The 461,373-nt window shown below is 40.9% G+C and carries 446 protein-coding genes, 8 tRNA genes, 1 other RNA gene and 5 pseudogenes (2 of these 460 running past the window's edge); 190 read left to right on the top strand and 270 right to left on the bottom strand.

What is annotated here, in order from left to right:
- Positions 1 to 524 carry the end of a YbfB/YjiJ family MFS transporter gene (locus CDG62_RS09825; RefSeq protein WP_087528834.1) on the top strand. The gene continues 679 nt to the left of window position 1, outside the view, so 524 of the gene's 1,203 nt are visible here — the last part of the coding sequence; its start codon lies beyond the left edge, outside the window; the stop codon is at positions 522 to 524.
- 286 nt (positions 525 to 810) lie between these two features.
- Here CDG62_RS09825 and CDG62_RS09815 read toward each other — a convergent pair.
- From CDG62_RS09815 to icd, 4 genes are all read right to left on the bottom strand, one after another.
- Positions 811 to 1,901 (bottom strand): IS4-like element ISAba1 family transposase gene (locus CDG62_RS09815; RefSeq protein WP_085940648.1). Its coding sequence is split into 2 segments (ribosomal slippage): positions 811 to 1,361 and positions 1,361 to 1,901, totalling 1,092 coding nucleotides; the frame shifts between segments, so codons are not numbered across the junction.
- A 50-nt stretch (positions 1,902 to 1,951) separates the two neighbouring features.
- On the bottom strand, positions 1,952 to 2,473 hold the full coding sequence (locus tag CDG62_RS09810; protein ID WP_087528883.1) for a M23 family metallopeptidase: 522 nt from the start codon (positions 2,471 to 2,473) through the stop codon (positions 1,952 to 1,954).
- A 360-nt stretch (positions 2,474 to 2,833) separates the two neighbouring features.
- Complete coding sequence (locus CDG62_RS19335; RefSeq protein ID WP_162904027.1) at positions 2,834 to 3,007, bottom strand: hypothetical protein; 174 nt, start codon at positions 3,005 to 3,007, stop codon at positions 2,834 to 2,836.
- 285 nt (positions 3,008 to 3,292) lie between these two features.
- Positions 3,293 to 4,546: an NADP-dependent isocitrate dehydrogenase gene (gene icd / locus CDG62_RS09805; protein WP_087528882.1), complete on the bottom strand. Its 1,254-nt coding sequence runs from the start codon at positions 4,544 to 4,546 to the stop codon at positions 3,293 to 3,295.
- Between the two features lie 386 nt (positions 4,547 to 4,932).
- On the opposite strand from icd, the gene CDG62_RS09800 reads away from it, so the two are divergent.
- The 8 genes from CDG62_RS09800 to CDG62_RS09760 all read left to right on the top strand — a co-directional run bounded on the left by CDG62_RS09800 (position 4,933) and on the right by CDG62_RS09760 (position 11,296).
- Positions 4,933 to 6,150, top strand: coding sequence for a tyrosine-type recombinase/integrase (locus CDG62_RS09800; protein ID WP_087528881.1), 1,218 nt, complete (start codon positions 4,933 to 4,935; stop codon positions 6,148 to 6,150).
- 297 nt (positions 6,151 to 6,447) lie between these two features.
- Entirely contained in the window at positions 6,448 to 7,137 is a 690-nt protein-coding gene (locus CDG62_RS09790; protein ID WP_087528880.1) for a hypothetical protein, read from the top strand.
- 148 nt (positions 7,138 to 7,285) lie between these two features.
- Positions 7,286 to 8,017 carry a hypothetical protein gene (locus CDG62_RS19460; protein WP_087528879.1) on the top strand — a complete coding sequence of 244 codons (732 nt, stop codon included), beginning with the start codon at positions 7,286 to 7,288 and terminating at the stop codon, positions 8,015 to 8,017.
- Positions 8,018 to 8,095: 78 nt separating this feature from the next.
- Positions 8,096 to 8,746, top strand: a complete 651-nt coding sequence (locus CDG62_RS09780; protein WP_087528878.1) for an SOS response-associated peptidase family protein — start codon at positions 8,096 to 8,098, stop codon at positions 8,744 to 8,746.
- Between the two features lie 106 nt (positions 8,747 to 8,852).
- A complete protein-coding gene (locus CDG62_RS09775) occupies positions 8,853 to 9,488 on the top strand; it encodes a LexA family protein (RefSeq protein ID WP_087528877.1) in 636 nt (211 codons plus the stop codon).
- Between the two features lie 13 nt (positions 9,489 to 9,501).
- A complete protein-coding gene (locus tag CDG62_RS09770) occupies positions 9,502 to 10,797 on the top strand; it encodes a Y-family DNA polymerase (RefSeq protein ID WP_087528876.1) in 1,296 nt (431 codons plus the stop codon).
- Between the two features lie 4 nt (positions 10,798 to 10,801).
- Positions 10,802 to 11,020 carry a hypothetical protein gene (locus CDG62_RS09765; protein ID WP_087528875.1) on the top strand — a complete coding sequence of 73 codons (219 nt, stop codon included), beginning with the start codon at positions 10,802 to 10,804 and terminating at the stop codon, positions 11,018 to 11,020.
- A 57-nt stretch (positions 11,021 to 11,077) separates the two neighbouring features.
- The gene (locus CDG62_RS09760; RefSeq protein ID WP_087528884.1) at positions 11,078 to 11,296 is read left to right on the top strand and encodes a DUF6500 family protein; all 219 of its coding nucleotides are present in this window, start codon (positions 11,078 to 11,080) and stop codon (positions 11,294 to 11,296) included.
- 220 nt (positions 11,297 to 11,516) lie between these two features.
- Here the strand turns inward: CDG62_RS09760 and CDG62_RS09755 are convergent, their stop codons facing one another.
- The gene (locus CDG62_RS09755; protein WP_005804963.1) at positions 11,517 to 12,485 is read right to left on the bottom strand and encodes an IS30 family transposase; all 969 of its coding nucleotides are present in this window, start codon (positions 12,483 to 12,485) and stop codon (positions 11,517 to 11,519) included.
- Between the two features lie 131 nt (positions 12,486 to 12,616).
- Here CDG62_RS09755 and CDG62_RS09750 point away from each other — a divergent pair, with 131 nt between their 5' ends.
- The 3 genes from CDG62_RS09750 to CDG62_RS09740 all read left to right on the top strand — a co-directional run bounded on the left by CDG62_RS09750 (position 12,617) and on the right by CDG62_RS09740 (position 15,964).
- Positions 12,617 to 13,543, top strand: a complete 927-nt coding sequence (locus CDG62_RS09750; protein WP_162904026.1) for a potassium channel family protein — start codon at positions 12,617 to 12,619, stop codon at positions 13,541 to 13,543.
- Between the two features lie 157 nt (positions 13,544 to 13,700).
- Positions 13,701 to 14,776 (top strand): IS3 family transposase gene (locus CDG62_RS09745; protein WP_087526864.1). Its coding sequence is split into 2 segments (ribosomal slippage): positions 13,701 to 13,953 and positions 13,953 to 14,776, totalling 1,077 coding nucleotides; the frame shifts between segments, so codons are not numbered across the junction.
- Positions 14,777 to 14,911: 135 nt separating this feature from the next.
- Positions 14,912 to 15,964, top strand: a complete 1,053-nt coding sequence (locus tag CDG62_RS09740; protein ID WP_228254440.1) for a DUF4062 domain-containing protein — start codon at positions 14,912 to 14,914, stop codon at positions 15,962 to 15,964.
- 219 nt (positions 15,965 to 16,183) lie between these two features.
- On the opposite strand, the gene CDG62_RS19615 is transcribed toward CDG62_RS09740, so the two are convergent.
- From CDG62_RS19615 to CDG62_RS09515, 45 genes are all read right to left on the bottom strand, one after another.
- Complete coding sequence (locus CDG62_RS19615) at positions 16,184 to 16,978, bottom strand: glycoside hydrolase family 108 protein (RefSeq protein WP_087526863.1); 795 nt, start codon at positions 16,976 to 16,978, stop codon at positions 16,184 to 16,186.
- A 56-nt stretch (positions 16,979 to 17,034) separates the two neighbouring features.
- Positions 17,035 to 17,421, bottom strand: coding sequence for a hypothetical protein (locus CDG62_RS09725; protein WP_087526862.1), 387 nt, complete (start codon positions 17,419 to 17,421; stop codon positions 17,035 to 17,037).
- A gap of 63 nt (positions 17,422 to 17,484) precedes the next feature.
- Positions 17,485 to 17,715, bottom strand: a complete 231-nt coding sequence (locus CDG62_RS09720) for a hypothetical protein (RefSeq protein ID WP_058869408.1) — start codon at positions 17,713 to 17,715, stop codon at positions 17,485 to 17,487.
- Complete coding sequence (locus CDG62_RS09715; protein WP_087526861.1) at positions 17,708 to 19,717, bottom strand: hypothetical protein; 2,010 nt, start codon at positions 19,715 to 19,717, stop codon at positions 17,708 to 17,710. The genes CDG62_RS09720 and CDG62_RS09715 overlap by 8 nt, the downstream gene beginning before the upstream one ends.
- Positions 19,718 to 19,730: 13 nt before the next feature.
- Positions 19,731 to 20,123, bottom strand: coding sequence for a hypothetical protein (locus tag CDG62_RS09710; protein WP_087526860.1), 393 nt, complete (start codon positions 20,121 to 20,123; stop codon positions 19,731 to 19,733).
- Positions 20,120 to 20,476, bottom strand: coding sequence for a hypothetical protein (locus CDG62_RS09705; RefSeq protein ID WP_087526859.1), 357 nt, complete (start codon positions 20,474 to 20,476; stop codon positions 20,120 to 20,122). The genes CDG62_RS09710 and CDG62_RS09705 overlap by 4 nt, the downstream gene beginning before the upstream one ends.
- Positions 20,466 to 21,689 carry a hypothetical protein gene (locus CDG62_RS09700; RefSeq protein WP_087526858.1) on the bottom strand — a complete coding sequence of 408 codons (1,224 nt, stop codon included), beginning with the start codon at positions 21,687 to 21,689 and terminating at the stop codon, positions 20,466 to 20,468. Before CDG62_RS09700 ends, CDG62_RS09705 begins: the two co-directional genes overlap by 11 nt.
- Before the next feature lie 52 nt (positions 21,690 to 21,741).
- On the bottom strand, positions 21,742 to 25,353 hold the full coding sequence (locus CDG62_RS09695) for a hypothetical protein (RefSeq protein ID WP_087526857.1): 3,612 nt from the start codon (positions 25,351 to 25,353) through the stop codon (positions 21,742 to 21,744).
- The gene (locus CDG62_RS09690; protein WP_087526856.1) at positions 25,343 to 25,756 is read right to left on the bottom strand and encodes a hypothetical protein; all 414 of its coding nucleotides are present in this window, start codon (positions 25,754 to 25,756) and stop codon (positions 25,343 to 25,345) included. The genes CDG62_RS09695 and CDG62_RS09690 overlap by 11 nt, the downstream gene beginning before the upstream one ends.
- Complete coding sequence (locus CDG62_RS09685; protein ID WP_087526855.1) at positions 25,756 to 28,866, bottom strand: tape measure protein; 3,111 nt, start codon at positions 28,864 to 28,866, stop codon at positions 25,756 to 25,758. The genes CDG62_RS09690 and CDG62_RS09685 overlap by 1 nt, the downstream gene beginning before the upstream one ends.
- 78 nt (positions 28,867 to 28,944) lie before the next feature.
- Positions 28,945 to 29,367: a hypothetical protein gene (locus CDG62_RS09680; RefSeq protein ID WP_162904025.1), complete on the bottom strand. Its 423-nt coding sequence runs from the start codon at positions 29,365 to 29,367 to the stop codon at positions 28,945 to 28,947.
- Positions 29,368 to 29,375: 8 nt separating this feature from the next.
- The gene (locus CDG62_RS09675; RefSeq protein ID WP_087526853.1) at positions 29,376 to 29,654 is read right to left on the bottom strand and encodes a DUF2845 domain-containing protein; all 279 of its coding nucleotides are present in this window, start codon (positions 29,652 to 29,654) and stop codon (positions 29,376 to 29,378) included.
- A gap of 70 nt (positions 29,655 to 29,724) precedes the next feature.
- Positions 29,725 to 30,291, bottom strand: coding sequence for a hypothetical protein (locus CDG62_RS09670; RefSeq protein ID WP_087526852.1), 567 nt, complete (start codon positions 30,289 to 30,291; stop codon positions 29,725 to 29,727).
- Positions 30,288 to 30,446, bottom strand: a complete 159-nt coding sequence (locus CDG62_RS19330) for a hypothetical protein (protein WP_162904024.1) — start codon at positions 30,444 to 30,446, stop codon at positions 30,288 to 30,290. Before CDG62_RS19330 ends, CDG62_RS09670 begins: the two co-directional genes overlap by 4 nt.
- A gap of 130 nt (positions 30,447 to 30,576) precedes the next feature.
- Positions 30,577 to 31,320 (bottom strand): hypothetical protein, encoded by a 744-nt coding sequence (locus tag CDG62_RS09665; protein WP_087526851.1) that lies wholly within the window; start codon positions 31,318 to 31,320, stop codon positions 30,577 to 30,579.
- The gene (locus CDG62_RS09660; protein WP_087526850.1) at positions 31,313 to 31,492 is read right to left on the bottom strand and encodes a hypothetical protein; all 180 of its coding nucleotides are present in this window, start codon (positions 31,490 to 31,492) and stop codon (positions 31,313 to 31,315) included. The genes CDG62_RS09665 and CDG62_RS09660 overlap by 8 nt, the downstream gene beginning before the upstream one ends.
- 8 nt (positions 31,493 to 31,500) lie before the next feature.
- Positions 31,501 to 31,953, bottom strand: coding sequence for a hypothetical protein (locus CDG62_RS09655; RefSeq protein WP_087526849.1), 453 nt, complete (start codon positions 31,951 to 31,953; stop codon positions 31,501 to 31,503).
- Positions 31,946 to 32,494, bottom strand: a complete 549-nt coding sequence (locus CDG62_RS09650) for a phage virion morphogenesis protein (protein ID WP_087526848.1) — start codon at positions 32,492 to 32,494, stop codon at positions 31,946 to 31,948. Before CDG62_RS09650 ends, CDG62_RS09655 begins: the two co-directional genes overlap by 8 nt.
- Positions 32,495 to 32,502: 8 nt before the next feature.
- On the bottom strand, positions 32,503 to 32,958 hold the full coding sequence (locus CDG62_RS09645) for a gp436 family protein (RefSeq protein ID WP_087526847.1): 456 nt from the start codon (positions 32,956 to 32,958) through the stop codon (positions 32,503 to 32,505).
- Positions 32,959 to 32,966: 8 nt separating this feature from the next.
- Entirely contained in the window at positions 32,967 to 33,323 is a 357-nt protein-coding gene (locus tag CDG62_RS09640; protein WP_087526846.1) for a hypothetical protein, read from the bottom strand.
- A gap of 10 nt (positions 33,324 to 33,333) precedes the next feature.
- Positions 33,334 to 34,407, bottom strand: coding sequence for a major capsid protein (locus CDG62_RS09635; protein WP_087526845.1), 1,074 nt, complete (start codon positions 34,405 to 34,407; stop codon positions 33,334 to 33,336).
- A 3-nt stretch (positions 34,408 to 34,410) separates the two neighbouring features.
- Positions 34,411 to 34,794, bottom strand: a complete 384-nt coding sequence (locus CDG62_RS09630; RefSeq protein ID WP_228254439.1) for a hypothetical protein — start codon at positions 34,792 to 34,794, stop codon at positions 34,411 to 34,413.
- Positions 34,794 to 35,762: a hypothetical protein gene (locus CDG62_RS09625; RefSeq protein ID WP_087526843.1), complete on the bottom strand. Its 969-nt coding sequence runs from the start codon at positions 35,760 to 35,762 to the stop codon at positions 34,794 to 34,796. The genes CDG62_RS09630 and CDG62_RS09625 overlap by 1 nt, the downstream gene beginning before the upstream one ends.
- 223 nt (positions 35,763 to 35,985) lie before the next feature.
- The gene (locus tag CDG62_RS09620; protein WP_087526842.1) at positions 35,986 to 37,191 is read right to left on the bottom strand and encodes a phage minor head protein; all 1,206 of its coding nucleotides are present in this window, start codon (positions 37,189 to 37,191) and stop codon (positions 35,986 to 35,988) included.
- A gap of 2 nt (positions 37,192 to 37,193) precedes the next feature.
- Positions 37,194 to 37,379 carry a hypothetical protein gene (locus CDG62_RS09615; protein WP_228254438.1) on the bottom strand — a complete coding sequence of 62 codons (186 nt, stop codon included), beginning with the start codon at positions 37,377 to 37,379 and terminating at the stop codon, positions 37,194 to 37,196.
- Positions 37,379 to 38,866 (bottom strand): phage portal protein family protein, encoded by a 1,488-nt coding sequence (locus CDG62_RS09610; RefSeq protein ID WP_087526841.1) that lies wholly within the window; start codon positions 38,864 to 38,866, stop codon positions 37,379 to 37,381. Before CDG62_RS09610 ends, CDG62_RS09615 begins: the two co-directional genes overlap by 1 nt.
- A gap of 8 nt (positions 38,867 to 38,874) precedes the next feature.
- Positions 38,875 to 40,437: a phage terminase large subunit gene (terL, locus tag CDG62_RS09605; RefSeq protein ID WP_087526840.1), complete on the bottom strand. Its 1,563-nt coding sequence runs from the start codon at positions 40,435 to 40,437 to the stop codon at positions 38,875 to 38,877.
- Positions 40,415 to 40,891 carry a DUF2280 domain-containing protein gene (locus CDG62_RS09600; RefSeq protein ID WP_087526839.1) on the bottom strand — a complete coding sequence of 159 codons (477 nt, stop codon included), beginning with the start codon at positions 40,889 to 40,891 and terminating at the stop codon, positions 40,415 to 40,417. The genes terL and CDG62_RS09600 overlap by 23 nt, the downstream gene beginning before the upstream one ends.
- Positions 40,892 to 40,950: 59 nt before the next feature.
- A complete protein-coding gene (locus tag CDG62_RS09595) occupies positions 40,951 to 41,592 on the bottom strand; it encodes a putative metallopeptidase (RefSeq protein WP_087526838.1) in 642 nt (213 codons plus the stop codon).
- The gene (locus CDG62_RS09590) at positions 41,552 to 42,028 is read right to left on the bottom strand and encodes a hypothetical protein (protein ID WP_087526837.1); all 477 of its coding nucleotides are present in this window, start codon (positions 42,026 to 42,028) and stop codon (positions 41,552 to 41,554) included. The genes CDG62_RS09595 and CDG62_RS09590 overlap by 41 nt, the downstream gene beginning before the upstream one ends.
- A gap of 64 nt (positions 42,029 to 42,092) precedes the next feature.
- Positions 42,093 to 42,278: a hypothetical protein gene (locus CDG62_RS09585; protein WP_087526836.1), complete on the bottom strand. Its 186-nt coding sequence runs from the start codon at positions 42,276 to 42,278 to the stop codon at positions 42,093 to 42,095.
- A gap of 444 nt (positions 42,279 to 42,722) precedes the next feature.
- A complete protein-coding gene (locus CDG62_RS19610) occupies positions 42,723 to 42,926 on the bottom strand; it encodes an acyl-CoA thioesterase (RefSeq protein ID WP_087526835.1) in 204 nt (67 codons plus the stop codon).
- 33 nt (positions 42,927 to 42,959) lie between these two features.
- Positions 42,960 to 43,229 (bottom strand): hypothetical protein, encoded by a 270-nt coding sequence (locus CDG62_RS09575; RefSeq protein WP_087526834.1) that lies wholly within the window; start codon positions 43,227 to 43,229, stop codon positions 42,960 to 42,962.
- A 95-nt stretch (positions 43,230 to 43,324) separates the two neighbouring features.
- On the bottom strand, positions 43,325 to 43,552 hold the full coding sequence (locus CDG62_RS09570; protein WP_087014564.1) for a hypothetical protein: 228 nt from the start codon (positions 43,550 to 43,552) through the stop codon (positions 43,325 to 43,327).
- Positions 43,553 to 44,051: 499 nt separating this feature from the next.
- Complete coding sequence (locus tag CDG62_RS09565) at positions 44,052 to 44,378, bottom strand: hypothetical protein (RefSeq protein ID WP_087526872.1); 327 nt, start codon at positions 44,376 to 44,378, stop codon at positions 44,052 to 44,054.
- A gap of 60 nt (positions 44,379 to 44,438) precedes the next feature.
- On the bottom strand, positions 44,439 to 44,915 hold the full coding sequence (locus CDG62_RS09560; RefSeq protein ID WP_087526833.1) for a hypothetical protein: 477 nt from the start codon (positions 44,913 to 44,915) through the stop codon (positions 44,439 to 44,441).
- On the bottom strand, positions 44,912 to 45,322 hold the full coding sequence (locus tag CDG62_RS09555) for a DUF559 domain-containing protein (RefSeq protein ID WP_087526832.1): 411 nt from the start codon (positions 45,320 to 45,322) through the stop codon (positions 44,912 to 44,914). The genes CDG62_RS09560 and CDG62_RS09555 overlap by 4 nt, the downstream gene beginning before the upstream one ends.
- Positions 45,319 to 45,534 (bottom strand): hypothetical protein, encoded by a 216-nt coding sequence (locus CDG62_RS09550; protein ID WP_087526831.1) that lies wholly within the window; start codon positions 45,532 to 45,534, stop codon positions 45,319 to 45,321. Before CDG62_RS09550 ends, CDG62_RS09555 begins: the two co-directional genes overlap by 4 nt.
- Positions 45,531 to 45,788 carry a hypothetical protein gene (locus CDG62_RS09545; RefSeq protein WP_087526830.1) on the bottom strand — a complete coding sequence of 86 codons (258 nt, stop codon included), beginning with the start codon at positions 45,786 to 45,788 and terminating at the stop codon, positions 45,531 to 45,533. Before CDG62_RS09545 ends, CDG62_RS09550 begins: the two co-directional genes overlap by 4 nt.
- On the bottom strand, positions 45,785 to 46,732 hold the full coding sequence (locus tag CDG62_RS09540; RefSeq protein WP_087526829.1) for a helix-turn-helix domain-containing protein: 948 nt from the start codon (positions 46,730 to 46,732) through the stop codon (positions 45,785 to 45,787). Before CDG62_RS09540 ends, CDG62_RS09545 begins: the two co-directional genes overlap by 4 nt.
- Positions 46,729 to 47,037 (bottom strand): hypothetical protein, encoded by a 309-nt coding sequence (locus tag CDG62_RS09535; protein ID WP_087526828.1) that lies wholly within the window; start codon positions 47,035 to 47,037, stop codon positions 46,729 to 46,731. Before CDG62_RS09535 ends, CDG62_RS09540 begins: the two co-directional genes overlap by 4 nt.
- Positions 47,034 to 47,300, bottom strand: a complete 267-nt coding sequence (locus tag CDG62_RS09530; protein WP_087526827.1) for a hypothetical protein — start codon at positions 47,298 to 47,300, stop codon at positions 47,034 to 47,036. The genes CDG62_RS09535 and CDG62_RS09530 overlap by 4 nt, the downstream gene beginning before the upstream one ends.
- 77 nt (positions 47,301 to 47,377) lie before the next feature.
- The gene (locus CDG62_RS09525) at positions 47,378 to 47,680 is read right to left on the bottom strand and encodes a hypothetical protein (protein ID WP_162904023.1); all 303 of its coding nucleotides are present in this window, start codon (positions 47,678 to 47,680) and stop codon (positions 47,378 to 47,380) included.
- A 46-nt stretch (positions 47,681 to 47,726) separates the two neighbouring features.
- Complete coding sequence (locus tag CDG62_RS09520; RefSeq protein ID WP_062034641.1) at positions 47,727 to 48,227, bottom strand: phage regulatory CII family protein; 501 nt, start codon at positions 48,225 to 48,227, stop codon at positions 47,727 to 47,729.
- A 59-nt stretch (positions 48,228 to 48,286) separates the two neighbouring features.
- On the bottom strand, positions 48,287 to 48,475 hold the full coding sequence (locus CDG62_RS09515; protein ID WP_087526825.1) for a hypothetical protein: 189 nt from the start codon (positions 48,473 to 48,475) through the stop codon (positions 48,287 to 48,289).
- A 101-nt stretch (positions 48,476 to 48,576) separates the two neighbouring features.
- Here CDG62_RS09515 and CDG62_RS09510 point away from each other — a divergent pair, with 101 nt between their 5' ends.
- From CDG62_RS09510 to CDG62_RS09455, 13 genes are all read left to right on the top strand, one after another.
- Entirely contained in the window at positions 48,577 to 49,320 is a 744-nt protein-coding gene (locus CDG62_RS09510; protein ID WP_087526824.1) for a S24 family peptidase, read from the top strand.
- 16 nt (positions 49,321 to 49,336) lie between these two features.
- Complete coding sequence (locus tag CDG62_RS09505; protein ID WP_162904022.1) at positions 49,337 to 50,305, top strand: ATP-binding protein; 969 nt, start codon at positions 49,337 to 49,339, stop codon at positions 50,303 to 50,305.
- A 10-nt stretch (positions 50,306 to 50,315) separates the two neighbouring features.
- Positions 50,316 to 50,648 carry an STAS-like domain-containing protein gene (locus CDG62_RS09500; protein ID WP_087526871.1) on the top strand — a complete coding sequence of 111 codons (333 nt, stop codon included), beginning with the start codon at positions 50,316 to 50,318 and terminating at the stop codon, positions 50,646 to 50,648.
- On the top strand, positions 50,629 to 51,093 hold the full coding sequence (locus CDG62_RS09495; protein ID WP_087526822.1) for a hypothetical protein: 465 nt from the start codon (positions 50,629 to 50,631) through the stop codon (positions 51,091 to 51,093). The genes CDG62_RS09500 and CDG62_RS09495 overlap by 20 nt, the downstream gene beginning before the upstream one ends.
- 199 nt (positions 51,094 to 51,292) lie before the next feature.
- Entirely contained in the window at positions 51,293 to 51,721 is a 429-nt protein-coding gene (locus tag CDG62_RS09490; RefSeq protein ID WP_087526821.1) for a hypothetical protein, read from the top strand.
- Positions 51,721 to 52,026 carry a hypothetical protein gene (locus tag CDG62_RS09485; RefSeq protein ID WP_087526820.1) on the top strand — a complete coding sequence of 102 codons (306 nt, stop codon included), beginning with the start codon at positions 51,721 to 51,723 and terminating at the stop codon, positions 52,024 to 52,026. Before CDG62_RS09490 ends, CDG62_RS09485 begins: the two co-directional genes overlap by 1 nt.
- A gap of 13 nt (positions 52,027 to 52,039) precedes the next feature.
- Positions 52,040 to 52,735, top strand: a complete 696-nt coding sequence (locus CDG62_RS09480) for an ERF family protein (protein WP_087526819.1) — start codon at positions 52,040 to 52,042, stop codon at positions 52,733 to 52,735.
- Between the two features lie 18 nt (positions 52,736 to 52,753).
- Positions 52,754 to 53,941, top strand: a complete 1,188-nt coding sequence (locus CDG62_RS09475) for a hypothetical protein (RefSeq protein ID WP_087526818.1) — start codon at positions 52,754 to 52,756, stop codon at positions 53,939 to 53,941.
- Positions 53,938 to 54,087: a hypothetical protein gene (locus tag CDG62_RS19325; protein ID WP_162904021.1), complete on the top strand. Its 150-nt coding sequence runs from the start codon at positions 53,938 to 53,940 to the stop codon at positions 54,085 to 54,087. The genes CDG62_RS09475 and CDG62_RS19325 overlap by 4 nt, the downstream gene beginning before the upstream one ends.
- A complete protein-coding gene (locus CDG62_RS09470; RefSeq protein ID WP_087526817.1) occupies positions 54,084 to 54,566 on the top strand; it encodes a class I SAM-dependent methyltransferase in 483 nt (160 codons plus the stop codon). The genes CDG62_RS19325 and CDG62_RS09470 overlap by 4 nt, the downstream gene beginning before the upstream one ends.
- On the top strand, positions 54,559 to 54,747 hold the full coding sequence (locus CDG62_RS09465) for a hypothetical protein (RefSeq protein ID WP_087526816.1): 189 nt from the start codon (positions 54,559 to 54,561) through the stop codon (positions 54,745 to 54,747). The genes CDG62_RS09470 and CDG62_RS09465 overlap by 8 nt, the downstream gene beginning before the upstream one ends.
- Positions 54,747 to 54,950, top strand: coding sequence for a helix-turn-helix transcriptional regulator (locus tag CDG62_RS09460; protein ID WP_171405747.1), 204 nt, complete (start codon positions 54,747 to 54,749; stop codon positions 54,948 to 54,950). Before CDG62_RS09465 ends, CDG62_RS09460 begins: the two co-directional genes overlap by 1 nt.
- 107 nt (positions 54,951 to 55,057) lie before the next feature.
- Complete coding sequence (locus CDG62_RS09455) at positions 55,058 to 55,846, top strand: rRNA large subunit pseudouridine synthase E (RefSeq protein WP_087526814.1); 789 nt, start codon at positions 55,058 to 55,060, stop codon at positions 55,844 to 55,846.
- 38 nt (positions 55,847 to 55,884) lie between these two features.
- Here the strand turns inward: CDG62_RS09455 and CDG62_RS09450 are convergent, their stop codons facing one another.
- Positions 55,885 to 56,658: a hypothetical protein gene (locus CDG62_RS09450; protein WP_087526813.1), complete on the bottom strand. Its 774-nt coding sequence runs from the start codon at positions 56,656 to 56,658 to the stop codon at positions 55,885 to 55,887.
- Between the two features lie 95 nt (positions 56,659 to 56,753).
- The gene (locus CDG62_RS09445; protein ID WP_087526812.1) at positions 56,754 to 58,985 is read right to left on the bottom strand and encodes an NADP-dependent isocitrate dehydrogenase; all 2,232 of its coding nucleotides are present in this window, start codon (positions 58,983 to 58,985) and stop codon (positions 56,754 to 56,756) included.
- Positions 58,986 to 59,498: 513 nt separating this feature from the next.
- Between CDG62_RS09445 and uraH the strand changes: the two genes are divergently transcribed.
- Complete coding sequence (gene uraH, locus CDG62_RS09440; RefSeq protein ID WP_058951816.1) at positions 59,499 to 59,897, top strand: hydroxyisourate hydrolase; 399 nt, start codon at positions 59,499 to 59,501, stop codon at positions 59,895 to 59,897.
- Between the two features lie 85 nt (positions 59,898 to 59,982).
- Here the strand turns inward: uraH and CDG62_RS09435 are convergent, their stop codons facing one another.
- Complete coding sequence (locus CDG62_RS09435; RefSeq protein WP_087526811.1) at positions 59,983 to 61,686, bottom strand: M61 family metallopeptidase; 1,704 nt, start codon at positions 61,684 to 61,686, stop codon at positions 59,983 to 59,985.
- A 179-nt stretch (positions 61,687 to 61,865) separates the two neighbouring features.
- Here CDG62_RS09435 and CDG62_RS09430 point away from each other — a divergent pair, with 179 nt between their 5' ends.
- The 3 genes from CDG62_RS09430 (at position 61,866) to slyD (ending at position 65,223) form a co-directional block, all read left to right on the top strand.
- Positions 61,866 to 63,176 carry a D-alanyl-D-alanine carboxypeptidase PBP6B gene (locus CDG62_RS09430; RefSeq protein WP_087526810.1) on the top strand — a complete coding sequence of 437 codons (1,311 nt, stop codon included), beginning with the start codon at positions 61,866 to 61,868 and terminating at the stop codon, positions 63,174 to 63,176.
- 124 nt (positions 63,177 to 63,300) lie between these two features.
- The gene (locus tag CDG62_RS09425; RefSeq protein WP_087526809.1) at positions 63,301 to 64,602 is read left to right on the top strand and encodes an NAD(P)/FAD-dependent oxidoreductase; all 1,302 of its coding nucleotides are present in this window, start codon (positions 63,301 to 63,303) and stop codon (positions 64,600 to 64,602) included.
- Positions 64,603 to 64,740: 138 nt separating this feature from the next.
- Positions 64,741 to 65,223, top strand: a complete 483-nt coding sequence (gene slyD / locus CDG62_RS09420; RefSeq protein WP_004696728.1) for a peptidylprolyl isomerase — start codon at positions 64,741 to 64,743, stop codon at positions 65,221 to 65,223.
- 67 nt (positions 65,224 to 65,290) lie between these two features.
- Here the strand turns inward: slyD and CDG62_RS09415 are convergent, their stop codons facing one another.
- Complete coding sequence (locus tag CDG62_RS09415) at positions 65,291 to 65,569, bottom strand: acylphosphatase (protein WP_087526808.1); 279 nt, start codon at positions 65,567 to 65,569, stop codon at positions 65,291 to 65,293.
- A complete protein-coding gene (locus CDG62_RS09410) occupies positions 65,566 to 67,035 on the bottom strand; it encodes an NAD(P)H-hydrate dehydratase (protein WP_087526807.1) in 1,470 nt (489 codons plus the stop codon). Before CDG62_RS09410 ends, CDG62_RS09415 begins: the two co-directional genes overlap by 4 nt.
- A 22-nt stretch (positions 67,036 to 67,057) precedes the next feature.
- Here CDG62_RS09410 and queG point away from each other — a divergent pair, with 22 nt between their 5' ends.
- A complete protein-coding gene (gene queG, locus CDG62_RS09405) occupies positions 67,058 to 68,152 on the top strand; it encodes a tRNA epoxyqueuosine(34) reductase QueG (RefSeq protein ID WP_087526870.1) in 1,095 nt (364 codons plus the stop codon).
- Positions 68,153 to 68,453: 301 nt separating this feature from the next.
- Complete coding sequence (bioB, locus tag CDG62_RS09400; protein WP_004981788.1) at positions 68,454 to 69,443, top strand: biotin synthase BioB; 990 nt, start codon at positions 68,454 to 68,456, stop codon at positions 69,441 to 69,443.
- Between the two features lie 69 nt (positions 69,444 to 69,512).
- On the opposite strand, the gene CDG62_RS09395 is transcribed toward bioB (CDG62_RS09400), so the two are convergent.
- Positions 69,513 to 69,749 (bottom strand): hypothetical protein, encoded by a 237-nt coding sequence (locus CDG62_RS09395; protein ID WP_087526869.1) that lies wholly within the window; start codon positions 69,747 to 69,749, stop codon positions 69,513 to 69,515.
- A 601-nt stretch (positions 69,750 to 70,350) separates the two neighbouring features.
- Between CDG62_RS09395 and CDG62_RS09385 the strand changes: the two genes are divergently transcribed.
- Positions 70,351 to 71,988, top strand: coding sequence for a long-chain-fatty-acid--CoA ligase (locus CDG62_RS09385; RefSeq protein WP_087526805.1), 1,638 nt, complete (start codon positions 70,351 to 70,353; stop codon positions 71,986 to 71,988).
- Between the two features lie 68 nt (positions 71,989 to 72,056).
- Here the strand turns inward: CDG62_RS09385 and CDG62_RS09380 are convergent, their stop codons facing one another.
- From CDG62_RS09380 to prpB, 4 genes are all read right to left on the bottom strand, one after another.
- Positions 72,057 to 72,983, bottom strand: a complete 927-nt coding sequence (locus CDG62_RS09380) for an alpha/beta hydrolase (RefSeq protein ID WP_087526804.1) — start codon at positions 72,981 to 72,983, stop codon at positions 72,057 to 72,059.
- 264 nt (positions 72,984 to 73,247) lie between these two features.
- Entirely contained in the window at positions 73,248 to 73,709 is a 462-nt protein-coding gene (locus tag CDG62_RS09375; protein WP_087526803.1) for a DUF2147 domain-containing protein, read from the bottom strand.
- A 187-nt stretch (positions 73,710 to 73,896) separates the two neighbouring features.
- Positions 73,897 to 75,033 carry a 2-methylcitrate synthase gene (gene prpC / locus CDG62_RS09370; RefSeq protein ID WP_087526802.1) on the bottom strand — a complete coding sequence of 379 codons (1,137 nt, stop codon included), beginning with the start codon at positions 75,031 to 75,033 and terminating at the stop codon, positions 73,897 to 73,899.
- 2 nt (positions 75,034 to 75,035) lie between these two features.
- Entirely contained in the window at positions 75,036 to 75,920 is an 885-nt protein-coding gene (prpB, locus tag CDG62_RS09365) for a methylisocitrate lyase (RefSeq protein ID WP_087526801.1), read from the bottom strand.
- Between the two features lie 246 nt (positions 75,921 to 76,166).
- Between prpB and CDG62_RS09360 the strand changes: the two genes are divergently transcribed.
- From CDG62_RS09360 to CDG62_RS09350, 3 genes are all read left to right on the top strand, one after another.
- Entirely contained in the window at positions 76,167 to 76,817 is a 651-nt protein-coding gene (locus tag CDG62_RS09360) for a TetR/AcrR family transcriptional regulator (protein WP_087526800.1), read from the top strand.
- A 121-nt stretch (positions 76,818 to 76,938) separates the two neighbouring features.
- Complete coding sequence (gene argF / locus CDG62_RS09355) at positions 76,939 to 77,859, top strand: ornithine carbamoyltransferase (RefSeq protein WP_087526799.1); 921 nt, start codon at positions 76,939 to 76,941, stop codon at positions 77,857 to 77,859.
- 89 nt (positions 77,860 to 77,948) lie between these two features.
- Complete coding sequence (locus tag CDG62_RS09350; RefSeq protein ID WP_086210227.1) at positions 77,949 to 78,422, top strand: hypothetical protein; 474 nt, start codon at positions 77,949 to 77,951, stop codon at positions 78,420 to 78,422.
- 29 nt (positions 78,423 to 78,451) lie between these two features.
- On the opposite strand, the gene CDG62_RS09345 is transcribed toward CDG62_RS09350, so the two are convergent.
- The 8 genes from CDG62_RS09345 to rpiA all read right to left on the bottom strand — a co-directional run bounded on the left by CDG62_RS09345 (position 78,452) and on the right by rpiA (position 86,380).
- Entirely contained in the window at positions 78,452 to 78,805 is a 354-nt protein-coding gene (locus tag CDG62_RS09345; protein ID WP_087526798.1) for a YnfA family protein, read from the bottom strand.
- An 88-nt stretch (positions 78,806 to 78,893) separates the two neighbouring features.
- Complete coding sequence (clpA, locus tag CDG62_RS09340) at positions 78,894 to 81,170, bottom strand: ATP-dependent Clp protease ATP-binding subunit ClpA (RefSeq protein WP_087526797.1); 2,277 nt, start codon at positions 81,168 to 81,170, stop codon at positions 78,894 to 78,896.
- Between the two features lie 9 nt (positions 81,171 to 81,179).
- Positions 81,180 to 81,596, bottom strand: a complete 417-nt coding sequence (clpS, locus tag CDG62_RS09335; RefSeq protein ID WP_087526796.1) for an ATP-dependent Clp protease adapter ClpS — start codon at positions 81,594 to 81,596, stop codon at positions 81,180 to 81,182.
- 17 nt (positions 81,597 to 81,613) lie between these two features.
- Complete coding sequence (locus CDG62_RS09330) at positions 81,614 to 82,360, bottom strand: DUF6776 family protein (RefSeq protein ID WP_087526795.1); 747 nt, start codon at positions 82,358 to 82,360, stop codon at positions 81,614 to 81,616.
- A 79-nt stretch (positions 82,361 to 82,439) separates the two neighbouring features.
- Positions 82,440 to 83,495, bottom strand: a complete 1,056-nt coding sequence (gene argC / locus CDG62_RS09325; RefSeq protein WP_171405746.1) for an N-acetyl-gamma-glutamyl-phosphate reductase — start codon at positions 83,493 to 83,495, stop codon at positions 82,440 to 82,442.
- Between the two features lie 107 nt (positions 83,496 to 83,602).
- Positions 83,603 to 84,637 carry a GGDEF domain-containing protein gene (locus CDG62_RS09320; RefSeq protein ID WP_087526793.1) on the bottom strand — a complete coding sequence of 345 codons (1,035 nt, stop codon included), beginning with the start codon at positions 84,635 to 84,637 and terminating at the stop codon, positions 83,603 to 83,605.
- Between the two features lie 259 nt (positions 84,638 to 84,896).
- Positions 84,897 to 85,580, bottom strand: a complete 684-nt coding sequence (locus tag CDG62_RS09315) for a SprT family zinc-dependent metalloprotease (protein ID WP_087526792.1) — start codon at positions 85,578 to 85,580, stop codon at positions 84,897 to 84,899.
- 128 nt (positions 85,581 to 85,708) lie between these two features.
- Entirely contained in the window at positions 85,709 to 86,380 is a 672-nt protein-coding gene (gene rpiA, locus CDG62_RS09310) for a ribose-5-phosphate isomerase RpiA (protein WP_087526791.1), read from the bottom strand.
- A 107-nt stretch (positions 86,381 to 86,487) separates the two neighbouring features.
- Here rpiA and ilvA point away from each other — a divergent pair, with 107 nt between their 5' ends.
- Complete coding sequence (gene ilvA, locus CDG62_RS09305; RefSeq protein ID WP_087526790.1) at positions 86,488 to 88,026, top strand: threonine ammonia-lyase, biosynthetic; 1,539 nt, start codon at positions 86,488 to 86,490, stop codon at positions 88,024 to 88,026.
- Between the two features lie 36 nt (positions 88,027 to 88,062).
- Here the strand turns inward: ilvA and CDG62_RS09300 are convergent, their stop codons facing one another.
- Complete coding sequence (locus CDG62_RS09300) at positions 88,063 to 88,557, bottom strand: hypothetical protein (protein WP_087526789.1); 495 nt, start codon at positions 88,555 to 88,557, stop codon at positions 88,063 to 88,065.
- 150 nt (positions 88,558 to 88,707) lie between these two features.
- Between CDG62_RS09300 and CDG62_RS09295 the strand changes: the two genes are divergently transcribed.
- Together CDG62_RS09295 and CDG62_RS09290 are read left to right on the top strand one after the other, a co-directional pair.
- Positions 88,708 to 89,361, top strand: coding sequence for a potassium channel family protein (locus CDG62_RS09295; RefSeq protein ID WP_087526788.1), 654 nt, complete (start codon positions 88,708 to 88,710; stop codon positions 89,359 to 89,361).
- Positions 89,358 to 90,707, top strand: a complete 1,350-nt coding sequence (locus CDG62_RS09290; protein ID WP_087526787.1) for a TrkH family potassium uptake protein — start codon at positions 89,358 to 89,360, stop codon at positions 90,705 to 90,707. Before CDG62_RS09295 ends, CDG62_RS09290 begins: the two co-directional genes overlap by 4 nt.
- Before the next feature lie 64 nt (positions 90,708 to 90,771).
- Here the strand turns inward: CDG62_RS09290 and CDG62_RS09285 are convergent, their stop codons facing one another.
- The 3 genes from CDG62_RS09285 to CDG62_RS09275 all read right to left on the bottom strand — a co-directional run bounded on the left by CDG62_RS09285 (position 90,772) and on the right by CDG62_RS09275 (position 95,477).
- Positions 90,772 to 91,911 (bottom strand): phospholipase A, encoded by a 1,140-nt coding sequence (locus CDG62_RS09285; RefSeq protein ID WP_087526786.1) that lies wholly within the window; start codon positions 91,909 to 91,911, stop codon positions 90,772 to 90,774.
- A 17-nt stretch (positions 91,912 to 91,928) separates the two neighbouring features.
- Positions 91,929 to 94,868, bottom strand: a complete 2,940-nt coding sequence (locus CDG62_RS09280) for an insulinase family protein (protein ID WP_087526785.1) — start codon at positions 94,866 to 94,868, stop codon at positions 91,929 to 91,931.
- A 159-nt stretch (positions 94,869 to 95,027) separates the two neighbouring features.
- The gene (locus CDG62_RS09275) at positions 95,028 to 95,477 is read right to left on the bottom strand and encodes a GNAT family N-acetyltransferase (protein WP_004696669.1); all 450 of its coding nucleotides are present in this window, start codon (positions 95,475 to 95,477) and stop codon (positions 95,028 to 95,030) included.
- A 139-nt stretch (positions 95,478 to 95,616) separates the two neighbouring features.
- Here CDG62_RS09275 and CDG62_RS09270 point away from each other — a divergent pair, with 139 nt between their 5' ends.
- The 8 genes from CDG62_RS09270 (at position 95,617) to CDG62_RS09235 (ending at position 101,599) form a co-directional block, all read left to right on the top strand.
- Positions 95,617 to 96,621, top strand: coding sequence for an adenosine kinase (locus CDG62_RS09270; protein WP_087526868.1), 1,005 nt, complete (start codon positions 95,617 to 95,619; stop codon positions 96,619 to 96,621).
- A gap of 14 nt (positions 96,622 to 96,635) precedes the next feature.
- Positions 96,636 to 96,947, top strand: a complete 312-nt coding sequence (locus CDG62_RS09265; RefSeq protein ID WP_010326961.1) for a Rieske (2Fe-2S) protein — start codon at positions 96,636 to 96,638, stop codon at positions 96,945 to 96,947.
- An 18-nt stretch (positions 96,948 to 96,965) separates the two neighbouring features.
- Entirely contained in the window at positions 96,966 to 97,577 is a 612-nt protein-coding gene (locus CDG62_RS09260; RefSeq protein ID WP_087526784.1) for an OB-fold-containig protein, read from the top strand.
- A 676-nt stretch (positions 97,578 to 98,253) separates the two neighbouring features.
- Positions 98,254 to 98,445 carry a cytochrome oxidase putative small subunit CydP gene (gene cydP, locus CDG62_RS09255; protein WP_004696660.1) on the top strand — a complete coding sequence of 64 codons (192 nt, stop codon included), beginning with the start codon at positions 98,254 to 98,256 and terminating at the stop codon, positions 98,443 to 98,445.
- The gene (locus CDG62_RS09250; protein ID WP_087526783.1) at positions 98,445 to 100,025 is read left to right on the top strand and encodes a cytochrome ubiquinol oxidase subunit I; all 1,581 of its coding nucleotides are present in this window, start codon (positions 98,445 to 98,447) and stop codon (positions 100,023 to 100,025) included. Before cydP ends, CDG62_RS09250 begins: the two co-directional genes overlap by 1 nt.
- Complete coding sequence (cydB, locus tag CDG62_RS09245; protein ID WP_087526782.1) at positions 100,022 to 101,167, top strand: cytochrome d ubiquinol oxidase subunit II; 1,146 nt, start codon at positions 100,022 to 100,024, stop codon at positions 101,165 to 101,167. The genes CDG62_RS09250 and cydB overlap by 4 nt, the downstream gene beginning before the upstream one ends.
- Positions 101,168 to 101,191: 24 nt before the next feature.
- Positions 101,192 to 101,293 carry a cytochrome bd-I oxidase subunit CydX gene (gene cydX / locus CDG62_RS09240; protein ID WP_002120988.1) on the top strand — a complete coding sequence of 34 codons (102 nt, stop codon included), beginning with the start codon at positions 101,192 to 101,194 and terminating at the stop codon, positions 101,291 to 101,293.
- Positions 101,294 to 101,296: 3 nt separating this feature from the next.
- Complete coding sequence (locus tag CDG62_RS09235; protein ID WP_004696655.1) at positions 101,297 to 101,599, top strand: cyd operon YbgE family protein; 303 nt, start codon at positions 101,297 to 101,299, stop codon at positions 101,597 to 101,599.
- A gap of 54 nt (positions 101,600 to 101,653) precedes the next feature.
- Here CDG62_RS09235 and CDG62_RS09230 read toward each other — a convergent pair whose 3' ends face one another.
- Positions 101,654 to 102,268 (bottom strand): MarC family protein, encoded by a 615-nt coding sequence (locus tag CDG62_RS09230; RefSeq protein WP_087526781.1) that lies wholly within the window; start codon positions 102,266 to 102,268, stop codon positions 101,654 to 101,656.
- 12 nt (positions 102,269 to 102,280) lie between these two features.
- Positions 102,281 to 104,341: a choline transporter gene (locus tag CDG62_RS09225; protein WP_087526780.1), complete on the bottom strand. Its 2,061-nt coding sequence runs from the start codon at positions 104,339 to 104,341 to the stop codon at positions 102,281 to 102,283.
- Between the two features lie 538 nt (positions 104,342 to 104,879).
- Between CDG62_RS09225 and betI the strand changes: the two genes are divergently transcribed.
- The 6 genes from betI (at position 104,880) to CDG62_RS09195 (ending at position 112,780) form a co-directional block, all read left to right on the top strand.
- Positions 104,880 to 105,506 carry a transcriptional regulator BetI gene (gene betI / locus CDG62_RS09220; protein ID WP_087526779.1) on the top strand — a complete coding sequence of 209 codons (627 nt, stop codon included), beginning with the start codon at positions 104,880 to 104,882 and terminating at the stop codon, positions 105,504 to 105,506.
- Positions 105,499 to 106,971 carry a betaine-aldehyde dehydrogenase gene (gene betB / locus CDG62_RS09215; RefSeq protein ID WP_087526778.1) on the top strand — a complete coding sequence of 491 codons (1,473 nt, stop codon included), beginning with the start codon at positions 105,499 to 105,501 and terminating at the stop codon, positions 106,969 to 106,971. Before betI ends, betB begins: the two co-directional genes overlap by 8 nt.
- Before the next feature lie 119 nt (positions 106,972 to 107,090).
- On the top strand, positions 107,091 to 108,755 hold the full coding sequence (gene betA / locus CDG62_RS09210; protein ID WP_087526777.1) for a choline dehydrogenase: 1,665 nt from the start codon (positions 107,091 to 107,093) through the stop codon (positions 108,753 to 108,755).
- Between the two features lie 499 nt (positions 108,756 to 109,254).
- Positions 109,255 to 110,889, top strand: a complete 1,635-nt coding sequence (gene mqo, locus CDG62_RS09205) for a malate dehydrogenase (quinone) (protein WP_087526776.1) — start codon at positions 109,255 to 109,257, stop codon at positions 110,887 to 110,889.
- A gap of 73 nt (positions 110,890 to 110,962) precedes the next feature.
- Positions 110,963 to 112,237, top strand: coding sequence for an MFS transporter (locus CDG62_RS09200; protein WP_087526775.1), 1,275 nt, complete (start codon positions 110,963 to 110,965; stop codon positions 112,235 to 112,237).
- A 57-nt stretch (positions 112,238 to 112,294) separates the two neighbouring features.
- Entirely contained in the window at positions 112,295 to 112,780 is a 486-nt protein-coding gene (locus tag CDG62_RS09195; RefSeq protein ID WP_087526774.1) for a hypothetical protein, read from the top strand.
- A 78-nt stretch (positions 112,781 to 112,858) separates the two neighbouring features.
- Here the strand turns inward: CDG62_RS09195 and rodA are convergent, their stop codons facing one another.
- The 6 genes from rodA to CDG62_RS09165 all read right to left on the bottom strand — a co-directional run bounded on the left by rodA (position 112,859) and on the right by CDG62_RS09165 (position 119,076).
- Positions 112,859 to 113,995 carry a rod shape-determining protein RodA gene (gene rodA / locus CDG62_RS09190; RefSeq protein WP_087526773.1) on the bottom strand — a complete coding sequence of 379 codons (1,137 nt, stop codon included), beginning with the start codon at positions 113,993 to 113,995 and terminating at the stop codon, positions 112,859 to 112,861.
- A 113-nt stretch (positions 113,996 to 114,108) separates the two neighbouring features.
- Positions 114,109 to 114,819 (bottom strand): 2-C-methyl-D-erythritol 4-phosphate cytidylyltransferase, encoded by a 711-nt coding sequence (gene ispD, locus CDG62_RS09185; RefSeq protein WP_416232136.1) that lies wholly within the window; start codon positions 114,817 to 114,819, stop codon positions 114,109 to 114,111.
- Positions 114,788 to 115,189: a septum formation initiator family protein gene (locus tag CDG62_RS09180; RefSeq protein WP_078388790.1), complete on the bottom strand. Its 402-nt coding sequence runs from the start codon at positions 115,187 to 115,189 to the stop codon at positions 114,788 to 114,790. Before CDG62_RS09180 ends, ispD begins: the two co-directional genes overlap by 32 nt.
- A 7-nt stretch (positions 115,190 to 115,196) precedes the next feature.
- Entirely contained in the window at positions 115,197 to 116,486 is a 1,290-nt protein-coding gene (eno, locus tag CDG62_RS09175) for a phosphopyruvate hydratase (protein WP_087526771.1), read from the bottom strand.
- Positions 116,487 to 116,546: 60 nt separating this feature from the next.
- Positions 116,547 to 117,404 carry a 3-deoxy-8-phosphooctulonate synthase gene (kdsA, locus tag CDG62_RS09170; RefSeq protein WP_005401052.1) on the bottom strand — a complete coding sequence of 286 codons (858 nt, stop codon included), beginning with the start codon at positions 117,402 to 117,404 and terminating at the stop codon, positions 116,547 to 116,549.
- A 31-nt stretch (positions 117,405 to 117,435) separates the two neighbouring features.
- Positions 117,436 to 119,076: a CTP synthase gene (locus tag CDG62_RS09165; RefSeq protein WP_004696627.1), complete on the bottom strand. Its 1,641-nt coding sequence runs from the start codon at positions 119,074 to 119,076 to the stop codon at positions 117,436 to 117,438.
- Between the two features lie 226 nt (positions 119,077 to 119,302).
- On the opposite strand from CDG62_RS09165, the gene CDG62_RS09160 reads away from it, so the two are divergent.
- The gene (locus CDG62_RS09160; protein WP_087526770.1) at positions 119,303 to 119,704 is read left to right on the top strand and encodes an internalin; all 402 of its coding nucleotides are present in this window, start codon (positions 119,303 to 119,305) and stop codon (positions 119,702 to 119,704) included.
- A gap of 58 nt (positions 119,705 to 119,762) precedes the next feature.
- Here CDG62_RS09160 and CDG62_RS09155 read toward each other — a convergent pair whose 3' ends face one another.
- Positions 119,763 to 120,653 carry a LysR family transcriptional regulator gene (locus tag CDG62_RS09155; protein WP_087526769.1) on the bottom strand — a complete coding sequence of 297 codons (891 nt, stop codon included), beginning with the start codon at positions 120,651 to 120,653 and terminating at the stop codon, positions 119,763 to 119,765.
- A gap of 110 nt (positions 120,654 to 120,763) precedes the next feature.
- On the opposite strand from CDG62_RS09155, the gene dkgB reads away from it, so the two are divergent.
- The gene (gene dkgB, locus CDG62_RS09150) at positions 120,764 to 121,570 is read left to right on the top strand and encodes a 2,5-didehydrogluconate reductase DkgB (protein ID WP_087526768.1); all 807 of its coding nucleotides are present in this window, start codon (positions 120,764 to 120,766) and stop codon (positions 121,568 to 121,570) included.
- An 8-nt stretch (positions 121,571 to 121,578) separates the two neighbouring features.
- Positions 121,579 to 122,748: an MFS transporter gene (locus CDG62_RS09145; RefSeq protein ID WP_087526767.1), complete on the top strand. Its 1,170-nt coding sequence runs from the start codon at positions 121,579 to 121,581 to the stop codon at positions 122,746 to 122,748.
- A gap of 57 nt (positions 122,749 to 122,805) precedes the next feature.
- Here the strand turns inward: CDG62_RS09145 and CDG62_RS09140 are convergent, their stop codons facing one another.
- The 3 genes from CDG62_RS09140 to CDG62_RS09130 all read right to left on the bottom strand — a co-directional run bounded on the left by CDG62_RS09140 (position 122,806) and on the right by CDG62_RS09130 (position 126,619).
- Positions 122,806 to 123,903: a YheT family hydrolase gene (locus CDG62_RS09140; protein WP_087526766.1), complete on the bottom strand. Its 1,098-nt coding sequence runs from the start codon at positions 123,901 to 123,903 to the stop codon at positions 122,806 to 122,808.
- 81 nt (positions 123,904 to 123,984) lie between these two features.
- Positions 123,985 to 124,398 carry a nuclear transport factor 2 family protein gene (locus CDG62_RS09135; RefSeq protein ID WP_087526765.1) on the bottom strand — a complete coding sequence of 138 codons (414 nt, stop codon included), beginning with the start codon at positions 124,396 to 124,398 and terminating at the stop codon, positions 123,985 to 123,987.
- Positions 124,399 to 124,594: 196 nt separating this feature from the next.
- Positions 124,595 to 126,619, bottom strand: a complete 2,025-nt coding sequence (locus CDG62_RS09130) for an NADPH-dependent 2,4-dienoyl-CoA reductase (protein ID WP_087526764.1) — start codon at positions 126,617 to 126,619, stop codon at positions 124,595 to 124,597.
- A gap of 169 nt (positions 126,620 to 126,788) precedes the next feature.
- Between CDG62_RS09130 and CDG62_RS09125 the strand changes: the two genes are divergently transcribed.
- Both CDG62_RS09125 and CDG62_RS09120 read left to right on the top strand, forming a co-directional pair.
- Positions 126,789 to 127,328 (top strand): PadR family transcriptional regulator, encoded by a 540-nt coding sequence (locus CDG62_RS09125; RefSeq protein WP_087526763.1) that lies wholly within the window; start codon positions 126,789 to 126,791, stop codon positions 127,326 to 127,328.
- A gap of 22 nt (positions 127,329 to 127,350) precedes the next feature.
- Positions 127,351 to 128,262, top strand: coding sequence for an alpha/beta fold hydrolase (locus CDG62_RS09120; protein WP_087526762.1), 912 nt, complete (start codon positions 127,351 to 127,353; stop codon positions 128,260 to 128,262).
- A 157-nt stretch (positions 128,263 to 128,419) separates the two neighbouring features.
- On the opposite strand, the gene CDG62_RS09115 is transcribed toward CDG62_RS09120, so the two are convergent.
- The 3 genes from CDG62_RS09115 to CDG62_RS09105 are packed head-to-tail and all read right to left on the bottom strand — an operon-like array spanning position 128,420 to position 130,435.
- On the bottom strand, positions 128,420 to 129,199 hold the full coding sequence (locus CDG62_RS09115) for a glutathione S-transferase N-terminal domain-containing protein (RefSeq protein WP_087526761.1): 780 nt from the start codon (positions 129,197 to 129,199) through the stop codon (positions 128,420 to 128,422).
- 49 nt (positions 129,200 to 129,248) lie between these two features.
- Complete coding sequence (gene rraA / locus CDG62_RS09110) at positions 129,249 to 129,761, bottom strand: ribonuclease E activity regulator RraA (protein WP_087526867.1); 513 nt, start codon at positions 129,759 to 129,761, stop codon at positions 129,249 to 129,251.
- Between the two features lie 8 nt (positions 129,762 to 129,769).
- Entirely contained in the window at positions 129,770 to 130,435 is a 666-nt protein-coding gene (locus CDG62_RS09105; protein ID WP_087526760.1) for a nucleoside-diphosphate sugar epimerase, read from the bottom strand.
- A 213-nt stretch (positions 130,436 to 130,648) separates the two neighbouring features.
- Here CDG62_RS09105 and rpsT point away from each other — a divergent pair, with 213 nt between their 5' ends.
- The gene (rpsT, locus tag CDG62_RS09100; protein WP_004696602.1) at positions 130,649 to 130,915 is read left to right on the top strand and encodes a 30S ribosomal protein S20; all 267 of its coding nucleotides are present in this window, start codon (positions 130,649 to 130,651) and stop codon (positions 130,913 to 130,915) included.
- Positions 130,916 to 131,155: 240 nt separating this feature from the next.
- Here the strand turns inward: rpsT and CDG62_RS09095 are convergent, their stop codons facing one another.
- Positions 131,156 to 133,771, bottom strand: a complete 2,616-nt coding sequence (locus tag CDG62_RS09095) for a M66 family metalloprotease (protein ID WP_087526866.1) — start codon at positions 133,769 to 133,771, stop codon at positions 131,156 to 131,158.
- A 471-nt stretch (positions 133,772 to 134,242) separates the two neighbouring features.
- Here CDG62_RS09095 and CDG62_RS09090 point away from each other — a divergent pair, with 471 nt between their 5' ends.
- Positions 134,243 to 134,683 carry a hypothetical protein gene (locus CDG62_RS09090; protein ID WP_087526759.1) on the top strand — a complete coding sequence of 147 codons (441 nt, stop codon included), beginning with the start codon at positions 134,243 to 134,245 and terminating at the stop codon, positions 134,681 to 134,683.
- Between the two features lie 129 nt (positions 134,684 to 134,812).
- Here CDG62_RS09090 and CDG62_RS09085 read toward each other — a convergent pair whose 3' ends face one another.
- From CDG62_RS09085 to CDG62_RS09070, 4 genes are all read right to left on the bottom strand, one after another.
- Positions 134,813 to 135,544: a histidine phosphatase family protein gene (locus CDG62_RS09085; RefSeq protein WP_087526758.1), complete on the bottom strand. Its 732-nt coding sequence runs from the start codon at positions 135,542 to 135,544 to the stop codon at positions 134,813 to 134,815.
- Positions 135,545 to 135,598: 54 nt separating this feature from the next.
- The gene (locus CDG62_RS09080) at positions 135,599 to 136,453 is read right to left on the bottom strand and encodes a 3'(2'),5'-bisphosphate nucleotidase CysQ family protein (RefSeq protein ID WP_087526757.1); all 855 of its coding nucleotides are present in this window, start codon (positions 136,451 to 136,453) and stop codon (positions 135,599 to 135,601) included.
- Positions 136,454 to 136,943: 490 nt separating this feature from the next.
- Positions 136,944 to 137,189: a hypothetical protein gene (locus tag CDG62_RS09075; protein ID WP_087526756.1), complete on the bottom strand. Its 246-nt coding sequence runs from the start codon at positions 137,187 to 137,189 to the stop codon at positions 136,944 to 136,946.
- Positions 137,190 to 137,508: 319 nt separating this feature from the next.
- Positions 137,509 to 137,754 (bottom strand): hypothetical protein, encoded by a 246-nt coding sequence (locus CDG62_RS09070; RefSeq protein WP_004696593.1) that lies wholly within the window; start codon positions 137,752 to 137,754, stop codon positions 137,509 to 137,511.
- A gap of 664 nt (positions 137,755 to 138,418) precedes the next feature.
- Between CDG62_RS09070 and CDG62_RS09065 the strand changes: the two genes are divergently transcribed.
- The 4 genes from CDG62_RS09065 (at position 138,419) to CDG62_RS09050 (ending at position 141,396) form a co-directional block, all read left to right on the top strand.
- Entirely contained in the window at positions 138,419 to 139,093 is a 675-nt protein-coding gene (locus CDG62_RS09065; RefSeq protein WP_087526755.1) for an HAD-IA family hydrolase, read from the top strand.
- Positions 139,086 to 139,529, top strand: coding sequence for an RNA-binding S4 domain-containing protein (locus tag CDG62_RS09060; protein ID WP_087526754.1), 444 nt, complete (start codon positions 139,086 to 139,088; stop codon positions 139,527 to 139,529). Before CDG62_RS09065 ends, CDG62_RS09060 begins: the two co-directional genes overlap by 8 nt.
- Positions 139,530 to 139,643: 114 nt before the next feature.
- Entirely contained in the window at positions 139,644 to 140,687 is a 1,044-nt protein-coding gene (gene recA, locus CDG62_RS09055) for a recombinase RecA (RefSeq protein ID WP_087526753.1), read from the top strand.
- 106 nt (positions 140,688 to 140,793) lie between these two features.
- Positions 140,794 to 141,396, top strand: coding sequence for a regulatory protein RecX (locus tag CDG62_RS09050; protein ID WP_087526752.1), 603 nt, complete (start codon positions 140,794 to 140,796; stop codon positions 141,394 to 141,396).
- Between the two features lie 490 nt (positions 141,397 to 141,886).
- Here the strand turns inward: CDG62_RS09050 and ffs are convergent.
- Positions 141,887 to 141,983: signal recognition particle sRNA small type (gene ffs, locus CDG62_RS09045), an RNA gene on the bottom strand.
- A 275-nt stretch (positions 141,984 to 142,258) separates the two neighbouring features.
- Between ffs and CDG62_RS09040 the strand changes: the two genes are divergently transcribed.
- Positions 142,259 to 143,104 carry a YbgF trimerization domain-containing protein gene (locus CDG62_RS09040; RefSeq protein WP_087526751.1) on the top strand — a complete coding sequence of 282 codons (846 nt, stop codon included), beginning with the start codon at positions 142,259 to 142,261 and terminating at the stop codon, positions 143,102 to 143,104.
- Between the two features lie 59 nt (positions 143,105 to 143,163).
- On the opposite strand, the gene lpxA is transcribed toward CDG62_RS09040, so the two are convergent.
- From lpxA to rimO, 12 genes are all read right to left on the bottom strand, one after another.
- Complete coding sequence (gene lpxA / locus CDG62_RS09035) at positions 143,164 to 143,952, bottom strand: acyl-ACP--UDP-N-acetylglucosamine O-acyltransferase (RefSeq protein ID WP_087526750.1); 789 nt, start codon at positions 143,950 to 143,952, stop codon at positions 143,164 to 143,166.
- Entirely contained in the window at positions 143,949 to 144,434 is a 486-nt protein-coding gene (gene fabZ, locus CDG62_RS09030; RefSeq protein WP_010326983.1) for a 3-hydroxyacyl-ACP dehydratase FabZ, read from the bottom strand. The genes lpxA and fabZ overlap by 4 nt, the downstream gene beginning before the upstream one ends.
- Positions 144,435 to 144,441: 7 nt before the next feature.
- Positions 144,442 to 145,509 (bottom strand): UDP-3-O-(3-hydroxymyristoyl)glucosamine N-acyltransferase, encoded by a 1,068-nt coding sequence (gene lpxD / locus CDG62_RS09025; RefSeq protein ID WP_087526749.1) that lies wholly within the window; start codon positions 145,507 to 145,509, stop codon positions 144,442 to 144,444.
- 3 nt (positions 145,510 to 145,512) lie between these two features.
- The gene (locus CDG62_RS09020; protein ID WP_087526748.1) at positions 145,513 to 146,007 is read right to left on the bottom strand and encodes an OmpH family outer membrane protein; all 495 of its coding nucleotides are present in this window, start codon (positions 146,005 to 146,007) and stop codon (positions 145,513 to 145,515) included.
- Positions 146,008 to 146,040: 33 nt separating this feature from the next.
- Positions 146,041 to 148,530 (bottom strand): outer membrane protein assembly factor BamA, encoded by a 2,490-nt coding sequence (gene bamA, locus CDG62_RS09015; protein ID WP_087526747.1) that lies wholly within the window; start codon positions 148,528 to 148,530, stop codon positions 146,041 to 146,043.
- A 45-nt stretch (positions 148,531 to 148,575) separates the two neighbouring features.
- Positions 148,576 to 149,931: an RIP metalloprotease RseP gene (rseP, locus tag CDG62_RS09010; RefSeq protein ID WP_087526746.1), complete on the bottom strand. Its 1,356-nt coding sequence runs from the start codon at positions 149,929 to 149,931 to the stop codon at positions 148,576 to 148,578.
- A 2-nt stretch (positions 149,932 to 149,933) separates the two neighbouring features.
- Positions 149,934 to 151,130: a 1-deoxy-D-xylulose-5-phosphate reductoisomerase gene (gene ispC, locus CDG62_RS09005; RefSeq protein ID WP_087526745.1), complete on the bottom strand. Its 1,197-nt coding sequence runs from the start codon at positions 151,128 to 151,130 to the stop codon at positions 149,934 to 149,936.
- The gene (locus tag CDG62_RS09000) at positions 151,131 to 151,955 is read right to left on the bottom strand and encodes a phosphatidate cytidylyltransferase (RefSeq protein ID WP_087526744.1); all 825 of its coding nucleotides are present in this window, start codon (positions 151,953 to 151,955) and stop codon (positions 151,131 to 151,133) included. It lies immediately after the preceding gene.
- A 3-nt stretch (positions 151,956 to 151,958) separates the two neighbouring features.
- Positions 151,959 to 152,711 (bottom strand): polyprenyl diphosphate synthase, encoded by a 753-nt coding sequence (gene uppS, locus CDG62_RS08995; protein ID WP_087526743.1) that lies wholly within the window; start codon positions 152,709 to 152,711, stop codon positions 151,959 to 151,961.
- A gap of 8 nt (positions 152,712 to 152,719) precedes the next feature.
- Positions 152,720 to 153,274: a ribosome recycling factor gene (gene frr, locus CDG62_RS08990; protein WP_087526742.1), complete on the bottom strand. Its 555-nt coding sequence runs from the start codon at positions 153,272 to 153,274 to the stop codon at positions 152,720 to 152,722.
- A 79-nt stretch (positions 153,275 to 153,353) separates the two neighbouring features.
- Positions 153,354 to 154,082: a UMP kinase gene (gene pyrH, locus CDG62_RS08985; protein ID WP_004696558.1), complete on the bottom strand. Its 729-nt coding sequence runs from the start codon at positions 154,080 to 154,082 to the stop codon at positions 153,354 to 153,356.
- 43 nt (positions 154,083 to 154,125) lie between these two features.
- Positions 154,126 to 155,469 carry a 30S ribosomal protein S12 methylthiotransferase RimO gene (gene rimO, locus CDG62_RS08980; protein ID WP_004696556.1) on the bottom strand — a complete coding sequence of 448 codons (1,344 nt, stop codon included), beginning with the start codon at positions 155,467 to 155,469 and terminating at the stop codon, positions 154,126 to 154,128.
- 351 nt (positions 155,470 to 155,820) lie between these two features.
- Between rimO and glnL the strand changes: the two genes are divergently transcribed.
- Both glnL and glnG read left to right on the top strand, forming a co-directional pair.
- Positions 155,821 to 156,930 carry a nitrogen regulation protein NR(II) gene (glnL, locus tag CDG62_RS08975; RefSeq protein ID WP_004696555.1) on the top strand — a complete coding sequence of 370 codons (1,110 nt, stop codon included), beginning with the start codon at positions 155,821 to 155,823 and terminating at the stop codon, positions 156,928 to 156,930.
- Positions 156,917 to 158,398, top strand: coding sequence for a nitrogen regulation protein NR(I) (gene glnG / locus CDG62_RS08970; protein ID WP_087526741.1), 1,482 nt, complete (start codon positions 156,917 to 156,919; stop codon positions 158,396 to 158,398). The genes glnL and glnG overlap by 14 nt, the downstream gene beginning before the upstream one ends.
- Positions 158,399 to 158,453: 55 nt before the next feature.
- Here the strand turns inward: glnG and CDG62_RS08965 are convergent, their stop codons facing one another.
- Complete coding sequence (locus CDG62_RS08965; RefSeq protein ID WP_087526740.1) at positions 158,454 to 158,780, bottom strand: hypothetical protein; 327 nt, start codon at positions 158,778 to 158,780, stop codon at positions 158,454 to 158,456.
- Positions 158,781 to 158,842: 62 nt separating this feature from the next.
- On the opposite strand from CDG62_RS08965, the gene CDG62_RS08960 reads away from it, so the two are divergent.
- Both CDG62_RS08960 and CDG62_RS08955 read left to right on the top strand, forming a co-directional pair.
- Positions 158,843 to 159,283, top strand: a complete 441-nt coding sequence (locus tag CDG62_RS08960) for a phosphohydrolase (protein ID WP_087526739.1) — start codon at positions 158,843 to 158,845, stop codon at positions 159,281 to 159,283.
- A gap of 101 nt (positions 159,284 to 159,384) precedes the next feature.
- On the top strand, positions 159,385 to 160,293 hold the full coding sequence (locus CDG62_RS08955; protein WP_087526738.1) for a LysR family transcriptional regulator: 909 nt from the start codon (positions 159,385 to 159,387) through the stop codon (positions 160,291 to 160,293).
- A gap of 307 nt (positions 160,294 to 160,600) precedes the next feature.
- On the opposite strand, the gene CDG62_RS08950 is transcribed toward CDG62_RS08955, so the two are convergent.
- Positions 160,601 to 161,806: an IS256 family transposase gene (locus CDG62_RS08950; protein ID WP_004973108.1), complete on the bottom strand. Its 1,206-nt coding sequence runs from the start codon at positions 161,804 to 161,806 to the stop codon at positions 160,601 to 160,603.
- A gap of 96 nt (positions 161,807 to 161,902) precedes the next feature.
- Entirely contained in the window at positions 161,903 to 162,697 is a 795-nt protein-coding gene (gene map / locus CDG62_RS08945; protein WP_087526409.1) for a type I methionyl aminopeptidase, read from the bottom strand.
- A gap of 351 nt (positions 162,698 to 163,048) precedes the next feature.
- Here map and brnQ point away from each other — a divergent pair, with 351 nt between their 5' ends.
- A complete protein-coding gene (brnQ, locus tag CDG62_RS08940) occupies positions 163,049 to 164,335 on the top strand; it encodes a branched-chain amino acid transport system II carrier protein (protein ID WP_087526410.1) in 1,287 nt (428 codons plus the stop codon).
- Between the two features lie 493 nt (positions 164,336 to 164,828).
- Positions 164,829 to 165,065: a hypothetical protein gene (locus CDG62_RS08930; protein ID WP_087526412.1), complete on the top strand. Its 237-nt coding sequence runs from the start codon at positions 164,829 to 164,831 to the stop codon at positions 165,063 to 165,065.
- A gap of 67 nt (positions 165,066 to 165,132) precedes the next feature.
- Here the strand turns inward: CDG62_RS08930 and CDG62_RS08925 are convergent, their stop codons facing one another.
- Entirely contained in the window at positions 165,133 to 165,591 is a 459-nt protein-coding gene (locus CDG62_RS08925; protein ID WP_087526413.1) for a hypothetical protein, read from the bottom strand.
- Between the two features lie 123 nt (positions 165,592 to 165,714).
- Here CDG62_RS08925 and CDG62_RS08920 point away from each other — a divergent pair, with 123 nt between their 5' ends.
- The 3 genes from CDG62_RS08920 to CDG62_RS08910 all read left to right on the top strand — a co-directional run bounded on the left by CDG62_RS08920 (position 165,715) and on the right by CDG62_RS08910 (position 168,855).
- Positions 165,715 to 166,572: an alpha/beta fold hydrolase gene (locus tag CDG62_RS08920; protein ID WP_087526414.1), complete on the top strand. Its 858-nt coding sequence runs from the start codon at positions 165,715 to 165,717 to the stop codon at positions 166,570 to 166,572.
- A 216-nt stretch (positions 166,573 to 166,788) separates the two neighbouring features.
- Positions 166,789 to 168,153: an amino acid permease gene (locus CDG62_RS08915; protein ID WP_087526415.1), complete on the top strand. Its 1,365-nt coding sequence runs from the start codon at positions 166,789 to 166,791 to the stop codon at positions 168,151 to 168,153.
- 216 nt (positions 168,154 to 168,369) lie between these two features.
- Positions 168,370 to 168,855, top strand: a complete 486-nt coding sequence (locus CDG62_RS08910) for an Lrp/AsnC family transcriptional regulator (RefSeq protein WP_004696532.1) — start codon at positions 168,370 to 168,372, stop codon at positions 168,853 to 168,855.
- Between the two features lie 231 nt (positions 168,856 to 169,086).
- Here CDG62_RS08910 and gltS read toward each other — a convergent pair whose 3' ends face one another.
- From gltS to CDG62_RS08855, 11 genes are all read right to left on the bottom strand, one after another.
- The gene (gene gltS / locus CDG62_RS08905; RefSeq protein ID WP_087526416.1) at positions 169,087 to 170,310 is read right to left on the bottom strand and encodes a sodium/glutamate symporter; all 1,224 of its coding nucleotides are present in this window, start codon (positions 170,308 to 170,310) and stop codon (positions 169,087 to 169,089) included.
- A 200-nt stretch (positions 170,311 to 170,510) separates the two neighbouring features.
- Positions 170,511 to 172,742: a TonB-dependent siderophore receptor gene (locus CDG62_RS08900; protein WP_087526417.1), complete on the bottom strand. Its 2,232-nt coding sequence runs from the start codon at positions 172,740 to 172,742 to the stop codon at positions 170,511 to 170,513.
- 405 nt (positions 172,743 to 173,147) lie between these two features.
- Positions 173,148 to 173,363: a hypothetical protein gene (locus tag CDG62_RS08895; RefSeq protein ID WP_087526418.1), complete on the bottom strand. Its 216-nt coding sequence runs from the start codon at positions 173,361 to 173,363 to the stop codon at positions 173,148 to 173,150.
- A 29-nt stretch (positions 173,364 to 173,392) separates the two neighbouring features.
- Complete coding sequence (locus tag CDG62_RS08890) at positions 173,393 to 174,190, bottom strand: HEPN domain-containing protein (protein WP_087526419.1); 798 nt, start codon at positions 174,188 to 174,190, stop codon at positions 173,393 to 173,395.
- A 188-nt stretch (positions 174,191 to 174,378) separates the two neighbouring features.
- Positions 174,379 to 177,018: a bifunctional aconitate hydratase 2/2-methylisocitrate dehydratase gene (locus CDG62_RS08885; protein WP_087526420.1), complete on the bottom strand. Its 2,640-nt coding sequence runs from the start codon at positions 177,016 to 177,018 to the stop codon at positions 174,379 to 174,381.
- Between the two features lie 293 nt (positions 177,019 to 177,311).
- Positions 177,312 to 177,581, bottom strand: a complete 270-nt coding sequence (locus tag CDG62_RS08880) for a hypothetical protein (protein ID WP_087526421.1) — start codon at positions 177,579 to 177,581, stop codon at positions 177,312 to 177,314.
- A 119-nt stretch (positions 177,582 to 177,700) separates the two neighbouring features.
- On the bottom strand, positions 177,701 to 178,060 hold the full coding sequence (locus CDG62_RS08875) for a hypothetical protein (protein ID WP_087526422.1): 360 nt from the start codon (positions 178,058 to 178,060) through the stop codon (positions 177,701 to 177,703).
- Between the two features lie 108 nt (positions 178,061 to 178,168).
- The gene (locus CDG62_RS08870) at positions 178,169 to 178,603 is read right to left on the bottom strand and encodes an I78 family peptidase inhibitor (protein ID WP_087526423.1); all 435 of its coding nucleotides are present in this window, start codon (positions 178,601 to 178,603) and stop codon (positions 178,169 to 178,171) included.
- Positions 178,604 to 178,748: 145 nt separating this feature from the next.
- Entirely contained in the window at positions 178,749 to 178,952 is a 204-nt protein-coding gene (locus CDG62_RS08865; protein WP_087526424.1) for a hypothetical protein, read from the bottom strand.
- Between the two features lie 180 nt (positions 178,953 to 179,132).
- A complete protein-coding gene (locus tag CDG62_RS08860; RefSeq protein WP_087526425.1) occupies positions 179,133 to 183,650 on the bottom strand; it encodes a translocation/assembly module TamB domain-containing protein in 4,518 nt (1,505 codons plus the stop codon).
- A 25-nt stretch (positions 183,651 to 183,675) separates the two neighbouring features.
- Entirely contained in the window at positions 183,676 to 186,429 is a 2,754-nt protein-coding gene (locus tag CDG62_RS08855; protein WP_087526426.1) for an autotransporter assembly complex protein TamA, read from the bottom strand.
- 176 nt (positions 186,430 to 186,605) lie between these two features.
- Here CDG62_RS08855 and CDG62_RS08850 point away from each other — a divergent pair, with 176 nt between their 5' ends.
- Positions 186,606 to 187,925 (top strand): MFS transporter, encoded by a 1,320-nt coding sequence (locus tag CDG62_RS08850; protein WP_087526427.1) that lies wholly within the window; start codon positions 186,606 to 186,608, stop codon positions 187,923 to 187,925.
- A 4-nt stretch (positions 187,926 to 187,929) separates the two neighbouring features.
- Positions 187,930 to 188,565, top strand: a complete 636-nt coding sequence (coq7, locus tag CDG62_RS08845) for a 2-polyprenyl-3-methyl-6-methoxy-1,4-benzoquinone monooxygenase (protein WP_004696505.1) — start codon at positions 187,930 to 187,932, stop codon at positions 188,563 to 188,565.
- A gap of 69 nt (positions 188,566 to 188,634) precedes the next feature.
- Here the strand turns inward: coq7 and CDG62_RS08840 are convergent, their stop codons facing one another.
- The 8 genes from CDG62_RS08840 to CDG62_RS08805 form a co-directional block, all read right to left on the bottom strand.
- Positions 188,635 to 189,192 (bottom strand): hypothetical protein, encoded by a 558-nt coding sequence (locus CDG62_RS08840; RefSeq protein ID WP_228254437.1) that lies wholly within the window; start codon positions 189,190 to 189,192, stop codon positions 188,635 to 188,637.
- Between the two features lie 72 nt (positions 189,193 to 189,264).
- Positions 189,265 to 189,708, bottom strand: coding sequence for a 2-amino-4-hydroxy-6-hydroxymethyldihydropteridine diphosphokinase (locus tag CDG62_RS08835; RefSeq protein ID WP_087526428.1), 444 nt, complete (start codon positions 189,706 to 189,708; stop codon positions 189,265 to 189,267).
- Positions 189,665 to 190,045, bottom strand: coding sequence for a dihydroneopterin aldolase (gene folB, locus CDG62_RS08830; protein ID WP_087526429.1), 381 nt, complete (start codon positions 190,043 to 190,045; stop codon positions 189,665 to 189,667). The genes CDG62_RS08835 and folB overlap by 44 nt, the downstream gene beginning before the upstream one ends.
- Positions 190,046 to 190,190: 145 nt before the next feature.
- Positions 190,191 to 191,489, bottom strand: coding sequence for an ABC1 kinase family protein (locus CDG62_RS08825; RefSeq protein WP_086207713.1), 1,299 nt, complete (start codon positions 191,487 to 191,489; stop codon positions 190,191 to 190,193).
- Positions 191,490 to 191,546: 57 nt separating this feature from the next.
- Positions 191,547 to 192,317, bottom strand: a complete 771-nt coding sequence (locus CDG62_RS08820; RefSeq protein ID WP_087526430.1) for a HesA/MoeB/ThiF family protein — start codon at positions 192,315 to 192,317, stop codon at positions 191,547 to 191,549.
- A 557-nt stretch (positions 192,318 to 192,874) separates the two neighbouring features.
- Complete coding sequence (locus tag CDG62_RS08815; RefSeq protein WP_087526431.1) at positions 192,875 to 194,521, bottom strand: AMP-binding protein; 1,647 nt, start codon at positions 194,519 to 194,521, stop codon at positions 192,875 to 192,877.
- A gap of 259 nt (positions 194,522 to 194,780) precedes the next feature.
- Positions 194,781 to 195,917 (bottom strand): acyl-CoA dehydrogenase family protein, encoded by a 1,137-nt coding sequence (locus tag CDG62_RS08810; protein ID WP_087526432.1) that lies wholly within the window; start codon positions 195,915 to 195,917, stop codon positions 194,781 to 194,783.
- Positions 195,918 to 196,218: 301 nt separating this feature from the next.
- Positions 196,219 to 196,989, bottom strand: coding sequence for a 3-hydroxyacyl-CoA dehydrogenase (locus CDG62_RS08805; protein WP_087526433.1), 771 nt, complete (start codon positions 196,987 to 196,989; stop codon positions 196,219 to 196,221).
- Positions 196,990 to 197,132: 143 nt separating this feature from the next.
- On the opposite strand from CDG62_RS08805, the gene CDG62_RS08800 reads away from it, so the two are divergent.
- The 6 genes from CDG62_RS08800 to CDG62_RS08775 all read left to right on the top strand — a co-directional run bounded on the left by CDG62_RS08800 (position 197,133) and on the right by CDG62_RS08775 (position 203,678).
- Positions 197,133 to 198,158, top strand: a complete 1,026-nt coding sequence (locus CDG62_RS08800) for an AraC family transcriptional regulator (protein ID WP_087526583.1) — start codon at positions 197,133 to 197,135, stop codon at positions 198,156 to 198,158.
- Between the two features lie 302 nt (positions 198,159 to 198,460).
- Positions 198,461 to 199,810 (top strand): sphingomyelin phosphodiesterase, encoded by a 1,350-nt coding sequence (locus CDG62_RS08795; RefSeq protein WP_087526434.1) that lies wholly within the window; start codon positions 198,461 to 198,463, stop codon positions 199,808 to 199,810.
- Positions 199,811 to 199,819: 9 nt separating this feature from the next.
- Positions 199,820 to 200,779 carry a hypothetical protein gene (locus CDG62_RS08790; RefSeq protein WP_087526435.1) on the top strand — a complete coding sequence of 320 codons (960 nt, stop codon included), beginning with the start codon at positions 199,820 to 199,822 and terminating at the stop codon, positions 200,777 to 200,779.
- Positions 200,780 to 201,256: 477 nt separating this feature from the next.
- Positions 201,257 to 201,610: a hypothetical protein gene (locus tag CDG62_RS08785; RefSeq protein WP_029575052.1), complete on the top strand. Its 354-nt coding sequence runs from the start codon at positions 201,257 to 201,259 to the stop codon at positions 201,608 to 201,610.
- Between the two features lie 287 nt (positions 201,611 to 201,897).
- Positions 201,898 to 202,857 (top strand): aliphatic sulfonate ABC transporter substrate-binding protein, encoded by a 960-nt coding sequence (locus CDG62_RS08780; protein WP_119496095.1) that lies wholly within the window; start codon positions 201,898 to 201,900, stop codon positions 202,855 to 202,857.
- Entirely contained in the window at positions 202,857 to 203,678 is an 822-nt protein-coding gene (locus CDG62_RS08775; protein WP_119496094.1) for an ABC transporter permease, read from the top strand. Before CDG62_RS08780 ends, CDG62_RS08775 begins: the two co-directional genes overlap by 1 nt.
- A 56-nt stretch (positions 203,679 to 203,734) precedes the next feature.
- On the opposite strand, the gene prmC is transcribed toward CDG62_RS08775, so the two are convergent.
- Positions 203,735 to 204,553 (bottom strand): peptide chain release factor N(5)-glutamine methyltransferase, encoded by an 819-nt coding sequence (gene prmC, locus CDG62_RS08770; RefSeq protein ID WP_087526436.1) that lies wholly within the window; start codon positions 204,551 to 204,553, stop codon positions 203,735 to 203,737.
- Entirely contained in the window at positions 204,553 to 205,641 is a 1,089-nt protein-coding gene (prfA, locus tag CDG62_RS08765) for a peptide chain release factor 1 (protein ID WP_087526437.1), read from the bottom strand. Before prfA ends, prmC begins: the two co-directional genes overlap by 1 nt.
- Positions 205,642 to 206,101: 460 nt before the next feature.
- On the opposite strand from prfA, the gene CDG62_RS08760 reads away from it, so the two are divergent.
- The 4 genes from CDG62_RS08760 to CDG62_RS08745 all read left to right on the top strand — a co-directional run bounded on the left by CDG62_RS08760 (position 206,102) and on the right by CDG62_RS08745 (position 209,371).
- Positions 206,102 to 206,530 (top strand): glycine zipper domain-containing protein, encoded by a 429-nt coding sequence (locus CDG62_RS08760; protein WP_087526438.1) that lies wholly within the window; start codon positions 206,102 to 206,104, stop codon positions 206,528 to 206,530.
- Positions 206,531 to 206,754: 224 nt separating this feature from the next.
- Positions 206,755 to 207,282 (top strand): hypothetical protein, encoded by a 528-nt coding sequence (locus CDG62_RS08755; RefSeq protein WP_010327030.1) that lies wholly within the window; start codon positions 206,755 to 206,757, stop codon positions 207,280 to 207,282.
- Positions 207,283 to 207,572: 290 nt separating this feature from the next.
- Entirely contained in the window at positions 207,573 to 208,574 is a 1,002-nt protein-coding gene (locus CDG62_RS08750; RefSeq protein ID WP_087526439.1) for an LLM class flavin-dependent oxidoreductase, read from the top strand.
- Between the two features lie 233 nt (positions 208,575 to 208,807).
- Entirely contained in the window at positions 208,808 to 209,371 is a 564-nt protein-coding gene (locus tag CDG62_RS08745; protein ID WP_087526440.1) for a flavoprotein, read from the top strand.
- 34 nt (positions 209,372 to 209,405) lie between these two features.
- On the opposite strand, the gene CDG62_RS08740 is transcribed toward CDG62_RS08745, so the two are convergent.
- Together CDG62_RS08740 and CDG62_RS08735 are read right to left on the bottom strand one after the other, a co-directional pair.
- On the bottom strand, positions 209,406 to 210,134 hold the full coding sequence (locus tag CDG62_RS08740; RefSeq protein ID WP_087526441.1) for a hypothetical protein: 729 nt from the start codon (positions 210,132 to 210,134) through the stop codon (positions 209,406 to 209,408).
- Positions 210,135 to 210,212: 78 nt separating this feature from the next.
- Positions 210,213 to 211,049, bottom strand: coding sequence for a pyruvate, water dikinase regulatory protein (locus tag CDG62_RS08735; RefSeq protein ID WP_005400687.1), 837 nt, complete (start codon positions 211,047 to 211,049; stop codon positions 210,213 to 210,215).
- A 156-nt stretch (positions 211,050 to 211,205) separates the two neighbouring features.
- Between CDG62_RS08735 and ppsA the strand changes: the two genes are divergently transcribed.
- From ppsA to alr, 14 genes and pseudogenes are all read left to right on the top strand, one after another.
- Entirely contained in the window at positions 211,206 to 213,584 is a 2,379-nt protein-coding gene (gene ppsA / locus CDG62_RS08730; protein ID WP_087526442.1) for a phosphoenolpyruvate synthase, read from the top strand.
- A gap of 340 nt (positions 213,585 to 213,924) precedes the next feature.
- Positions 213,925 to 214,692, top strand: a complete 768-nt coding sequence (locus tag CDG62_RS08725) for an RDD family protein (protein WP_087526443.1) — start codon at positions 213,925 to 213,927, stop codon at positions 214,690 to 214,692.
- A gap of 301 nt (positions 214,693 to 214,993) precedes the next feature.
- Positions 214,994 to 216,067, top strand: a complete 1,074-nt coding sequence (gene cyoA / locus CDG62_RS08720; protein ID WP_004696450.1) for a ubiquinol oxidase subunit II — start codon at positions 214,994 to 214,996, stop codon at positions 216,065 to 216,067.
- 3 nt (positions 216,068 to 216,070) lie between these two features.
- On the top strand, positions 216,071 to 218,059 hold the full coding sequence (gene cyoB / locus CDG62_RS08715; RefSeq protein ID WP_087526444.1) for a cytochrome o ubiquinol oxidase subunit I: 1,989 nt from the start codon (positions 216,071 to 216,073) through the stop codon (positions 218,057 to 218,059).
- A 4-nt stretch (positions 218,060 to 218,063) separates the two neighbouring features.
- A complete protein-coding gene (gene cyoC / locus CDG62_RS08710; protein ID WP_004696446.1) occupies positions 218,064 to 218,684 on the top strand; it encodes a cytochrome o ubiquinol oxidase subunit III in 621 nt (206 codons plus the stop codon).
- On the top strand, positions 218,681 to 219,010 hold the full coding sequence (locus CDG62_RS08705; RefSeq protein WP_171405743.1) for a cytochrome o ubiquinol oxidase subunit IV: 330 nt from the start codon (positions 218,681 to 218,683) through the stop codon (positions 219,008 to 219,010). The genes cyoC and CDG62_RS08705 overlap by 4 nt, the downstream gene beginning before the upstream one ends.
- A 10-nt stretch (positions 219,011 to 219,020) precedes the next feature.
- Complete coding sequence (gene cyoE, locus CDG62_RS08700) at positions 219,021 to 219,899, top strand: heme o synthase (RefSeq protein ID WP_087526446.1); 879 nt, start codon at positions 219,021 to 219,023, stop codon at positions 219,897 to 219,899.
- Positions 219,900 to 220,005: 106 nt separating this feature from the next.
- Complete coding sequence (locus CDG62_RS08695; RefSeq protein ID WP_416232135.1) at positions 220,006 to 222,120, top strand: hypothetical protein; 2,115 nt, start codon at positions 220,006 to 220,008, stop codon at positions 222,118 to 222,120.
- A gap of 7 nt (positions 222,121 to 222,127) precedes the next feature.
- Positions 222,128 to 222,883, top strand: a pseudogene (locus tag CDG62_RS08690) (DUF3142 domain-containing protein).
- A 144-nt stretch (positions 222,884 to 223,027) separates the two neighbouring features.
- Positions 223,028 to 223,414 (top strand): 30S ribosomal protein S6, encoded by a 387-nt coding sequence (gene rpsF / locus CDG62_RS08685; RefSeq protein ID WP_004696436.1) that lies wholly within the window; start codon positions 223,028 to 223,030, stop codon positions 223,412 to 223,414.
- 11 nt (positions 223,415 to 223,425) lie between these two features.
- Positions 223,426 to 223,653: a 30S ribosomal protein S18 gene (rpsR, locus tag CDG62_RS08680; protein ID WP_004278792.1), complete on the top strand. Its 228-nt coding sequence runs from the start codon at positions 223,426 to 223,428 to the stop codon at positions 223,651 to 223,653.
- Between the two features lie 9 nt (positions 223,654 to 223,662).
- On the top strand, positions 223,663 to 224,109 hold the full coding sequence (gene rplI, locus CDG62_RS08675) for a 50S ribosomal protein L9 (RefSeq protein ID WP_004696433.1): 447 nt from the start codon (positions 223,663 to 223,665) through the stop codon (positions 224,107 to 224,109).
- A gap of 272 nt (positions 224,110 to 224,381) precedes the next feature.
- Positions 224,382 to 225,827: a replicative DNA helicase gene (gene dnaB / locus CDG62_RS08670; protein WP_004696432.1), complete on the top strand. Its 1,446-nt coding sequence runs from the start codon at positions 224,382 to 224,384 to the stop codon at positions 225,825 to 225,827.
- 47 nt (positions 225,828 to 225,874) lie between these two features.
- A complete protein-coding gene (gene alr, locus CDG62_RS08665) occupies positions 225,875 to 226,945 on the top strand; it encodes an alanine racemase (RefSeq protein ID WP_087526448.1) in 1,071 nt (356 codons plus the stop codon).
- A 32-nt stretch (positions 226,946 to 226,977) separates the two neighbouring features.
- On the opposite strand, the gene CDG62_RS08660 is transcribed toward alr, so the two are convergent.
- The 5 genes from CDG62_RS08660 to CDG62_RS08640 are packed head-to-tail and all read right to left on the bottom strand — an operon-like array spanning position 226,978 to position 231,164.
- Entirely contained in the window at positions 226,978 to 227,403 is a 426-nt protein-coding gene (locus tag CDG62_RS08660; protein ID WP_087526449.1) for a BLUF domain-containing protein, read from the bottom strand.
- 47 nt (positions 227,404 to 227,450) lie between these two features.
- Positions 227,451 to 228,185 (bottom strand): proteasome-type protease, encoded by a 735-nt coding sequence (locus CDG62_RS08655; protein WP_087526450.1) that lies wholly within the window; start codon positions 228,183 to 228,185, stop codon positions 227,451 to 227,453.
- Positions 228,186 to 228,209: 24 nt separating this feature from the next.
- A complete protein-coding gene (locus CDG62_RS08650; protein WP_087526451.1) occupies positions 228,210 to 228,989 on the bottom strand; it encodes a transglutaminase family protein in 780 nt (259 codons plus the stop codon).
- Positions 228,986 to 229,588 carry an alpha-E domain-containing protein gene (locus CDG62_RS08645; protein ID WP_087526452.1) on the bottom strand — a complete coding sequence of 201 codons (603 nt, stop codon included), beginning with the start codon at positions 229,586 to 229,588 and terminating at the stop codon, positions 228,986 to 228,988. Before CDG62_RS08645 ends, CDG62_RS08650 begins: the two co-directional genes overlap by 4 nt.
- Before the next feature lie 25 nt (positions 229,589 to 229,613).
- Positions 229,614 to 231,164, bottom strand: coding sequence for a circularly permuted type 2 ATP-grasp protein (locus tag CDG62_RS08640; RefSeq protein ID WP_087526453.1), 1,551 nt, complete (start codon positions 231,162 to 231,164; stop codon positions 229,614 to 229,616).
- Between the two features lie 239 nt (positions 231,165 to 231,403).
- On the opposite strand from CDG62_RS08640, the gene CDG62_RS08635 reads away from it, so the two are divergent.
- The gene (locus CDG62_RS08635) at positions 231,404 to 232,405 is read left to right on the top strand and encodes a helix-turn-helix transcriptional regulator (RefSeq protein ID WP_087526454.1); all 1,002 of its coding nucleotides are present in this window, start codon (positions 231,404 to 231,406) and stop codon (positions 232,403 to 232,405) included.
- Between the two features lie 794 nt (positions 232,406 to 233,199).
- Here CDG62_RS08635 and mnmG read toward each other — a convergent pair.
- The gene (gene mnmG / locus CDG62_RS08630) at positions 233,200 to 235,080 is read right to left on the bottom strand and encodes a tRNA uridine-5-carboxymethylaminomethyl(34) synthesis enzyme MnmG (RefSeq protein ID WP_087526455.1); all 1,881 of its coding nucleotides are present in this window, start codon (positions 235,078 to 235,080) and stop codon (positions 233,200 to 233,202) included.
- Positions 235,081 to 235,333: 253 nt separating this feature from the next.
- Here mnmG and CDG62_RS08625 point away from each other — a divergent pair, with 253 nt between their 5' ends.
- The 8 genes from CDG62_RS08625 (at position 235,334) to purD (ending at position 243,319) form a co-directional block, all read left to right on the top strand.
- Complete coding sequence (locus tag CDG62_RS08625) at positions 235,334 to 235,684, top strand: hypothetical protein (protein ID WP_087526456.1); 351 nt, start codon at positions 235,334 to 235,336, stop codon at positions 235,682 to 235,684.
- Between the two features lie 136 nt (positions 235,685 to 235,820).
- Complete coding sequence (locus CDG62_RS08620; RefSeq protein WP_087526457.1) at positions 235,821 to 236,708, top strand: bile acid:sodium symporter family protein; 888 nt, start codon at positions 235,821 to 235,823, stop codon at positions 236,706 to 236,708.
- Positions 236,709 to 236,753: 45 nt separating this feature from the next.
- Positions 236,754 to 237,635 carry a bile acid:sodium symporter family protein gene (locus tag CDG62_RS08615; RefSeq protein WP_087526458.1) on the top strand — a complete coding sequence of 294 codons (882 nt, stop codon included), beginning with the start codon at positions 236,754 to 236,756 and terminating at the stop codon, positions 237,633 to 237,635.
- A gap of 114 nt (positions 237,636 to 237,749) precedes the next feature.
- Positions 237,750 to 238,652, top strand: a complete 903-nt coding sequence (gene prmA, locus CDG62_RS08610; RefSeq protein WP_087526459.1) for a 50S ribosomal protein L11 methyltransferase — start codon at positions 237,750 to 237,752, stop codon at positions 238,650 to 238,652.
- Between the two features lie 18 nt (positions 238,653 to 238,670).
- Entirely contained in the window at positions 238,671 to 239,570 is a 900-nt protein-coding gene (locus CDG62_RS08605) for a DUF3426 domain-containing protein (protein ID WP_087526460.1), read from the top strand.
- A gap of 380 nt (positions 239,571 to 239,950) precedes the next feature.
- Positions 239,951 to 240,220 carry a DNA-binding transcriptional regulator Fis gene (fis, locus tag CDG62_RS08600; RefSeq protein ID WP_001086304.1) on the top strand — a complete coding sequence of 90 codons (270 nt, stop codon included), beginning with the start codon at positions 239,951 to 239,953 and terminating at the stop codon, positions 240,218 to 240,220.
- Positions 240,221 to 240,311: 91 nt separating this feature from the next.
- The gene (gene purH / locus CDG62_RS08595; RefSeq protein WP_087526461.1) at positions 240,312 to 241,886 is read left to right on the top strand and encodes a bifunctional phosphoribosylaminoimidazolecarboxamide formyltransferase/IMP cyclohydrolase; all 1,575 of its coding nucleotides are present in this window, start codon (positions 240,312 to 240,314) and stop codon (positions 241,884 to 241,886) included.
- A 149-nt stretch (positions 241,887 to 242,035) separates the two neighbouring features.
- A complete protein-coding gene (gene purD, locus CDG62_RS08590; protein ID WP_087526462.1) occupies positions 242,036 to 243,319 on the top strand; it encodes a phosphoribosylamine--glycine ligase in 1,284 nt (427 codons plus the stop codon).
- Between the two features lie 50 nt (positions 243,320 to 243,369).
- Here the strand turns inward: purD and CDG62_RS08585 are convergent, their stop codons facing one another.
- Complete coding sequence (locus CDG62_RS08585; protein WP_087526463.1) at positions 243,370 to 244,458, bottom strand: AraC family transcriptional regulator ligand-binding domain-containing protein; 1,089 nt, start codon at positions 244,456 to 244,458, stop codon at positions 243,370 to 243,372.
- Between the two features lie 204 nt (positions 244,459 to 244,662).
- Here CDG62_RS08585 and CDG62_RS08580 point away from each other — a divergent pair, with 204 nt between their 5' ends.
- From CDG62_RS08580 to CDG62_RS08515, 14 genes are all read left to right on the top strand, one after another.
- On the top strand, positions 244,663 to 245,556 hold the full coding sequence (locus CDG62_RS08580) for a 3-hydroxyacyl-CoA dehydrogenase (protein WP_087526464.1): 894 nt from the start codon (positions 244,663 to 244,665) through the stop codon (positions 245,554 to 245,556).
- A gap of 611 nt (positions 245,557 to 246,167) precedes the next feature.
- Entirely contained in the window at positions 246,168 to 247,043 is an 876-nt protein-coding gene (locus tag CDG62_RS08575; RefSeq protein WP_087526465.1) for a MetQ/NlpA family ABC transporter substrate-binding protein, read from the top strand.
- A gap of 73 nt (positions 247,044 to 247,116) precedes the next feature.
- Positions 247,117 to 248,142, top strand: coding sequence for a methionine ABC transporter ATP-binding protein (locus CDG62_RS08570; protein ID WP_087526466.1), 1,026 nt, complete (start codon positions 247,117 to 247,119; stop codon positions 248,140 to 248,142).
- On the top strand, positions 248,139 to 248,834 hold the full coding sequence (locus CDG62_RS08565; RefSeq protein WP_086207757.1) for a methionine ABC transporter permease: 696 nt from the start codon (positions 248,139 to 248,141) through the stop codon (positions 248,832 to 248,834). Before CDG62_RS08570 ends, CDG62_RS08565 begins: the two co-directional genes overlap by 4 nt.
- Before the next feature lie 53 nt (positions 248,835 to 248,887).
- Positions 248,888 to 249,562: a hypothetical protein gene (locus tag CDG62_RS08560; protein WP_228254436.1), complete on the top strand. Its 675-nt coding sequence runs from the start codon at positions 248,888 to 248,890 to the stop codon at positions 249,560 to 249,562.
- A 182-nt stretch (positions 249,563 to 249,744) separates the two neighbouring features.
- Positions 249,745 to 253,314: a DNA polymerase III subunit alpha gene (gene dnaE, locus CDG62_RS08555; protein WP_087526467.1), complete on the top strand. Its 3,570-nt coding sequence runs from the start codon at positions 249,745 to 249,747 to the stop codon at positions 253,312 to 253,314.
- A gap of 33 nt (positions 253,315 to 253,347) precedes the next feature.
- Complete coding sequence (locus CDG62_RS08550; protein ID WP_087526468.1) at positions 253,348 to 254,196, top strand: RNA methyltransferase; 849 nt, start codon at positions 253,348 to 253,350, stop codon at positions 254,194 to 254,196.
- On the top strand, positions 254,189 to 254,998 hold the full coding sequence (gene cysE, locus CDG62_RS08545; RefSeq protein ID WP_087526469.1) for a serine O-acetyltransferase: 810 nt from the start codon (positions 254,189 to 254,191) through the stop codon (positions 254,996 to 254,998). The genes CDG62_RS08550 and cysE overlap by 8 nt, the downstream gene beginning before the upstream one ends.
- A 123-nt stretch (positions 254,999 to 255,121) precedes the next feature.
- Positions 255,122 to 256,024, top strand: coding sequence for an ABUW_2363 family tetratricopeptide repeat lipoprotein (locus tag CDG62_RS08540; protein WP_087526470.1), 903 nt, complete (start codon positions 255,122 to 255,124; stop codon positions 256,022 to 256,024).
- Positions 256,025 to 256,158: 134 nt separating this feature from the next.
- Positions 256,159 to 258,165, top strand: coding sequence for an esterase/lipase family protein (locus CDG62_RS08535; protein ID WP_087526471.1), 2,007 nt, complete (start codon positions 256,159 to 256,161; stop codon positions 258,163 to 258,165).
- A gap of 252 nt (positions 258,166 to 258,417) precedes the next feature.
- Entirely contained in the window at positions 258,418 to 261,051 is a 2,634-nt protein-coding gene (gene mutS, locus CDG62_RS08530; RefSeq protein WP_087526472.1) for a DNA mismatch repair protein MutS, read from the top strand.
- 207 nt (positions 261,052 to 261,258) lie between these two features.
- The gene (gene fdxA, locus CDG62_RS08525; protein ID WP_004696359.1) at positions 261,259 to 261,582 is read left to right on the top strand and encodes a ferredoxin FdxA; all 324 of its coding nucleotides are present in this window, start codon (positions 261,259 to 261,261) and stop codon (positions 261,580 to 261,582) included.
- A gap of 132 nt (positions 261,583 to 261,714) precedes the next feature.
- Positions 261,715 to 262,434, top strand: coding sequence for a D-Ala-D-Ala carboxypeptidase family metallohydrolase (locus tag CDG62_RS08520; RefSeq protein ID WP_087526473.1), 720 nt, complete (start codon positions 261,715 to 261,717; stop codon positions 262,432 to 262,434).
- 130 nt (positions 262,435 to 262,564) lie between these two features.
- Positions 262,565 to 263,230, top strand: coding sequence for an O-methyltransferase (locus tag CDG62_RS08515; protein ID WP_087526474.1), 666 nt, complete (start codon positions 262,565 to 262,567; stop codon positions 263,228 to 263,230).
- A 141-nt stretch (positions 263,231 to 263,371) separates the two neighbouring features.
- Here the strand turns inward: CDG62_RS08515 and CDG62_RS08510 are convergent, their stop codons facing one another.
- From CDG62_RS08510 to CDG62_RS08400, 23 genes are all read right to left on the bottom strand, one after another.
- Positions 263,372 to 264,214: a universal stress protein gene (locus tag CDG62_RS08510; protein ID WP_087526475.1), complete on the bottom strand. Its 843-nt coding sequence runs from the start codon at positions 264,212 to 264,214 to the stop codon at positions 263,372 to 263,374.
- 128 nt (positions 264,215 to 264,342) lie between these two features.
- Positions 264,343 to 264,954 (bottom strand): acyltransferase, encoded by a 612-nt coding sequence (locus CDG62_RS08505; protein ID WP_087526476.1) that lies wholly within the window; start codon positions 264,952 to 264,954, stop codon positions 264,343 to 264,345.
- A complete protein-coding gene (locus CDG62_RS08500) occupies positions 264,947 to 265,543 on the bottom strand; it encodes an IMPACT family protein (RefSeq protein ID WP_087526477.1) in 597 nt (198 codons plus the stop codon). The genes CDG62_RS08505 and CDG62_RS08500 overlap by 8 nt, the downstream gene beginning before the upstream one ends.
- Positions 265,544 to 265,806: 263 nt before the next feature.
- On the bottom strand, positions 265,807 to 266,553 hold the full coding sequence (lptB, locus tag CDG62_RS08495) for an LPS export ABC transporter ATP-binding protein (RefSeq protein WP_004696348.1): 747 nt from the start codon (positions 266,551 to 266,553) through the stop codon (positions 265,807 to 265,809).
- Positions 266,553 to 267,119, bottom strand: coding sequence for a lipopolysaccharide transport periplasmic protein LptA (gene lptA, locus CDG62_RS08490; RefSeq protein ID WP_010327067.1), 567 nt, complete (start codon positions 267,117 to 267,119; stop codon positions 266,553 to 266,555). The genes lptB and lptA overlap by 1 nt, the downstream gene beginning before the upstream one ends.
- The gene (gene lptC, locus CDG62_RS08485; protein WP_087526478.1) at positions 267,109 to 267,651 is read right to left on the bottom strand and encodes an LPS export ABC transporter periplasmic protein LptC; all 543 of its coding nucleotides are present in this window, start codon (positions 267,649 to 267,651) and stop codon (positions 267,109 to 267,111) included. Before lptC ends, lptA begins: the two co-directional genes overlap by 11 nt.
- Before the next feature lie 34 nt (positions 267,652 to 267,685).
- A complete protein-coding gene (locus tag CDG62_RS08480; protein WP_087526479.1) occupies positions 267,686 to 268,225 on the bottom strand; it encodes a KdsC family phosphatase in 540 nt (179 codons plus the stop codon).
- Positions 268,226 to 268,228: 3 nt separating this feature from the next.
- The gene (locus CDG62_RS08475; protein ID WP_087526480.1) at positions 268,229 to 269,206 is read right to left on the bottom strand and encodes a KpsF/GutQ family sugar-phosphate isomerase; all 978 of its coding nucleotides are present in this window, start codon (positions 269,204 to 269,206) and stop codon (positions 268,229 to 268,231) included.
- Positions 269,207 to 269,476: 270 nt separating this feature from the next.
- Positions 269,477 to 270,220, bottom strand: coding sequence for an adenosylcobinamide-GDP ribazoletransferase (locus tag CDG62_RS08470; protein ID WP_087526481.1), 744 nt, complete (start codon positions 270,218 to 270,220; stop codon positions 269,477 to 269,479).
- A complete protein-coding gene (locus CDG62_RS08465; RefSeq protein ID WP_087526482.1) occupies positions 270,220 to 270,822 on the bottom strand; it encodes a histidine phosphatase family protein in 603 nt (200 codons plus the stop codon). Before CDG62_RS08465 ends, CDG62_RS08470 begins: the two co-directional genes overlap by 1 nt.
- 2 nt (positions 270,823 to 270,824) lie before the next feature.
- Positions 270,825 to 271,877 carry a nicotinate-nucleotide--dimethylbenzimidazole phosphoribosyltransferase gene (cobT, locus tag CDG62_RS08460; protein ID WP_087526483.1) on the bottom strand — a complete coding sequence of 351 codons (1,053 nt, stop codon included), beginning with the start codon at positions 271,875 to 271,877 and terminating at the stop codon, positions 270,825 to 270,827.
- 2 nt (positions 271,878 to 271,879) lie between these two features.
- Positions 271,880 to 272,392, bottom strand: a complete 513-nt coding sequence (cobU, locus tag CDG62_RS08455; RefSeq protein ID WP_087526484.1) for a bifunctional adenosylcobinamide kinase/adenosylcobinamide-phosphate guanylyltransferase — start codon at positions 272,390 to 272,392, stop codon at positions 271,880 to 271,882.
- A complete protein-coding gene (locus CDG62_RS08450) occupies positions 272,383 to 273,030 on the bottom strand; it encodes a 2'-5' RNA ligase family protein (RefSeq protein ID WP_087526485.1) in 648 nt (215 codons plus the stop codon). The genes cobU and CDG62_RS08450 overlap by 10 nt, the downstream gene beginning before the upstream one ends.
- A gap of 149 nt (positions 273,031 to 273,179) precedes the next feature.
- Positions 273,180 to 273,255, bottom strand: a tRNA-Gly gene (locus tag CDG62_RS08445).
- Between the two features lie 64 nt (positions 273,256 to 273,319).
- Positions 273,320 to 274,741 (bottom strand): cysteine--tRNA ligase, encoded by a 1,422-nt coding sequence (cysS, locus tag CDG62_RS08440; protein WP_087526486.1) that lies wholly within the window; start codon positions 274,739 to 274,741, stop codon positions 273,320 to 273,322.
- Positions 274,742 to 274,931: 190 nt separating this feature from the next.
- Positions 274,932 to 275,429 carry a molybdenum cofactor biosynthesis protein MoaE gene (locus CDG62_RS08435; RefSeq protein ID WP_087526487.1) on the bottom strand — a complete coding sequence of 166 codons (498 nt, stop codon included), beginning with the start codon at positions 275,427 to 275,429 and terminating at the stop codon, positions 274,932 to 274,934.
- 1 nt (position 275,430) lies between these two features.
- Positions 275,431 to 275,697 carry a MoaD/ThiS family protein gene (locus CDG62_RS08430; RefSeq protein ID WP_087526488.1) on the bottom strand — a complete coding sequence of 89 codons (267 nt, stop codon included), beginning with the start codon at positions 275,695 to 275,697 and terminating at the stop codon, positions 275,431 to 275,433.
- Position 275,698: 1 nt separating this feature from the next.
- A complete protein-coding gene (gene moaA / locus CDG62_RS08425; protein WP_087526489.1) occupies positions 275,699 to 276,727 on the bottom strand; it encodes a GTP 3',8-cyclase MoaA in 1,029 nt (342 codons plus the stop codon).
- Positions 276,728 to 277,073: 346 nt separating this feature from the next.
- Positions 277,074 to 277,700 carry a molybdenum cofactor guanylyltransferase gene (mobA, locus tag CDG62_RS08420; protein WP_087526490.1) on the bottom strand — a complete coding sequence of 209 codons (627 nt, stop codon included), beginning with the start codon at positions 277,698 to 277,700 and terminating at the stop codon, positions 277,074 to 277,076.
- Positions 277,697 to 280,489 (bottom strand): nitrate reductase, encoded by a 2,793-nt coding sequence (locus CDG62_RS08415; RefSeq protein WP_087526491.1) that lies wholly within the window; start codon positions 280,487 to 280,489, stop codon positions 277,697 to 277,699. The genes mobA and CDG62_RS08415 overlap by 4 nt, the downstream gene beginning before the upstream one ends.
- A gap of 317 nt (positions 280,490 to 280,806) precedes the next feature.
- Complete coding sequence (gene nirD, locus CDG62_RS08410) at positions 280,807 to 282,417, bottom strand: nitrite reductase small subunit NirD (protein ID WP_087526588.1); 1,611 nt, start codon at positions 282,415 to 282,417, stop codon at positions 280,807 to 280,809.
- A gap of 95 nt (positions 282,418 to 282,512) precedes the next feature.
- Positions 282,513 to 285,059: a nitrite reductase large subunit NirB gene (nirB, locus tag CDG62_RS08405; protein ID WP_087526492.1), complete on the bottom strand. Its 2,547-nt coding sequence runs from the start codon at positions 285,057 to 285,059 to the stop codon at positions 282,513 to 282,515.
- A 65-nt stretch (positions 285,060 to 285,124) separates the two neighbouring features.
- Positions 285,125 to 286,474, bottom strand: coding sequence for an MFS transporter (locus CDG62_RS08400; RefSeq protein WP_029575062.1), 1,350 nt, complete (start codon positions 286,472 to 286,474; stop codon positions 285,125 to 285,127).
- A 602-nt stretch (positions 286,475 to 287,076) separates the two neighbouring features.
- Between CDG62_RS08400 and CDG62_RS08395 the strand changes: the two genes are divergently transcribed.
- From CDG62_RS08395 to CDG62_RS08385, 3 genes are all read left to right on the top strand, one after another.
- Positions 287,077 to 287,664 (top strand): ANTAR domain-containing response regulator, encoded by a 588-nt coding sequence (locus CDG62_RS08395; RefSeq protein WP_004696311.1) that lies wholly within the window; start codon positions 287,077 to 287,079, stop codon positions 287,662 to 287,664.
- 3 nt (positions 287,665 to 287,667) lie between these two features.
- Positions 287,668 to 288,663, top strand: coding sequence for an ABC transporter substrate-binding protein (locus CDG62_RS08390; protein ID WP_087526493.1), 996 nt, complete (start codon positions 287,668 to 287,670; stop codon positions 288,661 to 288,663).
- A gap of 269 nt (positions 288,664 to 288,932) precedes the next feature.
- Complete coding sequence (locus CDG62_RS08385; protein WP_087526494.1) at positions 288,933 to 289,211, top strand: hypothetical protein; 279 nt, start codon at positions 288,933 to 288,935, stop codon at positions 289,209 to 289,211.
- A 23-nt stretch (positions 289,212 to 289,234) separates the two neighbouring features.
- Here CDG62_RS08385 and CDG62_RS08380 read toward each other — a convergent pair whose 3' ends face one another.
- The 3 genes from CDG62_RS08380 to CDG62_RS08370 are packed head-to-tail and all read right to left on the bottom strand — an operon-like array spanning position 289,235 to position 295,129.
- Complete coding sequence (locus CDG62_RS08380; protein ID WP_087526495.1) at positions 289,235 to 290,008, bottom strand: 1-acyl-sn-glycerol-3-phosphate acyltransferase; 774 nt, start codon at positions 290,006 to 290,008, stop codon at positions 289,235 to 289,237.
- A gap of 6 nt (positions 290,009 to 290,014) precedes the next feature.
- Positions 290,015 to 291,127, bottom strand: coding sequence for a beta-ketoacyl-ACP synthase III (locus CDG62_RS08375; protein WP_087526496.1), 1,113 nt, complete (start codon positions 291,125 to 291,127; stop codon positions 290,015 to 290,017).
- Between the two features lie 30 nt (positions 291,128 to 291,157).
- The gene (locus CDG62_RS08370; RefSeq protein ID WP_087526497.1) at positions 291,158 to 295,129 is read right to left on the bottom strand and encodes a DUF3418 domain-containing protein; all 3,972 of its coding nucleotides are present in this window, start codon (positions 295,127 to 295,129) and stop codon (positions 291,158 to 291,160) included.
- 344 nt (positions 295,130 to 295,473) lie between these two features.
- On the opposite strand from CDG62_RS08370, the gene ahpC reads away from it, so the two are divergent.
- The 3 genes from ahpC to CDG62_RS08355 all read left to right on the top strand — a co-directional run bounded on the left by ahpC (position 295,474) and on the right by CDG62_RS08355 (position 297,673).
- Complete coding sequence (ahpC, locus tag CDG62_RS08365; RefSeq protein WP_004982189.1) at positions 295,474 to 296,037, top strand: alkyl hydroperoxide reductase subunit C; 564 nt, start codon at positions 295,474 to 295,476, stop codon at positions 296,035 to 296,037.
- A gap of 204 nt (positions 296,038 to 296,241) precedes the next feature.
- Positions 296,242 to 296,973: a hydroxyacylglutathione hydrolase gene (gloB, locus tag CDG62_RS08360; RefSeq protein ID WP_087526498.1), complete on the top strand. Its 732-nt coding sequence runs from the start codon at positions 296,242 to 296,244 to the stop codon at positions 296,971 to 296,973.
- 496 nt (positions 296,974 to 297,469) lie between these two features.
- A complete protein-coding gene (locus CDG62_RS08355; protein WP_004696295.1) occupies positions 297,470 to 297,673 on the top strand; it encodes a hypothetical protein in 204 nt (67 codons plus the stop codon).
- Positions 297,674 to 297,801: 128 nt separating this feature from the next.
- Here CDG62_RS08355 and CDG62_RS08350 read toward each other — a convergent pair.
- The 8 genes from CDG62_RS08350 to CDG62_RS08315 form a co-directional block, all read right to left on the bottom strand.
- Positions 297,802 to 297,886: transfer RNA gene (locus CDG62_RS08350), tRNA-Leu, on the bottom strand.
- Positions 297,887 to 297,919: 33 nt separating this feature from the next.
- Positions 297,920 to 297,993, bottom strand: a tRNA-Trp gene (locus tag CDG62_RS08345).
- A 35-nt stretch (positions 297,994 to 298,028) separates the two neighbouring features.
- Positions 298,029 to 298,113 (bottom strand) — tRNA-Leu (locus CDG62_RS08340).
- A gap of 189 nt (positions 298,114 to 298,302) precedes the next feature.
- Positions 298,303 to 298,387 (bottom strand) — tRNA-Leu (locus CDG62_RS08335).
- Between the two features lie 33 nt (positions 298,388 to 298,420).
- Positions 298,421 to 298,494, bottom strand: a tRNA-Trp gene (locus tag CDG62_RS08330).
- Between the two features lie 35 nt (positions 298,495 to 298,529).
- Positions 298,530 to 298,614, bottom strand: a tRNA-Leu gene (locus tag CDG62_RS08325).
- A 107-nt stretch (positions 298,615 to 298,721) separates the two neighbouring features.
- The gene (locus CDG62_RS08320) at positions 298,722 to 299,546 is read right to left on the bottom strand and encodes a serine/threonine protein kinase (RefSeq protein ID WP_087526499.1); all 825 of its coding nucleotides are present in this window, start codon (positions 299,544 to 299,546) and stop codon (positions 298,722 to 298,724) included.
- Entirely contained in the window at positions 299,521 to 301,032 is a 1,512-nt protein-coding gene (locus tag CDG62_RS08315) for a DUF3336 domain-containing protein (protein ID WP_087526500.1), read from the bottom strand. Before CDG62_RS08315 ends, CDG62_RS08320 begins: the two co-directional genes overlap by 26 nt.
- 205 nt (positions 301,033 to 301,237) lie before the next feature.
- Here CDG62_RS08315 and CDG62_RS08310 point away from each other — a divergent pair, with 205 nt between their 5' ends.
- Entirely contained in the window at positions 301,238 to 302,110 is an 873-nt protein-coding gene (locus CDG62_RS08310; RefSeq protein ID WP_087526501.1) for an ATP-binding protein, read from the top strand.
- Positions 302,111 to 302,274: 164 nt separating this feature from the next.
- Here CDG62_RS08310 and CDG62_RS08305 read toward each other — a convergent pair whose 3' ends face one another.
- Together CDG62_RS08305 and tsaD are read right to left on the bottom strand one after the other, a co-directional pair.
- A complete protein-coding gene (locus CDG62_RS08305) occupies positions 302,275 to 302,943 on the bottom strand; it encodes an isochorismatase family protein (protein WP_087526502.1) in 669 nt (222 codons plus the stop codon).
- 545 nt (positions 302,944 to 303,488) lie between these two features.
- On the bottom strand, positions 303,489 to 304,505 hold the full coding sequence (gene tsaD, locus CDG62_RS08300; protein WP_087526503.1) for a tRNA (adenosine(37)-N6)-threonylcarbamoyltransferase complex transferase subunit TsaD: 1,017 nt from the start codon (positions 304,503 to 304,505) through the stop codon (positions 303,489 to 303,491).
- A gap of 145 nt (positions 304,506 to 304,650) precedes the next feature.
- Between tsaD and rpsU the strand changes: the two genes are divergently transcribed.
- Both rpsU and CDG62_RS08290 read left to right on the top strand, forming a co-directional pair.
- Complete coding sequence (gene rpsU, locus CDG62_RS08295; protein ID WP_001136722.1) at positions 304,651 to 304,866, top strand: 30S ribosomal protein S21; 216 nt, start codon at positions 304,651 to 304,653, stop codon at positions 304,864 to 304,866.
- Between the two features lie 33 nt (positions 304,867 to 304,899).
- Positions 304,900 to 305,346 carry a GatB/YqeY domain-containing protein gene (locus tag CDG62_RS08290; RefSeq protein ID WP_087526504.1) on the top strand — a complete coding sequence of 149 codons (447 nt, stop codon included), beginning with the start codon at positions 304,900 to 304,902 and terminating at the stop codon, positions 305,344 to 305,346.
- Between the two features lie 169 nt (positions 305,347 to 305,515).
- Here CDG62_RS08290 and CDG62_RS08285 read toward each other — a convergent pair whose 3' ends face one another.
- The 12 genes from CDG62_RS08285 to CDG62_RS08230 all read right to left on the bottom strand — a co-directional run bounded on the left by CDG62_RS08285 (position 305,516) and on the right by CDG62_RS08230 (position 317,891).
- A complete protein-coding gene (locus CDG62_RS08285; protein WP_087526505.1) occupies positions 305,516 to 306,955 on the bottom strand; it encodes a M48 family metalloprotease in 1,440 nt (479 codons plus the stop codon).
- Between the two features lie 84 nt (positions 306,956 to 307,039).
- Positions 307,040 to 308,008 (bottom strand): 2-hydroxyacid dehydrogenase, encoded by a 969-nt coding sequence (locus CDG62_RS08280; RefSeq protein ID WP_087526506.1) that lies wholly within the window; start codon positions 308,006 to 308,008, stop codon positions 307,040 to 307,042.
- Between the two features lie 2 nt (positions 308,009 to 308,010).
- Entirely contained in the window at positions 308,011 to 308,676 is a 666-nt protein-coding gene (locus CDG62_RS08275; protein ID WP_087526507.1) for a hypothetical protein, read from the bottom strand.
- Positions 308,677 to 308,797: 121 nt separating this feature from the next.
- Positions 308,798 to 310,684, bottom strand: a complete 1,887-nt coding sequence (locus CDG62_RS08270) for a M48 family metalloprotease (protein ID WP_162904019.1) — start codon at positions 310,682 to 310,684, stop codon at positions 308,798 to 308,800.
- Positions 310,685 to 310,771: 87 nt separating this feature from the next.
- On the bottom strand, positions 310,772 to 312,307 hold the full coding sequence (purF, locus tag CDG62_RS08265; RefSeq protein ID WP_087526509.1) for an amidophosphoribosyltransferase: 1,536 nt from the start codon (positions 312,305 to 312,307) through the stop codon (positions 310,772 to 310,774).
- Positions 312,308 to 312,331: 24 nt separating this feature from the next.
- A complete protein-coding gene (locus tag CDG62_RS08260) occupies positions 312,332 to 312,916 on the bottom strand; it encodes a CvpA family protein (RefSeq protein WP_004696270.1) in 585 nt (194 codons plus the stop codon).
- Entirely contained in the window at positions 312,913 to 313,923 is a 1,011-nt protein-coding gene (locus CDG62_RS08255) for a quinone-dependent dihydroorotate dehydrogenase (protein WP_087526510.1), read from the bottom strand. Before CDG62_RS08255 ends, CDG62_RS08260 begins: the two co-directional genes overlap by 4 nt.
- A 90-nt stretch (positions 313,924 to 314,013) precedes the next feature.
- Entirely contained in the window at positions 314,014 to 314,493 is a 480-nt protein-coding gene (gene gspM, locus CDG62_RS08250) for a type II secretion system protein GspM (RefSeq protein ID WP_087526511.1), read from the bottom strand.
- Positions 314,493 to 315,632: a type II secretion system protein GspL gene (gene gspL, locus CDG62_RS08245; protein WP_087526512.1), complete on the bottom strand. Its 1,140-nt coding sequence runs from the start codon at positions 315,630 to 315,632 to the stop codon at positions 314,493 to 314,495. Before gspL ends, gspM begins: the two co-directional genes overlap by 1 nt.
- A gap of 29 nt (positions 315,633 to 315,661) precedes the next feature.
- Positions 315,662 to 316,117 (bottom strand): phosphoglycerate mutase family protein, encoded by a 456-nt coding sequence (locus tag CDG62_RS08240; RefSeq protein ID WP_087526513.1) that lies wholly within the window; start codon positions 316,115 to 316,117, stop codon positions 315,662 to 315,664.
- Between the two features lie 101 nt (positions 316,118 to 316,218).
- A complete protein-coding gene (locus CDG62_RS08235; protein ID WP_004982230.1) occupies positions 316,219 to 317,292 on the bottom strand; it encodes an NAD(P)H-dependent glycerol-3-phosphate dehydrogenase in 1,074 nt (357 codons plus the stop codon).
- A gap of 23 nt (positions 317,293 to 317,315) precedes the next feature.
- Positions 317,316 to 317,891 carry a nitroreductase family protein gene (locus tag CDG62_RS08230; RefSeq protein WP_087526514.1) on the bottom strand — a complete coding sequence of 192 codons (576 nt, stop codon included), beginning with the start codon at positions 317,889 to 317,891 and terminating at the stop codon, positions 317,316 to 317,318.
- A gap of 232 nt (positions 317,892 to 318,123) precedes the next feature.
- Between CDG62_RS08230 and CDG62_RS08225 the strand changes: the two genes are divergently transcribed.
- Positions 318,124 to 318,504, top strand: coding sequence for a hypothetical protein (locus tag CDG62_RS08225; protein ID WP_087526515.1), 381 nt, complete (start codon positions 318,124 to 318,126; stop codon positions 318,502 to 318,504).
- 58 nt (positions 318,505 to 318,562) lie between these two features.
- Here CDG62_RS08225 and rhlB read toward each other — a convergent pair whose 3' ends face one another.
- Complete coding sequence (gene rhlB, locus CDG62_RS08220; protein ID WP_119496093.1) at positions 318,563 to 319,714, bottom strand: ATP-dependent RNA helicase RhlB; 1,152 nt, start codon at positions 319,712 to 319,714, stop codon at positions 318,563 to 318,565.
- A gap of 97 nt (positions 319,715 to 319,811) precedes the next feature.
- Complete coding sequence (locus CDG62_RS08215; RefSeq protein ID WP_004648643.1) at positions 319,812 to 320,024, bottom strand: cold-shock protein; 213 nt, start codon at positions 320,022 to 320,024, stop codon at positions 319,812 to 319,814.
- Between the two features lie 391 nt (positions 320,025 to 320,415).
- On the opposite strand from CDG62_RS08215, the gene CDG62_RS08210 reads away from it, so the two are divergent.
- The 6 genes from CDG62_RS08210 (at position 320,416) to CDG62_RS08185 (ending at position 324,077) form a co-directional block, all read left to right on the top strand.
- Positions 320,416 to 320,649, top strand: a complete 234-nt coding sequence (locus tag CDG62_RS08210) for a sulfurtransferase TusA family protein (protein ID WP_004696251.1) — start codon at positions 320,416 to 320,418, stop codon at positions 320,647 to 320,649.
- A 138-nt stretch (positions 320,650 to 320,787) separates the two neighbouring features.
- On the top strand, positions 320,788 to 321,657 hold the full coding sequence (gene rpoH, locus CDG62_RS08205; RefSeq protein WP_004982243.1) for an RNA polymerase sigma factor RpoH: 870 nt from the start codon (positions 320,788 to 320,790) through the stop codon (positions 321,655 to 321,657).
- A 129-nt stretch (positions 321,658 to 321,786) separates the two neighbouring features.
- Positions 321,787 to 322,152, top strand: coding sequence for a DUF423 domain-containing protein (locus CDG62_RS08200; RefSeq protein WP_087526517.1), 366 nt, complete (start codon positions 321,787 to 321,789; stop codon positions 322,150 to 322,152).
- Between the two features lie 19 nt (positions 322,153 to 322,171).
- Entirely contained in the window at positions 322,172 to 322,369 is a 198-nt protein-coding gene (gene thiS / locus CDG62_RS08195; protein WP_087526589.1) for a sulfur carrier protein ThiS, read from the top strand.
- Positions 322,370 to 322,381: 12 nt separating this feature from the next.
- Entirely contained in the window at positions 322,382 to 323,167 is a 786-nt protein-coding gene (locus tag CDG62_RS08190) for a thiazole synthase (RefSeq protein ID WP_005400610.1), read from the top strand.
- Positions 323,168 to 323,345: 178 nt separating this feature from the next.
- Positions 323,346 to 324,077, top strand: a complete 732-nt coding sequence (locus tag CDG62_RS08185) for a hypothetical protein (protein ID WP_087526518.1) — start codon at positions 323,346 to 323,348, stop codon at positions 324,075 to 324,077.
- A gap of 40 nt (positions 324,078 to 324,117) precedes the next feature.
- On the opposite strand, the gene CDG62_RS08180 is transcribed toward CDG62_RS08185, so the two are convergent.
- The 3 genes from CDG62_RS08180 to CDG62_RS08170 form a co-directional block, all read right to left on the bottom strand.
- A complete protein-coding gene (locus CDG62_RS08180; protein WP_087526519.1) occupies positions 324,118 to 324,429 on the bottom strand; it encodes a putative quinol monooxygenase in 312 nt (103 codons plus the stop codon).
- Between the two features lie 15 nt (positions 324,430 to 324,444).
- Positions 324,445 to 325,026: an NAD(P)H-dependent oxidoreductase gene (locus CDG62_RS08175; protein ID WP_087526520.1), complete on the bottom strand. Its 582-nt coding sequence runs from the start codon at positions 325,024 to 325,026 to the stop codon at positions 324,445 to 324,447.
- 156 nt (positions 325,027 to 325,182) lie between these two features.
- Entirely contained in the window at positions 325,183 to 325,794 is a 612-nt protein-coding gene (locus CDG62_RS08170; protein WP_078388936.1) for a glutathione binding-like protein, read from the bottom strand.
- Positions 325,795 to 326,013: 219 nt separating this feature from the next.
- Here CDG62_RS08170 and CDG62_RS08165 point away from each other — a divergent pair, with 219 nt between their 5' ends.
- The gene (locus tag CDG62_RS08165; protein WP_087526521.1) at positions 326,014 to 327,456 is read left to right on the top strand and encodes a SulP family inorganic anion transporter; all 1,443 of its coding nucleotides are present in this window, start codon (positions 326,014 to 326,016) and stop codon (positions 327,454 to 327,456) included.
- Between the two features lie 64 nt (positions 327,457 to 327,520).
- On the opposite strand, the gene CDG62_RS08160 is transcribed toward CDG62_RS08165, so the two are convergent.
- Positions 327,521 to 329,977, bottom strand: coding sequence for an ExeM/NucH family extracellular endonuclease (locus CDG62_RS08160; protein WP_162904066.1), 2,457 nt, complete (start codon positions 329,975 to 329,977; stop codon positions 327,521 to 327,523).
- 192 nt (positions 329,978 to 330,169) lie between these two features.
- Here CDG62_RS08160 and trmB point away from each other — a divergent pair, with 192 nt between their 5' ends.
- Positions 330,170 to 330,886, top strand: coding sequence for a tRNA (guanosine(46)-N7)-methyltransferase TrmB (trmB, locus tag CDG62_RS08155; RefSeq protein WP_005400603.1), 717 nt, complete (start codon positions 330,170 to 330,172; stop codon positions 330,884 to 330,886).
- A gap of 52 nt (positions 330,887 to 330,938) precedes the next feature.
- Here trmB and CDG62_RS08150 read toward each other — a convergent pair whose 3' ends face one another.
- From CDG62_RS08150 to CDG62_RS08120, 7 genes are all read right to left on the bottom strand, one after another.
- Positions 330,939 to 331,724: a fatty acid desaturase family protein gene (locus CDG62_RS08150; RefSeq protein WP_087526523.1), complete on the bottom strand. Its 786-nt coding sequence runs from the start codon at positions 331,722 to 331,724 to the stop codon at positions 330,939 to 330,941.
- A gap of 123 nt (positions 331,725 to 331,847) precedes the next feature.
- A complete protein-coding gene (locus CDG62_RS08145) occupies positions 331,848 to 332,621 on the bottom strand; it encodes a Rossmann-like and DUF2520 domain-containing protein (RefSeq protein WP_087526524.1) in 774 nt (257 codons plus the stop codon).
- 89 nt (positions 332,622 to 332,710) lie between these two features.
- On the bottom strand, positions 332,711 to 333,508 hold the full coding sequence (locus CDG62_RS08140) for a thioesterase family protein (RefSeq protein WP_087526525.1): 798 nt from the start codon (positions 333,506 to 333,508) through the stop codon (positions 332,711 to 332,713).
- A gap of 52 nt (positions 333,509 to 333,560) precedes the next feature.
- A complete protein-coding gene (locus CDG62_RS08135) occupies positions 333,561 to 334,235 on the bottom strand; it encodes a class I SAM-dependent methyltransferase (protein WP_087526526.1) in 675 nt (224 codons plus the stop codon).
- A gap of 70 nt (positions 334,236 to 334,305) precedes the next feature.
- Positions 334,306 to 335,298 (bottom strand): biotin synthase BioB, encoded by a 993-nt coding sequence (gene bioB / locus CDG62_RS08130; protein WP_087526527.1) that lies wholly within the window; start codon positions 335,296 to 335,298, stop codon positions 334,306 to 334,308.
- A 74-nt stretch (positions 335,299 to 335,372) separates the two neighbouring features.
- On the bottom strand, positions 335,373 to 337,061 hold the full coding sequence (locus CDG62_RS08125; RefSeq protein ID WP_087526528.1) for an AMP-binding protein: 1,689 nt from the start codon (positions 337,059 to 337,061) through the stop codon (positions 335,373 to 335,375).
- A 99-nt stretch (positions 337,062 to 337,160) separates the two neighbouring features.
- Positions 337,161 to 337,790, bottom strand: coding sequence for a TetR/AcrR family transcriptional regulator (locus CDG62_RS08120; RefSeq protein WP_087526529.1), 630 nt, complete (start codon positions 337,788 to 337,790; stop codon positions 337,161 to 337,163).
- Positions 337,791 to 337,938: 148 nt separating this feature from the next.
- On the opposite strand from CDG62_RS08120, the gene CDG62_RS08115 reads away from it, so the two are divergent.
- The 8 genes from CDG62_RS08115 to CDG62_RS08080 all read left to right on the top strand — a co-directional run bounded on the left by CDG62_RS08115 (position 337,939) and on the right by CDG62_RS08080 (position 347,373).
- A complete protein-coding gene (locus tag CDG62_RS08115) occupies positions 337,939 to 339,111 on the top strand; it encodes an isovaleryl-CoA dehydrogenase (protein WP_087526530.1) in 1,173 nt (390 codons plus the stop codon).
- A 36-nt stretch (positions 339,112 to 339,147) separates the two neighbouring features.
- On the top strand, positions 339,148 to 340,749 hold the full coding sequence (locus tag CDG62_RS08110; protein ID WP_087526531.1) for a carboxyl transferase domain-containing protein: 1,602 nt from the start codon (positions 339,148 to 339,150) through the stop codon (positions 340,747 to 340,749).
- Between the two features lie 10 nt (positions 340,750 to 340,759).
- Positions 340,760 to 341,554, top strand: coding sequence for an enoyl-CoA hydratase/isomerase family protein (locus CDG62_RS08105; RefSeq protein WP_087526532.1), 795 nt, complete (start codon positions 340,760 to 340,762; stop codon positions 341,552 to 341,554).
- A gap of 20 nt (positions 341,555 to 341,574) precedes the next feature.
- Positions 341,575 to 343,566 (top strand): acetyl-CoA carboxylase biotin carboxylase subunit, encoded by a 1,992-nt coding sequence (locus CDG62_RS08100; protein ID WP_087526533.1) that lies wholly within the window; start codon positions 341,575 to 341,577, stop codon positions 343,564 to 343,566.
- Complete coding sequence (locus CDG62_RS08095) at positions 343,563 to 344,465, top strand: hydroxymethylglutaryl-CoA lyase (protein WP_087526534.1); 903 nt, start codon at positions 343,563 to 343,565, stop codon at positions 344,463 to 344,465. The genes CDG62_RS08100 and CDG62_RS08095 overlap by 4 nt, the downstream gene beginning before the upstream one ends.
- A 26-nt stretch (positions 344,466 to 344,491) precedes the next feature.
- Positions 344,492 to 345,196: a CoA transferase subunit A gene (locus tag CDG62_RS08090; protein ID WP_087526535.1), complete on the top strand. Its 705-nt coding sequence runs from the start codon at positions 344,492 to 344,494 to the stop codon at positions 345,194 to 345,196.
- 3 nt (positions 345,197 to 345,199) lie between these two features.
- Positions 345,200 to 345,829: a CoA transferase subunit B gene (locus tag CDG62_RS08085; RefSeq protein WP_087526536.1), complete on the top strand. Its 630-nt coding sequence runs from the start codon at positions 345,200 to 345,202 to the stop codon at positions 345,827 to 345,829.
- Between the two features lie 134 nt (positions 345,830 to 345,963).
- Positions 345,964 to 347,373, top strand: coding sequence for a short-chain fatty acid transporter (locus tag CDG62_RS08080; protein ID WP_087526537.1), 1,410 nt, complete (start codon positions 345,964 to 345,966; stop codon positions 347,371 to 347,373).
- A 101-nt stretch (positions 347,374 to 347,474) separates the two neighbouring features.
- On the opposite strand, the gene CDG62_RS08075 is transcribed toward CDG62_RS08080, so the two are convergent.
- From CDG62_RS08075 to CDG62_RS08055, 5 genes are all read right to left on the bottom strand, one after another.
- On the bottom strand, positions 347,475 to 348,497 hold the full coding sequence (locus CDG62_RS08075; RefSeq protein WP_171405740.1) for a DUF1311 domain-containing protein: 1,023 nt from the start codon (positions 348,495 to 348,497) through the stop codon (positions 347,475 to 347,477).
- 114 nt (positions 348,498 to 348,611) lie between these two features.
- Positions 348,612 to 350,069, bottom strand: a complete 1,458-nt coding sequence (locus CDG62_RS08070) for an OmpA family protein (RefSeq protein WP_087526539.1) — start codon at positions 350,067 to 350,069, stop codon at positions 348,612 to 348,614.
- A gap of 160 nt (positions 350,070 to 350,229) precedes the next feature.
- Positions 350,230 to 351,465 (bottom strand): dihydroorotase, encoded by a 1,236-nt coding sequence (locus CDG62_RS08065; protein ID WP_087526540.1) that lies wholly within the window; start codon positions 351,463 to 351,465, stop codon positions 350,230 to 350,232.
- Positions 351,466 to 351,475: 10 nt separating this feature from the next.
- Positions 351,476 to 352,492, bottom strand: a complete 1,017-nt coding sequence (locus CDG62_RS08060; protein WP_087526541.1) for an aspartate carbamoyltransferase catalytic subunit — start codon at positions 352,490 to 352,492, stop codon at positions 351,476 to 351,478.
- Between the two features lie 285 nt (positions 352,493 to 352,777).
- Positions 352,778 to 353,131 (bottom strand): hypothetical protein, encoded by a 354-nt coding sequence (locus tag CDG62_RS08055; protein ID WP_087526542.1) that lies wholly within the window; start codon positions 353,129 to 353,131, stop codon positions 352,778 to 352,780.
- A 231-nt stretch (positions 353,132 to 353,362) separates the two neighbouring features.
- Between CDG62_RS08055 and rlmKL the strand changes: the two genes are divergently transcribed.
- Positions 353,363 to 355,567, top strand: a complete 2,205-nt coding sequence (gene rlmKL, locus CDG62_RS08050) for a bifunctional 23S rRNA (guanine(2069)-N(7))-methyltransferase RlmK/23S rRNA (guanine(2445)-N(2))-methyltransferase RlmL (protein ID WP_087526543.1) — start codon at positions 353,363 to 353,365, stop codon at positions 355,565 to 355,567.
- 123 nt (positions 355,568 to 355,690) lie between these two features.
- Here the strand turns inward: rlmKL and CDG62_RS08045 are convergent, their stop codons facing one another.
- From CDG62_RS08045 to CDG62_RS08035, 3 genes are all read right to left on the bottom strand, one after another.
- A complete protein-coding gene (locus CDG62_RS08045) occupies positions 355,691 to 356,977 on the bottom strand; it encodes a DUF945 family protein (RefSeq protein WP_087526544.1) in 1,287 nt (428 codons plus the stop codon).
- A 237-nt stretch (positions 356,978 to 357,214) separates the two neighbouring features.
- The gene (clpB, locus tag CDG62_RS08040) at positions 357,215 to 359,794 is read right to left on the bottom strand and encodes an ATP-dependent chaperone ClpB (protein ID WP_087526545.1); all 2,580 of its coding nucleotides are present in this window, start codon (positions 359,792 to 359,794) and stop codon (positions 357,215 to 357,217) included.
- A gap of 390 nt (positions 359,795 to 360,184) precedes the next feature.
- A complete protein-coding gene (locus tag CDG62_RS08035; protein ID WP_087526546.1) occupies positions 360,185 to 360,607 on the bottom strand; it encodes an OsmC family protein in 423 nt (140 codons plus the stop codon).
- Between the two features lie 147 nt (positions 360,608 to 360,754).
- On the opposite strand from CDG62_RS08035, the gene crp reads away from it, so the two are divergent.
- Both crp and CDG62_RS08025 read left to right on the top strand, forming a co-directional pair.
- Positions 360,755 to 361,462, top strand: a complete 708-nt coding sequence (gene crp / locus CDG62_RS08030; protein WP_004696183.1) for a cAMP-activated global transcriptional regulator CRP — start codon at positions 360,755 to 360,757, stop codon at positions 361,460 to 361,462.
- 187 nt (positions 361,463 to 361,649) lie between these two features.
- Positions 361,650 to 362,699 carry an NADP(H)-dependent aldo-keto reductase gene (locus tag CDG62_RS08025; RefSeq protein WP_087526547.1) on the top strand — a complete coding sequence of 350 codons (1,050 nt, stop codon included), beginning with the start codon at positions 361,650 to 361,652 and terminating at the stop codon, positions 362,697 to 362,699.
- Positions 362,700 to 362,823: 124 nt separating this feature from the next.
- Here CDG62_RS08025 and CDG62_RS08020 read toward each other — a convergent pair whose 3' ends face one another.
- From CDG62_RS08020 to CDG62_RS08005, 4 genes are all read right to left on the bottom strand, one after another.
- Positions 362,824 to 363,597 (bottom strand): M48 family metallopeptidase, encoded by a 774-nt coding sequence (locus tag CDG62_RS08020; protein ID WP_004982314.1) that lies wholly within the window; start codon positions 363,595 to 363,597, stop codon positions 362,824 to 362,826.
- A 186-nt stretch (positions 363,598 to 363,783) separates the two neighbouring features.
- Entirely contained in the window at positions 363,784 to 364,089 is a 306-nt protein-coding gene (locus CDG62_RS08015) for a hypothetical protein (RefSeq protein ID WP_087526548.1), read from the bottom strand.
- A 200-nt stretch (positions 364,090 to 364,289) separates the two neighbouring features.
- Entirely contained in the window at positions 364,290 to 365,609 is a 1,320-nt protein-coding gene (locus CDG62_RS08010; RefSeq protein WP_087526549.1) for an adenylosuccinate synthase, read from the bottom strand.
- Positions 365,610 to 365,678: 69 nt separating this feature from the next.
- Entirely contained in the window at positions 365,679 to 366,845 is a 1,167-nt protein-coding gene (locus CDG62_RS08005) for an ATP phosphoribosyltransferase regulatory subunit (protein WP_087526550.1), read from the bottom strand.
- Positions 366,846 to 367,272: 427 nt separating this feature from the next.
- Between CDG62_RS08005 and CDG62_RS08000 the strand changes: the two genes are divergently transcribed.
- Positions 367,273 to 367,782 (top strand): hypothetical protein, encoded by a 510-nt coding sequence (locus CDG62_RS08000; protein WP_087526551.1) that lies wholly within the window; start codon positions 367,273 to 367,275, stop codon positions 367,780 to 367,782.
- Between the two features lie 72 nt (positions 367,783 to 367,854).
- Here CDG62_RS08000 and CDG62_RS07995 read toward each other — a convergent pair whose 3' ends face one another.
- Positions 367,855 to 368,400, bottom strand: a complete 546-nt coding sequence (locus tag CDG62_RS07995) for a cysteine hydrolase family protein (protein WP_087526552.1) — start codon at positions 368,398 to 368,400, stop codon at positions 367,855 to 367,857.
- Between the two features lie 132 nt (positions 368,401 to 368,532).
- Between CDG62_RS07995 and CDG62_RS07990 the strand changes: the two genes are divergently transcribed.
- Entirely contained in the window at positions 368,533 to 368,940 is a 408-nt protein-coding gene (locus tag CDG62_RS07990) for an Lrp/AsnC family transcriptional regulator (RefSeq protein WP_087526553.1), read from the top strand.
- Positions 368,941 to 369,085: 145 nt separating this feature from the next.
- Here CDG62_RS07990 and CDG62_RS07985 read toward each other — a convergent pair whose 3' ends face one another.
- A complete protein-coding gene (locus tag CDG62_RS07985; protein WP_086207856.1) occupies positions 369,086 to 369,541 on the bottom strand; it encodes an Lrp/AsnC family transcriptional regulator in 456 nt (151 codons plus the stop codon).
- Positions 369,542 to 369,704: 163 nt separating this feature from the next.
- On the opposite strand from CDG62_RS07985, the gene CDG62_RS07980 reads away from it, so the two are divergent.
- Both CDG62_RS07980 and CDG62_RS07975 read left to right on the top strand, forming a co-directional pair.
- Positions 369,705 to 370,451 (top strand): AzlC family ABC transporter permease, encoded by a 747-nt coding sequence (locus CDG62_RS07980; RefSeq protein WP_087526554.1) that lies wholly within the window; start codon positions 369,705 to 369,707, stop codon positions 370,449 to 370,451.
- Positions 370,448 to 370,747: an AzlD family protein gene (locus CDG62_RS07975; protein WP_004696169.1), complete on the top strand. Its 300-nt coding sequence runs from the start codon at positions 370,448 to 370,450 to the stop codon at positions 370,745 to 370,747. The genes CDG62_RS07980 and CDG62_RS07975 overlap by 4 nt, the downstream gene beginning before the upstream one ends.
- Positions 370,748 to 370,756: 9 nt before the next feature.
- Here CDG62_RS07975 and CDG62_RS07970 read toward each other — a convergent pair whose 3' ends face one another.
- Together CDG62_RS07970 and CDG62_RS07965 are read right to left on the bottom strand one after the other, a co-directional pair.
- Positions 370,757 to 371,062 carry a hypothetical protein gene (locus CDG62_RS07970; protein ID WP_004696167.1) on the bottom strand — a complete coding sequence of 102 codons (306 nt, stop codon included), beginning with the start codon at positions 371,060 to 371,062 and terminating at the stop codon, positions 370,757 to 370,759.
- 113 nt (positions 371,063 to 371,175) lie between these two features.
- Positions 371,176 to 372,210, bottom strand: a complete 1,035-nt coding sequence (locus CDG62_RS07965; protein WP_087526555.1) for a type I glyceraldehyde-3-phosphate dehydrogenase — start codon at positions 372,208 to 372,210, stop codon at positions 371,176 to 371,178.
- 392 nt (positions 372,211 to 372,602) lie between these two features.
- On the opposite strand from CDG62_RS07965, the gene alaS reads away from it, so the two are divergent.
- The 3 genes from alaS (at position 372,603) to csrA (ending at position 377,171) form a co-directional block, all read left to right on the top strand.
- Positions 372,603 to 375,296 carry an alanine--tRNA ligase gene (alaS, locus tag CDG62_RS07960; RefSeq protein ID WP_171405707.1) on the top strand — a complete coding sequence of 898 codons (2,694 nt, stop codon included), beginning with the start codon at positions 372,603 to 372,605 and terminating at the stop codon, positions 375,294 to 375,296.
- A 66-nt stretch (positions 375,297 to 375,362) separates the two neighbouring features.
- Positions 375,363 to 376,643 (top strand): aspartate kinase, encoded by a 1,281-nt coding sequence (locus CDG62_RS07955; protein WP_087526557.1) that lies wholly within the window; start codon positions 375,363 to 375,365, stop codon positions 376,641 to 376,643.
- Positions 376,644 to 376,916: 273 nt separating this feature from the next.
- Entirely contained in the window at positions 376,917 to 377,171 is a 255-nt protein-coding gene (gene csrA / locus CDG62_RS07950) for a carbon storage regulator CsrA (protein ID WP_004982340.1), read from the top strand.
- A 48-nt stretch (positions 377,172 to 377,219) separates the two neighbouring features.
- Here the strand turns inward: csrA and rnhB are convergent, their stop codons facing one another.
- The 3 genes from rnhB to CDG62_RS07935 form a co-directional block, all read right to left on the bottom strand.
- Positions 377,220 to 377,807, bottom strand: coding sequence for a ribonuclease HII (gene rnhB / locus CDG62_RS07945; protein WP_087526558.1), 588 nt, complete (start codon positions 377,805 to 377,807; stop codon positions 377,220 to 377,222).
- Positions 377,808 to 377,870: 63 nt separating this feature from the next.
- A complete protein-coding gene (locus CDG62_RS07940; protein ID WP_087526559.1) occupies positions 377,871 to 378,233 on the bottom strand; it encodes a hypothetical protein in 363 nt (120 codons plus the stop codon).
- 137 nt (positions 378,234 to 378,370) lie between these two features.
- Entirely contained in the window at positions 378,371 to 378,745 is a 375-nt protein-coding gene (locus CDG62_RS07935) for a hypothetical protein (RefSeq protein ID WP_162904018.1), read from the bottom strand.
- Between the two features lie 236 nt (positions 378,746 to 378,981).
- Here CDG62_RS07935 and CDG62_RS07930 point away from each other — a divergent pair, with 236 nt between their 5' ends.
- The gene (locus CDG62_RS07930) at positions 378,982 to 379,536 is read left to right on the top strand and encodes a cytochrome b (protein WP_004696150.1); all 555 of its coding nucleotides are present in this window, start codon (positions 378,982 to 378,984) and stop codon (positions 379,534 to 379,536) included.
- Positions 379,537 to 379,561: 25 nt separating this feature from the next.
- On the opposite strand, the gene CDG62_RS07925 is transcribed toward CDG62_RS07930, so the two are convergent.
- The 4 genes from CDG62_RS07925 to CDG62_RS07910 form a co-directional block, all read right to left on the bottom strand.
- Complete coding sequence (locus tag CDG62_RS07925; RefSeq protein WP_087526561.1) at positions 379,562 to 379,924, bottom strand: hypothetical protein; 363 nt, start codon at positions 379,922 to 379,924, stop codon at positions 379,562 to 379,564.
- A 54-nt stretch (positions 379,925 to 379,978) separates the two neighbouring features.
- Positions 379,979 to 380,980 carry an adenosine deaminase gene (locus CDG62_RS07920; protein ID WP_087526562.1) on the bottom strand — a complete coding sequence of 334 codons (1,002 nt, stop codon included), beginning with the start codon at positions 380,978 to 380,980 and terminating at the stop codon, positions 379,979 to 379,981.
- Between the two features lie 67 nt (positions 380,981 to 381,047).
- On the bottom strand, positions 381,048 to 382,370 hold the full coding sequence (locus CDG62_RS07915; protein ID WP_087526563.1) for an NCS2 family permease: 1,323 nt from the start codon (positions 382,368 to 382,370) through the stop codon (positions 381,048 to 381,050).
- A 369-nt stretch (positions 382,371 to 382,739) separates the two neighbouring features.
- Positions 382,740 to 382,979: a hypothetical protein gene (locus tag CDG62_RS07910; RefSeq protein ID WP_228254434.1), complete on the bottom strand. Its 240-nt coding sequence runs from the start codon at positions 382,977 to 382,979 to the stop codon at positions 382,740 to 382,742.
- Between the two features lie 228 nt (positions 382,980 to 383,207).
- Here CDG62_RS07910 and CDG62_RS07905 point away from each other — a divergent pair, with 228 nt between their 5' ends.
- Complete coding sequence (locus CDG62_RS07905) at positions 383,208 to 384,635, top strand: cryptochrome/photolyase family protein (protein WP_087526565.1); 1,428 nt, start codon at positions 383,208 to 383,210, stop codon at positions 384,633 to 384,635.
- Here the strand turns inward: CDG62_RS07905 and CDG62_RS07900 are convergent.
- Positions 384,632 to 385,258: a metal-dependent hydrolase gene (locus tag CDG62_RS07900; protein ID WP_087526590.1), complete on the bottom strand. Its 627-nt coding sequence runs from the start codon at positions 385,256 to 385,258 to the stop codon at positions 384,632 to 384,634. The genes CDG62_RS07905 and CDG62_RS07900 overlap by 4 nt on opposite strands.
- Positions 385,259 to 385,273: 15 nt before the next feature.
- Positions 385,274 to 386,053, bottom strand: coding sequence for a peroxide stress protein YaaA (gene yaaA, locus CDG62_RS07895; RefSeq protein WP_087526566.1), 780 nt, complete (start codon positions 386,051 to 386,053; stop codon positions 385,274 to 385,276).
- Between the two features lie 126 nt (positions 386,054 to 386,179).
- Between yaaA and CDG62_RS07890 the strand changes: the two genes are divergently transcribed.
- Positions 386,180 to 386,809, top strand: coding sequence for an alpha/beta hydrolase (locus CDG62_RS07890; RefSeq protein ID WP_010327145.1), 630 nt, complete (start codon positions 386,180 to 386,182; stop codon positions 386,807 to 386,809).
- A gap of 395 nt (positions 386,810 to 387,204) precedes the next feature.
- Positions 387,205 to 387,645: a DUF2147 domain-containing protein gene (locus tag CDG62_RS07885; protein ID WP_087526567.1), complete on the top strand. Its 441-nt coding sequence runs from the start codon at positions 387,205 to 387,207 to the stop codon at positions 387,643 to 387,645.
- A 110-nt stretch (positions 387,646 to 387,755) separates the two neighbouring features.
- Here CDG62_RS07885 and CDG62_RS07880 read toward each other — a convergent pair whose 3' ends face one another.
- From CDG62_RS07880 to pheA, 4 genes are all read right to left on the bottom strand, one after another.
- Complete coding sequence (locus CDG62_RS07880) at positions 387,756 to 388,124, bottom strand: hypothetical protein (RefSeq protein ID WP_087526568.1); 369 nt, start codon at positions 388,122 to 388,124, stop codon at positions 387,756 to 387,758.
- A gap of 108 nt (positions 388,125 to 388,232) precedes the next feature.
- Positions 388,233 to 390,482 (bottom strand): bifunctional prephenate dehydrogenase/3-phosphoshikimate 1-carboxyvinyltransferase, encoded by a 2,250-nt coding sequence (locus CDG62_RS07875; RefSeq protein WP_087526569.1) that lies wholly within the window; start codon positions 390,480 to 390,482, stop codon positions 388,233 to 388,235.
- A gap of 3 nt (positions 390,483 to 390,485) precedes the next feature.
- A complete protein-coding gene (gene hisC / locus CDG62_RS07870; protein WP_087526570.1) occupies positions 390,486 to 391,577 on the bottom strand; it encodes a histidinol-phosphate transaminase in 1,092 nt (363 codons plus the stop codon).
- A 67-nt stretch (positions 391,578 to 391,644) separates the two neighbouring features.
- The gene (gene pheA / locus CDG62_RS07865; RefSeq protein WP_087526571.1) at positions 391,645 to 392,754 is read right to left on the bottom strand and encodes a prephenate dehydratase; all 1,110 of its coding nucleotides are present in this window, start codon (positions 392,752 to 392,754) and stop codon (positions 391,645 to 391,647) included.
- 455 nt (positions 392,755 to 393,209) lie between these two features.
- Here pheA and CDG62_RS07860 point away from each other — a divergent pair, with 455 nt between their 5' ends.
- A complete protein-coding gene (locus CDG62_RS07860) occupies positions 393,210 to 393,728 on the top strand; it encodes a DJ-1/PfpI family protein (protein WP_087526572.1) in 519 nt (172 codons plus the stop codon).
- A 56-nt stretch (positions 393,729 to 393,784) separates the two neighbouring features.
- On the opposite strand, the gene CDG62_RS07855 is transcribed toward CDG62_RS07860, so the two are convergent.
- Both CDG62_RS07855 and CDG62_RS07850 read right to left on the bottom strand, forming a co-directional pair.
- Complete coding sequence (locus CDG62_RS07855) at positions 393,785 to 394,927, bottom strand: acyl-CoA dehydrogenase family protein (protein ID WP_087526573.1); 1,143 nt, start codon at positions 394,925 to 394,927, stop codon at positions 393,785 to 393,787.
- 142 nt (positions 394,928 to 395,069) lie between these two features.
- On the bottom strand, positions 395,070 to 396,413 hold the full coding sequence (locus tag CDG62_RS07850; RefSeq protein ID WP_087526574.1) for a dicarboxylate/amino acid:cation symporter: 1,344 nt from the start codon (positions 396,411 to 396,413) through the stop codon (positions 395,070 to 395,072).
- A gap of 409 nt (positions 396,414 to 396,822) precedes the next feature.
- Between CDG62_RS07850 and CDG62_RS07845 the strand changes: the two genes are divergently transcribed.
- A complete protein-coding gene (locus tag CDG62_RS07845) occupies positions 396,823 to 397,818 on the top strand; it encodes a glycosyl transferase family protein (RefSeq protein ID WP_087526575.1) in 996 nt (331 codons plus the stop codon).
- Between the two features lie 28 nt (positions 397,819 to 397,846).
- On the opposite strand, the gene CDG62_RS07840 is transcribed toward CDG62_RS07845, so the two are convergent.
- The 3 genes from CDG62_RS07840 to CDG62_RS07830 form a co-directional block, all read right to left on the bottom strand.
- Positions 397,847 to 398,287 (bottom strand): hypothetical protein, encoded by a 441-nt coding sequence (locus CDG62_RS07840; RefSeq protein ID WP_087526591.1) that lies wholly within the window; start codon positions 398,285 to 398,287, stop codon positions 397,847 to 397,849.
- Positions 398,288 to 398,382: 95 nt separating this feature from the next.
- Entirely contained in the window at positions 398,383 to 398,649 is a 267-nt protein-coding gene (locus tag CDG62_RS07835; RefSeq protein WP_005400556.1) for a YeaC family protein, read from the bottom strand.
- A gap of 3 nt (positions 398,650 to 398,652) precedes the next feature.
- Positions 398,653 to 399,591 (bottom strand): NAD(+) kinase, encoded by a 939-nt coding sequence (locus CDG62_RS07830; protein ID WP_087526576.1) that lies wholly within the window; start codon positions 399,589 to 399,591, stop codon positions 398,653 to 398,655.
- Between the two features lie 153 nt (positions 399,592 to 399,744).
- Between CDG62_RS07830 and mrcB the strand changes: the two genes are divergently transcribed.
- Positions 399,745 to 402,141, top strand: coding sequence for a penicillin-binding protein 1B (gene mrcB, locus CDG62_RS07825; RefSeq protein ID WP_087526577.1), 2,397 nt, complete (start codon positions 399,745 to 399,747; stop codon positions 402,139 to 402,141).
- Positions 402,142 to 402,162: 21 nt separating this feature from the next.
- Positions 402,163 to 402,711: a tetratricopeptide repeat protein gene (locus tag CDG62_RS07820; RefSeq protein WP_087526578.1), complete on the top strand. Its 549-nt coding sequence runs from the start codon at positions 402,163 to 402,165 to the stop codon at positions 402,709 to 402,711.
- A gap of 12 nt (positions 402,712 to 402,723) precedes the next feature.
- Here the strand turns inward: CDG62_RS07820 and CDG62_RS07815 are convergent, their stop codons facing one another.
- Complete coding sequence (locus CDG62_RS07815; RefSeq protein ID WP_087526579.1) at positions 402,724 to 403,623, bottom strand: NUDIX domain-containing protein; 900 nt, start codon at positions 403,621 to 403,623, stop codon at positions 402,724 to 402,726.
- A 150-nt stretch (positions 403,624 to 403,773) separates the two neighbouring features.
- On the opposite strand from CDG62_RS07815, the gene hemP reads away from it, so the two are divergent.
- The gene (gene hemP, locus CDG62_RS07810; protein WP_004696105.1) at positions 403,774 to 403,941 is read left to right on the top strand and encodes a hemin uptake protein HemP; all 168 of its coding nucleotides are present in this window, start codon (positions 403,774 to 403,776) and stop codon (positions 403,939 to 403,941) included.
- A gap of 122 nt (positions 403,942 to 404,063) precedes the next feature.
- Here hemP and CDG62_RS07805 read toward each other — a convergent pair whose 3' ends face one another.
- The 6 genes and pseudogenes from CDG62_RS07805 to CDG62_RS07780 form a co-directional block, all read right to left on the bottom strand.
- The gene (locus tag CDG62_RS07805; protein ID WP_087526580.1) at positions 404,064 to 405,401 is read right to left on the bottom strand and encodes a sensor histidine kinase; all 1,338 of its coding nucleotides are present in this window, start codon (positions 405,399 to 405,401) and stop codon (positions 404,064 to 404,066) included.
- Entirely contained in the window at positions 405,401 to 406,063 is a 663-nt protein-coding gene (locus CDG62_RS07800; RefSeq protein WP_087526581.1) for a response regulator transcription factor, read from the bottom strand. The genes CDG62_RS07805 and CDG62_RS07800 overlap by 1 nt, the downstream gene beginning before the upstream one ends.
- 143 nt (positions 406,064 to 406,206) lie before the next feature.
- Positions 406,207 to 406,569: a NirD/YgiW/YdeI family stress tolerance protein gene (locus tag CDG62_RS07795; RefSeq protein ID WP_004696098.1), complete on the bottom strand. Its 363-nt coding sequence runs from the start codon at positions 406,567 to 406,569 to the stop codon at positions 406,207 to 406,209.
- Positions 406,570 to 406,670: 101 nt separating this feature from the next.
- Positions 406,671 to 407,657: pseudogene (locus tag CDG62_RS07790) on the bottom strand (GspE/PulE family protein); the annotation flags it as partial.
- A gap of 28 nt (positions 407,658 to 407,685) precedes the next feature.
- Positions 407,686 to 408,387 carry an IS1 family transposase gene (locus CDG62_RS07785; protein ID WP_087528928.1) on the bottom strand — a complete coding sequence of 234 codons (702 nt, stop codon included), beginning with the start codon at positions 408,385 to 408,387 and terminating at the stop codon, positions 407,686 to 407,688.
- Positions 408,388 to 408,446: 59 nt separating this feature from the next.
- Positions 408,447 to 409,223, bottom strand: a pseudogene (locus tag CDG62_RS07780) (ATPase, T2SS/T4P/T4SS family); the annotation flags it as partial.
- A 208-nt stretch (positions 409,224 to 409,431) separates the two neighbouring features.
- Here CDG62_RS07780 and CDG62_RS07775 point away from each other — a divergent pair.
- A complete protein-coding gene (locus tag CDG62_RS07775) occupies positions 409,432 to 410,688 on the top strand; it encodes an MgtC/SapB family protein (protein ID WP_087526209.1) in 1,257 nt (418 codons plus the stop codon).
- 5 nt (positions 410,689 to 410,693) lie between these two features.
- Here CDG62_RS07775 and tsaA read toward each other — a convergent pair whose 3' ends face one another.
- The gene (gene tsaA / locus CDG62_RS07770; RefSeq protein ID WP_087526210.1) at positions 410,694 to 411,404 is read right to left on the bottom strand and encodes a tRNA (N6-threonylcarbamoyladenosine(37)-N6)-methyltransferase TrmO; all 711 of its coding nucleotides are present in this window, start codon (positions 411,402 to 411,404) and stop codon (positions 410,694 to 410,696) included.
- Positions 411,405 to 411,506: 102 nt separating this feature from the next.
- Here tsaA and CDG62_RS07765 point away from each other — a divergent pair, with 102 nt between their 5' ends.
- Both CDG62_RS07765 and CDG62_RS07760 read left to right on the top strand, forming a co-directional pair.
- Complete coding sequence (locus tag CDG62_RS07765) at positions 411,507 to 412,286, top strand: ferredoxin--NADP reductase (RefSeq protein WP_087526211.1); 780 nt, start codon at positions 411,507 to 411,509, stop codon at positions 412,284 to 412,286.
- A 107-nt stretch (positions 412,287 to 412,393) separates the two neighbouring features.
- A complete protein-coding gene (locus CDG62_RS07760) occupies positions 412,394 to 413,194 on the top strand; it encodes a DUF2071 domain-containing protein (protein WP_087526212.1) in 801 nt (266 codons plus the stop codon).
- A 388-nt stretch (positions 413,195 to 413,582) separates the two neighbouring features.
- Here the strand turns inward: CDG62_RS07760 and CDG62_RS07755 are convergent, their stop codons facing one another.
- Positions 413,583 to 414,149 (bottom strand): TetR/AcrR family transcriptional regulator, encoded by a 567-nt coding sequence (locus CDG62_RS07755; RefSeq protein ID WP_087526213.1) that lies wholly within the window; start codon positions 414,147 to 414,149, stop codon positions 413,583 to 413,585.
- A 251-nt stretch (positions 414,150 to 414,400) separates the two neighbouring features.
- Between CDG62_RS07755 and CDG62_RS07750 the strand changes: the two genes are divergently transcribed.
- Positions 414,401 to 415,243 carry a hypothetical protein gene (locus CDG62_RS07750; protein WP_087526214.1) on the top strand — a complete coding sequence of 281 codons (843 nt, stop codon included), beginning with the start codon at positions 414,401 to 414,403 and terminating at the stop codon, positions 415,241 to 415,243.
- 113 nt (positions 415,244 to 415,356) lie between these two features.
- Here the strand turns inward: CDG62_RS07750 and CDG62_RS07745 are convergent.
- Together CDG62_RS07745 and CDG62_RS07740 are read right to left on the bottom strand one after the other, a co-directional pair.
- Positions 415,357 to 416,319, bottom strand: a pseudogene (locus CDG62_RS07745) (IS5 family transposase).
- 147 nt (positions 416,320 to 416,466) lie between these two features.
- Positions 416,467 to 417,090: a cation transporter gene (locus CDG62_RS07740; protein WP_087526215.1), complete on the bottom strand. Its 624-nt coding sequence runs from the start codon at positions 417,088 to 417,090 to the stop codon at positions 416,467 to 416,469.
- 76 nt (positions 417,091 to 417,166) lie between these two features.
- On the opposite strand from CDG62_RS07740, the gene CDG62_RS07735 reads away from it, so the two are divergent.
- From CDG62_RS07735 to CDG62_RS07725, 3 genes are all read left to right on the top strand, one after another.
- Positions 417,167 to 417,598 carry a Cd(II)/Pb(II)-responsive transcriptional regulator gene (locus CDG62_RS07735; protein WP_087526216.1) on the top strand — a complete coding sequence of 144 codons (432 nt, stop codon included), beginning with the start codon at positions 417,167 to 417,169 and terminating at the stop codon, positions 417,596 to 417,598.
- A gap of 332 nt (positions 417,599 to 417,930) precedes the next feature.
- The gene (gene yegQ, locus CDG62_RS07730; RefSeq protein ID WP_087526217.1) at positions 417,931 to 419,331 is read left to right on the top strand and encodes a tRNA 5-hydroxyuridine modification protein YegQ; all 1,401 of its coding nucleotides are present in this window, start codon (positions 417,931 to 417,933) and stop codon (positions 419,329 to 419,331) included.
- Positions 419,332 to 419,346: 15 nt separating this feature from the next.
- Positions 419,347 to 419,601: a YfhL family 4Fe-4S dicluster ferredoxin gene (locus CDG62_RS07725; protein WP_087526218.1), complete on the top strand. Its 255-nt coding sequence runs from the start codon at positions 419,347 to 419,349 to the stop codon at positions 419,599 to 419,601.
- A 283-nt stretch (positions 419,602 to 419,884) separates the two neighbouring features.
- Here CDG62_RS07725 and ahpF read toward each other — a convergent pair whose 3' ends face one another.
- From ahpF to CDG62_RS07705, 4 genes are all read right to left on the bottom strand, one after another.
- A complete protein-coding gene (gene ahpF, locus CDG62_RS07720; protein ID WP_087526219.1) occupies positions 419,885 to 421,450 on the bottom strand; it encodes an alkyl hydroperoxide reductase subunit F in 1,566 nt (521 codons plus the stop codon).
- Positions 421,451 to 421,619: 169 nt separating this feature from the next.
- Positions 421,620 to 422,546 carry a hypothetical protein gene (locus CDG62_RS07715; protein ID WP_087526220.1) on the bottom strand — a complete coding sequence of 309 codons (927 nt, stop codon included), beginning with the start codon at positions 422,544 to 422,546 and terminating at the stop codon, positions 421,620 to 421,622.
- Between the two features lie 33 nt (positions 422,547 to 422,579).
- Positions 422,580 to 423,713, bottom strand: a complete 1,134-nt coding sequence (locus tag CDG62_RS07710) for a toxic anion resistance protein (protein ID WP_087526221.1) — start codon at positions 423,711 to 423,713, stop codon at positions 422,580 to 422,582.
- A gap of 19 nt (positions 423,714 to 423,732) precedes the next feature.
- A complete protein-coding gene (locus CDG62_RS07705; protein ID WP_087526222.1) occupies positions 423,733 to 424,521 on the bottom strand; it encodes a tellurium resistance protein in 789 nt (262 codons plus the stop codon).
- Between the two features lie 161 nt (positions 424,522 to 424,682).
- Here CDG62_RS07705 and CDG62_RS07700 point away from each other — a divergent pair, with 161 nt between their 5' ends.
- Positions 424,683 to 425,348, top strand: coding sequence for a hypothetical protein (locus tag CDG62_RS07700; RefSeq protein ID WP_087526223.1), 666 nt, complete (start codon positions 424,683 to 424,685; stop codon positions 425,346 to 425,348).
- A gap of 32 nt (positions 425,349 to 425,380) precedes the next feature.
- Here CDG62_RS07700 and rnk read toward each other — a convergent pair whose 3' ends face one another.
- From rnk to CDG62_RS07680, 3 genes are all read right to left on the bottom strand, one after another.
- A complete protein-coding gene (gene rnk, locus CDG62_RS07695) occupies positions 425,381 to 425,785 on the bottom strand; it encodes a nucleoside diphosphate kinase regulator (protein WP_087526224.1) in 405 nt (134 codons plus the stop codon).
- Positions 425,786 to 425,954: 169 nt separating this feature from the next.
- On the bottom strand, positions 425,955 to 427,208 hold the full coding sequence (gene glyA / locus CDG62_RS07690; protein WP_087526225.1) for a serine hydroxymethyltransferase: 1,254 nt from the start codon (positions 427,206 to 427,208) through the stop codon (positions 425,955 to 425,957).
- Between the two features lie 155 nt (positions 427,209 to 427,363).
- Positions 427,364 to 428,599 carry an alpha/beta hydrolase gene (locus tag CDG62_RS07680; protein WP_087526226.1) on the bottom strand — a complete coding sequence of 412 codons (1,236 nt, stop codon included), beginning with the start codon at positions 428,597 to 428,599 and terminating at the stop codon, positions 427,364 to 427,366.
- A 490-nt stretch (positions 428,600 to 429,089) separates the two neighbouring features.
- Here CDG62_RS07680 and CDG62_RS07675 point away from each other — a divergent pair, with 490 nt between their 5' ends.
- Positions 429,090 to 429,788, top strand: a complete 699-nt coding sequence (locus CDG62_RS07675; protein ID WP_087526227.1) for an exonuclease domain-containing protein — start codon at positions 429,090 to 429,092, stop codon at positions 429,786 to 429,788.
- A gap of 89 nt (positions 429,789 to 429,877) precedes the next feature.
- Positions 429,878 to 430,510, top strand: coding sequence for a hypothetical protein (locus CDG62_RS07670; protein ID WP_087526228.1), 633 nt, complete (start codon positions 429,878 to 429,880; stop codon positions 430,508 to 430,510).
- Positions 430,511 to 430,774: 264 nt separating this feature from the next.
- Here the strand turns inward: CDG62_RS07670 and CDG62_RS07665 are convergent, their stop codons facing one another.
- Positions 430,775 to 430,993, bottom strand: a complete 219-nt coding sequence (locus CDG62_RS07665; protein WP_004696033.1) for a hypothetical protein — start codon at positions 430,991 to 430,993, stop codon at positions 430,775 to 430,777.
- A 1,084-nt stretch (positions 430,994 to 432,077) separates the two neighbouring features.
- Between CDG62_RS07665 and CDG62_RS07660 the strand changes: the two genes are divergently transcribed.
- Entirely contained in the window at positions 432,078 to 432,308 is a 231-nt protein-coding gene (locus CDG62_RS07660; protein WP_087526229.1) for a DUF2171 domain-containing protein, read from the top strand.
- 143 nt (positions 432,309 to 432,451) lie between these two features.
- Here the strand turns inward: CDG62_RS07660 and CDG62_RS19320 are convergent, their stop codons facing one another.
- Entirely contained in the window at positions 432,452 to 432,628 is a 177-nt protein-coding gene (locus CDG62_RS19320; protein WP_162904017.1) for a hypothetical protein, read from the bottom strand.
- A 321-nt stretch (positions 432,629 to 432,949) separates the two neighbouring features.
- Here CDG62_RS19320 and CDG62_RS07655 point away from each other — a divergent pair, with 321 nt between their 5' ends.
- On the top strand, positions 432,950 to 434,527 hold the full coding sequence (locus CDG62_RS07655) for a sensor domain-containing diguanylate cyclase (RefSeq protein WP_087526230.1): 1,578 nt from the start codon (positions 432,950 to 432,952) through the stop codon (positions 434,525 to 434,527).
- Between the two features lie 136 nt (positions 434,528 to 434,663).
- Here the strand turns inward: CDG62_RS07655 and CDG62_RS07650 are convergent, their stop codons facing one another.
- Both CDG62_RS07650 and CDG62_RS07645 read right to left on the bottom strand, forming a co-directional pair.
- Entirely contained in the window at positions 434,664 to 436,487 is a 1,824-nt protein-coding gene (locus CDG62_RS07650) for a monovalent cation:proton antiporter-2 (CPA2) family protein (protein ID WP_087526231.1), read from the bottom strand.
- Between the two features lie 411 nt (positions 436,488 to 436,898).
- The gene (locus CDG62_RS07645) at positions 436,899 to 437,759 is read right to left on the bottom strand and encodes a DMT family transporter (RefSeq protein WP_087526232.1); all 861 of its coding nucleotides are present in this window, start codon (positions 437,757 to 437,759) and stop codon (positions 436,899 to 436,901) included.
- A 127-nt stretch (positions 437,760 to 437,886) separates the two neighbouring features.
- Between CDG62_RS07645 and CDG62_RS07640 the strand changes: the two genes are divergently transcribed.
- Positions 437,887 to 439,281: a PLP-dependent aminotransferase family protein gene (locus CDG62_RS07640; RefSeq protein ID WP_087526233.1), complete on the top strand. Its 1,395-nt coding sequence runs from the start codon at positions 437,887 to 437,889 to the stop codon at positions 439,279 to 439,281.
- Between the two features lie 50 nt (positions 439,282 to 439,331).
- Here CDG62_RS07640 and CDG62_RS07635 read toward each other — a convergent pair whose 3' ends face one another.
- Both CDG62_RS07635 and CDG62_RS07630 read right to left on the bottom strand, forming a co-directional pair.
- Positions 439,332 to 440,108, bottom strand: coding sequence for a class II aldolase/adducin family protein (locus CDG62_RS07635; RefSeq protein WP_087526234.1), 777 nt, complete (start codon positions 440,106 to 440,108; stop codon positions 439,332 to 439,334).
- A 165-nt stretch (positions 440,109 to 440,273) separates the two neighbouring features.
- Positions 440,274 to 441,098 (bottom strand): helix-turn-helix transcriptional regulator, encoded by an 825-nt coding sequence (locus tag CDG62_RS07630; RefSeq protein ID WP_087526235.1) that lies wholly within the window; start codon positions 441,096 to 441,098, stop codon positions 440,274 to 440,276.
- A 67-nt stretch (positions 441,099 to 441,165) separates the two neighbouring features.
- Here CDG62_RS07630 and CDG62_RS07625 point away from each other — a divergent pair, with 67 nt between their 5' ends.
- On the top strand, positions 441,166 to 441,579 hold the full coding sequence (locus CDG62_RS07625; protein ID WP_087526236.1) for a DUF962 domain-containing protein: 414 nt from the start codon (positions 441,166 to 441,168) through the stop codon (positions 441,577 to 441,579).
- Positions 441,580 to 441,622: 43 nt separating this feature from the next.
- On the opposite strand, the gene CDG62_RS07620 is transcribed toward CDG62_RS07625, so the two are convergent.
- The 6 genes from CDG62_RS07620 to CDG62_RS07595 all read right to left on the bottom strand — a co-directional run bounded on the left by CDG62_RS07620 (position 441,623) and on the right by CDG62_RS07595 (position 447,683).
- Complete coding sequence (locus tag CDG62_RS07620; protein ID WP_087526237.1) at positions 441,623 to 442,240, bottom strand: ATP-binding cassette domain-containing protein; 618 nt, start codon at positions 442,238 to 442,240, stop codon at positions 441,623 to 441,625.
- Positions 442,241 to 442,244: 4 nt separating this feature from the next.
- Entirely contained in the window at positions 442,245 to 442,937 is a 693-nt protein-coding gene (gene modB, locus CDG62_RS07615; protein ID WP_087526238.1) for a molybdate ABC transporter permease subunit, read from the bottom strand.
- On the bottom strand, positions 442,937 to 443,689 hold the full coding sequence (modA, locus tag CDG62_RS07610) for a molybdate ABC transporter substrate-binding protein (RefSeq protein ID WP_228254445.1): 753 nt from the start codon (positions 443,687 to 443,689) through the stop codon (positions 442,937 to 442,939). Before modA ends, modB begins: the two co-directional genes overlap by 1 nt.
- Positions 443,690 to 443,956: 267 nt before the next feature.
- Positions 443,957 to 444,307, bottom strand: coding sequence for a winged helix-turn-helix domain-containing protein (locus tag CDG62_RS07605; protein WP_087526240.1), 351 nt, complete (start codon positions 444,305 to 444,307; stop codon positions 443,957 to 443,959).
- Positions 444,308 to 444,379: 72 nt separating this feature from the next.
- Complete coding sequence (fdhD, locus tag CDG62_RS07600) at positions 444,380 to 445,180, bottom strand: formate dehydrogenase accessory sulfurtransferase FdhD (RefSeq protein WP_087526241.1); 801 nt, start codon at positions 445,178 to 445,180, stop codon at positions 444,380 to 444,382.
- Positions 445,181 to 445,271: 91 nt separating this feature from the next.
- Entirely contained in the window at positions 445,272 to 447,683 is a 2,412-nt protein-coding gene (locus tag CDG62_RS07595; protein ID WP_087526242.1) for an FdhF/YdeP family oxidoreductase, read from the bottom strand.
- 386 nt (positions 447,684 to 448,069) lie between these two features.
- On the opposite strand from CDG62_RS07595, the pseudogene moaA (CDG62_RS07590) reads away from it, so the two are divergent.
- From moaA (CDG62_RS07590) to CDG62_RS07580, 3 genes and pseudogenes are all read left to right on the top strand, one after another.
- Positions 448,070 to 449,067 (top strand): annotated as a pseudogene (gene moaA / locus CDG62_RS07590) (GTP 3',8-cyclase MoaA).
- 131 nt (positions 449,068 to 449,198) lie between these two features.
- Complete coding sequence (gene moaCB, locus CDG62_RS07585; RefSeq protein WP_004695990.1) at positions 449,199 to 450,122, top strand: bifunctional molybdenum cofactor biosynthesis protein MoaC/MoaB; 924 nt, start codon at positions 449,199 to 449,201, stop codon at positions 450,120 to 450,122.
- Complete coding sequence (locus CDG62_RS07580; protein ID WP_087526243.1) at positions 450,119 to 451,336, top strand: molybdopterin molybdotransferase MoeA; 1,218 nt, start codon at positions 450,119 to 450,121, stop codon at positions 451,334 to 451,336. Before moaCB ends, CDG62_RS07580 begins: the two co-directional genes overlap by 4 nt.
- 381 nt (positions 451,337 to 451,717) lie before the next feature.
- Here CDG62_RS07580 and CDG62_RS07575 read toward each other — a convergent pair.
- Positions 451,718 to 451,793, bottom strand: a tRNA-Arg gene (locus tag CDG62_RS07575).
- Between the two features lie 178 nt (positions 451,794 to 451,971).
- Between CDG62_RS07575 and CDG62_RS07570 the strand changes: the two genes are divergently transcribed.
- The 6 genes from CDG62_RS07570 (at position 451,972) to CDG62_RS07545 (ending at position 457,538) form a co-directional block, all read left to right on the top strand.
- Complete coding sequence (locus tag CDG62_RS07570) at positions 451,972 to 452,907, top strand: ABC transporter ATP-binding protein (protein ID WP_087526244.1); 936 nt, start codon at positions 451,972 to 451,974, stop codon at positions 452,905 to 452,907.
- Entirely contained in the window at positions 452,904 to 453,677 is a 774-nt protein-coding gene (locus CDG62_RS07565; RefSeq protein ID WP_004982514.1) for an ABC transporter permease, read from the top strand. The genes CDG62_RS07570 and CDG62_RS07565 overlap by 4 nt, the downstream gene beginning before the upstream one ends.
- A complete protein-coding gene (queF, locus tag CDG62_RS07560; protein WP_087526245.1) occupies positions 453,677 to 454,489 on the top strand; it encodes an NADPH-dependent 7-cyano-7-deazaguanine reductase QueF in 813 nt (270 codons plus the stop codon). Before CDG62_RS07565 ends, queF begins: the two co-directional genes overlap by 1 nt.
- Before the next feature lie 27 nt (positions 454,490 to 454,516).
- Positions 454,517 to 455,167, top strand: coding sequence for a hypothetical protein (locus CDG62_RS07555; RefSeq protein WP_087526246.1), 651 nt, complete (start codon positions 454,517 to 454,519; stop codon positions 455,165 to 455,167).
- Positions 455,168 to 455,640: 473 nt separating this feature from the next.
- Positions 455,641 to 456,642, top strand: a complete 1,002-nt coding sequence (gene mltB / locus CDG62_RS07550; protein ID WP_087526247.1) for a lytic murein transglycosylase B — start codon at positions 455,641 to 455,643, stop codon at positions 456,640 to 456,642.
- A gap of 287 nt (positions 456,643 to 456,929) precedes the next feature.
- Positions 456,930 to 457,538: a septal ring lytic transglycosylase RlpA family protein gene (locus CDG62_RS07545; protein ID WP_087526248.1), complete on the top strand. Its 609-nt coding sequence runs from the start codon at positions 456,930 to 456,932 to the stop codon at positions 457,536 to 457,538.
- Positions 457,539 to 458,168: 630 nt separating this feature from the next.
- Here the strand turns inward: CDG62_RS07545 and CDG62_RS07540 are convergent.
- The 5 genes from CDG62_RS07540 to tsf form a co-directional block, all read right to left on the bottom strand.
- The gene (locus CDG62_RS07540) at positions 458,169 to 458,486 is read right to left on the bottom strand and encodes an AzlD domain-containing protein (RefSeq protein WP_087526249.1); all 318 of its coding nucleotides are present in this window, start codon (positions 458,484 to 458,486) and stop codon (positions 458,169 to 458,171) included.
- Between the two features lie 2 nt (positions 458,487 to 458,488).
- Positions 458,489 to 459,190, bottom strand: a complete 702-nt coding sequence (locus tag CDG62_RS07535) for an AzlC family ABC transporter permease (protein ID WP_087526396.1) — start codon at positions 459,188 to 459,190, stop codon at positions 458,489 to 458,491.
- Positions 459,191 to 459,254: 64 nt separating this feature from the next.
- On the bottom strand, positions 459,255 to 460,088 hold the full coding sequence (locus tag CDG62_RS07530) for an AraC family transcriptional regulator (RefSeq protein WP_087526250.1): 834 nt from the start codon (positions 460,086 to 460,088) through the stop codon (positions 459,255 to 459,257).
- Positions 460,089 to 460,155: 67 nt separating this feature from the next.
- A complete protein-coding gene (locus tag CDG62_RS07525) occupies positions 460,156 to 460,650 on the bottom strand; it encodes a DUF3465 domain-containing protein (protein WP_087526251.1) in 495 nt (164 codons plus the stop codon).
- An 82-nt stretch (positions 460,651 to 460,732) separates the two neighbouring features.
- Positions 460,733 to 461,373: the 3' portion of a translation elongation factor Ts gene (gene tsf, locus CDG62_RS07520; protein WP_087526252.1), read on the bottom strand. 235 nt of this gene lie beyond the right edge of the window; only the last 641 of its 876 coding nucleotides appear in the window; the start codon falls outside the window, past its right edge; its stop codon occupies positions 460,733 to 460,735.

The raw sequence follows: 461,373 nt of genomic DNA, 5'->3' as shown, positions 1-461,373 counted from the left end.
CCCATTCTTTGTTTTGGATTGATTATTTAAGCCATGTTTTAACGCTAAATTTATATTGGATCAATTTTAACTGGATTTTATATGGCCTAGGCAGTGCTCTAGGTGCTGCGACAGCTTATGCTTTAGCACGTAAATTTGGCAACTTTCTGGCTTTAAAGATTTTATACAGTGTCTATATTACGGCAGTTTTTATTGCAGTTCTGAGTTTTTCACCTGTATTTACGCTCCTGTCTTCATTTCTCACAGGCCTACTGAACCCTGCAGTGGTCTTTCTCACCTCCTACACCATCTTACAACTTTATGGCTTGGCCTATAAAAAACTGTGGAGTATGGCAACACTTAGCTTTGCAACGGTACAACTGGTTGGTGGTTTAAGTTTTAGTACCTTGCAGCATTTGGGTTGGTCATATCACTTTCAGTTTATGCTTGCTGCGGGAGTCCTCGGTTTAGGAACACTGCAATTGTTTTATTTTACCCGTACGACCTCTACCTCCAATCCAACCAGTAAAAAGGAGGCCTTTTAAGCCTTCATATAAAAGAAAGTCGAACAACCACTTGCGTTAGTAGGTTACATTATAGGGAGTGACCCTTGTTAAATACGTGGTGATATTTTTACTCACCTCTAAATATTACAAATGAACGGTATAAGAAGAAAAAGAACTCCATTGATGAGCTATCAAGATCAATACATTTAACACATTTGAACTTTTACAGTTGCAGATCAAAGCTCGGTTATTTCAATGCATTTAAAGTTAAATATGGATAAGGATTCACTGCCCCTTTTCCAGTCTTCTCTGTACACGACAAATTTCACAGAACCCTTATCCTATCAGGATTCTGCTTTCTTAAAATTGCCAAAATTTCCTTAAACTCTTCTTTTTTCCCAAAACCAATTAAACGCTGAATCGCCATTTGAACATAGTCTAAACCATAGCGAAATAAACTCATTGAGAGTCGTCCATGCTTCTTTATTTTTATCGCTTTTTTTTGATTATGTTGCCATTCACCCGTTAAGTAACACCAACAGAAGCTTATAGCTAACACCGCAATCAATTTTTTCACTCGTCTAGGGTCTGTCAAGCGCGTATTTTCAAGATTAAACCCGCGTCCTTTGAGACAACTGAATAAGGTTTCAATTTCCCAGCGTAATGCATAATCCTGAATAGCATTGGCATTAAACTGAGGAGAAACGACGAGTAAAAGCTCTCCATTTTCTAACTGTAGTGCACTTATATATAGTTTCACCCGACCAACCAAAATCCGTCGTTTACGACATTCAATTTGACCAACTTTAAGATGGCGAAATAAATCACTAATTTTATGATTCTTTCCTAAATGATTGGTGACAATGAAGTTTTTTTAACACGAATGCAGAAGTTGATGTCTTGTTCAATTAACCATGTAAACCACTGCTCACCGATAAACTCTCTGTCTGCGAACACATTCACAATACGGTCTTTACCAAAAATGGCTATAAAGCGTTGAATCAAAGCAATACGCTCTTTCGTATCTGAATTTCCACGTTTATTAAGCAATGTCCAAAGGATAGGTATCGCTATTCCACGATAAACGATTGCGAGCATCAGGATATTAATATTTCGTTTTCCCCATTTCCAATTGGTTCTATCTAAAGTCAGTTGCACTTGGTCGAATGAAAACATATTGAAAATCAACTGAGAAATTTGACGATAATCAAAATACTGACCTGCAAAGAAGCGCTGCATACGTCGATAAAATGATTGTGGTAAACACTTGATGGGCAAGGCTTTAGATGCAGAAGAAAGATTACATGTTTGCTTTAAAATAATCACAAGCATGATGAGCGCAAAGCACTTTAAATGTGACTTGTTCCATTTTAGAGATTTGTTTAAGATAAGATATAACTCATTGAGATGTGTCATAGTATTCGTCGTTAGAAAACAATTATTGTGACATTATTTCAATGAGTTATCTATTTTTGTCGTGTACAGAGTCCAGTCTTATAAATTCCATAGTGCAAATGTGGTGGCGTATTCTTAGCATTGCCCGTGTTTCCGACATAACCCAATACCTCTCCCACTTCAACCCAATCACCCGTTTGAATATCAGGCGCATAGGCATCTAAATGCGCATAGTAGTGACGGCTTAGATTTGGCCCCATCACCCACACCACTTGTCCACCTAGACTATTTATCCCGACATCCAAGACGATGCCTGATGTGGCGCTTAACACAGGCGTACCACGTTTAGCAAAAATATCAATACCTTGATGTTTTCGTCCCTGACCACGTGCAGCCCCCCAAGTGTCCTGTATCTGTTTGTGGCTTACACCTTGTACAGGCACATTTAAATTTTTTGCTAAAGGCGTTTTATATAACTGCCAATATAAATAGGGGTAGCTCAAACCTGCTGCTTCACCCGAAGCAGGTGGCTGACATCCAATCATCAGCAGACTTGTACTTAAAATAGCTCCACTCAAAACTAAACGAGACATGATTCAACTACTCAGCTAATTTTTAGATATACAAATAAGATAAAATTACTTATTCATACTAAATACTTCATATATTGAAAGATATCTTATATATGTAATAACGACAAAACCCTCATTTGATATGAGGGCTTTGGTTAAAAGATGAATTAAATGACGTAAATTTACTTACGTTTCTTCAGTTTTTTCTCCAAGGCTTTCAGCTTAGACTGATGCTTAGAAATCTTTTTTAAACGAGCTTTGATCTTCTGTTTTAATGTTTTCACAACATTATTCGACATAGAGTCCTCCTGTTAGTTCAATTCCTTTTGCGCGATTCCTCCGTGCTACGTTTTTAAATAAATTCATTAAATCACGACAGCTTTAACGTTGCTGATTTGGATTCTGTTGGTTTTGGTTCGGTTGTTTTTGCTGGCCTTTATTTGGCTGCTGTTGCTGTTGTTGCTGTTGTTGCTGATCTGGCTTTTCTTGCGGTTGGTTCGGTTGCTGTTGACGTTGTTGCTGATTGTTCTGCTGCTGATTTTGTTGATTAGCCACGAGACTACTCCTTTGATCATCTGCCGTAACATTCGACAAAGACCACCATACAACACTGGCTCAAAAACCCAAGCTATAAGCTGTATCAAAGTACTTCAATGTAATGACAAATCTAATTTCCCTTTATAAATCAAACTATCGAATTGTTAGACTGTACTTTCACTCACCTAAAGCACGAATGCCTTAACCTAGTCTTACATTGCAAACATATTTCGACCGCTAGATTCAACTTATAAAAAAAGAACCCGCAACAAATGCGGGTTTCTATCATTTTTAGCTTTAGGTTTATTCCATATTCGCAATAATAGCCTCACCAAACTCCGAACAACGTAATAAGGTTGCATTCGGCATTAAACGCTCAAAATCATAAGTGACCGTTTTCGCCTCAATTGCTCCTGAAATACCCTTAATGATTAAATCTGCCGCCTCTATCCAGCCCATATCCCGTAGCATCATTTCAGCAGAAAGAATAATAGAACCCGGGTTTACTTTATCTTGACCAGCATATTTAGGCGCAGTTCCGTGCGTGGCTTCATAAACAGAAATCGCCCCACCAATATTCGCACCTGGCGCAATACCAATCCCTCCGACTTCAGCCGCCAGTGCATCTGAAATATAGTCACCATTCAGGTTTAGAGTCGCAATCACTGAATAGTCCGCAGGACGCATTAAAATCTGCTGCAAGAATGCATCAGCAATCACATCTTTTATAATAATGTCTTTACCATTCTTCGGATTCTTAATTTTGACCCATGGCCCGCCATCAATCAGCTCACCACCGAAACGGTCCATCGCAAGTTCATAGCCCCACTCTTTAAACGCCCCTTCGGTATATTTCATGATGTTGCCTTTGTGAACCAAGGTCACACTCGGCTTATGATTATCAATCGCAAACTGGATAGCTTTACGGACAAGGCGCTGCGTTCCTTCTTTCGATACGGGCTTAATCCCTATCCCACAGTTATCTTCAAAGCGGATTTTAGTCACGCCCATTTCTTCTTTGAGAAACTTAATTACTTTTTTTGCTTCAGGAGAATCAGCTTTCCACTCAATTCCTGCATAAATATCTTCTGAATTTTCACGGAAAATAACCATGTCAGTCAGCTCAGGATGCTGAACAGGTGATGGTACCCCTTCAAACCAACGTACAGGGCGAACACAGACATACAAATCTAATTCTTGGCGTAACGCCACATTCAAAGAACGGATACCCCCGCCAACAGGGGTTGTTAAAGGCCCTTTAATAGAAACCACAAACTCGCGTAGCGCATCAAAAGTTTCTTCTGGCATATAAGAGCCATAAATTTTATTGGCTTTTTCACCACAGTAGACTTCCATCCACTCAATCGAGCGTTTACCGCCATATGCTTTTTGTACTGCTGCATCTACTACAGTTTTCATGGCTGGTGTAATGTCGACACCAATACCATCGCCTTCAATAAAAGGAATAATCGGTTGATTTGGAACATTTAATGATAAATCTGCGTTTACGGTAATTTTACTACCATCCGCAGGAACGATGATCTTCTGATAACCCATTTTGCAGGCGCTCCCTTTTATTATAATTGGCAAATTTAAAAAATAATTGCCGATAGACAATACTTTCCACTCTTCTTATCGCATAATAGCTTAATCGAATTCCGCTGTTTTTGAGATTTATACGAGAAATAACTACATTTCTCTATTAAATAAATCTTGATATTTCTTATTTTATGTAATTACAGAAGTTATTGACTATGAAAATCGTCATCCTGAATAATGTCGATAATATGAGTCTGTATTAATCCGTTACAATCTACTAAAATCCATTCAAAGCCATACATAATAATACTTACAGTCTATTTTAGTCTTTTTCATTCTATTTTAATCCGCAATAAAAACGGGTATCTTCACGGGTAACGTATTTCTACTACCAAGTTACCCGTATGCTCTCAGATTCAAAAGTAAGAACTTTAAAACCACAAGAAAAATCCTACCGAATACTTGATGCTGAACGTTTATATATTGAAGTACGCCCAACTGGTAAGAAAATTTGGCGATTCAAGTTTGTCCTACATGGAAAAGAAGGAACCATAAGTTTTGGCGAATACCCGGCAGTGTCACTTCAAGATGCTCGCAAGCTTAAAGACGAAGCAAAAACCAAACTTGCTAAGGGTTTAAACCCAGTTGAAGAAAAGAAAAAAGATAGAATCGAAAAGGAACTGGCTACTAACAATACGTTTAAAGCAATCGCGCAAGAATACGTTCAAGAGAAGATGAAATATAAATCAGAGGATTATATTGCTCGTTTCAATAATTCGATGGATAAGGATGTCTATAAAGCCATTGGCAATAAACCAATAAAGGATGTTACCTCAGCAGATATCCTATCCATTATGAAAAACACAGTTGAACGTGTATTAAGCCAAGGGAAACATGGCACTGGTGAGTCTGCTGCCAACCGTAATCGTAGATTCATTGGTTTAGTTATGCGTTATGCCATTGTTACTCTACGCGCTGAGAACGATCCCACATATGCTGTAAGGGAGGCCATTGAAACCCCTGAGGTTGAACATGCTCGACCACTTGAAAAGCATGAGAAGAATTCACTACGACAAAAAATTGATAGTTATGGAGGTTCTACAACAGTTAAGAATGCGTGTTTAGCAATGCTCTACTCTATGCTCAGAACTGTTGAAATAAGAAAAATGGAGTGGAGTTTTGTGGACTTTGAGGAGAAGATTATCAAATTCCCCAAAGCCTCAAGACGCCTAAAACAAGAACGCACGATGAAAAAAAATAGAGTTCATATCGTTCCTATTTCTGATCAATTACTCAATATCTTGAACGAACAATATGCTTTTACGAATGACCAAAAATATGTCTTCCCTTCTCCACAGAAAAGAGACTGCATGATCTCTAGAACTACTCTCAATAAAATGCTTACTTATATTGGCCTAAATCAAGTGACAGCTCATGACTTCAGGGCTACAGCATCGACTGAATTAAACAGCCTTGGCTACAATGCTGACTGGATCGAAACACAACTGGCGCATGCTGAAGCAAATAAGACCCGTGCATCATATAACCATGCGAAATATTTGGCGGATCGTAGAAAGATGATGCAAGATTGGGCAAACATTGTAGATAGCTGGAACACATAAATTATGAAAGTATCAGATCTAACCCCTAACCAACTTCCTCATGCCCTCGCTAAAGCAATGAAAGTAAAATCAGTGCCAGCGATCGATTGGGAGTTATGTGGAAAGCTAATAGAAAAGAAAGTATTAGCATATCCCCCTCTTTCTCAAGATGGACTGCTTTTTATGTTGGGTCACGTGCAAATAGCCGAGAAGCTGAACAAGTTGGGGATACGGCAATTGAGGCTGTAGTGAAGTGCTTCATTGAAAAAAAATTAGGTAGTGCCTTGTAATTAATAAATAATTTGGATTTAAGCCATAATGAATACACCTGTTAGAATAATTAACATTTGCGCAATTTTTATTATTTTCTTTGTTTTAATTCTTGGTGCTACGTGGATTGGCTATAGGCTTGAACACACACCAAACCCTCTTAAAGAAGCAGTATCCTCTACAGCATCGTTTCTAGCAATCTTGGCGACATTAACTGCAGCTTATGTAGCTTCAAAACTTTTTAATGATTGGCGTGTACAACACAATAAGTCTGTAAGAAACGAGTTCTCTTTAGAAACATACAAAAAGTTTTCAGAGTTTGATCACTCTTTAACTTTATGTGCTTTTGATATTGAATCATTGGAAGATAGCATCGCAGATGCAACGTATCATATAACCCCTGGTACTCCTTACTATCAAGATCTACTTCCCAAAATGGAAAAGGTAGTGAATGGCTTAATTTTAGTAAAAATTAATTTCTCTAGTTACCTTCAAGCTCAACGTGCTTATGGTGCTGTGACTGGGCAAAGTGAAAATGTTCATAAAGTTATAGAATATTACATTAATGAACATTCTAGAATTACAAACAAACCCTTAAAACAGTTTAAAAATGTGCAGGAGTTCATAAACAACTCAGGTACTGAAGTGAAAAATTTTAGCGACTTTTCAGCAAGAATCTACAATTCAAATATAAGAGAAATATTAAACAACCTTCAGGTTGAAGATAAAACCTCATGATAGTAACCATAATAAGCTCTCCTGACAAAGATCATTAGATACCATAAACATCAAATCTTTGAATGAAGTAGCGCTGACGTTTTTCATAATATTTGGCAAAATATGAAAAGATAACGCGAATTTTAAAATTAGTTAGAAAGCTTAATTTATGAATATACAACTGAAGAAAATTGACTGGATACGCTGGGCCATCTACCTCATAACAGTCATATTCTTAGCCTATTTAATTTTTATTTGCTTTTTCGCCAAACCTGACCAGTTTTTGTTTGGCAATGTTTTTATCAAACAATCAACAATTGACTTTGGTGGTTTTGGTAGTCTACTTGCTGGAATCTTTTCTCCTTTAGCATTTTTGTGGTTGGTTCTGAATTTCAGACAGCAAGATAAAAGTTTAATAATTGCAGAAAAGCAACTTCAAATGTTAATTGAAGAACGACAGGCACGAAATAAGATCCTTAAACCAAAATTTAAATTTTCCAATTTTCTTGTCACGTCATTTGATGATGAACAATTTGGATTGACAACTTTGTTAACTTTCGAATGTGAATCTGATAAAGATTTAATGAAGTGTAATTTAATTGTATTTGATAGTTTTATTCCACTTTATACCTATAACAAATTTAAACCCTTAAATAGGTACAAAGAAATGTCTTTACGTCCAATTTCAGCTAATACACCTACACTTATTAGACTGCAATTTGATCAAAATTCTATCAATAAGCTAAGGTACAATATTAGTGATATTGGGATAAAGTTCCTGAATGCTGAGGGATATGAACAGACAGAGAGATTTGAATTAAAACTTACTTGTAACTTTAGTGATGCAGGTGAAATGTATGACATTAAATTCCATGTTGTAGATTGGGACAATATATATTGAAAAACTGGATATAATGATCCCTTGTACGATTTTCAAAAATTCACGTATCAAAATTAAAAATAAGAAAGTGGTAAGTATATGTGCGCAAACTTTGAAGCGATCAGAAAGAATCGTGCATTTCTGTTAGATCTGCCTGAACCTGATCAACTGGAGTTCCCTGAAGATATATTTCCGAACTTCCCCTCGCCTTTGATCTTTTCCAATAAGGGTAAGGTTGAGTGGGGATCCGTTAATTTTGGGATGATTCCTAAGTGGGCAAAAGAAAAGAGTTTCGGTAAGTACACCTATAATGCCCGGACTGAAACGGTCGCCGAGAAACCAAGTTTTAGAGAGGCTTGGTATAAGTCTCAATTTGGTTTAATCCCTGTCGAAACTATCTTTGAGCCAAAATACATAGATGGGAAATCGCACTGGTATGGCATTGCACGTGAGGATAGTATGCCCTTTACCGTTGCAGCCATCTACGAGAATGCTGTAATTGCAGGTGAGCAAATCCGATCGATGAGCATGCTCACTATCAATGCCGATAAACATCCCTTCATGAAGCAATTTCATAAGCCTACTGATGAGAAGCGTTCGATCATCGTAATCCCTGATGAATACCGTGAAGAATGGCTCAACTGCAGCTTTAAAGAGGCGCATGAGTTCTTCTTTGAAATGCAGGATGAGTACATCACCTTCCCTAAATCCCGCTTATCTGAAAATGGTACTCAACCTAATTTAATTTGAATGCCCTTTGATTATCCACAGCTTTTAAATTTGAAATTTAATTCAGCGCAGACTATCCTAAAAAAGAGTTCAGTTCCAAACACGCCTCGTAGCGTAGGAGTCAAACATGTCAAAGAAACTACCGATCTATTTCTCGGATGACGTCTGGTCATTCCTTCAAACACTTATGGGCCCTGATGGTGCTCCTAGTCCTACCGTCAATGCTGTCTTTCAAAAAATACAAAAAGAGCATGAGCTAGGTTCTAAGTTTGATCTTAAAGAAATCTCAATTAAAACCCACCTCGAAATTCCGTCTGCATTAGAACGTTTTTCTGCGGGTCCTGCTTTTGGTACCAAAGATCACATCGACAAGTCGATCGACTTAAATGACTTTCTCATCTTCAATCCAATCTCCACGTTCATGGGACGGGTTGATAGTGAGTCCATGCTTTACGCTGGCTTTGAAATAGATGACCCTTTTCTGGTTGATAAGAGCATTACAGCACAGCATAGAGATATCGTTTTAGCCCTCATCGATGAGCGTGAAATAACGTTAAAGCGGTTAATGATGACCGCTAAGATGTCAAAACAAGAAATCAAAGAAATGTTTGGGGATGAAGACTATGAACTTCCCCCTATTTGGCTAAGAGCTGAAAACCCAGCTTACGAGCATATTATTCCTAAAGACAGCCAATCTATCTCTATCCAAGGGGTTGTTACCTTCAACCTCAAGCAATTTTATAGACGCTCTACCAGCAAATAAGAAGTATAAAAAAATGAAAGCTGAAAATCGTATATTCGCGTTAGTGGACGTGAATAACTGCTACGTCAGTTGTGAACGTATTTTTAATCCATCCCTCAATAATCGTCCGGTCATTGTTCTCTCGAGTAATGATGGTTGTGCCGTGGCGCGCTCCCAAGAAGCCAAAGACATTGGTATTAAAATGGGTGTGCCAGTATTCCAGATTCAAGACATCATTAAGAAGCATGACGTGCAGGTGTTCTCCAGTAATTTTGCCCTATATGGTGCCATGTCACGTCGCTTTATGACTTTACTGGGGATGTATGTTGCACCAGGAGAACAGGAGATTTATTCAGTCGATGAATGCTTCTTGGATCTCACCAGTTATGAACACTTATTTGATTTAACCGACTATGCCCAAGACATTCGTAAGACCGCTTGGCAGTGGCTTACTTTGCCCTGCTGCGTGGGGATTGGCCGCTCAAAGACTGAAGCCAAAATTGCTAATCACCTAGCCAAGAAGAATAAGTTCTTTAATGGGGTGTGCAATCTGGTCGATATGGACCCTTGCTCTACTGAAGCCATGCTTGCCCAAGTCGACGTTGGTGAGGTTTGGGGTGTTGGTCGGCAGAATTGTAAAAAGCTCAATGCAATGAATATCCGTACCGTTTTGGATTTGGTTCAAGCGCATCCTATAGAAATTAAAAAGCAGTTCAGTATTGTCATGGAAAAGACCGTACGAGAGCTGAATGGGGTCTCATGCATCGATATTGAAAGTGATGCCCCAGCTAAAAAGCAAATCATCAGCAGCCAATCTTATGGCCAACCCATCTATGACATTGAAAACATCAAGTCCTCAGTGCGTTTATATGTGCAAAGAGCTGTTTCAAGACTGCGTGATGATATGTCCCTATGCAAGATGATTGGAGTATTCATTCAGACTGGTCGCTTCGATAAGGCCGAGAAATACACACCTTACGTCATTATGCAATTGCCTGAGCATACCGATGATGTTTTAGAGATTACCCGCATAGCGATGCAGGCCATTGATGAGGTATTCAAACCCGGCTTTAAGTATAAGAAGGCAGGAATCATCCTGATGGAGATCATCCCCAAAGCGAAATTCTCCCCTGACCTATTTACTGATTATTCGCTACAGATTAAACGAGCCAAGCTCTCAGATGCCTTAGATCACATCACCCACAAGTATGGCAAAAACACTTTGTCGTTGGGTTTGTGCGGGCGAAAAGAAGAACACTGGCAAATGAATCAAGAACGTAAATCCCCTAACTATTTAACCGAATGGAATGAACTCTTTAGAGTGAGATAAAACTATGCATTTATTTAAACTTTCAAATGAACAATTGACGCAGATTCTAATCCCTAAGCGTTTTGTGCCACCGACACCAGAGGAATTCAAAGACAAGAATATGGTTTACGTCTTTGACAGTGAGGATAAGTTTGAACTGACTTATGATGAGCTGGTAGAGATTATTGGCAAGGCTAGACAGGCTGGACCTAGAATGATTCCAGTGTTAGGGACGGTGAATTAAATCTATCTGCAGTTATGCAAGTTTTAGAGAAATTGAATAATTAAGATGGATCAAATTATGAGAGATGAATTAAAAGAAATTTTTATTCGTGGATGTAACGAGAAAATTAAGAAGAAGGGAGAAAATGTAGGTCTATCCTTTTACGCTTTCTTCAGGAATAAAAATGATAATCCAGAACTATTGATGGAAGCTGCTCAGTGGTGGATTATGCATCACAAACTAGATCACTTTGAGAAAGCGGTTAAAGTTAAGCAGCTTGTTTTAAGTGAGCCGTAATCACAGATACTTCATTGACTAGCCAAAACGTGGCTAGTCAATGAAGTTTGAAAAAGGAATTATTTTAATTTGGAAGATGGGTTGACTATTGTAGTTTAATTAATAATAAATTAATTTTAATATTTCGATTAAAATCATTAAATTTTTAATCATTACAATGTTTTACAGTTTAGTATCGGCAATATATCTTTAATTTAAGTAATTCTTATGGGGGGCGAATTCAAACATGAGGTGCGACAGTTTCAAAAGCCATATGATAATCAACAAGCTGAGCAAATTTCTCTAATGGTGTAAGCCAATCTAACGCCTTTCTAGGACGAGTATTCAGTGACATGGCAACTTGATTTAAATAATGCTGATCTGCCTGATTTAAATCAATCCCTTTAGGTAAATATTGCCTAATTAAACCATTCATATTTTCGCATGTGCCTTTTTGCCAGGGTGAATGTGGGTCACAGAAATATACATCTATGCCTAAATCTTCTTCGAGTATTTTATGTTCTGACATCTCACGTCCACGGTCATAGGTCAACGTTTTACGCAGTTCTGCAGGTAAATATTTCAGAGCTTCAGTTAAAGCCTTGCGCACTGATTCTGCCTTTGCATCAGGTAATGTTGCCAAGATACAGAGCCGTGTATTTCGTTCAATAAGTGTTGCTATCGAACTTTTATTGTCTTTACCTTTAATTAAATCAGCTTCCCAATGACCCGGTATTTTTCTTTCTTGAACTTCGGCTGGGCGCTCATGAATAGTTTTAATATCCTGTAATATAGAATCTTTTTTAGGTTCACCGTTAGCTTTTCGCTTTTTATTTTCATGACGTAGACAGGATAATAAGTCTTTTTTCAACTCACCCTTGGGTAATGCTCGTATCGTTGAATAAATCGTTGTATGGCTTACATTCATTGTTTGATCCAAATCAGGAAATGTCTTTAAACGCTTTGCTATTTGCTGAGGAGACCATAAACAACGGATCGCTTCAACAATAAATTTCCAGAGGATTGAATCGATTTTGAGTTTTCTGTGACCACGTCTACGTCTAGCGAAGGTGTTATCAGAAGCATATCGAGCTTGATAAACGTCATTGATGCTATTTCTTTTAAGCTCACGATAGATCGTACTAGGATGTCTTTTAATGAGTTCAGCAAATTTTCTGGCTGAAAAGCCTTCTTTTCTTGACTCAAGCATTAATGCAGTACGATCTTCAAAGTTAAGATGATGGTATGACAATTTTATATACTCCATAAACCCTTTAAATTAATTAGGTGGTTTATGTCGCACTTCAAGTTTTACTCTGCCGGGTTAACATGTATTCAGAAATGATGGGACAAGCTTTACGCAAACTCTCTAAAATCAATCCAATATACTTCGCATTAATTTATTTGGCTGCTATTTTTGTTTCAAGCATCCTTATCTACTGTATTCCTATATTCAAGCTTGTAAGTTCTTTAGAGGGGATTAACTTAGAAAGCTTCTATACTGCATTTTACTTTAGCTTAATCACGATAACCACACTGGGTTATGGCGATATAGTTCCAAGCAACGATGCTACAAGGATTTTAGCTTCTGGTCTTGCACTTTTTGGCATCGTTCTTACTGGCCTATTTTTAAATTCGCTAGCTTTTATCATTTCCACACTAACTCAATTAGATGACAGAAGGAAAATAGAGGAGGAAAGAAAGGATTTAGAAATTGAGAAATTTAGTAAAATTTCAATTTTGATAGAACAGAATTTCAATGATTTTAAATATGCTGCAACTAGCTTAATTACACCAATAGAAAAATATAATCCTATTATCGATACTACACCATTAATGAAAATGGACTTCAAATTAAATGATTTGAAAGATTTATTTAAGAACAATCCATTAAGACGGTTTTCAATTTCAAAAAGTAAAATTGAAGTATATTATGATACTTTTGACTTTTTAAACAACAACTTAGATCAACTTTTAAAGTTGGGTTATTTTAATTTTAATATCGAGGTTGTAGAAAGGATAGTTGAGTATTTGAGTAACGCTAAACTCATAGATACTCGTCAAAATATAATTCAATATGCAAGACAAAGTCCTCAAAATAGAGAGTGGATAGAAAATATGTTAGCTGGGGCTAGTGAAAACGTAGCCATAACAGAAATAGCTAATTTAATCGATGACTATATTGTTTTAAGAGAACAAATTAAGTTAACAGTCATCCTAATAATAAATATAGAAAATCTAATTGAATCCTTGCGCAATAAAAAATAGTCAACATTTGATCATAATTAATTTGTGGTTAGATATTACTTTCAATGAAGTATAAACAGGGGCGTAGCTTAATAATAGTTACACCCGGTAATCCCCCCTAAAAATAATAGGATCTAAAAGTAGAATTTTCTCTTAAGATACGAGCAGGAGATTCTGCATGAAAACATCTAAATTTACTGACAGTCAGATCATGTCCATCTTGAAACAGGCAGAATCTGGCACACCTGTAGCGACCCTTTGCCGTGAACACGGCATGAGTAATGCTACCTTTTATAAATGGCGTGCCAAATATGGTGGTATGGATACATCATTAATGGCTCGACTGAAAGAGCTAGAAGCCGAAAATACCAGACTTAAAAAGATGTATGCGGAAGAGCGATTAAAGGCCGAAATCATCCAGGAAGCGATGGCAAAAAAGTGGTAAAGCCATCTTGCCGGCGTAAGATGGCACAACAGGCAGTTGCCCAGCATGCCATTAGTATTCGTTTGGCTTGTAAAGCATTTGGCATTAGTGAAACCTGCTACCGCTATCAAGCCAAACTCAGCGATGACAATGCACTCATTGCTGAACAGCTCATTGAACTCACTGAGGAAAATTCCGATTGGGGCTTTGGTTTGTGCTTCTCGTATTTACGGCATGTTGAGAGTTGCTGCTGGAATCACAAGCGGGTTTACCGCATTTACTGTGAGTTGGCACTGAATCTGCGTATTAAACCGAGAAGAAGACTAAATCGGCATGCGCCTGAACCATTGAAAGAACCAATCCGAGAAAATCAGGTTTGGTCATTAGATTTTATGCATGATCAGCTTTCCGATGGTCGCAAGTTTCGATTATTGAATGTGATTGATGATTACCGCCGCGAAGGCCTAGCCATTGAAGCAGGGTTCTCATTGCTCACAATCAGGGTTATTCGTACGTTGAATCAATTGCTGGAGTGGAGAGAAAAACCGTTAGTGATCCGATGCGATAATGGTCCCGAATTTATCAGTCACGAATTTGTGCGCTGGGCTACTGAGCACGGTATTCGTATTGAATATATTCAACCGGGTAAGCCACAGCAGAATGCGTATATTGAACGCTATAATCGGACCATACGTTATAGTTGGCTGAGCAAGCATTTATTTGATACTTTGGATGAAGTACAAGATTATGCAACAAACTGGTTGTGGCATTACAACCATGAAAGACCACATCAAGCTAACAAAGGAAAGCCACCTCTAATGGCTGCTTAACCTCTACTTTTAACTTCGGTTATTTATGGGAGGATTACCACCCCTTGACTAAGTCAGGTCATGCCTCTCCCACCCTTTCAATATCAATAGCTTATAAATTCTAAGCATGTTATTTTAATGTGAATTTTAATAGTTATGATTCAAATGGATAAAAGATACCAAGTTTTTGTGAGTTCAACTTTTAAGGATTTAGAAGAAGAGCGTAAACATATTATTCAGACTCTCATGGAAATGGATTGTATTCCTGCTGGAATGGAGCTCTTCCCAGCTGTAGATGAAGAGCAATGGGACTTCATAAAAAAAGTTGTTGATGATTGTGACTATTACCTTTTATTAATTGGGGGTAGATATGGCTCTTTAAGTCCTGAAGGTATTGGCTACACTGAAATGGAATATGATTATGCTGTTTCAAAAGGAATGAAAGTCATTGCACTAATTCATGGTGACCCCAATAACTTACCTCAGATCAAATGTGAAAAAGATTCAAAATTACAAGAAAAATTAGAAAATTTCAGAGAAAAGGTATGCACTGGTAGGCTTGTTAAATTTTGGAAAAATTTAGACCAAATTTCAGGACTTGTGTCATTAAGTCTTTCTAAAACAATAAAAACCTACCCTGCTGTTGGGTGGGTACGTGCTGATTTAATTCCTTCAGAAAATACAACTCAAGAAATTTTAGTATTAAGAAATAAAGTTCAGGAACTTGAAACGACAATTCAAAATTTAAGGTTAAAACCAGAAGGTATTGAAAATCTATCACAAGGGGAGGATGTTGTAATATTAGATATACTCTATAAAGCTAATCAAGCTGGTGATACTGCTTATACAACCAAAAAAAACTATATCATCAGCGTTGAAATAACTTGGAATAGTATCTTCGAATTTTTATCTCCAAGTATGCTTGTTGAAAATAGCGAAGAAAACTTATTAACTCTTCTTGGATCATGCATTTACAGATATTGCCATGAACAAATAGAAGATTTTGCAAAGAATAACAAGCTAAAAAACTTGACTAACAGGAAAGCATATTTGGAAGACTTAAGGCTTATAATTGTTCAGTTTAGAGCTTTAAAATTAATTGCGTTAAGTAATAAGAAGCATCCACCTTCGGACAATAATATATATTGGACATTAACTTCTTATGGCGATGAATTAATGACCCAATTAACAGCAATAAAGAGATCTTGATAAGTTAATAGACCGAGAAAAGAGTTATCTAAAATAACTAATCCCAATTAAGAATAGTTATATTTTATGATGATAGCTCCACGCCTTAAATAAATATAGGGATTACTCATCACCTAATGGCTTTATCAATTAACACACTGCACGCAAACAGTGACATTCACCTTTGTCGAAATCGAATTCGCTGTGCAACCTGATAGCAGGATGCACAGCAACATGCGACTAGTTATCCTGAGCAGCATATTTCAAATTATCCGCTACACGATTTGCCCAACCCTTTCCGTATGTTGGCCATGTTGAAAGTGATGTATAAAACTTCAATCGTTCTGCAGTAAGACTGAGCAATACATCATTTAGATCCAAGTCATTCACAGCCGTAATTGTTTTAGGACCAATAACTCCATCAGCAGTTACCCCCGCAACTTGTTGCAACTCAATGATTGCTCGTTTCTTACCAGCATTAATTGCAAAATCCCACAGTTGAAAAGTAATGGCTGAATGCAAACCATGACCGCCTAATTTATCCCACCAGTCCTTTTTATAAATTTCTTTGGCTTGGGCTAATGTGATGTTTTTAATATCAAGGTTTGGATAGGTGTTAGCAGCTAAGCCGAACTTTGTACCTTTTAGCATCCCGACTCCAACCTTGCCCTTTGTCCAATTACCTGGATCACGGCTGTCATCACTGTAACCACCTTCATGACCAATTAATCGTTGAAAGGCCTGATCGAATGTAATGGAGCTTATGGGTAGTGTGGCAAAGCTTAATAATTGTGGTACTGGGTGAATTTCAGGCTGTTTTTTCAAGCGTGCAAGCACCATAGCCACGCCTACAAACATTCCCAACCACTCGGCAATGTTTTCAGGAATCTTATTTTTTAGTTCTTGTGGGATTACGTTCCACACACCTAAAAACTGCTCTGATAATAAAATCAAGGCATAAAAAAAGGCGCTTGCTGCGCCCACTTGTACTGACTTGAGTTTCCAAGCCTGTTGCCAATTTTCAATTAATTTCATTTCACTTTCCTTCAAGTATTAAAAAACCGCCCTAAGTCGGCATATAATTTGGTGTGTTACTTTCTTAAATCTTCTCTGGCTTCTTTAAGCTCCTTAACCACTTCAATAATGGTTTTCCCCTCCTGTTTATTGATGAAGTTAAAAGTCCACCGCACAACAGCCCAACCCGGTAACCCACAGACAAAGAAGAATCCGCCCAAAGCGATCATCCCCCAAATATCCGTTACCCACTCATGCAGCCCCCATTTCACGATAATAAAAGCGCCTCCAGTCAGACTAGATACAACCGTACAAATCAAACCCACCGCCCACTCTTGTGGTGAACGTGGCAAGCGCATCATGATGACAACCGTTGCAACAAGTGCTATTGCTAAAGTAACCATAATTGCTGCACCGTAGAACTTTAAAAACGCAGCAAAACCACTTGTGGACACTGGTTCCATTTACTTCCCCCTAATTTTTGACAATAAAAAAGCACCCTTTTGGGTGCCATATACTTTTTAAACTTAAACTTCGATTTGAATCACTTCACCCAATGGCGCGAGTCGCTTGATCTCACCATCAGACACAAATACAGATGCTCCTAAGTTGTAGCGTGTTGAACTGGTGACTAAATTTAATCCCGATCCACCCACCACCAACACTTTGTAGTTCGGATGATCCACGCTGGTAATGGTCCCTACAAACTCTGCAGCTGTAGGAAGCAAATCAATTAAACGCTGTAATGCATTACTCACGATTGACACGCTCCACTTTCACGGTTTGATTGACCAGCGCATGACTGAACGAGACGCTGACACTATCTACAATTCCCCACCACTCTGCGTTAAATGCCAGTACTTCTCCAGGCACACATTCACCCACTTCAGGCGAAATCGGCATGCTGTAGGTGTGTGTTTCAATCATCCCCGCTTTGGCAAGTTTGGCCTTTCCATAAGCGCCCATGCTGACATAGTTAAATAATGGATTATTTTCAGGCTGAAGTAAGGTATCGGCACTGGTACCAGTACGCTTTACTTGAGAGACCAAAGCTTTACGATCATTGGTCAGCGTAATGCCGTTGTAATCTGGATAGATCTGGTAATCAGTCGACTGACTCACCACTGCAGACTCAGGCAATAAGCGATCATATTCAGCAATCGACAACACATCCCAAAAGGTCTTTTTATATAGCGGTTTAATGGTCAGTGTATTGCTGCCCTTTTCGCTGTAAATAAATCCACCACCACTTTCAACCACCATCTTGATGGCATCGATTGGTGCTAAGTTGGAATAACTTAAGCATTCACGCTCAACAATCCAGCCCAACGCATCGATCAACTGCCAATTCAGTGCTGTATCGCTAAATACGCGATCCAGTTCCGCTTGGCATAACTGGACGGAGGTTCGCTCATTTTCTTGTAAGAATGAGCGTAAAGGCGCTGTCGGTGCAGCAAGCAGTGCTGTTTGACTGCGACCAATCAAGGTATAGGTGTCTTGGGCAAATTTACGAGAACGTCGTCGGTTCTCAAGCAACATTTGATGCTCGGTACCATTCACTGTAATTTTTAAAATCACAGGTTGGCCATTGATCGGTTCAAGTTTGCCAATCTGGGATGCTGGTACGGTCAAAGTATAGGACCAACACCAGCAACTGCGATCGGTACTGTAATTCCCGTCATAGACTTCAATTGATACGCCATTATCTAGGCGCGTCACAGATAAACTATTCAATATATACCACCAATTACGATTTGGTATGCCAGGTATGCAATCATCCGCACCGAAGTTGAGAGCAACATCATGTGAATCCACCTCATGACACAGGCATACAAACTCAAGATCGCCCGTCCCTTCGTATTGAGGAATCTCAGGCTCTGGCCACGGTTGAACGGGATGCTTGCGATAATGGATAGACTTGGCTTTATCCCAAGGAATTTCGTCCTGTGTGACCAGCTCTAAGCCTCTATCCCAATCAAAGCTAAAATGCTTTTCAAACACATGCGCGACCTGATGTGAAAACGAGATATTGCGCCGCTTTCGGATCATCTCCTGATGAGTCAATTCACGATTCAATCGCAGCTTGATCGATTCATCAAAATACAAGTCACGCGCAATCCGAATCTTCAGGTTTTCTTGCCAGCGCACACTTTGGTTGCGACTGAGCTTCGCGCCCTGGTCAAACACCGCGTGAATGGATTCAGATAAAGTCCGTCCCCGCTGAAAGCCAATGTCATTGCCATGGTTCACCACCAATCCAAGGTCGTAAAAAAAGGTGTCATTTGACACCCTTAAGACTGGTTTCGCCCATGGTATTTCAGTTGATCCAAGCTGTGTGATTGCACGCTCAAATACAGCACTGAATATCAGCTCAACACCGAGCTGATGATTAATATCGAACAAGGCTGCAAAGGCGGGATTGAATGATGTATTGATCACTGCATCGAGGGAGCAATACGCATTAATTCCCACCACGTTCAGTTCAGGGATAAAACCTGTATTGATGGTTGCTTCAAGTGTTGCTGTTTGCCCTGATACAGCTTGAAATTCCGCTTGAAATGAAACATTGATCTCAGCATCAAGCACATTAAAGTCGAAACTTTGGGCCTGAAACAAAGCCAAAAAGGAAGTATCAAAAGTGGCTTCAAGTGATGCGAGATTTTGTTCATCTGCACCAAAGTTAAGATCAGTAGAGCCTGTCGCAATGTCTTTAAAATTAAGATTTACATGATGTGCATCTGGTGGAATATAGTTCGCCACATGTCCACCTCTTTTATGTAGATGGTTTGAGGATCAATGAGTTCATCATTAAGGTGCTGCCTAAGACCAGTTCAGGATTGGCTAGCTCTATATCCGTACCCACGGTAAAGTCTGCAACAGGTTCACCTGCGCCATTCAGCAATCGCGCCCAAGTTGCAACGCCCGCTTTCGTTACCGTTGCTGCATCAGTTTGATTGAGCTCAATGCGGTCAGCATGCATCGTCTTTAAACACGGTTTAGGTAAAGTCAGGATCACCAACTTAGCAGCATTATTCGCAGAAACTGTGACTGAAGCTGGTTTTGCATCATCATAAAAAATAAAGGAAGCGTTTGAGCTTCCTTGATCGAGATATGTGGCCAGTGCTTGGAGTTGCACAAGACTGGCTTTTAAAGAGGGTTGAATCATTTGGCCACCAGTTTGTCTGAGATGACTGCGTTATATTGTCCATTGGGATCAAGGGCCACAACAAAGCATTCAAGCCCTACAGCAATATTTCTAAATGCATATGTACCATCAGGTCTTGATGTAGTTTCCCAAAGCAATTGTCGATTACTTCTTTTAAAACAACACACCGGAACAGACGAGTAATTCTGTCCCAATTTCTTGATCGTGCCTTTGATTTGACCATACCCCTGATCAGGATTGGTGACTGTGATCAGTAAACGAGGAAGTCTTAAATTGACATAATGCATATCAATAAGCTTTTGATCATCGGCAATATAATTTCCAAAGAACACTCGAATGAGCTTAAGTGACAATTTTAATCTCCTCGATTGGAACAGCATAAAACGTCACAGATGTACTATTCGGTCCACCAGCGGTATGCAGATAAACCAAGTTATTTAAATCAACATCCATGGTCTTTGAGGGAGATGTTATTTTAGTCCGTGGCGGGGTATTAGATGCACCATATTTGGCGATATAAATCCCACCTGCTGCATATCCTAAAAACTGCTTTGTACTCTCTTCATAAATCGGCAGAAGTTCAGTCGTTGTGGTATTAAATCCACTGATGGTACTTGGTAAATATGAGCTTGCCGCTTGGGGTGCAAGCGGGGTTAAAACTGCTGTAGAGTTCGATGGCACAAAATTGCAAAGGATATTTCCTATTACCCCTTTTCTAATCGATGAATAATCAATACTTCTATTATCCTTGTCTGAAGCACTTGAGTCATACAAGAACAAAATAGGATAGTTTAAATTTGAATAATTAATCGTTGCTGCTGGCACAATGCCATTGATTAAACCGCTGTTTAAATTCCCTTCGGTATTGATCAAGGCTAGAAAATGATAGCGGCTACCCACTACAATGGCATTTCCTAGAATGCTATACCCTTGGGAATATGTATAATTATTATAATTACCAGTCCACATTGCAGTGAAATCCCACTTCGGTAAAGCTTGTCCCGCGTTGTTACCAGAACGACCATTCACATAAGCATTTTGGTCAGTAATAACACCCAAATCCAAGTCTACTGTTTTACCCACACAAGGCATCATGGTGTTCCTGTGGCCGCTAAGGGCTTGATGAGCAATCCGTAAATATAAATCTTCCTCATTCAAATTCTTAAATTTAAAGATCTGTATAAGTCCTGCTTCATAAACTATTTCCCACCCAAGGGATGCAATCTTAGTCACAAAACCACCTGAAAGTGAAATTGGTGCAGCATCAATAGTCATGGTGACTGAGGTTGCTGTGACTGAATCAATCCAAAACTCACCTCCATTGATTGCCGCCAATGCTCCTGAATTAATCTTAAGCACCCGATCTGCAGCGTAACCATGTGCCACTCCATAGTTCAATGTCACTTGATCGCCTGTTACTGAAACACTAGCAACAGTCTGTTCGTTATAGCCTTGTGACAGCATTTTTTTAAAACGATCAGGAAATAATGTTTTTGAACCAGCACAGAAATCCAAGCCTACATCTGCGAAATCAAACATCTTTGTTTGTGTTTGCTTCATTGCCATTATGTTTTACCCATAAAAAAGACCGCCGCAGCGGTCATATTTGAATTTAAAGTTAAGCCGCCCGGTCAATGTCACCGCGCAGCATGATTTGGAATGAGTCAGACAACACCGTAGGTTCAGACTGCTTCACGGTACGAATCACCCAAATCGGATGATTGGCTGCAATGGTGTTAAAGCGCAGTACGTTGCCGCTTGCCCATCCACTACCCCAACCTTCCTTTTTGATGGTGAAATAAGGTGCATTGGTGACTGGATTGATTGGGGAACAATCTTCAGTACGCACTCCCGTTCCGATCTGACCAGAGCTTTCACCAATGATTCGGAATGCATCATTAGAAGTAAAGACAATCGCCCAACGCTCCTGAATATTGCCCTGATTGGTGACAGCAATCGGGTACAGGGTATCGTTGTAATTCGCTGAGATGGCTGCACCCACCGCCTCATCTTTCCACAAATTGTCCCACGTCGACTGTACAAACTTACGGGTATAACGCGCTTGCATGTCACCAATCACCAGTGCAGAACCGATGATGGTATGCGCTGGATCATAGTTGTGCGTCAGAGGCTTGGTAAAAGTCACTTGGCCATTGATTTTGACATCACGCACTAAACCCATATCTTGGTAGCGATACTTAGCAGTCAGTGGTCCAGTGAGATTACCTAAGGCAAAATCACCGTTTAAAGTCACTTTTCCGTAGTCATAGTCCACTGTGTACAGATCAAATGGAATTTTAATGCCGTCGGCATCTTCAAGTTCACACCAGGAGATCCGTGCATCATTCAATGGGTAGATTTGGCCAGCAATATAATCAGGTAATTCCTGCGACTTACTCGCACTGACAATCCCAATCTCACCTGATCGGAAAATCGGGACTCGACCATCAATCGGTAGCCGTACTGCAGATAAACCCAATAACTCAGCATCAATTGGGATATAGCTATAACCGACTGCGCTGTATTTGATGGTTTCAGGCAGGACCATAATGGGCTTATGAATCCACTGCTTACCATCCTTGCTATATTCCAGCTCTGCTACATACCAATCCTGCGCCATAATTTCAGCACGGTTGGTAGCAGTCACCTCAATCTTTTGCCGAAAAACAAACTGACCATAGCCTTGGTCAAAGTTAAAGAAACCATCGCACTCTGCAGTATCAATGGTACCCGAGCCATCAGGGGTGATATTCAACACTCCACCTTCCACCTTGGTGGCAGACAATGTTAAGGACTGCGCCCGAATCGGAATCATCGGTGCACGGTATGAGACTTGGTTGGTTTGCACACTTTCCAGTTGAGTCACCAAGGTCTCTAAGGTTGGATTATTTGCCCCACCCACATCCCATGCAGATAGCTCTACTGCCCCATTCCCGTAGTGAATCTGACCCGCTACCGTTCCCGCACCCGTGGTCACTGATGGATTACGGTAAAGCGATCCGAGTTTATCGACATAGGTTGAGCTGGCTAAGGTAAAGCGAACCGAACCTGCAAGAATCTGCTCAGCAAAGCCCTCTGTTAAATCCGTTTTTATCACAGAACCAATGATGGTATCCAACCAGGATTGAGCCGCAGAACTATCACGATACGAGACACTCACCGTCACTGCAGTTACTACTTCATTCAGGCTTAGAGTATGCGTCTCACTGGTATTTTCATACTTAATGGTCATCCCTAGCATGCCTGCAGCAATCGCTTCTTGAGAGGTATTATATTTGCCATAAAACGGCTGCATAATCTTCTCGCGCTCAATCGCTTCAAGTGTGGTGCTTGGGGTGATACTCATGCTACGAGACGCATAATTGATAGTACCTTGTTGCTGACCTGCACCATTGATTAAACGCCCTGTGGTGGCATCAATCGGCAGATCCCGTAGCTCAACCTCGCCCATGTAGTTCATGTATTTGACGGGTACACGGACTTTCACAGACTTAGGAATCAATGCCGCAGAGCCATTGTCTAATTCAATCAAAATGCTTCCGTCCGTGGGTACCGCAGTCACTTGAATTGCTGATTTAGTGCCTTTCTGACCTGAGACATTAAACGTGGTACCGCCATTGGGCAACAAAGTCGGCATCAGTTTGGCCACACCATCCGCATAATCAATGGTCCCTGTGGCATCTCCAGTAAATTGCCCTTGGCCATTGTCAGTTGCTGTCTTGGTGACCCCATTCAATAACCAGTCAACGGTTAAAGTCCCTGCCACAATCGAGTCGTTTACAGGGATCTCGATATAGGCTTTATTAATGGTTAATCCTGAACGCTCCTGAGCCGTGATCATATTGCTCCACGTCATCAGAATTGCACTACCGACATCAGCGAGTTCACCCGTGGTGAGTGCCATGGTACCCGTGTCGTAATCAATACTGCCTGAACCAAACGATGAATCAGCACCGCGTAATTGCCCTGCACCATTGTCTCGAAGCGTGTAGACCTGATTCTGAACCAAGTATGAGACTTGCAAACTGCCCGGTGATGGCAGAGGGACCAAATTACGTATCCAGTTAAAACCGATGTTCTCCTGATTGACATAGATCAGCTCAGATTCAACAGGTGCTGTTACGGCTGCTGCAGGCATAAAGTTAATCGTGAGGTTGGTTGTACCTGTCCCTGCGCTTGCATTCCACGCAATCGAACCGTTTTGATAGTTGATGGTACCAATGGATGTACCAGCGGCATTTTTAAGCTCACCGCCGACGTCGCTAATCGCTGAACCAAATAATGTGAACTCCACCGATTTCGGCATGACCGATGAGCCGAGATACAGGCTCGACACAGTATTAATGGCGACATTATTGAAAGTCTTGCTTAGCACACCATTCTTGGCTTTCACCAAAGTTACAGAATCACCTGCAGCATTGATATTTACCATCGGGGTTTCTGTCTGTGCCGAGGGTACCAACTGCGTATACACATCCTCGGCAACCACAGAATAGTCACCCACTTGTGCAGCTTCTTTAAGATTCGCACTGGAATAATACTTACCTGTATCCGCCACAATGGTGTCACGGATAATCGTGGTGCTCTTTTCACCGCTATACCATTGCTTCGCAGATAGCCCCACAAAATCAGCTTTCAATGCATCACTGAGGCCATAGGTCGCAATCTTATATTCCACCTGTTTGCCGTCGACCATCACATAAGCCGTGCGGGTCGATACTTCAGTGATCCGTAGGTATTGCTCAATTTCTAAGGTTTTGCCCTCATTCGAGATCAACACAATTGATGTACCAATAGCGCTTTCCGCTTCCTGGGGAAACATCGCTACCTGCAGAGACTTCATGCCTTTCCAATGGGTGTCTAACGGTGTGCCAGCAATCTGCGCGCCTTTGGCATTATAGTTTTCAATGCGGTTCTGCGCTTCTTTACGTTCATCCGTCCAGCTATCCGTGCTAAATAACACGGCGGAGACATTGGGATCTTGGGCATTCTGCGAGATGAATACCGTCGCACCCATTAAGGCATCGGTATCCGCTGTATCCACAGCAGCATAAATCTTTTGAATAGATGTACGACCCGTGGTGCGGTCCATCTCAGAAATATCATTGAACAGGTTATTACTTTCACCGTCGACAATTTCACGGCCTGAGTATTTGCCCCCACCATCATCGGCATCTGTACGAATACGTTCTGACTCAAGGAGCTTTAAATTATGGGTTTCAATTGTCATCGCTTACCTCTGTAAAACGCATGGTGACGTTAAAATAAGTATCAAGTGATGTTGCTGGGGTGCCTTTAACTGTAGAGCTTTCCAGTGCACCATCTTTATGATTCCAAATCACATTGAACTCACGCTGATCATGTGGCCATTCAAACCGAAGCGTGAATTGCTCTTGAAGGTTTTGCCACTGGCGCAACAAATTCAGATCACGCAACTTGATCCAACCTTTAGTTTTATTGGCTGGCTGCAATGTAATTGGACGACCTGCTTGCTTACGCCCCTCTTGAATAATCAAAGCACCACTGATGGCATATTCTTGGCTCTGTTCAATTGCAGCCCAGTTTTCATCAGACCAAAAAAAACCATCCTCTAGTTGGATGGTTTCTCCTGTGGTTTTACGAATTAACTTCATTACATACTCCGTTTAAGCATTTCAAATTCACGAAGCATCTCTTCAACACTATCTACTGCTTCAGGCGTACCTTGTAGCTCTGCCGCTTTACCACCAGATTGCAATTCAAGCACTTTCTTCTCAGTCGGTTGCATGTTTTCAATTCCTTGTATATCGAATGAAGTCGCAATAAGTGGAGCCTCAGGTGCTGTGGGGATCTGCCGAACAGGATCCCCACCATTCGATAGTAATGAAGCATTACCACCACCTGAACCACGTGCTTGTGATTTAGCGTTTAGCTCATCGGTACGCGCTTTCATTTTTGCCTTGAAGTCATCCCAGTGATCATTGGTAGCCTGCTGCTCAGGGCTTATCTCAGGCTGCTCTTGTGTAGTAGATTGGCTGACTTGGCTCACAGTACGCTGAGTCTCGATTGCTGCTTGCTGGATCTCGCCAAGTTTAGTGACTGTGGCTTTGCCTGTAGCATCGAGTTGGACTTCGAGTCCCAAATAAGCGGCCTTGGCGTTAGCTGCAGCAATGACCTGAGCATCTCCCGAGGCATAAGCTAAACGAATGGTTTCCTCATATGCTTGTTGCAGACCATCTTGAGTAGCTTCACCACTTTTTAAAATGGTATTGAAGTCATTCAAGGCTAAATCTGCTGCAAGTTTAAGTTGCTCTTTGGTTTTAATACCTAACCGCTCAAAAGCTGCTTCGACTGGTGATAGGCTATCGGGAATTTCTTGCACGGCGCGTTTTACAGCCTGCATTCCCATCTCAACTTGTGATGTCGATAATTTTCCTTGCTCACCAAACGATAGAAGTTTTGCCTTTGCACCCTCTATCTCAACTTCAGACTTTGCTGATGCTAACCATTTCTCCCACCCCATATACAATGCATTAGCAGCTTGCTCTCCCTTTAAGCCCAGCTCATCAAGGCCATTAGCGTAATTGGTCAAGTGATTTTGGTTAGCAGCAAATTTTTCAGAAACACGGTTGAGGGCAATATCAAGATCAACTCCCAAAGCCTCAGCACCTTTACGTGCTTGTACGAGTGCTTTACCAGTATTATTCACACTATCAGTGGCTTGGTTGAATGCTTGTACTGAAACTTTTCCAGCTTGATCCATGGTAACCATATAGCCTTTCGCTATTAGATCAGCCTGCATCATGCCATCCATGACGCCTTTATTCGCAGCAATAGCAGCTTCAGCATAAGCCATAACTGCCTTTAACTTCTCATCCTCGGTGACTTTCTTGCCATTCAACTCGGACTGCTGATTAGAAAGCATTTGGTCCAAGGTTGCTTTGGATTGGGCTAAACTTTCCGCGTTCTTTTGCTCTTGAGTTTTACCAATTTCATCAAGAGCTTGCACACCTTTAGATTTAAATTCTAATGCGCCATCTGAGGCTTTCTTGTAGTACTCCTGTGCCTTGGTCGCCATTGCATCCATATCAGCAATGGCTTGCTGCTTAACATCACCCCATGTGAATTTTGACTTTAAATTTGCCCATGCGGCAGCCACATCATAAATCACACCAGTGAATAAGTTAGCAACTATTGCAATAGCGCTAAATCCATCACTTAGAAAACCCAATGCTACATTGAGTGCCTGTAGAAATTTAGTAAATCCATTAGTTTTATCCGTCGCTTCATCTATACCGCTATTAAACTGAAAGACACTCCCAAGAATTAAATCAAGTTGATCTATTGTTGCCTCAATGCCATTACCCAAAGTTGTTACTGCATTTTTGAGTGTTTCATATGCGCTAATAAGTGCTGTTTTTAACGCTTCAATTGTGGCTGGATCAACCTTTTTAAGTTGATACCCAACCCAAATAAAACCTTTACCAATATCATTCAATAAGGTCTCTACAACAACCATGTTGTCTGCAATGGTAACCAACCAATCAGCGACAGTTGCACTCGCACCATTAGACTGATCCATCTTACCAATAACAATCTCCCAGCTAGTGGATATACGCTGCAACGCATTGGCAATAGTTGTTGGAAATTGATCGTAAGTCTTTTGAACTTCACTTGCTTGGCCTTGCAAAGCTTTTACCACTCGCTCAGCTGAAAGCTCCCCATTTTCAGCCATCTTACGTAGTTCGCCAGTAGTAACACTTAAGCCTCTTGCTAAGGCCTCTGCAACACCAAAGCCATTCTCCATGATTGAGTTAAACTCTTCACCCCGAAGAACACCACCTTGCATTGCTTGAATGAATTGCTGTATTGCGGCTTCACTTGCTTGGGCTGATCCTCCACCAATCTGAATGGCTTGAGTAACAGTTTTGGTTAAATCTAATGCTTGTTGTTGGGTCATCCCCATGTCTTTCCCAACAGCATTTAAACGAGTAAACAAACTGCCCGTAGCATCAAGACTGGAGTTCGTCATCAAAGCAACTTGGTGTACACCAGCCATTGCAGACTTAAAGTCACCACCATCCTTGGTCGCAATATTGATTCTTGCAGAGAGGTTAGTATAAGCGTCCGCAACTTGGCTTAACTCTTGAATTCCAAGCCCTACACCTAGTGCAGCCATAGCTCCGGCAAGAGCATTTGCAGCAAACTTTGCGCTGTTTAATCCACTTTGCGCTGCTTTTGCCGCGGTTTCTGTACTATTTAAACTTGAATTTGCCTTACCCACTTCAGTGTGAAAATCAATAAATGCACTTTTAGCTTGTTGAACTTCATTTTCGAGTTGATCAACTTGTTTCTGCGCAATTTCAATATCTACAGGTGTTACTTTGGTTTTTGAAAAAGCCTCAAGTCTAATCTTTGCTTTTTCTAAGTCTGATTTTAAGAATGCCAAAGCTTTTACAGACTTATTACCGAAATCAGTAAAGTTACTTGCAGCACTTTTGGCATTATTTCCAGCATCGCGAATAATTTGAGTTGCACCGATTAAAGACTTTGAAAGACCATCCGCCAAATCTTTGCTTTTCTCTGGAACAATATTTTCAAGGGTTTTTGCTGTATCTACACTAGTCTGCTTCAGTTGATCTGCATTAGCTTTAATCGTTTCAAAAACTTTTTTTGTTACACTCTCAGATTGCTTAGCAGCGGCGACTAACCCTTTGCTATCTCCATCCATGATTAATTTGAATGTTAAATTTTTTCCAGACATGCAGACCTCGAATTACAGACGTAAAAAAACCACCTCACGGTGGTTAAACTTTGCTATTAAATAAGCCCCTTATGTGCTTTATCTTTTTTCAACATTCTCATTTGAAACATCGAAAATATTGCCATTTTGACAGCGTACAAATGAAATTATCTTTGATGGATAATTTGATTTTTCAGAATATGCGGAATAAATAACCCTATCACAATCACTTCTTTCTGCCACTTTGTATGCTGACTCCATGTCATGCTGAAATAGTTTCTTCAATCCATCATCTCCAACAACTTCATAAAGTTTAGGAAAGCTTTCTTTTGTGTATTCACTATAGGCATGCAAATCAATTTTATCAGCAGGGCTAATTCTCTTTTGATTGGTAACTTGAACCTTGTCTTCAGTTAAAGATTGGTTACTCTCGATATGATCTTGGTTTCCACCCAATCCAAACTTAATCAAAATTATTAATAAAACGACGAAAGCAATTGCAAGCTTATGTGTTCTTTTCACCAGCAACCTCACTTTACGCTACGGATCGTAGTAACTTTGCCATCTTCAATTACGACAGTGAAAGTTTTGCTGCCATCAACATAGCTAAGTTCACGGACTGAAACGTCTTTACCACCTACGTTTTTAACGTAGTCATAATGTGATGTTGGCTGACCTGCAGCTGCAACCACTTCGCCATAGCTTTGGCCTTTGCGAACTTGCTTACCGTTAATGCTTGCCCCAGCCAAATTTGCATTTGCTAATGTAAAAACAGACATCAAAGCAGCTGTAATTAATAATTTTTTCATGAATTTACCCAGTTATTTATATTTAACAGCTAAATCATAACGTGCTCAAATTCACATCACAATGTGAAAATTACTGTTCTTTCTCAAGACTCTTAATGAATTCATTGAACTTCTTATTGATAGCATTCTGCGCCCGGGTTGCGATTGCCAAATTACGCATCTTCATACGCTCGGCTTTTTGAGCTGCTTTAAGGTAGTGTCGGAATGAACCATAGCTCATTTGCATGATGCTTTCATGTGAGTGGCCATTCGATACGAGAAGCTGAAATACATCAAACCAACTGCTCTTTTTACGTGGATCCACATCGTCCCGGTGTTTTGGTTTTGGCTCGGTAAAGAATGCGTCATTCACTTTGATCACAGCATCCAATAACAAAATATTGAGCGCACCATCTTTCTTGAATAGATCGATGACTTGTTCAATACTGTGTTGCAAACAGTGGGCAATCAATTGCGTCGATTCAAATGGATGAGCATCAAAGATCTTTTGTGTGGTTTCATCTGGATGATTATTCAAAAAGTCTTTAATGACCTGCGCCGCACCTGACCACTCATCAAAGTTGTGCATCTGCAGCTGGTGCACCAATAGCTCACCAACCTTAATAGATCGACTTGAGGCAATAAAAAAATCATTCATTGAAATACCTTAGCTAAAGCCACAAATGCATTAATAATGTTTGAGAGTTGCCAGATGAAAATACCCATCAAAATGGCACCTGTTACTTTCCAATAACCATGTTTTTCCATTACAACCTCTACTTTTTGTAAAACTACTGCTATAATTTCAATCACAAGTTTTTTTCCCTTGCTTTTAACTGGCGGGTGGAAATAAAAAGCCCAACGATTGCAGTCGCTGGGCTTTTGCTTTTTATGGGCACAAAAAAAGATGCCTAATGCATCCTATTTAAGTGCCTGTATGTGTTTATGTTGCTTTTGGAATTTGGGTGTAATAGCCGTATAAGCCAAGTGCACCATCTTTATCTTTGGTCAGATCACCCAAGGCATCACCGCTGATTTCGTATGAGCCAAATTCTTCATGAATCAGGCCAAAGCTTGAATCAGGTGTCTTCACTGTTCGATGCAGAGCTAAGAACACTTTGTCTTTGCTGATCTTATCAATGCCCTCAAAGAACAATGCATATTCAGCACCGAAATTAGATGCAATCGTAGTGTGTGTCACTGCGCCAGTGGTATAGCCAATCACAACTTTTGGCAAATCATCAAGAAACTCGATAGTTCCATAAATCGCATCTAGCTTGTATTTCGTTGATTCAATAGGAACTGGTGTTGATGCTCCATCGGTCACTGTAGGTAAAGTCAAATTAAAACCATCTAATTTGATCTTTTGCCCTTTCGTGACCGAACCTAAATCATAGTCAGTTACAGCTCTAGTTGCTACAGCTACATTTTTACCCGACAGGATATATGCCAGGTTATCTGCATCAATTTGTTCAAGTGTGCCACTGAATGAAACTGCCGTGGTGTTGTATAACACCAAATCGGTCGTATCATCACCTGACATTGACTCGGTGTGCTCGATTTTGTCAGCAGTGATTTCGAGCGTAAAGTCAGGAATGTTTCCCAGCTCTCGCATAGCTCCCACAACACCTTCAACAATTGGAGCAAGAGAGAACTTACCGCGTAATGAAATGTACTTCTTAGCCATTCGCAGGCACCTCTTTTGTTTTTGGTTTAGCTTCTGCTTTTACCTCAGGCTTGATTGCTTCAATCACGCCATCATCTAAAAGCTGTTTAATTTTTTCTTGGGGTAAATCACCCACAATTTGACCTTTCACCCATGGGCCAATTGGCTTTAGGGCTTTGTATTGCGTTTTCATAAGGTTCCTTAATCAGGTTCGGTTTGAATAAATTGCTCAGACTCTAGAACCACTGTTGAGTAGACACAGCTTTTAGAAATGTCTTCTTCGGTATTTATATAGATCAGTGGTTCAGCACTGGATTCAGGTTCCCAGCCACTCAATTTTTTGATGATCTTAATGGTTAGATCACCAGCCATATCAAATGCTCTAGAACCATCTGTCACTTGTGATGCGGCATGCTTACAACACGCTGTTACTTCCCAGACCACTTTCAGCTTTAGCGCATCGCCCTTGCTTACCACTCCCGCACTTTTGGTACGACGGAAGTTCACTTGAATGTTAGGGGTGATTTGGGACAGTTCAGTCGTCACACCTAGATTTTTAGGGGTATAGATCTTCTTTACACCCCATTCATCCATGAACTGCTCGAGGCGCGCTACTATCTCATCTCGCACGGCATATAGATTTTCATCACTCATCTAGCACGACATCCTCAACAATGTTTAATAAATCCTGCTCGTCATCCGACGTTAAACCCAGCCAAGCACGTGCAGGCATTTTCACTGTATAAGCACCAACGGTCACGTCTTGAGCAAAGTTAGATCGTGTTTGACGAACAAATCGATTACCGACGACACCGGTCTTTTGGTTCTGTCGGAAGTAAACCGTGCTTTGGCGAGCTTCATGTTTGATCTCACCGCCAAAATGATGGATCGCGCCATACTCAACGTCTGTACCAACCTCAAAACCATTGCTGATAGTGTTGTAGGTAATTGAGTTCATCAGGCGAGAGGTATCACGAAGTGTTGTACCGCCTTGACGCATCACTCTGACGGATAATGGCCACTTGCCGTATAAGCCCTCTCCGCGAGACCAGCGATCGCGAATATTTTCCACCAAGGCTGCACCCATGCGCTCATAAAGTCTGAATTGACGCTTTTCAACATCAGCATACAAACTTAGAGCTTTTGAGATCGCTGAGTCACCATCGGCACGGATTTCAATTAATGCTCCTGGCATACGTCACCTCACTTAATGCTCGGCATTTTTCCAAGGACATCGTCACCAAAGACACCACCTGTATAAGTCGTGCCTATAGGTGCTGTAGATGGTTTGTTTTTGGGTGTGTCGTCGATAATTTCTTTACTCTGCACATCGATGATTTGCAGATCCGCTTTCTTGTCCTGGACACGTTTTAAGAAAGCAATCGCATCGTCATAAAGCTTGGTGATATGCTCCAGAGGATCTTCAGTGTAAAGACGATAACGTGCGATATCACACGCTATACGTTTTAAGTTGGAGGGTACGCTTGCAAGTGGTAAAGAATAACGGCTACCGATGTAACCGTTAATTTCTTCCTCAGCATCTTGCAATGCGACTTGCACAACATCGACAGGATCTGCCCCACCTTCACGCCCCAACTTAAGCTCTTCAATCACCTGCGCACCAAACCGTGTTTTTAAATCAGCTTCAGTCGCGTACATAGATCACCTTATTTATCTGCTGGCGGTGCTTTCTTAGCTTCGCTAGTGGCTTTCTTTAAGGCCGTTTCAGATGTGACTAGTGATTTTTCCAAGCCTTCAACTTTCTTTTGAAGTTCTGCCACTTCTGCATCGGCTTTATCCTTACCCTCAATAAGGATTTCCTCATTTGCCTTCAGCTCTGCCACTTCTGCAGCAAGGCTTGCAAGCTGAGCAGCAGTACCATCAGCCTTAGGTTGTTCTGGAGCTTTTTCTTCTTCAATAGCTCCAGATACTAAAAGGGCCTGAAGATGTTTTTCTTCAAGCCCTTTGACTTCTTGTCCTGGTCGATAATGACCGAGGGACTGTTTTGCAATGTACTTTGGCATGCTTTATTCCTTAAACAAACCCACGACCACCAACAAGACCGTTCTTGTTGTTAGGGATTGCGAGTGGTGATGATTCGGCTAACAACTCAATGCTAGACGGGTTCTTTTTCTGATCTTGGGTTAAGAAGAATTCCAGAGCTTGCCCAAATGCCTCTAGGTTTTGAATAGCACAGTGCGCGATCCAACCATTAGCATCATTAATCAAGCCAAAGAAGTCTTCTGGAATGAAGCGACCTGCTGCACCATCCATATTGTGCTGAACGTCATAGGTCCAGATTTCAATATTGTCCACCACACCACGGAATTGAGCTTTATCTTTATGATCAAAAGTCGGTGTTAATGGGACACTAATACCTGCATATGGAGCTACGAACTTAGCCACAAACTCTGCATCTTGTTTCATTGCATTAAAGACTTTTGAACTCGTCAAAATCATATTTGGCGATGAACCACCATGTTCAATTGATAGATCAATCATCGCCTGCATGTCATCTAGGACTTTTGCGCCTGATTGCCCCCATTTGATTAATGGAGAGAAATTACAAGCAGGGTTACGACGGTAGTCCACTTCATATTTTGGGAAATCAGCAGAAGCAAACGTGGTCTTACCATATAACAAGACATCACGTGCAATGAGCAGTTTTCGGTTATCAATAGACTGACGCAGATATAGGGCCTTTTGCGCTTGGTCAATCAAAAGAAGATCAGCATCGCTTAGGCGGTTTGAACCAGTTGCAATAACACCATGTTTACGCAATTGGGTAACTAATGCAGCATTTTGAACATCTGCAGGCGTTACTGTCATCATAGGCTTTAAGTAAGCTGGTTTTACAAATTGCACTTGACCTGATTCTTCAACTTTAATCGGTCGAGCACCAGCATTCGGGGTTACAAATGGAGCAAGCGGAGTGGCTGTATTCAATTCACCAACAGGCACCACATTTTTGTTATATGACACGCGCTGCGGAAAAAAGCGATCGATTAACCAGGTATCTACCTTTTGTGTGGTATCCGTTAGTAACACCAACTGTGGTACATCTAGGAGCTCTACAGGAGCTTCCTGAAAAGTAAAAATTTGACCCATGTCTTAATTCCCCACTACTTTACGTAGTTCAATTTTGTTGTTTAAACCTTGTGCACGAACAGCATCGACCTGACCCGCTGTTAGCTTCACACCATTTACAGTAACCACACCCACATCAAAAGGACCTTGTACATAGATCGGCATTTCTAGGTCATTCGCTGCATGGTAGGTTGCTTGCTCCGCTGTGAAATCAGTGACAGCGATAGCATTCCAATCACCAATTACATCATCTGTCACTACCGGGTGGCTCGCCACATTAGCTGCATCAACATGGAGCAAATCACCACGTTTATAAGCTGTATTGGTTGTGACCTTCGCATTTTCAGTGCGTACACTATTTCCGACGACCAATTGTTCTGATGTGATCGTTTGAGTAATCGTTCCCATTATTTTTGCTCCTGAGAGGCTGCGAATTTTTGGAAAGCCTGATCTAGTGCTGAACCTTGATTACCACCTTGCCCTTGCCCACCCTGACCACCTGTAGCTTGGTGAGTGAATAAATGTGCAAGATGTGGCGCAACAGTAGTGTTCTGCTGTTGTTGACCAGCTGGTGGTTGATTACCTGCTGAGAATTGACGGAGTTGTTTCTCTGAAAATGCAAATGCGGAATCATCTAATGCCTTCATCTCGGTAATATCGTCCGCACTAAATTCCTTGCCAAGATCTTTACCTAAAGCTGTAATTTCAGCTTCACGCTTTGCTGCTGCAAACTGCTTGTTTTGGGCTTCAAGCTCAGAGTTTTTAGTCTCCAGCTCTTGGATACGGGCTTGCGCCTTTTCTAATTCGGTCACGTCTGTGTCCTCTGTGGGTTGATTTGTTGTACCGGGTTTTGCTGAGAATGCATTTACCGACGTTGTTCGATCCGCACCTGTTGAGCAGATCGTAAATTCACGGATGCGGTTGTTTCGAAATACCGCGACTGGTCCAGTGAAGGTTTGTCCATTTACAACAACGTTTACCCCTTGCCCCACTTCCTCAACAGAACCAGGATCAATGAACATGGACATTTGAAAGGGATAACCATCATCTGCGTCATCCACGACTTCACGTGCTTTCGCATTGCGGAGAAAGTCACCAGTCACAGTGATGTTTTGATTGATACCAACTTCCTTCACTACACCGACACGACTGGTACTGAAGTGCTCTTCTAGTAAAGGGGTTGGCGTTGGAATCTCAATTCCTTCAAGATCGAAAACAACACCATTTCGCCCCCAGAACCAGTGACCATCAACACGACCACCTCCGTAAGCCGTGCCTTTAAAGGTTCGCTTCTTATCACCTTCAACCTGAGGAACAATGTCCACGGCGGATAGTGAGAATAGGTACTTGCCCTGCTCTTCATTAAGTTCAGGCATTTTTCATGCTCCATAAAAAAACCGCCCATTAGGCGGCTTCAGTTAATTTTGACTCATGGTTTCTTTGGTGGTCGCGATAGAGCGCAGCACATGGCTCGTACAAGATTATTCACTCTCGATGGGCTACCAATCACAACTACTTTTTTCTCGCAGCCACACGGCGAATAACCATTACCATTTCGACCATCCAAACCACGTCGACACGATTCACATTTTTTAGTCATTAATTCACCAATGCTTTAAGTGTGTAAATCATCTTGCCATTCAGCGCTTCAATCGAAACCACTTCAAATGACAAACCTATTGGCATTAATACGCCATGACCAGCATTTAGTTTCTCAAGATCAATACCTAGACCTTTCGCATTCTCAATTTGCAACACCACATCGGAAGCATTTTCAGCCAACAGTAATGGCGAATTAAATTGAATGGTTTGCCCAACCTCATAAGCGACTACATGCTGCAAGGTCACTCCACCTGTCACGATTGCAGCTGAATTACTCGCCACGGCGCTCAAGGCTTGCATGTCTTGTCTGAGCCACTGCTTAAGAACATCCTCAGCCAAGCTAATTGATGGCTGATTCAAATATCCCGTAAGCGCTGCATCATTGCCCTGCACATAATCCAAGAAAGTCTTAATCGCACTTGGTCTGATGGTTGGATCTAAAGGAATAACCGTATTACCCACCGTGTTGAATAACTCTCTCGATTTATCATCCATCGGGGCTAACAGACTGGTGAGCTTTTTAGATGCAGTCCATTCGGCTTTAATTGCCTCTTTCTGCTCTAATAGATATTCCTTATCTAGTAAAGACCTCGAAATCTTCTGATCCACCAATGCTTCAAACTCTCCAAATTGCAAAGGATGTGAACTCCAATCCAATTCCTCTGCAACTTCGGGCAACTTATCATCAGGTGTAATGCCGTATTTAAGCGCCTGTTTCTCAGTAAGCGCGATGACAGTACAGCGACAACGAAAACCTAATGGGGGGTAATGCGTTAGCCAAAATGGATGATCAATCGGCAGCACAATTCGATTCAATGCTAAGTGTGCAGGACGCACACGTGAGTCATTGATAGCCGAATACATCAGATACTGACGTTTATCTTTATTCCGTTGCTGTTGCTGCCAACGCCCATGACCATACGAACTTTGGATGTTGGTACGGAATACGTTGTCCAGGTAATGCTTGGGTAAAATAATTTCAGACTCAGCTACACGCTTCTGAAAATCGTTAAAGGTGCCGCCCGATGCTAAGGTTTTATTCAGTGATTTAATCACAGACTCAGCTTGTTCAAGACTCGACAAGAAGCTAACCGTAGTCGCCATTTGCCGCGTCTTAAGATCCATTGAGTAAAACTCATCAGGCAGTACCACCTTCTTACTATGCGCATACTGCAGTGCTTCAAGAAACGTGACTGGTTGCATTGCTACTTCTCACTTTCAGCCTGATATACACTCTTAGCTACAAACCACAGTTTGAAATAGTTATCACGTTGATCAAAATAATGGCCTAACTTCTTCCGCTTATATTGATCAAACTCACTAAACTCCATACTCGAGTGTTCTTTCATGAAAGCTTCAAACTCGTCGTATTCTTTTTGAATATCATCCATCACTTCCCACCTTGTGCCGTCACATACCCCAAAACATCCCCTGCATACAAAGCTTGATCTAAATTCGCTTTGAATTGGGCCTTGGACGCCATGGGGATGAGTTGCATTAAATTGCTTGCTAGATCTTGTGGATCGGTCGATTCAGCCACCAATTGCTTAATCTGATCCTGATTCAATAGCTCAAGATCATCTTGAGCATCTGTCAGTTCATCCACTTCCTGCTGTTCAGGTGACTGCTTTTGAACAGATGTCTTAAAGCTGAATGCTTGATGAGGTAGTGCGGTGAATTGCTTAGGTAGGATTTGAGTAGGTTCAGCAATATCACCCTCCTCTAATCCATATTCACGCTGGAAATATTGAGGGGTGAAATTTGCACCGGCACTCTTTAACTTTACGTCACGATCTGCCTTAGGGCCTTCAAGTGACTTTTCCTCACCAATAATGATTCGATGACGTTCCCATCTATTTAAATCGCACAAAGCATTTAGAATTGCTTGAATGGTCGGCAAGATCATGCGGATATCAGCTTTATATTTGCTGTTTTGCACTTCCATATGTACATCGCCTAGTGCACGACTACCCGATCCATCCGTCCCACTGGTCAAGGTCTGTCCCAAGACAACCTTTTGAATGCGACGCTCTAAGTTCTTGTCGAATGTATCGTATGTCCCGCTTGCATTCCCCGAGTTGACACCTGATGCAGTAACTTCGATGGTATCCGATGCACTTACTGCCAAAACACGGCTTGCATGAGCACGGAGTAATGCATCTCGCATGTCATCATTCTTACCAATAGATGACTTACCCACGAGCATAGGCATACCAAACTGCTCAACAAACTTGGCCCACATTTTGAAGCCATTGTTCTTAAAGAACCAAACCCAATAAAGTCGGCTTAACAAGGCTTCACCATATGGGTTTTCATATGTGGGTTTACATCTTGTTAAGAAGTGCTTGAAATGCTGATTGCACTCCTCATCGAGGCGAGACTTGCTGAAGTTCTGTAATAAGATTAAACGACCATCATTCTTAGGCTCATACCACTGCATTGGCTTTTCACCAATCCACTCAAGACCTATAAACGGTGTAATGGTATCGCCGTTCACGTGTAATGCATTCTCGTTATAAACAGCCTCTAATACCGAATAGCCATACCAACGAGCATTTTGAGCACCTAGAACGATATCTGACCACCATTCTCGCAAATGATCATTCAGGATCTGAGCTGCTGTTGTATCGGCTGGCTCCAATCGCCACGGCGCTGATTCAAGCTTATCCTGTCGCTTTTCAACACACTGATAAATTTCATCGTCATACATCATGACTTTAAGTCGGTGACGGGTTATTCCTGCTTTACGCAGTACTTCATCACCATCAGGCATCTTGGTCAGATAATTAATCAGCGCTAATTCAGCTTCATGTAAAAACAATCCACCAGATTCAGGCTTACTTTCAGATTTAGATTTGTTTGGTTTCTTCTTGGCCATAAATTTACCTATGCAGCTGGTGGGCTGTAATTTGCAATCAGAACTGCCTCTTCAATGGCATCAATTAAGGTATCAACCTGGTCATCATGATCATGTGTCATCTGTGCCGTGAAAGCCTCGCACTCATCTAAAAATTCCTGCTTCCAGATGGCTTCACGTGGCAACATCAAAAATCGATTTTGGTTCTCCGGGTAGACTTCAAAGTTGTTCTCAATATGTGGTGCAACATCCATAAAGCGTGTGAGCTTATCTTTCTCACGCTGTACAGGAATGATTGGGATACCGCCATACTTTTGCCAACCTTGAACCAGTTGGGTACCATGAGCCTTATCTTCAACTTTCATGTATCGAATAGGCTTAGTTCTCCAGTCGTAAGTCTTGTGCTTATCAATGAATTGCTTGGCCATTTCATTCATTTTTGGCGCTTCCCATTTCCCACGCAAAATATCAATGACATACAGCTTCCCATCCACCCCCATACCTACAAGTGTGAATACAGTGAAGTCGTTTTGCTCTTTGATCTTTTGAGCCGTATCAACAAAGACAGCACGCCACAATAGCTCTGGTAATTCGTGATATTCACCAAACCATTCAGCCTTGATCAGATCACCACCGAGCTTTTTAGGCTCCTGCTGATACTGGCTGCTGAATGTGTAACGTGACACCGTAGCACCGTCTTTGTCCTGCCCACCTTTCTCCAACTGCAGTAATGACTGCAATGATTCTTTCAGTGGCCAATAGCTTTGACGGCCCTTTTCATCGCGCTCAACATCTAAAGGCACTTTCTTGCGAATGTGCTCAGGTAAACGCTCGATGTAATCATCATCAATCAATGCTGGTATAGAGATCTGATGCCATTTACCTGGTACGTTTCCTGTCATCACAAAGTTAGTCGGATCCTCAACGTGTAAGCGCTGCATGATCAAAATAATCGGTGTTGATGACTTTGCCTTACGGGAGTTGACTGTGTTTAGGATTTTACGATTAGCCTTGTTACGTGCCGTCTTGCTAAATGCATCCTCAGGCTTGAGCGGATCGTCTAGGATGATTGCACCTGTGAACCCATTATCAGCCAATGTACCTGCACGGCGACCCGTAACCTGACCACCCATTGAAGCAGAATAAACATGCCCAGCTTCATAACCATCTACAGTCGTTTTCCAACTGGCCTTAGCATCGGTATTAGTCGAGATCTTCACTGGCCATAAGCCTTGAAAATCTGCCGATTTAACGATGTTTCGCGCTGCAGATGAGACATCCTCAACAAGTGACTGAGAGAATGACAAATATAAGAATCTTGAACGTTGGTTCCGTGCAATACCGCGCGGGATCAAATTGGTCAGCAGCTCAGTTTTACCTGAACCAGGAGGGACATTAATTACGAGGTTTTCAATCCGCCCAGCAATAACCTCATCAATCGCCCAAGCCATGTACTCATGGTGCCAATTGACTGAGAACTTAAAGCCCATGCGGGGTTTGAAGAATGCACGTGTAAAAAATAAATGCTCATCCTCGCACTTCATGCGCTTTGCTTTGAGTTTTACAGGATCAATATTCACTCTCGAGTTCATTTATTGCCTGCCTTATTTGCTCATCAGTAGCGGTCACTGGAGTGACGTTTTCACTCTGCAATGGGCCACCACCAGCGCCTGTAATTTCTTGCTTATTGGTATATTTACCACCCATGTCTTCTGCTGCCTGTCTAAGAATACTAGTAGCAGCTACTCGGTTTTTACAATATTTCTGAAACAGGTTTTCATAGCGCTGCATGCGTACCGCTAAATTAGCAATGGGTATTGCCTCAGGTTTTCCCAAAAACATTTCACGAGTCTTTTCAAAATCTACTCTTAATTCTTCGCTTAAGTTCTCACCTGCCCGTTTAGTTGGGTCGTATTTCTCACACTGCTGTTTAGTAACTTTTATCCCGTATTCTTGGTTGACGAGCTCAACAGTTTCTGTGGGTGTATTAAATACGGCAAGTGATCGAACTATAAAGAGTTTTACCTCTTTTTTTAGAGCCGCCATATCCTCAATCCTGTCAACCTACGTCAACCTAAATAGCCAAAAAAAAAGAGCCCTAAAGCTCAATTAATCACACAGTTCCCACAACACGCAGACACATTAAAATCAGATACAAACGGCGCATTCTTTGTGATTTCGACTAAGCGCTTAACACTATCGCTTGCACCCCAACGTTTGACCACACCATAGAACTCTTCAACGTCATGGCCAGCTAAGTAATGCTTTGGTAAGCCAGTATTGTCGCTGTAAATAATCTCGTCATCATGGTCACGTTCTACGCCAATGTGGTAGAGCTCATGCTCTATCAGCGCACAGAAATCATGATCTGAAGCTTGCTCACAAAATGATGCGTCTACAGTGATGAGATAGACAGGTACACAACCAAACCAGTCTCGCATCTGCTGTTCTTGCCGGGCTTTCTTCCATCCACCTTGGTTAAACATCACTTTTTCACATTGCCCCAGTACCATGCGCTTTTTTGACTGGCATGCAGATGATGCCCAAGCAAAAGCTAAAAAAGTTTCATCATCATGTAGTAGCTCAGCAATATGGTCATGATCTGGATTATGGAGCTGACCACCAAGGGTTAGGTAGTTTTTAATCACCCACTCTTTTAATTCCACGGCGGGTGCAAGGCGAATTGCTTCTTCTTCCTCAGCCTGATCAATGAGATCCGTCGGTGGGAATGGTCTGATCCGTTCCATTGAATATCTGTCTCTTTAAGTTTTTCAGCCATTGCGATGAGAAATTAGATTCAATCTGTAATGGTCCAAATTCATCAATCTTGTAGCGATTGGCCGACTCAATACGAACAACGGTATATCCCATCTCGGCAGCGTCATCGTATCGGTCTAGACTCCAAGCCTTATTCGCTAATTTTCCGCCACGTCCACCAGACCAAGGACCACCTGAAATCTCAACTAATATTCGATGTTCAATTAAATGGAAATCAAAACGCCAATGCTTGGTAGATTTAAATTGAAATGTCTTTTCATACTTGATGCCTAGTACGCCTAAAGCATGTTCAAATTCTTCTTCTGCTTCTAAGTATGCTTCTTTGGCTTTTGGTAGGGGTTTAGAACGTGATTTGGACTTAGGCGGACGTTTTTTAGTTTTCCAGAAGTAGTCGTCTGCGTTCATAATTTGCGCCCATTAAAAAACCGCACTAATTACGATTAATGCGGTTTTTTTAACTCTTAACATGTTATTCCATTTTTTTCCAAAAGATGATTGGCAATTTAAACTCATACTTCAATAAAAGTGCACATACAACCAAGAAAAAACTAATAATAAACAATAAAAGATCAAATTTAAAAAATGCTACGGTTAGCACAATAATTCCAAATAAAATCAGGGTATAAAAGATAAAAAGACCAAGTTTTTCTTTCATTTTACCCTCCCAAAATAAAGAAGAATGGAGGAGCCGCTAAATTAAGAGTAACTTTATAAAAACACAATACTGAGAACGATTGATTTTTGCGAATGATTTAAAGTTGTTAAACTCAATAATTGAAATTTATTGTGACCTATTTTACTTTTTATTCTAAATTATTGAATTAAATCTAAATTATCCATTAAAAAACCACCCGAAGGTGGTTCGCTTAAAACAACATCGACATTTGCCCAAACTCATAAATCGTTAATGCAAGGACAAAGGCCGAAACCGAGATTACAAGCACATCTTGTGAAGCCATACTTTTCTCCCTTTATTGTTCTTTTTTTATACTCTCACAATTGAAATAATTATCAACACCGAAAGAATACATTTCTCACAATTTTCAGTGATAGACATGTAATAAATTATAACAAGTAAGCGTAGTTGCTAAATAAGTGTCTAAGTGCTTAAAAATTTACGCAGTTGCTTTTGTCTTCTGGTAAGTCCAAGCACCTCTTTTCGATTAAGAATTTCATCTTCAGTAAAAGGCAATTGGTTTTTAAGGCCTTCTATAGACATAGAACTATTTTCTATTAAGAAACTGTCCTGTTCGATTGTCCAATTTGAGTTTATGTGCTCAGATTTTTTACGACGTCTTTTCATAAGATGAAATGATACCAAGTCATTAGACAAAAATCATAGATTCAAAGCTTTATGGGCCCATTTCAGAAATTTATCTTTATCGTTGAAATGCGGAACATTCAATAAATTGATGTAGGAAACTTCACCAAAGTTTCCTGAGATTTTATTTGATTCAAGAACTGTAAAATCTTCTTCTTGCCCTACATGTACTTCTCGAAAAAACTCCGTAACCTTCCGATCAAGGTTTAGTGAGGTAAACCCCTCTCTCTCAACTAAAAAGTCATAGATCTGGCTAATCACATGTAGTTCAAATTTTCTATTCATTGTCTTCCGTTCTCATAATTATTTTAACAATTGGTTTAATTTAAACTAATTTCTTTTACGGATAAAGGCAATAGAAAACCTACTCTCATGGACATTTAAATAGATTTTCGCTTAGCCTTTGCCAGTAATATCTCTATTCGTTGAGTAACTTCCCACAATTTAAGCTCAGCATCACGCCAAAAATAGTAGACGTCACCATCTATGACATACATTTGCTTAATGTAGTTTGTTGATTTTGTCTTGTTTACTTCTTTAGCATTAAAAGAGGGTTTATCAAGCACTATTACCCTGCCATCTAAATCACCACCGATACAGATATTCATTTCTATTCTTCTTGTTGTAAGTAATGATTAAACTATATCACAAACAAAAAAGCGCAATTATCTGAACGAACTTTATCTACTAAGTATCTGATAAATTATTAGAATTTATACCAATGCAATTTAAGTTAAGCTACCATTAAAAAAGCCCTACATCTCTGTAAGGCTTTCCCCTTGGTCATGTGCGCTGATACAAGGAATCGTTGTTTTTATTCACAACAAAATAATTAAATCATTAATCGAATAAAAAATGAAGCAAAAAAAACCTGCAACTTGGGGAAGATGCAGGATAAAACTGATATTAACTATCATGGAGAACTTAATACCACCTAATATACTTGGTTTATATTGAGATCTCATTCACATTTTATTCCAAATTGTCTAGCAACAAAAAAAGCCCATCAAATGATGAGCTTTTTACGGTAATTAAGTGAATTTCCATATGTACGTCCACTATAACTGAAATATGCCATATCTTGTGTACACAAGCAACTGTATAAATTTAGCTTTTACAATCACTATCATTTAAATTGTAAAAAATAGCGGTTAATTCCTTGGTTAAGTAATCCAAAAAAGCAAATTTATCTATAGGTTCTGGCACTTCAACTATCCAGAACGTATATTTTTCATCATCTAATATATAACTAATCGTATGGTCTTTAGAAACAATCTTACCTGCTTCCATTTTTAATTCATTCATTTGAATCAAACATTGAAATAAGAAGGAAGCTTTGTGGGGTGGCTCATTAGCTTTTTCGAAATCATTCAAGCTAAGCTTGTAAATCGCATTACAAAAATCATATATGGCTTGATCTGGAGTAGTTTTCATTAGAATTTTCATAAGCTCATTGATGTTCAATGAGCTTATAATATTTTAGATCTAGTGTGTTTATTTTTGAAGTAGATCTGATTTTAAATTTGGGTATCTTCCCGTTATAAATGCTAAAGCACATTTCATATTTTGGCGAATTTGAATAGTCGACGTTTCATACATCTTGGCGACTTCACGCAAATTCTTGTTTTCTACACAGATCTGCCAAACAGCATCCATCCACTCATGTAATGGCTCGCTATCTATTTGACGGATATCCAAAACAATGCGCTGAAATGCGCGTGCTTCATTATCTGTGATCTGACACACCACACCTTTTCTTAAGCGCTGCTCTCGAAAACCCTCATCACTCATATATTTAGCAATAAGCTCTTCACGCTGATGTTGAGTAAGCTTACGTGTTGGTAGTGATTTATAGACCAACTTCTTTGTCTCAGTATCGCCATTCATCCATGCACCAAATTGACGAAACCAGTCTTCAGTACTGAACTTACTCCAATCCGTCGTTTGCATAATCGTTACTGCTGCCGTCATCCCAAATCCCCTACCATCTTTTCTATTTGCTCAATCGCTTTGCCGCTTTTCACTTGCTCGGTACTAAACCGTATTACCTGATAACCCATCATTGTTGCTTCGTTGTATTTATCTAAGTCTCCCAGATACCCCTTTGCCCTTGTATGCCTACCATTACTCCAGATCCCACCTTCCACTTCGACCAATATCTTTTTGCCCTTTAAGTGAAAATCAGCTCTCCATTTACGTGTAGGGTGAAACTGAAACTCCTGCTCAAACTCAATCTTTAAAGCTCTCAGTGCAGTGGCCAGTATCACCTCACCCTCGCTCTGTACTTTTTCACCTTTAACATTTGGGCGCTTAGATCTTCTTTTAGGTTTATTCGCTCCGATCATCTTTTTGTATTCAGATAGGCTTATTGATGTCATGCCTTACCCAAAATATTTACTTTTTTGAATGCAATATCTAAGGAGTAATATCGAACGCCTCGCTCTTCGACTGCAGTTACGATCGTTTCTCTAGACCGTTTACCTATACGTATTGAAATGACTTTCAAATCACCCTGAGGATTCCAGTTTGCTTGCTTTTGAGCCTCAGCCTCGTCGTAAGGAATAACGAAATCACCAACTTTTAAATTCATCCCCTCACCTCAAACAACTGTTTGGTTTTCGCTGTAGGTCGATATCCGCATGGAGTATTTTTGTCGCTGTACAAATATCCATAATCTTCAAGTTGAGCTAAATAACGTTGTGCTGAGCGAATACATACACCCGTATGCTCACTCACCCCCCTTGACCAAATTCGTCCATTGGTTTTGAGAGCAAGTCCAATGATTTGAGCAAAGCAATCAAAGGCGTGTACAAACTTCAGCTTTTTGCGAATAGGTTTGATCATGCTGTAGCCCCCATAAGCGTGCCGGTAAACCCAACTTGCTTGAGGTATGGTTCCCATTTCTTCGCTTGTGCTGGGTTCATCAACTTGATTTTGATTCGTGATGCCAGTTGTTCGTATGAATCACCCGGAGCGCTGTGCTTACTTGCGAACTCAGGAAGATGGGCAAGTTTCTGAGCGAACGCTAAGATTTGTTTGTCAGTGAGCTGCTTCGGTTCTGCTGCAGGTGTTTTGCCGTATCCCGTTTTGGTTTCTTGGGAATACTTGGTTCGGTAGGCATGCAGCAACCAATCGGCAAAGTAGAAATTCAGAAGTTCATCGCAAATGGTTTTGTCTTGGTTGTAAATTTCAAAGGCGCGTTTTTCTCGTTCCACCCATTTTGCTGTCATGAGGGTTTCTGGTTCGATGCTGTCATCGGCCAAAGTAATTTCTTCACGAAGTTTTTTTGAGCAAAGCCAGTCTTTTTTATTTTTAGATTCTAATGAGAGATTCTTTGAAAGATTCCCTGTCCCAACGTTGGGACTGTTTAACGGAATTGTTGGGACTCTTTCATGGAATTGTTGGAACTGTTCCGTTGTTGGAACTGTTCCACTGTTGGGACTGTTTAAATCAGTATCTTCAGTGTTTAAGAGTACCGTTGTTGGGATAGTTTCCCGACCCTTTACACCCAATAATTGATAAACTTTGACCTGTTTTGTACGCCCTTTTCGCTCACCTGTATCGACAATTAAGCCATCTTCAATCAGCTCATCGATGATTTTAAGCACAGTTTTACGGTCCATTTCGGTATCTTCCACCAACCGTGCCATGCTTGGATAGGCACAATGATCTTCACTCGCTCGGTCGGCAAGTGATAAAAGAACGAGCTTTTTAAGTGGTTTTAAACTGCCGCCTTTCTTTTGTTTCTGGCGTATTTTCCACGCCCAAATCGTTGCATCTAAGCTCACAATTCACCTACCTCTTCATTCATCTGAATGAATCGCCCAAACATAAAAATCTGACCTGCTCGATGTAGGCTTGAAATGATTTCACCTGCATACCAAGCTGAAATACGATGCTCATTGATCAGCATTTCCATAAACTCGTCTCGCGTGACAGCAGCATTCTTTTCATCGCCGTTAATCCTGCGTAGATTTGCTCTACGGATCTCCAACAACCCATCTAATGTGTGTAGTGCTGGCTCGTACCATGATTGAAGCTGCATCATCTGCTTATGCTCAGGCTTCTTTTGAATAGCCTTGTTAGTAATCATGGAACCTCCGCTAAGGCTTGTTCGGCCAAAGTAAGACGGCGTTTAGCTTGTAGTTCTGCTGTAGTGGCAGTACGGATTACTTTTTCTGAGACACGACCAATTGGATGGTCTGTAATCCAAAACTCTCCGTCAAATTTTTGGAGTGTAAGAAGCTCTGTAACAGACAAAATATGTAAGTGATTTAAAACAACCACATCACCTTCTAGAAAATCTGAACTAGAATTGCCACATTTAGATTGTTGTGATAACTTCAAATTATTCATTTAGGACCCATAATTTTTAAGTGAATACCATGGCTCAAGGTCTCCCCCGATACTTGAGCTTTTTAACGTCTTGATTTTCATTTCAAATTTTGTAAAATACGCGCACTACCCTCTGTTTGTAGTAGCTTTTTATCCCTAGCCCCTGTGCTAGGGTTTTTTTTGCTTAATTGTTGTGTTAAATTTGCTTGCATATATTCACTCCGCAAGTGTTGAATATCTAAAAAGCCCGATCTCAACTCTCGGGCTTTTTTTTGCCTATTTGATGTGCTAGATTCAGATACATGTTCAATTCCACTAGAATGTTTTTGAACTAGAAAGTCTGAGAGTCGAGCCTCAGGCTTTTTTTTGATTAAAACTTGTGCTACATTTGAACTGTTCATTATTTCCACCTCTAGGGTAATGAATCGAAAAGCCTGATCCCCAAGATCAGGCTTTTTCTTTTTGAGCATTTGCTGTGTACTTCTGCATTTGCTTAAGCGCTGCCTGATCCACGGCGGTAATCAACTCGATCAAGCCCTGGGTAATCTGGTGGATCTCTTCATATTCAGCTGGTGTAATCACCCCATCCTCATAAGCCTCATACACAACACGGTTTGCTTTTCCGCTTTTAATGTTGTGCTGCATCATTGCTTCAAAGATTGATAGCTCATGATGTTTGCTTGAGTCGCAATCCACCGGCACAAGTGCATACCCCATCTGATGCGCCCACACCTTTAAAATTTCAGGGTTCTGCGTGTACATCATGATGGTTTCAAGCTTCTTTAAGCTTGGTAAATGGTTCGGCATTCCTACGTTGCCGTAGTTGCAAATCGTGTTATGTGAATCACCAGTAACCTGGGCAATTTCCTTTGGTGAGATCCCCTGCGTCTGGTTAATCATTTTAAAAATTGCCGTTTGCGCTTCACGGCTTAGTGTTATTTCTTGCATTTGTGAAATCCTTGATTTGTTTCACGTTTCTTAAAATTATCTATCGAAGGATAATTTCTCTAAGCTAAAAACACTGCAATACTTGCCTTAACATCACCATTAGTTAAGAGCTGAAGTCTTGCTTGCCTATCAATTGGAATTCCACCGTAGCGCCATTTACAGATTGTTCCACGTGTATGTTTTAACTTTCGAGCCAATTCAGCATCAGATTTGAACCCGTAATGTTTTTTTAAATCATCAACAGTCATGGTTTACCTTAATAAACTAATAGTTTCCTTTAGTAAACCACAAGTTTCTCCACCAATCAATGTAAATGTTTACTATAGGAAACATGGGAAGAGGATTTTTTATGGACACAATTCGCGATCGAATAATTAAAAGAATGAAAGAACTAGGTGTTCGACAAGTTGATATTGTAGAAGCAACGGGTGCTACTAAAGGGGCTGTATCAAAGTGGGTTGCAGGCACAAATGTACCTAAAGCTGAATTCCTTCCATCACTAGCGATAATTTTAAAAACTTCACAAAATTGGTTACTAACTGGTAGCGAAGAGAAAGCAATTACTAATTTTAATATGCAAGAATTTATGAATAAACATGGCCTTGCAAAAAAAAATGAATCATCATTTGATGTAAATGATCTACACAAACCCACAGTTGTAGATCACGAAATTGAAAATGGTTTCATTTGGATTGATGTCGTAGAAGCTAATTTTTCTTGTGGTACTGGAGAATCTATTGAATTTCATTTTGATGTTATTAACGGTAAATTCCCTTTCCCACCATCATTCTTTCAAAAAAAGTATGTTGACCCAGACTGTATGAGAATTATTAAAGCCAAAGGCGATAGCATGGCTGATTTTATCAATGATGGTGATTTGGTTGGTATTGACATTTCTCAAACAGAAATTGTAGATGGTGGAATTTATGCCATTTATTTTGAGGGTGAAGGAATGATCAAGCAAATATTTAAAGAAGAAGGTGGAAAATTAAGTCTGCACAGCATTAATCCAAAGTACCGTGATAGAGAAGTCACTGAACAAAATGGATTGAATTTTAGAGTTATGGGTCGCCAATTTTGGCGTGCAGGATGAACTCGTAGGTAAGGTAATGAAAAAAATTTCAAGCAAAGAAAGATTAAGAATAAAATTACTTAATTTATATAATTTGGAAAGTTATAAAAAGAAGGGAAATCCCAAGTATCATCTGGGAATGCCACAAAAATTATCGCTTTTTAATAGCCAATATCGGGACAATGTCCTTCGTAATATTGAAAAAATGCGTATGAAATATTCGTCAGGTCAAAGTTGTTATATTGATTTTTATAAAGTTGATACACTAATGCCTGATGGTACAATTCATTTTTTGCATCAATTAGCAAAGTTATCTACTCTTAATATTAAAGGTAGAACCTCCCAATCACCAATTGTCAAATCCATGCTAAGTAAATTGGGAGTGCATGGCAGAATGGGACTTCCCTCATTTGAGTTTAAGCATAAAGTGGTTGACCGTTGGTACTATTTGATGGGTGAGAGTGCAGATTTTGGTGAGGAGTTTGTAGAAATACAAGATGCCTTACATGAAGTTTTAAATGATGCTGATGAAGAGTTTATTGTCAGTACTGCTATTTCTGAAGCTGTATCAAATGTTGTACATCACGGATATGATAAAAGTACACATTATAAAAAGTGGCTGTTATTTGTAGGTATTTCTGACAAACGATGTGACATTATTATTTCCGACCTAGGCAGAACAATTCCTAAGACTGCCCCAAAATCCTTGGGAGAAAAAATTAAAGATTCTCTTCAAATTAAATGGAGTGAAAAATCTGATGCCGATCGGATTGAATTAGCAACAACATGGAGAAAGAGTTCAACAAATGACTCACACAGAGGCAAAGGATTTGATAATATTATTCAGGTTAAAGATGTAAGAAGTGATACTTACATTCATGTTCTCAGTAGAAATGGTGCTTGGTCCTCTGAACAAGGTAAAAAGTCTTATGCTGAGCCAGTAAATGGAACAATTGTTTACTGGAGTATCCCTATTGAAAACTCTTTATCATCACAAAATTCTTAAGGTTATTATCATGGACAATCACATCAGAATTAATGTTGGTGAGCAATTCTACCCGCGTCCGGCTGGTCGTTTTTATACTGACGGCGAGCATTCTGGCCAAAAATTCAGAGAAGAAGTCTTAGTACCAAATTTAAAAAAACTTACATCAGGCCAAAAATTGATTTTAGATTTCTCGCTAGTAACAATGGCTGGGTCATCTTTTTTAGAGGAAAGCTTTGGAGGTTTAGTTAGAGTTGAAGGATTTGATAGAAAAAAATTACATCAAGTTCTTGAGATTATTAGTCCTCGAAAAATAATTAAAGATAGAATTTTTGAGTATATAGATGATGCTAAATTCAATTGATGCAAAATTAGCATTTGCTTTTTTTGGTTTTGTATTTGCTTTGATTAGTTTTCTTTACAAAAATCATGAGACTAATCAACTTAGAATTCTGAAAAATATCACCGATAATATCAAAGAAATCAATAAGGTATGTATTGAAGTATTTGCAAATCAAACTATGAAAGCAGATGTTTACCCTCGGATTTCTATGTTTCTTGACTTAGTTCAATTGGATGTAAAGACATTTCCTACTGGAAAATTTTATAATTCCAAAGCACAAATTGAAATAAATAGAAATTTAATAAATACCCTAATTGAAGATTACAAGGATTTAATCTTTAGCGACACCCCGATCGAAAATAAATCAATGCAGATTTTAGATTTTCCAGATAAAGAGAAAAAACTAGATGACATTATTCAGAAATCAATAACTTTACTCTCTAAACTAGAAAGCTTTTTACCTTAATACACTAATAATACTTTTATTTTTTAAAATATCCTGCCCAAGTGGCAGGTTTTATTTTGCCCTTCTTACATCAAATGTTTCCTTTAGTAAACTTTAACTTGACTATAGAGTTTCCTTTGGTAAACTTAATCTCGTAAACAACAAAAAAGCCCTGACACTTTCGACGGGATCAGGGCTTTTGCAAATTGCGAGATCAATTATGAACAAAACCTTATCCCCTTTCAATACCATCAAGATATCTCTTGGTGTAGCTGCTGTAACAATGGGCATACTTAGTTGTGGTCTTAAAACTGCACCTAAGGCTGCTCAACCAATAGTTGCCAATGTAGCCCCATCCGAATATCAACTCCTTGCATTGCATATGACTGGTGAAAACCACGGCGAGGCTGTTATTCGTTTAGATGGTTTCCGTGTGACAGCACGTTTTGAAGTTGAAGCATTTGAAGACAGCTACGGCGTACCAGGTAGTGAATTTACCGCTGTAGACGTAACCAACCTAGACGAAGTAACCGTTTCAGATGCCCTAGGCAATCCTTACAACGACTTCACAAATCACATCGACCACCAGAACTTCAATGCCCTCATCAAAGGCTATATCGAAAAACATCGTTTAGTGGAGGCAGGCTAATGACTACTTCTACTACCACGTTTTCAGAGTTCATCAGCCAAGATGAAGAAGGCAACATCCGTATGCGTTTAGGTCACTCAACTTACTTTGAGAAAGGCCGTCATATCTATGTGGTCAACAAGGATGGTACCGAAAAGTTAATCACGCTTGAGGTTCATGCAGCTAAATCTTGGATACGTGAAAACTTTGAACGTGAACGCGCTTTCCAACAAAGAAAAACCATGGCTGTTCGTCTTCAGAAGTCACTTACACGTGCTTATCCAAAATCATATAAACGAGCTAAAGGCTCACTGTTCTGGGCATAAGGGGAAATTTGATATGTCAACACTTCAACAGATTCAACTTGAACTAAAAGCGCCAAAGAGCAAACGCAATAATTTTGGTAACTACAGCTATCGAAACTGCGAAGACATTCTTGAAGCAGTTAAGCCTTTGCTTCAAAAGTACAATGCCACTCTAGTCATCACCGATGACGTGACTGAGGTTGGCGGTGTCGTGATTGTCACTGCCAATGTAGTTTTTACTGAAGCAGACGGCAAACAGACCATTGTTAAAGCCCATGCAGGTGTGGAAATTAGCAAGAAAGGAATGGATGTAGCACAGACCTTTGGTGCTTCAAGTTCATATGCTCGGAAGTATGCTTTGAATGGCCTATTCCTGATTGACGACACTAAAGACTATGACTCGGATGAATATCACAACCAAGTCAACAACAGCAGCAAAAATCAGAATCAGTCCAACAACCAGCAGCGGACGCAGCAGCAAGGCCAAAACAGACAACAGGCTAACCAGTCGCAGAATAACAATGCTCAGCAACAAAGCTTGCACGATCGTTATAACGCAGCATTGGAATCCATTCGCCATGCGAAGAAACCTGAAACGTTGGATAAGGCGATTGAGACCTTTAATGGCACTCAGTACTTTGGCGGCATTTCAAAAGCTTGCCAAGCAAGAGCGGATCAAATGGGTTGGACTCCAGCAAATCAAAACCAACAGCAAGCTTTACACCACTAAATTTATAAGGATAAGAATATGAACATTTTAAATGGTACCGAAGCTTTTGAAGCAATGATGGCTGGGCGAAATATCATGTGCCGTGTTGCGGGCGAGCTCATTGAATTTGATGATTTGGACCAGTTCCCTGCCACTGTTTTTGCTAAACCAGGTTATGAGTTTTGCATCAAGATTGATGAACTCACAATTAATGGTTTTACCTTCTTGAAACCTTACTCGCTCGATGAGTTGGAAGAGGGACAAGACATATTTCTAATTGGGAATACTGGCAGCATTGTCAAAGGTCAGTTTATTACTGAATACGAAGAACTGGTGTTAGCGGTAAAAAATGGTTCTGTGCAACGAGATCTAACCAATGCTGAATTGCAAGCAAAAGCCTTTCAAAGTTTACTAGGTATTGAAAACGAGTTGGTTGTAAAGGTCGTTGATTTTCACACATTCATGAAACCAACTGACAAACCTAAAAAAGCTCCTCGTAAAAAGAGAGAGGAGCCAAAAGAACAAGTTGAACTAGCTCAAGTTTCAAGTGAAAAGCTAGATGAAGTTTCGGTTGATGAAATTGAAACTGATCCAGCGAAAATTATTGAGTCATTCACTACTCAGATCAATGAATGCATAAAAGTTGAATCTGTTTTATCACTGCGCTACTCATTCTCTGCAAATGGCTATCTTGAACGAGAACATGTTCAGCATTTATTTGAACTGGTTGAAGCTAAGTTGATTGAGTTAGATCCAGAGCAATATACGCCAAAAGCTGAAACTGAAGACTTATCTGTAGAAGCACTTAAGCAACTGCAACAAGATGCAGAGGATCTGATTAAGGGTGTTAATGAACAAGTACAAGCAGATGAAAATCACATAACACTTTTAAACGACTTACTTGAACGTGCCTCGAATTCCCAAACACCGGCAGAAGCAAATGCGCTTATTAAATACACCAGTGAATGGACGGAAGAACAACGCAAGCCGCTGCTAAACGCTATTCACAACCGTTTGAAGGATCTCAGTGCATTTACAACCACTGAAACACAACCACCTTCATTGATGGTGCAAATCCAAAATGCCAAAGATTTAAATGAGTTGGAGTGTTTGGAGGTAGAAGTATTCAATCGCCATCCTGATATCCAATCCAAGCTAATGGACTATGTAAAGCGACGTCGCTTTGAGTTGAAAAATGGGGCTGGTCCAGTGGGAGCACCTCTATGAGCTACACCTACTCTTCTATTACCCGGACACTTACCGTGTTCGGGGCGAAGATGACACACATTTTTAAAAATACTGGTGCTGGTGAAATTGAAGAATTAGTCACTGATGCGAAGTTTAAAGAAGCGACTTGGAGAGACAGAAAATGACAGCAAAAATTCTTGATCCTTGCTGTGGTTCTCGCATGATGCATTTCGATCGTACAAATCCAAATGTCGTATTCGGAGATATTCGTACAGAAAAGCACATTTTATGTGATGGTCGATCTCTTGATGTAACACCTGATATTGAAATGGACTTTCGAGCAATGCCATTCAAAGATGGGCAATTCAATTTAGTTGTATTTGATCCACCGCATTTGATTAAAGCAGGAAAAGAAAGCTGGCTTGCTTTGAAGTATGGAAAACTTCAAGAAAATTGGCGGGAAGATATTCAAAAAGGATTTGAGGAATGTTTTCGCGTGTTGGCCAACGGCGGTGTGCTTATTTTCAAGTGGAATGAAACGCAAATTAAAGTCAGTGAGATTCTAGCTTTAACTGATCAGAGGCCAGTATTTGGGCACATTAGTGGAAAGCGTGCGAATACACATTGGATTACTTTTATGAAAATGGAGCTGGCTTATGACTAACCTCCAACACATCGCCCAAGACCTTGCCGAAGAATTTGCACCATTTGTCATAGGCCAGTCAGGTACTACCAAAACATTCACGGCGGAGCAAGCCTCTGCCATTTATCACAGTCTTGTTCATTTTGGATATCAAGACGAAATACCAAACTCAGTTTCAACGAACTTTAAGGAGGCGATATGATTGAAATTGATCGCAGAATTCGAGCTAAGGAATTTATGCAATTATTAGCTATCGGAAAAGATAAGTTCTACAACATGATTAATGCTGGGGATATTCAGCAACCAGTTAGACTCTCTGAAAAGGATGTTTTCTGGTATTCCTCCTACGTTAAGAATAAAGTTGAGGAGCACAAGCCTAAATCTGATATAGTAGCCCACACTTAGTGGGCATTTTTATTCCTAATTTTAACCCTATCTCTCCCAAAACGGGTACTTAAACGGGTAATTAGGAAACCACATCAGAATTAATTGATATATTTTAGTAGGTTACAATGAAAATCGTCATCTTGAATAAGCCCTATGACGTTCTCTCTCAGTTTCGTAAAGACGAAGCGCATATGACAATGTCTGACTTTGTAGATGATCCAAGTTTGCGTTTAGCAGGTCGTCTCGATATGGACTCTGAAGGCTTAGTTTTTTTAACTGACCACGGTGGTTTAAACCAATACATCACCAACCCTGCCAATAAAAAATTTAAAACGTATTTGGTTCAGGTCGATGGTGATGTCACTGAAGAAGCCCTTGAGCAGTTGCGTAAAGGTGTGGAACTTAAAGATGGTATGACTTTACCTGCTGAAGCATCTAAAGTTGAACAACCTGAATGGTTATGGGAACGTGACCCTCCTGTACGTTTCCGTGCATCTGTGCCAACTTCTTGGGTTGAAATTTCAATTTGTGAAGGCCGTAACCGCCAAGTACGTCGTATGACTGCTGCCGTAGGTTTTCCTACTTTACGTTTAATTCGTACTAAAATTGGTGCAATTGATTTGGTTCAAATGGGTTTACAACCAGGCGAAACCAAAGAAATCGAGCCACTTTTATACCCTGACTTTCAAAACATTCCTGCTGAAGAACCTTACCGTTCACGCTCTTATGTGAAAAAACCGGGTGGTACAGGTGGTAAGCCTATGGTTCGTAAGAACAAAGATGGTTCTGTGAAAAAGTCAGGTACGAAGCGTATTTGGCAAATGGATGAAAGTGAGAAACCACGTCGTAAGACCAATGGTACAACTCGTCCTAACACTAAAGCACCACGTGGTCGTGGACGTAGTGGTCGTTAAGATTAGATCGTTTTAAAGCCCACGTAAGTGGGCTTTTTTTAATTATAAGATTCATCTACTACTTTACCATCTGACAAATCATTTTTACTCAAAAATAAATTAACACCGTAAAAAGGATATTTAGTCTGATATAGTTGTAAAAATAATTTATATTTAATCAATCGACCATTTTTACACTCATAAGAAAAATCTAAAACATCTTCTAATTCTTTTCTTTCATTCAGCTCATCAATTTGAAAATGCGTTAGTTCTAATCGTAAATCTTTTGATGATAAAGACAACAAACTTGTAAGCTTAATTAATCTTTGCTTATTCTGAGGATGAATTACCTCCAGATTAAAAGCATCACCTCCAAGATTCTCTATAGTTAGCGATATAGCGATTAGCACAATTTTCTCAAAAGTTTTTGCATTTTCATCTGTATTATTTTCATATACTGGTGAATTCACTCTAGATTGAGAAATAATAAATTTAGGCTCAAGCATTTTATGTTGTTCATCTAATTGTTGACGCTGTAATTGAACCAACTCAACTTGCTGTTCTATTCCATTTTTCATTTCTTCAATCTGAAGTTGCAGTGCTCTTTCTTGTTGTTCTAAGGCTTTCGTATTCTGATCTAACTGCTTACCTTGCTGGATATAACCCAAAATCAGCCAAAAGAAAGCAATTGGTGCAAATATTCCTGCAAGAAAATCTCCTAATTCATTTAATGACTTCGGTGATTTCAAACTTCCAAATAACCAAGTTGAACCAATTACTCCCAACCAAATTACTGTAATGGCTATAGCCCAATTCAAATTTTTCTTATTCATATTTTTAGCCAGTTCAAATATTTGTAAATATAAAAAAGCCGACACATTTGCATCGGCTTTTTCACATCATCGACTAATAGCCGATTTTGCTAAACTTAAACAGTTTCAAGTGCAGCGTTAAGTGTAGCACTTGGACGCATTACAGCATTTACTTTAGCTGTATCCACAGCATAGTAACCACCGATATCCGCAGCTTGACCCTGAACTTGAGCAAGTTCAGCAACAATCTTATCTTCATTTTCAGCAAGCGCTTTTGCAAGAGGAGCGAACTTTGCTTTCAAGTCAGCATCTTCGTCTTGAGCTACTAACGCTTCAGCCCAGAACTTCGCTAAGTAGAAGTGGCTACCACGGTTATCTAACTCGCCAGTACGACGTGATGGAGATTTGTCATTATCAAGTAACTGACCAGTTGCTTGATCTAAAGTTTTCGCAAGAAGTTTCGCCTGAGCGTTATCTTCTTTAATGCCTAGCTCTTCTAAAGAAACAGCAAGTGCCAAGAATTCACCTAAAGAATCCCAACGTAAGTGGTTTTCTTCAACAAGCTGTTGTACGTGTTTAGGCGCTGAACCACCCGCACCAGTTTCGTACATACCACCGCCCGCCATTAACGGAACGATAGACAACATTTTCGCTGAAGTACCCAATTCCATAATTGGGAATAAGTCAGTCAGGTAGTCACGTAGGATGTTACCCGTTACAGAAATCGTATCTAGGCCACGCGCTACACGCTCAAGTGTATAACGCATTGCACGTACTTGAGACATGATCTGAATGTCTAAACCAGCCGTGTCGTGGTCTTTCAAGTATTTTTGTACTTTCTTGATCACTTCATTTTCGTGCGGACGGTATGGGTCTAACCAGAAGATTGCTGGCATACCAGAGTTACGAGCACGGTTTACTGCAAGTTTTACCCAATCTTGAATCGGCGCATCTTTCACCTGACACATACGCCAGATGTCGCCTTCCTCAACATTTTGAGTCATTAACACTTCGCCAGTTTCCAAGTCAGTGATGTTTGCAACACCCGCTTCAGGAATTTCGAAAGTTTTGTCGTGTGAACCGTATTCTTCTGCTTTTTGAGCCATTAAGCCTACGTTTGGTACAGTACCCATTGTTTTAGGGTCAAAGTTACCATTCCACTTACAGAAATTGATCATTTCTTGGTAGATACGCGCAAAAGTTGACTCAGGCATTACTGCTTTACAGTCATAAGGTTTGCCGTCAGCACCCCACATTTTACCGCCACCACGAATCATTGCAGGCATTGAAGCATCTACAATTACGTCGTTTGGTGAATGGAAGTTTGTGATGCCTTTCGCCGAATCAACCATTGCAAGTGCAGGACGGTGTTCTTGGCAAGCATGTAAGTCTTCAATGATTTCTTCACGTAAAGATGTCGGTAAAGTTGCGATCTTATCGTAAAGACCAGCCATACCGTTGTTTACGTTAATGCCTAGCTCATCGAACAATTTACCGTGTTTTTCAAAAGCATCTTTGTAGTAAATTTTCACACAGTGGCCGAAAACGATCGGGTGTGAAACTTTCATCATGGTTGCTTTCACGTGTAAAGAGAACAAAATGCCCGCTTCTTTACAATCATCAAGTTCTTTTTCATAGAAATCGCAAAGCGCTTTCTTGCTCATGAACATTGAGTCGATGATTTCGCCGTCTTGAAGTGCAACTTTTGGCTTCAGAACAATCGTTTCACCAGACTTGGTGATGAGTTCCATTTTCACATTACGTGCACGGTCTAAAGTCATCGATTTTTCACCGTGGTAGAAGTCACCTTCATCCATATGAGAAACGTGAGTTTGAGACCATTGCTTCCACTCGCTCATAGAGTGCGGGTGTTTTTTCGCATAGTTTTTCACTGCAGCTGGTGCACGACGGTCAGAGTTACCTTCACGCAATACAGGGTTTACAGCTGAACCAAGACATTTGCCATAGCGTGCTTTAAGCGCTTTTTCGTCTTCAGTGGTCGGGTTTTCAGGATAGTCAGGAATCGCGTAGCCTTTTGATTGAAGCTCTTTGATACATGCTGTTAACTGAGCAACAGAGGCACTAATATTCGGGAGTTTGATGATATTAGTATCCGGATCTTGGGTAAGACGACCTAGTTCTGCAAGATTGTCTGGGACTTTTTGCTCTTCTTTTAGGTATTCAGAGAATTCTGCGAGAACACGTGCGGCAACAGAGATATCAGTTTTAACGATCTCTACACCAGCAGGTTTAGTAAAGGTCTCAATGATCGGCAGTAGCGAATAAGTCGCTAGTAATGGCGCCTCGTCGGTCAGTGTGTAAATGATGGTTGACTTTCCACCAGCCATATATAGCCCCTTGCGTTAGATTGAGTTTTTTAGGGTGATGAGCTTTTGGCTCAACCCCTGCGAACCGATGTGCTTGAATAAAACCCTGAAAGTATCGTCCCTCAGGGCTTTACAGTCAACGTAATATCCAGTGATAACGACATTTCGCCAGAAAATACCACTACAGCCTTCGTTTTTCAAAATCACGTCTTTCCACAAGGCTTTAGCTTTTGCTTAGCAAATAGACAAATTTTTTATCGAAATGTGTTTTTTACCTCATTTAAACCACAACATCAGATACTTTTCACATAATACAATCTTCAAATCACTTCACAGTCTTGTAGTCCTATATGCGTAAGCATGACTTTTCTCTCGGCTAAATTTAAACTTGCAAAGCAATCCAACATGCCAAAGCTTAAATATTGATACATAAACCCTCTACGCCTACCCCTTTATTTTTACATTTTTAAACCTATGTTTTTTATAGGTTTGGTTAAACTGAATCTTTTTTCTGCAACGGTATGGATCAATTCAATGCTAAAAATGCTGCTTCCGCTCATTGGACTTGGTTTTTCTTCTTGGTGTTTTGCCCAAAATCCATTGAGCGTCCATGTGCTGAATTTGGAAAATGGCCTCCCTTCTGCCAATGTCAAAGTGACACTTGAAGCCCAACAAAATGATAAATGGACAGAAATCAGCTCCAGTACGACCGATGACCAAGGGCGAATCAACGATTTATATCCAAAAGATACAGCCTTACAAAAAGGTGTATACAAAGTTACCTTTAAAACAGGTGATTGGTTTCGTCAAAAAAATCAGCGCTCATTCTTTCCTGAAGTGCCCGTGGTATTTGTAATTGATGGCTCATTGGATCATTACCATATCCCGCTGTTAATTAGCCCATATGGCTATTCCACTTACCGTGGTAGTTAATGCTCACAAATAAGCACATAGAAGAAACCGACGCCTAGGCATCGGTTTTTGTCTATACGAAGTAACAAATAAAGTGGGTAAAGGATTAAGCCTTGAACCACTTCTCTGCTTTCTCTTGGTCTTCAACCTTCAATTCAACTTCGGTCAGTGTTGAACCAGCAGCTTTTACATCAAAGCTCAGCAACTCATCACGGCGGAATGCCAGAATGCTATAGGTATCGTCTTGCTTGGCATATTTTTCTACCAATTTCACCGTTGCTTTGAGACCATCAATCGCAATGATCACATCATGGGCAGAAAGACCAGCTTGAGCAGCAGCGCCATCACGACGCGCACTTTGCACCAACACACCCTCTGGCTTATCTACAAGCTTTAAACCTAACGGTAATGACTTGTCATTTTTCAGGCTATAACTTAAACCAAATTCAGGGAAAAGTTGATCCAGCGGCAACTCATCTGTAGTGTTAATTAAGTGATTGATTTGCTCAATCCAGTTATCACCTGTCAGCTGATTACACAACTCAACAATTGTACGCTCATGTACTTGTATGCCCTTTTGCGCGTTCTCATAAAGTTTACGCATAAGCACATCTAGGCTTGAACCACGTAAGCGCAAACCTAAGTCTAAGCATAGTGCAACCAAACAGCCTTTGTTGTAATAGCTAGTACCTGCATTGTTCGAGTTTTCATCCTGACGGTAAAATTTCACCCATGCATCGAAGCTAGACTCAGACACTGACTGAACAAAGCGACCCGGATTTTGTAAATAGCGATCAATCTGAGTTTTGAGTAGTTTGATATATGAAGCTTGGGAAATCACACCACTACGTAGCAAAATCAGGTCATCATAATAAGACGTGAAACCTTCAAAAATCCAAAGCAAAGAGGTATAGCCTTCTTTGTTTAAATCATAATTGACAAAGTTTTCAGGACGAATGAATTTGACCAACCATGAGTGGAAGTATTCATGACTACATAAACCTAAGAAACGTTGATAGTCTTCAGATGGCTCTTCAGGCTCATTAACTTTGGGTAAGTCTTCACGTGGACTAATCAAACTGGTTGAATTTGGATGCTCCAAACCACCATAACTATTTGCTGTTGCCATCGTCATAAAGGTGTAGTTTGAAAATGGCGCTGAGCCAAACATTGAGATTTCTGTTGCACAGATTTTTTCAATGTCTTTCTGCATACGTGTAGCATTCATGGCATGTTTACCTGACACCACAAACTCGTGCGGTATGCCATTGGCTTCAAAACTAAAACGAGTCTGCTCTGCCAACTCAAATGGTGCATCAATCAGCTCGGCATAGTTTTTGGCTTTTAAGGTAAAACGACCTTTAACGAGGCTTTTTGAAGCCATACCAGTAGCCAATTGGAAGTGTTTTAGCTCATCAGGAAGGAACAGTTCAACTTCAACGGCTTTGTCCTCTTGACCCTCTAAACCTAAGCAAGCACATGCGGGGTTTACATACAAACGGGTTTGATCTACATACGCACCGCGCACCGACAGATCATAGGCATAGACATCATACTCAACCGTAATCAGTTCATGGTCAGTATTAAAAAGACGCCATTTATTTTTTTCAAATTTTTGAATTTCTAACAAACGCCCTTCTTCATCATAAGCACGAACCGACTCTATATGCTTTGAAAACTCGCGAATGAGGTAACTACCCGGAATCCAAGTCGGTAATGAAAGTACCTGTGTTGGGTCTGCTACAAAACGTAAAGTCACGTGTATAAGGTGCTGACGATAATCGTCAAATTCGATCTGATAATGCAACATAATGGGCGATACAAAATAAAATGAAATGAGTTATAACTTAGCTTAGCATTATTTAAGCCAGTTTTGCGTCACAGTCACATTTGTCTGCATTTTTGACTGGTCATTAGCGAAAAAAAGGCATAGCATTTGCATCTGTTTTAGGTTTAAAAGTCACGGAATGGCTTGGTTAGGGAATTTCATTGAAAGCTGTCATCTACTTCATCGCTACACTCTTCGCCTTATGTTCAAGTTTCACTCAAGCAGCATTGCTCAACATTGTTCCTGAAACAGTTGAAGCTCAAGCTTGGACTGTTTTTGACAGCCAATCGGGGCAAGTCATTGCTGAGCATAATAGTCATGTTCAACGTGCACCCGCTTCGCTCACCAAAATGATGGTGGCATATATTGCACTCAAAGAAATTAATGCAGGGAAACTCAATAAGAGCGAAATTCTTACTGCAACGCCTGTGGTCAGTACTGTGATGTGGGATGAATCCCAAATGTACTTAAAACAAGGCGAACAGATTTCTGTGGATCAGCTTTTAGCCGGTTTAGTGGTGATGTCTGCCAACGACGCAGCAGTGACTTTAGCAGAACGCATCTCAGGTGATATTCCAACCTTTGTTGCACGAATGAACCAAGAAGCCAAAGCACTGGGAATGACTGAAACTCATTTTCAAAACCCTGCTGGTATCACCATGCCAGAGCACTATTCAACCGCTCATGACTTAGCGCTGTTAGGCCAAGCCTTGGTGAATGAAACGCCAGACTATTTATACTATTCAAAACAGCAAAGTTTTAGCTATAACCAACGTTTTCACCGTGCAACCAATATTCTGTTAAAACAAGACCCAACGGTCGATGGCTTGAAAACAGGTTATACCAAAGCAGCGGGATATAACTTAGCCCTGACAGCAAACCGTCCGACCATGAACCCAGATAATCCAAACCGTCGTTTGGTGGTGATTGTATTGGGTACAGAAAGTGCAGCAAAGCGTGCTGAAGTTGCACACAACCTCATGAATTTGTCTTATACCTATACTCGCAATGAAGTTGCGCTGAAGGATAAGCAAATTATCGCAGAACTGCCTGTAGTCAAATCGACATTGAAAATGTTCAAAGTGGAAAGTAAGCAACCGAAAATTGTGAGCACATCATTGTACGATCAGCCATATGCCATTGACTTACATGCCTTTGACCAAACCAACCAACGCATTATGCTCAATACAGGCAATGGCACTATACAACGCATTGATCCATTAGAATCTACAAAAACGCATTTCAATATTGAAGTGTTGCAAAACAAGCTGACCGCTCCGCTGGCTGAAGTGATGCAACTGGCAAAAGTTCAGGTTTATCAAAACAATCAGCTCATTCAAACGTTCACTATTGAAGAAGATGTACAAATTGAAGAAGCCAATATTTTCCAGCGACTGATGTTTTGGTTCAAAAGCTTGTTTCCATTTTTATCAAGCGATGAATCTAAAGTAAAAACCTATACACTCGGTTAAGGTCAAACAGTATCCCGAGTTTTATACTTTATGTAACTTGTAAGACAATCTAATTATCAATAAATCAAGAAGATGGCATATTCAATGTCATCTTCTTTTTTTAATAATAAATAGGTTGCTTCATATGGCTGTACAAACAGAACAAGTGCCACACCATATTGTTATTATTGGCGGTGGTGCTGGTGGTCTAGAGTTAGCAACGCAACTCGGTGACAGCTTCGCAAAATCTAAGTGGGTGAAAATCACCCTCGTCGACCAAAACCTTACTCACATCTGGAAACCCTTACTCCATGAAATTGCGGCAGGCACACTCAACCCAAGTGTTGAAGAAATTAATTATTTTGCACATGCGTCTAAACATCATTATGAGTTTGTTTTGGGTCGTTTTGTCGACTTAGACCAAGAACATAAGCAAGTAAAACTTGAAGCACGCCAATATGCCAAACAAAGCACTGAAACCACGCAGTTTGAACTCAATTACGACACCTTAATCCTTGCAGTCGGCTCGACCTCTAACGACTTTGCGACCGACGGCGCTAAACATTACTGCCATTTCCTCGACAGTCGCCAGCAAGCTGAAATTTTCCAGCAAGACCTTCTACATTTGTATTTAGATGCACAAAATCGCCCCGAAACACGCGCACTTAATATTGCGATTATTGGTGCAGGTGCCACAGGAGTCGAGCTTGCTGCCGAATTGGTTCATGCGAAAAGTACCTTTTTTAAATATGGTCTCAATAAAATTGACCCAAATAAAGTCAAAGTGACCTTGATTGAGGCAGCAGATCGTATTCTTCCCGCCCTATCCACCAAAATGGCAACACACACCCATACTCAATTGGAAAAGCTTGGCGTTGAAGTTCTCACCCATCACCGTGTTGCCAAGTTAGATAAAGACCATGTCTATTTTGCCAATGGCTCACAAATCAATGCCGATCTAAAAGTTTGGGCAGCTGGCATCAAAGCACCTGTCGTTTTAAACGTGCTTGAAGGTTTTGAAAAAGATGCGATTGGCCGTCTTAAAGTCTATGCAACTTTGCAAACCCGTTCCGATCCCAACATTTTTGCCTTTGGTGATTGCGCCCACTGCCAGCCCGCGGCCGATGAACCAGTTCTTGGCCCACGTGCCCAAGTGGCCAGCCAACAAGCGACCTTTTTGGTTCGAGCACTTAAAGCGCGCATTCGTGGTCAGTCTTTGCCGATGTTTAAATTTTCTGACAAAGGCTCTTTGGTTTCCCTCAGCCAATACAAAGCCGTGGGCGAACTACTGGGCCAAGTTAATGTGCAAGGCGTGCTGGCAAAAACCATGTATGTTTCTTTATATCGACTCCATCAAGCTACCTTACATGGCTATACCCATGCTGGGTTGATGACCGCGAAAGACCTGATGAATAAAAAAGTCGGTCCAAAAATAAAATTGCATTGAAATCTAAAAATGCGTCCCCACTAATAAAAAAACGCCATAAGAACGTGGAAAATGCAGTTTTTTACTAAATTTAGTCTACAAAAGCTGCTTTTCACTTTATGATATACCCCTTAAATTCTAAATGAATGGACGAAAAACATGACTGCTATCGCAAATGATCACGTGGTTTCTTTCAACTACAAATTGACTAACGCTGAAGGCGAAACGCTAGACCAATCACAAGGTGAACCACTTGCATATTTGCACGGCGCAGGTAACATCATCCCAGGTTTAGAAAATGCATTGCTAGGCAAAACTGTAGGTGAAAAATTCACTGTTACTGTTCCTGCTGCTGAAGGTTATGGCGAGTACAACCCTGAACTCGTTCAAGAAGTTCCAGCGCAAATGTTCCAAGGCGTAGACAACATCCAAGCGGGTATGCAGTTCCAAGCTCAAACTGATGATGGCGTTCAAATCGTAACTGTAAAAGCAGTTGAAGGCGAAAACGTAATTGTTGATGCGAACTTCCCACTTGCTGGTCAAGACTTAACTTTCGAAGTTGAAATCGTAGAAATCCGCGATGCAACTGAAGAAGAATTACAGCACGGCCATGCGCACGGTGCTGGTGGTCACCACCACTAAGATTTAACATCTTAAAAAAAAGGGCGAAAGTTTAACTTTCGCCCTTTTTTTATTTTTGCATACTTGATCATTCGCGACGTATTTGAAAATCTGTAAATCTTTGCTGTTCTGAAGCAAGTTCTACGATGACCACATCCGTGACTGCCGCATGAGTTGGTCCGACTTTAGCACGATTTACCTGTTCGATAACATTACCATCATCACCCAAAAGCAGTGCTTCAACTGCACCTGAGTCCAGATTCAGTACATAACCCTTTAAGCCTAAAGCAACAGCATGTTGTGCAAACCAACGTCGATATCCGACACCCTGAACTTTGCCTAATATAGTCAGTTTTAATGCTTTCATACCGTATGTTCTCGGTTCACGACCGTATAAATAGCCTGACTCATGTGCTGTGCTTGTAAACCACGCTCACCTTGCTGAGCCAAAAGATCGCCTGCTTGGGCATGTAAGGTCACAATTTGATGTAACGCGATGTCATCTTGCAACTGTGCTTTTAAACTGGCAATCATGCCTGCCAATATATCCCCCATTCCACCTGTCCCCATCCCCGGATTACCTGCGGTACAAATCCAAAGTTGCGTATCTAAAATCAAGCTTCCTGAACCTTTCAGCACCCATTGCCCTGCATATTTTTCTTGTAGAGCATAAACAGCTGCAATACGATCAGACTCAACTGTTGAAGTACTAATACCGAGTAAAGTCGCTGCCTCCCCAGGATGTGGTGTTGCGTAGACCTGCTCACCAAGTTTCACAGGCTTTAAAGCTAAAAACCATAAAGCATCCGCATCCAACACCACCTGTAAAGCACTGATCTGAATGAGTGGAAACCATGCCTCAAACTGCTGTTGAGCCCACGAGTCTCGTCCCAACCCCATACCAAAACTGACTGCATCCACATGTGCCAGCAATGCTTCACGTTCTTGGAGCGACATTTGGTTAATATCGCGCAGCATAATATTCGGTGCACGGGCTAAAATTGCAGTATGGTGTTTTGCATCACACACCACCGTCACCTTACCTGCACCAGCATGAAAGGCAGCTTCTGCAGCCAGCATCACTGCACCGCCCATCTGTGCATGCCCTCCAATCACGAGTACATGCCCATAACTTCCTTTATGCCCAAAGGCTTGACGCGGTAAAAGATGCACATACTGTGGAGCAAGTGAAGCTAAAGGTTTTAAGGTACTATCTACTGGAAGTATCGAAATAAGCGTGACCTCTCCTGCAAATGCTTTACCCTGGCCAGTAAATAAACCCGCCTTCAAGCCCAGAGCCGTAAAGGTATAATCAGCTACTACTGCACAAGGTAAAGCTTGCCCCGTGTTGGCCTGTAAACCACTTGGAATATCAACAGCAATTTTTAACCCTACTTGTCTATTGATTTGCTGAATCACTGCTTGCCAGTCTGAACTGAGTTCACGGTTTAAACCAATCCCAAACAAAGCATCAATATACGCATCATAAGCACGTTGAAAAGCAAAGCCTGTATGAATCACTATCCCCTGTTGCACAGCCGCTGCATGTGCTTGTTGCAGGGATGTAGACTCTCCCAAAGCCGCTGCATAAATTTCAACATCATAACCTTGTGCAGATAGATACGATGCAATTAAATAACCATCACCTGCGTTGTTGCCTTGACCACAACACACCGCAATGCTTTTGACTTGTTGCTGTTTAAGCCTAGGCAGTATATGTTCAGTTGTTGACCATGCGACTTGTTGCATCAGCCCATAAGCACTGTTTTGCTGCGCAAACCAACGCTCTTCCCATGCTTGAATCTCACTGCTGTGGTACACTTCCTGATGCATGATTTTTCCTTTGTTCTTGGTTATGACAACATCCACATCTTCCGCAAAAATCCCTGTAGATCAATATGATCCAGAGCAACTTAAGGCTTGGATTAAAGCTGAAGCGCTGGCTTTGGGGTTTTCTGATTGTGTCATCGCCAAACCAGATGCTCAAGTTGAATTGCCTCGTTTTAAAAAATATTTAGAACTTGGTTATCATGGTGACATGCATTTTCTTGCTGAAAACTTAGAAAAACGCGCAGATCCAACCCTCCTTGTTCCAGGCACCAAAAGCATTATTTGTGTGCGTATGGATTATTTGGTTGCCGTTCCTGAACCCCGTCTTGTACCTTTTGCACCAAATAGCGCCATCATTGCGCGCTATGCACGTGGACGTGACTATCACAAAGTCATGCGTGGACGTTTAAAGACCCTTTCGCAGAAAATCAAAGCTAAAGTTGGCGATTTTGAATCTCGCCCCTTTGCTGACTCAGCACCCATTTTTGAAAAATCCTTGGCCGAAAATGCAGGGATGGGCTGGGTAGGAAAACACACCTTACTCATTCATAAAACATCAGGCTCATTTTTTGTCTTAGGCGAACTCTTTACTTCTTTAGAGCTGCCCTTTGACCAAGCCACCACCAAACACTGTGGCTCATGTAGCGCATGTATTGATATTTGCCCGACTCAAGCGATTGTTGAGCCTTATTTGTTAGATGCACGTAAATGCATTGCCTATTTAACCATTGAGTTCCAAGGCATTATCCCTGTAGAACTACGCCGTGGTATCGGCAACCGGGTGTTTGGTTGTGACGACTGTCAGCTCATTTGTCCGTGGAATAGTTTTGCTAAAACCACACCAATTGATGATTTTAACCCCCGTCATGGCTTAGACGATATTCAACTGCTCGATCTTTGGCAATGGGACGAAAGTACCTTTATGTCAAATACCGAAGGGAGTCCTCTGCGGCGAACAGGCTACCAAAGCTTTATGCGTAATGTCGCGATTGGTTTGGGTAACGCACCATTCTCAGATGAAATTTTGCAACAATTACACACTTCTCGCTCAGAGTTTAACGATATTGTGCAAGTCCATATTGACTGGGCCATTCAAGAGCAACTGATGAAAAAGCCGTAAAACTTGCTTCGGACACACTCCATCCAAAAGGGTTTAATCAAGCAACCAGTTGCTTGCATAATTTTATCTATTTTATTTATTTAGCTACATTTTCAAAACATCTTAAAATTCATAGAAATAGAATTTTGCAGCCAAATTTCGAGAAAAGTGCTCAACTTTGCAACTATTCTCATAATCTCATAAAAAGATAAAATTAGAAAAACAATCGGGAGATACTATTAAAACTGAGCAATAATGCCTTTTAAGTTGGCACGTTAAATGTATGATGTATACAAGTTAGAATTAAAAATGGATCGCCATTATGAACCTACGCAATGATTGGACGCGTGAAGAAATCGAAGCTTTGTATGATCAGCCCTTTCTTGATCTCGTCTTTCAAGCGCAGACCGTACATCGCCAACATTTCCAAGCCAACACCATTCAAGTTAGTACTTTATTGTCGATTAAAACAGGCAAATGCCCTGAAGATTGTAAATACTGCTCTCAGTCAGCACGTTATGACTCAAAACTTGAAGCAGAAAAACGCATTGCTGTAGACAAAGTCATCTCTGAGGCAAAGGAAGCGTTAGCATCAGGTTCATCTCGTTTTTGTATGGGCGCAGCTTGGCGTAATCCACATGAGCGCGACATGCCTTATGTACTAGAAATGGTTAAAGAAGTAAAAGCACTCGGTTTAGAGACTTGTATGACCCTAGGGATGCTGAATGAGTCTCAAGCTGGGCGTTTAAAAGATGCTGGTTTAGATTATTACAACCATAACCTCGACACTTCACGCGAGTATTATTCACATATTATTAGTACACGTACCTTTGATGACCGTCTAAATACCTTAGAGTATGTCCGTCAAGCAGGCATGAAAGTGTGTAGCGGCGGTATTGTTGGTCTAGGTGAAAAGAAAGAAGACCGTATTGGTTTATTGCAAGAGCTTGCAACGATGCCAATCCACCCAGAATCTGTGCCAATCAATATGTTGGTTCCAATTGAAGGTACGCCTCTGGCAGATGTCGAGAAGCTCGATGTGACGGAATGGATTCGTACCATTGCTGTTGCGCGCATTATCATGCCGCACAGCTATATCCGCCTATCTGCGGGTCGTGAAGCACTTTCTGACTCAGACCAAGCGCTTGCGTTTATGGCGGGTGCAAACTCATTGTTCTCGGGTGAGAAACTACTGACTACACCAAATGCAGGTGAAGGTAAAGACCGTCAACTGTTCACCAAATTAGGTTTAGTGGCTGAAAAGCCAAAACCGACAGTGGCGGACCTTAGCCTAGATGCCATGGCAAGCTAATTCCCAAGATTTGCTGTGCACAAAAAAAGCCCCTTATTTCAATACGGGGCTTTTTTAATCTTTATCTGTTTAACGTTCAGATGACTGAGCAAAATTATGTGCCGTAATTAAAATACCATAACTGGCATTCAGATAATCGCCTTGGAGGATCTCATCTTCACCATTGGCATGGCGTACAATTAATATTTGGCGAATCGCGTCATAGTGAAAAGAATCAAAACACTCTTGATGCTGACACAGCCAGCTTAAGGTATCACTCAGATTATCATCAACAATATAAGTCTGTGCTTGAAAATTTTTAGTCATCATCTAGGTACGCTAAACACTCTGATCAGGCTATTGTAAGCAATTTTGACTGGATTCAGTCAAACTAAGCCATAAAATATAGACATAAAAAAAGTGAGCCTGCGCTCACTTTTTTTTAAGATGATTAGTCTGTTTTAGAATCACCGCACTTTCGGCATTCCATATGCTCCCCTATTTCAGTCATTTGTTCATATTCATAAACGTGGATGCAAAATAATTTTTTAAACAACTGAAGCATTTTTAACTCCTGTAAGTGATTTTTTAAAAATTTGCTTCTTAAAACGAGTATATCGTCCTGAAATACCCACAACTCATATCTCATGAGCTATACACAGTTTTAAACATAGTTTTTATTAATTTCAAGTGTCTTTTGTCGAATAACAACATAAAGTGACAAATGGTCATTTACTTTTTTCAAATGATGCTTTTCATTCACTTGCCGTTCTACTTCATATCGCTTTCAAAAATGCGGCTAAAAATGAAACAATGCTTGATTTAAATTTGGATCAAGCTAGGATAAAAATACAATGAATACTCAAAGCAAATGTTTTGAGAAAAAATAAAGAGTTTGATAATAAAGCAACGATAAGGATATTTATACATGCTTGGACGTATGATGTTTCAACCGCTATTGATTAGCAATCTTATTGATCACGCAGAACGCTACCATGCGGATACAGCTATTATTTCTAAAAATACAGACGGTAGTATTACTGAAACCAACTGGGCCAAAGTCGCAGCCAATTCGAAGCGATTTGCCAATGTACTTAACGGTTTAGGACTTTCACAAAGTGACCGTGTGGCGACCATCGCATGGAACAATCATCGTCACCTAGAATCTTGGTATGCGATCTCTGGCAGTGGCTATATTTGCCATACCATCAACCCACGTTTATTTCCAGAACAACTGATTTTTATTATCAATGATGCCCAAGATCGTGTGGTGTTATTTGATAAAACCTTTGCGCCACTCATTGCTGCGGTGAAAGCACATTTACCTCATGTAGAGCACTTTATTTGCCTAGATGCAGCTGATGAAGCTATTACAGAAAAAATGGCCGATGTGAAATTTTATGATGACTTGATCAGCAAAGAGTCTGAACAATTCACATGGCCAAGTTTCGATGAGCAAACTGCAAGCTCTTTGTGCTATACCTCAGGCACAACTGGAAATCCAAAAGGTGTGCTATACAGCCATCGCTCGACCATTTTACATAGTTTTGCCATCAGCCTCCCCGACTCTCTAAATCTGTCTGCAAATGACATCATGTTGCCTGTAGTACCCATGTTCCATGTCAATGCTTGGGGTACGCCTTATGCAGCGGCTATGGTCGGTTGTACAGTTGTACTGCCAGGGCCAGGTCTAGATGGGCCAAGTCTAGTGAACATGATTGACACATATAAAGTGACTGTGGCTTTGGGTGTACCAACCATTTGGCAAGGCTTACTGGCTGCAGCCAAACAAACAGGCAGCCAACTGGCAAGTATGAACCGTAACGTGGTCGGTGGTTCTGCATGTCCACCATCCATGTTAGCAGCCTTTAAAAATGACTATAACTGTGACACCATCCATGCATGGGGCATGACCGAAACCAGTCCACTCGGCTCTGCCAACCAGCTGAAAGCCAAACATCAACAGCTCTCTGAACAGGAGCGTTTCAAGCTACGTCTTTCTCAAGGCCGTCCGCCTTTTGGCGTGGATTTACGTCTTACAGATGAAGAAAAAGGCAACCATGAAATTGCGCGCGATGGTGAGCAGATTGGAAATCTACAAATTAAAGGGCACTGGATTATTGACAGTTACTTTGGTAAAGATGAATCTGCCCTCACGACCGATGGCTGGTTTGACACAGGTGATATTGCAACCTTAGATGAAGACGGCTTCTTGTGCATCAGTGACCGCTCTAAAGATTTAATCAAGTCTGGTGGCGAATGGATTTCATCAGTTGAACTTGAAAACCTTGCGATGGGACATTCAGACATTCTTATGGCAGCCGTTATTGCAGCCGAACATCCAAAATGGGATGAGCGTCCAATTGTTATTGCGGTGAGACGACCTGAAAGTACAATCACTGAACAAAGTATTTTAGACTACTATACCGACAAAATTGCGAAATGGCAGATCCCTGACCGTGTGATCTTTGTCGACAGTATTCCACTGAGCGGTACGGGTAAAATGCTAAAACGTGAACTCCGCGCCCAATATGGCCAAGTACTACTGGAACAGAACCCTGTTTAGCATTGTTTAAAATATAAGCCTGATCTTATGGTCAGGCTTTTCTTTATGTTCGGATAATTTAAATACCATCAATACAATTTATTTGAAAGCACGTCTAATAAAGACGCTTTAAAGACCTCACCATGCTTTAGATTTGGATAGATTAAAAATTTAGCCTCTACTCCTTGCTGATTGAATATAGACAAAATTTCTCTATTTCTATTGATGCCATTTGCATCAAAATTAGCGCTTTGCTGTGCTCCTGTATGTGTTAAAAGATCACCTTCCATCAGCAATACATGTTTTTGTGGCTCTTTGACAAATTTTACAGCTCTAATTTTTTTCATCATGCGCTCATCAGCCCAAGATAGAGACGGGCTTGCGGCAAAGAAATAACTAAAGTAACGCCCATCAATCAAACTATCAAGGACAAATAAACCACCGTATGAATGTCCCCACAGTGCTCTTTTTTGTGCATCCAGTTTTACATTTTGCTCAACCCAAGGCGCGATATCGCTCAAAATCACATTTCTAAAATCAGCACTTCCCCCGCTCATTCGCTCTGGATTTCTTGGATCTTGGGCGGGTTTTCCCGTTAATAAGTCTGCTGGAGTATAGTCAACTGAACGAAAAGCTGTGGCAAATGGCAAATTGGTTTTATAACCAATGGCAACCAATACAGGGGCATCATTTTCCAGTAAAGATTTCAGCACATCCTCATTCAAATGGGACATCGCAGAGTTACCATCCAGCATAAAGACCGATGCATAAGCGTTCTGCATCTTCTGCCGTGTCTTTGGAATACCTAACCAAACACTATAAGTTTTATTTGGATCTTTAGTTGCAAATTCTTTAACTGTAAAACTGTAATACGCTGAGCCTATTTCTGCAATATTGGCAGGTAAAGGTTTCATTTCAGGTTTCGCATAAATGCTTAAGCTAACACCCAAGACCAACAACAACCCAAAAATTCGCGAGAGCAGCGTAGTAAAAGTCTTTCTATAAAGATGAGTCATTTTTCATAGATACAGCCATGAGATACCGAATCTTAACATAAAATAATAGTTATCATTATCAATTAAGTAAATCCATCTCTCTTCACGGTATCCATCTCATCAATTTTATAGGCTACATTTTCTTTGACCACACACTCCGAAAGATGATTTTCCTTTTTTATACGAATTCAGCAAGCCTAGAAAATCCTTCTCTAACTTTTTTTATCCAAAAAAAGGTCATCTCACTGTCACAGTGCGATGACCTTATCGACACCATCAAAAGACCTAAAGCTTTTTCCATGTCATGTTGCTCAAGCCTTTCGCATCTTTTGCTGAGGCTTGTACCTTCATCTGATCTTTACCAGCATTTAACTGTGCAGTATTGATGTTATACACACGGCCATCTTGAGGATTCAACCATTGGCCTTTTGCGAATTTTTGACCTGTTCCATCCCCCACCAAGCCATTCAGCACTTGCATACCAAAAATCGGTTTATCCTTAAGCCCACCCTGACACTTACTACATACATCACTCACAGGCGCTCCAGCCAAAGGATAGTACTTGGTCACCACTGCGCTATATTGTGATGTTTTAGAATTCTTACGAATCACAATATCTGAAATATAATATCCGGTCCGATCATCAATCACTTTCCATGTTCCAATAAGCGGGTCAAATGGCATGGCGAAAGCAGAATGAGTCAACCCCAAAAACAGTGCTGATGTACACAAAAATTTATGTTTCATAACGTAAATTACAATAAAAATGAAGAAATAAACGGGCGAGATTATAACAACTCTATTCTTTGATTGATCAATTATTTCATTAAAATTAAATATTTATAGAAAATTAACCCATGATAAAAATCAACGAAAAAATTGCATATAAAAAAGCCTCCGAAGAGGCTTTTTTATAATCTATCAAAGCTTCATATTAAGCTGCTGAACGTTCTTCAATCGGCACCACTTTACGTAGCTCAGGCCCGGTATAGTCCGCACTTGGTCGAATAATACGGTTGTCTGCACGCTGCTCCATCACATGTGCTGCCCAGCCTGTTACACGACTCATCACGAAGATTGGGGTAAATAGTTTGGTTGCAATACCCATAAAGTGATATGCCGATGCATGGAAAAAGTCTGCATTACAGAACAATTTCTTCTCACGCCACATCACTTCTTCACAGCGGACTGATACTGGATAAAGCACCGTATCGCCTACGTCTTTGGCTAAGCGCTCTGACCAAATCTTAATGATGCCATTGCGCGGATCATTGTCTTTGTAGATTGCATGACCAAAGCCCATGATCTTTTCTTTACGCTCCAATTTACCCAACATTTCACGCTCAGCCTCTTCAGCTGATGTCCAGTTTTCAATCATTTCCATCGCAGCTTCATTGGCACCACCGTGTAATGGGCCACGTAGTGAACCAATTGCACCTGTAATGCATGAATGCATATCGGATAAAGTTGAAGCACATACACGTGCAGTAAATGTAGAGGCGTTGAACTCATGCTCTGCATAAAGGATCAAAGATACATTCATTACCTGCTCATGCAATTCGTTTGGCTTTTCACCATGTAGTAAATGCAGGAATTGAGCGCCAATTGAATCGTCATCGGTATTTTCTTCAATACGCACGCCATCATGGCTAAAACGATACCAGTAGCAAATGATTGCTGGAAGTGTTGCGAGAATACGGTCTGCAACATCTTGCTGTTCTACGAAAGATTGTTCTGTTTCTAGGTTACCAAGCATCGATACACCTGTGCGCATCACATCCATTGGGTGTGAGTCTGCAGGGATACGCTCAAGTACTTCTTTGAGTGCTTGTGGCAGTTGACGCAGTGATTTGAGTTTCGCTTTATAGGCAGTGAGCTGTGCTGCTGTTGGTAGTTCACCAAAGAAGATCAAGTAAGCCACTTCTTCAAACTGGCAGTTTTCAGCGAGGTCTTGTACGTCATAACCGCGGTAGGTTAGACCTGCTCCGCTTTTGCCTACGGTTGATAGTGCTGTCTTTCCCGCGACTTGTCCGCGCAATCCTGCGCCTGTGAGGACTTTTCCTTCAGCCATTTTTAATTCTCCTGTTTAAACAGCTTGTCTAATGTGTTTTCAAAGGTGTGGTAATCCAGAAATTCGTAGAGTTCTTTGCGCTGTTGCATTTTGTCGAGCACATTAACTTGGGTTCCGTCGTTACGGATGGCATGCATGACTTCCAGTGCCGCCTTTTGCATGGCACGAGTCGGTGACAGTGGGTAGAGCACCATTGAGATGCCTTGTTCTGCCAGTTGTTCTTTGGTGTAGTACGGGGTATCACCAAATTCTGTAATGTTGGCCAGTACTGGAACACCGACTGCATCACAGACGGTTTTGTACATAGTAATGTCAGTCATTGCTTCGGCAAAGATTGCATCAGCACCAGCTTCTACACAAGCACAAGCACGGTCAATCACCGCTTGTAGGCCTTCTTTTTGTAGGGCATCGGTACGTGCCATCACCACAAAGTTTGAATCGGTTTTGGCATCGACAGCCGCTTTTACACGGTCGACCATTTCTTGTTGGGTGACGATTTCTTTGTTGGGGCGGTGGCCACAACGTTTTTGTGCCACTTGATCTTCGATGTGAACTGCGGCTGCGCCTGCTGCAATCATTTGTTTCACAGTACGGGCAATGTTAAATGCCCCACCCCAACCTGTGTCAATATCGACCAGCAACGGGGTGTCTACACGCTCAGTAATGCGGCGTACATCTTCCAAAACATTATCTAGACTGGTCATGCCTAAATCAGGCAATCCATAAGAGTAGTTGGCTACACCAGCACCCGAAAGGTAGATGGCCTTGTAGCCCACCTGTTTCGCCATCATTGCTGCATAAGCATTGACTGTACCGATAATTTGTAATGGTTTTTCCACTTCTAGTGCTTGTCTAAATCTTAAGCCTGCAGATTTTTGTTCTGTCATCGTCCTTTCCACGGCATTTACTTTAATTTTCGAGTTTTGAGTATAGCCATAATGACTGAATTGGCTATGACATTTTAGAATGAAAACTCTAAAACTTTAGTCCCATGGTTCACTCTTTTATTGTGTAATTTTCTTCCACGCACTGAGGTTTAGTGGTAAACAGATAAGCCTCAAAACAACAATGTGTACATATTTTTGCTATGATAGCAACTAGAGATCCACATTTATTAGGCTGTTGTTAGTTATATGCACGACTCAGTTCAACTAGAACCCCTTACACGTGACATACCTCACACAAAACGAGGTCATGAACGCTGTCTTGCATTTTTATTAAGTGCAAACGAGTTGTTTTTGCAACATGGCTACGATGCAGTTTCACTTGATGATATTGTGAACCATGCGGGTGGTTCAAAAGCATCGATTTACAAATATTTTGGAAATAAAGACGGTCTTTTTACGGCAATTTGCGACTACCGTCGTGAGTTGTTTTTTAAAGACATTTGTATGCCTTTTGATTTTACTAAGGGCAATTTGCGCGTTTATTTAATACAAACCATTTTAAACATTCAAACGCATCTTATACTTCCAGAGAATGCCTCTTTTTTAAGACTCATTATGGAACAAGTACAACGTAATCCGCAACTGGCCTTTCATATTCACAAACAGGGACCTAAACATATTGAAGATGCCGTGGCTTGCATTTTAACCAAAGCAGATGAAATAGGTATTATTCGATGTGAACACCCAAATTATTCTGCGCAGCTTTTTTTTGGCATTGTACGCGAATTAGAGTGGCGAGTACTCATGAACATCTATGTTGAAGAAAATGAAAAAGAAAATCTAGAATATGTTCATTATTGCGTAGATCGTTTCTTAGCAGGTCATCAAAAAGTCTAGTTTTTTTGCAATTTCCTTTGCATATAGTATATTAATCTATTCTCTTTTTTCTTTTCACCAACCAACAACTAATTGTTGTTCTGTTTTTATTTCAGTTTTCAGCAATTATTGTGGAGTAACAATGGCTCTACGTCACTTTCTTACCTTACGCGATTTATCTACTTTAGAACTTAACCAAGTTGTGCAACGCGGTATTGAACTGAAACGTAAACAGCACAATAGCGAAGTCTTCCAACCTTTTGTTGGTAAAGTTATGGGTATGATTTTTGAAAAATCGAGTACTCGTACCCGTGTATCGTTTGAAGCAGGCATGAGCCAGTTCGGTGGTAGCGCAATTTTTCTTTCTCCACGAGATACGCAACTGGGGCGTGGTGAACCTATTGAAGATTCAGCACGTGTGATCTCAAGCATGTTGGATATTGTGATGATCCGTACTTTCGGACATGACATTGTTGAACGTTTTGCGTCTTATTCAAAAGTTCCTGTGATTAATGCTTTGACCGATGATCATCATCCTTGCCAACTGCTTGCAGATGTTCAAACTTTTGTTGAACACCGTGGACCCATCACAGGCAAAACTGTAGCATGGATTGGTGATGGCAATAATATGTGTAATTCATATATTGAAGCTGCGCATATGTGGGGTTTTAAGTTAAAGATTGCTGCACCGAAAGGTTATGAACCCAAAGCAGAATTTTTAAGCGAATTTGCGCATTGTGCTGAACTGGTTAATTCAGCCGAAGATGCGGCCGTAAATGCAGACCTCATCGTGACCGATGTATGGGCAAGCATGGGCCAAGAAGAAGAGCAAAAAATTCGTGAAGCTGCGTTTGCAGACTATCAAGTAAATGAACGTCTTATGGATCTTGCTCATCCTGATTGTTTATTTATGCATTGCTTACCTGCGCATCGCGGCGAAGAAATTTCTGAAAAGATGCTCGACCATAAAAATGCCGTGGTTTGGGACGAAGCTGAAAACCGCTTACATGCACAAAAAGCATTGGTTGAGTTTTTACTTAATGAAAATGCCAAGAAAGATTAATTAATTTTCCAACGAAAAGCACCTAAGGGTGCTTTTTTTATACCAGCAAAGCTATAATCGGAACATAATTTTTATAAGCGACACTTTCCATGCATTTCAAAAAAACTGGCCTGTGCCTTGCTACACTCCTAAGTACTACATTTTGTCAGGTTCACGCTTCTGAATTCGATGATTACCTACAATCCAAACAAATTATTGATGCAAATTTTAAAATTCAACAACCTGAAACGTTGAATGAAATATTAACGGTATTAACAGCAGAAGACTCACGAACTCTCCCAATTGAAATTGATAACAACACCATCATTGAACAATTTAATCTATATGCAGACCGTACCGAACTTAAAGGGATGATCATTACCCCAGATTTCGCCCAGTTTGAACAAGATTTAGGTGAAAAAGAAGTTCAAAAAGTGATTAAAAAGAATGTCCTGCAAAACTGCAATATCTTCTTCGAGCATCAATATCAGCGCCATAATCCCTACATTGTAAAACTACAGCTTAACTCCGAAAAAAACAGCTACGATTTAGAGCTAAAACAGAAAGACTGCGGTATCAAATAATAATGCCATATAGTGATTGGTTCTCTACTTTAGCGGACCAATCCCTGTGGTTGTAAGATAATCATAGCCGCACCAATCAATACCACGGCACCACCCATTACATCCCAACGGGAAAGTTGAACCTGATCGACATAACGCAACCATAACAACGCAGTAAAAATATAAATTCCCCCATAAGCGGCATAAATACGTCCTGACGCAGCTGGATGTAAAGTCAACAGCCAGACAAAAGCACCTAACGCTAAAGCTGTAGGAATCCACAACCAATGACTTCTCCCCTGATTTAAAATCAAATAAGGAAAATAACAGCCTAATATTTCCATCACAGCGGTTACCAAAAACAATACAAATGTACTTAAAACCTTCGTCAATTGAATATCCATGCATCCTACTTTTGTTACTTCTAACTGTTAAATACTTTCTTCAATAAAAAACCCGTGCGAACACGGGTTTTAAATTATGTAGCAATCTTTAAGCAGGCTCAGCCGTTTGGTCTTCAAAAACTTCAAGTTTTAAACCAACCGCTTTACCATTTTCCTTCTTCACAGAGACCGCAACATTACCACCATGTTCTGCAAGCTCACCAAATAGAATCATTTCAGCCAGTGGTTTTTTCAAATGCTCTTGGATAAGTCGTTGCATTGGACGAGCGCCCATTAAACGATCATAGCCATTTTCAGCCATCCACTCACGCGCACTTTGGTCCACTTCTAAAATGACTTTTTTCTCATCCAGTTGCGCTTGGAGCTCAGTTAAGAACTTATCCACTACATTTTCAATTACTGTTGTTGGTAAAGCCTTAAACTGAATCACGCTATCTAAACGGTTACGGAATTCTGGAGAAAATGCCTTTTTCATCGCATCTTGGTTATCATTACTGTTGTCTTGATCCATGAAGCCAATACTCACGCGGGAAATACTTTCTGCGCCAATATTTGTGGTCAAGACCAACACTACATTACGGAAGTCTGATTTACGACCATTGTTATCGGTCAATGAACCATGATCCATGATTTGTAGCAATAAGTTGAACACGTCTGGATGTGCTTTTTCAATCTCATCTAGCAATAATACACAGTGCGGATTTTTATGAATCGCATCGGTCAACAGACCACCTTGATCAAAGCCCACATAACCGGGAGGCGCACCAATCAAACGTGAAACCGCATGACGCTCCATATACTCCGACATATCAAAACGAACCAGCTCAACGCCCAATAATTTTGCAAGTTGTTTGGTAACTTCTGTTTTACCTACCCCAGTTGGGCCCGCAAAAACAAAACTACCTACAGGTTTATCAGGTGATTTTAAACCTGCACGTGACAGCTTAATTGCTGAGCCTAAAGCTTCGATGGCTTCATCTTGACCAAACACCACTCGTTTTAAATCGCGCTCAAGATTTTCAAGAACAGTCTTGTCATCTTTAGATACGGTTTTTGGTGGAATACGTGCAATTTTCGACACGATATCTTCAATGTTTTCAACCGTAATAAGCGTATCATCTTGTTCAGCTTTCAGACGACGCTGCGCCCCTACTTCATCAATCACATCAATGGCTTTATCTGGTAAGAAACGGTCATTAATGAACTTTGCAGACAACTCAACCGCTGAAATTAAAGCTTTGTCATCATATTTAACATGATGGAAATCTTCAAACTTGCTTTTCAAGCCTCGTAGGATATCAATCGTTTCTGAAATAGATGGCTCATTCACATCAATTTTTTGGAAACGACGTGACAATGCATGATCTTTTTCAAACACTTGGCGATATTCTTGGAACGTGGTTGAACCAATGCAGCGTAATGAACCATTGGCCAAAGCGGGTTTAATCAAGTTTGATGCATCCATCGTACTACCCATACTAGAGCCTGCACCAATAATCATGTGGATTTCATCAATAAACAAAACCGCTTCTGGTTTCTTTTTCAACGCGTTCAAAAGCTGTTTTAAACGTTTTTCAAAGTCTCCACGATATTTTGTTCCTGCAACCAGCGCCCCAATATCTAAACTATACACTTCTGCATTTGCCAATGGTTTAGGTGCTTTACCATTGACAATAAGCCAAGCCAAACCTTCAGCAATCGATGTTTTACCAACACCAGGATCACCCACCAATAATGGGTTATTTTTACGACGACGGCATAGAATTTGTGCTGCACGCTCAATTTCTTTTTCACGACCAATTAAAGGATCTGTTTTTCCCTTTTGCGCTTCAACATTTAAATTGGTTGTGTAAAGCTCTAACGGGCCAGCATTACTTGAACTGCTCGACTCGCCATCTAAATCTTCAACTTCTTCTTCCACTTGTACTTCATCTTTACGAGTACCATGTGCTAAATACTGAGTCAACGTTAAACGGTTAATTTGATGGCGTTTCAAGAGGTAGACTGCAAAAGAGTCACGCTCAGAGTACATCGCCACTAAAATATCTGCGCCTTCAACTGTACGATCACCACCGCTTGATTGCACATGGAAAATTGCCCGTTGTAAGATACGGTCAAAACTTTCGGTTGGATGCGGGGCTTGGTCACTGTTTTCGCCCAACTTAGGGGTGTGCTGCTCTACATATTCTTCAAGCTCTTTGCGAAGCACAATAATATCTGCACCGCAGGCTTTCAATGCATTTACTGCCGAATCATTATCGAGTAAAGCCAATAATAAATGTTCAACGGTTAGGAATTCATGTCTCTTTTGTCGAGCCATACTAACAGCCAAACGTAAGGATACTTCTAATTGACGACTGAGCATGGAACCCCCTTAATCTTTCGGCTCAATCTGACAAAGTAAAGGATGACCTTGAGACCGAGCGTAATTATTGACTTGGTTTGCTTTTGTTTCCGCGATGTCTCTCGGGTAAACGCCTGCAACACCTTTTCCTTCATAATGTACAGTTAGCATTACTTGAGTGGCTTGGTCAAGATTCAAAGCAAAGTATTGTTGTAAAATTTCAATAACAAAGTCCATTGGGGTGTAGTCATCGTTCATTAAAACGACAGCATAGAGTGGTGGACGCTTTAGTTCAGGTGGCGCGGTTTGGACAGCGACATCCCCATTTTCTTCTTCATGCGGTTCATCATTGCACAAGCGCGGGCTGATATGCCAGTCGACATAGCCAGATTCATGAAAAGACTGCTTGATTTCATTTAAACACGTTGAACGCTTAGAGATACCCATAAACTTACAATTCACAATTATTGCGCATTTGCCTCAGCCTGAGGAATTTCAGAGACAAATGCAGATTGACTTTCTACGGCCTCACCACGTGACCAACTAAAGCGTCGTGTCACTGGCGTGCTGCCTGTTAAACGGACTTCGATAAACTGTGGCGTAAAGCCTTTTGGCATCGTCCAACGCCCTGTTAAACGCTCATAGTTTTCAAAGTTAAAGTTTTTGTCTTCAAGAGGTACAACTAAAACCTCTGTACCACGAATGAGTCGAAGTTCAACGGTACCTGAAGCTGCACGTTTAGATGGACTAACTTGAACCAAGTCAAGTTGATATTCAAATGCATTTTCAGGTAAAGGTTTAATCGCAATATGCTGCACAGCGAGCGGAATACCACCGCGTTGGCGCAAAACTTCACGGTAAATCACAGCAGTGGTTTCCGATTGTGCTTGTTGATCCAGCGCTTTTTGCAATGACAAATACAGCTCATTCGAATTGGTCACAGCAACGTCACGTTCCTGAACAGCAGCATTGTAGTTTTTATTTAAAGCATCCAGATTGGTCTTTTGCTTTTGTACAACTTCAACCAGTTGCTCAGCATCTGCATCAAAACCCACCACCGTTAAACCCTGACGATGTCCGACGGTATAGCCCAATAGTCCACTTGCAACCATTAATATTGCAGCACCAATTGCCAAAGGCTTATTGGTCTGTAAAAACGGCTTTGCAGGTTCAGGCTGTTGTGACGTCATATTTGTGTCAGTGTTCGGCATCGTCATCTCTTATTTTGATTCAATTCAAAACACACATTTAAATCGAAATCTAAATGTGTGTGAAGTTTTAAAACGTTTTTTATGGTAATAAACCAATTCCATCTAGACCTGCAGTTTCGACAAATCCAAACATTAAGTTCATGTTTTGAACAGCCTGACCTGCTGCACCTTTAACCAAATTATCTTGCACTGAAATGACCACCAATTTTTTTGGTTGCGGTTTATACAGCGCAATACGCAGTTGATTTGCACCCCGCACGGAACGTGTCTCTGGTGAGCTTCCCGCAGGCATCACATCGACAAAAGCTTCATTGGCATAAAACTGTTCATATAAACTTTGCACATCAGCAGCTTCGCCAACATCGGTTAAGTCCACATAAATCGTGCTCAGCATGCCACGAATCATTGGTACCAAGTGCGGGACAAATAAAATGTGGTTAAACACCTCTTTTAAGCCTGAAATATTTTCCAACGCTTCCACAATTTCAGGATGATGACGATGACCTGCAACACCATAAGCTTTGAAATTATCTGCATTTTCAGAATAGATCATACCAAGGCTTGCTTTACGACCTGCACCAGACACACCCGATTTTGCATCAATAATAATGCTTTCAGGTTTAACCAATGTGTCATTTTGCTTAAATAATGGCGCTAGACCCAGTTGTACTGTTGTTGGATAACAACCAGGGTTACCAATAACATTAGCTTGTTTAATCTGCTCACGGTTTAATTCTGATAAACCATAAACCGAGTCTTTCAACAGTTCAGGGCACGTATGTTGCATGCCATACCATTTTTCAAACTGCTCTAAGTCTTGTAAACGGAAGTCTGCGGCAAGGTCAATCACTTTAGTATTTGCAGCCACCAATTCTTCGGCATGCTTCATGGCAACGCCATGCGGTGTCGCAAAGAACACCACATCACATTTTTTCAGTTCATCAATATTCAAATCTGAATATTTAAGTTCGGTATGTCCACGTAGGCTTGGAAACATATCATCTACACGGCGACCGTCTTCTGTACGCGATGTTAATACGCTTACTTGCACATTTGGGTGTCGTAGTAAAAGACGCAACAATTCAACGCCTGTATAACCTGTACCGCCGACAATACCAACTGAAATCACGTGTATTACCTCAAACTTAAACTGTCCATTTCGTAGCTGCCTAGTATGACAGGAAGTTTCTGCTTTCTAAACTGTTTTACTTGGAATTTATGCGTTTTTAGTGCTATCAGCACTTAATGGAGCGCATCCAATATACTCTGCGCAGGCTCAAAACCAATCTGATTTCGTCCCGAATGTTTTGCCTGATATAACAATTGATCGGCAGCATGTATGGCATATTTTAAGTTGGAATGATGTACTGCAGCCAGTCCAAAACTTGCTGTCACGGCAATACTTTTCGAGGATAATCGTGCATCGGCAATACCTAAACGAATACGATTGGCAATGTTATAAGCCAGCGTGGGGTCATCAATTTGCAATAAGACAATAAATTCTTCCCCGCCAAAACGACCCACCAAGTCGTGCGCACGGACATTTTGCCCAATAATTTGACCGACTTGTTGTAAAATTTGATCACCCACCAAATGCCCATAGCTGTCATTAATTTTCTTAAAATGATCAATATCACACATGAGTAAGAAATAAGGCTGTTTAGAGAGCTGATGCAACTTCCGTTTAGCGGCTTCGTTAAAACCACGTCGATTGAATAAATGCGTTAGCGGATCTCTTAGCCGCTCATCATTGAGTTGATGGATAATATCGCGTACCAATGTTCCGAGCAGCACTATTGCAAACCACATACTTAAGATAATGCTCGCAGCAAGCATCATCAACCACCAGACTGAGTTTGCCAGCATATCTGCTTCGATATTTCTTAGAAAAAGAAAAATAATGATGCCACGAACAAAGGTATACAGCACGATAAATAAGTAGGAAAAGTCGACTATTTTATTGAGCAAATCAGTCCCTTGATAATGTTTAAACATTGAAAACAAAACCAAAGACTCAATCACTGCAATAGAAATGTTCAAAATCAGCATTCTGATCCACAGTTGATCATCTACATAGGAATAATAACTGAGTGGAAGCAAAGCAATTACAATCAAGGCCAAACACCAATATGGACGTGCATTGGCATTCTTTCTTAAGCCCATGGCATAAGCGCTGGCCCATGCGCCAAACAAATACATACTGCCTAAAAAAGGTGCCGACAAAGCCAACTGCTTATTCGACATAAAACTTTGCGCGGCTACAGAAAACGAAGGCACAATATATCCAAGCCCAAGCCACAATAAATATGAGGGAGCCCTAAAAGCAAAATGACATATTAAAAGCAAGCTTCCCATTAAAATCAGGCAAGCTGGAACGATTAATATAAAATAGTGGATATCTGTAAAATTCACATTTGAGATCTTTGCACTAAAATTGAGAAATGTTTACTTTAGATCATGAAGTTTAGAGCATTTTTTGACTAACGCTCAATCAATCAGAAGAAATTATTTTTAAATTCTGCACGTAAAATTAACTTTAAACGCTTGTCCACCAATACGGCAACACGGTTGTTTTTAAGGTTTTTCGATGCTGCTGAAAAGCCTCATCATATTTAGCAACTTCCGCCCAAAAACGTGCACTATGATCAAAATACTGCGTATGTGCGAGTTCATGCACACAGACATAGCGCGTAATGGCTTCAGGAAACAACACTAAAGCACTGTTAAGCATGATGTCATGCTTGACACTACAACTCCCCCAGCGTGTTTTGGGCTGACGAATTGCACATTGTGTAAATTTTAAACCAGTTTCATGACTAACCTGTTGCAAATAAACGGGCAAATGCTGTTTGGCGTATGCAATTACAAAAGATTTTAAATAACTTTCAGGCTGACGCTCACTGATCCAAAGCTGGTGATTGTGTTCATCCAAAATATACGCATTTTTTTGTGTTTTATAGCTCACAGTTAAAGCATTTTGGCGATTAAATAACAGCAACTCTATGGGAAGGGTTCGATCTATCTGTACCAGACTGGATTGTTGCTTCTGCCAAGTTTCAACCATCCACTGTTCAGATTGATTTAAAAAATCCTGAATTTGTCGTTTGCTACAAGATTTAGGCACGGTTAAACGAATTTGAGTCGGTTCAACACGAAGTCGTAACCGGGTCGCACGGGCATGATGGGTGATTTGAATTTCAGGTAGGTCTGCTAAGGTCATTAATATTATTCTTTTATTGAATCATCCTCCCTAGCCCTCCTTTTGAAAGGAGGGAGAAAAACATAAGATAAAAATGTTTTTGCTTTTAGCCCCTCTTTTTCAAAGAAGAGCTTCGGGAAGATTTAAAATTAAACCGCGGTACGTTCTTCAATACCGCTGTCTGTTGCAACAACAGCCACATCTGCTTTATTGATTGCAAAAATACCATTACATACCACACCAGGAATATCGTTAATGGTTTTTTCAAGCTCAAGCGCATTTAAAATATTCAGGTTATAAACATCTAAAATCACATTACCGTTATCCGTCACCACACCTTCACGGTAAGCAGGATCACCACCAAGTGCCACAATTTTACGTGCCACAGCAGAACGTGCCATTGGAATCACTTCAATCGGAAGTGGGAAGTCGTGACCTAACTGATTGACCCATTTTGAGTCATCCACAATACAAACAAATTTTTTCGCAATTGAAGCTACAATTTTTTCGCGAGTCAGTGCTGCACCACCGCCTTTGATCATATGCATATGGCGGTCAATTTCATCTGCACCATCTACATAAGCATCTAAACCGCCCACAGAGTTCATATCAACCACTTCAATTCCTAATTTCTTTAAGCGCTCAGCCGTTGCTTCTGAACTTGCCACAGCCGCTTCAAGCTGAAGTTCGGGTAAAAGCTCAATTAAGAAATTCACGGTGCTGCCTGTACCTACCCCTAATATGCCACCTTTAGGTAAGTGCTTTAAGGCAGCTTTTGCAGCAGCTTGCTTTTTTTCATCTTGGGTAGCATACAGACTCATAATTTGGCTCAACTATTTTTTGACATTTGTTGCTGATTTTACAGCCCAAATGTACAGGGGTTTGTTACAATGATCCTCTATTTTAAACTGTTAAATGGGAAATTAACATGCTGTCTCGTTTGGTTCGACAAATATTACAAGCAACTGTCTACGATGTTGCAATCGAAACTCCACTCGAAGCGGCACCTCGAATTAGTGAGAAACTCAATAACAATATTCGTTTTAAACGTGAAGACTTACAACCCGTCTTTTCATTTAAGCTGCGCGGTGCCTATAACCGCATTAGCCAACTCCCTAGAGCCCAGCTTGAACGTGGCGTAATTACTGCATCTGCTGGCAACCATGCCCAAGGTGTAGCACTGTCAGGTAAAAAACTCGGGATTCGCGCCATTATTGTGATGCCGAAAACCACGCCAGATATTAAAGTTCAGGCAGTCAAACGCTTAGGCGGTGAAGTAGTTCTCCACGGCGACTCTTTTGACGTTGCCAACAAATATGCAATTCAACGTGCCGCAGAAGACGGTATGAGCTTTATTCCACCCTATGACGATGAACTGGTCATGGCAGGTCAAGGCACGATTGGCAATGAAATTTTGCGCCAATGGCGCGATGTCGACTATGTCTTCGTCGCTGTTGGTGGCGGCGGTTTAATTGCTGGTGTAGCTGCTTACTTAGGCGATGTTGCACCACATGTCAAAGTGATTCCTGTTGAATACGATGAGTCTGCTTGCTTAAAGGCCGCACTTGAAGCGGGTGAACGCGTAGTACTGCCTCAAGTCGGTCTATTTGCCGATGGTACAGCTGTCGCGCAAATTGGTGAAAAACCATTTGAAGTGATTCAGCTACAAAAATCAGATAACTCTGGCCCAATCGTTGAACGTGAAGTGGTTTTAGTCAACACCGACGAAATTTGTGCGGCCATTAAAGATACCTATGATGAATGTCGTAGCATCGTAGAACCATCGGGTGCGATGGCCTTGGCAGGGATTAAAAAGTATGTTGAAACACACGAGCTAATTGGGCAAAACATCGTCTCAATTGTATGTGGTGCAAACATGAACTTTGACCGTTTACGTTATATTGCTGAACGCACTGAATTGGGTGAACGCAAAGAAGCTATTTTTGCTGTGACCATTCCAGAGAAAAAAGGTTCATTCCTGAATTTCTGTCGAGCGCTACAGGGCCGTAATATCACCGAGTTTAACTACCGTGCGAGCGATGCCAGTGCAGCACAAGTCTTTGTTGGCATTAGCTTAAAAGGCGGTGAAAAAGAACGTCACGATATTTTCGAAGCGCTGAAAACGCAGTTCGATGTCGATGACTTGTCTGACGATGAAGTGGCAAAACTGCATATTCGTTACCTGATTGGTGGTCATGCAGACCTTGAAAACGAGCGTTTGTTCCGTGTTGAGTTCCCTGAACGTCCAGGTGCACTATTAATGTTCCTCGAACGCCTTGGCCCTACGCATAACATTACCCTATTCCACTACCGTAACCATGGTGCGGCAGAAGGTCGTGTCCTTGTTGGTTTAGAGGCAAGTGATGCGAAACAAAACCCCGATGGTTTAATTGAAACCTTAGAAAGTATTTCGTATCCATATGAAGAAATTACCAATAACCTAGGTTATCAACGTTTCTTAAAATAACAGATATCATACATAAAACCGCCCTTCGAGGCGGTTTTATTCTATGAGTTGCATCGGCTCTTCATCACCGAACGTGTGATTATAAGTCACAATAATTCTATCGATCAGCTCATCATTATGCGGTACCAGCAGCCAATAAGGGCTCTCCCGCTCAATAACCAGTAAACTGAGTTCATAAGGCTCAATAAAAATTTTAATGTGGTTAAAAATAACATCAAAACTAAACTCAAAGTCATAACCATGCATGCCTGAGGTTTCCTCTTCCTCACTGTCATACATTTGATAAAAAGACGCCATATCATCATTGATTTGGTTTTTCAGCTCGTCTAAGTCAATACCTAACTGTTGGAGTCGATGGCATTCATCGATACCATTTTGGCGAAAATCGTCGAGTTCTATTTTTTGAATGTTTGAATAATAGCTATTCAACCAACGTACAAAGTGCTCAAACTCATCTTGTTCTTCTGGAATTGCGGTATCATTCAATTCTGGAAACGCGATCCTCAGGGATTCATACAGTGTCTTCCGCATTTATATACTCCTTTGGATGAGTCATATATTGGTATAAGGCAAAGCGCGGTTGATCGAAAAAAGCGTGTCTGTATAAAGATGACATCTTGTGAAATTTGGCACAACATTCGTTAACAATCGACGTATAAAAAAATTTAAAGGAAAGATGACATGGCACAATTTGCAGTGATTGGTTTAGGAAGCTTTGGAGCCACAGTTGCAACTCAACTCATTGAACTGGGACATGATGTCATTGGTATCGATAGTGAAAAAAAATATGTTGAAAATATTTCTGAGCAAGTGACCCATGCAGTGATTGCAGATGCAACAGATGAACATGTTCTGGATGAACTCAATATTAAAAACTGCGATGCCGTGGTGGTCGCAATTGGTGAAAATATTGAAGCCAGTATTTTGTGTGTGCTGCACCTCAAAAATATTGGGGTTGAAAAAATTTGGGTCAAAGCCAAATCAAAGTCGCACCATATGATTTTAAGCCATTTAGGAATTAGTAAAATTATTCACCCTGAAGAGGACATGGGCGTGCGTATTGCGCAGTCTTTATGCTACCCCATGGTCAGTCGCTATATGGCACTTGAAGATAATCACTATATAGTCAAAATTGAAATTGATGAAAAATTGCAAGGGACTCGCTTCCGCCAACTGATGGATCAGGCACCCGATGTGAAAACATTACTCCATAAACGTGGCAAAGAAGTTTTGTACAGCATTGACCCCAATTTAATTTTACAAGTGGGTGATATTCTAGTTGTTGAAGGTTTACTCGAAACATTACGTCGTCTTTCAGCACGGTTCAAATCATGAAAAAAGTCAAAGAATGGCAAACCCAACAAAATAGCACCATTAATTTAAGCCCGCCCAGCCTGCTGGCTTTGGGTTTTTTGAGCTTTATTATTATTGGGACTCTATTATTAAAGTTACCAATTTCACACCATGGTGAACTCAGTTGGATTAACTCCTTGTTCACCGCCAGCTCAGCAGTCACCATTACTGGACTGTCTGTGGTGAATGTTGGTGAAACTTTTACCGTAACAGGTAAAGTCATCATTATGCTACTGATTCAAATTGGTGGCTTAGGCTTTATGACTTTTGCAATTTTAGCCGCACTGAGTCTGTCGACTAAACTGGGTTTAAAGCAACAAATCATGGCGCAAGAGACCATTGGTCAAACCAGCTTATCCAAAGTGTCCTTCACCATTAAAGGGGTACTGCTTTATTCCTTATTTTTTGAGGCGATCGGTACAGTTATTTTGACCATTGCATGGTTAGAAGATTACAACTTTAATCAAGCTTTGTTCTATGCAGCTTTTTATAGTGTATCCGCATTTAACAATGGTGGCTTTTCCCTGTTTCCCAACAGTCTAATGAGCTTCTCTGGTCAGTATCTCATTACGTTTACCATTAGTATGCTATACATCATTGGTGGGACAGGTTTTGTAGTTTTAATGGATATTAAACGCAGTAAACGCTGGAAAGGCTTAAGTACCAATAGTAAATTAATCTTATCCACCATTGCCGGATTGAACCTAATTGCTTTTGTTCTTTTATGGGCAATTGAATCGAACAATCCCCTTACTTTAGCGCCAATGAGCTTAGGAGACCAAGCTCTAAATGCATGGTTCCATGCCACTGTACCTCGTTCATCAGGTTTTAACAGCCTCGATTTGGCACAAATGAAAGATGCTTCGACCCTTGTCACCATGTTACTGATGTTCATTGGAGGTGGCTCGATGAGTACCGCAGGCGGAATTAAAGTAGGTACTTTTATTATTGTTTTACTCAGCGTGATTAGCTTCCTTCGACGTGAAGATGAAATTCGTGTGTTCAATCACTCTGTTTCTCAAAAAACCTCTTTTAAGGCGATGGCTGTCGTATCTATTACTGCAGCACTTATTTTCTTAGGTATATTTACTTTATCCTTAATCGAACCTAATCATCAGTTTATAGATTTGTTATTTGAAGCCATTTCCGCTGCTTGTACTGTCGGTTTGTCGCGTGGCATTACGGGTGAGCTTCAACCTGCAAGCTTATTTATTCTGATGCTCTTGATGTTTGCAGGTCGTTTAGGGCCTTTAACGCTGGCTTACCTGATTGCGACGCCGAAAAAGAGCCGCCTAAAACACCCAACTGCCGATATTCAAATTGGTTAAAACACCTAGCACTTAAACATAAAAAAAACCACGTATCAAACGTGGTTTTTTTTATGTTGCTAAATCAGTACCAATTCATTAATGACACACCTAAGCCCACATAGGTCGCTCGGTGGTTATAATCAATTAAGCTTTCGCCATAGCCATCAAATAACTGGAAATGGCCGCGTAGTTTTCCTGAAATAGGAAAAGCCCAGTCAAACTGCGCCGCACCGCGCGAGTCATCGCCACCTTTTAAACTATGACGCAGCATAAGTGAAAAGTCATGATCATTCCAACGGTAGAATGCTGTTAAGTCACCCCGTCCCACATAATCCTTAATATCCGGATTATTATCATCACCTGCATCTTCATCTAGACGATACCAAGGGCGCAACATGAGCGCAAAGTTATCTCTTTCAAAACCCACATTCAACATGACACGGTTCCAACTACGTGACAACGGATCGGAACGACCATTAGACTGATGATTAAAGGTTAATCCCAGTAGGCGACCATTTAAACCCAGCAATTCATAATTAGTGCGGAAAACCAAACTGGCTTCAGGCTCATAGTTGGTTTCACGAAACGGACGTGATTCATCACTATTATACAGCTGCCAACGAGAAGACTGAGTATAACCCAACCAAACATCGCCATTGTCTCCAAATAAGTTCTCGACTGCTTTGGTTTTTAAAGACAATTGAAATTTCGCTTCCATGGACTTTAGATTCTGATCTTCATCCACCGTATTGGTTGGATTTGGACTTTGTGGAAATTCATTTTTATCTGTCGTCCAAAAACCAGGCATTAAATACACAGGTTGGTAGGCACGAATATTCCAAGTCCCCAGTTTACTTTCGGGAGAAAGCTCCCAACGGCTATCCATTAAAGATAAATTTGGCGATATTTTAGGACCTTCAGAAGCGAAAACAGAGCTCACACTTTGTGTAATCTTCCCCGTGATATTTTCAGGTTCTGGCGCAATATCCATAGCTGCACGTTGCTCAGAAACAATGTGCGGTTTTACTGCTTCAGGGATTTTAAATAATGCATCGTAACAAGCCAAACGGTCTGCATTCGACGCCAATGCAACACATGCCTCGGCTGTTGCAGGAGCTGCTGGTACTTCGGAAATTTGTGCATGTGTTTTAGCGACACCCAAAGTACTGAGCACAGTCATGCTCAGTACTAAAGTTGAACGCTCAAATGATTTGAACGCCATACGACCCTCTTATTGTTTTACTGAACTTGTTTAATACCAAAACCTAACTCAATTAAAGTATCACGCTTCGCCATAGGTGCAACCACGGCTTTCGTTGGTTTTTGTTCAAGCAAGTATTGTACCGCCACACGGTGTAAATCCTCTAAACTCACAGCCAAAAGACGGCTACGTAACTGCTTACGGAAGGCTGGCGTGCGTGCATGTAAAAGTGCATAACATGCCGTAATCGCTTCACCCGCCGGTGAACCTGGTTTGTCCATACCTGCAATCAAACCTAAGATTGCTTCTTCAAGCTGATGTGGCTTTTGCTCAGTATTGAGCAACCATTGCACACTGGCTTCAAAGTCATTGAAGGTTTCAGCCAAACGTGGGTCACGGTAGCTATAGAAGCGAAATGAACATGCATTGCCATCATAGCTTGCCCCACCGCCATATGCCCCACCTTTTTCACGAATGGCACTATGTAGGAAACCATTACGCAAGTACGCTGCCAGCACCATCAGCGGCGCAGCATCTGGATGTGAAACCTCAACGGCTTGATAAGCAGATGAACAGAATTGAACATTGGCTTGAATTAACCACGCCTCATCAGCATTGCTATCAATCTGCTCGGTCGTTTTCAAACTTACAGTGTGTTCAGGAATGGCTAACTTGTCCCACACATTTTGTACTTCTTCAACCAAACGGTCTGACTGATGTTCTTCACAAACCAGTAAGAACTGTTTTGGTGCTTGCAAAAGTTTTAAATGAATCGCTTTTAATTCATTGATCAAATCATCATAAGCTGTTGCATGTTTTTCAATACGACTGACCAGATCGCCTAACCAGTTTAATGCACCCAAGCCCGTGTTGTGATAATCACGTTTTGCCAAAGCACTGTGGTTACGTCCTGCAATTTGCATGGCATAACTATGGCCTGAACCTGAAAGACGAGATGCCCAACGTGTTTTACGTTGTTGCAATAACTCAACAATACGATCTTTTTCGTCAAAACGAAGTTGTTCAAATGCCAGTTTCAACAACGCGATACTGTCAAAATTACTCACCAACGATTTTGTGGTCAGCGTTAACCATGCACTAATTTGATTTTTGTCATTCACTTGAGAACGTAAAGAGGCGCCCATACCTAAACCACCACTCACCGCAGTTTGCAGTTGTTGTAGTTCCAGATAATCATACTGACCTGCACCGACTTCACCCATCAAAATGGACAGCAAGTTAAAGTAAGGCGATTGCACTACATCTTGCGGAATTTGGATCAGCACTTGGTTGTAGTAAATACCGTTGGTGCCTGCATGATAAAGATTCAACGGATAGTCAATACGATTTGAGATAATTTCGCGCAACTGTCCTTGTACAATTTGCAGTTCAGCAGGCACATCTTCCAAGCCTACTTTTGGCAAAAGATTAAGATCATCAGGGGTATCTTGACGGACTTTAAGTGCTTCAGTTTGTGCTTCAATTTCTGTTTTTTCAGCTTCTGTTAGCTGCGCACCAATTTCGGCTAAACGTGCTTTTTCTGCTGCCGCTTCTACTACAGATTTATTGGCATCAGGCACTAAAGTCATTTGTACACGGTGCGGGTTATCAATCAAATAGGTTTTGATTAAGTTTGACAACCACATTGGATCTTTCAGTTCTTCTTTTACCGCAGCAATGGCTGAGTCTACATCCCATACAGTGACTGGGTCACTGTGGTGAATCGCACTACCCAAACCATTTAAAATCAGGCTTAGACCATAAGGCATGCCGTCGCCATTGATTTCACGTTGGTGCAATTCAATTTGATGTAAAATCGCATCGACCATGTTTTGATCGACAGGTTTTGAAGCGACGTCTTCTAAAACCTTAAACACACCCGCTTTAAACTCAGCTGTATGTTCAGGGTTTGAACCTTGTACACCACAGTAGAAGGTCATTTCGTAATTTGAATCATCTACTCCCATAATCGGGCCAGTAGACTGTGCATAACCACAGGTCTCTAAATAATGACGCAATGGAGAAGCCGAATCTTCTAACAGTACACCTTCAACAAGGCGCATACCTAGGCGTAATTTGATCTCGCTGGCTTTAGGCAATAACCATGAAATAATGTGATAAGTTTTGTCTTTTAAGTCTTCTGCATCTACCGCATAGGTTTCGGTCACTTCTAGTGGCGCAGTCAAACGTCGCTCTTCTTTAGAGAATAACGTTTCACCTTTTGAAAACTTCGCCAAGGCTAAAGTTTCAAACTGCTCTTGAAGGTTGTAAGCAGGCTCATTGCCAAAGGTCATGAAAACTGCGTTACTTGGGTGATAATGCGACTTGTAGAAATCTACCAACTCTGCGTAAGTCAAGTCGGGAATATCTTTAGGGTCGCCACCTGAGTTGTAGTGATAAGTAGTTTCAGGGAATAAGTGATGCGCTAACTGATGATACAACTGGTCTGAAGGCGAACTCATTGCCCCTTTCATTTCATTGAAAACCACACCTTTATAAACAGGCTCACCGTTTTCAAGCTCAATGCGGATCCCTTCTTGGGCAAAATCTAGCGGGTTTAAATTGGCTGCAAAAGCCGCATCTAAATACACTTCAAGTAAATTTTGAAAGTCTTTTTTATTCTGAGTCGCAAATGGATACGCTGTCCAGTCCGCCGCAGTGAAGGCGTTCATAAAAGTATTCAGTGAACGACGAATCATTAAAAAGAACGGATCACGAACAGGAAATTTTTCCGAACCGCACAGTGCTGTGTGCTCTAAAATATGCGCTTCGCCTTTTGAATCCATAGGTTGGGTGCGAAATGCAACCAAGAATACATTTTCATCATGATTGGTGGCCAAGTGATAATGCACTGCCCCAGTGACTTTATGTTTATATTCAGACACTAAAATGTCTAAAGCTTCAACATGGTGTTGACGTACCAACTGAAACGCAGGATGTACAGTTTGAGAAATGGTTTCAGTGACATCTACAGTCATGTGATCTCCTAACAATAATTAATACACTGCCTGCATTATAGCTTTAGTTGTCAAAAGATTTCACGCTGAAAACCCGAGTAATTTGCTGGAAATTTGAAAAGCATCTCGCTGCTTTCCAAATTTCAGTCTTTTTGAGAGAAGCGCTCTCAAAAAGTAAAACTAGATGAGATATTTAAAATAATTATAGTTCGGGTGATTTTCCACAAAAACATAGTTTTGCTTTTGATAGAAACTGGCTGCGGACAAATCTGCGGTATTTAAACACAGTGCAGAAAAGTTTGGACGCGCACATTTTTCTAGATGCGCCAACAACTGACGACCCACACCGCTCTTACGATATTTAGGATGTACATAAAAACGACGTACGCGACCAATTCGCGCTTCGATTTCATTTTCACCCCATTGTTGATTTAAACCACCACAGGCAATCAATTGGTCTTGATCATAAGCCAACAATAATACTTCACCCTTTTGATCAAAACGATTTTTACCACTTTGGTATTCTTCGATCAAGCGGGTTAACGGTTCATATCCTTCTTTTGCTGCGAGTTGTGCCAAAGCTTGTATTTGAGGAGGTAATTGTTCTGCCGCTTGAATTAAAATTTCCATCTAAACTTCCTTGAATATGAGCAAAGCCATTTCACTACATTTGCCACGTAAATAAAATGAATTTTCCTCAACAAACTACAGCAATCTTGAGCATTGGTGTAAAATGTCGCTTTATTTTTAATACGTGACGAAAAAAGACATGACAACTGTGGATCTTTTTGCAATTGGTAATGCACTAATCGACCAAGAATTTAAAGTCTCTGACGACTTCCTTATTCAACAACATTTGCAAAAAGGCACTATGCAGTTAACTGATGGTGAAACACAAGCAAATCTTTATAAAAAATTAAAAGAAACACAGAGCTATAAAGGTCAAGCTTCAGGTGGTTCAGCAGCCAACACCACCGTTGCTTTTAGTGCCTTGGGTGGTTCAGCCTTTTATGCATGTCGTGTAGGTAATGATGAATTGGGGAAAATTTACCTCAATGGTCTGCACGAAGCAGGTATTAAAAATACTGAGAAATCAATCAGCGAAGGCGTCACAGGCACGTGTATGGTTTTAGTCAGTGAAGACTCTGAACGCACTATGCATACCTATTTAGGGATCACAGCCGAGTTAACCGAACAACAGATTGACTTTGAACCCTTAAAAACAGCGAAATGGCTCTATATTGAAGGTTATCTTTCAACCAGCGATAGCGCACGTTTAGCTGTTAAACAAGCGCGTGAAATTGCCAAAGCTCATGGTGTTAAAATTGCATTAACCCTATCTGACCCTGCGATGGTGCAATACGCGCGTCATGGTCTAGATGAAATGATTGCGGATGGTGTGGACTTATTGTTCTGTAACCAGCAAGAAGCCATGATGTACACCGAAACTGAAACAGTTGAGGCGGCTTTAGCAAAACTCAAAACACTAAGCCAGCATGTGGTGATTACCCTTTCAGCTGAAGGTGCACTTATTTCAAATGCACAAGAAACATTTACTGTTGAAGGTCGTAAAGTACAGGCTATCGATGCGAATGGCGCAGGTGATGCCTTTGCTGGTGCCTTCCTCTACGCAGTAAATGCGGGCTTAGGCTTACATACAGCTGCGCAGCTTGCAATTTTGATTTCCAGTGAAGTGGTGTCTCAGTTTGGCCCTCGTTTGGCTGTAGCAAATTACACTGAATTGTTCCAACAACTGCAAAAGGAATGTGCATGATGCAAAAAATTTGCATGACAGAAGATATCCCCGAACGCGAAGCACGTTCTTTTGAAACACCTAAAGGGGATACAATTTTTATCACTCAACGTGACGGTGCCTTCTTTGCTTATCAAAACATTTGCCCGCATTTGCAAGTTGAACTTGAGTTTTTGGAAAATCAGTTTTTAGACCGTGACCAAGAATTTATTGAATGCTCGACCCATGGTGCACTGTTCATGGTAGAAACAGGTGAATGCATTTCTGGCCCATGCCAAGGCGAAGCACTTGAAAAAGTAGCGATTACCGTGCATTCTGACGGTGGGATTTATCTCACAGAAGAATAATGAAATTGGACGTTCACCATGTATGAGTTGCTACATCACCCTGACTTGATGCTCTTTCATTTCAGCTTATTGACTTTAGTCATACTCAGCATGGTGGAAACCTTAGGCTACTTTTTTAAATCACGCCCAAGTCATTTTCTCAAAAGGCTATCACCACAAAAACTGACCGAATCTCCGCTGCTAGACGTTAAGTTTTCTAAAGTGCTCATTGTGGTTTTTCTCTTACTTAATTTTAGTGTTGCAGGTTATTTCCTTCAGTTCTGCATTTATGCCAAAGAACAAGCGTTTACTTCGGCTTACTATCTGATCTTGCCCGCACTGATTATTGCAATTTTCTTTACCGTTTTTATGATCCACTGTCTGGATCAAGTCATTAAACCCAGACCTGATAAAAAACAAACCAACTTACTGGGTCGTCTGGCGACCATCTCCAGTGGGAACGCACGTCCTGGTTTTTCGGCTCAAGCTCGCGTTCGCGATGAATATGGTCAGCTACACTATGTGCAAGTTGAGCCTGAGTTTGGTGAGCTTGAGTTTCAGTCACAAATTATTCTCATTCGTCTAAAAAAGTCGCATTACATAGCAAAGAAAATTTCAAAATCCAATCAACTTTTTAGCGGCGAACGCTAAACAAGCACTCAATCCAATCCCATTTCAACGCTGTACGTCTTTATGAGCACGTTTATCTTTTTCCATGCTAACCCTACCAAGATCTTGATACAGCGTCAGCCTCCAACAAACGCCTTACAATGCTCTGTTTAAATCGGACTCTTGCATCATCTTGTTGCTCAATCTTTTCAAAAGCAATCTTTCATCCACAATCCAGCTCTCTACGTTTAAAAAAGCGAAAAATAGGCTCAGAATGGGAATTCTACGACCCGCTTCTCCCCTCAACCCGATAAAACACCATAGAAAAATCTTTTAATACTAGTTTAATTTCCAACGCCTAATTTCCTTGTGATGCATGCAATAAATCAAATCATCCACCATTTAAAAGCCCTATCACTTTTATAATTTTAAGACGAATTATCAATAAAATACCGATGAATGTTAAATATAAGTGTTTTAGTCGGATTTAAAATAAATATATACAAGCATATTAGTCAGGTATATAAATATAAACATAAGTAATTTAGTCAACTTTAAAATACAAAAATATTAGTTTATTTTTCGTCATGATATTATTTTAAGTGTTTGTATTATAAGTACTTAATAATATATTTTTTATTTAAGTTTAAAGACTATTTATCTTTTGTATGTTTTTGTTTAATAATATAAAGCAAGTTAAAAAAATAGGCTTTGTGAAATGAGCTTAGTCCCCAAAAATCTCAATCAAAAAGTCACCAGAGAGATTGTGGCCATTTTAATCATTAAGGTGATTATTTTAATGGTCATTAAGAACATCTGGTTTGACGCCCCGACTATTCCTAAAAATTTTGACAATCAAGTTGCTGAGCGTATTGCAGGCAATCCATCCCCAATCAAGGAGACACGTTGATGATATCTGAAAGCGTGGTCGATCTTTCGCGGTTCCAGTTCGCTATGACCGCGATGTATCACTTTATTTTTGTTCCACTTACACTGGGGCTTGCCTTTATTCTTGCCATTATGGAAACCACCTATGTGATTTCAGGTAAAGAAATTTATAAAGACATGACCAAGTTTTGGGGAAAACTCTTCGGTATTAACTTCGCTTTAGGGGTCACTACTGGCTTAACCATGGAGTTCCAGTTCGGGACTAACTGGGCATATTACTCACACTATGTGGGGGATATTTTCGGTGCACCATTAGCCATTGAAGGATTAATGGCATTCTTCTTAGAATCAACATTCATCGGTCTGTTCTTCTTTGGATGGGATCGCTTATCCAAAGTGCAGCACTTGTGTGTGACATGGCTGGTTGCACTCGGTTCTAATATGTCGGCCTTATGGATTTTGGTTGCAAATGGTTGGATGCAAAACCCAGTCGGTTCTGTATTTAACTATGAAACCATGCGCATGGAGCTGGTAGATTTTGGTGCTCTCATTTTTAACCCAGTTGCACAGGTAAAATTTGTACATACCGTGTCTGCGGGTTATGTAACAGGTGCTATTTTCGTTCTGGCTATTTCAAGCTACTACTTACTGAAAAAACGAGATATTCCGTTTGCGCGCCGCTCATTTGCTATTGCCGCAATTTTTGGTTTGGCTTCAACACTTTCAGTGATTTTATTGGGTGATGAATCTGGCTATGAAATTGGTGATGTACAGAAAACTAAACTCGCTGCCATTGAAGCAGAATGGGATACTCACCCAGCACCAGCTGCTATTACATTATTTGGTATTCCAAATAAAGAAACCATGACTACTGATTATGCTGTAAAAATTCCTTACGTCATGGGGATTATTGCTACACGTTCTTTAGACAAAGAAGTGATTGGTATTAAAGATTTAATCGTACAACATGAAGCACGTATTCGTAACGGTATGATTGCTTATTCACAACTCGAGCAACTCCGTTCAGGCAATACATCTCCTGAACTTAAAGCAGCATTTGAACAATCTCAAAAAGATTTAGGCTATGGTCTACTTCTGAAAAAATATACACCAAATGTTGTAGATGCCTCTGAAGAACAAATTAAATCTGCTGCATTAGATACAATTCCACATGTACCAAGTCTGTTTTGGGCATTCCGTGCAATGGTGGCATCTGGTTTCCTGATGTTATTACTGTTTATTTTAGCTACTTTTGCTGTTGCAAAACGCAATGCAGAGAACAAACCATGGCTACTAAAATTTGCACTTTTCGCGCTGCCTCTACCATGGGTTGCTGCGCAAACAGGTTGGTACGTTGCTGAAGTAGGTCGTCAGCCTTGGACGATTGGTGAGGTTTTACCTACACACTTGTCAGCATCAAGCTTAAGCACAGGTGATGTATGGGGTTCTATCGCTGCCTTGGCTGCGTTCTATACCGTACTTTTGATTATTGAAATGTATTTAATGATCAAATTCTCACGTCTTGGTCCAAGTTCGCTTCACACAGGTAAATACCATTTTGAAAAACTTGAAGCAGCTCGCAATGAGGAGACTCAAGCATGATCGAATATGAATTACTCAAAATTATCTGGTGGGTTTTAGTCGGCGTCCTGTTGATTGGCTTTGCCCTCACCGATGGCTTCGATATGGGCTCTATGGCGATCATGCCATTTGTAGGTAAAACAGATGAAGAACGCCGTGCAGCCATTAACACCATTGCTCCGCACTGGGACGGTAACCAAGTCTGGTTCATTACTGCTGGCGGTGCATTGTTTGCCGCATGGCCAATGGTTTATGCAACTGCATTCTCAGGCATGTATTGGGCGCTACTTTTGGTACTGTTTGCCCTATTCTTACGACCTGTAGGTTTTGACTACCGCTCTAAACTACAAAATACCAAATGGCGTACGTCATGGGACTGGGGTTTAGCCGTGGGTGGTGCTGTGCCTGCACTGGTTTTCGGTGTGGCGTTTGGGAACATGTTCTTAGGCGTGCCATTTAGTTTAGATGACACTGTCCGTTCAACCTATACAGGGAGCTTCTTTGCCCTGCTTAACCCATTTGCTTTAGTCTGCGGTTTAGTGAGCTTATCAATGCTTTGTGCACATGGCGGTGCATGGCTCATGCTTCGTACCGATGGTGACTTACGCAGACGCTCAGCACAAGCAACGAAACTCATGGGCATTGTTTACCTCATCTGTTTCTTAGGTGCTGGTGCTTGGCTGTACTTTGGTGGAATCGAAGGCTATACCTTAGTGACTCCATTTGATACCAACGGTGTTGCTAACCCATTGGCAAAAGAAGTCTTGACCAATGCCAACCATGGCTGGATGAACAACTACTCTACTTACCCAATTACCATGATTGCGCCTATCGCAGGTATCTTGGGTGGCTTGATTGTGGTTGTTGCAGCAGGTAAAAACAAAGCGGGCTTTAGCTTCTTAGGTTCAAGTTTAGCAGTCGTGGGTGCAATTTTAACTGCTGGTTTTGCGCTGTTCCCATTCTTAATGCCATCAAGCATTCAACCTGTTGCCAGCTTGACCATGTGGGATGCAGTTTCAAGTAAAACAACATTAACTGTAATGACAGTTGCAGCATGTATCTTTGTCCCACTTATTTTGTGCTATACCACTTGGTGTTACTACAAAATGTGGGGTGTTATTACCAACACACACATTAAAGAGAATTCACACAGCCTTTACTAAGGCTGTGTCTAAGGAGATCAAATTATGTGGTATTTTGCATGGATTCTCGGCATTTTGATGGCTTGCTTTGCAGGTGTACTCAGTGCTTTGTATATCGAACATCATCAAGACCTTGATGAGGAATAAACCATGACAGACGTTGCTATGGAAAACCAAACTGTAGATAAAAAGCCGAACAAATTTGCGATGCTAATTTCCTGCCTATTGGCCTTTCCACTTGCAGCGGTGTTGTTAGTGCATCCTGCTGCTATGTTGGATGACAATGGTCACTATAGCCATAGTGCACTGATGTATATCATGATTGGTATCTCAGGTGGCTTTATCCACGGCGTAGGCTTTGTACCACGCCACTGGATTTGGAAATGGCTATTTAGCCCGTTTCTCTCGTGGCCACTGATGATCTGGGGTTATTACACTTGGTTCTTCAGTTAAATAAAAAAGCCCTCATTGACTGAGGGCTTTTTTATAGTCCGCTATTCGTGGATTCTACATTTCAGCCATGACGCCAATAATGCCATTAATAATCATATCTATAGCAATGGTTCCAATCAGCAAAGCCGACAGTCGCCCGACAATATCAACATAACGGTCAATATATTTAGCATGCTTATAGCGTAAATGATCATGTGCAAATTTCATTAAGATCATCAAGCCACAAGTCAATGCCAAAGTCATGAAAATAATCATGGCTGCGCCACTGATGGGTAACGCCATACCTGTCACCACAGCAGCACTGATGGTTCCTGGACCAATCATAAAAGGCATCGCAATGGTTCCTGCCAAATGCTCAGGCGCACCACGCATTTCACCAATAGTATCTGCCCCCTGAAACACATAGCGATAACCAATCACCAAGAAGATCAGACCACCAAATATTTGAAAGGCTTCAAAGCGTACATTTAAATATTTACTAAAAATCGCTTCTCCACCCCATGCAAACAGCATAAATACCACAAATGCAATCAGACAACCCTGAATCAAGGCTTTATTAAACACTTTAGCTTCGGAGTTCCGAATCATGCCAATCATGTAAATACTCATTAAAAACGGATTCAGCAATGAGAAAAACAAAGCAAAAGCATGTAAATATGAGGTCAACATGGTTCCTCCTAGTTATCCTTGAGGATCTGGAAATAAGGGACGATTCCCCGGACTGATTCGATTGATATGCAAGAAGGTCATGTGGCGTTCATAACGATCCAGCACATCATTAATCACTTGCTCTTTGGTATAACCTACAAGGTCATTGCCTTGAGAACCTTCATACAAATAGGTTTCAAGACGGTAGTAGAAACGTTTACCCAGTTTTCCGCGTTCACTAAAGGTCGGCGCAATATAACGCACAGGCCAAATTTGATAGACAAAGTTTTGTTCTTCTTCCAAGTGAATCATCAAATCCAGATGATACAGATTTGAGTCTTCTTCTAGCACACTCTCTTGAACACTGATGTCGATACCTCGTTTTTGCATTTCCTCTGCAACCGCCATCACGGCCGGTCGGCAGATGTCATCAAGCATACGCCGAGTATCGGTTGTTCCTGGATGGTGCATGACTCGGGACAAGCGTTTTTTCCAGTTAAGGATATCTACATTGCCCACCACGGGTGCGGCATTTAAACTGCTACTGGCTTGACGATAATCTTCTAGTCTCAGTGATTTATACAAACCTGCCATTACTAAGAACATTACAAAACTGAATGGCAACCCCATGATGATGGTGGCATTTTGTAGTGCCGTTACTCCGTTAGCCATCAACATTGCAAGGGTCAATAAACCAATGGCTATAGCCCAAAACACGCTCAACCATCGCGGGGCATCATGGTCAACATTGGTAAATTGAGTGGTGAAATTACCCAATACCAGCGCACCAGAGTCCGCTGAGGTCACGTAAAACAGTAAGCCTGTAATTGTGGCTACCCCTGCAATAAACGGAAACCACGGATACTGTGCCAGCAAGTCATAAAAACCATGTGCAGGGTTTGCAATCACACTCTGTGCGAGAGCTAAATTGCCATCAAAAATCACACTATGTAGTGCACTATTTCCAAATATTGATAACCACGTGAGTGTGAAAAATAAAGGAATAATGAGAGTTCCACTAACAAACTCACGAATAGTTCTTCCACGCGAGATACGTGCTAAAAACAAACCTACAAATGGTGACCAAGCCACCCACCATGCCCAAAAGAATAATGTCCAACTGTTCATCCATTCTTTTGGCTGTTGAAAAGCAAAACTTTCCAATGTCATACTTGGAAAACGGTTAATGTAATCCCCTATATTTTGCACAAAAGCATTTAGTAGAAATTCAGTATTGCCTAAAAACAAAATAAACAGCATTAAGCCGACAGAGACATAAATATTGATCTCGGAGAGAACACGCAGCCCCTTATTAACCCCTGAAGTCACTGAAATAATCGTCATTGCAACCGCTACAGCAATTAAGGCCGCTTGCATCCAGAGGTTTTCAGGTAAGTCAAACAGCACATGTAAACCATAGTTCAACTGTACCACCCCAATCCCGCAGGTGGTTGCAATACCAAAAATAGTCCCGATCACCGCAGCGGTATCGACACTATGACCAATTGGGCCATGAATCTTTTTTCCAAAAATTGGATAGAGTGCTGAGCGAATGGTCAGGGGTAAATTATAACGATAACTAAAATACCCTAATGCCATGCCAATCAAAGCATACATACACCATCCAGTCAGGCCATAGTGAAATAGCGTCCACACCATACCTTGACGTGCCGCTTCTAGGGTCTGCCCCTCACCCACAGGTGGATGCATATAGTGGGATAAAGGTTCCGCCACCGAGAAGAACATCAAATCGATACCGATCCCAGCTGAGAACAACATGGCAGACCAACTTAAAAGGCTAAACTCGGGTTTAGAATGTTTGGGGCCTAATTTGATGTCGCCATAGCGTGAACAGGCAATAAAAATCACAAACACCATGTATAGGGTGGCTGCGAGTAAGTAGTACCAACTAAAGGTAGAACTCACCCAAGCCAAGACCGTATTTAAGGTTCGATTGGCAAAATCATTAAACAAAATGGTGGTAAGAGAAAAAATTAAAATAATGAGAGCTGAAATATAAAAGACCACACCATTTAAACGGTCTTTAGGCGCTAATGTTTGATCATCAACTGCTCTTGGATTATCTGTTGCCATACAATCCTCAAGAAAGTAAATAAAAAAAGACTAAAACCAATTTTTAAACTTCTCGTGGTCGAGAGCTTAAAAATCGACTAACGAAAACGACAGTATTTTTATATGCAATAAAAATGCTATCTCTTTTAAACCCACAGGTCTAAATCATTTATTGGGTCGGTTTATTGGTACATATTGAAATATGTAAACCCGTTCCCTTTCCATCTATATCCCAACAGGAAACTTGTATCTTTCTCCCCACAAAATGACTATATGAGCTTTTGCCATCCTTAAAAAGTATAAAACCATAATTTGCTTAAAATTTACACAAAATAAAACTACAACTATTCATACCATTTATCTACCTGATAAATATAAATTTAGCCAAAAACCAAACCGCCAAATTGCTGACACTTTCTGTGAATTTAAGCACCAGTGTACTTATTATTGATTGAACGTTCAATCAATAATAAGTATCATAAAAAAATGCTATGATACTTTCCATGTAAGTTATTGAATCTAACGCCTTTAAATTTAAGGTAAATTGTTCTGGATTGTCATGAATAAACGTAGAGTAAAACCTGAGCATGAGCGTCGTGAAGAAATTATCAATGCTGCCTATGCAGTCATTCACGAAGTAGGCTTATCCAATACAACCATTGCTCAAATTGCAAAAAAAGCACAGCTTTCTACGGGCATTGTGAGCCATTATTTTGGCGATAAACAAGGTCTTATTCACAGCTGCATGCGCCAAATGCTCAATGTCTTAGCCGAGACCACGGCAAGCTATAAGGCAAAGGTCGTGCAACCCAATCCAGAACATTTGCTCAAAGCCATTATTGATGCCAACTTTGACATCAGTCAGGTCAACAACACTGCTATGCGGGTTTGGCTCGATTTTTGGTCTGCCAGTATGCATCAAGCCGACTTAGGTCGCCTGCAGCGAATAAATGATCAACGTCTTTATTCAAATTTGAAGTTTCATTTCTTGCAACTCATGCCGAGACCACAGGCAAGCCAAGCAGCTAAAGGGTTAGCAGCATTGATTGATGGATTATGGTTACGTGGAAGTTTAAGTGGTCATAAAGCATTTGATCGTGATTTGGCACGTTCTATTGCATACGACTATGTCGATATGCAACTTCGCTTAATTCAACAGATACGGCAGGAACAACAAAATGAGTAATGTACAGCTTCACTCGCTTTATATTCACGGACAATATTTCAATGCCACCAGTGGTCAAAGCTTTGACAGTATCAACCCTGCTACAGGTGAAGTCATTGCAACAATTCAACAAGCATCCAAAGCTGATGTCGATGTAGCCGTTCAAAGTGCTGTACAAGGGCAACGTGAATGGGTTGCCAAAACTGCAGTCGAACGTGCCCGTATTTTACGTCGTGCAGTCGATATTTTACGCGCTCGTAATGACGAGTTAGCTCAACTAGAAACACTCGATACAGGTAAAGCATTCAGTGAAACCTCTACGGTCGATATTGTCACTGGTGCAGACGTTTTAGAATACTACGCAGGACTTGCAACTGCCATTCAAGGTGAGCAAGTACCGCTACGAGAAAGTAGTTTTTTCTACACGCGCCGTGAACCTTTAGGTGTGGTAGCAGGCATTGGCGCTTGGAATTATCCCATTCAAATTGCACTCTGGAAATCAGCTCCTGCCCTCGCTGCGGGGAATGCCATGATTTTTAAACCCAGTGAAGTGACACCGCTTACAGCCTTAAAACTGGCAGAGATTTATACTGAAGCAGGCGTACCCGCTGGAGTTTTCAACGTTGTACAAGGTTTTGGTGCTGACGTCGGTCAATGGTTGACTGAACACCCAGACATTCAAAAAATTTCGTTCACAGGTGGTGTGGCAACAGGTAAAAAGGTCATGGCCAGTGCTGCGGCTTCTAGTCTCAAAGAAGTCACCATGGAGCTCGGCGGCAAATCACCTCTGATTATTTGTGCCGACGCCAACCTTGACCGCGCAGCCGATATTGCGGTGATGGCAAACTTTTTTAGTTCAGGCCAAGTGTGTACCAATGGCACCCGTGTATTTGTACCACAAACCCTCAAGGCTGCATTTGAACAAGTCATTATTGCACGTGTAAAACGTATCCGTATGGGAGATCCTATGCAAGCTGAAACCAACTTTGGACCTTTAGTCAGCTTTCCCCATATGGAAAAAGTCTTGTCTTATATTGAGTCAGGCAAACAGCAAGGTGCAACCTTATTGACGGGAGGACAACGTGCCACCGAAGCAACCCTTGCTCAAGGTGCGTATGTATTACCGACCGTTTTCACCAACTGTCACGACGACATGCACATTGTACAAGATGAAATCTTTGGTCCTGTCATGAGCATTTTAAGCTATGACAGTATTGACGAAGTCATCCAACGTGCCAACAACACCAGTTATGGGTTAGCTGCGGGTGTGGTCACACAAGATATTTCCCAAGCACATCGAATTATTCATCAGCTTGAGGCAGGTATTTGCTGGATTAATACTTGGGGCGAATCCCCTGCTGAAATGCCTGTGGGGGGTTATAAACAGTCGGGCGTTGGACGAGAAAATGGCATCACCACACTTGAACACTATACCCGCATCAAATCGGTTCAAGTTGAACTGGGCGAATACCAAAGTATTTTTTAAAGTCTGAATTTTAGCTATCTAAACCCTTACTTCCTTTCTATTTAGTCTTTTTTCATCCTCAACTCAACATGTGGCCACGTTCTCATGCAACGTGGCCCTGCCATAGAAAAAGGATCATTATGCATTCTCAACACTACGATTATATTATTATTGGCGCAGGTTCTGCGGGTAATGTACTGGCTGCTCGCTTAACCGAAGACCCAGATGTTTCGGTACTGTTACTCGAAGCAGGTGGACCTGATTATCGTCTCGACTTTCGCACCCAAATGCCCGCTGCTTTGGCTTATCCTTTGCAAGGGCGTCGTTATAACTGGGCATATTTAACCGACCCAGAACCCCACATGAACAACCGTCGTATGGAATGTGGACGTGGCAAAGGCTTAGGCGGGTCATCATTGATTAATGGCATGTGTTATATCCGTGGAAATGCCATGGATTTAGAACAATGGGCCAGCCTTAAAGGTCTTGAAGACTGGAGCTATGCGGACTGTCTGCCTTATTACAAAAAAGCTGAAACCCGTGATATTGGTGGCAATGACTATCATGGCGATGCTGGTCCTGTTTCTGTCGCCACGCCTAAAGCAAACAATAACGTTTTATTCCACGCCATGGTTGAAGCGGGTGTGCAAGCAGGCTATCCTCGCACTGATGACTTAAATGGTTATCAACAAGAAGGTTTTGGCCCAATGGATCGAACCGTGACCCCCAAAGGTCGACGCTCAAGCACTGCACGCGGCTATTTGGATATGGCCAAAGGTCGAACAAATCTAACCATTATTACCCATGCCATGACCAATCAAATTTTGTTCAATGGCAAACAAGCGATTGGTGTTGAATATATTCAAGGGGCTGATCACAACAACTTGCTTCAGGTCTATGCTAATAAGGAAGTTCTACTTTGTGCTGGAGCGATTGCATCACCGCAAATTTTGCAACGTTCAGGTGTGGGTCCAAGCACCTTACTCCAATCTATCGACATTCCAGTTGTACACGACTTACCGGGTGTAGGTGAAAACCTGCAAGACCATTTAGAAATGTACTTACAATATAAGTGCACGCAACCCGTTTCTCTCTACCCTGCTTTAAAATGGCAAAACCAACCTGCGATTGGTGCAGAGTGGCTATTTAACGGTACTGGGATTGGAGCAAGCAACCAGTTTGAAGCAGGTGGCTTTATTCGATCATCTAAAGAATTTACCTGGCCAAATATTCAATATCACTTTTTGCCTGTTGCAATTAACTATAATGGCAGCAATGCTGTCAAAGAACATGGCTTCCAAGCCCATGTCGGTTCGATGCGCTCACCTTCCCGCGGTCGAGTACAGGTGACCTCTAAGAATCCTTTCGACCATCCAAGTATTCTATTTAACTACATGTCGACCGAACAAGACTGGCAGGAATTTCGTGATGCCATCCGTATTACTCGAGAAATCATGCAACAACCTGCGCTTGATCCTTATCGAGGCGAAGAAATCAGCCCCGGAAAAGATGTGAGTAGCGATGCTGAATTAGACGAATTTGTGCGTAATCATGCTGAAACGGCTTATCATCCATCCTGTAGTTGTAAAATGGGTGAAGATGATATGGCGGTAGTTGATGGACAAGGTCGTGTACATGGGATGCAAAATTTACGTGTGGTGGATGCGTCGATTATGCCGCTCATTATCACAGGTAACTTAAATGCAACCACCATTATGATGGCTGAAAAAATCGCGGATCAAATACGTGGTCACCAAGCTTTACCACGTTCAACTGCTCCATTTTATCGCGCCGAAATCGCATAAATCTTAATGGCGTAAAACCTGACCTTTTATTCAGCTTTAGGATAATAAGGTCAGGCAATTATTCATATTTTCTAAAACAACCCAATCACAACTTGCTTTATCTTTAGGACTTACTTTCTAACTCAACTTATACATTTAAACGTTAAAAAGATTGGACTCTTGTATAGATATTAAACATCCGTATTTTAAATACAGAAATCACACCTAAATAAAACCGAATAAAAACAATGGTTAACTTTGCACATCACTCATTTTTATAGCCCAACCCAACCCATTTACAATAAAAATTACTAAGTCAATACATATTTAGTCTAAAATATTCATAAATCAGGACTGTGTGATAGGCTCAAAAGTTATATTTTTGCGCGCTTTTCAGCTTTTAAGTATTACTTCAACTATACCAAGCTGGTCATTTATAAGTAGCTCTATCATTCTTCTTATTTTTTTATTCTTTTCGCTATAAAGCGATCCAAAACCTGCTCCCCAAGGTCATAATCGCATGAACAAATTTTTAAAATACCTTTTGGTATTAATCGTACTGCTTATTATTGCAGTCGTAATTTTCTTATTTAGACCCGTCACGTCTAAAAAAATTCAAACCACCAGCAATGAGCCTGTTGTTGACGCAGTCTTAGTTGGCGGTGGGATCATGAGTGCAACTTTAGGTACATATCTAAGCGAGCTTGAGCCAAACTGGCAAATTCGCATGTATGAACGCCTAGACAATGTTGCCCAAGAAAGCTCAAACGGCTTCAACAATGCAGGCACAGGTCACTCTGGCTTTATGGAAATGAACTATACCTCTGAAAAAGATGGGAAAATGGACATTACCAAAGCTGTAAAAGTGGCTGAACAATTTGAAGTTGCAAAACAGTTCTGGTCTTATCAAGTCAAAGAAGGTGTTTTAGGACAACCAAATAGTTTCATCAACCCTGTACCGCATATTGCTTTCGTTTGGGGCGATAACGTGAATTTCCTCGAAAAACGTTACGCTGCAATGGTTAAAAACCCAATGTTCTATGGCATGAAATTCTCTGAAAATCCTGCTGAAATTAAACAATGGGCACCTTTGGTGATGAATGGCCGTGATGCTGCGCAGAAAGTAGCGGCAACACGCATGGATGTAGGTTCGGATGTAAACTATGGTTCGATCACCACTCAATTGGTCAATCACCTTAAAAAACAATCTAACTTCAAACTACAAACATCAACTGAAGTAACTGGCATTAGCCAAAACGATGATAAAACGTGGACTGTTGCATTTAAAAACCTAACTACAGGTAAAACAGATCATGTGAAAACGCGTTTTGTCTTTATTGGTGCAGGCGGTGCAGCGGTTAAGCTTTTACAAATGACAGGCTTACCAGAAGCGAAGCAATATGCTGGCTTCCCTGTAGGTGGCGTGTTCTTAATGACCGACAACCCGAAAGTCACTGAAGGTCATACTGCAAAAGTTTATGGTCGTGCTGAATTAGGCGCACCTCCAATGTCTGTCCCACATATTGATACACGTTATATCGACGGTAAAAAATATGTGTTGTTTGGCCCATTTGCAACTTATTCAAACAAGTTCTTAAAACAAGGTTCTCAGCTTGATTTATTGAAATCAACCACGAAGAACAACGTTTTACCAATGACTGCTGTGGGTATGGAAAATCTTGATTTGGTCAAATACTTGGTGAGCCAAGTTATGATGACCGATGAAGACCGTTTTAATGAGTTGAAAAAATACTACCCTGATGCAAAACCAGAAGACTGGCGCATGAATCAAGGTGGTCAACGTGTTCAAATCATTAAGAAAGAACCAGGCAAACCTGCAAGCTTGCAATTTGGTACCGAGATTTTTGCATCACAAGAAGGTGCTGTGACTGCTCTATTAGGTGCGTCCCCTGGTGCTTCAACTTCTCCTTATATTATGTTGAGCTTGCTTGAAAAAGCATTCCCTCAGCAAGTAGCAGGTAAATGGAATCCGAAATTACATGAAATTGTAAAATCGTACCAACAAGAACTCAGCACCAATCCTGTGCTTCTTGACCAAGTTCGCCAATACACCAGTACAACCCTAGGTTTGAAATACACACCTATGGCAAAAGCTGCAAATGACGAAACTGCTGCGCTAGCAAAAGCACAGTAATCTGCTTTAAACCCTAAAAAGGATGGACTTTGCGCCATCCTTTTTTTAATTCATATTTAAAATTATTCTGTTTATGTCGCTTTTCCATTCCGACGCTTTTTTGGCTTTTCGTTCACGTGATTTTTCACTTCTGACTATCAATCAGTTGTGCTTAATTCTAGCCATCATGATTCAAGAAGTCGTCATTGCCTATAGCGTCTATCAACTCACTCAGAATCCACTGAGCCTTGGCATGATTGCCTTAATTGAATTGCTTCCCTTTATTTGCCTCTCTCTTATTAGTGGTGACTGGGCTGACCGCTATAACCGACAAAAAATTGTGCAATGGAGTTTTAGCTGTAGCACTCTAATTCCATTATTATTTATTGTTCTTTTTTCTCAGTACCAACAACAGCACATTCAACAAAATACACTTTTATGTGGCATTTATAGTCTCATCTTTTGCTTAGGCATACTTAGAGGCATTTACAGCCCATCATTTAATTCATTACGCCCTTTTCTCACCCCAGAGCCAGCCTATAGCAATGCAGCCACTTGGACGGCACTCATTTGGCAAATGGGTGGCATTTTAGCACCCTTATGTGCAGGACTTTTACTCGGCCAACTTGGGCTTGAAAAAACCCTCTTTATTGTTTTTCTGTTATGTTGCATGGGTAGCATCTGCTTGTTCGGATTAAGTCCTCGTCAATTCCCTAGCCCGCATAAACAGTATTTAAGCAAAAGCTTAAAAGAAGCCTATATGTTCATCTTTAAACATCCACTGATGTTCTGGAGCATGTTGCTGGATCTCAGCGCCATGCTTTTTTGTAGTGTCATTATCTTACTACCTATTTTTGCACACGATATCCTGCATCTAGGCGTTGAAGGCTTAGGTATACTCAGAGCTGCACCTGCCATGGGTGCCTGTATCATGATGTTGGTGTTGACCTGCTATTCTCCAATGCAAACTGCATGGAGAAACATGCTCTATAGTAGTTTTGCCATTGCTTTTTGCACTTTAGCCTTCGCACTATCCTCCCATCTCTGGCTCTCAGTATTCTTCCTTGTTTTGATCGGTGCCTTTGATAGCATCAGCATGGTCATTCGACAAACCTTATTACAACAACTCCCACCAAAAGCGCTATTAGGGCGTGTAGCAGCGTTAAATGGCATCTTAGTGACTTCAGGCAATCAGCTCGGTGCACTACACATGAGCCTGATGACGCGTTATTTTTCTGTGGTGCCCGCAGTACTTATTGGCGGAACATTGTGTTTCATGATATGCGGGCTAAGTTCAACTCGTACGCGACATTTACTCAGAGTATCTCCAACACAGAAAAAGTACACCTCCGCCACAAGAAGCAAATAGCATGTTAAGCTTCAAATCCCCTTTTTAATACGATGTGAGTTTTCAATAGAGCAAATTATGAAACAGATTCTCCCCTTTTCACACACTCTCTATGCCAAACTCTATTCTCTCGTACTATTCGTATTGTTGGCTTATTGCCTATTCAATGCGATCTATAGTGTGATTATTGGTGGAAAAAGCGTGTACCTTTTTAGTGGTCTAATTTTAATATTTCAAACCATTATTGTTTTGAAAGCAACTGCAAAGAAAAAGATCTATAACCATATAGGATTGATTGGACTCATTTTAAGTCTGGTTTATCTCAATCATTGGGCATTTCTTTTTCAGCATGAAAGTATTGCCATTCTTCCCTCAGTCATACTCACCTTACTTAGCTTAGATTATTTCTCACAGCAACATTCGCGTTTAAATCTATTAAAGGCGACTTTAGTTTTTGGACTTTTTATACTGGCTTATACGCAATACCATGACTTGAACACTCTGCAAAACTATTATGACAGCCTGCATACAGGCGAAACATGGCAACAATATGGTGCTTTATAAAGATCAAAAAACATTAGAGTTTTTCTCTTATTTTAAACACGAAAAAGCCAGCAATATCGCTGGCTTGATTCTTTACCTTTAACGATGAGTATGTATCGACATCACAATTCCCATGCTGGCTAGCATGGTAATCACCGCAGTTCCACCATAACTCATCAGTGGTAATGGATCACCTGTTACAGGTAAAATTCCGCTCACCATCCCCGAGTTTAACAATACAAAGAAAAAGAACGTTAAGCCCACAGCACCCGCATATAAACGACCAAAATTATGAAAGCTATTCATCCCAATAATCAAACAACGAATGATAATAGCCGCAAACAAACTAAACAGTAAGAATACCCCAATAAAGCCAAACTCTTCCGCATACGTTGACATAATGAAGTCGGTATGATGCTCTGGCAAATATCCCAAATGTGACTGTGTACCTTCAGTGAAACCCTTACCCATTAAGCCACCTGAACCAATGGCAATCTTGGATTGAATAATATTCCAACCCGCACCCAATGCATCTGACTCTGGGTCAAATAAAGTGAGCACTCGCTTTTTTTGGTACTCTTGCAAAAAAAACATCCATAATAATGGGGCTGCAACAGCCAATGCACCACAAGCCAAAGCAATGAGCCGCCAAGAGATCCCGCTAAGAAAAATAACACATACACCAGGAATCAAAAGCCCCAAATTTAAGTCAGGCTGTAAAGCCGCCAATAAAAACGGCAGCATCATAATGCCCAACGAAATCACAATATGCATAAACTTAGGCGGGAATGCACGGCCTGCAAAGTACCACGCCATCATTAAAGGCATGGCAAACTTCATAAACTCAGAAGGCTGCATGCTACCAATACCCGGTAGACTAATCCAACGTCTGGCTCCCATGCGGGTTTCCCCCACCACCAAGACCAGCACCATCAGAATCACAGCTAAAATGAAAAAATAAGGACTAATGGCCTGATAGACTTTCGGTGGAATTTGCGCACAGATAATCATCACAATGAAGCCCACAGCAAAGCTTGTGGCCTGGCGAAACACCATACCCATATCTTGCGCTGAAGCACTATAAATGACCAGCAATCCCAACACGGCATTTAAAATCAGAAAGCATAAAAGCCATGGATCTAAATGTAATTTATCCCAGCGAGATGAGTCATGTTTAATGCTTCTACCGTCACGTAAAGACTGACGTAAAAAACGATACTGCTGTGATGGTATCATTTGCGTAAATTGAATGAGCTAAAGACAGGGCAAATTATAAGTTCAAAGTGTTTTAGATAACATCATTCAAACCCATATTTCTGTAGTTTTAGCCCAATAAATTCAAATTATTTTTATTGTGCCGCCAAAATCAGGCGAGCAAGCTCAAGGTCATCTGGATAGGTAATTTTAATATTATCGGAGCGTCCTTGTACGACTTGAACCTTTTCACCAACAAACTCTAAAGCACTGGCTTCATCAGTAATTAAAGCTTGTGCCTCCAGCGCATGTTCAATTGCTTTTTTTAGTATCCCTAGTTTAGCAATCTGTGGGGTTTGTGCCTGCCAAAGCTGTGAACGGTCAACGGTTTCTTGAATATCTTGTGCTGAAATCACACGCTTTAAAGTATCTCTAACAGGAATAGCTAAAATTGCCCCTGTATTGGACTGAATAGCAGTATCAATCAGTTTCAGTAAACAATCCTGCGTAACACATGGACGTGCAGCATCGTGCACAAAGACCCAGTCGTCAGCATCAGCAATTGAGGAAAGATAATTGAGCGCATTAAGCACTGAGTCCACACGCTCAGTACCACCTTCACAAAAATGTGCTCTTTCCATATTGGTAAAAGGCAAACTTTGAGCGACATCATCATCTGAACCAATCGCCAAAACATAGCCCTGTAAAGGCAATTGGTTAAGCCGTAAAACCGTATGTTCAAGTACGGTCTTTTGTCCAATCATTTGATATTGTTTTAGTTCAGTTTTAGAAAAGCGACTACCCGAGCCTGCAGCAGGAATAATAGCCCACAATTTATGGGGTGGCTGGAGGGGTTTCAGGCTCATCGTCTTCATTGGTTCGCAAATCAATTTGGGCGTTAGGATTAATATAAACAGGCTTATATTGAGTACTGATGGTACTCATTTGAATAAACGTTTCTCGGGGTTTGATTAAACCCAAGTCCAAGCGCGCATGCTCCTCAATGGCTTCAATTCCATTTTTCAAATCATACACTTCAGCCGCCAAGACACGATTACGTTCTTTTAAGTCATTATTAATTTCAGTTTGTTGTTGGATTTTTTGTGTGAGTTGCAAATGGTCTTGATAACCACCCTCACCAAACCAGTATAAATACTGAAACCCTGCGATCAAAATGATCGCAAGGCCTAGTAGTACTTTACTCATCAACGAGTCGAATACATTGAACATTGACATCAGTCGCTTAGTTTAAACCTTTAAACTCAGCTTTACCGCGGTAAGCAGCATTTGTCAATTCTTCGATACGAAGCAATTGGTTGTATTTCGCCACACGATCAGAACGGCACAGCGAACCAGTCTTAATCTGACCAGCAGCAGTACCTACTGCAAGATCCGCAATCGTAGAATCTTCAGTTTCACCTGAACGGTGTGAAATCACTGTAGAGTAACCATTTTCTTTCGCAAGATAGATTGCATCTAGAGTTTCAGTCAATGTACCAATTTGGTTGTACTTGATTAAGATAGAGTTACCTACTTTCTCATTAATACCACGTTGAAGGATTTTCGGGTTAGTAACGAATAAGTCATCACCTACCAACTGGATTTTATCGCCAAGGATAGACGTTAAGTAAGACCAACCTTCCCAATCTGACTCGTCTAAACCATCTTCAATTGAGATAATTGGATATTGGTTTACAAGGCCGGCTAAATAATCAGAGAACTGATTGCTTGTGAATGCTTTATTACCTTCACCAGCAAGGATGTACTGACCATTTTTGTAGAATTCTGAAGATGCACAGTCAAGCGCAAGCATAATATCAGAACCAGCTTTGTAACCAGTTTGACCAATTGCTTCAAGAATTACCGTGATTGCTTCTTCGTTTGAACGTAAGTTTGGTGCAAAACCACCCTCATCACCTACAGCAGTATTTAAACCTTTTTTGTTTAAAACTGATTTTAGAGAATGGAAGATTTCAGCACCCGCACGCAATGCTTCAGAGAATGAAGTGAAACCCACAGGCTCAATCATGAATTCTTGAATATCAACGTTGTTGTCTGCATGTGAACCACCATTGATGATGTTCATCATTGGTACAGGCATAGTCAAAATGGTTTGACCGCGTAAGTCTGCAATGTATTGGAAAAGAGGAATTTTCTTTTCATCAGCTGCAGCACGTGCAGCAGCCAAAGAAACAGCTAGCGTTGCGTTAGCACCTAGTTTTTCTTTGTTTTCAGTACCATCAAGTTCGATCATCGTGTTATCGATGTCTTTTTGCTCGAATACTGATTTACCCACCAAAGCATCACGGATTAAAGTGTTTACGTTGTTAACCGCATTTTTAACACCTTTACCCAAATAGCGTGCTTTGTCGCCATCACGAAGTTCTAAAGCTTCACGAGAACCAGTTGAAGCACCAGATGGTGCACATGCACGGCCAACTACGCCAGATGCTAAGATTACGTCTGCTTCGATGGTTGGGTTACCACGAGAGTCCAAAATTTCACGTGCACGGATGTCAACGATTTGGCTCATGAACAATTCCTCAGTTGATTAATAACGAGATGCTTTAGATGGCATCAATGAGTTTATAATTTAGTGTGTATCTAGCTTTTTGAAACCTTTAACCAAGGTATCCAATTCTTTTAGCTGCGCCAAGAAAGGCTCAAGCTGAGACATACGCAATGCGCATGGTCCATCACACTTGGCTTTTTCTGGGTCAGGATGCGCTTCCAAGAATAAACCTGCCAGACCTGTTGCCATTCCCGCGCGAGCAAGTGTCGTAATTTGCGCACGACGACCGCCCGCAGAATCAGCACGACCACCCGGAGTTTGAAGCGCATGGGTCACATCAAAGAACACAGGGACATTCATTTCTTTCATGATGTCAAAGCCCAACATGTCTACAACCAAATTATTGTAACCAAATGCCGAACCACGTTCACAAATAATGAGCTTGTCATTCCCTGCCTCTAAACACTTATGCAAAATATGGCGCATTTCATGAGGTGCAAGGAATTGTGCTTTTTTGATGTTAATGATGGCATCGGTTTTTGCCATCGCCTCAACCAAATCAGTCTGACGACTTAAGAAAGCAGGAAGTTGGATAATATCCGCAACCTCCGCTACAGGTGCAGCTTGGTAAGGTTCATGTACATCAGTAATGATGGGTACATTGAAATGTTTTTTAATGTCAGCTAACCACTCAATCCCTTTTTCTAGGCCTGGCCCTCGAAACGAGTTCAAGCTTGAACGGTTAGCCTTATCAAAACTGGCTTTAAATACATAAGGAATCTCCAAACGCTTGCAGATATCGACATAGGTCTCTGCAATTTCAAAAGCCAAGTCTTTAGACTCAAGTACGTTCATGCCGCCGAATAGTACAAATGGCAAGTGGTTTGCCATTTGTATATCGCCTAAACGTACAATTTCTTGTGGTTTTAATTGTGACATTTAAACTTCCTAGTTTATTACTTAACCCAGATTACTTCGCTTTTTTATACTGTGCTTTTGCAGCATCAATAAAACTAGCAAATAATGGGTGTCCATCACGTGGTGAACTTGTAAATTCCGGATGGAATTGTACAGCAATAAACCAAGGATGTTGAGGAATTTCAACTGTTTCTACTAAGTGCTGTACAGGTGAATAGCCCGAAATTTTCATGCCAGCTTCTTCAAGCGCTGGAATAAAACGGTTATTCATCTCATAGCGGTGACGGTGACGTTCAATAATATCTGCTGAACCATACACTTCACGTGTTTTAGTGCCTTCAACCAATTCTGATTTTTGAGCACCCAAACGCATCGTACCGCCAAGATCAGAGTCAACATTACGCTGTTGAACTTCGCCACGCTCATCTAACCACTCAGTGATTAGACCAATCAATGGAGACTTAGTCGAACGATTGAATTCAGTCGAACTCGCATCACTAATACCCACAACATTACGTGCATATTCGATCACAGCCAACTGCATACCTAAACAGATACCCAAGAATGGAACACCGTTTTCACGTGCGAATTTAATCGCTTGCATTTTCCCTTCAGTACCACGTTCACCAAAACCGCCCGGCACTAAGATTGCATCCATATCTTTCAATACTTCATTGACATCTTGGCTTTCAAGCTCTTCAGCATTGACATAGTCAATTTGAACTTTAACGCGATTCTGAATACCCGCATGTAAAAGCGCTTCATTCACAGACTTATACGCATCTGGAAGTTCAACATATTTACCTACCATTGCAACACGAACCGTGTATTCAGGGTTTAGTAGTGCTTCTACAACATTGTCCCAATCGGTTAAATCAGCTTCAGGCAAGTCATTGAAACCAAAACGTTCACAGATCAAGTCGTCAACATTTTGTTCATAGAATGTACGCGGAATTTGGTAAATGCTGCGCGCATCTTTACACACCACAACTGCACGCGCTTCAACGTTTGTGAACAAGGCAATTTTACGGGTCGTGTCTGCATCAACATCATATTCAGTACGACAAATTAAAATGTCAGGCTGAATACCAATCGATAACAATTCTTTTACTGAGTGCTGAGTTGGTTTAGTTTTCAACTCTGCCGCAGATTTGATATATGGAAGCAAAGTTAAGTGCATAAGCATAGTGCGCTTATGACCTAGTTCAACCATAAGTTGACGTACAGATTCCATGAATGGGAGAGATTCGATGTCACCTACTGTACCGCCAATTTCAACAATTGCAACGTCATAACCTTCGCCTGCGCGAAGTACACGTTCTTTGATGTTGTCTGTAATATGTGGAATAACTTGAACAGTTCCACCAAGGTAGTCACCACGGCGTTCTTTATTTAAAACGTCTTGGTATACGCGACCAGAAGTAAAGTTATTTAACTTGGTCATTTTCGCACGACGCAAGAAACGTTCGTAATAACCCAAGTCTAAATCGGTTTCTGCACCATCCTCTGTGACAAAAACTTCACCATGTTGGAACGGGCTCATAGTCCCTGGATCGACATTAATGTATGGATCCATTTTTACCATGGTTACTTTTAATCCACGGGCTTCTAAAAGCGCAGCAACTGAAGCAGCTGAAATACCTTTACCTAGTGATGAAACTACACCACCAGTCACGAAAATAAAATGGGTCATTGGGTTTCTCGTACAATCGAGCCTAATTCGGCCTGCAATGTTGCGCAATTTTACTTTACCTTGTACCAATAAAGCAAAGTCAATCCGCATCAATTCATAGAACAATAAACAATTGGATATTCTATCAGCATTTGGCAGATAAAATTAAGCTAAGTTCATAGGATTTTCATCTTGCATTTTGCTGTTATAATGGCGCGATCCTTCAAACACTCGATTTTATGTAATTATGAATAAAAAACTTTTAATTTGTGGTGCCATTGCAGCAGGCTTACTATTAACAGCATGTGTCAAGAAAGAAGCGCCTAAAGAAGATGAACAAGAACAAGTTGAAGTCGTCACTACAGAGCAACAACAAACTGTTGAACTTCAACCTTTAGCAGCGTCTGAGCCTGAAATTCCAGCGCAAGTTGAAGTGATTCGCGAAGAAACACCGAATACCACCACCGAAATCCGTCGTGAAACACCAGCACCTGCTCCAGCAGCAGAGCCTGCACCTAAAGCAGAAGCACCTAAAGCAGAAGAAAAACCAACGCAAGCACGTCCAAGCAATACAAACCCAAATACGCAAACTGAAGATGATGCGGTTGCAGCAGCAATTGCAGCAGCGACACCAGCTTTAGAAAACTAATCATCGCTGTTTAGACGATTAAAAAACCCGATTAATATCGGGTTTTTTTATTGTCAGCTTATAAATAAGCTTTTAATTTTTCTGCAAGAAAGTCGATAAACAAGCGAATACGTTTTGGCACATAGTTCTGTTGATAGTAGACCGCATGTATTTTCTGCTCTTTAATCTGAATCTGATCTTCCAGCAAAGCAATAAACCGCCCATGTTGAATATCTTGTTCAACCATAAAACGTGACAAACATGCAATCCCTGCCCCTTGCAATGCCAACTGGCGAACCGTTTCTCCATTTGAGCATTTAATTTTGGCCTGAATAGTTAAAGGTTCATCCTCCAACTGAATAGGCCACGTATTTAAATGTGCAGGTTGGCTAAAACCAAGCAAAGTGTGTGAGCTTAATTCTGCTGGATTTTTAGGTAGACCATGTTTTTGCACATAAGTAGGGCTTGCCACTATATATAAACGACTTTTACAAAGCAGCTTGGCATGTAAGCTTGAATCCGCCAACTCACCAAACCGAATCGCAACATCGGTTTTATGTTCAAGTAAATCTATGACCTGATCGTGATTGGTAATTTCTATATCAATTTTTGGATAGCACTGCATAAACTCTTCAATCAGAGGCACAATCACATGCAATACAAAGGGCGTTGCTGAATCAATCCGAATCAAACCAGACGCCTCCGCATCAGTATTTTGCAGACTCTCTTCAGCTTCGGTCAGATCAAGTAAAATCTTACGCGCCTTTAGCAGGAACTGCTGCCCTTCATAAGTCAGCTTGAGCTTCCGTGTCGTTCGCTCCAGCAAAGTCACATTCAACTTAGACTCTAAACGTTGCAATGCACGGCTGACACCCGATGTAGTTTGATCTAACTGCTGCGCAGCTTTGACGATAGAGCCACTATCAACAATGCTCACAAAAGCCGTTAATTCTTCTATGGTTGATTTCATGTTTAATTATTGATTATTAGTCAATAATATTTTGCAAATTACCCAGTTTTTAAGCAAGCCCTTTTTCTACAAAATAGCCTCATTCCATGAAACAAGTTATCGAGTAAAAAATGAATATCGTTCCTCAATTCGGCTTAGGCACTTTCCGTTTAACAGGTGATACTGTCATTCAGTCTGTGAAAACTGCGTTAGAAGTCGGTTATCGCGCAGTCGATACTGCTCAAATCTATGGTAATGAAGCCGAAGTTGGTCAAGCCCTTGAGCTGAGTGGTATCAATCGTCAAGATCTTTTTCTCACCACAAAAATTTGGACGGAAAATTATTCAGCCGAAAAATTGATTCCAAGTTTAAAAGAAAGTTTGAACAAATTAAAAACCGATGCAGTAAATCTAACCTTGATCCACTGGCCTGCCCCAAGCACAGGTGTGAACATTACAGAACTCATGCAGAATTTATTGGAAGCAAAACAACAAGGTTTGACCGAACACATTGGTATTTCTAACTTCAATATTGAGCTGACTCAACAGGCAATAGAGAGTATTGGGTTAGAAAATATCGCAACCAACCAAATTGAGCTCAGCCCCTATCTACAAAACCATAAGTTGGTTGATTTCCTCCAAGCTCAAAACATTGATGTCACTTCATATATGACACTCGCTTACGGTAAGGTTTTGCATGATCCAATTCTAATGCGGATCGCGCAGCAACATCAGGTATCCACTGCACAAATTAGCTTAGCTTGGGCATTACAACGTGGTTTTGCAGTCATACCCTCTTCAACCAAACGCGAACACTTGATATCCAACTTAAAGGCACAAGAGATTCAACTCTCGACTGAAGAAATGATGGCAATTACGCAATTAGACCGAAATCAACGTGAAGTGAATCCTGAAGGATTAGCTCCCATTTGGGATTGAGCATCGCTATGAAAATTAATTTTCCACTTTTGGCGCTTGCAGTGGGTGCTTTTGCCATTGGAACCACCGAGTTTTCACCCATGGGCTTTTTGCCTGAAATTGCCAATGATTTGTCCGTGTCAATTCCACAAGCTGGACTGCTGATTAGTGCCTATGCAGTAGGCGTCATGATTGGGGCTCCGCTCATGACCTTATGGCTGGCACGCTTTCCTAAGAAAACAGCTTTAATCCTATTGATGGCAATTTTTACGATCGGAAATGTGTTGGCAACCGTTGCGCCTGATTATATAAGCCTGATGGGAGCACGTTTAATGACCAGTTTAAACCATGGCGCATTCTTCGGTTTAGGTTCAGTCGTAGCCTCAAGTGTAGTGCCTAAAGACAAACAAGCCAGTGCGGTCGCTATGATGTTTATGGGCCTCACCATTGCCAATATTGGCGGTGTCCCACTTGCAACGTGGCTCAGTCAAAATACCAGTTGGCGCGTGGCTTTTGCTGCAATTTCAATCTTAGGCATCATGACCATGTTGGCACTATGGAAAGCGCTTCCACAAGATCACGATGTGGTTAAACCGAATGTGGCAAAAGAATTGCGTGTTTTAACACGTGCCCCTGTCGTCCTTGCCTTACTAACCACGGTCATGAGCGCGGGCGCCATGTTTGCGTTGTATACCTACATTGCTCCGAGCCTACACGTATTTATGCATGCATCACCACAAACCATCACATTGATGTTGGTTTTAATCGGGATTGGCTTCTCCATTGGCAACCATTTTGGCGGAAAGTTTGCCGATCTATCCTTAGAGAAAACCCTGATAGGCTTCCTTGTCCTGTTAATGCTGATGATGCTTATTTTCCCCGTACTAGCGCAAACAACTACTGGTGCAGCGATTGGCTTGGTGATTTGGGGTGCGGCGGCATTTGCGGTTGTACCGCCACTGCAAATGCGCGTCATGTCGGTCGCAGAAGATGCGCCTGGACTCGCCTCTTCAGTCAACATTGGTGCGTTTAACTTAGGTAATGCCTTAGGTGCCTTTGCAGGTGCAACGGTACTGAGTCTGCAACTCAGCTATGCAGCAGTTTCATATACAGGTGCCGCGCTCAGCTTTATGGCCTTGATCTTGGTTTTGCTACAGATGAGGTTCGGTCTCAGCAAGAAAACCTGTGAAGCCCTTTAAGCCAGTACACTGCTGAACCAATCAAAAAGACCTACACTGCTGTAGGTCTTTTTATATTTAGTGTTTTTGTTGTTCCAGTTTCAAAAAGTCCGCAATCAACTTGGTTGCCCAAGACTCGGTATTGAGCGCCCCTTCATAGAAACCACAATGACTGCCCTTTTTCGTCGTCACTACAGCAATATTCGGCATTTTTTGAATCATATCTTTATACGGTTCAAAGTTCTTAATGTGACAGACAGGATCATCCTCTGCATTTAAAATCAGCAATGGAATGGCAACATTTTCAAATACATAGATTGGGTTTGTGGCTTGGTTATAACTGTCATAGTCTACATAACCCGCCATTTCATAATAACTCGACTCAAATTCGGCCAAGGTTTTGGTCATTAAGACTTGAGATACAGAAGCTGTTTGTTGCCATGTTTGCTGGTAAGGAAAAATAAATTTCTTAAATAACTTTTTAGTCATGACCTTACTGTAAAAGGGATGCACATTTACAAAACCCAACTCCGTGTTATAACCCGGACACAATGCAAAGGCCGCTTTAAAAGGGGTTTGATTACCCTCTTCTCCCAAATAACGCACTAACAGCCCCGTGCCCGCAGAAGAACCTACGGCAAAAAGAGTTGAAGCTGGAAATGTGCTTTGAATAAAGGCAATTTGTTCACGTAAATCATCAGTTGAACCGAAAAGATTCATTTTCGGTACAGGCATAGGTAGGTCAGCATGACCACGGCGTAAACAGAGTGCAATGCGCCAACCTGTATAGCGATTTAAGTCACGTACCACCTCACGCATACTTTCAGGCGAACCTGTAATCGTATGCATGACCACAACCGTTGGCGTCGCTTCAGGTAAGTCATAACCGAACCACATGATGCCTGTGACCCCACCGTCTTGCATCTCTAATTGATCAAAATGATCATACTCTAATTGAATTTGACGTTTCCGAATCACATCAAAATACAAAAGATGGGCATGCGTGTTGGATAACCACGGCGTCGGTCGGTACTTTTGTTGAAGCTGTGGTAGTGCACCTATCGTCTCTTGAATTTCACCTTGTGGATTAAGAAAAAGTTTCGGGTGTTCCGCACCAGTTACTCGATCCCACGCCGTTTGGCTTAATTGGTTTAGCAAACTGAATACAGCATTCATATCAGTACCTTCTTTTTTCCTATCTTTCTTGGTGATGCATCAATTTTCGTGCCTAACTATAAATAACAAGTCACACGTCTATCATCCAGCTTGAGGTGCAAAAGCTGCCATTCGCTGTCCCATTTGTACAGCTAAGGCCTCTAGCCCAGATTTAGGACGGATCATCACTTCAAAATCTACAATTTGACCTTGCTCATTAAAACGAATCATGTCAATCCCTTTGAGTTTTTTTTCGCCGACATTGGCAGAAAACTCAAGGACGACACTTAAACCATCTTCTGTAAAAAATTCACGGTGGTAAGTAAAGTTTTCAAAAACCTGAATCACATTACTTAAAATAAAAAAAACCACTTGCTTACCCGGATAAGGATTAAACGCCACAGGTGAACGGAACACCACATCTTCTGCTAAAAGTTCATTTAAGATGCTCATATCACGAGTCGTGACCATTTCATGCCAACGTACTAGCGCTTGTTTGGTTGTTGCTAAACTCATTCTTATGTCCTTATGAAAGTGAATTTACTCAAATCTAATTGCAATTAAAGGCACCTTCTCTTGCATCACTTACGCTTCAAGGAAAAGGCAACACGAGGGAAAAGATAATATTTTAGAAAATTTCTCTCCCAAACCCTCTCCGTATAGGAGAGGGAGATTTATTACAAATTTTAAGTTGATAAATTATTGTTACTGATTAAATGGTCGCAGCCAGTTCAGCACCTTGACGAATCGCACGCTTCGCATCTAACTCACCTGCTTCTTTCGCACCACCAATCAAATGCACATTTTTACCATCGGCTTTTAACTGATCGTACATTGCTGTATAAGACTCCTGTCCTGCACAAATAATCACGTGATCTACCTCTAAAACCGTTGTCTGATCATTTACTGTAATGTGCAGACCTTGATCATCAATTTTATCGTAGCTTGCACCTGCAATCATTTTTACATCGCGATGTTTTAGCCCTGTGCGGTGAATCCACCCCGTGGTTTTACCTAAGTTTGCACCGACTGCCTTCGCTTTACGCTGTAGAAGGTAAATTTCACGATCTGACTGCTCCAAAACTGGCTGTTTTAAGCCGCCAACATGTGCATAGCTGATATCAATGCCCCACTCATCATAGAATTTTTGTGGGTTTAAACTACCACTTTCACCTTCATGGCTTAAGTATTCTGCTGTATCGAAACCAATACCGCCCGCACCAATAATCGCGACTTTTTTACCGACAGGCTTACGCTCACGTAGAACTTCGATATAGCTCAACACTTTCGGGTGATCAATCCCTTCAATAGTCAGCTCACGTGGAGTAACGCCTGTTGCAACCACGATGTCATCATAGTTCTCAGCGCTCAGTTCCTCATAAGTTGCAGTATGATTCAGCACCAACTTGATATTCGGTTGTAATTCAATTTTACGTTTGAAATAACGCAGTGTTTCGTAAAACTCTTCTTTACCAGGAATAGTCTTCGCAATATTAAACTGCCCACCAATCTGACTTGCTGCATCAAAAACAGTCACCTGATGTCCACGCTCAGCGGCATAAGTCGCAAAACTCAAACCTGCAGGCCCAGCACCAATCACCGCAATATTTTTCTTTTGCGCACTTTCTTTAAAAATCAGTTCAGTTTCATAACATGCACGCGGGTTAACTAAACAGGTCGCAATTTGCATAGAGAAAATTTGATCCAAACAAGCTTGGTTACAACCAATACAGGTATTGATTTCATCGCTACGACCTTGTTCTGCTTTGAGTACAAACTCAGCATCTGCAAGCATTGGGCGTGCCATAGACACCATATCCGCATCACCCTGAGCCAAAACATGTTCAGCCATTTCTGGTGTATTAATACGGTTAGACGTCACCAAAGGAATCTGAACTGAACCTTTTAGCTTCTTGGTCACCCATGTAAATGCCGCACGTGGCACTTTGGTTGCAATCGTTGGAATACGTGCTTCATGCCAACCAATACCTGTATTGATAATGGTTGCACCCGCCTTTTCAATTTCTTTGGCAAGCTGAATCACTTCTTCTAAAGTCGAACCACCTTCAACCAAATCCAACATTGAAAGACGATAAATAATAATAAAGTTTTCACCCACTTCTGCACGAGTGCGTTTTACGATTTCAATCGGGAAACGAATACGGTTTTCATAGCTTCCGCCCCATTCATCATCACGATGGTTGGTACGTGCTGCGATGAACTCATTGATTAAGTAACCTTCTGAACCCATGATTTCAACACCATCATAGCCAGCAACTTGTGACAATTTTGCACAATTCACAAAGTCCGCAATAGTCTGATTCACTTCAGCAGAAGTAAGAGCATGGGGTTTTACAGGGTTGATCGGCGCTTGAATTGCAGAAGGTGCAACGTTTTCAGCCTGATACGAATAACGCCCAGTATGCAAAATCTGTAATGCAATTTTGCCACCCGCATCATGTACGGCTTGTGTGATGACTTTATGCTTTTCCGCTTCTTCTAAAGTATCTAACTTAGAACCACCGTGAAAAGTCACACCATGATCATTGGGTGAAATCCCCCCTGTTACAATTAACCCTACACCGCCAGCGGCACGCTCTGCATAAAATGCCGCCATGCGATCATAACCACCTTCAACTTCTTCAAGTCCAACGTGCATAGATCCCATTAATACGCGGTTTTTTAATGTGGTAAAGCCTAAATCTAAAGGCGCAAGTAAATGCGGATAATTAGACATGTGTACTCCTTGGCGTGCTTTCGCTGGCTGGTATTTTAAATACAAGGTTAGATCAAATTATTTAATGCAACAAGTTGCATAATATTTATCTTTATAATCGAGATTTGTTTTTTATGCAACATGTTGCATAATGACTCTACGTCCATTTTATTTGCGAAATATTACCGAAATGTCATTAGCTCATGTTTTATTGACCAGTTTGATTGAAAAACCAAGCACAGGTATTGAGTTAGCGCGTCGTTTTGACCGTTCAATGGGCTTCTTTTGGAATGCTACACATCAACAGATATATAGAGAACTCAGCGCTATGCAGAGCAAAGGCTGGATTTCAACAATAGAAGATGATGGTGCAACCTCGCGTAAAAAAACCTATCAAGCGGAACTGCTTGGACGTACAGAACTTGCGGACTGGTTGGTCAAACAAAGCCCACCTGCCCAGCTACGCGAAGAACTGATGGTGAGACTGCGTGTTGAGGCTCAGCTTGGTGGCAATACAGTTTTGCCCGAACTTGAACGCCATCTGACCCTACACAAAGAAAAATTACAAATTTACCAAAGTATTTTTGCCAAAGACTTTGGTCATGCTGAAGAAAATGATCGTACCTTATATATTCATAAAATGATTTTACAACTTGGAATTAATTTAGAAAGTGGTTGGATTGAGTGGCTAGAGACCATAATTCCAGCACTTAAAAACTTCGAAAAATAATAAACCTCGCAAAGGATTGACCATGCCACACTACCTCATGCCAGATGGCGAAAAACTCTATGTTCGAGAATTTGGACAAGGCACACCCGTACTGGTTTTATCTGGCTTAGGGATGCAAAGTTGGCAATGGCTACCTTTTTTATATCAACATCGCAAAAAGTACCGTTTTTATATTCCTGACTGGCGGGGTTTTGGTGGTTCAGCACAGTGTAGAATTCCCACACTGGATGCGATTTCCAGCCACTGGCAAGATTTAAACTGCTTTCTAAAACAATATGCTGATACAGCATTCCATGTGATTGCCTATTCTATGGGTGCTACGACAGCCATGCATGGCATGCAGTATGGTCGCTTTCAAAACCATATCCGCAGCTATTTACACATCGACCAAACCCCCAAGATTAGCGTCGATGCAGACTGGCCACATGGTTTATTTGCTGAAAAGCATGCTACTTTCAAAGCCATCTTACAAAACATTGCAGACCTATTGGCACAAAATACGCAGTATCGTTTGGTTTCAGACTTAACAGCACCTATACGCACCGAACTAGTCAAGCAATGGTTGGCTTTTATTCAACTACAAGCCACACCATCTCGAAGCACAGTTTTATTTCAAAAAGCTTTTCAACAACCACGCTTACAGAAGTTTATGCTCCCCATCCAGCGTTTAGACTATATGGCTTGGTACATTCAAAATTATCTTGACCATCAAGAAGACTATCGCAGTGCACTCAGTCAGATTGACCGACCGACTACATTTTTTATTGGTGAAGACTCAAAACTTTATCCAGCTCAAGGACAAAAGCTGATTGCCTCAAGTGTGCTGCATGCCAAAACGGTGATCTTTAAAAAATCTGGGCATACGCCTTTATTAAGTGAACCGCGCAAATTCTCCCAAGAAATTACACGTTTCCTCAACGCTACGAATGTTTAAATGTGTGTCGTACTATCCACCAAATAATGAATATTTTTATAACAACTGAAGATAAATACACTTAATCATTCCATTGTAATGACAAAAAATCAGATTACCCCGATAAAACATCAATACTTAGGAATTAAAAAAGGCATCTCTAAGAGATGCCTTTTTCTTATGCTGCATAGGTCTGCTTGAGATAAGCAACAATATCTGCCGACTCAAACAAAGCTGTTTCGGTATTCGGATCAACCAAATATGGCACTTGAATATCACGCCCCATCACCTGCATGACTTGCTCACGCTTTCCACCTGCCAAAGGCACATATTTGCCAGGCTTCAAACGCAGTACTGCTGGGCCTTGATCTTGCCAACGCTCTTTAGGCACATTATGAAACTTAAAAGGTAGCTCCAACTCGGTCAGCAAACCACGGACGATCCGAGTATAAGGACTGGCTTCAAATCCCCAAAGTTGTAACAGCTGTGCTGGCGCTGCACGATCTTTAATGTTCTTGTTGATCCAGACCCCACTCGCACCATTCACCAATGTACCAACATAAGCAACATAAGGCGTTTTGGGATAATGTGCATACTTTTTCGGTGTTTTACCACTACGACCATATTGTTCAAACAAGTAGTGAATAATATCTTCAGACTCGTACAGCTTGGTGTCTGTATTTTCATCGAGTAAAAAAGGAAATTGGGTTTTCCCACCCAGCTGTTTCACCAAAGGGCGATATTTGGTTCCACCCTTAGGGCATGGATACACTTCATAATCCAAGTTCAACAAAGTCAGCACTTCACGTACACGACGACAATATGGCGAGCCTTCAAACTCATAGAGCTTTAAAGGTTGCTCAGGTTGTTTAGGATGCGGTGTTCCTGTTACACCACGCCCACCTTGCGCAAGCCCCGAAAAAAGAGCCTGAATCACTTTAATTTGATGCTTCACCATATTACACGTCCATATCTTTTGTTAATGTTGTTATGCGTCTGGTTGGTGCTTATGCATCGACCAGTTTTTCTTTTGCAATGACAATGCCATTATTATCCGCATAGAGATAATGACCTGATTGAATGGTGACACCCCCAAAATGCAGGCTGATATCAACTTCTCCTACACCTTTACGATTACTTTTTTGTGGAATAGCAGCTAAAGCATGCACGCCTAAATCTAGTTCAGCAATAGCATCTACATCACGGACACAACCATAAATCACTACACCATTCCAGTGATTTCTAACTGCTGACTCTGCAATTAAGTCTCCCATTAAGGCACAGCGCATCGAAGCACCTCCATCCACAACCAATACTTTACCCGTACCATCTGTTGCTAACAGCTCTTTCACCCGCGAGTTATCTTCAAAGCATTTCACCGTAACCACCTGACCACCAAAGGTTTTACGCGCACCATAACTCCTAAAAAACTTACCATCCATCGATGGGCTAACCACTTGTAAATCTAGTTCAGGATGATCATCCAATAAATCGCATGTCACAAATGCTGTCGTCACTATACTTCCCCTCATTTTGTCTTTTGTATGCATAAATTATCATATATTTCAAATTTCTCGGTCTGCGTTTGGGCAGCCTCGACCATAGTATGAGCCACTTGTTCTGCTGTCACTGGCTTATATTTAAAATGCTTTGGTATAAAACGCGATATTTTGGTATAAGTCGTTTGGAATATATCTTCCAACATACGAGCTTCATTGCGCTGTCCAATGAGTAAGGATGGTTGCAAAATACTTACCTTATATAGATTGAGTCCGCGAATGGTCTCCTCAAGCTCACCTTTGACGCGATTATAGAAAATTTTTGAATTGGCTTGTGCACCCAAGGCACTGATCAACACATAATGCGTTTTGGTCAAAACAAACAATTCCGCAAAATGTGCATTCACCACATAGTCGATGGCATAAAACCGCTCTTTTGAGCCAGCTTTCTTTAAAGTCGTACCCAAACAACTAAAAGCATGACTGTAACCCTGAACATCCTCATGGTTGAGTAATAAAAAATCATCCAACTCTAGTTGCTGAACTTTATCATAGTGATCGAGCTGCACATTATGCTTTCTGACCACAGCCAGTATTTTGCTACAACTTGGCAGTTGTTGTAATTGTTGAATCAGGTTTAAACCCACCAAACCTGTTGCTCCAATCACAATGGCTTGTTCTATATTTTGTGTCATTTTTATACAAACTCCCATGCAGATGGCTAATCTTACCTTTTCTTTAGAATTTTTATGTATCTTAAATATAGTCAAAGCATGTCAAGACTTGACTTCACTGCGTATATTAATCAAAATATGCCACTTGTTTACGGGCTGGTGATTGTTCTTCTGATGTGGTTTTCAGTTTGAATTTCAGCCCGCCCAGACCAATCTATTTCAAGGAGTGCACGAGTGGCAAACTCTGCTCAAGCTAAAAAACGTGCTCGTCAAAACGTTAAAGCACGCAAACACAACGCAAGCTTACGTTCTATGGTTCGTACTTATATCAAACGTACAGTAGCTGCTATCGCTGCTGGTGATTATGCAGTTGCTTCTGAAGCATACAAAACTGCTGTACCAGTAATTGACCGTATGGCTGATAAAGGCATCATCCATAAGAATAAAGCTGCTCGTCATAAGAGCCGTTTAAATGCACAAGTTAAAGCTCTAGCTAACTAATTTATGCATTAAAAAAAGCCCTTTTTAAAGGGCTTTTTTTATATCTATTTTTTGAACTTTCTAACACCTATACCTTTTCCAATACATCTGCTACCTAAAAATGCAGCTTAAAACCTAAATAGAATCCAGCAGACTTCACGCTCACCTACGAGAACATCTACTTACAAAAAAAGCCCCCGTTAGGGAGCTCCTTTCATTTTATGTTTAATCATTTGCCAGATGAGCAGTGGTTTAATTCAATCATTGAGTTTTTAGACTTTTCACTAAAATACCAATATTTCTTGATGTTGCCCCAGCTAAAATCAAGCTTGTATTTTGGTTCAGCATTGTCCATCTTTGATTATTATTTCCAGAGCAACTGTATCGAATTGCAATTTGACGATTATTCACCAAATTACCAGTATTCAAATCTAAGCATTGTCCAGCTTGCTTAATGGCAGAAGTCATGGCATCCATTGACCATACTTGTGCTGCATTATTTGCCACACAGTCAGTCAAGGTGACTTTCGCACTTCCCCCATTACCTGTTAGACACTGCCCCATAGCCGCTTTACTATGGATACGCCCTAAACTGTCATAAACCCACTGCTCAGTATCATCGCCAACGCAACCTGATGGACCACTAATATAGACATCCATTTTTTGGTTTACAGTTAACTCCGTTTTTAAACAATTTTTGTTGTTTTTTAATAAAGTACTTTGTGCAAGCGGATCATCTTGTTGTAAACCTAGCTGCTTGATAAAAGTATTGAGCGCATCAATCGCTGCAGGTACATCTTTGGCCAAATCGTCATAATAAACATTTACCCAACGATTTAAACGCATCCATCTAGTTTCTTGCTCTTCATAACGCTCAAGTACCTGCTGTGCAGCTAAACTCATCTCATTGGTATATGACTTATAGGCCTGATAAAGCATTAAACCATTTGGTGACAAAACAATAATATTGTTCGCCGCTTGATTCAGTAACTCTTGCTCAAGTACAGGCAGCTCTAGATCGCGCAAAGCTTTATAACCCTGCGCTTTACCAATTTTCACGGCAGGTGTTATAGCCGTAGCATATTGGGGAATCACTGTGGTCGATAATAATTTGGCACTAGCATTGGCCTGCTTACAATATAAATCGACTTTCTGAGGGTGATCTGCAAGCGCTAAATTGACATGTAATTTATTGGCATTACTACCCAATCGGGTTGGAGCCAGTGCAATATTGGTCGCTGTATTTGGATACTGTACATTTAACCAACATGCATCCTGATTTAACGCAGTATTCGCAGCGGGTAAATCATAAACATTACCCCAGTTTGAACGTGCCGCAGGATAGAGTAGCCCAACCTGCGCAACAGGGTCATAGCCACCCAAAATGGTCACCACAGGTTCACCAAAGACACGTGGACGTAAATAGTTTTGCTTTGGTTGGTACCAAACAGGTGCAGCAGAATTTGGCATAGTCGGTTGAGCTACTTCCATCTGCCGTGTGACTTCATTCCATTTTTTATAGCCCGTCGGTGAAGTTTTGTCCCACACATAACGGTTAAAGTGCGGTTGAATTTTTAAATAAGTGCTATAGCCCGTATAGTGGGTATAACGTGAAACTGAACTTGATGCATAACCACCAGACATGGCATCTCGGCTATGTGGATATAAAGCTAAGAAATTTGCAATTCCTGTAGAAGCAGCCCATAAATCCTTATTATTCCAAATCAAATTACCCCGCATCATATTGCGATACGGAATGTAACCCCAACCACTATCTGCATGATGTGAAGTCCAGAACTGGTTATCACCCTCCTGTCCAGGATAATGCCCCAGTCCATAGTGGTGTCCAATTTCATGACTAAACTCGTTTCCAACCGAGTCATATAACGTCAGCATGCCGTTACCACCACTTAAGCCATGATTACTTTCGCCATTGGCGTATTTTCCACGGCTATGGTGTGCAACTACGGTTTGGGTTAATTGTGGTTGATTTTGACTTGCCATCGAAGCACTGGTAATGCCCCAGTTTGCTAGATTAATGCCTACGCTAAATGTCGACTTACCCACGTTTTCACGCATGTCACCCTCATAAACTCCGCCTTGGCTGGCGCTTGCCGTATCGTAAATCGTCCCGTCCGCAATCATGACGCGATCCAACTGAATATCATCATATTTGGCAACGGTCATTTCAGCAGCTGGAATCGTTTGAAAGTAATCTGAACCTGCCCGAACAGGATCATTCAGCATATAGTGACCATTGGAAACAGGAGGAGCAGTTAACATGCCGATACGAATATTATTTAAGACCAACTCTCCCGGAGCAGCAAAATCAATTTTGTCTTCCGCAATTTTCCCCTGACGTCCAAGAGAATCTTTAAACTGAATACGCAAACCAGGGCGTATTTCATCCCAATTGAATCGAGCACTCCACGCGCGCTGACTATATTGCACACGCGGACGGTCATCGGTATTGGTTTGATCAGACTGAGGAATGTGAGTTGGATCATCTAGTTCAATAGTTCTTAACCATTGGTTATTCATATAGATGTCTGCACTCAGACCATCAATTTTCCCCATGCTATCAGTTGGCGTAACTAACAATAGCGCTTCTTTTTCCATCGTCAGACGCGGCATTTTTTTACTTTCATTACCATTTGGATCAACCACATGACTCTGACCAAATTGCAGCATCGCTTCGAAGTTACCAGTTAAGTCATTTCGTATCACACGCGTATTGGAACTTGCATCGTAATCAAAATATCCCAATGTATTCACATCAGCCACATCCTGTGTAGGTTCAGGATAGGTTTTCACTACAGGCGTTGTAGAGTTTTCGGTTCCACTTTCTCCACCACCTCCACCACACGCAGCAAGCATCAGCGTTACAACACAAAGGCTTAGCTTGCAATACAAGAACTCATTCACATTTTTCACATCTTCCCCCAAAATCGTCACAAATAAAATTAAAAACCATTAATAATTTATATAAATCAAAAACTTAACTATTTAACACTATTTTCTATACATATTCAATTTACATAATTTGTCACTTCAGGACATATTTTTTTACTGGTCTTGAAACAAATGTCCGAAAAAATAATAGTTCTGTGACGAGGCTTGAACTTATGAAAAATAATGATGAGTTACACATTTAAATTTGCACCAATACGGTGCTAATATTTGTCAGTCAATTTATAAAAAATATATTTCAATTAATTTTCTTTGTAAGCACATAGCTTATTTTAATTTTTAGATGCAAAATGATTAAAATAAAAAATCCCATAAATAAATTATGGTATTCTGTTTTCTGATAATGAAACCACATAAAATGTTCTACTGGGGAATAGCATGATTAATAAATTTCTTCCAACACTTGAAAAATTCCAACCGACAGAACAACAATATATTGAGTATTTTCATGCCAAAGGCGAAAAAGACATACTCGCCAGAGTCATCTCAAATATGCGCGGAACAGCAGAAATTCAGGCCTCTCAGGGCGTTGATGCGTGGTTAGGCTATGGCGTCTATTTACCTGCAATTGAACGTATTTTTGCACTGCACCAAGGTGAAACGGAAGCTGAGTTTTATGACCGCACTCAATATCCAGCCGATGTTGTCAATGCTTATACCCTTTCGAATCATGAGATTGCCACGCTGATTGCAGCAGATAAATACAATCGTATTCATCAGCACAGCGTAGCAGTAAATACCTCATTATGGCCTTTAAATGATGAAGGCCTGAGTATCGACTTACTCGACTTTCCCAACCGACTCAAAGCAAAAATTTAAACTTATGCAGTTTAGCATTTAATATGATTGATAAATGATCGAGCTATGAGTCTCTTATATTTTTTCTCGTTCAAACAACCACCTAAATAAATGAGCGAGATTTATAGCTCAATTTTTTAAACAAAGCGCTTACAGATTTTGAAATTCATGAATATTCAACTCATTAATTTCCCCACGCCAAATCCATTTCAATTTTGATTCCAAAAACACATCGCCCTCAAACCACACAAAAAGGCCTTCCATCATTTTCGGCCAGTCTTCTTTGGTCACAATTGTACGCCCTGAAATGACCGCCAAAATCGCAGCTAAAATCGTGTCATGACTGACCGCAAGGCTCAAACCATAAGGGTTGTTCGGATGCGTGTTATATATGAGCTCCAATACATCTACGACGCCATGAATCGGATGCTTCATACCAGGTAAGGCATTATTCACAAAGCTATTAATAAATCCTAAAGCACCTTGACGCTGAAAATAAGGTCCCGCTTGCTTAATATCCAAAACAAAACTGCCTGGCTCAACCAACAAACCTTGTTCGATAATTTCAATACGGTGAGTATTCGGCTCAAGGGTTTGCCCATCTGCCCCTTGAATCATTAGCGCAGCGGTATCAATACAACGTTGAATTGGGCTAGAAATACAATGTTGTATCACTCTATCAGTATTATCAATCAGATAAGAACCCCACGCCTGTGCCAAATCACGCCCTTGATGCGTCAACTGTAAATCATAGCCTGCAAGCCCCTGACCCGTAACAACTTCACGAATGGAATGACGTGTAAACAACGTCACTGGCGTTTTTGCATCTGGCAATAAATCGATTGCCTTCAACATACTAGGCGGGAGTAACTCTAAGGCCATAATCACTAGCAACTCAATAATTCAAAAAACACTATAGCACGCTCAGTCTTAAGCTCAAGCCGACGAAGGCATTAGTTCAAGTGCTTGTAATGCCAGTTTTTTCATATCGTTATTTCGATATGCAATAAAACCACCATTCAGTAAACTCAATCTTTGGTTATACACAAATGGTCGTCCCTGAAAATCAACCAAACCACCACCGATCCGCTCCAATAAACACTGTCCAGCACTAGTATCCCACTCACTCGTTGGGTGAAAGCGCGGGTAAATATCGACTCGGTCTTCCAACACCATACAAAACTTATATGCGCTCCCAGCGCGATACTCTTGAATAGGCGTAAGTTTTTCCAACTGCTCTAAATACACTTGGTACTGCGGTTTACTCTGACTACTTTGACTTAAGCCGACTTGAACAGCACTGTGGTTTTCAACTGGAACATATTCAGACCATACATCTTTTTCAATATTATATTTTAAAGGCTGCCCTTGTAGTGGACAGAAGTAAATTTGCTGCTCACAAGGAATAGCCAGCACAGCAAAAGTTGTATGCGCACCTTCGATAAGACTGAGATTAATGGTGAATTCAGGACGGTGATGCAAAAATTCTTTAGTGCCATCTAAAGGATCAAGCATCCAAAAAGACTGCCACTGCTGTCTATACGCATGCTGCCCTTCTTCAGAAAGAACAGGAAAATGAGGAAAGGTATTGTTTAAAGCATCAGTAATAAATTGATTGACACGATAGTCCGCTTGCGTAACTGGTGAATGATCGGATTTTCGTTCAACTGTAAAATCACCACCTACAACATAAGCTTGATACTCTGCTCGTAAAATCTCGCACGCTTGAGTCACAATCGGTACAAGTTGCAATATCAGCGTATCTTGAGGTGCAGTTGTGGGCTTAAACATGAGACCGCCTTTTAATTCATTAAGTTATAGATCGAGAAATTCATCTATTAAAATAGCAGCATGTTGATCGCCACATATTCAACGGTACACTGTCACCTCAGAGTGAGAACACGCGAACACTTTTTTAAAACACTGCCTTAAAATATTATACGCCTAAGACACTCAGGAAATATCATTCAATTCCAATTCTTCTTTTGACTTTGGGTTGAGTAGTCTAATCAACCAGACTTTTCTTTACCTACACCTTAAATATTAATGCTAGAGAAAGTCGAAAGCTGGCCGTTTCTAATTTGTACTTACACTTAATTTCTTTTCAGCTTTATACAGCCGAGTGGTTCTTTATGAAAAACTATCGTGCAAAAAAATCCCACGCATGGGAGCGTGGGATATAAAACAAGAAAAGCTACAGCGCTTTAATTTCGAGTGTAGTATAAACCAGTATTTTAAATACATCAATTAAAAAATGCATTCTTTCTCCAGTATTTTAACATTACTCATTTTTCTCTGAACACTTCACTTCTAATTGATACTCATCCTGCGTCACTTTAATCTTAATCCTTTGATACTTTCTTTTATTCGGATCCATTGCGGAACTAGCGACTTCATGCAAAAATTTACGATCATTCATAAGCTCACTATATGCTTTATATCCAATCAAAATCTTTTCAGGCTTTTTATTTTTGGAAATTAATTCTCTTAGAAGATCATCTAGTTCATTTGCAGTAACAATTGACATATCGAAGCAACTCAAAATAAAAAAGATTATCCATGAACAATATGATCAAAAGATGTCAGAAGTTATCTTTATCACTATTTTCATTTCAATAGAAAAAATAAAAACCCGATCAGTATAAAAACAAATCGGGCTTTTTGTCTGCAAGCATTCAGACCAGAAAGTTATTATAATAAAAAACCTGTTTACCTCTCTCCAAATAAACAGGCTTAACTGCACAAACATCATCTAATCATTATATTTTCATTTCTTTATGCCACACACTCTACAGCCCAAATATTTCAAATAAATGAAACTTTAAGTTTTTTTCACAACTCTATACTTAATCATCATTACGTAAAAAGGTTAACTCATACTCATCGTGCGTAATTTTAATCTTTGTATTGCGATAAGTCCGCTTATTTGGATCTAAAGATGAGCTCATTACATTTTCTGCAAATTTTTTATTCGACATAAATTTGGCATAAAGCATATAACCAATACGGATTTTTTTAATGGCCTTTTTCTTACCTTTTGCTTCATATTTATCTAAGGTTTCATCTAAAAAATCTAAATTTAATTCACTCATCTATTCCTCTCTATTTTATTCTCATTCACCACATCTTTTTTAACCGATTATTGTGTAAATAACCAGCATAACCATTTTATTTTTTATTTTGTCAGAAAACTTACTTTTATTGTGCTGGGCTGGATACAAAGAATCTTTCTCCATCAACTGAAGTGATTTAAATTTAGGCATAAAAAACCACCGTCAGGCGCTTTTAATGGTATCGATGTAAAATGAACATTTGATGAAATAGATTAGATAGACATATGAGCCGAATAGCTAAGCAGTACTGAAAAGCTGACCAAAACTAATGACGCTGCCGTTGTAATTCATGGCTGATTTAGGTCAGTAGCAACAGTAGAGGTTTTCGATAATAATGACAGCGCTAAGTGTTCTCATCGAAAGTTTATAAAAGCCCTTCCTTATCCATAGGATGAATCACTCCTTTTACTGAAATTTCAATAGTGTTGCGGATCAATGCACAGTTAACACATCTTATATGCTCTTACATAAAAAATTGAGATACCTTATTCTTCAACTTTTGACAATGGAGTATGCACGTCCGTAATCTTATGCAGCTATACGCTATACTTACGCCATATTCGCATAAAGCAAAACTGCTAGATCGGTTACTAACTATTTTCTATAGTCATTACTGAACTTTGAAACATTGGAGATTTTTTAAGTGGAAAAGCCAATTATCATTTTTGATATGGACGGTACATTACTAGATCTTGCCTATGATGATTTTATTTGGAATCATCAGCTTCCTATCCGTTATGCTGAACAACACCAGTGCTCTTTAGAACAAAGTACTCAAGCGCTGTTTCAGTTTTATCAAACCCATAATCATACACTCAATTGGTACTCTACGCGCTTTTGGACCGCTAAAGTTGGCGTAGATACGCTCGCTTTGCAGCAGGAATTTAAGCATAAAGTTGGCCTACGTAAAGGCTGCCTTGAACTTCTCAACTATTTAAAAACTAACGGCTACCCTTGCTGGCTTGCTACCAATGCGGACTGTGAAGGACTTAAGTTTAAACTCGAACACACAAAACTGGCCTCATATTTCGATGTCATCATTAGCAGTGAAACTCTTGGTCATGCCAAGGAGTTTACTGAGTTTTGGCAACATCTCCATGAACGTCACCCATTTGCGGCCAAACAATGCTACTTTATTGATGACACCGAAAAAGTACTAAAAGGTGCTGAAAGTTATGGTATTCAAAACCTATTTACCATTGCTCAACCCTCATCACTAGGTCAAAGCAAAACATCCAGCCCTTATCCGATCTTAAATCATCTCACCGATTTAATTCCTTATTTAGAGCAAGCTGAGGTCACTACCAAATATGCGTAAATCCACTTTAGCGGAAGATGCTGTCGGCATGCGCATTGACAAATGGTTATGGGCAGCACGTTTTTTTAAAACGCGCTCCATTGCCAAAAATGCAATTGAGGGAGGAAAAGTTCACCACAATGGCGAACGTGTCAAAGTCTCGAGAGAAGTTCGAATTGGAATGGAACTCACCATACAGCAAGGCATTGACAAGAAAACCGTGGTGATCAAAGAACTCTCTGACGTGCGTGGTTCCGCCCCTGTTGCACAAACATTATATGAAGAAACTGAAGTCAGTATTACACGACGGGAATTGATTGCAAGCCAAAGAAAGTTGCATAATCTAGCTCGACCTGATCATCGTCCAAGTAAAAAGGACCGCCGCGATATCAGTAAGTTTAAACAAGAAAATGATCAACAATTTGACCAATATTGGTCTTATAATGATGATGAATGACATGCGTCATATTGTGTCGCACACGATCTGACTTTTATAGAAGATACAGACTAAATCTGTCACTATACTGAGCATATTCAGTAAATATCCGTGACATCGTTTTGAGGTTGTAAGATGGATGATAATAAAAGCAAGGCGCTCAATGCTGCGCTAAGCCAAATTGAAAAGCAGTTTGGTAAAAACACAGTAATGCGCCTTGGCGATAACACCGTACAAGCTGTTGAAGCGGTATCAACGGGTTCTTTAACACTTGATATTGCTCTAGGCATTGGCGGCTTACCTAAAGGTCGTATCATTGAGATTTATGGTCCTGAATCTTCAGGTAAAACAACCATGACTTTACAAGCGATTGCCGAATGTCAAAAAGCAGGTGGCACATGTGCATTTATTGATGCAGAGCACGCTCTAGACCCACAGTATGCGCGTAAACTTGGCGTAGATATTGAAAATCTACTGGTTTCTCAGCCTGACCATGGTGAGCAAGCACTTGAAATTGCAGACATGCTGGTTCGCTCTGGTGCTATTGACCTCATCGTTGTCGACTCTGTTGCAGCATTGACACCACGTGCAGAAATTGAAGGTGAAATGGGTGACTCACACATGGGCCTCCAAGCGCGTTTAATGAGCCAAGCATTACGTAAAATTACAGGTAATGCAAAACGTTCAAACTGTATGGTGATTTTCATTAACCAAATTCGTATGAAAATTGGTGTAATGTTTGGTAGCCCTGAAACCACGACTGGTGGTAATGCGTTGAAATTCTATGCGTCTGTGCGTTTAGACATTCGTCGCGTAGGTCAAGTCAAAGAAGGCGATGAAATCGTTGGTTCTGAAACCAAAGTGAAAGTTGTCAAAAACAAAATGGCACCTCCATTCCGCGAAGCGCTCTTCCAAATCCTCTATGGTAAAGGTGTCAACCATTTGGGTGAACTTGTAGATTTGGCTGTTCAACAAGAAATCGTACAAAAAGCAGGTGCTTGGTATTCATACCAAGGTGATAAAATTGGTCAAGGTAAAAACAATGTGATCCGTCACCTTGAAGAAAACCCTCAATTGGCTGAAACCATTGAAAAAATCATTCGAGAAAAACTACTGACGACTGCAAATGCTACGCCTGTAGAAGAGAATGAAGAAGAGCCAGACTTCTTAGATGCTTAATTAAAAGTATCGAAAAAGATTAAATGTTATTACACGACATTTAGGCTTACACTAAGAAACGCCCTACGGGGCGTTTTGTTTATTCAGATCTATTTCATAGCCGATTATGCCTAATTCAAAATTCCCCAAACTTCTTGACTATGACGCTCTCAAACAACAATTTGGTGAGGAAGACTCTCCTGCCCCTCAATACGATCACACGCAAGTAACACAAGTAACTGATAATGCTTTAGATTTTGATGGAGAGAATCAACCAAAACCCACAGGTTTAACAGGTTCTCGTCTACGTTCTTATGCCTTTGCTGTACTTACACGTAAGGAATATTCAAAAGCAGAATTGATTGAGAAACTGGCTACATGGGCGATGCATCATGAAGAAGTAATTACACTGGTTGAAGAACTTTCAGCACAAAACTATCAGAGTGATCAACGTGTGGCTGAGATCATGCTCTCGAGCCAAAAGCGTAAAGGCAAAGGCCCTAATCGCATTAAAATGGCGCTAAAAACCAAAAAAATTGATACTGGTTTAATTTTAGAAGAACTAAAAGAAACGGATTGGGTCGAACAAGCCTATCAACTTAAAATTAAGAAGTATGGAACTGAAGTCACAACAGATCCAAAACTAAAAGCTAAGCAAATCCGTTTTTTAATGTATCGTGGCTTTGAAATGGACGCCATTATGAAAGCGATTAGCAGGGTTGATGACTAGTCACCATTCGCTCTTGAGCAAGCTATGCCTAAATCACCGTTATAAATATTGATCATATATTCACATCAACCATTAAATACATGTAATCGTTAATGAATTATAAAATCATAGTACTTTTAAATAAATATAAATCAAACCAAAATCAGAAAAGCTTAAATATATACAAGACGTGTAAGATAAAAAATAATGCAATGATTTCTATTGCTTTAAATAATTTTCGATAAATTAAATGATCTGTATTTAACATTATTTTAAAATACATTACGCCCAAAAGAAAAAATACACACGGTAGAGAACAAAAAGAGGTGAGGAATAGAGTAAATGAATTTTTAAAATAAAAGTTAAAAAAAATAGGAAGTATTACAAACGCACTAATATCGATTGAAGAGATATGCTTTAAATGCTTGGTATTTTAAACTTGATCTACATACAATGTATTTATATGCTGCATATTAATTATTCTATTTTTCATTTATAAATATGGTGGCAACCCTACCAGCAAACCTTCGGCACATCATATTTCTACTACCGTTGCTACCTTCCGGTCCTGGCGGGGTTCGTAGAGTACAATTGCGAAGTAACCGGCAGGGCTACCATTGCAAGAACAGAGTATAGAGATTTTTCCCTAAGTTGCAAGCCTATAAACGACTTTTCAATAAGCATTTCATTCAATTGACTATTTATAAAACAAAATCAAGAAAAATCACTCAATTATTGGTAACGACTAGGCTACATTCATTTACCTAAATATACGACAACAATGTAAAAGCTTATTGCAATTCATAACGTTGCCGTTTTTAATGGGGGTAAATGAATTTCGTTTGATGTATCCCCCATCAAAGCCCTATAACACGGATATTTTATGATGCTAAAGAAGCATAGCCTATGTGCCCTCACCATACTTTGCACAACGCCTGTTTTCGCCAACATTCCAATTGAATCTCGCGGCTTAAGCCAAACAACGAACAATATTGTCAATCCAACCAGCGTCGCAGTAGACACGGGTGCGAATGCAACAGCGACCAATATTAATTGGCAAATTATGCAAAAGAACCAACAATTAGAAAATGATTTGCGTAGCTTACGTGGCAAACTCGAAGAACAAGACAACGAAATCGCTCAACTCAAACATGAGTTGGAAAACCGCTATGCTGACCTAGATCAACGCTTAGAGTTACTTCAACAAAAAGTAGACCCTGAAGCGAGTACTACAACGGAGGAAAACCAACAGGATACTCCTCCCAGTAACACCACAACCACCAACGCCAGTAGTAACACGACCACAGCTGCAGTAAATAAAACACCTGTAGCTGTCAGCACCCAAAACACATCTGAGCCATCTGAGCTAGAAAAAGCCGCATATACTGTCGCATTGGATGCTTATAAGCAAGGTGGTGCTAAGAAAGCGATTGCACCCATGCAAAACTTTATTAAAAACAACCCCAATAGTGTTTACATCAGCAATGCATATTTCTGGTTAGCTGAATTTAATTTAGCGATTGAACCCACCAACTATGCAGAAGCGAAAAAAAACTACGGTATTGTAGCAAACCAATATCCCAACTCTTCGCGCGCCCCTCGCGCCGTTTATCAACTCTACAATATTGCCAAAGAAGTGGATAAAAACACGACTCAGGCCAATCAATACAAAACCAAACTCCTTAAGCAATATCCCAAGTCTGAAGAAGCCTCTTTCTTTAAAAAATAATTTTCTTATAGATATAAAAAAAGACACGCGAAGTGTCTTTTTTTATATCTAGAATAAGCTTAACGTACAATGCCGCGCTCTGACTGTTCTAACGAGTCAATGAGCAGTTGTACCTCAGAAACTTCAGGCAAAATTTCTGCACGGATACGTTCTAAAGCCTGCTCTGTCGTTAACCCCTCTTTATAGATCAGTTTAAATGCAGTACGTAAACCTTGAATCACATTTTTAGACCAACCTTTACGACGCATGCCTTCAACATTCATCGCAAAAGCATGTGCAGGATTACCAGAAACCATCACATAAGCAGGTACATCTTTCACAATCAATGATGCACCACCAATCATGCTATAAGAATCAATCTTACAGAATTGGTGTATACCCGAGTTACCGCCGACAATCACATAGTCACCTACGTGAACATGGCCAGCCACGCCGACATTATTTGCAAAAATATTATGATCACCGACCACGCAGTCGTGCGCAATATGCGTATTCACCATCAATAAATTATGGCTACCAATCTTGGTTATACCGTGATCCTGAACTGTACCACGGTGTAAACTACAATGTTCACGAATTTTATTATGGTCACCAATTTCTAACCAGGTCTCTTCACCTGCATATTTTAAATCTTGGCAGACCTCACCTACGCTTGCGAATTGGAAAATTTCATTGTGTTCTCCAATACGCGTATAACCACCGACCACTACGTGCGAATGTAACTGCGTTCCCGCTCCAATAGTGACATTTGGACCAATAATACAATATGGTCCAATCTTTGCATCTGCTGCAATCACGGCAGATGCATCGATGATTGCTGTTGGGTGAATAAATTCGTTATTGCTCATGATTGCTCTATTTTCTGATGCGAAACCATAATTTCCGCAGATGCTGCTACTACACCGTCAACGGTGGCAATACAATTATATTTGTAAATACCACGTTTCTGCATGACCAATTCTGATTTTAACACCAATTGGTCACCTGCAACGACTTGCTTTTTAAAGCGAACTTTCTCTGCACCTGCGAACAAGAACAAAGAACCTTCACTTGGTTTCTCATTATTCATGATGAAACCAAGAATACCTGAAACTTGCGCTAATGCTTCGACAATCAAAACACCAGGCATAATTGGATAATTAGGGAAATGGCCTTGAAGAAACTCTTCATTAATAGACACATTTTTATACGCCACAATTCCATTTTCAGTCACATCAACAACACGATCGACCAATAAAAAAGGATAGCGGTGTGGTAAGTACTCACGAATAGTTTGAATTGTCATTGGCAATTCAGGTTTCGTGAAACTAGTAGAATTCGACTCAGTCATCATATTTCTATTTACGCAATTTAATTGTTGATTCAAGGGACTCGATTTGAGCCTGCATATGATCAAGTTTTTTTACCAATTGGGTCAATGGCACATCTGCTAATTGTCTTAAACGAACAACGGTGCGTTTCCACTTTTGATTTTCAAACAGTCCAATTCCTGAAGAATACGTTCCAGCCACAGAAATATTATTTGTGACCATTGACATTCCAGTTAAAGTGACGCCATCAACAATATTTAGATGCCCTGCAATTGCAGACCCACCACCTACGATGCAATTTTTGCCAATTGTTGTGCTACCCGCTATTGCAGTATTAGCGGCAAAAGCTGAATTGGCACCAATTTTAACGTTATGGGCGATTTGCACAAGGTTATCAATAATGACACCATCTTCCAAAACTGTGTCATCTAATGCGCCGCGATCAATACTACAATTTGAACCAATTCGTACATCATTTCCAATGATGACCGAACCCAATTGAGCAATACGATGCCATTTCCCTTGATAAGGTGCAAAACCAAAACCTTCACTACCAATCACAGTATTGGCATGAATACGGACACGATCACCAATTTTGCATGACATCAGATTTACATGCGATTCAATTAAACCGCTGCGACCAATTTCAACACCATCATGTATGCTGACATGTGAATGGATAATCGTGTCATCACCAACAACGCAATTTTCACCTATGACCACATAATGACCAACATAAGCAGTATCTGAGATGATTGCTGATGGATGTATCTGTGCAGTGCTTTCAATGCCCTTCTCAGTGTGTTTAACCTCAAAAGCATGGGTTAAAATGGCAAAGGCTAAATAAGGATTGGCAACAACAATAAAGTTTTGATGTTCAATTAAAAGATTCTTCAGCTCTGCTGTAACAATGAATGCTCCAGCTTTAGACTGCTGTGCTTGCTCTAAGTATTTTTCACCATTTACAAATGCGAGATGTCTAGATTCAGCCGAATCTAGACTTGCTAATCCCTTAAGGATTAAATCAGCTTGACCTACACACTCCCCCTGGACTAGACGAGCAAGATCTTCTAAGCGGTACTGTTGAGGATTCATTGATTACTTAATTGCATTAACCTTTTGAATCATTTTATCAGTTAAATCATACTTAGCGTCATAGGCAAGTGCTGAGTTTTTATTCAAAACAACATCTAATTGATTTTCTTTACGCAATTGTTCAGCAACTTGCTTCACACGACCATCAAATACAGTACGTACTTGCTGAATAGAACTTTGCACACTGCTTTGCATGGTTTGTTGCAAGGTATTGAACTCGTTCATTTTGGTTTGGTACTGAGTCAGCATTTTTTGCTTATCCACAGCACTCAGCTTATCACCTGTTTGTAAGCGCTGTTGTAAGTCTTGAAGCTCTTTACTAAGCTGATCAAGCTTCGTGCTTTGCGGTTGAATTTTCTGTTGGAAACTCGAATTTTGTTGTTTTAAATAGGTACTATTTTCAACAACACGCTCAAGATCCACCACACCATAGCCAGCAGCATTCACCACTGTAGAGGTTAGTGCTGTAAGTGTTAAAGCAGTAAGAAGTTTTTTCATATTTATATCTTTCATGTAAAGAAATGGTCGACCTTAGAAGGTACGACCGATTTCAAATTGAATGTTCTTTGTTTCGTCGCCATCTTTATCATTCAATGGGTATGCATAGCTGAGAGACAATGGACCAATCATGGTAATCCAAGTAAAGCCAACGCCCACACTATAGCGCATGTTATCAAGTTCAAAGCCGAAGTTGTCTTTACAGTATTGCTTAGAGTCTACGTCAACACCATCCACATAAATGGTTGAACTCGACACATTACATTGAGTATCAAACACTTGTGCACCCTCAGCAAACAGCACTGGACGCACTTGGCGTGTCCAATCTCCTTTAAATGGTAAAGGCAAAGCTAATTCTGTACCAAATTGAATCAGCGCATTACCACCGACTTCTTCAGGATCGTAATCAACCTTATCAGATTCACTGTACGTTACGCCTGGATACTTTGGACCTAAAGTACTGTTATCATAACCACGCACCGAACCAAAACCACCTGCATAGAAGTTTTTATAGAATGGTAAATCATTACCATATCCCAACTTACCATAGCCACGAAGTACAAAGTCTTTGCCTAATGGGAAATAAGCTTGAGCATCATATGTCAGCTTTTGATATTCAACATCACTGCCAGGCAATGCAATTTCACCATTTACACGATGCGACATACCAGATGTAGGGAACACTGGACGGTTTAAGGTATTATATGACCAACCTAAGTTTAAGTTATAAGTTAAGAAATCACCCTTAAACTCATTATCAAATGACTCTGTTGCAGAACATTCACTAGTTGTTTCATCCCAATTCGCATCTGGACAATATGATCCTTTACTACCCGTTGCCTTCCCACCATTTGCCAATAGATAGTCGCGCACATAGGTCGATACATACGGACCTGTGGTTACTTCAGTTTGGTCAATGTTTAAACCCGCACTAATGCTTTGATTTTCATCAATTGGATAACCAAAATTAATACCACCACCAAAACTATCCGTCACATAATTGTTGACGTTATAGTCTTCATCCAACTTAGTTTTACGGTAGTACATGTTATAACCGCGACGTACGCCATCAATCGTAAAGTACGGATCCGTCACACTTAAGTTGTAGTAATCTTGTGTCTCTGAGCGTGATAAATCAATAGCAACAGAGTTACCTGTACCCATGAAATTGGTTTGACTTAAACCCGCTTGGAAGGTTATACCACCACTTTGCGAGAAACCAACTGCTAAAGTACTAGTACCTGATTGCTGCTCTTCAACATTAATATTTAGATCAACTTGGTCTGCTGTGTTCGGAACACGTGCAGGTTTGATATCTACAGTTTTAAAGAAACCTGTGCGCTCCAAACGAACTTTCGATAAATCAATTTTCTCATTACTTGCGAGAGCACCTTCCATTTGGCGCATTTCACGACGTAATACTTCATCCGCAGTTTTCGTGTTGCCGGTAAAGTTAATACGACGCACAGTGACTTGTTGACCTGGATTAACATAATAATTTAAGTCGACCAGATGAGTTTCTTTATCAATCTGAGGCACAACGTTTACTTCTGCATAGTAATAACCTGCATTACCGTATTTGCGTAGAAGTAACTGTTTAACTGCATTCACTTTTTCTTGTGAATAGATATCGCCATCTTTATAAATTTGTAAAGCTTTCAACTCCGCTGGCGTGTATAAAGCATCGCCCAAAAATTTGGTTTCGCCAAATTTAAACTGTTCGCCTTCGTCCACTGAAACTTCAACAAAAATATTCTTTTTATCTTCACTTAAATTTAAGCTTGAATGATTGATATTAAAGTTGATATAGCCTTTGTTTAAATAAAGTGCACGTAAAGACTCTAAGCTTGCAGCCATCTTTTCACGTGCATAACGGTCATTACGTGAAATAATGGATGTCCAACCACTTTCTTTTACCGCAAACGCTTGTTCAATTTCGCTTTCTTTAAATACTGTATTACCAATAATATTGATATCTACAACTTTTGCAGCCTTACCTTCAACAAACTCAATAGTGAGGTCTACACGGTTATTCGGCTTCGCTGTTGTCACAACTTTGACATCAGCATCATAACGACCTTGCTGCATGTACTGTTGTTCAAGCTCAGACTCAACCGTTTGTAGCGCTGATTTTTTCAGCACTTCACCTTCCGTAATCCCCATCTTCTTCAGGCCTTCTTCCAAGGCCTCTTTCGGAATGAGTTTATTACCTTTAAATTCAACTTTAGAAATTAGTGGACGTTCGACAACTTTAAAAACCAGCGTATCACCCTGCTTTTCTGTTTTAATGTCATCAAACAAACCTGTTGCATATAAACTACGAATGGCATTGGCTAGTGCTGCATCGCTGACACGATCTCCACTGTTCAACGGAATCATTCCATAGACATTTGCTGGCGTTAAACGAACAAGTCCATCAACCTTAATATCACGTACTATATAATCTTCTGCTGCATATACTTGTTGTACTGTTGCCATAGCACTGATGAGCGCCAAAGGCATAAATAAATGTGTGTGCTGCATGCCAGTTTTTTCCGATGTAAAATTTAATTCCGTATCTACGCTTTTTTACAAACGCATAAAATCATTGAATAGTGCCAAAAGCATCATACTTCCGAGCAATACCATACCAATTTTTAAACCAACCAATTGTATTTGTTCAGAAACAGGTTTACCACGTATAAGTTCTATAAAATAATAGACCAAATGTCCACCATCAAGCATAGGGATAGGCAATAAATTTAATATCCCTAAACTTACACTCATCAGTGCCATAAATGAGATAAACGTTTGCCAACCCATTTCCGCACTTTGTCCTGCGACTTTGGCAATCGTGATCGGACCTGACAAGTTATCTAGACCAATCAAACCGCGCACCATTTTCACAATCGAGTTCAAAATCATACTCGACAGTTGACCAGTTTTATCTACCGCCATCATGAAGGCTTCGGCAGGATTATATTGTATTGTTTGTTTATACTCTGTAGGAATACTGATTTTCCCAGGGTCACTTTGTACACCTAAGACTCCAGAAACCTTGCCCATATTATCGCGTTTACCCTGCGGCATCACTTCAAGTTGTACCAATTGATTTTGACGAAGCACATCAATTTTTAACAATTTCTCAGGTGAGGCTTGAACCACTTGAACCACATCAAACCAATCATTCATCTTGATGCCATCAATCGCGACAATTTTGTCACCTTGTTGAATACCCTGACGAATGGCTGCACCATCTTCGCTCAACTTAGTCACGACCGCAGGAATTTTTGGTCGATAAGGCGTAAAACCCAGAACATCAAGCGGAGACTGTGTTTGATCTTTCAAGAAGTTTTGAATAGGCAAACTAAATGTCTTAACTTGTCCCGCACGTTCAGCCTGAATTTGGATTGATCCCGTTTCGCCCACACGATCAACTAAGGCAAAATTCAACTTCTCCCAAGTCGGTGTTGTTAAACCATCAACAGCGGTAATTTTATCGCCCACTTGCATTTGAACTTGTGCCGCAGGTGTATTAGGTAGCACTTTACCCACACGTGTATTCAACTGCTCTTGCGCAGGCAAAAACAAAATCCAAAACAGCAAAATGGCGAATGCTAAGTTAATCAATGGGCCAGCTGCAACAATTGCGATACGCTTCCAAGGTGACTGACGATTAAATGCTTTGGGTGCATCCTCTTCAGCAACATCACCTTCACGCTCATCCAGCATTTTGACATAACCCCCCAAGGGTAATGCCGAAAGCTGATATTGAATACCTGACTTTTTAGAGGTCCACTTTAAAACTGTTGGTCCAAAACCAATGGAATAAACTAAAACTTTTACGCCCAATTTACGCGCAACAAAATAGTGCCCAAACTCATGTATTGCAATAAGTGGGCCTAAAAGCAAAATTGCCGCAACAATCATAAACAAGGCGCTCATGCTTAAATTCCTATATTCACCACATATTGCTGAGCAACATGACGTGCGTTTCGATCGGCTTCTAAAATAACATCAAGTTGTGTTGCTGCTTGATGTGGGATGGTATTCAAAGTGTGTTCAACAATAGCAGGAATCTGCATAAACCCCACCTGTTGATTTAAAAATGCAGAAACCGCAATTTCATTGGCTGCATTTAAAATAGCAGGAGCTGTACCTCCAGTTTTCATCGCTTGACGTGCCAAGCTTAATGCAGGGAACCGATGCGTATCAGGCGCTTGAAAATCCAACTGATGATTTTTAAATAAATCTAAAGATGGAACATGCGTTTCAATACGCTCAGGCCATGCCAACGCATGTGCAATCGGCGTACACATATCAGGATTTCCCATTTGTGCCAAAGTTGAACCATCCACATATTGCACCATGGAATGAATAATACTCTGCGGATGCACAACTACTGTAACAAAATGTTCTTCGATTGAAAAAAGATGACAAGCTTCAATTAGCTCTAACCCTTTATTCATGAGAGTCGCCGAATCAACCGAGATTTTCTGTCCCATGGACCAATTAGGATGCTTACACGCCTGCGCAGGCGTTACATTATGTAATTCATCTAAGCTATGTTTTAGAAATGGCCCACCTGATGCGGTCAAAAGAATACTAGAAACTCCAAGTTTCGGCTTTCCGTGACGCTCAATTTGTAAATAGGTCTGAGGCAAGCATTGAAAGATTGCATTATGTTCAGAATCTACTGGAAGTAAACGAGCCTGATGATCATGAGCAGCTTGCATCATGATGTCACCCGACATCACCAGCGCTTCTTTATTTGCCAAAAGAACTCGCTTTCCTGCTTTTACCGCAGCTAACGTCGGCATTAAACCTGCAGCACCTACAATGGCCGCCATTACAACATCCACTTCCGGATGCTCAGCAACTGCAATCAATCCCGCTTCATCAGCTAGAATTTCAATATCCTGTAAATTAACTGCAACTAAAAGCTGACGCAACTCATCTACTTTCGCTTGAGGTACAACTGCAATTTTCGGTTGAAACTGCTGACAAATATCAACAAGCTCTTGCATCCGACTATGTGCCGTAACAGCAAACACAGAATAGCGTTCAGCATGTTGTTGCAATATTTTTAAGGTGCTCTGTCCAATCGAACCAGTAACACCCAAAATACAAACAGATTGAGACATTTACAAATCTACGCCAATAAGTTTTAACACATATACACCCGCAGCAAAGATAGGTGCAGCAGCCAGTAGCGAGTCAATACGATCCAATACCCCACCATGCCCTGGCAAAATACGACCCGAGTCTTTAATCCCAGCACGACGTTTAATCATGGACTCAAACAAATCGCCGAGTACCGAACTAAATACAGTCACCACAGATAAAATAAGAAATAATAAATGTTGTGCGTATGTTAAGTCTAAATAGCGGATTTCGACAGCGACCACGATGATCATGGCCGTAATCACACCACCATAGAGACCTTCCAACGATTTATTTGGACTCACCTCAGGTGCAAGTTTACGTTTACCCAGTTTACGCCCAACAAAGTATGCCCCGCTATCAGCACCCCAGACCAATAAAAACAGATACATCAGCCACCATGGTGACATCTTCCAAAGTGCAAAAATAGCGGTTACAGCTGAAGATATCAGAACAATTCCAACCACTTTAAGGGTTGAATTGTACCAAGCATCATAATTCGGATAGGATTTAACCCAATACAGACTCAGCAACCAACATAAAATAGAGGCCGCCCAAAGTAGAAGTGCAATATCGTTAAAGTATAAAGCAAGTGTAGCAAGGCCAGCACTTAATAAACCAAAACCCCATGCTAGAGGTTTATTAACATTTTTTGTTGTACGGGGCATGAGTTTAAACCACTCATAGCCTGCAACCCCTGCCGCAATAATCATCAGCACAAACATTGGATAGTGTGACTGGGTTGCAAACATACAACTCAGTACAACGGCCACCAAAACCAATGCGGTTAAAATCCGCTCTAACATTTATTAGTTCTCAATTTTATCTTGTAGAATTTGTTCCGACGTTTTCCCGAAACGACGTTCACGCCCACCAAATACAGCCAAGGCGTCATCAAACTCCTCTACACTGAACTCTGGCCAAAGAGTTGGAGTGAAGTAAAGCTCTGCATAAGCTGCTTGCCACAACATAAAGTTCGATAAACGAAAATCTCCACCTGTACGAATCAATAGATCAACAGCCGGTAAATCACTCAAGCTTACGTATTGGCCAAAAACATGTTCATCAATTTGCTCAGGATCTAACGCTTGAGCTTGAACAGCAAGCGCAATCTGCTTTGCCGCATGAGCCATATCCCACATTCCACCGTAACTAATTGCGATGCTCAAAGTCATCTTGTCGAAATTAGCAGTGTCTTGTTCGGCATGCAACATTAAGTCACGCAATTGCGGAGATAATTTAGAACGATCACCAATAAAGCGTAAGGACATTTGATATTGATGCATACGAGGCAATTGTTCATGAATCGTGTCTTCCAACAGTTTCATGAGCAAATCAACTTCAGCTTGAGGGCGCTTCCAATTTTCACTCGAAAAAGCAAAAACGGTTAATGCTTGAATATTTTTTTTTCGACAATGCTCAACAATCGGGTCAAGGACATTTTTACCTTCACGGTGACCATCGCCCTTTTGCATTGCATTTTTTTTGGCAAAACGATTGTTGCCATCCATAATGATGGCAACATGTTTTGGAAGAGTAAGCTTATCTTCTGAATCGGTCATTATACAAATTAGACCTTTAACAACTCAGCTTCTTTATTCGCAAGACGTTTGTCGATTTCAGCAACAAACTTATCTGTGATTTTTTGAATATCCTCAGATGCACGACGCTCATCATCTTCAGAAATTTCTTTTTCTTTCAACAATGCTTTAATGTCGCCCAATACATCACGGCGAATATTACGTACTGCAACTTTTGCATTTTCAGCTTCATTACGCGCAACTTTCTGCATGTCACGACGAGTTTCTTCCGTCAATGCAGCCATTGGAACACGAATCGCATCAGCCGTAATCGGGTTTAAGCCCAAATCTGACTCACGAATCGCTTTATCAATTGCTGCAACCATTGTGCGCTCAAATGGCTGAACCAACAATGTACGCGAGTCTTCAACACCCACGTTTGCCACTTGGTTTAATGGCACATCTGAGCCATAGTAAGGAACCATTACCCCATTTAAGATAGATGGATGCGCACGTCCTGTACGAACCTTGGCAAAACCGTGTTCTAACGAGTCAAGTGACTTGTTCATACGGTCTTCTGCGTCTTTTTTAAGATCGTTAATCATGTGATCTTCCTTACTTAATTCGAAAAGATATAAATTCTAAAATAGCGTGTAGTATAAAGAGCTTTCGAGGTCACGTACATTAGTTCGTTACGTGAGTTCCCTCTTTTTCACCCATAACCACTGAAAGCAATGAACCTGCTTTATTCATGTCAAAGACTTGAAGCGGTACATTGTGGTCACGACACAAGCAAATCGCTGTTAAATCCATAACACCCAATTTCTCATCTAACACTTGGTCAAAAGTTAAGGTGTCATATTTGACGGCATCATCATATTTACTTGGGTCTTTGTTGTAGACACCATCAACTTTCGTTGCTTTTAGGATCAGGTTGGCTTCAATCTCGATACCACGTAAGCATGCTGCTGTATCTGTAGTAAAGAATGGGTTACCTGTACCTGCGACAAACACACAGACTTCGCCTTGCGTTAGGTGACGAATCGCGTCACGACTTGAGTATGATTCAACCACAGCACCAATTGGCAATGCTGACATCAAACGGGTTTTGATATTACGGCGTACTAAAGCATCACGTAATGCCAATCCATTCATTACAGTTGCAAGCATCCCCATTTGGTCACCCGTTACACGACCAACCAAACCATCTTTTTGTAATTGACTACCGCGATATAAGTTACCACCACCTACCACAATGCCGACCTGCACACCCAAACCCACTAAGTGCGCAATAGCCAAAGACATTTGATCAAGGACTTGAGCATCGATACCCATATCCTTATTTCCAGCCAATGCTTCGCCAGAAAGTTTCAGTAAGATGCGTTCAAAACGTGGTTTTTTAGAATCCAACATCGCAATAACTCCAATATCTAAATTTTAAAATTTTATTTGTGTCTTAATTTGATTTAATCGAAATCAATTGTGCATACAGATCATATTCATCTGCATCGGTAATTTCGACTTCTAACAAATCGCCTGATTTAATCTGGCTTTTATCAATATCTTCCACAAAGACATTGCCATCAATTTCAGGAGCATCTGCGTATGAACGTGCAATCGCAACTGGGAACTCTTCATCCAGCTCATCGACCAGCACCGTCATTTTCTGACCAACACGCTTTTGAAGTTTTGCAGCAGAAATCGCCTGTTGCACTTCCATAAAACGTTCATAACGCTGTTGCTTAATCTCTTCAGGTACATGATCTGGCAAGTCGTTTGCTGTCGCACCTTCAACAGGTGAATAGGTAAAGCAGCCTACACGATCAAGTTGTGCTTCTTTCAACCACTCAAGTAAGATTTCAAAATCTTCTTCAGTTTCGCCAGGGAAACCCACAACGAAGGTTGAACGAATCACCAAGTCAGGACATTTTTCACGCCACAACTTTAAACGCTCAAGGGTATTTTCACTATGTGCAGGTCGTTTCATTAGTTTTAAAACTTTTGGACTTGCATGTTGGAATGGAATATCCAAATAAGGCAAAATTTTGCCTTGTGCCATCAAATCAATTACCGCATCCACATGTGGATATGGATATACATAGTGCAAACGCACCCAAATACCCAGTTGACCTAAGGCCTCACACATGTCATAGAACTTTGTCTTAACAGGTTGACCATTCCAGAAGTCTAATTTGTATTTGGTATCGAGGCCGTAAGCAGAAGTATCTTGGGAGATAACGAGTACTTCTTTTACACCGGCACGTTTAAGCGCAGCCGCTTCTTCTAAAACAGAACCGACTGGGCGAGACACTAAGTCACCACGCATACTTGGAATAATGCAGAAGGTACAACGATGGTTGCACCCTTCTGATATTTTTAAGTACGCATAATGCTTCGGTGTTAAACGAATCCCTTGTTCTGGAACAAGGTCAATAAATGGGTTGTGTTTTGGTGGCTCAGGCACGTATTGGTGCACGGCCTCCATCACTTCTTGATATGCAGCAGCACCTGTCACCTTTAGGACATTTGGGTGCATTTGGCGAATTTTGTCTTCGTCTTTACCTAGGCAGCCCGTAACGATTACACGACCGTTCGCACTCATGGCTTCGCCAATAGCGTCTAAAGACTCTTGCACTGCAGATTCAATAAAACCGCAGGTATTTACAACAACTAAATCCGCACCATCATAATCTGATGCTACATCATAACCTTCAGTCTTCAACTGAGTTAAAATTCGTTCGGAATCAACCAATGCCTTAGGACAACCTAAAGAAACAAAACCGACTTTGGGGGATTTCATGAATCTGCGCTCCACTAGAATGCGCGTATTGTATGTCTTTTCTGTTTATAAAAACAGATCGATTCTACACTCTTTGTTTAATGCACCAAAATAAAACCAACGCTGTAGTAGAATTAACATAATGCACCATTTTAAATCATTTTCAGTTTACTTGATTTTTAGAATCCGCTATATCTTTAGCTAATCGTTCATTTACAGCGCATTTCGCAAAAAAAGTGTGCTCATTTCACTATACAAAATCAAAGTTGGCGTGCATTTTGCTTTATTTGCATCAATTCAGTCCGCTATTTGGAACGGTTAATGCTTTATCAAGATGCCATTGCGCTATTTTAATACAGGATACATTCGCTAATGGATCACCCTATTTCTATCGACTATCGCCTTTTAGTGGACAATTTGACCACTGCGATTTTATTAGTCGACAGTAAATTAAATATTTTTTACTTAAATTCATCTTGTGAAGCATTATTTGATATCAGTCTTTTGCGCGCCTCTGGTCAACCTGCACTTAATTTACTCCATGCACCTAATGATGAATTCAATACAGAAGAAGCGCTTCTCAATACATTAAACTCGGGACAACACTATACCCGTCGCGAAGCCATTATAAAGGTCAACTTTAAAGATATTCATGTTGACTATACGGTGTCACAGCTCAATTCAAATAAACCTTACCACCCATTACTTTTAATTGAGATCAATCCGATTGATCGGATGCTCAAAATTTCCAAGGAAGAAAATTTTTTACAACAACATCAAGTCGCACGCCAACTGATTCGCGGTGTTGCACATGAAATTAAAAATCCTCTGGGCGGGATTCGTGGTGCTACACAACTGTTAGCACGTAGCCTCAATGATCCGCAATACAGCGAGTTCACTGACATTATAATTAGTGAAGTGGATCGCTTACGTAATTTAGCGGACACCATGCTTGGTTCTCGTCAGCTCCCAAGTTATGAGTTGGTCAACGTACATGAGCCTTTAGAGCGCGTTCGCTCACTCATTACCAACCAAACCAAAAAGAAAATTAAGATCACCCGTGATTATGATTTGTCATTACCTGAAGTGATGGCCGATCGTGATCAACTAATCCAAGTCATGTTGAACATTAGCGTCAATGCAGTGCAAGCCATGACTGAAAATAAAGAGTTCTTTGTCGACCACCAACCTGAACTCATGTTACGCACCCGTATTCAACGTTTAGTGACCATCAATGGTGTACTGCAACGCTCTGTGGTACGGATTGATATCGAAGACAATGGTCCAGGCGTTCCAGAAGAAATTTTAGAATCCGTGTTTTACCCACTGGTCACGGGTCGTGCTAAAGGCACAGGACTGGGTTTAAGTATTGCGCAAAATATTATGCATCAACATAACGGAATGATTGAATGCCAATCTGTTCCTGGAAAAACAACTTTTAGCTTATATATACCTTGGGAGTTAAACCATGTCGCGAAATAAAATATGGGTAATTGATGACGATCGCGCCATGCGCTGGGTGCTGGAAAAAACGTTCAAAGAAGAAGGTTTTGACGTCACAAGCTTTGAAGAAGCTCAATCCGCTTTAGACCAACTCAGTTTAGATGCACCCGATGTGATTTTGACTGATATTCGTATGCCCGGCATTGATGGCTTAACTTTTTTAGCGAAAGTTAAAGCTAACTATCCTGACCTACCTGTCATTATTATGACAGCGCACTCCGACCTAGAGTCTGCTGTTTCAAGTTATCAGACAGGTGCATTTGAATATTTACCTAAGCCTTTTGATATTGATGAAGCCTTGGCTTTAGTGAATCGTGCGATTTTGCACATCACCAAAATGCAGCAGCAAGAATCAGCAAAAACGGTTCAACCGATTCAGTCGACCGAGATCATTGGCGAGTCTCCTGCTATGCAGGAAGTTTTCCGTGCGATTGGTCGTTTGTCTCAATCACACATTACCGTGCTGATTAATGGTGAATCTGGTACAGGTAAAGAGTTAGTTGCACATGCGCTACATCGTCACTCACCACGTAGCAGCAAACCTTTCATTGCGCTCAACATGGCTGCTATTCCAAAAGATCTGATTGAAACCGAACTTTTTGGTCATGAGAAAGGTGCATTTACAGGGGCAAATACACAACGACAAGGTCGCTTTGAACAAGCCAATGGCGGAACGCTGTTTTTGGATGAAATTGGCGATATGCCTTTTGAAACGCAAACACGTTTACTGCGAGTCCTGGCTGATGGCGAGTTTTACCGTGTTGGTGGGCATATCCCAGTAAAAGTGGATGTGCGCATTGTCGCGGCAACACACCAAGACTTAGAAAAATTGGTACATGATGGTCGCTTCCGTGAAGACTTATATCACCGTCTGAACGTGATTCGTATTCACATCCCAAAACTGGCGCATCGCAGCGAAGACATCCCAATGTTAGCACAGCACTTCTTGGCACGCGCAGGCAAAGAATTAGGCGTAAGCCCTAAAATCCTTCGCCCAGAAACGCAAGAATATATGCAACAGTTGCCTTGGCAAGGAAACGTACGTCAGCTCGAGAATACCTGCCGCTGGCTAACAGTCATGATTACAGGGCGCGAAGTTTATCCTGAGGACCTACCATCAGAGCTGAAACAAATCCCAATTACTCGCTCAGGAGAAGATGCACAATCTGCGCAGAACTTAGATCGTATTGCAGTGCATCATTGGGATGAGTTACTGGGTCAATGGGCTGTACAGAAGCTAAAAAATGGCGAGATGAAAATTCTCGATATCGCAACACCTATGTTCGAACGCACATTGATCATTGCTGCACTACAACAAACCCGTGGCCGTAAACGGCATGCGGCTGAGTTACTCGGTTGGGGGCGCAACACTCTTACGCGGAAACTTAAAGAACTAGGTATGGATACCGCAGACGATGAAAGTGAAGAAGAAGCTTTAGAAAATTAAAAGCAGCTTCATAACTGACTCAAAATAAAAGCGCCACAATGGCGCTTTTATTTTTTTAAGCCGTGAAGCCTAAATAGCGTGAATAACCTTCAACACCAAGTGGTGCTTTTAACATGATAAATTTTGGGTAACTGGCTTGCGTTAACTCCTCAAACATAATGACTTGATCATCATGTGCATGGAGATCATCAACACTGCGCTGCATAGTCACTTCAAACTCATCTGTGATATATTCAAAACCAATGTCCATCGCAATAAATAAGGTATGCTCACAGGGCTGAACATACTGTTCTTGTGACCAATCAATTACCTGTTGTTGGCAGTGTGGACACGCTATAGGATCTGTCGCTTCACAGTCTAGTGAGATCAATTGATAAGTCATAATTTAGTTTTTAAACAAAGATACTGCGAAGTTTAGCATAGGATAAAGTACCTAAAACAATCATGTCGAGTTTAGAAAAAGCGATTGCACTGGCTGTAGCCCAACATGCAGGGCAACTCGATAAGGGTGGACAACCTTACATCCTACATCCACTTCGCCTCATGTTGCAATTTTCCAACCCCACCCTACAAATCATTGCGGTATTGCATGACATTTTGGAAGACACATCAACGACTGCTGAAGACTTAGAAGTGCTTGGCTTTAGTACCGAAATTATTCAAGCCATACAAGCGCTGACCAAACAAACTGGTGAATCACGCTTGGAAGCGGCTAAGCGCACTACATTAAACCCTCTTGCAACCCAAGTAAAATATGTCGATGTACTCGACAATATGAACCTTGCGCGCATAAAAAACCCAACAGCACACGACTTTGCACGGCATGAAAAATATAAAGTGGTGCTTGAAATACTTAAACAAGCAAAAAACTGTCAAACCCCTTGAATAACTGAGCATTTTCAATGGAATCGCTACAATTTCAAAATTGACAAATTGCAACGATCATTTTTTAATTAAGCCTATCGTTGCACAAATGGACATCGTGAATGTTAAGCGATTTAGATGATTTTTATTGTTTTGCTCAGGTAGTTGAACATGGTGGTTTTAGCGCAGCCGAACGCGCAACAGATATTCCCAAGTCCAAGCTCAGTCGACGCGTGTATAACCTCGAAGAACGCCTTGGCGTACGCCTAATTCAACGCAGCTCTCGCCATTTCGCAGTGACCGATATCGGGATGAACATTTACCGTCATGCGCAAGTGATGATGAATGCCGCACAAGCCGCACACGATTTGGTCGATCATCTCAGTTTACAACCGCGTGGTGTAATTAAACTCAGCTTGCCTGTATCGATTGCACAAAACGAAATTGCACGTATTTTACCGAACTTCTTAAAAACCTATCCCGAAATTAAAGTGCAAATGATGGTGACCAATCGTCGTGTAGATATTATTAATGAAGGTTTTGATATCGCGCTGCGGGTTCGCTCCAATCTAGACGATGATCCAAGTTTGGTAATTCGTAAATTTGAAAATATCGAGCAGCATTTATTTGCCAGCCAAGCTTACTTGAACGAATTTGGAGAACTAAAACAACCTGAAGATTTAAGCCAACATCATATACTCAGTATGGTCGATGAACATTTAGATCAACATATCATCGTGCATAATGATACACAGCAACAAAAGAAAATACGTGTGAACCCTGTGGTGATGGGCTCTGATTTGAGTATGTTGGCTCAACTGGTGCGTAAAAACTGCGGTATTGCCTTACTTCCAGACAGCATCGTACAAGATATGGTGAAAAGTGGTGAACTGGTTCGTGTATTGCCCGACTGGAAAGCACCACATGGTATTTTTCATGCGGTGTATCCTTCACGTCGCGGTTTATTGCCTGCTGTCCGCGTGTTTATTGACTATTTAATTGAACACCTTAGCTCAAATAAATCACTTTAAACCCCACGTATGCTCAATCGCATTAAACCAATCCATGAGGCAAAAAAAAGAGCTTAACCGAGGTGGATAAGCTCATAAAATTACAAAATAAGAAACTACAGCGAGTATCTTGAAAACAATTTTAGTGACAAAATAAAGTCTAGACCAATAGCTTTGACGTATAAGTTTTAATCAAAAAATAGCAAAAATGCGATAAATAAAGAGGTTAAAAAATATCAGTAATTGTTTTTAAGACTTAATTTAGCTTTTAAGTCACAAAGCTAGACCAAAGTCGAGGGCGTTCAAAGTTCTGTGTCAGTAAATTTGACTAGATTTTAATTATATCATCTAATCGACCTTCAAAGTAAATGGATAATTGAGTAATGGTTTGTCCCCATTCCTGAATAGGCATTGTCCATTTTTCTGATGCCTGTTGAATACCAATATACAGTAATTTCATCAGACTATCCTCATTGGGGAAAGCTCCTTTGGTTTTGGTTAGTTTGCGGAATTGACGATGTACGGCTTCAACGGCATTGGTGGTGTAAATCGGCTTCCTAATCGCTTTAGGGTATTTGAAATAGGCGGATAGTAGATGCCATTTGGTACGCCATGACTGAATGACCACACCATATTTTTCGCCCCATTTTTCTTCTAGCTCATCCAGTGCTACTTCTGCCGCCCCTTTGGTATCAGCACGGTAAATTGGCTTTAAATCAGCCATAAATGCCTTCTGATCTTTACTGGCAACATAGCGTAAAGAATTACGGATTTGATGAACGATACACAGTTGTATTTCTGTTTGAGGGTAAATCGCTGCTATGGCTTCGGGGAAACCTTTTAGTCCATCTACACAGGCAATCAGAATATCCTGAACACCACGATTTTGTAGGTCTGTCAGTACACTAAGCCAATGGTTCGCCCCTTCGCTTTCCGACAAATGCAAGCCGAGTAGTTCCTTCTTACCTTCAACATTTAAAGCTAAAATGGTATAGATCGCTTTGCTCACATAAACACCTTTATCCTTCACTTTGTAATGTATGGCATCTAACCAAACAAAGGGATAAATTGTATCGAGTGGGCGTTGTTTCCATGCTTGTAACTGAGGGAGGAGCTTATCTGTAATATTGGTGATAGCACCATCTGAAATCTCCAATCCATACATATCAGCAACATGCTTTTGAATATCACGATAGCTCATACCAAGTGCATAGAGTGATATGATTTTATTGTCAATTTCTTCTGATAATTTGGTCTGGTTCTTTTTAACTAACTGTGGCTCAAATTCACCATTTCGATCTCTAGGGGTTTCAAGCTCAAATGAACCTGATGTAGATTTTACTGTCTTGCGAGTATAGCCATTGCGGCGATTACCTTGTTTCGGATTCGCTTCAATGTAATTCTCGATTTCTGCTTCAAGAGCAGCTTCGGTCAGCTGTTTAATTAAAGGGGTGAGTATGCCATTTTCTCCAGTCAGTGCTTGTCCTGACTGGAGTTGTTTTAAGGCTGTTTCAAAATCAAATGTAGTTGCCATAGTGCATCATTCCTGTTTTTAACAGTTTAAGGAAATGACACAGTTTTTTGAACACTACCCCAAAGTCTAAAATTTAATCAACAACAAAACATCAACTTAAATTTCTGGATAACTGCCCGTACCTTCAGGCCAAGGTGATAGTAACTCAAAACCGGTTTCAGTCACGAGTACCATATGCTCCCACTGCGCAGTTAAAGACTTATCGGCAGTCACGACTGTCCAACCGTCCTTGAGCTCTTTGACATGCGCTTTACCCATATTAATCATTGGCTCAATCGTAAACACCATGCCTGCTTTAAGCTGCATTCCCTTACCTGGTTGCCCGTAGTGCAATACGCTTGGCTGTTCGTGATAAACCTTGCCAATACCATGACCACAATACTCACGTACCACACTATAACCTTCACGGTGCGCAACTGTCTGGATGGCATAACCAATATCACCAAGCGTTGCACCTTGCTTCACAGCATGAATACCTGCAACCATCGCCTCATAAGTGGTATCGACTAGCTTTTTGGCTTCCGGTTTCACTGTACCCACATAGTACATACGACTGGTATCACCAAAATAACCATCTTTAATAATGGCTACATCAATATTAATAATATCGCCATCTTTGAGCACAACATTCGGTGATGGAATACCGTGACAGACCACTTCATTTGGAGAAATACAGGTGGTTTTGGTATAACCATGATAACCAATATTGGCAGGCGTCACTTTTAAGGTATTTACAATGAAGTCATGACAAATATCATCCAGATATTCAGTCGTAACACCCGGCTTTACATACTCACCAATCATCGCTAAAACTTCGGCAGCCAAACGACCAGATATACGAAGTTTTTCTACATCTTGTTCAGTTTTTATGCTCACATTTAAGCCACGCATTGAAATATCCTCAATTATGAAGTCGCAAGTATAGACCTTTTCTCAATATTTTTGTTCAAACTTAAATCTTAGGGTAACCTCCAACAACCAGCCTTGAAAAAAATTTGTGTAATTTTAAAGCATTTGCACTAAGACTTTTAATTTAGGAAAAACAGTGTCTCAAGCTTTTCATATTTATAATTTTTCTATTTTAAAATGGATAATCAATCACATATATCAACCTATTTTTTACAAGTTGATATATTCACTTTTCATCTTATAAAAAAATTTAATACCACCCATGAAATAAATTAGCCAAAAAAACACATATGCACTAAAATCGTCCCCTTTGTTCAACTCGATCTCCCTTTTATGACAAGTCTGCGTACTCGGGATATTGTTGCTTTGGGTTTTATGACTTTCGCACTCTTCATTGGTGCGGGCAACATTATCTTTCCACCGATTGTGGCTCAACAAGCGGGTGAGCATGTATGGCTAGCAGCTTTTGGTTTCTTAATCACTGCTGTCGGCTTACCTGTAATCACCATTATTGCGCTGTCACGTGTCGAAGGTTCGATTCAAATTTTAAGTTCACCTTTGGGTAAAATAGCCAGTCTTATTTTAACCATCACGTGTTACCTAACTGTCGGGCCACTCTTTGCGACACCACGTACTGCAACCGTTTCTTATGAAATTGGTTTTTCATCTTATCTTGGAACATCAAGCAGCAGCTTGCTAATCTACAGTGCAATCTACTTTAGTGTAGTCACCCTCATTTCACTGTATCCAAACAAGATTTTAGACACGGTTGGCTATGTACTCTCGCCACTGAAGATTTTATCTTTGGCCATTCTTGGCATTGCGGCGATGATGATTCCAACAGGTTTCGTTCCACCAGCCATCAATAATTATGTCGACAGCCCTGTTTCTGAAGGTTTTGTAAATGGTTATTTAACCATGGACACTTTAGGTGCTTTGGTTTTTGGTATTGTGATTATTCAAGCCATTCGTTCACGTGGTGTCAGCAACCCTAAACTGATTACCCGTTATGCGATTATTGCGAGTATCATTTCTGGTATTGGTTTAACAGTAGTTTACCTCAGCTTATTTAAACTTGGCCTTGGAAGCCATGAAGTCGCAGCAAATGCGAGCAATGGTGCAGTGATCCTGCATGCATATGTTCAACATGCATTTGGTGATTTAGGTTCTATCTTCCTTTCTGCCATGATTTTTATTGCGTGTATGGTCACTGCGATTGGCTTGACCTGTGCTTGTGCTGAATATTTCAGTTCAATCACTAAAATTGGCTATAAAGTTTGGGTCTTCACTCTGATTGGATTCTCTTTCATTATTTCTAACTTAGGTTTAACCAAACTCATCGCCTTTTCTGTGCCTGTACTAAGTGCAATTTATCCACCTGCAATTGTGGTGATTATGCTGAGCTTTGGCTGGAAATTCTTTAATCATCCTCGCCGAGTGATTGCACCTGTTACAGCAGTGTCTTTGGTCTTTGGTCTTCTAGATGGTTTAAAAGTTGCGAACTTTGAACTGCCTTATGCGCTGACTCACTTACCTCTTGCAGAACAAAACCTTGCATGGCTTATCCCATCATTGGTGGTTTTTGTAATTGCCATTGTAATCGACAAAGTGAAAAAGTAAGCAAAAACTGATGTTGTTAAAATCTGGTTTTACCCAAACTTGATTTTAAGCATGATCAATATTTGTCACATTTTATCCAAATGGACACATATTGTTTCATTTCTTTATACATCAGTTTTTGTACATACTGACACATTTCATATACACCGCTAAAGTCGTATATCAACACCTTCATATCTCTTATAAATTTATTACTAGAAAATAAGAAACTCTTTAAAGCCTGTCGTAGTAAGTCATTCATGGCATTAATATTGCTTTATACAATCTATGTATAAGCTTACATACATCATTTATTTGTCATCTTATACGGTAACGAAATACTATTTATTCACTAAAAAAATGCTACATACATATTTTCTGTTTGGTATAGCATAATTTATCTGAAAAATAGTTGTTTTTGCTCTTGATCAACGCAAGTTTTAGCAGTACAACATTAAGAACTAATCCGACTAAACACATTGGTTTTTAGTCAAAAACTCAAGGAGGGATGGAGATGTTATCATTACATTTCAACAAGCAAGTCTTCATTAACGCTCTGAAGGCAAACAAGAATATGGTGACGTATCTAAGTACCACCATTGCCCTGATGGTCATTATGATCATGCATGGCTTAATTCAAGGTAACCTTAAAGCTGAATATTTTGCTTACGCTATCGTCGTATCATTTGCCTTTTATTTATGGGCAATCGTCGATCAAAAATTCCGAAAGGCCACACAGTCAATTGACTAGCAAACAGGTGGATGATGAGTCATCCACCTTTGTAAAAGTATAAAAATTAAAAAACTATAAGAACAACTTAAAACAAACCTAAAAACATTCCCCACAACAAGCCCAACGTCGCCACAATTTCCCCCACAACTAACGCCATCATTGCCATTAACATGATTGATTTGGGTAAAGTCCATTTGCCTAAAACATGCGGACTGCGGAATTGGTTATTGGTGTCTTGCAATATCCCATGAGCAATATAGCTCAGTATAGAGAAGCTAAAAAAGAATAAATTGATTCCCACAAACAGCATGTTCACAGGTTCAGGCCAAACAGAAATTGTGGCCATGACCGCAATAATTAAACTTGCAGGTGCATATAACAAACTGCTGCGATGTGCGATATCTACATAATAGTGCGCGCGAAACTGCGGTGAATGGCGTATTTGTGCATATTTCCATACCCCTGTCAGCATCCCAACAAATAGAAAAATCCCACTAAATAAAAGTGCAAATTTTACCGACATATCTAATTCAACAAACTGCATGTGTTTTCCTTTTTTATTTTCACCCTATTCTATACAGATCTACTTGACTTCAAAGTCATAGATTAGATAAGTTTCTTTTTGGAACTTAGGTAGAGTAGAAAAAAATTCAATGCTTAACCGATTATGCAAAATTACGAACCTTTAGCTATTATCTGCTCTGACCATTATTCACTCAGTGGACGCTTTTACGCACCCAAAGGTACACAACAAGCTTTACCTGTATTAATCTGCCCTGCCACAGGGATTACCCAACAGTTTTACCACCATTTTGCATCATGGCTTGCAGAACAAGGCTATGCTGTTTTGGTTTTTGACTTCCGCGGCATTGGTGAATCTTTGCATGAACCACTGAAAAAGTCGAAAGCCAGCATCGTGCAATGGGGGCAATTGGATATCCCAGCGGCGATGGAAGCACTATTGAATAAAACCCAAGCGACACAAGTGATCTTGCTCGGTCATAGTGCAGGCGGGCAACTTTTGGGTATTAATCCAAACTATGAAAAAGTCGCAAAGGTCGTTGCTGTTGCAGGCTCAACAGGTCATGTAAAAGACTTAAAAGGTCGTACTAAACTTCTGGCTCCTATGATGTTTAAACTGATCTTTCCTATTGCACGTTATACCTTAGGCTATGGACCGACCAATGCCATTGGCATGGGCGAAAACCTACCCAAAGATGTGGCGCGTGATTGGGCACAGTTTTGCAGCAAACCCGGTTATGTAATTAATGCCTTAGGCAAAACAGTACAAGATGATTTCCACCATGATATTCGCTGTCCAATCACAGCTATTTGGGCCACGGATGATGAAATTGCCACACAAGTGAATGTTAAAGGCTTACTCAGCCTTTACCCAAATGCACACACAGATCAAATTGAACTCAAACCACAGGCATATGGCCACAAAGCCATTGGTCATATGGCGATGTTTAAGCGCTCCCATCAAAACATATGGCCTGAAATTGCAGCACAGCTTTCATCTTAAGGCGGCGCATATCAAGCCAAGCCTATCGCCAGTTCAAGCAGCACTTTCTTGACTGGCTTTATTTTCACCGCAAAATTGCAAGTTTCAGATAAAAACCAACGCTATTGATAAATTTAATTTCATTAATCGATAAATAAATATTATATTTCCACCACGAATTTTTATTAAGTCATAGTTCATGTGATGTCTATCACATGTGCTAGAGATGGATGAATCATGTCTGCACAACAGCAACCTCAGCTTAAGCATGGGCTGAGCAACCGCCATATTCAGCTGATTGCTTTAGGCGGCTCTATTGGTACAGGTCTATTTTTAGGCATTTCTCAAACCATTAAACTAGCTGGCCCTTCTGTTATTTTAGGTTACGCTCTAGCGGGCTTAATAGCATTTTTTATGATGCGTCAGTTGGGTGAAATGGTGGTTGAAGAACCCGTGAGTGGCTCTTTTAGTTATTTTGCCTATAAGTTTTGGAGCCCTTTTGCAGGCTTTATGTCGGGTTGGAATTATTGGGTACTCAATGTCTTGGTCTGCATGGCAGAATTAAGTGCCATAGGCCTCTATGTCCAGTATTGGTGGCCTGAAATTCCCACATGGATCTCAGCGCTTGGTTTTTTTGTACTGATCAATGCCATCAACCTGCTGCATGTCAAAGTCTTTGGTGAAACAGAGTTTTTATTCTCGATGATTAAAATTCTCGCGATCATTGGCATGATTGGATATGGTGCTTGGTTACTGGCAAGTGGTCACGGTGGTGCACATGCCTCTATTTCCAACCTATGGGCTCTAGGCGGTTTCTTTCCCAATGGAATTTCTGGCCTAATCATGGCGATGGCGATCATTATGTTTTCCTTTGGCGGCATTGAACTCGTTGGTATTGCAGCTGCGGAAACTAAAAATCCGACCACAACTATTCCTAAAGCAGTCAATCAAATTGTCTATCGTGTGTTGCTGTTTTATGTGCTTACGATCATCGTTCTGCTCTCGTTGTTTCCATGGAATCAAATTGCAGAAGGCGGTAGTCCTTTTGTTTTGATTTTTGACTCCCTAGGTAGTCAAGGCGTTGCAACTGTGCTGAATTTTGTAGTCTTAACCGCAGCTATCTCGGTGTATAACGGTACTAGCTATGGCACGAGTCGTATGCTATTAGGTCTAGCAGAACAAGGTAATGCCCCACGGTTTTTAAAGAAAATTAACCAGCGTGGCATCCCTTATGCAGCCATTTTATGTTCTGCATTGGTGACCTTACTATGTGTCGTCTTGAATTATATCTTCCCAGAAAAAGCCTTTAAGCTACTGATGAGTCTTGTAGTTTCAGCCATTGTGATTAACTGGATGATGTTGGCGTTGACTCATTTAAAATTTAAGCAACGTATGCTGGCATTGAAAAAATCAACCTTGTTTCCAACTTTGATTTACCCTATCAGCAACTATATCTGTATTGCATTTATGCTCGGTATTTTAGTAGTGATGTGGCTGACACCTGATATGCGTATTGCGGTGGCATTGATCCCACTCTGGATTGGCTGCTTAACTCTAACTTACTGGTTTAAACACAGATCAAAAACGCAAAAAATACCATAAATAAGTCAGCAAACAGCGCCGTCAAAAGGCACCCTTCCCTTTAAGGGCGCTGCTTGCAAATCAAATCCAATTTCCCAAATGGCTTTGATTGAATCACTTTATTGTAGTCATGACCAATGCAGAGTGTTTCTCTTTTATTTGCTTATTTTCAGTATTTATTGAGAAATATTTTCACATAAAATAGTTTATAAAGAAAATTATACGCAGGAATACGTTATGAATGACGCTCACTACGTTTTAGATAAAATTGACCGCCGTATTTTGTCTGAACTTCGCCAAGATGGCCGCCTGACCGTTACCCAGTTGGCTGAGAAAGTTGGGTTGTCTTCTTCTCCGTGCTGGACACGTGTAAAACGCCTAGAAAATCTCAATATTATTGAAGGCTATACAGCGAAGATTAATTCAAAAGCCATTGGGATTAATGAGCTGTTTTTTATCGAAATTACGCTTGAACGCCATGATGATGAAATCTTAGAGCAATTTAGTGAAGCACTTGCTTACATGCCTGAAGTGGTTGAAGCACATCTAGTAACTGGTGATTACGACTACTTACTCAAAGTCGCAGTGAAAAATGCAGAACACTATGAGCGCTTTTTACGTAAAAACCTATACTCAATGAAAGGTGTGCGTCATACACGCTCTATTTTTGCCTTACGTCCTTTGAAACTCGAAAATAAATCCGACCTTATTATGATTGAGTGATTGCTGCAAATATTGTGTAAATGTGGTTTAATACCCTCAGTATGAGATGAGCCTCTTACAGTATGTACCTTAGATGTACATACGACTAGCCCCTAACCATGGGGCTTTTTAATGCCTATGGGTTTTAGAATACAGGTATTTTAAATAGATAAAATCATTAAAATACAAATGTTTATACAACAAAAAAGCACCCATAGGTACTTTTTTATTGGCTATATCATCCCTGAAATTTTAACTCAAAATACCAATTAAAAGTTGAATCACAAAAGCATTCACAACATCGACAAAGAATGCACCTGTCAGCGGGATAATCAAAAAGGCTTTATGGGATGGCCCATAGGTATTGGTTACAGCTTGAATATTGGCAATTGCTGTAGGTGTTGCACCTAAGTTGACACCACATTGGCCTGCACAGAGTACCGCAGCATCATAGTTCTTACCCATCACACGAAAAGTCACAAAGTACAAATAAAGTGCTAAAAACAGTGTTTGAACAATCAAGATAATCACGAGTGGACCCGCCAAATCTGCCAACAACCAAAGCTGTAAGGACATCAACGCCATGGCTAAAAATAGTGCCAGTGAAGCATTACCAAATACATCGATGCAACGGTCAAAGACTTGAACCTTCAAACCATGCTCTAAAATATTACGCAGAACCACTCCACACATCAGGGCCCAGACAAAACTTGGTAGCTCAAACCACTGCCCTTTAGCCACTGCTGTCATGAAGTATGCGAAGCTGATGCAAAGGGCAAACATCCCCATGGTTTTGACCGCATCATCTGCCGTAATCAAACGTGTTTTTTCAGGAAATTCAAATGGAGCCGTTTGTGCTGAAGGTGGCGCTTCATTACGCCCTGTTGCTGCTGGAATTTCTTCAGCTAACTGGTAGCGACGTATCAGAAATTTAGCGATAGGCCCACCTATTACCCCACCTATGATCAAACCAAATGTTGCACTTGCCATGCCCAATACAATCGCACCCTGCACACCGTGTTCATTTTCAAATATCGTGCCCCACGCTCCTGCTGTCCCATGACCACCTGTGAGTGTGACTGAACCAGTAATTAAACCAATCAACGGGTCTAGACCTAAAACTGTGGCAAGGCTAATACCAACCACATTTTGCAGCAGAACAAATACAATAACGCAGAGTAAAAATATAAGCAGCGACTTCCCGCCTTCTTTGAGCTTAACAAAGCTTGCACTTAACCCCACAGAGGTAAAGAACATCAGCATAAAAATTTGCTGAATATTGGTATTAAAGTTGACGGTTATGTTTGAACTTTTAAACAAAATATAAGTAATAACAGCTGCAACCAATCCACCTGCAACAGGTTCAGGAATGTTATATTTTTTTAAAATACTGACTTTATTCACAAATACATAACCGACCAATAGCACAGCAACTGCTGCAACAATGGTCATAAATGCATCGAATTGATAGTTCATGAGATATCCAATGATGCTTATTGCATTAATTCTAAAACAGATAAGTCAGTGGTGAACAGGCTAAATTTTTTTAATGTACAATTTCTATGCTTTAGATTACATGATGTTTTAAAACTAAGCTCAGTATTATAAGAATACATCATCGTAAAAATAAAAGACCCAATTGGGTCTTTTATTTTTATAGCAACGTAACTTTAATATTAAAACTTATAATGAAAGCTTAGTGTTGCATTTCTTGGTTCGCCCCAAATCATTGAATCTGAGCCTATTCCATCATAATATTTTTTATCAAATAAATTATTTACATTCAGTTGTGTACTAAAGTTTGAATCAAACTTATAACCCAGCATTGCATTTGCAAGATACAAATCACCTCTGTCCACTCGTGTCGCACCTGTGCCCTTATAAATTTTACTAAAATAATTTAGACCAGCACCGGCATACCACGCTTCATTTTTATATTTAACAAATAAGTCTGCCGTAGTCCGAGAACTTGTAGAGTTATAATCAACACCCTTAGCGTCCTTCGCATCAAAATTGGCAACACCAAAGCTGAGCCCCCAATTCTCATTAAACTCACCATCAATATTGAGTTCAACCCCTTTACTGGTTACACCTTCAGCCGCAAAATAAGCATTTTCTGAAGTATCTACCCCGTTGCTATCTTTAACTTTTACTTCTTTTCCCTGTGAATCATATAATTGCTCTGCAACATTATCTTGTTCTATCCTGAAAATAGATAAAGCCGCATTCAACTTCCCATCAAAATACTCAGCTTTTAAACCCATTTCATAGCTTTTACCATCAATAGGATCAAGGAAATTAGCATTCACATCCCTTCTATCTTGAGGTTTAAAAATACTGGTATAACTCGCATATGCAGAATAATCACGTGCAAAATCATAAATAAGACCGAAGTAAGGTGTTACTTCATTATTGAACTCTCTATTCCTTTTACCATCTACTGCTTCGTATTCCCAATTAGAAACACGAACACCTGTAACGGCTTTTAAAGGATCTAGAATATGGAATTTACCTGAAATATAGCCCGCCGTTTGAACTGTATTATTTAACACACCTCGTTGATTTTTTTCGATAGGTACAACAATTTGGGTATTCATGTCATTAAAGTCTAAGGCATCTACATTTAATACATTACCCCCCGTATAATAAGAACCTCCATAATTATTTTTCTTTAGTTCTGTTTTATTCCATGCACCACCAAATACAATCTCTTGCTCACGACCAGCAAGTGTGAAAGGTGCTGTGATATAAGCATCAACATTATTTTCATCAGTACGCTGATCATCTGCATAAACAGAAACATTATACTTTTCGGTAGTCTCATTATAGACTGGAAGTTTATTTGTTTCTTTAATCACTTTCCCTGTTGTATACAATAAGTTTGAAGATGAATCTTCCTGTCTGTATAAATATGAAAGGTTTAAGCTTACATCGTTAAACAAAGTATGCTTTAAGTCAGCAAAAAGCATCGTCGTTTTTGCGTCCCAATATGTCCAGTCTGAACTTACCGTTAAAGATCGATCAAAATTCGTTCTTGAACCATCCGTATAAAACGCAGGTAAGCCACCCCAGCGTACTCCATTTCGGTTTAATTCTTGATAAGAGGCAGCCAAAGATAATAGTGTTTTATCACTAATATCATAATCAATTGCACCATAAACAATATTTCGCTCTTTCTCATAAAAATCCATAAATGAATCTTCATCAGAATGCTTTACGAAAACACGACCACGAAGTGAGCCATCATTATTTAAAGGTGCAGATAGATCTGCCGAGCTTGAATAACTATTCCATGAACCCACAGAGGCATTAACTGAACCAGAAAACACCTTAGAGTTTGCATGCTTCCGAATCAAATTGATGCCCATCGCAGGACTTCCTGCTCCAGTCGTTAAGCCATTTGCACCTTTAACCACTTCGACACGATCATAAATACTTAAATCAAGGTCACCAGCCACAAGATTTGCTGTTGTAGGTTTACCATCTATAAGGAAATAATCTACATCAAAACCACGCGCATAAGGACGTTGACGCTCATCCGTACGTGGAGTCGATACCCCAGTAATATTACTCATCAAATCTTGGAAGGACTCAATGTTACGGTCATCTAAATATTCACGGGTATATACTTTGACTGTTTGTGGGGTTTCACGCAGTGATAAATTTAACTTGGTTGCCGTATTTGTGCTACTCGTCGTATAGCTGCCTGTATTTTCGGTAACTGCTGTTTTGTCTTGGGCTGTAAGGGTAATGGTCGCCAACTGTGCATTTGGCTGAGACGTTGCATTCGCCTCATCCTCTTCCAGGGTGTTTGCATGTGTTATAGACAGCATGGCAGTTGAAGACAGGAAAATAATTTGCATAGCCAAATAAAGTGGCTTTTGCGTAGACAGAGGAGTTTTAAACATATCAGGATATTCACAGCAAATAAGAAAAAAATAAGACAATGAATTGATAATTTTAAAGTGCACACGTGCCTAGTATGCTTAAGTAAAACAAGTACGTAGCATCACAAGCACTAAGATTCGTAAAATCCTTTTCGAACATCTCAGCGGTTTGAGTCATTACATATCAATCCATGTCGAAAAATTATAAACAAAAAATAACGCAAGTGATACTAATTATCATTAGCAAATACATCTTTAATTTAGATTTAATATATTTGAATTGTAGATATAAGTTCCTTTTCACAAGAATATAGCTAAAAAATAAACAATAAATATTTACAATGGTCTAATTTTTGTAATTATAGCAACAATAAAAAAGACCAAGTGTATTTTGGTCTGTTGTTAACTTATGAATCTATTGATGACTTACTCAATGTCGTACACCCAATTTCTAGCTTGTTTATCTGTCGTCGTTTCATAGACATAGTAGTCGTGATCCCATGAGTCTTGATGGAAAATTTCCATTTTTCGATAAGTGACTTGCTTGCCATTTTCGACACAGACAAAGCTGTCACCTTGTTCTTTCACGGCTGAACCGTTAAGAAATCCACCTATGCAGAGGAATCGGGATTGTTTGGGCATACAATAATAACTCTTAATAACTATAGTAATCAGCCAAAAAATCTATTTTCGTAAACTTTGAAAAATTCACAAACATGATTATTAACTTTCTTTGCTAAATTCATCAAAGTATCATTGTGCTTTGTTACTTTTTCAATATCTAAATGAACTAATTGACCATGTGCAATACTATTTCTTATATTTCTAATATCATGATAAGTTTGTTTTTCCTGATCGCTTAAATCAATTAATAAAACATTAATTAAGACTTCTGGTATATCTCTCGCTTTTAAATCATTAATTTTCTTACCTAACATAAAAATACCATATGATGCAAAATGGTCACTTGGAAATCTATAATTAGCTTTCTTTAGTTCAAATGTAGCCTGTTTTCTATCTGGCTGGTTTTTAGCATCAGTAGGTTTAAGTTTATTCTTATATTTTTTTACATTTGGCAAACCACTTAGTACGCTCATAGAATGTTTTGATTTTTTAGTAGCATAGCTTTGAAAATTTGAAATTCCACCATGGAAATCTAAAAACTCATTTATCACATCAATAACAAAAGCTTCGAAGTAACTAAAAAGTGATAATAAGAGATAATCTGATACATGAGACTTATAACCTGCTGTCCTCCTTTTAAGACTTGTTAGTAAATTAGGTGAAGAATAATAGTTGGGCTTATGGCTTTTATAGTAATCAGGACGTGAAATTTGTTGAATATACCCCTTCTCCACTAATGTTATTTGTTGTTTTAATGCAGGTACTGCGTAATGAACTAATACACTAAAATCAAAAATCTCTTGCGTATTTTTTTGCCACTTTAAAAATGCATCAGTTTTTTTCATAGAAAATAGAAATTTATAAAAACTTGGATATTTTATAATAATAAAAAATAAATTCAAAATAAATAAATGATTTATATTAATTTTAAATAAAAATGTAATTTTAATTTAATAGTATCTTATTATCAAAAAAATAAGGGCTGATTTCTCAGCCCTTATTTTTAACTCATTAAAACTTAATTATCAATTAATCAAGTTAACTGAGCAGCAGCAATTTTCTTAGTATCTACTTGATTAGCAGCATTTGTATATTCGCCCATTTGGTCGAAGTTCAAATACTTGTAAATGTCAGCAGACATGCTATCAATTTGAGCTGCATATTGTTGATATTCTTCTGGAGTTGGTAATTTACCAAGTACAGCAGCAACAGACGCAAGCTCAGCAGAAGCTAAGTAAACGTTAGAACCTTGACCTAAACGGTTAGGGAAGTTACGAGTAGAAGTAGAAACTACAGTCGTGTTTGGCGCTACACGTGCTTGGTTACCCATACATAATGAACAACCAGGCATTTCAGTACGCGCACCAGCACGACCGTAAGTGTTATAGAAGCCTTCTTCCATCAATTGGTGCTCGTCCATACGTGTTGGTGGAGCCAACCATAAACGAGTAGACAATGAACCACTTGGTACTTTCTCAAGTAACTGACCAGCTGCACGGAAGTGACCGATGTTAGTCATACAAGAACCAATGAATACTTCATCAATTTTGTCACCTTGAACGTCAGAAAGAAGTTTCGCATCATCTGGATCGTTCGGGCAGCAAAGGATAGGTTCTTTGATGTCTGCAAGGTCAATTTCATACACTTTAGTGTATTCAGCATCAGCATCAGCTTTAAGAAGTGATGGGTTAGCTAACCATTTTTCCATGTTTTCAACACGGCGCGCCATCGTACGAGCATCACCATAACCTTGTGAAATCATCCACTTAAGCATTGTGATGTTAGAACGTAAATACTCAGCAACTTTCTCTTCAGAAAGCGTGATCGCACAACCAGCAGCAGAACGTTCAGCAGAAGCGTCAGAAAGTTCGAATGCTTGTTCAACAGTCAGGTCAGTTTCCATTTCTGACAAGTCGATTTCTAAGATACGACCAGAGAAGATGTTTTTCTTACCTTTTTTCTCAACAGTAAGATCGCCTTCTTTGATTGCATAGTAAGGAATTGCATGTACAAGGTCACGTAAAGTGATACCAGGCTGCATTTTACCTTTGAACTTCACAAGAACTGACTCTGGCATGTCAAGTGGCATAACACCAGTTGCTGCAGCAAACGCTACAAGACCAGAACCCGCTGGGAATGAAATACCAATTGGGAAACGAGTATGCGAGTCACCACCAGTACCTACTGTATCTGGAAGAAGCATACGGTTTAACCAAGAGTGGATAATACCGTCACCTGGACGTAAAGATACACCACCACGGTTCATGATGAAGTCAGGAAGCGTGTGTTGCATTTGAACGTCAACTGGTTTTGGATAAGCAGCAGTATGACAGAAAGACTGCATAACTAAGTCAGCAGAGAAGCCCAAGCAAGCTAAGTCTTTTAACTCGTCACGAGTCATAGGACCAGTTGTATCTTGAGAACCTACAGTAGTCATCTTAGGTTCGCAGTAAGTACCAGGAATTACACCTTGACCTTCTGGAAGACCACATGCACGACCAACCATCTTCTGAGCTAAAGTGAAACCTTTGCCAGTTGCAGCAGGTTGTACTGGAGTACGGAATAAAGTAGATGGAGCAAGACCTAAAGCTTCACGCGCTTTAGTCGTCAAACCACGACCAACGATCAAGTTAATACGACCGCCAGCACGTACTTCGTCTAAAAGTACTGGAGTTTTAAGTTCAGATTCAGCAATTTGTTCGCCGTTTTTGAACGCAGTTACTTTAGCAGCAGCGTGATCAATCTTAAGAACGATTTCGTCGCCCATGTTCATGTTCGCAACGTCAATCTCTACAGGTAACGCACCAGCGTCTTCCATAGTGTTGAAGAAAATCGGAGCGATTTTAGAACCTAAGCAGTAACCACCGTCTTTTTTGTTTGGAATGTGCGCGATTTCGTCACCGAAGAACCAAAGCACAGAGTTAGTTGCAGACTTACGAGAAGAACCTGTACCAACAACGTCACCAACATAAGCAACTTGGTTGCCTTTCGCGATAAGTTCTTTAATTTGGTTTAATGGACCAACTTCACCAGGAACTTCTGGGTTGATACCATCACGTACGTTTTTCAACATTGCATTCGCATGTAATGGGATATCTGGACGGCTCCAAGCGTCTTGAGCTGGAGACAAGTCATCAGTATTGGTTTCGCCAGTTACTTTGAATACTGTAAGTTTGATTTCTTCAGGAACATCTTTACGGCTTGTAAACCATTCAGCATCAGCCCAAGATTGAAGAACTGCTTTCGCATTTTCGTTGCCCGCTTTCGCTTTGTCAGCAACGTCATGGAATGCATCAAATACAAGAAGAGTTTTTTTCAATGCTTCAGCAGCTAGGCCAGCCAATTCAGCATTGTCTAAAAGCTCAACAAGAGGTGCTACGTTATAACCACCAAGCATAGTGCCTAGTAAGTAAACCGCACGTTCTTTAGAAACTAATGGAGAAGTCGCTTCACCTTTTGCAAGAGCAGCCAAGAAAGCAGCTTTTACGTATGCAGCTTGGTCAACACCCGCTGGAACACGGTTTTCTAGCAAGTCTACTAAAAAAGCCTCTTCACCAGCTGGTGGGTTTTTTAATAATTCAACTAATGCAGCTGTTTGAGCATCATCAAGTGGCTTCGGTGGGACCCCGAGTGCGGCACGTTCTTCAACGTGTTGGCGGTAAGCTTCTAGCACGGTGTTATTCCTCTTTTTTAAAAAATTATTTACGTATTCCTGCTTTAAACAAAGCTACGCAAATAATATGGACTGCTTAATTTTACTAAAATTCCAGTTAAAAGTTAATGCGCTACAAGTGTTTCTTCGTGATGCCCATTATTTTCTAACTAAATGATGCTCATATCAATTGCATATAAAAACAGCAATATCGTCAGATCATTTGGGCTTTTTTCACATTAACTTTGAACTGCCATTTAAAATAAAAAAGGCAACTTATGTTGCCTCTTTTTACTCGATATAAATATTCAACCTTAGTGTACTGTTGTGGCTTGAATATATTGTCTGAAACTTTCACGACAGCCTTCAAACTTCATCTGGATTTCATCATCATGCAAAGTTTGATGAGCAGCGCTTGCAAAAGAAATTTGCACTGAAATACATGTAGGTTCGTGGTCAAGTGCATGTTTGAAGTATACATGGTCACCTAAACTGAGGACATAATGACCGCCACCAATTACGGCCACACCATTTTCATCTTCCAAGAGTAAATCTGCATGATTTAAATAGCCAACAACTTCCATTTTCTGCTCCTCTCATTTTTTATTCTATGTTCATTATTCTTTATTTTTATATGCTTTGCTATATATATGATTTAGAGTTTTGTCACAAAAAGTTCCATGCAAAAATAAAAAACCGTTCTTTAGAACGGTTTGTAATCTGGCATTTCGGTATGCGGTGTTGCGATACATTTTTCAGTATATTTCACACGAATTTTTTCACGTGCACCTTCAATATCGGACTTAATTTCAGCCTCAGGTAAAGCATATACATGCTCAATAATATCTAAGATAAATGCTTTGGTCGTCGCATCTTCTACCTTATTGGCATGTTCAATTGCTTTCTCTTTTTCAATGGCATTTTGACGGTCTAACATAATTGAACGCGCAGCATTCCCTACACTTTTACAATAGCCATGCCACTGCTCTTCAGGTGTAAGCGGTTTTTTTTCAGCACAACCCACCAGTGCAATCACAGCAGCCAAAGCGAATAACTTTTTCATTACAACTCTCCTATTCGCCCTATCATAATCAAACTTTTTCAAATGAAGAACCATTACTCGTTTTAAATAGAATAAAAGCCCAAATTTGGACTTTTATTCTTAGAAAAATTAACCGCAGCTTGCTTGAACTACTTTATTCGTTTTCGGATCGACTGTAACTGTCACACGGTCTTCTCGATAATCCATAGTCACAGGCTGCCCTGGTTGGACTAAGCGCACCATCTTCGCACTGGTTTTTTGCTTGATCTGTGCTTCAGTTAAATTTGACTGACCAATCAAAGCTGTCGCTTGCTCAGCAACACATTTGCTCTGACTAGCATGGAAAAGTGCCCATTCTTCAACGACTTGACCATTCGGCAAATGGCAATAGCCCACTTCACCATTGGCCTCTTTTCGAATTTCTAATTTACCACCCTGTTCAACACAGTACGTACTGGCAGGATTAGCCATCCCCAAAGTTGGTTTTTCAGTTTCATTCTTTTGCGCAGTACTACAACCCGATATAGCAGCAACTATTAATCCAAGCATTACGATTTTTTTCATAAAAAATATTTCTTTAAATAAAAGATCAACATAGCAAAGATGTTTAAAAAAAACTGTGCTAGTTTTGCAAAATTTAGGGTTTAATAAAAAAGCCCATCATTTGACGGACTTTTTTATACTGAAAGACTATCTTTTCATGTCATTTTTAATTAACTGAATGAATATCAAGCTCTTCGTTTTTCGCTAAAACTACAGATGCTAAAATTGGAGTACCTAAAATAAACGGCATAGCAAAGATCCAAAAGACCACGGTATAGTGCGGATCAAATAAAAACTGAATAGCAAGTGCTACTAAAATTAAAACTGAAAATAAAATCGCTGCAAAGCGTATTACAAAATTGATCGGCATAGGGATCATCACTCTAAATTTAGCAAGTCCATTTACTATACACCTACTTTCATTATGGTTTAATTGATTTTAAGTATCTAGTGTCTGTTATTCATAGGTTTTCTTCATCTAGTCAATAAACTTAAATAAGCAGCTAAAAATAAAGCCTACTAGATGTAGGCTTTATTTAGCAGGAGGGTTTTAGAATTTCCAGTTATAAAAGACGTCGATGGCACGCTCTAATGACTGACTCGCCTCTAAGTACATACGTTTGTTCATTTGATAACGCAGAGTCAGTTTATTGACTGGTGTAAAGACACCCACACCATAACGGATATATAAGTCAGGCGTAATATAACCAGTCAAACTAACTTGTGTGTCATCCCCTGTACCTTGCGCATCCAACGCCAAACCACTTAAGCCAAAGGTACGTCCAATTTGATTAGTAAAAGCGCGTGTCCCGCCTAAACCTAAACTAATCCCTGCGGCTGCAATGGTGTTGTTAACATCTGACTTAAAGCCTTCCGTCTGACTTAAACCAGTTGTACCTTCGTTAATGCGACCTGTAAGTAACGCATTCAAAGCTTCTTGCTCAGAAAGCCCTGCATCGTTATAGATTTGAATATTTGGTAATGTTGCTGTACCCGTTACACGAAAACCCACCGTACTGCCTTGCACATTTTTATTTGCATCAACATCCAGTGTTGGGTTGCTCAACACACCGTTAAAACGTGCAATGGCACGGTTTAAATCCAAACTTTGTCCATAAGCTTCAATTTTAACTTTCTGACTTACCCCAATTGCACCATTGGCACGCATTGCGGTTTCAGCACCACGCTGCGATAGATATAAACGTCCTAACAATGGAATACGACTATTAAACCCTTGGAAGAAAACTTGATTACCTAATCCGACCATCACATCGGCACGAATATCCCAAGGTTTTGCACTATTTAAAATCGCCAATTGGTTTTGACCTTCTCTGACCACGCGGACATCAGATGATACATTCACCACAGGTACAGATGCTTCAGGCATCGAAATCAGCGCACGAGGGACTTGAATTTCACCGTTTAAAGTCAACTTTCTACTCAACGGTAAAACATCCAGTGTAATTTTTGGTGTAACTAGCGCAGTAATTAATGGCGCTTGGCGAATTAGTAAATTTTCTCCATTCAACTGAAGCTGAATGCGTGGATCATTTTTCCAATCTACCGTCCCAGTAATTGTGCCTACACCACGACCACTGTTAAAAGCACCATTAATGGTGGCTTGGTCTTGGCGTATAGCGGAATACAGCTGAATGTTAGTTAAGTTCACCGGAAGTGAGATCATGCTAATCGAACCATCTTTCAGGCGGACATCCCCTGTAAGTAGTGGTGCTTTTAGCGTTCCATTAATCTTACCTGCGTACGAAAGTGTTCCACCCATTGAGCGTACATCAGCAATGAACGGTTTAAAGACTTTGAGTTGCACCTGATCAAATGCAATTTCACCACGCATCGGCATGTTATCTCGATACGGATCAATAACTACATTGGCATAGCCCACACCAATTTCAGGTGTTTTGACATCCAAACGGATTTGTAAACCTTCCGCGATGCTTTTGGCAACCAAAGCCACTTGTTCATATTTTAAGGTTGAGCCCATATCTTGCGGGTCATCGGCAGCTAAACCAATCACACCATTTCGAGTGACTAAACGCGCATCAATTTTTGGTTTAGCCCCTTGTGCCCAAACTGCTTTAGCATGTCCATTTAACTTACCCGTTATCGCTAATCCTTCAGGCATAAAAGCAGCGAAGTCGTTTAGGTCGAGGTTTTGAGTCAAGAATGAAATATTGCCGCGTGTTTTACTGATACGAATCGGCTGGTCAAAACACAACTGACTTTGTTGGCTCATCCAACAATGCGCACCAATCAACAAATCTGCTTTGGCACTGTTATAGACAACAGCCGCACTTTGACGCTGTACCAAACGCGCGCGTAAAGAGTCAAAATCACCTTTTTGGATCTGACCTAACCAATCATTTTGCGCGTTAAACCCACCTGCCAATTGTACATAGAATTTCGACTTTTCGTTTTGTGCAGAAACTTTTAATAAATGGGCTTTGCGAATACCAGCTAGTGAAATTTCACCTTGTTGAATTTCACGATTACCACTTCTTAAACTTTCCATTTTTGCAGTCAATAATGAAGGCGTTGTTTCCGATGTTGGTAATTGCCCGACAATGCGTAATTTACGCATATCCATCAGATCTTTAAAGCCAAAATTATCCACTGCTAAGTTTGCGGTAGCTCTTAAGCGTGGTTGAGATTGGATATTTAAATAGCCGTAGGCACGGCCACGTAAGCCCGAATAAATTTCATACAGTGCAGGCGCATTAATATTCAGTCTCAGGTTTTGTGCATTACCCGTCGCTTGTACTTGGTTTTTGGCATAAGCCAACAGTAGATTATTCGCTTCAAACTGTTGCGGTAAAAAGCCCTTTTCACTGGTGTTGAGTACCAAAGCCAAGTTACCCGTGCCACGAACTGGCTTATTGTTCAGTGTACCTGCGAGGTTTAAGCTTTCAATGTTAATACGTTTTAAAGCATCCGACCATGTACCTTTGGTTTTCACCACACCAGACACTTCGCCTTTAACACTAGACGCAAAATATTGCGGTTTAAAACGAATAAATGCTGCATTCACATCCCAAGTGATGCCGTGAATAAAATGCACCAAACCGCTGGCATTAATTTGACCTGCCACACCATTGTGTTTTAACTCAGTCACTTTAATAAACTCAGGCGTTCCTGAAAGCTTTAGGTTTAACTTACCCTGACTGGCTTCAAACTGGCTGGCTTTTAACGCACCATCATAGTTCACTGCATAGCCCTTGAAAGCGCCGCCAGCTTTTTCATCATTAAACAGAAATGCAGCAGTCGACTGACCTGTTAAGTGAACCGTTTCATTATTGCCTACCAGTTTTCCAGTCAGGTCAATCCCTTGTAGCTGAATGATCTGTTGATTCGGTTTGGCATAGCCACTTGCTTGAAGTTTTCCATTCAAAAGATTAACTGGTGAAGCTTCTGCCACCATTTGCGGATTAAAATCTTTCGCGTTTAAAGTCGCTTTCCACTTCAGTTGACGTTTCTCATCTGGTAACTCAACCACTGCATTACCACTTAAACTCCCCTTACTGGCCACATAACTAAAACTCGGCACATTTAAATTGTTATTTTTAAAATTTAACTGTGCGAGGTAATTACCCGCAGGTAAAGTTGCGTTTTCATGTTGACTCACAACAGTGGCAACATGAATATCTTGCTGACCTTCAACCAACGCCAGTTTTACATCCCCTGAAGCACTACTTAACCAGCCGATATAAGGCATGGCGCGGTCAATATTTTTCCAAGAGATATCCATCATCATTGGCTGGACTTTGCTATTTTTCTCTGGGTTTTGATCTAGTGCAAGATGCCATGTTTCATAACGATCAAAGTCAAGATCCGCGCTTAAGTGTAAACCCTTTTCGAGCGTGCCTTTAGATGCAATTTTTGCATCCAAACTTGGCGGTAGGAAGTCAGAAACCACTTGTGGCAGTACATCATCTTTAGGATTGATTTTATCTAAACGACCTTGTATATCCCAAGTGACATGATCTTTCCAACTCACCACACCACCTAGATTGACGGAACCTTTCATCAACTGACCATTTAAGTTATCAATATCGAGTTGATGAACTAAATCCGTATGCATCAAAGCTGTATATTGACCTTTAGGAATGTCTTTACCACTCAGATCTGTATCTAAATCGATATCTAAACGCTGAATATCACCTGAAAATTGAGCAAGGCCCTTTTCAGCATATAGTTTGTAATCGGTCAGCAAAGGCAAATTGTAATGATTAAATTTAAGCTGACCTTGCATCGGTACATGCTTACGTACAGGGTGCAAAATGGCCCAACCCGTCAACAGGTCAGGCGTCCGCGTTGCAAAACCCGCTTGGATGGTGTCCAGTGTGCCTGTTGCATGTACAGCAATATCATGTACATTTAAACTATCACGCAGTGCCGGTAAGTTGGCAATAGCAGTCGCTTCAAGTGGATATTTCCCTGAAAATTTCATTTTCCCTGTTGCATTACGAACGGCTAAATACCCCATATTTACCCTAGAGTCTTCAAACTCAAGTTCTGTCCCAGACCAAAGAGCATTGTTTAAATGCACATCATAAAAATCTACTTGAGCATCGGATGCAGTACGGATATTTAAATGATCAACATCTGCTGTATCTAAACGTAAAACAAAGGGTAATTTAATTTCGCTGAACTTAAAGGGTTCATCACTCGGCTCACCTTTGGTAATGATGCGCAAATTGCGCACATCAGCTTCACGTAGATGAATCTCTTTATTCAAAATAGCACGCCAGCCTAAAACCACATCGGCACGGTCAATTTTGACATCAACAGGCTTTAAGCTCACCACCACATTTTTAAGGATAATGCCTTTCCACAGATTACCACCTTCATATTCATATTGGATAACCTGCTGACGTTGTAAAACTTGGTCGAGTAGAAACTTACTGCCTTTATCGGTAGAAAACATGACCGCAAGCGATATCACCAACAAGATGAGCGTCAACAACAGCGTCAAAAGGACACTTCTAAAAATCCTTCGCTGTTTGATGTGCGGCGCTGGTGGCGTTGGTTCTTGCTGCTGTTCTGCTTCAGCCATAGTCTTCCCAAAAAAGAGTTAAATTTTATAATAATGAGCCAATAAAGAAATGCACACGTATCGGATGGCTATCATCGGAAATTCCTGAAGCTACATCTATACGAATAGAGCCAATTGGTGAGGCCCAACGTACGCCAAGACCGACACTGTATTCGGTGTCATTGCTAAAATCTGTATCATAAGCATTACCAAAATCACTGAATACTGCTGCACGCCAGCCTTCTTTAAACTGGTAATTGTATTCCATCGAGCCAACAGCTAAGGCCTGACCGCCCACTTTAAAGCCATCGACCACTGGAGACAGACTCTTATAGTCAAAACCACGAATACCTTGGTCTCCGCCCGTGAAATAGCGCAAGTTATAAGGGACTTTATTAAAGTCCTCAGTGAAGATATAACCGAGATCGCCACGCCCAACAAACTGATGGTTGTCGTTTTCACCCAATGAATAGATAAAGCGCCAACCCGCATTTACGATGGCCATATCGGCATCTGAAAGTAGGCTTTCGCTACCCAATTCAATTTTATAAGTTTGTTTAATACCTTTACTTGGGTTTACACGTTTATCACTATCAATTCTAGAAATTTCATAACCCAATAAAAGCGACTCTTGCTCAGGGTCATTATTTGCAATAAATGCATCTGGCAAATCATCTACATTCGCTGAACCCTTTTGCGTCAGTCGATCTAGACGGTAACGTACACCATAGGTATGTTGCCAATTCCCCATTGGGTTTTTAATAACACGGTCTGCCCCTGCAACAGCAGACTCGGTGAGTAAGTTTACACCTTGTCCGACATCATCGCGTTCTTCACGCTCATAACCGCCCACGAGACTGATATAATCATTTAGCGGATGTTTATAAGGAATATTATAGCGACCATCAATAGCTTGTCGGATTTCTGAAAGCTCTAAGTTGGCATCAAATGAGTGGCCACGTTTATTTACAATCGCACGGCGATATTGTGTACGTAAACGCGCTCCAGAATCACTACCATAACCTGCACCAACTTCAACACTATTTAACTGGTCCGCGTTTAAAGTAACTTTAACAGGAATTACTTTTGTTTCTCGAGCTTCAAGTTTTAAACGTTCTTCTTCACTTTGTTTGGTTTCTTGTGCGCTGCGAAGCTCTAATTGTGCTTGATTTTGCTCGGCATCATTGACACCAGCAAACTGTGCTTCACTGACCACAGACTGTGTCACTTCACGATTCGAATCAACCTCCTTTTTCTCTTGAACGAAAACATCCTGACGAGAAAGTTGTTGTTCATCGACCAACTGCTGTAAATCAGGCGGTAACTCACGGATTCTTTCAACTGGATCAGGACGAACTGCATCTACCAAGCTGTAGTTAAAATAACGTGAGTTGGTCAAATTATTGGCCAAACTATTAACACGCCAAAAAGTATAATCTGCCCCAGGCTCCCAAGTCACTAAACTTTGTAAAACATCTAAATCAATAGGGAGTGGTTTGCTTGGGTCACTCATCACAAACTCAACACCGCCGAGTTTATAGCGTTCACCTGTTTCATAACGTAAGTTAATGTCTGCCGTATTTTGTGGCTGTTCAACTTTCACATCGTGTAAGCGCCAGTAACTATCAAAAAATCCGTTATTACTAGCAGCTTCATTAATTCGTGCTTTAGTCGACTCATATAAACCATGGTGTAATACATCACCGACGTCTTGCTCTGGTAAGACTTTAATCACTTGGAACTGCGGTAAGTACTGACCTGCGCCACTAAACTCGATGTTTTGTTCTTCAATCCGCACAGGATTATTCGGTACCACTTGAATGCGTACACGATTACTGCTGGTTTTTTCAAACTTAAATTCAGCATTATAAAACCCTACTGCTTGAGCAGCTTGGTTGGAAAGTGTCCGCAACTGTGGCAGTGCTGAAGGAAAATCTTCAAAAGATTCTTCAGTAAAGCTAGAAACTTTGCCTTCAATATTTTCTTTTAAATTCACCAAAGCAGCCTGATACGCTTTATTGGATATCTCGCCTTCATATTTCGCATTGATGATTTCGACATCTGCATTGATTCGCGGCACCTTTGCAGTATCCAGTTCTCTTGGCGGTCGAATTTTATAAAGCATGCGCTTAAAGAAATTAGGTTCTTTGGCAATTTGCTCTTCAGCACTCATGCCAAAATCTAAAGTATTTCCTTCCGTGTTAGCTTCTACTGAAATTTTACTGTCAGCTTGAATGCTTTGCATCAGTTGATCGACATTGACTGGAGCTTGATTAATTTCCGCCATTTCCTGTTGAGTGGCATCGCTTAGCACCAACTCGGTCTTTTGGCCACTACGGTAAGCTTGGGCTTCTGCTTTCGCTTGCTCAGCTACCTGATAAATATCATTGGCCATGCCTTGGTCAACTTGTACAGTTGGCAAGTCCTCAAGGTTATCAAACTCAATCGGTGCAAATTCAGGTAAGTTCTTTAGAGCTACCTGTTGCTGTTGTAACATTTGCATACTGTCTGGAACGGTGGGCTCAACCACAGAATTTTCAATTTTTTTTAATTCATCAGTGCTGCCCATGCCTTGACGAACCGCTTCTTTTTTAATGTCTTCAGTGAATTGTGTAGAAATTTGTGGATCGACTTGTACGTTACTTGGTTCAATCGCAACGGGCGTTTCAGCCAAAGTAGCTTGTGACAAAAGCGTTAAAAAGATACTCAGACACAAATATTTATTGTTATGATGCCACGGTATGAAAGAATTCATACTCAATGAAAGAGTCGACTTTTTAAATTGTGTTTTGGCAAGCATAGAAAACTCTAAATTTATTTAATCGTTATGGATTTGCTCTAATGAATTGTCACAAAAGAACTGAAATCTATTGATTATTTTAACCAGTTTCAGGTTTTAAATATCTTACATGATTTTATTGAACGTTTGAGCAATTAGTCACATTTCTTAATAAAACTTAATGCAGTGCAAAAAGCATGAAAAACAATGAACATCTATTAAGTACCCGTCGTTTTCTTCCCATGTTTATTACCCAATTTTTTGGCGCGTTAAACGACAATGTTTATAAACAAGCTTTGCTTTTAGTCATTACTTATGGATGGATTAATCAACAAGCTGCGGATGTCAGTACCTTAAATAATTTAGCCGCGCTGTTATTTATTTTGCCTTACTTCATTTTTTCTGCAACCGCCGGACAAATTGCCGATAAGTTTGAGCGCTCACAACTCATTCGTGGCATCAAAGTTTTAGAAATTGTCATCATGCTCATCGGTTCCGCGGGTTTCTTGTTGGGCAATTTATGGCTACTGCTGTTGGCACTATTTATGATGGGCACGCATTCCACCTTCTTTGGCCCCATTAAATACGCCATTTTACCTGAGATTCTCAAGCCAAATGAACTCATGTCTGGCAACGCATTGTTCCAATCAGGTACATCTATTGCCATATTGGTGGGCATGATTTTAGGTGGTGCGGTCATTTCAGCGTCAAATGGCAATTTGTTTTGGATTAGCCTGACTGTGGTTACGATTGCTATTTTGGGTTATTTCTCTAGTCGCTATATTTTAAAACAAAAAGTCAGCGCACCAGACTTAAAAATTGACTGGAATTTCTTTAGAACGAGTTTTCAAACACTTCAATATGCCAAAAGCCTGCCCCTCATTTTTATGGTTTTACTGGGGAATTCATGGTATTGGTTTTATGGGGCGACCTACCTCACTCAAATTCCGCAGTTGACCTTGCAAAATCTACACGCGTCAGAAAATGTCGTAAGTCTACTCTTGACCTTTTTCTCTGTCGGCATTGGGGGTGGTTCGCTGTTATGCCGTAAGATTGGTGGTTCAGAAGTAAATATAAAAATGGTGCCTGTGGGTGCTATTGGACTGACTCTATTTGCCTTTTATTTGGCCTTGAGTCTCGCTTATGTTCCAGAACGCACAGGGGCAATGCTCAATGTTAGCGATATGTTCAACCACGGTATGGTTTACTATCATGTCATGCTTGCGGTGACTTTGCTTGGCATCAGTGGTGGTTTTTATATTGTGCCCTTGTATGCCATGATGCAAGCATATTCTCCGCGGTCACACCGTGCACGCGTTGTTGCCGCAAACAACATTTTAAATGCGGTGTTTATGGTGTCATCTGCTGTATTTTCGATTATCATTTTAAGTATTTTAAAGATTGATATTAAAATACTTTTCAGCATTACCGCTATATTGAGTGCAGTTTTTACAGTGTGGTTGTTATATCGACTTAAACCTATGCTAAAAACTGTACAACCTGAGTTAGAGGACTAAAGTTATGCGTCATTACACTGGCATAGATAAATTTATCAATTCTTTTGATCAAGCCCTGCGCAGCTTAGTTCCTGGCACAACGTCTGCTCAACGCGAGAACCCAGGTAAGGCGGTAGAAACCCAACTGGCCGTCAGTGAAGCGCGTCATGTTGCTGGTTTAATGCGGGTCAACCATAGTGGCGAAGTCTGTGCACAAGCGCTCTATCATGGTCAGGCCTTAACTGCAAAACTGCCAAATGTACGCCGTGAAATGGAACAAGCCGCGATTGAAGAGCAAGACCATCTTGCATGGTGTGAAGACCGTTTAAAAGAACTGGATAGCCATACCAGTCTGCTCAATCCTATTTGGTACGGCTTATCCTTTGGTATGGGAGCAATCGCAGGCATTGCAGGCGATAAATATAGCTTAGGTTTTGTTGCAGAAACGGAGCGCCAAGTCAGTCTGCATTTACAGCATCACATCAGCCAACTCCCTGCTCAAGATGACCGTTCACGTAATATCCTTGTACAAATGAATGAAGATGAATTACATCACCGTGATACAGCACTGAATGCTGGTGGTGTCGATTTGCCAATTCCTGTCAAAATCACCATGACAGCCATTTCTAAACTCATGACCAAGACCAGTTATTTTATTTAAGCAAACATACTTTACCCCCAATAAAAAAGCAGTGATTGTTCCGCTGCTTTTTTATTTATTTCAATTTGCTTATTCTGGTGATATCGGCAGTAATAAAATATTACCCACTTGCTTTAAATTCGCCGTATATTTTGATGCTAGTGATGGGTTAGATGGATAACTTTTTCCGTTGAACTTCAGTATGACCTGTCCTAAACCACGCGTATAAACAGACAAATCACGCCAACCTTGGGTTTGGGTACTTAAAGCATAAATTGGGGTAGATGATACGGTCATTTTGCTATGCGGTTGAAAACTTCCATTTTCAAGACCTTTAAACACCAACAAAGTGCAGCCACCAGAACCACACCATTCCATCCCACTTAATAGCACCACGGCATCATCGATCCCGTCTTTATTTAAATCATACAGACTACTTTGATAATCCGATTGATCTTGGGTATAGGCATGCACCGCCTGCTCTAACGCTTTATTTTTAGCAGATTTCGATACTGAAACTTCATTCCCAACTGTACTTGTCGCTACTGAAGTCAGACTTGGTTCCGCTTCAACCATGTTTGATGGATTTGATTGACAACCCGCTACAAGCATTGCTAAAAAAAGCGCACTCAAAATTTGTATTTTCATGAAATAACTCGCTTTGTATTGTATTTTTTATACATCTTAAAGCAGTTATAAATGCAATCACACTTCAATATGTTAATTGGTTTCTAAACAACTGACCGTTGGAAATGCATGCTCTGCATGTTGAAAGGCAGCATCCTTCCACACATCAAACATTGGAATTTTAACATCTAAAGCCAAAGGCAGTTTCTTAGGGTTAAATTGCATATGCTCCAGGTTGTCACCCCATGCAATCAAATCAACATCCAAAGCAATTTGATGCGATGGACGAATTCGCCCAGAGGCATTTTCCATTTTTTTTAGCAGGACTGAAACCTCAGAAGCAGACAAAGTTGATTTCAGCAAACACGCTGCATTCCAATAATCTGCCCCGACACCATCACGACATGGAATTAAATAAATGTTCGAAAATTGCAGCTGCCCAATTTTAGATAACTCATCAAAGGCATATAAAAAATGTTGCTGAGGGTTATTATTACTCGCCAGAGCTAGGGCGAAAATCGTTTCGGTGGCGTTCAAGACGAATTCCTACAGAATTTGCTTGCGCGATAATGGCAGGCTTACGGATGGTAATACTAATCGATTCAATCGCATGAAAGGTAGAAAAAAGTGCGTTGATGACCAACTTTGCCGCATGTTCAATCAGTTCAGGTTTGGCATCTTGAATAACCTTTGCCGCGATTTCACAAATTTCGGCATAATTTAAGGTATGGTCTAAGTCATCTGAGTTTGATGCTTGCTCCAAATCTGTTTGAATAATCATATCCAACATTAAAGGCTGAATAATCTGACGTTCCCAGTTAAAACAGCCAACCACGGTTTCAACTTTTAAACCTTCAATGATAATTGCGTCCACATTATTACCTTTAACCGATTTTGACTTTTAATCCCTGCCTTACGAAACCATGTTTCTCACCCCTTTAACAGGAAAGCGTTTTTCAGTCCCTCTTTTCAAAAGAAGGACTGAAAGGGATTTTTTGGAGAATGTGCTTCAAAAGAATTTAGTTTTTTAACAACACATTTGGATCCATAGTTTGCACCATTTGCAAACGCTGGTCAGCATAGATGTCGGTATATGGTGCAAGGATGCGCATGAAACGATCGAAATACAGCATCTGTTTAAATAACAAGGCAAAATCACGCGGAAAGCGAATGCCGTGACGCTCGCCCACTGCGACCATATCCATCATAATGTCATTCAAATCTGCTGGGTTAGAACTCAGTAACTCTTGCGGATCTGCCAAAAGTACACCACTAAATAAACGCTCAAGATCTGCGGCCAACACTTGCGTATCAATCTGCACTGCGGTCATGCCCATTTTCAGCATGTTTTCTGCCATGAGTGCATAATCTGTTTTTTGCAAGGCATCCATAAAAGCGATACAAGCTGTCCATACTTCAGGTTTTAACTGGCCCACAATTCCAAAGTCAATGAAACCCACACGACCATCATCAAGCAACATCAGGTTTCCAGCATGTAAGTCAGCATGGAAACTATTACACATCATCAGACTACCAAACCATGTATTCATGGCAGTAATCAGGACTTGTGATGGATCTTTGCAACGCTGTTTCACCACATTAAAATCGGTTAATGGTACACCATATAACCGTTGCATGGTCAGCACACGGCGAGTCGAATATTGGTGATAGACCTTCGGTGCCATGGCTTTATGGTTTTGTGTGATATTGAGATAGTTCACAAAGTCATCCAGATTACTGGCTTCTTCAATAAAATCGACTTCACGAACCATGCGGGTTTTGATTTCTTCCACAATGTCTGCAAGCGATGCAAATTTGACTTTAGGCACCGCTTTTTCCAAGACCTTAGTTGCCCAGTGCAGCACATTTAAGTCGGTATAGAGAATTGTTTCTACACCTGGCTTTTGTACTTTAATCACTACATCTTCGCCCGTTACCAGTTTTGCGGCATGGACTTGGGCAATAGATGCCGAAGCTAACGGTGTTTCATCAATTGATGCAAAAATCTCAGACAGATTTCGACCTTCAAACTCAGACGCCAAAACCCCTTGTACATAACTAAACGGTAAAGACGGCGTTTGGTCTAAACAGCCTTGGAATTCTTCAACGTATTCACGTGGAAAAAGTGAAGGTGTACTGGCAATAAACTGACCTAGCTTGATATAGGTTGAACCCAAAGACTCAAAGGTTTCACGCATCAGTTTGGCATTACTTGGTTTTTCAGTTGCGTACTTAATACCTGCACGCGCTGCAATGACTGCTGTTTCCCCAACACGGGCAACAGAGCGCAGTCCATCTAAAAAGATATTGTTTTTCATAATATCGGTCAAAAATAAATTGTATTGAGTGTATCAAAGAATGAAAAAATTGCAGGCTTATCTTGCCTGACAAACGGGACAATCTGTATCTTTTTCGAAAGCAAGCAAACGTTGTTTCATACTTAAGCCATCCCAAAGCAACAGGCGTTGTTTGAGTGCGGAGACATTTAAACCCAAGTATAAAAGTGCATGATGCGCTTGAAGACTAGCCATTACGTTTGGCGTAGTAGCTAAAACGCCCGAATCTGCACAGCGTAGGCTTTCATTCGCATGCTCTTCTTTCGGGAACAGACATTCATAACAAGCAGACTCGCCTTCCACCATAAAGAGTTGACCTTGAAAACCAATAGCCGATGCACTGATGAGTGGAATATTGGCTGCTTTACACTGCTGATTGACCAAATACCGTGTCGTAAAATTATCACAACCATCAAGAACTAGGTCTTGACCAACAATTAAGCGAGCTGCATTAGATGTATCAAGCTTTACAGTATGCGCATGGACTTGGATATAGGGATTGATCTGCTTTAAACGCTCGGCCAAAACCTCTGCTTTATAGAAACCGACATTGTTCTTTACATAAGCAATCTGTCTTTGCAGATTGCTTATTTCGATCGTATCTGCATCAATCAGAGTAATTTGCCCTACGCCAGCACGTGCCAGTAACTCCGCAGTCAAACAACCGATGCCTCCACAACCCACGATGAGTACATTGGCCAACTTAAGTTTTTCTTGTGCCTCTATATCCCATCCGTCCAATAAAATTTGGCGGCTATAGAGATGCATTTCAGCATTACTGAGTTCTAGACTTTCATCTAACTCGTCCATGATTCAGCCTTTCGCTAAAGAAAATGTTGATGGCGAATTATAACCATGAAACCAAGGTTAGCTATGCACAAATTCAATAAATACTATGTACTTTAAATGGCTCATCTTTTCATTTTTAAGTTACAGATATTGAATCATAGTAGTTGCCTAGTTAAATTTACTTAGGCTATTTATACATCTAACTATTTTTAGAGCAGTGCTTCCACAGGTCACTATAAATGGATCAAAGAAAAGCCAGCCCATTTAGAACTAGCTGGCTTTAATTCTAATTAGAGTTCAACAAAAAATATGATACGCGAAAATGTCATCTGCAACCTGCATGGTCTAAGCAAGATAAGGTTTCTTCGATATCTTTTAATAAATCCAAGAAAAGAACAGGTTTTGCAGGTGACAATCGTTTTGCCTACTTTTGTCGAAACAAAAGTAGGGCGAGCCGCAGGCTAATGACGAAATTGGATGAAAATTCGATAAGACTCCGCCAAGATAATTTTTTTCAATCGGTTAGATCAACAATTACTGCGAATTCGACTTACCACTAAGACCCTTTTATTTTTAAATTAAATTGCGGCTTGTAAGGTTTGCATTTTTGCCACTTCTTGCTGTTTCAGTAAATTACGTTGAATTTTGCCACTAGACGTCTTCGGCAAGCTTTCAACAAACTCAATTTCTTTCGGATACGCATGTTTAGATAAACGTGAGCGCACATAGGCTTGGAGTTTGCTATCCAACGCTTTAGAGGCTTGGTACTGTGGTTTCAACACCACAAAAGCTTTCACCACTTCTGTACGTTCTGGATCAGGCTTACCAATCACAGCTGACTCTAGTACTTCCGCACACTCAAGTAAGGTACTTTCGACATCAAAAGGACCAACTCGATAGCCTGACGTTGTAATGACATCGTCAGCACGTCCTACAAAATCGATACCGCCAATTTCATTGAGCTTGACTGTATCACCTGTTAAATAATACTGTCCTACAAAGGACTTTCGATTATTGCCACCATAACCCTTAAACCATGTCAGTGGTGACTGGCTAAAGTCTATCGCCAACGTTCCAATCTCTCCGCGCTTCACTTCTTGGTGGTTCGCATCCAGTACAGCAAAACGATGTCCTGGATTGGCAAAGCCTGCCGAGCCGACTTTTTTCTCATGCCCCAGTGCATGATGGTTTGCAATCACCATGCCCAACTCAGTTTGTCCATACTGGTCATAAATGTTGACGTTCAGATCATTATTGAACCAATGAATCACTTCTGGGGTTAAAGGCTCACCTGCACTACTCACGGCGCGTAAGTGAGTTTTAATGGATGGATCAAACTTTTCTTTGAAACCGAAGAACATCCGAAAAGCTGTAGGCGAACCCGTTAAGTTACTGACACGAAACTTTTTAATAACTTCAACCGCATGATCCACGCTAAATGCACGCTCATCCATAATGATGCTATGCCCCAAGCTGAGCGGCCCTGTGATTCCATAGTACAACCCATAAGCCCAGCCCGGATCGGCTAAATTCCAGAATGAATCGTCTTCTCTTAAATCTACCGCATGTTGCATATAACCTTTAAAAGCCAAAACTGCTTTTAATGGGACAGGCACTGACTTGGCCAAACCTGTGGTGCCTGAGGTAAACATCATTAGAAAATCATCATCAAAGTTACGTAAAACAGCCTCACATTGATCAGACTGTTGTTTTGCTTCCTGCCAAAAATCAGCTTCATTGCTGGCTAAGTTTATTCCTGCATTCACTGTAAGGATATGTTTGACTTCAATGTGATTTAGCTTTGGATGTTGCTCTGCATTAGTCACAATCAATTTGGTGTTCGCAGTTAAAACTCGATGCTCAATTGCCTTCGACTCAAAAGCAGTAAACAAAGGCTGGTAAATCGCACCGATCCGCCATGTTGCTAAAATCGTAATCAATAGCTCAGGCGTACGCGGTAACAGCCCTGCAATACAGTCACCCACTTGAATCCCAATATGTTTAAAATAATTTGCCAACTGTGCTGAGGCCACATCGAGCTGTTCAAAACTCCATTGCTCAGACTCACCATTTTTTCCTTCCCAAATGAGTGCTGTTTTTTGCTGCCCGACATAGCGCTGACAGCACTCAATATAGGCATTTATTGCATTGGGTTGGCCGACCAATTGTTCCTGAATCAGTTGCTCATAGTTAAATTCTTGGTGGGCTTGTTCTAATGTCTTCATCACGACAACCTCGTATTATCCATTTTTTAAGGCCAAATCCACTTTGGCCGTCCATATTCTTTATCGTTTTAAGCGTTGAACTGACGTCATTGTCAGTCCTGTATTATTTGAAAACCTAAAGTAGTTCAGCTGCTCGACTTAATACCTGTAACTAACGGCTACAGCTAGATAACCATGTTTTAAATGCACCTACAATTTCCAAATCCCTCAATGAAAATGCAGGCTTTGAACATCGACCAAGTTCTAAAACTGAGTCGACTTAAACCTTGGTGACTTCACGTGCAATGACAAGACGTTGAATATCAGATGCTCCTTCATAAATCTGGCTCACACGAACATCCCGATAAATTCGCTCAACTGGAAAATCTGAGACATAGCCATAACCACCGTGAATTTGAATAGCATCAGAACAAACACGCTCCGCCATGGTTGAGGCAAACAGTTTGGCCATAGACGCTTCTTTTAAACATGGTAATCCTGCATCCTTCAAAGCTGCTGCATGGAAAATTAACTGGCGTGCCGCTTCAATTTGCGTTGCCATATCGGCTAAACGAAAAGCAACGGCCTGATGTTGTACAATTTCAACACCGAAGGCTTTGCGGTCATTTGCATATTCAACCGCAGCATCTAAAGCGGCGCGCGCCATACCGACTGATTGCGCTGCAATACCAATACGTCCTGACTCCAAATTTGAGAGGGCAATTTTATAGCCCTCACCTTCCGCACCTAGCAAATGATCAGCCGGAATGCGGCAGTTCTCCAAAACGATGGTTGCCGTATCCGAACAGTGCTGCCCCATCTTTTCCTCTATACGAGAGACGATATAACCTTCGGTATCGGTTGGGACTAAAAAGCAAGAAATACCTTTCTTACCCGCAGCTTTGTCTGTAACTGCAAAAATTAAAGCAACTTGAGCATGCTTTCCTGTGGTAATGAATTGCTTGGTTCCATTCAGCACCCATTCATCGCCCTCACGAACGGCTTTACACTCCAACGCACCTGCATCTGAGCCTGCTTGTGGTTCAGTGAGACAAAAACATCCCAACCACTCACCCGTGGCAAGCTTGCTTAAATATTTTTGCTTTTGCGCATCAGTGCCATAACGCTGGGTAATGCCACACGGTAGTGAGTTTTGCACACTGACAATAGTCGAAATAGCACCATCACCTGCTGCAATTTCCTCAAGTGCCACCACCAGTGAAATATAATCTAAGCCTGCACCACCCCACTCAGGTGAAACAGTCATACCCAAAGCACCTAACTCACCCAGCTCTTTGAGTTCTTGCGCAGGAAACTGTGCGGTTTTGTCACGTGCAGCTGCGGTTGGCTTCAGTTTTTCTTGCGAATAACTACGCAACATATCCTGAACCATTTTTTGTTCTTCATTTAAAAGCATTAGATGTCCCTTTCTCTGTCAGAGCCTTGATTTAATTTTTAAAGTTAAACTCAGCCCTGAATATCTATTTTTAGCGTCCATTCTTAGAATTCGATACGCGAAAAAGTCATTTGCAACTGTCCGAGACACGACTACATTTCTACGTCTTGTTTTTGCGAGTTATTGATCAGAAGATGTACTTCAACGAGTTTTGCAAATGACAATGGTTTTGGTTACTTTTGCCAAAACAAAAGTAACTGAATAAGCTAGTACAAAAGAATTTATTTAAGCTAAGACTCCGCAATGGGTATACCCTAAGAAATTATTTAGGCTGCATACGAATCGCGCCATCTAAACGAATCACTTCACCATTCAAATAACTATTTTCAAAAATATGACCTACAAGCTGAGCAAACTCTTGCGGTTTTGCCAAACGCTTCGGAAATGGCACCATTTCACCCAACGCATCTTGTACATTTTGTGGCATCGCCTTCAACATTGGCGTTTCCATAATGCCTGGAGCAATGGTCATCACTCGAATTTTTTCACGAGCTAGCTCGCGTGCCAACGGTAAAGTCATTGAGACAACAGCACCTTTCGATGCTGCATAAGCAGTCTGACCAATTTGTCCGTCATAGGCTGCAACTGAAGCTGTATTCACAATCACGCCACGTTCTTCTTCACCTGCTTGAAGTTCATATTTCGCGATTAACTGCGCAGCAAAACGCAGCATATTAAAAGTACCTGAGACATTGATGTTTAATACTTTTTGGAACAGTGCCAGCTCATGAATACCGTCACGACCCAACACTTTGGCTGAAGGCGCTACACCCGCACAGTTCACCAAACCATTCAATTGTGCATATTCCGCCTCGACTTCTTGGAAGAAACTTTGCACGGCGTGCTCATCCGTAACATCAAGGCTTTTAAACTGAGCATTTTCACCCAACTCACGCTGTAGCTCTTCACCCAAAGTTTGGTTCATATCCACCAAAATGACTTTCGCACCTTGCTCAATCAAAAGACGTGCTGTTGCTGCTCCTAAACCCGATGCACCACCCGTGACGACAAAAACCTTCCCTTGAATCTTCATTTATTTTTCCTTGTATGATTGAATGCTACGACTTAAGAAGAAATGTAAACACAGAACCCTTTAAGTACAATTTCCAAATATTGCATCTTCCATGATGGTTTTGGACAATGCTCAAAATGTACAATAAAAATATGGAAGCCACTATGACTGCATCGGAACATGCAAACGCCCAGAAAGATTCCATTTCAATTGCTTTGGTACACGAAGCATTGTTTGAAGCTGAAAAGCAGGGATATGCGATTGCAGATATTTTGAAAAATGCAGGTATCAATAGCGAACTCTTAGGTGCTTCAAAAGCAAGGGTCTCAGTCAATCAATATGCACAGCTCTGGACTGAACTGGCCAATGTCATGAATGATGAGTTTTTCGGAATGGATCGCCATGCTATGCGCCGTGGCAGTTTTCAGTTTTTATCTAAATCACTGTTACACACTACCCAGCTCGACCAAGCCATTCAGCATATTTTGCAGTTTATGAATCTGGTGCTAGACGACTTTAGCAGTCAGCTCATGGTGCAAGAGCATTATGCCTATATTGTGATATATGAACGACAACAGCCCAAACGCATGTTTAGTTACGCGACTTACATCATGCTGATTCATGCGCTTATGTGTTGGTTGGTGGGTCAACGGGTGATTTTGAATCAAATTCAACTCAAATGTGATGTGCCAATAGATGACATCGATTACAAAGTTCGTTTTTGTGAGAATATCCAGTATCAAATGGCGGAAAACTATATTCAGTTCGATGCAAATTACTTAAAAATACCCATAAAACAGGACAGTAAATCGTGGTATCAATTTATTCAGCAAACTCCACATATTTTACTGACCCGTTATAAAAACCCACATTCAACCAGTGCCCAGATTCGTCGCTACTTAATGCAAGAGCCACCTCTACAATGGCTTGAACTGTCTGAAATTGCCCATCATTTCAATATGTCTGAGGCGACTATTCAGCGGCGACTTAAAAGCGAAGGTTTCAGTTATCAGCAACTCAAAAATGATATACGCCGAGATATGGCGATTGAGCTGCTCAGTAACAGCCAAGTATCATTACAAGACATTAGCACTGAACTCAATTTTCATGATCCGAGTGCGTTCCACCGTGCTTTTAAAAAGTGGACTGGGGTTAGCCCCGGCGCTTATCGTCAAAATAAAGACGCTTAACACAGGTCGCTTGATATAGGCAGCAATAAGATGCTGTTGCTCTTTCTACAGCACAAATCACCAGCTAATAAAATTCTCTCGTTCAAGTAAAACCTTAACATTCTATTATTCTGATTTGGGTTTTGTTTTTTCCAAATGAAATGTCAACAGAGCTTATACCTTAAATTGATTTTTTAATGCTCATTCATCGGAAAATCAGGGGGCTGTCGCACTTTGTCACTGACTTCAAAAAATTAACTGCCATAGTGATCTCGTCATATTGTTTTACACAATATTGAATAAAAACATCATGGAGGGAACACATGAGCACCCAATTAAATAAAAACTTAATGAAAAATATCGGATGGTTATCGTTACTGCTGAGTACGCAGCAAGTGATAGCAGACTCATACATTTATGTGACGAATACCACCCCTGAAACGGTATCCGTCAATATTAATCATCATGGTACACGCACCTTAACTCAAGGGAGTCAATGGGCTCAAGAAGCCACCCAAATTGCACCTTATGAAACCAAACGTGTACTGCGTTTTAACCGTTATACTGGGGTAAAGTCAGGTCAAACCTATAATTTTGATACAGTCATTACAGGCGGTGGTTCAAGCATCACCCTGAAACAATCTATGACTGGCACTTGGTCTGGCAGTGATATTAAACACTCTGCATCTGGCAGTGATTTCTCTGCACCATGGTTCAACGACCGCATCATTCAGCGCTTTAACACCAATTATGCAGGAAAAGCCGCGCAGACTGCTTTTAAAGCTGAGTACACTGGTGGTTATGACGACTTCCACTACACTATCCATCAAAATACCGTACCAGAACCCGTTGCCAGCAGTGCCGATGAATTTAAAGTTTTAACCTACAATATTTATGCCCTTCCTTTAGTGGCAAGTAAAATTGATTCACGTTTAGAGCAACTGCCGCAAAACCTAAAAGGCTACGACGCAATCTTATTCCAAGAAACCTTCGCTTCTGGTCGTACCGCCATGTTGGCCAAATTAGCTCAGGAATATCCGTACCAAACCTATATTCCGGTCGGTTCAGGCTACAACATTTATGACAGCGGCATATTGGTTGCCAGTCGCCATCCTATTGTAAAAACGGACCATTTTATTTACCCGAGCTGTACAGGGATTGACTGTTTTGCCGATAAAGGCGTGATTTATGCTGAAATTCTCAAGAATGGCAAAGCCTACCATGTGACCTCCACACATACCGCATCGTTTGATACCGACGCGGCACGTGATATGCGCCAGCAACAATTTAAGCAAATCCGCGCTTTGGTCGATAAGCAAAATATCCCGTCATTTGATGCCGTACTTATGGGCGGTGACTTTAATGTCAACAAACTCCTGTGGCCGCAAGATTATGCACAAATGCAAATTAACTTGAATGGTACAGTACCAGTCAGCACAGGATATACCGAATCAACCTTCGATCCACGAGTGAATAAACTCGCGGGTGCAGGACTCACGGGTGGCTCTACTGTAGAGTATTTAGACTATGTGGTGTCATCCAATAACCACCGCCAGCCTATCCAAGCACGTAATGATGTCCGCATTCTTCGCTCGGCTGCCGATCCCTTGTTTATGACTTGGGACTTATCTGACCACTTCCCTGTCATGGGTCAATTCCAATACAACCCATAAGGAAGAATAATGAAGCGCTTTGGGCTTATCGCTTTGGTGCTGAGTGTGTTGGTGATCGGTGTGGTGATATGGTTGGGCCTTGGGTCATCATATGCCACATCGGATCAAACTCAGGCATCCTCACCGTCTCTTACAGAGACTGCTCAATCCAGCAGTTTGCAAGAGAAGCTTGCCACTGCAAACAATAACGAGTCAAAAATGCAGCAACAACAGCAACAAGAATCCATCCAAAAAATGATTCAACACTTTCAAAAAAAACCAGGCAATATCACACAATTATTAAACCAGTTACAACAAAGCTGCCCCGATACCAACTGTCAGGCATTATTAAAACAGGTATTGGACGAATATCCAGATCAGCAGTTTGCCAAGACTTTAAAACAATTGATAGAACGTCTACCACTTTACGAAAAAGAAATGCAAGCTAAAACCATGTCCACACAAATGACTCCACAACAGCGTTATCGGGAGATTTGGAACTTACGTGAACAAACTTTAGGTAAGCAAGAAACACTACTGGGCTTTGCTGAAGAAAAAGAATTTGCCAGCTATCAGTTCGCTTATGGTGAGCTCTTAACCCGAGCACCGCAAATGACGCTACAACAACGTCTGAGTGAACTCTCGCAATTACAGCAACAATATAAAAACCCAAGCAAAAACATTGATGGTCAAAGTGGTCTTTATGATAAAGCCCTTAAATTGGCTTTAATTGGCGTCACCGACCCAATACAACAGCAAGAAATTACCCAACAAATTCGTAACAGCTACTTTTCAGGCAAAGAAGCAGTGCAATTGGCTGAACGCGAACAACAAGTCGCTCGTCAGCAACAACAGATCGCCAGTTATCAATCTGAGCTTGCTACTCTAAACCAAGAAATGAATCAGCAAAAACAAAATTTAACTGAAAGTGCATGGCAGCAGCAATATCAACTCCGTCTAGAACAACTGAGGCAAAAGCACTTTAACTAGTGGCTTAAACATTCATCATTCTCCACATCAAACACAGACAACTAAAGTAAGATGATACACCTTATGTTGCTTTAGCTTGTCTTTATAAATTGCGGTTCCACAATGTTTTGAGTTCGCATTAGTAATCTTAAAATGAAGAACTTTGCATCAGCACTGACAAAATAACAACTATATTTCAATAATTTAAAATTAACCAAAATAAATTTTTAATTAAAATCCCACAATATTCCACATTGAATGCTTCTTTTTGATCTATCCGAGCCCATTGAACAGTGGTGTGAAATGCACACAGGCACTCAATTTAATAAAGTTAAGCTTTTCATTCACTTAACAAATCCATCTTTCATTTATCGGAATCTATTTGCAAAAAGTTCCAAATTGGATTATTTTTCAACCAATTTTAAAGCATTCGTTAATGCTTATTTTCCGGCTGTACTCCCCCTGTTTAATCACCTTATTTCTTTTAAAGGTTATGACATGCTTAAAATGATTGATGTTCTCGATCAACGTCTAGTGCAAAACTTTACTCAAGCTTTGCAGTCTCCTACCCCACAATTTGAAGAGCAACTGGATCAAGGTATTCTCAATGCATCGGACCTTGAATTAAATCATGCTGTTACTGCATTTTTTAATGAAGTTAATGCGATTGAAGCTGCTCAAGCGTTGGATATTAGCGCTGACCGTATTCAAGCCCTGCAGTTAGGCGCATCGTTTAAAGATGAACAATATTTAGCTGATCTAAAGAAAATTGTGACGCTTTGTCTTGCACTTGAAACTGATGCTTTAGAGCAAGTTGAAGTGTTTGACAGCTTACAAGACTATCCTATGTAAGCTTGCAATCCTTAAAAAAGCGACTATTACAGTCGCTTTTTTACATTCAAAATGAATGATTTAGTTATGCAATCTTCATATAAGAAGAAATTATTCTATGCTTTTTTAAAGTTATTCTATACTCCAAAAACTGCACATAGCTCGATCAAATTATTAAAATTCAATCACTTAAATTAATACCACCTACTTATTTCAATTTGATATTTTGTTATCCATTTTTATTTTTTTATTTTTCGCATCCATCAGGTTAAAAGAACCCACAAATGAACTTATTTAAATGATGCAACATGAAAAACTTTAAACTCCTGAGCACTTCACTGATTTTAGGTCTGATCGGCTCTTATGCCAATGCAGCTATTCCAAGCACACTTAAACTCGACTATGCCTACTACGCACCAACCAGTCTTGTGGTGAAAGAGCAGAAATTGTTAGAAAAAGCCTTACCTAAAACTGAAATTAAATGGGTGTTTAGCCAAGGCAGTAACCGCTCGCTGGAATATTTAAACAGTGGCAGTGTCGATTTTGCGTCAACCGCAGGACTTGCAGCCGTACTCAGTCGCGCCAACGGCAGTCCAATCAATACCGTTTATATCCAAAGCCAACCTGAATGGACCGCTTTGGTGGTTGCTAAAAACTCCCAGATTAAAAGTTTAAAAGACTTAAAAGGAAAGAAAATTGCAGCAACTAAAGGCACAGATCCATTTCTGTTTACCTTACAAGCGCTGGATACAGTGGGTCTAAATAAACGCGACGTGCAACTGGTTCATTTACAACATCCAGATGGCAAAACGGCTTTAGAACGTGGTCAAGTCGATGCTTGGGCAGGCTTAGATCCCTTGATGGCTTCGGCACAAGTGCAATCTGGTGCAAAACTGCTGTATCGAAATATTGGGTTTAATAGTTATAGCGTGCTCAGTGTCAAAGAGTCTTTTACTCAGCAAAGCCCCGAAGCCATTGAAGCGGTGATTAAAGCCTATGAACAAGCACGTAAGTGGGCCAAAGCTAATCCAGAGAAACTGGCGGAATTATTGGCACGCGAGTCCAAACTTCCGTTGAATGTCGCAAAATTACAATTAAGCCGTACCAACTTTGATCAAAACATTCCGTCAGCCAAACAGATTGCCGCATTACAAAAGTCTGGCAGTATTTTGAATGAAGAAGACTTAGTCCGTAAAGGCACCAATGTTAATCAAGTCGTGACTCAGTTGTTTAAACCACAATATGCACAAAAGGTTGTAAGCAAATAATGACCAAGTCAGTCGCGAACTCTTTCACCCCTATTGAAGTGAAAAAGAGTTCCTCATTTCAGTTGAAATTGAAGCGTGTTCTCAAAGCGATCACCTTTCCAGTGCTCTTACTGATTGCTTGTGAATATCTGGTCCGTGCAGGTTTTATTGAACCTTATTTATTGCCTGCACCCAGTAGTTTATGGCAAACCTTTCTAGATCTATGGCAGGCAGATTTATGGATGCATGTCTGGACCAGTACATGGCGGGTGTTTTTAGGCTTTTTTATTGGGAGTGCTCTAGCTTTAATATTTGCGATCTTGGTGGGACTCAACAAACAGGTGGAAGCTTTTTTAGAACCTAGTTTTTCAGCGATCAAATCCATCCCAAGCTTAGCGTGGATTCCGCTACTTTTACTGTGGTTGGGAATAGATGAAGCATCAAAAATCACCCTGATTGCGATTGGCGCATTTTTTCCGACCTATACCAACACGGTCGCAGCGATTAAAGGCGTTGACCGAAAACTCATCGAAGTCGCTCAAGTCTATCGGTTAAAATACTGGCAGCAGGTACAACAGATTATTTTGCCTGCGGCGTCTCCGGGAATTTTAACAGGACTACGCAACAGTTTAAGTTTGGCATGGATGTTTATGATTGCCGCAGAACTCATTGCAGCGACGCAAGGCATAGGCTATTTATTGAGTGATGGCCGAGAAACTTCGCGTCCCGACATTGTGATCTTAGCGATTATTCTTTTAGCCGTGCTTGGAAAATTCAGCGATAGCATCATGAAAGCCATCGAGACTTGGCTACTGCGTTGGCGCGACGTATTTGGAGCATAAGATACAAAAGATAAAAGCGCACCGGATGCGCTTTTATCTTAGAGGAAACAATGAACTTACTGTGTCCACTGTCCTAAAGTGACGCGGTCATTACCACCATAATCTTTTACCGTACGGACTTGTTTATAGCCCGCTTCTTTAAAGATTTTCTGTACAGCATCAGCTTGATCATAACCATGCTCCAGCACTACCCAACCATCGAGGGTTAAATGCTTTTTGCCTTGTAGGATAATAACTTTCAAATCAGCCAAACCATGATCCGCAGCAACGAGTGCTCGTTCAGGCTCAGTTGCTAAGTCTTGCATGTGTGCATCATCAGCATCGATGTACGGTGGATTCGATACAATCACATCAAAAAACTTTCGATTCAGCGGTGCAAACCAACTGCCACACACAAAAGTTACATCATTTAAGTCATGCTTTTCTGCATTTTGCTGAGCAACAGCTAAAGTCGGCTCATAAATATCGGTCGCCGTGATGTCCCACGTGTCCCGTTCACTGGCCAATGACAGCGCAACCGCACCCGTCCCTGTACCTAAGTCGACGATGCGCGCATCTTCAGGTAAGTCTAAACGTAATACAGTCTCAACCAGTACCTCAGTATCTGGACGTGGTACTAAGGTGTCAGGAGTGACAATCAGATCTAGCGTCCAAAATGGTTGTGAACCTGTCACATAAGCCAAAGGTTCCCCCGCATCAATGCGTGCCAAAGCAGCAACATAGGCTTGCTCTTGCTCATCGGTCAACACTTGATCTTTTTTCATAACCAAATCAAAAGAATCAATTTTGGTAATGTGTTCTAACAACCATGCGTTCTCTTGACGTTCGTAACTCTCGGCTTCACCACGTAAAGCCAAAGCTTGGGCAATATTCATTATCCACCATTCTGCTGTGCAAGCATCGCAAGCTGATCTGCTTGATATTCACGATGCAAACTATCTAATAGTTCCGTTAAATCACCTTCCATAACTGCATCTAACTTGTATAAAGTTAAGTTAATACGGTGATCGGTCATACGACCTTGCGGATAGTTATAGGTACGAATACGTTCTGAACGATCACCCGAGCCGACCAAATCACGACGCATTTCAGAAGTTGCTGCATCAGCCGCTGCACGTTTTGCATTTTCCAACCGTGAAGCAAGTAACGCCATCGCTTTGGCTTTGTTTTTATGCTGCGAACGCTCTTCCTGACATTCCACCACCGTTCCTGTTGGAATGTGGGTAATACGCACAGCTGAATCGGTTTTGTTGATGTGCTGACCACCCGCACCTGAGGCACGGTAGGTATCAATGCGTAAGTCTGACGCATTAATTTCAACTGTTGTATCGACATCAATTTCAGGCAAGATCGCAACGGTACACGCCGAAGTATGCACACGACCTTGGGACTCTGTTGCAGGCACACGTTGTACACGGTGCGCACCACTTTCAAACTTCAAACGGCCGTAAACACCTTCACCATTCACCAAACAAATGATTTCTTTATAACCACCGTGTTCGCCTTCATTTTCAGACAATACTTCAATACGCCAGCCTTGTGATTCAGCGTATTTACTATACATGCGGTATAAGTCACCCGAGAAAATAGCAGCTTCATCACCGCCTGTTCCCGCTCGAATTTCCAAATATGCAGAGTTCGCATCATTTGGATCTTTCGGAATCATTAAGATATTTAAATCACCTTCTAAAGACTCAATAATGGCTTTATTTTCTTTAATTTCTTCAACTGCCATTTCCTTAAAGTCAGGATCTGACAGCATCGCTTCAGCCGTTTCAATATCTGCTTCAGCTTGTTTGTACTTGGTCCAAACTTCTGTGATTTCACTTAAATCACTATGTTCACGTGACAACTGACGAAAGCGTTTGTTATCCGAAATGACTTCTACATCTGCAAGTAATGCTGTTAATTCTTCGTGACGGTCAGAAAGTTGATCTAATCGTAAACGTAACGATTCTTTCATTAGGAAAATATCTCAATATAAAGGCTGCAATACAGTTTCACAGCACCAAAAAATTTGCGCTTAGTTTAACGGCTCTATCACGCAAAGAACATCATTATTCAATCCTGAGCGAAGTTTACTTTATACGCCTCAGTAGATTGATACACTTTTAAAGCATATTCATGCCCTTACTAACGCTTAAAAAATGTAGAACCGCTATTCCATGTACATCTTTTAAATAGAGCGTTTCAGCTCAAAATTCAGAGTGTGAACTGCATCACTCCTAGGTTTATCCACATTTGCACGATTTTGGATAAATTTCATTCTGCTTATTCACATTTGTAATAAAACTGATACAAACAATAAACCAATGGGTTTCAATTTGGTTTTAACTCTCCACAATTAACTGGAATCTTTTTGTTACATTAGCCGCATCAAAAAATGTAAGACAGTTCAACCAATGTTGGACATGGAGAAACACATGAAACTTAATACACTCTTAATGTCAGCAACATTAGCAACAGCATCTATGTTTACTGCGACTGCTTATGCAGATAGCACAACTCGCGTTGCAGCAGCAAGTGCTTTAGGTAGTGTTGCAGGGACAGCGATTGGTAAAAATATGGGTGGTACAACTGGTGCAACTATCGGCGCAGCACTTGGTGGTGCAGGTGGTGCAGCCGTAGCGAGCAACAAACGCAACCGTACTGAATCTGCTATTGGCGGTGCTATTGGTGGTGGTGCAGGCTATACCGTAGGTAAAAGCATGGGCGGCACCAATGGCGGCTACGTTGGATCTGCTCTCGGTGCAGCAGGCGGGGCAGCTCTCGGTAACAAAATTTCAAAAGACAAACAATATGATTCTTACCAAAGTAAAAAATGGAAAAAGAAACACCGTAAACACCGTTAATTGAACGCATCGTAAAGAAGTCATTGAAAGCACCTTCGGGTGCTTTTTTATGGCACAGATTTAGACGCAATAACACATCAGCCAAACTGGTAGAAAATACGAAGAGTCGTTACACAGCACTTACCAAAGCAACGGGTTCGACAAAGTTTCTCTTCATTATTCTTCCCACTTGTTTCGCTAAAGTGAAATCAAGACAAAATAGACATGCTCTTAGGAGTTTAAAAATGAAAATTAAATCAATTTTAATGAGTACCGTCATTGCAGCTTCTGCATTAACGATGACCACAACATATGCAGGGAACACAACCAATACTGCACTAACGTCTGCATTAGGTGGTGTTGTCGGTGCTGCGATAGGTAATCAAATGGGTGGACAAACAGGCGCGATGATTGGTTCTGCCATTGGTGGTGGTGCAGGTGCAGCAGCTTCGGCCAACAAACGAGACCGTAATGGTGCAATCATTGGTGGAGCACTCGGTGGTGCGGGTGGTTATACCGTAGGTAAAAACATGGGCGGTACCAATGGTGGGTATATTGGTGCTGGTCTAGGTTCAGCGGGTGGCGCAGTTCTAGGTAAAAAAGTCTCTGAAGACCGTCGTTATGATGATGAATATGACCGCCGTTACGATGACCGTTATGATCGTCGTTACGACAGCCGTGGCTATCGTAACAGCAATTATAAATATAATGGTCGCAACTACCGTGGTGACAATGGCCGTCATTTGGGTTGGTACAAAAACGGTAAACGCTAAGTACCACCTAAAACATTTTCAAATAAAAGAGCACCTTCGGGTGCTTTTTATTTATCTGACGACTATACTCAAAAAAGATACCAAGTTGTTATGCTAAATACAGCAACCTACTTTTTTTTTGCTTTAAATGCATGTATGACTAGTGCGGTTCAACAATGTTGATTAGATATTTAGTTTCATTTTTAAATCAATACCTTATACAAAACAACCAGAATATCGAATAAAATCGATATACAAAACAGCACTTATATCGCATTATTTCGATATATAAAGCAAAACTGAGAAGTAGAATGCGCACTTTGTCCGAGACTCAATTTTCTATTTTAGAATTAGCTCCTGTCCGCGAAGATCAAACTGTACAACTCACCTTACAGCATAGCTTAAAGTTGGCCCAACAAGCTGAGCGCTTAGGTTACAGCCGACTTTGGCTTGCGGAACATCATAATATGGATGGTATTGCCAGCTCTGCAACTGCGGTGCTACTCGGCTATTTACTCGCGAATACTTCAACTTTAAAAGTGGGTTCAGGAGGTATCATGCTCCCGAACCATGCCCCACTGATTGTGGCGGAGCAATTCGGCACGCTTGCGACACTCTATCCAAATCGGATCGAATTAGGTTTAGGTCGAGCGCCCGGCACAGACCAAGTGACCATGCGTGCACTTCGCCGTGGCCGTCAAGAAACCGAAGATCAGTTCCCACAAGATGTTTTAGAAATTCTGCATTACTTTAAAGATGCTGAGCCAAATCAGCGCATCATTGCAACGCCAGGACAAGGGACACATGTACCTGTATGGCTACTCGGTTCAAGCTTATTTAGTGCACAACTGGCAGCAAAACTCGGACTTCCCTACTCTTTTGCATCACACTTTGCACCGCGTATGCTGAAACAAGCGATTCAGCTCTATCGCGAAAACTTTGAACCCTCTGAATACTTATCAAAACCTTATGTATCTATGGGTGTCCCGACGGTTGTTGCTGAAACCGATGCTGAAGCTGAATATCTAGCGACCAGCGCCTACCAACGGGTTTTAGGTCTCATGCGCGGTCAAAGTTTAAAGTTAAAAGCACCGATTACCAGTATGGACGGTCTATGGTCACCTGCGGAAAAAATGTCGGTAGACAGTTTTTATGCTATGGCACAAATCGGTTCCAATGGCACGGTGAAAGAAGGCTTGAAACAGCTACTTCTAGAATATGATGTCGATGAATTCATTTTCACCTGCGACATTTATGACACGGACAAACGTTTAGAAAACTTTGAACATCTCATGCAGATCAAAAATAGCTAAGTACATATCAATCTGTCTGCCTTATGCGTATTAATACATACCCATAAGGCGACATGCATAAATGAATAACTAAAATCTCAGCCGATATCTAAAGTCCCTACAAAAACTGCTGCTATGTCTAGACTAAAGTAAGCGTGACTGCTCAGACAATTTATCACTTTGCCTTTTTAGAGCAAAAACACTAAAAATAACAAATTAAGGAAAGACGATAAAAAAACAATTAAGGATAGAGCATGGTCAATTTACATTCAACAGACAACATATCTGGTTTATTTCAAAACCATCCCGAATATTTTCAGCATTTTAAAGGGCAGCTGATTCCCTCATCGGAAATTAAACAACATACTTTTGCTGAGCAACGTATCGCGATTATTGGCACGGACCAACATACAGTAACTGCCCTCGAGTCTGTTTGTCAGGTTGCTCAATCGGTCTATGTTTTTCAAAATGTGCCACAATTTATCTTGCCGAAAACAGAGCGCGGAATTCAGCGCTTAATTCAACATCCACTGGTTATTAAGAACCGACGTCTATTTAACACGCGCATCAAATGTCTACTGGCTTTACGCTTTTTAGAAACCCAAGTTCAAGACCCATGGCTTAGACACCAACTTAAACCCAACTCCGCTGCCGATAAACTTAAATTTTTCAAGTCCGATCATTACTATCATGCTCTACAACGCGACAACTGTAAGCTCATCACTTGGCCAATCGTTAAAATTCGAGAACATGACATTCAAAGTTTAGATGGCGCCGAATATCCAGTCGATGTGATCATTACCACCTATAACCATTAACAATGTAGAGTAAGTTTCCCTACTTGCCCACTGTTTATTTCGTCACACCTACATACTGATAACCTGTATTTGAACGCTGATAACGTAAGTACTTTCCAGTCGGGTGGCTGTTTTGATCTAATAAAGTGATATCAATCTTGTTTAAGTCTTTTGAAACACGAATATATGAACCGCGTCGCTCTTCGTCATCATGACAGTCATAATCTACTTCAATCGAACTTAACTGCTTTTTCTTGGTCTGGAAAATTGGTGTGGCTGTCAAAACTTGAGCATGCATTTTAAAGGCTTGAATTTGATAGAGACCGTGACAGCTATCGCCTTTGTAATAACTTTGAATCAGATAAATCGGCAGTACACCCAATTTTACTTGGTCAATCTTTAAAATATAGCCTGTTTCTAAAGGCTGAAGTTTTGTGGACGTGCTTGATTTCATCTGCACATAGGATGAAAATTCACCCATGGTACCGCCACCGCCTACATCAAAGGTATAGAATTTAAGCAGTTGGTCCGGCGAGGCATTAATCTTTAGTCTAAGATTTTCGGTCAATTTGGGGAAAGAATAAGCATAACTTTCTGCATTTTCACGGATTAAATCAACCACATCACTTTCGATCTGATGATTCACCGCATAAAAATCTAGCGCTGCATATTTTTGATTAATGGCCTGTTCAGCCTGCTGAATTGATATATTTTTCGCATATAAGGCCATATTAAAATGAGCAAAACAACATACAGCCAATAGGCATTTTGATATTATTTTCATTTGATCTAATCTGTATTTTTATATTGATCAACATTATAAAGCATCATCAATATGACGCTTTATAATGTAATGACAGTATCAACCAATGCGACGTTTTAAACCCGTCATTTGGAGTACACGGGTTGAAATTTCTTCAATCGACATTTCAGAGACATTTAAGTATTTAATCCCTTCAGAAATATAAATTCCTTCAATTGCGCGAAGTTCCATTTGACACTGGCTGAAACTTGCATAACGGCTATTGGCTTTACGTTCAGAGCGGATAGCAACAAGGCGTTCAGCATCAATCATCAAACCAAAAAGCTTCTGTTTATGCGCGCGAAGTACCGCAGGTAAACGGTTGTCATCCAAGTCTTCTTCAGTCAAAGGATAGTTTGCAACACGAATCCCAAACTGTAATGACAAATAAATTGACGTCGGCGTTTTACCCGAACGTGACACCCCAATCAGAATCAGGTCAGCCTTGTCATAGTGGCGTGTACGTGCACCGTCATCGTTATCTAAAGCAAAATGCACCGCATCAATACGTGCTTTATAAGACTCCGAATCGGTCACTGCATGGGTCTGTCCGACTAAAGTTGTAGGTGGCGTTCCTAACTCTTCAGATAATTTACTAATAAGCCCTTCAAATACATCAAGATTTATAGCATTTGCAGTATTAATTATGTCACGCACGTACGGGTCGACTAAAGTGTCAAAAACCAGTGGCTTTTGTCCGTCTTGTTGTGCCCTTAAATTGATCTCAGCAACGACATTTGTAGCAGCTTCTTCAGAGCTAATATAAGGAATAATATGAATGTCAAAGTCAACATTTGGAAACTGCGCCAATAGTGAGTGTCCAAGGGTTTCAGCGGTAATGGCAGTACCATCAGATACAAAAAAAACACTCCGCTTAAATTGTTTACTTCCTGACATTAAAATTCTCCTCAAAAATTTGTCTTAGTGCTATATAATCTTTATAGTAAACCGATCTTACATGACTGTCGCTTAGTAAAATCAAAAAGCTAAGTAGATTTGTTATAATCTGATGCCAAGATAGTGATTAAATACTGCAAAAGTGGAGTAACAACTTTGGAAGCGCGCGTAATTGGTCTAGAAAAATTAGGGAAACACGACGTTGAACTTGTAGGTGGGAAAAACTCATCTTTAGGTGAAATGATCAGCCACCTATCAAATGCAGGTGTATCTGTACCAGGTGGCTTTGCTACTACAGCTCAAGCATATCGTGAATTTCTCGAGCAAAGTGGCCTAAACGCTAAAATCAATGCAGAGTTAAAAGTTCTCAATGTTGATGATGTAAATGCTCTTGCTGAAACGGGCGCTAAAATTCGCCAATGGATTGTAGATACTCCACTTACGGCAGAACTCGAACAAGAAGTTCGTAAAGCATTTGCAGAGCTTTCAAACGGCAACCCAGACATCGCGGTTGCCGTTCGTTCTTCTGCGACAGCAGAAGATTTACCAGATGCTTCTTTTGCAGGCCAACAAGAAACTTTCTTAAACATTCGCGGTATCGACAACGTATTGATCGCGATCAAAGAAGTATTTGCATCACTGTATAACGACCGTGCAATCTCTTACCGTGTACACCAAAACTTTGCGCATGATGTTGTGGCATTATCTGCTGGTGTTCAGCGTATGGTTCGCTCTGAAACTGGTGCAGCGGGTGTAATGTTTACACTCGACACTGAATCAGGTTTCCGTGACGTAGTCTTCATCACTGCATCTTATGGTTTGGGTGAAATGGTCGTTCAAGGTGCAGTAAACCCTGACGAATTCTACCTTTCTAAACCACTTTTAAATGCAGGCAAGCACGCTGTGCTCCGTCGTAATTTGGGTTCTAAACACCAAAAAATGATTTATGGTGAAGAAGCCTCTGCTGGTAAGTCAGTTGTTGTGGTTGATGTTGAAAAACAAGAGCGTCAACAATTCGCATTAAACGACCACGAACTACAAGAACTTGCAAAACAAGCGCTAATCATTGAAAACCACTATGGTTCTCCAATGGACATCGAGTGGGCAAAAGATGGCGATGACGGTCAAATTTATATCGTTCAAGCGCGCCCTGAAACAGTAAAGAGCCGTGAAAACGTCGGCACCATGGAACGCTACCTTTTGAAGCAAAAAGGCACAGTAATTTGTGAGGGTCGTTCAATCGGACAGCGTATTGGTTCTGGTAAAGTACGTATTGTGACGTCTATTAAAGAAATGGACAAAGTACAAGATGGTGACGTGCTTGTATCTGACATGACTGACCCAGACTGGGAACCAGTAATGAAACGTGCCGCTGCGATTGTCACTAACCGTGGTGGTCGTACGTGTCACGCAGCAATTATTGCACGTGAATTAGGTGTTCCAGCAATCGTTGGTTGTGGTAATGCAACTGAAGTTCTAGTAGATGGTCAAGAAGTAACTGTTTCATGTGCTGAAGGTGATACAGGTTTCATCTACGAAGGTTCTTTAGATTTCGAGATTCAAACTAACTCAATCGAATCTATGCCAGAGCTTCCATTCAAAGTAATGATGAACGTCGGTAACCCAGACCGTGCATTTGACTTTGCACAAATTCCAAATGAAGGGATTGGCCTTGCACGTCTAGAATTCATCATTAACCGTATGATCGGTGTCCACCCTAAAGCTTTGTTGAACATTGACAGCTTGCCACGTGAAACACGTGCTGCTGTGATGGCACGTACTGCGGGTTATGCATCACCAATCGAATTCTATGTTGAAAAACTGGTTGAAGGTATTTCTACCCTTGCTGCAGCATTTGCAGATAAGCCTGTGATTGTTCGTATGTCTGACTTTAAGTCAAATGAATATGCGAACTTGATCGGTGGTAAATTATACGAACCTGAAGAAGAAAACCCGATGTTGGGTTTCCGTGGTGCAAGCCGTTATGTATCTGACAACTTCCGTGATTGCTTCGAGTTAGAATGTCGCGCGTTGAAAAAAGCACGTGACGAAATGGGCTTAACCAACATTCAAATCATGATTCCTTTCGTACGTACTGTACACGAAGCGAAGCGTGTCATTGAGTTATTGGCGTTAAACGGTCTGAAACGTGGTGAAAATGGTCTAAAAGTGATCATGATGTGTGAGTTACCAACAAACGCATTATTGGCTGAACAGTTCCTTGAACACTTCGATGGCTTCTCTATCGGTTCAAACGACTTAACCCAGTTAACACTTGGTCTAGATCGTGACTCTGGTATCGTATCTCACCTATTTGACGAACGTGACCCAGCAGTCAAAGCACTGCTTTCTATGGCAATTCATGCATGCCGTAAAGCAGGTAAATATGTGGGTATCTGTGGTCAAGGCCCATCAGATCATCCAGATCTTGCGCAATGGCTGATGGAACAAGGCATCGAATCTGTATCACTTAACCCTGACTCAGTATTAGATACTTGGTTCTTCCTTGCTGAAGAAAAAGCTCAAAAAGCTTAAATTTCTGATGCAATAAAAAAAGACCCTTCATGGGTCTTTTTTTTATACAGGATTCAGCACATTCAAATTGAAACAAGCGTATTTATACATACTCTAGGCAAATTTTGACATTCATGCATCAACATCTTAATTGAGAGAAGGTCACATTGCGATAAAACTAGAAGAAGAAGCATAATCCTTGCTACACTGTCCCGCAATTTGTGTAGTTTTGGTTAATTTCAACTTGAAATTCTCTAGACTATCCACATGTTTTACCATAGATTTTTTATTTGTTTTTAATCTAAAAACAAATATATTTATTATTTGAATATCCCAACTTATATTTTGAGATTAAGTTTATATGCAGATTTACTTGGCACGAAATAATCAACAAGCCGGTCCATATACCTTAGAGCAGTTGAATCAAATGCTCGCAAGCCAACAAGTTTTATTGACGGATTTAGTTTGGCATCAAGGTATGCCTGAATGGAAAGCTTTAGGTGAACTCACCCAAGGAAAACTGGCGTATGAACCTGTAGGTTATCAGCCTCAGCCTCCTATTCCTGAGCCAATGCATACGCCAAATCAATTTTCACAGCCAAACCGCACAGCGGTGAAAGTTGCTCAACCTGAACTAGCATCAATAGGCACACGCGTCTTAGCCAAAGTTATTGATTTACTTCTTTGGCTTCCTGCCGCTGCGATTCCCTCGTTCTTTTTACAAGCAGATAAATTTGGTGAACTGACTGAAATTCAGCAAAAAATGCAAGCGGCTACTACAGCAACTCAGGCCAGTGAACTGCAAGCACAACTGTTCAGTTTGATTCCTACTGAAGCATGGACCACCATGGGGATTTACCTACTAATTATGCTCGGTATACAGGCCTTTTTCTTAGCAAAAAGCGGCCAAAGTATTGGTAAAAAAATCACCAAAATTAAAATTGTAGACGTTGAAACCAATGAAAAAGTCAGCCTCTTACGTGCATTCACATTACGCAGCGTCGTCTTTATTGTGCTCAACATGTTGTTCATGCCGTTTATTACCATCATCGATCACGTCTTTGGTTTAAGTACAAAGCGTCAAACTTTGCACGATAAGCTGGCGAAAACCAAGGTCATTAAGCAGTAATTTGACCATATTTAAGCTGAGGTTTGGCGTCCCTCAGTTTTCCGCAGTTTATTGATATTCAATATAAATCCCTAGATAAATTATAAAATTCCGAGTGAAAAAATCGGTTTTTATAACAGTCATTTAAAGCATCTTTACGTATAGCTTAGTTTGTCGATATGAGGCATAATGCCCTACAACGTAGCGGTGTCTTATGATTGAGAAGTGTTTTTAGACTTAAAAAGAAACTTTTCAATCATGCGACACTTTAATCGCTATCCCAATTTTATTAGGGAATGGGACTCTTCACCGAGGTTGTAAAATGAGACAAACGATTTTAGCTGTATTGTCTTTATCTGCGATTGCCGCGCTCTTAACTGGGTGTGGTGGTGATATGGTACTTCTAAACTCAAAAGGTCCAGTTGCACAAGGTCAATCTGACTTAATGATGACTGCGATCTATTTAATGCTATTGGTGGTTATTCCATCAGTCGTAATGGCATTATGGTTTGGTTGGAAATATCGCGCGTCGAATAAAGATGCAGACTATAAACCTACATGGGCACACTCTACTGCAATTGAAATTGTAGTTTGGGGTATTCCTGTCATTATTATTGGCATTCTGGCTTGGTTAACTTGGTGGGGTTCACACAAGTATGACCCTTACCGCCCGCTCGAATCTGATAAAGCACCTGTAAATATTCAAGTCATTGCAGAACAGTTTAAATGGATCTTCATTTACCCTGATCTTAACATTGCTACGGTTAACGAAATTCGTTTCCCTGAAAAAACTCCAGTTGCACTTAAAATTACCTCTAACTTCACGATGAACTCGTTCTTCATCCCTGCGTTAGGTGGTCAAATTTATGCAATGGCAGGCATGCAAACGCACTTGAATTTGTTAGCAGATGGAACTAGCCCAGCTGAAGGCTACCGCGGTTTCTCTTCGAACTATTCAGGCTACGGCTTCTCGCAAATGCGCTTCCGTGCTCACTCTGTAACTGACGCTCAATTCGCTGAATGGGTTGCTGCAGTTAAAGCAGGTAACGGTACAAGCATTAATCCTAAAGCTGTACAAAAAACAATTTTAGATCAAGCTGAATTTGAGTCTTTACGTGACGGTAACCGTGGTAAACACCAAATTGAAGTTTTGATTTCAAAAGCAAAAACTCCTGAAGAGAAGGCTGCTGCTGAGGCAATGAAGCCTTATCCAACTAAGCCACACCCTGTGACTTACTACTCTTCTGTAGAGGAAGGCTTGTTTAAGTCAGTCATCAGCAAATATATGAGCAACTATCACGGTGCTGATCACTCAGCGACTGCGGGTGCTCACGGGGCTGCTTCATCTGAAGCACATGCCGCTGTTGAACCTGCTTCATCAGTTGTAGGGGAATAAGACATGAGCTTCTTAGGTAAGTTAGGTCCGGACGCTATTCCGTATGATCCAATTGTACTGGTAACAGTTGCAATGATGATCTTAGGTGGTATCGCAGTTGTTGCTGGTATTACCTACTTTAAAAAATGGGGCTACTTGTGGAACGAATGGTTCACATCGGTAGACCATAAAAAAATTGGTATTATGTATCTAATTGTATCAATCATCATGCTTGTGCGTGGTTTTGCTGATGCATTTATGATGCGTTTACAACTTTTCCTCGCTCGTGGTGGCGGTGAAGGTTATTTACACCCAGAACACTACGATCAGATCTTCACCGCTCACGGTGTTATCATGATCTTCTTCGTAGCAATGGGTCTTGTTGTAGGCTTAATGAACATCTCTGTACCTCTTCAAATTGGTGCACGTGACGTTGCCTTCCCATTATTGAACTCACTCAGCTTCTGGTTATTTGCTGGTGCTGTTGGTTTGATGATGGCATCTCTTGCAATTGGTGAATTCGCTGCTACAGGTTGGATGGCATACCCTCCTCTTTCAGGTATCGAATACTCTCCAGGTGTGGGTGTGGATTACTATATCTGGGCACTTCAGATTTCCGGTTTAGGTACGCTATTAACAGGTGTTAACTTCTTCGTTACCATCATTAAAATGCGCGCGCCTGGTATGTCACTTATGGACATGCCGATCTTTACTTGGACATCTTTGTGTACAGCTGTATTGATCATTGCGTCATTCCCAGTGTTAACAGCAACAATTGCGATGTTAACGCTTGACCGTTACTTTGGTTTCCACTTCTTTACAAATGACATGGGTGGTAGCCCAATGTTGTATGTAAACTTGATTTGGACTTGGGGTCACCCAGAAGTTTACATCTTAGTATTACCAGCATTTGGTATTTACTCAGAAGTTGTATCAACGTTCTCTCGTAAAACGTTGTTCGGTTACAAATCAATGGTGTATGCAACAATTGCGATCACAGTACTTGCGTTCGTAGTATGGCTTCACCATTTCTTCACCATGGGTGCTGGTGCGAACGTGAATGCGTTCTTCGGTATCATGACCATGGTTATTGCGATTCCTACTGGTGTGAAAATCTTCTCTTGGTTATTCACAATGTATAAGGGTCGTATCACCTTCACTACTCCTATGTTATGGACGCTTGGCTTCCTTGTAACATTTGGTATTGGCGGTTTAACTGGTGTATTAATGGCAGTTCCACCTGCGGACTTCCTTGTACACAACTCATTGTTCTTGATTGCTCACTTCCATAACGTAATTATCGGTGGTGTGGTGTTTGGTATGTTTGCCGGCATCATTTTCTACTGGCCAAAAATGTTTGGTTGGAAGCTCAATGAAGCTTGGGGTAAAGCTGCGTTCTGGTTCTGGTTCTTTGGTTTCTATTTTGCGTTCATGCCGCTTTATATCCTTGGTTTCATGGGTATGACTCGTCGCTTGAACACTTATGACAACCCAGAATGGGACCCATACATCGCTATTGCATTCTTCGGTTCAATTTTAGTCGCGCTTGGTATTGCATGTTTCGTTATGCAGATTGTTGTTGGTTACTTACAACGCAACGACAACCTCGACCTTACAGGCGATCCATGGGATGGTCGTACACTTGAATGGGCGACTTCGTCTCCTGCTCCGTTCTACAACTTTGCTCACCTTCCAACAATCAATGGTATTGATACGTTCTGGAATGACAAAGAGAATGGCGTAGCATATGCGAAACCTACTTCATACGAAGACATCCATATGCCAACGAATCGTGCTGCTGGTATTGTGATTGCCATGTTCATTACTGTTATGGGCTTTGGTTTAATCTGGCATATCTGGTGGTTAGTTGTTGTGATGTTCATCGCTGCTATTATCAGCTTCATCGCATCTTCGTTTACGAAGAAAGTGGACTACTATGTTCCTGCTGCTGAAGTTGAGCGTATTGAAAATGAACGTTACGCGATTCTTGAAAAACATTTGAAGAAGGACTAAGACAATGGCTGACGTACTTCATCACGAAAACCACGGACACGATGAGCATCATCACCACGATGATACTGACATCACCGTCTTTGGTTTTTGGACTTATTTGATGAGTGACTTGATTCTATTCGGTACACTCTTCATTGCATTCGCTGTTTTAAGTAGCCATGTGCCTATGGGCACACCAAGTGCAAAAGAATTATTCGGTGAGTCTTTAGGTTTCGTTTTAACTGAAACTTTCGCTCTCTTGATCTCTTCTGTAACTTTTGGTTTTGCGGTTCTTGCTGCATACAAAAAGAACGTTAACCAAGTTTTAACTTGGTTAGCCATCACTTGGTTATTCGGTGCTTCATTCATCGGCATGGAACTATATGAGTTTAATCACTTAGTTCATGCTGGCCACGGTCCAAGCGTAAGTGCGTTTTTATCGTCGTTCTTTACTTTAGTAGGTACGCACGGTATTCACGTAACTTCAGGTTTGGTATGGATGATCATTTTGATGATTCAGATCAAGAAAAATGGTTTGACTCTTCCAAACACACGTCGTCTTGCTTGCCTAAGCTTGTTCTGGCACTTCCTTGACATCGTTTGGATCTGTGTATTCAGCGTAGTTTACTTAATGGGAGTTCTATAATGAGTCACGATCATAACTCAGCTGGTGCTTCACACGGTAACACCAAGCAATACACGATCGGCTTTATCCTTTCAGTTATCCTGACCGTAATTCCATTCGGTATGGTAATGGCTGGTGGTTTTGGTCGCGGTGTTGTTATGGCGGTTATCGCAATTACAGCGGTTGCTCAGGTTCTAGTTCAATTAGTTTACTTCTTGCACATGAACTCATCTTCAGAGCAACGTTGGAACGTGATTGCATTTATCTATACGGTACTTTGTATTGCTGTACTTCTAGTCGGCTCTGTATGGATTATGAACTACTTACACTACAACATGATGATCTAAACTGGTTGTCATGTTGAAAAAGTATTTATTCCTGACTAAACCAGGAATTCTCTTTGGTAACTTCGTTACCACTCTGGGCGGCTTCTTTTTAGCCGCTCAGGGATCTGTAGATTTCCTCCTTCTTCTCATTACCCTACTCGGTACAACACTGGTTGTGGCTTCTGGTTGTGTCGTCAATAACGTCATTGATCAAGATATTGATCAAAAGATGGAACGGACGATGAACCGTGCATTAGTTAAAAAAACCATCAGTCCTTCCGTCGCTTTGGCATTTTCTGCTGCGCTTGGAATACTAGGTTTCGCCCTACTCTGGTTTTTTGTTAATGCTTATGCCTTTGGCTTTGCTGTACTTGGTTTTGTGGTTTATGTGATTTTTTATAGTCTATGGAGCAAACGCACATCCATTCACCAAACCGTGATTGGAAGTATTTCTGGTGCTAGTCCACCAGTAATTGGCTATACAGCTGTGACCAATGAATTTGATGTTGCCGCATTATTGCTTTTCTTAGCATATGCACTTTGGCAAATGCCTCATTCATGGGGAATTGCGGTATACCGCTTTGACGACTATAAAAATGCAGGCATTCCAATTTTACCTGTAGCACGTTCAATTTTCCGCACGAAAGTTGAAAGCTTGATTTATGTCTTGCTGTTTGCTGCGGTGTTAAATGGTTTGTATTGTTTTGGCTATACCAATATGTTTTTTCTTATCACCTTTAACGCACTCTGTGCTTATTGGCTATATTTATCAATCATTGGTTTTAAAGCTGAAAATGATCAGGTTTGGGCAAAACGCTATTTCTTATATTCAGTGATTTTAATTACTGCATTAAGTTTTAGTTTTAGTTTTAGCTATGTCTCACCTGCTCCACATTTGCCGCTGTTTTAAAAAAGATAGAGTTTTCTCTATCTTTTTTTACTTCAACTTCTTTAATATTTAAGTTTAATCTTTAAATTGTTACCATAGCAGACACAACAATAACTCATGCTCTGCAATGAAAATGCCATCACAATTTTTTAAAAAATCTATTTTTATTAGTCTATTCCCTATTAGTCTTGCTTATAGTACTCACAGTTTTTCTGGTTTTGATGTTTCTTGCTATCCATCGACCAACATTCAAACCAATGCCTATACAGCCTGTGACAATTTGCCTGCGCTCACACCCGCTAATGACAACCAAACCAATATGCTTCTTCTCCTGAGCGACATGGGCTTGGCCAAATTGAATTTTAATCAGCCAAATAGCCCGCTTTGGGAAACCGAATATAGCAACGTACCATTTGCGGCTAAAACACTGTTTGAAAGTGTAACCAATAAACGCCCCAATGCTCGCTTAAAACCAAGTAATGAAAAGACACCCTACCAAGAACATTGCTCTAGTTTAGACAATGGTTCGGATCAATTTACCCAGCAGGTACAAGTCGACAAAAATCTCAGCAAAGCGGAAAAAGATTTACTCATTCAAGAAAGACAAAATATCTCGGCCTGTGACCGTGATCTAGCCCTCATTCAAGTTAATCCGAACTGGTCCATACAAGCACGTCAATATGCGTCTTATTTAAATGCGACCATTGCCTTTTATAATAGTAACTTTTCCATAGCTACTAAAATTTACTCAGTATTAACTACGGTTGATCAGCCTTGGATCCAAGAAACATCGCAATATATGTTGATTCGTAGCAGCCTCAATGAAAGCTATCAGTCGGGTGTCGGTGAATATGGTGACTTAAAAATCGATAAAATAAATCAGACTTTACTCAAAAACACCTATGAGCATATCACTACATATTTCAAGCGCTTCCCTGAAGGAAAATATGCAGCCAGCGCGCGTGGTTTGCTACGTCGTTGTTATTGGCTCAGTGGCAATACTGAACTCCTGACCAACGAACTCGCATGGCAAATCAATCATCCTGATTCCAAATACTATAATTTAGAGCTCGATAATCTAGCCTTCGAAATGGATCGCCATGTTTTTCAAAGCCGCTCATTCAATACAAAAAATCTAAAAGATCCCTTCTTTCTGACCATTTCAGATTTAATGCAAATGCGTCAGGCAACATCGGCAGAAGATAAAATTTTAAGCTGGTTTGAACTCAACAACCAAAAAACATTATTTAAGAGTCAGCCAGAACTGTTCAAATACTTACAAGCCAATCACTTATTCTTTGTGCAGAACAAGCCAAGCGAAGCTTTAAAATATTTGCCAGAACATTCCCCTAGTTCAATCGATAGTTACCTTCAACTCAGTCAAATATTGTTAAAAGGTCGTATTTTAGAAAAACTCGGACAAACTCAAAATGTGCAGCAATATTGGGAAGGTTGGCTTAGTCGATCAAAGTCCATCGAACAGCGTAGCTTATTTGAGCTAATGTTATATCCTCATTATGCCCAACAACAAAGTGCAAACCTATTCATCGGTTCAGATGCTAAAATCAAACAAGCTGCATTGCAAAAAAACTTTATTGAAAATGAAGCCAATGAAAAAAGCTTAATGCAAATTGTACAGAGCAAAGCTTCAAGTACAGATCAAAAAAATTTAGCCTTATATAAAACTTTGCAAAAGTCATTGGTACATCAAAACTTTACACTGTTTAATCAAGCCTTCGTACTACTACCACAAGATGCCGCAAAGTATAAATATGACTCAGAAACATATCAAAATTATAAAAATCAACCACCTTTCAGTGATTTCATTTGGGCAGGAACTCAAATTACGCCACAAATTCAATGCCCTGACTTATTCAGCCTGACTCAAAAACTTGAAAATTCACCTCAAGATTTAAAACTCCGACTTTGCTTGGGCGAATATGCACGTTCGACTCAAGGCTACAACATAAACTATGTCACCGCTTTAGAAAAAGAGACTGCTCATTTCCAAGGCGCAATTTTTGCCCGTGGTCAAGTGTATAAAGACATCATTCAATTCAGTTCTGTACCCGATTTAAAAGCGTATGCGCTTTATCGTTCAATCATGTGTTACTCACCAAGCGGAATGAATGACTGTCAGGATGCAGAGGTTGAAAAATCTACCCGTAAACAATGGTTCGACCATATTAAACGTGACTATCCAACTACCTCTTGGGCACAATCTTTAAAGTATTACTGGTAAGACATATATGTTGAAGCAGATTTTTTCAGTTGTTATGACGCTGATCTTTATGCTGAGCATCATGGCTTGTCAGCCAAGTCAGTCAGCTTCAACATTTGGTCGGGTAAATGCTGAAGACTATGATGCATTTTGGATTTGGGGCAATATTTCATCAGCCCCTTACCTCAAAGCGGCTAAAGAAATTTATGTTTTACAAGGCGAAGTCCGTTTAGATTCCCAAACCCATCACTCTAAACTCATACCACAAGGCGTAGGCGTCTTAGCAATTCCTCAGCAAAAGGTGTGGCTAGTTTTTCGTAATTATCATTTAAACTGGCAAGGCCAAGAACTTACACAAATTTTAAAACGTATTCAGCAATGGGAAAATGCAGGGAATCATATTCAAGGCATACAAATTGATTTCGATGCCAAAACCAAATACATACACCAATATGCCTTATTTTTAAGTCAATTAAGAAAACAATTACCGCAGCACTATCAACTCAGTATCACGGGCTTAATGGACTGGACCAATGTCACAAATCAGGAGACTTTAAACCTCCTGAATAGCACCATTGACGAGTTGGTCATTCAAACTTATCAAGGTTCAACCACCATACCTAACTATGCAGCTTATCTAAAAAAATTTTCAGCACTGAAACTGCCTTATAAAATTGGTATCGTTCAATATGGTGAGTAGCATAGACCACCCACGCTTGAAAATGATACAAACTTTAACGGCTATGTTGTCTTCCTTTTACGCTCAAAACCTCAAAATAATTAGGGCTTTTTAAGAGAAGTTCTTGAATTTGGCGAGCAAAGTCTCTAAAATTCCCCCTTCGCATCTAATGCGACACAACCTAGGTTGTGACTCCTTGCTTCTAACAACTTTTTTGTTAGGGGCTGTTTAAACCGTAAGGAGCTGACAATGCGTCATTACGAAATCGTACTTTTAGTACACCCTGATCAAAGCGATCAAGTCGTTGGTATGGTAGAACGCTACCTAACTCACATCAAAGAAGCTGAAGGTCAAATTCACCGTCTTGAAGACTGGGGCCGTCGTCAATTGGCTTACCCAATCAACAAGATCCACAAAGCTCACTACATTCTTATGAATGTTGAGTGTGGTCAAACTACTCTTGATGAGTTAGAAGAATTGTTCCGTTACAACGATGCAATTATTCGTAGCCTTATCATCCGTCGTGAGAACGCTATCACTGAAGAGTCACTATTGGCTAAGAGTGCTGAAGAAAAACGTGCGCGTAAAGCTCAACGTGAAGAAGCACAACAAGCTCAAGACTCTGCTGAAGCATAAGGAGAACATCAATGGCACGTTTTTACCGTCGTCGCAAGTTCTGCCGCTTTACAGCTGAGAACGTTACGTACATCGACTACAAAGATATCGACACTTTAAAACAGTACATCACTGAAAACGGCAAGATTGTTCCTAGCCGTATTACAGGTACTAAAGCTCGTTACCAACGTCAATTAGCGCTTGCTATTAAACAAGCTCGCTACTTGTCTTTGATCCCTTACACTGACAATCATAAGTGAGGTTGAGCTGTGGATATTATCTTATTACAACGCATTAAAAACCTTGGTAAATTAGGCGATAAAGTTTCAGTTAAAGCTGGTTACGGCCGTAACTACCTTATCCCTCAAGGTCAAGCAGTAGCAGCTACTGAAGCTAACACTGCTGCTTTTGAAGCTCGTCGCGCTGAACTTGAGAAAGCTGAAGCTGATGTTTTAGCTGCTGCTCAAGCACGTGCTAGCCAATTAGACGAAGTTAACATCGTAATCACTGCGAAAGCTGGTGACGAAGGTAAACTATTCGGTTCTATCGGTACTCGTGATATCGCTGACGCTTTAACAAATGCTGGTCTTGAAGTTGACCGTGCAGAAGTTCGTTTACCGAACGGTGCACTTCGTCACACTGGCGAATTCAACATCGCAATCCAATTGCACCATGATGTTGTTGCTGAAGTTCTCGTTACTATCGTATCTGAGTAATTTCTTGCAAAAAAAGAGCATGCTTTTGCATGCTCTTTTTTTATCTCTATGAAAAAGTAGTTTCATCGATCAGCTTAAAACTTCATCAGTCTGCCCCGCAAAATGCCAAATTCAAATATTATGGGTTTTATCCATAAGTCTTGAATTCAGCACACAGCAGCTGCATTTTTTGATAAAGTGCATAGAGTTAAATGGCTGTAATTTTTTCCAAATTTACAGTGAAATTTATCTTAAGTTATCCCTCTTAACTGTATTAAAAATCAGGGCGTTATATGTCACAGGCGAATGCCACTGCTCAAAAAAGCTCATCGAAACAAGACAATAAACCAAATGAGTCAGGGCAACTGAAAGAATTCCGCACACCTCCGCATAACTTAGCATTGGAACAAGCCGTACTTGCCGCTTTAATGACGGTTGCTGAATCCTTTGAACAAGTTGGCGATGTCCTAACTGAAAATGACTTTTATGCAACGCGCCATAAATATATTTTTCGCGCGATTGCGCAACTCTCCAAAGACAGCTCACCCTATGATGCAGTTTTAGTACATGACTGGCTCACCACACAAAACCTACTCGATGCGGTTGGTGGAGAAGAATATCTGATGCAATTGATGGCTGACTCCCCGTCTAGTTTCTATAATATGGAAACTTATGCCACCAAAATCAAAGAATTTTCGACTTTGCGCAGCATGATCAAGGTCAGCTCTGAAATTTTACAAAATGCCTATGACACCAAAGGTCGTAATGTCAGTGAAATTTTAGATTTAGCCGAAACCAATATTTTCTCATTGGCAGAACAACACAATAATAATGCTAAGGCACAAGGCCCGAAAGCAATCAACACCGTTGTGGCTGATGTATTTGATAAGCTGAATGAATTGTCACAAATGGAAGGCAGCATTACAGGCTTAACCACAGGCTTTCTTGAACTCGACAATAAAACCTCGGGCATGCAAGCAGGTGATTTAATTATTGTCGCAGCGCGTCCATCGATGGGTAAAACCACCTTTGCCATGAATCTGGTTGAAAGTGTGCTGTTTAATAATGACTTACCTGCCTTGGTTTACTCCATGGAGATGCCAGCCGACTCCATTGCTATGCGTTTGATCTCCTCTTACGGGAAAGTCCATCAGGGCCATTTACGTTCAGGTAAACTCGATGGCGATGAATGGTCAAAAGTGACCGGCACCATTTTGCAACTGCAAGAGAAAAAGCTCTATATCGATGACTCCTCTGCGCTTCCGCCTACAGAAGTTCGAGCACGTGCACGTCGTATTGCCAAACAGCACGATGGTAAACTTGGCTGCATCATGGTCGATTATTTACAGCTGATGAAAGTGCCAGGCATGGGTGATAACCGTGTCGGTGAGATTTCGGAAATTTCACGAAGCTTAAAAGCGCTTGCCAAAGAAATGATGTGTCCTGTGATTGCACTATCGCAACTTAACCGTTCCCTTGAGAACCGTCCAAACAAACGTCCCGTGATGTCAGACTTACGTGAATCCGGTGCGATTGAGCAGGACGCCGACTTGATCATGTTTATTTACCGTGACGAAGTCTATAACAAAGAATCCAAAGAAGCGGGCACTGCCGAAATTATTATTGGTAAACAGCGTAACGGTCCTATTGGTACCGTTCGACTTGCTTTTGAAGGCCAATATACCCGCTTTAGTAACTTATCCCCTGAGTTTTATGCTCAGTACGATGATGAGGAATAATTAAAACCTCATCGTCGCCCTTCCATGGCCCTGTAGGAGTAATTAGGGTGCGTCAAGCAACAGTTTATATTGATAGCCAAGCGCTGCAATATAATTTAAACCGTGTCAAACAACTTGCCCCAAACGCGAAAATCGTCAGCATGGTCAAAGCCAATGCTTATGGACACGGAGTCAAAGACTGTTTAGCAGCCTTAAGTGAAACCGATGCCTTTGGCGTCGCCTGCTTAGAAGAAGCATTAGAGATTCGTGAACTCGGCTTTAAACAGCCGATTACCCTGATTGAAGGCGTTTTCTCAGCAGATGAAATGCAAACCGTCATTGAGCAAAATATCGAGTGTGTGGTTCATCAGCAACAACAAGTTAATTGGCTGATCACACATAAAACCGCATATATCGCACAAAAGCTTAAAGTATGGGTAAAACTCAATAGCGGCATGAACCGTTTAGGCTTTAAAGTTGCTGAAATCATTGATGTCATCAACACTTTAAAAGCAGAAGGCTTTACATGTGTACTGGCAATGCACTTTGCCAATGCCGACGTGGATCACCCACTGAATGAACAGCAACGTGCGCAATTTCTACACATCAAAGAAGTGTGTTCTCCCATCCTAGCCTCATGTTGTAACTCAGCTGCTATATTTAAATGGCCAGAACTTAACTTTGATTTTGTTCGCCCTGGTATCATGCTTTATGGTGCATCACCTTTTGCCGATAAAAATGCACATAACCTAGACTTAAAGCCCGTTATGACCTTCACGGCGGAAATTATTGCATTGAATACCATTCAAGCAGGTGAAGTAGTTGGTTATGGTTCGCATTTTGTCGCCAGCCAAGAAACTGAACTGGCCATTGTTTCTATTGGCTATGGTGATGGCTACCCACGTGCATTTCCAAAGCAAAACTATGTTGCTATAGATGGTCAAGCAATAGCTGTTGTAGGCCGAGTTGCAATGGATATGATTGCGATCGATGTGACGGGCTTAAACGCCAGATTGGGTACAAAAGTTGAACTCTGGGGTGAAAACCGCTTAGTTGACGATGTTGCAGAAGCCAATGGAACTATTGGCTATGAGTTACTGTGCCGGTTAAGCAATCGCCCTACACGCAAGCAAATCTAACAAAAAAGCCCAAGTAAAACTTGGGCTTTTTTTCAACATAGACTCTCATCAGGCTGGGCATCATAAAGGTCTTGTAACAACTGATCAATTTGTTGTTGACTCATACTCTGTGGTTCAAATTTTACAAAGCCCATTTCACGCATTTTGTTATGTACGCTACTCATACGTTGCACATACTTCATGCCCCAAGCTCTAAAATGTGCCGCATGAATAGTTTTCGCTTCAAAGACTTTGATATCTTTATGTCTAGGGTCTTTCAATAATTTCGACATTAATAATTGTAAAACCGATTCATCCCCTTCTAAGCACTGGAAATAATGCTGATCTGCATAATAAAGAACGCCTGAAATATTATGTACTGTATTAAAATCACGTGCTTCGCTTAAAATGTCCCGAACATCTTGAAGAAGCTGTAGGTGATCCGAAGTTGAAGTACTTGCATAGCAAATTTGCTGCATAGACCGCCCCAATTTATTGATTTCATTATTTTTAGCATTTACAACATTTATACTAAATAGTCATCCGTCGGCTTTGCCAATTCTTGTAACCCTTTTCTTAAGGTATCCGACCATTGCTTACTAATGCTTGAAAAATACGGATCTTCCTCATCAATCCGTTTACCCACTGGAATATGTAAACTATCTTTCGTATATACCAAAGCATCTAAGGGCAAACCTACAGAAACATTGGAGCGCAAAGTCGAATCAAAAGAAATCAAACTACACTTCACCGCTTCATCTAAGGGCATATCATACCGTAATGCACGATCTAGAATCGGCTTGCCATATTTACTTTCACCAATTTGAAAATAAGGCGTATCTTTGGTCGCACAAATAAAATTACCTTGCGGGTAGATATTATAAAGTTGCATTTCTGCCCCTTTAATTTGTCCACCGACCAATAAGCTACAGTAGTAATTACTTTGTTCTTGCGTATCTGGTGTCATATCCCCCAAGACTTTTTTCAAAGTATGCCCGACCAATTCAGCCGCTTCAAACATGGTATTAACACTATATAAATTGGGTTCTTGGCTTAACTCTAAATGATTTTTTAAATGTCCAATCACTGCTTGGGTCGTTGCTAAATTTCCTGAGGTTTGAATCGCAATAAAGCGCCCACCCTCCACACCAAAGGTATACAATTTCCTAAACACGGATATATGATCTACACCTGCGTTCGTACGCGTATCACTTATAAATACCAAACCATCTTGAAGACGAAGTGCACAACAATAGGTCATAGAACGTCCTTTTTCAGCTAAACCTTAACAACTTAAAACTTGTACCATGGAATGCATCGATTCCACTCCACCTTTTTCACGTACGCCACGAACGGGAGCCACATCCCAATAATCGCGCCCAATCGCCACATAGATATGTGACTGTGGTTTGAACAATTGATTACTGGTATCAAAACAATACCATGCATCATCAATGTACACCTCAGCCCACGCGTGACTGGCGAGGTGTGAAGTTTCAGGCACATGCAAATACCCTGAAACATAACGTACGGGTAGACCAAGATGCTTACACATGGCAATAAAAACATGACTATGGTCCTGACATACGCCTTGTTGCCCATTGAATGCATCGATTGCCGAAGTTAACACTGAGGTTTCAGTAGGCGAATAGGGAATATGCGCTAAAACTGCTTCTGACAGTTTCATCAAATTTCCCCGATTCAGCTCAGGCACATACTGATGTGCAAATGCCTTCATTTCGGCATTGCACTGAGTATTGAGCGTCGGTTGTAAAAATAAATTGGGATTCAACCGGTCTTGAATGCCATACTCTGCCGAACTGTTAATTTCAACAATACCCTGAGCCATTATGGTCAGTTGTTGGTACGCTTCTCGTTGAGAACTGGTAATCCAAATATTATGAAAAGCATCGCATTTTTCTTCACGCTCCCCCGGCACACTCACATGCCAATGACATACCTTCTGGTGTGAATTATTTGTAGGTGTCATTTTGATATATTGAATGCTATTCAACGCCATTTCACTATATTGATAATGCGTTTGGTGATTGATCATTAGTCTCATACATCAACCTCAAACAATTGTTGAATATAATCACTAAAATGATAAAAATTCATCGCATCAGGTTGTGATTTAAGCTCTAGCCAAGCTTGTGCCAGATTTAACCAACCCATTTCTTTTAACAACATGACAATGTTTTCTATTTCAACCAAAGTATTTTGTGCATCTTGCTTCAGACGAATTTGACGGTCGAGCTGCTCAATCATTTGCCCTAAACTAAAGAATAAAAAGACATCACTAGCTTCAGACTCAAGTACATCCTGACACTCTCCAACCACATCACAAATATAGGCGGTATTTTCAGTGGCATTTTTGATAAATTGATTCAGTTCTGCATAGGCCTTTGCAGATAAAATCCCACGCAGATCTTGCACATTACTCTTTGCATTTTGAAATTGCTGGTTAAATGATGCAGGATTATTTGGGTTTAAAATCAGCTCATTCAGTGAGCACGCATCAAAAGCAGGCAAGCAAAATGCATGCGCATAATCCATTGCAGGCTGGTCTTGGGTAAAAGGAAACTGAGCACACAAATATTGAGTACGTGTTAAATACCGTCCTAACCAAAAAATATTTTCAGCATTGGTGCTTAATAAAATCATAGTTCTACCCTCATATTTGTTTATTTTATGAATGTAAGTTTTCCACGACCCAAGTGTCTTTAATTCCTCCTCCTTGGGATGAGTTGACCACCAACGAACCTTCTTTCATCGCAACCCGTGTTAAACCGCCAGGGACAATTTCGGTACGATAAGGTGAGCTGAGTACAAACGGTCTAAGGTCAATATGACGCTCAGAAACACCCGATTCAGTCATAGTTGGACTGACTGAAAGCTCTAAAGTGGGCTGGGCAATATATAAATGCGGTGTCGCCATGAGCTTATCTCTAAATTGCTCAATTTGGCTTTTACAGGCTTGCGGTCCAATCAGCATACCATATCCACCCGAACCTTGCGCCTCTTTGACCACTAACTGCTCAAGGTTCTCCAGTACATAAGCCAAATCTTGCTTGTTACGGCATTGATATGTCGGAACATTTTTTAAGATAGGTTGTTCACCTAAATAGAACTGAATCATTTTATCGACATAAGGGTAAATCGATTTATCATCCGCAACCCCTGTGCCTGGGGCATTCGCAATAACCACGTTATGACTCAGATAAGCCGACATCAACCCTGCGACACCCAAAGTACTGTTCGGCATAAAACACAGCGGATCAAGGTATGCATCATCCAAACGTCGGTAAATTACATCTACTCGTTGACGGCCCCGAATGGTTTTGACATAGACCTTATCATGCTCCACAAACAAATCGCGCGATGTCACCAAAGGCACGTCCATTTCACGGGCTAAAAAAGCATGTTCATAATAGGCACTATTAAAACGCCCCGGTGTCAGCACTACGATGAAAGGCTGATCAACATAAGCATTTTCAGCCAGGATTTGTTTAAGTAATTGGGGGTATTGTTCTATGCCTAAAATATGGCTCTTCTGCATCAAATCAGGCATGAGTTTTTCACTAATCTTACGACTCTCAAGCATATAAGACACGCCAGACGGCGTTCTTAAATTATCTTCGAGTACATAAAACTCACCCTGCCCATCACGGATAATATCAATCCCACTAATTTGGCTATAAATCTGACCTTTTAAACGGTGTTCATACATATGCGGTTGATAAGCTTCATGCGTTAACACTTGCAGTTCTGGAATAATCTTCGCTTTGAGAATGTCTTGTTGATGATAAATATCATGTAAAAATAGATTTAAAGCCCGCACACGTTGTGCAGAGCCAAGGGAGATTTTATTCCATTGTTGTTTGGCGATCACACGTGGAATTAAATCATAAGGAATGGTGCGCTCAATACCCTCGGATTCACCATATACAGTAAACGTAATACCTTCATATAAAAAATGCTGTTTGGCAATTTGGTTTAGTTCTTCGAGTTCTTCTACACTATGCTGTGACAACCAGTGCTCAATACGTGTACAAGCCTCACCAGACATCGCTTGGTCGTCTGTCATTTCATTAAAGAAATTCGAGGTCATTTGATGAAACAATCCAACAGACTGGCTCGATAGACGATCATGAGAGTGAATCGGATTTAATACAGGAGAGTTAAGCTTATATCCGTCCAACATCGTATTTACATTTGTATCTTTATCTTCTTTAAACATACAAACCTCTCAATTGTTATCGATATGTAACCCATACGTAGCAATATCTATGCCATAGGTTTCTAAAGATGCTTTGTTTATTAATCGATAAAAAACAGATTGCTTCAATTCTATTTCGCATTAAGTTGTGTCAAAAAATATAACTGAAAAATTTCAAGCAAAGCTTGCTTAAACGGATGAGTTTTCTTATTGTGTTCACATTCAAGTAAGTAATTTCGACTTCTATATTTTATTAAACTATGTCTATACAAGAAAAAGAAACGTCCAATAGTCTCTATCGCCAATGGCAAATTTTATCTCGTCTTTCCACTGGAAAATGGATGGGAACTCGAGAGCTGCAAGAGATTTTACAACGTGAAGGCATCGATATTACTTTGCGAACTATTCAACGTGATTTAAACCAAATCTCTCAACGCTTCCCGATTGAAAACAATGGAGCTGTACCTCAAGGTTGGCGTTGGCGTTCTGATGCTCCAATTCAAAGCTTACCGCACATGACCAGCTCACAAGCAGTAACGTTTATGATGGTCGAAGAACACCTTAAACATCTTCTTCCTCCAAGTTTAATTGAAGAAATGAATCCATGGTTTGACTTAGCACGTCGTAGCCTCTCTACCCAAAACAATGTACGCCAATGGATTAACCGCGTACGCATTGTCCCTGCGACACAACCACTGATTCCCCCAATTGTGGAGAAAACAGCGCAGCAAGCCATCTATGAAGGACTGCTCCAAGACAAACAACTGGAATGTGTTTATCAAGGCTTAAACCAAGCGGCTGAAGCAAAAACCTATACCCTCAACCCGCTGGCATTGGTTCAAAAAGGTGCAATTATTTATCTAATTTGTACGCGCCACGACAAAACCGATATTCAGACCTTTGCGCTGCACCGTTTCAAATCAGCGAAGGTTTTAAACACACGTGCCTTACATCCAGTCAATTTTGATATCGATGAATATATCGAATCGGGTGCATTAGGTTTCCGTGTAGACTTTTCAAAACCTACTGAAACCGTTGCACTTACCCTGACTATGACTGAAATAGATGCGCTGTATTTGGAGGAAACCAAACTCAGTACCAATCAGGTTTTAGAACCGCTCGGAAATGGGCAAATCTTGGTTCATGCTACAGTACCTTTTACCAATCAACTGGTGTGGTGGCTGCGTAGTTTTGGGCATAAAATTAGCCACATTGAACCCAAAGAAGTTCGTGATGCGGTCAATCAAACCATCATCGATTAACATAAAAAAAGCCCCAAGTATTAGGGGCTTTACAGTTTTTTTGGTATTAGATATTTGAATTGCTTGGGTTTGTCGTTTTCATTGTTCATCTTGGTTTAATGCCTCCCCTAAACCAAGATGAGTTCGCTGTTTTTTGATGATTGATACAAACTAGCATTGGCATGCAAGCTCTCCACTGTTAAAACGGATCGATTTCATTGTCATAGTATTAACCTTATATTAAGAACGTAAAATCAATTTAAAAGACGCCGATACTTTTGTGAAATAACATGATTGGCTATTTTTATCTGTTTTTATCTTAAACATCTATTTTGCTTTGTTTATCTGCCAAAACAAAAAGCCAGCCTTGTGGCTAGCAGGCCTATGATGAGGCCCTTGCATTTCCAATCTGGACTGCAAGAACCTTTCGACAGTAATCGTTACAAATCGTCCGTTTTTATTTCTTCTAAAATTGCCACTTGCTACGTTTAGGTCACTTTTCTTCAATACGCACTAATCCTTTAAGTGCTTCATTATTGATTCTGTCATACATTTTTGATTACTCAGGATTCGACTGCTCTTCGATATATTCAGGCGTATACGATATACAAGGTTTTCGTAATAAGCGCTCATACCATTTTTGCGTAACGTCTAAATCGGCATTAAAATAGAGCCCTTTTTCATACAAATAACCAATTTTACATTTTTATATTGTAATGACATTACTTAACTTTTTTTTATTGTGATGTATAGCGCACTGATTTTGCCCAAAAAAAAGCCCGCATAAAACGGACTTTTTCAATAACTTTCAAAGATTAAGCAGATTTTTTCGTTTGTGCATTTTTACGGATCGTAATCATGATCAATTGCACTGCTGCAGGTGTTACCCCCGGAATACGATTTGCTTGAGCTAATGTCTCAGGGCGTACATCTTTCAATTTTAAAGTAATTTCACGAGATAAACCTGAAACCACATCATAATTAAAATCGGCTGGAATTTTAGTTTCTTCCAAACGCTTCATTTGTGCAACGTCTTCATGCTGACGGTTAATATAACCTGCATATTTCACTGCGATTTCAATTTGATCACCCACTTGTGCAGAAACTTCTGAACCTGTGAGTTGTGCAATTTGAGCAAATGAAATATTCGGACGTTTGAGCAAATCAATCGCAGAACACTCTTTCGATAAATCCGCACCTGTCATTTCGACAAACTTTTTACCCATTGGGTTGTTTGGTGCTGCCCAAAGGTGTTGTAAACGACCTGTTTCCAGTTCAACTGCTTCCATTTTTTCACAGTAAGCAACCCAACGCTCGTCATCCACCAAGCCCATTTCACGGCCCACTGGAGTTAAACGTTGATCCGCATTGTCTTCACGTAACATCAAACGATATTCAGCACGTGAAGTAAACATACGGTACGGTTCTTTCGTACCTAGCGTAATCAAGTCGTCCACCAACACGCCCATATAGGCTTCATCACGTTTTGGTGTCCATTGCTCTTGATCCCACGCACGACGCGCAGCATTTAAGCCTGCAAGCAAGCCTTGCGCACCCGCTTCTTCATAGCCTGTCGTACCATTGATTTGGCCGGCAAAGTACAAGTTATTGATGGCTTTGGTTTCTAAAGTAAATTTCAATGCTTGTGGGTTGAAGTAATCGTATTCAATCGCATAACCTGGACGTAAAATGTGCGCATTTTCCATCCCGCGAATTGAACGAACCAACTCAAACTGCACATCAAATGGCAGTGAAGTTGAAATACCATTTGGATAAAGCTCATGTGTATCTAAGCCTTCCGGCTCTAAGAATACTTGGTGTGAGTCTTTATCAGCAAAACGGTGAATTTTGTCTTCAATAGATGGGCAGTAACGTGGACCCACGCCTTCAATAACACCAGTGTACATTGGTGAACGGTCTAAACCACCACGGATGATGTCATGGGTTTTTTCATTGGTGTGTGTGATATAACAATTCACTTGCTCAGGGTGCATAGACGCATCCCCCATGAAAGACATGGTCGGTGATGGGAAATCACCTGGCTGTGGAATCATCACAGAAAAATCAACCGAACGGGCATCAATACGTGGTGGCGTACCTGTCTTTAAACGACCCACTGGCAAATTCAACTCACGTAAACGGTGTGCTAATGAAATTGAAGGTGGATCGCCTGCACGGCCACCACTTGATTTTTCAAGCCCTACGTGGATTACACCACCCAAGAAGGTTCCTGCTGTGAGTACCACTGTTTTCGCATCAAAGCGAATACCCATTTGGGTCACAACACCTTTTACGGTATCACCATCAACAATCAGATCATCTGCCGCTTGTTGGAAAATATCGAGATTTGCTTGGTTTTCTAAAGTGTCACGAATCGCAGCTTTATAGCGAATACGGTCTGCCTGCGCACGTGTTGCACGAACGGCTGCACCTTTCCGTGAGTTTAGGATACGGAACTGAATACCACCTTTGTCGGCAGCCAATGCCATAGCACCGCCCAGGGCATCAATTTCACGCACCAAATGTGATTTACCAATACCACCAATTGCTGGATTACAGCTCATCTGCCCTAAAGTCTCAATATTATGAGTTAAGAGTAAAGTCTGTCGCCCCATACGTGCCGCAGCCAATGCTGCTTCTGTACCTGCGTGACCGCCGCCGATAACAATGACATCGTAAACTTTAGGATAATGCATAGTGGTAAAGGAGATTAAAAAATGATAACGAAAGATTATAGCAAATTTTCAATTATAAGTTGACAGATTCCGTGGAAATTATTGTATATGCGCTACCGTGCTTACGGCACTAGCGATAGGTTTCTGTAATTTTACTTGCAGTGCAATAGCAAAAACTCAACAAAGGATGCGTTTTGTTACCTGAAAAGCCTTGCATTAATTTGATCATTTTTTATGCTATAAGTTGATCATACAACAACCAAAGGTAAGCATTATGAATAAGAAGATTCTTTTTTCATCCATTCTCTGCGGTTTATTTTTTTCGCCTTTTGTATCAGCCAATGATAAAGTTGAAAAGGTCTATGATAGTCAACGTTATCAACAAGTCTGTAAAGGCAAGTCTCAAGGAGCAGCGGTCAGTTTTGCCTATCGAGGTATTATTTGGAATGGTACCTGTGAAACCCAATTTTTCCCAAGCTCAAAAAATGCCAATATTCATGGTGATGAAGCTGAGTTAACCAGTATTTGTCAAGGTGACTCGAATGCGACATCGATTAATATCGAAGGTAAAGAAATCAAAGGTAAATGCGCCCTTGGTTTTGTGGCACCTAAACCAAGAATGTAATCAAAACGGCTTAAAGCTCATGCTGTATTGAGGGTAAAAATAGTCCATTTTTACCCTTTTTTCTATCTTGTAAATTATTGAATTCTGTATACACTCAAAAAACATTAAAGATAAAAACGAATAAAAAAGGTATTCCATGGATTCGGAATTGTTTACAGTTTTTTTGCCTTTGACTTTGGCCTTGATGATGATGGGTCTTGGTTTACATCTACGCCCAGCTGATTTCTATAGGCTCACACTACACCCCAAAGTCATTTTCATCGCGCTATTTTCACAGTTAGTTCTATTGGTAGGCATTGCTTTTCTCATTTGCCAGTTTTTAAATTTAGCGCCTATATTTGCGATTGGTTTGATGCTCGTTGCAGCCTCACCAGGTGGACCAACGTCAAACCTGTTGACCTATTTATTTAAGGGTGATGTTGCACTGAATATTACTCTTACAGCCACAAATTCCATCATTTCAACGCTCACCCTCCCATTTATTATTAATTTTTCACTGATGTATTTTCTACAAACATCTCAACCCGTTGACATGCCCGCCATGAAAATGATGAAGGTCTTTTTCATCACTCTACTACCTGTCAGTATGGGCATGTTTTTACGTTATTACTTTCCAAAACTTGCCGACAAATTAAACCACCCAATGCGTATTTTGTCTGCGAGTTGTCTTATTTTTATCTTTTTTCTCGCCCTGTACTTAGAACGACATAATTTTGTTGAATATGTGTTTGAGATTGGGCCAGCTGTAGCCTTATTCTGCTTCTGTAGTATGTTTATTGGTTTTTTTGTGCCACAACTTGCCAATATTCCAGAAAAACAAGCCTTAACCTGCTCCTTTGAGATCACTATTCACAACACCGCACTTGCCATTACGGTTGCCCTGTCAGTTTTAGGCAACACCGCCATGGCGATTCCTGCCGGTATTTATTCCATTTTCATGTTTATATTTGCTGCGTTATTAGGCCTATTAATTTCACGAAGAAATGACAGTTTATTTTTGAAGAAAGAGACCGCAGCTGAATAAGCTTACGGTCAAGATTTACTATAATTTTAAGGAGAATATGCACATATGGATTCAGGAATTATAACAATTATGTTACCCCTAGCTCTTGCCATCATCATGATTGGTTTGGGCTTAGAGTTAACCCCGAAGGATTTTGCACGTGTGAGCAAACATCCCAAAGCGGTATTGGTTGCTTTATTCTGCCAATTGGTACTTCTTGTTGGGATTGCCTTTGTGATTTGCAAAGTACTCAACTTACCGCCACTTCTTGCCGTCGGCTTAATGCTTCTAGCAGCCTCTCCTGGTGGTAGTACTGCAAACTTATTTAGCTACTTGTTTAAAGGTGATATTGCGCTCAATATTACCTTAACCGCGATTAACTCCGTTATTGCAGCGTTTACCTTGCCGCTAATTGTCAACTTTGCCATTCAGTACTTTATGCAAGATGGACAACATGTCAGTATGCAGTTTAGTAAAATCATACAGGTTTTCTCAATTATTCTTATCCCTGTTTGTATTGGTATGTTGATTCGCCACTATGCACCCTCTTTTACCAAGAAGCTGAATAAGCCATTGCGTATTTTTTCTGTTGTATTTTTGGTCTTAATCATTGTTGGAGCAATAGCCAAAGAACGTGCACATATTCTGGAGTATCTAACTCAGGTCGGTTTAGCCACAGTCATTTTCTGTATTTGTAGTTTAATGATTGGCTATTTTGTACCGAGACTACTCGGGATCAATAGTGCTCAAGCACGGGCTTGTGCATTTGAAATTGGCATTCATAACAGCACCCTTGCCATGACCATTGCACTCACCGTGATGGCCAGTACCACCATTGCCATGCCCGCAGCAGTCTATTCTATTTTTATGTATATCTTTGCTGCCATCTTTGGGACATTACTCAACCGTTATGCTCCATCGGTTCAAACCCGTACAGAGCAGGCCTAAAACGGATGTGAGTCTAAGGATGCTTCGGCATCCTTTTTTATTTTGAGGAATGCTGTTGAACTGCCCCCCGTTCCGTTACAATATTTATTTATACATAAATATTAGGTTATTCCTGTGAAGTGGTTACAAATTCATATTACGGTTGATCAAGCGCAAGTCGATTTTACTGAAACCCTTTTAGAATCTTTGGGTGCAGTCAGTGTCACATTAGATGATGCAGAAAACCAAGACTTACTTGAACCACTTCCAGGTGAAACGCCACTTTGGAATAAAGTCATTGTGACGGGTATCTATGCGCAAGAAGAAGATGAAGAAATTGATGTCAATGCATTAGAAACGTTTATTCGCACTCAAATGCCTGACGCACCAATGCGTAGCGAATTTCTTGAAGACCAAGAGTGGGAACGTACATGGATGGATGCCTACGAACCAATTCAAATTGCTGACAAATACTGGATCGTTCCTGAATGGATGGAAGCACCAGAACCAGATGCGGTGAACATTAAACTTGATCCAGGCTTAGCTTTTGGTACAGGGAACCATGCATCTACTTTTCTTTGCCTGCAGTGGTTAGGTAAAACTGATGTTAAAGATAAAATCGTGATCGACTATGGTTGCGGTTCAGGTATTTTAGGTGTTGCTGCTCTACTCCTAGGTGCAAAAAAAGTCTATGCCACAGACATTGACCCTCAAGCAATTTTAGCCACTGAACAAAATGCAGCACTCAATGGCGTGGCTGAAAACCTATATGTCGGCTTACCAGATGAGTTCAATTTAGAACTGGCTGACCAAAAAGCAGATGTTTTTGTTGCAAATATTTTGGCAGGTCCGCTCATGATGTTAGCGCCTGAATTCGCAACTTTGGTTAAATCTGAGGGAGAGTTCGCACTTGCTGGTGTAATTGAAGAGCAAGTTTTTGATGTTTCTAGTGTTTATTCTGAGTTTTTTGATATATTAGAGGTCGAGAAACGTGATGAAAACTGGTGCCGAATCTCGGGTAAACGCCACACCCTTTAAATGAACTCTTAATACACTATGAGCGACAAACAAACCTCTTGCCCTAAATGCCTAACCATCTACAAAGTAAGTGTTGCTCAACTCACGGTTGCGCAAGGTATGGTTTGTTGCCCAAAGTGTTCAATGACCTTTAATGCACTCTCACATTTAACCACGGGTCATATTTTTGGCACAGGAGAGGAAAAATCGACGAATCAAAATGACATGAGTATGTCTTCGAACTCAGCATTTTCCTCTCCTCATGTAGACAGCATACATTTTGATTTATCGCAATCTGCTGCGCTTTCAATGTCGACATCAAATTTGCTTGATATTTTCAACCTGAAAGTTGAGCACTCCAACATTGACCTCAAAACATATTTAAACAATTTAAATTATTTTAGTACCGATCTTATTGGTAACTATCCTGCCATGAATTTGGCAGACAACAATCCAACGAAACCGCAAAAAAGCCCGATGTACTATATACTTTGGGGTCTGATAAACTTCAGCTTATTGGCGCTATTGTGTTTCCAATACTTATGGTTTAATCCACATATCCTCAATAACAGTCCCGCATTAGGCGCAACCTATAATAAAATTTGTCTTGTACTGAACTGTAGTAGCCTACAAGAACGTTACAGCCTAATCAGCATTAATAAAGTAAAAGTAAAACGCATTGAGGCACAGAAAACTCAATTTTCGGGTGAGCTGATCAACTATCATGACACTAGTCTGCCCCTACCAGATCTTAAGGTCATTTTAAAAGTGGATGGTGAAGTCGATTCAACCTATCAACTGCATGCAAATGAATATTTAATTGACAGTCTAGTTGGAATTAAACGAATTCCTAAAAATAGTCCATTCAAATTCAAATTTAGCCTACCAGTCAGCCGTAAAAGCTTCAATCATTACAGTTTAGAAATAGTCCAGCCCTAAAATTTAAAAAAAATGTAAAAAAAGTGAAAAAAAATGCAGTTTTCTTGCTCACTTTTTCTTAGACAATGGTATGATACGCGCCACGAAAGCTTAGTGCTGCAATCTCCTCAGTCTTTTAATACAAATAGAACATCAGCAAAAATACGCGTTATACTAATATCGCGTATCGAGCAGATTTTTTTGTTTAAAAAAGGTCGGTAACAAATATTTAACTATTGTTACGCTTATATTTCGACCAACTTAGCGATATTGTGGCATGCTAAATGTACAGTTTTAGAACTATTCGTTTTAGGATCTAAAACGAAGTTCATTTTAATTTTAGACCACTTTATATATGTCACTTTACCCAAGTGATATTTAGATTTTTCGGATTAATTCGCATGAATAGCAAATCTCCTATTTTTACTGCACAGTCTGATGTCGCTCTTCGTATTCACGTAGATCGCGCAGTTCGCCACTATTTTGCACAACTGCAAGGCGAGCAACCATCTCAGGTCTACGACATGGTGCTAGCAGAAATGGAGAAACCTCTTCTATCTGTAGTTTTAGAATATACCCGCGGCAACCAAACACGTGCTGCGGAGATTCTAGGCCTCAACCGTGGTACTTTGCGTAAAAAGTTAAAAGCTCACGGTTTAATGAGTGAATAAATGATAAAATGCTTGCGGCTTCCGCGGGCATTTTTTTTTACCTGCTATTTTTGGCTTTTTGTTTTAATTCTTGATAACTGTGACGAAGATCATGACCATTAAACGCGCTTTAATCTCTGTTTCCGATAAAACTGGCATTGTTGAGTTCGCTCAAAACCTTGTTGCTCTAGGGGTAGAAATTTTATCTACTGGCGGTACATATAAGTTGTTAAAAGACAACAATATCGCTGTAGTTGAAGTTTCAGAGCATACTGGTTTCCCAGAAATGATGGATGGTCGTGTAAAAACGCTACACCCGAAAATTCATGGTGGCATCTTAGCTCGTCGCGGTCTAGACGAAGCTGTGATGGCTGAACACAATATCGATGCAATAGATCTTGTAGTTGTGAACCTTTATCCATTTGCTGCAACAGTCGCTAAACCGAACTGTTCACTTGCAGATGCCATAGAGAACATCGACATCGGTGGTCCAACTATGGTTCGCGCTGCTGCGAAAAACCATGCGTCTGTAGGTATTGTTGTAAATGCTTCTGACTATGACACCGTTGTTGCCGAGCTTAAAGCAGATGGCGCGTTGTCTTATGAAACTCGTTTTGATTTAGCAGTCAAAGCTTTCGAACACACTGCACAATACGATGGCATGATTGCTTCTTACCTTGGCGCGCGCGTAGGCAAAGCTGAAGGTGAAGCGGACAAGTTTGCTCGTACTTTCAATACACAGCTCAATAAAGCTCAAGACTTACGTTACGGTGAAAACCCGCACCAATCAGCTGCATTCTATGTAGAAAGCACAGCTACTGAAGCCTCTGTTTCAACAGCGAAACAACTTCAAGGTAAAGAGCTTTCTTATAACAACATCGCGGATACCGATGCAGCACTTGAATGTGTTAAATCTTTTGCTAAACCAGCCTGCGTCATTGTGAAACATGCAAACCCATGTGGCGTTGCAGTTTCATTAGACGGTATTCAAACCGCTTATGACTTGGCTTATGCAACTGACCCAGAATCTGCTTTCGGTGGAATCATTGCATTCAACCGTGAGCTAGATGTAGCAACTGCACAAGCAATCGTTGACCGTCAATTCGTAGAAGTAATCATTGCTCCAAGCATTGCCGATGGCGTACTTGAAGTCACTGGTGCAAAGAAAAATGTTCGTGTATTGGTGTGCGGTGAATTACCAGCGATTGATGAGCGTGCTCCGCAGTTAGACTACAAGCGTGTTAACGGTGGTTTATTGGTTCAAGACCAAGACTTGGGCATGATCACAAAAGATGATCTAAAAGTTGTGACCAAACGCGCACCAACTGAAGCTGAAATTGATGATTTGATCTTCGCTTGGAAAGTTGCGAAATACGTGAAATCAAATGCCATTGTTTATGCTAAAGGTCGTCAAACCATTGGTGTAGGCGCAGGTCAAATGAGCCGTGTTAACTCAGCGCGTATTGCTGCGATTAAAGCGGAACATGCCGGTTTAGTGGTTGAAGGTGCGGTTATGGCATCGGATGCATTCTTCCCGTTCCGTGATGGTATTGATAATGCAGCGAAAGCAGGCATTAAATGTATTATCCAACCAGGCGGTTCTATGCGTGACGAAGAAACCATTGCTGCTGCGGATGAAGCAGGCATTGCGATGGTCTTTACTGGTATGCGTCACTTCCGTCATTAATTGATTAGAAGTCATATTTATTAATCCCCCTAAATCCCCCTTTGTAAAAAGGGGGACTTTTCACGTAAGAAACCTTGGTTTTCATGCGTGATCCCTTCCCTTTTTTAAAGGGAGGTCGGGAGGGATTCTTTTCTTTGAGGGATTTTTAGATGAACATTTTAGTTTTGGGTAATGGCGGTCGTGAACATGCATTGGCATGGAAAATCGCACAAGATGAGAAAGTTGCAAAAGTATTTGTAGCTCCTGGTAATGCAGGAACGGCAACAGAAAACAAATGTGAAAATGTTGCGCTTAACATTTTAGACAACCCTGCCATTATCGAATTTGCAAAAAATAATGCGGTTGATTTAATTATTGTTGGTCCAGAAGCACCGCTTGTAAATGGCGTAGTGGATGCTTGCCGCGCGGCAGAGCTTAAAATTTGGGGTCCAACACAATTTGCTGCACAGTTAGAAGGTTCAAAAGCGTTCGCAAAACACTTCTTAAAACGCCACAACATTCCTACTGCATTCTACGATGTATTTACTGAAGTCGATGCCGCGAAAGCATTTGTTGAAAAAAATGGCGCGCCAATCGTGATTAAGGCTGATGGTCTAGCTGCTGGTAAAGGCGTGATTGTTGCTATGACTAATCAAGAAGCCTTTGATGCGATTGATGACATGTTGGCGGGCAATAAATTTGGTGATGCCGGTTCACGTGTCGTGATTGAGCAGTTCCTTGCGGGTGAAGAAGCCTCTTTCATTTGTATGATTGATGGCGACAACATTTTACCTATGGCTACTTCACAAGATCACAAACGTATCTTTGAAGGTGACCAAGGTCCAAACACGGGTGGCATGGGTGCTTACTCCCCTGCTCCAGTGGTGACCAGTGAAGTGTTTGATCGTGTCATGGCTGAAGTAATGCGTCCAACTGTAGAAGGCATGAAGAAAGACGGTCATGTGTATACAGGTTTCTTATATGCTGGTTTGATGATTGATGATGCAGGTCAACCACGTGTGATCGAATTCAACTGCCGTTTTGGTGACCCTGAAACTCAACCGATCATGATGCGTTTACAATCATCTTTGGTTGATTTAGTTGAAGCAGGTATTGCAGGTAATCTTCCAGCAGAAGCTGCATGGGATGAGCGTAAAACTGTAGGGATCGTACTTGCGTCTAAAGGCTACCCTGAAACTTCAAGCAATGGCGATGTAATTTCTGGTTTAGACACAGAAATGACTGATGCGAAAGTGTTCCATGCTGGTACCAAAGTCAATGAAAATGGCGACATCGTGACTGCGGGTGGTCGTGTGCTTTGTGTGACTGCACTAGGCAATACCATTGGTGAAGCACAAGCCAAAGCCTTAGAACTTTGCCAAAAAGTAACATTTGATGGTGTTCAATATCGTAAAGACATTGGTTACCGTGCTATTGCTCGTGAAAATTCGTAATTAAAGTAGTCAATGTACTTTTAAAAAACCCGCTTTTAAAGCGGGTTTTTTTATTGCAATCCACTGCGAATCTTTTTTAATTGTCGTGGCGTCACACCAAACCAATTTTTGCAGGCACGACTTAATACCGACTGTTCGGAAAAACCTAATATAGAAGCAATTTGACTCATCGATGCTTTTGAGTCAGCCAAATATTGCAATAACAGCTGTTGTCTGAGCTTATCTCTGATCTGCTCAAAGCTAGTACCCTCTTCATCCAATTTACGTTGTAAGCTTCGAGGATGCATCGCAAGCATATTTGCAATTTCAGTTTTATTCGCTTTTGGGCCCGACAGATGAATACGAATTGCATGTCGAACACGATCGCTAAATGAACCTTGATGACTGCGAAAACTCCGCTCCAAATAACTATCTACAATTTCCCGTAAGCCATGATCAATACTGTCCAAAGTAATATTCAACATATCTTTATGGAAATACAAAGCTGCATGTTGTTGATCGATCATGACTTCCGCATGAAAAAATCGTTTATACACATTTAAAGGAGCAACGGGACTATGTGGCAGTGCAACTTTCATCGGTTGATAACGTTCACCACTTAAATAACGAAGAACCCGATGACACACAGCGAGCCCCATATCCATGGTTTGTCGTTTACTCAAAATACGTGTAGCGTCATGCAACTGAATATCAAAAATAAGTTCAACAATATCCGAGTTGGGCTCAAAAAAATCTGTACGAACACGGTCATTGATATATAAGCGTAAAGCAGAGCCATGTAAAAATAGCAAATCCGAACTGTATTTAATCACTTCATGAAGTGTCGTTGCACTTTGTAAGATCAGCCCTAGCACACCCAAAATACCAATATCTTGATACTGCGAGATGCGTAAACCTAAATCCGCAGATTTGGCATGTTGCGCACTTTCTTCTAGAAGTTGGATCAGTGCTATATGTGAAATCCATGCATTGTCATCTTGTAATTGTGCAAGTTGAATTTTATGCTTGGCTAACAATGGTATTGGGTCAATGCCTAGTTGTTGCATTACCTCTAAATAGCCACGTAGCCCTGAACTATGTACCATATCATCATGGATATTATTCCGGTATTCAACTTCGATTGAATCATCCTGATTCATTCCAACAATCCTTGTCTCAATCCGTCAAAAATTTGACTCATTACGTCAAGTTAGCATAAAAAAGCCACGGCAGAATAGCCCTATGATCAATTTATTTGTTCATGAATTCCGTACATCAAACATACAAATACGATGATGCGATTAAATGTAGCACATGGATATGAAAGCCACATTTTCCACCAAGGATAAAACAAGGAATATCGAATGAATTTTAAAAATGTAACGGTTGCTGGCAGTGGTGTACTCGGTTATCAAATCGCGTTTCAAACCGCATTCCACGGTTTTAAAGTAACAGTGTATGATATTAACGACGAAATTCTTAATAAAGCCAAAGCTAAATTTTTTGAATTATCTGAATGTTATAAGCGCGATCTTAATGCAACCCAAGAACAACTTGACAATGCATTCAATAATCTTAGCTATCAATCCAACCTTGTAGAAGCAGTCAAGGATGCAGATTTGCTAATTGAAGCTGTGCCAGAAGATGTCAGTATTAAAACTGATTTTTATGAAAAATTAAAACAAGTTGCACCAGCTAAAACCGTTTTTGCAACCAATACTTCAACGCTTTTACCAAGTCAGTTTGCTGAAATTACTGGGCGACCAGAAAAATATGTCGCATTGCACTTTGCCAATTTGATTTGGGTCAACAATATGGCAGAAATTATGGGTCATGCGGGTACGGATCCACAAGTATTTGATGATTTAGTTGAATTCGCTAAAGCAATTGGTATGTTGGCTTTACCAATTTACAAAGAGCAACCAGGTCACCTTCTAAACTCTATGTTGGTTCCATTTTTAATTTCAGCCACTGAACTTTGGGTCAAAGAAGTTTCAGAACCTGCAACCATTGATAAAGCATGGATGAAATCTTTTGGTTCACCACTAGGTCCATTTGCGATCTTAGACATTATTGGCATTAACACGGTTTATAATGTTGCAAAACTTAATGTTGATACCAACCCGAATATGGCACCTCTTTTAGAAAAATTAGACGCCGAATTTATTAAACCTGGTCATTTAGGAATGTTGGCAGGTAAAGGCTTCTACAGTTATCCAAACCCGACTTATGCATCTGAAGATTTTCTAAAATCTTAATTGATTCACTAGCTGAGTTAAATTGGTGAGATACACACTCAACCCAAAGTCTTCATTCAGACCGAGTGTGTATCTTGTTAGCAAATGAAAATGCTGCGAGGAATGATCAAACAAATTTCTTTTATTCATAAAACTATGCCCAATTCAGATAAATACAATAAACAAAACAAACATATTGCCATTTACTCCTTTTATCTATTTTTTGTATTTCTTTTGGATAAAATCTTATAAAGCACAAAATTTATGCAAATTATTATTTTCAAACAAATTAATTAAAAATAATATATTGTTTTCATTATAAAATTGCAGACAAATCATAAACTCTTAATATTTAAATAAGATAAGTATTAAACTTTTATGCTCTATATCGAATATTAGTTTGTTGATATGATGTGCAAAATTTAACGATTGAGCAGTGATGTTTCTAGTGAGTTGAAAAAGTTAATCTTTTGAAAGTGAAATCCCATATTCGACTGATATCGAATTGCACACTTGAAAAACTCACATTACAGTCGTATGCATCAAATCAGGAATACCTGATTTAAATCAATTGATCTCTCTATAGTTCAGGTAAGTTATGCCTCATTTGGATGCTTACTCGGGAAGAAAAAATGAAAAAAATTCTAGGAATTGCACTGGGTTTATCTGTTGTTTTAACAGGTTGTAGTAAACCTGAAGCACCTGCAACAGATGCAGCTAAAAAGGATGCAGCAACCACGGCTGAGCAAACGGTAACAATTGCATCGACAGGGTCTGATGCGGACATTTGGCGCTATATTGCAACTTTGCCAGAAACCAAAGAAGCAGGTTTAAAATTAGACATTAAAAACTTCACTGACTATGTTGCAATGAACACCGCTGTTGCAAACAATGAAGTCGATGTCAACGCATTCCAATCTTATGCTTATCTGGTTGCCTACAACGAAGCAAACACAGCGAAGATTGCTCCGCTTTCTACCACCTACCTAGAGCCAATGGGTATTTACTCAAGCAAAGTAAAAACACTGGCTGAGTTTAAAACAGGTGCAACGATTGCTATTCCAAATGACGGTGCGAACGAATCACGTGCATTGTTATTATTACAATCTGCAGGTCTAGTGAAGTTAAAAAATGACTTTGACTTTGTGAAAGGTACTTCTAAAGATATCGTTGAAAATAACAAAGCACTCGTAATCAAGCCTATTCAAATGGCAACAGCTGTTCGTGTGAAAGACGAAGTAGATGCAATTGTTTTAGGAAATACCCTTGCAATGGAAGGTGGTTTAAACGTATTGAAAGATGCGATTTACTATGAGCCAATCGACCAAACCACAAAAATGAACGTCAACGTTCTTGCTGTGGCTGAAGCACGTCAAAACGACCCAGTACTGAAAAAAGTCGGGGAACTTTACCATGTCGCTGCAGTTGGCAAATATGTTCAAGAACATTTTGGCGGCACAAAAATTGATGTGAACAAGCCAGTAAGCTACCTTACTCAAGCTAAATAGTAATATAATCAAGTCAACGAAACAGGCAAAGTCTCTTTGCCTGTTTTTTCATTTTTGTGTAGTTTTTGACGATATGATTCAATTTAAAAACATTTCAAAGCACTATCAGCTGAAAGGCCAAACCATTCCTGCACTGGACCAAATCAATTTGGACATTCCAGAAGGCAGTATTTTTGGCATTATTGGCTATAGTGGTGCAGGTAAAAGTACCCTCATTCGATTGATCAATTTACTTGAACGCCCAACACAAGGCCAAGTGATTATCAATCAAAAAGACTTTACTGCATTAGATGCAAAAGCATTACGTCAAGAACGTGCAAATATTGGCATGATTTTCCAGCATTTTAATTTACTGCAAACCAAAACTGTTGCAGCCAATATTGAAATGCCAATGAAACTTTTAGGTTATAGCAAAGCTGAACGTGAAAAACGTTTAAATGAGCTACTTGAGTTTATTGACCTCAAGCATAAAAAAGAAGCTTATCCAGACGAGCTCTCGGGTGGTCAAAAACAACGTGTGGGTATTGCTCGTGCGCTTGCCAACCATCCTAAAATTTTACTTTGTGATGAAGCAACTTCTGCACTAGACCCACAAACTACCAAGTCGGTCTTAGAATTGCTCAAAAAAATCAATCAAGAGCAAGGCATTACCATCGTCATGGTGACGCATGAGATGGATGTGATTCAAAGCATCTGCTCCCATGTAGCCGTGATGGAACTCGGCAAAGTAGTTGAAACAGGCAAAACGGTGGACTTATTTAGTCGCCCGCAACACGCAACAACACAGAATTTTATTCAAACGATTTTGCATCAACAGTTACCGATTAAACTGCTGAATAATTTGGAGCATAAGCACCATCACAGTATTTATCGCTTACAGTTCCTTGGTCAGTCTGCACATGAAACCGTGATCCAAAATTTAATTAAACAGTTTGATATTAGTCTCAATATCCTGTTTGCAAACATGATTGAAATTGATGGCAATGTGATTGGCCAAATGTTTGTTCAGTTATTAGGGGATGAAACTTTAATTACTGAAGCAGTGGAGTTTTTGAAACAGCATGGTGTGGCTGTTGAGCAATCAGGAGAACTGGCATGAGAGATTTAATTGTCCAGTGGTTAACTCAAATTACTGCGCCGTTTTGGAAAAGCTCTTTATCTATTGATCAGTTCATTACCGCTTTGCAAGAAACCTTTCATATGGTGTTTTTTGCAATGCTGTTTGGCTGTATTTGGGGCTTTATTCAGGCTATCATTTTATTGGTCACACGTCCTGATGGTATTTTACCCAACAAAGCGATTTATCACATTCTTAACCCGATTGTGAATGCCCTGCGCTCTCTGCCTTTTATTATTTTGTTGATTGCAGTTCTACCTTTAACCAAACTCATCGTCGGTACATCTATTGGCACGTGGGCTGCAATTGTTCCACTCACCATTTATGTTGGACCATACATTGGTCGTTTGGTCGAAACGTCATTGCTTGAAGTGAATGAAGGCATTATCGAATCTGCTCAAGCCATGGGCGCAACACCGCTACAAATCATTTTTAAGTTTATTTTACCTGAAGCACGTAGTTCACTGATTTTGAACTTAACCACAGCCACGATTAGCTTAATTGGTGCAACCGCGATGGCTGGTGCTGTGGGTGCAGGTGGTATTGGTGATCTTGCTATTTCTTATGGTTATCAACGTTTTGACACCAGTGTCGTGATACTTACGGTGATTGTGTTGTTGATCATGGTGCAAATTGTACAATCCGTTGGGGATTGGCTGTCTAAACTACGCTAACAAAATCAAGCTCTCAATATTGAGAGCTTTTTTTCAGATTTAAATTTTATATAATGACAACACAAAAAATTCAAAATTACGACTTTAAAATCACCACCATGAAAACACCCATTTTATTTCTAAGTATAAGTCTTTTGCCGATACTCAGTCATGCAGTGTCAAATACTTATGACTACGTCACCAGTGTGAAAGTGAATCAGGTCGAACTGAATGCCCCTGTAACAGCACATCAAGTCAGTCAATTGCTCACTCAATCGAATGGAAAAGTCAGCAAAGAATATGCCGAATGTACAGGTAACTATGAATACAGTACCGCAAATGCCCAATACAAAACCCTAAAGTTTGAAATTTTTAACGAAGATAATCCCAAGATTCAGGCCGAAAAATTCTATAAAGACAAAGCGAATTTCAAACAACTCGGTCAAACCAAAGGCCGTGTTTGGCTTAACTGGAAAAGTACTCAAGGCATGAGCGAAAACATACGCGTGCAAAATATTCAGATCACACCCAATTATACTTTGCAGCAATTTAAACAAGACTTTAAATACAGTGCGCAAGATATTGCAGCATCAGGTCAAGCCCAAGTCCTGCTCTTGCAGCCCAATGAAATCAAAGCCTTTCTGAAAGAAACGCAAAACTTTGCCCCACCCTACACGGCTTATCTCAACTTCGGTTTTAAAAATGGACGGCTAAACAGTTTTGCCATTCAGCAAGCAGTGGCCTGTTAAAATCTTTTTATGCAAAGAACAAGGACTGACATTGCCTTTTCTAAGTCATTTTAAAGTTACTGATAATAAAATGTACAGTCCAAACACTACATGCTATTAAATTTTGCCAATTCATTTGAATCGCACTCAGAATGAAGGCAGAGCATGTTAAACTATTTAGCGGTTTTTGCAGGGACTCACTTATGCACTTTGTACATCTTGGTATTCATACAGAATTTTCAATCACAGAATCAATTGTACGTATACCTGATTTAGTCAAAGCTGCTAAGGCAGAAGGTATGCCAGCCCTTGCCATTACTGACCTATCTAACTTACATGCTGCTGTAAAATTTTATGGTAAATGCTTAGATAATGGCATCAAACCAATTATGGGTTCAGAAGTTCGTTTGAACGATGCTGAACATCGCGTAACTTTATTGGCGATGAGCAATGTTGGCTGGCGTAATCTGACTGAACTGGTTTCAGAAGGTTTTATCCGTGGTCAACAGCTTGATATTCCTTGCGTTGCAAAAGACTGGATTTTAGAGCAAAACCACGACCTGATTGCTCTACTTGGCATGCAATCTGATGTCGGCAAAATGCTCTGTACATCAAATCCGCAAAAAGCTGAACCTTTACTCGAAGAATGGATTGCAAAGTTCGGCAATCGTGTTTATTTGGCTTTATGCCGAACAGGCCGTTCAGGCGAAGATGACTTCAACTATGAAGCTTTAAAATTAGCTAAAAAATATAACATAGGTGTGGTTGCGCACAACGATGTGCATTTCATGAAAGAAATGGACTTTGAAGCACACGAAGCCCGGGTCTGTATTGCCGATGGTTATGTACTAGGGGATAACCGCCGACCAAAAAATTACTCTCCAGAGCAATATTTTAAATCTGGCCAACAAATGGCGGAATTATTTGCAGACATTCCCTCTGCAATTGAAAATACTTATCAAATTGCTAAACGTTGTAACGTTACCCTGCAATTAGGTAAATACTTCCTGCCTGACTACCCTATTCCTGAAGGCCATACCATTGACACCTACTTTGCGCATTTGTCCAAAGTAGGTTTAGAAGAACGTTTAGACTTTTTATATCCGCCAGAAACGCGTGATGAATACTGGCCTGAAAAACGTAAAGAATATGATGATCGTTTAGAGTATGAAATCGGGACCATTCTTAAAATGGGTTTCCCGGGCTACTTCTTGATTGTCATGGACTTTATCCAATGGTCCAAAGGTAATGGCGTGCCCGTTGGTCCAGGCCGTGGTTCAGGTGCAGGTTCGTTGGTTGCCTACAGCTTAAAAATTACAGATCTCGACCCTCTCCCATACGGGCTACTTTTTGAACGCTTCTTAAACCCAGAACGTGTTTCAATGCCCGACTTTGACGTCGATTTCTGTATTGCTGGTCGTGACCGTGTCATTGACTATGTGGCGCGCACCTATGGACGCGATGCAGTATCACAAATTGCCACTTTCGGTACCATGGCAGCCAAAGGTGCTATTCGTGATGTGGCACGTGTCTTGGGTAAATCCTATGGTTTGGCTGACCGAATCTCAAAAATGATTCCGACCAAACCTTTAGGTTTAAGCCTTGAAGAGTCGATTGAAGCAGAGCCACAACTTAAAGACATTGTCACCAATCCATCCAACCCAGACAATGACGATGCGGCTGAAATTTGGGAAATGGCATTAAAACTCGAAGGCATTACCCGTAACACAGGTAAACACGCAGGTGGCGTGGTCATTTCCCCAACTAAAATTACCGACTTTTCTGCCGTCTTATGTGACGCAGATGGTACAGGCCGTGTTGCGCAATACGATAAAGACGACGTTGAATCTGCAGGTCTGGTGAAGTTCGACTTCTTGGGTCTACGTAACTTAACGGTTATTGAAGATGCCGTGAAGAATATCAATAAGCGCATTAAGCTAGATGTACCTTTAGACATTGCCTTCATTCCACTTGACGACAAAGATGCATACCTCATCTTTGCCAATGCCAACACCACAGCGGTCTTCCAGTTTGAATCCGTGGGCATGAAAAAAATGCTCAAGGAAGCACGCCCAAGCAAATTTGAAGAAATTATCGCCTTCGTATCCCTTTACCGTCCAGGCCCGATGGACCTGATTCCGGACTTTATCCACCGTATGCATGGTGGTGAGTTTGAATATCTCCATCCCCTGCTTGAAGGTGTACTTGAACCGACTTACGGCATTATGGTTTACCAAGAACAGGTGATGCAGGCAGCACAGTATTGTGCGGGCTATAGCTTAGGTGGTGCGGACTTACTTCGTCGTGCGATGGGTAAGAAAAAGCCCGAAGAAATGGTCAAACAGCGCCAAATTTTCACGGAAGGTGCAGCCAAAAAAGACATTGATGAAGCCACTGCCAACCATATCTTTGACTATATGGAAAAGTTCGCAGGATATGGTTTTAACAAATCGCATGCCGCAGCCTATGCCCTTGTAGCTTATCAAACTGCATGGCTCAAAGCGCATTATCCAGCTGAATTCTTAGCGGCGGTGATGTCATCGGAAATGCAAAACACCGATAACGTGGTGTTTTTGATTGATGACTGTCGACACAATGATATAGAAGTATTGCCACCTTCGGTCAATATGTCTATCTATCAATTCCATGCTTCGGACGACAAAACGATCGTCTATGGACTCGGTGCAATTAAAGGCGTCGGTGAAGCTGCGATGCAGTCAGTCATTGACTCGCGTATTCAAGATGGGCCGTATCGTGACTTGTTTGATTTCTGCCACCGTATTGATCTGAAAAAAATCAATAAACGGACTTTGGAAGCCTTGATTCGCTCAGGTGCGTTGGACTGTCTTGGCATTGAGCGCTCCAGTTTAATGGCGCAACTTCCAGAAGCAGTACAGGCGGCGGAGCAAGCTCGTTCAAACCGTGAAACAGGCATCATGGACTTGTTCGGTGAAGTTGAAGAAGTACAGCGTAAACCTGCCAAACCAGTAAAACCGTGGTCAGATGAAGTCCGTCTCAAAGGTGAAAAAGACACCTTAGGTTTGTATTTAACTGGTCACCCAATTGATGTATACCGTGCAGAGCTGAAAGCATTTATTCCAAATAAAATCAATGAACTCACCCCTACACGCCGTGGGGTAACCACTGTTTTTGCTGGTCTTGTGGTCGATGTAGCCAACTTTCCAAACCGAATGATGGTCACCTTAGATGATGGGACCTCACGAATTGAAGTCTCTGCGAATCATGAACGCTTTATGCGTTTTAAAGACATCATTCAAAATGAAAAAGTGGTAGTGATTGAAGGTGAAATTTACGAGCGTGAAGGCTTTGACCGTCCAATGGGACGCTTGACCAAAGCATTTACCCTAAATGAAATTCGCCAAAAACGTGCCAACTGTATTCAAATTCGCCTTGACCCAACGCATAGTACGAAAGCACTGAACCAAGATTTGAAAAATATGCTTACACCCTTCTGTAATGTCGATATGTGTAATCACATTCCGCTACAATTACTGTTGGACTACCCGTATGCCACGGCTGAATTGCACTTAGGGATCAATTGGAAAGTGGCACCGCTAGATGAACTGCTGTCTAAACTTCGTGACTATTTTGGTAAAGAAAATCTTTATGTGGAATATCAAGTCAAATCTAAAGCTGCCAAAGCGGTCAGCTATGAAGAAGCCAAACCCGTAGATGTACCACCGCCACCTGCGGATATGAGCATGGATGATGCCATGGACTTATATCAGGCTGAGGTCGGTCAGTTCTCTTAATTATTTAAAGTTTAAAGATTCATTGGAAAAATCATGAGCCAATTTGACAATGCCGCTGTTTCAGCGCATCTCTCCCATGTGCGTATTGTCATGGTCAATACCACACTCCCTGCAAACATTGGTAGCGCACTGCGTGCTATGAAAACAATGGGACTCTCAAAACTAGTTTTGGTTGCACCAAAAACCTATCCACATCCCGATATTGATGCTTTGGCTGCGGGTGCAACGGATTTAATCGCGCAGATTGAAATTGTTGAAACCCTTGCCGACGCCATCAAAGATTGCCATTTAGTGTTTGGAACCAGCGCGCGTAGTCGTACCATTCCTTGGCCTTTGCTAGACGCACGTCCTGCGGCTGAAAAATCAATTTCAGCAGTAGTGAATGATCAACAAGAGGTTGCTGTGGTATTTGGCCGTGAAGATCGCGGACTGACCAACGAAGAACTGGCCTTGGCCAACTATCATGTCACCATTCCTGTAAATACAGACTATGGTGTACTGAATGTGGCTCAAGCGATTCAAGTGATTTGTTATGAAATGCGTATGGCAACCTTAGCTGTTGTAGAAAGTGGTGCAGATGAAGCTGCAACTATGCCTGTAACAGATACTGAGACTATGCAATGGGATGAGCCTTTGGTCACACATGAGCAAATGGAACAGTTCTATCCACACATTGAAAAAATGTTGGCCGAGATTGAGTTTTTAGATCCAAAAAATCCTCGATTACTGCCTTTACGCTTGCGTCGTCTTTTTGGACGTATACAATTAGATCGTATGGAATATCATTTACTTCGTGGTATTTTTAGTCGTGTACAAGCCTTAAATAATGGCACATGGAAAAAGTCAAATACGGACCAAACAGAGGATCAATCTAATGCTTAAACAGCTCAAAGAAGATGTACAAGCTGTATTCGCGCGCGATCCTGCGGCACGAAACACTTTAGAAGTTCTAACCACATACCCAGGTATCCACGCCTTGATCATGCACCGTATGGCTCATGAGTTATGGAAAAAAGAATGTAAAGGCTCAGCTCGTTTATTGTCTTCTTTTAGCCGTTTTGCAACAGGTATTGAAATTCACCCAGGTGCAAAAATTGGTCGTCGTTTTTTTATTGACCATGGCATGGGTGTCGTGATTGGTGAAACCGCTGAAATTGGTGATGATGTGACCCTATATCATGGTGTCACTTTAGGTGGAACCACGTGGAATAAAGGTAAACGCCATCCGACCTTAGAAGACGGTGTAGTTGTTGGTGCAGGCGCTAAAATTTTAGGCCCCTTTACTGTCGGTAAAAATGCCAAAGTCGGCTCAAATGCAGTTGTGACCAAAGCTGTTCCAGCCGACACCACCGCAGTTGGCAACCCAGCGCGTTTCATATCAAAAGATAAACCTAAAGATGAGGCTGAAACACATCGTCGTGATTATGCAGAAAGTATCGGCTTCCAAGCTTACGCTGCAACGCAAGACCAGTCAGACCCTATTCTTGAAGGCATGCGCATCCTGCTCGACCGTATTCAGTTGAATGAAAAACGTATGAATACCTTATGCCAACGTTTATCTTTACTTGACCCAACCTTTAAAAAACAGCAACAAAATGAACAACCCTTTAGTGCTGAAGAACTGAAAATTTTGGAAGATGTACGCCGCGAATGTGAAGCCCAAAGCCTCCCATCCAATGACTAAACATGAAAAGTGTTAGTTTTTGAAAACCTGCCTATAGCAAACCTTGCATGTTCATCAGAGTTTTTTTAGACTGACGAACATGCCTTTTATACTACTTCTTAAAATAATGAATGGATGAACCTTATGATGCTTAAACCCTTAGCGGTTGCTGTTCTTGCTGTCTCTTTTTTAACAGCATGTAGCTCAAACCCGACGAAGAATAATAACGATACCATCGTTTTTACAGAGCCTGAATTAACTGCACCATTTTATGCACTCAATCCATTTAATTATGATGCACCACCTCCATTTGAAATTAACTTAAAAAAAGCAGCAGCTCAACCTGTAACCCAAATGGAAGTGACCCGTTCTGACGATCCATCGAAGAAATTGGTTTTAGATACTAACAAGCTGATTATCCCGACTGTTAACAGCAAAGACCGTCAGTTAAAGTTTGCTGTACTGGCAAGTGACAATGAAGTCGATATTACTGAAATTGATGACTTTTTACAGTTGGTTGAAGGCAAGGCACGTCACTACCCACCCCGCTTCACAGAACGCCAAGAACGTAAAGGTTTTGAGTTAAAACTAAAAGAAGTGACACAACAACTCGATACGTTAGCATCAAAAGACAATGCTTCATTTGATGTACTGATTCGTGCATTCAAAGCCAGTGTTATGGCACGTAATTTAGACTTAGGTTCAGTCTACACCACCAAGTCTTTAGCTTATGCCCAGCGTATTTTAAAAATTAACCAAGAAGACCCTGAAGCAAACTTCTGGTTTGGTTTTGCTTTGTCTGAAGGTGGTGGTCAACGCGAAGCAATGCCATATCTTGATAAAGCAATGAAATTTGGTGTTCAGGAAGCCTATTTAGCGACCGCAAATAACTACATCGCTATGGAACAAAAGAAAAATGCAGTGCAAACTTTGAAAAACTACAAGCTGAAATATCCGCAAGAAGCTGAAGTTGCGGATCGCTTAATTAATGAAATTGAAAAACAAGGTCGATGGAATGTTTGGCAAGTTCTAAATACTGCAAAATAAACTGTACTGATGAGTTCATTTAAGCTCAATAGACCGATTTTTCGGTCTATTTTTATTTTAGGCGAATTGATAAATCCAAGAATTATCGTATGATTTAAAAAATTCAAAAGAATAAACGGTAGTCGACGCCTTTTATGCCTAAATACATCCGTAGCACCTTGATGGTAACCACCCTATTTTCGCTCTTGAGTGGTTGCCAAGTGGTCAGTGTAAAAAATCAATCACTGAACGTCACGATTACCAACGAACGTGAAAGTATTTTAACGCGGGATAAACTCAGTGAAGCGAGTCTAAACGTACTGTCTATGACAGGTCGAGAAGCCAAAATCTGTTCAGAGCAACCTGAAGAATGTGTCAGTGAACTCAGACAAATTCCACAAATTCAGGATGAACAGCTCCTCTCTACTGCCAGCGAACTCTATCTCGCTAAAGCAATTTCCTTAGAAAAATCATCTGCCTGTAAAGTGAGTATTTTAGCCAAGACCCAGTCTGAAGAAAAAAAAGCGCTACAAAAACAAAACTACCAAAGCTGCCTAGATCAGCAACTCGGTATGCTAGATAAAAGCATTCGCTACAGTTATGCCTACATGTTTAACACCAAACGTGGCCCTCAAGATCGTATTTTTGATAACCGACAAGTCCAACTCCGTGACTTTTATAACCAAGCAATCGCTAAACTTGTACATAGTTATGGACTACGCCATGGGCCATCTGAAGTCGGTAATCAAATAAAAGTGGGGCAAAGTATTTACCGTATTAATTATGAAAACTACCCACTTCTAAAAAACCGTCAAGTTGAACAACTGATGTCAACTTACAATATGAACTTTTCAGGTCTGCGCTCTATCACACGACGTGATGGTTTTGGTTCAGAGTTTCTGATTGTCCTCCCACCCGAGCACAACGACACCTCACCTGAAAAAGCCAAATATATTGTCGATCCACTACATTATCAGTACACCAATGGTCGTAATCCCAACATTCACAATGCCCGTTATTTAGCGGCAACCATTACCGCACAGCCACGCTCTGCATCCAGTATCGATGAGATCTTAAATAATCCTGAGTTTGAAATCTCAGCTTATGATCCTTATAAGTTTGAATCTGCAACAATTGCAGGCAAAAGCTATCCTCTAGCTGCGAACTTTTCTGCGCCTTATGGCTTATGGTTAGCACAAAACAACTTAGGCAAAGCCGCATATTTATCACTGATTGATCGTGATGCACGTCTCACCATGCCTCACCTATACATGCTTGAGCCGTATAATCCAAATAAAAAAGTGGTGGTGCTCGTTCACGGTCTAGCCAGTAGTCCAGAGGCCTGGATTCGTCTGACAAATGATGTAATGGGCGATCCCGTATTACGTGAGCACTATCAAGTTTGGCAAGTGTTCTACTCGACCAATATGCCAATTTTAGAAAGTCGTTTTCAAATCTACGCGATCATTCAACAAAGTTTTAATTTGGTCGATAGCAAAGCTCCTGCCAAAAAGGATGCCGTGCTCGTGGGACATAGTATGGGCGGCATTATTGCGCGGCTTTTGGTGAGCGATGCTGACTTAACTCCTGCTGCAATGAAACTACTACCCAATCGACGTGTGAAACAATTTAAAAATGACCCTCTGTTTAAATCACGCCTCGACATTCAACCCATTCCAAACTTTGGCCGGGCTATTTTCTTGGCTGCACCACATCGTGGGACAGAATTTGCTGACCGTTGGTTTACCCTTGCAGCACGTAAAGTCATTCGTCTACCAGGTGCATTTTTAGGGGCGCTGACAGACGTTATACAAAGCAGTGACCCTGACCTACAAGAATTCATTAAAGATGTAGATAATGGACTCATTCAAAATGGACCAAGTGATCTTAGCAAGAACTCTAACTTTACTCGGTTAACTAAAAATGTCGTTCCATACAAAGGCATGAAATTCCATAGCATTATGGGGAATGCGACCAAAAGTAATGACCTCAATATTATTACAGACGATGTTGTGCCTTATACGAGTGCCCATCTTGAAGGTGCATTGTCTGAGAAGATTATTAAAGGTGGACACTCTATTCAAGAAACGCCTGAAGCCGTTTTAGAGTTACGGCGTATCCTGCGGTTACACCTGACTGAACTCGGTTTATATAAGCCTTAAACCTTAAAAAGCCTAAACAGATGTTTAGGCTTTTTTATTTCTGCTTTATGCCTAACTCCTACAGCAATAGTCACTTGGCTGTTTAACAACTGTTCGCTTTATAGATGATTTATTGTTTAGTCGTTTTCAATTTTGCTAAGATATTGCCATTCATACAATAGCTGTTCATAGCGCATAAATACACACGGTAAGCGGTGTCGCTCGGTCTATTTTTATATTGTGTATTTTCAAAGAATTAAGGATTTCACCTACATGAGCAATTCGGGAATCATAACTGATTTGTCCACACTCACTCCCATGATGCAACAGTACATGGGCGTCAAAATGCAACATCCGCACTCTTTGATGTTCTATCGTATGGGAGACTTTTACGAGCTATTTTTTGAAGATGCACATAAGGCCGCTAAACTTCTCGGAATTACCCTGACCCATCGTGGCAAAGCCAATGGTGAACCCATCCCTATGGCAGGTGTTCCTTACCATGCCGCCGAAGGCTACCTTGCACGCTTAGTGAAAAAGGGCGAAACTGTCGTTATCTGCGAGCAGATTGGTGAAGTTACAGGTAAGGCCCCTGTGGAACGTGGTGTTGTTAGAATTATTACCCCAGGTACATTAACAGATGACGCCTTGCTTACTGCACATCAAAGTTCAAACCTTGTGGCGCTTTGCGTACAACAAAACGAAATTGGTATTGCGCTGTTAGATTTGAGTGCAGGTTTATTCAAAGTTCAGCAACAAGAGTTTCAACTTGAGCAACTCGGTATTGAACTGTCTCGCCTCATGCCAAGTGAAATTTTGGTCGATGAAAATATTGTCGACCCCAACATTATTGAACACATTAAAAAGCTGCTCGACTGCCCAGTAACACGCCGCCCGAATGTCGACTTTAACCTAAACAACGCACAAAAAACTTTATGCGATCAGTTTGCTGTATCGACTTTAGCAGGTTTCGGTATTGACCATTTGCCACTTGCCAAAGCGGCAGCAGCATCGCTGATTCATTATGCCAAAGAAACGCAAAAGACAGCCTTACCGCATATTCGCTCTATTCAACTGGAACAAAGCAGTGATTTCATTGCACTTGATCCTGTGACACGTAGAAACTTAGAGTTGGTTGAACCTCTGTTTGAACACGGCACGTCATTGTTCCAACTCATCAATGACTGTCAAACAGCCATGGGTGGACGTTTACTTAGCCGTACGCTAATGCAACCATTACGTGACACCAAGCTCTTAGACGCACGTTTAGACGCGACTAAAAGTCTTGTAGATGGCTACCATGAATCACCAGTCCGTTTAATATTAAAAGAAATTGGAGACATCGAACGTGTCCTCAGTCGCGTGGCTTTAGGCAGTGCCCGTCCACGAGACTTAGTGCAACTGCGCCAAGCCTGTGCGCAAATCCCTTATTTACGTCATGCCATTCAACCCGTGATTCAAAGCAAAAAGTCTGTACTCATTACCCAATTGAATGAAGAATTGGGTGATTTCCATGGCTTACATCAACGTTTAATGTCCGCCATTGTTGAACATCCACCTGTGCTTTTACGGGATGGAAATGTAATAGCTGAAGGCTTCGATCATGAACTGGATGAACTCCGTAAAATCCGCGATCATGCAGGACAGTACTTGATCGACCTTGAAATTCAAGAACGTCAAAATACTGGAATTTCGACCTTAAAAATTGGCTATAACCGTGTCAGTGGGTACTACATTGAACTGACCCGTGCACAAGCCGAGCAAGCGCCTGATCACTACATTCGTCGTCAAACCTTGAAAAATGCTGAGCGTTATATCACGCCTGAGCTGAAAACCTTTGAAGACAAGGTACTTTCGAGTGAGTCCCGTGCATTAGCCCGCGAAAAAATGCTGTTCGAAATGCTTTTAGATGAACTCCGTGCCGATATTGGTCATTTACAAATGATGAGCAGCGCTATTGCGCAGATCGACCTCTTAGCTAACTTTGCACATCAGGCTCGCTTACGCAATTGGTCACGTCCTGAGTATAGTCCAGAAATTGGGGTTAAAATTATTGCGGGACGTCATCCAGTGGTTGAAGCATTGAACAAAGCTACATTTACACCGAATGACACGACACTTGATTTCAACCACCGTATGGCCATTATTACTGGTCCTAATATGGGGGGTAAATCAACCTTTATGCGTCAAACAGCTCTAATTAGCTTATTGGCCTATTGTGGCTCCTATGTCCCTGCTCAATCGGCAGTATTAGGTCCTATTGATCGAATCTTTACCCGTATTGGTTCTGCCGATGACCTATCTACAGGCAAATCGACCTTTATGGTGGAAATGACTGAGACCTCGCAAATCCTACATCATGCAACCAATCAGTCGCTGGTTCTGATGGATGAAGTTGGTCGTGGTACCAGTACCTATGATGGTCTATCTTTGGCATGGGCTTGCGTACTCGACTTAACCAAACGTATTAAATGTTTATGTCTATTTGCCACCCACTACTTTGAACTAACTGAACTGGCCAAAGAAACTGCTATTGATAACTACCATGTCACCGCAAAAGAACTCAATGGCAACTTGATTTTGTTACATAAAGTCCAACATGGGCCAGCGAGCCAAAGTCACGGCTTACAAGTGGCAAAATTGGCGGGTATTCCTGCCAGTGTGATCAAAGAAGCACAAAATCGTCTGAAAATTTTAGAGAAGCAACAGCTACAAAAACCTAAAGTCGTTCAAAATGATCTGTTTGCTGCAATAGAAGCACCTAAAATTGAAACAATTGAACGTGTGGTCGAAATTGAGAAACCGTCTGCTGCACTTGAACTACTTAAAAGCATTGATGTCGATAATTTAAGCCCACGTGAAGCTTTACAACAGCTTTATGCATTGAAAGATCAGTTACATTCATAGTGGTTTTCTATTTTTGTCACCCATTTAGACCGTCAAAATGGCGGTCTTTTTTATTCTCAAAAGCAGTTTTAAGTAGAATGTTCAGTTTTTATCAAATTTAACAGCCGTGCATATAACAAATATCAATAAAAGCAATTGTTAGTTGGTGCCGTTTTTGCCTAAAATACACATTAGTTATTAGAACCATATTTTTAGGTAGCCTTCGCCATGACCTTTGTTGTCACTGAAAATTGTATTAAATGTAAATATCAAGACTGCGTTGAAGTTTGTCCAGTAGACTGTTTCTATGAAGGTCCAAACTTTCTAGTGATCAATCCAGATGAGTGTATTGATTGTGCACTGTGTGAACCTGAATGTCCTGCAAATGCAATTTTCTCTGAAGATGAACTGCCAGAAGGTCAAGAAGTCTTTATCGAACTGAATGCTGAATTATCACAAACTTGGCCGAACATTACCCAGATTGGTGACCAACCTGCTGACCGTGAAGAATGGAATGGTAAAGCAGATAAGTTACAATACTTAGAAAAGTAAGCCAGAAAAAGATCAGCATAAGCTGATCTTTTTTTATACCTAAAACACACATTTGATTGCAATATTTCCAATTTTTCCTCACAAATTTGGATTAAAATAATAGGCGTATTTTTTAAATATTTGATTTCTATAATGAAGAAATTTTTAAAGGGATTATTTGCGGTTAGCATAATCCCCTTAGTGATGATTGGCTGTACGACGTCATCTCACAAAGGCCAGACCATCACAACTCCTGATGGAAAACGTATTTTTATCCCACAAGAGAAAATTAGTTTTGACCGCCCTGCTCCACCTAAAATTATTCCTTATACCTACAATGCTTGGATGTCTGTCGGTGACACGCTTGCACGCGTACGTGAGTATGAAGTTTTTCTTGAACGTAATGATGTGGGAAATATCATCCCAAGCTTTGAACTGCTCAGAACAGCACGCGACTGGCAAAAATGTGGTCGCTCACAATATATGATTCCCAACCGTGAGCTTTGGAAAAACCAAATTGCGACTCTAAAAGTGTTTAAATATTTGGTTGCAGCCAAAGTACTGACTGATTTTGAAGTTACTTCAGTTTATCGTGATCTACCTTTAAACCAATGTGCAGGTGGTGCCAACTCATCCCGCCACTTATTCAATTCTGCTATCGATTTTCGAATCGGACCTGAAAACCCGCAGCCACAAGATTATGCATATATTGAAAATACAAAATATCGTCTATGCCAATTTTGGACTCAACACGGACAAAGTTTAAACATGGGCTTAGGTTTATATGCCTCTGGTCAGATTCACATTGATACCCAAGGATATCGTACATGGGGCCCAGACCTCAGTCGCAATTCTTCAATGTGTAATTACTAGTTTTTAAAAATGAAAAGAGGTCAATATGACCTCTTTTTTGGACATCAATTTCAACAAATATGATCGGATAAATTGCACTCTGAAAATAAAAGTTTAAAATGCTCCACATCGCAACCAAGGTGAACATGCTATGCAACAAATGTGGACAGAGATTGATAACTATATCGATGCACATTTAATTCCTGAAGATCCCATTCTACTGCAAACTTTAGAAAATACAGAGAAGCATGGTTTTCCAGATCACTTAGCTGTTGCACCCAACCAAGGTATGCTTTTACAGATGTTGATTCAAATGAATCAATGTAAGCGTGTGCTAGAGCTCGGCACTTTTGCCGCCTATAGCACCATGTGGTTAGCGCGCAGTTTACCTGAAGACGGCTATATTTTAACGATTGAGGGGCGGGATACGCACGCTGCGATGGGTCAAGAAAATATCGACAAAGCTCAGCTCAAACAAACCGTTGAACTCAAATGTGGACGTGCAGCAGATATCCTTAAATCACTGCCTGCAGACATTGAACCTTTCGACTTTATTTTTATTGATGCCGATAAACAAAGCTACCCAGAGTATTTGGAATTAAGCCTGAATTTATCTCATTCAGGTACTTTGATTTTCCTCGATAACGTGATTCGTGCAGGCGATATTATCAATCCTGAAAATCATAAACCTAGTATTGAAGGGATTCGAGATATGTTTAAAGCGATGCAAAACCATCCGAAAATTTTGTCGTGCACTGCACTTCAAACGGTCGGTAGCAAAGGACATGATGGATTTGCCTTAGCCATTGTAAAATAAGTTAAAACTTAGATTAAAAAACAATCGATCAATTTAAGCTTATATAAATTATAAACTTACATTTACTGTCCATATAGTTATCCACAATTAATGCGGATAACTATGGATAAAACAGTTCCAGTTTAGATAAATCACTCTAAATTAACGAGCCACTAGTAAGGGAACTTTGGCATTCCTAAAAATGGTGGTTGCAATGCTGCCCAAGAAGAACTGATGAATTTTACTGTGACTAAATGCACCGAGCACAATCAGCTGTATACCATGTTCCTTTTGGTATTCCAGAATATTCTCAGCCACGTCACCATAACGATATTCTGTAATCACATCCAAATTTGCATCTTTCAAATACTGTTCAGGCTCTCTTAAAATTTCAGGGTGGTCACCCACATAGACCAAATGGCATTGTAAGAGGCGCAGTAGATCACTTTGCGCAATCCGCTTCATCATCTTCACACACGTCGGTGAATATTCGTAGGCAAAGATAAAGCGCGTAGGTGGCTTAAAGCTATCACCTACCGTCATGACGGTACAGTTTGCACCGCGGATAAAGTTCTCGACATTACTGCCCAATGGTTTATTGCGTTCAGCCGATTTCTCACCCACTCGGCCAATCACCACAATGTCATCTTCATGCAATAAGTTAAAACTTTGCTCTAGAAAGTCACCCTTCTCTTGAATATGCGTCGTATGTAGGCCATGCATTTCGAGAATGAGTTTCGAAATATGATCGAGTAAATTATTGCTATAACTGAGCGCAAGTTCACTTTGCTTTTGCTCTAATTCAGCCAGCTCTTTGAGCAACATTGCATTGCTTTCAAATCCAATTACCCCGCTAATTTCACCTAAGTGATAACTTGCTGGATAATAATCCAAAACTTGTAAAAGCACCAATTCCCGCCCCGTCTGTTTTGCAATCCACGCCGCAGCTTCTGCTAGGGCATTGATACAAGGGGAAGAATCAATACATGCAATGACTCGTTTCATTATCGCCTCTCATTACACCGCATTTGGTATAAGGTCTCATTGTTGTTCTAAACTTAGCATATCTTTTTTTTTGATGGCAGGTTTTTATGTAATTAAGTATTGATAAATGTTCAATATTCTTTGATATCTTAATCACGTAAACGAATAAACTGTGCAGGATTTCCCGCAACAATCGATTGCTCGGCGATATCCTTGGTCACCATACTATTCATACCCACCACAGCATGTGCACCAATTTTCACTCCATCTTTCACGCCCACATGTGCCCCCAACCAAACATCTCGACCAATTTCTATCCCTTGTGAACGCACAGGTTGTTGATAAATCGGATCACTGAGTGCCATGCCATGATCAAAAGCATATAAGTGACAATAGGCTGCAATACGCACTTGGTCATGTAACTTAATCCCCACACGACCACCATCTAAAATACAATGATGATTAATCGCAACTTCACTGCCAATCTCTATAGGCCCATGCAAAGTACAATCGGCAGCAATAAAAGTGTTGTCCCCAATGACAATTTTACGACCAGGCTCTGCAAATATGTGTGCTAATGGAGAAATAAAACAGTTTTGACCAATTTCAACGGTTTCCATTTCCATTAAATAAGCTTGGTATTCTTGCTGCCATGCTTCAGCCCACACACGGTTTTTAGGCTTGAGTGACCAATATAACCAAGGCATATAGTTTAAGCGATGCTTATGCTGCTCACGATATTTTAATAAGGGATCAGTCATGATGGTCATCCACAATTTTTAACGCTTCACGCCCACGGGTTAGGTCTTGTATTTTAAGTCTGAGCGCATCAATCTGATGCACTTGCAATAATGCCTTCACAAGCACGCCATCCGCAGTATATTGCTCATTAAACTCAATCTGCTGGCTATTCAGCTCATACTGGAAAATCGCCCATTCATTAAATTGGCAGGCAAAATGCACTTTTTTCTTCTCAATGAGCTCTATTTTTTCAGCCAACAGTAAACACTGTCCTGCTGTTCCACCATAAGCACGTACCAGCCCGCCTGTGCCTAGTTTGACACCACCATACCAACGATTGACCAAAACCAAAACATTGGTCAGTTCATTTCCTTCAATGGTCGCCAAAATAGGGCGGCCTGCAGTACCTGAGGGTTCACCGTCATCATTAAAACGGACATTGTGGCCAATTTTCCATGCCCAGCACTGATGTGTGGTGCTGATATCTTTATATTGCTCTAGAAAATCTTTAACAGCTTGTTCATTTTCTACAGGCACAGCAAATGCTTGAAAACGACTTTTCTTAATGTCTTCTTCATAGCTCACTAAACTAGAGATGGTAAATGGCATAGCGTAATTTTTTTTAAATTTAACAAAAAATTATAACGTATTTTCAATCAGCTATCGTATGAAAATGGCTTTTCGCTTTAAGCCCACACAAAATATAGAGATATGCATACTCTGTAGCATGCTGAAAAATCGATTTCAAAATAATGGTAGAGTGCACAGTTTGAATATAAACGAATGTCCTGTTATTAATTCAATGCAAAGCGATGGATTAAACATATGGGAGGGAAATCTGCGCCAATTATTTTCATTGACGCAGAAAATGCTTAAACAGTGAAGTCATCACCCAGATAGACTTGACGAACGGTTTCATTGGCTAAGATTTCATCTGGAGAACCTTCAGCAATCACTGCACCTTCACTCACGATATAAGCACGTTCACAAATCGCCAAAGTCTCACGGACGTTATGGTCTGTAATGAGAACGCCAATACCACGGTCTTTTAAGGTGCGAATAATGTCTTTAATGTCCCCCACTGAAATTGGGTCAACCCCAGCAAAAGGCTCATCAAGTAACATAAATTTTGGATCGGCTGCCAGTGCACGTGCAATTTCAGCACGACGACGTTCACCACCAGACACACTCATACCCAATGAATCTTTAATATGACTAATTTTGAAATCAGCTAGCAATTCATGCAGACGCTGTTTACGTTGTTCTTTGTTCAGGTCTTTACGCGTTTCCAAAATCGACATAATATTTTCAGAAATGGTGAGTTTTCTAAAAATTGAGGCTTCTTGAGGTAAGTAACCAATACCTTTACGTGCGCGTTCATGCATGGCCAAATCAGACATGTCTAGGTCATCAAGATGAATTTCACCTTTATCCATACGCACCAGTCCAACCACCATATAGAAACTGGTGGTTTTCCCTGCACCATTGGGTCCAAGCAAACCTACGATTTGTCCGCTTTGCATGCTAAACGATACATCTTTCACTACCCAACGTTTGCTGTAGTTTTTCGCGAGATGCTTAATACATAGGGTTTGTGGCTGATTGAGAGTTTGCTCCATTAGTCACGCGCTCCTGGGAAGGATTGAGAACTTGAAGGTGGAATAACAATTTGAACACGACCACTCGATGAACCACTGTTGTTTGGTGTGCCAATCGCCTCGATGTCACCTTTGTTCATACTATAACGCAATGTATTACCGCGAATACTAGCACCATCTTGTTCTAGAAGTGCACTGCCCGATAAGGTAATAATGCCTGTTTCTGCATTATAAATAATCTTTTGCGCCTGACCTTTAGCAATACCTTTATTGGTACTAACTTGCTGCTGGAAACGTGCAGGCTTACCATTGGCCGTAATAGTACTAATTTGACGGGTTTGATTTAAATTGGCAACAATTGAATCTGCTTGTAGTTTCATCGTGCCCTGTTCGATGATGACATTGCCTGTGTATGTCGTAACACCCGTTTTTTCATTAAACGTTGCTCGATCTGCCACCAACGAAATTGCTTTACTACGGTCACTTGGCAATGCCAAAGCAAAAGTTGAAACTGCTACACCTAAACTCAGTGCAAGTGTTTGCTTGAGGAAAGTTTTCGAAATAGAAAATTTTGGATTATGGTTCATACTTCCCTCGAATATGGAAAAAGTCATATTGACCCGTATTTAAATTCGCTTTTAAGCCCTGACTGACAAATTCTGCTTGTGGTGTGGTAACAACCACTTGATGCTGAGATTCCAATTCACGTGTCTGTGGAAACGCTGTCAACTCTGCAGTATCAAACTGCATCTGACCTTGATCCAACATTTTCTTTGCAACCACATGGTTTGTCAGCACGACTTTTTCGTTGTCGTTGATGCCATTGGCTTGCTTGGCATAGAAAGTCGCATCCACTTTTCCATCTTTATACATCTCAGCATTTAAGTTCTCTAACTTAGAGGTCTTCTTTTGCATGTCTTGCTCAAGACGATCTACTTTTGCGCGGACGTATAAATTACCCTGCTCATCTGTTTGAGTCAGTTGGATCTGTTCAGCAGAATAGGTCATGCTTTGCGCACCATCGACCTCGAGCTTATGCCCTTTTCCGCTGTAATAGTAATAACCACTACTGATAGCCGCAATGGCTACAGCAGTGATATATAAAACTTTAGTATCCATAAATGTTAACTAAACTCTCATGCATGCATACAGATTAATGCGGGACTGCGGTGTACTTTTCAAGTAAAGTTTCGTATGCACCTTTGGCTTGTAAAATCATATCGCAGATTTCGCGTACAGCGCCACGCCCACCCATCGCTTGAGTGACTAAATCCGCACGACGACGAACCTCTAAGTGACCATTTGGTACAGTTACTTTCATGCCTGCAATGGCAAATGCAGAGAGGTCTGGCCAGTCATCACCCATGTATAAACAGTCTTCTGGTGAAATACCAAATTTTGCACAAGCCTCGCGCAGTGCAACACCTTTGTCTTCACGGCCTTGATAAACAAGGTCTACGCCCAAATCAGACATACGTTTTTCAACAATCTGACTTTTACGCCCCGTGATGATAATCACTTTTACACCAGCTTGCTGAACCAATTTCATGCCTAAACCATCACGGATATCGAAAGATTTGATTTCGTCTCCCGAGTTGGTCAAAGTCACAAAACCATCACTTAAAATACCATCAACATCCAAAACTAGAGCTTCTACATAACGCGCTTGTTCTAACAAAATATAAGAAGCCATTTTTTAATTTACCCCAGCTTGAATCAGGTCATGCATACTCAAAACACCAATGACTTTATTGCTCTCATCAACGACAACAAATTGGTTAATTTTCTTTTCATTCATTCGCTCTAATGCTTCAACAGCACGTGCTTCAGGTGAAATAGTAAGCGGGCTCTTAATCATCACATCAGATACTGCCAAATTCACATCAAAACCTTGTTGTTTATCAATCAAACGGCGTAAGTCACCATCCGTAAAAATCCCTAATAGACGGTCATTTTCATCTACAATTGTGGTTAAACCTAGGCGTTTGTTAGAGATTTCGTACAGAACTTTGTTCATTGCTGTATCTGGAGACACTTTCGGCAACTCTTCCCCAGTGTGCATTAAATGCTTCACATGTAATAACAGACGTTTACCCAAAGCACCCGCAGGATGCGAGCGCGCAAAGTCATCGGAAGTAAACCCGCGGGCATCTAATAATGCAACAGCCAATGCATCACCCAAAGCTAAAGTCGCTGTTGTACTCGATGTTGGTGCTAGACCTAAGGGACACGCTTCTTGGATATCACCTAAGGTCAGCGCCACATCAGCATTTTGTGGCATTGGTCCACGTTCATCACCACTGATGGTAATTAAAGGCACACCTAAATATTTAATCAAAGGCATCAGCATCATAATTTCATCACTCTTGCCCGAGTTTGAAATCGCAATCAATACATCGCCTGCAACCAACATACCCAAATCACCATGCCCTGCTTCACCTGGATGCATAAAGAATGATGGTGTACCTGTAGAAGCAAATGTGGCTGCCATTTTTCGGCCAATATGCCCTGATTTACCCATACCCGTAATGACTAAGCGCCCTTTGCACTTTAGGATAATTTCACAAGCACGGCTAAAACGATCATCGATTTGCTGAGCAAGTACCGAGAGTGCCTGACGCTCTATCTCTAGTGTTTCTAAAGCAACCTTTTGGAAATCAATGGGATTTGACATATTTTCAGAATTCAACGTTGTTTTACCTGAACCGTGTGACGAAATGAAACGTCAGCACATAAAAAATAATTTTCACAATTTTATCATATCTCTGTAGACAACTAGCGCGGAAATCTTTGGATTTTCACAACATATCTACAAATGTGTTTTGCTGATGATGGAAGACCTTTGCTTCAAGTGCATATAGCTGCTACCTTTTATTATTTTTTTCTTCCGGTAATGTGTGACTGCACAACTTTCACGCTGAGAGGCTATTATTGATTCCGTAACTTAAGTTAAATAAAATACAGCAAACACAAAACTCAATAATGTGGCTAATTCAATTATTTCAATACTTGCCCCGATGGTATCGCCTGTCACTCCCCCGATGCGCTGTATAAATTTACACCGTAAATACCACAGCACCAGATAAAAAGTGGCAATCACCACAGCACCAGCCGATGCCCAATACAAAGCCACCAAAGGTATCAGCAGTAAAAGTGCTATTGCGATTGGTCGAGCTAAATGTTGACTTAACAAGCTGCCGAGTCCTTTATCACGCACATAGCGCGTGCTTAAAAAGAAAAATAGCGGCACGAGACGTCCTAACAGAGGAAAGAGGATCAACGCTGTATATAGCTGTTTTTGTAATAACACATACAATGCCGACCATTTTAATATACAGACAATGACAAGACTGAGTACACCTATCGGCCCACAACTCGGATCTCTCATGATCTCAAGTGTGCGTGCTTTATCGCCAAAACCACCAACCCAAGCATCGGCAGTATCGGCCAAACCATCCAGATGCAAACCACCTGTCAGCCAAATCCACAACACCAGAATTACACTGCTTAACAGCACAACTGGCAAAGCCTGCAAGAACAGAGCAATCCCATACAGAATGCCGCCTATGAGCAAACCTACCACAGGATAAAACAACAATGCCTGCGCATTTTGCTGAGGCGTTGGCATTGCGCTTAAGCGAACTGGAAACGTCGTTAAAAACTGTAATGCAATCCAAAAAGGTGTCATTACACGTCCTCACTTTGAATAAACTGAAGCTGCCCTTGAATAAAAACAAAGCAGTTCAACTGCCCCAACTCTGCTGACATTTTTAAAAGATCGTTATCATTTTGTTTCAGCGCTTGGCATTTTAAGAGTTTAATCACTCCCGCATGGGAAATAATCAATGCACGTGTCCAGCCCTGCGCATGCATTTGTTGGGTCAACCTCTCTACAGACTTTAGAACGCGGCTTTTAAATACCAATAGGCTTTCTGCCTGAGGCGGGGTAAAGCTTAACGGTGTTTGCCAAAATTGAGCCAACTCATCTGGAAAGAGTTGATAAAGTCGCTCAGTCGGCTGAGCTTCCCATTCTCCAAAATCCATTTCTTGCAAATTCGGTTCTATAAACAAAGGAAGCTGTTTTTGCTCGGCCCATTGCTCTGCAAATAAACGGCAGCGCTGTAGCGGTGAGCTATAAATGACATCCCACGCCGGTCTAACCTGCTCAGCCTGCGTGAGGGTAGACTGCATTTGCACCCAACCTTTCGCCGTCAAAGCATCATCCGTTTTACCCCGTAGGGTATGACTTAATCTGGTTTCGCCATGGCGCAGAAAATCTAAATACAACATCTTTAAACTTTCTCACCAATCACTGCTGCTTCAGCAAATGTTGCCATTTCATTATGTAAACGACAGGCGAGTTTGATCAACCCCAGTGCAGCTCCTGCACCACTGCCTTCTCCCAACCGTAGGTTCAGCTTCAATAAAGGCACCGCTTTAAGTTCTTGCAACAAACGCACATGACCATACTCAGCCGACTGATGTCCAAAAAGCATCCAAGCGCGAACCTGTGGATTTAAACGTACTGCCAGCAAAGCCGAAACAGTACTGATAAACCCATCCACCACCATCGGCAGACCCAATTGCGCACAACGAATATACGCGCCTGTCATAGCCGCGATTTCAAGTCCACCCACGGCACATAAGGCTTTAAGTGGATCGTTCCCGACATATTGCACATGCAGTGCAAGTGCTTGGTCGATCACCTGTTTTTTATGTATCAATTGTTCAGTACGGATACCCGTTCCAACACCCGTGAGCTTGTCAGCGGGTTCAGCCAATAAAAAACAAGCGACTGCAGAGGCTGAACAGGTATTTCCAATGCCCATCTCACCCGCGACATAGATATCTGCCCCATAAGCGATGGCATCTTCCACACTTTTCCGACCCAAAGCAAAAGCAGCTTTACATTCAGCCTCAGTCATGGCTTGGGTTTGAGCAAAGTTCGCCGTTCCCGCACGGATACAATGGCGTTCAACTCCGACATATTCATAAGCTTCACCAACTGAACCACAGTCGATGACTTGTAATTTGGCTTGATACTCTTTGGCAATCACACTAATACACGCCCCACCTGTTGCGAAGTTCTGCAACATTTGACGTGTCACCGCTTGTGGATAGGCAGAAATATTTTCCTCCATCACTCCATGATCACCTGCAAAAATTGTAATCCATGGGCGGTCAATCTTAGGTTTTACAGCGTTTTGCAAACTGGCTAAGGTTACAGCAACCGATTCAAGCTCCGACAACGAGCCCGTCGGTTTGGTCAACTGTGACTGGCGTGCTAGGGCTTGAGCCAATACTGACTCATTCGGACTTTGACATGCTTCTAACCACCAATTCACACCTATTCTCCTTTTAAAATCATGGGAAATCCTGCCACGCAGAACACCACTTTTGTTGCGATTTGACCTAACTGCTGATGCAATCGCCCTGTTTCATCGACAAAGCGACGGCTGATTTGTCCCATTGGAACCACACCTAAGCCTGTTTCATTGCTCACTAAAATTAGCTCAGACTGTAAATTTCCTACAACATCTAACAGCTTCTGGCATTCTTGAACTTGTAAGTTTGGGTCAGTCTGCATCAGTAAATTACTCATCCATAAGGTCAGACAATCGACCAAAATGGTTTGGTTTGGGCGGTCTAATTTGAGCAACTGCTCGGCAAGATAAATGGGTTCTTCACACAGCCCCCAATCTTCGGGTCGTTGCTGCTGATGGTGTTGAATACGCTCTTGCATCTCTCCATCCAAGGCTTGTGCTGTAGCAACATAGACCACAGGCTGCGCTAGCTGTTGTGCAACCTGCTCTGCCAAGCGGCTTTTCCCCGAACGTGCACCACCTAAAATCAGTTGCATTGTGCATTTCCCAACTTAATTTGTGTATGTGAAAACAATGGCCCCTGTAAAACATCTGCCTGATAAAAACCAAACGTGAGCTTTGAGATGTTTAAGCTATAGTTGATGTCTTCAATTTCAGCCATACGTGTCAATACATGATCACTACTCACCGCTTCACGGTATAGACCTAATGTAATATGTGGACAATAACTTAATGCCGCGACTTCTTGCGATGTATGCAACAATGTTTTTCTAATTTTATCCAACACGCCTGCGGTGTCATCCACTTTTAAAAATAAAGCACTTTCAAAACTATTTAATGCACCCATCTTTAACTGAAAAGATTCTAGCTTTAAATTTTTAAGATGTTCAAGCTGCTGAGTCAGTTGTGCTCGAACAAAGTCATCTGAATGTATTGCCTGCTCTACCCAAAAACCTGCAACAAATAAAGTGATATGAAACTGCCGTTGGTTTGATTGATAAAGCAAATCTGAGAACTGCTCACGAAGCTGTGTTAAATAGCTGATCAAAATGGGATCATCCACTTCAATATACCAAAGTGCATAGCGTTCTCGTCCCAAATGCCATTCAGGATAGTCTCGATCTTCGGTCGGTATAACAGTGCTATTGGGTTGAAGGAACACAATTTTTTTCACAAATGAAGATGAATGATTTAAGCATATTTTTGTCAAAATTATGGGCTGAAACGCCGAGATAATTTCACATTTAAATGAATTATTTTCAACACACTCAAATTACAGACATAAAAAAAACCTCAAGCTAAACTTGAGGTTTTTTTAAATTTTGGAGCGGGAAACGAGACTCGAACTCGCGACCCCAACCTTGGCAAGGTTGTGCTCTACCAACTGAGCTATTCCCGCAATATGGATGTGCATTATAGAGAGTTTCATCAAACTGTCAACAGTCTATAATGCAATTGCTGAATTAATCAACACGGCGCCAAATTGTCCCTTGACGCGTGTCTTCCAAAACCACACCCTGATCTAACAAGGACTGACGAATTTCATCCGCTTTGGCAAACTCTTTGGCTTTTTTCGCATCTTGACGTTGCTGAATCAAATCTTCAATTTGCTCTTCAGACAAAGCCAAAGCCTCTTGCCCAATGTCAGACTTCAGGAACTCTTCAACATTGTGCTGAACCAAACCTAGAATATTGGTTAAATGACGCAAAGTTGCATAGTAAATCGCTGCTTGTTCCGCTTGCTGCTCCTTCACGGTACGGTTCAATTCTTTGTTCACTTCAAACAATACCGCAATGGCTTCAGCAGTATTGAAGTCATCACGCATGGCACTGTTGAAACGCTCAAGCAATATTTCATCTAAGGTATGGATTTGTGTATCGCCATAGGCTTGTTGATAAGCCTTGAATGAATGATAGAAGCGAGACAGTGCTGTTTTTGCTTCTTTTAAAGCAACATCAGAGAAGTTCACAGGGCTACGATAGTGTGATGACACAATGAAGTAGCGAATCACTTCAGGGTGGAACTTATCCATCACATCACGAATGGTAAAGAAATTGCCCAATGACTTCGACATTTTCTCGCCGTCAACGTTGATGAAACCGACATGCATCCAGTAGTTGACATATTGCTCGCCAGTTGAAGCCTCAGACTGTGCAATTTCATTTTCATGGTGCGGGAACATCAAGTCCGAACCACCACCATGAATGTCAAAATGGTTACCTAGGCAGCAAGTCGACATCGCAGAACATTCAATATGCCAGCCCGGACGACCTTTGCCCCACGGCGAAGCCCATGCAGGTTCATTTTCTTTGGCATGTTTCCAAAGTACAAAGTCAAAGGGATGTTTTTTTTCAACTTCAACATCGACACGCTCAGATGCACCCGCTTGCATATCTTCGAGTTTTCGACCTGAAAGACGACCATACTTGGCGAATTTTTCCACTTGGAAATACACATCACCATTGGCAGATGGATAAGCTGTACCCTTTTCAACCAAATTACCAATCATGCTTTGCATTTGATCAATATAATCCGTTGCACGCGGTGCTTCATCTGGATGTAGGCAGCCTAGATTTTCAGCATCTTCATTCATGGCTTGAATAAAGCGGTCTGTCAGCTGTGTAATCGACTCGCCATTTTCATTAGCGCGTTTAATGATTTTGTCGTCAATGTCGGTAATGTTACGTACATATTTAACGCTCCAACCTTGGCTACGCAGGAAGCGAATAATATAGTCAAATGCAACCATCACGCGCGCATGTCCAATATGACAGTAGTCATACACCGTCATACCGCAGACATACATATCAATATGCCCCTCAACACGAGGTACGAATTCTACTTTTTTGCGTTGCTCTGAGTTATATAGAACAAATGGTTGCATAGCGATTCAAAAGACTTCAAATATAAGAATGGATCATCTTAACCTAAGCATTATTTTTCATAAAGTTTTCAGAAGATTTTTCTTTCAATTATCTCGCCATTTTTCATTTATACTCAACTATTTCTAAATTTCCATTATCCAAATCTTAAATGGATTACTGGTAAATATTGGTACTACATGATGCACTGTGCTAAGGATGAACATGTGCATGCCCGCAATGCTCATGGCTATGAAGTTTTGGCGCCTCATGATCTGTTCGAATACAGCAACCCTCTACATACTGACTGGTACCGTCTACATAAAATTCCTCTTTCCAGACAGGAACTTCATGTTTTACCCGTTCTACCGCTTCCTCACACGCTTGAAAAGCTTCACGACGGTGCGCAGCGTAAGCTATCGCAATAATGGCAGTATCGCCAATATCTAAAGCACCAATGCGATGCACCACCCGCACATAAGACACACCATATTTTAATTGGATTTCTTGTTCAATTTGACGAATCATTTTTTCAGCCACAGGTGCATAAGCGGTATATTTTAACGCTTTTACAGCTTTACCTTGATGATGATTCCGCACCGTACCAATGAATATGCCAATGCCACCACACTCAGGAAAATGTTGGATGCCATCAAAGTCATTTTGGGTAAAAGCCACTATTTGAATCCGCGAAAATTGTTTCAACGCCATCTCAACCTCCTGCTACAGGGGACAACAACACCAAAGTACAATCTCGGCTTAAGATGGTCTGCCGTGGAATAATATCTTCACCGATTGCACAGGCACAGCGCTCCAATAATGTGTGGACAGCTGGGTATTGAGCAACGACATCCTTTAAAACCATCGTCACTGATGAATCAGGCTCACATTGCAGCATTAAATTAGGTGGCAACTGGCGTTCTATCGCACCAAAAGCTTCAATCTTTACCCTAATCATGTTGTTTAATTCCTGAGTCATCCTAACCTCCAATCATATGCATACTGATTTTTCGCACAGGTTGATGCAACTGCTGTTTTTGAATAGCATGAAAGCCTTGCTCTTTATGCCAAACATAAGTTGAAAGTTTACTTTCTAAAATAAAGGGTTCGTACTGATTGGGCAGAGTAAGTTGCTGAATGTCTGACTTTAAATTTAAGCCTTGCTTGGCAAAAAGACAATTATAAAACTCACCCTGTGCATTCAACCGGAGTCGATCACACTCCCCACAAAACGAGTTGCTAATGGTGGAGATAATCCCAATGTTCGCACCATCCACTCGATAACTACGTGCTGGATTGGCGCCTTGTCCTTCAAGCACTTGCACCGTAAATTGCGAGCTAAGTTGGGACAAAATCTCCTGCTCAGTGACGACATCGGCTTGTGACCAACTTTGATCTCCATCTAAAGGCATAAACTCAATAAAACGCAGTTCTACCTTTTGCTGTTTTGCCCACTGTACCAAAGGAACAATTTGATCATCATTGATACCTTTCATCAGCACGGTATTGATTTTGATGTTAAAACCAAGCTTTTGTGCAGCCTGAATGCCTTCCAGCACTGTATGTAGTTGTTTTTTTGTGAGGTGTTGAAATTGTTCGGCATCTAGACTATCTAGACTAATATTTAAATCATCCAGCCCTGCTTGCTTTAAAGCAGCGGCATATTGTTTTAAATAATGACCATTGGTGGTCATAGAAATACGCTTCAGCCCCTGTTTTTTTAGGCTTTGTAACTGTTCGATAAAATGCACCACACCTTGACGCATCAACGGTTCACCACCCGTGATACGAATTTGCTTAATGCCATGCTGCACCATAAATTTACAAAAATGGTAGAGTTCTTCAAAACTGAGCAAGTCGTGTTTTTTCATCCATTCAGGATGTTCGGGCATGCAATAGACACATTTAAAATTACAACGATCCGTCACCGAGATTCTTAGTTTGCGCTTTTCACGTCCAAACTGATCTTGGAATACTCTAACTGCGGATACATTGGTCATGCTGTTCATCTGTCTTGCCTATGCGTCCTTCGAGCTGTGTGGGTGCAGTTCATATTTCACGCCCTATTTTCTGAAGTATAAAATGCAATAACTGTTCCAACTTTGTGCACTTTATACATTTTTTGAATATTTTCAGTTCAATGCGCATTGAGTGATCACTGCTACATTCGTTCATAATCTAAATAAAATAACAATCCCCCCTAAAGTTATCTCAATTTTTGTTTTTATAAAAAATTAAAAATCAATATAGATACTTATTTTGTTCTTTTATAGATTTTTATTTAAACAGTCAAATCAGTTTATAGCAACATCTTTTGCTCTCAACACACGCTCCCATTCTCCGTATCTGAGATATTTATAAAAAATTGAGTTGCCGATGCTGTTGTAACTCATCCAACGAATTAATACTGTGAAAAAACAGTGCATGATTTTTAAATCGTGCCACTTGTGAGTGCAAATCTGCAAAACACTGCCTTAAGCTGCGCTGATTTTGCTCAAGGTGCTGAATCAATGTCGGTAGACTGCTACGTTTTAACAAACAAAATGGATATAACGCACGGCCATTGATTTCAACAATAACAACACCACAGTTAGGGTCTTGTTGCATCGTCTGATGTAACCGTGAAAACACTTTTTTAGGAATAAAAGTCACATCACAGGGTACGAACAGCACATAGTCTGACTGCACATGCGCCCATGCACTTTTCATTCCCATCAAAGGTCCTTGAAAGCCTGTTGCCTCATCTTCAAAAAAGCCAATTGACGGAATCAACCGCTCATAAATAGAATGGTCCCGATGGCTGTTGACCCATACCTTGGTTGCACGTGATTTTAGCTGCTGATGGATTTTGATGAGCTGAATTTCATCATCAAATTTTTGCAAAAGTTTATTCATGCCATTCATACGGCGCGCCTGACCGCCCGCCAAAATGACAACTTCAGTTTCTGGGTAGCTCACGGGTTTGAATATTTTTCTTTTCATTCTACCACCTCCGTTTGACAAGCTTTGATCAGACCTCGAATTTCAGGTAAGCAAGAACCGCAATTGCCTCCAGCCTTTAAGCATGCAGTCACTTGTTTCTCATGGGTGATATTTTTTTCTTTAATCGCATTGATAATACGATTTTTTCCAACTTTAAAGCAACTACAGACCAGTGGGCCATCGCTATTGGTGATCGATATTGCTTGTCCTGCCAATAAAGCCTTCCGATGCATGGCACTTAAGCGCTCGCGCTTAAACAGGCTTGCCACCCAGTCCCGATCGGGCAATAACATTTTAGGCGCAATATATAGACTCGCAATGAGGTGTCCATCTTGTAATACCACGCTATGACTGATATGGGCCGTTTGATCTTCTAAATTGAGCCATTCAAAACTTTCATCATCAAAAGGCAACAAAGCTTTGAGTTGTTCAGTCGTTTCCGTAAAACGTCGACGATCAGCCAACTCATAACGAATCGCTTTGGCTGTTTTGATTTTTGTCCACCAAACGCTTTGTTCAATGCTTTGTTGCACCAAATGTTCAAAGCCCGTTCTGACATAGAATACGCCCTGCCATTGCGTATAAAATGGATGCATCATCACAGGGGTATGTTTGAACTCAGGTTCTCCTGAAATAGTATCTACAACAGGATTCACCACTTTGCCAATCCGTGCGTCAGATGCGAATTGATCACTCCAGTGAATCGGTGCAAAAATCTGTCCACGGCGGATATTGTCACTGATTGTAGCCCGCAGCACGCAATTTCCCCAAGCTGATTTGATCTCCACCAGTTCGCCATCTTTTAAACCATATTTCAGGGCATCATTTGGATGAATCTCGCAATAAGGCTCTGCTTTATGGGTACTTAAATTAGCGGATAAACCTGTACGCGTCATAGTATGCCATTGATCGCGGATACGTCCTGTATTCAGCACCAATGGATACTCGCTGCTAATTGGATTCACCGCACCAACTGCTGTTGTTGCAATAAACTTGGCTTTACCATCTTGGTGACTAAACTGACCATCTTTAAATAATTGGGCAAAAGTGTTTGGTTTGGTTTGCCCACTTTTCAAAGGTGCGAGCACAGGCCACTGCGTCGGTTCAAGTTTTTGGTAGTCATCAAATGAGAGATCCGTCAAACCTGCCAAATTGAAATAGCGGAATGTTTCCGTCGATGAACGTAAATCGATTTCTGCATTTTGATAAGCTGAAAGTTGTGCATGTTCTTTGAAAATGTCATGACTACTTTCAAAGTCAAAACCCTGAAACCCTAATTTTTTCGCAACTTCTGAAACTGACCACCAATCCGCTTGTGCTTGGGCTGGACGTTCTAAAAAGGCACGCTGTCTGGAAATCCGGCGTTCAGAATTAGTGACTGTGCCATCTTTTTCCCCCCAACCCAACGCAGGCAGTAACACATCGGCATATTGCGTGGTATCTGTATCTAGACAAATGTCTGATACCACCACAAACTCACATTTCTCTAGTGCACGTTTCACCTGATCAGCATTGGGTAAACTCACCACAGGATTAGTCGCCATAATCCAAATGGCTTTAATTTTTCCAGCTTCGACCGCTTCAAAAAGGTCGACGGCTTTTAAACCCACTTGCTTTGCAATGGTTGGACTGTGCCAAAACTGCTGTACCAATTGTTGATGCTTGGGATTATCCAAATCCATATGGGCAGCCAACATATTAGCAAGACCACCCACTTCGCGCCCACCCATTGCATTCGGTTGACCCGTCATCGAAAAAGGTGCAGCACCCAATTTCCCAATTTTGCCAGTCAACAAATGACAGTTGGTAATGCTATTGGCTTTGTCTACCCCACGTGAAGACTGGTTCACCCCCATTGAAAATAAGCTCATCACTTTTTCTGTTTGTGCAAATTTTTCAAAAAAGAGGGCTAATTTTTCAACAGAAATCCCCGTTCGTTCGCTCACACTCGCTATGGATGCTTCAGAAGCACTACTTGCCAGCGCTTGCTCTAGCCCTTGTGTATACTTTGCAATAAAATCGGTATCGGTATAATGATTGGTTGCTAAATACTGTAATAGACCATTGAACAGCGCGACATCTTGACCCGGTAAAATCGGCAAGTGTAAATCAGCCGCCTCACAGGTGGCAGTAAAACGCGGGTCAATCACGACGACAAAAAGGTCTCGCTCCTCTTTGGCTTTCATGATGCGTTGATACAGCACAGGATGACACCAAGCTGTATTGGAACCGACCAAAACCACCATATCGGTATGTTCAAAATCGCTATAACTGGCTGGAACTAAGTCTTCCCCAAAAGCGCGTTTATGCGCAGCAACGGCTGAAGACATACACAACCGTGAATTGGTGTCTATATTGGCCGTACCCAAGTAACCTTTAACAAATTTATTGACCACATAATAATCTTCAGTCAGCAGTTGGCCTGAGACATAAAAAGCAATACTTTCAGGCCCATATTGATCAATATAATGTTGAAATTTATTGGCGATTAAATCTGTTGTAGTATTCCATGAACTTATCTCACGTTGCGGTTTACGCCCCAACATGGGATGTAAAACACGAGTTTCTAAACCTATGGTATCGGCTAAATTACTGCCTTTAATGCACAACTTTCCATAATTAGATGGATGTTGAGCATCACCCACTACAGAGACTTTTTGGCCTAAAGCCGTTTCTTCAACAGTTGCTGTTACCCCACACCCCACCCCACAGTAGGGGCAGGTGGTTTGCGTGGTTGTCATCATTTTTTCTGTGGAGCTATGCAGTTCCATTACAGGGATACTATTCATTTCTGCTTCGCTCCTATTTGCCTTTCATTTATTTTGAATCACTCACAACGGCGTCTTTTCTGTTGTGTTTAGATTTAGAATTAACCTTCGGTTCGACCTGAGAGGTATTAGCTCGCAAGGCTTTCGGGATGAGCCATGTATGGCATAAGGAAAAACCACTATCATTCACAAAACTCGTCCCATACCACCTTCATCCCAACGTATTCGCAGAAACATTAATTTTCATAAGTAACCCTGCCTCAAACAAGTTGTGAATGACGTTTCCGCGTATCAGATTAACTATTAGAAAATCTATCCCTTCCTGTTAAGAGGAGGTTTTACCCTGCTTTTTTTAAAGCAAAATCTTTACCAAATAACAATTTATTTCGAATTGACGAAATTGGCGTTTGATCCGAAATAAGTTCTGCATACCAGACACCATCTTCGGTATCACCAAACAATACCGCACCAACAACCTTATCCTTTTGAATAATAATGCGTTTATAAATCTGACGTTTTTCATCATTTAAAATAATGTCTTCAAAGTCATCCTTCGGTTCAAAATTACCCGCTGAGAACACATCACAGCCACTTACCTTTAACTGTGTTGGAACAGTTGGTGCTTTAAAGGTGAGGCTGCCATGCTCCGCCAAATGTGAGGCACAAATGAACGCCTGCCCCCAAAGTGGCTCAACCAAGCCAAAAGTCTGGCTACGATGTTCAATACACTCCCCCACGGCGTAAATACTTGGGTCAAAAGTCTGCATGGTGTCATTCACCAGCACACCGCGGTTACAGCGCAGTCCTGCACTTTGTGCAAGTGCCATGTTCGGACGAATACCAACTGCAAAAACCACAAGATCCGCATCTAAAACTGTACCGTCTTTCAAGCAAATTTGAGTGACATGACCATCTACACCCACCAATGCTTCAGTATTGGCCTCAGTTATAATGGAGATACCCTTTTGTTCAATACTATGACGTAGCATTTGGCTGGCTTTACTGTCTAATTGACGCTCCATAATGCGATCCATCAGATGTAAAACTGTAACATTCATCCCGCGTTGTTTGAGGCCATATGCAGCTTCAAGCCCCAACAAACCACCACCGATTACCACGGCGTTTTTCTTGGTCTTGCTGTAATCCAACATAGTGTTGATGTCGTAGATATCTCGGAAACTAATGACACCTTTCAAATCCGCTCCAGCAATTGGAGGAATGAACGGTTTCGAACCTGTCGCTAAAATTAAACGATCATAATCAACCACTTCACCTTTTTCGGTATAGACCTGCTTACGAGGACGGTCAATACGTACCGCAGGATCACCCGCAATAAAACGAATCCCTTTGTCGCTATACCATGCATGTGGATGCAACATGATGTCATCAATGGTTTTATCTCCTGATAATACAGGCGATAACATAATACGGTTGTAGTTGCCCCAAGGTTCTTCACCAATCACCGTCACGTCATAACGGTCTGGCGCCATGTCGAGCAAATCTTCCAAACAACGCATCCCCGCTAAACCATTACCAACCAGCACCAACTTCATTTTTTCCTGAGATACGCCTGTGTTGGTGATATAGGTTTTTTGTGGTGTGGGACTAATCCACACTCGACCATTTTCAATTTTGCTTGGAAAAACCAATAGTTTTTGATCTTTATCTTCCAAACAGCGGCCTGTCGCCAAGCTAAAATGCTGTTTATAAATGGGCGATGCCACCACACGCTCACCTTGTAAATCACCAATAATGCCGCGCGACATCACAAAAGCTTGGCTGAATGGGTCTTGATTGCTCAAGGCATACACCCGCTTTTCAGTACCGACACGAAAAATGGCAATTTGCTGATGCTCAATAAGTGCACCTACGCCTGTATTTGGCGTTACATCATCTAGCGCACAGACATCAACCCAATCCAACTCATTCATTTCTTTTAAAATTGTCATCATCTTTAATCCTTTTTAAACTTTTTCATTCATTTGCTCCCCTATCTTTGCTTTTGAGAGAGTTCTGAAAAAAGAAGTTTGAATACCCTAATTTGTTAAGCTTCAACCACTGGAATACGGCTACGATCTCGTTCAGCCTCAGTTTTAGGACGAATCTGTCCACGAACTTCTGCAAACTGAATATGCGGATCTTGTTGTTGCTCAGCTTTGGCATTGATGAAAGTCACGAAGCGTTTACGTACTTCTGGGTCTTCAACAGCTGTACGCCATTCATCTTGATAAGTCCCCACCACATGGCTCATACGACGTTCGAGTTCAGCAGCTAGACCTAAAGAATCATGCACAACCACATCTTTAAGGTAGTCCAAACCACCTTCCATGTTATCGCGCCACACCGAAGTTCGTTGTAAACGGTCTGCGGTTTGCACATAGAACATAAAGAATCGGTCAATGTATTTAATTAGTGTTTGAGTATCGAGATCCGAAGCCAATAACTCGGCATGGCGGGGTTTCATCCCCCCGTTACCGCAAACATACAGGTTCCAGCCTTTTTCAGTGGCAATTACCCCGACATCTTTACTTTGCGCTTCGGCACATTCACGGGTACAGCCTGAAACAGCCATTTTTAATTTGTGCGGTGAACGTAAGCCTTTGTAGCGGTTCTCTAGGAAAATGGCTAAACCAACCGAGTCATCCACACCGTAACGACACCATGTACTACCAACGCAAGACTTCACTGTACGCAGCGATTTCCCATAGGCATGACCTGACTCAAAGCCCGCAGCGATGAGCTTTTCCCAAATTTCAGGAAGTTGGTGAATTTGCGCGCCAAACATATCGACACGTTGCCCACCTGTCAGTTTGGTGTATAAACCATATTCTTTAGCAATTTGCCCCACAGCAATTAAGCCGTCAGGCGTCACTTCACCGCCTGCCATGCGTGGAACTACAGAATAAGAACCATCTTTTTGAATATTGCCTAGGTAGTAATCATTACTGTCTTGTAGACCTGCATGACTTGGTTTTAAAACAAAGTCATTCCAACACGACGCTAAAATATTGGCTGCAGTTGGCTTACAGATATCGCAGCCCAAACCATGACCATGTTGTTGGATCAGGTCATCAAAAGTTTTGATTTCATTGACCCGTACCAAGTGATACAACTCTTGACGTGAGTAAGCAAAGTGCTCACAAATATGGTTATTCACTGTCACGCCTTGGCGTTGTAATTCAGACTTCAGCACTTGAGTGACCAGTGGCGCACACCCACCACATGCTGTAGCTGCTTTAGTACATTTTTTTAGGGCACCTAGAGACGTTGAGCCCTCGGCGATTGCACTGCAAATATCGGCTTTAGATACGTTATTACATGAGCAAATGGTTGCACTATCTGGCAGTAAATCGACTCCACTACCGCCAGATTTACTAGAGGATTGTGCGTAACCCGGCATGATTAAGCTTTCAGGATTTTCTGGAAGCGCTAAACCATTCAGCATCATTTGTAGTAAGTCGTTGTACTCTTTTGCACAGCCCACTAAAACTGCGCCAAGTAACTTGGTCTTTTCGGCATTTACCACGATTTTTTTATAGACTTGTGTATCTTCATCGGCATAGAAATAACTGAGTGCATTCGGTGTCATCGCATGTGCATCACCGACGGAAGCAACATCAACGCCCATCAGTTTCAACTTGGTGCTCATGTCTGCGCCCGCAAATTCAGCACAAGCTTGTTCGGTGATGTGTTTTGCTGCAATACGTGCCATATCATAGCCTGGTGCCACCAGACCATAAATTTTGTTTTGCCACAGTGCACATTCACCAATAGCATAAATATCTGGATTTGACGTTTGGCAATAATCATTAATCATGATCCCACCACGCTCTCCAAGCGCTAAACCACTTTGACGCGCCAACTCATCACGTGGGCGAATACCCGCCGAGAACAAAATAATGTCTGTTTCAAGCTCAGAACCATCACCAAATTTCATCACATGCTTCGTCGTTGCACCCTCCTCAATTGATGAAGTCGCTTTTTGAGTATGGACTTTTACGCCTAAGTTTTCAATTTTTGCACGTAGAACCTTTCCACCCAAGTCATCAATTTGAACCGCCATGAGACGTGGTGCAAACTCAACCACGTGTGTTTCTAAGTTCAGATCCCGTAGTGCCTTAGCGGCTTCTAGGCCCAGTAAACCGCCACCAATTACCACACCTGATTTCGCATTGAGACTCGCAGCACGAATCGCATCTAAGTCTTCAATAGTTCGGTAGACAAAGCAGTTTTCACGGTCATTACCCGAAATAGGCGGAACAAAAGCATATGAACCTGTTGCCAAGATTAGCTTGTCAAAACTAAGAACATCACCATGATTCGTCGTCACCGTTTTATGGCTTTGATCAACTGCAACCGCTTTGGTGTTTAAACGTAAATCTATGCCATAAGCATCAGCAAAATCTGCACGGCAAAGGGTTAAATCCTTTGCTGATTTACCACTGAAATATTCAGTCAAATGTACGCGGTCATAAGCCAAGCGCGGTTCTTCGGCCAAGATGGTAATTTCAACATCATCACCCACATGTTCAAGTACTGATTCGATAAACTTGTGGCCAACCATGCCATGACCAATCATGATGATTTTCATATTCTTTCTCCGCAATATTTCATTTGTTCTGCCTGAGCCTTGAGGCTTGGGTTTAATCTCTTTATTTAGTTTTGCGCTTCAGCAATGCTACGATCATGTACCGCTTGTTCAAATAAGCGCTGTTCCTTTTCTTTATGCTCAACAGAGAAGCGAATCATGAGAACAAAACTTGCAGCGATGACCACCAAGCCGCCTAAAATCATGAGTGTAGTTTGAATATCCAACATACCTTTGAGTAGGAAACCTGCTGCCACTGCCCCCACGTTACCCCCTGCGCCAATAATGCCTGCCACACCGCCTAAGGCATCACGATCAATAAAAGGTACCAAAGCATAAGTTGCACCACATGCCATGTGTGTGAACAATGCGAAGACTGTCATTGCGAGAATCGCAAAGATTGGAGTATTCATTTGAGAGAATAGGACGAGGAAGATACCTTCTAGCAGAATCATGCCAAACAACACTTTGGTACGACCATCAAGCCCTTTTTTGGTTGCGACTTTGTCTGACACAATGCCACCTAGAGCGCGAGCAAAGAGTGCCAGTAAACCAAAAATACCGGCTGCCATCCCTGCTTCTTTTAAACCAAAGCTAAAATGGTCGACGTAGTACATCGCGACAATGTTGTGAATAAAGATTTCAATCCCGAAACACGCAGCATAGGCACCAAATAGAATCCAAACACGGTAGTTTTTCGCAGCATGCATCAGAATCGCTACACCACCTTTCTTATCGGAACCGACACTCACACCCTCTGCACGAAGTTCTTTAAAGTTGCCTTGTGGACAATCTTGGGTAAATTTCCAATACATTAAACCCACGATCAGCATCAGGACACCTGGAACGATCAGTGCAATTCTCCAGCCCATTGCTTGCTCTACACCAAACATTACCAAGGCACCGAGCATCAATGGCATAAGCACTTGTGTTGCACCACCGCCTGCATTGCCCCAACCCGCTGTCGCTGCGTTTGCAGTCCCGACAACGTTTGGCGCAAACATAATGCTAGTGTGATACTGAGTGATGACAAAGCTTGCCCCAATCGCACCAATCAATAGACGGAAGAACAAGAAGGATTCATAGCTATTTGCAGACGCTACCCCAAAGACTGGAATGCTACCGAGTACAAGAAGTGCGGTATAGGTTTTACGTGGCCCGTATTTATCACACAGCGGCCCGACAATAAGACGAACTAAAATGGTGATGGCTACAGCAGCAATATTAATATTAGCAATTTGATCTTTGGTTAAATGAAATTCACCCGCAATCACAGGCATCAACGGCGCACAAGCAAACCAAGCAAAGAAGCAGACAAAAAAGGCGAGCCAACTCATGTGGAAGGCTCTCATTGCTGCGCCGTTAAAACTGAAAAGACTTATTTTTGTTGCTTTCTTAGCATGTAAATTTGAAGACATAACCTTCTCCAGACTGAACTGAGCGTATAGTTTTTCTACAGCACAAACACTTGGGATGTAGAAGCGATCAGAACGGACGTCGTTGGCCGTCTTACAAATTTGATTTAGAGTCGTCTTTGACTCATTAGGAGTATAGCAATGAGTGTGCCAACATTTAATATTTAATTTTAATTTATTGTTTTTTATTTATTTTTTGTAAAAAAAATCCCATATTAAGATATAAGCAGCTCTTTTTATTTTTAAAGCATAACAATTAATTTTTCCGACTTTTTAAAACCCTGCCACCTCTTGGTGCATTTTGCATTATCGATGAGCATCTGTATTCTCAAATAAGCGACATTGCTTTGTTCTAAGCACACCTCTAGAGATTCGCTCTTATAAATAAAAATCTGCGGAGAACATCAACACTTCAATTTACCAAACCTATATTCCTAGACGTCCTCATTAGAACTCCAAACCAAGATACATACTTTGTCTATAATCGCGACCATAAAGATTGACTGCCTAATCCGAGATAAAGCTGGCATTTGTTAAGTTTGGCATTTAAATTGCTTGCACACTTTTAGATCTCTTTTTTCAGGTTTTCCTGAGCACTGTACAGTATGCCTAAACTGAAAATTGCATTAATTGATGACAATCAAGAACGCGCACAATATATTCGAAGTTCCCTCATCGAACATGATTTCGATGTGGTTGCCTGTCTGATTATCGATCACATCAATATTAGCCGTCTTGAACAATTAAGTGCGGACGTCATTTTGTTAGATATGGACCATCCGCAACGTGACATTATTGAAAGTTGTGTAAGTCAATTTAACTTACCCACTGTTTTATTTACTAAAAATAGCCATAAAGACACCATTAAAAGTGCCATAGATGCTGGGGTAACGGCCTATATTGTGGATGGAATAGATCCATCAAAATTAGAAAATATTTTAGAAATCTCGATTGAGCAGTTTCGTAAACACAAAAAGTTGCTCACAGACTTACAGGACACCAAAAATAAACTCGCCGATCGTAAAGATGTGGAGCGTGCGAAAGTCTTACTAATGCAATTACATGGGCTATCTGAAGATGATGCCTTTCAATTACTGCGTAAAAATGCCATGAGCCATCGTATGACCATCGGTGAAATGGCAAGACGTCTGTTAGATGCCCAACAGCTTTTACAATCTCAACTCAAGGACTAAGTCATGGCTCAACTCGAAAAGTCACAACTTCATCTGGGCTATATTCCACTTTTAGACTGTGTTGCTTTACTGTGGGCTAAACAGCGCGGTTTTTTTGAAGAAGTAGGCTTAGACGTGAACTTAGTCAAAGAAGCATCTTGGGCAAGTTTAAGAGATCGCTTGGCTTTTGGTTTTCTAGACGCAGCGCATTGTTTATCTGCCATGTTGCCTGCTGCCGCACTCGCTCAAGATCAACTCGGTATTCCGCTACAAACCCCTCTCGCCTTAAGCCATAACAGTGCATTTATCAGCTTAAGCCAAAAACTATGTTATGCACTCGATATCAAAAAAACTGACGATGCAGCTACCACTGCACAGAAATTTTTTAGCGTCATGCAGCATGAACAGTATCTTCCGATTGCCCATGTGTTTAAGCAATCTATTCATCATTATTGTTTACGTGAGTGGCTGGCGTTGGCCAATCCTGAATTTGCCAAATATGTACATCTTCGTACTTTACCACCAGCCTATATGGTGGAAGCCATTTCAAACCAATTGATCGATGGTTTTTGTGTAGGAGAACCTTGGAACACACAAGCGGAAATTCAAGGCTATAGCCAAATCATTGCGACTGGCTCAGACATTATTCCTCGTGTTGCAGACAAAGTACTAGCCGTGACCCAAGAATGGGCTATGTCCAATCCCAATACGCTTGCAGCCCTCGTCCAAGCCATCCAAAAAGCACAAGTTGAACTTAGACAAATGCATGATCTTGAGCCAGTTTGGCAAGTCTTGGTTGATTACAACATCATTCGCTTTGCGTGTTCGGCAAATGTTCATGTCGAAAAGTATCACCTGATTCAGAACATTATTCGCGGTTTTATTCCAGAACAAACACAACCTCAAGTTTCGGATTTTGTTTGGCTCACACAGCAAATGCAAAAATGGGATGATATAAATTTAGAGAGTGATAGAGTTGTCAATATTAGTGAAAATTGCGTCATTCAAGCAAATACTTGATTTTTAAATTATTACTATATGTTACTTAACACCTCATTACGCACTATCTTGAGACCATTATTCTGAATAATATTATGAAGTAAATCTGTGATCTAACTTTACTGCCACTTTATTCGGCATTTTTTTTAGCTTCCATTTATCTGAGCACGCTATTTACTCATGTGAAAAGCACACTAAAATCTTTTAAAACATGAAAACAATAGATAAATAATCTTCTTCACAGCTTCTTTTTTGAACGTCAAACTAACCCAAGGACAGCGGGGTGTATTATGTTTACCGAGGAAAATCGACATGTTTCTTTATTACATGCGATTAACAAAATACTGATTAAAGACTGGGATCCCCTAGGCATTTATCGCAATCCTGCACTACAAGATGAATATGAGGAATACTTACCCAGTTTATTTCGATTTATTTGTGAACAAGCCAGCGAAACTGAAATTTTTGAATATTTATGGTGGGTAGAAAATAAGGTCATGGAAGTCAAAGGGAATAAGACCCATACTTTAAGAATTGCACATTTGTTGAAAGATTTACAGGAAGACTAAGCAAGTTTTACTCATGTAAATGTTCAATCAAAACGGTCACCATGTTGCTGTTGACGCAATACTCTTAAGTCTGCAAGCCCAGTATAAATTTCTGCTGCAATTTGGTCTCGGAATTGCTGTAACTGTTCTAGGTTTTCAATATGCATCAAACTTTGTCTGGGCATAAACTTAAAATAAAAAGGTAAACGTTTCGGAATCAAATGTTTCGGCAAAGATGGTACCACATCCCCTTTACGCAGCAAGCGATTTAACTGCGGCACTTGTAGCAATTCTTGAAAATATTGGTGCTGAACGACTTTATTAGCATCAAAACCAATATCAAAGACTTCATCTCCGCCCAAAGCAGAAAATGGCACAATGTCATAACCAAATTCTTGAGCGAGCTTTAAAAAGCCGTAACGCTGTTTCCAAATCAGTTGATACTGTTCGCCCTCACGTTTTAAAACTTCGCGTCCGCCACCAGGAAAAACCAAAATAGAATAACCTTGTTGCATGGCTTCACGCACATAGGCTGGAACACCATCGACTGCACCAAATTTTTTCACCACACTGCGCCACAGTGGCAAATAAAAATGGCTATGATCAGCAATACTGACCACAGCCACTTGATGCTCATTGTAGAGATAATCAATCAACATAGGTGAATCGAGCACACCATATAAGGAATGATTTCCTACGTACATTGCAGGTTGTGATGCATCTAACTGTTCAGCACCGATAAATGTCGGTGTGAAGTAAACTTTGGATAAAGCACTCAGGCGTTTAATCCATTTTGCATCATGCTCAACCTGCAACATATGGTCTTATGCGACGTGTTTTTTCACAAGTACAGCACCAACAGAGTAACCTGCACCAAATGAACACAACACACCGTATTCACCGTCATTGACTTGGTCTGCTGTACGATGCAACGCAATGATGACACCTGCTGAAGAGGTATTTGCAAATTCATCTAAAATGATCGGTACCAAATCAGGCTGAGCATTTTCTTTGCCTACGACCAATTTCAGAATCAGTTCATTCATGCTGGCATTAGCTTGGTGTAACCAGAAACGCTTCACATCGGTCGGTGCAATGTTGTTTTTCTCAAGTTGCGATGTAATCATTTTGGCAACCAGCGGACAAACTTCTTTGAACACTTTACGACCGTCTTGAGCGAAACGATTGTTTTCAATGTCTGCATCCACTTCACTTAAGTTTAGGAAACCAAAGTTATTGCGGATGTTGTTTGAAAACTGTGTGAATAAGTTAATGTCTTCAATTTCAAAACCCGTTTTGCTGTCGGTTTCTTCAATGATTGAAGCTGTTGCCACATCACCAAAGATAAAATGGCAGTCCCGTGAACGGTAGTCGGTATGACCAGAGGTGATTTCAACATTTACCAATAATACACGGCGTCCGCCTGCTTTGATTGCATCATAGGCTTGTTTAATGCCAAAAGTTGCTGCCGAACATGCCACGTTCATGTCGTATGCATAGCCTTGAATACCAAGTGCTGTTTGGATTTCAATTGCCACAGCAGGATAAGCACGCTGTAAATTAGAACACGATAAAATTACGACATCGATATCTTCTGCAGTCACGCCCGCATTTTCCATCGCTTGTTTCGCTGCGATCACGCCCCATTCGGCTTGAATCGAGAGTTCATCATTTGAACGCTCATGCAACAATGGACGTAAACGCTTCGGATCTAAGATCCCTGTCTTCTCAACCACATAACGACGTTTTACACCAGATGCTTTTTCAATGAACTCTGCGCTTGACCCACGACGGGCTTCCAATTCGCCCGAAGTAATTTTGTCCGCATTGTCTAGGTTATACTGTTCCACATAAGCATTTAAACTTTCAACTAACTCTTCATTGGTAATGATGTCTTCAGGATGATAAAGACCCGTACCTGTAATGCGGATGCCCATGTAAAACTCCTTCTTTAAATTACCTATATCTTAACTGATTCCAAGCTTTTCCCATACTTTTTGCAAGCGAGTCGGAGAAATGGGCATCTTTGTCTTCATCGGTTGAGAGAATAAAGAAATCCGAAACTCCTCAACCATGAAATACAATTCTTTAAGGCGAGTGTCATTTTTAAACTTAAATAATTTTTCCATCCACGGGTCAACTTGATCAATGGCAGAATTATCCCTCTGTAGGTTATTGGGCAGGCGCTCCAAACGCAAGACCAATGCTTTCAAATAACGAGGAAATTCAAGCCAAATATCGGAAGATTTCACATAAACAAAGTTTGATAAGCACATCAAATCTAGCTGATCTTCAACATCATCAATATTTTTTCCAAACACCGCATCATCTAAAACCAACAACTTTCGACGTATATCCTGCCATTGGATATAGATCTCTGTCACATCTGCCAGTGCTTTTTGCCCATGAGTCAGAAAAGTTTTTTTGACATTTGCAACTAAGCTTTCAAACTCTTGTGCATTGACCGGCAGTTCATGAATTGACATTTGTAGTGTGGCATAAACCAACATTTGCTCTAGTTGTGCCTTATCACCCAAAGGTGAATACGCCAATGCCAACGGTTTAGAAATTTGCTTTTTCAACTGACGGACCAAATCTCCCAGTTGTATATGCACCAAACGAAGTACACCCTCGCGGTGCTGTTTAGTTGCTTCAGCTTGATCATTAAAAGTCTGAATCACGACACCAGACTCATCCTTTTGTTCCAATGCTGCAAATGTCTTGGTCGGAACCAAAGCTTGATACTGCTTCACCACCACGCCCGTCACTTTTTGGGACGCTTCAAACACAAAACTTTCAGGGAAAGTTTGGAACTCTCCTTTGAGTTGTTTGACTGGGCTATGGGTTTCCGTTCGGCAGCGCGCTTTTAACTCAGCTAAATCACGACCTTGTTCAATCACACGGCCTTTGTCGTCAATGACTTTAATCAGTGGCAACAAATACTGTTCAACCCGCTCAAAACTAAAGTCTTTTTCAGTAATTTGTTCTCCACGTAACTGGAAGGCTAAGAAACTAAAAATATGTTGTTGCAAATGCATGGCATCCACTTTCGCCATTAACTTTGCAGCCGTATCAGGGATAGGCACCAAGTGACGACGTTTATCTTTAGGTAGTGCTTTGAGTAAGGCTTCCATTAAGTCCTGACGCCAGCCAGGTATGCCCCACGACCACAAGTTTTCATCCACCTGTGGCAAGGCTTGCAACGGGATTTTCACCGTTGCACCATCTTCGTCATGGCTTGGATCAAAACGGTAACTGGCCGCAAAGCGCAGTTCACCATTACGTAAAAAATCGGGAAATTGCTGTGTGGTTGGACGGTCATTCATCCACAGCGAATCATCATCAATAAATAAATAGCGTGGGTTTTGTGGTTCAACCGTTGCGCGCCAGTCTTCAAAACTACGACGACTTGCCACCTCTTCAGGAACTTTAGCCGCATAAAACTGGTAAATGGTTTCTTCATCCACCACCAAATCACGGCGACGTAGCTTATCTTCGACCCGCTCTACCTCTTCAAGTTTAAGCAAGTTGTGTTTTAAAAATGGTGGCGTAATGCCCAAGTGTCCTGTCGTCAGTGCATCTCGAAGGAAAATTTCATGCGCTGCAACATGATCGACTTTTTCATAGTTGATCTGACGTTTTGGTTCAATAATTAAGCCAAATAGTGAAATTTGGTCATAGGCATTAACCACGCCGGCTTTTTTCGACCAGTGCGGCTCAAAATAGTGGTGCTTCAGCAAATCACCTGCCGCAAGCAAAATCCACTCAGGTTCAATTTTTGCCAGTGTCCGAATATAGACCTGTGAGGTTTCCACCATCTCAAAAGCCATGACCCAAGGCGTATTGGTTTTGTGCAAGGTAGATGCTGGAAAAATGCGGGCCTTTTGCTGACGCACCGCCATAAACACATTACGTTCATCGGTTTTATTGGCAATAAAAGACAGCAGACCTGTTAAAAGCGCACGGTGTAAATTTTCATAATTGGCTTTTTTCTCATTAAAAGACAGCTTTAAGCCCTTTGCCAAATCAACCAATTGCTCATGAGTTTTCTTCCACTCACGTAAACGCAACCAGCTTAGAAAGTGATTACGCGCAAAAGTACGACGTTTGTTTTCACTCATGTCTCGGTTGGCAACCAGTGCTTCCCAAAGTTTAAGATAAAACAAAAAGTCAGAGTCAGCTTCACGGAACAAAGCATGTTTCTGATCCGCCTGCATTTGTTTATCCGCAGGGCGTTCACGAGGGTCTTGTACGGCCAAAGCGGCAACGATCACCAAGACTTCATTCAACACACCAAAATGTGCTCCGCCTAAAATCATACGGGCCAAACGTGGGTCAATTGGCATTTTGGCCATCTGTTGACCGATCTTGGTTAATCCGCTACTTAGAAGTCCTCCTTTATTAAAGGAGGATTTAGGAAGATTTGTATTTGATTTTTCTTCATTAGCCTGACTCGATTCTGTTAAATCTCCCCTAACCTCTCTTTGTAAAACAGGGGCTTTACCTTTCTCAGTCATTGCCCCAAGTTCAACCAACAACTTACGGCCATCGTTAACTAAACGATGATCTGGCGGCTCAATGAAATCAAAATCTTCTAACGCACCCAGCCCTAAACTTTGCATCTGTAAAATAACCGAAGCTAAGTTCGTTCGCTTAATTTCTGGTTCGGTAAACTCTGGGCGACTTTGAAAATCTTCCTCAGAATACAAACGAATACATACACCTGGGGCAATACGTCCACAACGACCTTTACGCTGATTTGCCGCTGCTTGCGAAACAGCTTCAATCGGTAAACGCTGTACACGTGAACGATAGTTATAGCGAGAAATACGCGCAAAACCACTGTCAATCACATAACGAATATTCGGTACAGTCAACGCTGTTTCTGCAACGTTGGTGGCGATAATAATGCGTCGCCCGCCACCCGAAGGATTAAAGATTTTTTGTTGCTCAGCCAAGGCCAAACGCGCATATAAAGGTAAAATTTCTGTATGCCGCGGCCCATGCTTTTGCAAAGTTTCTTGTAGCTCACGAATCTCTTGTTCGGTACTGGCAAAAATAAGAGTATCTGCATGTTCAGGATGGCCTTTTTCTTGTGCATCCCGAAAACACTCCTCCACAGCTTGTACGACAGCACGAGGTAGGTTTTCTTCAAAGTCATCAAACTCATCATCATCACTACCGCCAATGCTCATTTCAGACACAGGACGGTAACGTAGCTCGACTGGAAAACTACGACCTTCTACTTCAAAAATAGGCGCATTGTTAAAGTACTGACTAAAACGGTTTACATCTAAAGTTGCGGAGGTAATGATGACTTTTAAATCTTTACGGCGAGGCAAAAGCTGTTTGAGATACCCCATGATAAAGTCGATATTGAGAGAACGCTCATGTGCTTCATCAATAATAATAGTGTCGTACTTATTGAGATAGCGGTCATTGGCTAACTCTGCCAGCAAAATACCATCGGTCATTAAACGGACAATGGAGTCCTGCGATCCTTGTTCATTAAAACGAACTTTAAAGGAAATCGACTCGCCAAGTTTTTCACCAACTTCTTCCGCAATACGCTGTGAAACACTACGCGCAGCCAAACGACGTGGCTGTGTATGACCAATCAAACCCGTTAAACCACGACCCGCCAACATCGCAATTTGCGGTAGCTGCGTCGTTTTACCCGAACCCGTCTCCCCTGCAACGATAATCACTTGGTGCTCTTGAATGGCACCAATTAATTTATCTGCATACTGCGTAACAGGCAGGTCTTGGTTCAGTTTAATATTTGGAATGCGTTCAATACGCTCTAGAACTTTTAAATGCGACTGTTCAAATAATGCTTGATATTGCTTTTCATTGGCATCTTTTCCTTTTTTGAGTCGGTTTAAACGATGACGGTCTTTGACCATCACCAATTGCTCTATATTTAAAGGACGCTGCACAGAAAAAACACCTACATCAAAAACATCAATCGCTTAGTTTACGTGGTAATACAGCGAAGCGAAAGTACAGCATAATTTTTTAATTTTAACTTTTTTTCAAATATCCCCTTGAATTTTAAACCTAGGGACATCATGTCTGTAGACGAGTTGCGGAATAGATGATTTTGTCATTTAGTCATCATATTTATCATGCTAAATGAACAGAATGATCACATTCGCTGAAATAGCCTGGAGTAAGATTCGGTTTTTCCGATTCTTGTAATGTAAAAATACTGTTTCAGCAATAACAAAAATTTCGATACCCTATTCAACATTAAATACAAACCCCAATCATGGAGACAATGATGAGCTTGATTAATACTGAAGTAAAACCATTTGCAGCTACTGCATATCACAACGGTCAATTTGTTGACGTAACTGAAGCAGATCTTAAAGGCAAATGGTCTGTAGTATTCTTCTACCCAGCTGACTTCACTTTCGTTTGCCCAACTGAACTTGGTGACCTTGCTGACAACTACGCTGAATTCCAAAAATTAGGCGTGGAAATCTACGGTGTTTCTACTGACACTCACTTCACTCACAAAGCTTGGCACGACACTTCTGAAGTTATTGGTAAAATCCAATACCCATTAATCGGCGACCCAACTTGGACTCTTTCTAAAAACTTCGACGTTCTAATCGAAGCCGCTGGTCTTGCTGACCGTGGTACTTTCGTAATCGATCCAGAAGGTAAAATCCAAATCGTTGAAATCAACGCTGGTGGTATTGGTCGTGATGCTCAAGAATTACTTCGTAAAGTTAAAGCAGCTCAATACGTTCACGCTCACCCAGGTGAAGTTTGCCCAGCTAAATGGAAAGAAGGCGAAGCAACTCTTGCTCCTTCAATCGACCTAGTAGGTAAAATCTAATCTAAATTAGATTGAACACATAAAAAACCACGCTTTTTAGCGTGGTTTTTTATGGCTAAGATAACAGCACAATATGACAAAAAAGAGAAAAGTCCAGAACAATAGACACCTATCCTCTATGCGCTATACATAATTCATGACTGGAATTCAGGGCTTGTACCCGCTACATTAGAATGAATATATGCAGCTCTTTGAAGAAGAAAAATGACTTATCAAGTTCATATCATTGATGTCAAAAACCAACTCCAAAACTATATTTGGCTGCTGGAACACACCTCATCAAAGCAAGTCGTGGTGGTTGACCCCACTGAAGCAGGATTAGTTGAAAACTATTGCACTGAACATGGCCTAAGTATTGCTCAAATTTGGCTGACTCATTGGCATAAAGACCATATTGGTGGTGTCGCTGACCTGATTGCAAGTCGAAATATTCCTGTGTATGGACCACGTGAGGAATTATCAAAAATTCCTTTCATCACCCATGCATTAATGGATGATGAATATTTCTCATTTCATGATTTACAGGTTGACGTTTTAGCCGTTCCTGGCCACACACTGGGCCATATTGTGTACTTTATCGAATCCATCCAGACTTTATTTTGCGGTGACACCCTGTTTGCAATGGGCTGTGGGCGAGTGTTTGAGGGCACACATGAGCAGATGTACCATTCGCTCAACCGTTTAGCGGCTTTGCCTGCCGAAACCAAAGTCTATTGTACGCACGAATACACGCTTTCCAACGCGAAGTTTGCCAGCCATGTTGAACCAGACAATATTGCCATTCAAGAACGTTTAGACCGTGTGGAAACCATGCGCTATTTGGGTGAATGTACGCTTCCAAGCAGTATTGAAATCGAACTCGAAACCAATCCTTTTTTACGTACAGAAAATGTTGAAGAGTTTAAACGGTTGCGTGATCTGAAGGATCAGTTTTAATTGGTCTCTTTCCTTTATAGAGGCTGCTAAATAATGCAGTCTCCCATTCATGCCACATGTTCTCTTACTTGAGGTAATTAAAACGATCAGTTGGAGCTTCTACACTTAGCGTTTAAGCTCTCCAAATTTCAACCAATGCAGTTAAACCCACACGATGCCAGAATAGAATAATCACGAGCGAGGCTAGATGGTAAGACTGCCTCAAAGCACCCAGACTCTGAAAAAAATCATTACATTTCTATTTACTACAAAATATTTCTCCACAACGAAGGCACTTAATTCTAAAGTATTAAAACTCACCTCAAAATATTATTATTTTTCATCATGATAAAATTATTTTAAACAATAAAATACTCTCGCTTATGCTTTCTACACGCTTTCATCTTCGTTTAAATTGCTTTAAAAAGAGACAAAAATAAAAATATATAAAAAACCCCCTTTAAAAAAGCGTGAAATATCCCTATTAATAATTTATCAGTGAAAAAGGAATATCCTCGTGAAAAAAGTAGTGAAAGCAAAAAATCTCATCGCCTTCCGTATTTGGTTAGAGAAATTAGGTTATTCAGTCAAAACCTTAGCAGACAACCGTGGCTTTACTTTTAGCTTTAAGAAAGAATATGGACTTGTGACTTGTGACCTCGCGGGCAATAACTTAGCCATGCAGCTCGGTGAAGAATTCGAAGACCATTTGAAAGCCTAAAATTGCTCCACACTTACTTCGCGTGATGAATCAAAATTTAGCCCCTTAAAGGGGCTTTTTTTATATGAATCATCTATTAAATTTTAGGCAATAAAAAAGCAAGGCTTAATACCTTGCTTCATTACTGATGGTGGGGACGGAGAGACTCGAACTCTCACACCTTGCGGCGCTGGAACCTAAATCCAGTGCGTCTACCAATTTCGCCACGTCCCCATCAGGGTGCTAACTTTGCGTTAGACTTTAAGTTGGCAGAGGATCAAGGATTCGAACCTTGACGAACGGTTTTGGAGACCGTCATGCTACCATTACACCAATCCTCTATGGCCTTATAAATCATCTTAATTCAAATGATTTATGGTGGGGACGGAGAGACTCGAACTCTCACACCTTGCGGCGCTGGAACCTAAATCCAGTGCGTCTACCAATTTCGCCACGTCCCCAATGGCTGTGTATATTATAGCGATAGACACTATATGACAAGCGCTTTTATCAGCAATCACCCGCTTTTCTGTCATAAAATCGGCAGTTGAATCTATTTTTATACTCTATCTGTATAAAAAGGCTTTTCAGCTCTTCACTAAATTTTAGGCAATAAAAAAGCAAGGCTTAATACCTTGCTTCATTACTGATGGTGGGGACGGAGAGACTCGAACTCTCACACCTTGCGGCGCTGGAACCTAAATCCAGTGCGTCTACCAATTTCGCCACGTCCCCATCAGGGTGCTAACTTTGCGTTAGACTTTAAGTTGGCAGAGGATCAAGGATTCGAACCTTGACGAACGGTTTTGGAGACCGTCATGCTACCATTACACCAATCCTCTATGGCCTTATAAATCATCTTAATTCAAATGATTTATGGTGGGGACGGAGAGACTCGAACTCTCACACCTTGCGGCGCTGGAACCTAAATCCAGTGCGTCTACCAATTTCGCCACGTCCCCAATGGCTGTGTATACTATAGGGATCATTTTCGCATGACAAGCAATTTTTAAGAAAAACACACTCATTTGATTAAATAAGAAACAAAAACTTTATACTTGGCTTTTTCTCATTCAATTTCAGTCATTAAGCATCGTTTTGCGGTCATAACATTTTGCCATCTTTGGCTTTTTTGCTTAGCTAAAAGTCCCTTTAAAAGTGGACTAAAACACCAAAAAGGTTCAGGAAGCACTATATTCAAAGACTGACAGTGTAAGTACGCCCAATCTTGGTAGCTCGCTGCCTGCAAACGTTGATCAGTCAACCACTCAAGTAAAATGATCCCGAGTGCATACAGGTCGGTTTGTACTGTCTTTGCTTCACCATGAAATAACTCAGGTGCCATATAGCGTGGTGTCGCTGTTAGAGTCTTTTGACAGCTTATTTCACCAATTCTTTGGCTCTGCTCAAAATCAATTAACTTACATGTAGAGCCATCTAACAAAAAATGCGAAGGTTTTAAATCAGCATGAATCCAGCCCATCTGATGTAATTCTTCTACAGCATTCAACATTTTGAAGATGATATGAATAACATGATCTCGACTTAACTGACGGGAATTTGTCATAAGTAATGATTGAACATTTTTTAAGATGAGTGCGACTTTCACCCGCTCTAAGTGAAGCTGAAAATTTTCAAGGATTTGCACTTCAGGCAAGAACCTTGGCAGTTGCGGCATCGCAAGTACATGCTGATAAAAACTAAGTTCAGCATCAAATCCGTTGATTAGAACAATATGCTCTGATACCGACTGATACTTTAACCAATACCCCTGCCCTGCAACTTCAAAGCGATATAGCTTTCGCCCCCAACCCAAACGCTGAGTCTGAGTATGGAGCGACAACTCGAGCGTGTTCAATTCTTGACGATCAAACTGCCAAGAATTCGGATTCATTCATCTCTGCCGTATCTAATGCAGTTAAGACCTCTAAACAATGTTGAATGGTTTTCCCGACACGAGCATGTGTTTCAATCATTGAAATTTTTGGCCAAGTTGCACGTTCTCCTTCACGTTGTAAGAGTTTAAATAAATGTGGTCTTGGATTTTGCAGCATATAACTATAATGGCGCAGGCCATATTTCCCCACAATATTCACATCGCCATAATAACGCTGATCAACCACACCATAGCCATGATCCAGTAAACGACGGATCGGTGGAATCATCCCCACACGCTCACGGGCAAAGTCCATTACCCCTTTACTAATCACTTTACCTTGTCGGCGTACAATTCGTTCAGGCCAACTCAGCATATCTTTACGAAAACGTGCTTCATCCGACTGCATAAATGGCACCACATGCGGATTCACTTGACTAGCAATCGTATAGTTCAAATTGTATAAACGCGCCATTTTTTCTTGTGGAAAATCACTACGAACGCTGCCATCAACCCAACGCGTAGAAGACATATAGGGGGTATATAAGCCATCATGTCGTTTACTGGTGAGCTTGACTGGCGGAAATAGAATCGGCACTGCACAAGACGCGAGTACTGCACTCCATACCAATAAGTCAGGTGAAGTAAAGGTATTCATAATGCGCGGATTTTGTGAGGCGTCATAAGGTGCAACCGCGACATTGTTATACAAGCCTGACTGCTTAAAGGCCTCTTCAAAGGTAGCGTCACCCAAATTTGCAATTAAAAAGTTTTTTAGATGTTTCACATCCGCTAAGCCGCCATTGCCCTTTAGGACTTCACGGAAACCACGAAATTGAAAAGCATCTGTGAAAAAGTTTTCACCATTTAAAATGCTCAGCATTTCTGTAGGTGTTGCTCGTCCTAGCATCGCTGTCATAATAGCGCCTGCACTTGAACCAGACAGTACTTTTGGCATTAGGTCTTGCTCAAGCAAAGCCTTGCACACACCTGTATGGAACAATCCTAATGTCGCCCCCCCTGAAAACATCATGGCTGGTTGCCCAAAAGCCTTTTGGCAGTGCTGAAAAAATTCAATTTTTTGCTGCTTATCTAAACACTGGCAATCCGTAGATGCTACAAATGCTAAACCTTGACTGACTTCTTCAATATAGTCTTCAATAATTTTCTTGGTACCGACATAGGTTGCGGTAAACAGCATGGGGTGAGCAATATTAGCAATGTCATAACTCAGACCTTCACGTAGCAAGTACATCAAATCAGTCGTACGCTTTTGTTGACGATAACGCTTTAATAACCCCAAACGATGCGTAATCACTTCTGCATCAAAATAAGGTGAACAGTTGTCATACTTCCACTCTTGCGCACCTGACTCTTCATCAATTTTAAGCGCAATACTTTTCCACTCAGTATAGTTGTCTGCCTGAGCCAATTGGTTTTTCAGTTTTTTGATTCGATAGGCTTGGTGCGGGTTGATTTCCCGTGTGAAATCTTTAAACAACATACTCATCCTCACCCACTTTTTTGTATTTTCCTAAAATTTCACTAACACACTCATCCGCCAGTCTAACTAGCTATGTGCAAATTATGTGAGCATTACCATCGCCATTTCAACCCTAAAATTGGCAAATCTATACCACTTTAAGGGTTTGATGCGACTAGATCGAATGTTAAGATCGACGACAAGTGTAATTATAAGCTGATTAATCATGGCGACCATTAACCTACCAAACAATATCTTAGAAGCACTATCGACTGTACTCCAACAACTACAGCAAAGCCTACCAGAAGTTAAACAAGCACCTGATTTTTCAGCGATTGCCTTTAAATGGGAAAATGGCGAATTAAAAGCTATTCGCCAACTCAAACGAATTGAATTAAATGATTTAAAAGGCATTGAGCGTCAAAAAGAAAAAGTGCTGCAAAATACAGAACAATTTCTCAATGGTTTACCTGCCAATGACGTGCTGCTTACAGGTTCTCGTGGGACAGGTAAGTCCTCTATTGTGCGTGCTTTATTAACGGAATATGCAGAGCAAGGCTTAAGACTGATTGAAATTGAACGTGATGATTTATCCGAACTGCCTGAAATTCAAAAGCTGATCGCAGAGCGTCCTGAAAAGTTTATTGTGTATTGTGATGACTTGGCTTTTAACGCCGAAGATGAAAACTATCGCAGTTTAAAAAGTGTGCTAGATGGATCTTTGCAGTCAGGTTCAAGCAATTTTATTATCTATGCCACCAGTAACCGTCGTCATTTGCTGCCTGAGTTTATGCATGAAAACACGCCTGTGACTCGAGTCGACGTACCGCAGTACACTGAACTGCATCCACAAGAAGCGATTGAAGAAAAAATTTCACTCTCCGATCGTTTTGGGTTATGGCTGTCTTTTTATCCAATAGATCAAAATTTATATTTGGATATCGTGCAGCACTACTTAGCAAAAGCTCAAATCGTCATGGACGATACAGTGCGAGCCGAAGCACTTCGTTGGTGTCAGGCGCGTGGACAACGCTCTGGACGTGCAGCGTATCAATTTTCTAAACACTGGGTCGGTTCACAAAAATTAAAACAGCTTTAGATTCACAATACTGTTAAACACTTAAACGCATGAGCTATTTCAATTATTTTTGTATCTAATAGTTCAGTCTGATCAAAGAAATAACCCAAATTCTAATGCGGAATTTGGGTTATTTCATTTGAAAATATGAGGGATGAATATCAGTTCAAGTAGCTTTGATCTGATTATTGATATTTATCTAAGTGAGTTTCTGGCCCATCTCTAGAAATTTGTTGTGCTTTTGCATAACTCTCCATCAAACATTTATACTCTGGGCAGACATGATCTGACAGAATTTCAGCAAAACGCGAGCCTTCAGGACGGTTCCAAGTACGCATTAACTCTGCCACGATTGCAAATGTATCGGTTGGAATGGCTCCTGCTTGAGTAACGCGGGCAATTGATGTATCTGTAGCCATCTTGTTCCAATTTCCTGAAGCATCCACTACACAATAAACATTGTAACCCTCTTGGCGTGCACTCACCGCTGGAAATGCCATACATACACTGGTCAGGGTTCCTGCAATAATCAGTGTTTTCCTGCCCGTTTTTTTAACTTCATCTACAAATAAGGGATTGTCCCAAGTATTAATTTGTCCAGTCCGGGGTACATAAACTGCATGTGGTGCAAAGTGGTGAATTTCAGGAATTAAAGGACCATTGGGGCCATCAGGTACGGAAGCTGTGGTAATTACAGGTATATTTAATAAAGTTGCCACTTTTGCAATTGCAATCACATAATTGCGCAAGTCGGGTACAGGTACATCGCGTACGGTATTAAAAAGTCCACTTTGATGGTCTATCAATAAAATAACTGAATCATCTGGATCTAACATTCCATTAGTAGCCGCCATGGGTAACACCTCTAAATATTCTTCTAATTATGTACTTTCATTGTGGTAATGAAAGCTCCTAAGACAGACCGTCATAGCTTCGTGATTTATACGACTAAGATATTTTTAAGAAAATCTATATCTGCCTTTTATATATACTAATAAAAATTTTGCACTCAGAAAGCGAAATAGTGTTACATGTTGTGATTGACCTTCATGACTTTGAGTTTTATTCTCGCATAGCAATAAAAACTTAATAAAAATATAAATAATTATATTAATCAACATTTTAAAATCATATAAAATAAAAATTTTAATTAAATTCAGAAATGCTCATAGTTTTAATCTTTTGAAATGAATCAAAATCACAGCATACATACTTATCCCCAATTTCTATGGATAAACCTATGGGTAAATACTTTAAGCTTAGTGCTAACCTGCATTGAAGTGAGTTAAAAAATATTCTTAAAGTCTAAGCAGCGTTTTTTGGATAGCGCTGTAATAAAGACCTAAATGTAAAAAAAGCCCAACATTCAGTCGGGCTTTAAGCTTATCAAATGAGAGCCTTATACTTCACTGGGATTGGTCAACTCCGTCATTGGCCAGCGAGGTGTTGTCGTTACGGCCAAACCGTCATGCTGCCCAGCTTTTAAGCGCTGATAACCTGCAAAAGCAATCATAGCACCATTGTCCGTACAAAGTGCAGGTTCGGCATAGTAGACCTGAGCACGAATCTTGGCTAAATCTGCTTCCAAACGCTCACGCAAACGTTTATTGGCGCTGACACCACCAGCGATCACTAAACGTTTTAAACCTGTTTGCTTCAACGCTTTCACAGATTTTTTAACTAGAGTATCCACGATAGCTTCTTGGAAACTCGCTGCAATATCCGCATCACGGTTTTCGTCACCTAATTTTTTCATTTGCACAGATACGGCTGTTTTTAAACCACTAAATGAAAACTCCAAACCTTGATGCAGCATTGGACGCGGGAAGGCAAAGGCATTCGGATCACCTTGCTCCGCCAGTTTTGAAATATTTGGGCCACCTGGATACGGTAATCCCATCATTTTCGCAACCTTATCAAAGGCTTCACCTGCTGCATCATCAATCGACTCACCCAACAATTCATACTGCCCAATACCATAAGCAGCCATCAGTTGAGAATGTCCGCCTGAGACCAAAAGTGCTACAAATGGAAATTCTGGCGGCGTTTCCGATAAAAGTGGTGCCAACATATGCCCTTCCATATGATGCACACCAATTGCAGGTTTATTTAAAGCAAAAGCCAAAGTTCGGCCAAACAGTGCACCTGTCATCAGCGCACCCATCAGCCCTGGACCACGCGTATAGGCCACGGCTTCAATTTCAGATTTTTTTACACCACTTTCTTCAAGCAGTTGATTCATCAATGGAATCAGCTTACGCACATGGTCTCGCGATGCCAACTCTGGCACCACACCACCATACTCTGCATGCAGTTTAATTTGGCTGTACAGCACTTGCCCACGTAAACCCAACTCGCTGTCATAAAGGGCAAGTCCTGTTTCATCACAAGATGTTTCTAAGCCTAAAACGATCATTAAACTGCCTATAACCTGTATCAAATCTATTGCGTGAACCATTATAGACTTGTGGTATGAGATGTAAATGAGTAAAATACTGACCTTCACTTGTGATCAGGGCAATATCGCCCAGATCTTATCCATAACTTAATGAGGATTCTTCATGCCACAAGTTAAATTGAAAGAAGGCGAACCAGTAGACGTAGCTATCCGTCGTTTCAAGCGTTCATGCGAAAAAGCGGGTGTTTTAGCTGACGTTCGTAAGCGCGAATTCTACGAGAAACCAACTCAAGAACGTAAGCGCAAAAAAGCTGCTGCTGTTAAACGCTACCAAAAGAAATTGGCGCGTGAATCAGTACGTACTACTCGCCTTTACTAAGATTAATTTGTGATTGACTGCCTGGACTAAATAATGACTACTTTAAAAAGCCAAATAACTGAAGTTTTGAAAGCTACTATGCGTGCTAAAGAAATGGATAAGTTAACGGTAATTCGTAGTCTACAGGCGGCAATTAAGCAAATCGAAGTCGATGAGCGCAAAGAACTTGACGACGCTCAAGTTCTTGCGGTCATTGAAAAACAAATTAAACAACGTAAAGAATCGATCAAAGCCTTTGAAGGCGCTGGTCGAGAAGATTTAGCTAGTAAGGAACAAGCCGAACTTGAGGTTTTATCTCAATTTCTACCAGAAGCTATGACTGAGGAAGAACTTGATTCCATGATTGCGCAAACGATTGCAGCGCAAGAAGCTACTAGCATGAAAGATATGGGTAAGGTGATGAATTCTCTGCGTCCGCTCATAGCCGGGCGCGCCGATCCTTCTCAAGTTTCAGCAAAAATTAAAGCAAAACTGGCTTAATTTAAAAATCTTTAAATCGAATACGTTGAACTGACCTTAAAAAAAGGCAGTTCAAAGTTTTAGCCTCTATAAAAATTATTATTCGTCTTTTATTTTATCTATTCATTCTCAGCTTTAAAACAGATTCCGATTTGTCTCCGCTTATCCCTCTATTTACAATACCACTTCTCTACGCTCTAAATTGTCGATCTTTTTGCATTTGGGTTAAACGCATTTTAATCGTTGCAGACATTGCTTCATTATCTTTAGCTAAACGCTGAGCATGCAACAAAGATTTAATCGCCTCTTCTTCAAAGCCCGACCAAAACTGCACTTCAGCCCGATAGCGCAGAACATTAATGGTATGCATTGGCGACTTTTTATCTAAACTTGCCGCTTGCTGCATCAGTCTCCACGCATTAACATCACGCGGATTATTATTCAAAAAACGATTGAGTACAGGCTGCGCAAGCTCAGGTCGATTTTGACGAATATAAACTTCAGCCAATTTATAATTTAAAGCCCGATTTTCAGGCATGATGCTCGCAGGTGATTGGATTACAGCAAGAGCTTCATTCACCCGATTTTGTCCAAGCAAAATATCAGCTTGAATCAAGGTTTGTAGATTATGTAATTTCTGATGTGACTTAGCCTGATCTAACACTTGTTGAGCAAGCTTATAGTCACCTTGTTTAAGGTAAAAACTAGCCAAAGCAAGTTGTGCTGCATAACTATTACGACTCACCAACATCTGTAGTTGCTGTTCTGTCGCCTGATTCGAGATCACCATGGTATACAGCTTCAAGATCTCAAAATCTTCATCTCGCCAAGTAGATTTCACTTTAGGCAATTGATTCGCTCTGAGCCTTGCCTCACTCATTCGCTCAGTCGTGAGTGGGTGTGTGAACCAAAAGTCGGGTAAAAAACTCACTCGACTGGTTGCACGGTGCATCACTTCAAAAAAATCAGCCATACTTTGTGGATTGTAACCAGCGCTATACATGTATTGCATCCCTATACGGTCAGCTTCACGCTCTTGGTTACGACTATAAGACAGCTGCTTGTCCATGAGTGCGGCTTGCGTACCAACCATGACTGCTGAACCAACATCACCATCAGCTTGAGACGCAACCAAAGCACCAACCAAAATCCCTGCTAGCGCGAGTAAACCCTGCCCCTTAAACGCCTCTTGCGAACGACTGTAGTGTCGCTGTGTGACGTGTGCGATTTCATGCGCCATTACGCCAGCAACCTCATCCATATTATTGGCATTAGTAATCAAACCAGCATTTAATGCAAACAAACCACCCGGAACTGCAAAGGCATTAATTTGCGGGTCATTAATAACCACTAGACCAATCGGTTGACCAAGTTGGGTTTGACTCAAAATGCTTGAAAAAGCATTCATCAGTTGATCTTCTAGCCACGGATTTTGCGTAACAGGTAGCTGACGCTGTACTTCACGATAAACTTTTTCACCAATATAACGCTCATTATATTGATCAATAAAACCGATACCTGAACCAATCTCAGGCACATTGAACTGTGGAGCATTCGTAAGAAATTGACCTTCTGCAAAACCAACAGTCGAAATAAGACTTAAACTGCACGCACACAGAAAACGCTTCAACCCTCACCCCGACTTTATTTAAAGGAATCGAATGAATATAACATTGATAATTGAATGAAAATGCAATGAAGTGTTATCAATTTTTTATCTAAATTCAGGATTCACCAGATATTGAGGTTGACCGCCTTCCAACACTTTCACCAAGTTTTGGTAAGCTAACTCTGCCATTTTTCTACGTGTTACGGAGGTTGCTGAACCAATATGCGGCAATGTCACCACATTGTGAAGCTGGAACAGTGCTGAATCTTGCAACGGTTCTTTTTCATAAACATCCAGCCCTGCTGCAAAAATTTGCTTTTGCTCTAAGGCCTGAATAAGCGCCTGTTCATCTACCACAGCACCACGAGAAACATTTACAAAAACTGCATGAGATTGCATTTTCTTAAAAGCTTCCGCACCAATCAAGTGCTGCGTATGCGCGTTTTGATCAACCGCCACGACAATGAAGTCCGATTGCTCCAACAGCTTATCTAATTCGCAAAAACGTGCATTTAAGGGTTGTGCCAATTCTAATTTTTCTCGGCGCCCGTGATACAAAATATTCATATTGAAACCATGAAAGCCCCGTCGTGCAATTGCCGCACCAATATTTCCTAGGCCGATAATACCTAATGTTTGACCAAAAATTTCCTGACCAAATTGTGCCTGCCCAACAGTACGCGACCACTGACCTGTTTTGGTCCATTGATCTAAATATGGCACTTGGCGCGCCGCACTCATCAACAAAGTAAAGGCCAAATCGGCAGTCGTTTCAGTCAACACATGTGGGGTGTGGCTGAGCCAAATTTTTGCTTGGTTTAAGTAGTTCAAATCATAGTTGTCATAGCCAACACTGACACTAGAGATAATTTTGAGCTGTTTCGCAGTTTCTAGGTTTTTTTGATTAAGTAAACGCCCTGCACCAATCATGGCATCCGCATCCGTAACTTGCTCACGGATTTGCGTATTTACATCTCCTGCTTTCGGGTTGATGACCACCACGTGATAACGCTGCTCTAGGCGCTGTAATACCTCTGCATCAATTCGACTAAAAACAACGACTTTCTGCTTCATACCTATTCCATATTTTGTTGTTTTGCTCGCATCATGTGCCACAAGGATTTTTTAAGTAATGGCTGATCAAGCATTTCTTGTAAGCTTGCTGCTTGTGTGACTTTTATGCCATTAGCATTTGGTATAGAGCCCAATACAATAACAGTTTTACCCTGACTTAAACCATCAAAGAAACCTTGAATATAACTCTGAACACCGCGCCCATCTTGGAAATTCAACAAAGGAAAAGGCCAATTTAGCGCATACTTTTGCGCAGGTAAGGCTTGGACAATATTTTGCCAAAGCTGTTGCTGCTCCATGCTCAATTGTGTCGCTTCAATGACCAAGGCGCAGTGCTCCATGGCAACAGCTTGCAACTGAAAAGTCTCAACATGGATAGCCTCTTGGACAATCTCTTCTGTTAATGCTGTAACAGTTTCTTGTTCAATCGGTTGTTTTGCAATTTCAGCAACAGGCGCTGGATGTGGAAGCTTATTCTTTACAGGTGGATGTTTAGGAATACTTTGGATTTCAGGCTGAAACTGAGGTCGCACAATGTCAGAAATGATCTCAGTTGTACTTTGATCTCGCCAGATAGATGTGGCTACATTTTGTTGAGACGGCAAAAAATCTGGAACCCACAAATCAATTCCTAAACTCGCCAAAACCTCACGCTGATGCCCGATCATCTTTTACCTTCACACTTTATTCAGTGCATATTCTATCGAGAAATGTCTAGAGATGCTGTTCTTTTCACATTTTATTCGCATTAGACAGTATGCAAATACTGAGAACCTATGGAACGCTCACTTAAACAATCATCAAGCGATTTTTCTTTTGCATTTGCTCAACGATCTCCTCACTGTCAAAACCGAGACGCCAATAGAGCAACTCCAAAACATCCTGCTCATCTTGGGTAATAATACGGTCATTCCATAAACAAATTTCAGCCACACCCAAAATACTCAAACGATCCCGCAACAGCAGCCCTGCCATATCATTTAAAATTTCAGCCAAATCAATCGGCTCGTCTGAAATTTCCGCATACTGCTCCAACTCTTGCACAGTTAAAACTCGACGCAAGATTTTCTCTCGTACTTCCAACTGTGTTTCACTATTGATTTGTTGCACATGTAACAAAGCATCAATTAAACGCACAATCTGTGGTTTAACTTCATCTAGGGCAGCAGGTGTATGTACAGGCAACAGATTCAGCTCAAACTTAACCCGTTCAAGTAGCAGTGCATCCAACAGTCCAATTTCACCGTCTTCTTGAATAATCTTCGCCAACTTTAATAAAAACTGGCGTGCAATTGTCGCTGGCATGCCACCAATATTTCGGCATGCCTCATGGAAAATTGAAATATGAACACGGCCATCTAGGTTTAACAATGAATCAACAATGGCACGACTCACCTCAGCCTCAGCAGGAATAAATTCACGGAATTGACGAATCATGAGAATCGCGACCATCAGCTCGCGTGAACCTGTTGCGGTCTGTAAAGCTCGCTGAATTAACTCTGGACGTTCAATATGTGCACGTACTTCAGGGTTAAGTGGTTTAATCGCATCTTTAATGGCAAAACTAATCGGAGATAGTCGTAATAAGGGTAAAGGCTGCGGTGAAGTCCAAGGTGCTTGGAAATCCGCGTACTGCTCCTCTAAGGAGCGAAACAAACCAAATAGCGGACGGTTGCGCAGTTTTTCTAGGTTTTCCAACTGTATATCTTGAACCAAATTTGGATTCATTTCATAAATACGCTCTTCAATGCTTGGATGAATATTCATCCAACTTTGCGCACTTAATGAGTTGGCAAAACACATGTGTGCTATCGACTCAGAATATTCACTGTGAATTTGTGAACCTGCATGATGCACATAAATACGCATCAAGGTTTGAATATTGGCATCATTTTGCATCAGACGGCGTGTTTTCATATCATTTTTCAAAGTACGCCCCCCCAACGTCAGAAACTTAATGCAGCGGGTAACCAGCACTCCCAAGCTACCAATCAGCCAGATCACTCCACCTGTTGCGACAAAAGTAGTTTCAAAACTTTGTGACTTTTTATGATGAGTTGAAAACCCTAATTTAGCAATTTTACTGCCCCACTGACTAAAGGTCGTGAGAGCGCTATATAAAATCTTTAATCGTGTATTTTCAGCGGTCTCACCGGATAAAATTTGATTAAACTCATGGTTCAATAACCCTGTCAGCTCAAGTTCATCTAAGTTTTGCAGGGCACCCCACGTTAAAATAATCACAATATCCTTGGGATAAAAACCAGCGGTCAAGGCATTCACCCCCACTTCATCGGGCAAAACATAGACAGCAGGTGTTTCAATTAAAAAAGTATCCGCTAGTTTTTCTGTAATTTTCAGTGCAATACTTTCTTCTGGCGTACTTTCAATCAAACTTAAACGTCGTGCACGCAGCTGCTTGGCCAGACTATGTCCACCTGAACGGAACACATACAACTCATATACCACGGAATAACTCATCACCAAGAGCAATAAACCAATGATATAAATACTCAAACTATGCCAAAAAATGCTTTGACTCGAATCAAAATAAAAAACCAGCAGTCCAGCCACAGTATTTAAAATAAATAGTGACAAAAGCACCGCTAGCAAGCAGATACTTGCGGACCACAACATATTTTTATTCTTTATGATTGAATAACTTACACCCTTCAATGTAAATCCCTTTTCTTACATTGTTTGAATCAATCCATCATAAATGAAAAAAGCGGGAAACTCCCGCTTTTCTCAAATCTAAATCAATTAGACTTCTTTCACACCCGTCAAATCAACGGAAGCTGCATCAATATTGACATCAATATAGCTGTCTTTCTTTTTCGATGTTTCACGACGTTTTGCTTGTAATTCATCTAAATAAGCTTCATCAATACCGCCAGCAATATATTTACCATCAAATACCGAGCAATCAAACTCTTGTAAATCTGGCACTTTGCTCGTGCGCACAGCTGCTTTTAAGTCTTCCAAATCTTGGAAAATTAAACGATCTGCACCAATAATTTCACGAATTTCTTCAACTGTACGCTCAGATGCAATCAGCTCTTCTTTTGCTGGCATATCAATGCCATATACGTTTGGATATTTCACCATCGGTGCAGCAGAAGCAAAGAATACTTTTTTCGCACCCGCATCACGTGCCATTTGGATGATTTCGTTACACGTAGTACCACGTACAATCGAGTCATCCACCAAAAGTACATTTTTACCTTGGAACTCAAGTTCAACAGGATTCAACTTTTGACGGACAGATTTTTTACGCAATTGCTGACCTGGCATAATGAAAGTACGGCCAATGTAGCGATTCTTCATAAAGCCTTCGCGGAACTTCACGCCCAGCATATTTGCAAGTTCAAGTGCAGAGGTACGTGAGGTATCTGGAATTGGGATCACGACATCGATATCATGCTCTTCACTCCACTCCGTCAGGATTTTCTGAGCAAGTTTTTCACCCATTTTTAAACGTGCTTTGTAGACTGAAATACCATCAATGATTGCATCTGGACGCGCAAAGTAAACATATTCAAAAATGCATGGGCGGTATTCAGGCGCTTCAGCACACTGCTTAGTAAACATCTGCCCTGTTGAGTCGATAAAGATCGCTTCACCCGGTGCAATATCACGCTCAACTTTAAAGCCAAGAGCAGTAATAGCGACAGACTCAGATGCAATGATGTACTCCATACCTGCATCAGTTTCACGGGAACCGTAAATTAGAGGACGAATACCATTTGGATCACGGAAACCCACTAAGCCATGCCCAGTAAGCATCGCAACTACAGCATAACCGCCTTTACAGCGCTCATGTACTTTGCTGACTACATGAAAAATATCGTCTGCTGTAGGCATCAATTTGCCGCGTTTTTGCAACTCATGCGCAAACACGTTTAACAGTACTTCTGAGTCTGAATCCGTATTCATATGACGTAAGTCTGTTTTGAACAGATCGTCATGAATTTCTTCAGCATTGGTTAAGTTACCATTATGCGCTAACGTGATCCCGTAAGGTGAGTTCACATAGAAGGGCTGCGCTTCAGCACTACTCGATGAACCCGCCGTAGGATAACGCACATGCCCAATACCATAATTACCTTGTAATGCACGCATATGGCGAGTGTGGAACACATCACGAACCATACCATTGTCTTTACGTAAGAATAAACGACCTTCGTGGCAGGTTACTATCCCAGCTGCATCTTGCCCACGATGTTGTAACATCGTTAATGCATCAAACAACATTTGGTTAACAGCTGATTTACCAGCTATACCAACTACTCCACACATAGCAACCTCGCAGACAAGCTAGGATTAATAAAAAGGATTATTTGTTGACTCACCCTGTCCCTCAGCATTTTTCGAGGAAATTTTCGGTGAAGAATCTGAAGATACATGTGTATCTTTAGACTTGATATGTGACATCGCCTCGCTTGCAGCCTCTTTAGAAAGCTCCATCGCCCAAGGTGCGTAAGGCAAAAGTGTTTGGACAAACTTGGATTGCCTCCAATATGGAGAGCTTTCAACCCAAGAACCCACACCTTGCATCGTAATCAGAACAATTAACAACCCTTTTAATGAACCAAAAGCACCGCCGGCTAATCGATTCAAAGGCCCGAGTTTTAAACTCTTCAATATGTTATTCAGTAATGCAGTGACAATCCACGTCAAAACCACAATAACCAATACAATAAATGCAAAAGCTGCAATTTTTTGAACCACTGGATCTTCACTGAGTGAGACCATCGAAGGTGCTAGGACACTTGCGAATTTAGCACCAACAATCAGCGCTAAAATCCATCCTATCAAGTTCGCAAAGGCTTTAACAAATCCTTGACGCAAACCGTTGAGCCCTCCAATGAGCAATACAATCAATATGAAGATATCAATGGCATTCATGTTGTTTTCATTGCAGAGACGCAGTCTTGAATTAAGGTTGGTCCTGTATAGATAAGGCCACTATAAACTTGTACAAGGTTTGCCCCTGCATTTTGTTTTGCAAGTGCCTGTTCACCCGACAAAATCCCACCCACACCAATCAAAGGAATCTGACCTTTTAAAACCTCAGCAAAAGCTTTTAAACACGCTGTGCTTTTCTCAAACACAGGCGCACCAGATAAACCACCCGCTTCATCACCAAAAGGTAAGTTTTCCACCCCTTCACGAGACAAAGTCGTATTGGTCACAATCAGACCATCAATTTTAAACTGAAGCAGTTGTTTCGCAATAAATTGAATATCTTCCGCTTCCAAATCTGGTGCAACTTTTAGTACCAGTGGTACATAGTGCTGTTGCTCTTCAGCTAATTCTAACTGACGTTTTTTCAGTGTTTCTAGCAGTTCGGTTAAAGCATCGCCACTTTGCAAACTACGCAGGTTTTTAGTATTTGGAGAAGAAATGTTAACGGTAATATAAGACGCATAGTTATAGACTTTTTCTAAACAAATCAGATAGTCATCTACTGCTTTTTCGACTGGGGTATCCGCATTTTTGCCGATATTAATCCCTAAAACACCTTTAAACTTTGCTGCTTTGACATTTTCAATCAGTTGATCCACACCAGCGTTGTTAAAACCCATACGGTTAATAATTGCTTTAGCTTGTGGGATACGGAATAAACGCGGCAGAGGATTACCCTGCTGTGGACGTGGAGTAATGGTTCCAATTTCAATAAAACCAAACCCTAGACCTGCCAACGCATCAATATAAGCACCATTTTTATCTAGACCAGCAGCCAAACCTACAGGATTAGGGAACTCGATGCCCATACATGTCACCGGTTTAGCCGCTATATTTTGACGCATTAAGCCTAGCTTATGCGTTGATTTCAATAGCGATAGTGTTAGCTCATGTGCACGCTCTGGTGCTAAAGTAAACAACAAAGGGCGGGCAAGAGAATACAACATATCTGTAAAAGTCTACTGCTTTTTAAGTCGCCATATTATAGGCATAGCCTCGCTAAAACACCATGCTTCGTCTGGCTTTATTTTTAGCGATTATTTCACGCTAGCTGATAATTTAATCTGCCCTGCATCTGAGACCAACTCCATTTTTTCAATACTCAAGCCATTTTGCGTTAGTTGGGTCAAAAAGTTAGCCAACACCACATAGTTTGCATGGCTTACCACCAACTGAATTTGTTCAGCATTTTGCTGCGAAGCAACCGATAAGCCCTGCTGCTGTGCAATACGCTGGATCTGCTCCATCGAAGTCAGTTGACCATCTGAGCTCGACTTCATAGTGACTGCATTGCTCTGCATCCATGTCATGGTTTCTTTGAGCTGATTCACGCGTTTTTGCTGTTTTTCTGCCGCAGCATGGGTATACCAAAGTGCAGCCCCTATCGAGCTCACCAATACAAAAATAACCAAGAAAATAGCCAATATACGGTCGCGCGGTGTAAGACGATCAAAATAAGTGCTGATCAGCTCTAAACGTTGATCCAAAACAGTTTGTAAATTTTGTATGGCTTTCATTATTGTATTTTCACCATTCCAATTGCCCCACCCGTGGTCGGCTGAATATTGCCTAATTCAACCTGAAAACCTTGTTGATTAAGCTGCTGAGTGAGTGTTTGTAAAGCCTCTGCCGAGTTAGCTTTAAGTTGCATATTTAAGCTATTTGCTTCATACACCACCTGATTTGCCACAATTTGCTGTTGCATGAGCACAGGCCCAACACGACTTAATAGAGACAAAGCTTGAGCATCCGCTTGTTTATTCATATTGAGTTGATATTCAAACTGGCTCCGCAGCGTTTGTTCAGTCACAGGATAATTCGCACCAAACCAATATTTAAATTGATCGACCGCCTGAACAGCCACTTGCTCTGCAAGCTTTTTATTTTGATACCAACGCGTCGCATCGTAGGTCAGCTGGGTCACAATCAACGCAGCCAATACCGCTACGCAGGCTTTCCAATAGCCCGTTGCAACATGTTGCTCTTTCACCTTAGGCAAAAGATTCCATGGATGTTGTTTTGCTCTTGGCAATACCGCCCATTCATAATGAAAAGACTCAAGTTGCTCCTGTGTCACACTGGCGTTTATGCTATGCATGTGCGAAGCACTAAAGTTACAAATCTTATATTTTTGATTGGCTGTTTGATAATCTAAAAATACAGCAAGATCATCAATTGATCCGCCCAACCAAGCATTAGAGCGAAACAGAAGTCGTCCTTCAACATAACCCAAGACTACCTGTTCTGCGTCAGGTACAGGCAAAATCAGAAAATCAGGCAATAGACTGACCAGCTTCACAGGAATCAAACTCAAAGCATGCTGTAAAGTCTCTAAACGATGCTTTGAAATACCCAAAACAGTGAGTTGCTCAGGTGCTTGAAAGTGATGTAATACTTTCATCTGATCGATTGAGCTCAATATATATTCTTCCAGCAAATACTTCACACCTTCAGCCCCCAACTGCTTGTATTGGGCCTTAGGCATATTTTGCTGAATGATTTGCACATCACGGCTTGGAAAGAAAATAGTTGCTTCCTCACCATGATGCGCTTGTATATCTTGAATCAATTGCTCAAGTGTATAAGCAGATTGCCATCTTTCCCCTGTAGACCAGTGCCATGTTCCATCGGCTTCGGGCATCCAAATTTGCAACATGTATTATATTCTGCCGTTTTAATTGGTTTTTATATGCTAGGTATAAATGCTTTTGTTTGTGTCGACAAGCCTTCCGCGATAACCGCTTGCTCATAAATCCGTGCTTCAGCCAAAGCATAAGGATTGAATGATTCTTTCACCAATATCGAGGCCATATGCGCCACCACATTCATATGGCACACCACCACAATAGACTCATACGGCAAATGTGATAACCATTCCACAGCCGCTTTTGCATCATCATCTGGCTTAATGGTATTACAGATTACGACAGGCACATCAGCAAAGTGCTGTTTGATATGTGCCAATGTTTCCTGCGCACGCAGCAATGGACTAACCACAAAGACATCTGGTTGTATACGCGACTGTAAAAAATCAGCAGTTTGCTCTGCCTGCGCATGCCCGCGTTCGGTAAGTGGGCGTTTAGTGTCATTTCCCATGATCGGTGGCGCAGCTTCGCCATGACGTACCAAAGTCAGTTGCATAAAAAATCCTTATCCAAATCCTGATTATTTTAATTAATTTTTATGACAATTCAGTCACTATAGCCACTTAAGCACTCATTTTATTTCGGCTTTAAGCGACTTTAAACCTCATGATGCGGCAAAACAAACTCCACATCACTACGGTGTCCATTTTTCATTAAGGATAATGCAATTGTCATAGGCGGCGCATTTTCAAATATCACACTGTATAAGGCGCTAGTAATCGGCATATACACATCTAGCTCTTCAGAACGTGCTTTGACTTGTACAATGGTGTTAATACCTTCTGCTGTTTGTCCCAATTCCGTGGTCGCCTGTTCCAAACTCTTGCCTTGACCCAGTGCGAAACCGACTTGATAGTTGCGACTCAGTGGACTGCTACAGGTTGCAAATAAATCGCCCACACCAGACAAGCCCAAGAAGGTCAGTGGATTTGCTCCCAACTTCACAGCAAAACGACTCATTTCTGCTAAAGCACGGGTCAAAATCATACTTTTGGTATTTTCACCGACTTTGTATGCAGCAGCCATTCCCATTGCGACCGCATAAATGTTTTTAAGCGCACCGCCGAGTTCTACACCATGCACGTCATCACTAGCGAAAACACGGAACAAAGCACTATGCAAAGCTTGTTGTACAGCATAACGCACTAAGTCGGACTGGCTTGCAATAACCGTCCCAGCTGGTTGTCCTGCTACAATTTCTTTGGCTAAGTTTGGCCCAGATAATACGCCATAAGGCACTTCTGGTAGCTCTGAACGAATAATATCACTCATAAAACTAAAAGTATTCGCTTCGATACCCTTAGTCAAAGACACCACTGCTTGCGAAGTAATAAACGGTTTAATTTGTTTGAGTACATCACGGAAGGAATGACTAGGAATTGCCACCAAAATAATATCTCGATCACGAACAGCCTCTTCTATATTTGAAACTGCACGCAAACCATCTTCAAGTTTAAAATCGGGCAAATATCGTTTATTCACATGTGTCGCATTGATATCCGCTGCAACGGCTTCATCACGAATCCAAATCATGGTATCGCAGCCATTACGAACCGCAGTATTTGCCATGGCCGTTCCAAAACTACCACCACCCAAAACGGTAATGCGAAGTGCCGTTTTTTGATCTACTGCTACAGGCTCAACCAAATCTGAAAACTTTAACTCTGACATTATTTTTATATCCTAAAATGAAACTATTGGTTCCAATAACTTACATAATTTTCGGTTTGCATTTCGGCACGTGGCGGAATCGCTTTAAATGCCGTACCAATATATAAAATACCTGAGATCAAATCATCTGCGCTGAGGCCTAAAGCCTGTTTGAAATGTACCGATTCCACCACTGCCCCACTACGCCACATGCTCGAAAAACCTTGAGCTTGTAAAGATAAAATAAAATTCTGAATAGCAGCCCCAGTACTTAAAGTCTGCTCAAAATAAGGAACTTTCGGATGCGATTGAAATTTAGTCAGCGCCAAAACCAATAATGGGGCACGAAAAGGATGATTTTTAACACGCTCCAATTGTGCTGCTTCCGTTTCACCCAAATCAGCTAAGGCTTGTGACAATAACTCACCAAATGCCTCACGTTGATCTTCAAAAATCACGATAAAACGTGTCGGTTTTAAACGGTGATGATCTGGCGCAGTCAATGCGGCTTGAAATGCCCGCTCTAATTGTTCTGCATTTGGAGCAGGCTCGACCAAATGGCCAATCGATTGACGTTGATGCATATTCTGGTGAACGATATCTACCGTGAGTTCCGTCATTAGGCTCTTAATCTTTCAAATTAAACAATACGTTTTAGAGTAGCACACTCTGAAAAGTTTGCTCTAGCGCTTCAGTATGAAATACCCAGTTTCGGCAAAACTAATTTTAAAATTCTGAGCATTTTTTAAACCGTTCGATAAGACTGCATTTTTCATACATTTCTTACATGATTCATCCTACAAGCTATGTTCCAATAAACAATGATTTAATAAAACATGACTGGGGTATGAAATGAAAAAGAATATCGCTATAGCTGGAGCAGCGGCACTAACACTACTTCTAAGCGCTTGTGCGTCGACACCAAGCAACTCTTTAGCAGTCCAAAAAGCTGACAATCAATACGAAGTTACAGGTATTGGTAAAACTGCACTGATTGCAAAAAACAATGCAATTGAAGCAGCAGCTAAAACGTGTGGATCTAAAGCAACAGCGATTGTGAGTGATGAAAAAACCGAATATCAAGGTGCTTTAAAAGGCGTCGTGAGTGATGAAACTGGAAAAATGATCCAAGCTGCAGCTTCTGTACTGGGTTCTATTTCGGGTACAAACTCGGGTATTAACCAAGACAGTGATTATCAAACAGTCCTGACTTTTTCTTGTAAAGCAAAATAAAGATGCCATAAAAAACCGCTCAACTGAGCGGTTTTATTACACCAATCACTTCAAACGATTAGCAATAGCCATCTAAACGTGTTAGTGGTAGTTTTTGCCCAATGGCTTTTTCAATTTCTGGTAGATAGAATGCATCATCTTCAGACAAGAAACTGATACTCACACCACGCGTACCCGCACGACCCGTACGACCAATACGGTGTACATAGTCATCCGACTGTTCAGGTAAGGTGAAATTCACCACATGCGATACACCATCCACATGGATACCACGACCCGCAACGTCAGTTGCAATCATGATGTTATGTTGACCATTTTTAAATTGGTCTAACATTTTCAAACGTTTATCTTGTGCAATTTCACCTGACAACATCACCACCTTATAGCCATCACGCTTTAAGTTGTCATACAGCTTACGTACTTGATCGCGGCGATTTGCGAAAATCATCACTTTTTCAATGGGCTCATCACGCAGAATGTCTTGTAGCAATTTATATTTATCAGACTTTGCCACCATGTAGACACGTTGCTCAACGTCCGCATTGGTCTTCTTCTCTGGCTCAATTTCAACCGTTACAGGTTCAAACAGCCATTGCTGTGCAAGGTTTAAAACATCGTAACTAAACGTTGCAGAGAACATCAGAGTCTGACGTTGTTCCTTACGTGGAGAAAAACGGACAATTCGTTTTACAGAAGGAATAAAGCCCATATCCAATAAACGATCGGCTTCATCAATCACCAAAAACTCAATCTGGTCGAGCCAAACTTCTTTTTGTTCAACAAAGTCAATCAGACGACCTGGCGTCGCCACCATAATGTCGACAGGTTTTTTATCGAGTTGTGCTTTTTGTTTATCAAAGTCAACGCCGCCCAACAAAGTCACGACATTTAAATCGGAGAATTTCGTGAGTTCTTTTGCATCGCTTTCAATTTGTAGTGCAAGCTCTCGCGTAGGTGCCAAAATTAAAGCACGTGGTTCGCCACGGTAACGCTGCTCCTGAATTGGTTTATTCAGTAAGTCATTAATCACGCTTACCAAAAATGCCGCTGTTTTACCTGTCCCCGTTTGCGCACGACCAATTGCATCGTGTCCCGCCAAAGTGAATTTTAAAACCTTTTGCTGAATAGGCGTCATATCCTTAAAACCCAAAGCATCAATTGCTCGTTTAAGTTGAGGATGTAAATTTAAGGTTTCAAAACCTGATGACATATAAGTGCGCTCTGACGAAAAATCACGAAAATTGATCTGTAGTATAAACAAAAACGCCCCAATTTACATTGAGGCGTTTTAAAGTACGTTCAGACAATTAGTCTAAAGGTTGTACTTCTTCAGCTTGGAAGCCTTTTTGACCTTTTACAACGCTGAATTCAACGCGTTGGCCGTCACGTAGTGAACGGTGGCCGTCGCCTTGGATTGCACGGAAGTGAACGAATACATCGTCGCCGCCATTGCGTTGGATAAAGCCGAAGCCTTTAGTGTCGTTGAACCATTTAACTACGCCTTGTTCACGAGCTGTCATAAGTTAATCCTCATTGTATCTAAAAGAAGGACCACCCGGTGTTGCAAACAGCAGACCAAACAAGGTTTAAAAATATTTATTATTTCTAAGCTTGTAATCATTCTGTATAACTATTAACAAAATCCCGGTTACATCCATTTGTAAATTGGGCTTTAAAACAATTTATAGTTGTGTTAAATCCCAGTACGCGACGAGCTTAACATGGGTTAAAAACAATTCATACCCTTTTTTTTGATTAATCGTCTTTTTAATTCAGCATATTTTTTAACTAGTTATTTGTAATTTTAGATATAGCGACTATAGGCCTATAACACATGAAATATTTGGGTTTTGGCACTGAATTTGCTAATATTTCTACCCACCTAAATGTTGTGAAACCTGCCTTAGCTATATGAGTGATATCGAACAAAATACCAACATTATTGATGCAATGGGGCAACCCTGTCCTATGCCTCTGTTGTTGCTTAAACGCGCACTTAAAAAGAGTCCGGCGCAGCATTTTCTATTAAAATCGTCTGATCCGCACAGTCAGATCGATATCACCCGTTATTGCGAAATCCATCATTTAACTTGCGTTTTGAAACAAATTAATGAACATGAATTTCACTACTTCATTGAATCTTAATTCTTTTCAATTACACTAAGTCTATTCATATTTGCATAAAAGTTTACATTTCTATACCCAATTTTCCATTATTCAGCGGAAGATTGGATTAAGATAAATTCAATTGTTGGGTAAAAATGAAATCCCTAAGGAGAACGCATGAGTGACAGCAGCAATCAATTGATGCCCCTGTCATTATCAGCACCAGGTGTAAACTTGGGTGCTTATATTAGTACTGTCAACCAAATCCCGATTTTGACAGCGGAACAAGAAAAAGAGTTAGCTGAACGCTACTATTATGACCAAGACCTCGATGCTGCTAAACTTCTAGTCATGTCGCATCTGCGTTTTGTGGTCCATATTGCCCGTAGTTATGCAGGCTACGGCTTACCTCAAGGAGACCTTATTCAAGAAGGTAACTTGGGTTTAATGAAAGCTGTGAAACGCTTCGACCCAAATATGGGCGTACGCTTAGTCTCTTTTGCGGTGCATTGGATTAAAGCAGAAATTCACGAATATGTGATTCGTAACTGGCGTATTGTCAAAATCGCGACGACTAAAGCACAGCGCAAACTGTTCTTTAATTTGCGTAGTCTAAAAAAATCGTCTAAAAAGCTCACTCTAAAAGAAGCACAATCGATTGCAAATGACCTCAATGTGACACCTGAACAAGTGTTAGAAATGGAAGGTCGTTTAACTGCTTATGATGCAGCTTTTGAAGCTCAGGGCGATGATGACGATGAAGGTTCAACCCATGTTGCACCTGCGCTCTATCTTGAAGATAACCGCTACGACCCTGCGCGTTTGGCTGAAGAAGAAGATTACGAAGAACAAAGCACCAATGCTCTGCATGATGCGATGGAACAACTTGATGACCGTTCGCGAAATATTTTACAGCGTCGTTGGTTAGATGATGAAAAATCGACCTTACACGAACTGGCTGCTGAATATAATGTTTCGGCCGAACGTATTCGTCAGCTTGAAAAAAATGCCATGGAAAAAATTAAAGTGGCAATGTCATCGAACTAAGATGATACCAATACAGAAAAGGGCGAAATGCCCTTTTCTTTTTTGTAAATAAATGAGGCTTTTTGTCTTTTAACCTTTCTTTAAAATATGCTACTTTGTTGCGCACAGTGATATAAGTTAAGCATTGATATGTGGATTGCGATTTCAGCGCTGAATTTAGCGTTTGCCGTTATATTAGGTGCCTTTGGCGCACATGGTCTAAAAGCCCGTGCTAGTGAAGCTCAATTAGCTTGGTGGCAAACTGCAACTGATTACTTTTTTTACCATGCGCTTGGTTTACTGGCGCTCGGCATTTTGGCCAAAGTTATTCCTCAACTTCCCATCAAAACCAGCTTTTTACTGATCCAAGTCGGCATCTTCTTTTTCTGTGGTTCCCTCTATGTCATGGCATTGGGTTTACCGCGTGGCTTAGGTGCGATTACCCCTATTGGTGGGGCATTGATGATTGCAGGTTGGTTAGTTCTGGCATGGAATGCCATGAAATATACCAAGTAAACAACTAGAGATGAGCACGATGCAGATTTATTTAAACGGCGAACTAAAGCATACCGAATGTAAAACCCTGCTTGAGCTGGTGCAAACCTTTGCACTTGAAGGCAAACGTTTTGCTGTTGAGCAAAATGAAAACATTATTAGTAAAAGTAAATTGGAACACACCCCAATTTGTGCAATGGATCGAATTGAAATTATTCATGCCGTCGGTGGCGGTTAATACGGAGTTCACATGCAAGACAGCCCTCTCATCATTGGTTCTAGATCGTTTCAATCTCGTCTACTGGTGGGCACAGGTAAATATAAGGACCTGCAAGAAACCGATTTGGCCATTCAAGCTAGTGGCGCAGAAATCGTGACGGTTGCGATTCGTCGCGTCAATATTGGTCAGCATCCCGATCAACCAAACTTATTGTCCGTGGTTCCACCTGAAAAATACACCATTCTCCCGAATACAGCAGGCTGTTTTGATGCCAATAGTGCCGTGCGTACCTGTATGTTAGCGCGTGAATTATTAGACGGTCATAACTTGGTCAAGCTTGAGGTCCTCGGTGATGAAAAAACGCTGTATCCAAACATTACCGAAACATTGAAAGCTGCACGTACCTTGATTGACGATGGTTTTGAAATCATGGTCTATACTTCAGATGACCCAATTGTAGCGCAAGAGCTTGAAAGCATGGGCTGTGTTGCCATCATGCCTTTAGGCAGTTTGATTGGTTCGGGTTTAGGGATTTTGAATCCACACACAATTTCTATCATTAAAGAAAATGCCAAAGTGCCGGTGTTGGTGGATGCAGGTGTGGGAACTGCAAGCGATGCGGCCATTGCCATGGAACTGGGCTGTGATGGCGTGTTGATGAATACCGCGATTGCTGCCGCTCAACACCCCATTTTAATGGCTTCTGCAATGAAAAAAGCTGTTGAAGCGGGTCGAGAAGCGTTCCTCGCAGGTCGTATGCCTCGTAAGCGTATGGCGAATGCAAGCTCACCAGAAACAGGTTATTTCTTTAAATAATCTCTTGATCTGTATTAAGCAATCAAAAAGGATTCTTCGGAATCCTTTTTATTTATATCAACATAAAGTCAGTATTTTATGCTGACTGAGCTTGTAGGGACATTCCGCCACACGCTTTGATACACTCAATAATATCTATTTTCAAACATCTATAACCATATAAAAATGAGAGGAAACGATGTCCACACAAAAATGGATCAGACCGGCACTCATACTTAAGACCCTATTTTTCGTATCACTCACAAGCAGTGCTTGGGCCAAAGCAGAGGCAAAACCGACTCTCAAAACGAGCTACCAAGATTTTGTGCCAAAAAACTGGAAGGTTTTAGAAAAAGTCCAAGGCGATTTAAACCAAGATGGTCAAGCTGACATTGCCCTGATTATTGAAGATAGCAATCCCCAAAATCTCGTTAAAAATGATCGCTTAGGCAGTGATGTCCTCAATATCAATGAACGAAAGCTTTTGGTTTTATTGAAGCAAACGCATGGTTATCAACTTGTAGCGACTAATAGTACTTTGCCGACAGAAGGAGACCTAGAGTCCCCTTGCCTAGCAGATCCACTCGGTGAGACTGAAGCGTTAAGCATTCAAAAAGGCGTGCTCAAAGTTCATCTGCACTACTGGTTAAGCTGTGGTTCGTGGTATGTGACCAATCACACGTATACCTTTCGCTACCAAGACCGTACATTTAAACTGATTGGTTATGATGTCGATGATTTCCACCGTGCATCGGGCGACATCACGGCGCGAAGTATCAACTTTATGACAGGCAAAGTAAAAAATACGACAGGTGAAAATGAATTTGCTGAAAGCACTCAACCTGTCAAGGTTCAATGGTCAACACTCAAACAGCGCTACGCATTGAAACTCGAACAGGTTCCGTTCAATGAACCACTTGAGTTTAAATAGATAGAGCGAAGAAAAGCTTTATCAAACTCATATGCATCGCTTACTGCGCTTCTAAAATACGGATTTGCACCTGAGCAACTGCACCTTTGGTTGCTTGGGCATGTTGCTGCATATTGATACTGTGCATATGTGTTTCTAAATGCTGCATGCTTTCCCATTTTTCATACATCATGATTGAAAACGGTACTTTGGTCTGGAATGCACTCTCAACAGTAGGATGATCAATATGCACGTCATAGCCATGGCAACCAGGCTCTTGTATGACCTGCTCACGAATGTTGTTGAATGAATCAAGAACCGTTTTAAAATCTTGCGCTGAATGACAAATAATTTCAGCTATCACAGTTAACATCGTTGCTTCTCCGAATTAAGCAAAAACTTGCGTCAAATGGTCACGGTACTGAGCCATATAGGCTTCAACTTCGGGTGCTTTAATTACATCATTCACAATAAACGTCGGTAAGGTTTGCATTCCTAAAAACTGATTGGCTTTGTGAAAAGGTAAATAAACCCCGTCGACCCCAACTCCATGAAAAAATTGTTCAGTATCATTAAATGCATCCATCGGCGCATTCCATGTCAACGACAGCATATAGTTTTTATCGTGAATCAGACCACCTGAACCATATTTTTTTGAAGCATCTGCACGTGAGCGACCATCATTGGCATACAGACTACCGTGCCCTTCGGTAAAGACATCATCAATATACTTTTTCACAGTCCACGGTGCACCCATCCACCAACCTGGCATTTGGTAAATCACGGTGTCTGCCCACAGAAATTTCTCCACTTCAGCTTTTGCATCATATTCGCTGTCGGCACGGGTCACTTGAACCTGATGCCCTAAGCCTGACAAGACCTCTTGCGCAAGTTCAGTCAAGGTATCGTTTAACTGGCCATTCGAGTGTGCAAAGGTTTTTGCACCGTTAATTAATAAAATATTTTTCATTGGAAGAACCTAAAAGCCAAAATCTATATAGGCACTATAGATACTCTGTTCAGCGCTAAAAAGTAGTGAATCTGCAAAATATTATTGACTAAATATCAACAATAAATTTTAAAGTACAAAAAAAGCGCCTTTCGGCGCTTCTTCAATGCATCAAAATTAAGGAATTAGACCTTCATCTCGCATTGCAATTTGTACTGACTGACGTTCAGCCACTTTATTACGAATAAAGATAATATTTTTATACGGTGATAAATCATGTTCGATGCCATTTGACCAATTGGTGAGGACAAATAAATATGCATCCGCAGGGCCAAAATTATCATCGACCAAATAGTCATGATCCGACTCACCAATTTGTTTGTCAATATAACTGAGTAAACGATCAATCTCTGCATAGGCTTTTTCTTTGGCAGCAGCATCTAATGGCGCACCGAAGAAAACGGCATAAGCATCGTGCAATTCAGAGTTTAAATAACCTAGCCATTCTAAAACTTTGGCACGCCCTAAGCCTGATGGCGGAATAAGATCTTGTTTTGGATCATGTTGTGCTAAAAATGGCAAAATGGCTACATTTTCAGTCAGAATCAAACCTGGATTAATTTCTAAAGCGGGTACATATCCTTTTGGATTAATTTCGTAATAATCAGCACCTTTTTCTGTTTTATGTGTTTTTAAATCTACTCGGACTAAATCAAAGTCAACGTTAATCTCATTGAGGATAATGTGCGCCGCAAGTGAGCACGCACCCGGTGCATAATAAAGCTTCATATCTGATCCTTGTTATAACTCTATTCTCTGTTTTAAATGGCTTCTAACAAACTTTCAAGTGATCAAAACCTGTAAATTGCAAAAAAGCGTAAACGAAAAATCATTCGTTCGCCTATTGAATATTGTCTAATTCACAGTTTTTTTCAAGTGTAACAACACTGCAATTTGCAACACAGTTGTTTTAACATAGCCCCCTTGCCCCTAAAATGAATTTGATCTGTGATTAGCCTTAAAAAAGATGAATGGTTTTCTAACATTCGTACCGATGTTCTTGCTGGTTTAGTGGTAGGACTTGCTCTAATTCCTGAATCTATTGCTTTTTCAGCAATTGCAGGTGTAGACCCTCAAGTCGGACTGTATGCCTCCTTTTGTATCGCTGTGAGCATTGCTTTTTTTGGCGGCCGTCCAGCCATGATTTCAGCTGCAACAGGCGCGATGGCCCTACTCATGATCACGCTGGTCAAAGAGCATGGCCTACAATATTTACTGGCGGCAACCGTTCTCACAGGTGTTATTCAGATCATTGCGGGTTATTTTAAAGTCGCCAAACTGATGCGTTTTGTGTCGCAGTCAGTGGTGTATGGTTTTTTAAATGCACTGGCGATTTTAATTTTCATGGCGCAACTTCCAGAGCTCAGCCAAATGAATTACTGGGGCTATGCATTTGTCGCACTTGGCCTCGTTGTGATTTATCTGTTTCCTTATCTGCCTAAACTGGGAAAAACCATTCCCTCACCGCTTATTTGTATTCTTGTCCTGACCGCTTTGGCGCTATTTTTCGGCACGGATATGCGTATGGTCAGTGACTTAGGTCATTTCCCCGATACTTTACCTATTTTTTTACTGCCTGATATTCCACTGACCTTTGAAACTCTACAAATTGTCTTTCCTTACGCCATCACATTAGCGACCGTCGGTTTGCTTGAAAGCATGATGACCACTACAGTAGTGAACGAAGTCACAGGCACTGAAGGTGACCGTCATCAAGAATGTCGCGGACAAGGTATGGCAAATATTGTGAGCGGTTTTATGGGCGGTATGGCAGGTTGTGCCATGATTGGACAGTCTGTGATTAATGTCAGCTCAGGTGCACGTACTCGACTTTCAACCTTAGTGGCTGGTGTGTTTTTACTGTGTTTGGTGGTGTTTTTTAAAGACTGGCTGTCTTATATTCCAATGGCGGCGTTGGTTGCCATTATGATCATGGTGGCATTTACAACCTTTCAATGGGACTCGGTTAAAAACATCGCTAAACACCCGTTACAAAGTAATATGGTGATGTTGAGTGTCGTGATCATTGTCTTAGCCACACACAATCTTGCCTTGGGTGTCTTTGTCGGAGTTTTACTGTCCGCATTATTTTTCATCAATAAACTGGAAAGTACGGTTCATGTCCAGTCTGTACTGCATAACCATACCCGTCGCTATGTAGTGAGTGGTCAAATTTTCTTTAGCAGCTCAGAGAAATTCTTTCAGTTTTTTGACTTTAACGAACATATTCAGAAGGTTGAAATTGAACTCAGCCATGCACATATTTGGGATATGACTTCAGTCCATATGTTAAACGCTGTGGTTGAAAAGTTTGCAGCCCGCAGTGTAGTGGTCGAGGTGTTAGGCTTAAATGAAGCCAGCAGCACCCTCATTGACCGCATCAGCTCATAAAATTGAAATCCTAGATAAAATAAAAGGGCGATAACGCCCTTTTATTATTCTCCATAAAGAAGAGTTAAGGCTGATTCTTACGACGTCTTAGACTGCCATACAAGGCCAAACTGATTAACCCTAATGCGGACCATAGCCCTGTACTTCCCGCACTGGTTTTATCATCCTTATTAGCCACTGCATCGTTTAAGTCTAAATCCACAATCACAGGATCATGGTCAGAAGAGCGGTAAGCATCGTCTGCATAGAATGTAGCAATTTGCTCCTCAGTTTTATATTCTTCGTTATAGTCCAGTGCCGTCGGTTCATCCGCATTGATATGCCATGCAAATGCTTTTTTCACCAAAGGATAAAGTGCTGCATCCGCAATTGCATGATCTAAATTGCCTGCGCCACCATAACCTTGGGTATTACTGGCTACACCGAAGACATAGCTATAAGCTGCTTTCCCTTGACCAATTTTTTCATCATTCAACAAGACTTTATAGTTGGCTTGTTCAAGCGCCAAAATTGGGTCTTCTTTGGCATAACTATTCAGATCTCCCAATAGTAAGACATTTGGTTTACTGACCTGTGTTGGGTTTTTCGCGACCCATTGCATTAACGCTTGCACCGCTTTAACGCGAGTTGGATTCCAACAGCCTTGACCATCGCCCTGATCTGCCTCTATCGAAGTTTTATCATCTGGACAGCTCCCTTTAGACTTCAAATGGTTCGGAATAACTGTAAAAGTTTTCCCACCTGATAGGGCTTGAAAGGTTTGTGCCATCGTGACACGATTTTTCTGACTCTGATCATCAAAAACTGCGGCAGCATTGACTGGTTTGACCCGCTTAGCATTATAAATAATAGCAACAGCAATCGCATCGGTTCCGAGTTTGTCAACATTTGGAGGTGTTACATATTTCCAATCGCTCCCCAGCGCTTGGGCTAAATATGCAACTGCACTACGCTCGCCATAACCATTGTTGGCAATTTCCATCAGCCCATAAACATCTGCATCAATCGCTTTTAATGCACTGACAATTTTCTGATGTTGCTTTTTAAACTCAGCCTCAGAACTTGCACCACGTTCCGTCGGAAAGCCTTGCGCCAAACCATTGTCATAATTCAGTACGTTAAATGCAGCAACACGAACTTGTTGTGTAGCCTTTGCTGGAACGCTCGTACGTGGGTTTGGCGCGTCTAAGACTTGCGGCGCTGTTGCATCAGGCACAGGTTGAATTCGCCATTGGTTATAACGATATTCTAAAATGCCTTGTACATTTTGCAGTTGTGCACCTGTACGTAGGGTGTTTTTAGTACTAAAAGAAGTTGGCAACCACGGCGTTCTATTCTGATTGTTGTAACCATCATCCAAAATCAGTTTAGAACGTAAATTTTGTTGTGCAAGCGCTTTGGCTTCCGTTGAGTTGGCAGGATATAAATTGGTTGGAATATATAAACGCGCAGGGCTTAAAGCCAACTGACCATAACGCCCATAGTCATAGTTTTCACTGACTGTTAGGGTTTGAGGAATATTGACCAGCATACCCTGATAACGTTTTGGCGCATGGCCTGACATTTCAGTTAAATTATCAAAGGGCAAATTGATCGCCGTTGGCTTAACCAAGTCATGTGCCGAAGGATTACATACGTTAATATCGCTACTTAAATCTTGAAGCTGTAATTGGTTTTGATAGGTTTTCAGTTTGCCTTTGAAAATGACTTCCTGCCCCACTTGCCCACCTGTCACGCTACTTGAAGAAGGAACATAGACAAACACCGCGTTGCTGGTATTGGCTTGGGCTTGAGCATCTGGGGTTTGGATAAAGAAACCTGAGAAACCATTGTTATAACGATAATCAGCCGTGATTACGCCTTTCACTACATATTCCACATCTTGCGCTGCACTTTGCAATGTCGCAATTGGGGTCGCTGTCGTGCTACAGCTCAGGGTGGTCAATGGCGGTGCCACTGTATTTCCAGCAAGATAACTGGAAAATGCATTTCGGTCTGACCATTTTTCCCATGCCAATGCCAAATCAAACGGTGCGGTAACGTCAATCCCTGAATTGGAAACATGATTACTTAATAAGGTACGTTTAAAACTATTCGCTGTTGCAACACCACCCCATCCAGTGCTCGGTCTTTCCCCCACTATACCAAAGCGGTCAATCGCAACGCCATTATGATACAGCACCAAAGCGTCGTCACCATTGAAAGCTAAGTTCGCCTGCTGTTGTACTGTATCGCCCAGCGCTTCTTTTAAAGCAGAATGCCCGACCAGATAATGCCCCTTTGCTGCCAATTGCCCTGACAAACTCACTGTCAAATTTGCACTGGTACTGCCATTTGCAAACTGCTTGATCTGATATTCTGCCAAATTGACTGTCGTCGGATCTGGATTATAAATTTCTAATCCTTTCTTATTTGAAGTGCCATCTACATACTGACTAAATAATAGTTGTGCATATGCAGGAAAGGAACAACCCGCCAAAATCAGGCTCAGGCTTAATATCTGTGGCTTAAAATTCTTCATCATTTTTTATCAGTTGGTTAAATCAGATGGCAGGTTAATTTTTATTCGTTACATCGTGATTAATAAATGATGACAGTTTCTAGGCTGCACAAACTTAATGGTGCTGAATTTGATAAATTCTGAGTAAAAAATTTGACTTGTCCTGCTCAGGACTTACAATACCGCTTTCGAATTTCTACATCTGCCAAAATTATGACGAATGATCAATTAGACCAGCAAGTCGTCGAGCTAGACAACTTAAATGAACACCGCGAAATTGTGACATTTATGCGTCGTTCATCTCCGCTGAATACCTCGCAACGCACTGCGCTTGAACAATATGGTCACATGATTTTGGAATATCCTGTAGGTGACTTACGCCAACAGTTTGAACATCCAGAGCGTCCGCTCACAGTTGAAATTGGCTTTGGTATGGGACGTTCATTGGTCTTGATGGCGCAGGCCAACCCTGAACGTAACTATGTCGGGATTGAAGTGCATGTTCCGGGGATCGCACAATGTGTGTATGAAGCTGGAATTGCAGGTTTAACCAATCTTCGTCTGTTAGATGCCGATGCCATTCAAGTATTACGTGAAATGCCAGACAACAGCATCAACGCTGTGCAACTCTACTTCCCAGACCCATGGCAGAAAAAACGTCACTTCAAGCGTCGTTTCGTGTCGCATGACCGTATGCCACTGGTTGAGCAAAAGCTAGAAATGGGTGGAACATTCCACGCAGCGACAGACTGGGAACCGTATGCAGAGTGGATGATTGATGTACTCGATAACCGTCCAAATCTTGAAAATATGGCGGGTAAAGGCAACAGCTACCCTCGCCCAGACTGGCGTCCACAAACTAAATTTGAACGTCGTGGACTCGAAGAAGGCCATAAGATCAACGACTTCTTATTTAAGAAAATAAAATAATTTATATATTCAAAAAATAGGGCCGAGTGCCCTATTTTTTATGCTTAAAATGTTAGAACACATGCCGAATTTCAACCGTTGGATCATGTTCATCCAAACGTTTTGCCAAAATATGTAAACGTCGTGTCGGCACTGCGGGAAATAAATGATGCTCCACATGATAAAACATGTTGTAGGTTACGACCCGTTTAAACTCATTACGCACTGTGCGCGCCATATACACATGATCTTCAGTATCATGATGCACCGTCCACACCGCAAAAAAAGCCGTCATGCATTGTCCAATCAACATGGCACTGACATGGTATTTTAAAATACTGATATCCAAGATCACAAAAACCAAAAACAATACCATGACATTGGCAACCAGCTCAGCAGACATCCATTTTTTCTGGGTTTTAGTCCCAACCTCAAAGGCTTTTTTATGCAATATCCATGGAAAAATAGGGCCAAAAAGTAAAGCTTGCCACCACTTCATGGTTGCACTTTTCGCTTCAATATCTTCGTCCTGCATGCAATGCTGATGGTGTCGAAGATGATTAATTTGTACCGCATGCATCGAGCCGAGCATGATAATACTTAAGACAAACATGACCCAATGAGTCGCAGGTCGGCTAATCCCTAAGGCAAAATGAAAGGCATTATGCACTTGTCTCAGCCCAGTTAAGAAAAACATAAACGAGCAAAACAGCGCCAAGACATACCACTGTAAACTTGCAAAAATGAAAGAGACAATCAACCACGGTAAAGAAATAAATAACTCACTGATCACATCGGTACGGCCTAACTGAACGAGATCTTTCCACTGCACTTGTTCTAATAATGAATGTGAACGCATATACCCTCTATTTGTATTTATTTTAAGCAATACTGTACCGAATCTTAAGGCATAAAAAAAGCCACGTTTTCAGTGGCTTTGCTTGTTCTTTGTCACTCGCTTTTTCGTTTATTATTTTAAATGTTAACTGTGACGTTGACTGATCTGCTGACTCATTAAGGCATATACTTCAGCAAGATCCGCTCGTTGAGCTTGCGCAAGCATCTGTTGATGCATTTGTAGAATATTCTGATCCTGACGCATCGCAGGGCCAGTTTGCATCTGCTTCGGGTCATTCTGTGTGCTTTTCTGCGCGGTTTCTAAAATCAAGGGGTACAACAGACTAAAATCGACCTGCTCTGCATCCACCACTTGTTTCGCCATGTCATAACAATAATTACTAAAATTACAGGCAAAAACGGCTGCTAAATGCAAACTTAGACGCTGTGCGGAGCTGTAACTATACACGCGTTGGCTCAGGCTTTCTGCCAGTGTATGTAGTCTTTGAAGATCCGTATTTTCAGTGGCTTCTACAAACAACGGTGTATTTGACCAATCAATTTCACGTTCTAGGCTAAAGGTCTGTAAGGGGTAAAAAACTCCTGCACGTGCATGTTTCGTCGCCAAAACTGAAAGCGCTGTACTCCCCGAAGTATGTACAATCAAAACATTCGGCAGATATTCAGTCAATGCCGAAATTACACTCGGAATAGACTGATCACTTACCGCAATCATCACCAAATCAACATCAGCATTTAACTGCTTAAAATGACTGACCGCCTTTGCATGTGCGACTTGCGCTAAATCCGCAGCTTTGTCGAAGCTTCGGCTATAAATATTGATGATTTCATGCTGAGACATCAGGGCTTTGGCCAAATGATGAGCCACCCGCCCTGCTCCAATTAAACTGATCCGCATCTTGATTTCACTATTTTAAAGTGCCTACAGCATGCCAATAAAAAAAGGATGAAGCAATTCATCCTTTTCATTAGATTGACACTAACCCACTAAAACTTACGCAGAGTCAAAATCTGTTCACTACGGCCAAATGGCCCTTGCTCATCGTGTAAAACTGCACTGGTTAAGCCAATACCATCATCACCATATTGCTGAGTCGCTTCCAAACCTAACCATTTCCCTTGGGGTAAACGGTATAAATGCAGTTGCAAGTCTAAATTGGGAAAACCCCATCCAGATGCTGGATTTTGACGTGGCACAATACCGTTGGCTGTATCCACCATCCCCAGTAAGCGCACAAAACTTGATGTTTGCTGAGCTTCCACCATATCCAAATCATTATGTAACCAGACAATGCCTTTACCAGCACGGTGCCCTTCTGCCGCACGTGTCTCAATACTCTGGATATAGCCACCCGGCCAATATTTCATCCCATCCCAAACCGCCAAAGTTTCAGGATGTACAATGGATTGATCTTCCAGCCCTGCAATTGCACTGGTATCTTGCTTCATCATTTTCCAAGCACGAGCCACAATACAGGTCCTGCCGTTTGCCTGCATTTCCGCCTCAATCAGTTCAATGGTTTTTCCAGCACGAATGACACGGGTATGCACTGTAAACTCACCAAAAGCGATCAGTCCAAAAATATCTAAACTCACTCGTCCAATACGCATCTCATTGCGTGGTTGAAACTGCTCTAACTCTGCACACAAAACCCCTGTTGCAGGTGCCATATGCTGTTCATGCGGATTCCATGCGCCTTGTGCATGAATATTGGAAAGATAAGACGCCGTACAGCTCCCATCACTGTGCTGTTCACGATTTAAAAGTTGATAATAGGCTGCCATGTGTATTCCTTCATTCTTATCTTTAAAATGTATTTTTTACTGCCATTGGGTTTTATCTTTGTGCAAAAAAACCATAATAATTCAACAGTTGACTATAAGTTCGTACTTCATGAAATCCAACTTTACTCAGTAGCTCTCGCATCTGGTTGGCAGATATCAGGTAAAAATCTTGTTGTAGGCGCTCAATCATTTTTTCACTCTGTACCACCGTCAAACCATTGTTCTGACATAAGGTTTGTAAAACCTTGAGTTCAGTTTCATGACTAGAGCTCATCAGGTCATAGCTGAGTAAAATGGCTTGTGTTTTAAGACAGCGTAAAATATCGGCAAAGAAGAATGGCTTTGCTTCAAGTGGAATAAAATGCGCCACCAATATGGCTAATGCTGCATCAAACTGTGCACTTTCCTGTAATGCCGTCGTATCACCATGGACAAACCGAACCCGTGTTAAATCACTCTGGGTCGCGCTCAATAACTGTTGTGCTTTTTCAATCATGGTCAACGATGGATCAACAGCGGTAAAACTCCACGTCGGATGCTGCGCCAACAAATATGAAAGCTCATAGCCTGTGCCACAGCCCACAATTAATACATGCGCATGTTCTGATAAATGTGTTTTTAAAATGGCTTGAATTTGTAAATGAACCAATTCATAACCTGGAATGAGCTTACGAATATGTTCATCATAACCATCCACTACAGTTTGACTCTGAAAGTCTTTCGCCATTTTATTCTTCACTCATCTATTTTTAATCGTCGCCCTAAATCTACACTTTCATGACTGCATGTTCTAGCACTTAAGCCACAGCCATAGCATCGACCGTTAACTCAGCAAGTTGCGGTTTGGCTTTTTCTGCATGTAGACCCAGTTTTTGAAAGAGTTGTTGATCCTTCCCCTCAGCAATATTTGGCGTAGTCAACAATTTTTCACCTGAAAACAGTGAATTTGCACCTGCCATAAAAGCCAAAGCTTGATCGGCATCGGACAACGATTCACGTCCCGCAGACAGACGAATATAGCTTTTCGGCATAATGATGCGTGCTACCGCAATAGTGCGAATCCACTCGGTTACATCCAACTTTTCAACTTCTTCCAAAGGCGTGCCTTGCATTGGGACCAACATGTTGATCGGCACTGATTCAGGATGTATCGGTAAAGTCGCCAATTCAAACAATAACCCAATTCGATCTTTGGTCTCTTCACCTAAGCCAACAATCCCGCCACTACACACTTTTAAACCTGCTTCTCGAACATGACTTAAGGTATCTAGACGGTCGTCAAAACTTCGGGTACTAATCACATTTGGGTAGTATTCACGCGACGTGTCTAAGTTATGGTTGTAATACTCGAGTCCTGCACCCTTTAAACGTTCAGCTTGAGAGGCATTCAGCATGCCTAGCGTCATACAGGTTTCTAAACCCAGTGCTTTGACTTCACGCACCATATCCAAAACATAAGGCATATCCCGCTCATGTGGGTTTCGCCATGCCGCGCCCATACAAAACCGAGTAGAACCAGAGGCCTTCGCCTGCTGGGCTTCTCGAATCACCTTTTCAACCGCAATTCTTTTTTCAGCTTCAAGCTTTGAGTCATAACGCGCAGACTGTGAACAGTATTTGCAGTCTTCAGGGCATTTTCCTGTTTTGATCGACAGTAAAGTACTGACTTGAATCGCATTCGCGTCAAAGTACTGACGATGAATTTGCTGTGCTTGAAAGACCAAATCTAAAAAAGGCTGTTGGTAGAGTGCTTGTATTTCAGCGCGAGTCCAATCATTTCTCAAATGCATATGCTATTCCTTTTGCTTTTCACTTCGGACTTTCCTTTGGCTTAAACCCAGCAAAGGAAAGTCCGTCTTCAACCTTATGCGATTTCTTTCAAATCCAGTTCATTACGCATAAATTCCTGCAATTTAAACTTCTGCGCTTTGCCTGATGCCGTCATTGGGAACTCATTAAAGAACCGGACATAACGCGGGACTTTATTGTGTGAAATATGTTCCGCACAGTACTGACGGATCGACTCTTCAGTAATGTCATGATGCTCATGTAAAATAATACAAGCACATAATTCTTCACCATAACGTGCATCTGGCAGACCAATGACTTGGACATCGCTGACATCGGGATGGGTATATAAAAAGTCTTCGATTTCTTTCGGAAATAAATTTTCTCCGCCACGAATGACCACATCCTTAATTCGGCCTTTAATTTTCACAAAACCAGCTTCATCCATTTCTGCGATGTCGCCCGTATGCATCCAACGTGCTGAATCAATCACTTCTTGCGACTTTTCATGGTCTTCCCAATACCCCAACATTACCGAATAGCCACGTACACACAGTTCACCCAACTGACCACGTGGCACAACTTTGCCTTGTTCATCTACAATTTTAATTTCAAGATGTGGATGGACGCGCCCTACGGTCCCGACTCGTTGTTCAACTGAATCTGAAGTTGAACTTTGTGCACTCACAGGTGCCGTTTCAGTCATGCCATAGCAAATGGTAATTTCGGACATGTGCATACGGTCGATGACACGTTGCATAATTTCACGTGGGCACGGACTGCCCGCCATAATGCCTGTACGTAAACTGGAAAGATCAAAGTCATCAAACTGTTCATGCTCTAAAATAGCAATGAACATGGTCGGTACACCGTATGCAGCCGTACATTGTTCTTGCTGAATGGCTTTTAAGGTTTCTAAAGGATTGAACACCGCCGATGGATAGACCATGGTTGAACCATGTGTAATGCAGGCTAAATTACCCATCACCATACCGAAGCAGTGAAAAAGCGGTACAGAAATACAGACTCGATCGGCGGGACTTAAATGAATGGCTTCACCAACAAAATAACCATTATTTAAAATATTATTATGTGTCAGCATTGTGCCCTTCGGGTTTCCCGTGGTGCCCGAAGTAAACTGGATATTGATAGTTTCATCAAACTGCGACTCGCTTGTAACGAGCGCTAATTGATTGAGCTGTCTCTTGCTGGGGGGAGTGAGTAAGTCGCTAAAACGATGCAAACCCGTATGTTCTTCTTCATCAATTTTAATAATATATTTCAAATGCGGCAGTCGTTCTGCCTTTAACACTTTATTTTCAGCACCTTTAATTTCAGGTGCAATTTTCATTAAAATATCTTGGTAATTTGTACTTTTAAACTGCGATGCAATGACCAAGCCCTTACAAGAGACTTTATTCAATACATATTCGAGTTCACTACTCTTATATGCTGTGTTCAAGTTGACTAAAATGATGCCCGCTTTAAACGCAGCAAACTGAGTAATCGTCCATTCCACGCAGTTCGGTGACCAAATCGCAAGTCGATCGCCTTTTTTCAAGCCCAGTTTCAGTAAACTACAGGCAAATGCATTGACCTGCGTTTGTAATTCCTTATATGTGAGTCTGACATTTTGATGCAGGCTGACAACAGCATCTTGTTCCGCATACTGCTGACAAGCCTGATCAAATTGCTCACCAATTGTCATTCCCAATAGGGGCTGACTGCTCGTTCCATAGGCATAACTTAACCGTTCTTGTGTCATCGAATCGATCTCCTTGATTCATTATCATCTTGTTATTCAAATTTAATTTTCTATGACTACTTCCTTTCAAACACCAAACCTTTGTGTTCACACCTGCTACTATTTTTCCTCCTGAACATGAACCGCATTGACACAAAATTCGGCAATTTGTTTCACAAAGTAGTCTTTATAGTTTTGATCAAACATCACATTTCGAGACGGATTTAAAGGCTCAATCACCACAAAAGTCATAGCACCGACCACACAAAGTGCTGCGGTATTTAAATCTTCAAATCCAAACTCACCGTTAATTTTCCCTGCGGCCAGTATTTCTTTGATGCTCTGTTTAATCAGCTGTTTACTGCGAAAACGTTCATGCTCTAACTCAGCATCGACTGGTTCAAACATGAGTGAATACGCAAGTTGGGGGCTATTCATGGCACGCTTCACAAACGTGGTCACCGCTTTGTCTAATTTCTGTTTTGACGTTAGCTCATCACTTTCAGCAATGTGGTTCAAAATTTTCACCTCATGCTGAATGGCCTCAGACAAAACCTCAATTAACACTTGGCTTTTGTTATCGAAGTATCGATACACCAAGCCACTGGAAACACCTGCACGTTCAGCAATTGCTTGAATTTGCGCGTCTTTAATCCCCCCTTGAGCAATAAGTTCACGAGCGGATTGCAAAATCGCTTCCCGATTTTGTTCCATTCGCTCTTGCATCAACGATGATCTTTTATAACTCATAATTCTATTCTCAACCAGATAAAATGAATTGTAAATCAATTTGTGAATTTTAGTTCACTTTTTTAAAAATTCGATGTATTGTAAAAATCAAGCACAACAAAAATGCTTTATCAGGAACAATAAATACACTCATAGGACGAATGAAGAAATGACCCTAAAAAGCTTAAGTTTCGGTTTAGATGAAACACTCATTGCACTGCGTGATTCTGTTGCGGCTTTTTGTGCCAAAGAAATTACCCCGATTGCTCAACAAGTCGATCAAAACAACGAATTTCCAGCTCAGTTGTGGAAAAAGTTTGGTGATATGGGCTTACTCGGTTTGACCGTCGGTGAAGAATATGGCGGTACAGGCCTAGGTTATTTAGCGCATATCATTGCCATGCAAGAAATCTCACGTGCTTCAGCTTCGATAGGTCTTTCTTATGGTGCACATTCTAACCTATGTGTGAATCAAATTAACCGAAACGGCAGCGTGGAACAAAAACAACGTTATTTACCAAAGCTAATTTCAGGTGAATACGTCGGTGCACTTGCCATGTCTGAACCGAATGCAGGCTCAGACGTAGTCAGCATGAAACTCAAAGCTGAAGATTGTGGCGATCACTTTCTATTGAATGGTTCAAAAATGTGGATCACCAATGGTGGCGATGCCGATGTGCTTGTGGTGTATGCCAAAACGGATTTGCATGCAGGTGCTAAAGGCATGACGGCTTTCCTTGTAGAAAAAGGCATGGAAGGTTTTAGTCATGGCACACATTTAGACAAGTTGGGTATGCGAGGTTCGAACACTTACCCCTTGTTCTTTGACAATGTGAAAGTGCCAAAAGAAAACGTGATGGGCGGTGTAGGAAACGGCACGAAAGTGCTCATGAGCGGTTTAGACTACGAACGTGCTGTTTTAAGCGCAGGTCCTTTAGGCATTATGGATGCCTGCATGGATACCGTGATTCCGTATATCCATGACCGTAAACAATTCGGTCAAGCGCTCGGTGAATTCCAGCTAATGCAAGGTAAAATTGCCGACATGTATTCGACTTGGTTGGCGTGTAAAGCACTTGTCTATGCTGTGGGTGCTGAGTGCGACAAGGCTGACCATAGCCGTAGCCTACGTAAAGATGCAGCCAGTGCAATTTTATATGCTGCGGAAAAAGCCACTTGGATGGCAGGTGAAACCATTCAGACCTTGGGTGGAAATGGCTATATCAATGAATTTTCTGCAGGCCGTCTATGGCGCGATGCAAAACTCTATGAAATTGGCGCGGGAACTTCTGAAATTCGCCGTATGTTGATTGGCCGTGAACTGTTTAATGAAACAGCTTAATCCTCCACAACAATAAAAATGACAAGGATGTTCGTGATGAATCAATTACATAGCAAGATCAATATTCGAAGTGAAGACTTCAAAACCAACCAAACCGCGATGCAAAGCTTGGTCGATGACTTAAAGCAAAAAGCAGAACAAATTGCTTTAGGCGGCGGTGAAGCGGCACGACAAAAACATTTGGCACGCGGAAAACTGTTAGCACGTGATCGTATTGATCAGTTAATTGATGCAGGCACGGCATTTCTTGAAATTGGTCAATTGGCAGCACAAAACGTCTATGCAGACGATGTGCCTGCAGCAGGTGTCGTTGCGGGTGTAGGTCAGGTCAATGGTGTGACCTGCATGATCGTCGCCAATGATGCGACAGTGAAAGGTGGCACCTACTATCCGCTGACGGTAAAAAAACACTTACGCGCTCAAGAGATTGCAGAGCAAAACCATCTGCCATGTATTTATTTGGTTGACTCAGGCGGTGCCTATTTACCAATGCAGGACGAAGTTTTCCCTGACCGTGATCACTTTGGTCGTATTTTCTATAATCAAGCACGTATGTCCAGCATGGGAATTGCCCAAATTGCGGTGGTAATGGGGAGTTGTACAGCTGGGGGTGCATATGTACCCGCCATGTCTGATGAAACCATTATTGTGCGTAACCAAGGGACGATTTTCTTAGGTGGTCCACCACTGGTGAAAGCGGCAACAGGTGAAGTAGTCAGCAGTGAAGACTTAGGTGGTGGTGACGTCCACACTCGCCTGTCTGGTGTGGCCGATCATTTGGCGGAAAACGATGAACATGCAATTATCATTGCCCGCAACATCGTAGCCAACCTGAATAAAACACCACATACGTGTGCAACAGAAGTTGAAGAACCGTTATTTGATGCAACAGAACTGTATGGTGTTGTGCCCAGTGATGCACGCAAACCATTCGATATTCGTGAAGTGATTGCGCGCATTGTCGATGGTTCACGTTTTGATGAATTCAAAGCTCGCTTTGGCACCACCTTAGTCACTGGTTTTGCCAAAATCTATGGCATGCCTGTCGGCATCATGGCCAACAACGGTATTTTATTTTCAGAGTCTGCACAAAAAGGGGCTCACTTTATTGAACTCTGTACGCAGCGCAATATTCCCCTACTGTTCCTCCAAAACATCACTGGCTTTATGGTCGGTCGCCAATACGAAAATGAAGGAATTGCCAAAAATGGCGCCAAACTGGTCATGGCTGTTGCCACCGCAAATGTCCCAAAACTCACCCTTGTGATTGGTGGTTCATTTGGTGCAGGCAACTATGGTATGTGTGGTCGTGCCTATTCACCACGCTTCATGTGGACATGGCCGAACTCGCGTATTTCGGTGATGGGTGGTGAACAAGCGGCAAGTGTATTGTCGACCCTAAAACGAGACCAAATCGAAAAACGTGGCGAGTCTTGGTCTGCCGCAGAAGAAGATGATTTTAAACAACCCTTCCGTGACCAATTTGAACGTCAAGGCCATCCATATTATGCATCGGCTCGTTTGTGGGATGACGGTGTAATTGATCCTGCACAAAGCCGTCAGGTACTCGGTTTAAGTTTAGCCGCAGCCTTAAATGCACCCATTCAACCGACCAAATTCGGCGTGTTCCGTATGTAGGAGATGAGCGATGAGCTTTCAATATTTACAACTCGAACAACGCGACCAAGTGGTAACGGTATGGATTAATCGTGCAGAAATGCATAATGCTTTCAATACTCAAGTGATTGAAGAACTGCACCGTTGCTTTAGAGAACTCAATACGCGTGATGATGTCCGTGTCGTGATTTTAGCTGGACGTGGCAAAAGTTTCTCGGCGGGTGCTGACCTGAACTGGATGAAAGAAGCAGGACAAGCCTCACAGGCTGAAAATGAAGCCGATGCATTAAAACTGGCGAAAATGCTACAAAGTTTAGCAACATTAAAACAGCCGACCATCGCCCGCGTACAAGGCATTGCTTTTGGTGGTGGCATGGGACTGGCTTCTGCCTGTGATATTTGTGTTGCAAGCAGTGATGCTAAGTTCGCGACCTCTGAAGTGCGCTTAGGTTTAGCCCCTTCAACTATTAGCCCTTATGTGATTCGTGCCATTGGCGCACGTCAAGCTTCACGCTACTTTTTAACCGCAGAACGTATTTCTGCGGAACAAGCCTTACAGATTGGTCTAGCGCATGTGGTGGCCGATGCTGAACAGTTGGATGAAAAAGTCGCAGAAATGGTCGATGCCTTACTTTTGGGTGGGCCAGAAGCACAAACCGCTTCAAAACAACTTATCCAAATGGTCGACCAGCAAGTGTTAACCGAAGCATTGTTGTTACAAACCGCACAACATATTGCCCATGTACGCCAAGGATCAGAGGCGAAAAATGGCTTAAGTGCTTTTTTAAATAAACACAGTCCAGTCTGGATCAAGACGACGGCATAACAACAAGAAAGGATATCAATATGTTTAATAAAATCTTAATTGCAAACCGTGGTGAAATTGCTTGTCGTGTGATCCGAACTGCAAAAAAAATGGGCATTGCCACCGTTGCAGTCTATTCAGATGCTGACGCTCAGGCACAACATGTGCAACAAGCTGACGAAGCCATTTATATCGGTGAATCCCCAGCTGCACAAAGCTACCTACAAATTGAACGTATTATCCAAGCTGCATTAGATACAGGTGCAGAAGCAATTCATCCAGGTTATGGCTTTTTATCTGAAAATGACCAATTTGCCAATGCCTGCCAAAAAAACAACATTGTCTTTATTGGCCCACCTGTAGATGCCATTTTAGCCATGGGCCTCAAAGCCACTTCTAAATCGTTAATGGAAAAAGCAGGTGTACCGCTGACACCGGGCTATCATGGCACCAACCAAGACCCTGATTTTTTAAAACAACAAGCCGATGCCATTGGCTACCCTGTGCTGATTAAAGCCAGTGCTGGCGGTGGGGGTAAAGGCATGCGCTTGGTTGATCGTGGTGAAGACTTTTTAAGCCATTTGGCTTCTTGTAAAAGCGAAGCACGTTCAAGCTTTGGTAATGATGATGTACTGGTTGAACGCTACGTGGTACAACCCCGTCATATTGAAGTGCAAGTGTTTGGTGATACGCATGGTAACTATGTGCACCTATTTGAACGCGACTGTTCAGTGCAACGTCGCCATCAAAAAGTCTTAGAGGAAGCACCTGCACCTAAAATGGCAGAACCAAAACTCGAAGCCATGCGCCAAGCCGCTATTGATGCAGCACGTGCCGTGGATTATGTCGGTGCAGGTACGGTTGAATTTATTGTGGAGCAAGACGGCACGGCATATTTCATGGAAATGAATACCCGCTTGCAAGTTGAGCATCCTGTAACAGAGATGATTACAGGCCAAGATTTGGTGGAATGGCAACTACGTGTCGCTTTTGGTGAGCCGCTACCTAAAAAACAACACGAGCTCAGTATTCATGGTCATGCGCTGGAAGCACGTGTCTATGCGGAAGAACCTGAAAAAGGTTTCCTACCTGCTATTGGTAAAATTAACTACCTGCACTACCCTCAGCAAAATGAGCATGTCCGTGTAGACAGTGGCATTGTTGAAGGGGATGAAATTACGACTTTTTACGACCCAATGATTGCCAAATTAATTGTTTGGGCAAAAAATCGTGAAGCAGCACTCACCCAAATGCACCATGCACTCAGTCAGTTTCATGTCGATGGCTTGGGCAATAACATAGCATTCTTAGACCGTTTGGTCCGTTCAGAATCATTTAAGACCGCCAACCTAGACACCAACTTAATTCAACGTGAAGAAGCATTTTTACTGCAACACAATGAAACAGCCTCTTCAGAGCTCATCATCACGGCGGCATTGATTGAACTCTTGTCCCGCTTTGCTGGCAATAAAACAGCTACAAATCCTGTATGGCAAGCCGAGTCTCTATGGCGTTTAAATATTAGTGCCAACTATGCCATTAAACTGGCACTAAACGATGAAGAACATAAAGTCTATTTCAGCCCAGCGGCAAAAGGCTTTACAGCAAAGTACAATGGAAATAGCATTTTTATTCAGGGTGAATTGTTAGAGGCACATTTAGCTAAAATTGAATGTGCAACAAGCAAAAAGACCTATGCTTATAGTTCAAATGCACACGGCCTAACCCTGTATGCAGATGGTCAAAGCTATAAATTTGCACATATTCGGCCTAACTTTAATACTGAAGACGATGCTTCTGATGCCAACAACTTAAAAGCACCAATGCCAGGTGTGATCACACAAGTCTTAGTACAAAACAACAGCACAGTGAAAAAAGATGAGGTTCTCCTCACGCTTGAAGCGATGAAAATTGAATATTCAATTCGTGCTCCACATGACGGTATTGTGTCTGCAGCTTACTTCCAAGTCGGTGATCAGGTCAAAGCAGGCGATGAATTGGTTGAGTTTTCAAGCTTGGAAGGTGCCGCATGAATGAATTTGTCAGAATTGTCGAAGTCGGGCCGCGAGATGGTTTGCAAAATGAAAAGACACCGCTCACTTTGGATGACCGTCGTAAACTGATTTTAGATTTAATGCAGACAGGACTCAGTGCCATTGAAGTGGGTTCTTGTGTCTCTGCAAAGTGGGTTCCACAAATGGCACAGAGTGATGAACTCTTTGCCAGCTTACCCAACGATCCAAATATTAGTTTTAGTTTACTGACTCCGAACTTAAAAGGGTTTGAGTCTGCCTTGGCAGCTGGCTGTCAGGAGGTTGCTGTTTTTACCGCAGCGTCCGAAAGCTTTACCCAAAAAAACATCAATTGCTCTATTGATGAAAGCTTTGAAAAATTTGCAGACATCATGACTGCGGCGAAAGCCCATAACATCAAAGTGCGTGGCTATGTGTCTTGTATTGTCGACTGCCCCTATGAAGGCGCAATTGCACCGAGCAAAGTTGCACATGTCAGCCAACGTTTGCTGGAGATGGGCTGCTATGAAGTGTCCTTAGGTGAAACGATTGGCACGGCGACACCAAACCGCGTGAAAAAAGTCTGGCAGGCATGTTTAGCTGAAATGGACGCCGCGAGTTTAGCAGGACATTTTCATAATACTTATGGTATGGCTATTGCCAATATTTACCAGTCTTTAGAACAAGGCATTCGTGTATTTGACTCGTCCATTGCAGGTCTAGGTGGCTGCCCTTATGCCAAAGGTGCATCGGGCAATGTCTCCACAGAAGACCTTTACTACCTACTCTCCAACATGGGCTATGACACAGGGATTGATCTTGATGCACTGATGATTGCTAGCCAAAACATCAGCCAAGTATTACAACGCACCAATCCATCTAACTATGCCAATGCCTACTGGCAAAAGCGCTGTGCCTAAGCCATTTAATTTATAACGAGAACACTATGGTCAATAAAGTTTATTCAAGTGCAAAGGATGCACTGCAAGATGTGGTTCAAGATGGTCAAACCCTAGCGGTTGGTGGCTTTGGTTTATGCGGTATTCCAGAAAGTCTGATTGCAGCCTTAAAACAAACGGGCGTGAAAAACCTCACCTGTATTTCAAACAATGCAGGCGTCGATGGTTTCGGCTTAGGACTCTTATTAGAAAGCAAACAAATCAAAAAAATGATTGCCTCTTATGTAGGCGAAAACAAAGAGTTTGAACGTCAGTTCTTAAGTGGTGAGCTTGAAGTTGAACTCACCCCTCAAGGTACACTGGCTGAAAAACTTCGTGCTGGTGGTGCAGGCATCCCCGCTTTCTTTACCGCAACAGGTGTCGGCACACTCATTGCCGAAGGCAAAGAAGAGCGTGAGTTTAATGGTAAACCTTACATCCTAGAAAACTCGCTCACCGCTGACATTGCACTTGTCAAGGCATACAAGGCCGATACCACAGGTAACTTAATTTTCCGTAAAACCGCACAAAACTTTAACCCAGTATGCGCGATGGCTGGAAAAGTCTGCATTGTCGAAGTTGAGGAAATTGTTGAAATAGGTGCTTTAGACCCAGACCAGATTCACCTGCCGGGTATTTATGTCAATCGCATTGTACTGAATGCAAACCCTGAAAAACGTATCGAACAACTCACATTAAAAGAGGAGGCTTAACCCATGGCTTGGTCTCGTAATGAAATGGCACAACGTGCAGCGCTTGAGCTGGAAGATGGTTTTTATGTCAATTTGGGCATTGGTTTACCTACACTGGTGGCCAACTATATTCCTGAAAATGTCAACGTCTGGCTGCAGTCTGAAAATGGACTATTGGGTATTGGCGAATTTCCTACGGCAGAAACGGTCGATGCCGATTTAATCAATGCTGGAAAACAAACCGTTACCGCACGTCAGGGCGCCGCATTTTTCTCTAGTGCAGAGTCTTTTGCCATGATCCGTGGGGGGCATGTCAATATTGCAATTTTAGGGGCAATGGAGGTCTCACAAAATGGCGATTTGGCCAATTGGATGATTCCGGGTAAAAAAGTCAAAGGCATGGGCGGTGCGATGGATTTAGTTGCTGGAGTGCAAAAAGTGGTGGTACTTATGGAACACTCTGCAAAAGATGGCACACCGAAAATTGTCGAGCAGTGTAGCCTGCCGCTTACAGGCAAAAATGTCGTACATCGCGTGATTACTGACCTCGGTGTCATGGACATTACGCAGGAGGGTGTGAAATTGATTGAACTGGCGAAAGATGTCAGTTTTGAAGACATTCAGAAAGTGACAGGTGTTCCCCTCATCCGCTAATTCGACATCATTTATACAATAGAAAAAATAATCCAATGCCTTTAAAGCAGCGATCCTGTTTTAAAGGCATTTCTATCAGCACGGATAGGCTGAATCAAAAATTCATACCTCATAGATAAAAATGGAATCAATGCATGGAAAACTCTCAAAATATTTTGCAACGTTTTGCACTACGTGTCAGTGATTGGTCGGAGAAATGGTTTCCAGACTCTTATATTTTTGCCCTATTGGGTGTCGTAATCGTCGCAATTGCCTCAATCAGCATTGGCGCACCGGCCAAAGATGTCGCAGTTTCCTTTGGTGATGGTTTTTGGAGTCTAATCCCTTTTACCTTACAAATGTGTATGCTGATTGTGGTTGGTTACGTAGTTTCTGTTTCAAAGCCTGTAGAGCTGCTGATTCAAAAAATGGCCCGAATCCCCCATAGTGGACGTGGGGCAATTGTTCTTGTTGCAACGGTCAGTTTATTAATTTCGCTGATAAACTGGGCCATGAGTACAGTACTGACCGCCCTGCTGGTGATTGCTTTAGCTAAACGTAAAGAACTGAATATGGACTATCGTGCTGCTGCTGCCGCCGCGATTATTGGTATGGGTGCGACATGGGCCTTAGGTATTAGTTCTTCCGCGGCACAACTGCAAGCCAACAAAGCTAGCCTGCCTGAATCGATTTACAATCTAACCGGTGTGATTCCTTTCACCGAAACCATATTCTTGCCTCAGTCGATGATCATGACGGCTGTATTGATTATTGCCTCGATTGCTATTGCATTTTGGTCTGCACCCAAAGGACAAGACATTAAAACCATTGATCAATTCCCCATCCAGTTTGAGGAAGAAACTAAACCGACACCAACCACAAAACGCCCAGGAGACTGGTTAGAGAACTCGCCTTTATTGAGTATCTTGATTGTGCTCTTGGGTCTGGTTTGGATGTTCAATGAGTTCAGCAAAAGTAATCCGATCTTGGCCATTTCAAGCCTAAATACTTACAACTTTATTTTCCTGATGTTGGGTATTGCACTGCATGGTACGCCACGAAATTTCCTTAATGCCGTTACCAAAGCCGTGCCAGCTGTCTCAGGTGTTCTGATTCAGTTTCCACTTTATGGCAGTATCGCTTTCATGATGACACAAGCGTTAAACAGTCATGATTTATCACTATCACATTATATTGCTGAGTTTTTTGTTTCGATTGCCTCCAAAGAAACCTTTGCCATTGTGATGGGCTTATATTCTGCTATTTTAGGCTTTTTCATTCCTTCTGGCGGTGGTAAATGGATTATTGAAGCACCCTATGTCATGCAAGCTGCACACGATTTAAAAGTGCATTTAGGCTGGTCGGTGCAAATCTATAATGCTGCTGAAGCCTTGCCGAATTTAATCAACCCATTTTTTATGCTGCCCATGCTCGGCATTCTCAAATTAAAAGCCAAAGATGTGATCGGCTTTACCGTCACTCAATTGGTTTTCCACCTGCCTTTGGTGCTGTTCCTACTTTGGATTTTAGGCCGTAGCCTGACCTATATGCCACCTACCTTTTAAACCCAGAAAGAAAATACAATCTAAATAGAAAAGGACGAATCATATTCGTCCTTTTCTCATACTATAAATACTCAATAAAGCGTATTTTTAAGATAACCCAATTAATTAAACACATTATTTAAATACACAATGCGCTCATTGGTTTTTTGGTTAAAGCACTTGGTATATTGCAATTGTTGATCTTGGGCACGTAAAGCATCATCCCAATATTGTGACTGCTTTTGATAGGTTTCTTTTTCACTATCCGTCATTTGGTAGACACTTTTTTGGGAAATCACTTTACAGCCTACATCACGCTTTTCAAACCACTCCGTTTGGTCTTGTTGTAGCTGCTGTTTTTGCTCCTCAGTGAAATTGTCCCAAGTCTGGTTTAATCTTTCCACTACTTTGACTTGATCAGCATCCAGTTCCTTCTTACGAATATTCATGGCTTTCTGTGCCAGTTCCATCTGCGCAACTTCTTGCTCATTATATTGTTTTATATTCTTTTGTATTTCGGCATTTTCTTTTTCATACGCCGCAAACTGAACCGCATGCTGAGTTACCAAAACCACACCATCAATCACGCCATTTTGATTGGGTACATTAAGACTAATACCCTCTTTATCTGTTTTAATGATGTTATAGCTGAATGCACCTTGTAGTTGATCATTATCTAAGTTGAGTGAATATTCACCCTCTTCTAAGACATCACGCAAAGTACTTTGATAACCATCCTCACACTCTTCGCATGGACGCGCTAAAAACGCATTTTCGGCACGTTTCTGCAACCCTTTCGGGAAAATCACTAGCAACTGGCTTTCGCAATCCAATTGCTTTGCTGTATCAGGCTTTTCTGTGGTCGTTGAAACCCCTTTAATTTCAAAACGAATACCTTTATTGATCTGCGCTAATAATTTTTCATCGGCCTCATATTCACGACTATCACGTAAACGACGGTCTAAGGCTTTTAAATATTCCGTTTTTAAATGTGCTTGAATTTGTTCGACATTGGCAGGAGCCGTACAACTCCAATTTGACATTTCTTGCGATTCAGCAACCGTTTCTGTTTTATTCTCGGTTCGGTTACAAGCACTTAAAAATAAACTGCTCAAGAGTAGACTGGCAAAAATTGTTTTCTTCATCATTGTTATAAAACCATAAGGCTGTTGTTTTTCGCAGCGTATTTAACCAAAAAATAAGCTTTTATGCGAGTGGCTATATAAAAGAACCCTGCCGTAGCAGGGTTAAAACATCGCTTAATTAACCTTTTCAATACCACGATCATCTACTTCACGCACCACACCCGAGTCTGTATTTAAAACCTCAAATTCAATACGGCGGTTTTTAAACTTGCCTTCATCGGTTTGATTGTCTGCAATTGGCTTTTCTTGCCCATAACCAATCGCTCGCAACTGCGCAGGATCAACACCTTTAAAAATTAAATAATCCACCACCGCTTGCGCTCGATTTTGCGACAAGGTTTTATTGACTGCCGCATCTCCCGTTGCATCTGTATGCCCTATCACGGTCAATTTGACTTGCGGTGTTTTTTGCATCAGTGCTGCGGCCTGATCCAAAACCGACTTATTCACATCAGGTATCGCCGATGAAGCTGTATCAAAGTTAATAATTTGCAAATTCAATGCCGTGGCAACATCTAATGCTCGAACTTGCTCTGGATTAATTTCTGCCAGCGCACGCTCAGCATCACTAATACTGGTATCCACTGCACGGTTGACGTCCAATGGTTGCTGAGTCACAACTGTCATATTGCGTAGCAAAGGTTTAATTTGATCTGCTACTTTAAGTGCATTGGCTGGATCTTGCGATTGAATCGATAACTGATTGCCAAACCATGTTAAATTTACATTCGGCACACCCTTCAATACACTGATGACACTCGGTATTGCATCTTGGTCGATAAATTCAGTGTGATATATACTCTGCATATCTGCACCACAGCCAATGCTGTTATTAAAAATTTGCTTTACTTCTTTTTGTAAAATTTCAACATATGCAGCATTGGCTGAGAAAATTTGGCAAGTGACCAAGTCTCCTGTTGCCCCAGTTGAAATTTGAAATTTAGCAGGTTGGCTGGCATTCACATTTGAAGCAGGTGCTGTTTCAGTCGTGGCTTTGTCGGTACAAGCCTTAAAAATAAAAGCAAACAATGCCGCAAAAATAATTAATGCCAAAATGGGCAGTAAAAATGACCTTTTCTCTTCTACTTTTGTGGCATGTACGCTTGTAGGTGCGATGTGTGTCGCTTGTCCTTGTAAGGTACTTACCCCTAATCCAGCCAGTAATGCAGTTGCCCACTCTGGTAACGCACGGCTAATGCTATCCGTATTGACCTGTAGTAAATGGGAAATCGCTTCAGGTTCTGAAGAGCCTGCCTCTGTGGCTAAAAATGCTAATGCAGGTGTAATCGAACGGCTTAAGGTACTTTCAATTTCATCTGCGGATGCTGCCCCACGGACATGCTCCAAAAATTGTTGCTTGAGACTGACATTCGATGCAAATACATCATTGAGACGTGGATTCAACTGCTGCTGAAATGCAGGAATCAGTTCAGACTTTGACTTTAATATAGACAGTAAAATTGGTAAAAAGGACTGAATCGCTTGATTTTTTTCAAGTAAGTGTTGTGTATCACCCTCTAAAACAATTGCAGAGACATTTTGTTTTAGTAAATCCATAAAATCGACATTCATGAAGTCTTACCCCACTTTTTCTCATTGTTTTCATCGTCATTTTTTAGTTTATCTGTTCATTTTTTATACTTTGTAAAATATTGTATTTGCATCAGTTTTATTTAGGCCCAATAAAAAAGCCAGCCGAAGCTGACTTTTTAATCCACATTTAAAGCAATGTTTAAGCTGCAAAAGTTTTTAGAACTTTTCCTTTCACCACTTGATTGATCAAAGGTGTATTTTTACCTTGCGACAAAATATTGTCTTTATTCACAATCCAGTCTAGCTCAGGATCAACCAATACCCAGCCTGCTTCAGCAGTCCAACGTTCAAGCATATTGGCTACCGTGGCTGGTGCAATCGTGACTTTTTCGACCCATTCCAAAGGGTTAAATAAACCTTCACGTACCAATTGCACACCGAAAGCTACATAGGTATCAAAAGCGGTAATGCCTGGCTGTGTTTCAGCAAATGGTGCTAGCTTTGCAGAGCTGCTCAGCGGTTCGTGATGCGTACAAATCGCGTCGATCACGCCACTTTTCACACCTTGGCGAAGGTGCTCTTTATCCGACTCAGCACGTAACGGCGGGCGGACGTGTGCAAGTGAGTTAAAGCCATCAATCAGCTGATCTGTTAAGTGCAGCTGATGCATTGCCACATCGCATGTGACTGGCAGACCTTTATCTTTAGCGATCTTGATCAAATCGACAGAAGCACCTGTCGACAATAAACCAAAATGAGCACGAACACCCGTCGCTTCAATCATTAGCAAATATTTGGCAATCGCAATAGTTTCGGCAATCGCAGGGATGGTTGGTAAGCCTTGACGCGATGCCACAAAGCCCTCATGGACACAGCCGTCTTTGGCAATTTGCGGTTCTTCTGCATAAAACACCACCGTCATACCAAGGCCTGCTGCGTATTCTAAAGTGCGCAGCACCACATCGTCATCTGCAAAAGGCGCATTAGCATTTGAAACTGCTTTACAACCGCCCTTTTTGAGACCCGCCATATTTGCAGGTTGATTACCTTGTAGACCTTGGGTTTGAGCACCAATCACTTCAAGATAAATACCGCCATCCAACATCGCTTTTTCCATCAAACCATGGATCAAAGCACCATTATCTTGCACAATCGGTTTTGAATCTGGCGGTGTAAACACATGCAAAATACCATTTTCACGCGCAGCACGGCCTTCTGATTTTAATGTCCCGTGCTGTTGCTGACCTGGTTCACGTAGGCGTGCACATAAGTCCACCATGGTTGGCATCAACCACTTGCCTTGACCATCAATTGTTTCAGTGACATTGGCTGTTTCAGCAACCAACTTGCCATTTTCGATATATACCGTTTGAATCGTATCTGTTTGATGAATTGGGTCAAGAACACGTATATTTTCAATTTTTACAACAGTCATGACTTATTCCTTATACCGCAATCGCGTCTAACAAACCTTGCTCTTGCAGTTGACCTTGCATTGCAAGCGCCAAAACTGCCATACGTACAGCAATTCCGTTGGTCACCTGATTTAAAATCACAGACTGTGGACCATCGGCAATACTGGAATCAATTTCTACACCACGGTTCATTGGCCCTGGATGCATCACGATGCAATCAGGTTTTGCCATCGCAAGGCGCTCTTTATTTAAACCGTACATTTTGTAGAATTCAGCTTGAGATGACAACGCTGGTGAATCAATGCGTTCATTTTGAATACGTAAGGTAATAATTACATCGCAGTCTACAATCCCTGCTTCCATGTTATTAAATAAACGTACACCTTCACCATATTCATCAAAACCATATGGCAGTAGTGTATTCGGTGCAATTACGCGAATGTCCTTACACCCTAGTGTTTGTAATGCGGCAACATCTGAACGCGCCACGCGTGAGTGTTTAATATCACCAATGATGGCAATTGAAATATCTTCAAATTTCTTTTTGGTTTCACGGCGAATGGTTAGCATATCCAACATGGCTTGCGTTGGATGCGCATGACGGCCATCACCTGCATTAATAATTGCAACATGTGGACAAACGGTTTGTGCAATAAAATGTGCCGCACCCGAGGAAGAATGACGTACCACAAAAATATCCGCAGCCATCGCTTCTAAGTTCCACAGAGTGTCTCTGAGCGTCTCCCCTTTGGAAGTACTTGAACGTGCGATATCAATATTTAATACATTTGCAGAAAGACGTTTTGCCGCTGCTTCAAAAGTGGTACGAGTACGGGTTGAATTTTCAAAGAAAAGGTTCATTACCGTTCGACCTTCTAACAGGTTGTTGGTAATCAGCTGATTTTGGTCATTAAAAAAGGACTGCGCGGTGTCCAATATTTTTGTAAGAGTTTCTTTAGAAAGACCTTCGATGGTGAGGAAGTGTTTGAGATGACCATCTTGGTTGAGTTGAATCTGACTCGGAGTATGCAATGCTGCCAAGTGCATGAGAGATTCCTTGTACGTTAAGTTAACGCATTATACAGATTTTCTTTTTGATTTGGACCTCAGTTTAAAGCAATTGCCTTAATTATCATCGGCTTCAAAACTAAGATTATGAAATTCTTATCTATTATTTCAACCAGTTAAATTAAACCATTAAAGACCAAATTAGCCAAACTCAGGGGGCATCAAATTGCTATAAATATCAATTCTATAGAGTTTTTATCTCATTTATCCCAATTGGACATTTAGAAAAGCTCTCTTGCGAGAGCGATCCAACTTTAGCGATTTTTATCGTAAAGCGCCAATATAGTGATGTGACACTTGGGCACGATAGATTTCTTCTTCAGTGGCGTCTAACTCATGTCGTGTCGCGTCGACCTGTTTCGGTTTTTCGATCACAGCAGCTTCTTCATAGTTAAAAACATCCATGACACTGTCTAAACGGCTCACCAGACGAATCAGTTCAGCATCTTCCGTACTTAAAGCAAGCTCTGCCATTTGACGTGCATAACTTGGGTTTTCCACCAAATACATCACATCAATTACACGCCCCGATACACGGCGCAGACGTGCATAAAGTAAAGTTGCAATTGAAAAAGCATCAGCATGACTTACAACACCGCGATCTAACTTGGTCGACATATTCATCCCCTTTCAAGTGAAAAATATTTACTGACGATCTAGCAAAAATCAGTCAGCAAATTAAACTTGTAAGGATTTAGCAAAATACGTACCAAAAACGTTATTGTTCACATGGTGATTCATTTATTTTGATATTTCTCCTGAGCAGAGGCATATTAAAAAGACCATTCAGAGGCAAAATACGTTAAACTTTAGCAAGTTTATTTTGTTTTATTTTGGTCTCTCAAATTTATGAAAACCGCTTCGCGTTTAAGCAGCTATTGGGTTACGTGTGCCGATGGCTTAGAAACCTTACTCCAAGAAGAATTAGAAGGTTTAGGTGTTCAAAACATTGAACGTTTTCCTGGGCGTTTAGTTTTCAAAGGTACACTGGAACATGCCTATCGCATTTGTATGTGGTCGCGTCTTGCGTCACGTGTACTCACGCCGATCCATGTCCATGAGTTGGAATTTAGCCATGACGCACGTGATGTCGCTGAAGAGCTCTACGAAGGTGCAATTAACTTTGATTGGTCGCTGATTTTTGCACCACAAAGCACCTTCGCCGTTCGTTTACATATTGAACGTGAAATTAAAGTGAACAGCCAGTTTGCCACTCTACGTGTGAAAGACGGTATCGTCGATTCATTCATGGAAGCTGTGGGTAAGCGTCCAAGTATTGATATTAAGCAACCTGAAATTACCATTTATGCACTCGCAGGCAAAACTGAACACACCTATTGTTTAGACTTATCTGGGGATTCACTGCATAAACGTGGCTACCGTCGTTATATGACCGATGCCCCAATTAAAGAAAACTTAGCCGCTGCGATTTTACAAAAAGCCAAGCTCCTTGCTAAAAGACCCGATATTTTCCTTGATCCTATGTGTGGTTCAGGGACATTCATTATTGAAGCATTAATGATGTTGACTGACCGTGCACCGGGTTTAGTTCGTCGTTTTGGTTTTAATGGCTGGAATGGCCATGATCATGATCTGTGGATGAGCATTAAAGCGGAAGCAGCTGAACGTCATCAAATAGCTTTGGAGCAACCGCTCCCTAAATTTTATGCTTTTGATGCTGACTGGGAAGCAGTAAAAGCCACCAAACAAAACATCATCGCTGCTGGTTTTGAACGTGTACTTGAGCAGATCCAAATCGAAGAACGTACTTTGGCGGACTGGCCAAACTTTGAAGCCGAAGGAAAAACCGCCTTTATTGTGACCAACCCACCTTATGGTGAACGTTTAGGCGATAAGGCCTCTAACCGTGCTTTATATTTAGGCTTATCTGCTTTATTGCAAAAAAACTTCCCAAATCAAACTGCAGCAGTCATCGCCGCAGCCGTTGAGCAAGCCGATGTATTGGCGCTGAATGACGCGCAAACCATGCGCTTGATGAATGGTAAACTGCCAATTTATGTGCGTTCAGGTTGTGTTAAGCCTGTGGCAGTAGTTAAACCTTTCTTGGAAACGTGGCAGCCACAACAGTTTGAAGCAATTGAAGGCGCTGAAGACTTTGCTAACCGCTTACAAAAGAACATGCAAACTTTAAAGAAATGGGCAGTGAAAGAGAACATTCACTGTTTGCGTTTATATGATGCCGACCTTCCTGACTTTAACGTCGCAGTCGATTTGTATGGTGATCGTCTCCACGTCCAAGAGTACGCACCACCGAAAAAAATTGATCCTGAAAAAGCCAAGAAACGTTTCAATCTTGCTTTACAGGCGATTCGTGCGGTAACAGGTTTAGGTCGTGATGCGATCTTTATCAAAACACGTGCTCGTCAAGAAGGTAAAAACCAGTACACCAAACAAAGTACAGCTTCGAAACGTTTTATCGTACAAGAAGGCAAAGCAAAAATCTTAGTCAACTTAACCGATTACCTAGATACTGGCTTGTTCTTAGACCACCGTCAAATCCGTCTACGTATTGCACAAGAAGCGCGTGGTAAGCACTTCTTGAACTTGTACAGTTATACCTCTACAGCCAGCTTACATGCAGCTTTAGGTGGTGCAGCAAGTACAACCAGCGTCGATCTGTCAAACACCTATTTGAGTTGGTCTAAAGAAAACTTCGTCTTGAATGGCTTAACGGTCGATCATGCCGATGAACAACACCAGTTCTTTGCCAGCGACTGTTTTGAGTGGTTGAAAGAAGGTCATGAACAGTATGATCTGATCTTTATTGACCCGCCAACTTTCTCAAACTCAAAAAAATTCTACGGTACCTTTGATGTACAACGTGACCATTTATCATTGCTTAAACGCGCCATGAACCGTTTAACCACAGATGGTACTTTGTACTTTTCAAACAACTACCGTGGCTTTGAAATGGACGAAGAAATTTTGGCGTTCTTTGATGTCGAAGAAATCACCAGTGAAACCATTGGGCCTGATTTCAAACGTAATCAAAAAATCCACCGTGCGTGGAAAATCACCCATCCAAAAAATTAATGAACTGAAGATGAAATGCCCGCTGGCGTTTCATCTTACCTAAATTTTGCATTAGACAAATTTTCAGAAATATAAAAGGGACGAAATACGTCCCTTTTATATTTTAGTTTATCTTTTTTTGCATTATTCCTTTAAGAAATTGGTTTGCCCATATTTGTATTCAACTGACATTTTCATAGTATTCCCTTCACGTTTCACCTGTCCTGAATTCTGCATTGTCGAAAGCATGGTTTCGATCTCTTGATCCGACATGCTGATGCCACCTTTGTGCAGATAATTATTCATGATGCTCGAGATCATATTTTTATCAAACTGAACATCTGCTTTATATTCCATTAAACTTGGCATCATTTTCACCATACCCATCATCGTTGATTGATGACTCGGCATAATACGCCCCGTCACACTCGCTTGTGCAACCCCCTCCCCGATAGCAAATTGGTTCTCTTTGGATTCAAAACGGAAACCTTCATTGATCACGGCCAATAAAGCAGGTTCCATATCTTTTTCCATTGCCTCTTTTGCCAAACAACTGTTTTCACTTTTAGCAAAAATATCAAACAACATCTGTAATTTCTGTCGGTTTACATCGAGTACATTAAAATTAAATTGTACATTTTGTACGGTGGGCGCTGAAGGCATTTTCATTTCATCTAAACGCAACAACATTTCAGTATTTACAACTCGGTCTGTCAATTCACTTTGCGTTTCTATACTAAAATTCTTCAGTTCGGCATTGGTAGGTTTATTGATGTCTCGATCTGATATTTTCAGCAGATCCATCTGGATTTTGCTTTCACCCGCCTCAAGATATTCACCATTCAACCCTTGGTTACTTTCTAGCTTTAGCCCCACCATTTGCAAATGCATATTGGGATCAGTGACTGTTAAATTCGGAATTTCAAGCCGCAAATCCAGTATCTTTAACTGTTGTTCGATCGGTTTTGCCCGAAACTTTAGTGTCATCGGGTCTAATCTAGACTGAAGTTGAGCTTCATTGCGGATAATCACTGGTGTAGTCAATACACTATTCATAGTGCCTAACCAATTGACTTTCGTATCAACTTTGAGTGGTTCCTTCAACAAAGATTGGAGTGCGCCAGGTGCCTGAGTAATTTTAATATCCGACTGGATCGCATACCCATTCCAACTACGCTGAATATTATCTTGACCACTTAATTTAACTACGTCTTTGGGTTTACACGGATCTGGTACTAATTCGGCACTCCATTTCGCACTCCCTTTTAAAGCACCCATTTGGAATTGTTGATACTGCAAATTCAAATTATTCGATTGTTTAGAGCCCTGTTGATAATAAGCCTTTAGGCTTTTATCTGCATAAAGATTACCACCAACTGCGACCACAGCCAGCGTCAATACGCCCCCAACACCCCACTTTAATTGACTCATTTTCTCTATCTCAATTTATTTACTTTTTATTAAAATAAAGTATAAAGACAATTTATAAATAAAGATAATTATTTTGCAAATAAAGCACTTAGATGCCATATTCATCACATAAATGTGAAAACATACGTCACATTTATGCTTAAAAATGTCACCTTCTAACACTTCTATCCCGCCATAAAAAACCCAGCCGAAGCTGGGTTTTTTAATATCAACAAATAAAATTAATCATTTGAATGGTTAATTCATTTTTACTTTATCGAAGCTGAGTTGACCATCTTGCGCAGTGATCATAATATTGTCTCCAGCAACAAATTCTCCAGACAATATTTTTTGCGCTAAGCTGTTTTCAACCTGCTGTTGGATGGCACGTTTCAGTGGACGCGCACCATATACAGGGTCAAAACCAGCATCAATCAACAAATCAAAAGCATGATCATCGACTGTTAAACGCATGTCCTTTTCAACCAAACGAGCACGTAAACGATCCAACTGGATATCTGCGATACCTCGAATTTGTGCTTTTTTGAGTGAATGGAACACCACCAACTCATCAATACGGTTGATAAACTCTGGACGGAAATGTTGCGTCACGGCATTCATGACTACTGCTCGCACTTCTTCATCAGATGGATTATCACCCAACTCGCGTACATCACTTGAACCAAGATTAGATGTCATCACAATTACAGTATTTTTAAAGTCAACCACACGACCTTGCGAATCTGTTAAGCGACCATCATCCAACACTTGGAGCAAAATATTAAACACATCGGGATGTGCTTTTTCAACTTCATCAAATAACACCACACTATACGGTTTACGGCGTACAGCTTCGGTTAAGACACCACCTTCTTCATACCCCACATAACCTGGAGGCGCACCTACCAAACGGCTGACCGAGTGTTTTTCCATAAACTCGGACATGTCGATACGAATCATGGCATCGTCACTATCAAACAAGAAGTTTGCCAGTGCTTTGGTCAACTCTGTTTTACCAACACCTGTTGGACCTAAGAATAAGAACGAGCCACTTGGTCGGTTCGGATCAGATAAGCCAGCACGCGAACGACGAACCGCATTGGATACTGCAACTACAGCATCATCCTGCCCAACGACACGGTTATGTAGAAACTCTTCCATATGGAGAAGTTTCTCACGTTCACCTTGCATCATTTTAGCCACAGGAATACCCGTAGCAGCACTAACGACTTCTGCAATTTCATTGTCAGTGACTTTGTTGCGCAGTAGTTTTGGCTCTTCTTTTTCCTCAACGACTTCTTCTTCATTGAGACGTTTTTCCAGCTCTGGAATCACACCATACTGAAGACGCGACATTTCCCCCAAGTCGTTTTCACGCTGCGCTTTTTGCAACGCAATACGAGCCTGATCCAATTCAGCTTGAACTTGTTTGGTACCTTCAACTAAGGTTTTCTCCGCTTTCCAAACTTCTTCTAAATCATTGTATTCGCGTTGAACTTCGCTAATTTGCTTTTCAAGATGAGCGACTTCCGCACGACTGCCTGCATCTTCATCTTTTTTCACTGCTTCGAGTTGTAGTTTCAATTGAATCAAACGACGTTCAAGTTTATCCAGAGCTTCTGGCTTAGAGTCCAGCTCCATTTTGATACGAGAAGCAGCTTCATCAATCAAATCAATTGCTTTATCAGGCAATTGACGGTCAGTGATGTAACGATGTGACATTTTTGCTGCTGCAATAATGGCAGAGTCTAAAATTTTCACACCATGGTGCACTTCGTAGCGCTCTTTCAAACCACGTAAAATCGCAATGGTGTCTTCCACACTCGGCTCATCAACCAACACTTTTTGGAAACGACGCTCTAGCGCTGCATCTTTTTCAATGAATTGGCGATATTCATCTAATGTGGTTGCACCAACACAGCGTAGCTCACCACGTGCCAGAGCAGGTTTGAGCATATTGCCTGCATCCATCGCACCATCGCCCTTACCTGCACCCACTAAAGTGTGCAATTCATCGATAAACAAAATGACTTCACCATCTTGTTTAGACAAATCTTTCAGTACTGCTTTTAAGCGCTCTTCAAACTCGCCACGGTATTTGGCACCCGCAAGCAAAGAACCCAAATCTAAGGATAAAACACGTTTACCTTGTAAGCTTTCAGGTACTTCACGGTTAATAATCCGCTGTGCCAAGCCTTCAACAATGGCTGTTTTACCCACACCTGGTTCACCAATCAACACTGGGTTATTTTTGGTACGACGCGACAAAACTTGAATAGTGCGGCGAATTTCATCATCACGCCCAATCACAGGGTCTAACTTACCTGCCAGTGCGCGTTCAGTTAAATCAATGGTGTATTTATTCAGAGAATCACGTTGATCTTCATGATTGTTGCTCATGACTTTCTCATCACCTCGAATTTTTAAAATGACTTTGCGTAAGCTTTCTGCTTTCACGCCCACGCTGTTGAGTAGCGTTTTAGTTGCCCCCACTTCGGCTAAGGCTTGCATCACCCAGTCGGTAGACAAAAACTCATCACCTGCTTTTTGTGCGAAACTGTCGGCCAAGTTCAGCGCTTTGACTGCCTCTGAACTTAAGTTGACGTCCCCTGTAGGATTCGTCAATGTTGGCGCATCAGCTAGTGCTTGTTTTAATTTGGCTTGTAATTCAGGCAGATTAGCACCCGCTTGTTGCAACAAACTCAGATTGGAGGTTTCTTCTAACAATGTTGATAAAATATGAATACCTTCAATTGCGGTGTGGTCTTTCCCCACTGCAAGTGATTGAGCATCTGAGAGAGCTTGCTGTAAGCGGTTTGTGAATTTTTCAAATCGCATTCTTGTTTTCCTCACAACAAATTTCGAACTTGATGGATATATGGGAACAATTGCTCAGAATTCAATTCAAATTTAATTAATTTTTCTACATTTTGACTTATTTTTCATTAGTTTATGTTAACAATAAACCAATAAAACTTGGTTATAAGATGGGTCTTCTCTGACTTATTTTCAAGCGTCAGCCCACATTATTTATCTATTAAAGACCACGACTAGATATAAATCAGTGACAACTAAAATCATTTGATCAATTATCAACCAAACAAACAACTCATTTTACTATTTATTCGTGTGATGAATTGTGTACCAGTTTACGGAATCAAAACAAAAGCGTGAAGCATGAAAAAGGCCGATCACCAGATCAGCCTTAAATGACTTAAAAGTCAGCGTTTAATTTGCTTCAATAATCTCAAAATCATGAGTGATTTCAACCCCACCATCCATCAACATTTTGCTCGCAGAACAGTACTTTTCTGCCGATAATTCCACGGCTTTTGCGACTTGCTTTTCCTTCACTGCATGGCCCGTAATCACGAAATGTAAGTGGATTTTTGTGAACACTGCTGGGATGCTATCTGCCCGCTCCGCCTTGAGTTCACAGCGTACATCGGTAATTTCTTGGCGTGATTTTTTTAGTATGGTTACGATGTCAAAAGAAGCGCAACCACCCAGCCCAGTCAGGAGCAATTCCATTGGTCTTGGACCACGGTTTTCACCACCATATTCGGGTGATCCATCCATGATAACACTGTGACCACTTTGAGTTTTTGCTTCGAAAGCAACATTCTCTAACCAATGAACAGTTGTTTGCATTGCAAGTACCTAAAAAAAGCTATAGATTGACGAAGTGACTGTACACTAACATAAATTGAGTTGATAAGGAATTTCAGCTCTGACTGTGTGACAAGTTCACCCTAGGTCTGTGCGATCTATATTTTATCCATTTTCGGAACCGTTAGCATGACTTCAAGCTTTTCACAATTAAGCACTGATGCGCTGTCTCCAGGTCAACTCCCCGAGTCAGTCAAAGCATTATTAAAACGCGCATATATTAATCGTTATCCTAAGCGTACCACCATCGTAGATGCAGGCTCAGAATCTAAATCTTTATATTTGATTTTAAAAGGTTCGGTCTCCATTATTCTGCGTGAAGACGATGAACGTGAAATCGTGGTCGCTTATTTAAATGCGGGTGATTTTTTTGGGGAAATGGGGCTATTCGAAGCAAACTCACAACGTACAGCTGAAGTGCGTACACGTGATGTCTGCGAAATTGCTGAAGTGACTTATGAAAACTTCCATGAACTCAGCAAGCAATACCCTGACCTAAGCTATGCAGTATTTGCACAGCTTGTACGCCGTCTAAAAAATACCACTCGTAAAGTGACTGACCTTGCATTTATCGATGTTTCAGGTCGTATTGCACGTTGCCTAATCGACTTATCTTCGCAACCTGAAGCGATGATTTTGCCAAATGGACGTCAAATTCGTATTACCCGTCAAGAAATTGGACGTATTGTCGGTTGTTCACGTGAAATGGTCGGTCGTGTCTTAAAAACACTTGAAGAGCAAGGCATGATCGAAACTGATGGTAAAGCCATCTTAATTTTTGATGCCTCTTTAGAAGAGTCAAAAGCGAATGCTGATGACTATGAAGACGAAGAATAAGGCTTTTTTCTTGATAGCTGATACAGCCAAAAGCAAATCTTAGGATTTGCTTTTTTTTTGCCTTTAAATCTGCTTCTGCTTTGACAAAATCATGACAAACTTTGTAAAAATAGTGATTTAACCTAATAAGCATAACTGTGTAACCTAATTCCACCGAAAAAACGCAGTCCATAAAAGGAAATGTTGAATGCAATTTAAACCTTTAGCCAATACAGGCATTTTGGTTCCTGAAATTTGTCTCGGCACCATGACTTTTGGTGAGCAAAACACCCAAGCTGAAGCCTTTGAGCAACTTGACTATGCTTTGGCGCAAGGCATTAACTTTTGGGACACTGCGGAAATGTATCCTGTTCCTCCAAAACCTGAAACCCAAGGTGCAACCGAAAGCATTATTGGTCAATGGATTGCCCAGCGCGGCGGTCGAGACAAACTATTTTTAGCCTCTAAAATTGCGGGGCCGTCACAAGGTGGTAGTCATATTCGTGATGGACAGACTCGTTTTAATGCAAGTGACATTTCTTCGGCTCTAGATGGCAACCTAAAGCGTTTACAGACCGATTATATCGATTTATATCAGCTACACTGGCCACAACGTCCAACCAACTTTTTCGGCAAATTAGGCTATGAAAACAGTGAAGCTCATAACACGCAAACCGTGACCTCTTTGCAAGAGACACTACAAGCACTAGAAGTAGAGATTCAAAAAGGACGTATTCGTTATATTGGTTTATCTAATGAAACGCCATGGGGCACCATGAAGTTTCTGCAGATTGCAGAACAACTTGGCCTGTCTAAATTTGTCAGTGTACAAAATCCATATAACCTATTGAACCGTACTTATGAAATTGGTATGTCAGAAATTGCGAAATATGAAGGCATTGGTTTACTCGCCTACTCCCCACTCGCTTTTGGTTACCTCACGGGAAAATTCCGCAATGGTGCGCGCCCAGCGAATGCTCGAGTGACTCTTTTTAGTCGCTTTAGTCGTTATAGCAACCCTGAGAGTGAATGGGCAACGGAACAATATGCTCAACTGGCTGAACAACATGGTTTAACACCTACACAACTGGCTTTAGCCTTTATCAAGCAGCAGTTTTTTGTGACCAGTACGATTATTGGTGCGACTAACTTGCATCAGTTAAAAGAAAATATTCAAGCTTTTGAGATTGATTTATCGGAAGAAGTTTTACAGGGTATTCAAACTATCCATCAGCAACAACCCAACCCTGCGCCATAGATATTTCTCAAATAACTGTTCAGGTGGAGTATTGCCTCATCTGTCACAAATAATTTATGATTTTAAAATCCTGAACTGACATTAAAAAAGGACGCCTTAGCGTCCTTTTTTACACAAAAACAAATTAACGTCTTTGATTATAAACCGCTTGAGCAGCGGCTAAGTTCTTACGCATTGCTTCAATACGCTGACTATTTGATGGATGCGTCGACAGGAATGAAGAACCACCTGCTCCATCAAGCTTATTCATTTTTTCCCACAGACTAATTGCGGCTTGAGGGTTATAGCCTGCTTTAGCCATCAACATTAAGCCACCTTGGTCTGCACGACTTTCTAGGCTACGTGAGTATGGTAAGCCAATACCAATTTGACTACCTAGCTGTGCTGCTGCTGAACCCGTTTGACCTACACCTGCCGCACTTAGACCAATCCCCAAAGCCAAATCCGTTAATGCCTGAGCACCAACTTTACTCTTTGAGTGCTCTTCCAAAGCGTGCACCATCTCATGTCCCATCACCGCTGCAATTTCAGCATCGGTTAGGTTCAATTTATCTACAATACCTGTGTAGAACACCACCTTCCCACCAGGGGCAACATAGGCATTGACCTGATTTGACTTAAGCACTGCCAACTGCCAGTCAAATTTCGTTCCAGTTTGGTTCATTTGATCGGCATATGGCTTCAAGCGATTGAATACACCATAAATACGTTTATAGGTCGTAGATGAAGTATCTAAGGTCTTTGTGCTTCGTGCTTCATTCACTGTTTTGTTGAAGCCTTGGGTTGCTGCTGCATTTAATGTTGCCGTGTCCGCACCTGCCACTTCCGCAAAAGTTGCACAACCTGAAATGGTAACCACACTCGCTGCACACAAACTCATTAATATTTTATTTTTCATTATTGCTTAACTCCATCCATCTCAAAGCATTTTACATAATGTGCTGAATTATATTGAATAGATTTAAAGTGTTAAATATCATCACCGCGTTTTATCATAGCAATTATGTAAAAATATCTTCACAATTAAGCATAATAAGCCAAGTTCCAGCTGTAGAATCTTATCTACACACCACCTTAAACCGACTTACACAAACTGAATCAAAAGCCAATAAACCAAACAAAGAATATTTAAACCCAAATACAGATGGCTTAAAGGTTCGATTTTTTCTTCAAGGGTCGCACTTTTACGCTTTGCAAACAGAAATGCATTTTGGAGCAGTATCAGTGGCACCAAAATACAAGCAATAATCACAGACAATCCAATGAGCGCACTATAAATCACATCTGGATCGGTGGTTTGCCCTTGAATAATCATCATCGCGATTGTTGGCGCTCCCCCCATAGCAAAAAGTAGTGAATAAAAAATAGTTCCTGCGATATTCTTTTGCATCCAGCCTGCTCATCTGTTTATTGTGCATTTTATTCTAACAAGCACTTATGCATTATGTCGTGCTTATTCATGCAACTTTAGTCGGGAAAATCATTCCAGCTCAGCAGCTTAAATCAAAACCTGTCATGCTTATGTACAGATGTATCGCACAAACAAAAAACCCTGTACTAGACAGGGTTTTTTGTTCAATACTTCATCGCTTAAGCGTCAAATGGATGACGTAAAACAATCGTTTCTTCACGGTCTGGACCTGTAGAAATGATATCGATTGGGCATTCGATTAACTGTTCAATGCGTTTTACATAGTTGATCGCTGCTTGTGGCAATTGATCTATTGATTTCGCACCAAAGGTAGACTCAGACCAACCTGGCATTGTTTCGTAAATTGGTTTTAAAGTTTCAAATGCAAGCGCATCAGAAGAACCAACACAACCAGAATCTGCTGCTTCGTAACCTACACAGATTTTCACTTCTTCTAAACCATCAAGAACGTCAAGTTTCGTTAAGCAAATACCTGAAAGTGAGTTTACGTCTACAGAACGACGAAGGATTTCAGCATCGAACCAACCACAACGACGTTGACGCCCCGTAGAGGCACCGAATTCAGAACCTACAGTCCCTAAGTGCTTACCAATAGCATCACCTACGTCATTTGCAGCGTCATAAACCAACTCAGTTGGGAACGGACCTGCACCTACACGCGTTGTGTATGCTTTGGTAATACCCAATACATAGTCAAGATGTAATGGACCCAAACCAGAACCTGAGCTTACGCCACCAGCAGTCGTATTTGAAGACGTTACATACGGATATGTACCATGGTCAACATCTAGAAGTGAACCTTGAGCACCTTCAAACATGATGTTATCACCGTTTTTACGGTAATTATGCAGCTCTGTAGTGACATCAATCACAAGTGGTGCAACCACTTCACGCCATTGATCACACAGCGCAAGTACATCTTCTAATTTAACTGCTTCTACGCCGTAAAATTGGGTTAATTGGAAGTTATGGTATTCAAGAAGTTCCGTTAACTGCGCTTTAAGATGCTCGCCACCACGAACCAAATCTGCAACACGAATTGCACGGCGTGCAACTTTGTCTTCATACGCTGGGCCAATACCACGACCAGTGGTACCAATTTTCGCATTACCGCGCTTGATTTCACGCGCTTGGTCAAGTGCAATATGGTTTGGCAAAATCAGTGGACAATTCGGAGAAATACGTAGACGTTCTTTAACTGGCACGCCCTCTTTTTCAAGAATGTCCATCTCTTTGATGAGCGCTTCAGGAGAAAGCACCACACCATTACCAATTAAGCACAGTACGTTTTCACGTAAAATACCAGATGGAATGAGGTGTAATACAGTTTTCTTACCACCAACGACAAGTGTATGACCTGCGTTATGTCCGCCTTGATAACGAACGACCGCAGCCGCTTGATCTGTGAGCAGGTCGACGATTTTACCTTTACCTTCGTCGCCCCATTGGGTACCGAGTACCACAACATTCTTGCCCATAATAGCCTCATTGCATCATGCTGTTAAAATTGAAGAACTTCTCAGGTTTTAGCTTACCTAAAAAAGTGATTAAATTTGTTCTACAGTCCATTGACCTGCAACATTCACCAACTGGTGCGTTGCATATGGAAGCGTAGTTAAATCATCCTGCCCTAAAAGTTGAATCACGCTCATGCCTTGAGCACGTGCGTGTTCAATCGCTTGGATCAAATCTGTTTGGGTACCTTTGGGTGCAACCACAAGACTGTTTTGCTGAAAACGACCTGCACTAAGTGCATATAAGTCACAACTAAAGCCCGTTGCTGGACGCGCACGCCCAAAGTGCTCACCAATTCCGTCATAGCGTCCACCTTGTGCCAATGGCGCAGCACGGTTCGGTGCATAAACAGCATACATTAAGCCCGTATGGTAGTGATACGAACGTAGCTCAACCACATCAATACCCATCTGAAGATTTGGCCAACGCGCTTGAATCTCAGATTGTGTGGTTTTTAAAGCATCAAAAGCGTGCTTGAATTCAGCATCGGCAATGACTTCTGCACTTAAATGCGTTTGCAAGGCATCTAAGTCACTTGCATAACGACCTAAAGTATAAAAGTCTGCACCAAAGTTCAAATCTTGAGTAAATTCAGCCAACTCTGGCAATGCTTTACGTTGATATAAATCAGAGAGTTGGCGTTCAGTCGCTTTGTTTAAACCCGCAACCTTCACCATACTACGGAATAAGCCCACATGGCCTAAATCTAAATGGATACCGTCTGCAAAACCTGTTTTTTCAAGCAGACTAATCATCACATCAATCAGTTCAACATCAGCATCAATACTATCTGAACCAAATAGCTCAGCACCTAATTGTAAAGGCGCACGTGTGGTATTAAAGCCTTGTGGTTTGGTATGTAGGACTGTTCCTGCATAGCAATAGCGAGCAACGCCTTCAACTGGATGTACATGCGCATCAATACGAGCCACTTGTGGTGTCATATCGGCACGCACACCAAGTAAACGACCAGAAAGCTGATCAATCACTTTAAAAGTGGCTAAGTCTAAATCTTGATTCGATTCTGAAAGAGAAGATAACGATTCGATGTATTCAATGAATGGCGTGTACACCAACTGATAACCTCGAGTTGCGAGGAAATCTAATGCTTGACGACGCAAAGTTTCAATCACTTGCGCCTGTTCTGGTAGTACATCAGCTACACCATCAGGTAATAACCATGTCTCTGAAATGGGCATGTTGTAAACCTAAAATCTTGTCTGCGCGGAACGAATCCGCATAAAAAAATCGGGGCACACCCGATTTCTCTTAGTCTATCACGATACAATGTGCTGTGCATTAGACAATTTCGGAAAATTTAATTTATCGTTTCAACTTTAACAACCAGCACGCTATAAAATCTGTCGTTTTTGAATCATTCATTTTTAACTAGATTTTAAATCATTTCAAAATCGCAACCCAAACGGCTGCTGACTATACCAAAGCATATCACACATTGAAAAAAATCATTTAAAACATTGTTTTATATTTTATTTCCCATTAACAGACTGCTTGCTAAAAAAACAAGTTATTTTATACTCCTGCTCAATTCAACAGCAAGAATAAATACAACACCACATTATATAGACCATTTTAATCACAGTATTTTCACTTGGGGAACGTTTGATGGAATTGCACAGCAACTTATATTACAAGCATGCAAATGCTCAAATCATGGCAAAATTAGACCGGATGTTTCAAGAACATCGGGGTGATGCAGACCAATTTACGACTTTAGCCTGTGACATTAACCCTGAACATGGTGTTGAACTGGCTAAAGATATTTTAAATACCGTCGATAATATCGAGTTTGACTTGGGCCCTGAATCGCTATACTCCTTTGCGGGTTATTCCATTGCGCACTTTGTACATGGTTCATCGGGCGATGAGTTCATTGAAGCTATTTTATTCTTCCTGAAAGCCTTGCTTCCTGACATTCATGCACAAGCATGGGGCTGCGGTGATGATGATCCGTGGGAGTTTTGGTTTAAGTTCGATGGAGACGAGCTTGTCCGCGAAGATGATGAACCGTTCAATGATCCGGAAGAAGATGAAGAGATTAAAGCCAGTATTTATGCATGGTGGCACGCAGATCTGCCTAAAGAAATTAAAGAAGGCTTTTTAAACGAAGAGTAAGTTGCCGAGGCAAAAGTACACGTCCAATCACTTGTGTACTTTTGCCTCAACATCGCAACTCAAATCTAAGAATTATGAGTTTAAATACTCATCTACTGACACCACCGTCGCAAACATTTGAAATGCTGCTAAACATGCAGTCTGTACATCCTCTGCTTGCACAGTTTTATTGGCATAACTCAAATCACGTGTTGCTGTTGCATCTGCAATAACCACTGGATCATAGCCAAACTCCGCGGCAGCACGGGAAGTTGCATCTACACACATATGCGTCATCATGCCGCTAATCACTAATTTTTCAACACCAAACTGATCCAACACCGTCTTTAGATTGGTTTCAAAAAAACTATTCGGATAATGTTTTTCAACCACGATTGAGTCTGCTGTCAATTGCAAGCCTGAATGTAATTCAACACCAAACGTGCCCGCTTCAAAAAATGGGGCATTAGGTTGATTAAAAATATGCTGAATATAGATAATTGGCTGTTTATTTTTCAAAAATGCGTCTTCCAAAAGATTAATCTGCTTTAATGCTAGCTCAGCCTGATATAGCTCCATCTTAGCCTGTGGAAAATAATCATTTTGAACATCAATAATAATTAGTGCTGTTTTATTCATTTAAATCACCCTCTCATCTTCATTTCAGTCTGATGTATCAATGCCATAGAATAAGTAAAATAAACCAGCTCTTGCAGTTGAATATGAAAGAATGTATCTATAAATGTTTTCAGAGTGAAAGAACGATCATCTATGCTGTCAAATCAAGATCCAATTGACTTAAAAATCTTAAAGATTCTTAAAAATGACTCCCGATTAAGTCATAAAGACATTGGTGAATTGGTTCATCGCACAGGTCAAGCGGTAGGAAATCGTATTGCAAAAATGCAAAACGAAGGTCTCATTCAAAAATATACGGTTGATTTAAATTATGAGACGACCCAATTTATTCGAATCATGATGGAAAATAATCAATTTGGACAGTTTGAAACTTTTTTAGCACAGTTTGATCAAATTGAATATGCATATAAAGTTTGTGGCTCCGCATGCTATATGCTGACCTGCCACTTTCATCAAAGACAATTGAATGACTTTATTGAACAGCTCTCCGCATGGGGACAATATTCCGTAGACAGCGTAGTCAAAACGATTGAGCTATAAACTTAACTCACAACTCATCCTTTCACGTAAAAGCCCACAGAGTAGTGATCAAGTTTGCCAAGCGGAAAATCGCCTTTGATTTGCAGAACAGGTCTTTAATCACGCTTGCACTCAACTTGGATAATATACATCACGACTAAACCCGTTAAGCTAAGGGTAATTCAGTCGTTTGTTTAATATTTTGCAGCGGAATTTCTGTTTTTATACTTTGTATATTGGGAATTTTATTCAGACGGTGAATTTGAAACTGTCGATAGGCATCCAAATCTGCAACCACGATACGTAAGAAAAAGTCGCAATCCCCTGCCATTAAATGACATTCAACCACTTCTGGAACTTCACGAATCGACTCGACAAATTGGTTCACAGTTTGCGGATCCTGACTTTTGAGCCAAATCCGTGCAAATACGGTCAATCGCAAATTCACCTTGGCAGGATCAACCAACGCTACATAAGCCCGAATAATCCCATCTTCTTCTAGCTGCTTTACTCGTCTTAAACACGGTGAGGCAGACAGTCCAATACGCTGAGCCAACTCATTATTTTGAAGTTTTCCATCGACTTGTAGTACTTGTAATATGCGCTTATCTGTTTGATCCATAAACTCCACCCCTAAAGCATAATTTTGCTCATATTTAACCAATTACAGCATATTATGCTAAATAACTCTAATATTAAGCTAAATAAAGTAAAAAATATCTTCAGAAAAACCCTAAAATTATTCACCTACCGCACCAAAACATAGCACGTATAGGCGATTTAAAATGCTCTCCTTTAGAAATACGACTCAGGAACTTAATGATTCCAGCGATTATGTCGAATTTAAACGTGGAATTAAAACATCTATCCCCATGCTGCTGGGCATTATTCCTTTTGCTTTGGTCTTAGGAACACAAGCCACTCAAAAAGGCTTTAGCCATTTAGAAGTTCCACTCTTTACTGGCCTAAACTTTGCGGGCGGTTCCGAATTTGCCGTGCTAGAGGTCTGGACCAACCCACCAAATTTTCTCGTTTTAATTTTCATTACTTTTCTAGTCAACAGCCGTCATTTACTCATGGGTGCAAGTCTCGTGCCCTATTTACGCCATTTGCCCAATCGACAGGTTTTCCCTGCTCTGTTTTTCATGTGTGATGAAAGTTGGGCAGCAGCTCTTGCCGATGCAGAACAAAAGAAAAAATTTGGGCTACAACAGGCCTTTAGCATGTCTTACTACGCAGGCATCTGTTTTGCTCTGTACTTGATGTGGGTCAGTTTTACCAGTTTAGGTGCCATTCTTGGTCCTTTACTTGGAGATGTACACAGTTACGGTTTTGATATGGCCTTTGCTGCAGTATTTCTGGTTTTATTGCGTGGCATGTGGAAAGGCTTCAGCGCGGCACGCCCTTGGCTTATCAGTCTCATCAGTGCAGCCATTGCTTATTTATATTTACCGACGGGTTGGTATGTGCCTATTGGTGCAATCTGTGGCATTGCCTCTGCTTTCATATTTATTCAGGAGGATGAGCTATGATCCACAGCACGACTCTTGTTGCAATTCTATTGGTTGCAGCCACCACTTATCTGACACGTATATTGGGCTATGTTTTGCTGAAAAATAAAACTTTAAGCAACAAACAACGAAAGATTTTGGAAGTTGTTCCGGGCTGCGTACTGATTTCAGTAATTGCACCTTATTTTGTCAAAGACAATGTCGCAGATCTACTCGCCATTGCCATCACTTTAATTGCAGCTTCACGCTTTTCACTCTTACCAACCGTTGTGATTAGTATGCTGAGCGCGGCATTATTACGTACCGTGCTCATCTAAACTTAACTTTTAACGTTCTGGTTGTACGGCTTTAGCAAGAATATTCACTAACTCAGCGTTTTGTAGCTCAACCTTTTGCAACTTAGACGTGGTCTGCTCGATCACTTCCTGTTGCACATGCATCTTTTTTGCAAGATCTTGCATAATTTCCAAGGTCTTTTTTAAGTTTTCTTCAAGATGGTGTACTTTTTCTTGCAGTTGATTCTGCTCTACGCTTGGATCAGTTTTATCTGCCTGATTTTTAAATTGAAACCAAATTAAAAATACGACAGCAACCGCCAACAGCAAAATAAATCCCCAAATTAAGATCAACATAAGCACCACTCTACATTATTTTCGTTTATAAATTCATGATAACCACAAGTCTGTATTCGGTCTATGCCTATCATCTTGTTTTCAGAGTAAAAGATGCTTAAAAATAAAGACCTTTAGGTAGTTGACGCACTAAAAGATTCACACAAATCCAATAAGCGGTTTGCATAGCCCCATTCATTGTCATACCACGCAAAGACTTTGGCTTGGTGCCCTACCACCATGGTTTGCGTTAAATCTACAATAAGTGAATACGGTGAATGGTTAAAATCCGAAGACACCAAGGGTTCATCGGTCACATCCATAATTTCACGGTAGTCTGACTTCGCCGCCTGAATCAACACTTCATTTATTTTATGGTCGGTAATCGGTGTTTGCGAAATAAAGGTCAAATCAATTGCCGCCACATTAATGGTCGGTACGCGGATGGAATAACCATCAATACGATCGGCCATTTTTGGCATGACTTGTTTTAAAGCACCTAACGCAGACGATGTAGTCGGGATAATGTTTTGACCTGAAGCACGGGCACGTCTTAAATCCCGATGCGCATGATCTAATACAGACTGATCGGCAGTGACCGCATGAATTTCCGTCATGAGCGCAGTATCAATACCAAAAGCATCATCAATGATTTTAACCAAAGGCACTAAGGCCTGCGTGGTACATGACACACTGGAAATGATTTGGTCACTGGCTTTCACCTCATGGTGATTCACCCCATACACAATTGCGGCATCAACCGAGTCAAAAGGTGCTGCGCCAATAATGACCCGTTTTGCACCTGCATGAATATGCTCTGTTGCTGCTTCACGCGAGCGAAATAAACCTGTGCACTCTAGAACTACGTCTACATGGAGACTGGCCCAAGGTAGATCTTGCGGGTTTGCCTGACACAATACTTCAACCTTGAGCTGCACTTGATCTTTAGAAAGATGCAAATAAATATGCTCATTTTCATAACTTAGATCAACTTTCCCCGGAAAGCGCCCGTGAGTCGTGTCATATTTAAATAAATGCAATAAGGTTTCTACATCTGCTACATCATTTACCGCGACGATTTCAAACTGAAAGTTCTTTGGATTTTCAAACCAAGCACGTAATACATTACGTCCGATTCGACCAAATCCATTTATCGCCACTCGTTGCATGACTTGCCCTTATTTATAAAATGATGAAAGATAAAGCAGGCCTATATTAATGGATTTATATAGATTTGGTTAAGCTTTCTTTTTCTATGATTCATCAGTGAAGATGATGAATATGAACCCTTAAGTCACAAATTGACCTGCCTGACTAGATCTATCAACCTGCTTTATTTCTACGAAATGATATAAATATCCAACATTAACCCGCAAAATCAAAGAACGATTGAATACATAGAAATGTCATCAATTCGCCTTAAAGTGATTGGTGCAACATCCTTTTTCCGTTATAATTTGGCGTTTTAAAATTTTTAAGCCAGTATCTGAAGTTAGCGTATTTAGAATAAGACTTTCTTCAGCTACTATTAGCCAAATCGAAACTATGGAGTGACTTGGTTGTGAGTACTCGTTTTATGACATCAGCTGAAATTCGCGAAGCTTTTTTAAGCTACTTTGAATCGCAAGGGCATACACGTGTCGCGTCGAGTTCTCTAGTTCCCGCCAACGACCCTACTTTGTTGTTTACCAACGCGGGTATGAACCAATTTAAAGATTGTTTCTTAGGCCTAGAAAAACGTGATTATGTACGTGCCGTGTCCTCACAAAAGTGTGTCCGCGCAGGTGGTAAGCACAACGACTTAGATAATGTCGGTTATACCGCACGTCACCATACCTTCTTTGAAATGTTAGGTAACTTCTCATTTGGCGACTATTTCAAACGTGATGCGATCAAATTTGCGTGGGATTTTCTCACTGGTGAAGCTTGGTTGGCACTGCCTAAAGACAAACTTTATGCAACGGTTTACCACACTGACGATGAAGCATTTGACATCTGGAACAAAGAAATTGGTTTAGACGCTAGTCGTATTATCCGTATTGGTGACAACAAAGGTGGTCAATACGCATCAGATAACTTCTGGGCTATGGGTGATACAGGTCCATGTGGCCCATGTTCTGAAATCTTCTTTGACCACGGTGACCATATTTGGGGTGGCTTACCGGGCACACCAGAAGAAGACGGCGACCGTTTCATCGAAATCTGGAACAACGTATTCATGCAGTTCAACCGTACTGCGGATGGCGTATTGCACCCTCTTCCAGCACCTTCTGTAGACACAGGCATGGGCTTGGAGCGTATTTCTGCTGTACTACAGCATGTGAATTCAAACTACGAAATTGACTTATTCCAGCACCTGTTAAAAGCAGCTGCGGAAATTATTGGTTTAGATACCACTGCGCTTGAAGCTGAAGCCAAAGCGAATGGTACACCTGTACAATACCCTGCTTCACTTAAAGTTGTTGCCGACCATGCACGTTCATGCTGCTTCTTGATTGCTGATGGTGTTAACCCATCGAATGAAGGTCGCGGCTATGTACTGCGTCGTATTATCCGTCGCGCGGTTCGCCACGGTAACAAGCTTGGTGCAACAGGTTCTTTCTTCCATAAAATGTTGCAACCGTTAATCGAAGCAATGGGTGCTGCCTACCCAGAACTTGAGGCACAGAAAGTCCGTATCGAAGCACAATTACTGAAAGAAGAAGAACAATTTGCTAAAACCTTAGAGCAAGGTTTGAAACTGCTTGAAGGTGAATTAGCACAACTTAAAGGTTCAGTCATTCCAGGTGAAGTTGTCTTCAAACTTTACGACACCTACGGCTTCCCAACAGACTTAACAGCAGACATCGCACGCGAACGTGATTTAACCATTGATGAAGCTGGCTTTGAAGTAGAAATGGCAGCACAACGTCAACGTGCACGTGATGCTGGTAAATTCGCGATTGACTATAACAGCGTGGTTAAAGTTGAAGGTGAAACTCAATTTGACGGTTATGATGCAACTGCGGGTCAAGGTCAAATCATTGCTTTATACAAAGACGGTGAACAAGTTGATGAAGTAGTTGAAGGCGATGAGGCTTTAATCGTACTGAATCAAACACCTTTCTATGCTGAAAGCGGTGGTCAAATTGGTGATACGGGTATTTTCAAAAATGACACAGGTATTTTTGAAGTCCAAGACACCAAAAAATCAGGCGGTGCATTTGTTCATCAAGGTATTGTCACTGTAGGCAGCCTTAAAGTATCGCAAAACGTCGATGCGATTGTTAAAGCAGATATTCGAGCTGCCACAGCACGCAATCACTCTGCAACTCACCTTCTACACGCTGCGTTACGCCAAATTTTAGGTTCACACGTTCAGCAAAAAGGTTCATTGGTTGCAAGTGATATCTTACGTTTTGACTTTGCCAATGACCAACCAGTATCTTTTGAACAATTACAACAGATTGAGCGCTTAGTAAATGCTGAAGTGCTTGCGAATACAGCCGTAACTACAGAATTACTTGATATTGAATCTGCAAAAGCCAAAGGTGCAATGATGCTGTTTGGTGAGAAGTATGGTGATGAAGTACGTGTACTATCTATGGGTTCAATCATTGAAGAAAAGAACTTCTCAATTGAGCTGTGTGGTGGTATTCACGTTAAACGCACGGGCGACATCGGCTTGTTCAAAATCACTTCTGAAGGTGGTGTAGCTGCAGGCGTACGTCGTATTGAAGCGGTTACAGGCACTAAAGCATTAGAAGTTGTACAAAAAGCTGAAGCCGACATTGTACATATCAATGGTTTATTGAAAGCACAAAAAGATCAAACTGTTGAAAAAGTTGAAGCAGTAGTAGATACAGCTTCTGCTTTGCAAAAGCAGATTGATCAACTCAATCAAAAGCTTGCGAGCTTACAAGCCGCTGAACTTCTAAGCCAAGTTCAAATGCTTGCGGGTCGTCAAACGCTGATCACGACTGTTCAAAACATGGATGCGAAATCACTTCGCAATCTACATGACGGTGTGAAATCAAAATTAGAAAATGCAGTCATCGTACTTGCTGGTGTTGAAGGTGACAAAGTTAGCCTGATTGCATCTGTAGCAAAAGACTTTACTGCTTCTATTAAAGCAGGTGACATCATCAAACATCTAGCAACTGAGCTTGGTGGTAAAGGTGGTGGTAAACCTGACTTAGCACAAGGTGGCGCGCCACTAAACGAGAAGTTTGCAACAGTGATGGCAGATTTAACTGCTTGGCTTGAAGCGAAATAAAACTTCACCTTTTGTGTAACTGATCCTGAATGATGCATTCAGGGTCATGGTTTATATGGAACAACTATGGCATTAATCGTTCAAAAATATGGCGGTACCTCTATGGGTACTCCAGAGCGCATTTTAAATGTTGCTCGTCGTGTAAAGCGTTGGCATGACCACGGCCACAAGGTTGTAGTGGTTGTATCAGCTATGAGTGGCGAAACCAATCGTCTACTTGCTTTAGCGAAAGCCATTACCGAAACCCCTGACCCACGAGAATTAGACCAAATGGTTTCTACGGGCGAACAGGTAACGATTTCCATGTTAGCGATGGCGCTCAATTCTATTGGCGTTGAAGCTAAGTCACTCACTGGTCGCCAAGTCGGTATTAAAACGGACAGCGCGTTTACTAAAGCTCGTATTGAGTCGATTGATACTGACGTGATGACTGAGCACTTAGATGCAGGTCGCGTTATTGTTGTTGCTGGCTTCCAAGGCTTTGATGTAAATGGCAACACAACAACACTTGGTCGCGGTGGTTCAGATACTTCAGGTGTAGCCTTAGCTGCTGCATTAAAGGCAGATGAATGCCAAATCTACACAGACGTAGATGGTGTTTATACCACTGACCCTCGCGTTGCACCAAAAGCGAAAAAAGTTGACCGTATCTCTTTTGAAGAAATGCTAGAAATGGCATCTTTAGGCTCAAAAGTTTTACAAATACGCTCTGTTGAATTCGCTGGTAAATATCAAGTTCCACTGCGCGTATTATCAAGTTTTGATAATGACGATGATGGTGCATTTGATGAAGATTTCAAACAAAACGTAGGCACATTAATTACGACTGAGGCAGAAGACGATATGGAACAACCTATCATTGCAGGTATTGCATTTAACCGCGACGAAGCAAAACTTACTATTTTGGGTGTTCCTGATGAACCAGGCATTGCATCTAAAATCTTATCGCCTATTAGCAATGCCAATATCGAAGTGGATATGATTATCCAGAACGTAGAAGAAGACGGTACGACAGACTTTACGTTTACCGTAAACCGTACAGACTTGGCAAAAGCAAAAGCAATTTTAGAACAAACAGCGAGCAGTATTGAAGGCTGTGAAGTTGTAACTCGTGATGATATCGTTAAAGTTTCAATCGTTGGTGTAGGCATGCGTTCGCACGCGGGTGTTGCAAGCAAAATGTTCACTGCATTAGCAGATGAAAGCATCAATATTTTAATGATTTCTACTTCAGAAATTAAAATTTCTGTACTGATTGAAGAAAACTATTTAGAGCTTGCTGTACGCACTCTACACACTGCTTTCGGTTTAGACCGTGAACATGGTGAATCAAGCGCACGTGCTTAAGCAATCTTGCGAAAAACTTGTCATTGTCTGACAGTTTTTGCAAAAGACTACAAAAATCAGGGGCCACTATAGTTTTTTCTATAGTGGCTCTGTTATATTAAGCCCGAGGCTTTCTTAAATTTAGATGAATGTTATACCTAATGTCGCTAGATATCTAAAAATCCAAGTGTCATGTGGTTGTATTAAACATTTGTTTAAATTTTTTTAAATACAAAAAATTATGTATTTTACTTTAGTACAACTGCAGGTTTAGCGTTTTGCAAGGAGATAAACATGCTGATTTTGACCCGACGCGTCGGTGAAACATTAATGATTGGGGATCAAGTAAGTGTTACTGTACTTGGTGTCAAAGGCAACCAAGTTCGTATTGGTGTCAATGCTCCCAAAGAAGTATCTGTACATCGTGAAGAGATTTATCAACGCATTCAGCATGAACGTGCAATGCATGAACATCTTCAACATCTTGATCAGGACTACCAGCCTGCATTTGAAGATGAAGGTGCACAGCAGAATAATTTTAATCGTTAAGATTGAAACATTCAGATATAAAGCGGCCCGATTGGCCGCTTTAAATTTTTATACAGTCTCTTTTTGCTCAAGCGCCTCAATCACTTTCTTTACAGGCCCAAAACTACGGCGATGCTCGTCGATGACCCCATGCTCAGCAATCGCTTCAAAGTGCGCTTTGGTTGGGTAACCTTTATGCTTAGCAAAACCAAACTGAGGATATTTTCGATCCATCTCAATCATTTGATGGTCACGTGTCACCTTAGCCAGAATACTCGCCGCTGAGATTTCGGCATGTAAAGCATCGCCCCCCACAATTGCCTCACAGCTCATACTCAAGCCTTGTGGAATTTTATTACCATCAACCAATACATGTTCAGGCTGTATCGTGAGCTGTTCAACCGCACGGCGCATAGCAAGCAACGATGCTTGCAAAATATTAATCTCATCGATTTCAGCAGCACTTGCCTCAGCAATCGCCCATGCCAATGCTTTTTCCTGAATTTCGACAAAAAGTTTTTCACGTTTTTTTTCAGTCAGTTTTTTAGAATCATTCAGCCCTTGTATCGGGTTATTCGGATCTAAAATTACCGCAGCAGCGACCACTGACCCCACCAAAGGGCCACGCCCTGCCTCATCTGCACCTGCAATTTGCATTTTTTACTCTCATAAAAAATGGCTGATCAACAGCCATTTTAAAAATTTAACAATTCATTCGGTTTAGTTTAGCATTTCAGAGGCGCATGTGGCTGTTGTTTTTGTTGCTGCTAAAGCGCTATAGGTTGCCTTTGCTTTGGGATCAATGGCAGCCAAAGCCAACTGCTCTTTAGATAACACCTTCGGCGAATTTTCCCCGACACAGTTACATACTTCACGTTTTTTCTTCTGTCTTTGGTCTTCAGATAACAGTTTACTACTCACAATCCATGTCGGATTAGTTTCGATTTCATCCATACATTTTGCATGTGACGCCATTTTAATGGCCGAGATTCCATCATCATCTGAGCCAGACAAAGGATTCGACGCACAGGCAGAAAGCATAAGCGATCCAAGCAAACAAAGTATTAACTTATCATTTTTCATACAGACACACCCTTTGTTGTAAAAGAAATAAGGCTTCAAGTGTTGTTATTCAGATTAATATAAAAGATAAATGCCAAAAAGTACAAAAAAACTGAAAAGAAGCGAGGCATGACCCCGCTACTTTGAGGTATTAGAACTTAGTTAACCGCTTCAGCCACACAGGCATTGATGGTTTTGGTTACGGCATTGCTAATAATGGTTGTTCGCGCTGCAGGGTCAAGCGTCGCTGTTGCCACATCGACAGCTGTAATATTTTGTGGAGCTTTCTCACTTACGCAACCACAAATTTCTGTTTGAATATCAGTCTTTTGGTCAGTCGTCATAAATTTGGTTGCCGTTTTCCATGCCGGTAGATTATTCAACTCAGTCGTACATTTTGCATTAATAGCAATTTTAAGCGCTGTTGTACCGAGTTGTTGCGTGGTTGTCGTAGTGTTCGTTGCCATATCTGTAGTGGTGCAAGCCGAAAGAATCAAAGCCACAGGAGCAAGCACTGCTATCATTTTTTTCACGGATTTATCCATTTACAACAGTTAAAGTACGCGTATTTTGCCGAAACTTTACTGTTTACGGAAACACTATTTCCAGACCTTTTTAATATCTTTTGCTTATTGCACAGTTTTAGATCAGACATTCACCACTGCTCGGTACAGCGTTGCAGAATATCAACGCTATGTTGCACCTGACATATTTTTGGCATAGATATAATTCTATAAAATAGCGCAACATAAAAATGGATGTAAATCTAATGAACTCGGCAAATACTCATTACACGCGTACTGCTCAAATCCTGCATTGGCTTATGGCGATTATCTTTATTGCTGCTTGGCTGATTGGTTTTTATAGTGGAAATTTCTTAAGTTATGATGCTGATGGTAGCTTTAAAGGCGATGTGATTACCCTACATAAAAACATTGCAACCACGATTATTTTTCTGGTGGTGATTCGGATCTTTTGGCGCTATACCCACCCTGCACCTAAACTTCCAGACAGTATGTCACCGTTAATGCAAAAAATGGCACACCTCGGTCATTTAGCTTTATATTTCATTTTGCTGGCTTTGCCCATTACAGGCTGTTTATTTAGCTGGAGTGCTGGGCACCCTGCACCTGTATTATACCTTTTTGAAATTCCCCGTTTAGTACAAGATAACCCTGAGCTACTTGCAATCGTAAAACCTTTACATATTTGGATTTCATGGGCTGCAGGATTGCTGTTAGTGGGTCATATTGCAGCTGCGCTGAAACACCACTTTATTGATAAAGATAATGTGTTAAATAGCATGACCAAGCAAGCAAAGTAAGATATAGATAAATGACCTAAAAGCATCAATCTGTTGCTTTTAGGACCTCATCCACCACACATCCTTTCAGTGTATTCAACACGCCCTGTTGTACTACCTGTTTTTTGACTTGCTCATCAACCACTGCATATAATAAGGTTGTTGCGGGAATATCCTTTAATGCATTTTCACCCACGCAGCCACAGATTTGTGTTTGAAGTTGATTCTTTTTTTCTTCACCGATCAATGCTGTACTGACTTTCCATAAACGTGTCGACTCCAACTCTACACCGCACTGATATACCACCACTGGCTTTAATATCTTTTGAGTTAACCCTGTATCTGTTTTAAGTAAATAAACTGCAAAAAGTGCAAAAATAACCACAAGCCATACAATGATTTTTTTCATATCGACCTCACATAAAAAAGACAGAGCGAACTCTGTCTTTAAAGCAACATTAGATTAAGCAATGGCTGCAATTTCAGCCGCCCATTTTTGCTTCTCTTCTGTCGAAATAAACGATGCTTCAAACGAGTTCAGCGCCAATTGTTTTAGTTCAGTTGCTGTTAAGTCTAACGCATCTGTAATCGCAATAAAGTTGTCATTCATATAACCACCAAAGTACGATGGATCATCTGAATTTACTGTTACTTGCACACCTTGTTGTAACAAGCGGCGGATATTGTGCTGTACCATATCATCAACGACACATAACTTTAAGTTACTGAGCGGACAAACTGTCAGTGGCATTTTCTCTGCAATCAAACGCTGCATTAATACAGGATCTTCTTCAGAACGCACACCGTGGTCGATACGGTTTACTTTAAGTAAATCCAAAGCTTCCCACACATATTCTGCTGGGCCTTCTTCACCTGCATGCGCAACCACTAAAAAGCCCGCTTCACGCGCTTTAGCAAAGACACGTTCAAACTTTGCAGGAGGATGCCCAACTTCGCTTGAGTCCAAACCCACACCAATGATTTGATCTTTATAAGGCAATGCCTGCGCTAAAGTTTCAAATGCAGCTTCTTCACTTAAATGACGTAAGAAACACATAATCAAATGCGAACTAATGTTAAATTTTGCCTGAGCATCATCACATGCTCGTTGTAAACCATTGATCACGGTTTCAAATGCAATACCACGGTCTGTATGCGTTTGTGGGTCAAAGAACATTTCGGTATGCACGACACGATCTTCGGCACATTTTTCAAAATACGCCCAAGCCAAGTCGTAGAAATCTTGCTCATGAATCAGTACATTTGCGCCAGCATAATAGATGTCTAAAAACGATTGTAAATTGTGAAAATTATAAGCCTGTTTTACTTCTTCAACCGACTTATAAGGAATATCTATTTGATTACGCTGTGCGATTGCAAACATGAGTTCTGGCTCAAATGTCCCTTCAATATGCACATGTAATTCAGCTTTTGGTAAAGCACGAATGAGCTCCAATTGACTCATATCTTTTCCTCTTTAAAAATAAAAAAGGGCGTAAACTGAGTTTACACCCTTATCACTATTTGATGAATCAGCCACCAAATAACGCGAATTTTAATGCCCAAAGCACAGCCACAATCCACACCATGTACGGTACGGTTGCCGCTTTCCCTGTGAACAATTTAACCAATGCATAGCTAATAAAGCCCATCGCAATACCATCTGCAATTGAGTAGGTAAAAGGCATAAAGACAATGGTTAAGAATGCAGGTACGGCTTCAGTAATATCATCCCAATCAATATGAGTAATCCCCTGAATCATCAACACACCAACAAATAACAGTGCTGGAGCTGTTGCAAAACCAGGTACAGATTGAGCTAAAGGTGCTAAAAATAAACACAATATAAATAACACACCGACCACAACTGCGGTTAAACCTGTACGGCCACCAGCAGCAACACCCGCAGACGATTCAATATATGGTGTCGTTGAAGATGTACCTAATGCTGCACCTGCAACAATTGCAGTTGAGTCTGCAAATAATGCTTTTTTCAAACGGGGAAGTTTGCCATCTTTCAGCAAGCCTGCACGGTGTGACACTCCAACCAATGTACCTGTTGAATCAAATAAATCGACCAAAAAGAATACAAAAATGACACCCACTAAGCTTGCTGTAAATAAACCTTCAAAATCCATTTGCATGAATGTTGGAGCAATTGATGGAATTTCACCAACAACACCTTTGAACTCGCTTAAGCCCATAACTGTTGAAATTGCAGTTAAAGCCAAGATGCTGATAATAATGGCACCACGTACTTTAAAGTGATGCAGTACAACCACCATCAAGAAGCCAAATAAAGCCAAAAGAACCGTCGGTTGCTTTAAGTCCCCCAATCCAACCAAAGTCGCTGGATTGTCCACAATAACGCCTGCATTTTTTAAAGCAATCAACGCAAGGAATAAACCAATTCCGCCGCCAATTGCAAGCTTAAGCGACATTGGAATTGCATTCACAATGGCCTCACGGATCTTAAACATACTGATCGCAATGAATACCAAACCTGATACAAACACTGCAGCTAAAGCAGTCTGCCAAGGCACACCCATACCCATACACACTGAATAGGTAAAGTAAGCGTTTAAGCCCATACCTGGTGCTAATGCAATTGGATAATTTGCAACAATACCCATAACCAAACAGCCAATTGCGGCTGCAAGACAAGTCGCTACAAAGACAGCACCATGATCCATCCCCGTTTCGGATAAAATCATTGGATTCACAATAATGATGTAACACATGGTTAAGAATGTTGTTACACCTGCAAGAAGCTCTGTACGAAAACTGGTTTTATTTTCACTCAGTTTGAATATACGCTCGAGCATATTTTCTGAAGATGGATTAGGAGTCGTCATGACCTAGCCCCTGTAAATAAACTTTTAAAACTGTATAACTGCCAAAAAATTCCGACACTCAGTACGATGAAAATCTGATTAAATTTCTGGAAGTTAAAGCAATGAATATGCCAAATTTCCTCAATTCAGGAAAAGTTTATTTAGCCATGAATGATTCAAACGTAGGGTCGAACCATATATACCTAAACAAAAAAGCCGCATAAACCGTATGCAGCTTTCAACAAAAACGTCATTTTAGACTCAAAATCTAAAATTCAATATATCTCGGCGCGAATTATAACACACTGATTTTTAATTGTTTTAAATTTATTTTTAATTAAAATTCAACATGATAAGTCATTTATACATGATTTTATTCTATCTTAAGCTTCAAATTACTTTAATAGAAACTGAATCGATTATTGCTTCAGCATCACTTTGAAACGAGCTATTCACTTTTTCAGGCACGACCTTTGCCTTTGAGAGAGGACTCAACTTTTGCACTTTAGGCTCAGTACTGTTCATGAGTTGATTCAACTGTTGCTGTTTTTTCGTTTCTGTATCCTGAAAAACAACAAACCCAAGCAAACAAACAGCAGCCACAAAAATAGGGATTAGAATTTTTTTCATGACATTCACAATATCCACAACTGCTTTAGCATGATTACAAATCATAACAAATAATACAAAGGGCCACACATTTATCAGATAAAAAGCATCTTCACACTTTATAGTTTTTTCTGATTTAATTATTTCAATAACATAAGATTAAGTTAAACGTGTGAGAAAAAAATATGATCAAAGTGCTCAATTTTGTAATATTTTATATTTCAAAAAATTACAGTTGATTAACCTTTTATGAACATAATTTGGTTTAGACAAGATCTTCGCATACACGACCATGCCGCACTTTGGCATGCAAGCCAACATGGACCTATGCTGGCTTTAGTGATCCTATCACCACAACAGTGGTTATTACATCATGACGCGGCTGTAAAAATTGATTTATATGTCAGACAATTGCACGATTTAAAACAGAGCCTTGCTCAGTTGAATGTTCCTTTGCTCATTCTAAATATTCCGCTGTGGCAAGATATTCCACTTCAGCTTTCATCTTTATGTCATACACTGCAAGTACAACAGATCTTTGCAAATATCGAAATGGGTGTGAATGAGCTTAAGCGAGATGCGGAAGTTCAACAGTGCTTAAATCAGCAACAAGTTGAATTTACGCTCTTCCAAGATCGAACCCTCTTTCCCTTAAACAGTATTCGTAACCAATCGGGTAAGCCCTATCAAGTCTTTGGTGCTTTTAAAAAAAACTGTTATGAACGCTTAAATATTGGCTTACCGCAGTGCTACCCTCTTCCTTCTATACAGCAGACTGTAGAGCTTGCCGCCGATTTAAATACAACCATTCCACTCATTGAATCGCTGATTGATGTGAATACAAATGAGTTAAATCAAATTAAAGCCTACTGGCCTGAAACGGAAGCATATGCACTTTCAGTGCTTGATGATTTCATTGATCACAAAGTTAGTGACTATCAAAAAGAGAGAGACTTTCCTTTTTTAAATAGCACCAGCCAACTTTCAACTTATTTAAATCTCGGGATCGTGTCGATTCGACAGTGTCTCAATGCCCTGTTTCGTGCTCAACACGGTCAATTTATGATTGATAACATAGGCCAACAAACTTGGTTAGATGAATTATTATGGAGAGAGTTTTATCAACATATTTTATTTGATTTTCCGCATGTCTCTAAACATCTGCCATTTAAAGCCAACACACAGCGTATTGTATGGCGAGATTCGCCTGAAGATTTAAACGCATGGCAACAAGGTCATACTGGTATTCCAATTGTGGATGCAGGTATGCGGCAACTACTTGCGACTGGTTGGATGCACAATCGTGTCCGTATGATTGTTGCAATGTTCTTAACTAAAAACTTGTTGATTGATTGGAGACTGGGCGAGCAATGGTTTATGCAACATTTGGCAGATGGTGACTTAGCCGCCAATAATGGTGGATGGCAGTGGTGTGCCTCCACGGGCACCGATGCTGTGCCTTACTTCCGAGTCTTTAACCCTGTGAGCCAGTCTCAGAAGTTTGATAGCAATGGTGACTATATTCGACAGTGGCTACCAGAGCTTGCACATTTAGATGCCAAAAGCATTCATGAGCCTTATGCTCGGCAGCCGAATATGGAACTAGACTATCCCAAACCAATCGTCGATATAAAATCAAGCCGTGTGCGTGCCATCGAAGCGTTTAAAGGGCTCTAAACACTTAAAATTTGGGCTAAGTTCTGCTTAGCCAGTCGCTCATAGCGCTTTTGGAAAAGTGGTGTTTGATACAGAGGCTGCATTTCTAAAAAGTGCCTTAACACTTGCTGGCGCTTCTGCACATAAAGTGCGGGCTCAACCCAAGCATACTCTTGCTGAATTTGGCGTTCATATTCAACAAAACGCATAGGATCACTGGCTAAAATAGCCAGATCAATATCCAATAGATAAGCCAAATCAGCGTCAGCTGTCGGTGCATGTGTTTTGGTTGCCAAAATCCATGCATAGATCTTTGCAACTTGCTTAGCTCCTAGCACATTTTTAAGCATCTGTTGCATGCAGTCGGCGCTTTGCTGCTCATTGTCATTTGCTTGCGGGTTATAGATGACATCATGAAACCAAATGGCCAACTCAACGGACAAGGCATCGTCTAAGTGGGTTTTGATCTGATGAAAGTGCTCTAAACATTCAACAATATGTTGAATGCTATGATAATGTCGCTGTACTTCACCATAGGCGTCATACAGCGACGCATAGAAATTTTGAGTGGTATCGTCATCCAAACTCAATTGCTTTGCAGTGAGCGTCCAATAGTCCTGAAATTGTTTTGTATATTGCACCATTGGAATGCCCATGCATTATGCAGCCTGTTCATCTCGTTTAAAGACCAACTCACCTTTTAATGAGCTATCTGCATCAAAATAATAACCATCTGTCTGGAATGATTTTAAACCTTCAATTTGATCGATTTGGTTTTCAATCATGTAACGCGCCATCAATCCACGTGCTTTTTTGGCATAGAAACTAATGACTTTATATTTGCCATTTTTCTGATCTAAAAACACAGGTTTAATAATGTCTGCTTGGATTTTGCTTTCTTTCACAGATTTGTAGTATTCATCCGACGCAATATTCAGCAAAATTTTCGAACCTGCTTGTGCTAAATCTTGATTAATTAAATCGGTAATGTGATTACCCCAAAACTCATACAAATTATGTCCGCGTGGGTTAGCCAGCTTGGTTCCCATCTCTAAACGATACGGCATCATTAAGTCCAATGGACGTAGCAAACCATATAAACCAGAGAGCATTCTTAAATGTTGCTGTGCATACTGAATGTTCGACTCTGACAAATGATAAGCATCTAAACCAGTATAAACATCGCCTTTAAAAGCAAACATAGCTTGTCGCGCATTGGCAAAGCTGAATTCTAGCTGCCAATCGCGAAAACGATCAGCGTTTAAGGTGGCAATTTTTTCACTGACACTCATTAAGCTTGCAATTTCACTTGCTGACAATTTGCGACTAACTTTGATCAATTCTTGGGAATGTTGCAACAATCTGGGTTGTGTATACGTATCAGTAGGTAAAGGAGTTTGGTAATCTAAAGTTTTGGCAGGAGAAACAAGGGCAAGCATAGATAACCTGATTAAAAAACAATTAAACAGACTATATCAGTAGACTTATTTTATTGCCAATCTGTGTTTTTAATAAGCATAAACGGTTAAACTAGCCCATTCTCCTGTTATATGTATCGATTCTCTATGTCTGAGCAGATGTTCATTCAAGGTCCAGTTGGGCAAATTGAAGTTTTTGTAGATTATCCACAGGGTGAAGTGAAAGGATTCGCGGTAGTTACTCACCCCCATCCACTCCAAGGTGGTACGCCTCAACACAAGGTTCCAGCATTGCTTGCGCAAATGTTCTTAGAACGTGGTTGTATTGTGTACCGTCCAAGTTTCCGTGGCTCAGGTCAAAGTGTTGGTCTACACGACGAAGGTCATGGCGAAACTGATGATGTTCTTGAAGTGATTAAGCATGCTCGTGCAGCACATACAACTTTACCCTTCTATGCAGGTGGTTTTAGTTTTGGTGCGCATGTCATGGCAAAATGCTATGATGCTTTACAAGAAGAAATTCGACCAAAACAAACCATTTTATGTGGTCTACCAACGGCAACGGTCGCCGGTGTGCGCCACTATGTAACACCACAGCTTAAAGGTGACATCTTATTCATCCATGGCGAAGCCGATGAAGTGACCTTATTGTCTGACATGATTACATGGGCTAAACCGCAGCGCCATTTAGTGACGGTATTACCTGGTGCAAACCACTTCTTTACTGGTTACTTAAAACAGTTACGTATTGCGATTACCCGTTTCTTGTGGATTTAACACATCACTCAGTTCAGGAAAGAAATGACTGTCTTTAATGTTAGATCTTTTCTTTCTTGAACTTTTTATTTTTAATCTAACCCTATCTCTTTTTCTATTCAGATGCTTTATAAGCCATTTTAAGCAGCTTCATTCGCCGGCCCTTATACCACCTCTCTTCCCCAATAATTTTAAGCTTAGCTTTGAGCGCTAAACACAATCAACACTATCCCCCCTCAAATGCCTATTTTAAAAATATGTAAGTGCTTAACCCTACTAATGGTAGTTTATGCAACAATCTACGCTTGAACTTGATATATTCTGCACATCATTATTCAAATAATAAGTTATACAATCAATATCTTAGCTCGTTACAGCTATTCATTTAAATAATTTTTAAAATATTCAGGGATTTTATGAAAACAATTCTCGGGGCAGTTTTATTCACTATCGCATGCACATCAGCCTGTGCTCAGGACATTATAGGAACTTGGCGTTATATCGATGATAAAACTGGAGAAGCTAAAGGTCTGGTGAAAATTGAAAAGCAAACCAATGGGACTTATGCTGGAACTGCACTAAAAGCAACGCCTCGTCCGGGTTATACCGCTAAAGAGTTCTGCACCAACTGCCCTGCTCCCTACACCAATAAGCCTATTATTGGTATGCAAGTGATTACAGGTTTAAAAACTGAAAATAATATTAATTATACGCATGGCAAAATCATTGATCCCGTTTCAGGCAAGCTGTATAGCCTAAAAGGCAAAATTAGCCCAAATGGGAAAAAACTATTCTTAAGAGGGTATTTAGGTGTTTCTGCTGTGGGACGCAGCCAGACTTGGTTACGTGTGGAGTAGGTCTTATAGCACATCATGCAATAGACGCATTGACCTATTAAAATATTAAACTTGTTCTGTCCTAGAAAATGCTGAATGATAAAATATTCAGCATTTTTTTCCCCATTAGGCTAACTATTTTTCCACTCAAACTCAGTAAAACTTTTATCTGTTTTTAATGTATTTTCCACTGCTTGAGCAAGTTGATTCAATAAGCTACGCTCCGCAATACGGTCTACCCAGTCCTGTTCTTCATCAGGATAAGAAGCAATTTCACATACCAAGTTTCCTTCTTTGTCATGACCTTGGCATGTAATAGACAGAGGCAATGTATGATGATCTACACTCACAGCCACCTGATCACCACTTTGTGGCAATGTTTCAAAACCAAATTGGCCTAACTTTTGAACCAGCAGGTCTTGTACTTGCTTCTGTACTACACCGCTTTCATTTACATCCTGCTGCTGCCCATGCTGTGCTGTAAATTGTAATTTTCTCATTGATCATCCCAAAGGCTTTTTTGTTATATGGGTTTAGCATAATGGCTTAACACAAAACAGCCAAGCAAAAGCTTGGCTGTTCTCACACAAAATATCTAAGCTTTAGTCTTATTCAGTGACTTGGATCGCTAAACCAGCTTGATTGCTTAATTGGGTAAAGGTCGGAAAACTCGTAGCAACCGTTTCAGTACCAATGATTTTAATTTCAGCAGAGGTGCGTAAACCTGCCATTGAGAAACTCATCGCAATACGGTGATCGTGATGTGATTCAATTTCCCCACCAGTGAAAATCGCGCCCCACTCACCTGAACGACCCTTGCCTTCAATGATGATGCCATCGTCAGTCGGCGTACAATTGATACCCATGGTTTTTAAACCATCTGCCATCACTTGAATACGGTCTGATTCTTTCACACGCAGCTCAGCAGCACCTGTTAATACGGTTTGCCCTTCAGCACATGCAGCTGCAATGAACAATGCAGGGAATTCATCAATCGCCAATGGAACTTGATCTTCAGGCATATGAATACCTTTGAGTGTACGTGTACCTTGAATACGAATGTCCGCAATGGGCTCACCACCTGCAATACGTTCATTTTCAACCGTAATGTCTGCACCCATTTGCTTCAAAATCTCGATCACACCTGTACGCGTTGGGTTAATGCCCACGGCTTCTAAGGTAACATCTGAACCTTCGGTAATCGCAGCACCCACCATAAAGAAAGCAGCCGATGAAATATCTGATGGCACTTGAATCTCTGTACCAACCAACTTACCTCCACCTTGCAGTGAAATACGGTTACCTTCTGTTTTCACGTCATAACCGAATGCACGTAGCATGCGTTCAGTATGGTCACGTGTAGGTTCAGGTTCTGTGACTGATGTTTCACCTGCCGCCCACAAACCTGCCAATAAAATTCCAGATTTCACCTGCGCAGATGCCATTGGCAAATCATAATGAATGCCATGTAAAGCTTGGTTTCCAGTAATCGAAACAGGAGGTGTGCCACGTTCACCTGTGGTTTGAATCTGTGCACCCATTTCACGTAATGGTTTAGCAATACGTTCCATTGGACGCTTCGACAGTGATGCATCACCCGTCATTACAGAGTCAAATTTCTGTGCAGAGAGCATGCCTGAAAGCAGACGCATCGACGTCCCCGAGTTACCCATGTAAAGTGCACTTGCTGGCGCTTTAAGGCCATTTACGCCTACACCATGAATCGTCACTTCACCATTTTTAGGACCTTCAATGCTCACGCCCATATCACGGAAAGCTTGTAAGGTTGCTAACGCATCTTCACCTTCCAAGAAACCTGTCACATGCGTCGTTCCTTCTGCAATTGCACCAAACATGATTGAACGGTGTGACACAGATTTATCACCTGGCACGCTAAACTTACCTTGGAAACTCTTTTTACCCGGTAATATGGTGAATTGCTGTGTTGTCACTTTATTGTTCTCCATGAAAGGTTTTTGAGCGAGCATATGGTTAAAATGCTGGCGTGCTGCTTGCGCATGTCCAAGCAAGCCCATTAAAGCATGTGAATCTTCATCTTCAATGAGTTTACGAATTGTTGCCAGTTGGTTCTCAAAACCATCTACGGCATTTAAAATGGCTTTTTTATTGGCAAAAAAGATGTCATGCCACATTTGTGGGTCACTTGCTGCAATTCGAGAAAAATCACGGAATCCCCCCGCAGCATAGCGAAAAATGTCTAAATTATCTTCACGGTTTGCCAATTGTTCAACCAGGTTAAAGGCCATCAAATGTGGAAGATGACTGGTATGCGCCAAGACTTCATCATGCTTGGCCACATCCATACAAATCACTTCTGCTTTCGCAGCTTGCCACAATTGAATTAGTTTCTCTACGGCCCAATCAGCACTGGTTGGTAACGGTGTCAAAATCACTTTATGGTTTGCAAATAAATCGACCTTACCTGCATGCACACCCGTGTGTTCTGCCCCCGCAATGGGATGCCCCGGTACAAACCCAGCAGGCAATGCCTCACCATACACGGCTTTGGCCGCGTCGACCACATTGCCTTTGGTACTGCCTACATCGGTAATAATCGTATGTTCATGCAAATAGGGTTTGATGGTTTCTAAGACTTTTTGCGTTGCACGAACAGGTAAGGCTAAAACCACCAAATCCGCACCTTGAACCGCCTGCACAGGATCGCTATACCCCTGTTGGATTAAACCCAAAGCTTTAGCATCCTGTAAGGTTTTTTCCGAACGTGTAGAGGCTACAATATTTTGGGTTAAACCTTCAGCAATCATTACTCGTGCAAGGCTCGAACCAATCAGTCCAAGACCAATAAATGCAACTTTTTCAAACAGTGGCGCAGACATAATTTAAGCGTTCGCCTCTAAACCTAGTACATTGGCCAAAGCCGTTAAAAATTTCATATTTTCAGCTTCAGTTCCAATCGATACTCGTAAATGATTGGCGATGCCCACAGGACGAACGATCACCCCTTCTTTTAATAAAGCATTAAAAGTTTGTGCAGGATCGGCTTGTATATCGACCAAAATGAAGTTAGCACGAGAAGGCTCGTAGTTGAGGCCTAGCGCTTTAAAACCAGTTTCAAGTTGCACCATGCCTGCTTTATTGACCACACGTGATTTCTCAATGAACTCCTCATCTTTCAGTGCAGCAACCGCTCCAACCATGGCTAAATGGTTGACGTTAAACGGCTGACGTATACGATTTAAGAAATCTGTCACTTCTGCCGACGCTAAAGCAAAACCGACACGTAATGCCGCTAAACCAAAGCACTTCGACATAGTACGGCTAACAATCAGATTCGGATACTGTGCTAAAAACTTTAAGCTGTTAAAGTTTTCTGGGAAATATTCCACATAAGCTTCATCCAAAACCACGATCACATGACTCGGTACTTTTTGCATGAAGCGCTCAAACTCAGCTTCTTCAAACCAAGTTCCTGTCGGATTATTGGGATTTGCAATAAACACCAATTTGGTATTGTCTTTAATTGCCGCCGCCATCGCGTCAAGATCATGCGAAAAACCTTGGGCAGGCACTTCAATCGCTTCGGCATTGATGGCTTGTGTGACCAATGCATAGACTGCAAATGCGTGTTGGCTATATACCACTGAGTCTTTTTCTGAAACAAAAGCACGAGCAAAAATTTCTAGCAGATCGTTTGAACCATTACCTAAAGTAATACAATCATGTGCTATACCAAACTGTGCATGAACTTGATCCTTCAAGATAAAACCACCACCGTCTGGATATCGTCCAATTTCTGCCAATTCAGCAGCAACTGCTTCTTTTACTTTGTCCGAACACCCCAAAGGGTTTTCATTTGAGGCAAGTTTAACAATATCGGTCATCCCCAATTCACGCTCTAATTCGCTGATTGGCTTACCTGGTTGATATGGTTTTAACTTCGCAATACCTTCATTGGCTGGAGCAAACGACATGTGGCCTTTCCATTCTTACAAGTGGTGTACATGGTTGAGTTTGGAACAAACCCAACCACCTTAGAGATTACAATACTGCAATCGGGTATGAACCCAATACTCGAACTTCTTTCACGAGTGGACGAATCTCTTCAATCGCCGCTTTAACATTGTCTTGTTCCACATGACCTTCTAAGTCGATGAAGAAGACATAAGCCCATTTTTCGGGCAGTGCAGGACGCGTTTCGATACTGGTCAAACTAATGTTGTGCTTTGCAAATGGTGCAAGGATTTCCAATAATGCACCTGCACGATCATGTGCAGAAATCAGCAATGACGTTTTATCATTACCACTTTGCGGGATTCTTTCACGACCAATCACCAAGAAACGCGTGGTGTTCTCAGGATTATCTTCAATATTGCTGTGCAAAATTTCTAAATCATAGATACCTGCTGCAACATCAGATGCAATAGCAGCCGAATGCCATTCCGTACGAATACGTCGTGCCGCTTCAGCATTCGAGCTTAAAGCTACACGTTCCACGCCTGGATAGTGCGCGTCCAACCATGCACGGCACTGCGCCAAAGTTTGCTGATGCGCATAAATTTGTTTAATGCTGTCTTTACGCGTGTTTTCAGACACAAGAAACTGGTGATGAATACGCAATTCAACTTCACCAATCACATTTAAATGTGAGGCTTTAAAACAATCTAAAGTATGGTTGACCACTCCTTCTGATGAGTTTTCTACCGGTACCAAACCATAGTGGGCACTGCCTGCTTCGACTTCACGGAACACTTCATCAATGGTCGGTAAAGGGCGAACAACAGCATCATGTCCAAAATGCTTCAAAACCGCAGAGTGCGTATAAGTACCGACAGGACCTAAAAATGCAATACTTTGCGGTGCTTCTAAAGCCAAACATGCAGACATGATTTCACGGAACAAACGTGCCATGGTCACATCAGACAAAGGGCCTTCATTACGCTCCATAACATTCCGTAAAACTTGCGCTTCACGTTCTGGACGGTAAAACATTGGATTCTCTTCAGAAGCAAATTTTGCCTTTGCAACAGCTTCCGCCAGTTTCGCTCGACGGTTAATAAGTTGTTGAATCTGCTGATCAACAGAGTCGATATCCTGACGGATTTGATTGAGGTCAAGAGAAGTCGTTGTGTTTTGATCGTCTTGGATCATTGTTATGTCGCCCTTCATAAACATTGTGCAAACAGTATAACAATAGTTAGCTTTGAAATCTTGCGCAATAAGACTTTGCATGTTTCAGTGCTAAAAACATACAGTTGATTTAATCATCAAGTTTATCAATAAACTGCCCCAATAATAGACATCAATAAAACCACTGAGCTTCACATTTTTTCGTCTTAGCGTTATACATAGAACATGACTCAACCAAAACACTAAGTCGATGCTATTTGGGTCTTAACTCAGCACTTTTAAGCTACGTCTAGGCTTTGAAAAATTTTGCTACACCTTCATAAAAATCACCATTCATCCGTATTTCAGTGCGTTAGAATATCTTTTAAAATATGCTTTACTTAAGTTGACGTATTCATAACAAAGAGAGTATGCAGCAGTAGCGAATGCTCTATAGTCTCAATAAAACAAAACAATAATGAACTGTAGGTACTGTCATGCACAAAAAAATTGCAGTCTTGGTCACCTATGACTTTGAAGATGCCGAATATGCTGAGCCCGTAGAAGCATTTCGAGCAGCTCGGCATAGCATTATTAACCTTGAAAGTCAGGCTGGCAAAATCATTTATGGCAAAAAGCGTAAAGCTTTTGTCACCATCGACCAAAGTATTGATGATGCCTCCGTGCATGACTTCGATGCCTTACTCATCCCTGGTGGTTTTTCACCAGATAACCTGTGCCAAGATGAACGCTATGTCTTATTTGTCAGACACTTTGCAAACACACAAAAGCCTATTTTATGCAGTGCTGATGCACCCAAAATTTTAATGTACGCGGGAGTCGTGAAAGGCAGGCGTATGACGTGCATCCACCACCTTCATCAGGACTTAGAAAATGCAGGTGCTGTGCTGTATGACACAGGTGTTGTGAATGACAATAATTTATATATTTCATCACAAACCCAATATGATCTCCCCGCCTTTATACAAGAGAGTTTATTGGTACTGAACCGATAAAAAAAGAGCCTATTTGAGGCTCTTTTTAGACACATGTTTATATCCGCACCTAAGGCTTAACGCCCAAGTAAGCTACGCGCGACTATTTCTTTCATAATTTCATTGGTTCCACCGTAGATGCGTTGAATGCGTGCATCGACAAAGAAACGTGAAATTGGATATTCACTCATATAGCCATAGCCACCAAAGAGCTGCAATAAATTATCTGCCACTTTCATTTGCATATCCGTTGAAAAGCTTTTTAGCGCTGCTGCGGTTTCGACATCTAACTTGCCTTGCATATAAAGCTCAACGTTTTGATTATAAAAAGCAGCTGTGGCTTGTTCATCAATCTTGGCTTGAGCCAAAACAAAACGTGTATTTTGGAACTGCGAAATATGTTGACCAAAAGCTTGACGCTCTTTGACGTATTGAATGGTGACATCAATTGAACCGCGAATTGCGCCTATAGCCGTTGCAGCAATTGCTGTACGCTCACGTGGCAGCTCTTGCATCAAATAAGTAAAACCTTGACCTGCTTGTCCCAACAATTGATCTTTGGGGACTTTCACATTGTCATAAAATAACTCAGAAGTGTCTTGTGAATGTAGCCCAATTTTGTCGAGGTTGGTGCCTTTTTTAAACCCATCCAAGTGGGTATCGACCAACATTAGTGAAACGCCCTTTGCGCGGGCTTGAGGATCAGTTTTTACTGCCAACACCACAAGGTCGGCATGCTGCCCATTTGAAATAAAGGTTTTAGAACCATTTAAAATATAATGCTCCCCTTGCAAAATGGCATTACTTCGCATAGCTTGTAAGTCTGAACCCGCACCCGGCTCCGTCATCCCTATCGCACCAACCACTTCGCCTGATACCATTTTCGGTAACCAGTACTGTTTCTGTGCTTCACTTCCAATGTGCAAAATATAAGGTGCTGCAATTTCAGAGTGACAAGAAATACCTGTCGATAAAGCACTAAAACCTGCACGTGCCGACTCTTCAACCAACATCAGTGAATAATGCGTTGGAACACCATAACCTCCGTATTCCTCAGGAACATCAACACATAAGAAACCATTTTCACCTAAGGCATTCCAGACTGAGCGTGGCATTAAGCCTTCTCGTTCCCATTGTTCATAGTGTGGTGCAATGTGTTCATTCATAAAACGGCGAAAGTTATCGCGAAATAGTTCTAGGTCTGCATCGTAATTCAACATATTTCTTCCTTGTAGTGATGTTGCTTTATTATTCAGCTCACATGCTAGCCATTTTTAATGCAACTGTCATGACCGCATCAGGCCATTTTTTATGCCCATAAAAAAGGAAGCCCTTAGGCTTCCTGTTTAAGATGAACTAAAATTATGCGTGAGCATTTTCTTCAACAGCCATTTGGCGGTCTACTTCATCTGGATTTGCTAGTGCAAAATGTAGTTTTTCTTGGTCTAACTGACCCACCCATTTCGCAACAACAATCGTTGCCAATGAGTTACCTACTAGGTTGGTTAAGGCACGTGCTTCAGACATGAAACGGTCAATACCTAAAATGAGCGCAAGACCCGCCACTGGAATATGACCAACAGCTGACAAAGTCGCTGCCATCACAATAAAGCCCGAACCCGTCACACCCGCAGCACCTTTCGATGAAATCAATAACACACCCAGTAAAGTTACTTGGTGCATAAGATCGAGCTGAGTATTGGTCGCTTGTGCAATGAAGATTGCTGCCATTGTCAGATAGATTGAGGTACCGTCTAAGTTAAATGAATAGCCTGTTGGAATCACCAAACCAACCACTGACTTTTCACAACCCGCAATCTCAAGCTTTTTCAACATACGCGGTAAAACCGACTCTGAAGATGACGTACCCAGTACAATCAATAACTCTTCGCGAATCATGCGAATCATTTTCAAAATGCTGAAGCCACAAAGACGTGAAATTGTGCCTAGAACCAAGAAAATGAAAAGTAAACAGGTAATGTAGAAACAAATAATCAGCTGAGCAAGTTGTGCCAAGCTACCAATACCATATTTACCAATGGTATATGCCATTGCACCAAACGCACCAATTGGAGCAAGCTTCATGATCATATTTACGATGTTAAAGAACACATGCGAAATTTGATCGATGAACTTCAATACAGGTTTACCTGCATCACCCAACTTATGTAATGCAAAACCAAACATTAAGGCAAAGAGTAGCACTTGCAGTATTTCACCTTCAGCAAATGCACCAACCACGGTGTTTGGAATAATATGCATGAAGAAGTCGACAGTTGTTTGCTGCTGACCAGATTCAACAAACTTTGAGATACCTGAAGTATCTAGTGTTGAAGGGTCAACGTTCATACCCACACCTGGCTTCCAGATGTTAATGACCAGCAAACCGATCAATAGTGCAATCGTCGATACAATTTCAAAGTAAAGTAGCGCAACACCGCCTGTTTTACCTACAGACTTCATACTTTCCATACCCGCAATACCACTCACGACGGTACAGAAAATTACTGGCGCAATAATCATCTTGATCAGCTTAATAAAGCCTTGACCTAGAGGATAAAAAAGCTCGCCCCAGCCAGGTACATATTTTTCAACGCCATTGATAACTTGCGTACCACTAGGGAAAAAATGTCCTACTAAGATACCCGCAATAATCGCGACAATAACTTGAAAATATAGTGACTTATAGATTGGTTTCTTAGTCATAACGAATACTTCTGTAAATCAAAAGACTGAAAAAATCGGTATACCTATACTTCCTCATAGGTAGTTGGCTTTCTGATAAACACAAAAAAGCCCACAGTTTGGACCGCATCCAAACACCGGGTAAAAAATCATGGTGTACAAACAACAGAACTGTGACAAAAATCACAGTTCATTCACATTTACTGCAATGGGAGAGACTAAAAACTAGCGAGTCACAATTATTGGGTAAATTTTACCTAACATTCTTTAATCAAAGTAAACTGATTTCAATCATAATGTATAAAATCTAAACAATATGCCTCATACTTTAGTCTAATGGTGGAAAATTTATTTAAAATTAAAAGTACTGATTTTTTTGATTGTTCCACTAAAATAACACAACACAGCTTTCACTTACTTTGGTTTTTTCATGAACAACAAAAGAAATATTTATAAAGATGCTGAGCACCCATTTGCCCAATTTGTTCGTATTATTGGCAAAGGGAAAAATGGGGCACGCTCACTCAGTTATGAAGAAGCTTACCAAGCCTTTGATATGATCTTGAAAGACCAAGTGTTAGATGTGCAGCTCGGTGCATTCCTAATGCTACTTCGTGTTAAGGAAGAGTCTGTAGATGAACTAGCAGGTTTTGTTCAAGCCACACGAGATCAACTGCCGTTTACACCTTTAGAGGTCGATTTAGACTGGTCTTCTTATGCAGGCAAGCGTAAACACTATCCATGGTTTCTCTTAGCGGCACTGACTTTAGCCAAAGCAGGCTATAAGGTCGTGATGCACGGTGCATCAGGTCATACCATTAACCGTATTTATACTGAACAGGTATTAGAGTATCTCGACTTTAATATTTGCCAAACTCAAGCAGATGTGGAACAAGAATTAGCAACGCGTAATTTTGCGTATCTACCGCTACACACCATCTCTCCGATTTTAAGTGAACTAATTTCTCTACGAAATGTTATGGGTCTTCGTTCACCTATTCATACTCTTGCACGCTTAATCAATCCGTTTAATGCCAAAGCGACCTTGCAAGCGATCTTCCACCCAGCTTATCGTGGTTCGCATCAGCAAGCAGCTTTTAAACTGGGTTATCAAAATAGTGCTGTCATTAAAGGTGAAGGCGGAGAATTTGAACGCAATCCAGATGCAAAAACACTCATCTGTGGCATCAAAAATGGTGAACTTTACGAACATGAACTCCCTAAACTCACCGACAACCGAAGCCCAACCGAAGACGAGCTGGATTTGACTGAGTTTAAAGCCGTTTGGCTGGGTGAAAAACAACATGAATATGGTGAAATGGCAGTGACTGAAACCATTGGTATTGCGCTATATACCATGGGCGTCTGCGATACATATAGCGATGCCATGCAACAAGCCAAGCAGCTTTGGTGCACTCGTTTCTAAGCCGAAGGAACAAACAAAAGCGTGAACCTTATTCGTCACGCTTTTCGATCCAGTAAAAGTTAGTCCAGTAAGGATAACTCTTTCCTGAAGAATGAATATTTCTGAGTTTCAACTGATCACCAATATGAATGTCGATTTTTTGAGATCGATAAGAGCCAGATAAATAAACATCTTTTTGTTCTCCAATGAGGCTTGAACAATAAAACTGATGGCTTTTTAACTTTTTCGATGCTTCGCCTGCATGGGCGTCATGGATCTTTATTCCAATCAACAGCATTGGATAACCATCATTTTTCATTGATGTGTATTGTGTGATGGGATTTTGAAAATTTTGACTCGGTAACACAGAAATATCTAATAAACATTCAATTTTTCTTGCATCACTTGCTGTCTCAGAAAATACATGGGTCGAAATTGCAATAATGAAGAATAAACTGTGTCGAGTGAGCTTTATTATTTTTATAAGCATAATGATTGAAACAGTTTTGCAGGTTATTGTTTTTAAATTGAGTTGTTGAATCACCCAGCATCTGTTGCTGAGCGATTCAACGTATTTTTAATCAATTAAATAAAGCGAATAGGTTTAAATTCTGGTTCAGGCACATGAGAATCACATTCCTCACCTTCTTCCTTATGCCCTTTATCGATATAACCCGTACGTTCTTTTTCAGGCGTATTCTGATGCTCCCAAGCAATCACGGCTTGCATACAAGTTTGACGTTGTTCAGCAGTCAACGCAATTCCATTTGGCCATTTACCAATTTCTACAGCTGTTTTTAAACGCTCAACAATATCGGCATCTAAAATAGAAAGCATCTGTTCAATATTCATGGTTTAATCCTGTTGAAAAGAGTCAAAATCTTGGTTCCAACCGAGTTTAGTACGGCATGACATATAAAAATCATAACCCGGTGGATGCAATAAATTCAGTTTAAAGGGGTGCTTACGAATATGTAAGCTATCACCCACATTGAGCGAGACACTGTGTTGACCATCTGCACTGACCATCGGCAAAACACGGTTTTCACGAATCAGAAGCTTAATTTCACTGTGTCCACCCACCACAATAGGACGTGAAGACAAGGTATGTGGATGCATCGGTACCAAAGCAATCGCATCCATCCCCGGATGCACGATTGGGCCTCCACCTGACAACGAATAAGCTGTTGAACCCGTTGGCGTCGATACAATCAAACCATCACTATGTTGACGGTAGACATATTGGCCATCAATATTGAGTTCGAAGTCAATCATATGCACCGACTTACCCGAGTGTAATACCACATCGTTTAGCGCAATTGCATCATAAATCGTCTCACCCTTTGAGCGAATTTCCATTTCCAATAAGAAACGACGATCTAACTGAAACTCACCTTTTAAGACTTGATCGAGCTTAAAAATTACTTCAGTCGGCTTGATGTCGGTTAAAAAACCCAAACGCCCTCGGTTTACACCCATGACAGGGGTATTAAATTTGACCAAGGCACGTGCAGCATGCAGAAGTGAGCCATCCCCGCCCACCACAATCACCAAATCGACCACTTCACCCAGAAGTGCACGACTCACCGTTTGTGTGTTTTTATAAGGAACAAGTTCAGCGGTTTGCGCATCAAAAACGGGATGTAACCCTAAGCTGAGTAGATGATCATGAATAAGACATAAGGTTTCGACAACTGAAGACTTATCTGGACGTCCAATTAAGCCTATGTTTCGAAATGTTTTATGTGAAATTTGCACCTGCAACATCGCTCCGCTACGATTCCTGCCTATCATAACATTATTTATTTAAATTGATTCAAAAACTAAAGTGACTGCTTATACACATGGAATTATCTCCATATTTCAGTTTGTTCACAGTTTAATTATTGCAAATTAGCGAAAAGCTTCGCATGATTAGCACAATTTCTCAGGATCTTATTCGTATTTATGAAGTCAGAACGTGGCATAGGTTTAATTGCACTGATCTTCTGCATCTTAGTCATTGCAGCATTCTTGGTGTTTAGTATTTATTTAATAAGACTCGACTCCGTTGTACGTGACAAGTTTGAAGGCAAGCGCTGGGACATTCCTGCAAAGGTATTCGCGCGTCCACTCGAAGTGTATACCAATGCCCCTGTCAGTCAGGCTGACTTCACTCAAGAGTTAAAACTTTTGGGCTATAAATCCTCAGAAAACTATACCAAATCAGGGAACTTTGTCAGTTCTGGCAATGAACTATATGTACACACCCGTGGCTTTGACTTCGGTGATAGTGTCGAGCCAGAACAAGTGCTTAAAGTCACTTTTGCTGATGACCAAGTGGCTGAAGTCAGTGCAACTAAACCTTCCTCTACAGGGATTGCACGTTTGGAGCCTATGCTGATTGGCGGGATTTATCCACAACACAACGAAGACCGTGTCCTGATTAAACTCGACAAAGTCCCTAAGCCTTTAATTGAGGCTTTAATTGCAACCGAAGATCGTAATTTCTATAGTCACCACGGCGTTTCAATTCGTGGTACAGCACGTGCGATTGTGAGTAATGTCACTGGTGGAAAACGTCAAGGCGGTTCAACACTGACCCAACAGCTGGTGAAAAACTTCTACCTCACCCCTGAAAAAACCATTAAGCGTAAAGTCAATGAAGCATTTATGGCTTTATTGGTCGAATTTCACTATGACAAAGATGAAATTTTAGAAGCCTATCTTAATGAAGTGAACCTCGGGCAAAACGGCAACTATTCTATTAATGGTTATGGTTTGGCTTCGCAGTTTTACTTCGGGATGCCTTTACGTGAGCTAAATATTGCGCAACAAGCTTATTTGGTAGGTTTGGTACAAGGTCCAACCTTATATAACCCTTGGCGTAACCCAGAAGCTGCGAAAAAGCGTCGTAATATTGTTTTAAACAACATGTTGGTCATGGGCTATCTGACCCAAGAACAATATGCAACTGAAACGGCTCGTCCTTTAAATGTAATTGCCAAACCAACACTCGGCCCTTCACGTTTCCCAGATTTCTTAGACATTGTGCGTCGTCAGTTACGTACTGAATACCAAGAAGGTGATTTGACCAATCAAGGGTTGCGCATCTTTACAACACTCGATCCAATTGCCCAAACCAAAATTCAAGATGCGTTTAAATCGACTGTTGGTCGCTTAAGCCGTGGCTCAAGCCGTCTAAAAGAGCTGCAAGGGGCGGTATTGGTTGCACATCCTGAAAATGGTGAATTGGTCGCAGCTGTTGGTTCAACCCAAGACTTTACAGGTTTTAACCGTGCACTTGATGCCAAACGTCAAGTCGGCTCACTGCTTAAACCTGTGATTTATCTCAGTGCAATTCAATCGGGACGTTACAACTGGGCCAGCCCAATTGAAGATAGCAGCATTAGTATTCAATCCAATGGTAAAGCATGGACACCCAAGAACTATAGTGGTGGCGAACATGGCGTTGTACCGATGGTACAGGCGCTGTCGAATTCATATAACTTATCAGCTGTTCGACTTGGTCAAGAGTTTGGTTTATCGACATTTAACAATCACCTAAAACGTTTTGGTGTAACCAGTAATATTCCAACCTATCCATCCATTTTCTTGGGTGCGGTAGACATGTCTCCGATGGAAATGCTCAGCATTTATGGCAACTTTGCCACAGGAGGTTTTAAGTATCCGACTAAATCCATTCGTACTGTTGTCGATCAAAACGGTCGCTTGCTGACCCGTTATGGTTTAAATGTCCAACAAACCATTGACCCTGCTTCGGCCTATGTCCTGAATTATGGTCTACAACAAGTGATGACCTCAGGTACAGGTCGTTCAGCTTATAACACTTTACCGAACTCGCTTCAGCTTGCAGGCAAATCTGGAACCACCAATGACACCCGTGACTCATGGTTCGCAGGTTACTCGGGCAATTATGTTTCTGTGGTTTGGCTAGGTTTAGATGACAACAAACAAACTGGCTTAACAGGTTCTTCAGGCGCGTTGCCAGTGTGGACCAATGTGATGAGCCAGCTACGTCAAAAACCAGTCAACTTACGTCAACCAGATGATGTGCAATGGCACTGGATTGATCGTGGCACGGGTTATCTTGCTGCTCAAGGTTGTGAGGGCGCAATGTATATTCCTCTCTTGCGAAACACCGTACCGCGCAAAGCAACTGCATGTGGCTTACCGCATTATCAAGTTGAACCCACTTACAATCCTGAAACAGATGGTTACCAAGCTACACCTGAACAAGGCGACAGCATAGACAACTATATTCGTGAAAGTGAATCGAACATGCAGCGTAACTTAGAAGATGAGACGCAAGTCATTTCGAGTGGTAGCTATCAACCTGAATAAATAGGACGGATTTAAATTTTGATGTGGTTTAAACGTTTAAGTATCTTAGCAACCATCGTGACTGTGGCAGGCTGTCAAAGCCTCCCACAGCCATCTGAAAAAAAGACACCTGAAAAGCCGACACAGTCGGATAAAGAGCAGAAAACACCTTCAGGTGTCACAATTCACCCTTATGACCGCGAAGAAATTCAACGTCAGAAGATTGTGATTCCTGAACAAAAAAGCAAACAACAGTTTGATGATGGACGACAGCTTCCTGCTTTTAAAAGCCTGATGCAAAAAACACAAACGGCCTATCGCCAAGGTCAGTGGAGCCAAGCACAAAGCTACGCCATGCAAGCACAGCGTTTAGCACCACAGTCGAGTGAGACCTTTTTGTATTTAGCTTTAATTGCCAATCAACAAAAACAACCTGCAAATGCGGAATCGCTTGCACGTCGCGGCTTAAGTTATGCTCAAAGTAATGCCATGAAAAAGCAACTTTGGAGCGTTATCTTAAAAGCAGGTCAAATCCAGAAGAATCAGAAAACCATTCAACAAGCGCAAACGGCAATCAAAAGTCTGTCTTAAAAGCACGCTCCATTAAATGGAGCGCTGGCCTGCTATACCATAAGCGCCATAACTTTGTGCCTTGGCCAAATCAACTAACTGTAAGCCACCTAGGGCAAAAATTGGGATGTGAATCTTTTGAGCAATCAGACTAAACTGCTCCCAGCCCAAAGTGTCACTATTCGGATGGCTTAAAGTTTCAAGTACAGGGCTAAGTAAAATGGCATCACAGCCAATATTCTGCGCATGTTCTGCACTTTCTGTGTCATGACAGGCCGCAATATAACGCTGCCCAACATTCAGTTCCCCTTTACTCAGTTGCATGAGTTGAGATTGCTTCAGGTGCACGGCCGCAACTGCCTGCTGTTGTAGTGGATTTAAACCTTTCCATAGTTCTATATTTATAATCACTCGTGCTAATTGTTCTACACTCAGTTCTGCAATTTTTAAAATATGCTCAGGACTAGCAGGCACACGCCAATACAGTACTTGTTGTTCAGGCAAATTCTTCAACAAATCGATTTGATCTGAAATTTTAATCACAGGTGCGGCATAAAGTCGCTTTAATATGGCCTGATTGGCTTTTGGAAAGTTAAGATCTTGTAATTCAGCACGCTTGAACCACGCCCATGGTGAGTGAATGTCTGCCAATAGATGATTTGATACTACAGCATGAAATAAATGCAAATTGACAATCACATCGTCATATTCAAACTGGATACAATCAAAAGCATGCCAATCTTGTATATTAACTCCAACTTCCTCTAACACCTCACGGCGACAGGCTTGCTCAGGCGTTTCACCTGCTTCCACCTTCCCTCCAGGAAATTCGTGCTTGTTGCCCTGATGCTGTTCCGCCTGGCGCCAGCCCACCAACACTTTGCCTTGGTGTAAGAGTATGGCTATAGCAACTTGAACCAAAGGTTTTGACATAATCAGATTCCATTTCAGATGTGTAGTGTATTGAGTGATTGCATGTAACGATATTGAAGTTTTTTATATTTTCAGCGAGAAAATGTTGACAGCCTCATTCGATAATGATTATCATTTAAATCGTTCAATATATACCACGGAGTCGCCAGAATGAACGCACCATTTAGCTTATTTACTCGTAACGAAACAGCCCATTCACTACCAATGCTACACTCAAACAACTTATTTGCCCTAGGCCGTGAAATTCGCATTATGCATGCTGGAGAAGAGTATCGTCTACGACTCACTCGCAATAATCGACTCATTCTTACCAAATAAGAACTATAAAAACCCAATAACAATAATCGTGGAAACAAGCAGTATGTCAGCGCGTACTGCTTTTTAATCTCTTTAAGTTTGATCATTTATACTATTTTTATAACAAATCACAATCTACATATCTAAACCTCAAGCATATTTAACAGCAGCTCCACTTTTAAACCGCCTAAGTCTGATGGACTAAAGAACAACTGCCCTGCATGTAAATCGACAATTTTCTGACAAATTGATAAGCCTAAACCTGAACCTTGTGTTTTTGTACCTAAAGCCCGATAAAAGCGTTCCCCCAAACGCTGAATAATTCCAGCATCGACACCATTTCCACTATTTTCAATACTTAATCTTAACTGCTCTTTTTCGATCGTGAGGTTGATAAAAACTTGTGCCTGCTCGGGGCTATAGCGAATCGCGTTATCGAGCAAATTACGAAGTGCGCTAAATAAGAGCTGCTCATTGGCCCATACATAAGTCTGCTCTGCAAGCACCATATTAATTTCAACCTGTTTTGAGTCCGCAAACGGCTGTAAAGCTTTAATCACATCCCGCATTAAGTGACTTAAATCAAACTTAGCCTTAGCCAAGCTTTCCCTTTGCTCAGGGTCTAGCCGCGCCAGTAACAACAAATTATCCAACACCTGTACCCCACGACTGACATCTTGTTGGATTGGTTTTAACTCACTTTCAAGTTCAGGAAACTTGCGCTTGAGCACCTGAAGTCGCATTTGTATCGCAGACAATGGAGAGCGTAGCTCATGTGAAGCGTCTGCTGTGAAGCGTTGCTCCGCCACTAAAGATTGATCTAAACGCGCCAATAATGCATTCAGTTGAGACAGCATCGGTTGTAACTCAATCAACTCAGGTTCAGGCGTAGAAATAGCTGCTAAATCATTGACCGATTTATTTGAAATTTGCTCTGAAACTTGGCGTATCACTCGAAATTTACGTCGAATGGCAAAATGCATCAACAGCCACTGTACACACCAGACTAAAAACAACACACCGCTAAAAACGAGGATGCTTTGCCAAAAGGCATGAAAACGTTCGGACATCGACTGGGTCACTTGAACCTGTAAACCGTGATTATCCTGTGCTGTATAAATACGCCAAAGTTTCTGCTCTGACCAATAAAAACCATAAGGTTCATCTGAAACCAAACTCAAATGATCCACGGTAATTTTTTCAGGCGCATCTTCGGATGCTGTTAACAGTTGCTGTGCATTATCGAGTCGATAGCGAATCTCGAATTCATCACTGAGCTCAGCCAAGGCCTGACCATTGCTGACCGTTAAATCATCTGCCAACAACATATCGGCCATTTCATCCATGATTTCATCTTGCATAGACATGGTCTGATAAACCGACACCCCAATAAACATCAGCAATGCCAAAAGCCCCGCTAGTATCGAACTGAGGAGCGAACTTTTAACAAGCTGACGCTGTAATGAAATTGGCTGAGCCATTATGTGTCCTGATTCATTCTGTAGCCCAAACCACGTATGGTTTTAATACAGTGACTACCGAGTTTTTTTCGCAATTGATAAATAAAAACCTCAATCGCATTACTTTCAATTTCATCGCCCCATGCATAAAGACTTTCTTCGAGTTGTTGTCGCGTAACTACATATTCGGGCTTGAGCATCAATTTATGCAAAATTTGAAACTCTTTGGCAGTTAAATTAACCGCTTGACCATTTTGAGTCACACTTTTGGCTTGTGGGTCGAGTTGGATATTGGCATAGCTCAATACCTGCGAGCTGTTATGCTGTTGCTGTCGAAGTTGTAAGCGAATTCGAGCAGATAATTCCTCCAAACTAAAGGGTTTAACCAAATAGTCGTTGGCACCCAAGTCTAGCCCTTCGACCCGATCTCGAATACTGTCACGCGCCGTTAAAAAAATTACAGGCGTCGAGAGGGTCTTGCCACGGACTTTTAGCAAAATGTCATCGCCTGTGGCATGCGGCAAACCACGATCTAAAAGCACACAGTCATACTGATGCTGTTCAATGGCTAAAATGGCATGGTCGCCCCGCTCCACCCAATCGACACTATAGCCATCCATTTCAAGCCAAGTTTTAATGCTCTCAGCTTGTGAGACATCATCTTCTGCTAATAATATCCGCACTGCTAAACCTGCCTTATCCCTATTGTTTAAATCATGCCGTGAAATGACGCAAAATACAAAACCACATGGCTAGGATCAAATCTAAGCCATGTGGTTTTTTAAGAAAACCCAATCAAAATTGGATTGAGCTTGGACCAGACTGTTTAGAATTTCACTTGATCTACATCAATTTCAACGCGTTTTGCTGGTTTGTAATCAATATCCACTTCACCGATAATGGTTACAGGTGTTTTAGCTGAAATCGCTTTACCCCCCCATAGTTCATCATCAATGTCGACAGTGATTGAACCTGTTTGGTCACGGAATTCATATTTTTCATCACCAATAGCTTTGACCACATAACCTTTTAACTGCACATGGCTATCATCTTTTAATGTTAAAGCATGCTTAACCGTAGTTGGTGTTGAAGCAGCAACAGCCGCTTGATTCACTGCGGTGTTTGCTACAGCTACAGTGGTTGAACCAATAACACCAGCAACCAATAACGCTTTCATCATCATATTCATATCCAGTACCTCTGTTTAATTGTTCACCTATTCGATGAAGCTATTAAAGCAAAGCTAGATGAGCTGAATCTTAAGAAAGCGTTAAGTAAAGCATTAAAGGTTTAGTTGAGTGGGACGACACGTAACACTTCTTCTAGCGTGGTGACACCTTCTAAAACTTTACGTGCACCCGCAATTCTTAAAGGTTCAATGCCTTCTTTTTTGGCTTGTTGACGCAATGCGGTCAAGTCACCATTGGCACCAATCAGTTGCTTGGCCTCTAAACTCACAGGCATAAATTCATAAATACCGACTCGTCCTTTATAACCCGTTTGCCGACACTCTTCACATCCTACTGCAGTAAAGACTTTTTCAGGCATTTCCATAACGTAATCAAAAGTCAGATGTTCCCACTCTTGGCTGTTGATTTGCTTTTCAACTTTACAATGTGGACACAGACGACGTACGAGACGCTGTGCCAATACCCCTAAAATGGTTGCCGCAGTTAAGAACGGTTGTACGCCTAAATCATGCAAACGCGTTAGACTGGAAGGTGCATCATTAGTATGCAGAGTTGACAGTACCAAATGCCCTGTGAGTGCCGCTTGAATCGCCATATTGGCCGTATCATGGTCACGAATCTCACCGACCATAATAATGTCAGGGTCTTGACGCATCAGTGCACGAACACCATCAGCAAAACCAAGATCAATGCTTGTATTCACCTGCATTTGGTTAAAACTCGGTTCTAACATTTCAATCGGGTCTTCAATGGTACAGACGTTCACCTGTTCGGTGGCCAATTGTTTCAAAGAAGAATAAAGCGTGGTGGTTTTGCCTGAACCTGTTGGCCCTGTCACCAAAATAATGCCGTGACTATGTGAGGTCAGCGCTTGCCAATCACTGAGCAAATGCCCTTCAAAACCCAACTGCTGAAAACTGCGCACTAAAACTTCAGGGTCAAAAATACGCATCACCAACTTTTCACCAAATGCAGTCGGTAAAGTCGAAAGACGCAGTTCTGTTTCTTGCCCTTTCGGTGTCCGTGTTTTTAAACGTCCATCTTGTGGTTTACGTTTCTCTGCCACGTTCATTCGACCTAAAATTTTAGGTGGTGTTTCAAAAAGTATGCTGGCGTTAAACAAATCCGTTATTAAGGTAAAAGAAAGTCAAATCAAAGGCTTTAAAATGATTTTCGAGCTTTTTAGAAAAGTTGCAACTTCTCCTAAATCCACGCCTGATTCGATGACGAATTCTACAATTGTTACCTTCAATACCGACGGTAAAAAACTTACCGATCACTTGCTTGCAACATTGAAATGCTGTGATAAAACTATCCCAGTCATCACTCGCAATTCGAGCATATTGAACCCCAAGCTTTTTAAGTCTAGCTTTAAGACGTTGAACCGTTGCTAAATCCCGCTTACCCCAAACATAAGCAACAATTTCTCCAGATTCTCGATGGTAGGCATAAATAAGCCATTGTTTATTTTTCTTATTCCCTACAAAAGTCCAAAGTTCATCGACTTCAAGACATTCGTAGTGGCTTTGTTTAGGCTGAATCTGATAGATCGATTCACTTAAGGTTCGTAATACCTTGCCAATGCTGATACGCTCGACTTCAGCAATATCTCTTACACCGCTTCCTCTGACCATTAAATGTAATATCTTGCCGGTAATACCTGAGTTACACCCTTGATAGCTTAATGCATGATCACCAATAAATTGACGTTTGCAATCTTTGCACTGATGGTTTTGTTTCCCATCTACTTTGATGCCATTTCTCTTTATATTGTTACTTAGACAGGTAGGACATTTGATTTGTAGCGTTATTTTCATACCTCTATTTTATCAAAAGCCATATTGTTTTTTTCAGCATACTTTTTGAAACACCACCAAATTTTAATCCGCGAAATCACCGCGGTTAAAGTATTGGCTGGCATGTTATAAATCGTATGCAGCACCCCATCAATACGGAAACGCACTTTACCGTTGTCTTTACGTGGTTCTAAGTGAATATCACTGGCCCCTTGCTCAAAAGCAAACTGTAAAACCCAGTCGACTAATTTAACAATGTGTTGGTCATTGGCATCTGGATTTTGGCTATCACCCAGCTGTAAGAGTGCCTCAACACCTTTATTATCACGGTCATAGCTCCCAGACTTCTGGGAGTTACTGACAGCACGGCTCACCTGATAATACTCGACCATATAGCGCTGTAATTGCTCAGGGCTGAGCAATACACGCTGGATTTTTTTTGGTGCAACATTGTGCTCCAAATTTGCAATCCAATCTTTCATATACGGCTGATCTGTTGCAATCAACACTTGATTGGCCTGAACTTCAACTGCCAAGATTTTATTACGGAAGGCGAATTCTTGAGACATCACCGAAGTCAAAGCTTGCACATCAGCTTTGAGCGGATCAATCACATAAAACGGTAATTGGGTCTTTTCGGCTAACCACTGACAGAGTCGATTTAATGTCAGTCTCGACTGCAGATGCGACTGATCCACCAAATTAAAATGAGCAATCCACTGTAAAGGATGCCACTTTAATTGATCGCGTTGACGGTGCGTGGTTTGTACTAGATTTTTTTCTTTTTCAGTAATTCGCCCATCTTTAAAGAGTTGATCTAAGCACCAAGTGGTATCAATTTCAAAATTAAAATTCATTGTTATACATCCCCAAACATAACCCCACTATAGCAAGATTTTCTGTATTCATTCGCACAAAGCACAAGCAAATCCTACAAATGTCGAGGAATAGCCTAGTTCATAAATATAATCACGAATTCACTTAGGATTCTTGCACTTTCAACTTGAATCCACATCCAGCATTCGCCTATATTTTAGACAGATCATTAGCTTTTGTGAGATAGGCTTGGACTTCAACGCAATTTCCATCAACAGCTTGGCTTTATCTGATGTCCTTATTACTTTGGCTTCGGCATTGGGCTGTGGACTGTTGATTGGTCTAGAACGTGAACGAAGTAAACAACGTGAAAATCAACAGAGCTTTGCAGGACTACGCTCTTTTGCCATTTGTGCCCTTATCGGCGCTATTTGTTTTTTATTTGGTTTTAGTATTGGTATTGTCGGTGCGCTGATCATCGGCGGTATAGTTATATTCTCAATGAAAAACCAAACAGAAGATTTGGGTTCAACCACTGAACTTGCATTTGTCATGACCTATTTTATTGGGGCCATGTGCCTGTGGAATACCTCTTTAGCGGCAGGTTTAGCCGTGCTACTGACCATTATTTTAATGACCAAACATTCTATGCACAGCATTGCTGGAAAATGGATTACTGAAGCTGAGTTTAAAGACGGTATCTTTCTCCTAGCGCTGATTTTAATTGCCCTGCCTTTAACGCCGAATACGCCTTTATGGGGTGCTGTACTGAATCCCTACATTATTTTAAAATTAGTCACGCTCATCCTTGCTGTTCAAGCGCTTGCACATATTGCCAAACGACTGCTGAGCACTAAAAATGCCATGATTTTATCGGCGATCGCTTCAGGATTTGTATCGAGTACAGCGACTGTTGCCAGCTTAGGTATGGAGGTACGTGCAGGCCGAGCACTGGCTAAACCTAATGCAGGTGCTGCACTTATGTCCTGTATTGCAACTTTGTTGCAACTGCTGATTATCGTCGCTGGTGTAAGTATGCTTTGGCTCAAGACCATTCTGCTTCCAACCCTTGTGGCAAGTGTCCTTTTAGGGATCTGTGCCTACATGTTGGTACGATCTGCGCCCGCACAAGAACAACATCAACCCAATGATTCACGCATGTTTAGCTTAAAAGAGGCAGGCATTATTGCCCTGACTTTGACGCTCATCCAAGCGGTTGTGTATGGACTCAACCTTTGGCTGGGAGATGCAGGTTTAATCGCTGGGACTTTGTTGGCTTCTTTATTTGAAATTCATGCAGCGATGGCAACAGTGGTCATGCAAGGAACACCGGCAGACACGGCAGCAATGTCTGCATTTATCTTAGGTTTGGCTGCACACGCTGTTGCTAAATCCGTTAATGCCGCCTTAACAGGTGGTCAACAATACTTTATTGCTTTTGCCCCAATTCAGATTTTGCATATGGTGGTTTTGATTGGGCTGTTGTATTGGAGCTTCTCTCTTTAAGACTCTCATTCTACCGCCGTGATATTCACTGTAGTTTCACCCACTGTAAAGGAGATATCAACAGTAGCAAATTTCATTTTATATACCCTCGCTTCATCATCCTGATACGCTGGTCTGGGATCTAAAGATAAAACGGCTTCAAGCTCTTGTGCGGTCTGTACAGACAATTTTCCATTCGTCAAAAGCTGTTGCTTCTGTTCGATCGCCCGATCCGACCATATCACAGACTTACGTTTAGGTTCATCTTGCGCATAGCCACTTTCCGCATCTATAACGGCATCTGAGTATTGTATATAGGGTTTGATATCGACTATCGGGGTGCCATCTAGCAAATCACTTCCTGTGACATACACTCGAACTGACTTCCCTTCTTTTTTGACACACTTGAGCCTCACCACCGATAGACCAATCGGTGAAGGACGATACATGCTGCGAGTAGCAAACACCCCTATTTTTTTATTTCCTCCTAAACGTGGCGGACGAACTTGCGGGCGGAACTGGGTTTTTTCTGAATTTTTATTCTCATGAAACTGCCACACCAACCATAAATGACTAAATGCCTCAATCCCTTCAAAGGCCAGAACATCATTATAGGGCGATAACATTTCAATATACGATTCCACTTGAACCAAGTTAGGCTGACGAGGAATACCAAACTTCTCCTTATAAGAAGAGTGCATGTAGCCAATAATTGGCAAGGTTAACTCAGTCATCATCACTTTTTCTAATAAGCTCAATTAAATATATTCAGTTTATCGAGAATGATTTTAGATTAGAATAGCAACCTGTTCTAATTTGATAATTTATTGAGACCTTTAATGGCTGCTTTCAACGTCGAAAAGATTACTCACGTCCACCATTGGAATGATACTTTATTCTCTTTTAAAACGACGCGCGACACTGCACTACGTTTTAAAAACGGTCAATTTGTGATGATCGGCCTTGAAGTAAATGGCAAACCGTTAATGCGTGCTTACTCTATTGCTAGTGCTAACTACGAAGAAGAACTCGAGTTTTTCTCAATTAAAGTTCCTAATGGTCCATTAACCTCTATTTTACAAAAAGTTAAAGTAGGCGACGAAATTTTGGTATCTAAAAAGCCGACTGGAACTTTAGTACTTGATGACTTAAACCCAGGTAAAAATCTATACCTACTTTCTTCTGGTACAGGCCTTGCACCATTCTTAGCAACCATTCGCGACCCTGAAACGTATGAACGTTTTGAGAAAGTGATTGTGGTTCATGGTACACGCTTCATTTCTGAATTGGCTTACCAAGACCTTATTTTAGACGAACTTCCGAACAATGAGTTCTTTGAAGAGCTAGGCATTAAAGACAAATTGGTTTACTACCCAACGGTTACTCGTGAAGAGTATCCAAACCAAGGTCGTGTCACAACAGTTATTGAAACTGGCGAGATTTTTGAGAAGATCGGTTTACCACGTTTCAACCCAGAAACTGACCGTGCAATGCTTTGCGGCAGTCCTGCATTCCTCGATGACGTTGCTGCACTTCTAGACCAACATGGTTTAAAAGAGTCGCCACGTATGGGTGTGCTTGGTGACTACGTGATTGAACGTGCATTCGTTGAAAAATAAGATAGTATAAAGATATTAAAAACCGAAGCTTAGGCTTCGGTTTTTTATTTACTCTACGTATAGTTTTATCTAATATTAAAAAAATAACAAATATAGAATATAAACCAATGACCTTTCCAGAACTCAACTTTAAAGACTATTTACATCCAAAACCCAAGCCCAGCGGTCTTGATGTAGCGTGTAAACTCCAGCATTTTGCCCTCATTACTTATGCCATCGACCCAGCGCGGTTTAAAGAAATCATTCCAGCACGGTTTAAGTTAGACACGGTACAGTACCAAGGCAAACAACATGCACTGATGTCGGTAGTCCCCTTCATCGATGTCGATTTCAGTTCTGCGGTTTATCCTTTTCCAAAATTCACTATGGGGCAAACCAACTATCGAGTCTACGTGATTGATCAGGAGACGCAGGAACGTTGTGTTTGGTTTTTAGGAACGACTCTGGACTCTTGGACGCTGATCGTTCCTCGCTATGTTTGGCAACTACCGTGGCATCCTGCACAAATTGAGTTTGATTGTCAGCAAGATGTAGAAGGCCGATATACACAATATAAAATGCGTACTCAATCGGCATGGGCCACTTCAGATGTGCATTTGTCTCAGTCCGAACATGACCAATGGTTTTTTGAAGGCTTTCCTAATTTAGAAAGCTATCAGGTCTTCTTAACTCATCCTTTAGCAGGATTTTACCATCGCCGCGATGGAAAACTCGGCAGCTATCGCGTGTGGCATGGTCGCTTAAATCCGAAACCCGCAACGCTGCATTACGCTCGCTTAGAGCTTTTAGCAAGGCTCAATCTTGTATGCTATGAAGATCAGCTCAAACCCTATAGTGTTCTGATTGAACCAATCAATGAATTTACCATTTATTTGCCCCCAAAGTGCCTTAATCATTCGGCTGAATAGCATAATAAATAATGAATACCCTACATTTTTTAAGGAATATTAAACATGATGAATAAATTTCAGCCAAAATAAAGGACAGACTGGTTGTTTTTCTCCACAAAGTCTCTATAATTCAACAAAACAGACAAGTCTGTCTATTTTTGCTGAAATACTGAATGACCGAAAACATTCAGAGGGTACAAAAAATATAAGAAGGCACTTTAAGTTGCTCATATCCATATCATGCATTATTGTCAAATAATGTGCGATATGGAACATAATCATTATCAGCAAAGCGCGATAACCTAACCGTTATCGCGCTTATTTATTTGTAAGTGATTTATTTTAAGTGCATTTAAGCCATCAATATAATGTGTATCGGGTTAACTTTGAGATTAAATTTTATACATTAGGCGACAAAGAGTTCCATTTGGATTAAAGTATTTACACGCTTCCAATAATCTTCCAAATGCACTTGGTCTGGATCGATTTGTGCTTGTATGGTCATACCATCCAAAATACTCGATAAAAATGCCGCCAACTGTTCATCCTGCTTTACACCTAGACGATTCAAAGCCTGACATAGCTTGCCTTTCAACCATTCTTTATAATCAATTGCAGGCTGTAGCGAAGAAGGATAAAGTTTTGAAATTTCTTCAACTGCCTTTTGGAACATACATCCATTAAAATCCGCAGTATGAAACCAAGCATGGTACCATTCAAAAATTGCACGGATATGGGAGAGATAATCACTTGGGTCACATGCCGCAATCGTCGATTCAAGTGACTGCTGTAAATTTTGGTTTCTGGTCACTAAGCATTCTTCAATTAATTTAGCTTTAGATGGAAAATATTTGTAAAACGTCATTTTAGCAACGCCAGACTCGCTAATAATCCGATCCACACCGATAGAGTTATAACTATGTGAGTTAAAGAGATTAAGCGCTGTGTTAATGATGTCTTCTTTTTTTGACATTTATTTTACCTGATGCACAAAACTTTAAAATTAAGCCATTAACCCAAAAGAACAGCACATGAAAACGAAATACATCGATTGAAGACGATATTATATATCAAATTTAGAGCCACACCGTTTTTTTATAAAAAACAATACCAGCATTAATTCAAGCATTTGAAATATAAAGTTTTTAAAATAAATAAAACACTAGAAGAGTCGGATCTTTTTCACTATGATTAAAAGGATGACAATTAAAATTTACCTCGTATATGAATGCTCTCTCCTTCACCCAGTCCGAACATACCCGCGCAGAAGTTTTGCGTTTTATTGAACGATCCTTAAGCTCAGCGTCATGGGCAACCAATACTCAAGCGATCATCCGCTTGAAACAAACGACAGCCGAACATATTTTATTTCAACATCCTATACTGACTCGGCTACATCAATGCCAACTGAGCCTTGAACAACTGAAATTTATTCATCTGAATTATTTTACTGCCATTGTCAAAATTTTCACTGATGCTTTGAGTATGGCTATGTATCAAGCGCTACAACTTGAGCACGACAGCAATATCGTGGAGCAAGACCGCATTGCAGCCAAAATATATGCACGTTATTTGTTGTCACTCAATCTTCTAGATGAATTAGGTTTTAATACCCACCAACTTGAGAAAAGCTCACCCTCTAAATCGCATTTGGTCTATTTCCTTCAACTGATGCAGCAACTTGAACTCAATGTCGCCGATCAAAAACAGACCGAACCTGAAGCATTTGCAATCGCACAATTTATTCAAGAACATATTCATTCTTATGCCGACTTGCTGCTCATTTTGGCGTGTACTGAATTACAAGTGATTAAGTTTAGTGAAGCACTCAGAACTAATCTCGCAGCTTATGATCCTTCATTTACCCAAGGCTACTATGCATGTCATGGCCTTGCAGAAACATGTGATACAACCCTTGCTAACGATGACAATCACGAAGACGATATTTGGTTGCTATTCACTCAATGCTATCAACCTGAACAGGCTATGTATTTTCAGCAACTTCAAACTGAATATTTAGGTCTATGGTATAACTTTTGGAGCAAGATGCATTTGGTATTACGCTAAACATTAACCTAGATTTTGTTCAGAATGGCAAATTAAGGTTTGAAAATCATTCAATTCATACGGCTTTGTTGTATAAAGCCTTTGAAGGTAAAGTTTTCCTAAGTTGCTAAAATTTAGGTTACAACTTGGGTATGAGTTCTGCCTAATTCTGTGAATTTATTTAATACGGCTACACGTGCATAGATCTCATTCACTTGGCTGTCAAAATTCCTTGAGCAGAGTTTATCGCCTGAGAAGCACTGCTTCGTATGATTTGATGTAATGCATCTTGGTTTCGACCAAACTTCGCCGATGATAACCAGACCACTTTTTCCAAAGGACTCTTCCTAGGTGCTTAACTGTTTCTAGTAATTCATTTCGCTCTTGCGAATGAACTTTTGTATCTTTCCAAGGCTTTGCATTTTTTCTGGGTGGAATCACTGCATTTGCTTGTCGATCTGCAATGACCTGACGGCATTGTTTTGTGTCATAAGCCCCGTCTGTATAAACTGAATCAATCTGTTCATCCAGCGGAATTTGATCAAGTAAATCCCCAAGGACTTGTGAATCACTGACATTATTCGTTGTGAGCTGAACTGCTCATATTTTTAGGGTTTCCGCATCTATACCAATATGTAGTTTACGCCATTGTCGACGATATTCAGGCTGAGGTTTCTTGCGTTTCCATTCGCCTTCACCTAAAAATTTCAAGCCAGTGGAGTCTACGAGTAGATACAGTCCATCACTACTTTTTTGATAACAAATCGAAATATCAATATACCTTTGTCTTCTACAAATGGTGGAATACGAATATCACTGATATTCGGAGCAGTCCAATCTAAACCACAAAGATTAATGAGGCTTTGCACAAAGCCAGTGACCATACGTAAAGACAGACGGAATAAGGATTTAATCATTAAGCAGCATTGGATGGCTGTATCGGAATAGGTTTGATTTCTTCCATGTTTGCTTTTTGGTTGAGCATATCATTTAGTCTGAGGATCGAACCAAATGGCAATATTCCCACGATTAATGAGAACTCGGTTGTATGTGGACCAATTGGTTGTACAGTAGATTTTAGGGGTAGGCTTCTCCATTTGGAAATTATCTTGATGAAGAAGCCTTTAAGAATAGCTTTGTGCAACAAAGCCTTCTTATTATGTAAACAACAAAATGCCCCGAGCAACTGCGGAGCATTTTTATGGAAAATAATTTCACTTTGATTAAGAAGTGTAGCTTTTCTCTTAATTCTCTAGCTGTAATCTACGCTCAGATAATGCTTTGCTCACCACTTGATAACCCGCAGTCATACCTAAAGTCGCCATAATACCTGCCACGATTATGTCAGGCCACAGACTGCCTGTACCAAACACCCCAATCGCAGCAAAAATAACCGCCACATTCCCAATCGCATCATTTCGACTACAGAGCCAGACCGATTGCATATTAGAGTCACCTTCTCTAAAGGCATATAAAATCACAGCACAAACCACATTCGCAAGCAAAGCAATCACACCAATCACGCCCATAGTCATTGCTTCAGGCGGAATCCCTAGCACATAAGCATAAATCACTTTGCCTATCACAACTAAGCCAAACAGTGCCATGGTTATACCTTTCAGCAAGGCTACTGTCGCTCGCCAATATAAACTCGCACCAAGCACCGCTAGTGAAATACCATAGTTGACTGCATCACCAAAGAAATCTAAAGAATCAGCCCATAAGGATGATGAATGTGCATAAGCTCCACCAATAAGCTCCACCACAAACATAGCTAAATTAATAAATAAGGCAATCCACAATGCCATTCTAAACTTACTATTTGGCTTTTGTGGTGCGGGTGCACAACTGCAAGAAGAACATGCCATATACATAACCCCTATCCGGACGTAATCATTTTCTATTATGATTAAAAACTATGGAGTCACTCAAAGGTCAAGCAAAATGAATCAACAAAACTCTTCTCCTGTTTATTTGATGAAAGACTTAGTCCATAAAACAGGATTAAGTGCCGATACCATTCGTTTTTATGAAAAGAAAAATTTATTAGAACCCTCTTTTCGCGGGGACAACAACTATCGCTATTATCAAGATGAGGCGCTTAAACGACTCATTTTTATTAAACGTTGCCGTGCGCTGGATATCTCACTCAAAGAAATTGAATATCTCATCCAATTGGAGCAGAACCCACAACAGGACTGTAGCGCGGTCAATCAATTGATCGATGCGCATTTAAAACAAGTCGAGCAAAAAATAGTTGAACTAAAAAAATTCCAAATTCAGTTGCAACAACTGCGTCAATCCTGTGCCACGCTATCAACAATTGATGATTGTCAAATTTTAAGGCAACTTGAAGCGGAAACTTCTGACGAATAGCGGAACCTCAACATGCCTGATGGCTTAACTTCACTTTTATGCCTAGTCTTCACTTTCTTTCATCTAAATATGCAAAGACTCGTATAAAATTTTTAACTTTTCTTTTTCAAATCACTCTGAATTTTATATGAGGCACTTTATTTTTTAAATTTCTATCTTTATAAAGACATCATTCTTCACTAAAAGAAGTATTATTTATTATTTAAAATTAAAGCCTTGAATAAAAATTTATGATACTCACTAACAGTTAAATTCCGAGTTTTTTACTAGGTTGAATCTATTTTTTAAAGCACTACAATAAAACCATATTTTTTTTATGCCTTAGTTTAATCATGAGCATTCATCACGTTACTGAACTTCTTTCCCCTGCAGGTTCGCTTAAAAATATGCGTTATGCCTTTGCCTATGGTGCAGATGCAGTCTATGCCGGACAACCTCGTTACAGTTTACGTGTGCGCAATAATGAATTTGATCATGACAATTTAGCTATCGGTATTCAAGAAGCACATGACTTAGGCAAAAAGTTTTATGTGGTCGTCAACATTCAACCCCATAACTCAAAGCTCAAAAACTTTATTCGTGACCTCACACCTGTGGTTGCGATGCAACCCGATGCCCTGATCATGTCGGATCCAGGCCTGATTATGATGGTACGCGAGCATTTTCCAGACATGGATGTGCATCTTTCTGTTCAAGCCAATGCTGTCAACTGGGCTACTGTGAAATTTTGGAAAAACATGGGACTGACTCGGGTCATTTTGTCCCGTGAATTATCCATTGATGAAATTGAAGAAATTAAGCAGCAAGTGCCAGACATGGAAATTGAAGTTTTTGTACATGGTGCGTTATGCATGGCGTACTCAGGACGTTGCATGCTTTCAGGCTATATGAATAAACGTGATGCCAATCAAGGGGCATGTACCAATGCTTGTCGTTGGGAATACAAAGTCCATCAGACTAAGCAAGATGAAAATGGCGATGTGATCCCCGTTCAAAATCTGAATACAAGCTCCAACTGTTGTTCAAACACTGATGCTGATGAACTGCATATGCAAGCGCAGCATCAGTTCGATGAACCCGTATTATTACAACGTCATGATGAAGACATGTTTGCTGCTGAAGAAGACGAACATGGTACTTACTTTATGAACTCAAAAGACTTGCGCGCGGTGCAACATGTTGAGCGCTTAACCCATATAGGCATCCATTCTTTAAAAATTGAAGGACGTACCAAGTCTTATTTTTACTGTGCGCGTACTGCTCAAATTTATCGCAAAGCCATAGATGATGCGCTCGCAGGTAAGCCTTTTGACCCATCACTCATAACACAACTCGAAGGTCTGGCGAATCGTGGTTATACCGAAGGTTTTTTACGTCGCCACGTACATAGCGAATATCAAAACTATGCAAATGGCTCATCTAGTTTTGACCATCAACAATACTGCGGTGAAATTTTAGAGCGAAATGGTGATTATCTGAAAGTCGATGTCAAAAACCGTTTTGTGGTGGGCGATGTACTTGAACTCATGACCACGTCAGGCAATATCACTTTTGAGTTGACAGAAATTCTCGATAAAAAAGGTAATCCAATACTTGAAGCGAAAGGCTCAGGACATGTAGTTGAAATACCTGTTCCTGCTGATGTTGACATGCGTTATGCCCTACTCATTCGTAACTTACCGCATTCAAGCACTGATATTTCAGCGCCTGCATTGGCTTATGTTGCAAGCTGACTGAGGGATAATGCCATGGCACTACGAATAACAGATGCATGTATTAACTGTGATATGTGCCTTCCTGAATGTCCCAATACTGCTATTTTTGAAGGTGACAAGATTTATGAAATAGACGTCAGCCGTTGTACGGAGTGTGTTGGTTTTTATGACACCCAAACCTGTGTCGATGTTTGCCCAATTGCCTGTATCGAGCCACATCCAGAATACATGGAAACTCAGCAACAACTGTTAGAAAAATTTAAAGGATTGAACTTATTTAGCGTCTAACCTTGGGGAAAGTAGAAAAGAAACCGAGTACTGACCACACTCAGAGTTTCAAAACAAAAACTGGGCAAAGAATAACAATAAACAACAACTAAATGAAAAAGCCAAAGTGATCTGGGGAACACTTTGGCTTTTTCTTTGCCCGAAATCATCATTCCAAAAAAAAGGAACTCAGGCTGTTAGCGACCAGAGTTCCTATAAAATTACAACTAGAGCTTAGTCACACAACATAAAGGGAAAAAGCCAACGTAGATTTTGGGAGAGCATTGGCTTTTTCATTTCACACTTACAGCCCAGAACGAATAATATAATCAAAAGCAGACAGAGATGCTTTCGCGCCTTCACCTGTGGCAATGATAATTTGCTTGTAAGGCACTGTCGTACAGTCACCTGCGGCAAATACACCTTTGACATTGGTTTCGTTGCGATCGTTAATCACAATTTCATTACGGTTTGAAAGCTCAACAGCAGTTTCTTTTAAGAAATCAGTATTTGGCAATAAACCAATTTGTACAAAGATTCCTGCAAGCTCAACTGTATGTTCTACATCGGTTGCACGGTCTTTATATTTCAATGCCGTCACTTGCTTACCATCACCCACAACTTCGGTTGAGAGTGCATTTAGGATGACTGTGGTGTTAGGCAAGCTATGCAATTTATCTTGCAACACTTGGTCAGCACGTAGTTTGGTATCAAACTCAACCAAAGTCACATGTTCTACAATCCCAGCAAGATCAATTGCCGCTTCGACACCTGAGTTCCCCCCGCCAATTACGGCAACACGTTTGCCTTTAAACAGTGGGCCATCACAGTGTGGACAGTAAGCAACACCACGGGTACGGTATTCTGCTTCACCCGGCACATTCATCTCTCTCCAACGTGCGCCTGTAGAAAGGATGACTGTTTTAGATTCAAGCTTCGCACCATTTTCTAAAGTGACTTCAACCAAACCATTCGCTGTCTCATCTGCACCTTTGATGTGAGAAACACGTTGTAAGTTCATGATGTCCACACCGTACTCACGTACATGTGCTTCCATTTCAGCAGCAAACTTTGGCCCTTGGGTCTTTTGAATCGAGGTATAGTTTTCAATGTCCATGGTATCCATGACTTGACCACCCATACGTTCAGCTACGATCCCCGTTTTAATGCCTTTACGCGCGGCATAAATGGCAGAGGTATTTCCTGCAGGACCACCACCAATCACGAGAACATCAAAAGCATCTTTGGCATTGAGTTTTTCAGCTTCTTTGGCTGCTGAATTGGTATCCAGTTTGGCAATAATCTCTTCCAAAGTCATACGACCTTGACCGATATGGGTGTTGTCTTGGAACACCATTGGTACAGCCATGATTTTGCGTTCTTCAACTTCGTCTTGGAAGAATGCACCATCAATCATGGTGGCTGTCGTACCTGGGTTGTAAATGGCAATCAGGTTCAATGCTTGCACCACGTCTGGACAGTTATGACAGCTTAAAGAGACAAATACGTCAAAGTTAGACTGGATCGCTAAACCTTTGATTGAAGCCAAAACTTCATCCGAGACTTTGGGTGCATAACCTGAAGTTTGTAACAATGCCAAGATCAAAGAGGTAAACTCATGTCCCATCGGTAAACCCGCAAAGAAGACACGAGGCTCTTCACCCGCTTTTGCTACACCAAAGCTAGGTGCACGTGAGTTTTGACCATCAAAACGTGCAGTCACCAGTGGAGACAGTGCTGCAACTTCTTCAACCAATTCTTTGATTTTGTCTGATTTCTCAGAACCGTTCAAAGTCGCAATCAATTCAATCGGACCTTCAAGGCGTTCAAGAAGTGTTTTTAATTGAGCTGAAGTATTTTGATCTAACATGGTTAAGCTCTCCAAAGCAGTCTGTAAAATTATTTGATAAAAGAATCATAGAGTAAATCTAAAAATAGATAAAACAGTTTGTTTTTATTTTAATAATCGGTTTTATAGATTTTAAGATATTCTTCATAAATAGTCCCACTCCACAAAGGACGTTAAATGAAGTCAATACTTAGGATTTACTCTGTATCCGCTGTTCAATTCTTAGCGTTCTGGCCTTTAACTGACGTGTCAAACCAAACAACACAGTACTAATTACTGCCATGATTAGCACCAAGATAAGCGAGAAGAATTGCATGACCGTAGTGAACTGCGTAGCTTGCTGAGCTTGTTTTTCTACACTTGCAGCCATCGGCGTGAGTGTTTTTCCATACAGTTGGTGTTGCATCGTCCATAGCTGTTCAGGCTTAAACCCATAGTCAATAAAATGTGAATCATTTTTTTCTGCTTGTACAAGAGCAAGCACATGCGGAATGGCTGCATTTTTATCGACAGGTTGGTGTAACAATGCTGTCTGTGCAAGCAAATAATGTTTTACGGGGAGCTGAATGTCTGACTCTTGCAAATAATGCGCGAGTTCGCTTTGTTGAATATTTTTATCGTAATATACAATTTTCTGGAAAGCTTCATGCTCATCATCTTTTAAATCATATTGCACATAGGTCAGTCCAGACCACAGTAAAATAAATGCGATCAGCCAAGCCACAAACTTCAGTATAAAAGACTGAAAACGCACATAGAAAAAGTGAACTTTCCGTGCATAGTGTACCAATACGAATGCCCCAACAAAAGACACCATAATCTTGAGCACAAGCCAACCAAACCATGACAGCAAATTCAGAAAATAATCTGGCTGTTGTCCAAGTGATGCGAGATTTTCATCGACACTCATGGGCATATGTAGCTGCTGTATTTCAGTCGTGAGCCCAAAAAAGCTATAGACAAAATCCTGCTGTAGGAAATAACTCACGCCAGAAACGACCAGCAGAATTACACTCACCATACACCATAAGCTCAGTTTACGCTGACGCTGTTTGAGTGTAGCTACACCTTGTTCAAGGTGCTGAGGCTGAACAACATACTCATCTAAAGAAGGCAAACATTTCTCCTCTATCGACCACCCAACTTAGCATTAAGATGGTGTCGTACGATTAGAACTCGAGTCTATAACCAATTGATTCAAATTGTCCTGCAAACTACGCAAACGTGTGGTTGCTTCAGCACGTTTCTGCATCCCTTCTTTTTGTATTTGAATCACATCATTTACTGTTTTAATGAGGGTGTTTTGTACATGTTCAAGCGTCTCAATATCAATCACCGAACGTTGATTGGCTTTTGCTGTATCTACTGAGTTTTGATGTAACAAATCGGCATTGCGCTTTAATAAATCATTGGTCGCATCGTCAATGGTATTGGCCAACTGCACACTGTTCTTCTGCTCATTTAAAGAAATCGCCAAACTAATTTGATTTTTCCATGCAGGCAATGTGATGTTTTTAATTGCATAAAACTTATCGACCAACATCAAATTATTAGACTGGATAATACGAATCATCGGCAATGTTTGCATGGCTGATTGTTGTAAAACCTGCAAATCACTCACACGTTTTTCCAGATTATTGGCTAAATGATTGAGATCGTAAACTCTCTGCGTCGTGGTTTGGTCTTGCGCCTGTGCAGTCAGTGTTGAGATTTCCTGCTGAATTTCATCCTGTTTCAACTTACCCGCTGCGATATACACACCGAGCTGTTTATATTCACTTTGTACACCATGAAACATCCGATCTAGCGTATCAACACGTGCTTTTAAACCAGACTGCGATTTTTCAATTTCTTTCACCAAAGTATCAATCTGTTCTTTAGTGGTATTAAAGTGCATATCAATATTATTCTTTGCGCCTTTAATTTTGCTCATCAAGCCACCGAAGAAACCTGAATTTTTCTTTTTATTTAAAATACTTGAGGTATTGAGCTGTTGTGCAACTTGTACTACCTGATTCAGCTTTTGCCCAGTTTCATCCAAGTCTTTATTTTGAACCAGATTTAACAACTCATCAGTATATCCTGAGGTTTGTGTCGCAATATTTTTACCATACTCCGCCACGGCGTTATGGTTGATTTCTGCCAACTCTTTCCGCGCTGCCAAAACTGCATTGAAGTCATCTTGTTGCAAGCCAATTTCTTGCAAATTTAACTGTTGAAACTTATGTTCAATCACTTCGGTGGTTGGCTCTACCACAAGACTGTTTTGTTCTGAGTTGGTCATAATTCACCTAATCTATTTCTTAAAGTGTTGGTTTCTGTAGTGATTTTTTTAAGGTATGAATCAATTTTTCACGGCTATTATCGAGCTTTTCCAGTTCACTTGTCGAGCTTGATTGCTGGGATTGTTTGACATGATATTGCCATGCTGGGATCAAAACCTGCTGTGCCTCTTTATATCGGTCTAACAAACTCAATGAAAGCTGCTGTGACAACTGCATTTGCGTAATCGCAATATCATTACTGCTTTGCAAAGTTTGCAAGCTGTTTATTTTCTTGGACAAACGTTCTGCAAAATTATCTAAAGGATGTGCATTCTTCACAAATTTAGGATATTCCATTAAAAATGCTTCAGCCGCAGATATATATTTAGCCATTTGCTCACGTAAACCAGTAAGCTGCTGATAACGTGCTTGCGATTTTTGAATTTCGATTTGTAATTTTTGACTGAGATGATTGGCTTGATCCAGTAATTGATCCAGTTTTTTATAGTATTCAACTTGAGTCGAACCATATTCAATATCAATTCCCAGCCACTTTTGCAGCCCATTAAATTTTCGCTTTTTCAGGTATTTTTTTGAGTCAGCCAGTGACTGGATCAGTTGCTCAATGGTTTGACTCAGCTGCAAGGTTAGCTGCGGGTCTATCCCGTTAAGTAGCACAGACTGTGCTTGAATGACACTATCTGCATAATGATTGAGACGATATTGATCGTTCAGCAATGGAACCAAATCATTACGCTGGATACTTAAAAGTTCATCTGAATTGACAGGTATATCCCTTAAAGGAACAAGAACGTCAATTTGTGCCATAGTGTTTTAACCCAATAAAGAAATTGAATAAAATCATTTTTATAGTACAGCTTTTATATTAAATAACATGTAGATTTTTGCAAAAACGCTGTGAAAACCTTTTATCTTGATCTGGCTAATCATTACTTCTGCTTCCAATAAAATGATATCTATTTAAAATTATGATCATTCGTCTTCAGCACGTCATTCGTTATAGTTTAGGCTTCTGCATTGCATTAACCTTATTTATTGGTATTGGTGCGCACTATAAAGCAAAACACATCCACGAAACATTTTTAGAGCATGATCCGAGCCAATTGCAACAAGTGAGTGGCACACTGCTAGGCAATGAAACAGCTATTCAACTTTATCAAAAAAATCTAGCACCCTATAATTCACACAGCTTGGGGAAAGCGCAATTTTTGGTCGGTTTCTTTAGCCAGAATCAGGGCCGAATTCAAACGGTTTGGTGTGATCGTTGGCTAGACTCACCTTTTAAGACCACCTCCTACACTGGCCCGAAAAATCCAATGAAAAAAATGAATTTACCTATTCGCTATTTTCATACGTGCCAATGGCTATTCGATGCAATGCGGTTAACTTTAGATATTCCTGCTTGGAGAGGTCAATCCATCACTTATCTAAAGACCCCTCATGATATTTTGTATGCACTACATGTGAATGGAAAAATGATTTTCGGCTATGAACAAGCCTATCAAAAATATAACCAACTCTATCTAGATGAAATAAAAAATCGAAATCAATCAGCACTCTACTTTTTTGTTTTCTTTTTCATTACTGTCTTTCATTATAGAAAGCACATATTCAACGTCATAAAAAAGCCATGATCAACATGGCTTTAAAATTGAGTATTTCGATATTATAAATAATCACCTTCACGCTCAGGTTGATAAAGCACTTTTTCAATTTTGACTTTCATCATTTGACCGTCTGGCTGTGGCCATTCAATTTCTTGACCTTCAGCTAAGCCCAGAATTGCTGCGCCAATTGGAGCAACCACATTGACCTGCCCTTTCTCCCCTTTAAAGTCATGCGGATAAACCAAGGTAATTTCAGATGCTTCTGTAGATGGTGCAATGGTCAGTAAAACTTTTGCATTCATCGTTACCACATTGGCAGGCATATCTTGTGGCGCAACAACATCGGCACGGGCCAATTCTTCTTCAAGCAACTGCATAGTCGGTGTAAGTTTAGGCTGATGCTCTAGCATCGTTTCTAAACGATGAAGATCCTGCTCAGAAATAATAATTGCTGGATTTGCCATGTGCTGCATCCCTATTTGAATACGATATGAATAAAATTCTTATTAAAAATAATTTATTAGACTATAACTTCTGTTATATCAGAAATGCAGTCTAAATTACATTTCAACTGATTTTGAATTTTTAATGCCATAAAAAAAGCCCCCTTGAGGGGGCTTTCTCAAGTCAAACTTAGTTCGCGTAAACTGGGAATTTCGCGCAAACCGTTTCAACTTTCGCTTTAACAGCGTTAATTACAGCTTCGTCACCTTTGCTGTCTAGGATGTCTGCGATCCAACCAGCAAGTTCACGAACTTCAGCCTCACCAAAACCACGAGTCGTCACAGCAGGTGTACCGATACGGATACCTGAAGTCACAAATGGTGAACGTGGGTCATTTGGTACAGAGTTTTTGTTCACAGTAATGTGAGCTGCACCTAACCATGCATCTGCTTCTTTACCTGTTACATCTTGCTTAATAAGAGATAACAAGAACAAATGGTTTTCTGTACCGCCAGAAACGATGTCATAACCACGAGCAATGAGAACTTCAGCCATAGCTTGAGCGTTCTTCACCACTTGTTGTTGGTAAACTTTATATTCAGGAGCCATTGCTTCTTTAAAGCAAATTGCTTTAGCCGCTACAGCATGAACCAAAGGACCACCTTGGTTACCAGGGAATACAGCAGATTGTAATTTTTTCTCGATTTCTTCGTTTGCTTTCGCAAGGATTAAACCTGAACGTGGGCCACGAAGTGTTTTGTGAGTAGTTGTTGTTGTTACGTCAGCAATCTGAACTGGGCTTGGGTAAACACCAGCAGCAACTAGACCAGCAACGTGAGCCATATCTACAAATAGGTAAGCGCCAACTTTATCCGCGATGTCACGGAAACGCTGCCAGTCTACAATTTGGCTATAAGCAGAGAAACCAGCAACGATCATACGTGGCTTATGCTCAATTGCTAAACGTTCAACTTCTTCGTAGTCGATCTCGCCAGTTTCAGGGTTTAAACCGTACTGAATTGCGTTATATGTTTTGCCAGAGAAACTCACTTTTGCGCCGTGAGTCAAGTGACCGCCATGAGCCAAGCTCATACCCAAAACAGTGTCGCCTGGGTTAAGAAGGGCTAAGTAAACAGCAGAGTTTGCTTGTGAACCCGCATGTGGTTGAACGTTTGCGTAATCTGCACCGAAAAGCTCTTTAGCACGGTCAATCGCTAATTGTTCAATCACGTCTACATATTCACAACCGCCGTAGTAGCGTTTGCCTGGGTAGCCTTCAGCATATTTGTTTGTAAGTTTTGAACCTTGCGCTTCCATTACTGCTGGAGAGCAATAGTTTTCAGAAGCAATCAGTTCAATGTGCGCTTCTTGGCGAGCATCTTCATTTGTGATTGCTTGCGCGATTTCTGGATCAAATTCAGCAATTGAGATATTGGCAAACATTAGCGAGGTCCTATGAAATTAGGGCTTTTAAGCCGTGCTAAGATTGGCGCGTATTGTAGCATGAAGTTTATAAATTTCGAGAACGAACTTTACGCTGTTTGAAATAAAAATCGCCCATGCAGTAAAACCACATGAGCGATTTGGGTCAAAGCAAATTATTGAATTGGCATGAGAGTTTTGACATCGGTCAGAATATTAGGAATATTTAACACATAAGCTGAACCATGATCCCATGTTGCCTCTGTTATATAGGTAATTGGTGAGTTTTTAGCAGCCTCTGTACTCAATAAAAGATCTGTTGCCTGAATTGGAACTGTAGCATCTGCCGCACCTTGATAAATAATGATAGGCGTGCTGATTTTAGTTTTTAAAGGCTGAGAACCATTGGCTAGAAAATCTTTGACTGTAGGAATACTGGTCATAAAATCAGGTTGAGTCCTAGGATAACCATTAATAGAATTATTATTTAAGAGGGCATATTGCCCCATTGCCAAGCCAAATTTATTCCCTAAAACAGTATAACAATCTGATTCAGCATTCTCTGCAATTTGATTCGTGGGTGTTTTAAACACTTGGAAATACTGTAAATTTGGATTCTGATTACGTAAACCTGCTGTAATTAATGCGGTAAAGGTATCTAAAGATGCAAGCGTTTCAATCTTATCGTTTACATCAGGCTGGGCTGCTGCTTGCATTTCCCCTGCTGTTAAAATAAAAGATAAATTCGAAGCAGGTGCAACAGCGACTGTACCTTTATAGTCCAATTGAGCTCTAGACTGATATTGTGCAGCGCCCAGTGCCGCATGCCCACCTTGTGAGTGGCCAACCGTCATCCATTGATTAGATACTTTAGCGCCTAAATAGTTACGCGTAGCAACCACTGCATCCGTAATTGAAAAGGCCTCACTTTTGACATTTAAGAATGGATGTAATTGATCAGCTGTAGGCTCACCCAAGCCTTCGTAATCAGGAGCAACAACCACATAACCAGACGCTAAGAAGCCATCTATCATCGCTTTGATATAAGGATTTAATGAACTACGGCTTGGTGCACAGGCATCAGCAACACCAGTAGTACCATGTGCCCAAACTACAATTGGCCAACCTTTGGCAGGAACTGGAGTTTTAGGAGTAAAAACCAAAGCTGTCGTTTGTACTTCCCGATTATGGACACCTAACATCTTATAAGTCATGACTACGCTTTCACCAGCCGTAGCCGACATATCTGTAGCTGTATAAGCTGTTGGCGTAGTTACGACTGGATTAACAATATTGTTTTTTGGAATCCCATCATCTACACCAACAGAAGTTGAACCGCCATCCCCTCCTCCACAGGCTGTTAAAACAAGCACAGAACTACTGACGAACACGGCCAATATATGTTTTTTCATCTTAAAATTCCTTAATAACATTTTTTCTTGTTGTAACGATTCAAATCACTTGAATACATTAATGATTTACGCCTCAAAATGACGTGTGGCAAGACCATTTACGAGAATGATACAAAGTGAACATTGTCTGCAAATGCATACCTACCATTGTTATAAAAACTAGTAATTTGAAGTTTAAAATAAATCTTGCGTACAGCTAAATGCAGGCGCCGAACACTCTTTAATCGTTGTTTGAGCCGGATTCCAAAAGAATTATTTTAATTTTAAGCAATCATCTTCCTTTCAACCTGCCTAAATAAATAGATCAATCCAGTCCTGACTTTTCCCTTGCTCAATAAAGCCTGAGCTCTAATCACCTGGGTTCACTAGATGATTTAAATAACATCTCCCCACAAAATAAGCGAATAAACCACAAATCCAGCTGTCGTGGGCTGTCTTGATACTCTTGAAAATGATAAATTTATTCAGCTTTTAATTTTCGGATATGCACATGCAAGCCATTATTCTCGACACAGAAACCCATACCCTAAATGGTCAACCCATTGAGATTGCATACGCACCGATTGAAATTGCAAATGGCAAATTAAGCCTAGACAAAAGCCAAGTCTTTGATCAGCTCTATACGGTCAATGAACCGATTTCTTTTGCTGCTATGGCTGTACACCATATTTTAGAGTCAGATTTAGTGGGCCAACCCCACTACACGACATTCAAGCTACCAGATGAGACCCAATATATTATTGGTCATAATATTGACTATGATATTCGTGCAATCGAAAAATGTGGTGTCGATACGTCTCATATTAAAGCAATTTGTACACTGGCACTTGCTCGTTTGGTTTGGCCTGATGCTGAAGCCCACAATATTTCAGCACTCATTTATATGATTTCAAAAGGCAGTGAAAAAGCCCGTGAAATGATTAAAAAGGCCCATCGTGCCGATATGGATATTATTTTAACAGCCAATATTCTAATGCATGTGGTGCATCATTTAAAAATAAACAGTATGGAACAATTATTTGCTACCTCTGAAGATGCTCGTATTCCACGTGTCATTAATTTTGGTAAGCATCGTGGAACAGCGATTGCCGAACTCCCTGCTGACTATATTCAGTGGTTAATGCGTCAAGATGAACTCGATCCATACTTACGTAAAGCTTTAGAAAATGCGAGCATTAAAACGCTCTAAAATGTATTGTCATAAATTCTTAATATTGCTGTAATTTTCACCCTGTATGTTCAGCCTTAATTTATTTTTTCGGGGGAGTAAATTAAGGTATGAATCATTATCAAAAAACAGCATTGGGTTTGGATGCCTTACAACAACGTCATATCCCACTAAATGCGCGTCAAAGACGACTATTGGTTTTAATTGGTACAGAAGATTTTGAACAATTGTCTGACCAGTTCAAACAACGTATCGCAACGCCTGAAATACTCGAACAATTAATTGAATTAGGCTTAATTCATTCCACACAAACATCTCACGTCTCTAGCCCAATACAGCCTCCATCGGAACATCAATCCTCTACATCTGTACAAGAAAATAGTCAAAGTAAAGTCAATCCAATAAATTTAGCCAGTACAGTGCAAACTCCGACACCAACTATTCCTGCACCAGCACCAGCACCAGCACCAGCACCAGCACCAGCACCAGCACCAGCACCAGCATTCAAAGCGTACAATTTTGAAGAAACTCGTGAGTTGATGATGAGTTTATTACAACGTTATTGTGGATTAATGGCAAAACAACTCATTCTCCAAATTCAATCGGCGAAAGACTTACACAGTCTAAAACGCTGCCAAATGCAATGGATTACGACTTTACAGGAGAGTCGAATCGAACCCACAGCACTTAACCAACACTTACAGCAGATTAATCATTCACTGATGCGTTTGCAGGCAGTTTAAAGAACCCTTGTTTTATATTTTACTCAGGTAATAAATCTTCACGTCTTTAATCAACTATTTAAGACGTCGGCACAATGGATATTCAAACCATTCATCAAATTGCTTGATAAATATGAGTATAGGAAGTGATCCTGACTTTATTTCATAACATTCAAAATAATCGTTCAAAAAAAATTATGCCTTATATTCTGCAATGGTATAACTTAGCCCCACATAGATCTCCCATAAAAAAGCCCATGTAAACATGAGCTTTCTTCAATAGAGTTAATCAACAACTCGGTATATATTCTCTGTTTGTCGACTTTCAAATAACAATTCAATACTAGGTAGAATCACTTCACCATCAACAACGATATGTTCAATTCGTTTAAACAGATCCAGACGTTCTGCTTCGGAGTTTTCAGGGACTTGCCTCAATTGAGCCTTCACATTATAGGTTTGACTGTACTGGTCCTTTACCTTTACATCTACAAGCTGTGTCATGATCATTTTCCTTTTCTTTTTTTAGCTCTGCTTAATCTTATAGCACAGGTTTTTTCCAGCACCGCCATTAGAGTTGTTAGAATTTATCGCAATGTTAATTTATATAAATATTTCCAAAATCATAACCATAAATCATAAACTTAAATCAAATATGCTTAACAACTGATATACATACTCATATTTTTTCACATAAAAAAAGCTCGCATTTCTGCGAGCTTTTCTATGTTGGAAGGCTAGTGCTGATTTATTGTTTGAACATTTCGTATCAAACTCAACGAGCTGTCATTGATCCGTCCAACTACATCGTAGCGTCTTAGTTATCGACCTACTGTAAGTACAATATAAAAGCATTTTTCACTCTAGACAAGGGCTTATGACATTTCGAAACAACTGTCCAAATAAAAGCCAATTGATATTTTTAAAAAATGAGAGATCATACTGTGAGGCTAAATCTAGATAACAGCTCTGCATCAAATCAAGTAAATCACACATTCAGCTTATGAGTTCTTTTCCATCTTAGTTCAATGCATTTTGAGTGATTTATTGGTAGTGTCGCAATACAACACTAAATTCATTTCTCAAAACTGATTTTCTTTACCACTGTTCTTAACTTTAGCGATTGGTTACGTCCTTCTTCTTGAAAAGCATAGTCAGAACTGGCCTAACCTATTGTAGTTTAATCGATTGGTGCAAATGGAAGTTATCAGGTCGCTGTAATTGGCGTCAATGTATATATTAGCTAAATATCTGTATTATCAGTCATGTTAAATTTAGCGATAATATCGCCATCGGTGCAGACAATGTGCTTACCCAAATATTCCTAATAAAACAAAAGTTGTAAGCAATTATAAAAAATTCAAGCATAATAATAATGCTGAAATTCAATAAAAAACACTGGATAAACCACAACCAAAACCAAATAAAATCTATTTAATACGGTATAAAAAACAAATTATGACATTTTTTATACTTCGTAAATTTTAATACATAATATGTTACTGTTATATTTAAAATATCCATGGATATGAAAAATTAGGTTAGGGTAAATCTTCGCTTTATTCTATGAATAAGATAGAGGTACATCATGACCACGATTAATATTTCGGACATTAAAGAACACTCTAGTGTAATTGCTGTATGTGGAACTAAAGTTGGAGATGTTGACCACATTGAAGGTAAACAGATCAAACTCACCAAACATGGAGATGGGAAGCACCATCTTATTCCGAGTGCATGGGTGAGAGAGATTCGAGAGAATCAGGTCATATTAAATAGAGATGCTCAAGAAATTAAAGATAATTGGATTGAAGCCTAGATTAAAGAATTGAAAATCTACCAGCCTTTGGGCTGGTAGTTCATAAGATATACATACTGAATAGATACAAAGAACATAATTCTATCCAGTCCAATTAATATTCCTTATGGCGAAGGTATAAAATTAACTCAATTACAACATTCTTAATCTTTAAAAGGATTTGAAAATTTATCTTTAAGACTTAACCAAACCAAAAAGGCCATAATAAATATAAGTAATCCAATCACAAAAAATGTTTCGCCCACAGCAAAACCTGTAATGAGTGCCCCTAAGCCGATTAATGATAATACAATGATCAATCCGATGCCTAAGACATTCATGTTGTTCTCCAATGACCGAAATAATAAAGGTCTCATTATTACGGTTAAGCATGTCAATTTAATGTTGTTTTCATTAAACTTTAATAGTACTTTTGATTGATTACGCGATTTTGTGTACTATTCATATTATCTTAATGAAAACTAATGTAATTTTTATAGAAAAATTACATATATATTAGTCTGAAGTTTCTCTATACTTATAAAATACCAGCAAGCAAATTAGATCAATTTTCGTACACATTAGTTTCAATCATGAGAGTTGAGTTTCTATAAGCAGCACTACAAAACTTTAAAAAATCTGTTCTTGTCTTGGGGGCATAAGTGATCAAGAAATCTGTTTTTCATAGTCTAGATTTACAAAAACTTATTTTGATTTTAATTATAGGCTGTGTTTCAAGCTTGTTTCTAATTTCAATTTTTGTATTGAACTATGTCATCAAAGAACAGTTGACCGAAAACTCTTTGGCTGCCAATCAACGCTATGCCTCAAAAATTGCATTTAGTACCGATAAATATTTTGAAAGTATGTTGAGTGAGCTACGCTATAGTGCTCAAATTGTTGGTCAAGATTTTTCGAATCGACAGGTTTTAAAAGCCGAAGTTACTCGCCTTAAAAATCAATCACAAAAATTCAATTCGATCACAATTGTAGATAAGAATGCTTTTATTTTGGAACATTCGCCTCAGACCATACATGTCGATCCAAAAAAACAATATAAAACTTCAGGTATTACCGAAGCATTAAAACTAAAGAAAACCTATATTTCCTCTCCATACAAAGGCTTGTCAAACAATTTAATTGTACTCATTGCTCAGCCTATTTTTAATCCTCAAAATGAATTTCTAGGTATAGTGACGGGCACAATCTATTTAAACAAAGAAAATTTGGTAAGTGAACTGTTAGCGACGACTTATTCTTATAAAAAGAGCTACACCTATGTTGTTGATAATAAAAATAAAATAATATTCCATCCAGATAAATCACGCATAGGAGATTCATTAAAAAATAATACAGGAATGCAATATATTAGATCACACTCCACTGGGAAAATTGCACTGGTCAATAGTAAAGGTATCGAAAACCTAGCGGGCTTTGCAGCAATTCCAAGTGTGAATTGGATTGTTGTTTCGCAACAACCAACGTTAGAATTATTAAGCCAAGCAAACTCGATCATCGTTAAAGTAACACTGGCTATGCTCGGTTTCTATTTGCTTTTGTTCATTTTTGTGTGGAAGCTCTCATACTTGATTTCATCACCACTCAATAAGCTTGCGCAAATGGCCAGCATGCTGACTCGCCCAAATATTGATCAAGACATTAAAAACATAGACCCATGGTATTTTGAGGCTTTGCGCTTTCGCACCGCTCTCTTGCTTAGCTCCAAACATTTTAAAGATGAAATTGCAGAGCTAAAACAACACGTGAATACCGATCCACTGACGGGGCTTTATAACCGCCGCGGTATGAAACTTTTTTTAAATGAATTAGAAGCAACCAATACACCTTTTTCAGTACTTACATTGGACATAGATCACTTTAAAGCAGTGAATGATAGTTATGGACATGATCAAGGCGATCACGTATTGAAAAAGTTAGCTTCTCATATGAAAAGTAACTTTCGTCAACATGATGTGTGCTGCCGTGTCGGTGGAGAAGAATTTATTGTCTTTGTAGTACACGAAGATCCAAAGATTGCCTATATAGCAGCTGAACGACTTCGTAAAACAGTAGCACAAAGCTACATTGACCCAATTGGCACGATCACTGTTTCAATTGGCATTGCCTCTTGGCCCCAAGACTCAGAAAATACTCAAGATGTAATTAAATTGGCAGATCAAAAACTCTATCAAGCCAAGAATGATGGTCGAAATTGTATCCGTTCGACATCATCGGACTGATACAAATTTCGTTCAATATAAAATTAGACCAAATCATGCAGTGCTATCAGATCCATCTGTTCAAAAATGAAAAGGCCTAATATAGACCTTTTCATACAAGATGATAAAAATCATACTTTAATTTCTATCATCCACCTCACTCATTTTTTTCTAGTTCTGCATTATTTAATAACTGCCCTGTATGTTGTGGCTTAATCAATGGTGCAGTCGGACGCGGGTTGCGCTGCGTATATTGTATACCTATGCCCGCTTTGACATCATCAGCTGCAACTTCGGTTTCAAAACGTTGCTGATCTAAAGCTCGGATATCCTCACTCACCTGCTGAATTTCATCCTGACTGGCACCCAGTTGCTGCAAGGCCATTTGACCTAGAGCCAATGCAGACTCAAAGGTTTCTCGAACCATCAAACTGACATTTTTCTTCGACAGATACAGTGCGTGTTCGCGGTCATAGGAACGGACGATCAGCTTAGCCAAAGGAAATTCAGCATTCACCAATTCTACAATTTTATTAACCGTTTCTTTGTGGTCAACACAGACTAAAATTGCTTCTGCGGTATCTGCTCCTGAAGCATGTAAAATATCTAAACGACATCCATCGCCATAGTAGACATCAAAACCAAACTTTTCTGCATTTTGGATCATGTTCACATCATTATCAATAATGGTCACATCCACACTACGTGCCAATAACAACTGACTGGCCACTTGACCAAAGCGACCAAAACCAATCATTAGTACCTTACCCGTTAAACCATCAGCAACCTTGACCTGATCAAGTGAGCTTTCATCTTGTTCAAGGGTAAAGCGTTTAAACAACACCCCAATGATTGGCGTCAACACCATAGACAATACGACAATCGCAGTTAAATTCGACTTGATGGTGTTATCAATAATTTGTGCTGTCGCTGCGGCACTAAACAGCACAAAGGCAAACTCGCCGCCCTGCGCCATCAATAATGCACGATCTAAAGCTTCGGAATGATTACTTTTGGCCAAACGTGCGACCACATAAATCATCAGTGCTTTGGTGAACATCAATGCAATCACGCCACTCAGAATCAATGGCCAATTTTGTCTGACCACTGCCAAGTCCAAAGACATCCCGACACCTAAGAAGAATAAGCCCAATAATAAGCTACGGAAGGGTTCAATATCCGCTTCAATTTGATGGCGGAAAGTCGATTCGGACAATAACACTCCCGCCAAAAATGCGCCCAGTGCCATGGATAAACCACTGAGTTGCATCAGTAATGCCGCACCTAAGACTACTAACAATGCCGCAGCAGTCATCACTTCACGTGCTTTAGCGGCAGCTAAAATTTTAAATAATGGATTGAGTAACCAATGCCCTGCAACAATTAATCCCGCGATAGCCAATAGTCCGATACCAATCCCTTGCAAATCGATAGATGAGCTTTCTGCTACTTGATTGGGTGCCATAAATGCAACCAATGCCAACAAAGGAACAATCAATAAGTCTTCAAATAATAAGATCGCCACGATCTTTTGACCACGTCGTTGATGCAGCTCTCCACGATCATTTAACAGTTGCATCACTATCGCAGTCGATGTCAGGACGAAGCCTGCTGCTCCAATGAAAGCAATTTTCCAGCTAAAGCCAAACAACATGCCCATACCCGTTAAGGCAATGACTGAAATCAGGATTTGTAAACTGCCCAATCCAAAAATCTCTTTCCTTAAACTCCATAAGTGCGAAGGCTGCATCTCCAATCCAATGATAAAGAGGTACATCACGATGCCGAGTTCAGCAATATGTAAAATAGCTGTCGGATTGTTAAAAAAGGCAAAACCAAATGGCCCAATGATTAATCCAGCAATTAAGTAGCCTAATATCGAACCTAGACCAATACGTTTAAAAATAGGGACGGCAATGACCGCTGCACTCAACAGCACAACAGGCCCCACCAGTCCAAGTGAATCTACTTCTGCACTCATCTTGTTCTCATCTTAGTTGTTGACAATCCATGCCAATTTCACGCTATTTTAATTTTATTCACTAAGGTCTACGCCTGTTCGGATAGGACGTCTCAGCGGTGATCTTTTCTTTCTCGATTTCCGAAGACTTATCATCAACACTCAACATACTGCGAATTTAAGCACCGCTTGACCTGCCTATGTTTAAAACTATATACAGCATTGTTGCTATACAGCAAGATTTTATTCCATGATTAAAAATCCCCCACTAATTATGTACAGCAAATACTCAGGACCAGATTTTTATAAAATATAGATACTTAACTATAGTGTTTAGTAAGATTCCATCGTCAAAGATGAATTTCATCTTTGATCATAGAGATGATATCCAGATTTTTTTACTCAATAACGATAAAATTGGACGTCATATGTTCAAGCATATTTTCTCGCTACAGCCACACAGATAATCGCTGCCAAAGTGACAACTAACATCATCCAACTCACACTTTCATGTAGTAATAGAGCAGCAAGTACAAGTCCCATGAAGGGTTGGAGTAATTGCAGTTGACCAACGGATGCTATACCACCTTGTGCTAATCCTCGATACCAAAACACAAAACCCAACAGCATGCTAAAGATAGAGACATACGCCAGTCCTATCCATGCGGCTGTACTGACATGCTGAAATGAAACAGGCATGCTCCATAATGCAATCGGTAACATCACAGGTAACGAGAGCAGTAAAGCCCAACTAATAACTTGCCAACCGCCCAACGACCGCGAAAGTTTTGCTCCCTCTGCATAACCCAGCCCACATAAAATAATGGCTGCCAACATATATAGGTCACCTTTCCATGCGGTACTGGTCTCGCCAAGTCCAGCATAACCTGCTACAAAAATGGCTCCCAGCACTGAAAACAACCAAAAAAGTGGCTTGGGGCGCTCTCCTCCACGCAGAACAGCAAAAGTGGCAGTACTGATAGGTAATAAACCTAAGAAAACAATGGAATGTGCAGAACTTACATGCTGTAAGGCCAGAGCCGTTAAGAGTGGAAAGCCGATGACCACGCCCAATGCACTGACCGCAAGTGCAGGTATGTTTGAAGTGGTTGGACGTGCTTGGCGAAGTAACACCAGAAAAAATAATCCGAATAGAGCTGCAATTGTGGCCCGTGCACTGGTTAAAAAAATGGGCGTAAAATCTGCAACAGCGATTCGTGTTGCAGGTAAAGAGCCTGCAAAAATAGCGACACCGATTAATCCGTTTACCCAGCCGCTAGTTGCCTTTTTCATGATGTGATTCTCTTATTGTTAATCACTCAAGTTGAACATAGATCACATGCTTGAATCGAGATACAATCCAATACAATAAATAAAAACTGTTATGTATAAAAAGCCCATACAGTTAAGGAGAAATGGAATGCGTAGCCAAACTAGAATTGATGTAGTCATGGATGAAATTAAACTGAAAATTAGCTCACGTACCTACCTCCCCAATCATCGCCTTCCTTCTGTGCGCCAACAAGCACGTACATTAAAGGTCTCTGTTTCAACCGTTGTCGAAGCTTATGAACGTTTAATGGCAGAAGGCATCATTCTTTCTAAACCTGGATCAGGCTTTTATGTATCTGGCCCCGTCGCACCACTGGCTTTAACCCAAATGGGGCCTAAGCTAGATAGAGAGATCGACCCTTTATGGGTCTCTCGACAAGCCTTAGATACAGATTACAGCACCCTCAAACCGGGTTGTGGCTGGTTACCGCCCGAATGGTTATATGAGACAGGTGTTCGACGTGCTCTGCGTAGCATGGCAAAAGCAGATAGCTTAGAACTGGTGGAGTACGCAACACCAGCAGGACATCCTGAACTACGACAATTAATTTCTCGTCGTTTAACTCACATTGGCATTGAAGCTTCTCCTGAACATATCATGCTCACTGAGTCTGGCACGCAAGGTATTGATTTGATCTGTCGTTTTTTATTAGAAGCTGGCGATACCGTCATTGTTGATGACCCTTGTTATTTTAATTTTCATGCCCTACTCAAAGCTCATCGCATCAATATTGTGAGTGTGCCGTATACTCCCCATGGTCCAGATTTGGAGATCTTTCAGTCTGTTTTGGAGGCACATTCACCGCGGCTGTATATCACCAACTCAGGCATACACAACCCAACGGGTGCAGTACTTTCTCCCGTCACGGCACATCGCTTACTTAAATTGGTCGATCAAACCAATTTGGTCATTGTGGAAGATGATATTTTTGCCGACTTTGAACATACTCCAGCACCACGACTGGCCGCTTTTGATGGACTCAATCGTGTCATTCAAGTTAATAGTTTTTCAAAAACCATTTCAGCCTCTTTGCGCTGTGGCTATATCGTGGCCAAAAATGAGTGGATTGAAAATCTAATCGATTTAAAGATCGCCACGTCTTTTGGTGGCGGCCGACTTGCCGCAGATATAGCACTGATCGCCTTAAAAGACAGTGGCTATCGTAAGCATATGGAAACGGTGCGTTTACGTCTTGCCCATGAAATGCAAAAAGTCATTGCTCAGCTCAAAGTTTTGAATATTCAACCGTGGCTAGTCCCACAAGCGGGCATATTTCTATGGTGTAAACTCCCCAACGGCTTCGATGCTGCAATTATTGCGCGAGAGTGTTTAAAACATGGCGTTGTTTTAGCACCAGGAAATGCGTTTAGCCAATCCTTAAATGCACAGAATTTCTTACGCTTCAATGTCGCACAATCAGTAGATCCGCGTATTTTCGAAACGCTCAAAAATGTGTTAGCTCAACAGCAAAACTTAACATAATAAAAGCCTCTACTTAGAAATAGAGACTTTTATTAAAATGGTTGAATGGCTTATGAACAATACTCGTCACGTTGATGTTCAATTAAAGACAGTGCGGCATTCCATGCTTTCAGCATCACCATTTCAATCAATTCACTTTCAAACTGTTGAGCCGTATGTTGACGTACAGCTTCAGAAGGAAGATGAAGTTCTGCACCACCCGCCATCGCTTTAATCTGCGCTTGGCAGGCGCGCTCAAGGAAATAAATCTCGTGGAAAGCACGTTGAATCGAATCCCCTGTCGATAGCAAGCCATGATTACGTAAAATCATGACTCGGTTTTGCCCCAAGTCTTTCACGAGACGCTCACGCTCTTCGGTCAATAACGCTACCCCTTCATATTCGTGATAGCTCACTTTGTTATAAAACTTCAAAGCATGTTGAGACAGAGGTAATAACCCATGTTTTTGTGCAGACACTGCAATGCCATCCGCAGTATGCGTATGAATCACACAGTGCACATCTTTACGTGCATCATGGATCGCGGAGTGAATCACAAAACCTGCGGTATTGACCAGTTTCCCCTGATCATAATCTGCAATAATATTGCCTGCATAATCAATTTTAACCAAATGCGAAGCCGTCATTTTTTCAAAGGGAATGCCGTATTGATTAATCAGGAAATGGCCGTCTTCGTCAGGTACACGCAGACTAATATGCGTATCAATTAAATCGGTCATGCGGAAATGCGCAATTAAACGGTACAGCCCCGCAAGCTGGCAACGTGCATTCCATTCTGTTTCTGAAACGACATCTTTTAGACTTTTCATCGCATGTAAACTGGTCATTTGTTATCCCTATTATCTCTATCCATAACGTTGACATTGAGTTAGGAGGAAAAAGCCAAACCCAGCTTAAGCCCTCCACTCAACGTAAACTCATTCTTCGTAAAATAGCGAAAGATGTCTTGAATGATTCTGCTATTTCCATGGGCTATTAAATAACTTAACACGCTATGACGTAGATGATGTTTTAATAGAGTCATTTACGAAGATGCTTTTCCCTTTCAGCATCGATGGTGCAAAATCAGCCATGCTGCGTAAAGTTCGGGTGAAATGTGCCTGATCGGCAAAACCCGCTTCCAAGGCAATATCAATCAAACTCCGACCTGCTGCCCAGAGTTTGATAGCATAGCGAATACGCAACCAAAGAATGTAACGCCGCATTGAGATCCCAAGTTGCTGACTGAACAAGTGCATCAGTCTCGACTCAGACAGTCCCGTATGTCCAGCGACTTGAGCTACTGTGGGAATTTGCTGAGGTACAAGTTGTTGAATATAATGACAGGCTTTTAAAACGCGGGTATCCCATGGCAATACCTGCAACGGATTTGGGTTTAACGTCGACAGTAGCCCGAAGACCAATTGGTTAGCTTCATCAGGGCTAAGTTGCCTAGCAATCAACTTTTGCAACTGTGAATGAAACGTAGCAAGGCAAGAGGCAGGCAAAGAACGAATCTGTTCGCCATTCAGCAATGGATACAAGTATCCATAGAGCGCATGATCAGGATCAATCATTAGCGCAAGATAAGGCTGATTTTCTGAATCGGTACTGTGCATCACATTGGGCGCCATCACCACAATATCGTGATAACTACGTACTTGGTTGTCTAAAGTAATCGCAAAAGGTGTTCCCAAGCCAATTTGTAAAAGTGCTGGAAAATGGGCATGGGCATTATTCAACTGCTCATGAGTCACATACAAAATGACGCCATCCCAAGTGTAAATTTTGCTTTGGTGCGCTAACCCTAAACTCGCATCCTTGCTTTGCGATAGCATATTCGTTCAAGACCACCTTAGATTTGCTGTTTAAAACTACGCCTAGGAAACACTAAAGGAGTAGGACATGTTACAGAATACCCAAACCCAAATTAAAAACAATATGCAAGATTTGGTGAATAACGCCCATCTTTCTGCTACGCCAGTTGTAAGCCCTGCTATGCAAATTAAGGGAAGCGATGGCCGTTATAAAACGTTAAAAGAATTCTATCCCTTCTATCTTTCTCAACATGAAGATCCCGCTTGCCGTCGTTTACATTTTGTGGGAACGACCTGCGTAATCGGAATTACTGCGGCTGCGGCGATGACCAAAAATGCAAAACTACTCTGGGCTTTACCTGCTGTTGGTTATGGATTTGCTTGGGTCGGTCATTTCTTTTTTGAACATAATAAACCAGCTACATTTACATACCCTTTCTATAGTTTCGTTTGTGACTTTAAAATGTATAAAGACATTTTATTAAAACGCATAGATTGGTAAATCAAAATACGACTGTCCTATATATTTATAGGGCAGTTTCTGACTACAACAACCAAACTACTTCGGTAAGCTGCTTAATTTCATCCATATCATGGCTGACATACAGCATCGGAATATGAGTTTCATGTTGGACGGTTTGAAAAAAAGGAAGGATTTCCTGTTTATGTGCAGCATCTAACGCAGACAAGGGTTCATCTAATAATAATAAATTTGGCGAATACAACAGTGCCCGACCCAATGCAACTCGTTGCTTTTCACCACCTGAAAGCTTGGTCGGCATACGACTGAGTAAATGGTTAAGTTTAAGTAGTTCAATAATATAATCGGGATCAAAACGTCGGCTTTCAGGCGGAATGCGCTTATAGCCAAACAATAAATTTTGCATCACTGTCATATGTGGAAACAGTTGTGCATCCTGAAAAACCAAACCAACATGACGTTGCTGTACATTTAAATTGATCTTATTTTTCGCATCGAACCAGGTCTGATGATTGATTTTAATCCAGCCATTGACTGGAGTGTTAAGTCCTGCAATTGCATGCAAAATACTGGTTTTTCCTGAACCTGAAGCCCCAAATAAACCAACGACAGGATGTTCAGATGAAAATGTCTGATCGAGTTTAAATTTGCCTAAATTTAACTGAATATGACAGTCAATCATCGTCTTAATGCCCCCGTTTGTTTTTCTGATAACGATGAAACCACTGGGCAAACCATAAAGCCAAAAATGCCACAGTTAATGACAGAATAATCAGTCGCCAGACTGCCTGTTCGGTGTCGGGTTGCTGCATCAGGCTATACATGGCCAAGGGCAAGGTTCTGGTCTCGCCTGCAATGTTACCGACAAAAGTAATCGTTGCGCCAAACTCGCCCAAACTGCGACAAAAACATAAAATCGCCCCCACCAATATGCCACTGCTGGCTAAGGGCAAAGTGACATGAAAGAAAGTACCCAAGGAGGAAGCACCTAGTGTTTTCGCTACCATTTCTAGCCGTTGATCCACCAACTCTATGGCCAAACGAATCGATTGGACCAAGAGTGGAAAGCCCATCACGGCTGAAGCCAAAACTGCGCCTTTCCAATTAAATGCAAAATTGAGTCCCAAGGGCTCAAGATACTTCCCCAGTATTCCGTTTCCGCCAAATACTTGTAACAGCAAATATCCCGGCACTACAGGCGGTAGTACCAGCGGTAGGAAAATAAAGGTTTCAAATAATGATTTGCCAAAAAACTCTTTTCGCGCCAAAACCCAACCCACGGTCAACGCAGGGATCAGGCTAAAGACCAAACAGGTTGCAGCCACTTGACAGGATAACTTGAGTACCTCTATCTCTTCAGCCGATAAAGAAAACATCATCACTTGGCTACAGATAAAACGGTAAAGCCATATTTTTTAAAGACTGTATGTGCTTGTTTACTTTGTACAAACTGATAAAACGCTAGCGCATCTGGATTATTTTTGACAAGACCTAAGGGATAAACAATCGGAGTATGGGTATTGATAGGAAATATGCCAACGACGGTGACATCTTTACTGATGGCAGCGTCGGTTGCATAGACAATGCCAAGCTGACATTCACCACGTGCGACAAAGTTGAGTGCAGCTCTGACATCTTCAGTTTCAACCAATCTTGGTTCAAGTTTTGACCACCACCCCAATCCAGTCAGTGCTTGTTTTCCATATTTGCCTACAGGGACACTTTTGGTGTCACCTGTACAAAGCTTGCCTTGAAAAGCGGTAGAAGGATCAAAACTTTTATCCATTTTTATTTTGACGGGCTTCGCTTTTGGAGAAATCAGAACAAGACGGTTGCCCAATAAATTCACACGTTTATTCGGCACAATTAACTTTTTATTTTGCAAATAATTCATCCATTGTTCATCTGCCGAAATAAAAACATCCGCAGGTGCACCTGCTTCAATTTGCTTGGCCAAAGTCGATGACCCTGCATAAGAGGTTTTCACACGTACTCTTTTTTGTTGTTGATACATGGCATCGACATCGGCTATAGCATTGGTCAAGCTGGCCGCTGCATAAACAGTAATAGCTTGCTCTGCATGTACTTGTGCCCCAAGAGTCAAACCACAACACAACATCGCATATTGCATATACTTATTCTTAAAATTGAGCGTCACCATGTTCCCCTTAAGCATTATAAATTGACCGATATGTTTTCAAAAATATATGGATACATAAGCAACGTCAATTCCAGAAACAGATTATTTATCGTTCAAGTTAAAGTGTTTGTATCTTAATCACATGACTGATACTACTCTTGCAATTTAGTCAGTAGAAATAAGAACTTTGATAAACATAGGAAGCGTATTCGTGTAAGCAATTACTGGATACGAAAAGGATTAGCTGACCTGACTAGATTATTGTTTCAGGTTTTGAGCTATTTCTGCAAAATCCTGCTCAATCGCATCACATGCTTTTATTTCCATCTGTCTAAATTGACTTAAAATACTTTCGCCCAAGTCCGTGAGTTTTGCCCCACCACCATGCGTTCCACCTTTTTGAGTTTCGACCAATCCTGACTGAAAACTATGATTCATGGTTTCAACCAACTGCCATGCACGTCGGTAGCTCATATTCATACTTTTTGCAGCTTGAGAAATTGAGCCTGTACGTCGAATTTCTTCCAATAATTCTGCCTTACCCGGCCCAAATGCAATGTCTTGATTGAGAAGTATTCTGAGCTGTAATTTTAATTTGACGTCCTGCATACATTCACTCAAATAAAGACCTGTCATCGACACAGATGACCTAAAGAAAAATTTTATAAGTAAAATTGAATATCAAGTATATAAAACAAAACCATCACCGCGGCAAAAACTCGCTAATGTCAAACCCGACTGCTTTGCCATATTAATCGCCATACTGGTTGGGGCTGAAATACACGCCAGCAAGGCAATATTCAGTTGAACACACTTACGAATCAACTCATAACTGGCGCGGCTGGTCATCACAACAAAACCTTGATTTACATCATAATGATTTTCTGCAATATAACCCAATAGTTTATCTAAAGCATTGTGTCGGCCTACATCCTCAAATAAAGCCACTATTTCTCCTGCTTCAACCCATGCAGCCGCATGCGCACCACCCGTCATTTGGGTGATTTTCTGGCGAGTATTGAGTTGAGCAATCGCTTGGGGAATTTGAGTCAACCACTCCTCACAAACTGCTGTGGTAATTTTAGGTAAATCCAAATGAAGCTGTTGCAAACTTTCAATCCCACAGAGCCCACAACCCGTGCGTCCAATCATCATCCGCCGATGTTGTTTGAGCGTCATAAAGGCCCGTGCAGAAATTGTCATTTCGACTTGGATCCCAAATTCTGTTTCGTGTATGTCTAAAGAGTAAAGCTCCTTTAAACTTGTCAAAATACCTTCAGACAAACTAAAACCTTTGGCAAAGACTTCAACATCTGCTGGCGTTGCCATCATGACCGCATGAGAAATTCCATTATAAACCACGGCAATAGGATATTCTTGCACCACAAAATCAGACTGTTCAACAACTCTATTTTCACTTAAACGCTGGATTTCAACAGCTTCATACCCCAGAGAATTCAACTTCGATGTCCGAATATCCATAATAATTTTCTAATTCTTCCTAAACACTAAGCCCTTCAATCATGAGAAAAATGACACCTTCAAATCAGATGCCATTTCATTATTGGCCCAACTAGCCAGCTCGATTCACGATCTGATTGGCATCTTCAGGATCAACTGCTTGTGCCAAGTTAAAATGCTCAGGAGCTTGACCTGCATGTAAAATCACAGGCACACTTTTCGAAGCTGGTATTTTGGCGTATTTGTCATGGCTACTGAGTGCAACCAATGGATTGGTCTCCGGATAATAGGCTGCGAGGCTACCCCGTGGAATGTTATACGGTACGATACGGAAGCTTTGAACCACACGTTTAACACCATCTGAATAGATACTTTCAATATCCACCCATTGATCTACAACAAAACCAGCCGCAGCGATATCTTCTTCATTCATAAACAAAACACGGCGCTGACCAAATACCCCACGATAGCGGTCATCGAGTCCATACAATGTAGTGTTATATTGATCATGAGAGCGGGTGGTCATTAGGGTATAGACTTGTGCCCCTGTATATTGTTCAGCGTATTGATTCTCTTTATCGGCATACACTTCAGCCAATGGTGTAATTAAAAACTGTGCCTTGCCTACAGGCGTATTCCATACATGCTGATTGGCTGGATGCTCTAAGTGAAAACCACCCGGCTGATAGACACGTGCATTAAAATCATGGAATTCATCAAAGACCTCTTCAATCGAATCTCGAATACGGTCATAACTTTCTACATACCATTTCCATTTGATATCACTGTCTGGTAAGACGGCTGCCGCCATACGCGCCACAATGTCAGGCTCTGAAAGTAGATTCTTAGAAGCAGGCTCATTACGCCCTGCTGAAAGATGCACATTACTCATAGAATCTTCAACACTCACTGCCTGTGGCCCATGCTGTTGCATATCAACTTCGGTACGGCCCAAACAGGGTAAAAGTAATGCCTCTTTTCCACACACCAAATGGCTACGATTCAGCTTAGTTGCAATCTGTACCGTTAAATCACAACGACGTAAGCCTTCTTGTGTATACGGCGTATCTGGAGTGGCAACGGCAAAATTACCACCTAAACCAATAAAGACTTTTACATGTCCTTCATACATCGCCTTAATGGTATCCACCACGCCAAAACCATGTTCACGTGGCGATTTAATGCCAAATACGCGGTCCAGACTATCCAGCAATTTTGAGTTTGGTCGTTCATTGATCCCCATAGTTCGATCGCCTTGCACATTACTGTGCCCGCGAATCGGTGCTAAACCTGCCCCTGGGCGACCAATATGCCCTCTTGCCAACATTAAATTGGCCAACATATGCACATTGGCTGTTTCATGTCGATGTTGAGTAATCCCCATACCCCAACAGAAAATGGCCGTTTTGGCATCCAAATACATTTTAGCTAAGGATTCTAAATGCTCAGGGCTAAGTCCCGTATGTGCGTGAATATCGGACCATTGTGTTCGATCCACTTCTTCCATCATGGCATCAAAACCGACTGTATTCATTTCGATAAAAGATCGGTCAAAAACGCTCTTTTTCCCAGCTGCCAGTGCTTGCATGTCCCATTCACGTAAATGTTTCAGCATCCCGAACATAAGTGCATAATCACCGCCTACGTTGGGTTGGAAATAATAACGACTAATGGGTGTACTGCCATTGGTCATCATCTCAACAGGCGCTTGCGGATCTTGGAAGCGCTCTAAACCGCGTTCTTTTAAGGGGTTAATGGCAACAATATTGCCACCACGACGTGACACCTCTCTTAATGTCCCCAACATCCGTGGATGGTTGGTGCCCGGATTATGCCCAAAACTGAAAATTGCATCGGCGATATCAAAATCGTCTAAAGTCACCGTCCCCTTACCCAAACCAATTGAGTCACGTAGACCAACACTAGTCGTTTCATGGCACATATTGGAACAGTCTGGGAAGTTATTGGTTCCATAAGCACGGACAAAGAGTTGATACAAAAAAGCAGCTTCATTACTTGCGCGACCCGAAGTATAAAATGCCGCTTGATCTGGATGATCCAAGGCATGTAGATGTTTTGCAATTAAGGCAAAAGCGTCATCCCATGAGATGGGTACATATTTATCGGTCGAGCTGTCATAGCGCATCGGGTCAGTTAGACGACCAGAATCTTCAAGCAAGAAATCACTTTGTTCAGACAGCCAGCTGACCGTATGTGTCGCAAAAAATTCAGGTGTAACACGTTTTGAAGTGGCTTCAAAAGCAACCGCCTTCGCACCGTTTTCACAAAAGTTAAAGGCGTGTGCATCTTTCTTTTCAGGCCATGCACAGCCCGGACAATCAAAACCAGTAGGTTGGTTAATATTGAGAAGCGTAATTGCGCCTTTTTTAAAAACATCCTGTCTCTTTAAGTTTCTTGCAACACTTAACAATGCGCCCCAACCACCCGCAGGGTTAGTATAAGGCTCAATTCGTGCATAGCTAGCTTCTTCATTGTTATGTTTTTTATCCTCAAGGTTTTCCATCTCACCACCCTCAATATCCGTCTTCAGTCAAAATTCCTACAATGATCAACTCACTGTTTGCTGTGCTCATCACCTTTACAAGCGATTTGGGCTTCTCATCTCTTTTTTGTTATCCATTTCTTATTCATCATGCTTGCATCTCTTGGCACAATTCCAAAAACACTTCTGATCAAAAATATCACCCTTTTGACATGCAATTTCAATAGATGAATTATTACAAATGGCAAAGACTTGATGGATCACGTTCAGGAAACACACCCTCTCATTTTTGAAACTGGACAAACTAAACAACTTCAAGACTCTATTTGATCTTTAAAATAAAACATTTCATACTCTCATTTATAAAAACTAAATCGTATGTAACTACGATACGAAGTGGAACGACTATGGGCGGTTCGACTACTACACACTTAGAACATACGTCAGCACAACTGATCGATCAATTTGGCCGTCATAAACATAAACTCGGAATCTCACTGACAGATCGTTGTAGTTATTGCATGCCCGATAGGCCTGAATGATTGGCCAAAGAAGATATCTTAAGCTTTGAAGAGCTGTTAACCTTTTGTGAAATGATGGTGGGCTAGGCATTCGACACATTCGCTTAACTGGTGGAGAGCCTTTAATGCGTCAAGGCGTAATCAATTTTATTGATGCTTCAAATCGGCTCAGGGCTTAGAGCGTATTTCCATGACCAATAATGCTTTTTTTATTTAAACAAGTACGCACGAGCGTTAAAAGAAGCAGGACTAGATGATCTCAACATCAGCCTCGATAGCATTCATGCAGACACGTTTATAAACATGACCAAACGTCCGATAGCACCTGTTCTCGAAGGCATTGCGGCAGCACAGCAAGCCAATTTCCCAATAAAATTGAACTGTGTTTTAGTCGCAGGGCAAAATGATCTTGAAGTATCGAACTGACACAATGGGCTTATCAACAGAAGATCGCATTACGTTTTATTGAATATATGGCTTTAGATCAACCTGAGCACTAGTAGCCTAAAAATTCACCACCAAAGATGACATTATCCAAACGCTTAAGTCTCATTTTCAGATTAAGAAACACCCCAGACAACATGATCCTGCAACAATTTATCTGATTAACGATCATTATAAACCAGACATTATTTCCACCGTCAATAAACCATTCTGTCTACGCTGTAACCGTTTACGTATCACTGCAACGGGAGAGTTATTTACCTGTTTATTTGCCCATACGGGAACACCTATTGCGCGCTTTACTTCAACAAGAGGATTATGCTTTATTACAAACTCAAATTCTCAACGCGATATGGCGTAAACAAGCAGGGTTTATTGAACATCCGTATGCCCCAACACGAAAAATCAGTATGCATGTCATCGGGGGGGTAATTCGCTAGTTAATTTTGAGTTTGTCAGACATTCGACTGTATCCGCAATTATTTTTGTGTTATCTAAATACGTCATAAACTTTTTCTCTTGATCGAACAGTTTCATGTTAGATCAACACTTCAATGTTTCGGAATACTTTATGAAAAACGTTGGCATGAAGCCAGAAAGCTATCGCGTTGCAACTGCAAGCTCTGAACTGCTTGCTCCTGCACATTGTTTACAACTTCTTGCCGACGGTAATACCGAAAAAGGTGATGCCCTCAAAACAGCCCGTATTGCTGGGATTTTAGCCGCAAAACGTACCGATGAACTGATTCCACTGTGCCACCCACTACCTATTTATCGTGCCGATGTCGATTTTGAACTGCTTGTAGACCGTGTGATTATTCGTGCAACCGTTGAAACGATTGGGCCGACAGGTGTAGAAATGGAAGCATTAACCGCTGCCAGTATTGCGGCCCTCACCATTTACGACATGCTCAAACCACATTGTGAACCGCATGAGCTGATCATTCAGCAATGTAAACTTGATCTGAAAAAAGGCGGAAAATCACACTTTAAACGTCATTTGCGTCAGCCTGTTTCTGCGGCAGTATTGGTTCTGTCGGACACCGTTGCCGCTGGTCGTAAACCAGATACTGCAGGCCGCTCCGTCGTCGAGACCTTAACCGAAGCTGGTTTTGATCCGATTCACTATCAAATTTTACCTGATGAAGCCGATCAGTTAAAAGCATTGGTCTTAGAACTCACTCAATCTTATGCCTGTATTATTACTGTGGGTGGAACAGGTATCGGCAAGCGTGACATTACAGTAGACACACTTGAGCCTTTACTTGAACGTGAGCTCAATGGACTAATGGAAGCTGCACGTGCTTTCGGACAAAAACGTACCCCTTATGCTGCGATGTCACGTGGCGTTGCAGGTTTTATAGATCGTTCATTGGTGATTACCCTTCCGGGCAGTCGTGGCGGTGCAAGTGAGTCTATGGCAGCCATTTTACCAGCTTTGGTTCATATTTTTGATGTCTGCCGCGATCTACCTCATCCGGGAGGTTATGAATGAGTTGCTCTGGCGTTGGCTTAATTACACTCGATCAAGCTCTTGAACACTATAGCGCCGTCCAAACATTGCCTGTCATTACTTTGCCTTTAGTACAGGCGCATCGGCATGTTTTAGCGGCAGATGTTGCATCAACAGTTGCCTTGCCTCTATTTACCCAAAGTGCGGTTGACGGTTATGCACTACGCTCTGAAGACTTGCGAGCAGGAATTACCAGCTTTGAATTGGTCGGTGAAATTCGTGCAGGTGTTGAAGAACATATTGAGATTCAAGCAGGTCAAACCGTTCGTATTTTTACTGGGGGCAAGCTGCCAAACTCAGCAGATACTGTGGCACGCCAGGAAATTATTACGCGTAGCCATGATCAAGCGACTCTAACTCAAGCTTTGGACAAAGGCACAGACATTCGTTTTCAAGGTGAGGAGTTGTCTGTCGGGACAACACTTGCACAGCAAGGCCAGCGTTTAGGCAACGGTTTAATTGCGGCACTCAGTATGGCAGGGGTTCAGCATGTCGAGGTTTATCGCCAACCTAAAATTGCAGTGCTTATTACTGGTGATGAAGTCAGTACGCAACTGGACAATGAATCTAAAGTGTTCGATGCCAATGCCCCAATGATTCTCACTTGGCTCAAAGAACACGGTTTTGCTGAAGGGCATTTAGAGCATGTAATTGATGATGAGAAGATACTCACACAAGCGCTCTCGAATGCTATGAGGCATTATGATGTGGTCATTACTACAGGTGGTGTTTCAGTAGGCGATTATGACTTGATTCGACCTGTTTCAATGGCTTTAGGTGCAAAAGAGATCTTCTGGCAAGTTGCACAAAAACCAGGTAAACCACTATATTTTGCTGAATATCAGACAGACCGTCATCATTCCTATTTGATTGGTCTGCCTGGGAACCCTGCTGCGGTGCTCACCTGTCTGGCTGTACATGTATCGACATTATTGGCGGCTTTACAGGGAGCTACGTCTCCTGCACCCGCTTGGAAAAAAGCTCGCTTCAACGATAGCATTAAACAAGACAGTCGTGAGCAACTGGTTCGCATGCTATTAGATGTTAATGAGTTTGGGCAATTAACTGTTTCCAAACTCGGCAAACAACAATCCCACATGCTTAGTAACTTAAATCAAGCCAATAGTATTGTTCGAATCCCTGCTCGATCTGATACCCCTGTAACATTGGACTATGTCGATTTCATCTTTATCTAGCAACATAGATTACACAGTGGTATCAACCAAATGCTTTTTTGCACACGGTCTAAGGCATGAACAGGTTTGTCTTAGGCCTTACATCTCAATATTGAACGATCATTATTGATATCCTTACACACGGATGTTAGGTCAAAATCACGCAAAACTATACCCAACAATAGCACTGGTGATGTGAGCGGGTGGGAAAGCTACACGAATGAATGGACCAATAAGCTTTTACAAAGATTTTAGACTATTGTTTTAATGTACTGCTAAATATACCCCTAAAAGAATGGGGTATAGCGGTACAGCATGGAACAAGTTGAAACAAGACAAAGGCGGGTAATACAGTATTTATAAGTGTTTGCGGTTATTTTGGCATGTTTTGAAATAAGTAAGTGGTGCGCTCAGCGGGACTCGAACCCACGCCACAGGCTTCGGAGACCTGTACTCTATCCAGTTGAGCTATGAGCGCGCGAGCACATCATATCAAAAAAAATCACAAGGTAAAGCATCTATATAGCTTAGAGTGATTTTCCTGCTTATGCTTTATACAATGTTCCATATCTGCAACACAGAATTGCGAGTAGATTACTTGGTTTATTAGGCATAATCGCTCACAATAGTGCCACTATTAATCATTCGAGAATTTCATGACTGATGCATTGACGTTAAGAGATTTGTCCAAAACCTATAAAAATGGGTTTCAGGCCTTAAAAGGCATCAATCTAACTGTTCCTGAAGGTGAGTTCTATGCCCTTCTTGGACCAAATGGTGCAGGCAAATCTACAACGATTGGTATTATCAGCTCATTGACCAAGAAAAGCGCAGGTACTGTCGAAATTTTTGGACATAATCTCGACTCCCACCCTTCTCAAGCCAAACAGTGCTTAGGGGTTGTACCTCAAGAGTTTAACTTCGGTCAGTTTGAAAAAACCTTCGATATCTTAGTCACACAAGCGGGCTATTATGGCATTCCAAAAAAAATTGCGGAAGTACGTGCCGAAGAATATTTAGAAAAACTAGGCTTGTGGGAAAAGCGCGGTGTTCAGGCCCGTATGCTTTCAGGTGGTATGAAACGCCGCCTGATGATTGCCCGTGCCATGATGCATGAACCCAAACTCCTTATTTTAGATGAACCTACAGCAGGGGTTGATATTGAGCTGCGTCGTTCGATGTGGGACTTCCTCACAGAAATGAACAATAAGGGCACATCGATCATTTTAACGACGCACTATTTAGAAGAAGCGGAAATGCTATGTCGTCGAATTGCCATTATTGACCGTGGTGTGATTAAAGAAGACACCAGCATGAAAAATTTCCTCAATCAGCTCAATGAGGAAACCTTTATTTTTGATTTGGCCGCACCGATTGAGCCGATTCATATCGACATTATTGGGGTTCGTTTCCATTTAGTCGACGCCGTGACTTTAGAAGTGACTATGGATAGAGCACATACCCTCAATGACTTATTTCAATTGCTCGAATCGCAAGGGATCCAAGTTCGTAGTATGCGGAACAAATCCAACCGTTTAGAAGAACTGTTTGTGAAGATGGTCGAAAAAAATCTCGAAGGAACTACGCCATGAACTTAAATCAACTTAGCGTAGCTTTATATACTCTGGTGCATAAAGAAATTCGTCGCTTTATGCGCATCTGGCCGCAAACCTTGCTTCCACCTGCCATTACCATGAGTTTGTATTTCGTAATTTTTGGTAATTTGGTCGGTTCTCGTATTGGTGAGATGGGCGGTTTTAGCTATATGCAGTTCATCGTACCTGGACTAATTATGATGGCGGTGATTACCAACAGTTATGCTAACGTTTCTTCAAGCTTTTTTAGTGCCAAATTTCAAAAAAGCATTGAAGAGCTAATCATGAGTCCTGTACCTTTGCATGCCATTTTATGGGGCTTTGTCTTAGGTGGTGTGTGTCGCGGGGTCTTGGTCGGTATTATTGTGACGGCTATGAGTTTATTTTTTACTGACCTGTATATTACCAATTGGTTTGTTACCATTTACACCGTCTTGGTCACCTCGTTCTTATTTTCACTGGGTGGTTTTATCAATGCTGTGTATGCTAAATCTTTTGATGACATCTCCATCATCCCAACCTTTGTGCTGACGCCTTTAACTTATTTAGGTGGCGTATTTTATGCCATTTCAGCACTCAGCCCTTTTTGGCAAAATTTATCGTTGATCAATCCGATTGTATATATGGTCAATGCTTTTCGTTTCGGTATCTTAGGTCATAGCGATGTTAACGTCGTCGTCTCCCTATCTGTTATGACCATATGCTGTGCAGTGCTTTATGGCATTGCTTACTATTTACTTTCTCGTGGTTCAGGAATGCGTGAATAATGAGTGTAGAACATTCTCTTTTGGGTAAAGACACCAATTACCCAACAACTTATCAACCCGATATTCTTTTTCCTATTGCGCGTGCCACAGCACGTGAGCACTATGCGCATGTTGAAGGTATTCAACAAGGTAAAGACTGGTGGCATGTTTTTGAAATTTCTTGGCTAAATCACCACGGTGTTCCGCAAGTTGCTATTGGTCGCATCAGTCTGCCTGCCACCTCGCCCAATCTCATTGAGTCAAAGTCATTAAAACTCTACTTTAATAGCATGAACTTTACTCAGTTTGAGTCTAAAGCTGCATTTAAAGCAACAGTTGAACAGGATTTATCGGTGGCTGCTGGTGCAGATGTGAGTATTGAGTTGTTTCATGTTGATGATGTGCAAGTTAGTCAGCCTGAAGGGATCTGTATTGATGAACTGATTCCAACCCAACTGGAAAATCATCCCAATGCAAATCTGTTGGCATTGGATAGTGCTGCTGAAGATGTTGAAGTACAGATTTACTCGCATTTACTCAGAAGTAACTGCCCAGTCACTGGACAACCAGATTGGGGTACGGTATTTATCAGATATAAAGGTAAAAAGCCTTGTTATAACAGCATACTGGCTTATATTATCTCTTACCGTCAGCACAACGGCTTCCACGAACAATGTGTGGAACAAATGTTTGCCGATATTTGGCAAAATTTGAAACCTGAAAAGCTGATGGTGTACGCAACTTATACACGCCGTGGTGGTTTAGACATTAACCCGTGTCGTGTGTCAGATGTGTCATGGATGCCCCGCCCAATTCGATTGGCGCGACAATAAAATAAAGAACATTGAGGTTAATACACGATGCCATTTTTTGGTTTTATTCCATCGACTGAACTTTTACAGACTATTCAAACTGCTCAGCAGAAGAAAGACTCAAGTGAACCTTTATATCTACTTCGAGACAAAACAGCACTCCTCATCAATGATGAAATTATTGATGCCATTTTAACTGAGTTAGTACGCCGTTTTCCCCCGAGTGATAAACGTGACACAGCGGAAAAACTGGCTGGCTATATTAAGTCAACCGTTGCGGTTTTGTTGAAGCAACTCTTAGGCAAAGCATCAAACGACGTAGTGCAAGCGTCAATTCAGTTTTCTGAAAAAAGCTTGTTTAAAGATGCTGAAGGTCAGTTCCGTGTAGGTGAAGCGTTAGATGCAAGCTTAGTGACTAGCCTCAAATATAACTATGCTGAAATTAAAGCAGGCAATGAAGTAGATAAAGCCGCGTTAACCGAACTGTATAAACAGTTTGCTGAAGCGACTGTACGCCACTTCATGAATGACTTTAATAAAACTCTCGATTTGGGCATGATCAAGCGTAAAGCAGCCGATATCGGTTCTGCGGCTGTCATTAAAGCGGTTCATATTGCTGCGAATAAAATCATCCCAAATTTAACCAAAGATGAACTTTTAGCTCTGGCTGAATATCACGACACCTTATTTCATGCTTAAGTACTAAAAGTCTTTCGGGACTTTTCAGATCAAATGACTCTATATTTATATAGGGTCATTTTTGTTTCTAAACTGCGAATTTTTACTCTCTTATATAAAGCTATATATCTTGTCCATGTATAAGCTGAGATTAAATCTATCCATCGTTGTCATGAGACTTTAAACCGTATAATTTTATTTGCATCTATATATGAAAGACCTTTTATATCAGTCATTAAAACTTGACTTATATAGTCACGTAAATAATCCGCCTAAAAATCTGTGCCATTTTGAATAATCTGTCCTTTATATAGGCGGAGTTTGTCTTTTTTTGTATACCTATTTGCCCGCTTCAGTACAGACAATGTTATCTTAAAGCCTATTCACGCTAGACTCCGTTCACAAGAATTTCGACATAACAGAAATGCGAACTATGGGCTTTACCCTATTCGCTTTGCTCCACTGCCAATAACGACTCTGGAAATTAGACTTCTATGTTAAATTTAAACTTTTATAACAAAGTTAAACGTTTACCTTTATTGATTGGCGCTTTGTCGATCACCAGTTTTTGCCAAGCCAACGATTTCGCTTCTCATCCTGACTATTTCAGCTTTAAACAAAAAACCATGCAGAGTTATGGTCTGTCTGCTGAACAAGTTGATTGGGCGATGAATGGTTCTAAAAATGTACCCAACATCATCAACATTATGAACCGCCCTGGTGAAAGTAAACCGTGGTACGAATATAAAACCAACTTTATGGCAGAGAGTACCATTCAGCGTGGTGTCCGTTTTAAAGCACAGTACGCAGATACTTTAAACCGCGCAGAACAACAATTTGGTGTGCCCCAGTCCGTCATTCTCGGCATTTTAGGGGTAGAAACTGGCTTTGGGAGCAATAAAGGTAACTTTGTCACCCGTGATGCCTTAGCCACTTTAGGTTTTGGTTACGAACGTCGTAAGCAATATTTCCAAGATGAACTCAGTGCTTTAATCGCATGGAGCTATAAAGATGGCGTGCCAACCAACTCGGTTGTAGGTTCTTATGCAGGTGCGGTGGGGTACCCTCAGTTTATGCCTAGCAACATTCCAAAGTTTGGGGTGGATTATGACGGCAATGGTCATGTCGATTTACGAAATTCAGCAGTCGATGCCATCGGCTCGATTGCCAACTATTTAGCAAATCATGGTTGGCAACGTAATCAACCGATTGGATTCGCAGCACGCTATAGTGGCTCAAATCCTGAAGCGGTCATTGCTAAAGATTTAACTTTACCAACGCCTTATGGTGTTTTAAAAAATCAGGGCATTCAACCGACCAATCCGATTGTCAAAATCGATGATTTAGATATGGTGAATGTGATCCAACTACAGGAAAATTATGGGCAAAGTTATTACATCACTTACCCTAACTTTCAGGTGATTACGACCTATAACAAGAGTCGTATGTATGCGACTGCAGTGTGGCAATTAGGGGCTGAAATTGCTAGTCGATAAGGCTAGCTTTTTACTCAATTTTTAGATGTCAATGAAAAAATATTTAAAAACGATGTAAATATCGGCATTTTTCATATCCTGTTACAATATTGATTATTTTTTAATCAAAAAATGTTCGGTTTATGTAGTTTTTATCATTATTTTAATTAAACACTAGACATGCTTATGACTGCATGAATATTATCCATTTCGTCAAATGTTGTTGCAAAAGTGAATTAACAGGCAAGTTTTTTTATCTTTCAACCACTTAGTTTAAAGAAAAAATTATTGTCTTTTGGAGTTTATAAATGCAGTCTTCACTTAAATATATACTGGCCATTGCCTCGACCATCGTGCTGAGCCAATCGCAAGCTGAGATGGTTCAGTCATCATTTACTAATGATAGCGATAACTCTCGTCTGGCCGCGCGTGTCTTGAATAAAGATGCTCAAGGCTTCAACTCACACTTCTCAAATTTAAATAGCCTTTCAATCACTGAACGTTCAGGCGATAAAATTCGTCGCGAAACAATCGCTGCAAAAATTGAGATCCCTGAAGAAGAGCCTTCAGTGATTGAAAAGTTAAATACTGTTGCATCAAATACAGTCCGTAAGTTTAGTCAAACGGGTATGGCGTCTTGGTATGGTCGTCAGTTCCACGGTCGTAAAACAGCAAGTGGTGAAACATTCGATATGAATGCATTAACTGCAGCTCACCGTAGCTTGCCACTAAACTGCTTTATTCGTGTAACAAATAAAACAAATGGTAAAAGTGTTGTGGTTAAAGTAAATGACCGTGGTCCATTCCACGGTAACCGTGTACTTGATCTTTCTTATGGTGCTGCTAAGCAGCTGGGTATTACCAATGCAGGTACTGCGAAAGTCAGCATTGAACGTATTGATGGACCAAACTCTTAAGATTCTTTCCTACAACACACATTTGACAGCAAAGCCACAGTAATGTGGCTTTTTTAATGTCTCATATTTACATAACACCCAATAGATCGAGCTCCATCGCTTAAGCCCATTCCAGTTGCTCAATTTGAATAAAATGAAAATATAATTGATCCGATTTTTAGCTTAGTGCGCCCACATTTTTTGCAGCATTGGAAGACGATCTAAACTAAGTGTTTTCTTAGCTCATTCTTATCTATTCAAATCCAACTTTATACCTGCCCTTAATTCTAGCTTTATACATTCATCAATTTAAAATGACTTAATAAATTACCTAGTAAATTTAACGCCATTATGGCGGTATTAAAGTCACTCTTGCCCTGCTGGTTTTTGTATAATTAGGACAGTTTTATAAAGCAAAACTCAAAAGAAAACCCTCTTCTTTCTTCAAAGTTCTCAAAATCCCCCTCATTTACCGTATTTTCAATATTTCCATCTCCCCAACCAAAGCTACGCTAATTTAACAGACATAGAAAAAATCGCAAATGGTGCGCTTTTAGAGCAACATAAATTTAAAAGCAATGAAAAAGATCGGACTCTCACGCTTTTTTATCCTTTTTTCGGTATTTTATTGGCCTATTTGCTGATGAAATGCTAGAAATCGAATAAGAGATTCAGACCGTAAAAAAATCCTAAACTCAGCAAAATACTGAGCAATAATTTTCTCGTCAAAAGGGTGATTAACAGTGTAAAAATTACCCCATAAAAATAACTATTTTGAAGTATCCCTTTCCAGTGCCCGCCTTCGAAAAAAACCAGTGGCAAACAAATCGAAACCATAAGACAAGGCGCCGCATATTTCAGCATGCGTGTCGCAAATTTAGGCAGTCGAATTTGAGTTTTAGGCTCTAAAAATAAATACCGATTAAAAAAAGTCACACAAGTTAAGCTAAAAACAAATAACCAAGTCATCTTCAGCACTCCGAATGATCAAACATCGCAGCAACCCACATACCTGTAAAACCAGCTAACAAGATGGCTGATCCGAATTCCAACCAACTTAAAATCAGAACCATAATCGACGAACTCACTACGCCATAAATTGCGGCTTTATTTTGAATCAGCATCACCGCCATTACCAAGAACACGACCACAATTGAAAATTCCAAGTGGAGATTCGAAAGATCAGGCATAGTATTCGCAAGAAAAATACCCATTAAACTAAACAAAACCCAACTGACATAAAAGCTGAATCCTGCACCCAACATATAGGCATAAGATGGTTTTTCCTTTAGCATCGCGGTAGCGTAGAGTTCATCGGTCAGTAAAAAACCGATGCTTAATCTTCTTTTGAGTGACCACGGCTTCACCTCTTCTCTTAAACTCAGTGCATAAATAAAGTGCTGACTGGTGAGGAAAAATACGGTGATCAGAATACTCAGTAAAGATGCACCCGTCATGAGCATACTCAGACTGACTAATTGTGCAGCACCGGCAAACACTAACGCTGACATGCCTACAGCTTGCATGACACTCAGGCCCGCATTAATCGCTGCTGAGCCAGCTAATATTCCCCATGGAATAACGGCGACAGAAAGCGGCAACATATCTTGTACACCACGGAGAAAGCTTAAACTTTTCTGTTGGATCAATTGCGACTGCACAGCAGACTCCATTTTCAATTCACTAGAGTCAATATGCGGCATGGCTTAGATGGCTTTCTTGTATAAAATTGCTTTTTTAAATTTTATGTGCCAGATATTGCGCAGGCGTACAGCCTAAAGACTTTTTAAAATGACGGGTGTAATGGCTTTGATCGGAGAAACCACAGAGTTGTGCGACTGTCGCAATCTCGTAGCCCTGTTTGAGTAAATATAAAGATTTACGTAAACGAAACTGTACCAACCATGCATGAGGTGGAAGTCCAGTAAATTTTTTAAATTGACGTAGTAAATGCCATGGGCTCATCCCGACAACAGAGGCGAGCTCGGCCAGTTGATGCTCTCTTTCAGGTTCCGCAGCAAGTAGTTCTTGTACCAAGACCACTTTACGCTGCGCTTCGGGTAAGTCTTTTAATATTTTTTTAGATTGATTATAACGACTTAATAAGTAAGCCAAAGTTGAAATATATAAACTCTGTTTAAACAGTGTGTTTTTTGGCTGTAACAATAAATCGAATAGCAAATTCAATTGTTCAGCTAATCCTTCATCATGAATTACAGCTTGTGGAAACCACGGCATAGTGCCCGCTTCATGAAAAAAATCTTGACTCACCTCTTGAATCATTTCAGGAGTCGGATAAATTGCCCGATAGCACCAACCAGTTTCAACAGCAGAAGACCCCGTATGTACTTCATCAGCATTCACTAAAATAATGTCGCCTTGCGGTGCAATATGCTGATTTCCTGTACGCAAAAAAGACTGCGCACCCTCATCAATTAAACCAATACAATAACCTTCATGGGTATGTTTTGAGAACTGTGTATGCTGATAGGAGGCTTTTAACATTTCAAGACCATCAAGTTCTTGAACATGATGATAATTTACAAATTCACTGGGTCTAATTTCGTGCATGAGTTAACCTCTCCTGAACACTCAGCATACTGCGATTCAGCAAAACGTATAGAACAAAATTGCTCTACTACTGATAGGTTTTTCCTTGATGTTTTAACCAGCCACCTTCATGGCGTTTTTGTGGATCGTGATGTGTCCAGTGGATCACCCCACCTTTTTCACTATATTCGTATTCACCATTGAAACCAACGGTGTCCCCTTTTTGTAGGTGCTCAATACGTGGTGCTAAATCAATATTATGTGCAATCAAAACCGTCATTGCATTAGGAAGTTCTACAATAAATTTTTGATGACGAGAGCCATCATTATCATCTTTAAGCACAGCCACAACACGCCCTTGTGATTGAACCTGAATATTACTTTTCCGGCTTTGAAATGCTTGGGCAATTTTTGCTGTGCCATCAAGCACCTGATTTAGCGGTTTATTGGTCTGTACAGAAGGCTTTACTATGACCGATGCTGTCGATGTTTGTAATTGATTTTCTTGAAGATCGACTCCGAAATATGCAGCAATCAATAGTATGATCACAGCACCAATACTCAGGTTGGTTTTGTTGGCCACTTATCTACTTTCCCGTTTTATTTTTATTCATTGTATAAAAAAAGCCCCAAAGGGGCTTTTTTTACTCAAAATAATTTTTCAATTATTTTGCAGCGGCTTGAGCGGCAGCAACTTCTTCAGCGAAAGAAAGTTCAGCTTTTTTCTCAATACCTTCACCCACTTCAAAGCGAGCAAATTGAACAACTGTAGTACCAGTTGCTTTAAGAACGTCAGCAACTTTCTTGTCGTTGTCGATTACGTACATTTGACGATCAAGAGCAACTTCGTTCAAGTATTTCTCAACTGAACCAGTGACCATTTTCTCAACGATGTTTGCAGGCTTACCAGATTCGATTGCTTTAGCTTCAGCAATTTCTTTCTCTTTCGCGATAAGATCAGCAGAAACGCCTTCAGCTGTTACAGCTACTGGGTTGAATGCAGCAACGTGCATTGCAATACCTTTACCAGTCGCAGCATCACCTGTGTAAGATACAACAACACCGATTTTTAAACCGTGTTTGTAAACTGCAAGGTTTTCGCCTTCAATGATTTGAGCACGACGAACTTGGATGTTTTCACCGATTTTTTGAACAAGAGCAATACGCGCTTCTTCTACAGTTGCACCATCTTCAAGTTTCAATTCAGCAATTTTAGCAGCATCAGTTTCGCCAGCAGCTAACGCAGCAGCAGCAACTTGAGCAGAGAAACCAGCAAAGTTTTCGTCTTTAGCAACGAAGTCAGTTT

It is taken from the genome of Acinetobacter sp. WCHA55 (genome assembly GCF_002165305.2).
In the GTDB taxonomy this organism is placed as follows: domain Bacteria; phylum Pseudomonadota; class Gammaproteobacteria; order Pseudomonadales; family Moraxellaceae; genus Acinetobacter.
This window is presented reverse-complemented; position numbering and strand designations above follow the sequence as displayed.

Bases quoted from the DNA above. Each gene is read 5' to 3' on its own strand.
- CDG62_RS09810 (WP_087528883.1), bottom strand. From the start codon at position 2,473: ATGTCTCGTTTAGTTTTGAGTGGAGCTATTTTAAGTACAAGTCTGCTG.
- icd (WP_087528882.1), bottom strand. From the start codon at position 4,546: ATGGGTTATCAGAAGATCATCGTTCCTGCGGATGGTAGTAAAATTACC.
- CDG62_RS09800 (WP_087528881.1), top strand. From the start codon at position 4,933: ATGCTCTCAGATTCAAAAGTAAGAACTTTAAAACCACAAGAAAAATCC.
- CDG62_RS09790 (WP_087528880.1), top strand. From the start codon at position 6,448: ATGAATACACCTGTTAGAATAATTAACATTTGCGCAATTTTTATTATT.
- CDG62_RS19460 (WP_087528879.1), top strand. From the start codon at position 7,286: ATGAATATACAACTGAAGAAAATTGACTGGATACGCTGGGCCATCTAC.
- CDG62_RS09780 (WP_087528878.1), top strand. From the start codon at position 8,096: ATGTGCGCAAACTTTGAAGCGATCAGAAAGAATCGTGCATTTCTGTTA.
- CDG62_RS09775 (WP_087528877.1), top strand. From the start codon at position 8,853: ATGTCAAAGAAACTACCGATCTATTTCTCGGATGACGTCTGGTCATTC.
- CDG62_RS09770 (WP_087528876.1), top strand. From the start codon at position 9,502: ATGAAAGCTGAAAATCGTATATTCGCGTTAGTGGACGTGAATAACTGC.
- CDG62_RS09765 (WP_087528875.1), top strand. From the start codon at position 10,802: ATGCATTTATTTAAACTTTCAAATGAACAATTGACGCAGATTCTAATC.
- CDG62_RS09760 (WP_087528884.1), top strand. From the start codon at position 11,078: ATGAGAGATGAATTAAAAGAAATTTTTATTCGTGGATGTAACGAGAAA.
- CDG62_RS09755 (WP_005804963.1), bottom strand. From the start codon at position 12,485: ATGCTTGAGTCAAGAAAAGAAGGCTTTTCAGCCAGAAAATTTGCTGAA.
- CDG62_RS09750 (WP_162904026.1), top strand. From the start codon at position 12,617: ATGATGGGACAAGCTTTACGCAAACTCTCTAAAATCAATCCAATATAC.
- CDG62_RS09740 (WP_228254440.1), top strand. From the start codon at position 14,912: ATGATTCAAATGGATAAAAGATACCAAGTTTTTGTGAGTTCAACTTTT.
- CDG62_RS19615 (WP_087526863.1), bottom strand. From the start codon at position 16,978: ATGAAATTAATTGAAAATTGGCAACAGGCTTGGAAACTCAAGTCAGTA.
- CDG62_RS09725 (WP_087526862.1), bottom strand. From the start codon at position 17,421: ATGGAACCAGTGTCCACAAGTGGTTTTGCTGCGTTTTTAAAGTTCTAC.
- CDG62_RS09710 (WP_087526860.1), bottom strand. From the start codon at position 20,123: ATGATTCAACCCTCTTTAAAAGCCAGTCTTGTGCAACTCCAAGCACTG.
- CDG62_RS09700 (WP_087526858.1), bottom strand. From the start codon at position 21,689: ATGGCAATGAAGCAAACACAAACAAAGATGTTTGATTTCGCAGATGTA.
- CDG62_RS09695 (WP_087526857.1), bottom strand. From the start codon at position 25,353: ATGACAATTGAAACCCATAATTTAAAGCTCCTTGAGTCAGAACGTATT.
- CDG62_RS09690 (WP_087526856.1), bottom strand. From the start codon at position 25,756: ATGAAGTTAATTCGTAAAACCACAGGAGAAACCATCCAACTAGAGGAT.
- CDG62_RS09685 (WP_087526855.1), bottom strand. From the start codon at position 28,866: ATGTCTGGAAAAAATTTAACATTCAAATTAATCATGGATGGAGATAGC.
- CDG62_RS09675 (WP_087526853.1), bottom strand. From the start codon at position 29,654: ATGAAAAAATTATTAATTACAGCTGCTTTGATGTCTGTTTTTACATTA.
- CDG62_RS09670 (WP_087526852.1), bottom strand. From the start codon at position 30,291: ATGAATGATTTTTTTATTGCCTCAAGTCGATCTATTAAGGTTGGTGAG.
- CDG62_RS09665 (WP_087526851.1), bottom strand. From the start codon at position 31,320: ATGGCTAAGAAGTACATTTCATTACGCGGTAAGTTCTCTCTTGCTCCA.
- CDG62_RS09660 (WP_087526850.1), bottom strand. From the start codon at position 31,492: ATGAAAACGCAATACAAAGCCCTAAAGCCAATTGGCCCATGGGTGAAA.
- CDG62_RS09655 (WP_087526849.1), bottom strand. From the start codon at position 31,953: ATGAGTGATGAAAATCTATATGCCGTGCGAGATGAGATAGTAGCGCGC.
- CDG62_RS09650 (WP_087526848.1), bottom strand. From the start codon at position 32,494: ATGCCAGGAGCATTAATTGAAATCCGTGCCGATGGTGACTCAGCGATC.
- CDG62_RS09645 (WP_087526847.1), bottom strand. From the start codon at position 32,958: ATGTACGCGACTGAAGCTGATTTAAAAACACGGTTTGGTGCGCAGGTG.
- CDG62_RS09640 (WP_087526846.1), bottom strand. From the start codon at position 33,323: ATGCCAAAGTACATTGCAAAACAGTCCCTCGGTCATTATCGACCAGGA.
- CDG62_RS09635 (WP_087526845.1), bottom strand. From the start codon at position 34,407: ATGGGTCAAATTTTTACTTTTCAGGAAGCTCCTGTAGAGCTCCTAGAT.
- CDG62_RS09630 (WP_228254439.1), bottom strand. From the start codon at position 34,794: ATGGGAACGATTACTCAAACGATCACATCAGAACAATTGGTCGTCGGA.
- CDG62_RS09625 (WP_087526843.1), bottom strand. From the start codon at position 35,762: ATGCCTGAACTTAATGAAGAGCAGGGCAAGTACCTATTCTCACTATCC.
- CDG62_RS09620 (WP_087526842.1), bottom strand. From the start codon at position 37,191: ATGCAACCAGTCACGTTTCTTGAAGCACTGCAGTATGCGCATAGTAAG.
- CDG62_RS09615 (WP_228254438.1), bottom strand. From the start codon at position 37,379: ATGGATGATATTCAAAAAGAATACGACGAGTTTGAAGCTTTCATGAAA.
- CDG62_RS09610 (WP_087526841.1), bottom strand. From the start codon at position 38,866: ATGGCCAAGAAGAAACCAAACAAATCTAAATCTGAAAGTAAGCCTGAA.
- terL (WP_087526840.1), bottom strand. From the start codon at position 40,437: ATGAACTCGAGAGTGAATATTGATCCTGTAAAACTCAAAGCAAAGCGC.
- CDG62_RS09600 (WP_087526839.1), bottom strand. From the start codon at position 40,891: ATGGCGGCTCTAAAAAAAGAGGTAAAACTCTTTATAGTTCGATCACTT.
- CDG62_RS09595 (WP_087526838.1), bottom strand. From the start codon at position 41,592: ATGGAACGGATCAGACCATTCCCACCGACGGATCTCATTGATCAGGCT.
- CDG62_RS09590 (WP_087526837.1), bottom strand. From the start codon at position 42,028: ATGAACGCAGACGACTACTTCTGGAAAACTAAAAAACGTCCGCCTAAG.
- CDG62_RS09585 (WP_087526836.1), bottom strand. From the start codon at position 42,278: ATGAAAGAAAAACTTGGTCTTTTTATCTTTTATACCCTGATTTTATTT.
- CDG62_RS19610 (WP_087526835.1), bottom strand. From the start codon at position 42,926: ATGAAAAGACGTCGTAAAAAATCTGAGCACATAAACTCAAATTGGACA.
- CDG62_RS09575 (WP_087526834.1), bottom strand. From the start codon at position 43,229: ATGAATAGAAAATTTGAACTACATGTGATTAGCCAGATCTATGACTTT.
- CDG62_RS09570 (WP_087014564.1), bottom strand. From the start codon at position 43,552: ATGAATATCTGTATCGGTGGTGATTTAGATGGCAGGGTAATAGTGCTT.
- CDG62_RS09565 (WP_087526872.1), bottom strand. From the start codon at position 44,378: ATGAAAACTACTCCAGATCAAGCCATATATGATTTTTGTAATGCGATT.
- CDG62_RS09560 (WP_087526833.1), bottom strand. From the start codon at position 44,915: ATGACGGCAGCAGTAACGATTATGCAAACGACGGATTGGAGTAAGTTC.
- CDG62_RS09555 (WP_087526832.1), bottom strand. From the start codon at position 45,322: ATGACATCAATAAGCCTATCTGAATACAAAAAGATGATCGGAGCGAAT.
- CDG62_RS09550 (WP_087526831.1), bottom strand. From the start codon at position 45,534: ATGAATTTAAAAGTTGGTGATTTCGTTATTCCTTACGACGAGGCTGAG.
- CDG62_RS09545 (WP_087526830.1), bottom strand. From the start codon at position 45,788: ATGATCAAACCTATTCGCAAAAAGCTGAAGTTTGTACACGCCTTTGAT.
- CDG62_RS09535 (WP_087526828.1), bottom strand. From the start codon at position 47,037: ATGATTACTAACAAGGCTATTCAAAAGAAGCCTGAGCATAAGCAGATG.
- CDG62_RS09530 (WP_087526827.1), bottom strand. From the start codon at position 47,300: ATGAATAATTTGAAGTTATCACAACAATCTAAATGTGGCAATTCTAGT.
- CDG62_RS09525 (WP_162904023.1), bottom strand. From the start codon at position 47,680: ATGAACAGTTCAAATGTAGCACAAGTTTTAATCAAAAAAAAGCCTGAG.
- CDG62_RS09520 (WP_062034641.1), bottom strand. From the start codon at position 48,227: ATGCAAGAAATAACACTAAGCCGTGAAGCGCAAACGGCAATTTTTAAA.
- CDG62_RS09515 (WP_087526825.1), bottom strand. From the start codon at position 48,475: ATGACTGTTGATGATTTAAAAAAACATTACGGGTTCAAATCTGATGCT.
- CDG62_RS09510 (WP_087526824.1), top strand. From the start codon at position 48,577: ATGGACACAATTCGCGATCGAATAATTAAAAGAATGAAAGAACTAGGT.
- CDG62_RS09505 (WP_162904022.1), top strand. From the start codon at position 49,337: ATGAAAAAAATTTCAAGCAAAGAAAGATTAAGAATAAAATTACTTAAT.
- CDG62_RS09500 (WP_087526871.1), top strand. From the start codon at position 50,316: ATGGACAATCACATCAGAATTAATGTTGGTGAGCAATTCTACCCGCGT.
- CDG62_RS09495 (WP_087526822.1), top strand. From the start codon at position 50,629: ATGATGCTAAATTCAATTGATGCAAAATTAGCATTTGCTTTTTTTGGT.
- CDG62_RS09490 (WP_087526821.1), top strand. From the start codon at position 51,293: ATGAACAAAACCTTATCCCCTTTCAATACCATCAAGATATCTCTTGGT.
- CDG62_RS09485 (WP_087526820.1), top strand. From the start codon at position 51,721: ATGACTACTTCTACTACCACGTTTTCAGAGTTCATCAGCCAAGATGAA.
- CDG62_RS09480 (WP_087526819.1), top strand. From the start codon at position 52,040: ATGTCAACACTTCAACAGATTCAACTTGAACTAAAAGCGCCAAAGAGC.
- CDG62_RS09475 (WP_087526818.1), top strand. From the start codon at position 52,754: ATGAACATTTTAAATGGTACCGAAGCTTTTGAAGCAATGATGGCTGGG.
- CDG62_RS19325 (WP_162904021.1), top strand. From the start codon at position 53,938: ATGAGCTACACCTACTCTTCTATTACCCGGACACTTACCGTGTTCGGG.
- CDG62_RS09470 (WP_087526817.1), top strand. From the start codon at position 54,084: ATGACAGCAAAAATTCTTGATCCTTGCTGTGGTTCTCGCATGATGCAT.
- CDG62_RS09465 (WP_087526816.1), top strand. From the start codon at position 54,559: ATGACTAACCTCCAACACATCGCCCAAGACCTTGCCGAAGAATTTGCA.
- CDG62_RS09455 (WP_087526814.1), top strand. From the start codon at position 55,058: ATGAAAATCGTCATCTTGAATAAGCCCTATGACGTTCTCTCTCAGTTT.
- CDG62_RS09450 (WP_087526813.1), bottom strand. From the start codon at position 56,658: ATGAATAAGAAAAATTTGAATTGGGCTATAGCCATTACAGTAATTTGG.
- CDG62_RS09445 (WP_087526812.1), bottom strand. From the start codon at position 58,985: ATGGCTGGTGGAAAGTCAACCATCATTTACACACTGACCGACGAGGCG.
- uraH (WP_058951816.1), top strand. From the start codon at position 59,499: ATGCTAAAAATGCTGCTTCCGCTCATTGGACTTGGTTTTTCTTCTTGG.
- CDG62_RS09435 (WP_087526811.1), bottom strand. From the start codon at position 61,686: ATGTTGCATTATCAGATCGAATTTGACGATTATCGTCAGCACCTTATA.
- CDG62_RS09425 (WP_087526809.1), top strand. From the start codon at position 63,301: ATGGCTGTACAAACAGAACAAGTGCCACACCATATTGTTATTATTGGC.
- slyD (WP_004696728.1), top strand. From the start codon at position 64,741: ATGACTGCTATCGCAAATGATCACGTGGTTTCTTTCAACTACAAATTG.
- CDG62_RS09415 (WP_087526808.1), bottom strand. From the start codon at position 65,569: ATGAAAGCATTAAAACTGACTATATTAGGCAAAGTTCAGGGTGTCGGA.
- CDG62_RS09410 (WP_087526807.1), bottom strand. From the start codon at position 67,035: ATGCATCAGGAAGTGTACCACAGCAGTGAGATTCAAGCATGGGAAGAG.
- queG (WP_087526870.1), top strand. From the start codon at position 67,058: ATGACAACATCCACATCTTCCGCAAAAATCCCTGTAGATCAATATGAT.
- bioB (WP_004981788.1), top strand. From the start codon at position 68,454: ATGAACCTACGCAATGATTGGACGCGTGAAGAAATCGAAGCTTTGTAT.
- CDG62_RS09395 (WP_087526869.1), bottom strand. From the start codon at position 69,749: ATGACTAAAAATTTTCAAGCACAGACTTATATTGTTGATGATAATCTG.
- CDG62_RS09385 (WP_087526805.1), top strand. From the start codon at position 70,351: ATGCTTGGACGTATGATGTTTCAACCGCTATTGATTAGCAATCTTATT.
- CDG62_RS09380 (WP_087526804.1), bottom strand. From the start codon at position 72,983: ATGACTCATCTTTATAGAAAGACTTTTACTACGCTGCTCTCGCGAATT.
- CDG62_RS09375 (WP_087526803.1), bottom strand. From the start codon at position 73,709: ATGAAACATAAATTTTTGTGTACATCAGCACTGTTTTTGGGGTTGACT.
- prpC (WP_087526802.1), bottom strand. From the start codon at position 75,033: ATGGCTGAAGGAAAAGTCCTCACAGGCGCAGGATTGCGCGGACAAGTC.
- prpB (WP_087526801.1), bottom strand. From the start codon at position 75,920: ATGACAGAACAAAAATCTGCAGGCTTAAGATTTAGACAAGCACTAGAA.
- CDG62_RS09360 (WP_087526800.1), top strand. From the start codon at position 76,167: ATGCACGACTCAGTTCAACTAGAACCCCTTACACGTGACATACCTCAC.
- argF (WP_087526799.1), top strand. From the start codon at position 76,939: ATGGCTCTACGTCACTTTCTTACCTTACGCGATTTATCTACTTTAGAA.
- CDG62_RS09350 (WP_086210227.1), top strand. From the start codon at position 77,949: ATGCATTTCAAAAAAACTGGCCTGTGCCTTGCTACACTCCTAAGTACT.
- CDG62_RS09345 (WP_087526798.1), bottom strand. From the start codon at position 78,805: ATGGATATTCAATTGACGAAGGTTTTAAGTACATTTGTATTGTTTTTG.
- clpA (WP_087526797.1), bottom strand. From the start codon at position 81,170: ATGCTCAGTCGTCAATTAGAAGTATCCTTACGTTTGGCTGTTAGTATG.
- clpS (WP_087526796.1), bottom strand. From the start codon at position 81,596: ATGGGTATCTCTAAGCGTTCAACGTGTTTAAATGAAATCAAGCAGTCT.
- CDG62_RS09330 (WP_087526795.1), bottom strand. From the start codon at position 82,360: ATGCCGAACACTGACACAAATATGACGTCACAACAGCCTGAACCTGCA.
- CDG62_RS09315 (WP_087526792.1), bottom strand. From the start codon at position 85,580: ATGACCTTAGCAGACCTACCTGAAATTCAAATCACCCATCATGCCCGT.
- rpiA (WP_087526791.1), bottom strand. From the start codon at position 86,380: ATGAGTCTGTATGCTACCCAAGATGAAAAAAAGCAAGCTGCTGCAAAA.
- ilvA (WP_087526790.1), top strand. From the start codon at position 86,488: ATGCTGTCTCGTTTGGTTCGACAAATATTACAAGCAACTGTCTACGAT.
- CDG62_RS09300 (WP_087526789.1), bottom strand. From the start codon at position 88,557: ATGCGGAAGACACTGTATGAATCCCTGAGGATCGCGTTTCCAGAATTG.
- CDG62_RS09295 (WP_087526788.1), top strand. From the start codon at position 88,708: ATGGCACAATTTGCAGTGATTGGTTTAGGAAGCTTTGGAGCCACAGTT.
- CDG62_RS09290 (WP_087526787.1), top strand. From the start codon at position 89,358: ATGAAAAAAGTCAAAGAATGGCAAACCCAACAAAATAGCACCATTAAT.
- CDG62_RS09285 (WP_087526786.1), bottom strand. From the start codon at position 91,911: ATGGCGTTCAAATCATTTGAGCGTTCAACTTTAGTACTGAGCATGACT.
- CDG62_RS09280 (WP_087526785.1), bottom strand. From the start codon at position 94,868: ATGACTGTAGATGTCACTGAAACCATTTCTCAAACTGTACATCCTGCG.
- CDG62_RS09275 (WP_004696669.1), bottom strand. From the start codon at position 95,477: ATGGAAATTTTAATTCAAGCGGCAGAACAATTACCTCCTCAAATACAA.
- CDG62_RS09270 (WP_087526868.1), top strand. From the start codon at position 95,617: ATGACAACTGTGGATCTTTTTGCAATTGGTAATGCACTAATCGACCAA.
- CDG62_RS09265 (WP_010326961.1), top strand. From the start codon at position 96,636: ATGACAGAAGATATCCCCGAACGCGAAGCACGTTCTTTTGAAACACCT.
- CDG62_RS09260 (WP_087526784.1), top strand. From the start codon at position 96,966: ATGTATGAGTTGCTACATCACCCTGACTTGATGCTCTTTCATTTCAGC.
- cydP (WP_004696660.1), top strand. From the start codon at position 98,254: ATGAGCTTAGTCCCCAAAAATCTCAATCAAAAAGTCACCAGAGAGATT.
- CDG62_RS09250 (WP_087526783.1), top strand. From the start codon at position 98,445: ATGATATCTGAAAGCGTGGTCGATCTTTCGCGGTTCCAGTTCGCTATG.
- cydB (WP_087526782.1), top strand. From the start codon at position 100,022: ATGATCGAATATGAATTACTCAAAATTATCTGGTGGGTTTTAGTCGGC.
- cydX (WP_002120988.1), top strand. From the start codon at position 101,192: ATGTGGTATTTTGCATGGATTCTCGGCATTTTGATGGCTTGCTTTGCA.
- CDG62_RS09235 (WP_004696655.1), top strand. From the start codon at position 101,297: ATGACAGACGTTGCTATGGAAAACCAAACTGTAGATAAAAAGCCGAAC.
- CDG62_RS09230 (WP_087526781.1), bottom strand. From the start codon at position 102,268: ATGTTGACCTCATATTTACATGCTTTTGCTTTGTTTTTCTCATTGCTG.
- CDG62_RS09225 (WP_087526780.1), bottom strand. From the start codon at position 104,341: ATGGCAACAGATAATCCAAGAGCAGTTGATGATCAAACATTAGCGCCT.
- betI (WP_087526779.1), top strand. From the start codon at position 104,880: ATGAATAAACGTAGAGTAAAACCTGAGCATGAGCGTCGTGAAGAAATT.
- betB (WP_087526778.1), top strand. From the start codon at position 105,499: ATGAGTAATGTACAGCTTCACTCGCTTTATATTCACGGACAATATTTC.
- betA (WP_087526777.1), top strand. From the start codon at position 107,091: ATGCATTCTCAACACTACGATTATATTATTATTGGCGCAGGTTCTGCG.
- mqo (WP_087526776.1), top strand. From the start codon at position 109,255: ATGAACAAATTTTTAAAATACCTTTTGGTATTAATCGTACTGCTTATT.
- CDG62_RS09200 (WP_087526775.1), top strand. From the start codon at position 110,963: ATGTCGCTTTTCCATTCCGACGCTTTTTTGGCTTTTCGTTCACGTGAT.
- CDG62_RS09195 (WP_087526774.1), top strand. From the start codon at position 112,295: ATGAAACAGATTCTCCCCTTTTCACACACTCTCTATGCCAAACTCTAT.
- rodA (WP_087526773.1), bottom strand. From the start codon at position 113,995: ATGATACCATCACAGCAGTATCGTTTTTTACGTCAGTCTTTACGTGAC.
- ispD (WP_416232136.1), bottom strand. From the start codon at position 114,819: ATGAGCCTGAAACCCCTCCAGCCACCCCATAAATTGTGGGCTATTATT.
- CDG62_RS09180 (WP_078388790.1), bottom strand. From the start codon at position 115,189: ATGTCAATGTTCAATGTATTCGACTCGTTGATGAGTAAAGTACTACTA.
- eno (WP_087526771.1), bottom strand. From the start codon at position 116,486: ATGAGCCAAATCGTTGACATCCGTGCACGTGAAATTTTGGACTCTCGT.
- kdsA (WP_005401052.1), bottom strand. From the start codon at position 117,404: ATGTCACAATTAAAACCACAAGAAATTGTACGTTTAGGCGATATACAA.
- CDG62_RS09165 (WP_004696627.1), bottom strand. From the start codon at position 119,076: ATGACCCATTTTATTTTCGTGACTGGTGGTGTAGTTTCATCACTAGGT.
- CDG62_RS09160 (WP_087526770.1), top strand. From the start codon at position 119,303: ATGAATAAAAAACTTTTAATTTGTGGTGCCATTGCAGCAGGCTTACTA.
- CDG62_RS09155 (WP_087526769.1), bottom strand. From the start codon at position 120,653: ATGAAATCAACCATAGAAGAATTAACGGCTTTTGTGAGCATTGTTGAT.
- dkgB (WP_087526768.1), top strand. From the start codon at position 120,764: ATGAATATCGTTCCTCAATTCGGCTTAGGCACTTTCCGTTTAACAGGT.
- CDG62_RS09145 (WP_087526767.1), top strand. From the start codon at position 121,579: ATGAAAATTAATTTTCCACTTTTGGCGCTTGCAGTGGGTGCTTTTGCC.
- CDG62_RS09140 (WP_087526766.1), bottom strand. From the start codon at position 123,903: ATGAATGCTGTATTCAGTTTGCTAAACCAATTAAGCCAAACGGCGTGG.
- CDG62_RS09135 (WP_087526765.1), bottom strand. From the start codon at position 124,398: ATGAGTTTAGCAACAACCAAACAAGCGCTAGTACGTTGGCATGAAATG.
- CDG62_RS09130 (WP_087526764.1), bottom strand. From the start codon at position 126,619: ATGTCTAATTATCCGCATTTACTTGCGCCTTTAGATTTAGGCTTTACC.
- CDG62_RS09125 (WP_087526763.1), top strand. From the start codon at position 126,789: ATGTCATTAGCTCATGTTTTATTGACCAGTTTGATTGAAAAACCAAGC.
- CDG62_RS09120 (WP_087526762.1), top strand. From the start codon at position 127,351: ATGCCACACTACCTCATGCCAGATGGCGAAAAACTCTATGTTCGAGAA.
- CDG62_RS09115 (WP_087526761.1), bottom strand. From the start codon at position 129,199: ATGGTGAAGCATCAAATTAAAGTGATTCAGGCTCTTTTTTCGGGGCTT.
- CDG62_RS09105 (WP_087526760.1), bottom strand. From the start codon at position 130,435: ATGACACAAAATATAGAACAAGCCATTGTGATTGGAGCAACAGGTTTG.
- CDG62_RS09095 (WP_087526866.1), bottom strand. From the start codon at position 133,771: ATGCTTGCTGCGTGTGGTGGAGGTGGTGGAGAAAGTGGAACCGAAAAC.
- CDG62_RS09090 (WP_087526759.1), top strand. From the start codon at position 134,243: ATGATTAATAAATTTCTTCCAACACTTGAAAAATTCCAACCGACAGAA.
- CDG62_RS09085 (WP_087526758.1), bottom strand. From the start codon at position 135,544: ATGGCCTTAGAGTTACTCCCGCCTAGTATGTTGAAGGCAATCGATTTA.
- CDG62_RS09080 (WP_087526757.1), bottom strand. From the start codon at position 136,453: ATGTTTAAGCCCACAACTGCACCTCAAGATACGCTGATATTGCAACTT.
- CDG62_RS09075 (WP_087526756.1), bottom strand. From the start codon at position 137,189: ATGTCAATTGTTACTGCAAATGAACTAGATGATCTTCTAAGAGAATTA.
- CDG62_RS09070 (WP_004696593.1), bottom strand. From the start codon at position 137,754: ATGAGTGAATTAAATTTAGATTTTTTAGATGAAACCTTAGATAAATAT.
- CDG62_RS09060 (WP_087526754.1), top strand. From the start codon at position 139,086: ATGCGTAAATCCACTTTAGCGGAAGATGCTGTCGGCATGCGCATTGAC.
- recA (WP_087526753.1), top strand. From the start codon at position 139,644: ATGGATGATAATAAAAGCAAGGCGCTCAATGCTGCGCTAAGCCAAATT.
- CDG62_RS09050 (WP_087526752.1), top strand. From the start codon at position 140,794: ATGCCTAATTCAAAATTCCCCAAACTTCTTGACTATGACGCTCTCAAA.
- CDG62_RS09040 (WP_087526751.1), top strand. From the start codon at position 142,259: ATGATGCTAAAGAAGCATAGCCTATGTGCCCTCACCATACTTTGCACA.
- lpxA (WP_087526750.1), bottom strand. From the start codon at position 143,952: ATGAGCAATAACGAATTTATTCACCCAACAGCAATCATCGATGCATCT.
- fabZ (WP_010326983.1), bottom strand. From the start codon at position 144,434: ATGACTGAGTCGAATTCTACTAGTTTCACGAAACCTGAATTGCCAATG.
- lpxD (WP_087526749.1), bottom strand. From the start codon at position 145,509: ATGAATCCTCAACAGTACCGCTTAGAAGATCTTGCTCGTCTAGTCCAG.
- CDG62_RS09020 (WP_087526748.1), bottom strand. From the start codon at position 146,007: ATGAAAAAACTTCTTACTGCTTTAACACTTACAGCACTAACCTCTACA.
- bamA (WP_087526747.1), bottom strand. From the start codon at position 148,530: ATGCAGCACACACATTTATTTATGCCTTTGGCGCTCATCAGTGCTATG.
- rseP (WP_087526746.1), bottom strand. From the start codon at position 149,931: ATGAGCGCCTTGTTTATGATTGTTGCGGCAATTTTGCTTTTAGGCCCA.
- ispC (WP_087526745.1), bottom strand. From the start codon at position 151,130: ATGTCTCAATCTGTTTGTATTTTGGGTGTTACTGGTTCGATTGGACAG.
- CDG62_RS09000 (WP_087526744.1), bottom strand. From the start codon at position 151,955: ATGTTAGAGCGGATTTTAACCGCATTGGTTTTGGTGGCCGTTGTACTG.
- uppS (WP_087526743.1), bottom strand. From the start codon at position 152,711: ATGACCGATTCAGAAGATAAGCTTACTCTTCCAAAACATGTTGCCATC.
- frr (WP_087526742.1), bottom strand. From the start codon at position 153,274: ATGATTAACGATCTTAAAAAAGACGCAGAAGACCGTATGAACAAGTCA.
- pyrH (WP_004696558.1), bottom strand. From the start codon at position 154,082: ATGTTGGATTCTAAAAAACCACGTTTTGAACGCATCTTACTGAAACTT.
- rimO (WP_004696556.1), bottom strand. From the start codon at position 155,469: ATGAAATCCCCCAAAGTCGGTTTTGTTTCTTTAGGTTGTCCTAAGGCA.
- glnL (WP_004696555.1), top strand. From the start codon at position 155,821: ATGGATCACCCTATTTCTATCGACTATCGCCTTTTAGTGGACAATTTG.
- glnG (WP_087526741.1), top strand. From the start codon at position 156,917: ATGTCGCGAAATAAAATATGGGTAATTGATGACGATCGCGCCATGCGC.
- CDG62_RS08965 (WP_087526740.1), bottom strand. From the start codon at position 158,780: ATGACTTATCAATTGATCTCACTAGACTGTGAAGCGACAGATCCTATA.
- CDG62_RS08960 (WP_087526739.1), top strand. From the start codon at position 158,843: ATGTCGAGTTTAGAAAAAGCGATTGCACTGGCTGTAGCCCAACATGCA.
- CDG62_RS08955 (WP_087526738.1), top strand. From the start codon at position 159,385: ATGTTAAGCGATTTAGATGATTTTTATTGTTTTGCTCAGGTAGTTGAA.
- CDG62_RS08950 (WP_004973108.1), bottom strand. From the start codon at position 161,806: ATGGCAACTACATTTGATTTTGAAACAGCCTTAAAACAACTCCAGTCA.
- map (WP_087526409.1), bottom strand. From the start codon at position 162,697: ATGCGTGGCTTAAATGTGAGCATAAAAACTGAACAAGATGTAGAAAAA.
- brnQ (WP_087526410.1), top strand. From the start codon at position 163,049: ATGACAAGTCTGCGTACTCGGGATATTGTTGCTTTGGGTTTTATGACT.
- CDG62_RS08930 (WP_087526412.1), top strand. From the start codon at position 164,829: ATGTTATCATTACATTTCAACAAGCAAGTCTTCATTAACGCTCTGAAG.
- CDG62_RS08925 (WP_087526413.1), bottom strand. From the start codon at position 165,591: ATGCAGTTTGTTGAATTAGATATGTCGGTAAAATTTGCACTTTTATTT.
- CDG62_RS08920 (WP_087526414.1), top strand. From the start codon at position 165,715: ATGCAAAATTACGAACCTTTAGCTATTATCTGCTCTGACCATTATTCA.
- CDG62_RS08915 (WP_087526415.1), top strand. From the start codon at position 166,789: ATGTCTGCACAACAGCAACCTCAGCTTAAGCATGGGCTGAGCAACCGC.
- CDG62_RS08910 (WP_004696532.1), top strand. From the start codon at position 168,370: ATGAATGACGCTCACTACGTTTTAGATAAAATTGACCGCCGTATTTTG.
- gltS (WP_087526416.1), bottom strand. From the start codon at position 170,310: ATGAACTATCAATTCGATGCATTTATGACCATTGTTGCAGCAGTTGCT.
- CDG62_RS08900 (WP_087526417.1), bottom strand. From the start codon at position 172,742: ATGTTTAAAACTCCTCTGTCTACGCAAAAGCCACTTTATTTGGCTATG.
- CDG62_RS08895 (WP_087526418.1), bottom strand. From the start codon at position 173,363: ATGCCCAAACAATCCCGATTCCTCTGCATAGGTGGATTTCTTAACGGT.
- CDG62_RS08890 (WP_087526419.1), bottom strand. From the start codon at position 174,190: ATGAAAAAAACTGATGCATTTTTAAAGTGGCAAAAAAATACGCAAGAG.
- CDG62_RS08880 (WP_087526421.1), bottom strand. From the start codon at position 177,581: ATGGAAGTTGTTGGCTATTTAAATCATGCAGATTTACTCTTGGAAGAT.
- CDG62_RS08875 (WP_087526422.1), bottom strand. From the start codon at position 178,060: ATGAAAAAGTTATTCGCTTTGGCTGCTGTGATTGCACTGGTGGGTTGT.
- CDG62_RS08870 (WP_087526423.1), bottom strand. From the start codon at position 178,603: ATGAAAAAAATCGTAATGCTTGGATTAATAGTTGCTGCTATATCGGGT.
- CDG62_RS08865 (WP_087526424.1), bottom strand. From the start codon at position 178,952: ATGCCGATCAATTTTGTAATACGCTTTGCAGCGATTTTATTTTCAGTT.
- CDG62_RS08860 (WP_087526425.1), bottom strand. From the start codon at position 183,650: ATGGCTGAAGCAGAACAGCAGCAAGAACCAACGCCACCAGCGCCGCAC.
- CDG62_RS08855 (WP_087526426.1), bottom strand. From the start codon at position 186,429: ATGCTTGCCAAAACACAATTTAAAAAGTCGACTCTTTCATTGAGTATG.
- CDG62_RS08850 (WP_087526427.1), top strand. From the start codon at position 186,606: ATGAAAAACAATGAACATCTATTAAGTACCCGTCGTTTTCTTCCCATG.
- coq7 (WP_004696505.1), top strand. From the start codon at position 187,930: ATGCGTCATTACACTGGCATAGATAAATTTATCAATTCTTTTGATCAA.
- CDG62_RS08840 (WP_228254437.1), bottom strand. From the start codon at position 189,192: ATGAAAATACAAATTTTGAGTGCGCTTTTTTTAGCAATGCTTGTAGCG.
- CDG62_RS08825 (WP_086207713.1), bottom strand. From the start codon at position 191,489: ATGAAAAACAATATCTTTTTAGATGGACTGCGCTCTGTTGCCCGTGTT.
- CDG62_RS08820 (WP_087526430.1), bottom strand. From the start codon at position 192,317: ATGGACGAGTTAGATGAAAGTCTAGAACTCAGTAATGCTGAAATGCAT.
- CDG62_RS08815 (WP_087526431.1), bottom strand. From the start codon at position 194,521: ATGAAGACATTAGAACAAGCCCACCAAGAATTTAACTATGAGCAACTG.
- CDG62_RS08810 (WP_087526432.1), bottom strand. From the start codon at position 195,917: ATGCTTTTAAATGAAGAACAAAAAATGGTTCAGGATATGTTGCGTAGT.
- CDG62_RS08805 (WP_087526433.1), bottom strand. From the start codon at position 196,989: ATGAAGATTCAAGGGAAGGTTTTTGTCGTCACGGGTGGTGCATCGGGT.
- CDG62_RS08800 (WP_087526583.1), top strand. From the start codon at position 197,133: ATGACTGCATCGGAACATGCAAACGCCCAGAAAGATTCCATTTCAATT.
- CDG62_RS08795 (WP_087526434.1), top strand. From the start codon at position 198,461: ATGAGCACCCAATTAAATAAAAACTTAATGAAAAATATCGGATGGTTA.
- CDG62_RS08790 (WP_087526435.1), top strand. From the start codon at position 199,820: ATGAAGCGCTTTGGGCTTATCGCTTTGGTGCTGAGTGTGTTGGTGATC.
- CDG62_RS08785 (WP_029575052.1), top strand. From the start codon at position 201,257: ATGCTTAAAATGATTGATGTTCTCGATCAACGTCTAGTGCAAAACTTT.
- CDG62_RS08780 (WP_119496095.1), top strand. From the start codon at position 201,898: ATGAAAAACTTTAAACTCCTGAGCACTTCACTGATTTTAGGTCTGATC.
- CDG62_RS08775 (WP_119496094.1), top strand. From the start codon at position 202,857: ATGACCAAGTCAGTCGCGAACTCTTTCACCCCTATTGAAGTGAAAAAG.
- prmC (WP_087526436.1), bottom strand. From the start codon at position 204,553: ATGAATATTGCCCAAGCTTTGGCTTTACGTGGTGAAGCCGAGAGTTAC.
- prfA (WP_087526437.1), bottom strand. From the start codon at position 205,641: ATGAAAGAATCGTTACGTTTACGATTAGATCAACTTTCTGACCGTCAC.
- CDG62_RS08760 (WP_087526438.1), top strand. From the start codon at position 206,102: ATGAAACTTAATACACTCTTAATGTCAGCAACATTAGCAACAGCATCT.
- CDG62_RS08755 (WP_010327030.1), top strand. From the start codon at position 206,755: ATGAAAATTAAATCAATTTTAATGAGTACCGTCATTGCAGCTTCTGCA.
- CDG62_RS08750 (WP_087526439.1), top strand. From the start codon at position 207,573: ATGCGCACTTTGTCCGAGACTCAATTTTCTATTTTAGAATTAGCTCCT.
- CDG62_RS08745 (WP_087526440.1), top strand. From the start codon at position 208,808: ATGGTCAATTTACATTCAACAGACAACATATCTGGTTTATTTCAAAAC.
- CDG62_RS08740 (WP_087526441.1), bottom strand. From the start codon at position 210,134: ATGAAAATAATATCAAAATGCCTATTGGCTGTATGTTGTTTTGCTCAT.
- CDG62_RS08735 (WP_005400687.1), bottom strand. From the start codon at position 211,049: ATGTCAGGAAGTAAACAATTTAAGCGGAGTGTTTTTTTTGTATCTGAT.
- CDG62_RS08725 (WP_087526443.1), top strand. From the start codon at position 213,925: ATGCAGATTTACTTGGCACGAAATAATCAACAAGCCGGTCCATATACC.
- cyoA (WP_004696450.1), top strand. From the start codon at position 214,994: ATGAGACAAACGATTTTAGCTGTATTGTCTTTATCTGCGATTGCCGCG.
- cyoB (WP_087526444.1), top strand. From the start codon at position 216,071: ATGAGCTTCTTAGGTAAGTTAGGTCCGGACGCTATTCCGTATGATCCA.
- cyoC (WP_004696446.1), top strand. From the start codon at position 218,064: ATGGCTGACGTACTTCATCACGAAAACCACGGACACGATGAGCATCAT.
- cyoE (WP_087526446.1), top strand. From the start codon at position 219,021: ATGTTGAAAAAGTATTTATTCCTGACTAAACCAGGAATTCTCTTTGGT.
- CDG62_RS08695 (WP_416232135.1), top strand. From the start codon at position 220,006: ATGAAAATGCCATCACAATTTTTTAAAAAATCTATTTTTATTAGTCTA.
- rpsF (WP_004696436.1), top strand. From the start codon at position 223,028: ATGCGTCATTACGAAATCGTACTTTTAGTACACCCTGATCAAAGCGAT.
- rpsR (WP_004278792.1), top strand. From the start codon at position 223,426: ATGGCACGTTTTTACCGTCGTCGCAAGTTCTGCCGCTTTACAGCTGAG.
- dnaB (WP_004696432.1), top strand. From the start codon at position 224,382: ATGTCACAGGCGAATGCCACTGCTCAAAAAAGCTCATCGAAACAAGAC.
- CDG62_RS08660 (WP_087526449.1), bottom strand. From the start codon at position 227,403: ATGCAGCAAATTTGCTATGCAAGTACTTCAACTTCGGATCACCTACAG.
- CDG62_RS08655 (WP_087526450.1), bottom strand. From the start codon at position 228,185: ATGACCTATTGTTGTGCACTTCGTCTTCAAGATGGTTTGGTATTTATA.
- CDG62_RS08650 (WP_087526451.1), bottom strand. From the start codon at position 228,989: ATGAGACTAATGATCAATCACCAAACGCATTATCAATATAGTGAAATG.
- CDG62_RS08645 (WP_087526452.1), bottom strand. From the start codon at position 229,588: ATGATTTTATTAAGCACCAATGCTGAAAATATTTTTTGGTTAGGACGG.
- CDG62_RS08640 (WP_087526453.1), bottom strand. From the start codon at position 231,164: ATGTTTAAAGAAGATAAAGATACAAATGTAAATACGATGTTGGACGGA.
- CDG62_RS08635 (WP_087526454.1), top strand. From the start codon at position 231,404: ATGTCTATACAAGAAAAAGAAACGTCCAATAGTCTCTATCGCCAATGG.
- mnmG (WP_087526455.1), bottom strand. From the start codon at position 235,080: ATGCATTATCCTAAAGTTTACGATGTCATTGTTATCGGCGGCGGTCAC.
- CDG62_RS08625 (WP_087526456.1), top strand. From the start codon at position 235,334: ATGAATAAGAAGATTCTTTTTTCATCCATTCTCTGCGGTTTATTTTTT.
- CDG62_RS08620 (WP_087526457.1), top strand. From the start codon at position 235,821: ATGGATTCGGAATTGTTTACAGTTTTTTTGCCTTTGACTTTGGCCTTG.
- CDG62_RS08615 (WP_087526458.1), top strand. From the start codon at position 236,754: ATGGATTCAGGAATTATAACAATTATGTTACCCCTAGCTCTTGCCATC.
- CDG62_RS08605 (WP_087526460.1), top strand. From the start codon at position 238,671: ATGAGCGACAAACAAACCTCTTGCCCTAAATGCCTAACCATCTACAAA.
- fis (WP_001086304.1), top strand. From the start codon at position 239,951: ATGAATAGCAAATCTCCTATTTTTACTGCACAGTCTGATGTCGCTCTT.
- purH (WP_087526461.1), top strand. From the start codon at position 240,312: ATGACCATTAAACGCGCTTTAATCTCTGTTTCCGATAAAACTGGCATT.
- purD (WP_087526462.1), top strand. From the start codon at position 242,036: ATGAACATTTTAGTTTTGGGTAATGGCGGTCGTGAACATGCATTGGCA.
- CDG62_RS08585 (WP_087526463.1), bottom strand. From the start codon at position 244,458: ATGAATCAGGATGATTCAATCGAAGTTGAATACCGGAATAATATCCAT.
- CDG62_RS08580 (WP_087526464.1), top strand. From the start codon at position 244,663: ATGAATTTTAAAAATGTAACGGTTGCTGGCAGTGGTGTACTCGGTTAT.
- CDG62_RS08575 (WP_087526465.1), top strand. From the start codon at position 246,168: ATGAAAAAAATTCTAGGAATTGCACTGGGTTTATCTGTTGTTTTAACA.
- CDG62_RS08570 (WP_087526466.1), top strand. From the start codon at position 247,117: ATGATTCAATTTAAAAACATTTCAAAGCACTATCAGCTGAAAGGCCAA.
- CDG62_RS08565 (WP_086207757.1), top strand. From the start codon at position 248,139: ATGAGAGATTTAATTGTCCAGTGGTTAACTCAAATTACTGCGCCGTTT.
- CDG62_RS08560 (WP_228254436.1), top strand. From the start codon at position 248,888: ATGACAACACAAAAAATTCAAAATTACGACTTTAAAATCACCACCATG.
- dnaE (WP_087526467.1), top strand. From the start codon at position 249,745: ATGCACTTTGTACATCTTGGTATTCATACAGAATTTTCAATCACAGAA.
- CDG62_RS08550 (WP_087526468.1), top strand. From the start codon at position 253,348: ATGAGCCAATTTGACAATGCCGCTGTTTCAGCGCATCTCTCCCATGTG.
- cysE (WP_087526469.1), top strand. From the start codon at position 254,189: ATGCTTAAACAGCTCAAAGAAGATGTACAAGCTGTATTCGCGCGCGAT.
- CDG62_RS08540 (WP_087526470.1), top strand. From the start codon at position 255,122: ATGATGCTTAAACCCTTAGCGGTTGCTGTTCTTGCTGTCTCTTTTTTA.
- CDG62_RS08535 (WP_087526471.1), top strand. From the start codon at position 256,159: ATGCCTAAATACATCCGTAGCACCTTGATGGTAACCACCCTATTTTCG.
- mutS (WP_087526472.1), top strand. From the start codon at position 258,418: ATGAGCAATTCGGGAATCATAACTGATTTGTCCACACTCACTCCCATG.
- fdxA (WP_004696359.1), top strand. From the start codon at position 261,259: ATGACCTTTGTTGTCACTGAAAATTGTATTAAATGTAAATATCAAGAC.
- CDG62_RS08520 (WP_087526473.1), top strand. From the start codon at position 261,715: ATGAAGAAATTTTTAAAGGGATTATTTGCGGTTAGCATAATCCCCTTA.
- CDG62_RS08515 (WP_087526474.1), top strand. From the start codon at position 262,565: ATGCAACAAATGTGGACAGAGATTGATAACTATATCGATGCACATTTA.
- CDG62_RS08510 (WP_087526475.1), bottom strand. From the start codon at position 264,214: ATGAAACGAGTCATTGCATGTATTGATTCTTCCCCTTGTATCAATGCC.
- CDG62_RS08505 (WP_087526476.1), bottom strand. From the start codon at position 264,954: ATGACTGATCCCTTATTAAAATATCGTGAGCAGCATAAGCATCGCTTA.
- CDG62_RS08500 (WP_087526477.1), bottom strand. From the start codon at position 265,543: ATGCCATTTACCATCTCTAGTTTAGTGAGCTATGAAGAAGACATTAAG.
- lptB (WP_004696348.1), bottom strand. From the start codon at position 266,553: ATGGAGCAAACTCTCAATCAGCCACAAACCCTATGTATTAAGCATCTC.
- lptA (WP_010327067.1), bottom strand. From the start codon at position 267,119: ATGAACCATAATCCAAAATTTTCTATTTCGAAAACTTTCCTCAAGCAA.
- lptC (WP_087526478.1), bottom strand. From the start codon at position 267,651: ATGGATACTAAAGTTTTATATATCACTGCTGTAGCCATTGCGGCTATC.
- CDG62_RS08480 (WP_087526479.1), bottom strand. From the start codon at position 268,225: ATGGCTTCTTATATTTTGTTAGAACAAGCGCGTTATGTAGAAGCTCTA.
- CDG62_RS08475 (WP_087526480.1), bottom strand. From the start codon at position 269,206: ATGTCAAATCCCATTGATTTCCAAAAGGTTGCTTTAGAAACACTAGAG.
- CDG62_RS08470 (WP_087526481.1), bottom strand. From the start codon at position 270,220: ATGACACCTTTTTGGATTGCATTACAGTTTTTAACGACGTTTCCAGTT.
- CDG62_RS08465 (WP_087526482.1), bottom strand. From the start codon at position 270,822: ATGTTGTATTTAGATTTTCTGCGCCATGGCGAAACCAGATTAAGTCAT.
- cobU (WP_087526484.1), bottom strand. From the start codon at position 272,392: ATGCAACTGATTTTAGGTGGTGCACGTTCGGGGAAAAGCCGCTTGGCA.
- cysS (WP_087526486.1), bottom strand. From the start codon at position 274,741: ATGCAACCATTTGTTCTATATAACTCAGAGCAACGCAAAAAAGTAGAA.
- CDG62_RS08435 (WP_087526487.1), bottom strand. From the start codon at position 275,429: ATGGCGTTGAAACAATTTTCGCGGATTCAAATAGTGGCTTTTACCCAA.
- CDG62_RS08430 (WP_087526488.1), bottom strand. From the start codon at position 275,697: ATGACTCAGGAATTAAACAACATGATTAGGGTAAAGATTGAAGCTTTT.
- moaA (WP_087526489.1), bottom strand. From the start codon at position 276,727: ATGAACAGCATGACCAATGTATCCGCAGTTAGAGTATTCCAAGATCAG.
- mobA (WP_087526490.1), bottom strand. From the start codon at position 277,700: ATGAAAAGAAAAATATTCAAACCCGTGAGCTACCCAGAAACTGAAGTT.
- CDG62_RS08415 (WP_087526491.1), bottom strand. From the start codon at position 280,489: ATGAATAGTATCCCTGTAATGGAACTGCATAGCTCCACAGAAAAAATG.
- nirD (WP_087526588.1), bottom strand. From the start codon at position 282,417: ATGACAATTTTAAAAGAAATGAATGAGTTGGATTGGGTTGATGTCTGT.
- nirB (WP_087526492.1), bottom strand. From the start codon at position 285,059: ATGAAAATCATCATGATTGGTCATGGCATGGTTGGCCACAAGTTTATC.
- CDG62_RS08400 (WP_029575062.1), bottom strand. From the start codon at position 286,474: ATGTCTTCAAATTTACATGCTAAGAAAGCAACAAAAATAAGTCTTTTC.
- CDG62_RS08395 (WP_004696311.1), top strand. From the start codon at position 287,077: ATGCCTAAACTGAAAATTGCATTAATTGATGACAATCAAGAACGCGCA.
- CDG62_RS08390 (WP_087526493.1), top strand. From the start codon at position 287,668: ATGGCTCAACTCGAAAAGTCACAACTTCATCTGGGCTATATTCCACTT.
- CDG62_RS08385 (WP_087526494.1), top strand. From the start codon at position 288,933: ATGTTTACCGAGGAAAATCGACATGTTTCTTTATTACATGCGATTAAC.
- CDG62_RS08380 (WP_087526495.1), bottom strand. From the start codon at position 290,008: ATGTTGCAGGTTGAGCATGATGCAAAATGGATTAAACGCCTGAGTGCT.
- CDG62_RS08375 (WP_087526496.1), bottom strand. From the start codon at position 291,127: ATGGGCATCCGCATTACAGGTACGGGTCTTTATCATCCTGAAGACATC.
- ahpC (WP_004982189.1), top strand. From the start codon at position 295,474: ATGAGCTTGATTAATACTGAAGTAAAACCATTTGCAGCTACTGCATAT.
- gloB (WP_087526498.1), top strand. From the start codon at position 296,242: ATGACTTATCAAGTTCATATCATTGATGTCAAAAACCAACTCCAAAAC.
- CDG62_RS08320 (WP_087526499.1), bottom strand. From the start codon at position 299,546: ATGAATCCGAATTCTTGGCAGTTTGATCGTCAAGAATTGAACACGCTC.
- CDG62_RS08315 (WP_087526500.1), bottom strand. From the start codon at position 301,032: ATGTTGTTTAAAGATTTCACACGGGAAATCAACCCGCACCAAGCCTAT.
- CDG62_RS08310 (WP_087526501.1), top strand. From the start codon at position 301,238: ATGGCGACCATTAACCTACCAAACAATATCTTAGAAGCACTATCGACT.
- CDG62_RS08305 (WP_087526502.1), bottom strand. From the start codon at position 302,943: ATGGCGGCTACTAATGGAATGTTAGATCCAGATGATTCAGTTATTTTA.
- tsaD (WP_087526503.1), bottom strand. From the start codon at position 304,505: ATGATCGTTTTAGGCTTAGAAACATCTTGTGATGAAACAGGACTTGCC.
- rpsU (WP_001136722.1), top strand. From the start codon at position 304,651: ATGCCACAAGTTAAATTGAAAGAAGGCGAACCAGTAGACGTAGCTATC.
- CDG62_RS08290 (WP_087526504.1), top strand. From the start codon at position 304,900: ATGACTACTTTAAAAAGCCAAATAACTGAAGTTTTGAAAGCTACTATG.
- CDG62_RS08280 (WP_087526506.1), bottom strand. From the start codon at position 308,008: ATGAAGCAGAAAGTCGTTGTTTTTAGTCGAATTGATGCAGAGGTATTA.
- CDG62_RS08275 (WP_087526507.1), bottom strand. From the start codon at position 308,676: ATGATCGGGCATCAGCGTGAGGTTTTGGCGAGTTTAGGAATTGATTTG.
- purF (WP_087526509.1), bottom strand. From the start codon at position 312,307: ATGTGTGGAGTAGTTGGTATAGCTGGTAAATCAGCTGTTAACCAAATG.
- CDG62_RS08260 (WP_004696270.1), bottom strand. From the start codon at position 312,916: ATGAATGCCATTGATATCTTCATATTGATTGTATTGCTCATTGGAGGG.
- CDG62_RS08255 (WP_087526510.1), bottom strand. From the start codon at position 313,923: ATGTTGTATTCTCTTGCCCGCCCTTTGTTGTTTACTTTAGCACCAGAG.
- gspM (WP_087526511.1), bottom strand. From the start codon at position 314,493: ATGAAAGCCATACAAAATTTACAAACTGTTTTGGATCAACGTTTAGAG.
- gspL (WP_087526512.1), bottom strand. From the start codon at position 315,632: ATGTTGCAAATTTGGATGCCCGAAGCCGATGGAACATGGCACTGGTCT.
- CDG62_RS08240 (WP_087526513.1), bottom strand. From the start codon at position 316,117: ATGCAACTGACTTTGGTACGTCATGGCGAAGCTGCGCCACCGATCATG.
- CDG62_RS08235 (WP_004982230.1), bottom strand. From the start codon at position 317,292: ATGTCAGAGTTAAAGTTTTCAGATTTGGTTGAGCCTGTAGCAGTAGAT.
- CDG62_RS08230 (WP_087526514.1), bottom strand. From the start codon at position 317,891: ATGACGGAACTCACGGTAGATATCGTTCACCAGAATATGCATCAACGT.
- CDG62_RS08225 (WP_087526515.1), top strand. From the start codon at position 318,124: ATGAAAAAGAATATCGCTATAGCTGGAGCAGCGGCACTAACACTACTT.
- rhlB (WP_119496093.1), bottom strand. From the start codon at position 319,714: ATGTCATCAGGTTTTGAAACCTTAAATTTACATCCTCAACTTAAACGA.
- CDG62_RS08215 (WP_004648643.1), bottom strand. From the start codon at position 320,024: ATGACAGCTCGTGAACAAGGCGTAGTTAAATGGTTCAACGACACTAAA.
- CDG62_RS08210 (WP_004696251.1), top strand. From the start codon at position 320,416: ATGAGTGATATCGAACAAAATACCAACATTATTGATGCAATGGGGCAA.
- rpoH (WP_004982243.1), top strand. From the start codon at position 320,788: ATGAGTGACAGCAGCAATCAATTGATGCCCCTGTCATTATCAGCACCA.
- CDG62_RS08200 (WP_087526517.1), top strand. From the start codon at position 321,787: ATGTGGATTGCGATTTCAGCGCTGAATTTAGCGTTTGCCGTTATATTA.
- thiS (WP_087526589.1), top strand. From the start codon at position 322,172: ATGCAGATTTATTTAAACGGCGAACTAAAGCATACCGAATGTAAAACC.
- CDG62_RS08190 (WP_005400610.1), top strand. From the start codon at position 322,382: ATGCAAGACAGCCCTCTCATCATTGGTTCTAGATCGTTTCAATCTCGT.
- CDG62_RS08185 (WP_087526518.1), top strand. From the start codon at position 323,346: ATGTCCACACAAAAATGGATCAGACCGGCACTCATACTTAAGACCCTA.
- CDG62_RS08180 (WP_087526519.1), bottom strand. From the start codon at position 324,429: ATGTTAACTGTGATAGCTGAAATTATTTGTCATTCAGCGCAAGATTTT.
- CDG62_RS08175 (WP_087526520.1), bottom strand. From the start codon at position 325,026: ATGAAAAATATTTTATTAATTAACGGTGCAAAAACCTTTGCACACTCG.
- CDG62_RS08170 (WP_078388936.1), bottom strand. From the start codon at position 325,794: ATGAAGCTTTATTATGCACCGGGTGCGTGCTCACTTGCGGCGCACATT.
- CDG62_RS08160 (WP_162904066.1), bottom strand. From the start codon at position 329,977: ATGAAGAATTTTAAGCCACAGATATTAAGCCTGAGCCTGATTTTGGCG.
- trmB (WP_005400603.1), top strand. From the start codon at position 330,170: ATGACGAATGATCAATTAGACCAGCAAGTCGTCGAGCTAGACAACTTA.
- CDG62_RS08150 (WP_087526523.1), bottom strand. From the start codon at position 331,724: ATGCGTTCACATTCATTATTAGAACAAGTGCAGTGGAAAGATCTCGTT.
- CDG62_RS08145 (WP_087526524.1), bottom strand. From the start codon at position 332,621: ATGCGGATCAGTTTAATTGGAGCAGGGCGGGTGGCTCATCATTTGGCC.
- CDG62_RS08140 (WP_087526525.1), bottom strand. From the start codon at position 333,508: ATGGCAGCCTATTATCAACTTTTAAATCGTGAACAGCACAGTGATGGG.
- CDG62_RS08135 (WP_087526526.1), bottom strand. From the start codon at position 334,235: ATGGCGAAAGACTTTCAGAGTCAAACTGTAGTGGATGGTTATGATGAA.
- bioB (WP_087526527.1), bottom strand. From the start codon at position 335,298: ATGCATTTGAGAAATGATTGGACTCGCGCTGAAATACAAGCACTCTAC.
- CDG62_RS08125 (WP_087526528.1), bottom strand. From the start codon at position 337,061: ATGACACAAGAACGGTTAAGTTATGCCTATGGAACGAGCAGTCAGCCC.
- CDG62_RS08120 (WP_087526529.1), bottom strand. From the start codon at position 337,790: ATGAGTTATAAAAGATCATCGTTGATGCAAGAGCGAATGGAACAAAAT.
- CDG62_RS08115 (WP_087526530.1), top strand. From the start codon at position 337,939: ATGACCCTAAAAAGCTTAAGTTTCGGTTTAGATGAAACACTCATTGCA.
- CDG62_RS08110 (WP_087526531.1), top strand. From the start codon at position 339,148: ATGAATCAATTACATAGCAAGATCAATATTCGAAGTGAAGACTTCAAA.
- CDG62_RS08105 (WP_087526532.1), top strand. From the start codon at position 340,760: ATGAGCTTTCAATATTTACAACTCGAACAACGCGACCAAGTGGTAACG.
- CDG62_RS08100 (WP_087526533.1), top strand. From the start codon at position 341,575: ATGTTTAATAAAATCTTAATTGCAAACCGTGGTGAAATTGCTTGTCGT.
- CDG62_RS08095 (WP_087526534.1), top strand. From the start codon at position 343,563: ATGAATGAATTTGTCAGAATTGTCGAAGTCGGGCCGCGAGATGGTTTG.
- CDG62_RS08090 (WP_087526535.1), top strand. From the start codon at position 344,492: ATGGTCAATAAAGTTTATTCAAGTGCAAAGGATGCACTGCAAGATGTG.
- CDG62_RS08085 (WP_087526536.1), top strand. From the start codon at position 345,200: ATGGCTTGGTCTCGTAATGAAATGGCACAACGTGCAGCGCTTGAGCTG.
- CDG62_RS08080 (WP_087526537.1), top strand. From the start codon at position 345,964: ATGGAAAACTCTCAAAATATTTTGCAACGTTTTGCACTACGTGTCAGT.
- CDG62_RS08075 (WP_171405740.1), bottom strand. From the start codon at position 348,497: ATGAAGAAAACAATTTTTGCCAGTCTACTCTTGAGCAGTTTATTTTTA.
- CDG62_RS08070 (WP_087526539.1), bottom strand. From the start codon at position 350,069: ATGAATGTCGATTTTATGGATTTACTAAAACAAAATGTCTCTGCAATT.
- CDG62_RS08065 (WP_087526540.1), bottom strand. From the start codon at position 351,465: ATGACTGTTGTAAAAATTGAAAATATACGTGTTCTTGACCCAATTCAT.
- CDG62_RS08060 (WP_087526541.1), bottom strand. From the start codon at position 352,492: ATGCACTTGGCAGCATTGCATACTCCGAGTCAGATTCAACTCAACCAA.
- CDG62_RS08055 (WP_087526542.1), bottom strand. From the start codon at position 353,131: ATGTCGACCAAGTTAGATCGCGGTGTTGTAAGTCATGCTGATGCTTTT.
- rlmKL (WP_087526543.1), top strand. From the start codon at position 353,363: ATGAAAACCGCTTCGCGTTTAAGCAGCTATTGGGTTACGTGTGCCGAT.
- CDG62_RS08045 (WP_087526544.1), bottom strand. From the start codon at position 356,977: ATGAGTCAATTAAAGTGGGGTGTTGGGGGCGTATTGACGCTGGCTGTG.
- clpB (WP_087526545.1), bottom strand. From the start codon at position 359,794: ATGCGATTTGAAAAATTCACAAACCGCTTACAGCAAGCTCTCTCAGAT.
- CDG62_RS08035 (WP_087526546.1), bottom strand. From the start codon at position 360,607: ATGCAAACAACTGTTCATTGGTTAGAGAATGTTGCTTTCGAAGCAAAA.
- crp (WP_004696183.1), top strand. From the start codon at position 360,755: ATGACTTCAAGCTTTTCACAATTAAGCACTGATGCGCTGTCTCCAGGT.
- CDG62_RS08025 (WP_087526547.1), top strand. From the start codon at position 361,650: ATGCAATTTAAACCTTTAGCCAATACAGGCATTTTGGTTCCTGAAATT.
- CDG62_RS08020 (WP_004982314.1), bottom strand. From the start codon at position 363,597: ATGAAAAATAAAATATTAATGAGTTTGTGTGCAGCGAGTGTGGTTACC.
- CDG62_RS08015 (WP_087526548.1), bottom strand. From the start codon at position 364,089: ATGCAAAAGAATATCGCAGGAACTATTTTTTATTCACTACTTTTTGCT.
- CDG62_RS08010 (WP_087526549.1), bottom strand. From the start codon at position 365,609: ATGGGCAAGAATGTTGTGGTACTCGGTACCCAATGGGGCGACGAAGGT.
- CDG62_RS08005 (WP_087526550.1), bottom strand. From the start codon at position 366,845: ATGCCCATTTCAGAGACATGGTTATTACCTGATGGTGTAGCTGATGTA.
- CDG62_RS08000 (WP_087526551.1), top strand. From the start codon at position 367,273: ATGGAATTGCACAGCAACTTATATTACAAGCATGCAAATGCTCAAATC.
- CDG62_RS07995 (WP_087526552.1), bottom strand. From the start codon at position 368,400: ATGAATAAAACAGCACTAATTATTATTGATGTTCAAAATGATTATTTT.
- CDG62_RS07990 (WP_087526553.1), top strand. From the start codon at position 368,533: ATGCTGTCAAATCAAGATCCAATTGACTTAAAAATCTTAAAGATTCTT.
- CDG62_RS07985 (WP_086207856.1), bottom strand. From the start codon at position 369,541: ATGGATCAAACAGATAAGCGCATATTACAAGTACTACAAGTCGATGGA.
- CDG62_RS07980 (WP_087526554.1), top strand. From the start codon at position 369,705: ATGCTCTCCTTTAGAAATACGACTCAGGAACTTAATGATTCCAGCGAT.
- CDG62_RS07975 (WP_004696169.1), top strand. From the start codon at position 370,448: ATGATCCACAGCACGACTCTTGTTGCAATTCTATTGGTTGCAGCCACC.
- CDG62_RS07970 (WP_004696167.1), bottom strand. From the start codon at position 371,062: ATGTTGATCTTAATTTGGGGATTTATTTTGCTGTTGGCGGTTGCTGTC.
- CDG62_RS07965 (WP_087526555.1), bottom strand. From the start codon at position 372,210: ATGCAACGAGTGGCGATAAATGGATTTGGTCGAATCGGACGTAATGTA.
- CDG62_RS07955 (WP_087526557.1), top strand. From the start codon at position 375,363: ATGGCATTAATCGTTCAAAAATATGGCGGTACCTCTATGGGTACTCCA.
- csrA (WP_004982340.1), top strand. From the start codon at position 376,917: ATGCTGATTTTGACCCGACGCGTCGGTGAAACATTAATGATTGGGGAT.
- rnhB (WP_087526558.1), bottom strand. From the start codon at position 377,807: ATGCAAATTGCAGGTGCAGATGAGGCAGGGCGTGGCCCTTTGGTGGGG.
- CDG62_RS07940 (WP_087526559.1), bottom strand. From the start codon at position 378,233: ATGAAAAATGATAAGTTAATACTTTGTTTGCTTGGATCGCTTATGCTT.
- CDG62_RS07930 (WP_004696150.1), top strand. From the start codon at position 378,982: ATGAACTCGGCAAATACTCATTACACGCGTACTGCTCAAATCCTGCAT.
- CDG62_RS07925 (WP_087526561.1), bottom strand. From the start codon at position 379,924: ATGAAAAAAATCATTGTATGGCTTGTGGTTATTTTTGCACTTTTTGCA.
- CDG62_RS07920 (WP_087526562.1), bottom strand. From the start codon at position 380,980: ATGAGTCAATTGGAGCTCATTCGTGCTTTACCAAAAGCTGAATTACAT.
- CDG62_RS07915 (WP_087526563.1), bottom strand. From the start codon at position 382,370: ATGACGACTCCTAATCCATCTTCAGAAAATATGCTCGAGCGTATATTC.
- CDG62_RS07910 (WP_228254434.1), bottom strand. From the start codon at position 382,979: ATGAAAAAAATTCTAATCCCTATTTTTGTGGCTGCTGTTTGTTTGCTT.
- CDG62_RS07905 (WP_087526565.1), top strand. From the start codon at position 383,208: ATGAACATAATTTGGTTTAGACAAGATCTTCGCATACACGACCATGCC.
- CDG62_RS07900 (WP_087526590.1), bottom strand. From the start codon at position 385,258: ATGGTGCAATATACAAAACAATTTCAGGACTATTGGACGCTCACTGCA.
- yaaA (WP_087526566.1), bottom strand. From the start codon at position 386,053: ATGCTTGCCCTTGTTTCTCCTGCCAAAACTTTAGATTACCAAACTCCT.
- CDG62_RS07890 (WP_010327145.1), top strand. From the start codon at position 386,180: ATGTCTGAGCAGATGTTCATTCAAGGTCCAGTTGGGCAAATTGAAGTT.
- CDG62_RS07885 (WP_087526567.1), top strand. From the start codon at position 387,205: ATGAAAACAATTCTCGGGGCAGTTTTATTCACTATCGCATGCACATCA.
- CDG62_RS07880 (WP_087526568.1), bottom strand. From the start codon at position 388,124: ATGAGAAAATTACAATTTACAGCACAGCATGGGCAGCAGCAGGATGTA.
- CDG62_RS07875 (WP_087526569.1), bottom strand. From the start codon at position 390,482: ATGTCTGCGCCACTGTTTGAAAAAGTTGCATTTATTGGTCTTGGACTG.
- hisC (WP_087526570.1), bottom strand. From the start codon at position 391,577: ATGTCGTTTGCTCCAGCCAATGAAGGTATTGCGAAGTTAAAACCATAT.
- pheA (WP_087526571.1), bottom strand. From the start codon at position 392,754: ATGATCCAAGACGATCAAAACACAACGACTTCTCTTGACCTCAATCAA.
- CDG62_RS07860 (WP_087526572.1), top strand. From the start codon at position 393,210: ATGCACAAAAAAATTGCAGTCTTGGTCACCTATGACTTTGAAGATGCC.
- CDG62_RS07855 (WP_087526573.1), bottom strand. From the start codon at position 394,927: ATGTTGAATTACGATGCAGACCTAGAACTATTTCGCGATAACTTTCGC.
- CDG62_RS07850 (WP_087526574.1), bottom strand. From the start codon at position 396,413: ATGACTAAGAAACCAATCTATAAGTCACTATATTTTCAAGTTATTGTC.
- CDG62_RS07845 (WP_087526575.1), top strand. From the start codon at position 396,823: ATGAACAACAAAAGAAATATTTATAAAGATGCTGAGCACCCATTTGCC.
- CDG62_RS07840 (WP_087526591.1), bottom strand. From the start codon at position 398,287: ATGCTTATAAAAATAATAAAGCTCACTCGACACAGTTTATTCTTCATT.
- CDG62_RS07835 (WP_005400556.1), bottom strand. From the start codon at position 398,649: ATGAATATTGAACAGATGCTTTCTATTTTAGATGCCGATATTGTTGAG.
- CDG62_RS07830 (WP_087526576.1), bottom strand. From the start codon at position 399,591: ATGATAGGCAGGAATCGTAGCGGAGCGATGTTGCAGGTGCAAATTTCA.
- mrcB (WP_087526577.1), top strand. From the start codon at position 399,745: ATGAAGTCAGAACGTGGCATAGGTTTAATTGCACTGATCTTCTGCATC.
- CDG62_RS07820 (WP_087526578.1), top strand. From the start codon at position 402,163: ATGTGGTTTAAACGTTTAAGTATCTTAGCAACCATCGTGACTGTGGCA.
- CDG62_RS07815 (WP_087526579.1), bottom strand. From the start codon at position 403,623: ATGTCAAAACCTTTGGTTCAAGTTGCTATAGCCATACTCTTACACCAA.
- hemP (WP_004696105.1), top strand. From the start codon at position 403,774: ATGAACGCACCATTTAGCTTATTTACTCGTAACGAAACAGCCCATTCA.
- CDG62_RS07805 (WP_087526580.1), bottom strand. From the start codon at position 405,401: ATGGCTCAGCCAATTTCATTACAGCGTCAGCTTGTTAAAAGTTCGCTC.
- CDG62_RS07795 (WP_004696098.1), bottom strand. From the start codon at position 406,569: ATGAATATGATGATGAAAGCGTTATTGGTTGCTGGTGTTATTGGTTCA.
- CDG62_RS07785 (WP_087528928.1), bottom strand. From the start codon at position 408,387: ATGAAAATAACGCTACAAATCAAATGTCCTACCTGTCTAAGTAACAAT.
- tsaA (WP_087526210.1), bottom strand. From the start codon at position 411,404: ATGATGACTGAGTTAACCTTGCCAATTATTGGCTACATGCACTCTTCT.
- CDG62_RS07765 (WP_087526211.1), top strand. From the start codon at position 411,507: ATGGCTGCTTTCAACGTCGAAAAGATTACTCACGTCCACCATTGGAAT.
- CDG62_RS07760 (WP_087526212.1), top strand. From the start codon at position 412,394: ATGACCTTTCCAGAACTCAACTTTAAAGACTATTTACATCCAAAACCC.
- CDG62_RS07755 (WP_087526213.1), bottom strand. From the start codon at position 414,149: ATGTCAAAAAAAGAAGACATCATTAACACAGCGCTTAATCTCTTTAAC.
- CDG62_RS07750 (WP_087526214.1), top strand. From the start codon at position 414,401: ATGAATGCTCTCTCCTTCACCCAGTCCGAACATACCCGCGCAGAAGTT.
- CDG62_RS07740 (WP_087526215.1), bottom strand. From the start codon at position 417,090: ATGGCATGTTCTTCTTGCAGTTGTGCACCCGCACCACAAAAGCCAAAT.
- CDG62_RS07735 (WP_087526216.1), top strand. From the start codon at position 417,167: ATGAATCAACAAAACTCTTCTCCTGTTTATTTGATGAAAGACTTAGTC.
- yegQ (WP_087526217.1), top strand. From the start codon at position 417,931: ATGAGCATTCATCACGTTACTGAACTTCTTTCCCCTGCAGGTTCGCTT.
- CDG62_RS07725 (WP_087526218.1), top strand. From the start codon at position 419,347: ATGGCACTACGAATAACAGATGCATGTATTAACTGTGATATGTGCCTT.
- ahpF (WP_087526219.1), bottom strand. From the start codon at position 421,450: ATGTTAGATCAAAATACTTCAGCTCAATTAAAAACACTTCTTGAACGC.
- CDG62_RS07710 (WP_087526221.1), bottom strand. From the start codon at position 423,713: ATGACCAACTCAGAACAAAACAGTCTTGTGGTAGAGCCAACCACCGAA.
- CDG62_RS07705 (WP_087526222.1), bottom strand. From the start codon at position 424,521: ATGGCACAAATTGACGTTCTTGTTCCTTTAAGGGATATACCTGTCAAT.
- CDG62_RS07700 (WP_087526223.1), top strand. From the start codon at position 424,683: ATGATCATTCGTCTTCAGCACGTCATTCGTTATAGTTTAGGCTTCTGC.
- rnk (WP_087526224.1), bottom strand. From the start codon at position 425,785: ATGGCAAATCCAGCAATTATTATTTCTGAGCAGGATCTTCATCGTTTA.
- glyA (WP_087526225.1), bottom strand. From the start codon at position 427,208: ATGTTTGCCAATATCTCAATTGCTGAATTTGATCCAGAAATCGCGCAA.
- CDG62_RS07680 (WP_087526226.1), bottom strand. From the start codon at position 428,599: ATGAAAAAACATATATTGGCCGTGTTCGTCAGTAGTTCTGTGCTTGTT.
- CDG62_RS07675 (WP_087526227.1), top strand. From the start codon at position 429,090: ATGCAAGCCATTATTCTCGACACAGAAACCCATACCCTAAATGGTCAA.
- CDG62_RS07670 (WP_087526228.1), top strand. From the start codon at position 429,878: ATGAATCATTATCAAAAAACAGCATTGGGTTTGGATGCCTTACAACAA.
- CDG62_RS07665 (WP_004696033.1), bottom strand. From the start codon at position 430,993: ATGACACAGCTTGTAGATGTAAAGGTAAAGGACCAGTACAGTCAAACC.
- CDG62_RS07660 (WP_087526229.1), top strand. From the start codon at position 432,078: ATGACCACGATTAATATTTCGGACATTAAAGAACACTCTAGTGTAATT.
- CDG62_RS19320 (WP_162904017.1), bottom strand. From the start codon at position 432,628: ATGAATGTCTTAGGCATCGGATTGATCATTGTATTATCATTAATCGGC.
- CDG62_RS07650 (WP_087526231.1), bottom strand. From the start codon at position 436,487: ATGAGTGCAGAAGTAGATTCACTTGGACTGGTGGGGCCTGTTGTGCTG.
- CDG62_RS07645 (WP_087526232.1), bottom strand. From the start codon at position 437,759: ATGAAAAAGGCAACTAGCGGCTGGGTAAACGGATTAATCGGTGTCGCT.
- CDG62_RS07640 (WP_087526233.1), top strand. From the start codon at position 437,887: ATGCGTAGCCAAACTAGAATTGATGTAGTCATGGATGAAATTAAACTG.
- CDG62_RS07635 (WP_087526234.1), bottom strand. From the start codon at position 440,108: ATGACCAGTTTACATGCGATGAAAAGTCTAAAAGATGTCGTTTCAGAA.
- CDG62_RS07630 (WP_087526235.1), bottom strand. From the start codon at position 441,098: ATGCTATCGCAAAGCAAGGATGCGAGTTTAGGGTTAGCGCACCAAAGC.
- CDG62_RS07625 (WP_087526236.1), top strand. From the start codon at position 441,166: ATGTTACAGAATACCCAAACCCAAATTAAAAACAATATGCAAGATTTG.
- CDG62_RS07620 (WP_087526237.1), bottom strand. From the start codon at position 442,240: ATGATTGACTGTCATATTCAGTTAAATTTAGGCAAATTTAAACTCGAT.
- modB (WP_087526238.1), bottom strand. From the start codon at position 442,937: ATGATGTTTTCTTTATCGGCTGAAGAGATAGAGGTACTCAAGTTATCC.
- modA (WP_228254445.1), bottom strand. From the start codon at position 443,689: ATGCAATATGCGATGTTGTGTTGTGGTTTGACTCTTGGGGCACAAGTA.
- CDG62_RS07605 (WP_087526240.1), bottom strand. From the start codon at position 444,307: ATGCAGGACGTCAAATTAAAATTACAGCTCAGAATACTTCTCAATCAA.
- fdhD (WP_087526241.1), bottom strand. From the start codon at position 445,180: ATGGATATTCGGACATCGAAGTTGAATTCTCTGGGGTATGAAGCTGTT.
- CDG62_RS07595 (WP_087526242.1), bottom strand. From the start codon at position 447,683: ATGGAAAACCTTGAGGATAAAAAACATAACAATGAAGAAGCTAGCTAT.
- moaCB (WP_004695990.1), top strand. From the start codon at position 449,199: ATGAAAAACGTTGGCATGAAGCCAGAAAGCTATCGCGTTGCAACTGCA.
- CDG62_RS07580 (WP_087526243.1), top strand. From the start codon at position 450,119: ATGAGTTGCTCTGGCGTTGGCTTAATTACACTCGATCAAGCTCTTGAA.
- CDG62_RS07570 (WP_087526244.1), top strand. From the start codon at position 451,972: ATGACTGATGCATTGACGTTAAGAGATTTGTCCAAAACCTATAAAAAT.
- CDG62_RS07565 (WP_004982514.1), top strand. From the start codon at position 452,904: ATGAACTTAAATCAACTTAGCGTAGCTTTATATACTCTGGTGCATAAA.
- queF (WP_087526245.1), top strand. From the start codon at position 453,677: ATGAGTGTAGAACATTCTCTTTTGGGTAAAGACACCAATTACCCAACA.
- CDG62_RS07555 (WP_087526246.1), top strand. From the start codon at position 454,517: ATGCCATTTTTTGGTTTTATTCCATCGACTGAACTTTTACAGACTATT.
- mltB (WP_087526247.1), top strand. From the start codon at position 455,641: ATGTTAAATTTAAACTTTTATAACAAAGTTAAACGTTTACCTTTATTG.
- CDG62_RS07545 (WP_087526248.1), top strand. From the start codon at position 456,930: ATGCAGTCTTCACTTAAATATATACTGGCCATTGCCTCGACCATCGTG.
- CDG62_RS07540 (WP_087526249.1), bottom strand. From the start codon at position 458,486: ATGACTTGGTTATTTGTTTTTAGCTTAACTTGTGTGACTTTTTTTAAT.
- CDG62_RS07535 (WP_087526396.1), bottom strand. From the start codon at position 459,190: ATGGAGTCTGCTGTGCAGTCGCAATTGATCCAACAGAAAAGTTTAAGC.
- CDG62_RS07530 (WP_087526250.1), bottom strand. From the start codon at position 460,088: ATGCACGAAATTAGACCCAGTGAATTTGTAAATTATCATCATGTTCAA.